This is a genomic window from Thermomicrobiales bacterium (assembly GCA_037045155.1).
Lineage (GTDB): Bacteria > Chloroflexota > Chloroflexia > Thermomicrobiales > CFX8 > JAMLIA01.
In genome coordinates, this window is the sequence record JBAOIG010000005.1 from 57,672 (window position 1) to 519,044 (window position 461,373).

Sequence of the window (461,373 nt, forward strand, 5' to 3'; positions counted from 1 at the left end):
ATTGAGGAACGCGGCCCGATCCCGTTCCAGCTTCGTCCCCTCCTCGGCAACCGGGTCTTCGGCTGCGACACCTGCCAGGATGTCTGCCCGTACACATCTGCCGCACGGCCTGCGCACGATCCGGATTTCGAGCCTGTGACGATCGAAAATGCCTTCCCGTCGCTTGAGCGACTTGCGACGATGACCAGCGCCGACTTCTACGCAACGTATAGCGGCACCGCCGTTATCCGCGCCAAACGATCCGGGATGGCCCGCAATGCCGCGATCGCGCTCGGCAACAGCGACGATCCGCGCGCCGAACCGATCCTGATCCAGATGCTCCGCTGTCACGATGAACCACTAGCGCGCGGGCATGCGGCCTGGGCGCTCGCCCATCTCACCGGGGACGAGAGTCATCGCCCATTGACGCTAGCGCTGCAATCCGAACCCGATCCGTCTGTCTGCGTGGAGATCCGCCAGGCGCTCGACGCCTGAATCAACTGGAGGGCTCAGATGCTGTTCCTGGTCGATATCGGCAACACGAATGTCAAGCTTGGCGTTGTCCGGGAGGGAGAGCTCGTCGCGCACTGGCGTGTAGCGACGAACCGGACGAGCATGCCCGATGAGTGGTGGGTCGTCGTCACGACACTGGCCGGCGCCGACGGGATTCGACTGGATCAGATCGAAGGAGCAGTCATCAGCAGCAGCGTGCCCTCGGTCACACCGTGGATCACGACGATGGTCCGCGAACGAGTCGGCATCGAGCCGATCGTCGTCGGCTCGCAGACGAACCTCGGGATCACGATCGATATCGACAACCCGCACGAGGTCGGTCCGGACCGCCTTGTCGATGTCGCTGCTGCCTATGCGATGTTCGGCGGCCCGACCCTCGTCCTCGATTTCGGCTCTGCCACCACGCTAAATGTTGTCACCCGCGATGGTCGCTTCATCGGTGGCGCGATCGCGCCCGATATTCGGGCCGCCCACGATGCGCTGGTGTCCAAAGCGGCGCGGCTGAGCAGCGTCGAGCTGGAGTTCCCGGCGCGCGTCATCGGCCACAACACAATCACAGCAATGCAGTCCGGAATCATGTTCGGCTACGCCGGCCTCGTCGAGGGACTGATCGACCGGATCGACGCCGAGCTTGGAGAACGGACAACCGTTATCTCCACCGGCGGATTCGGCGGCGTCTTCCTGGAACACTGCTCCCGCATCAGCCAGTATGTGCCAGAGCTAACACTCGAAGGACTGAAGCTGATCTGGAACCGATCGCAGAAGACATCACCCCCAGGCTGAGGTCAGGAATCCCAGATCGACGTCAGGACCGAACCGACGAGCGGACGACTCCAGAAGCTCCAACGTATCAACGACGTCATTGAGATCGAGTGTCTCAACCGGTGAGTGCGAGTACCGCCGGGCGATGTTCACGACTCCCGTCGGAATGCCATCCCGCACGAGATGGACGGCCGACGCGTCGCTCGTCCCGCCATAGAACAAGGCCTCCTGGAGTGTGATTCCCGCGGCATCTGCCGCCTCACGCAGGAAATCGCGCATGCCGGGGTTGATCAGATGCCCGGCCGCTCCGCCGACGCTTGCCAATCCGAGAACCGGCCCGCCGCCGATTCGCATCCGCAGGTCCCGGTGAAAATCGACATCGGGCGTGCCACCCGATGGCACGGTATCGACGACGATCGCGGCAGCAGGATTCAGCCGATGTGCCGCCATGCGCGCCCCACGTAGACCAACCTCCTCCTGCACCGTCACAACGCAGTACAGCGTGCAGCCGAGCGATGTACCCTGTAATCGTTCCGCCAGAGTCACTAGCAACGCGCACGACACGCGGTTGTCGAGCGCCTTGCCACTGACACGGTCCGGGTTAGCGAGCCATTCCATCGGCTCGTCATACGCCACCGCGTCCCCGACGCGAATACCGAGATTCTCAACCTCAGCGACAGTATCGAAGCCCATGTCTACATAGAGTTCGCGAAACGATGGCGCCCGCCCACGTTCATCAGCTGTCTGAATGTGGCCGGCCTTCACCCCGATAACGCCGCGGTGGCCGCGTACCCGAACATGCCGGCCAATCGCCAGCGTCTCGATAAGGCCGCCGACACGCTCGATTCGCAGCATCCCGCTCGGCTCGATCGACTTCACCAGCGCGCCGATCTCGTCAGAGTGCGCGGAAATCATGAGTGTCGGTCCGCTGCCCTCGGCATTGATCCGAGCATAGAGATTCCCGAAGGAGTCTATCGTCACGTCTTCGGCAAATGGCATGAACAACTTGCGCAACTCCGACACGACCGCCTGCTCGTGGCCGGCGACCCCATCGAGGCCCGCGAGCTCCGCAAGCAGCCTGCCGATCGACTCCTTCAGCATCTGTCGCTCTTCGCTGGTCTCCATTGTGTGCCCCTTCCCGATCATCCGGCCCCGCCTCGGTATAATACCCCTGCACCCGATACGCACGGTTGCCGGCGGTCCCCGGAGATACCGGGGCGACCACAACAGATCCAGGCGCGAGCCTCCGTCGCGGCCCCTGGTCAGCATCAACAGGGGTGGTCTCCGGACGCGGCGGTCTCCACAGGGCTTGCGGCTACGTTCGGGAGGTGGATTGTGATGACGTACCCCGTCGAACGCATCAGAAACATCGGTCTCTTCTCACATGGTGGCGCTGGTAAGACGTCAATGGTCGAAGCCATGCTGTACTCCAGCAAAACCATCAATCGGCTTGGCCGAATCGAAGAGGGCAACACCGTTTCCGACTGGGATCCCGACGAGATCAAGCGCGCAATCTCTATCGGGGACAGCATCGCCCCGCTGGAGTGGAACGACTGCAAGATCAACCTGCTTGACGCGCCCGGCTACGCGGACTTCCTTGGCGAAGTCAAAGCAGCTATGCGAGTGGTCGACACCGCCCTCGTGCTTCTGGATGCCTCGGCCGGCGTTGAGGTCGGCACCGAGTATGCCTGGCGCTTCGCCCGAGAGCGGAACCTGCCCTGCATTGTCGCGATCAACAAGATGGATCGAGAGAATGCCGACTTCGGGGCCGCCCTGCAGTCGGCACAATCACTCCTGGGGAATAACGTCGTTCCACTCTCTATCCCGATCGGCAGCCAATCAACCTTCCGAGGCATCGTCGATCTCCTGCACATGCGCGCGGAGCTGTTCGCCGACGACAAGAGCGGCGCGACAACCGAAGGTGAAATCCCGGCCGATATGCTCGACGCGGTCGAGACCTACCGGCTCGCGCTGGTCGAAAAGATCGCAGAAAACGACGAAGAGCTGATGCTCCGATACCTCGAGGACGACGAGCTGACTCCAGACGAGCTTGCCGCTGCGCTGCGCGCATCGGTGCGCCGTGGGGAGATCGTTCCTGTCCTTGCTTCTGCCGCGACTGCCAACAGAGGCATCAACAGCATCCTCGACGCAATCGTCGATTTCGCCAGCCCGCCGGGGCCAACGACCGCCCGAATCGCCAACGGCGACGAGGTCTCGCTCGCCGCCTCTGTTGGCGAACCGGCGGCAGCGTTGGTCTGGAAGACCATGGCCGATCCATTCGTCGGCCGGCTGACGTACTTCCGTGTCTACGCTGGCACGCTCAAGTCCGACTCGCATCTCTGGAACACCACCCGTAATCGCGACGAGCGTATCGGCCAGCTGTATCTCATCCGCGGCAAGGAACAGATTGCCGTCCCGGAAGTTGGGGCGGGCGATATCGGCGCGGTGGCGAAGCTGGCTGAGACCAGCACCGGTGACTCGCTGTGTGATGCGTCGCGGAAGGTGGTTCTGGCGGGCATCCAGTTTCCCGCGCCCCTGTTCACGGCGGCCGTGTCACCACGGTCGAAGTCGGACCTCGACAAGATGGGGTCATCGCTCCAGCGACTGGTCGAGGAAGATCCGACCCTGAAGCTCGGACGAGACCCCCAGACTGGAGAGACACTGGTCAGTGGCCTGGGCGAGAGTCACGTCCAGATCGCGCTGGAGCGCATGGCGCGCAAGTTCGGCGTGAACGTCGAAATCGGGTTGCCGACCGTCCCCTATCGGGAGACAATCCAGCGCGCGGTCACCCACATTGAATACAAGCACAAGAAGCAAACCGGCGGTCACGGGCAGTATGGGCACGTCTTCATCGACATGGCGCCGAGCGAGGGTGACTTCGAGTTCGACGAGACGATCTTTGGTGGGTCTGTCCCCCGACAATACATCCCCGCCGTCGAGAAGGGCATTCGAGAAGCGCTCGGTGAAGGCATTCTCGCAGGGTTCCCGGTCGTCAACATCAAGGTAACGCTTACCGATGGCTCGTACCACGCGGTCGACTCCTCCGAGATGGCGTTCAAGCTCGCCGCCTCGCAGGCATTCAAGAAGGCAGCGCAGTCGGCGAATCCTGTCATCCTCGAGCCGGTCATGAAGCTCGAGGTTACCGTGCCCGAGGGGTACACCGGAGATGTCATGAGCGACCTGACGACCAAGCGCGGTCATGTCACCGGCATGAACCCCGGCGATGATGGCACGACCACGATCGTCGCGGATATCCCGGCTGCCGAGATTCAGCGATATGCGACCGATCTGCGATCGATTACCCAGGGCCGCGGAACGTTCCGGGTTACCTTCGATCACTATCAACAGGTCCCAGCGCACCTCACGTCGTCAATCGTCGCTGCCCACAAGACTCGACACGACGGGTAGGATCGGGTTATCCAACGCAGAAAGACCGCCCGCGGGCCGGCCTGTTCGTTCGAACAGGCCGGCCCGCCCACGAAAGGCACACGATGACCGCCGGTTCGCGTAGCCCCGCCAGTAATCAGCGGCAGTTGCTCGACGCCAACATCACACTCGTATTCGACGGTGGATCTCTTGGCAATCCCGGAAAGGGATATGGCTCGTTTATCGTCCAGGGACTCATCGAGACGCCTCAACCCGTCAGGCTGGAATTCTCCGGCCGGCGAACCAACAACGAAGCCGAGTACATGACATTGATCGAAGGGTTGCGGCAGATTGCCGCTCGCGCCGAGGCCGACGGGCATCGGTTGAATGCCATAATGATTCGCGTCTATAGCGACTCGAAGCTCGTGGTCGAGCAGGTGTCTGGCCGCTGGAAGGTGAAGAGCGAGGGGTTGAGACCTCTTCATGCCGAGACGCGCTTGCTCCTTAGCCGCTTTGGGTCATGGGAGCTGTCGTGGCATCCGCGCGCCGAATCAGTTCGCCGCCTCGGTCACTGACGCATGATCGATTCTCCCACCACACCCGAGACCGAGCTGCGGATGTTGCCCCTTGTTCTCGAGACTTGCGACGGCGAGTCGATCACGATCCGCGGTGGTCCGGCGCTGATTCTGGTCTATCGTGGTCACTGGTGAGCTCACTGCCGGAGACAGCTCGGCGAGCTGTCCACTGTTGCCGACACACTCCGTCTATTTCGGGCGCGCATCATCGCGATCAGCGCGGATAGCGAGGCAGGCTGTCGATCGATGGCAGAGATGACTCGTCCCCCGATCGAGCTCTTTCGCGATCCCGAAGCTCGCTGGATCCGCGCAATCAGTCGGTACGACCCAGGCGAACATGAGCACCTCGCGGCGCTGCCTGCGATGTTCGCCATCGACGAGGGCGGACAGGTTCGCTATCGTTACCTCAGCCGAAACGCGGGCGATCGTCCCTCGACGGCGTTGCTGCTCCTCGCGGCCGAGTCAATTTCTGGCATACCTAGTGGATCGGATCGATCTTGAACCATCCCAACGGTCATGTACGACAGCGCGTCGCATCACTCTCGCTGACGATTGCGCTCGGATACATCCCGGTAGTCATGCTGACCTCGTCACTAGCATTTCGCCGGTCGAAGCCGAAGCCCACTCACGACGACGCGTTCGCCGATCTGTTCGGCGTGCTAGCCACCCTCTACCAGGCCGCAGCGCAGATGAAGACGGAATGGCAGAACAACTGGGTTGCGCGTGCCGCCGATAAATTGCCACTCCGCTACGGCTTCGGAAGCGCGATCGCCGAAAGCGGCGGCCATGACGTCCGATTTGCCACACGGCTCCTGCAACGCAATCGCTGGAAGGCACGGATCGATCCGCTCTTTTCCGCGACCGATATCACGAGGCTCGCGGACTTTGAATCGGTGGCCGGCTCGATCTCAGAACAACTGGCGCTGCTTGTGAGCACGCACCGGAATCGGCTTCGTGACGACGAGATTGACTGGATTGTCGCGGCAATCGAACAATTCGACGGGGCCACCCGGCACCGTCGAAAGGCTGCAGCGGTCGGTCACCTTACACCCCATGACATCGCCGCGGCAGTCTATCAACCGATCTACATCGCAATCCAGTTGAGCAATCGATTAGCCGAACGACTGTTCCGCGAGTGGGAAGCCGAACAGTAACCCGGCCCGCCGGCGCGCGCCCCGGTGTGTTGTGACCTTCGCCTGCGCCATGCTATGATTCCCCGCGCGGGCGGTTAGCTCAGCTGGTTAGAGCGCTACGTTGACATCGTAGAGGTCACTGGTTCGAGTCCAGTACCGCCCACCACATCCCAGGCAGGCAACGACCGGGACGAGTACCGGGACGGAGGCCACCAGAGACGCGGGATCACTGTCTGCAAGTCCCGCATGGCCGATGACCGCGAAAACCACCCGTGAGCCGGGCACCGAACCTCTGGTTGGTAGGCTGCCCCGACTGCCCTCGTTATCGGGCAACCCGAGCGACGCACTGCGTCGGAAGCAGGGTGGAACCACGCCAGACGCCTACAGCGCCTGCCGTCCCTTATGGATGGCAGGCGTTTTGTGTTGTCCCGCCGAAGGGACTGCGACGATCGACGAGACGCTTATCAGCGGGGGTTGCCTGGCAGCCCATGGAGTCAGAAAGGGACGATACACAATGTCCGATCACGCATCCGTATCAACCGACATTCAGACGGCAGTCGACAACCCCGAAGAGCTGGATCTCGCCAGGATGAGGCATTCCGCAGCTCATGTCCTCGCCGAGGCAATGCTCGAGATCTTCCCGGGCGCCGGTCTCGCGATCGGGCCGGCAATCGAAAATGGCTTCTACTACGACTTCGAGCTCCCGCGTTCGCTCACGCCAGAAGACCTCGACGACATCGAAAAACGCATGCGAAAGCATATCTCCGCACCCGAACGATTCCAGCGCGCGGAGCTCAGCCGAGCAGACGCGCTCGCAGCTTTCGCCGGCCAACCCTACAAGCTGGAGCTCATCCACGACCTGCCTGAGAATGAGGTCATCTCGACGTACACCAATGGCTCATTCGTCGATCTCTGTCGCGGGCCTCATGTTGAGGACACCGGCAAGATCGGCGCGTTCAAGCTGATGAGCATCGCGGGCGCATACTGGCGGGGCGACGAAAAGCGACCGATGCTGCAACGCGTGTACGGCACCGCATGGAAAACGCAGGAGGACCTCGATGCCTATCTGCACCAGCTCGAGGAAGCTCGCCGGCGAGACCATCGCAAACTGGGGCGCGAGCTCGGCCTGTTCACCATCTCAGATGAAATCGGAGCCGGGATTCCGATCTTCTTCCCGAAGGGCGAGATACTCCGATATCTCATGGAGGGCTACGTCCGGGACGTTCAGACGCGTTACGGGTATGACCACGTCTGGACGGGCCACATCGTCAAGGAGGAGCTCTACCGCCGCTCTGGCCATCTGGAGCACTACTCCGATGTCATGTTCCCACCGATGGACGACGAGGGAACGGTCTATCGGCTGAAGCCGATGAACTGCCCGTCACACATGACATTGTTCAATCAGCAGCTTCACTCATATCGCGAGCTCCCCCTACGATACGCCGAGTTCGCCACACTCTACCGTTATGAAAAGTCCGGCGAGCTGAGTGGGCTGACGCGTGTCCGATCGCTCACGCAGGACGATTGCCATATCTTCTGTACGCCGGATCAGATCGGCGTCGAGTTCGGTCGAGCGCTCGATCTGATCTCCGAAATTCTTGCAACCTACGGAATGACGGACTATCGCATCCGATTATCTCTGCGTGGTGAAGAAGGCAAGTACGTCGCCGACGACGACAAGTGGCAACAGGCCGAAGACGCGCTACGGGCCGCGCTGGATGCCAAGGAGGTCGCCTACGACCCGGTCGAAGGCGAGGCCGCGTTCTATGGCCCGAAGGCGGACTTCATGGCCAAGGATGCGCTCGGGCGGGAGTGGCAACTGTCGACGATCCAGGTCGACTTCATTCAACCCGAGCGGCTCGGCTGCAAGTACATCGGCGAAGACGGGCACGAGCACACGCCGGTCGTCATTCACCGTGCGGTGACCGGATCGACCGAGCGCTTCCTCGGCGTGATGATTGAGCACTTCGCCGGCGCGTTTCCCGTGTGGCTCGCGCCGGTCCAGGCAATCATCATTCCGATCGCCGACCGACATCAGACATATGCCGAGAGTGTTGCCCAGCGACTACGAATGCGCGGGTTCCGCGTCGAGGTGGATCTCGGCAGCGATCGCATGCAGAACAAGATCCGTGTTGCGCAGCAGCAAAAGATCCCGTTCATGCTGGTTGTCGGTGACAAAGAAGCTGAGGCAGATGCGGTTGCCGTCCGTTTGCGCTCTGGAGAAAATCTCGGCGCAACGCCAGTCGAACAATTCATCAACCTTCTCGGCGGACTCGTCGATAGCAAGTCACTGTCGCTCGTCGAGTAGCCATTGATTCCTCGTATCCTCCGGGTGCTGGCGGCAGTCCGCCAGCGCCCGAGCGACCGGTGGCTAGCGCACGGATGAAGGGCACGGGATGTTACCAGAGGATCGTCGTGAGCGGATGCGTCGCTACCGGCTGTGGCTGGTTGTCGGCAGTCTCCTGCTTGTCACCTGGACTCTCTGGACTGCCCGTGAGGCGCTCTTCCCGTTTATCATCGGGCTGACAGTCGCCTACCTGCTCCAACCCCTCGTCAACCGCGTTCAACGCATGATTCCACCACGCGGCGTTCTGGTTCGGATCCGACGCACTCTCGCGGTGATCGTCGTGTACGGTGTTGCGCTCGGCGTCCTCGGTCTTAGCCTCTACGTGTTCGGAACCCGGATCGCACACGAGACGATTGACCTCGTAGAGAACATGCCCGGCTATGTTGACATGGCGCGTGATGAGTTCCAGTCCTGGAACGACTGGTATCTGGAGACAATCCCGGCAAGTGTTCGCCTGAAAATCGAGGAGAACCTCGACGAGGCCGGCCGCGTGGCTTCGTCAGCGATCCAGGCGACCCTCCTCGCGACGGTCGGCACCGTCCAGAGGGCAGTCGGACTGATCGCTGGGCTGGCTCTCCTGCCACTCTGGATCTTCTATCTGCTCAAGGACCAGGGTAAGGCGTTCGACTTCTTTTACCGGCTCTGGCCACGTCCGCTGCAGCGCGATGTTCGCAATATCGTCGGCATCGTCGACGGCGTCCTCGGGTCATACATTCGCGCCCAACTGTTCCTCGGGGTCGTTGTCGGAGTCGTGACGCTGATCGGGCTGGTCGTCCTTGATATTAAGTACGCCGCGCCACTCGCGATCCTTGCCGGGATCTTCGAGATGGTTCCGATCCTCGGACCCTGGCTATCGTTCATCGCAGCCGCGATCGTCGTGCTCGCAACCGACCCTGGGAAGATCTGGATCGTCGCGATCCTCTTCCTGTTGATCCAGCAAGTCGAGAATACGTTTCTGGTGCCCAAGATCCAGGGCGATGCTGTCGATATAAACCCGGCAGTCATCATGGTGCTCCTGGTCGTCGGCGGCGCGCTGATGGGCGTCATCGGTGTCGTCGCAGTCGTGCCTCTTGCTGCGATCGCGAGAGACGTTTTCATCTACGTCTATAACCGGCTGACGGAGGAAGCTCACAGCAGCGACGCACTCCCCCCTCACGGCCATATTCCCGAATAGCCTCCAGTTCGGAGGCTACCGTCGGATATCCGACTCATCCGCGGCGAAGATCGACGCGAGCTCGGCAATGAATCGCTCGTCGTCATCGATCTCCATCTGGTAGGCGGCATCATCCGCGCCGAGGGGGCTTGCGGGGAGCGAGAAGCGCACCCAGCCCTCGGCAGCCGCCACACACACGAACTCGGTCACCCGGATTTCAAATTTCGCGTAGGTGACTGGCGGCGCGAGAATCTTGTAGTACCGCTCGCCCATCCCGTTCGCGGTCCAGATTTGACGGATCATCTGACGGTGACGCGCTGCGATTCCCGACGTGCTCAGCTCCTGCGCGAGAAAGCCGCGCACGAACGCTGACATCCAGCCCAGCTCACGCATCTCATCGGAGCAGATCGGACAGAGCCCGCCCGGAGCATCCGGATAGTCAAATGAACGTTTGCATCGGTAACACCACAGGAATGTGCGCTTTGCCATGGTCTATGCTAAACCGCCTCGAATGCTGGATACTTGCCAGCGGCCACTGTCTCGTTTCGGCTGATTCGATTGAGGCCAACGCGTCAGCGGGATGACCCGGCAAGGCCCCGCATCAGTTGATCCATCGCCAAGGATACAGGAGACTAATGCTCGCACTACATAACGCCTTGTACACGACGCTATTGATGCTGACGGGCGGGCTCACGGTGTGGGCCTTTTTTCTGCTAATCACTGGACGTCCGATCGACGGAGCCTATCGGTCGACATATGTGCTGATGATCGGCGCTGCGATCGGCCAGGGCATCGTTGGGATCGTGATGCTCCTGGAGGGTCTCCGACCTGGACAGAGCTTTCACTTCCTCTACGGCATCAGTCTGGTTGTGTTCACCGGATTCGGCTACGCCTGGGCAACGCGGGGGGACGCCAGACGGGAGACCGTCACATTGGCTGTTGCCGCGCTCGCCGCGTTCGGGCTGATCCTTCGAGCGGCCGCGACCGCCCACTAAGTGAGCGGTCGCGTCTCTCAGGGCTTCATTGCGACAGGCGCCAGCCGAAGTCTATTCCTCGTCGGATTTCCGGTCAGCCCAGCGCTGGACGACATGTGTCAGCCAGATGCCGACGATCATCAGTGGGAAGACGAGCAACAGCTCCATCTGCTCGGTTGCGCGAAATAGCATCGGTCGCCCTCTCTTCGCCTGTGTGACGGCGCTACTGCAGCGTCTTAATGAAGGCGATGACCGCGTTGATTTCGTCATCGCTCAACTGGAACGGCGGCATGACCGGCGCGAAGCCCTTCACGATCTTGGCTCCGGGCTGAAGAATCGATTCCTTGATGTACGCGTCGTCGGCTGTCACCGTCGACCCGTCCTCGAGCGTCACCTCGTGACCGTAAAGTCCCTTCCAGGACGGTCCGGTCTTCGGCGTGCCGTCGATTGAGTGGCACGCGGCGCACTTCTCCTGATAGATCTGCTGGCCCTGCTGGGCGAGCGGGTCCGAGATAGGCGACGCTGCCGATGTGGGCACCGGCGGCGGTGTCGGAGCAACGCCACCATGTTGCGACAGGACATATGCGTCGACCTTGGCCCAGTCACCGCTGTGGATCAGGTTCAGCACATCAGTAACCTGCTGCTCGGACAGCGGGCCACCGTCTGCCTGTCCCCAGGCGGGCATGATCGTCGGGCCGCCGCGCTCCAGAGTCTTGCGCAACACTGGCTCGCGCTGATCCCAGGCGGTTCCGGCTTCCTGGTTCAACGCGACATTCAGCGGGACACCTCGGCGTCCCTGTGCGCTGCCGTCCGGTCCGTGACATTCAACGCAGAACTGCGAGAAGATCGCCATGCCCCGGTCGACCGACTCGGTGAGCTTTTCTTCCTCAGCTGAGCTCCGCCGGTGTGGTTCGTTGAAGAGGTAGATTATGACCAGCGACGCAATGACGACCAATCCGATCGCAACAAATGCCGCTTGACGTTGAGACGATCCCACTCGCGTTAGTCTCTCTCTACCTTCATCACCAGCGAACCGGTGATCCGAACGCCGACGATCCCAGCGATGCGACCGCTATCCAGGAAGCTTGGTCGCCTCATTCGGATGGAACTCCTGTCGCTCGATAACGTGATCGGGATTCGTATCTACAACGAGATTCGATCCCTCGATTGTGATCGGAAACAGATCCATTGCACGCGGGGCTGGCCCGGCGATCCGGTTGCCATGTCGATCGTAGACCGACCCGTGGCACGGGCAGTGGAAGTCGCCTTCTCCGGCATTCCACGGCACTGTGCAGCCCAGGTGGACGCACTTCCAGTACAGTGCCAGAACGCCGTCGTCATTGTTGATGATGTAGAACTTGCCGTCGCGATTCACCAGCGGATCGGCGCCAACAGCAGGCACCGCCGAAATCGGCACATTGATCGGCTTGCCAAACGCCCCGGTCTTGTTCGGCCAGAAGAACACAACAAAGCCGCCGGCCAACTCAAGCAAAACAATCCCGACGCTGCCCAATACCGTATTCCGCAAGAACGAGCGACGAGTCACACGCCGTGTCCCGACACCTTCATGCAGTCGGCTCAGCAGTGCCGCGATCCCTGAAATGACCGGCGCCAAGACCAGTCCTGTGATCGTCCGCAACAGCGCTACCATCCGAAGTTCCTCACTCCTTGACGCGCCCTGGGTCGGCGCGTGCATCCACTCGCGCCGACTAGTGATGTGCCGCGTGCTGCAGATCCACCCACGGCCAGTACAGCTGCAGCGCCATGCCGTAGCCTCGGAAGAACGTCCCCATGATCGTCAGGAAGAAGTAGGTCGCTACGAAACCGGTAAACAACCCGATGATCAACTCTCGTCGTGTTGGTCGGTAGATTCTCTGGAGCAGCACGACCAGAATCAGTGAGAACGCGATCATGACGATAACCGGGATCACCTTCTCATAGATGATCTCTGGCACCTTGCCCTGCAGCGACTTGGTGACGCCGATGTAGGCGTCGAACATGATCAGGCCGAACTCGACGACGACAGTGAAGATCGCGGAAAACCAGACGATCTTCTTGCCTTTGTCTGACGTAAACAGCACGCCGACCCCGAGTGGCGATCGATCGACGAACGGAATCGCTGCGATCAGCACGAGCGCAGCAGTTGGCACGATCACGCCGGCCAACGCCGGGTGCATGTGCAGCAGGAGCTCCTGCAGGTTCAGGAAGTACCACGGCGCTTTCGCCGGATTCGGCGTAACCGTCGCGTTCGCCTGCTCAACGAGCGGCGGGTTGAACATGAACGAGAGTCCGAGGAGCAGGACGAGGAAGATAACCGCGCTCAGCGCCTCGACAACCACCAGCGAGGGCCAGACCATGACCTCGTCTTCCGCGAGATCGGTCGGCCGCGCCGCGGTCCGCCCTCTTACAAGCTCAAGCAGTCGCTGGCGTTTCTCTTCGCTGATGCTCGGCGCCTCTACAGCGCCGGATCGTGCAACTTCAGCCACTGGTGCTACCCCTTCTTCGCCCCATCAGTCGATCTGAGTCACGACCAGGTCTACATCGGACCCGAGATGCCGCCGTCCTTGCGAATACGCCAGAAGTGCACGGCCATCATCACTGCTGCAACGAGCGGCAGGAAGATCACGTGGAGCGTGTAGAACCGAATCAGTGTGCTCTGGCCAATCTCCAGGTCACCAACGAGCAGGAACTGCACTTTGGGACCAATGAGCGGCGCGGCCTTCGCCATGTTCGTGCCGACCGTGATTGCCCAGTACGCGAGCTGATCCCATGGAAGAAGATATCCGGTGAACGACAGGAGAAAGGTCAGGAAGAGGAGGACGACCCCAACGACCCAGTTGAACTCCCGCGGCGGCTTATACGAACCGGTGTAGAAGACACGGCACATATGCAGGAAGACGGCGATCACCATGCCGTGCGCGGCGTAGCGATGCAAGTTGCGCATGAGCTGCCCGAAGGTGACCGAGGCTTCAATGTCCTGCATGTTCTGCCACGCCTGGTTGGTCGATGGGACGTAATAGAACATCAGCAACACGCCGGTCATGACCAGGATCAGGAACATGAAGAACGAAAGGCCACCGAGGCAGAACGTGTAGGTGACCTTCGTCGCGTAGCGTTTGATCTTCACGGGATGAAGATGCAGGAAGACGTTCGAAGCGATGATCAACGCCTGGTTGCGCTGAGTATCGGGATATCCGTGTCGCACGATCGAGCGCCAGAGTGCGCTGCTTGTCACACGATCGGCGATCGTCTGCTCTCGTCGCATCGTTCCCCTCGTCTCAGCCCGCGAGTCCGCGGCGCCAACCCATCGACCCCGTACATCCGACCGCGACGCCCGATCGACCAACCGACCAGGATCGCTGTTCGTGCCTGCGACGTGACATGTTACCCGATCTTCAGGCCAGGCTCAGAATGATGAGCGACACCAGCGATGTTTGGCCTGTGGAACGAGTAACGCGCACCCCCATCGGTCGGGACGCTACCCGACGATCTGTGGGGAAATCTGTGGCGCAGTATAGCATAGGCCAATCGCTGCGCCAGACGTTCAACCGACAACCTTCGCGCCGTCGTTGTCGACTGCACGCGCCCTGCGCATGCATCCGCGTATCTGCCCGACGCTCTAGTGATGACTTCCTTCGTTGTGCGCGGATCTGGTCCGCAGTTGCGGGAATAGAATCACCTCGCGAATCGACTGCTGATCTGTGAGGAGCATCGCCAACCGATCAACACCGATCCCGAATCCGCCTGTTGGCGGCATGCCGTACATCAGAGATCGCACATAGTCCTCGTCGATCGGCATCGCCTCTTCGTCGCCCTGTGCCCGGTCCTGCGCCTGCTCAAGGAACCGCGCCATCTGGTCCATCGGGTCGTTGAGCTCTGAATACGCGTTGCAGAGCTCAATCCCACCGATGAACACCTGGAAACGCTCCACGATTCGCTCCGACTCAGGCGACTGCTTGGCGAGCGGAGAGAGTTCCACCGGGTAGTCGATCAGAAACGTCGGCTGGATCAGATGGGGCCGGACGAACGTCTTCATGAGCTCATCGACGATCCGGGGCCAGACTGTCGTCGGCTCGACATCAGCGCCGCGCTCCCGTGCGAGCTCATACAGCGTCTGCTGATCGCGCACCTCGGTGAAGTCGATACCGGTCGCCTCGAAAATCGCGTCCGCCATTCGCAGCCTGCGCCATGGTGGCGCGAGGTCTATCTCGTGGCCATCGTAGGTGATCTGGGTCGTGCCACGAACCTCCTGCGCAACACCCGAGACCATGCGCTCGGTCAGGTCCATCACGTCGCGATAGTCAGCGTAGGCCATGTAGAACTCGAGTTGCGTGAACTCCGGGTTATGTCGTGTATCGACGCCTTCATTCCGGAAGTCCTTGCAGATCTCATAGACCCGCTCGAAGCCGCCGACGATCAATCGCTTCAAATAGAGCTCATCGGCAATACGGAGGTAAAGTGTCTGGTCGAGCGCGTTGTGGTAGGTCGTAAACGGCCGCGCGTGGGCGCCACCGTAGATCGGCTGCAGTGTCGGGGTCTCGACTTCGAGGAACCCCTCGCCATCGAGAAACCGGCGGAGCGCGGTGATCATTCTCGCGCGGGTGACGAAGATGCTCCGCACGCCCGGGTTTGAGAACAGATCTGCGGATCGCTGGCGATAGCGAAGCTCAGTGTCTGTCAATCCATGCCACTTTTCGGGTGGCGGTGTGACAGCCTTGGAGAGCATCGTCCACGACGCCGCTTCGACAGTCACTTCGCCGGCCCTGGTGCGGAACAGATGACCCGCGACCTCAATGAAGTCACCGAGGTCCACCATGTGGATGAACCGATCGTAGTTCTCCACGCCGACGATATTCGCGCGAAGATACACCTGTAAACGCCCGTGGCCATCTTCAATGTGGGCGAACGTCGCCTTGCCCATCTGGCGAAACGACATGACCCGGCCGACCACAGCGACTTGCTCCGGGTCACGTCCATCTGGCCAGCCACCCTCGCCCGATTCGTACCTCACGAGCACGTCACTGGCCGTGTGGGTTCGCGTCGATCGTGCCGGATATGGTTCGATCCCCTGTTCTCGCAGCGCATCCACCTTCGCCAGGCGGACGAGCTGCTGCTCACTCATCTCCATGGAACACCCCCCTTGTAGATACGTCGTCTCAGCGCGTGAAGTTGCGCGCGTGAAACGACCGCGAGCCTGTGCGCGGGCCCGCGGTCGATACTCATCCCAATTCGTGGGCCATGAGGCCCTACTGAACGGACTTGATGAGATAGACGGTTTGCCCGCCGGGCGCGGAGACGATAACGCTATCGCCGGCGTGTTTACCGAGGAGGGCTGCCCCGACCGGTGAGACATCCGAGATTCGTCCCTGCCGGGGATTGGTCTCCTGCGGACCGACAATCGTCCAGGTCTCTTCAACGCCTTCATCATCGACGAGTGTCACGATCGACCCGAACCCGACCGCTCCAGGCGCGCCAGCGCGCTCGACGATTTCCGCGGTTGCCAGAAACTGGTCAATCTCGCGAATACGAGAGTCAAGCTGAACCAGCTCTTCCTTGACATCCTCGTACTCACTGTTGTCAGAAACGTCACCGTCCGCCGAAAGCTCCTGAATTCGCGCCAGAAGCTGAGGTCGCTTGACAGAGCGCAACAGATCGCGCTCGCCTTCGAGATCGACCTTACCCGCCGGTGTCAGCTTGGCCCGCTCATCTGTTGCCATGGCGTCTTTACTCCCCCGACTTCGCGCCCGCGAAGCAGTCAGAAGATACAATAAACGGCCGCAGATGCGGCCGCCGAAGTGGGCACGACTGGGCTCGAACCAGTGACCTCACGGATGTGAACCGTGCGCTCTGACCAACTGAGCTACGCGCCCGTAGACTGTGGCGCGATTATATCACGCCACAGTGCTATCGATTTCAGCCTGGTCTCAGCTCGTTACGCCACTCAGCGCGCTCGTGGCGGCGCGAACAGCATGACGGATACGATTAATCGAGCGACGTAGAGCGTGCGACGAGCCCCAGAGCTCATCATCGCTCATCTCGACCAGCGGACGATGTGGACGCAACGCCGGAAGTGATTCCGCGCCGAGCGCGAGATCGTGGCCGAACTCACCACTCAACGTGTAATTCGCCGGAACCAGCGCTTTCGTCGCTGCAAGAATCGCGGCGCTGATCCGCGCAGCCTGGTCGGACGTGATCTCGCCGGCCGCGAGTGTCGCGACTGCGTCCGCGGCCTTTCGCGCCTCAGTGAGGTCAGCGATCAGCGCATCGAAGCCAGGATCGTCAGCATCGCTGCCCCGCGGTAGCGATGCCCAGAGCGGCACGATCTCCTGCAGCGACCGCGCCATCTCGTCGATGGCTGCGCCGGCGGACAGCGGCAGAACGGCGTCGGTAACCAGCCGGCCGACCGTCTCGACGTAGACACGAGTGTCCCGGACAAGGTAGTCCGCGTCGATCTTGTCCAGCGTATCGTCGGTTGTGTGCCACCACCAACCGAGCCCGCCGCCTCGTGCCGTCGTGCCTCCCAGAAGGAATGCCTGGTCGGCCGTCATCTCGTTGACTTCCCCCTGCTGGGACATTGACATGTAGAAGGACGAGAGACCGACTCCCCAGAACGATTGGTCGCCAGCTCGCCCGAATCGCTTGTACTCCAGCGACTGATCCACCTGTCGCCCGATGATCTCGCGCGCCAACGGGTAGCTTTCGGCCATCGTGTTCGAGCCGGTCAGGTCGGTCGCGCCAATCCCGCCGGTTGAGTCGACGTTGACGTGGGCGACGCAGCGCTCCCGAAGATCGAACCAGAATCGGTCAGCGAACCAGGTCGAGCCGGCGTACCGTGCGTGTGAATGGCCGGACCAGAACGCGAATCGCGCGCCCCGGGTGAGCTCTCCCCGGTGTGCCGCGAGAATTCGAGCCGTCTCAATCATCGTCGCGTTCGCGCTCGCGTTATCCATCGCGCCGTAGTGCCACGAATCGACATGGCCACTGAACATCACATAGTCGCGGCCATCAACATCGAGATCGGCAATAAGGACCGGGATCGGCCTCCAACCAGTATCTACCTCGGTCCAGACCCGCGCTCGTCCCTTCCCGGTCTGGAGCCGCTTCTTGAGTCGCTCCCCGGCCTCCGTGTCGATCGAGAGCATCGGCACCGTCGGAACACGGTCAAACCGGTCGGGCGTCGGCGATCCCCATATCGGCGACACGATCATCTCGTGGACGTGGTCGCCGGAGATATTCACGACTGCCAGCACACCGGCTCGGGTCGCTGCGTCCGCCTTGCCCGGAGTCGCCAATCCGTCGGTCAGGACGATCTTCCCGCGAGCGCCCGCGGCAGCAAGATCACCATCCTCGCCGCGGCCGGCATAGACGATCTCACCGACAACGCCGTTTTCGCCGGTGCTCGTCCCGAAAGCGTGCGTTATGCACGGGCTCAGTAGCTGGTCATCAACGACGAGCGATCCGCTGACTGGTAAGCTCACCAGGCAGGTCGGCTCGTAGAACGTGGTCCGCAACCCAGCCGTCTGGAGCGTCTCGGATACGTAGTCGAATGCCTTGCGTTCGTCATCGCTCCCCGACAGACGAACCCACTGGGCTATCGCCGCGGTGTCATGCATGAGCCGATCAGCGGAGACCTCGTCGATCCACATGCCCGGCGTTGGCTTCGTCATACCGTTTCATTCCTCAAGATCTGCTAGTCGCACTCCGCAACGCACTCAACCTCGACGAGAGCGCCGGCCGGGAGCCGGGCTACCTGGACGGTCGACCGAGCCGGCTTCGCGTCCCCGAAATGATGAGCGTAAATCCCGTTGAACGCGGCGAAGTCGTCGAGGTTCGCCAGGAAGCAGGTCGTCTTGACGACACGGTCCAGAGACGAGCCGGCCGCCGCGAGGACCGCCTTCAGGTTCTCCATCACCCGTTCGGTCTGCGCTTCGATCTCACCGTCGACGAGCTTCCCCGTCGCAGGATCCAGCGGGATCTGGCCAGCGGTGAACACGTAGTTCCCGGTCTTGACGGCCTGAGAGTATGGCCCGATGGCGCCTGGCGCCTTGTCCGTTGCAACGATCGTCCCCACAGGTCTCTCCTCTACGTTCGATTCAGTCCATGCATCACGCCGGCCACTCCGGCGCGTGCCTCGGGTGCCTTCTACCACTCGCGTCGTCCGCGGTCAACGGCGCGCCCGATGATGCAGCCCTCCGTTACACTTCGCGTCATGAATTGGATCTCCGTTCCGGCACGAACGATATGACGCGCGTCACCGTCGTGATCGTCAATTACAACGGTGGCGAGACTTTGCTCCGTTGTCTCTCGGCGTTGGTCCAACAGACCAGCCGGCCCGACATCATCGTTGTCGACAACGCCTCTGCGGACGATTCACTCGCACAGATCGCACGACAGCATCCGGCAGTCCAGGTCGTACCGTTACGGCGAAACAGCGGGTTCGCTCGTGGATTCAACATCGGTGTCAGCCGGATTGATGCGGACGATGGGATTGTCGTTGCGCTGAACCCGGACACGCTGCCGAGCGCCGATTTCATCGAGCGGCTTACGGCCCCGTTCGCGAACCAGCCGAAGGTCGGCTCGGTGGCCGGCACACTGACATTTTCATCCAATCCGAAGATCATCGCCTCGGCAGGTATCGTCGTGCACCGAAACGGCGTTGCGCTCGACGCGCGTGTCGGGGAAGCGCTGGGTAGTCTGCCGGCCGTCGAATCGCAGCCTGTGTTCGGGCCGTCCGGCGGCGCGGCGGCCTACCGTTTGCGGGTGTTTCGAGAGGTCGGCGGCTTCTGTGAGCCGTTCTTCCTCTATCTGGAGGATGTCGATCTGGCGTGGCGGATGCGGTTCGCCGGCCACGAATCGGTGTGGGTTCCTGCCGCCAAGGCACGACACGACTATTCCGCGTCGGCCGGCGAAGGGTCCGCGCTAAAGCGCCGACTCATTGCGCGAAACCGTATCTGGACTCTGGTTCGCTGTTTACCTGTCGAGATCTGGCGGCGGGACCGTGCGGCGATCCTGACGACCGATGCGCTTGCTTCGACTTACGGCTTGGCGACGCTCGACCCGGCGCTATGGGGCAGGTTAGCAGCGCTGCCGCTGTTGGCGCCGAGGCTGAGAGAGCGATGCGTCATTCAAGGACAGGCGCGAGTCAGTTGGGAGGCGATCGACCAATGGCTCCAGCCGCCGGTTTCTCCGCGACGGCTTCGCGAGTTACGGCAGTTGACAGGCAACCTTGCCAATCAGTCAACTCATGACAAGCGCTAGTGGGATCGCGTAGACTGTACGTACGCTATCTCTTCGTAACCATGTGTGACGAGTAGAATTTTAGCGAATGACCTTTACGCCGAATCGACGCAGGAAGGCGTACGCGCACCCAGATGTCAGCACTTGCACGACCAACCAACGAAATCGCCCGAACCCCGGCCGAACCCAGGATCCCGCGACACATCGCCTCGGCGGTGTTGATCCTCGCCGCCACGATCTGCGTGATAGCGATCGTCGCCGGGGGATCCCTGCTGGCCTATGGCCGTCTTCAGCATGGGAACTCGATCTTCAACGGGGTCGGCGCTGCCGGCCTCGACCTGAGCGGCAAGAGCCAGTCCGAAGCGGCAGCGCTTCTCGCTGCCCGGTTCGACGACTACGCGGCGCGACCGCTGTCCTTTCAGGCGGACGGCCATAGCTTTACTGCCACCCCCGCTGAGTTGGGCGCGACGTTCGACGCCGATGCAACAGCGTCCCGAGCATTCGCGTTCGGGCGTCACCAGTCCCTCTGGCAGGAATCACGCAACTGGATTGATGCCATCTTTGGCGGTCACCAGGTCGCGCCTGTCGTTCGCCTCGATCCTGCCCGTTTCACCGCGACGTTCGACCAGAACGCGCGTGTCGCTGCTAGTCCGCCCCGTGACGCTTCGTTCGTCCAGCGGAGCGACGGCTCGATCGCCATCGATCCTGGGGCATCTGGCCTGGAGATCGATGTCGAGGCGACCTACCAGCTCGTCGGAGAGCGCCTCACAACCCTCTCAGGCCGCCCGATCGACGTTGTGACAACCACGATCCCTCAGCAAGTTGCCGGCGATCGACTGACGTCGGCCCTTGCGGATGCATCTGCCCTGGCGGGACACCCGCTCGCGCTGGTTCTGCATGACACGACGTGGCAGATCCCCGCCGCAGATCTCTTCCAGATGCTCTCGGTGTCCGACGACGGCGCCGGTGTTCATGTCGCCATCGATCGCGCGCTGCTTGGTCGCTCGATTGCGACGCTCGAGTCTGCGGTGTTCGCGCCGGGGATCGACGCGACGCTCCGGAACGACTCCGGTTCGTTCACGGTCACTCCTGCCGTTGCTGGGCAGCGACTCGATATCGTTGCGTCGACCGACGCGGCTATCGCCACGCTTCAGGCCGGCAAGACCGAGACGCAGCTCGTCACCCTGCCCGTTGCCGCCAACATCACCGACGACGAAGTGATCGCCGCGAAGACCAAGGCGGAGGCGCTCGTAGCCAAGCCGGTAACCCTGACCTGGGACGGCGGAACACTCGACCTGAAGTCCGAGCAGCTCGCAGCCGCTATACAGTTCGACGCAAACGCCGGACGCACGCCGTCCGTTGCTGTCTCGCTCGACAGCAATCTCATCGGGAAGTTTCTATCTCCTGTCGCGGAGAAAGTCCGGGTTGCGGGCAAGAACGCCGATCTGCGCTGGATCAATGGGCAGGTCGAGGTGCGAGCGCCGGAGAAGAATGGCCGCGAGCTTGATTCCGATGCAACCGTGGCGGCAATTCTCTCAGGCGTCCGTGCCGGTTCGCTGCAGGTTGCCGTCGTAACGAAGGACGTCGCGCCACAGATGACGGCGGCGATGGCCGGAAGCGTCCAGATTCGGGATCTCCTCACATCGTCGGCGACCGAGTACGGCTCATCGGCGCCCGCTCGGTTCCACAACGTCGAGCTTGCTGCCAGCCGGGTAAACGGCGCGCTGGTGCCACCCGGTGGAACGTTTTCGTTCAACGACGCAGTCGGCCCTGTCACGTACGACAGCGGATACCAGACCGGTTACGGCATCTTGATCACGAACGGCAGTATCTCCACCGTCCCATCGGTGGGCGGCGGCATCTGCCAGGTCGCGACGACGGTGTTCCAGTCCGTCTTCTGGGCAGGGATGCCAGTCCAGGAGCGCTCGTGGCACCTGTACTGGATCCCGCGGTATGGCCAACCCCCGAGCGGGATGAAGGGGCTGGACGCTACCGTCGACCCGGACTACGCACTCGACTTCAAGTTCCGCAACGCCAGTGACAACTGGCTGGCCGTCAAGTCGTCCTATGACGGCTCAATGCTACGCTTCGAGCTCTGGGGCACTCAGACCGGCTGGCAGGTATCCGCCGAGCAGCCGGTGATCACCGACATCGTCCCGGCAACCCAGGAGATGCACTACGAGGAATCAGCCGAGCTTCCCCGCGGCACAAGCGTATACGTCGAGCACGCCGAGGACGGATTCAACGCGGCTATCCATCGGGTCGTCACGAAGGACGGCCAGGTTATCGACGACATGATCTTCCGTAGCAACTACGCGCCCGCCCGGAACACGACGCTCGTCGGCACCGGCTAGGGCGGCCGAGAGGACACTCTATGCCGAGCAGATCGAAGATCGATCCGCGAATTCTCGTTGCCGGGCTGCTGACCGGCGCGGTCGTCGGTGTCTGGGCCGGCCGCCGCGCCCAGGATCACATCCCCCAGGCCACCGGCGCGCCTGGCTCGATCAACTGGGATCGCGCTCGCTCTGTCGCCATCTCGATGAATCGCGAGTCGCTGCTGACCGAGCATGAGCGACGCCGCCTGGACAGCGAGTATCACGACCTCGTCCAGCAGACGATCCCCCTTGTCGCCGACTTTACCGGCGCCAGCCTCCCATTCCCACTTGACAAGATCTACACATTCGACCGGGTCGACTGGATCGAGGCGAACCTTCGGTCGTTCCAGCACATGTTCGAGCCGATCGAGCGCCTGAATCTGCTCGGAGGGTCAGATTCTTCCCGGCCGGCGAACGCTGTCTGGAACGGGTTGAACCAGACCGTTGTCAGCTCCGAGCTCGGACTACTGCTTGGCTATCTCGCCCGCCGGGTTCTCGGTCAGTACGACCTTGCCCTGCTGGGCCGCGAGCCCCTGACAGAGAGCGGCAAGCTCTACTTTGTCCAGCCAAACATTCGCAATCTGGAGACAAGCCTCCACGTGCCTCCGCAGCAATTCCGGCTCTGGCTGGCGCTCCACGAGACGACGCATGCCTTCGAGTTCGAGGGCCACCCGTGGGTCCGCGAACATATGAATGACATGATCGACGAGTATTTCGATTTTCTGACACAGGATGTCGAATATCTGAAGCGCGGAGTTGCCGGGATGCGAGCCATCTGGCAGCGCTCCCACAACAGCGACGACAAGGCGACTGGTTCCTGGATCGAGATGGTGATGACGCCGGATCAGCGCCGTCTTTTCGCCCGGATGCAGGCGACGATGGCGGTAATCGAAGGTTATTCGAACTACGTGATGAACGCTGTCGGCCGAAAGTTGATGCCCGACTACGCGCTGATCGCGCGGCGATTCGAGCTGCGACAGATACAACGCTCTCCTGCCGAGCAGCTTCGTCAGGCTGACCGGCCTCGATACGAAGCTGGAGCAATATCGGCTCGGCGAACGGTTCATCGACGAGATCGCCCTCATCGCCGGCCGAGCCACGGTTGAGCGCCTCTGGGAAGGACCCGCGATGCTACCGACACTCGCCGAGCTCCGTGCCCCGCATGACTGGCTCGTGCGTATCGACTCTCCCGCTGGCGCCGGCGGCGCTGTGTCGTGACACTCGATCTCGCCACAATCGCCGAACGAATCTCGCTACTTGTCGGATCTCTCGACCCGGAGCGGGACCGCGACCGCTTCGACGCGCTCGACCGCGCATGGGCAGAAGCGGATAGCGCCGAGATTACAGCGCGACTGGCACACGGGAAACCGGGCTTTCTCGTCGCGAGGACGAACGGGCCAGCTCCAGGCAACCCACCCGCTTCCGGCTATTCCCTTCGACTATAGCGTCGCCGCAACCGACGGCTCGCTGATCGCCCCGGATCGGCACAGCCCAGTCCGCTTCTACCTGTTGAACATCGGCAAGGTGCGCCTGGAGTATGGCTCATCGCCCGCCGCGGAGCTGACAAACGAGCCAGATCTCCGATTTGAGGAGCGCGACCTGTTTGTGCCCGACGAAGTCCAACGCATCCCGGTCAACGAGAGCATCCTCGGTGTCAAGCGCGCGTGCGCCGAGCTGCACGCGGCAGTTGACTTGCTCGACCCGACCGGCACTGTCGTCGCGCTCCAGGACGGCACGCTCATCCTCTGGGCAACCGACTCGTTGCACGATGCGGTTCGCGACTGGGCGGTCGCCGAATTCGTCGCAGCGCTGCGGCTGTTTCGCGACCGGGGGGTGCCACTCGCAAGCTACGTGTCGGCGCCGGGCTCCGCAGACGTCATGAACGCGCTCCGAGTGTCGCTGTGCGATTATCCACAACGCGGCTGGCCGGTCGATTGTGTTGACTGCCGCACGCGGATCCTCAGCGAGAGTCATACGCCCGTGTGCGACATCCTTCCTTCGGTAACCGACCGCTACCTGTTCGACCGCGTGGCGTGCCTTCGTGATGGTGAGCGTTCGGCCCTCTTCGATTCAGCGTCGAAGATCCTCACTAAGTACGACGACGACCTCCGCATCCAGTTCTTCTTTCTGAACGTCGGAACCGAAATCGCTCGCGTAGAGATTCCGCGCTGGGTTGGCGACAGTCCAGAACTTCTGGATCGCGTCCACGCCGTCATCTACGATCAGGCGCAAAAAGGGCGGGGATACCCGGTGGCACTGCAGGAGGCTCACGAGATGGCAGTGATCAGCACGTCGGATCGGCGACTGGTGGAGGAGTTGATCGAGCGTCAGCTCGCCGGCCTGGGAATTGTCATGACGTGGAGCGGGAAGAGCGGGAGCAAGCGTGGCCGTTTTGTCTGATCGAAGTGCGTCACCCTGCAACGAGCGGCTCGGCGAGATCATCGAGACGGCAACTACTGGCTTCACCGCCGAAAGTGACCAGCTTCATCTGCTGCCAGATCTCGGCGCGCTCGTCCGCGTCGGCGGGCGTTCGCCACAGCCTGCGTATTACGGCGTCGTCGCCTTCGGCGAGACCGGAGGCCTCGACGCGAGCCGGCGTGCCGTCCGACGCGGCGGCACGAACATCCAGGACGAAGAGGTCTACCAGCACCACCCGGAGCTTGAGCACGTCCTGCGAACGGTCTTCTCCGTCACCGTTGTTGGCTACGCGGCCGGCGTCAACTACCAGCACATGTTGCCGGCCCAGCCAGCGCCGCTGCACTACAGCGTCCATCCATGCCAACGGCATGAGGTGGCTGCGTTCTGCGCGAACCCTCGTTACCTGCCGATGCTGTTGTCGGCGTCCGGCGATCTGCTGCCCGAGATGCTGGTTGCCAGTCATCTCCGCTGGGTCGACACGACGCTAGCAGACGACCATGCCTGGCTGGCTGAGGCAACCCGCCGACTCGCCCGACTCATGAAGCGCGACTACGACCGCTTCGTCACCATCGCGCAAGCCGTCGCGCCGGACATCTGATCGGCGCGTCAGTGCCGGAAATGCCGTCGTCCGGCCAACATCATGGTCATTCCGCGCGCCTCGGCAACGGCGGTGGTCTCCGCGTCGCGAACCGATCCACCCGGCTGAACGATAGCGACGACGCCCGCATCGGCCGCGGCCTCGACGCCATCGGGAAATGGGAAGAACGCATCGCTGGCAAGCACACATCCGGAAGCTCGCTCGCCGGCCACCTTCGCGGCAATCCGGACGCTCTCGACCCGATTCGGCTGCCCGGCCCCGACTCCGGCTATCATCCCCGGCTGCGCCATCACGATCGCGTTCGACTTGACCCACTTTACAGCGCGCCAGGCGAACGCAAGCGTCTCCAGCTCCTCGGCGCTCGGCCGACGTGTCGTTACGCAATGCCATGCGCTAGTATCCAGATCGACGCTGTCCGGCTCCTGCGCCAGGAGCCCGCCTGGGATTGAGCGGTACTCGAGGCCACCAACCGGCGCGACGTTGCGGACGGTGATAACCCGCAGATTCTTCCGCTTCAGGAGGCTCGCCAGCGCGGCGTCCTCGTAGCCTGGCGCGATGACGATATCGAAGCGGTGCTTGCCGATCGCGCCCACCATCGCGGAGGTGACCACCCGGTTGACGGCGCAGATACCGCCGAACGCTGACACAGGATCCCCGGCGAGCGCTCTATGATACGCCTCTACCTGGTCATCGCTTGCGCCGACGCCACATGGGAGTGTGTGTTTGACAATCACAACGGTCTGGCCGGCAAAGTCCTGGGCACAGCCCCAGGCCGCCGTTGCGTCAAGGTAATTGTTGTACGACATCTCTCGATCGTCGTGGACATGCCACGACCCGACGCCAACCACCGGTCCGGGCGCCAGCAGTTTATAAACTGCCGCCCGCTGGTGGGGATTCTCACCATAGCGCACGTTGTGCAGTAGCTCTCCGCCGATCGCGAGCCGATGCGGAAATTCATGGTCGTCGACACGCAGGTACTGCGCGACGAGACTGTCGTACGCTGCAACATGGCCGAACGCCTTGGCCGCCAGCCGCCGTCGCGTCTCGGCGCTGACGGAGGCTGTGCCAACGGACTCGATCTCGGCGAGCACCGCGTCGTAATCGGTCGGATCTACCAGAACGATGACGCCGGCATGGTTCTTCGCTGCCGCCCGAACCATCGCCGGCCCGCCGATATCGATATGTTCGATCGCCACCTCGTCGCTCACCTCGGCGTCTGCAACGACTTCGGAGAACGGGTAGAGATTCGAGACGAGTACGTCGATTGGTGTGATGCCATGGTCAGCAAGCGTCATCATGTGCGCTGGGTCATCCCGCCGCGCCAGCAACCCGCCGTGGATCGCCGGATGCAGCGTCTTGACCCGCCCCTCGAGAATCTCCGGGAAGCCAGTGACCTCCGATACCTCCCGGACAGCAAGCCCGGCATCGGCGATTGTCCGCGCCGTCCCGCCTGTTGACAGGATCTCGAACCCAAGCGCAGCCAATCGTCGCGCGAGATCGACCACCCCGGCCTTATCCCAGACACTGATCAGCGCTCTTGACATCCGCTTCAACTCCCTTTCAGACAACCCCCGGACTCACTGCGCAACGACAACATCGGTTCGCAGATCCAGCCCGGCGAGCGTTCGCAACGATGCCGCCGCCGTCCGCAACCGGTCGCGCTCGATCGCCGGCTCCTCGCTTGCATGGGCAACAATCGTCAGCGCGCCACCAGTCTGGTCCACTGTCACCGATTCGACCAGGCCAAGGTGGCTTGCGTCGAGTGCGGCAGCCAGCCTGACGATGCCGACCAGCCGGCGAACCCGACGTTGGTCGTCGAAATCGAGATCCTGAAACCCTGCGTGCTCGATGCTCGGCGCGGTAACGCCGTGATAGCGAGCGGCGAGCGCGGCCAGGATTCTGTCATCCGGCCGGCCGAGCGGCAGCGACAACTCACGGATCACGTCGAACGACTTGCGGTGATGGTCGCGTCCGCCCCGCGTGTACCCGACATCGTGAAGATACGCCGCGACAATCGCGATGTCGCGATCGCTCGGGTCAAGACCCATCGGTCCGGCGAGGCCGTCGAACAACGTGCTCGCGTACGCTGCGCAGCGCTGAGCATGATCCTCGTCGGGTTGATCGACTCGAATCTGCGCCAGGAGCGCCGAGACGGATGAATCGCGGTCAGAGCTGCTCATTCGCCCGGACTCCGCTGAAGGCCGCTGTGCAATATCCGGCAACCCGGGACACCGTGTCGCACACGTCCAATCTCGACCGCATCCGGCACGAGCCGCACTGCCTCGGCGACATCCTCCGGCCGTACTGCAACAACGTAGCCGATCCCCATGTTGAATGCGCGGAAGCACTCGTCGACAGCAATGTGCCCCATCTCAGCGATGTAGTCGAACAGCGGCGGAGGGGTCCACGCCGTGGCGTCAATCTCGGCCGCCAGCCCATCAGGCATCACGCGGGCAACGTTGCCGGGGAGGCCCCCGCCAGTGATATGCGCCATGCCTCTGGCCAGGCCAGACTGAACCAGCGCGCGCGTCTCAGCGAGATACGATCGGTGTGGGCGCAGCAATGCCTCGGCAAGGGTCGATGTCATATCAAACGGCGCCGGCCCGGCAAGCCGCTCTCTCGATATCTCATCGTGAGCAATGCCGAGCGCCGCGCGGACGAGCGAGTAGCCATTGGTATGCAGGCCATCGCTCGGGAACCCGAGCAGCACGTCCCCGATCGCAACCGCGCTCCCATCGACGATCTTCGCCTCATCGACGAGCCCGACAATCGCGCCGACAAGATCGAAGTCGCCGTCCCGGTACAACCCCGGCATCTCCGCGGTCTCGCCGCCAACCAGGGCAACGCCGAGGCCGGCGCACGCTCTGGCGATTCCGCCGATGACGGTCAACGCATCATCCGGGTCGAGCTTGCCCGTCCCGTAGTAATCAAGGAAGAAGAGCGGTTCCGCGCCGCAGGCAGCAATATCGTTAACACAATGGTTGACCAGGTCGGCGCCGATATCGTCAAGTTGGCCGGCGATAGAAGCAACCAGCAACTTCGTTCCGACTCCGTCGATGCTCGACACCAGCGTTGCGCCTGGGTATTGCGCGCCGAGGCGGTAGAAGCCGCCAAAGTGCCCCAGCCCGCCGATCACATTCGGATGCGGCCGCCCATCACCGATCCCGCGCAGGCCGGCAACAACAGCGTCTCCGGCCTCGATGTCGACCCCGGCATCGCGATAGCTGATCGACACGCCCGCCTCGCGCTCCACGCACATGCTCCTTCGCTAGGTCACTTTCGTGGCGACGCGCCCCGACCCGCCGGCCCGGATTATAGTCAGCACGGTCATCTGGCGGCGGCCACGGATCAGATCTCGCTCGCGGTTGGTGTCCGTGTGCCCTGTCTGGCCCGACTATCGGACGGATGGAGAAACGGCTCGTAGCGGGGCAGCAATCGACGCGGAAGCATTCCGGTCAAGTGCGTGCCGGACTCGTCGAACGTCGACTCATCGACACGCCCCGCGCGGTGGAACAGATTCACCAGTTCCGCTCGCTCAAACGGAATGGACACGCGCACCTGCTCCAGCCCCTGTGACTCGCCAATCGCCTCGCCGATCCGTTCCAGCAATAGATCGATCCCAATCCCACGTTCGGCGGAGATCGGAACGAAATCACCGGGAAGCCCGAGCGACTCAGCCAATGCGCCAGGGTCGATCGTGGATTCGATCAGATCGATCTTGTTCAGCGCCGTCACCACGGGCTTCCCGAGCACGTCCAGCTCAGCGAGGATCTCGCGAACCGTTTCGGCCTGTTCTGGAGCGTCCGGATGGGCGATATCCACAACGTGCAGGAGCACAGCCGCCTCGGAGATCTCCTCCAGCGTCGCCCGAAATGCCGCAATCAGCGTCGTCGGCAGATGATTGATGAATCCAACGGTGTCGGTCAGCAGCACCGGCCGGCCGTTCGGCAATGTGATCCGTCTCGTCGTCGGGTCGAGCGTGGCAAAGAGCTGATCCTCGGACAGCACGCCCGCGTTCGTCATCTGGTTCAGTAGCGTCGATTTCCCTGCATTGGTGTACCCGACGATCGCGATCACCGGGATGTTATTCCGTCTCCGATTGCTTCGGTAGAGCTCGCGGTGACGATGCACGTCGGACAGTTCGGCCTTGATCAGCGCGATCCGACTACGGGCCAGCCGCCGGTCCGTCTCAAGCTGAGTCTCGCCCGGGCCGCGAAGACCGACGCCGCCCACCGCCTGACGCTCAAGGTGCGTCCACATCCGTGTCAACCGAGGCAGCCGGTACTCAAGCTGAGCCAGCTCAACCTGAAGCCGACCTTCGTGGGTCTGCGCTCGCTTGGCAAAGATATCGAGGATGAGCGCGGTCCGGTCGATGATCTTGACCTGAAGCCGCTCCTCGACCGTGCGCAGCTGACTCGGCGACAGCTCATCGTCGAAGATCACAACATCAGCGTGCAGCTCGCCGATCGCTTCCGCGATCTCTTCGAGCTTGCCCTTGCCAACGTAGGAATGCGGATGTGGGTGCGATAGCTTCTGCGTCACCGTCCCGACGACATCGAGGCCGGCCGTCTCGGACAATCGCGCGAGCTCTTCCAGGGAGGATTGCGCGGCCCAATCGTCTTTGTGGTAATCGACGCTGACGAGCAACGCTCGTTCGATCGGAGTTCTCGTCGGGAATGGTCCACGTTCAGCTATGTGATTCTCCTGTCAACTTCAGTTGCCAACGCGCGGAGACCGCGACGCTTTCACTCATTCTATCAGTCAGCTATTCACGCACTTCGCGGCTCAAGGCGCCGGCAGGATCCGCCACGAGGTCCCGACAACGCGCGTCGAGTCGTCCCCTGGCTGCGGCGAGCATCTCGACTCGCTCGCGCCACCAGCCTCGATCGTGGTTGACACTGAATGTCGCCCGGTCGAGTTGCGCAGTCACCGCCGCGGGAGCTGGCCCGCCCGGCGCATCTCGCCGTTCGATAAACCGCTTCGGTGACAGGCACTTGGCCAGCATCTCCGGCTCGATGCCGACCTCGCGCCCGACTTCTCGCAAGGCGACCTCGTCAATGAACTCACTCGTCAACGTCGAGGCTTCGCCGCCGGATTCCGTCCACTCCAGCACGACACGCTCGGCCAGCGACCGCGCCTGATTGGCCGGGAACCGGAAGTCGATCGCGAGGAGATCGGCTAACTCCGAGCTGGTCGAAAAGCCACGGTGCGAACGGTGCGCGACCATCGCCCTGTGGATCGCGAGCGTCGAAAGAACCCGCGCCAGCAGCCGATACGTAGCCGCGGCATCGCGAAGCAAATCGACGACGGTAGTTGTTGCGGCCAATCGCGAGGTCATCGTCCCCAGCATCTGCCGGCCTAGCAGCTGTGATGTCAGTAATTGCGGCATCGCGGCCTGCGTTGCGAACGACACGCGGAGATGTTCCAGCACGAGTGGATCGCGCCGCTGAGGCTGAATGCGGACGTGATGGATGTATTCGTCACCCGGCACGATCAACCCGACATCGTCCCGCGCCCAGTAGTTCAGGTCGCTGACGAGTCGGCTGAGCTCAACCGCCACTCCCGCCACGATTGCCGGCGCCTCGGTGAGATCATCGGTGGCGGCAATAGCGTCGAATGTGTTGTCGATGACCCCGTCGAAACCCAACCAGTCCGCCGTGCGTTGGCGGCGAACGGGCATCGCGGTGGACATTCCCGAGACTGCTCCCAGTGGCGAGCGGTTTACCCGCGCATACACCTCGGAGAGTCGCGTCGTCGCCCGGGCCAGTGGCCCGATCTGGCCCACCAGGTAATGCCCTAGCGACGTCGGCTGGACCACCTGGCCATGCTCGGTAGCGAGCACCAGTGTCGTCAGATGCTGGCCGGCGAGGTCGCCAATTGCTGTGCGAAGATCGAAGCATCGCTGCCGTCAGATCGAGGATCTCCTGGCGCACCGCCATCCGTGTGGCCGCGACGAGCCGCTCCTCGGCACTCTGTCCCAACGTCACCTCCGCGGAAGTCGCCGTCTCGATCCGCCCCTCAAGGCTGCTCAGCGGCAGATCAAACGACTCACTCCCCGCTGGAAGGGGCTCCGCCAGCCGAGCTAGCGACCGCCCCGCGACGGCTGGCTCGATCACGCGCTGTTCCGCCAGATGAACGACGTGCGCTCGATAGATGTCGATCACTGCCGCGCCGACGAGCGCCTCGGCCCGCGACGCCTCCGGCAGGAGGACCTCGCGGGTATAGTCACCGTCCGGAAACTCCCTTCGCGGCGTCGCTGATTTCCGACGAATACCGGCCAATGGATTCTGACTCACCACTCTCGCCCTGCCTTTGACAACCATTCCGTTGCCTTAATGCTACATCCCGCCTGTGCATGCGGCGTATGGTTCTGTACCATGAGTGGGTGGATCGGGCTATAGCCTCCGGTCTCCGCATGCAAGAGAAAGCGACAAGCGATATGACTGCCTACGACTTCCCGGGCAAGGGGAAGGTCGCCGTCCTCAAGACCCAGCCCGAGACGATCCTCGACGACATCGGTCAGGTAATGAAGATGGCCGGCTATGAGGAGGCGCTCGACAAGACCCTCGACACTCTACTGAAGATCAACATTTCCTGGCAGACATGGTATCCAGCCTGCTCGACAGCCCCCTGGCAGCTCGAAGGAGCCATCCGCCAACTTCGGGCCGACGGCTACCAGCGTCTGATCGGCGCCCACAACAAGACCGTCGTCGTCGACGCCTACGTCGGAGAAAAGAACAACAAGCACAAGTACGTTGTTGACAAGTACGACGTCGAGAACGTCCACCTCTACGAACCAGAGGTCGAGTGGGTCGTCTACAAACCCAAGGGCGAGATGATGGTCCTGCCCGACATCTATCCCGAGGGCATCCGCATCCCCAAGATGTTCATGGGAAAGAACATGATCCAGCTCCCCAACCGTGAAGACCCATGTCTTCACGACGATCACTGGCGCAATGAAGAATGCCTTCGGCGGGCTGCTCTCCGATCGACGTCACTGGACCCACTCCGTCATCGACGAGACGCTGGTTGACCTGTTGACGATCCAGCGCGAGATTCACCCCGGGCTATTTGCGGTGATGGATGGCACCTTCGCTGGCGACGGTCCGGGCCCGCGCGCAATGCGAGTCCACGAGAAGGACATCATTCTGGCCAGCGCTGACCAGGTGGCGATCGACGCGATCTCGGCGAAGATCCAGGGATTCAACCCGCTGGATCTCGAGTTCATCCGCTACGCCCACGAGCGCGGCCTCGGGGTTGGCGACCCGAAGGACATCGAGATCGTCGGTTACGACATCTCGGCCGAGGACTGGGGCTTCATCCAGGAAGACACTTTTGCCTCGAAAGGTCAGAAGCTGATCTATCACGGGCCGCTCAAGCGCTACGAGAAGGCGCTGCTGCAGTCACCAATCGTGCCGTGGAGCTACTTCGCCTCGAACTTCTACCATAACGTGTACTGGTATCCGGTCGTCGGCCGAAAGCGCGTCAAGGACGCGCTCGACACCAAGTGGGGCCAGATGTTCCAGTCCTACGACGATGGCAAGGTCGTTCTACCGGGCCCAGAGCCAATCTCGACCGCGATCGCCGCGGGCGGGGCGGTTGCCGCGGCAGCCGGCCTGCTGCTCGCCGGCAAGTCGCTGCTCAAGAAGTAGAAACATCATGCCAGTATGACGACGGGGCGCCGAATACGGCGCTCCGTCGTCATGCAGCCCCCCGGCATTTCACGATGACGTAATGGGTACGCTTGTATCCCGGACGGCCGTCAGCCCCCGGTGGACTGCCGGGTGCGACTGTGCGGCCCTGTCAGCGTAGACGCCCTGATACTCCGCGGGAAGCATCCGTGCCAGCTCGATCATCATTGCGTCGGTGAGCTCGTCGAAACGATACCGTCCCCCCTCGGGCCTCTCGACAGACAATGAGAACGGTTCGCCGAAATGCGTCGTCACTCGGGGCCAGCGCCAGGTGCGCGTTCGCGTGTGGCGGTCCCCACTTAGCGGGAGATCCTCGTTGCCGATCATGATGCACGGGACGACCATGGCCCCCGAGCGCACAACCACCAGGCCAGCGCCGGCGCGGCCGGCCACCAGCGCCCCGGTCGCCGAGCGGGTCCCTTCCGGATAGACCCCCACGAGCATGCCTTCGGTCACCAGCCGCTGCGCGCGTTGGAGCGACTTCCTGTCGGCGGTGCCACGCTTCACCGGAAACGCTCCCGCCTGGCGCGCAAACCAGCGCAAGACCGGAAACGCCATGACCTGCTCCTTCGCCATGAAGAGAATCGGACGCGGGCATGCGGCATCGAGCAGGATGGGATCGAACCAGCCGAGATGATTGCAGATCACGATTGCGCCACCGCTGCGCGGAACGTTCTCTGTCCCGCTGATCTGGAATCGGATCAGGACCCGCAAAATCGGAAGCAGGATCGCGCGAGCCAGAAGAAACAGCCCGTGCTTGAATCTCCGTATCGGTGACAGGTTGTTATCGAACAGCGGATCGATCATGGACGCTTCCCGGTCTCAAGCCGCACAGTGGCCACGTCAACGATACGGGCGATCACCTCCTCGGTAGTGAGTGGGTCAGTGTCGATCACGATCGAGTCGTCGGCCGGCCGCAACGGCGCAACATCCCGCGCCGAGTCGATAGCATCCCGATGGCACAGATCTGCCAGGATCTGATCCAGATCCTGTCCCTTGGATGTCCCACGGAACTGCTCGAAGCGGCGTCGCGCGCGTTCTTCCACAGACGCGACAAGGAAGATCTTCACCTCGGCGCCGGGCAACACAACGGTTCCGATGTCACGCCCCACCATCACCACACGCCCCGAACGCCCGATCCGTCGCTGTGGCTCAAGAAGCGCCTGACGCACTGCGGGCAGCGCCGACACCAACGACACAGCTCGGTCCACTTCGCCCGAACGCAACTCCCAGGTGACATCCTGCCCGTTCAGAAGAATGTCGCTCTGTCGCCCATCATCGAGAGATGGTCGCTGGATGCTGACGTTCAGATCGGCAGCCAGACGCGCGAGAGCTGGCTCGTCGGCCGGGTCGATCCCGCGCTGGATCGCTTCGAGTGTCAGCGCCCGGTAAAGAATGCCAGTGTCGAAGTAGACCGCGCCGAGCCGCGCGGCAACTTGCTCACCGACCGTGCTCTTCCCCACTGCCGCCGGGCCGTCGATTGCGACCGTGAACTGGTGGCTTTCGTGTTCGCCGTCGTGGCCCACCGATCCCCCTTCGATCGCGCTCTGGTCGTTGTCGACCGGTTTCGTCGCGCCGCTGCTGTTGCGGACCGCCCGGGCGGGCATCGTCGCGTCGCGGCCCACCCTGTCGCGGCGGACCATCTCGCCGGTCGGGTCGTGGACCGCGCGGGCGATCGTCGTCCCGCTGCGGAGGACGCGGGCCGCGCGGCCGGCCGTCTTCCCACCGCTGCGGTGGTGGGCCGCCTGGGCGGGCATCGTCGCGTCGCGGCCCACCCTGTCGCTGCGGGCCATCCCGCCGGTCGGGTCGTGGACCCCGCGGGCGATCGTCGTCCCGCTGCGGAGGACGCGGGCCGCGCGGCCGGCCGTCTTCCCACCGCTGCGGTGGTGGGCCGCCTGGGCGGGCATCGTCGCGTCGCGGCCCACCCTGTCGCTGCGGGCCATCCCGCCGGTCGGGTCGTGGACCCCGCGGGCGATCGTCGCTCCGCTGCGGAGGACGCGGGCCGCGCGGCCGGCCATCCTCCCACCGCTGCTGTTGCGGACTGCCCGGGCGCGCATCGTCGCGTCGTGGCCCACCTTGTCGCGGCGGACCATCTCGCCGGTCGGGTCGTGGGCCTCGCGGGCGATCGTCGTCCCGCTGCGGAGGACGCGGGCCACGCGGCCGGCCGTCCTCCCGCCGCTGCTGTTGCGGACCGCCGGGACGCGCATCGTCGCGTCGTGGCCCGCCCGGTCGCGGCGGAGCGTCCCGCCGGTCGGGTCGCGGACCGCGCGGGCGATCGTCGTCCCGCTGCGGAGGACGCGGGCCGCGCGGCCGGCCATCTTCCCACCGCTGCTGTTGCGGGCTGCCCGGGCGCGCATCGTCGCGTCGTGGCCCACCTTGTCGCGGCGGACCATCTCGCCGGTCGGGTCGCGGACCGCGCGGGCGATCGTCGTCCCGCTGCGGAGGACGCGGGCCGCGCGGCCGGCCGTCTTCCCACCGCTGCGGTGGTGGGCCGCCGGGACGCGCATCGTCGCGTCGCGGCCCGCCCGGTCGCGGCGGGCCATCCCGCCGGTCGGGTCGTGGGCCTCGCGGGCGATCGTCGTCCCGCTGCGGAGGACGCGGGCCGCGCGGCCGACCATCTTCCCACCGCTGCGGTGGTGGGCCAACTGGACGCGCATCGTCGCGTCGTGGCCCGCGGTCGTCTCCGTCCGGCCGGCTGGTCGGTCCCGAACCACTTCGTCCGGGTCCGCCCGTCGGCTGGCGGTATGGACGCGGAGCACCATCGACCGAAGGTCGACCCGAGGGCGGTGGTTCGCCTCGCGACTCGGGCCGCTTCCGCCGCGGATCGTGCCGCTGAGCGTCCATGTCCTCATCGGTGATACGAAGCGCCTCGCGAAGCTGGATCAGTTCACCCTCGCGAAGATCACGCCAATAGCCGCGCGGAATGTCGCCGAGCTGAAGTGGACCGATCCGGGTGCGCACGAGCTGGAGAACTGGATAGCCGACCTCCTCGAACATGCGTCGGACAATCCGGTTGCGCCCTTCGTGAAGGACGATCCGGACAACGGTCCCATCCTCGACGTTCTTGATCGGGCGGACCGACTCCGGTTGCGCGCGCTCACCATCGACAAGTATTCCTCGTCGCAAGCGATCGAGCACTGCCGGTGGCGGATGTCCATCCAGCTGCGCCTCGTATTCCTTGTCGATCTCGAAGCTCGGATGCATGACGCGATGCGCCACGAGCCCGTCGTTCGTTAGCAACAACAGACCCTCGGTCTGCCGGTCCAACCGCCCGACAGGCACGACTCGCTCCCCAACCTGGACGAGATCCATCACCGTATGTCGCCCGCGTTCATCGTCCGTCGTGGTGATGTAACCCTTGGGCTTGTTGAGCAGAATGTAGCGCAGGCGTGGACTCGGGATAATCATCCCGTCCACCTCGATCTTCTGGGCCGATGGGTCGACCTGAGTCCCGAGCTCGGTAACCACCTTGCCGTCGACTCGCACGCGCCCGGCAACAATCATCTCTTCGGCCCGACGGCGCGACGCGACGCCCGCTGCGGCCAGAACGCGCTGCAGCCGTTCCATCAATTACCAATCCTCCCGGCGACGATCAGGCCGCCCGTCCTATCTGGGACACCGTTGCGGCGCCACCCACCGAGTATACGGGGAGCCGCGCAACAACCCGACCATTGGTTGTGAATTCGACGATCCCCAGCCAGGGCGTTGCTGGATCTGTGTCGCGCTCCAGCTCCCAGGTCAATCCGTCGAACTGGCTGGCGGTCATCAACACAGTCCGCCGGATCATGAACCGCAATCCCTCGGAGGCCAGTGCTGCGCTGGCGCCTGCCGAGCTCGTGCCTTGCCCGATGGCAGCCCAATGGTAGTTCGCGTCGATGGTGCTCATCAGTTGCAGGGTGTCAGCATAGCGGTCGCTACTGCCGAGAACGACAGTGATGATCCGGTTGTCGCCCCGCCAAAAGCCCGCGACCAGACATTGGCCGGCCACCTCCTCGGTGCCCGTCTTGACACCGAACACGTCGTCACGCCCGATGAGCTGATTGGAGCTGTGAACCTCCCACGAACGCGCATTCGGCCCGCCCGCGACGAGTGTCGCCGATTCCGACGCGACGATCCGTGACAGCAACCGATCACCCAACACCGCCTCGGTCGCTCTGACGAGATCCCGGGCCGATGCGTAGTTGTTGACGGGGTCATCCATTCCGACCGGATTTGAGAAGTGGGAGTGCGTCATGCCGTGCGACTGCGCGAATGCGTTCATCTCCGAGACAAACCTGCCGACCGGATCTGCTGATGCTGGATCGAGCTTCAATCCTCCTGCCCGAGCCAGTGCCAGCGCGGCGTCCCCTCCCGAGGGAAGCAGAAGCCCGAAGAGGAGGTCATGAACGGACACGATATCCCCCTCCATCAGGCCGGCGGTCGAATAGACTGTCGGATCGAGCAGATCGCTGCTCTGGATCGACACCTGGGTATCCGTCGGCAGAATCGCGCTGACGACGGCTGCCGTCACGATCTTCGCCGTGCTGGCCGGGGGGAGGCTGACATCCGCGTTGTGGGCGTAAAGCTCGATCCCCGTCGTCAGGTCGACTGCAATCGCGCCGGCCGCCGTAAGCCCGGCGTCGGCGACCAGCGCTGGCCGAACCGACTCGGCAGGCGAGACAGCAGCGACAGGCTGCCCGACCGTAGCGGTCGGAGCAAACAACATGACCACGACAAGAAACGCGATGATACGGCGAAATTGAGCCAAGCACTGATCCCGATCACCTGACGCGCGATTCGTCTGATCGCCAAGTATAGGAAACTGCCGTCGCCATGTTGCCCATGGCCGCCGATCGGGGGTACGCTTCGGCGCAGTCCAGCAGAGAGGGGATGTCTTCACCGCTATGACCGTGCCACCCGCCCAGCGCTCTCACATCCGCCCAGGGATCAGGAGCCTCAGCCCCTACGAACCGATCGAATCACCTCAGGACCTCGCCAAACGGCTCGGGATGCCGCTCGATCACATCGTCAAGCTTGATGCGAACGAGAACCCGTACGGCTGCTCATTACGCGTGCAGGAGGCGCTGGCGGAATTCGATCGCTACAACGTCTACCCCGACGCGCAGGCCCGCCGCACTCGCGAACGAGTCGCGACCTACGCAGGTGTCTCCGCCGACAATATCATCCTCAGCAACGGGTCGGATGAGCTGCTCGACATGATCCTGCTGACGACGCTGGAGGTCGGCGGCGAGGTAATCGTGCCAGAGCCGACGTATGGCCTGTATTGCGCTCGAGTCGAGCTTTTCGGCGGGCATATCGTCCAGGTTCCGCGGACAGAATCGTTCGACCTCGATATCGATGCGATACTGGCCGCAGTGTCCGACCGGACCAGCCTGATCGTGATCGCGAATCCGAATAACCCGACCGGCAATCTCGCTACGACGCAGCAGATCGTCCGGCTTCTCCACACCGGCGCGCTCGTCGTCGTTGATGAAGCGTACTTCGAGTTTTGCGGCAAGACGATCATGCCGTTGACCGGCGAGTTCGACAATCTGATTGTCCTGAGGACCTTCTCGACATGGGCCGGGTTGGCCGGGTTAAGGTTCGGCTATGGCGTCTTGCCGCAGCACATCAGCGAGCAGATCTGGAAGGTGCGGCTGCAGCACAACGTCAATATCGCCGCGCTCATCGCCGCTGAGGTGTCGCTCGATGATGTCGACTACCTCTACACAACGATCGAACGTATCCGCGCCGAACGAGGACGATTGATCCGCCAACTGCGTCGGCAAGACCTGCTAGCGCCGTGCCCAAGCCAGGCCAACTTCCTGCTGTGTCGCGTCACTCGGGGCGACGCGCACGACATCCATCTGCGGCTTGCTGACCGCGGGGTAATGATTCGGTCCTATCGCGACCCCGTGCTGAGTGGCTATCTGCGTATCAGCGTCGGCCGGCCAGACGACACTACTCGACTGATCACTGCGCTCAAGAACATCAGCACCCGCATCTGATCGGCACACCGATTCGCGCCGACGCTCAAGCCAACTGCGTCGAGCCACCATCTACGTCGAGCGCCGAACGCTGGAGCCCGACCAGCTTCTGAATCGCGACGCCGGCCACGTCGAGCATCTGATCGGTTTGAGCACGGGTGAACGGCCGTCCCTCGGCTGAGCCCTGAATCTCGATCAGCTCGCCGGCAGCGTTCATCACGACGTTACAGTCGACCGCCGCCCGAGCATCCTCGCCGTAGTCGAGATCCACACGGATGTCCCCGCCGACGATCCCGACGCTCACTGCCGCGATCGGCATCGTGATCGGACTCGCCTGAAGCTGTCGCGTCACGACCAGCCGTCGACAAGCCAGCGCCAGTGCCACGAACCCACCGGTAATCGCCGCCGTTCGAGTCCCACCGTCTGCCTGCTGGACGACACAATCGATCGTGATTGTTCGTTCGCCCAGTCGGCGCAGATCGACCCCTGCGCGGAGTGACCGCCCGATCAGCCGCGAGATCTCCTGGCTACGTCCTGAATTCAACGACCGGTCCCACGAGATCCGCGTTGTCGTCGAGCGGGGCAACATCGCGTATTCCGCGGTCACCCACCCCTGGCGCTTGCCCTCCAGGAAAGCCGGCACTCGATCCTCGATCGACGCGGTGCACCAGATCACCGTTTCGCCGAAGGAGATCGATGCCGAGCCCTCAGCATGCCGCGCAACACTGGCCTGTATCTGCACCGGTCGAAGCTCGTCATTGTCGCGTCCAACCCTCGGCCTGCCTGCGCTCATCGCTCCTGCTCCCGTCGTTCCTCGACCAGCGACAGGATGCTGGCCTTTCGTTGCGCCAGCCGCGCCTCGAAGCCACGATCTGTCGGGTGGTAGTATTCTCGTCCTGCCAGATTCTCCGGCAAGTGCCCCTGTGCCGAAACACCGGCTGCGAGATCGTGCGCGTACTCATACCCCTTGCCGTAGCCCAGACCCCGCATCAGACCGGTCACCGCGTTACGCAGGTGGAGTGGCACCGGGTCGTTCCGCGTCCCGGCGACATCCTCTCGCGCAGCTCCGTACGCGCGATACAGTGAATTGCTCTTCGGCGCCAGCGCGAGGTAGACGGTGACTTCAGCCAGGGCGAGCGCTCCTTCCGGCATGCCGATGAAGTGGACCGCCTGCTGGGCCGCCATTGCCAGCACGAGCGCCTGTGGGTCTGCAAGTCCGACGTCTTCGCTCGCCACTCGCACGAGCCGCCGCGCCAGATAGAGCGCGTCCTCACCGCTCTCGAGCATCCGAGCCAGCCAGTAGATCGACGCGTCAGCGTCGGAGTCGCGGATCGACTTGTGCAGTGCCGAGATTGTGTCGAAATGTGATTCTCCGGCGCGGTCGTAGATCGCAGCCCGTCGCTGGGCGGCATCGAGCACCAACTGCCTGGTGATCGCCATCGCGGGTGGATCGACCGCGACACTGGCCATCTCGAGCGTGTTCAATGCGAAGCGCGCGTCCCCGTTCGCCATGTTCACGAGGGTGTCGAGGGCATCCTCCGCGATCGTCAATCCCTCCTCACCAAGCCCCTGCACCGGATCAGAGAGCGCTCGCCGCACGATCTCGCGGATATCGCTGTCGGTCAGTGACGTAAGCACGACGACACGCGATCGCGAGAGCAATGGCGCGTTCACCTCGAATGAGGGGTTTTCGGTCGTCGCCCCGACCAGGATGACAGTGCCATCCTCAACATAGGGCAAGATCGCATCTTGCTGGGCCTTGTTGAACCGGTGAATCTCGTCAATGAACAGCAGCGTCCGCTGACCGTTCATCCCCAGCCTGTTGGCTGCGTCCCGCACCGCCGCCCGCAAGTCCGCAACTCCGGACGACACTGCCGACACCGCGATGAAGTGCGCGCGTGTCTGAGTGGCGATCAACTGGGCCAGTGTTGTCTTCCCGACGCCGGGAGGCCCCCAAAGGATGATCGACGACAGCCGGTCGCGCTCAATCGCCCGACGAAGCACACTGCCCGGCCCCAGCACTGCCTGTTGGCCGACGAACTCATCCAGCGTCCGCGGGCGCATCCGCGCCGCGAGCGGACCTCGCTGGCGAAGTTGGGCCAACCGGTTCGCCTCAAAGAGATCCATCGTCGAACTCATCGTCCGATTCGCTGGCGAGATCCTCTTCGAGCGACGCGATCCGCTGGTCGAGGTCAGAGAGGCTGTGGACGTCAAGCTCGCTCATGTCCTCGCGAAGCTCCTCCAGCCGGTCAAGCAGCACCATCTTGTCGTAGATCGAATCGTTTCTGCTCATCCTTGGTCCTGTCCTTGACGCTAGCGCGACATCACGACGACGAACACCAGCAGCGCCGCAGTCAAACCGGCGTACTGCGCCGCTGCAACCCCCGTCAACCGACGCATCAGATTCGCCCGAGTCACCAGCGCGTACCCCGTTACAACACTCGCAACCACGGCGCCGGACCACCAGCCCAACGGTGGCCAGTATGTCAATGGCCAGACAACCTCGGCCGCGATCAGCGCTCCAACCAGTGCATACGCCTGGCGACGGACCGGATACGTCGCGACACCGTCATGAATCTGCAGGAGCATCAGCGCCGTAACCACGAAGATCGTCGGCGCCAGAAACAGCAACCGTGCCTGAAATTGCAGCAGCAACGCGACATTGACGAACACAACGACGAGGCTCAGCCCGACGTGGATCAACAGCACCGGCTGATCACCGGTGTCGCCCGAATCGATCACATCACGAATGCTCAGTGCCGCATAGGCGCCGGTCGCGGCCAGCACGGCCGCCATGACGACGATCGGCGCGGTATGGTAGCGACCGACGAGTAGCGCGGACGCCAACACGATCATGGCCGGCAGGATTCCCGCCGTCGCCAATGGCGGGTATGGCGTGTAGCCTCGAATCGGCCGATCGAAAAACCGGTGCGCCTGCCAACCGATCCCGACGACCGCCACCAGTGCGATGAGATAAAACGACCGTGTGCCGTGGCCGATAAGCGGAGTGTCGAGAATCGACGGCTTGGCATGCCGGGCATAGATCCCCAGCGCGAGTGTCACCAACCCTGCCGCGACGGCCATCAAGACAGCCGGAGGCAACGATGCTGCTGTACCAGCCCTCCGCACATCACGCATGATCGAATCCTGCCTCAGCGAGTGCCGAATGAATCTGCTCGGGGCTAATCGCGCCAACGCGAAGGATTCGAATGCTGGCTTCAGACGCATCCACCACAGTCGACGCAGGCGCTTCCCCGGATCGACCACCATCAACCACGAAAGCGATCCGTCCTCCGAGTCGTTCGATCACCGCAGCCGCCGTCCGCGCCTCCGGTTCACCCGAGCGGTTCGCGCTCGTAACCGCCAGCGCGCCGCCGGCCGCGCGGATCACTTCCAGCGCAACGTCGTTGGCCGGCATCCGAAGCCCAACAGTCGGCACTCCACGTGTCACCTCGGCTGGCACGGTATCCGAGGCGGGAAGCACGATGGTCAACGCGCCCGGCCAGAAGGCATGAGCCAACGCAAGCGCGGCCGGCGACGCCCGCTTCGCGAGCCGGGCAAGCTGGCTCATGTCAGAGATAAGGATCGGCAGCGCCTTGTTGCCAGACCTGCCCTTGATGGCGTAGATTCGAGAAAGTGCGTCAGGACGGGCGAGCGAGGCTGCCAGGCCGTATACGGTGTCGGTTGGAATCGCGACGACGCCACCGTGGCGGAGCGCCTCGATCGCCCGGCCGATCTGATCGTCCAGCGGCGCGTCCGGCGCGCTTCCCGATTTGTCGGTTTCCGTGACCACCGATCCCCCTCCTGCGCCGCTCCGACTTGCTACAGTTGCGTCTTGATCTGTCGCGCCAGCTCACGGCCAATGCCCTCGACCGTGGCGATCTGTTCCTCGCTGGCTTCGCGAATGCGCTTCACGCTGCCGAACGCCTGAATCAACGCTTTCTTGCGCTTCGGCCCGACGCCGCGCAAGTCGTCCAGCGCCGAGCGGACAGCCGCGCGCTCTCGCTTCTGGCGATGAAACGACACGGCGAAACGGTGCGCCTCGTCCCGAACTCGTTGCACGAGGTACAGCGCCTGTGAGTCACGATCCAGCACGATCGGCCACGACTGGCCGGGCAGGAAGATCTCTTCATTCTCCTTCGCCAGCCCGACGACCCGCGTCTCGAATCTGACTTCATGCAGCGATTCCAGCGCCGCGTTGAGCTGCCCCTTGCCCCCATCGATGATGACAAGATCCGGTTGTCGCGACCAGGCCTCGGTATCCGGCTCGGTCGCCAGCCGCCTGAACCGCCGGCCGACGACCTCCTTCATCGCCGCGAAGTCGTTCTGCCCGTCGACATTCTTGATCGAGAAGCGCCGGTAGTCACTCTTCTTCGGCTTGCCGTCCTCGAAGACGACCATCGACGCGACCATGTTCGTCCCCTGCAATGTCGAAATATCGAAGCACTCGATGCGCCGAGGAAGATCCGGCAGCTCCAGCGCGTCAGCCAACTCAGTCATCGCCGCCGTCATCCGCTGCTCGTCGTTGAGCCAGCGCAACCGCGTCTGCTCGAAGTTCTCTACCGCGCTCTTGGCTACCATTTCGACCAGCTTGCGCTTCTCGCCACGCTGCGGCGTCGTCAGCCGCACCTTTCCGCCGCGACGCTCGGCCAGCCAGCCGCGCAGGATCGCATCGTCGGCCGGCATATGCTGGACGATCAGCTCGTTCGGAACGACAGCGGCGTCGCCATAGAACTGCGCGACGAAGCTGGCGACAATCTCCGACGGATCGTCATCCACCCGCGTCCCCGACATCACAAAATGCTCGGAGCCGAGGATTTTGCCGTTACGGATCATCGCCACCTGGACGACAGAATCACCACCCGGTGACTGGTATACGGCGATCACATCCGCGTCGTCGCCTTTCCCGGACACGATCTTCTGTCGCTCGAGGACATGCTCGATCGCCGACACCTCGTCGCGCAGCTTGGCCGCGCGCTCGAAGTCGAGGTTCTCGGCCGCTTGCTCCATCCGCTGTCGAAGCTCGGGCACGAGCTCCTCGCCGCGGCCTTGCAGAAAGAGCGCCGCGCCGTCGACCGCAGCGGCGTATTCCTTCGGGTCGGCAGCGCCGATACACGGACCAAGGCAACGACCCATGTGGAAATAGAGACACGGCCGGGGTGCGTCTCCGGTAATGACGATGTCACACGGTCGATATGGGAACAATCGGTTGAGCAAGTCGAGCGTGCGGTGGACCGATCCGGCCGAGGTGTAGGGACCGAAATACCGGCCGCCGTCCTGGACGATCCGGCGTGTCGCGATAACACGGGGCCATTCCTCGTTCGTGATCTTGATATACGGGTAGGTTTTGTTGTCTTTCAGCCGGACGTTGTAGCGTGGCTGATACCGCTTGATCAGCTCGTTCTCGAGGATCAGCGCTTCGCTGGCAGTGTCGGTTCGGATGACATCGAAGTCGACGATATGGCTGACCAGCTCGCGCGTCTTCGGATCCGGCGGCCGGCTCTCCTGAAAATACGAGCGCACACGATTTCGCAACGCGGCGGCCTTACCGACGTAGATCACGTCGCCCGCAACGTTCTTCATCAAGTAAACGCCGGGTCCGGTTGAGAGAACTGACAATCGGTCAGAGAATCGCGTGCCCATGACCTAATTGTACTGTCGGAGGCCAGCCCTCGCGTGAATGAGCCCTTGACCATATGTCACTGTCCGGGCATACTGTACGTACACCTCGCTTCGCGTGCGGTCTCGTCACCAATCCGGGTTCGCTACACTTACCTGCTCGGGATCGCCCACGGAATGTGAGAGAAGGCCAGACACAGAATGCAAAGCCGCGAGATACGACAACGTTTTGTTGAGTTCTTCGCCGAGCGGGGACACCTCCACGTGTCCTCGTCCCCGCTGATCCCACGTAACGACCCAACCGTTCTACTGACCACCGCCGGCATGCAGCAGATGACTCCCTACTTCCTCGGACTCGAGCAGCCGCCCGCCAACCGCATGACATCGGTTCAGAAATGCTTTCGGACTGTCGATATCGACGACGTCGGAGACGAGCGGCACGCCACCTTCTTTGAAATGCTCGGCAACTTCTCGGTCGGCAACTATTTCAAGCGGGAGGCGATCCGCTACGCCTGGGATCTGCTAACCGTCAGTTACGGAATTCCCGCAGAACGGCTTCAGGTAACGATCCACCCGGACGACGACGAGGCTCGCCAACTCTGGATGGACGAGGTTGGGTTGGCGCCAGAGCGCATCCACGAAGACCCGACGAATATCTGGGGGCCGGTCGGCGAAACCGGTCCCTGCGGACCCGACAGCGAGCTCCACGTCGACCGGGGCGCGCAGTATGGATGCGGAGAACCAGACTGCGGCCCGAACTGTCCCCGCTGCGACCGGTGGATGGAGCTCTGGAATCTCGTCTTCATGGGCCAGTTCAAAGAGGCTGACGGCTCGTTCCGCGAGCTCGAGCGCAAGAATATCGACACCGGCATGGGCCTTGAGCGCATCTCGATGATTCTGCAGAACGCGCCAACCATGTACGAGACTGATCTGCACCAGCCGATGATCCTTCGCGCGGCCGAAATCGCTGGCGTGACCTACGGCGCGGATCCAACCATCGACCGTTCTCTGCGCGTCATCAGCGACCACGTCCGTGGAGCCACATTTCTGATTATGGACGGCGTGCTGCCCGGCAACGAAGGGCGGGGCTACGTGCTGCGTCGCATCCTTCGGCGCGCAGTCCGCCACGCCCGCGCGGTGGGTATCGAACGACCGTTTCTCGTCACGATCGTCGATGTCGTCATCGACCGGTTCGGCGGCTATCACCCGGATATGATCACGCGGGCCGGCACGATCCGCCGTATCGTCGAGAACGAGGAGCAATCGTTTTCGAGAACGCTGGCTACAGGCATGGCCCGATTCGCCGAGCTCGTCGATGCACTCCGCGCTGCGGGCGGCTCGACTATCTCCGGCGAGGATGCTTTCCGGCTCTATGACACGTACGGGTTCCCCTACGAGCTGACCACCGAGCTGGCGGCCGACGTGGGTGTCGCCGTCGACGCCGAAGGCTTCGCCGTCGCGCTCGAGCAGTCACGAGCGCGCAGCCGCCAGCACGTCGCGAACTTTGCCGACACAGCCCGGGACCGTAACCAACTGTATGCGCGCCTTCAGCCGGTCGAGTTCCTGGGCTATGGGTCCACGAGCGCAGAGGCCGCCGTCGCGGAGATCGTCAGCGCCGATGCGCTCGTCGAGCAACTCGACGCCGGGCAGCCGGGCGAGCTTGTCCTCGATCGCACGCCGTTTTACGGTGAATCCGGGGGCCAGGTAGGTGATACCGGCGTCATTACGACCGAGACAGGCGTCTTCCAGGTTCACGACACCCAACGCCCAACACCCACCGTCATCGTCCATCGCGGCGAGGTGAGTGAGGGATTTATCCAGCGGGGCCAGGTCGCGTTGGCCGCCATCGACGCTGAGCGTCGCGACGCGATCCGTCGCAACCACACCGCCACCCACGTCCTGCATCGGGCACTGCGGATGATTCTCGGTGAAGACACCTATCAGGCGGGTTCGCTCGTCGCGCCCGACCGTCTGCGCTTCGATTTCACAAGCGCTGCGCCACTCGGGCCCGATGGAATCCAACGCGCGACCGAAATCGCCAACACCGTGCTGCTGCGCGACGACGACGTCACCACCGACGTCATGTCCTACGACGATGCGGTGGCCAGGGGAGCGATGGCGCTCTTCGGTGAAAAGTACGGCGATCTCGTGCGAATGGTCTCGATCGGCGAATTTTCTCGCGAGCTGTGTGGCGGCACCCATGTGCGCCACGCTGCCGAGATCGGCCCGATCGTCATCCTGAGCGAGTCATCGATCGGTTCGGGCGTCCGGCGCATTGAAGCGCTCACCGGCCGTGCCGCGCTTGAGTATCTACAGCGACTCCAGCTTATCGCGACCGATGCCGCGCGAACGCTCCACATTCCTGTCGAGGAGCTCGCCGAGGGGCTCCGGTCGTTGCAATCCAGTGTTCGCGACCTCGATCGCACCATCGATCAGTTGCGCCTGTCGTTAGCGACATCGGATGTCGAGAGCATTGTCGACACGGCAGTTGAAGTCAGTGGTGTGACGGTTCTGGCAACCAGGGTCGTCGCCGGCGATCGCGACACGATGTTGCAGATCGGGGACCGGCTCCGCGACAAGCTGCGCTCGGGCGTCATCGTCCTCGGCAGCGAGATCGACGACAAGCCGGCACTCGTGGCGATGGTGACAAGAGACCTGACTGCTCGTGGCGTTAGCGCGGGCAAGCTGATCCAGGAATTGGCGCCGATCATCGGCGGCCGCGGTGGTGGCCGGCCCGAACTGGCCAACGGCGGTGGAACTGACGCCACCAGGCTGGACGAGGCGCTCGGCGCGGTTGAATCGGCGGTCTCGCGCCAGCTTGGTGGGTAGATCCGACGCGCCCCGAGCGCGTCGCTGATCTTCGTTGCCGGGTGGCGGACCCAGGATAAGGAAGTGCAATGGCTACCCGGCAAACCGACTACTTCACCATCTCGCGACCGAATGACCTCGATGCGCTCGAGGAGCAACTAGCGAAATCCGAACTCGCCGAGATCATCGTCGACATCCCCGATGGCGCGACAACGCTCTTCACCGCCCGCGAGTTCCGACGTCTTGCCGCAGCAGCCCAGGCGGCCGGCGTTGTCGTCCGCGTGGCGACCGAGGATCCCCTGCGGCGCGAGTTGGCATGGATCATCGGGCTGCCGCTCGTCGACCCGATTGACCATCGCCCGTCGGCATCAGACACACGACCTGCTGATTTGCCGGCCGAGTCGCCGGCCGAACCGAGCGCCGACGCTCCCACCAGCCGGATCGATCTTCCGCCAGCAACTGACACAGCGCCTACAGCAAGCGTCCCGCTGACTCCATGGCGCGGCCTCGACACCGTCGCGCCTGTCGACGAAGACGAGATGGGAGACGACTCGTACTCATTCGTGATCACTCCACCCGGCAGACACCATCCAGTCCAGACGGAGGATCTCGACGCGTCGTGGGCTGCCTGGTCTTCGCGACAATTCGACCCGGCGCATGAGATCGCGCCAGCCCACCGCCGTTCCTCGCGACACGGTCGGCGCGCCGCGGTTTCGATTCTCATTCTGCTCACTATCCTTGTCGCCCTGCTCGTCGCGGTCGCTCCGTCCGCAACAATCGCCGTTACCCCACGTATCGATGCCGTTGAAGCCCGCGTCACAGTTGGCCTCGATCAGCCAGGCCGATCTTTTGATGTACACGTCGCGCCCGCCGCGATCGGCGCGACAGTAACGGCGAGCGCCAGCATTCCGACGACCGGGGAGCGCTTCATCCCCGACGCGGCTGCGACCGGATCTCTCCTGCTGACCAATCCAAGGCTTACTCCGGTCCACATCGAAGCAGGCGCTATCGCAACCGACGCCAGCGGCGGCGAATATGCGACAACGACGGACATCACCGTTCCACCAGCGGATCCGTATGGATCAATGACATTCGGCAGCGCCACTGCGCCAATCCGCGCCGTCGCCCCGGGCGCGGAGGGAAATGCCGACGCGGAGACAATCTACGGACAATGGGACAACGGAATCTTCTTCACCAACCGCGACCCGATTACCGGCGGAACGATGAAACGGATCGCGACGGTGAGCGATGCCGACCGAGCATCGTTGGAGAAGACCGTCCGTGGAGACCTTGATGCTCGTTCCAGCACAACCCTGGACGGCCTCGTTCCCGTCGGAGCGACGCTACTCGAGGGCAGCATGCAACGCGGGGAGGCAACCCTTCGCTTCGACCATGCGGCCGGCGACGACGCGACAACACTCCATCTCGAAGCGTCGTTGCCCGTGTCGGGACAAGTCTTCGACCCCGAGGCGATGAAGACGCAGGCCACGGCGGAGGCGACGCGTCGCCTCTCCGATCTGGCGGGTGATGCGAAGATCGTCGCCGGATCGATCGTAGTTGGCGCGTCTCAGCCACTCGGCGCAACTGCTGGAGATGGCTTCTCCGTCACCGCGACGGCACAAGCAGCGCAACCGATTGACGCATCCACGCTAGACGAGCTTCGCGCAGACGCGAGCGGCAAGCGCGTCTCTGACATCACATCCGCCGCCAAGCAGATTCCTGGCGTTCAAACGGCTGAGGTGGACCGACGATACAGTGGATTCTGGGGCAGGATGCCATTGTTGCGGTCTCGGATCATGATCGAGGTGCAAGGTGCCGAAACGACCGTACCGACGGAAACCACGCCGACCGGGCGCTAAGCTCATTGGCCTCGACCTCGGCGAACGTCGGATCGGGGTTGCCATCTCCGACGACACTGGCGTTATCGCCAGTCCGGATCGCATCATCGACTTGCGGCACGGGTCATTGCACGACATCGCGGCGCTCGTCGTCGATGTCAACGCCACTGGCATCGTCGTCGGCTTGCCGAAGGGCATGCTCGGCGATGAGGGTCATCAGGCCCGCGCGGCTCGCGATCAGGCCGCCGAGCTCGAGCAGCTCGTCACAACGCCGATCATCTTCTGGGACGAAAGGCTCACCAGCGCGATTGCAGATCGCGCATTAGAGCAGAGCGGTATGCGATCGCGCGAACGTCGGGACAAACGCGACGCCATCGCTGCGGCGATCATGCTGCAAAGCTATCTTGACGCGAATCCGCTGGTCTCTGACGAATGAACAACAGCCAGATAACTTCGGCGCGTCTGCATCCGATGAGTCGACGTTGACCAGATTTTTCATTGGCACCTATAATGACGGCTCAGGCATGTCGATCGACACACGGTGAAACGAGGCGGACGAGGTATGAAGCTGATTATCGCGGTTGTCCAGAACGAGGATGCCGACGCGGTTGTCGATGCTCTCCTTGAAAACGACTTTCGCGCCACCCGGCTGGCCTCAACCGGTGGGTTCCTTCGCCGTGGTAACACGACGATCATGATCGGCGTCCAGGACGAGCAGGTCGATCACGTTCTCGACCTCATTCGCCAGGAGGCCCGCAGCCGATCGCAGGCACAGGGAGCAGGCGAAATACAGACTGCGGCCGCGACCGTGTTCGTCCTCGATCTCGAAGAGTATCAGCGTCTCTGATCGGAATCCGGCTCAGATGAAGCTTTGGATCGTGTCGGATTGCTCGCCGCCATCAGGGGGTGTGCATGATTTCGCGGCCCCACGTGTTCAGCCGGCGGCGTCCGATCCATCCCATCGCGCTCCGGGGCATCCCGGTCCGCGCATCACCGGGCTGGATAACGATTGTCGTCGTTCTGACGATCATCTCGGCCGACCTCCTCGCGCCTGACGGGCTGCGCCAGCTTCGTCACGTCGGATTCACCGCGGCAATCGTCGCCGGCGCCATTATGTCCTTGATCATCCACGAACTGGCCCATGATGCCGTCGCGCGCCGGCGAGGCATGCATCTCCGCGCGATCATTCTGTCGTCCTTCGGGGCGCTGACCGACGATGCGTATCGACCCGAGAACCCGGCTAACGAGGTCCGCGTGGCAGCAGCCGGCCCGGCCGCCAGTGGCATCCTGGCAATTGTGCTTGGCGCTTGCTCGTGGATCGTCCCAGGATCCACCTTCGCCGGGGAAGCTTTCAGGACTCTCGCACTGATCAACACCTCGCTCGCTATCCTCACGTTGCTACCCGCCTATCCACTCGATGGCGGACGAATCCTGCGCGCCTTCCTTTGGTATGTCTCGGGCGATCTGATCCTTGCAACACGAGCCGTCGGTCTGTATGGCCGGGCCATCGGTTTCGGCATCGTCCTCGCCGGCCTCCTCATGCTGGCACTCAACGGGACCTGGTCAGTGGCGGCGGTATGGCTCCTCTTCGCCTACTGGTCAATCAGCCAGGCCGCGCGCGAAGGCTTCACCCGGACGCTCATCCGTGAGGGCGGACGCCAGGTCACGGCAGACGAAGCCGGCCTGACCGCTAGCCGCCGTATCGCCGCCGACCGAACGATCGACGCAGCGCTCGACGAGATTCTCCAATCCACCACGAGTGGTCCATTACTCGTCCAGCGCGACGGTGACGTGATCGGGCTGGTCTCGCTGGCGGAGATCCAACGGATCCCACGGGCAACCTGGGATGTCGTTACCGTCGGCGAAATCGCGTCGTCGCTCGATGACATCCCGCGGGTTGGACAGGACACCTCGTTGGTGGACATCCTGGATCTGGTAGACGCCTCGACAGGCCACGTCGCGCTCCTCGTCGTCGGGGGACGTATCGTCGGCGCAGTCACTCGCCAGCTGATTTACGAGCGTATTCGCGAACACCTCCGGGCCCCGCGCGACGACCATATGCGCCGTAATTCCCGATAGCCGCGACCCCATCAGACGTCGCTCATTCTCTTGTGTACGTACATCTCGGCTGGTAGACTCTGACTCGTTGACACTGCTGCCCATACGCCATCCACCCGATGGCGCCTGAGTTCCCGAATCGACGCCCTGCGTCGCCGGGTGGTGGGTCGATGCGTGTCTACGCTGGAACGTTGGAGGATGTCGATGCCCCGGCTCGTCACGGTGTTCATCACCACCATCATGATGCTTTCCCTGGCCCTGGTGATAACACCCATCGCCGCCGCGGAATCCGACAATTCAACCGTCGTTGCCCGGAACGCAATCGTCATCGACGCGGAATCGGGCGCTGTGCTGTTCGAGCGTGCCGCCGACGAACAGGCGCCGCCGGCCAGCCTCACCAAGATCTTCACCGCCATCGCCTCCGCTGAGATCACCGCGCCGGATCGGCCAATGACCACGACCGATGCCGATCTCGTTGGCGAGGCAAGCATGGGGCTCGTTACCGGCGAGACCGACACATTCACGACACTCCTCCATGGCATGCTGCTATCCAGCGGCAACGACGCGGCGATGACGATTGCCCGAAATCTCTCAGCCACGAATGGCGATCTGGATAACGCCACCGTCGACCCATTCGTCGCCTACACAAACGCCCGAATCGCCGAGATTGGCGCGACCAACACGCATCTCGTCAATCCCCACGGGCTGGATGCCGACGGCCATGTCACGACGGCACGTGATCTCGCTACGATCACACGCTATGGGCTCGCCTCCGTGCCCGCGTTTCGCGAGGCAATTGGAGCCATCAGCTACAAAGGCGACGGCCATTCCCTTCACACGACCAATGACTTCGCGGGAACCTATCCGGGGCTGGTCGGCGGCAAGACCGGCATCACGACGAATGCCGGCTACTGCCTGATCGAGGTCGCGCAGCGAGACGGCCGAACCATCATCGCCGTCCTTCTCGGGAGCACCTCTGAGTCGTGGTATGCGGACGCCCGTTCGCTCCTCGATACCGGATTCGCAACCCCGCTCGCCCCGGCCGCGCAACCAGCCCAGCCACACCAGGTGATGTCGAACACATCGGGCCTCGCCGTCTCCGGCGCAGGAGCGGAGCGAGTGGTGACCTCGGGAGCGGTTGCCGCCCAGAAGGCGCATGCACCGGGCGTTTGGGCGATGATGGCCCTCGTCGCTATCCCGTGCCTTCTCGTCATCGCAACGATCCTCGCGCGGGTCATCGAGCCACCGCGTCGCCGCGCCGCGCGTCGTTCCCACGTCGCAATTCCACCGCGACAGCCGGTCATCATCCCAGCCGGCATGCCGATGGATGTGACTGCTCCATTTCCGATCGTGCCCACGCGCCACATCGCTCCGCCTCGCCAACCGCTTCGGCCGCGGCGCGTCACCGAGCCCACTGCCGTTCCGTCCTTCGGCGACTAGCCAGCGAAACCCGATCTGCTCCAAACAGGCCCCGATGCGATACGCATCGGGGCCTGTTTGGATTCGTCGCCGGTGGCCAGTTGTTGGGGTGCGCGCTCTATGATATAGTCTGTATCAACATTGTTGAGAGTGCGAGTTGTCGAATCATTGGCAGATTGGTGGAGACTGCATGCAAGAGAGCGAGCCACTCTACGTCATCAGCGTCGCGTCAAGGCTCCTGCGCCTGCACCCGCAAACCCTTCGAAAGTACGAACGAGAGGGTTTCGTCGCCCCCTCGCGGACGTCGGGCAATCTCCGCCTGTACTCCACCGAAGACATCGAACGGCTTCGGCAGGTGAAGCATCTCGTCGAGGAGCGGGGAATCAATCTGGCCGGTGTCCAGCTCGCCCTCGGCCTGACAGAAGAGATCCGCGTACTCCAGGAGGAGCTTCGCGCCCGAAGCCGCGAGGATTACGACAACATCGCCGCCATCCTCGACGGGCTACTCGACTTGATGGGCGCGTCCACCGTCTCCGATGACGCGCAGCGCGGCCGAGTCGCGATCGAGCTACGAGTAAACAGAAAGCCCAGGTAATCCGGTGAATCCACAACGTCTGACTGAAAAGGCCCAGGCGGCCATCGTTCGCGCCCAACAGGAGACCGAGCGTCGCCAGCACGCGACGCTCGACGTCGATCAACTCCTCTATGCGCTGATCACCCAGGAGGATGGCGTCGTTCCACGGGTCATCGAACGGGCTGGCGTTTCGCCGGCCGAGATCGCCAGCGGGTTGGAGTCGATCCTCGACAGAGCGCCGAAGCTTCAGTATTCCGCACAGCCGACGCTGAGCGGCAATTTGCGCACACTACTCCAGAAGGCGGAGGATGAAGCGCGGGCATTCGGAGATGAGTACGTCAGCACCGAACACCTGCTCCTCGCGGCATTCGACACGGCATCCCGAACCGAAGCCGTCCGCCTGCTGACACAGCGTGGCATCACGCGCGAAACAGTGATGAACTCGTTGACCCAGATCCGCGGATCGCAACGCGTCACCGACCAGAACCCCGAGAACCGGTACGAGGCGCTGCAGAAATACGGGCGCGACCTGACCGACGCTGCCCGCGCTGGCAAGCTGGATCCGGTCATCGGCCGTGACGACGAGATTCGCCGCGTCATCCAGGTGCTGAGTCGCCGGACGAAGAACAACCCCGTCCTAATCGGCGAGCCAGGCGTCGGCAAGACCGCCATCGTCGAAGGTCTCGCCCAGCGGATCGTCCGAGGCGACGTCCCCGAGGGGCTCCGTGACCGGCGGGTTGTCGCGCTCGATCTGGGCAGTATGGTCGCTGGCGCCAAGTATCGCGGCGAGTTCGAAGAACGACTGAAAGCGGTTCTCAAGGAGATCGCGGATTCCGAAGGTGAGATCATCGTCTTCATCGACGAGCTCCACACTGTCATCGGCGCCGGCGCGGCCGAAGGCGCGATGGACGCCAGCAACATGCTCAAGCCGATGCTGGCTCGTGGGGAGCTCCACGCGATCGGCGCGACGACTCTCGATGAATACCGCAAGCACATCGAAAAGGATGCCGCGTTGGAACGTCGGTTCCAGCCCGTCTACGTCGGAGAGCCGTCGGTCGAGGATACGATCAGTATCCTGCGGGGGCTTCGCGATCGCTACGAGGTCCATCACAACGTCCGGATCACCGATGGCGCACTCGTCGCCGCATCCGTCCTGGCCGACAGGTACATCACCGGCCGGTTCATGCCCGACAAGGCAATCGACCTGGTGGACGAAGCGGCGTCCCGGCTGCGCATGGAGATCACCAGCATGCCGGTCGAGATCGATGAGATCAACCGTCGCGTCATGCAGCTGGAGATCGAGCGCGAGGCGCTGCGCAAGGAACGTGACGAGGCGTCCCGAAAGCGGTTGGACGAGCTGGAATCCGATCTCGCCAACCTCAAGGAACAACGCGACGCGCTGACTGTTCAGTGGGATCACGAGCGCCAGAATATCCAGCAGTTGGCCACGCTGAAGTCCGAAATCGAACAAACCCGCCAGGAAATCGAGCGCGTCCAGCGTCAGGCCGACTACGGGCGCGCATCCGAGCTTCAATACGGACGGCTCGTCGAGCTTGAGAAGCAGCTCGCGACTGCCGAGCACGCGATCGAGCAGCAGGACCGCTCGAAGCGGCTGGTCAAGGAGGAGGTGAGCGCCGACGACATCGCCGAGGTTGTCGCCCGTTGGACGGGGATCCCGGTCAGCCGCCTTGTCGAGGGTGAGATCGAGAAGCTCGTCCAGATGGAGGAGCGGCTGCATCTGCGCGTTGTCGGCCAGGACGAAGCCATCAACGTTGTCTCGAACGCTATCCGTCGCGCTCGGGCCGGCCTGTCCGATCCGAACAAGCCATTGGGGTCGTTCATCTTCCTCGGCCCGACTGGCGTGGGAAAGACCGAGCTTGCTCGCGCGCTTGCCGAGTTCCTGTTCGACGATGACCAGGCAATCGTGCGAATCGACATGTCGGAGTACATGGAACGTCACGCCGTCTCGCGCCTGATCGGCGCGCCTCCGGGCTACGTCGGCTACGAGGAAGGGGGGCAACTCTCCGAGGCTGTGCGTCGCCGGCCCTACTCGATCGTCTTGTTCGACGAGATCGAGAAAGCGCACCCGGAGGTGTTCAATATCCTCCTCCAGGTTCTCGATGATGGCCGGCTGACCGACGGTCAGGGACGAACGGTGGACTTTCGCAACACCGTGATCATCATGACGTCCAATCTCGGCTCGACCTACATCCTCTCGTCCAGCGACGACGAAGCTCGCGAGCGAGTGATGGAGGCGTTGCACGCGAACTTCCGGCCAGAGTTCCTCAACCGGATCGATGAGATCGTGATCTTCCGAGCGCTGACTCGCGATCAGATCCAGCAGATTGTTGAGATTCAGCTCCAGCAGGTTCGGCAGCGGTTGAAGAACCGCGATATCGAGCTGCAGATCACCGCGGAAGCACGTGAGTGGATCGCCAATCGGGGCTACGATCCTGCCTTCGGGGCAAGGCCGCTCAAGCGCGTTATCCAGAAGGAGATGCTCGACCCGCTCGCGATGAAGCTTCTATCTGGTGAGATTCGCGACGGCGAGACCGTCGCTATCACCCGAGGGAGCAGCGGTTTGAATATCAGCAGTGCCCTTTCAGGAGCTGCCATTGTCGCCTGACGTGGCCACATGAACGGTATACTTGCGGCGACCGGTGTTCGGCCGGTCGCCGTTGCCGTTCTCCCGATCGCGGCGGCACGATCGATCAGAAGTGCGGTGCGACGATGGACATGATCCTCGAATTGATCAAGGCGGCTATTCAGATCGGCGGGCTGATTCTCCTCCTGCTCATCTTCCCCATCCTCTTTCTAATCGTCTTCGGCTTCGCGACCAGTCTCGATCGGACCCTGGAGCGCGGGGACGAATAGCAGGTAGTCCAGGCTCCTCTCAGCCGGCCGCCAGCACCTGGAGCGCCGTCAGCGCGTAGGCGCGCGCAGCCTGGATCACTTCTTCGACGCCAACCCACTCATCCGGGATATGGGCCAGCTTCGGATCGCCAGGGCCGTAGATGATCGTCGGGATCCCCGCCGCCGCGAAATGACGGCCGTCGGTCCCCATCGAAAATCCGGTCAGCGCTGTCGAAAGCCCCAGCCGCTCATTCGCCGCGAGCATCGCTCGCACGGCCAGCGATTCTGGATCGCTCATCGAGGCCGCCCCCAGCCCGAGCCCCTCGACCTCAACCGAAACTCCGTCGATTCCCGCAATCGCTCGCTCGGCGATCTCTCGAATCTCGCCGACATTCTCCACCGGATTCTCACCGGGGATGATCCGTCGATCGATGTAGATACTGCAGAAATCCGGCACGACATTCTCCTTGACGCCGCCGGAGATCATGTTGATCGACGCCGAAGAGTGATGGAAATATGGATTCAGCCGTCCTTCTAGCGCCGGCCACAATTCCCTTCGCAAGGCGACGATAACCTCGGCCATCGCCTCGATCGCGTTGGCTCCCTCCCACGGTAGCGCGCCATGCGCGGCCCGGCCGCGGGTAATCACTCGCGTGCTGGCAAACCCGCGCTCACCGATGGCAACCATGCTGAGGGTCTGTTCGCCGACGATGACATAGTCCGGCCGGGTCGCGATGTTCTCGACAACATACAGCGCGCCATGCTTGCCGCCAGTCTCCTCGTCGGCGACGACATTGACGATCAGCGTCCCGCCAAACTCCACACCCGACCGAGCCAGCGCAATCGCGCCCATCACCTGGGCTGTCACACTCGCCTTGTCGTCTCCCGCGCCGCGTCCGTAGACGCGCCCGCCGGCCACCTCCGCTGCGAAGGGCGGATACGACCATGCGCCTACGTCTCCTGTCGGGACGACGTCGACATGAGCGTTGAACAGCAGCGTCGGACCATTGCCACGTCGAAGCGTTGCAATCAGGTTCGGCATGATCTCCAGATCGCCGATGATCTCCGTCTCGAATCCTTCGGCCGCCAGTTTCGCCTGGCAGATGCGAACCGACTCGCGCACGTCCCCCGGCGGGTTCACCGACGCATCATCCCGCACCAGCGCCTGGAGAAGATGAATCGTCTCGCTCTCGTCGATCTCGGCAAGCACTCGCTGAACCTGCTGGTCGTCCACATTCGCCTCCACTTGTTCCACTGCTGCAGTCGGCGGCAGTATACCGGCGGGGAATCACATCCGTGATACAGTCCGGAGGGTCCCCGACGACAGAGTTGTCACCAACGATCGTACTGGCTATCGTTGGGCGCAGGCGCGATCGAGGCCGCTTCGGCCACATCTGAACCGGGGGACAACGAGGGTGAACGACAAGTCTACCGTTCTCGGCCATTCGACGCTGACACAGCACTGGGCAGAAGCGATCGATGGCTGCATCCTCGACATGGACGGCGTCATCTATCGCGGTGACACGCTGATTCCCGAGGTCCCTGCATTCCTGGCCGCGCTCGACGCCGCTGGGGTCATGTGGTCGATGGCGACGAACAACGCGACGAAGACACAACTGGATTACGTCCAGAAGCTCGCCGGCATGGGCATTGATGCTCCCGAGAGCCGCATCGTCACATCAGCGATCGCGACAGCCTCCTACCTCCGGCACACCTACCCGCAAGGCACAACAATCTACGTCGTCGGAATGAAGGCGCTTCAGGACGCGGTGTTCGGCGATGGGTACTTCATCCCGGCCACTCACAACCCACGGGTTGTCGTCTCTGGCGCCGATTTCGACTTGCGCTACGACGACCTCAAGCTCGCCTGCCTCGCCATCCGCGCCGGCGCGGATTATGTCACCACCAATAGCGATCGCACATTTCCAACCGAGGAAGGGTTGATACCGGGCTCTGGCGCTATCGTTGCTGCGCTGGTGGCGGCAACCGATGTCCAGCCGGTCGTTATCGGCAAGCCGAGCCCGGAGATGATCCGCTCGTGCATGGAGATCATGGGCACGACGGACAGGCGAACACTCATGGTTGGGGATCGTCTCGACACCGATATCCTGGCCGGCATGAATGCTGGGACACAGACACTGCTTGTTCTGACCGGCGTGTCAGGCATTCCGGACATCGAAAAGTCTGGTATTGTGCCGGATGTCGTCGTCCCGACGCTAGACGCCGTGACCGACGCCTTCGACGCGCGCCACACGAAAGCCGCCGGCCGATGACAGATACCGACCAATCGGGCTACGATATCGACGATCCCAGCAAGATCCAGGGCCGCGACGAAATCCTTCCCGGCGACCATAACCTCGCCGAGTTGCGGCTCGATCGCGCGCTGGAGGCCATCGGTGACCGCGCCGGCCGCCTGCTCCTCCTCGGCGCTGGCGCCGGACGTTACGCGCGGGCCCTCGCCACTGCGCGACCAGATCTCGATGTCATTGCAGGCGATCTCAGCCAGGTCGCCATCGCGGAAGCAATTCAGATCGGCGGACCGCCCGATTACCTGGTGATGGATGCCCAGCACATACCGTTTGCGGACGAATCCTTCAGCGCCGTCGTTTTTTTCGACCTGCTCGAGCACGTCCCCAACCCGGCAGCGATGATCGCCGAATGCCGGCGCGTCCTCGCTCGCGATGGAGTCCTGCACTTCTTCGTGCCACTGGAAGACCAGCCGGGCACCCTCTACCGGGCGTTACGCGACGGTCGCCGCATACCGATCCACCGCTGGAAGGAGGATCACGTCGGCCACATTCAGCGCTTCCAGCAAGCCGATGTCCTCCAGCTTGTCTGGGATTCCGGGCTGACCGTCACCGACGTCCGGCACTCATTCCATCTTGTCGGGCAGATTCACGACATCGTCGACTACTGGCAGCGCGAGCGGTCTGCAGGTGGGAAGGGTCATCTGCCGATCCCTCTCGTCAAGCTGGCCACCCGCGGCGTCTTCCTCGTAACCTGGCGACTTGCCTACCTCGAGGACCGCATCTACGACGGCGGCAAGCTCGCCTCAGGGCTGCACGTCACTGCCCTGCGAGAACACGACACCCGGGGATCAGAGCATCGTCGATGACCCTTCGCGCCATCGTTGTCGGTTCGTTGGTGATGGACCTGAGCTTCCTGGTTCCGAAGCGGCCCGAACCCGGCGAGGTGGTCGTCGCGACGGGCTTCGACACGTTTCGTGGCGGCAAGGGGTACAACCAGACAGTTGCGCTGGCGCGACTCGGGGCAAAAGTCACTCTCGTCGGGGCAGTCGGTGACGACGCCTATGGGCGACAGTTCATCGTCGCGCTGGAATCCGAGGGGGTGGACACGTCCCGAATGGTTACCATCCCCGACATTCCGACATCAATTGCAATCCCAATGGTTGCTCCGGATGGCGACGTTGCCTTTATCCACGCCCCGGCTGCCAACGCGTGCCTGTCGGAAGATGCGGTTGACGACCTCCCCGATTGCAGCCTGCTGCTCATTCAGGGCGAGGTTCCGGTTGCCACGTCAATCGCGGCCGCCCGCGAGGCGCGGCGAAGCGGCGCGCTCGTCATGCTGAATCCAGCGCCCGCTCGAGGTGTCACTCCCGAACTGATCGATGTGTGCGGGATCATCACACCCAACGAAATCGAAGCCCGGAGCCTTATCGGAAATCGCATCGACAGCCCGGTTGCCGCCGCTCAGCTGCTGGCCCGTGGCCGGCGAGGCGCGGTCATTACTCTCGGCGCACAAGGCGCGGCCTGGGCAATCGACGGACAGGCCGGCCACGAGCTTCCGCCAGCGATCGAGGCGGTAGATGCGACCGGCGCGAGCGATAGCTTCTGCGCGGCTCTCGCAATCGCCCTTGTCGAGGGGCAGGCGCCAGACGAAGCAGTCCGCTTCGCCTGCGCCGCGGGGGCAGCAGCAGTGATGGTCCGAGGGGCTGAACCAGGTCTGCCCAACCGAAGCGCAATCGAGCGGCTGCTCAACCGCTAGGCCACGCCCGTGGTCACGGCAACCGATGCCGGATCGAGTATCAACGACTCCTCGGTCGTCGGGTCGAACACATGCACGTGCTGCGTATCGACAACAATCTCAATCATATCCCCACGATGCGCCCGCGTCCGCGGGTCGGCGCGCGCCACCAGCGTCTCTCCATCTGGGCCTGCGACGTGAATCAGAGTCTCCGCGCCCAGCGGCTCGACGAGCTCCACCGGCATCCGCACAACGTTGCCCTCGTGAGCCGTCTCAGCGAACTCGCGCACCTGCATATGCTCGGGTCGAATTCCCAGCAGCAGCTTCTTCCCCACGTACGGTGTCAGCCGTCCCACCCGCCCGAGTGGAAGGACCAGACGAAACCCACCCGCCGACGCAACAATACGTCCGTCATCCGACGAGACATCGACCATGAACACGTTCATCGAGGGACTCCCGATGAACGTCGCAACGAACCGGTTGGCCGGGTGGTCGTAGAGACGTTGCGGCGTGTCTAGTTGCTGAAGGCGCCCGACGTTCATCACGGCAATCCGATCACCCATCGTCATCGCTTCCGTCTGATCGTGGGTGACGTAGATCGTGGTCGTTCCCAGTCGCTTTTGAAGCTTGATGATCTCGGCCCGAGTCTGCACGCGCAGCTTCGCATCCAGATTCGATAACGGCTCGTCCATCAGGAAACATTGCGGCTCGCGAACGATGGCCCGCCCCAGCGCAACTCTCTGGCGCTGTCCTCCCGAGAGCGCCCGCGGCTTGCGATCAAGCAGCTGGTCGATACCGAGGATCCGGGCCGCGTCGTTGACCCGCGCCGTCACAACCTCCTTCGGCATCTTTCGCAGCTTCAGTCCGAACGCCATGTTGTCGCGCACCGACATGTGCGGATACAGCGCGTAGTGCTGGAACACCATCGCGATATCGCGATCCTTCGGATCCAGATAAGTGACGTCTCTATCTCCGATATAGACTCGTCCGCTAGAGATCTCCTCTAATCCGGCAAGACAACGAAGCGCCGTTGATTTTCCGCAACCAGACGGGCCAACAAGCACAAGAAATTCCCCATCGTCGATCTCGATGCTCAGGTTGTCCACTGCGGCGAACGAGTTGAACATCTTCGTTACGCGATCAAACACGACCTTCGCCACTCTGACCCCCTGGTGAGACTCAACATGTGCCGGCGAGACCCTCCAGTCGCGCTCGCGACCGGATCCCGCGGACATCACCGGTTCTCCGGCCTGAGAAGAGGCTAGACATCGATGGACCGCGCGTCAACTCCGATCCCCCGGCACACCGAATCCACCGCCATGGCTGGCTACCTATCCGGGTATTATGAACCACGCCTCACCCCTTGACGTGGCAGGAGAGACAATGAAGCAATTCCGGGAACTTCGCGTTGGCACACTGAACCTGCGAAACACATCCGATCGCTGGCCGGAACGCCGCCCCCTGCTGTTCGAGCAGCTCTCGGCGTTGGCCCCCGATCTCCTCGGCGTCCAGGAGCTTCGCCGGCCGTCCAGGCAGGCACGTCAGCTTGTCCGAACGACCCCAGCCTTCCACGAGCGTAGCCGCTACCATATCCAGCCTGCCTGGAAGACGGGCCCCCGCCACTTCTGGGAGGGGATCGGCGTGTTGACCCGGCTTCCAATCGTCGAATGGGATCGCATCGATCTCCGCAGTGGTGATCGCGTAGCCCAACGAGTCACAGTTGCCATGGACGCAGGCACAATTCTTGACTTCTACAATACACACCTCAGCCACGCCGACGAAAGCACCGCCGAACGTCTCGACCAGATCAACGTGATTCTTCAGGCAATTGCTCGCCGGCCGAGCCATCCTTGCGTCATCGTCGGCGACCTGAATGCCACCCCGGACGAGCCGGCAATCGCCCGCCTCCAGGACACCTTCCGGTCGGCATTCGCCGCGGTTCATGGTCGCGAGCCCGACGCGACGGTCCCCTCACCTCTCAGCGTCACATGGGGCAGCGAGCCCAAGGTCATCGACTATATCTTCGTGAGCGAGCAGATTGACGTTCTCGACGCCTGGGTAACATTCGACCAGGCCGCCGACGAAGATCCTCGCCTGACTCCGTCCGATCACTACGGGCTGGCGGCGACAATTCGGGTCCGTTGACCTCGCAGGACACGTATCCTGGACGATCCGTGGATAATCCTCTGTGGGCACAGGGGCTCGATACCTGTGCCCGACGTACGCGTGGAGTTCATATTGAAGGGGAGAGCGACAGTGCCGACAATCACGGCCGAGGGAATCGCGACGTTCGAGGCTACGCCGGGAAGGCGGCTCGTCCTCGAGCTGATGGACAATGGCGTGGACGTCCTCCACCGCTGCGGAGGGTTGGCGAAGTGCACGACCTGCCGCGTCGAGGTGCTCGATGGTGACTCTGGTGAGATGACCGAACGCGAGAAGACGCGATTAGCTCGCGAGAAGGAGCTCGCTCCAGGCACGCGACTCTCCTGCCAGATCCTGTGCCACGACGATCTGAATGTTCGTGTCCTGCGCCGCTTCAGCGAATCTGACCTCTCCGACCCAGGCCCGACACCTCACGAGGATCGCGATTCGTCCGAGCACGCCTGACCAGGTAAGCCCCCCGGGCAGCCCGCGCCGGCCGGCCGTCTCTGTCACCGCTCCAGGTGGCAGGTCGGCCGCTGGCGAACGAGGCCACGCTCAGCCGACGGCGATCTTTGGCCGATACTGCAACGCCTCGGCCAGGTGGTGTGAACGGACGTCGGTCTCATTGGCCAGGTCAGCAATCGTCCGGGCAAGCTTGAGGATGCGGTGGTACGAACGCGCCGAGAGCTGCAGTTGGCGCATTGCCGCCCGCATTAACGCCTCGCTCGTGTCATCGAGATGACAGTGACGCTGGATCTCAAGTGGTCCCATATCCGCGTTCGTCCGGAGGCTCGTCCCCCTGAGCCGGCTCCGCTGCCGCTCTCGGGCCTGCTCGACCCGCTGGCGAATCGTGGCGGACGGCTCGCCGGCCCGCCGGTCGGCCAGCTTCTCGTAATCCACCCGTGGCACGTCGAGGTGGATGTCGATTCGATCCAACAGCGGGCCGGAGATCCGCTTCTGATACCGCGCGATCGCGCCTGCCGAACAGGCGCAGTCCCGCTCCGGATCGCCGTTATAGCCACACGGGCAGGGATTCATCGCGCCAACCAGGATGAAGTTGGCAGGGTACGTGACCGCGCCGCTCGCCCGCGAGATCGTGACAACGCGATCCTCCAGCGGCTGGCGCAGCACTTCCAGCACGTTCTGCCCGAATTCCGGTAGCTCATCGAGAAACAGCACGCCTCGGTGCGCAAGGCTGATCTCGCCCGGCCTCGGGAAGCGCCCGCCGCCGACCAGCCCCGCGTACGACACGGTATGGTGCGGAGCGCGAAACGGCCGCTCGCGCATGAGAGGCTTCCCCGCGGAAAGCATTCCGGCAACGGAGAGGATCTTCGTCACCTCGATCGCATCTTCGCGCTCCAGGGCTGGCAAGATCGACGGCAGAGCACGCGCCAACAGCGTCTTTCCAGTTCCCGGCGGACCCGACAGCAGGACGTTATGCGCCCCGGCTGCTGCGACCTCCAGACCCCGCTTGACATGCTCCTGCCCGCGAACGACTGCGAAATCAGTCGCCATAATCGGGGTGTCATCCTGCGAAATCGGGACGCCCCGGTATACCGGGATTGATGCTACCCCGGTAAGGTGCTTGATCAACCCAGCCAGCGAGTCGATGGGATACACATCGATCCCATCGACCAGCGCGGCCTCGTCGGCGTCGTCCGCCGGCACGAACGCCCTGCGTATACCTTCCCGCGCCGCCAGTGCGACCATCGGCAAGATGCCGGTCGTATGACGCACCGCGCCGTCCAGCGATAGCTCCCCGACAACGATCGCATCGTCGAGATCCGCGACCAACCCGCCGCCTGCCAGCAACAGGCCAACCGCAATCGGCAGATCGTAGGCCGGCCCCTCCTTTCGGATATCGGCCGGCGCAAGGTTGACGACGATCCTGCCGCTCGGCACTCGACCGCCGCTGCTGCGGATCGCCGCTCGCACCCGCTCACGCGATTCCTGGATCGCCGCGTCGGGCAGACCCACGACGACGATACCTGGCGTGCCATGGGGCGACGAGGCGGCAACCTCGACTTCGACCAACACCCCTTCGAGACCGATCGTCGCGCAGCTAAGCACTTTGGCAAGCACGGGCAAACCCTCTCGGCACGGGCACACGTTTGGCGGGAGATCAGAGACAGGCGTTGGCGCAGTCTAGCACGCCCCCGCTACGATGCATCTGCGAGCGGGAGAGAACAGGCGTCGTGTTCGGAATACCATGTCGACATGCCGTTAGCGCCCGGTTATCGAAATCGTCCGCGCTTTTCTTCTGAAAGCACGGCGCCGAGAATGTTCGCGCCAACGCGCCGGAGAGCGTCTCGGGCATCGATCGCCTTCTGTCGCCGTGTCTTGCCGGATGACACGACCAGAATTACCGCGTCGACTAATGGCGCGAGTGCCAGGGCGTCGGCGAATTGCGGCATGGGCGCGCAGGTGAGAATGACGTGCTCAAAGCGTTCGAGCAGCTTGCTCAGCGCATCATCAACCCCGTCCGCTGACAGTGTGTCCGCACTCGTCGCGCGTCCAGCCGATATAACCGCGAGACTGTGCGCTTCACTGTCGACAGCGATCCCGTCAAGCGACGCGCCGTCGATCAGATCCGAGAACCCTGCCGCCTTCGTGCCACCACGGCTGTCGGTCTCCACGAGAACGCAGCGATCGCCGGCCATGCTGAACGACTCGGCAAGCCGACGCGCGACGTCACTGGACGTCGCCCGGTCAATGTCAACGACCAACACCGAGCGCACGGGCCGCTCGCCCGTCGTGAATCGCACGGTGGAACGCAGCAAGCGGTAGGTTTCGTCGCCCGGGCCGTCAGGCATGGTGCGTGTCTCGGCCTTCACTGTGAGACTCTCCTCGATCATCTGCCACCATCCTGGGCCACTGACGCCAGAACTGGCAGCCCCAGGTATCGCTCCAGATCGGCGCGGCCCTTTAGCGTGTCGTCGCGATAGATAAGCAGGAATACGACGCACGCGCCGGCCAGACCGCCCGCTACTGCGCCGGCCACGGCATTCACCTTCACCCGTGGTCCGCTCGGCGTCGTGGGCGCCGAAGGAGTATCCAGCTTCAGAATCGTAACAACGGCTGGCGCTTGCTGAGAGCTTGGCCTCGGACGTGACAGAATCTCCGCGTTCTGTGCGTCTGTCTGCCGGACAAACTCATCCGCCAGCGCGTTGACGATCGTCGCTGCTCTCTGCGGGTCGGTGTCTGTCACGATAACTTGAACCGTGTTGGCATCCGGGTTGTGGGACACCGCAACCTTCGGCGCGGCCACCTCGACCGGGATGTCGGTTCCCATGTCCGTGAGCGCCTGATTGATGAACGTCCAGGTGGAGATCAGGTCCCTGTACGACGCCAGCCGATTCTTGGCGTACAAGTCGATCCAGTAGTCCGGCGGCTGGGCTACCGCCATCAGGCGCGCGCTCGCCGTGTAGGTCTTCGGCTGTTGACTCGTCATGACGTAGGCGACGAGCCCGCCGGCCAGTGCTGCGAGAACAATGATCCACGCACGGCGGGCGACCGCCAGAGCGATCTCCTCCGGCCGCATCATCGCTGCCCCCCCACCGGGACGGTCGCCAGATGCGGCACGCCCAACGTGGCCGTCAGTGTCTCCGGGTCGCGCAGCGTGTCATCGAGGTAGTCGACAAGGAAGGCAACCAGAACGCCAGCGCCAATGCCCGCGAGCACCTCCAGCGCCAGTAGCAGCATCACCCGGCTCGTATCGGGCGATGCGCTGTAGGGCCGTTCGACGATATCGATCAGCGCCGTCGAGTGAAGCTTGTCCAGCCCGAGGTACGCCGTTGCGTCGAGCTCCAGCTCGTCCGACACGGCCCGGGCCATATCGACGGCCCGCGCCCGATCCCCGGACGTCACTCTCACAGTCAGAATGCGATGCGTCCGGTCGCTGGCAATCGCCCGGCTCACCTGATCCGAGCTGACCGGCACGCCGGCTGTCGTCAGCCGGGTGGCGACAGCGCCAGCGAAGACATTGCCTCGGACAACCTCGACCAGATCATCGATGTTGTACTCACTTGCGCCGAACGTGTAGAAGCCGCCGTATTCGAAGGCGTTCGTCGGTGGCTGATTGTCCTGGTAGATAACGCGCGCCCGCACCATTGTCGTGTAGGTAGGGCTCCATGTCGCCAGCTGGATCAGCGCCACAAGCAGGGCCGCCAACGGAACACCAACGACAATCGGCCAACGCCGCCTCAGCGCGCGCAGGTAGTAGCTTAATTCCACAATTGCGACCTTCCGGCTCGCAGACCTTCCTGCGTTTCATCGACCAGAGCGACGAGTTCCCGAGAAAATCGCTCCTTCGAGAATTGTTGCGCATGCGCGACGTTGCGATCCACAGAGAATGTCAGCCGCTCGAAACGACGGATCGCTTCGATCAGGCTGTCCGCTGTTTGCTCAGTGACATGAACGCCCGTCCCCCCGTCAACCACAGTATCGAGCGCGCCACCTGCCCCCAGCGCAATCACCGGCCGGCCGGCCGCCTGCGCCTCGACCTGAGCAATGCCGAAGTCGTCCTCCGACATGAAGACGACTGCGCGCGCGCGCGCATACAGGCCGGCGAGATCAGCGTCATCAACACGACCCAGCAGCTGCACCGTCTCGCCTGCCTGCCGGCTGAGTGCTTCACGGTCGCGTCCATCTCCGACGATCCACAGTGGCAGGCCCAGCGCGTTGAAAGCCTCGATCGCGAGATCAAACCGCTTGTATGGCACCAGCCGTGACACCATCAGGAAATAGTCGCCAACCTCATCACGCGGCGCAGGAACGAATCGCTCGACATCGACTGGCGGAAAGATGACCGTGGAATCACGATCCCAGAACGAACGAATGCGATCGCGCACTGCCGTCGAGTTGGCTGCGAAGCGATCGACTCGATCGACGGTCCGGCGGTCCCAGCTGCGCATCGCTGCCATCAGCGGCCTGAGCGCCCCGCGCATGGCTGGCTTTATTCGCTCACGTTCGACGTACCCATCGAGGTTCCAGGCGAAGCGCATCGGTGAGTGGATGTAGGCCACATGCGCGGCGCCGATCGGTGGACGAACTGCCTTCGCGAACGCGCTTGACGACGACAGGACGAGATCGCAATCTGGCAATCGAAGTTGCTCAAACGCCAGCGGATAGACGGGCAGATAGCGCTGGTGCGATGAAGTCACACCCGGCAGCCGGTTCATCCAGGTCGTCCGTATGTCCCACGCGCGGTATGTCGGAGGCAGGCTATCGGGGTCATACATCGACGTGAAGACCGGCGCTTCAGGCGCCAGATCGTGCATGACCTCCAGCAGCCGTTCAGCGCCCCCATGCTGATTCAGGTAGTCGTGGACGAGGACGGTCCGTCCCGGCAGGCGGGCGGCCGTGGCAGCCGGCGTCTGAGTGGTCGCGATCTGCTGCATCATGCCGCTAGTATGCGCCACGCGCCGTCAGAATTGCCGGGATCGTCCGGAGCATGATCGTGATGTCCAGCCACGGCGACCAGTTCTCGGCGTAGTAGAGGTCAAGCCGAACCATCTCGTCGAACGTGAGGTTGCTCCGGCCTGAAACCTGCCACAACCCGGTCAGTCCGGGAGTTACCAGCAACCGTCCGAGATGCCACTCATCATATTCCGCCACCTCGGACGGGACCGGCGGACGCGGACCGACGGCGCTCATCTCGCCCTTGACGACGTTGAAGAACTGCGGGAGCTCATCGAAGCTGGTCCGTCGTAGCAGCTTCCCCACCCGTGTCCGGCGGGGATCTTCCTTCAGCTTCGCCAGCCGGCCATCCATGTTGTGCGCCCGCTGGAGGTCCGCCTGTTGTTTCTCGGCGTCGCGGACCATCGTCCGGAACTTGTAGCAGACAAAATGCCGGCCATTGCGTCCAACCCGGACCTGTCTGAAGAGAATCGGCCCGTCAGAATCCAGCTTGATCGCCAACGCGATCAGCGCCATCGGAATCGCCGCAATGACGATGATCGTGGACGCGACGACCAGATCGATGAGCCGCTTCACGGCGAAGTTGAGGCCGGCAATCTCGGCCGGCTTCAGTGCGATCAGTGGCAGGCCAGCAACATCGTGGATGTTGACCTTGTCCATCGCCAACTCGAACAGGTCCGGCACCAGCTTGAACTCGACTTCAGCTGCCCGACACTGATTCACGATCGCCATGATCTTGCCCTGCGACGTCGTCGGTAGCGCGATGATCACCTCGTCGATGTCATGTTCCCGCACCAGGGCGCCAACATCCGCCTCGGTACCAAGATGGCGCGGGCGGACGACTTTTCGCTCGGTCGCGATCGCCCAACCATCCGCCGGTGGATCATCGTCGACAAAACCGACCACGCTGTAGCCCAGTTGCGGCTGGCTCAATAGCCATTGCATCAACCGTTCGCCGGCCTTGCCGGAGCCAATAACCAGCACCCGATCGACGCCGATTCCCCGCACCCACAAGCGCACCCGAACGAACCGCACGAGCAGTCGCTTACCGATCAGAAACGAGATGATCAGCAGCCATGCGTAGATGAACAGCAAACGCGATGGATAGAACCGTTGAAGGAAAGAGTAGAGGACGACAAGCGCCATTGCTGTCGTCACACCATTGGCAATCGACATCGCTTCATCGAGAAACGACGTCCACCTTGGTTGGCGGTAGATTCCACGAACCTGAAATATGACGATGATGAGCGCTGTCAGCAATAGTGCTTTGGATGAAAAGAATGCGAACGGCTGGAACGCCCAAGCTGGCACTTCGCCGCCGATGTGCAGCGAATACCGCATCCAGTACGCAAGATAGAAGCCCGCGAAGACGAGCAGCGCGTCGGAGACGAGTCGAACTGCAACGACAAGCCAGTAAGGCGACTCCGCGACCGGCCAGTGTTCGCGGCGGTCATTCACCGCCAAGGCGATCAGTGTTTCTCTGTCAAGCCGTCCGCTCGCCACGACAACCTTCGTGTCATCAAGTCATGCGATCCAAGCACCGTGGCATCCAACTGGGCAGTATAGCACACTCGATTGTCGACCTGACTCTCCTCATCCGCGAACGTACGCTCCGGCGGTGATCATCCCGGCCAGGCGCGGATCCGTCGGCCGGCCAGTCTGTTACGATCCGGAAAGTGCTGCCGCGCTCGACGCGTAGGGAATGCTCGATGGAACGACTCTGGAGCCCGTGGCGGATGACATATGTTGACGGCGCCAGGCAGCCGGGTTGCGTGTTCTGCAACGCCTTGGCAGCCGGCGACGATCGAGAGATGCTGATCCTCCACCGCGGCGACCACGGGTTCATCATGCTGAACCTTTATCCCTACAATTCCGGCCACTCGATGGTCGTCCCGTACCAGCATGTCTCCACCATTGAAAACCTCGACGCCGCATCCCGCGCCGAGCTCCTCGAGTTGGCCAGCCTTGCTGTCGAGGCGTCTCGCCGGATACTTCGTTGCGATGGCTTCAACGTCGGTCTGAATCTCGGCTCCGTCGCAGGAGCTGGTGTCGCCGATCATTTGCACATGCACGTCGTTCCCCGCTGGACAGGCGACGCCAACTTCATGCCGATCCTCGGGGACACGATGGTCATGCCGGAGCTTCTCCCAGCCACGTATGCCCGCATGCGTGGGGAGATCGAAGGCCCTTGTTGGCGAGCGAGCGGGCCATCCGATCAACTCGGCCGGAACGATCATCGTGGTGCCTGGCGAGGGTGTGGTGCTCGCGTCGGACGACACAGCCGGCCTCTCGTTTCCGGTCACTCCGATCTGTCCCCCCGAGACCGTGTCCGACGCCGTGCTTCGCGCGGCAGGTGGCGCACTCGGCGGGTCGACAACCATCGCCGGCTGGGCAGGAATGATTGACGACACACCAGCCGGGCGAGCGGTCTACCTTCTCGCGACAAGCCTGCCGGGCAGCGCGTCCGTTCCGGGCGCTATTGTTCTGCCGCCTGAATCAGTCGCCAATGCACTGACCGATCCGGCTCTCATCGAGCTGTTCCAGAAGCAGCTGCCGATCGTCACGCGTCTCGCAGGGAGCATGTGATGACGCGCCAACCGCTCATCTACGTCGCGATTCTCACGTTGCTATGCTGCGGATGGATCGTCAGCAGTCGGCCGGCCGTCTCGTCCGGATCGACCGTGTACATCGCACTGGGCGATTCGATCGCGGCGGGTATCGGCTCGAGCCTGCCTCGCGAGCGAGGATACTCCGCCCTCATCCGCGACCTCATCTCGCGGGAATCTGGCCGAATCGTGACGCTTGAGAACCTTGCTACGCCCGGAGAGACGGTCACATCATTTCGTGATGACGGCCAACTCTCCCGCTTTCACGACCTCGTCGACCGGTTAAATCGCGGCAACACACCCATCTCAGCCATCACCGTATCGCTCGGCGGGAACGACATGCTTCACGTTTCCGGCAGAGGGTCCACGGATAGACAGGCGGCGCTCGACGGCTTCACCTCGGCCTATCCTGCTGTGCTATCCGACATCCGCAGCGCAGTCGGAAATGACATCCCAATCATCGTCACCAATTCCTACGATCTCTCGTCCGGTGACTCATCGATTGTTGAATCCGATGCCTGGTGGATCGCCAGATTCAATGATGTTATTGCCGCCGGAGCTGCCGCATCCAGCGCGCGCGTCGCCGACGTTTCGAGCGAGTTCGCCGGCCATATCAGCGACTACACGCTCGCGCCGTGGGACGTCCATCCCACCAACGCCGGCCATCAAGCGATCGCGGCAGCCGTCTGGCGCGCGCTCGCGATCGACACAATCGCTCCGGTTGTCACCGTCACGCCAACACTCATCTCGGCGCGCCGCATGCCGACCCTGCGCTTCACTGCCAACGACAACACCGGCATCGATGACATCGAGATCCTATCGTCGGGCGGCACAATCCACGGCCCGTTCCAGACGAGCACAGACACCTGGGTGGCACTCGTTGACCTGGGTGACGTGACCGGAATCGTGACCGTCACGATCAAGGCCAGCGACCTGGCCGGCAACACCGTATCGCGCGACGTCACGATTACCCCACCCGCCGGGACACCCTGATCCGCCATCATTCAGCGGGAAGCGGCGCTTTCGGCAGCCCGAGTCTGCGACTGTCCGGCTCGTGCGTCGCCGCCAATAGCGCAATGGGGCAATCAAAGCAACGCAGGAGGCGGCAGCCCTCCCGTCCGATTCGATGCAGCCCCTGTACCTCGATCGCCAGCCGGATCGGCAATGGCGCGTTACCGCAAATCTGCGCATGAGTCTCCCGCGCAACGCGATCGTCGATTGTGCCCGGGAGTCGCTCCCATAATTCACCGATGCGCTCTGCTAGGTCGTCATCACCCCCCGAGTTCGCGAAGGCGGCGAAAAACGGCGCGAGAACATTCACCGCGATCTGATCCGCCCTCGATCGCCCCAGCCTCGGGGACGCCGCCAGCAACCAACGACGCCATGCATCTGGACGATCGACCGGAATCGCCAGCATCGTCCCGAGCAGACCATCGGTCGCGGCCACACGGAGGATATCCGCGAACGCCGCCAACCGGCGCACCGGATGATTGGCCGGCCGGACTCGATTCAGCACCCACACTCCGCCCTCGACCCGGTCGAGCCGCCAGTCTCGCGTGAGATCGGCCCCAGCCTGCTCCGCTGCAGCGGCGTCCGCCGGCGTCAGGTCAGCCAGCATCGCGTGGGCCGGCGCCAGCGGCAGGAACCCGGCGATCGACAGCAGCATTCCTCGCGCTTCCGCCAGCCCGGCGGCTGCTGCCTGCTCCAGCGCTACGAGCGGCGCGCGGTCGGCGACTGCCTCCATCCCGACTCGGTTGCGGGTGAAGCCCAGGGAATCGAGCAACCCACGCTTGAGCGCCTCCCCCGGTGGGATCGCTTCCATCGCCTGCGCGAACCCGAGCTGCTTGTCGACCAATCGCTTCCAGCCCTCGCGCCGCAATACATCGTGGATCAGATCCTCGCGCCCGCCGGCCAGGGTCGGGAGACACGGCATCCCGCCGACCGGGCCTAGCGCGACACCCGTAACGTCGTCCCACAACCTTCCCACCGGGCTCTGGAGGTAGTCGCGAAGCCTGATCGTCGCGATGCGCCGCCCCGCTGGACCGGCAACTTCTGTCGGGAGATCGTCGTCCAGCACGCCGTGGAGCATGACATCGTCGTACGCCGGGTCCTGCTGATGCCGATGCCGGCGCCAGTCAGACGCTCGGAGGTGGAGCTCGATCGCGCCGCGCAGTAGCGCGCCATCCAGCTCGATCATCGCGTCTCGAAAATCGGGGCCGTCAGAATACGTCCAGACACCACGATAGATCACCTGTAGACGGCGGCCGTCGACCGTGCGCATCTCACCGGCCAGCAGCCCTTCCTGCCATACTCGGGCCAGCGTTAGCTCGGTCAACCCGTTGGTCATCACGCGGCGTCCCGATCATCGTTCGTTTGGTTTCGCTCGCGGCGCAGTCTATCATCCGATGCGGGCACGTTTGCCAGCCATCGCGTGATGAAGGACGAAACAGGTTGAAGCAGGGAATGAAGACGGCGCTCATCACCGGGATTACGGGCCAGGACGGCTCCTACCTTGCCGAGCTCCTGCTGTCAGAGGGGTATCGCGTCGTTGGCATGATGCGCCGCACCAGCACCGAGACAGTCGGCCGCATCGCCCACCTGATGGACCAGATCGAGCTCGTTCACGGCGATCTGCTCGACCAGCTCTCACTCATCAGTCTCGTCCAGGAGTATCAGCCGGACGAGGTCTACAACCTCGCCGCCCAGTCGTTCGTCCCCACCTCCTGGCAGCAGCCGGTCCTCACCGGTGAATTCACCGCGCTCGGCGTTACACGCATGCTTGAGGCGGTCCGCCTTGCCAAGCCCGATGCGCGCTTCTATCAGGCATCCTCATCAGAGATGTTCGGCAAGGTCCAGGAAGTGCCACAGACGGAGACCACCTCGTTCTATCCTCGTTCGCCGTACGGCGTCTCGAAAGTCTATGGACACTGGATTACAGTCAACTACCGCGAGTCGTACGATCTCTTCACGTCCTCCGGGATACTCTTCAACCACGAAAGCCCGCGTCGTGGCATCGAGTTCGTGTCGCGCAAGATCACCCATGGCGTCGCCCTCATTCGCGAGGGGCTGGCCACGAGTCTTGCACTGGGCAACCTCGACGCCCAGCGCGACTGGGGATTCGCTGGCGACTACGTCCGCGCGATGTGGCTCATGCTCCAGCAGGACAGTCCATCCGACTTTGTCGTCGCCACTGGCCGAACGCACACCGTCCGTAGACTCTGCGAGATCGCATTCGACGCCGCCGACCTCAACTGGGAGGATCATGTCGTTATCGACGACCGCTTCCTGCGACCGGCGGAAGTGGACCTACTGGTCGGCAATCCCGAAAAGGCGCGGCGCGAGCTAGGCTGGGAACCCGCGACGAGCTTCGAGCAGATGGTCGCCGACATGGTCGCAGCCGATATCGACACCATCCGTAGCCAGCCACGCGGCATGTGGCCCGTGCGCGCGTTCTGACCGGACAGATCCCGTATTCCATGACGCTCGTGGCCCGGCAGGGACGCCTCCATACTCGCTCGAACATCCGTCTGCACTGAGGCCTCGGCGCACCACGCCGCAAGACCAGCGATCGTTTGCTGGTGGATTCTCGCTGTGCTTGACACAGTCGAACAATCGTTCTACTATGTACGTACATTTGTTCGGCTCGTTTGTTCTAGCGCCAGGAGTCCACTCGATGTCGCAGCAGGTCACTCGCCAGATCGCCCTGATGACCGTTTTCGCAACCTGCATCCTCGTCGTCGCGCTGTTGGTCGGCTTTGGCCTTGGCGCCAAAGCGGATGCCGCGCTCGGCCAGGCCGCGCCGCTCGCGCTCATCTGCGGAATCGCTCTCACGTTTCTCCTCGTCGATGCATCCCGAGCACGATAGATCCGGAAGCGCCGAGCACGTAGTATGATTCTCCGCCGCCGGGCGCGGATGACACGGATCGTCTTCCAGCCTCATAAGGGACACACGTGGCCGATTCCAGCACTGCGACCTCGCTCCCAACGGGGCAGGACAATCGGATCGACGAGCCCCGTCGATCCGGTGTCATTGCGCTACTCCGTGTCTATCGCGACTACCGTCTGCTCTGGTATGGAACGCTCGGGACACAGGGCGGGCAGTGGGTTCTCCAGATCGCTCTCGGTTGGCTCATGCTCGACCTCACGAACTCCGAGTTCTGGGTCGGCATGGTGGGTTTCGCCGGGGGAATCCCGATCCTGCTCTTCTCGATTCCAGCCGGAATTCTGATCGATCGGGTCGATCGGCGACGGATCCTGATTGTCTGTCAGGCAGTGCTCGCAGCGTTGGGCATCGCTCTCACCGTTGTCATCGTCATGGGTCGAGCTGAGCCGGGGTTGTTGCTTACCGCGGCGTTCATCAACGGCATCATGATGACCGTCAATAACACCACCCGCCAGGTCATCGTTGCCGACACCGTTGAACGTATCGACCTTCCGGCCGCGATCGCGCTCAACTCCGCCGGCCAGAATGCAACCCGTGTCATCGGTCCATCGGTGGCTGGCGCGATCATCGGCCTCGTCGGCCTAGGCGGCGCATTCGCGTTTCAGGCGGGTCTGCTTGGCCTGGCGCTCGGTCTCTCCTTCATGATCTCCGCGCAGGTTGCTGGGGGCCGTGTTGCTCCCTCCAATCGAGGTGGCGTGCTCGATGGCGTGCGCTACATCTGGCGCAACCCCGTTCTTCGCGACCTGATGATCCTGGCAACCATTCCGACCCTGACGGTCTTTCCCTACATGCAGCTGCTACCGGTCTATGCGCGAGACATCCTCGCGATCGGGCCGCAGGGACTTGGTCTTCTGATGGCCGCCAGTGGTGTCGGCGCAGTCGCCGGAGCGCTCCTGGTTGCCAACGCCACCCATCTGCCGTGGCGCGGACTATTCATGTTGCTTGCCACCATCGCCTATGGCGCAGTCATCATCGTCTTTGCCTTCTCAACCTCGGTCTGGCTTTCGATGGCGATGCTGATGCTGGCCGGCCTGAGTGGCTCGGCCTATATGTCGCTCAACAACGCCCTCCTTCAGCTGAACGTCGACGACGACATCCGCGGCCGGGTTATGGGCGTCTACATGCTGACCTGGGGACTGATGCCAGTCGGCGCGCTGCCAATGGGCGCGGCCGCGGGACTCGTCGGTGCGCCAATCGCGATCGCCTCTGGCGCGCTGATTTCGTCAGCGCTGGCCGCGCTTCTCGCAATCCGTTCTGCCACGCTGCGGCGGCTCTGAATTGACGCCCGGAGATACCTCATGGTAGCGTCACCGCGGCGTGTTTCAGCGCGGATCGGAGCCTTTCTGGTGACGCAGCAGGATCTCCAGGACGTAATCCGGCTCAGGAGGAAGAGGCGATTCGCCTCGCCGTCCCGTGAGGAAGGCATGCCCGTTATCTTGCGCGATCCGCAATGGCTAAAGGAGATCCAGCTCGATGTCAAAGAAACCCCAGGTCACCAAGACGGTCCTCGCCTACTCCGGTGGGCTTGACACATCGATCATCATCCCCTGGCTCAAGGAGAACTACGGCGGCGAGGTCATCGCATTTGCCGCCGACGTCGGCCAGGAGGCCGAGCTCGATGGTCTCGAGGAAAAGGCGCTCCAGAGCGGCGCGTCCAAACTCTATGTCCGGGACCTCAAAGAGGAGTTCATCACCGACTACGCCTTTCCGACGCTGCGCGCCGGCGCGCTCTACGAGCGCAAGTATCTACTCGGCACCAGCTTCGCGCGGCCAGTAATCGCCGCCCATCAGGTCGCCGTCGCAAAGCTGGAGGGAGCCGATGCGCTCGCCCACGGCTGCACCGGCAAGGGTAATGATCAGGTTCGTTTCGAGTTGACATACCAGGCTCTGGCCCCCGAGATGGCCGTCATCGCCCCCTGGCGTGAGTGGGACATTCATTCCCGCGAGGACGCCATCGAATATGCTCGCATGCACGAGATCCCGATTCGCCAGTCCAAGGAGAACATCTACTCGCGGGACCGCAACCTCTGGCACTTCTCCCACGAGGGCGGCCAGCTCGAAGATCCCTGGCTCGAGCCGCCGGCCGACATCTTTGGCATCACCGTTGCGCCTGAGGATGCTCCCGACAAGGCCGAAGAGATCACGGTCAGCTTCGACCAGGGCACGCCCGTCTCGGTCGATGGCCAACTGCTCGGACCAGTCGAGATCGTAAATACATTGAACGAGCTCGGTGGGAAGCACGGCGTCGGTCGAATCGATCTGGTCGAGAACCGGCTCGTCGGCATGAAGAGCCGTGGTATCTACGAGCAGCCCGGCGCAACCATTCTCTCAGTCGCCCACAAGGAGATCGAGGCGATCACGCTCGATCGTCAGACGTTGCACTACAAGGACCTCGCAGCCCAGCGGTACGCCGAGCTCGTCTACGACGGCCTCTGGTTTACCCCACTCCGCGAGGCGATCGACGCCTTGGTGAACGTCACCCAGAAGCGTGTCAGCGGCGACGTTCGTGTCAGGCTCTACAAGGGCAACGCGACCATCACCGGCCGTCGCTCGCCCTATTCGCTGTACTCCGAGGACTTCGCCACCTTCGGCGCAAGCGCCGACTACGACCACGCCGACGCCGAGGGCTTCATTACCCTCTTCGGCCTGCCACTCAAGATCACTGCACTGAGCCCCTCGCCAGATAGCGGCAAGTAGGCTCGCCTCCTCGCATCACGACAAGCGCCGGGCGGATTGCCCGGCGCTTGTCGTGCTCACTTGGTGTCTGAGGAATGTCGATGACGGCAGGCAGTCTGCGTATGGTGACCGGCCCGTCACCCGGGCAGACGAAACCGGTCGCTGGCGTCAGTGGCCAGGCCGTCGTATGCCGGCCCGTCTTCGCTGACCTGACGTTCGCGATCCGCCATTCCTTCAATGGTCAGCACCTCCAGCAATCCAGCCACTCGCTCAAGGTCGGGCGTGTCTTTGCCGATCGGCATCCTCGCGACAACTTCTGCTGCGGAATAGCCGCCAATGGGCGCTCCGCGCAGGATGTCGATAATCCGGCCGCGCACGTAACGATTGGTCGTCTCGAAACGAGGCTCGCGCTTTGCCGAACGCCGCAGCTCGGTGGTCAACACATCGGCGATCGTCGGCCGCGCTCGGCATACGCCGGCCAATGGGCAAGCATCGCAGTTGGCACTCCGCGACCTACAGATTGTCGCGCCAAGCTCCATCAACGCCTGGTTCCACTCATACCCCTGACCCGGAGGCACGAGATCCTGGGCGAGCCGTGCTAACTCGCCTGGTGTTATCGAGGGTTCCGGCAATTCCGGTCCAGCAATAACACGGTGGAGAACCCGCCGGATGTTCGTGTCGGCGAAGCCCACGTCCTGGCGAAAGGCGAAGCAGGCGATTGCGCCGGCCGTATATGGCCCAATACCCGGTAGACGTCGCAACACATCCACGTCGCGCGGCATCTGCCCGCCGTAGTCGTCCACCACGGCGCGCGCAGCGCGCTGGAGATTCACAGCCCGGCGGTTGTAACCCAGGCCCGACCAGGCGCGAATCACCTCGCCGGCCGGCGCGGCAGCCAGCGCCTGCAGATCCGGGAAATACGCCAGAAACTCGTGATATTTCGGCACGACGCGATCTGCCTGCGTTTGCTGAAGCATGACTTCGGAGACCATGATCCGGTACGGGTCATGCGTCGCGCGCCACGGCAGCCGTCGATGGTTTGTGCGATACCAGCTCAGTAAACGCTGGCGGGTGTCGGGATCGTGAAGTGCGGTCGAGCTCATGCGCCAAGTGTACGCGGATCGGATATGATCGCGACCCTGTCCACTATGGGACGAGGAGGTTCTGATCGATGGCAAGTTACACGAAACTGCGGGTCGGCCTGATCGGAGCCGGAACGATCGCGTTTAGCGCGCACCTTCCGGCTATTCGCCGGCTTCGTGACGAGGTCGAGCTCGTCGCAATCGCCGATATCCGCGTCGAAAACGCCGAGCGCGCCGCCCGAGAGTTCGGCGCAGAGGCGCACTACGCCGATTACCACGAGCTCCTGGCTCGCGGTGACCTCGACTTCGTTGATATCTGTACTCCTGAATTCCTTCACGCCGAGCAGACTGAGGCGGCCGCTGCAGCGGGGCTTCATGTTTTTTGCGAGAAGCCGATGGCCGCCAGCGTCGCAGAGGCCGACCGGATGATCGACGCCTGCAACCGCGCGGGCGTCAAGCTCATGATCGGTCACTCCCGCCGCTTCACGGGTCGCTACCAGCAGATTCGCGCGGCCATCGATCGTGGCGATCTCGGCGAGGTGCGCTACGTCCGGGAGAACGAACGCCGGCCACGCGCGATGTACGATGGGCTGCGGCTCGGGACTGGCTACTGGACTCCGGACGAAGGCAAGCCATGGCTCACAATGGCCGCCTACTCACAGGGCGCCGCGCTCACCAATGCCGTCCATGAGACTGATCTTGCTCGCTGGTTCGTCGGCCGCGCGCCGGTGTCGGTGTTCGCAGAAGCGCGCATCACCGAGCCGGGCGCCGAAGTCCCGGACATGATCTCCTACACCGTCACCTTCGAAGGTGGCGCGATCGCGGCGGCCGAGGTTGTCAACCAGCTCCCGCGCGGATTCCCGTACTTCCACATGATGGAGGTCCTCGGCACAAACGGGCGTATCCGCGCCACCGACCCACTGATGGCGCCGTTCACCGTTGCCGACGATCGAGGCTTGAGCCAGCCGCTGAACTTCGGCACGCTACTTCACGTCGATTCGGCCTATGCCACCGAGTTGGCCGGCTTTGTCCGGGCGATCCGCGAAGACGACGCAGTGCCGATGCCCGCTGAACAGGCCCGTGGCGCGATCGAGCTCTCGGTCGCCGCAGTACGATCGAGCCAGACCGGCGCTCCCGTCTCGTTGCCGCTGGCGCTGAAAGAGGAACCGCATGTCGGGTAATGCTGGCTGGACGATCCTCGGCGATACGGGCCTCGCCCGCCTGCTGCGGCACGCGGCCCGTTATGTCGATACAAACCATCCGCTCACGATCGCGACTGAAGCAGGCGACGCCCCCGCCGACGCCATCGGCGTCGGTCCCGGCGTCTATGCCTCATCAATCCGACACGTTGTCCCATTCTTCACCGCCTTTGAGGCCGTTGAGGAAATTCAACGCGCGATCGCCGAGGGTGAGGTCGGGAGCGTCTACGGATGCTACGCCAGCATGCGTATTCCTCGCGGTTCGTCGCCGGAAGCGCTTATCGCCGGCGGTGTCGGCCCAGTCCTCGCCGTATGCCGGGATCTTCTTCCTGACCCGGTCGCGCGTGTCTGGGCAACCCGGGCGTCGCTGTTTGGCGAAAACGACGCATGGTTCATCACGCTCCGGCTCGCCAACGACGCCATCGTCACGATCGAGGCGCTCGCTTCAGCCGGGGCGTCCGCACGCGAGCTGCTGGTCGAGGTGACTGGTTCCAACCAGGTGTTGCGCGCCGAGCCGACAACGCAGGGGATTCGTGTCGAGCCGCTCGGGAACGAAGCCATGGTATGGCCATGGTGGGAGGATCTTGCCGAACGGTGTCTGGCGCTTATCGACCGGCGCGCCACGGCAGGCCGTTGGCTCGACGGCGACGACCTTCGCGCCGTCTGGAATGCTGTGCAGCAATCGGCAGCGACCGGTAAGGCCGTCGACCTGCATCCGCACCAGGCCCAGCCGGGCTGAGGCTTCTGCCAGACAGCCACGGGATTCCTTACGTCCTTCGCTGCCGATCCGCCCGCCAGGCAGCGAAGGACCGGCGGCACACGATCGATGGCCGCACTGCCAGCGCTGCTCACCGACGCGCGCGGCGAACTCCGGCAACGCCGCGACTGGCTCGGACCGCGATACTCAACCTGTTCCGCGGCTCTGGATCCGCCGCCGGCTACTGGCGTTCCGTCAGAAATTCGCGCGTCATCCGCACTGCCACGTCGTCGAAACCGTCCACCGAACTATCGAGCCACTGGACGTCGACGAAGCGTCGGAACCACGTCTCCTGGTGGCGAACATAGGCGTGCACCATCGTCTGTGTCTGCCGAATCGCCTCGCCGATCTGCAATGTCCCATCCAGTACCGCCAACGTCTCTCGGTAGCCATGCGCGCTCATCGCTGGTGTCGCCGCCGTTACGCCGCGATCTCTCAGCCGGACGACCTCGTCAAGCCAGCCCGCTGCGTGCATCGCCTCGACCCGCCGATCGATACGTTCATAGAGAAGTTCGCGATCGCTCCGAAGCCCGATGATCAGAAACCGCCACGGGGGAGCATGGCTCGCGCTCACCTCACTCATCGGCCGGCCCAGTGTCTCGCTCACTTCCAGCGCTCGAATCATTCGACGCCGATTGTGCCGCCCAATGCGCCCCGCCGACACCGGGTCCTTCTCGATCAACCTCTCGCAAAGCGCCTCCGTCGAGAGGTCTTCGAGCCTCACTCGCAACTCCTCGTTCGGCGGCACTTCGGGTGGCCGCCATCCCTCGAGAAACGCGCGCAGGTACTGTGGGGTCCCGCCGGTCACGATCGGAGCGTGGCCTCGCCCAGCGACCTCCTCGACAGTCCCATTGACGAGCGTCAGAAAGCGACCCAGCGAGAATGGCTCGGTCGGCTCGAGAATATCGATCAGATGGTGCGGCACGCGCATCTGTTCCGCGACAGTCGGCTTGGCGGTGCCAATATCCATGCCCCGGTAGAAGTAGCGCGAATCAGCGTTGATAATCTCCCCGCCGACCGATTCGGCCACCTTAAGCGCCAAAGCAGTCTTGCCGGTCGCCGTCGCGCCCAGAATGACAACGACGCGCAGCCCCGGTGTCAGCGCACGCACGTTGCTCCCCTCGGAGACGCGCGCATCGGTCGCTCCGTTCGTCCGTGCTAGACTTCCCCCGCTATCTGCCATACGCTCGAGTCTGCCCCCATCGGCTACACCCGCCTGCGGGACTACCCCTGAAACTGGATACATTTGTGACATCACGCACCCGGCAACTCATCGTGATCGGCTCCGTTATCGTCCTCGCCCTGGCGATTGTCTTTGTCACCCAGATCATCATCGTGCGCGCCCTCGACAACCCGGACACGACGACCGGAGAGAGCGTCTATTTCACCGTCGATCAGGGCGAATCAGTAGATTCTATCGCCGACCGCCTCAAGACCGACGGGCTGATCCGCTCGCCCGCGTACTTTCGCTTTCGGGTTCGCATCGCCGGCCTCGGCAGCGACATCATTGCCGGCCGCTATCGGATCGATTCGACGATGTCGACGACGCAGATCATCCATCTCATCACCTCTCGCGAGGCTGCGCTCGCTCAGGAGGTTCAGGTTCGCTTCGTCGAGGGTTGGCGCACCGAGCAGTACGTAGAGGCGCTCACCAACGCGCATGTCATTGCTTCCGCCGATGACTTCATGACGGCGACTCGCGAGCAGAAGTGGAACGACAAGTTCGCATTCCTCCACACCCGACCGAGTGGAGTTGCGCTGGAGGGCTATCTCTTTCCCGACACGTACAATTTCCGGCTCGACTCAAGCCCGGAGGATGTCCTGACGACGCTGCTCAATACGTTCCAGGAGCGCGTCCATCCTGAAACCATCACCGAAACCGACCAGATGGGTCTCACGCTTCACCAGGTCATCACGATAGCCTCGATCATCGAACGCGAGGCGGTTTTGCCGGAAGAGCGGCCGATCATTGCATCGGTCTACTACAACCGCATCGAGCAAGGGATGCCACTTCAGGCAGATCCAACCGTGCAGTTCGAGCTCGGGCGACCAGGAAACTGGTGGCCGGAACTGACCCCCGACGACATTCAACAGAACGGGCGCTACAACACGTACCTCAACCCCGACCTGCCACCGGGCCCAATCTGCAATCCGGGCCTCGCATCAATCGAGGCCGCACTTCGGCCGGCCCAGACAAACTACCTCTACTTCGTCGCGCGTGGCGACGGCTCCCACGCATTTGCCGTCACAGCCGAAGAGCACCAACAGAACGTCGACAAGTACGTGAAGGGACACTGAGTCGGTGTCAGACAGTCGCCGCATCGGGCTGATCGGAGATCCGGTCGAACACTCGCTTTCGCCTTTCTTCCAGCAGCCTGCGCTCGATTCGCTTGGTCTGGACATTCGCTACGAGCTCTGGCCGACACCGCTAGCGGCACTGCCAGGCCGGCTTGACGATCTTCGCGCAGGTCGCGCGCTCGGCGCGAACGTCACTGTCCCACACAAAGAGGCAGTGTTCGCCGCTATGGACGACGTCAGCGATCTGGCTCTCCGGGCGGGCGCGGTCAACACGATCGTCCCGCGCAACGGCCGTCTATTTGGCGACAACACCGACATCCACGGCTTCGTTGTGCCGTTGCGGGAACGCGAGGTTCGATTCGAGGAGTTGGACGCGATTGTGCTCGGCGCTGGCGGCGCCGCCCGAGGGATTGTTGTTGCGCTGCTCAACGCGGGCGTTCGCCGCATCCATGTCCTCAACCGAACCATCGCTCGGGCGGAACACCTCGCCGCGGCGTTGGGTGACGACCGCGTCAGGTCTGCGACGTCCAATCAGGCGCAGGCACTCGCATCCGATGCCGGCCTGATCGTCAACGCGACATCGATCGGCTGGCAGGGACACGATCTACCGCTCGACCCCGCGGCCTTCGGCGTCATGCCTCCGGCGGCAATCGCCTACGACCTGACCTATCGCGAGACTCCGTACCTGCGCGCTGCCCGCGCGGCCGGCCTCGCAACGATCGACGGCCTACCGATGCTCGTCCACCAGGGCGCTCGCTCGTTCGAGCTCTGGACCGGCCAGCCAGCGCCGATCGATATCATGTGGAGCGCTGCTCTCGCAGCCCGCGCGGCGCGGGGCGGCTGACGACGTTCGCCGCCATCAACCGATCTGAAACAGGTCAGGCCATCGTCTATCGACCGAGAGTACCTCCGACGAGTGCGCCCGAGAACGTGCAGAGGACGTTCACCACGTCGTTGGAAATCCCCGGCCATCCGCCGACAACGACCGTCGACTCACCGCAACGGTGGACCTTCGCCTCGGTCGGCTTCTCGCAGCGCGGGCACCAGCGGCGCTCCTGGACTAGCTCGCCAAGCACGCTATCCATCAGCGACCCAGCCATGCCGGCCAGGAGGACGACACCTCCATTGCGCCAGGCATGGGGCCATGTCTTGCTAACTGCAACAGTCGTTAGTCCGAGAAGTCCGGCCCCTGCCAGAGCGCCAGATAACCCGCGTGTTGTTACCCCGCCAGAAGTCCCAGCGACCACCGGCCTCCGCGAAACAATGAGGCGCGGTCGGGCTGACGAAGTCGCCCCGATTTCCGTTGCCCAGGTGTCGGCTGTTGCTGCCGCGAGAGACGCGGCTACCGTCAACAACGCCCGGCGGTCACATGCCATCGCCGTGGCAGCCGCGACACCACCATTGGCGAGCACCTGTATCATGTCGCGCTGACCGCCCCTTGCGGCGATTTCCTGCTCTGGCGAAAGCCGCGAGAGCAGACTGGAAGACACGAAGAACGCTCCGAGCAACACCCCGCCGGGCCAGGATAGCCGGCCGAGAATCGACGTTCCCACGACGGTTGCCGTCACAGCTCCGCTCGGCGCGAGGGCCCGTGCTCGCCAACCAGCCAGGCTAATGGCGGTGGACGCCATTCCGGCGATAGCCAGGCGCTTCCCTCGTGACACTAGCGTCCCGGTCGAGGTCGCTGCATCAGCACATACTCGTCTACCCGCACCTCGAAGATCCAACCAGCGACTTCAGCAAGCGCGGGGCTACTCATCTCGGAATAATGAATGATGACCGTCTGCCCCTCGACATCCTGCTCGTCGGTTGAGTTCAGCGCGAACGGGTGCCGGGGGCTGCCCACGACGACTCGCGGCCCGCCGACCCTTTCGACCGCCACCTGGATCAACCGCAACGCCTCGGCTTCAACCAGCATCCCGCCCCCTTCATTCGCCTCTAGATGGCCCGAACGCCAATGCTATACTTTCCGCGGCCCCGTAGCTCAGCGGCAGAGCAGTGGACTTTTAATCCATGGGTCCTGGGTTCGAATCCCAGCGGGGTCACCAGGGTCGCCGCTGGGAGCAACCCGTATGGCTACTGCCGGCCATCCGGCGTGCGTCTGCTCTCTCATCCACGGGCTGCCTCCCGTGTCGGCCGCCAGCGATGTTGTACCGGATCGACCAGGGGAGGCGACGTGGAGGTTTCCATCCAGATGATGATTGCCGATTATCTCCACGAGCTCGCCCGCTGGCGTGAGGCTCGCGCCGAGGAATATGACCGCGACGTGCGCAATCTGCGCTCCGCCGCCGGCCTCCAGGCATTCGCAATCTACATTCTTGATCTGCCCGACGACGATCCGCGACTCGTCGAGTTCGCTCGCCTCGCAATGCACGGCGGTCGTTTCGACCCGGGCCAGCAGGCGCACTTCGCGATGGCTCGCTATCACTTTCATGAGGAGATTACGTCCCCATCCGCCTTCCTCGACCGGATTATCGAACTCCAGCGCGCTGATGTCGTGGAGGATGGCCACTTCGGTGGCCGGCTGCCAGACGGGGACGATCCCTGGAGCCAGCGGCCGGAAACGGGCGGCTGACCTGAGCTTCGTAACCCCCGCGCTGTCACCTTTGGCTATCCGCGCTACAATGGCCCGGATCAGCACGATCGTTTGAACGTCGCGGGTCGCCCGGATGTCCGTGGCGAGCCAGCGCATGTGAGGAGACACTTCGATGGCACGACCGGTGGATATCCTCGACCGCGCCATCATCAAGCGATTACAGGATGACGGTCGGATGTCCAGCGCCGAAATCGCGCGACAACTGGGCGTCGCCGAGCGGACTGTGCGCGCTCGCATCGATCGGCTGGTCAGCGACAAGGTGATTCGGCTGGTTGCATCGATCGTCCCATCCACCGTCGGCTATGCCGTCACCGCCGACGTCTTTCTCGAGGTCGAAGCCGGCCGCATCCAGAGCGTCGCGTCCCTCATCGCGGCCAAGCCCGAGGTCGGCTACATCGGCTTGACGACAGGCGACCGCGATATCTCACTCCAGATTCACGCGGAGTCTGTCGAGAAGCTCTACGATTTCGTGACCAAGGAGCTCGGCACAATCTCGGGGGTTGTCCGCACGAACACGTTCATCATTCCGAAGATTCTCAAGACACACTTTGACTTCGTCGGGCCGGGCATGCGCATCGATGAGGAATCGGAGCGCGAAGCAGACTTCGGGCCGCGCCGCATCGGCAGCTGATGACCCGGAAACAGAATGGGAGAGTAGAGTATGTCGCTGTCAGAAACGATCACCGTCACACCGGAGCTCGACGCATGGCTGCGCGAGACACGACGCATGATCCACGTCAACCCCGAGTTGCTCTGCGAAGAGGTTGCCACCTCTGAGCTCGTCCAGAAGCATCTGAAAGAGGCCGGCGTCACGTTCCGTAAGGGAGTTGGCGGCGACGGCCGGCCACTCTACATGGACGCTGAAATGATCAAGCGTGCCCAGATCAAGACCTTCCCGATCACCGGCGGCACCGGCGTCCTCGCGGAGATCCGCGGCACACGCGGCGCTGGCCCTGGCAAGTGCGTGCTCTTGCGCGCCGATATGGACGCGCTGCCGATGGACGAGATCAACGACGTTGAGTACAAGTCGCGCAACCCCGGCAAGATGCACGCATGCGGCCACGACTGCCACACGACCATCCTGATGGGCGTCGCAGAGATCCTCCAGAATATGAGCCACCTCTTCGATGGCACCGTCAAGCTCATGTTCCAGCCCGGGGAAGAGGGCGCTGGCGGCGCGGTCGCAATGATCCACGACGGCATCCTCGACAACCCGCCAGTGGATGCTGCGTTCGCGCTTCACGTGTCGACTGAGCACCCGGCCGGCCACGTGTCAACCGGCCCTGGGCCACACGCCGCAGCCGCCGATACCATCGAGATCAACGTCACGGGCAAGGGTGGGCATGCCGCCTTCCCACACACCACCATCGATGCCACCTACGTTGCCGCCCAGATCCTCATCGCGCTCCAGTCGATCGTCAGCCGAGAGGTGAATCCCATCGACACCGCGGTAGTGACAATCAGCACCCTCCACGCCGGAACCGCTAGCAACGTCATCCCCCAGACAGCGCAACTCACCGGCACCGTGCGAACATACAACCCGGAGATCCGCGACCTCATCCAGCAGCGCATGAACGAGATGGTGCCAGCTATCGCCGCGGCCCACCGCGCCGAAGCCGAGCTGATCTATTTGCGCGGCTATCCTGCCATGGTCAACGACCCGGCTATGACGCAGTTGGCGACCGACACATGCGTCGAGCTACTGGGCGCTGACCATGTTCATCACGGCGCGCCGATCATGGCCGGCGAGGACTTCGCCTACGTCCTCGAACGCGCCCCGGGCTGCATGGTCTCACTCGGCGTTCGTAACGACGAGAAGGGCATGATCTACCCGCCGCATCATCCCCGCTTCGACGCCGACGAAGACGCTCTCGCTGTCGGCGTCCGCGTGCTCTCGGCCATCGCTCTGCGGTACCTCGGCGCGGACATCTAGCAGCGCAATTTGCTGGGCTGGGCGTGACCTTCCTGGCCACGCCCAGCCCAGCCGCCTCCATTCAAGCCACCGTGCGACCGAATAGGTTAAGATCAAGCGCTGATATGTGCTTGTCGCTGCGCAGGCCGGGCGCCGACCATGCCCGACCCCGTCACTGCACCCGGACAGCCGCGTGACTGGCAGAACGGAGTCTTGCCGTGCTGCTCTACTTCGCCATCGCCCTTGTTGGGGCGCTTTTTCTGATCGGGTCAGTCATGCTCGGCGAGGTATTCGACTTCTCCGGAGATCACCCCGACAGCTTCGATGGTGACGCCCACCCACTCTCTGGCAAGACGATTGCCGTCGCATTGACCGCATTCGGCGCCACCGGCATGATCACGACTCAGTACGGCTGGAGCCCACTGATGAGCGCGCTCACCAGCGCCATCGCCGCGCTCTTCCTCGGCGCTATCGCCTGGTGGGTCATCAACTCGCTCTATCGAGCCACAGCGTCGACCGACGTCAATATGGCCTCCCTCGTCGGACGACGCGGCCAGGTCACGATCGGGATCCCGGTCGGCGATGTCGGCGAGGTGCTCGTGACCGCAGCCGATAGCACCCGCCAGCTGATCGCCCGCACGAGCGACGGGTCCGCGATCCCCGTCGGCATCAGTGTCCGAGTCATTGAGACACTCGGCAGCTCCGTCCTTGTCGAACGCATCGAACCGGCGGCTGCACCAGCGGACGCCACCAGCGAAAGCAGGAGCAGCTAGATGGACTACATCGTCGTGACGCTCGGCGTCCTCTTCGTTCTTGCCGCGCTGGCCGGCCTGGTCGCGCTGGTCAACACCAACATCATCAAGGTTCCGCCAAGCACCGTCGCCATCTTCTCCGGCCGCAAACGCATCATCGACAATCCGGAGACCGGGGAGCGACAGACGGTCGGCTACCGCATTATCAAGGGTGGCTCGAGTGTTCGAATCCCGATCCTTGAACGGGTGGATTACCTCTCCCTCAACGTCATCACCATTCCGCTGAAGATCCAGTCCGCATACACCAAGGAGGGCGTGCCGGTCGCAGTCGACGCCGTCGCGAACGTCAAGGTCGGCTCCGACGATTATTCGATTGGCAACGCCATTGAGCGCTTCCTCAGCATGGATCCCGATCAGATTCGCAACGTCATCTTCCAGACGATGGAGGGCCATCTTCGCTCCATCCTTGGCACGCTCACCGTCGAAGAGATCAACACCGACCGGCAGGCTTTCGCCCAGCGAATGACGGCGGAATCCGCGCAAGACCTTCGTCGGATGGGTATCGATATCGACGTACTGACCATTCAGCAGATCAGTGACCCGAATGGATATCTGGACGCGCTCGGCCAGCGGCGCACCGCCGAGGTCAAGCGCGACGCCGAGATCGGCCGGGCCGAAGCCGAACGCGACGCTCGCACTCGTTCCGCGCTGGCGATGCAGGCCGCCGCAACCGCCGAGGCCCAGGCCGACGCGCAGATCTCGTCCGCTCAGCGGGATACCAATGTCGCCAAGGCCGGCTTCGACGCCTCCGTCCAGGCGGAACGCTCGAAAGCATCACAGGCCGGCCCGCGCGCCGAAGCAGAGGCGCAGCGCGAAGTCGTCATCGCCCAGCAGCAGGTCGAGCTGGCTCGCACCGAGGCGTCCATCGCGGTTCAGGAGATGGAAGTCAAGCGCAAAGAGCGCGAGCTGGAAGCGACGGTCCTCAAGCAGGCCGACGCTGAGCGCCAGGCCACCATCGTCACAGCTGAGGGCGCGAAGCAGGCCGCCATTCTGCAGGCGGAGGGCGATCGCCAGGCGACAGTCACCCGCGCAGAGGCACAATCGCGCGAGCGCGAACTGCTCGGCGCTGGCGAAGCGTCCCGCATTCGTCAGGAAGGCATCGCTGATGCCGACGCCAAGAAGGCGTTGGCGGAAGCGCTGCAAGCCGAGCTAACGGCCGCGGCTGAAGGTGCCCGTGCCAAGCTGCTGGCCGAGGCCGAAGGCCGCCGGGCGGCCCTTTTCGCCGAGGCCGACGGCAAACGCCAGATGGCCGAGGCGCTCAACGCCTACGAGGCGCGAGCGATGCAGCTCCTGATGTATCAGACCTTCGTCGAACAGTTGCCGAAGATCGTCGAGGCTGCGGCTTTGCCACTCTCGACCATCGATCGTGTCGTCATGATCGACAGCGGCAACGGCGCGAGCGATGGAGGCGGCGCGATCGGTCGCTACGCCAACGAGCTCCCATTGATCGTCGAACGGATGACTGAGAGCTTTGCCGCCGTCACCGGCGTCGACCTCAAGCAGGCATTCGCCGATCGTGTCGGAGGCGGCCCTCCCGCATCCGCCCGAACGATCATCGATCCCACCGACGACGAGAAGTAAGACATCGATCCCACCGCGGCTATCAGCCCCTGGTCAGGGGACAATAGCCGCGATGGGGTCAGTCCTCGCAACCGGTGACTGAGTCGTCTATTCGACTTCGAGAATCACTTCGATCTCCACCGGGATATTCCCGGGAAGCCCAGCCATCCCGACCGCCGAGCGGGCGTGCCGGCCGGCGTCGCCGAAGACCTCAACCATCAGGTCCGAGAATCCATTCATAACCTTCGGCTGATCCCCGAATCCCGGCGCGCAGTTCACCATCCCCAGCACCTTGACCACTCGCCGCACGCGATCGAGATCTCCCAGCGCGTCCTTCGCGGTCGCAAGCAGATTCAGGCCGGCGATACGCGCCGCCTGATATCCCTCATCAATCGACACATCCGTTGGAACCTGCCCGACGAAGGCGTACTCACCATCCCGCGATGGCCCGGTGCCGGAGAGATAGAGCAGATTTCCCGTCTGGACATACCGGACGTAGTTTGCGACCGGCGACGGACCCTTCGGTAACGTGATGCCCAATTCCTCAAGCCGCTGCTCGATGACCACACTCGCTCCTGACCGTGCTCGTTCCGACAATCGACAGTGATATCTTCGCCGACGCTAGGTATCCTTGGCAATCGTCTTGCGTGTTGCTCGTGAGGCAGGTGCTGTCTACGGGCAGCCGCGAATGGATTCGGGATTGAGGACAATGGACAACAACCTGCGTCGCGAACGCCGAGCCCCCAACCGAGGCCTGTATCCCGAAGTCGGCTCGGCGCGTCCGCTCATCATCATTCCTACCTACAACGAGCGTGACAACATCAGCGAGATCCTGCCTCAGATCCTCCATTACCCTCAATTTCAGGTGCTGGTCGTCGATGACAATTCATCCGACGGCACCGCCGATAGCGTTCGCGCAGCGATGCTCGATTTTCCCGATCGGATCCACCTCATCGAGCGCGAAGGCAAGCTCGGTCTTGGCACTGCCTACATCGCAGGGTTCCACTGGGCCCTCGCCCGCGAGTACACGCACATCTTCGAGATGGACGCCGACTTCTCGCACCATCCTGCCGCGCTGCCTCGGATGCTTCATGCCAGCCGGCAGGCCGATCTCGTAATCGGCTCTCGCTATGTGCCTGGCGGGCGCACCGTGAATTGGTCGCCCGTTCGTAAGGTTATCTCCCGCGGCGGCTCGCTCTACGCGCGCACCATCCTCGGGCTGCCCATCCGGGATCTGACCGGCGGGTTCAAATGCTTCCGCCGCCACGTCCTCGAATCCATCGACCTCGACAGCGTCGAATCAACCGGATACGCGTTCCAGATTGAGTTGACCTATCGTGCCGCGCTGGCCGGTGCGACGATTGTCGAGATTCCGATCACCTTCTCCGAACGTCTCCACGGGACATCCAAGATGAGCTCAACGATCTTCTTTGAGGCAATGTATCGGGTGCTGCAGCTTCGCCTTGAGGCTGGAAGTGGCTGGGCTACCGGCGCCGACACTCTCGGCGTCCCGGTGGATTGATGTCTCGCGATCTCGAACCCGGGTAGCACTCGGGGTCTGCTTAGCGGAAACTCCACGCTGGAGACCTCGCGCATCGACGGTGAGATCGACAACCTCGACACGCACTATGCGAACGCGCTCGCCCAGAACAATCACACGGATGAGGTTCGGTCAGGACTGCTGCGTGTCCTTGGGATCGAGCGCGTCACGCAACCCATCGCCGAGGAAGGTGAAGGCGAGCATGATCCCGGCGATCAGCAACGACGGCATGAGCACGAATTCTGATCGACCGAGGATAGCCGGGAAGCTGTCGTAGACCATCTGTCCCCAACTCGCCACGGTCGGCTGAACGCCCAGCCCGAGGAAGCTCAGCGATGCCTCGGCAAGCACGTAGGCGGGAATCTCGAACGCGATCGCCACGACTAGCGGCGCGAGGCTGTTCGGCAGGATGTGCTTGAGGATGATCCGCGAGGGCGGCGCGCCGATCGCCCGTGACGCTTCGACATACTCCCGTTGCTTGACCGTCAGTACCTGGCCACGGACGAGACGCGCCATATCGGTCCAGCCAACGATGGCGAACGCGGTGAACAGCATCACCAGCCCGCCCATGAGATGTCCAAACCAGCTATCACGCAAAATGGTCGCCAGGACGATGAAGAAGAGGAAGGCGGGAAACGCGTAGACGGCGTCGACCATCCGCATCAGCAGATCGTCGACCCAGCCGCCTGCCCAGCCGGCGGTCAGGCCAACCAGAGCGCCGATCACGGTGACGATTGCGGCCGGCACCAGTCCAACCGCCAGGCTGACCCGCGCGCCGTAGATGAGCCGACTCAACACATCGCGCGCCAGCATGTCAGTGCCGAGCAGGTAGCGCGGGTCGTTCCCCGCCGCCCAGAAGGGAGGCGAGAAGGGCAAAGCCGTAGGGGACGCGGAGTTCGGGTCGTGGGGCGCCAGGAGCGGCGCGAACAGCGCGACCAGCCCCAGTGCCACGATGAAGACGACACTGGCAACGGCGGCTTTGTTCCGGCGTAGCCGCTTCCAGGCGTCCGACCAGAGCCCTCGCTGTGACGATCGTACATCGCCCCTGGCCCCGATCCGTTCGTGCTCGTCAATATCGGCGTTTCGAGCACCCGCCATTCGCTAGACCCTTTCTCGTCGGACCCCACATGATCCCTCGCGCCCCACGCCGTCCCGTCATCAAACACCGATCGACGCGCGTCAGCCGGAAATTGATATGCATCTAGCGATTCTTTACCCGCGGGTCGATCAGCCCGTAGGTGATGTCGACGAGCATGTTTCCGAGGATGATGAAGAAGGCGTAAAGAAGCGTCACCCCCATGATCACCGGATAGTCGCGTGAGGTGATGCTCGTGATATAGAGCCGCCCCATGCCGGGCACGTTGAAGATCTGTTCGATGATGATCGTCCCGGTGACCAGTGCCGCGATGGTTGGCCCCATGATCGTCACGACAGGGATGAGCGCGTTGCGAACGACGTGGCGAGCAATGACGACTCTCGTGCTCAGTCCTTTGGCCCGCGCAGTCCGCACATACTCATGATGCAACTCTTCAAGCATGGCCGCACGCGTCAGGCGTGCCAGAAAGGCCGCCGAACCAAGACCAAGGACGATACTCGGCAGGACGTAGTTACTCCATTGGCCCTTCCAGAGGATGCTGACCCAGCCGAGCTTGACACCGAAGATCACGAGCATAAAGACGCCAATGACGAAGTTGGGGATCGCGTAGCTGGCGGTAGCTCCGATAAGGCTTATGTAGTCCACCCAGGTATTCTGTTTCGTTGAAGCCAGGATGCCTAGAGGAATGCCCACGATCACCGCGAAGAAGAAGGCGCCGAGTCCGACCGACGCGGAGTACGGGAACCCACGGGCGATGATCGAGAAAGTACTACTCCCCTGCTGCGCGAACGAGGTGCCGAAGTCGAGTCGCACTACGTCCCTGAGATAGAGTAGATACTGCTCGTAGAGTGGTTTGTCGAGCCCGTATTTGTGGTTGAACGCAGCCTGAAGGGCGGGATCGAGCCGCTTCTTTCCCTTCATCGCATCCCAGGGGCCGCCCGGGGCGAGGTGCATGAGCACAAAGGTGACACTGATGACGATCCAGAGCACCGGGATTGCCGCCAGCACACGCCGAATGATGAACCCAACCACGAGGCGATCACTCCCTCATCTCAACAAGGGGCGACACACGGTCTCGCGCATCGCCCCAAATCTGAAATCGCGGCTGCTAGTGCTCGACGACGTACATCGCACCGGGGCCGAAGACCATGTTGTAGTAGAACCCATACGTCTGCGACGCGCCGGTGGAGTAACCCCTCACGTAGGGCTTGACGAGCGTCAGATCCGCGCCGTGCATGTAGAAGAGAGCGGCAGCCATCTCCGCCAGATATGCGTCCGCTTTCGCGTACAGCGCCGCCGCCTCATCTCCCGAAAGCCGGTCTGCCTGGTTGACGAGGTCGTTGAACTTCGGATCGTTCCAGCCACGTGACGCGAACGGCGAGTCGTTGCCAAACAACAGGCTCAGCCAGTTCTGTGCGCTCGGATAGTCCTGCCACCAGACGCTGGTCGTTAACTGGAGCTCTGGATCTTTCTCATCGAACATCTTGCTGAGCTCGACCGAGTCAATCCCGCTCGGCACGATGTTGACACCCAGAACCTGCTTGAACTGATCGGACCAGAAGAGCGCGTCTTTCTTCGACAAGTCGTCGCTGCCATCGAAGTAGAGCTTGATTGCAGGGAAGTCCTTGCCACCCGGATAGCCCGCTTCCGCCAGGAGTGCCTTTGCCCTGTCCGGATCGTAGGCCTGCTGGTACTCCGTCTGGTATCCGGGAATGCCAGGATAGAGGAGTGTGCCGGCCGGCTGTCCCGCGCCGGAATTCACCTGCTGGATGTAGAGCTCTCGATTCATCGCGGACGCGAATGCCTGACGAACCTCCAGGCTGTCAAACGGCGGGTCTTCCATGTTGAGGTAGAGCCACATCGTGGACGGGCTAAGCAGCTCGATCAGATCTGGCTTGAGAACCGGATTACTCAGCACTTGCGGATACTGCGACGTCGATAGCGCATAGATATCCAGCTCGCCAGTCTGATACGCGAGGAGAGCCGTTGCCGATGACGGGATGATCTTCAGTGTCAGCTTGCTGATTCCAGGCTTGCCAAGCGGGAAATGCGGGTTTGGCTCAAACACCCACTCCTGGTTGGGGGTGTACTTGGTCACCCTGAACGGGCCGTTGCCGAGGTAGGTATCAGGATTTTTCCACCAGCCCCCAGGATCGCTTTCAACGAGATCTCTTCGCACCGGATCTGTCATCCAGAGCGTCAGGACATACGGGAAATAGCCGGCCGGATGCGAGATCTTGATCTGGAGTGTGTCCTCGGCGATCGCCTTGATCGACTCCTCAACCGCCTGCCGCAGCTCGTTCATCTGGTCCTGAGAGACTGAACTCTCATCCGCGCTGCGCCAATCCTGGCAGCCAACAATATCGAAGAATACGTTCGAGTAGCTGCCGGCCACTACGGGGTCACAGACGCGCTGCATCCCGAAAGCGTAGTCACCGGCCGTGACCGCGACGCCATCGGAGAAGAACGTCTTGCGCAGCTTGAATGTGTACGTCATGCCGTCGTCGGACAGTTTCATGTTCTCAGCAGCGTACTGCGCAACCCTGTTGTCAGGCGTCAGCGACAGTAGTGGCATGAAAACCAGCGGGTAGATGTTGCCCCACGAATCAACTGCCGGATCGGCGCTGGGGATGTCCGACGACATTTGATAGGTGAGAGTCGCATTAGGAAGTGCCCCCGGCTGGCTGCCCCCATCTTGTGGCACCGGCGGCGCAAGCTCGACGACATCGTGTAGCGTAGGGATGTTTGGGTTCCCTGTCGCGGACGCGATAGCGGCAGCCGTAGCATCCTTCGTGTCGGTTGTTGGACTTTGCGCCGGTGCTGGCGTCGTCTTGGACCCACCGCAAGCAGCCAGCAACATGCCCCCGATAGTCAGGACCGCGACGATCATCCACAGTCGACCGCGGCGCTGTCTCATCTGCTCGTTCATAATCTCTCCCCCACGAAACTCTTCGCACGACCATCGCGGTGACTGTTCATCCCTCCAACACGCCGGTCCAGGCTACTCACCCGTCACGCCCACCACCAGAGCGCCACACCCCCGGGAGCAACCCGAATCGCGGATTACACGCAGCGCCGGCTCGGCGTCAACGCCGGCCGTACGAGACACCGGCGTATTGACCGCACGCCGGTGGGAATCCTGGTATTACTTGGTTGTTGAACAATTCAGCCGGTGATCGGCTCGGGCCGAGATACTGGCGCTGACATCCCCCTGTGACACGTGCTGTCTGATGGGCAACACGGCGACCGCAACCTAGCACGGTCGAACATCCGCGTCAACAACCCTCTCCATGACGATCTGGTCACTCATGGCTGGATCTGGCATCGACGGCGCCGGCGGGAATCGTGCAGTTCGGTGTGGATCCACCATTCCTGTCCGGCGCGGGGGTAGCCGGTCTGAGTTTCACTACGGCCGTCGGCTTGGGTGTCTTCATGTGTCGCGGTTCGCGGGCGGTCCCGTCCCCTTCGACCTCCACGCCATACGAACAACCACGACTGGACCTCGTCCCGGATGGACGTCGAGATCGGAACCCCGGTAGACTGGCCCTTTGCGCCATTGATTGTTGCCGGCGTCATCGGTTTCACATCAGGAGACTAGTGTTGAGGATCACGTTCTTCGTCAACAGTATCGTCGGTTATGTCGATAATCCGTCCGCGCTCTACACTCGCGCCTTCGCGAACAGCCTCGCCACGCTGGGCAACGATATCCGGGTTGTCGAGGAACGCCAGAATGAGATGCTTACCCGGACTCTCCGAACAACCGGATCCCGGGCATCGCGCCACGTCTACGAACGCTTCCCGCTGCTGCAACACAGCACCTACGATCCGCGGACTGGCGCCCCACTTCTCGAATGGCTCAGTCGCGAGGTGTCGCTGATCGACATTGCCATCGCAGTTCAGGGGGTCAACACGGAGCTCACACGATGGATCGCCAACATCTCCCGCGAGGGGCTCACCCGCGCGTTTCTCGTCTGGGAACCCGAAGCGCTCGATGAGAGTGACATTGTTGCGCTGGAGTTGGAGAAGTTCGATATCATCCTCGCCCCAACGCCGATTGCCCGTCTCCCCTCGCTCGCAGTGCAGCCATCACTCGCCGAGCAGGATCTCATCGACGATATCGATCTCGCCCTTGCCGGCCCTCTAAGCGATAACCTCGCCGATGCCGACGCTGCGGCGGCAACCTTCGAGCGCGATTTCGCCGCGCTCATCAGTTGAGCGCGAGCCCTACTGCGATTTGAGAGAAAGCCAGTTTGCGAATTGCTTGTCGACAGCTTCCTGATGCTTGAACCACCAGTCAAAGTCGACGATGAACTGCAGTTCCCGGTTCGCCGGAAACGACGGTAGCTCGCGCGCGACGGCCGGATCCATCAGTTTGAATGCGCCCGCATTCACCGGCCCGAACGGCGCCAACGAGGCAAATGCCGCGCACACCTCCGGGCGTGTCGCGAAGTTGATGAAATCCATCGCGACGTTGCGGTTCACGCTCCCCTTCGGGATCACCCATGCGTCCCCGGATAACGCGCCACCGTTCCAGCTGATATCGACCAACACTCCATCCTGCCTGACTCGCTCGACGCGTGAATGCCATGCCGCGGCCATGCTGACATCCCCGGTATTCAGCAGTTGGGCTGGCTGTGCGCCCTGCTCCCACCAGAGCGTGACCGCGTCGCGGATACGCTCCAGTGAAGCAAGCGCGCGATCAACGTCCAGCGGGTACAGATCCCCCAGCGCGACGCCATCGGCGATCAGCGCAAACTCCAGCGTTGTCTGTGCCTGCTGATGGAGCCCTCGGGCGCCCGGATAGCTTGCCAGATCCCAGAAATCAGACCATCCGCTCGGGGCTGGCTCATCGGGCCAGGTACCCTGGCGATAGGCAAGCACCGTCGAGTAATACGCCGACCCAATCGCATGGTCGAACTGAATCCCGTGTTCGATCCCGGTTGTCTGGATGACGTTGTAGTCGAGCTCGTCGAGAACTCCGAGGTTGGCGAGCGGCAACACATCTTCAAGCAGGATATCGCAGACATCCCACTTCACCACCGACGACTCGACCTGTGACTTCAACGAATCGATGTCGGTCTTTCCAACTGTCACTTTCGCGCCAGTGAGCCGCGCGAACGGCTCAAAGATCGCCAGTTGCTGCGCGAGCTGATAATCCCCTCCCCAGCTTGTGACCGTGATCTCCCGGCCCTGCCAGATCATCGGGTTGTCGTACCCCGCAACAGCCGGAACCACCACCTCGGTTGGCTCCGTTGTCGGTGTCGCCACCGGCGGCGGCGTCCCCACGCCCGGTGTCGCTGACCTCTCCGACCGACACGCTCCGAGAAGCCCCATCCCCGTCAGCAGCCCGGCCATCCGAATGAAGTCACGCCGGTTTTGACGGTGCTGGAGGGCAGGCTTCCACCTGTCTGACGCCGTCACCCCGCATCATCCTCGTCTTCAGTGACCGATTCCACATCATCACCCCCAACGAGCCGGCCACGAATCGAGCCGACCGTCCGCGCCACAAGCCCGCCAAGCTCGACCGCCTCCCGGCTGACAAACTCGCGCCAGTACGTATTGACCTGGCCCATCTGGCGAAACTTCCGGTAGCGCTCCGTCGCTAACTTGCGCCCGCTCGTCCCCTGAATCTCCGCCAACGCTGCCACCAGCGCGTCACGAACCAGTGCCGCCGCGAGATCCGGATCAGTGTGCGCTCCGCCAGCTGGTTCACGCACGAGAACATCGGCCACCCCGAGCCGCCTACAATCGGCGGCGGTGATCTTCAATCGCTCAGCGACCTCCGGCGCACGCTCGACATCCCGATAGAGGATCGCCGCGGCCCCTTCTGGCGCGATCACGGAATAGATCGCCCGTTCCTGCATCAGTACCCGGTCAGCAACACCAAGTGCCAGCGCGCCGCCGCTTCCGCCTTCGCCGATAATGATCGAGATCACGGGAACCGGCAGCGCGCTCATTTCAGCCAGACATTCACTCAACGCCGCCGCGAGGCCACGCTCCTCGGACTCGATCCCAAGGAACGCGCCGGGGGTATCCACCAGCGTGACCAGCGGGCAGCGCAAACGCTCCGCCAGCCGCATCATTCGCAGTGCCTTGCGGTATCCCTCTGGAAGAGCCTGACCGCCACGGCGGGCAGGATCGCCGTGACCCCGCTCCAATCCGACGAGCACAACGCCCCGGCCGGCGATCTCACCAAGGCCGGCAACGACCGCTGGATCGTCGCCATAGACTCGATCACCATGAAGCTCGATAAATTGCGGGCTGAGACGCTGAATATAATCCAGCGCCGTTGGGCGATCCGGATGCCGCGCGATCTGAACGGCGTCCCAGGCCGGCCGCTCGTGGGAAGGCGGGGTGCGCGTCTGCGGCGCACTGACGGTCACCCGCGCGTCCGCCGCCAGCAACCTCAGGGTCGTCGCGAGCACATTCCGCATTCGCGGGCGCTCGACAATATCATCCACGAACCCGCGAGCGAACAGGAACTCGGCACTATGCGATCGACGGACATCATCGTCCGACCCATCCTTGGACACCCCCTTGATGACACGCGGGCCGGCGAACCCGATCAGCGCCTCCGGCTCGGCCAAGAGGATGTCCCCCTGCGAGGCAAACGACGCGTAACCTCCGCCAGTCGTCGGATTCGTCAGAATCGAGATGTACGGCACATGCGCGTCGTGCGCCCGACGCGCTGCGGCTGCTGTCTTCGCCATCTGGACCAGGCTGAGCATGCCCTCCTGCATCCGCGCGCCACCGCTTGCGGTGATCGTCACGATCGGGATCTTGCGATCGGTCGCCATTTCGAATGCCTGTGCGACCTTCTCGCCGACGACCGAGCCCATGCTCCCGCCGAGGAAGCCGAAATCGAGCACCGCGATCACGACCTCACGGCCCTGAATAGTCCCTCGGCCGGTCACCACGGCTTCCGCCAGCCCAGTCTTTGCTCGCGCTCGCTGAACGCGATCGCTATACGGCTCGAGGTCCGAGAAGCCCAACGGGTCAACCGACACGAGGCGCGCGTTCGTCTCCTCGAATGTCCCAGGATCGATCAGGTTTCGGATGTGTTGCATCGCCGGGATCGTCGCGTGAAATCCACAGGCAGGGCAGACCCGAAATCGGGTCCAGAGATCGGTGTCACCGACCTGTTCCGCGCACCGCGGGCATCGCTCGACCACGATGTCTTCGACGCTCGCAGCCCGCTCGGATGACACGCTCATTCGCCCACCTCTTAGCTTCCCAATTGTGATTGCGCAGATCGTAACAAATAGAGCTGGTCAGGCACTCCCTATTCGGAGAGTCGCCATCGTAGCGCACGAACTCGCGCCACATCTACAGGATTCGCAACCAGGCCATCGACCTTCAGCCACGACCCGACAATCACTCCCGCAGCGGGTGGGACGTAGTCCGTCACGTTCGCGTCGCTAATTCCCGAACCGACGTAGACTGGCGCCGATGTCGCAGCGACAGCCCGCCGAACATCCTCCGGCAACGCCGCAGACCCGGTCGCTGTCCCGGTCACAATAACCGCGTCCGCCAACCCCCGCTCGACCGCGTCAGCAACCGCCTGCTCCATGCTCTGTGAGCCGAGCGGCACTGCGTGCTTCACGAGCACATCTGCGAGAATCCGGATATGCTCAGCGTTCAGCGCCCGGCGCAGCCGCAGCGTCTCGGCTGCCCGACCGGTGATAATTCCCTGATCGGTCAGCATCGCGCCACTGTGGACATTCACTCGAATGAAGTTCGCCCCGCTGGCAACCGCAATCGCCAGAGCGGCGCTCGCGTCGTTCCGCAATACATTGACGCCGATCTCGACCGGAATATCGGCGCGCAGCTCGCGACAGATCGCCGTCATCGCCGCCACACTGATCGCCGGCACGCTGTCGGAGAAGAATGGCACGTCATGAAAATTCTCGATAATGACCCCGTCAGCGCCGCCCTCGAGCAACGCTCGCGCGTCTCGTCGCGCCCACGCCAGACATTCGTCCAGTCCCTGATGTGATCGAGGGCTTCCTGGAAGAGGCGGCAGGTGGACAACGCCGATCAGTCGCGCCATTGGGTCAGCTCATGCTCAGGTAGCCGAGCGCGAACGCGCCGGCCGCCACAAACAGCATGACCCCCGCGAAGAACGTGTATCCGCCGCGGTCACGCCGCGCGCGCTTCGTCTTCGCGACGTACTTCGTCCAGATGAGCGAGATCGCGGTGATCAACGCGGCGCCGGATAATCCAAAGTAGACCATTCCCGGCCCCTTCTCCCAACTATGTCGCCAGCGGATATTATAGCCAGCAGCCCCGCAGGTCGATCGAGGGAGGCAGAAATGCAAGCCGGAGAACCGCGATTCAGCCTGGCCGAGCTCGAGGAGTCGAGCGGGCTGAATACACGCACCATCCGTTTCTACATCGAGCAGGGTCTCGTCCCGCCCGCCCTCGGCCGCGGCAGATCGCGCTACTTCACTCCCGACCACCTTCGCATCCTCGCCGAGATCGCGCATCTTCGAGACCAACGTCTGAGCCTCAACGAGATTCGCGCCCGCCTCACGATCGCCGCTACCCCCACTCAGCTCGATAGCGAGGAGTGGCGTCGCCTGCGCCTGCATCCGGACCTGGAGCTCCACGTGCGGGCCGGCGCGCCGGAGGGCATCCTCCAGCTGGCTGCGCGCATCACTGCGCTCGCCGCCGAGTGGATCGGAGACGACGAGATCCACCCGGACTGATCCTCGGCAATCCTGCGCCGCGTACAATTGACGCTGGCGACGTGGCGTCCAGCTACCTGGCGGAGATGACGACGTGAGCGAATCCGGACACTATCTGGCGCTGGAGATAATCACGAGCGTCTTCACCGAAGCCGGCTTTTACGCGTATCGCACGCTCGACGATGAGAATCGCTGGAGCGTTGCTATCGACATCGAAGAGGGCCACATTGATGTTCGGATCGGCCCGGATGGCTACGACCTCGATGTCTGGGCTGTTTCGCCCGGGTTGTTCGTCGACGAGGAAGATTCGCGCCGTCGCCACGCGCTGGAGCGACTGGCTCGCATCTCGATCCCGGGCCTTCGCCGTGGCTTCCTTGAGGAGAATCAGACCCTGGAGTGGAGCGAGCGCGATCTGGGCCTGTCCTTGCGAGCATCGTTCAGTGTGCCTTTCTCGGCCGCCTCGCGCTTGCCCGGGCTGGCGCTCGAACAGCTCGGTGAGCTGAACAACCATCTGCGAACGATCGAGCGACGCATCGGCAGCTAGCGTCATGCACGGATTCAGGATGGGCGGAATGAGCGACACGTTAGCGCAGTGGCAGCGCGCAATCCGCATTGCCCGGCAACAGGAACCGGCCGACCTTTGCCTTCGCGGCGGCACGGTGATCAACGTCTTCACCGGCGAGCTCGAACGCTCCGATGTCGCTATCGCTGACGGGCGAATCATCGGCGTCGGCGATTTTCCCGACGCTATCAACACTGTGGACGTTCAGGGCGCGCTCCTCGCGCCGTCGTTCATCGACGGCCACATTCACACCGAGAGCTCGCTGCTCTGGATCACCCAGTTCGCCCGGGCAGTCGTGCCCCATGGCACCGGCGCGATCGTCACTGATCCGCATGAAATCGTGAACGTCGCCGGCCTGGCGGGCTTCGACGCACTCGTCGCCGCCAGCCGTGACCTCCCGATCGACATCCGGTTCACCGTCCCATCCTGCGTCCCTGCCAGTCCGCACGAGACAGCCGGCGCAGTGATGACGCCTGCGAACATCGCCACCGGACTTTCGAGCAATGCCACCGTCGGTCTCGGCGAGCTGATGAGCTTCCCTGGCGTGCTGGCTGGCGATCCCGAGATCTACGAGCGACTGCGCGTGTCGGCCGGCCGCCTGCGCGACGGTCATGCGCCCGGACTACGCGGTCATGACCTGGATGCCTACGCCCTCTCCGGCATCACCAGCGACCATGAATCTTCCGTTCTGGAGGAGGGTCGCGAGAAGCTCCGGCGTGGCATCTTTCTGATGCTCCGCGAGGGCTCCAGCGCCCGCAACGCGCTCGATCTCCTGCCGCTCGTTGACGACATCACCTGGCCACACTGCTGTTTCGCCAGCGACGACCGCGACTGCGCGATGCTGCTCTCCGATGGCCACATGGACGCTACGCTGCGCAAGGTCGTTGCCGCCGGCCTCGACCCTGTCCGCGCGATTCAGATGTCGACGATCACGGCGGCGACCTACTGGCGGCTCGACAATGTCGGCGCGATAGCACCGGGATATTGGGCCAACATCGTCGCCCTCGACGATCTCACGACTTTCAACGTCGCGTCCGTTTTCTATCGCGGCGTGCGCGTCGCCAATCAGGGCGCAGCGGAATTCGATGTCAAGACCGATATTCCCGATGAGCTACGCAACTCCGTCCACATTCACGACCTGACCGCCACCGATATCCGGCTGCCGGCCGACACGGCTCGCCTCGCCGTTGGCGCGATCGACGGCCAGATCGTGACGCGGCTCTGCGAGGTCGAGCCCGAGCTTGATGGCAACTTCGCCGTCGCCGCTCCCGACCGCGATCTCCTGAAGCTTGTCTGCGTCGAGCGGCACCATGCGACCGGGAACGTGGGCGTCGGGTACGTCCAGGGATTCGGGCTACGATCCGGGGCGCTCGCGTCGTCCATCGCGCATGACGCTCACAACATCGTCGCCGTCGGAGCCAGCGACGAGGACATCCTCACCGCTATCCGCGCTGTCGCGGAGACTCAGGGCGGTCTCGCAATCGTTCGCGACGGCCAGCTGGTCGACCGCATGCCTCTTCCCATCGCCGGCATCCTCAGCGACGAACCGCTGGAAGTCGCGGCGGCGACCTACGAGCGGCTTGAACAACACGCCCGCGATCTCGGCTCGACATTGCATTCGCCCTTCGGCCTTCTCGCGTTTCTCGCGCTCTCCGTCATTCCCGAGGCGCGCGTCACCGATCAGGGGTTCGTCATCGTATGAGCGCTGAGACGTCCAAACGCCGCCCTTCTGGAGAGATCGACGAGCTTCTCGTTCAGTCCATCGGTCGTTGGGGCTTTCTCGTCGCGGCGCTCGTCATCGTCTACGACATCCTGTTGCTGCGCGGCTACCCGTTCCCATCTGCCATCGAGAATCTGCGCAAGCCGGCCTATACCATCGCCGCCGTCCTGCTGGTGATCGCCGTCATTGTGATCACGTTCCTCGGCTACCGGCTGATCACAATGCGCGTCGCGACGACCCGGCGGCAGATCTATCCCGTGTTCCTACCGGCAACCGCGCTGTTGGCGAGCGTCATCGGCGTCTTGCTGATGACCGTTCCCAAGTAGCGGCGAACCTTGTGTTCACCCCTCCCGGCATCGGTCTCGTGTTCGCCACTCCCCGCGTAAACGCTATGTTCGTCCTCCGCACGCCGCGCGAGGATTGATGAACGAGGAGCAGATGATCGAAGATCACCCCGGCGCAATAGCCCTGTCATTCGATGTCGGCGGCACCTTCACCGACTTCGTCGCCATTGACACCGCGACCGGCGCTGTCGCCGCCCGCCACAAGGTGCTGACCAACGCCCGTTACCCAGCCCGTGGCGTCGTTCGCGGCTGGCAGGAAATGGCCAGCGCTGGCCTCGACGCGACGTCGGTCCACTTTGCCGTCCACTCGACCACCCTCGTCACCAACGCGCTGATCGAGCGCAAGGGGGCAACGACGGCACTGGTCACGACCCGCGGCTTTCGCGACATTCTCGAGCTCGGCCGCGAGCAGCTCTACGACATCTACGACCTCTTCGCCCCGCCGCCCGACCCGCTCATCCCACGCCCGCTGCGGATGGAGGTTGTCGAGCGTATCGACGCTGCCGGCACGGTCCTGCAAGCTCCCGATCCTGCTTCGATCGCGGCCGTCATCGACGAGCTCCGCGTGACTGGCGTTGCCTCGGTTGCCATCGTCTTGCTCCATGCCTACCGCAATTCCGTCAACGAGCGCGCTATCGCCGATGCCATTCGCGCGGCACTGCCGGACCTCGCCATCTCCCTCTCCTCCGACATCGCCCCGATCGCGGGGGAATACGAGCGCGCCTCCACCACAGCAGCCGACGCCTTCACCAAGCCGCTCGTCCGCGACTACGTTGGCGAGCTGGAGCGCGCCCTCGACGAGTCGAGCATCCCGGCCGCGCTCTACCTGATGCTCTCCTCCGGCGAGATCGCCTCTGCCCCGACCGCGATGGCTCGCCCGATTCGCCTGCTGGAGTCCGGCCCGGCAGCCGGCGCGATCGCCGCCGCCTGGTATGGCCGGCTCGCCGGCTACGACGATGTGCTTTCGCTCGACATGGGCGGCACGACCGCAAAAGCTTGCGTCGTCGAGGGCGGCCGGCCCGAGTTGGCCCAGCTCCTCGAGGTCGCCCGCGTCCGCCGCTTCATGAAGGGCTCCGGCCTGCCGGTCGTCACTCCGGTTGTCGATTTGATCGAGATCGGCGCGGGCGGCGGCTCGGTCGCCCGCCGCGACGAGCTCGGCCTCCTCAAGGTTGGCCCCGACTCATCTGGCGCCGACCCCGGCCCCGCCTGTTACGGCCTCGGCGGCACACAGGCGACCGTCTCCGACGCCAACCTGCTGCTCGGCTATCTCAATCCCGACTACTTCCTCGGCGGCGCAATCCCGCTCCGACCCGACTTCGCCCGCGACGCCGTCGCCGCGCTCGCTGCCGAGCTCGGCCTCGCCGTCGAAGCGACTGCCTGGGGTATTCATCGCGTCGTCAACGAGAACATGGCCGCCGCGGCCCGCGTCCATATCATCGAGCGCAACCGCGATCCGCGCTCGCTGGCAACGATCGCCTTCGGCGGGGCCGGCCCGGCGCACGCTGCCGCCGTTGCCCGCATTCTTGGCAGCCCGACTGTCATCTTCCCGCCCGGCGCGGGAGTCGCTTCGGCATTCGGCGCGCTCGTCGCGCCAATCGCCTTTACGGCCGGCCGCACGCTGATGACCGCACTCGATTCCGCCGACTGGGCCGAGATCCAGCAGGTCTACGCAGAACTCGAGTCAACCGCTTCCGCCGAGTTGGCCCATGCGGGCGTCGCCTACGCCGATATCCGTTTCCGCCGCTGGGCGGAGATGCGCCTGGAGGGTCAGTATCACGAGATCGCCGTCGACGTCCCGGCCGGCCCGCTCTCCGCTAGCAGCATCCCGACCATCCGCTCCGCCTTCGACGACGCCTACCGCGAGCTCTATGGCCGCATCCTCGAAGGTCTGCCGATCGAGGCTCTCCACTGGCGCCTCAGCGCTGTCGGTCCTGAGCAGCAGATCGGGACTGTTGACCTTCCCCTCGGCGACGAGTCAGCCGACCCCGCGCTGAAGGGCCGCCGGCCAGTCTGGTTCGACGACCGCTTTCACGACACGCCCGTCTACGACCGCGATCTGCTCCAGCCGGGCATGCGTCTGGTCGGCCCGGCCGTGCTCGAGGAGCGCGAAGCGACGATCGTGATCGGCCCAGGCGATGACGCTCGCGTCGATTCACATCTCGCGATCATCACCACGATTGCCCCGACAGGAGGCGCCCGATGACTACGCAACCTACCTCCCCCGCCGTCGAGTTCGACCCGGTCTCGCTTGAGATTATGTGGAGTCGCCTGATCGGCATTGCCGACGAGATGTGGACGACCGTGCTGCGCACCGCCGTATCGACAATCATCGGGGCGGCCCAGGACTTCGGCTGCGAGATCCTCGACGAACGTGGCAACTCGCTGGCCCACTCCTACCGCTCGATGCCCGTCTTCAATCTGATCATGCCGGAACTTACCCGCAAGCTCATCGACGCCTTCCCGGTCGAGCAGATGCGCCCCGGCGACATCTTCACCACTAACGATCCCTGGCTCTGCGCCGGCCACCTCGACGACATCGCCGTGATCACGCCGATCTTCCGCGATGGTGTGGTCGTCGCCTTTGCCAACACAGTCGCTCATACCTCCTCCATCGGCGGTGCGCTCGACGGCATGGCTGTCCGCGACCTCCATGAGGAGGGGCTCTTCATTCCGCTCCTGCGTCTCTACGACGCCGGCCGGCCCAACGAGACGCTCTTCTCCTTCATCCGCGCCAACGTCCGTCAGCCGGAGATGGTTCTCACCGACATCGAGGCGCAGGTCACCGCAAACGTCGTCGCCGAGGAGCGCATCCTGGCCCTGATGAACGAATACGGCCTTATCTCGCTCCGCGACGTCGCCGACGCGGCCCAGTCGCGCGCCGAGGCTGCCATGCGGGCCGCCATCGCCGCCATTCCCGACGGCGTCTACGAGGCAGAAGAATTCGTCGAAGCGGCCGGAAGCCCGCTCCCACTCCACGCAAGGATCGAGGTTGCGGGCGACGGGATCACCGTCGACTACGCCGGCAGCGCCCCCCAGATGATGGGCGGCGGGATCAACTGCACCTTCACCTACACTCGCGCCCACACCGTCTACCCGCTGAAGTGTTTGCTAACCCCGAACGTGCCGAACAACGAGGGCTGCTTCCGCCCGATTACCGTCCGCGCCCCCGAACGCTCTATCCTCAACGCGCTGCCCCCCGCCTCGGTCAACTCGCGGACCAAGACCGGCTGGCACATCCACACCCTGATCTTCCGCGCTCTGGCCGGCGCCCTCCCCGAGCGCGTCCAGGCCGGCAACGGCCTCATGTTCACCATGCGCGGCTACTCACGCGATGCGGACGGCACGCCGCGCAATGCTCACCTGATCTGCGGCGGCGGGCGCGGCGCGGGCTACGGCCACGACGGCGTCACGCGCAACTGCTTCCCGTCCAGCGCTGGCAACGTCCCAATCGAGGTCTTCGAGTCGCGTCTGCCGCTTCTCGTCGAGGAGGATGCGCTCGAGCCCGACTCCGGCGGGGCCGGCCAGTGGCGCGGCGCGCCGGGCCAGCGCGTCAGCCTGCGCCTTCATCCTGACCACCCGCACCCCGTCGCCCTCTACATCCATCCGGACAGGCTCCGCTTCCCCGCCCCCGGCATCTTCGGCGGCGAGCCCAGCCTGCGGAACCAGATCATCCTCAACGGCGAGAATCTGGCGAAGGACGGCAGCATGGAGCACGGCGAGATCGTCCTGGCCTCACCGACGGATCGCCTCACCACCGTCGTCGCCGGCGGCGCCGGCTACGGCCCACCCGCCGACCGCGACGCCGCCCTCGCCGCCCGCGACCGTGCCTTCGGCTATGTCCGGCCGAACGACGGCGACTGACTTCAACGCTACCTGACCGGCTACTCAATGGAAACGGGCCGAGGAGGATGTCCTCGGCCCGTTCCCATCTCAGCGGTTAACAGTCTCTACCGCCGCGTCCCCGGCGCTCCTGCCTCGCGGCGCAGCGCTCGGCCGGCCAGGTTCCCCGCCTCGCGCCCGTCGCGCACGGCATGGACGCCGTTGACGAAGACGTGCTCGATCCCGGTCGGGAATTGCCGCGGGACTTCGTATGTCGAGCGGTCGATTACTGTATCGGGATTGAAGACGGTGATGTCAGCGAACGCCCCCGCGCGGATCTCGCCACGGTCCACGACGCCCAGACGCCAGGCCGGCAGCGACGTCATCTTGCGGATCGCCTCCGGCAGCGGCATCAGCTTCTCGTCCCGGACGTAGTGTCCGAGAATCTTCGGATACGTGCCGTACGTCCGCGGGTGCGGCTCGCCGCCCATCAGGGCATCGGTGCAGTGCATCAGCCACGGCTGCACCAGTAGATGCCGTACATCGTCCTCCTGCATCATGAACAGGATCATGCTGACCGCGTGGTTCTCGTCCAGCAGCAGCCGCACCATCGTCTGATATTCGTCCAGCCCCCACTGCGCCGCGATCTCCGGGATACGCTTGCCGACTGCCCAGCGGTTCGCCTCGGACTTCACCCCCGAGATCATGATCGAGCCCCACGACGAATTGGCAATGCTCGACTCCCAGTCCGAGCGACCCTGCTCAATCTCCCGCCGGATCTGTGACTCGAGGTCCGGGTCGCGCAGGTAGGCGTTCAGCCCGTCGATACCCCGCGCGTGGCACCACGGCGGCAGCAACGCCGCCAGCATCGTCGAGCCGGCCGCATACGGGTACTGGTCGGCCGTAATATCCAGCCCGTCGGCCCGAGCCTGCTCGACCGCCGCGCTCATCTGTGTCGAAAGTCCCCAGGCATGCTTGCCGCGCGCCTTGAAGTGCGAGATATGGCAGGCCGCGCCACTCTCGCGGGCGATCCGAAACACCTCGTCCATACCCTCCAGCACACGGCCACCCTCGTAGCGCATGTGATAGACCATGAACGAGTCGTGCCGCCGGACCACCTTGCCGATCTCGATCAGCTCCTGCGTGTCGGAATAGACGCACGGCGAGTAGATCAGCCCGGTCGAGAACCCGCACGCGCCCTGGGAGAGCGAGGCGTCCACCAGCGCCTGCATCGCCGCCAGCTCTGCCTCCGTTGGCGCTCGGTCGTCCATCCCCATGACGTGCAGCCGCACCGTCCCGTGGCCAACCATGCCGGCCATGTTCAACGCCGCGCCGCCGACCCGCTCGAAATAATCCCCGTACGATCGCCACGACCAGTCGAGTTGCGGGTCGTCGTTCAGCCCCGACAGATGCGTCCGCCAGCGATCGACGTCCTCACGCTTGATCGGCGCTTCCGATAGCCCGTCCTGCCCGAGCAGGTCAGTCGTGATCCCCTGGCGCAACTTCGGCGAGAGTTGCCGGTCGGACATGCAGACAAGGTCGCAGTGGCTATGCGTGTCGATGAACCCCGGCGATACCGCCAGCCCCGCCACGTCGATTCGCTCGCCCTGTGGCACGACATCACCCACCGCAGCGATTCGGTCACCTTCGACGACGACATTTCCCAGCCGTCCGGGCCCGCCGCTCCCGTCGTAGATCGTCCCGCCCGTCAGCGTGAATATCATCTTGCCGCCTCCTACCTACCGCGCAGCGGCGGAACGCTCGACCGCCAGCCTGTTCGTATGCCTGTCATTCTGAGGCCGCAGCCGAAGAATCTCCCCAATTGACCCGCCACGAACCTCGAAGAGATGTTTCGCTGCGGCTCAACATGACGGACGAACGGCGAGTTACGGTTCGAACGCGTCACTCCATTCAGCGAGTCAGCTCGCCCCGTATCCTCGCCCGAGGAATCGCCCGTCGCCCGGTCGGGATAGCACTGCCTCCGGCCGGCTCAGGTCGAACGCCACCTGTCCACGAACGATCGTCTTCACGACCGACGCGCCGATCGTCTTCCCCTCGAACGGCGTCCATTTGTTGCGATGCAACATCCCATCTCCGTGCGCCTGCCAGGAACGATTCGGATCGTAGAACGCCAGGTCGGCATCCGAGCCAACCTGAATCACACCCTTGCGCGGATACAGAGCGAACACCTTCGCTGGATTGGTCGCAGACAGCTCGACGAACCGCTCCAACCCCAGACCGCGCTTGTTGACGATCTCATCGAACAGCGCCGGATACATTGTCTGCACACCAGATAGCCCCAGCGGCGACTGCCAGATATCGTCCAGCCCGGCCCGCTTCTCTTCGACGGTATAGCCGCAGTGATCGGACGACACAACGTCCACGGTCCCATCGGCGACATACTCCCAGATCCGCTCGACCTCGGCCCGATCACGGAGGGCGGGCGCACACCGCGCGAACGGCCCATGCTTCACGAGATCGTCGAGGTCCAACGAGAGGTATTGCGGGCAGGTCTCAACCTCGACATTCGCGCCGCGCGCCTTCGCCGCTTTGATCAGTGCCAGCGCGTCGGCCGAAGCGCAGTGACAGACATAGAGCCATGCGCCGGTCAGCTCCGCAAAGAACAATGCCCGATGAACCGCCTCGGTCTCGACCAGCGGCGGCCGGCTCTCGTAGTGCGCCAAAGCGTCCTTGCGGCCGGCTGCCTGCATCCGGGCAATCCCTTGTTCCATCAATGTGTCGTTTTCACAGTGGATCCCGAATCGGATGTCTGATCCCGAATCAGCCAGGAACCGGAACGTGTCCAGTAGCACCTGATCATTGGCCGGCGGAAAGCCGGGGCTGGAGGCAGGCATGAACGCCTTCAGAGCGACGATGCCTTCGTCGATCATCTCCTGGATCTGCTCAATCGGTTGCCCGACGACCCCACCCCAGAGCGCGATGTCGATCAAGGAGTGCTCACCGATCAGCCGCCGCTTTTCACGGATATGCTCACCCGTGCTCGACGTCGGGGACGCCTGTGGCATCTCGATCGCGCTTGTCACCCCGCCGGCCAGCGCCGCCATCGTCCCTGTCTCGAACCCCTCCACCAGGCGTGGGTCTGGCTCACGGAAGTGCGTGTGCACATCCACACCGCCCGGCACGACGATCAGCCCGCGTGCGTCGATCACGTCCGCGGACGCCACATCGGCTGCGTCGGTCGTGATCGTCGCGATCTTCTCTCCGCGGATTACCAGATCGGCGCGCACCGGCCCGTCGGATGTGACGATCGTCCCGCCAGAGATAACTGAAACCTTCTCGGACATTGGCCTTCTCCTCAACTCGCGCGGTAATGGACGACCAGAAGCAACGATACGTGGCATCACGTCAGGTATGCCTGCATATCGACGTCCCCGTCTCACTCCTCCTCATCGGGCTCATCCACCTCTTCAACATCATAGTCCGGGAAGCGGAAGCTCATCTCCCGATCCAGCACCCCGCCATAGGCCAACTGGACGACATCTTCGCTCTCGATGCCACGCCCAGTCATGATCGTCGGCAGCACCAGGTCCGCCACCGTCGAGCGCGAATACATCGAGCACGACGCGAGGTTGACCACTGGCGTGCGTCCAATTCGCGCCACCCAGAACATACTGCCCGGGTGCGCAGGCGCCCCGAAGTGCACCATCTCCGCGCCAGATCGCTGAAGCCCGACCAGAATCGGATCGAGTGGGTCGATCGTATTACCCCCCGCGGCGAAAATCACGTCCGCGCCGGCATCCAGGTACTCCTGCAATGTCGCCGCTACCGCGCTGGCATCGGTCTCGATGAATCGCAGATCAACGAGCTCCGACCCATACCATCGCAGCTTCTTCTGGATCACCTCACGGAATCGCGCTCGCGTGCGCTCGTTCAGCCCCTCGGTTGCGAACACCGCGACCCGCTGCGGCTCGTACGCGAGCACCTCAACCGGCTTATGTCCGGTCTCTGTCACGAGCTGCTCTGCCTGCAGCACGAGCTCCTCCCGAACCGTGATCGGCGTCGTCTTTACGCCCGCGACGATCTTGCCCGGGAGCACCGGCTGCCGATCGAGCAGGCTGAACGCAGTGAGGCCCTCGATCCTGTTGATCGCCAGCAGCAGTTCCCGATCCACGCTAAGCAGGCCCTTCACCGTCGACGCCAGATTCAGCCGGCTTTGCACAGGTGGCCGGATGAGGATGCCTGCGCCAGCCACCACCTCAGCCAGTCGTCGCCCGGCCACGTCCTCGTGGAGGTCCCCCGGCTCCGGCTCGATCAGATGCAGCACGACTTCCGCGACCCGCAGCCAATCCGCCAGTGCCGCCTCGTCGATCGTCGCCCCCTTGCGCATGAAGCGCTTGCGATCCCTGTCGCGCAGGTCGGCCGTCAGAATCCAGCCCAGATGTTCCGGGCCAATCTCCGACGAACTGAGCTCGTGCGCCTTCACGTCGCGTCCCTCTCCTCCCCGCCGACCCTTCAGCGTAGCGTACAACCGTTTCGTGTTTCACGGGCCGTCCGGTCTGGCACTGGTAGTAACCAGCAGTCCATACTTCGCCCGATGGGACGTGATGATCAGAGGGGATGCGAACCAACATGGCGATCTCGATGAACGAGCGACTGGCGATGTTGCAGGCCGCGGCGAACTCCTGGTTGGAGCTCCGCCGTGTCCTCGACACAATCTCCGATAGCGCCCTGCGAAAACCCGATACTGTCGGTGTCTGGCGTGGCCAGGATGTCCTTGTTCACCTGGCGAACTGGGACGAGGAAGCGATCAACGTCCTCGAGCGCATGGCGGCCGGCGAGCCCGCCCACTGGCCGCTCCCACCGGGCGTCGACGGCGACGTGTGGAACGAAGAGCGTCTCGATCCCTGGCGCTCCGCTACCCCGGCTCAGGCTCGCGCGTTTCTCACCGATGCTCACGACCGCCTGATGCATATTGCCGAAACGATGCAGGCCGTCAAGCCACGAATCGTCCTCGGCGCCACCCAGTATCACTACGGGGAGCACCTCGACGACCTTCGTGCGCTCGCCAAAGCATCGACGCAGTAGCCCACCAAGCGTCATCGAGCTGCGTTTTCCGCGCGGAGTTCCTCACGGTTCCGCGCCGCCGGCCTCGGTGAGAGACGAAAAGGGGGCGACCCGAAGGCCGCCCCTGTCGCATTCGCTGTTGTTCCCGACTCAGGCTGTTTTCTCTGCCTCAATCGGCCGGTCGTTCACTGTCATCAGCAGTGGCTGGATCCGGTTATTGATCACGTCGGCGTTCACAATGCATTTCCGCACACCCTCGAGCGACGGGATCTCGTACATGACGTCGAGGAGCACTTCCTCGATTGTCGTCCGCAATCCACGCGCGCCAGTGCGGCGTTGCTCCGCCTGCCGTGCCGCCGCGTCCAGTGCGTCCGCAGTGAACACCAGCTCCACATCATCGAGCTGGAAGAACTTCTGATACTGCCGGACAACCGCATTGCGCGGCTCCACCAGGATACGTTTCAGATCTTCGTGTGACAGGTGATCGAGCGAGACGGCCACCGGTAGCCGGCCGACAAACTCCGGGATCAACCCATATTTCAGCAGGTCATCGTGCGTCACCTGCGCGAGCAGATTATCCTGCTCGTCGCGAGTATCCTCCTGGTCCTCACCGAAGCCGATCTTTCGCCCGGTGCCAACCCGTCGGCTGATGACCTCCTCCAGCCCCTCAAACGCGCCACCGCAGATGAACAGAATGTTGCGCGTGTCGATCTGGATGTATTCCTGGTGAGGATGTTTGCGGCCGCTTTGGGGCGGCACATTGGCGACCGTGCCCTCTATGATCTTCAGCAGTGCCTGCTGAACTCCCTCGCCAGACACGTCGCGAGTAATCGACGGGTTGTCCGACTTCCGAGTGATCTTGTCGATCTCATCGATGTAGATGATGCCGGTCTGCGCGCGCTGGACGTCGCCCGCTGCCTGAATCAGCCGCAGCAGGATATTCTCAACGTCTTCGCCAACATAGCCGGCCTCGGTCAGCGCCGTCGCGTCGGCGATCGAGAATGGCACGTCCAGGATGCGCGCCAGCGTCTGCGCGAGCAACGTCTTGCCCGAACCTGTCGGGCCGACCAGCAGAATGTTTGACTTCTGCAGCTCGACGTCGTCGCCGTCTGACTGCGCCGAGATGCGCTTGTAGTGGTTATAGACCGCGACCGACAGAGTCTTCTTCGCCCGATCCTGCCCAATGACGTACTGGTTCAGTTGTTCGTAAATCCGCTTGGGAATCGGGATACGCGCGAACGACGGCTCCGGGTGAGCCGCTGGCTGCTCTTCCTCCTCGATGATCTCCCGACACAACTGCACGCACTCATCGCAAATGTAGACTGCGCCAGGGCCGGCGATCAGGCGGCGAACCTCCTCCTGGCCCTTACCACAGAATGAGCATCGGTAATGGACCCGTCCACCTCGTGACCCAGACATCGCGGTGTCCCCTCAACGTTGCTGATCTACTCCGACGCCCCGATGAGTCCCTGGCTCGCCCGTAGCTCGCGAAGCGCCTGAAGCCGTGGCGAATCGAGCACGTGATCGACCAGTCCGTATTCCTTGGCCTCGTCGGCCGACATGTACTTGTCGCGCTCGGTGTCGTGCTTGATGACGTCGAACGGCTGGCCTGTGTGCAACGACATGATCTCGACCAGGCGATTTGTCAGCAGGAGCGTCTCACGCGCGACAATCTCGATATCCGGCACGTTGCCACGGAAGCCGGCCGAACCCTGATGGATCAGGATCCGCGTGTTTGGCAACGAAAACCGCTTGCCGTGCGTCCCCGCTGCCAGCAGCACAGCGCCCATGCTTGCCGTCAGCCCGCAAGCATACGTCGCTACATCGCAGCGCAGCGACTGCATCGTGTCATAGATGAACAATCCGTGATAGACACTCCCACCCGGGCTGTCGATATAGAGCCGGATATCCTGCTCCGGGTTTTCGTAATCCAGAAAGATGAGCTGCGCCGAGATGAGATTCGCGATCTGATCGTCGATCGGCGTGCCGAGGATGATGACCCGATCGCGCAACAGTCGCGAATAGATGTCGTAGGCGCGCTCGCCCCGGTTGGTCGTCTCGACCACCATCGGCACGAGATTCTCGGGATAGAAGACGTCGTCCATGACCATCGTGTCCTTTCGCCGCGGGCAACCGTCTCGACCGCGGGGGGTGAGTGAGGACCCCTGTCGCAGGCGCGTTAGCCCTGCTCGTCCTCGCCGTCCTCATCGGCCGGCTTGTCATCTACGTCATGTGCGCCAGCAGATTCGGACGCAACCTCAGAGTCTGGCTCAGTCGGCTCGATTGCCTGCGCATCGTCGGCCTCAGCCGTCTCGGGCACGTCGTCCTCTACCGTGGCTGCCGCGCCGCCAAGCTCCCGAGCCAGTGCTTCCGCGCCGGCCCCGGTCACCGCGCCGCGACCCTCGGTCGCGATCGAGATTACCCGTTCGGTCAGCTTTCGGTCGAAGAGCTCATTCTCCAGCAGACCACGGAAATACTCCGACTCGTACAGCGTCTTCAGTCGATCCGGGCTCTCCGATCCGCCGGCCAGCCGATCGATCTCGGCGCCGATATCCTCGGCGGTGACTTCGACACCCTCGGCCTTCGCGATCTCCTGCAGGACGACCGAGTTACGAACTCGTCGTTCGGCGTTCGGGCGCATCTCGTCGCGCAGCTCGTCCATCGTCTGGTTGTTCACGGCGAGATACTCGTCGAGGTTCAGCCCTTGCTGGGCCAGCCGCGAGCGAAACTGGGTGATCTCATCCTCCAGCTCCTTCTCGACCATGCTGCCCGGCACGTCAATCTCGGCCACATCGGACATCGCGTTGATGACCTCTGTGCCGATCTCGCTTCGCGCTTCCATCGCCTTGTTGCGCAGCAGGTCCTTCTCGATCTGCTCGCGCAGCGCGTCGAAGCTATCGAACTGGCCGACCTTCGCCGCCAGATCATCGCCCAACTCCGGCCGCACCCGCGCCTGCACATCCTTGAGCGTAATCACGTACCGAAGCGACTTGCCGCGCAGCGCAGGGTTGACACTCATATCGTCGTCGTCAAACGCAAGCGTGAGCTCAGCTGTAGAACCCGGCTGCATCATCTTGATTGATTCGACCAGTGCCTCGAACAGAGAGCTCTCGCCCAGAATGAACTCCGCGTCCTCGGCTGGCTCCTGGAACGGCTCATCGCCGTCGAACACGCCCAGGTCGATCACGATCTTGTCGTCATCGCGAGGAGCGCGCGGTTCAGCCACCGACACCCATTCGGAGTGCTGCCGCTGCAGTTGATCCAGCACCTCCTGGACATCGGAGTCCTCCAGCTCAACCTCACGCGGCTCGACTCGCACGTTCGCGTAGTCACCCAGCGTGACGGTTGGGAAGACTTCGATTGTCACGGTGAAGGCAAGCGGTTCGGCCTGCAGGATCCCGACACGGGGATCACCGACTGGCACAAGGTTCTCTTGCTCGATCGCCTGTCGGTACAGATCGTCCATCATGTCGCGGCCGGCCTCTTCGACGATCGCGTCGTGGCCGACCATCTTCTCGATAATGTGGCGGGGAGCCTTGCCCTTGCGGAAACCAGGAATCGTCACATCTCGTGAGACTCTGCGGAGAGCCTTCTCGTAGGCTTCTGAGAACTCGACATCGTCCGCGTAGATATCGAGCTCGACGGTACTCCCGGGTATACGATCGACGGTCACTCGCACTGATGCTACTACCTTACATACGGCCTGTATCGTTGAGTCGGAGTATAGCAAACGCCCCCAATCTCCTCCGACTCGCTCGCGTCACCGCGGATCACCCCGGGGGCGTTGATACAATCTGGACAGGTATCCGCTCGAAGACGGCAGGTAGCTCGATGACTCCCGACACCTCCCACGACCCACGCATCGCGATCTGGAACGCCTGGCGACAGACGGCTCTCGCGCTCGGCCACCAGGTTCACGCGCAGCTGCAGGAGACCAGCCCGGTCACCGTTCACGGTCGGGATCTTCGCCCGGACGATGAGGGTGTCGGCTTCCAGTTTCAATATATGCTCGCCGGAGACCTCTATAACGGTGACGCGCGCGCCGCCTTCTATGTCCTCCAGATACAGCTCAAGAAGCGCGCGCGCAGCATTGGCTGGGAGGTGGATGCCGTTCCGGTAATCGAGCGGGCCGACAACAGCTACCAGCTCCACCAGCGCCGCACGTTCGCGATCCCGCTCCACCAGCACCAGCGGCTACGATCGACGATCCTGGATGATGTTGCCAACGACGCCGCCATGTTCTTTGCCGCCGTCAGCGCCGCCCTGCCGTTTGATGGTGTCTCGCTCCAGACACAGCCCGTCACGACCACTCAAGCCTGAATCACGAGGATCTAGTGACTGACCCCAGATCGTGTTCCACCCTTAATCGTCTGCGCTCCGGCGGCATCGCCGAGTGCAAGCTTGTGCCCTGGGGCTCAAACTACACCTTCGCCGTCGCTCTCACCGATCCCGACGACCAGGACGCCGAGACTCTCCTGGCGATCTACAAGCCGCGCGCGGGTGAGGCGCCGCTCTGGGACTTTCCCTCCGGCACGCTGTATCAGCGCGAGTACGCCGCATACCTGCTCGCCGACGCGCTCGGCTGGGATTTCATCCCGCCGACCGTCATCCGCGACGGCCCGCATGGAATCGGCACCGTCCAGCTCTATATCGAGCCGGAGCACGACTCCCATTACTTCAGCTTCCGCGACTCGCACCAGGACGAGCTTCGCCGCATGGCGGTCTTTGATCTAGTTGCCAACAACGCCGACCGCAAGGCCGGCCACTGCTTCCGCGACCGCGCTCAAACCAGCATCTGGGGCATCGACCACGGACTGACGTTCAACATTGAGCAGAAGGTTCGCACCGTGATCTGGGACTTCTGTGGAGAGGAGATTCCCGAGGACCTCGCGGCCGGCCTACGGCGTGTCCGCGATGACGCCACCATATCCGCGCTGCTCGCGCCACAACTCGACCCGCTAGAGATCCAGGCGCTTCGTGCGCGGGCGGTTCGCCTGCTCGAAGATGGCGTGTTCCCCGAGCTCACCTCGCGCCGCAACATCCCCTACGGGTGGTAGCGCTCAACCGTCCCACGTCACGGCGACTGTTTCACCACGCACCGAACCGTGCTACTATGCCGTCGCGTTCCTGAGGATTGTTGTGCCGGTCGGACGGCATGGCATGGTCACGATCGAGCCGGAATCAACGACGTTGCGTTCTTGCGAGACTGCCCATCCATGCCAGATGCAATGGCGAGACCCCGAGGCCGTGGTAGCACACGGCACGAGCGTTCCTCGTTGAAGGAGGGAAGATGGCCACCGAAGCGATTGCCAGGCAGCAGGTCTCGATAACGGTCAATGGGCAGCAGCGTCAAGCGGACGTCGAGCCACGCCGGCTGCTGGTCCATTTCATCCGCGAGGACCTGGGCCTTACCGGAACTCATGTCGGTTGCGACACCAGTCAGTGTGGCGCATGCACCGTCATCATGAACGGTCTCGCGGTGAAATCCTGCACCGTTCTGGCTGCCCAGGCCGACGGCGCTGAGGTCATGACGATCGAAGGGCTGGCGAAGGACGGCGAGCTCCATCCCATCCAGGAAGGTTTCTGGGAAGAGCATGGCCTCCAGTGCGGCTTCTGCACCCCGGGCATGATCCTGTCGACCTATGACCTGTTGCAGCGCAACCCGAATCCATCTGAGGCGGAGATCCGCCATGCGATCGACGGTAACATCTGCCGCTGCACCGGCTACCAGCACATCGTCAAGTCGATCCAGTACGCCGCCAACAAGATGGCGAGCCGGGCCGGCGGAGACGACTAGTCGACGCCTCGTCTTCCGGTTGTTTGTTTCGCAGCGCTGACTAGACTCGGGTGGAGGCGAACATGGCAGCAACCGAACGGAAGCAGCCCTATATCGGCAGGGCGATGAAGCGCAAGGAAGACCCGCGCTTCATCACCGGTCGTGGCAACTACCTGGACGACATCGTCCTTCCCAACATGCTCCATGCGGCGATCATCCGCAGCCCTTACGCGCACGCGCGCATTCTCGGCATCGATACCAGTGCCGCCGCCGGCATGCCCGGCGTCGTCGGCGTCTTCACGGGCGAAGACATCGAGCTCCCGCCCCTGCCCTACGCCTGGCAGGCAGCCGGGGTGCAGAACAACATCAACACCCCCTATGCGCTCGCGAAGGGCGAGGTTCATTGGGTCGGCGACTCGCTCGCCGTTGTCGTTGCCGAGACAGTCCAGCAGGCGCGCGACGCCGCCGAGGCAGTCGAGCTCGATCTGGAGGAGCTCCCCGGCGTGTCAGACGCCGAGAAGGCAGTTCAGCCAGGCGCGCCGCAGCTCCACGAAAACGCACCCAACAACATCGTGTTCACCTGGAGTTGCGGCAAAGAGACCGAGACCGACCAGGGCCTTCGCGACGCCGAGGTCGTCATTCACCAGAAGATCCGCAACCAACGGCTCATCGGCGTCCCGATGGAGACCCGCGCTGCTATCGCACAGTACCAGGCCGGAACCGAGGAGTTCACCTTCTGGCTTTCCAGCCAGGCTCCACATGTTCACCGGCTGGTGATGGCCGCGTTCATCCTCGGCGTGCCGGAGCAGAACATCCGCGTTATCACACCGGATCTCGGCGGTGGGTTCGGGGTCAAGATCTTCATGTACCCCGAGTATGTCCTCGCCGGCTGGCTGGCTCGCAAGCTCAACCGGCCAATCAAGTGGATCGAGACCCGCAGCGAAGCCAACGTCGCGACATCGCAGGGCCGTGATCACATCACTAACATCGAGGTCGGCGCGACAAAGGACGGCAAGGTCACCGCTCTTCGCGTTCACACCCTCGCGAATATGGGAGCATATCTGTCGACCGCATCCGGCGGCATCCCCACGACGCTCTACGGCAGGCTGCTCTCGGGCGTGTACAAGATCCCGGCGATCTACTGCGAGGTGAAGGGCGTCTTTACCAACACTGCGATGGTCGACGCCTATCGTGGCGCCGGCCGGCCCGAGGCCGCCTATGTTATCGAGCGCGTGATGGACCTCGTGTCCGACGAAACCGGTATCGACCCTGCCGAGGTGCGCCGTCGCAACTTCATCCCTCCGGACGAATTCCCATACGATAGCGGCGTCGGGATGCTGCCCTACGACACCGGCAACTACGAGCCAGCGCTCGACAAAGCGCTGGACATGGTTGGCTATCACGAGCTCCGCGCCGAGCAAGAGCGTCGCCGCCAGTCCGGCGACTCGAAACAGCTCGGCATCGGCCTGTCATCCTATGTCGAAGTCTGTGGCATCGCGCCGTCGGCCTACATGGCCGCCGAGGGCTGGGGCGCCGGCCTCTTCGAGAGCGCCAACATCAAGGTCCACCTGACGGGCAAAGTCGTCGTCACTACCGGCTCGATGCCGCATGGCCAGGGCCACGAGACGACCTTCGCGCAGATCGCCGCCGACAAGCTCGGCGTCCCGATCGAGGATGTCCAGCTCAAGTTCGGCGACACCCTCGCGACGCCGTTCGGTTACGGCACATACGGCAGTCGCTCGCTTGCCGTTGGCGGCGAGGCGATCGTCCGCTCAACAAACAAGATCGTCGCCAAGGCCCGTCGGCTCGCGGCACATTTGCTCGAAGTGGATATCGACGACATTGAGTACGTCGATGGCACAGCCTCGGTCAAGGGCGCTCCAGACCGGGTGAAGACCATCCAGGAGCTCGCCGCCGCGGCGGCGGTTCCGGTCAATCTGCCGGACGGGATGGAGCCATTCTTCGACGAGACGACCTACTTCGACCCACCCAGCTGCACCTTCCCGTTCGGCACACATATCGCCGTCGTCGAGGTCGACCGCGTCACCGGAAAGTCTGAGCTGATCCGCTACGTTGCGGTCGATGATGTCGGCAACATTGTCAACCCACTCGTCGTCGCCGGCCAACTCCAGGGCGGCATCGTCCAGGGCCTCGGCCAGGCAATGGTCGAAGGCGCTGTCTACGACGACAACGGCCAGTTGATCACCAGCACGCTGATGGAATATGCCGTGCCCCACGCCCAGCAGTTCCCGATGTTCGAGCTCGACCACACCGTCACGCCGACGCCAGTGAACGAGCTTGGTGTCAAGGGCGCTGGCGAAGCCGGCACCATCGCGTCAACACCAGCATTCGTCAACGCCGTTTGCGACGCACTCGCGCCGCTCGGCATCCACCATGTCGATATGCCACTGACTGCGCCGCGCGTCTGGGCGGCAATGCAGGAAGCAAGCAACGCGTAACGAAAGGGAGGGATCGACTGTGTATCCACGAGCGTTCGACTACAAACGCGTATCCACTGTCCAGGAGGCGATCGACGCGCTAAAGGACAACCCCGATGCGAAGCTCCTCTCGGGCGGGCACTCGCTGCTCCCCGCGATGAAGCTCCGCCTCGCCTCGCCCGATCTGCTCGTCGATATCGGCCGTGTCGCCGAGCTCAGAAATATCGCGGTCAACGGCAGCGCGACAATCGGCGCGGGTGTCACCTACAACGACTTCCTCAATAACGACGCGATGAAGCCCTACACCGCCCTCTATGACGCCGTCTCATCCGTAGGCGATGTTCAGGTCCGCAACCGCGGCACAATCGGCGGCGCGGCGGCGCATGCGGATCCGGCCGCTGATGTGCCGGCCGCCCTCCTCGTCCTCGGCGCGACCTTCGTCGCCCAGGGGCCGAACGGCCAGCGCGAGATCTCCGCCGATGACTTCTTCGTCGACATCCTCACCACCGCGCTCGAGCCCGACGAGGTTCTCACCCAGATCAGGCTCCCTGCCGCAGCTGGCGCGTCAGCCTACGAGAAATTCGCTCACCCAGCCTCGGGCTATGCCGTCTGCGGTGTCGCGGCCAGTATCAACGGTAACGATGTCAAGGTTGCCCTCACTGGCGCGACCTACAGGGCCACCCGCCTGACCGGTGTCGAAGACGCGCTGAAATCGGGAGCGATCGACGCCGCCGCAATCGAGCAGGCGGTCAAGAACGTCGGCGACCAGGATTGGGCCGGCGACCACTTCGCCTCCTCCGAGTATCGCGCTCATCTCGCTCAGGTCTACGCGAAACGCGCGCTCATGCGTGCGGCCGGCCTCAGCTAATTGCGCCGAACCCCTTGCCAGTGCCCGCCCCGAATTGGGGCGGGCACTGCCGTCTCCGTCATCCAGCCGCGCAAAAGCAGCCGAAATCGACGTTCCGGGCCGAACTTCGTCTGCGAAATCTCCGTCACGCTCGCGAATCGGGGTATACTTCCGTGTTGTAATGGTCGATGGCCGTTCAAGCTGCGCCAGCCCGCTTAGCGGCATACCGGTCGCGGCTCAACGGGGAGAGTGAGGAAGCGTTCGTTGTCGCAGGTTACAGCACAGTCAATCCCATCGCTGGAGTCGGTTGAAGACGTCCTGGAGGCGCTCGCGTCTCAGAAGTACATCGCCGACACCAGTCTGTCCACGGCAATCTTCCTTGCGCTCCGGCTGCCCAAGCCGCTGCTGCTCGAAGGCGAGGCCGGAGTCGGCAAGACCGAGATCGCCAAGGTTCTCGCGGCGATTCTTCAGACCGATCTCATCCGCCTCCAGTGCTACGAGGGGCTCGACGTCTCTCACGCAGTCTACGAGTGGAACTATCCTCGTCAGATGCTCGCCATCCGCGCCGCCGAAGCCTCCGAGGAGAGCCGCGACGCCGCCATCGCCGAGATCTTCAGCGAGGACTATCTGATCAAGCGCCCACTGTTGCAGGCCATCGAGCACCGTGGCAAGGCGCCGGTCCTGCTGATCGACGAAATCGACCGGGCGGATGAAGAGTTCGAGGCATTCCTTCTGGAACTGCTCTCCGACTTCCAGGTCACCGTCCCGGAGCTTGGCACGATGGTTGCCGAGCACCCACCGATCGTTATCATCACGTCCAACCGCACCCGCGAGCTGCACGACGCGTTGAAGCGCCGCTGCCTCTACCACTGGGTCGATTACCCGACGGTCGAGAAGGAATACCGGATCGTCACTTCGAAGGTTCCGGGCATCAACGATCGACTGGCGCTCCAGATCTCGCACTTCGTCCACGATCTGCGGCAGGTCGATCTGTACAAGCTGCCGGGCGTCGCGGAGACGCTCGACTGGGCCGCTGCCCTGATGGCGCTCTCCCAGCGCGAGCTCTCGTCCGAGGTCGCCTCCGTGACACTCGGCGCGATCCTCAAGCATCAGGAGGACGTCCAGTCGGTTCGAAAGAACAAGCTCGACGACCTGGTTGCGGCTTCGTCAAGCAATGGCTAGCACGATCTCCGCCCAGCACGGCCAGGTGTATGAGCCGGGGCAGACATTGCTGCGCCGGTCGCTTCGGTTCGGCCGGCTTCTGAGGGCAAACGGCATCAAGGTCACCCCATCGCAGGTGATGGACTTCGTCAACTCCACGAAGTACATCGGCATCCAGAACCGCCGAGTCTTCAAGGATGCCGCGGAAGCCTGCCTCATCACCAAGGGGGAGGATCGGGAAATGTTCTCGGTCCTCTTCGACGCCTACTGGCGCTCGAAACGCCCAGCCAACGACCAGGAGCAGCAGATCTTCAAGCCCTCTGACGACTCGATGGAGCCGATCGAGGGGCTCGACGACGCCGAGAACGAGGATGGCTCCGGCCAGTCCGAGTTCGGCGAAGGCATGGAGGGTCTCGCCGTCGATGACGAATCGGACGCCGGCGACCTCGCCGACGCCGACGATAGCGACCTCGAGTCCGTCCTCACCTACAGCGGTTCCGAAGCGCTGCGCACCAAGGACTTCTCCGAATTCACCACCGAGGAGCTTGAGCAGGCTCGCATCCTGATGAAGCGCCTCAAGTGGGAGATTGGCATGCGCAAGTCGCGCCGCAAGGTAGCGACGCCAAAGGGTCGTTACATCGACGCCCGGCGCACCATGCGCAAGTCGCTACAGACGGCCGGCGTGCCTCTACGCATCTCCGAGCGCAAAGTCAAGATGAAGCCGCGCTCCCTCGTCGTCATCTGCGACATCTCCGGATCGATGGATCGCTACTCTCGACTGCTGCTGCAGTTCATTCACACTATCGAGAACGATATGGCCCGCGTCGAGGCGTTCGTCTTCGGCACTCGCCTCACACGGATCACTCGCGTTCTCAAGAAGCGACCAATCGACGAAGCGATCACCAGAGTGTCCAAGGAAGTCCAGGACTGGGCTGGTGGCACCCGGATCGGCGAATCGATCGAGAGCTTCAACCAGGATTGGGCGCGACGCGTCCTGCGCAATGGCGCAGTCGTCCTGATTATCTCCGATGGCTGGGATCGCGGAGATCCGCAACTCCTTGGCAATGAGATGATGCGGCTGCAGCGTTCGTGCTACCGGATGATCTGGCTCAACCCTCTGCTCGGCTCGCCACGCTATCAGCCGCTCACTCGCGGCATGCAGGCGGCGTTGCCGTACATCGACGACTTCCTGCCGGTCCATAACCTCGAGAGTCTCGAGCTTCTCGCCGAGCACCTGTCCAACATCGGCGAGTACCGGCCCGTCCGCCGCCAGGCTCCGCTGGAGTTCGTCCAGCAACGCATGGCGTCGGTCTGATCTCGCGCAACTAACCGGGGCGGCCAATTGGTCGCCCCGGTTTTTCATCTCCTGCCACAGGCTCGTGTTGTCATACATCTGGCCGCCGCTTCGTCGCGGTGTGACAATACGCTGGTTGTCGCCCTGGCGATTCCTGCCAGAGCCCTCTCCCGTGACAACGAAAGGACGGCACGATGACCCTGATGGAACACCTGCTCTACGCGAACGAGCGATACGGCGAGACATTCAGGGAGGGAAAGCTCCCTCGCACTCCGCGCCTTCAGCTCGCCATTCTCACCTGCATGGACTCGCGAATCGACCCCGACCGGATCCTCGGCCTCCAGGAGGGCGACGCCCATGTCATCCGCAACGCGGGAGGCCGAGCCAGCGATGACGCCATTCGCTCGCTCGTTCTGTCCTATCGCCTGCTCGGCACCCGCTATTTCCTCGTCATTCACCACACCGACTGTGGCATGACCAAGATCACGAACGATCGCATGCGCGACGAACTCCTTCAGGATCTCGGCGCCGATGTCTCGCACATCGACTTTCTGCCCATCACCGACCCCGACGAAACCGTTCGCGCCGATGTCGAAGCGATCCGATCCTCTCCGATGGTTCGCGACGACATCCGTGTCAACGGCTTCGTCTACGATGTCTCAACTGGCCTCCTCCACCCGGTTATCTGACGCGCAAAACGCTGCCTGCCGACCAACGCCACGCGATCTGACACGACGCCGCCACAACCGCTATGCGCGCCGATCAACCGGGCGACCTCCGGCGGCGTCGAGTCTCAGTCTTCGTGCATCGACAGGCATAAAGCCTCAGGACGGCAGCCTCCCTGTCCCTTGTTATCCTGAGTGTTCCGACCAGCGTGATGTGTCCTGCACTGTGGTGCGACCGCCACCACCGCTCGTTGTCATTCCGAGCCGCAGCCGAAGGATCTCCCTGCGTTCGGTCGCGGCCGACGGGGAGGAACGGATTCTTCGCTGCGCTCAGAATGACAGAATCGGGGAACCCGCGAGAATCACAGAATCAGTGCGGTTGACTACTCAGTGTTCCGACCAGCGTAAAGTGTCGGTGTTGGTTGCGGCCGCCACCCCTTCCTCTGTCATCCGACGTCCAGAGGGCACCCGGCAGTGAAGGATCCGTTTCCCTCGTCTATACACCCAGCAGCGGGGAGGACGGATGTTTCGCTCCGGGTGCCCTCTGGGCGACACATGACAGGGCGGCTGGGTAGTTGTCAACGAGTCACTTTACGCTGGTCGGAGCACTGAGGCGGCGGCCGAAGGATCTCCCCACCGATGGTCGCGGACAGAAGGGGAGATTCCTCGTTGCTCGCGCGCCCCCTGGGCAGTGAATAACAAGTGGCTCTCGCACTATGCTGCGTGGCATTTCATGCTGGCCGTTGCGCGCAGCCACGTAGCCCGCCTCATTGACACCGTCCACCCGGATACCTATACTTCGTCAAATGGATTTGACCATTCCAAACCCTACGACGAAGGTGATGGTGGACGCGGATTTGACGCCATTCGAACCAGCCGATGAATACGTGATCGACTCAATCGAAAAGTTGCGCGTCGTCTCGAATCCGCTCCGAATGCAGATCATCAATACCCTCATACCCGCGCCGCGAACTGTCAAAGAAGTCGGCGACCTGCTCGATATCAAGTCGAATACTCTCTACTACCATGTCGGCGAGCTCGAAGCCGCTGGCATGATTGAGCTCGTTGGCGCGATCGTGAAATCCGGCATCCAGCACAAGTACTACCGGGCGAGCGGTCGCTACTACCGACTGCTTCCATCCCTGCTTCACATCGATGGTGAGCCCGACGAGCGCCGCGCGGGCGCAGATTTTCTCGCCGGCGCAATCGAAGTCTCCGCCCGCAATCTCCGCCGATCGGTGCATGCGGGGGCCGTCAAGGAACATCCCGATCTACTACGAGTATCTCGACGAACAATCCGCACAACCCCGGAGCAGGCGATGGCGCTTCGTGAACGTGTCGGAGTCCTCGAACGCGAGTTTATCGCTGCCGATGACCACGACGCGCCCCTGCGGATTGAGTTTCAGTTCGCGCTATTCCCTGCTCTCGAAGACAAGCGGTAGCCCCGAGCAACGCGGCAACCAGCCGGAAAGGATGGGTCACAAGCAGACGCAACTACAGCGCGAGGCCGGCCAGCCTCTATCTGTATCTTGAGGGACGCGTGAGGTAAACGAGGAGTGAACATGTCAGACACGAACAATACCCAGATCGAGCCTGGAACCCAGGTGAAGCGCCGCACGTTGCTGCGGTTCGGCGTCGTTGGCGCCGGCATGGCATTGGTCGCGCCGCTGCTCGCGGCCTGCGGCGGCAGCTCCAGCACGAGCCCCACCGCGACGACCGCTCCAGGCGGAACCGGCGCGACTCCAGGCGCCGGGGCCACCGTCGCTCCGGCTGAGACCCCCGCTGCCGGCGGGTCGGAATCCAGCCCGACCACCAACGCCGGAACTGGCAGCACCGAGACTGTCGATCGCACAAAGGTCGGCGGCCAGCTGATCCTTGGTCGCTCCGGTGACTCCGACACACTGGACCCGCAGCACACGACCGCCGCAATCTCACACCAGGTCTTCTCACAGATTTACGACACGCTGATCGGCCGCAACATGAACCTCGAGTTCGAGCCGATCGTCTCCGAGAGCTACGAGGCCGCCGCGGATGGCCTCAGCTACACGTTCAAGATTCGCAAGGATCTCAAGTTCCACGACGGCACGCCCCTCAATGCCGAGGCCGTGAAGTTCACGTTCGACCGCGTCACTGACCCCAAGACTGCCGCCCCGAGCGCCAGCTGGGTCGACGCGATCGCGAGCACCGATGCGGTCGATGAGGTCACGGTTCGGATGAACCTCAACAAAGTGTTCTCGCCGCTGCTTGGCAACATCTCGATCGCTTACTTCGGCATCCTGTCGCCGGCCGGCGTCGAGAAGCATGGAGACGACTTCGGCAAGAACCCTGTCGGGTCCGGCCCGTTCGTCTTCAAGGAGTGGGTGCCCGGCGAGCGCATCACGTTGACCCGCAACGAAGACTATGTGAATGTCCGCAGCTATAACGACAACAAGGGCGCTCCGTATCTCGAGCAGCTCGTTTTCCGTAACATGCCCGAAGAGCAGACGCAGGTCGCCGCGATGGAGACGGGCGAGATCAATCTCCTCGCGACGCCGGCCCAGCAGATCGCCCGGTTCGACGGCAAGAGCGACTACACCCTGTTGAAGCCCGATCAGTCCACGTCAATCTCGTTCCTTGAATTCTCTCTGGTCGAGACCGACGGTAAGCTCAGCTACATGGCCCCCTTCGATGACCTGAAGGTCCGCCAGGCAGTTGCCTATGCCATCGACGCCGACACGATCATCGAACGAATTCTCCAGGGCACTGCCGTCCGCAACTACGGGGTTATGCCGACCGGTAACTGGGGCTATACGCCCGACCTCGAGAAGTTCGGCTATCACTACGACCCCAAGAAGGCCAACGACCTTCTCGATGAGGCCGGCTGGACGAAGAGCGGAGATGTCCGTCAGAAGGACGGCAAGAAGCTTGAGTTCGTCTTCTGGACCTGGAACGCGACGACGCAGGAACGCATTGCCCAGGTGATTCAGGGGCAGCTCGGCGAGGTTGGCATCAGCGCCAAGCTCGAGACGATGGAGGTTGCCACCCTTCTCGCCCGCCTCAAGGAGAACAGCTCCGCGATGGATCTGATGGGCTGGGGCTGGTCGGAGTCAGATCTCCTGTTCATGATGACGGATGGCGACGGGCAGTTCGGTCTGTACCAGAAGTACAACCCCGATTACGCCAAGGCCGTCGTCGCTGGCCGCAGCACCTCCGACATGGATGAGCGCGCGGCAGCCTACCTCGAGGCGATGAAGATCGTCCTCGCCGACTGCGCTGCTGTGTCACTCTGGAGCGCAGTGACGGTGTGGACCGTGCGCAGCGCCAGCATCAAGGGCGTACACCTCGGCGCACAGGGCGCTGTGACGTACCTGGACGCGTATCAGGAGCTCTAAGAGAATCGCAGGCGGCCCGGTCTCGCGCGAGATCGGGCCTCTTCGCCCTGGAAGGTCAGATGGCTAAGTTCATCCTCGTCCGTCTCCTCGGAACGATTCCAGTGCTCCTGGGCGTCAGCATCCTCGTCTTCTCGATGGTGCGCCTTGTGCCGGGCGACCCGATCGACATGATGTTCTCCAACCTCGCCCCGCCGAGCCCGGAGCAGAAGAAGGCTATCCGCCACGACATGGGTCTTGATAGACCCGTCTATCTCCAGTACGCATCGTTCGTCAGTAACGCCCTGCGTGGCGACCTGGGCAAGTCGTACCGCACCAAACGCCCGGTCTCGGAAGAAATTCGCAACCGGCTGCCAAATACGATCAAGCTCACCCTCGCCAGCCTCGCTGTCTCAACACTCATCGGCGTCGTCGCTGGCGTCGTCGCTGCAACATTCAAGAACACCTGGATCGACTTCGTCAGCATGGTGGTTGCGATCATCGGCGTCTCGATTCCCGGCTTCTGGCTCGGACTCATGATCATGATGCTCTTCTCGGTGAAGCTCGGGTGGTTCCCGGTGGCCGGCGCGGAAACCTGGAAACATCTCGTGCTACCAACGATCACGCTCGGGGTGCTCGCCTCGGCGATCCTGGCCCGCATGACGCGCTCGGCGATGCTCGACGTGCTCAATCAGGATTATGTCCGGACTGCCCGCGCCAAGGGCTTGCGCGAGTGGCGGGTCATCATGGGCCACGCCTTCCGCAACGCCCTCGTCCCGATCATTACTATTCTCGGCCTCCAGATCGGCGGTCTGCTCAGCGGCGCGTTCATCATCGAGTCCGTCTTCGCCTACCCCGGCATCGGCATGTTGGCAGTCCAGGCGCTCGCTACCCGCGACTTCCCGCTTATCCAGGGCATTGTCCTCCTCGTCGCGGTGATCTACGTGCTGGTCAACCTCGCCGTCGACATGCTCTACAGCGTGTTCGATCCGCGCGTTCGGAACAGTTAGTCATGGCCAACGAAAGAGGAAAGCAGGCAACCATGGCTGATGCCACCAACGCAGTGGTGCAAAGCACTGACACGACGCTGAAAGACCCACGACTGGCGCGCTCACCCCGACAGATCATCCTGGGTCGGATACGCGAGTCCCGTCAGGCAATGGTTGGACTGGCGATCGTCGGCCTTCTCATTCTCATGGCGCTGCTCGCGCCGATCCTCGCGCCGGCCAGCCCGACCAAGCAGAACCTTCTCGATCAGTTTCTGCCGCCGAGCAGCGCGCACTGGTTCGGAACCGATGAGTTCGGGCGCGATATCCTCAGCCGTATCGTCTTCGGTGCCCGGATCTCGCTTCAGGTTGGCATTATCGCGGTCGGCATCGCGATGGTCGTCGGCACCGTTGTCGGCCTGATCGCGGGCTACTACGGCGGCTGGTTCGACATGCTCAGCCAGCGGCTGATCGAGATCATGCTCGCCTTTCCCGGCCTGCTCCTCGCGCTGGCGATCGTTGCCGTGCTCGGAAACGGTATCCAGAACGTGATGATCGCGGTCGGCATCGGCTCGATCCCGTCCTACGCCCGGCTAGTTCGGGCACAGGTGCTCGCCGCCAAAGAGCACGAGTATGTCGAGGCCGCGCGGGCAAGCGGCGCAGGCGACGTTCGTCTTCTTGCCAAACACATCTTTCCGAACGTCACTTCCTCACTGATCGTCCTCGCCTCGCTCGGCATCGCGGGCGCGATCCTGTCGGCGGCGGCGCTCTCGTTTATCGGCCTCGGCGCACAGCCGCCAACGCCCGAATGGGGAGCGATGCTCAGTCAGGGTCGCGACTTCCTGCGCGACCAGTGGTGGATCACGACATTCCCCGGTATCTTCATCGCCGTCACCGTTCTGGGGTTCAACCTGCTCGGCGATGGTCTACGCGATGCATTCGACCCGCAGAGTGATCGCTGACTGTTGTGGCGGGCCACGTTACCGGCCACAACGGAAGTCCGCAGACTGGTGCGGACCACCAGACACCAATTACGGAAAGGGATTGCATGGCAACTGAGAACAAACCCGAGAAACAGCCGCTGGACTGGGCCGCCTACACGGGTCTGGCTCCGCTGGCCAACGATCTGCTGGCGCACTGGAATGTCCCGGGCGTTGCAGTCGGCATTCTGCGCGACGGCCAGATCGAGACGCACGGCTTCGGCCTTGCCAATATCGAGACCCAGCAGCAGATGACCGCCGACCATCTGCTCCAGATCGGCTCGATCTCAAAGGTCTTTACCACCACCCTCGTCATGCGGTTGGTCGGAGAAGGCAAGCTGGACCTCGACACGCCGGTTCGCGAATACCTGCCCGAGCTCGAGCTCGAGGACGCCACGGCGCTGGAGACGATCACCCTCCGTCATCTGCTCACCCACACCAGCGGTATCTTCGGCGACTTCTTCGAGGACTTCGGCGTCGGCGACGATGCCCTTTCGAAGGCGATTGCCAAGTACGGCACGCTTCGTCAGCTCACCGCCCCCGGGGAACTCTGGAGCTATTGCAACAGCGGCTTCAACCTCGCTGGCGCTGTCGTTGAGAAGATCCTCGGCGTCCCGTTCGAGCAGGCGATGCACGAGCAGATCTTCCAGCCGCTCGGCCTCGACCACTCGTTCTTCTTCGCCGCCCAGGCGATTGTCTATCCGGTTGCTGTCGGCCACGTCGAGACCGAGCCAGGGTCCGACGAGATCGCTATATCCCGAGGCTACGCGCTTCCGCGTGCCGTCAACCCGGCCGGCGGGATCATCTCGACCGTTAGCGACTTGCTCGGCTTCGCCAGATTCCACATGGACGACGGCAAAGTCGGCGACGATCAGATCATCCCGGCAGACGCTATCCACGCCATGCAGGAGATTCAGGTCAAAGCCGCGAACTTCACCCAGTCCTGGGGCATCGGCTGGGACATCAAAGACCTGGACGGCGTCCGCGTCATCGGCCACGGCGGCACGACCAACGGCTTCCAGGCTCGACTTAGCGTCGTCCCGTCCAAAGGCTACGCCGTCGCCACTCTGACCGACGGAGATAGCGGCTGGGCGGTGAATGCAGCCATCGGCGACTGGGCGCTGAGCCAGCACCTCGGCCTCTCCGACCCCACGCCGGAGCCGATCGAGCTTACCGACGCCCACATCGCAACGATGGCCGGCGTGTACGAGAGCCTGATGGCCGTTATGACTATCTCGCCAGACAACGACTCGTTCCGCATCAATGCCAAGACAAAGGTGAACCCGCTGTCCGCAGAAGAGCGGGAACTGCCGGCGTCGTGGATGAAGCCGATCAGCGATCGGGAATGCATCTTCACCGGGGGCGCTGCCGCCGGCATGCGCACCGACTTCATCATCGGCGATGACGGCGCGACCCGGTTCGTCCGCTTCGGCGGCCGCCTTTATGACAAGGTCGCCAGCTAGCTCACGCTCTCTCGATCCTCTCGCCGCCCCGGAGCTGTTTGTGGCTCCGGGGCAGTGTCATCTCCCCAGGATTCGATTCCCGACTTCGCCAGTCGGGAATGTTTGAATCCCCTCAGACGCTATACAATGCAGAAGGCGTGTACGCGACTGATCCGAGGGGAGCACTATCATGCGCGATGTCCTGGAATATATCGATGAATGGACCCGCGAGGGGGAGCAGATCGCTCTGGCGACCGTCGTGGGCGCGGCCGGCTCGACACCCCGTCCCGTCGGCGCCAAGCTCATCGTCACTCGCTCCGGTCGGATGCAGGGCTCCGTCAGCGGCGGCTGCGTTGAGGGCGCCGTCATTCAAACGGCGATGGAGGTCCTCGAATCTGGCACGCCACAGCTCGTCCACTTCGGCATCTCCGACGAGATGGGCTGGGAAGTCGGCCTTTCCTGCGGCGGTGAGATCGACGTGTTCGTCGAGCCGCTCGAGACGAGGGGCTAGCCCATGAATCTCGAAACCTTCGAGCAGCTTGAGCAAGCGATCCAGTCCGATACCCCCGCAGTCATGGCGACCATCGTGGCCGGCCCGGCGCTCGGGAATCAGCTCCTCTACATCCACCCCGACCGATGGATCGGCTCTCTCGGCGCAGCCGACACTTCTGACATCCGTGACCGCATCCGAGCGATCGTCCGCGACGGCGGCACGACGCAAGCAGAGCAGAACGGCAACAGCCTCTTCGTCGAGGCCCACCTGCCTCCTCCTCATCTCGTCATTATCGGCGGCGTTCACATCGCGATGCCACTCGTGAGCTTTGCGAATACGCTCGGCTACCAGACAACAATCATTGATGCTCGCAGCCAGTTCCTCACCGAGGAGCGCTTCGCGCATGCCGGCCGACTGATCGACGCCTGGCCCGATGAGGGTCTTGCCCAGCTTAATCTCCACCCCGGTGTCGCCGCCGTCTGTCTGGCGCACGACCCCAAGTTCGAGGACCCTGCGCTTGAGGCGCTGCTGCGAAGCGATGTCGGTTACATTGGCGCGATGGGCAGCCGCAAGACGAGCGCCGAGCGGCGCGAACGCCTCAAGCTGGCCGGCTTCACCGACGAGCAGCTCGATCGTATCTACGGCCCGGTCGGCCTCAACATCGGCGCGAAGTCGCCCGCAGAGGTGGCTCTCGCCATCATGGCCGAGATTGTTGCCGTTCGAAACGGCAAAAGCCCCCGCCAGACAAATGTCATGGTCGGCGCAAAGTCCACCGCGTGACCGACGCTCCGGTCGCAATCATCGTCCTGGCCGCCGGGACCTCATCGCGGCTGGGGCAGCCAAAGCAGCTCCTGCTGGTCTCCAGTCAGCCGTTGCTCGAACGCACACTGGATGTCGCCCGCCATTGGCCTCGCGGTCCACGCATCGTCGTCCTTGGCCACAAGGCCGGGGAGATCCGCGCCACAGTCAACACCGAGGGTTACCAGGTTGTCGTCAATGCCGCCTACGCAAAGGGGCAGGCGTCATCACTTCACGCCGGCCTCGCAGCGCTGCCGAGCGATTGTTCCGCCGCGATCGTGATGCTCGGCGATCAGCCGCTCGTCCAGCCGTGGCTTCTGGAGAAGCTGGCCGCAGACTTCAACCCGACCACGCACTCAGCAGTCCGGCCGCGGTATGCCGACGGCGCTGGCAACCCCGTCCTGCTCTCTCGCTCGCTCTTCCCGGACTTGTTGGCCTTGTCCGGCGACGTCGGCGCGCGCGACGTTCTCCGCGCCCACCACAACCGCGTCCACGAGGTGGACTGGAGCCGCCAGCCCGCGCCTCGTGACGTTGACACCGCCGAGGACCACACCACCCTGCTGCTCGACTGGGCCTCGCTCGGCGCTCCAGACACCCCGCGATACTGCCAGCGCTGCGCTGCCGAGATGGAATACCGCAAACGCCACGGCCGTCTCCGCCCTGTCTGCCCGAATTGTGGCTTCACCTTCTTCACCGACCCCAAGCTCGCCACCGTCGTGGTCGTCGAGGTCGACGGTCGCGTCCTGCTGCATCGCCGTGCGATCAACCCCGCCCGCGGCAAGTGGACCCTCCCCGGCGGCTATGTCGACCGTGGCGAGGCCATTGAGGATGCTGCACGCCGCGAGGTCTTCGAGGAGACCGCTGTTCGGGTCGACGACGTGCAGCCACTCGGCCTTTTCTCCGAAGCAGGAGAGACCGTCGTCCTCGCTGCCTTCCACGCCACCGCAAACGGTCAGACGCCACAGCACTCACGGGAGAGCCTCGAGATCCACGCCTTCGACCCCGACGATCTCCCACCGCTCGCGTTCCATCGTGACCAGCGCATCATCGACCTCTGGCGCGCAATACGTTGACCACACCCCCGACCTCGGGGACAATACCTCCATCCGCGCCACGCGGCGCGACGATTATCTCGCGAGGAGGCAGCGATGGCAGGCGCGACGACTGACGGACGTTACGTTGGGCAGCCGCTGCGCCGGCAAGCAGACCGCAAGCTCGTCACCGGCCACGGGTCGTTCGTCGACGATGTCCAGCCAGATGGATGCCTCCACATCGCATTCGCCCGCTCTCCCTTCGCCCACGCCGAGATTGTGGCGATCGACACGGCTGCTGCCGCAGCTGTCCCCGGAGTCGTTGCCGTCATCACCGGGGCCGAGGTCGACAACTGGCTCGCGCCGCTCCCGATTCACGACCCGCAGTTCTTGCCCAACCGTCCGATGGCGCGCCGCTCGCTGGTTATCGACAAGGTCCTCTTCGCTGGCGACGCGATCGCCGCAGTCGTCGCCGAATCCGCCGAAATCGCGCACGATGCCGCCGAGCTCATCGAGGTCAACTACCGCGAGCTACCGGTCGTCACGACGCCTGCCGCCGCGATGGTGTCCGATGCGCCGCGCCTGTACGAAGCCTGGGATTCCAACGTCGCCTACCACCTCCACGCCGGATCCGGCGATATCGACGTCGCGATGGCCGACGCCGCCTGGCGTGTTCCTCTCCGGCTCGTCGTTCCGCGCGTCGCATCCGTCTACGTCGAGCCCAAGGCTATCCTCGCCGAACCCGACGCACAGATGAACAAGCTCACCGTCCACGCCTCGACACAAACCCCACATGGCCTGCGCTCCCAGATCGCCAGCGTTCTCGGCATGCCCGAGCACGCCGTCCGGGTCATCGCGCCAGATGTCGGTGGCGCGTTCGGCACCAAGGGTCGCCATGCCCCCGACTATCTCTTCACTTCCGCCGTTGCCCACCGTCTCGGCCGGCCGGTCAAGTGGGTTGAGCTCCGCGGCGAGTATTTCCACATCGCCAACCAGGGCCGCGATCAGGTCCAGGAGCTCGAGGCAGCAGTCGCGCGCGATGGCGCGATCATCGGCCTCCGTGTCCGCGTTCTCGTTAACTGCGGCGCTCACAATGCGTCGACGCACGGCCAGCGAACGCTGATGATGTCGAGCGGCGCGTATCGCATCCCGAACCTGGTCACCGACGTCTATGGCGTGATGACGAATACCACCCCGACTGGACCATATCGCGGCGCCGGCCGTCCCGAGGCGGCCTACATGATCGAGCGGCTGATCGACGAGATCGCTCGCGTCACTGGCATCGAGTCACTGGAGTTACGCCGCCGGAATTTCATCCCGGCCAATGCCTTCCCATACCGCGCAGCCACAGGCACGGTCTACGACTCCGGAGATTACGCGCACGCCCTCGACGTCGCGCTCGCCCGGCTTGACTACCCCATCGCTCGCCAGGACATTGAGCGCAGGCGCGCCGCCGGCGAGATCGCGGGTATCGGTGTTGCCGTCTTCGTCGAGCCGTCTGGCGGCGGCTGGGACAGCGCCGAGGTCCGCGTCGCGCCATCCGGCGCGGTGACCGTTGCTGTCGGCGTCTCGCCACACGGCCAGGGCACCGACGTCGGCATCGCCCAGCTTGTCGCCGACGAGCTCGGCGTCTCGATAGAGCAGGTAAGCACCCGACACGGCGACACCGACACCACCCCGCAAGGCATCGGCACGTTCGGCTCCCGCAGCCTCACGCTCGGCGGCGCGGCCGCCGTCGTCGCCAGCCGCAAGATCGTCGACAAGTTGCGACGTATCGCCGCCGGCTTGCTCGAAGTTGCGCCTGACGACGTTACGTACCGGGCCGGCGTCGCCAGCGTGTCCGGCGCGCCCGATCGCAACGTCCCCTTCAAGCGCCTCGCCTCCGCTGCCTACAACCCCGGCAACCTGCCGGTCGGCGTTGAGCCAGGGCTTGACGAGAACGCCTTCTACCTGGCTGAGAACAACCAGTTCCCATTTGGCGTCCACATCGCCGTCGTTCGCATCGACCGCGACACTGGACGTCCCACCGTCGAGCGCTTTATCGGGGTCGACGATTGTGGCAACGTCGTCAATCCACTGATGGTCGAAGCCCAGGTCATCGGCGGGCTTGCCCAGGGTTTCGGCCAGGCCCTCTGGGAAGAGGTCGTCTTCGACGCCGATGGCCAGCTCATCACTGGTTCGCTGATGGACTACGCCGTCCCGCACGCCGATCAGCTGCCGAACTTCGAGCTCGATCACACCACCACGCCAAGCCCCGGCACTCCGCACGGCGTCAAGGGCGTCGGAGAGGCCGGCACCACCGGCTCCCCGCCGGCCATCGCCAACGCCGTCCTCGACGCGCTCCTCCCCCTCGGCGTCACCGCGCTCGACATGCCGTTCACCGCCGAGAAGATCTGGCGCGCGATCCGAGAGGCTTCCGTCTGACCCAACGAACCGACGAAGCGGCACAGCCACCTACTGGTCATCCCCAATGCATCAACCCAGAAGCTGTATCGAGTGACAGCCTGCCCAGTCTCGTGTCATCCTGCGTTGCGGCCCGCACTGGAAGTGGCATCGGCATCCGTTCCTGTGTCCTGTCGTTCCGGGCCGCAGCGACGAGTCTCGCCTGTTTTCTATCACGGCCAGCCGGATGAGATCCTCCGCTTGCCTAGTGTCCGCCGGGCAGAGGATGACCGCACACGTGATTAGCTTTGCCAAAAGACACATTTGCTGCGACTGACTACCGGGTGCGCACGCGAACGATCTCCCCCGCACCACTGTGGTCGAAAGGCGGGAGAGGCTCCTCGATACGCGTGCGCACTCTGGGCGGAGGATGACATCAGGCGGGGCGCTATCACAGCCGCTACGGATATGCTTTCCTGTCCCCGACACCGATGCGTACTCCGGTGATGACTGGCAACGCACAGGGTGTCTATTGCGGAATGGATGCTGAAACCCGTACGCCGCAAATGGAGCCGCTGCCGCCACTCGGTTGAGACGACAGGACGTTCGGTCTGCGAAGGATAAGATGTCGGCAACCTGCGCAGCATCCATCTGGGCTCGATTGTATGAACATGCGGGCTACGGAGGTTCGTCGTGGATCTGGTACTTCCCAGGTCCTTTCGGAGCATATGGATACGGCACGGGGTGGGCAGTCGGCTGAGTTGGGAGTTCGGCCAACCACAAGGCATCATCGGCAAAAACCAGCAGTGGGTCAAACTGCTTCGGGTGGGAGTTCTGGACGGATATCAGTTTCGACGGATCGGCGTATGGATGTGCGAGCCGCCTGATGCCTGAGCACCGACTGGCCTCACCCACGCTTGGTGATGTTGCAGGCAGACATGCTACCGCTCGTCGTCCAGCGACTCAACTTCGTCGCGCAGCGCCCTCACCTGTTGTCCCAGATACAGGAGGTACACGGCGATCGCCAGCCAGGTGATGCCGAACGCAGCGAACAGGTAACCCAGGTTATTGTCCATCGTTCCTATGCCTCCGAGCCGCCGGATACGTCGCCGGCCCGCGCGAGCGCCGCCGGCTGTGGCGCCAGCAGTGCGTCCATCTCGCGATCGGCCAGCCTGTCCCGAACAACTTCGATCCGGATCTTCTGAATCAGCAGGTAGACGAATAGCAGCGTGAACCCCGTGAAGCAGACCAGTAACGTCCAGAGCATCTCGTTCGGCAGATTCGGCCCACCAGTATTCAGCACGACAGGCTGCGGGTGGAGCGTCCGCCACCATTGCACCGAGAGGTGGATGATCGGCACATCCACCGCGCCAATAATCCCCAGCACGGCTGCGTAGCGCGCGCCTCGCTCCGCGTCAGCCGCGTACGACCGGATCATGAAGTAGCCCAGATAGATAAACCACAGGATCAGTGTCGTCGTCAGCCGCGCGTCCCATGTCCAGAACGTGTTCCAGATCGGCCGGCCCCACAACGACCCGGTGATCAGCACCAGCGTTGTGAACAGGAATCCCAACTCGGCCCCAGATCGTGCCAGCCGATCCCAGCGCATATTCCGCTTCCAGAGATACCCGACGCTGCCAACGAAGATCACCCCGAACGCCAGGTACGACAGCCAGGCCATCGGCACGTGGACGTAGAAGATGCGTTGCGCCTGCCCCTGCACCGAGTCCATCGGAGCGTAGACAAACGCCATGAAAATGCCAATCGTCAGCACCGCGACAGTGACCGCCCCGAGTGCCTGGACCTTCAGGTCCGACTTTCGGGCGCGCGCGGTTTGACCAGCTCTTGATTCACTCACAATAGATCATTCCTCGAGGACAAGGTCGAAGACGACGTACGCGATAGCGACGAAGATCGCATCGAACGCCGCAAGGAGATTAAACCACGGCCAGGCGTCACCGAGGTTCCCTTCGAACACCAGCGTCGTCGCCCTCACACAACCGATCACCACTGGTATGGCCAGCGGAAAGAGCAACAGCGGCATCAGAATCTCTCGCGAGCGGCTCCCAGCCGCGAGCGCCGAGAACAATGTACCCAACCCGGAGAACCCGATCGCTCCGATTAGCGCAATCGCCACCACCATCGGCCGCAGCGCCGGCAGGTCATATAGCGCCGCGAACACCGGCAGCGACACCAGCTGCACTGCCAGCACAAACACCAGGTTCGAGATCAGTTTGCCCAGGAAGATCGTCCCGCCGTCCACCGGGCAGAGCATCAGCCCCTCCAGCGTTCCACGGTCGCGCTCGACCGCCAGCGAGCGCCCCAGCCCAAGCATCCCGGCAAACAGATAGGCGATCCAGAGCCCGCCGGCCCCGCTCGCCTCGCGTCCAGCTCCGGTCAGGTCGAACGCGAAGTTCAACGTCACAATCGTAATCAGGGCAAACACCAGCATCGCCCCGAGGAACTCTCGTCCTCGCGCTTCGACCACCAGGTCCTTCCAGACCAGCGCCCCGACCCGTCGCATCGCCTAGCCGCCCACCCCGGCGATCGCTGCCTCCACATCCCCCCGCGTCACATCCGTCCGATTCGCGTCGACGACGATTGAGCCAGCGGAGACCACCACCACACGTGTCGCGAGATCCAGTGCCAGATCGAGTGCGTGCGTCGTCACCACGGCGCTTCCGCCGGCCCGCACATGCTCATCGACCATCCGTGCCAGCACCTCGCGGCCTGCCGCATCGAGCCCGGTGTCCGGCTCATCGAACAGCAACACATCTGGTTCATGGAGCACGGCCCGCGCCAGATTCAATCGCTGAAGCAGGCCCCGCGATAGTGTTCCTGCGGCATCATCCAGGCGCGCGCCGAGGCCGACATGTTCCAGGGTCGCCTCGACACGTTCCTCGAGTCTCTCGAGCTGAAACATCGTCCCGAAAAAGCGCAGATTCTCCCGACAGGTCAGCTCCGGGTAGAGCCACGGCTGATGAGCGACGACCCCCAGTCGGGATCTCACAGCCTGTCGTTCCTGCCATGCATCCACCCCAAAGGCGAAGACCGTGCCCCGCGTCGGCCGGGAGAGTGTCGCCATCGTCCTGAGGAGCGTTGTCTTGCCCGCCCCGTTGGCGCCCAGCAACGCCACGCATTCACCCTGAGCGATCTGCAGGCTTACATCGCGGAGCACAACAGCTCGACCGTATCGTTTCGAAACTCGTTGCGCGTCCAGTGGCGCGGGCGCGATGCTCACGCTGCGTCGCCGGCCGGTCTGTCAGCGATTCGTCCCGACGCAGCCCGACCTTCGACAACAACCTCTGTCTCGTCCAGCGGATCATCCGGGTCTGGCCCGAAAGCGTCCTCAGCCTCATCGCTCCCGATATCAGGGAGAGGAATAGCGTCGACGACGATCTCGTCCGGCTTCGCCAACAACACGGGCTCAAGAACGAAGGCGAATACCAGAACCCCCAGCAACACCGTCCCAATGAGCGCGAGCGTCATCCGTTTGCCTCGTCCCCCGGCGCCCGACTCGGATTGCCGAGCGCCTCGCGCGCGATTGTCTCCAACTCTTCGTCCTCCGCGCTCACTACCGGCGTGATCGGTCGCGGCGCCCGCGTTCGCTCGCGGATGAACGTCGCCACGACCACCGCGCCAAGCGCCACCGCCACCAGCGGCATCCACCAGAGCCCCAGCCGGAACCCTGATTTCGGTGGGTCGAACAGAATGGATTCTCCGTAGCGGGCGACGAAGTAGTCCTTGATCTGCTGGTCGGTCTCTCCCGCCTGAACCTTCTCCTCGATGATCCCGCGCATCTGCCGAGCAAGCTCGGTCTGGCTATCGGCAATCGACTCGCCGACACAGATCGGGCAGTGGATCTCGCGCGCCAGCCGGATTGTCCGCTGCGAGTAGATGTCTTCAGCGCCAGCGATCGACGCCGACGAGAGAATGACCAGCAGCGCCACCGCGAGCGCAACGACCACCCTATGCTGTCGCCTCACCGGTCGCCTTCCCTCGCGCTGGCGCGGTAATCGCGACACGACGCGGAACCGGGGCCGGCCAGAACACAATCAGCATCCCCATCATGTAGATCAGCCCGCCAACCCAGACCCATGGAACCAGCGGATTGATGAAGATATGCAGGCCCGCCGCGCCACCGTCATTCCACTCCGTCAGCATGACGTATACATCGTCGAAGCCGGTCGTCTTTACGGCGACCCGCGTCGTCGGCTGCTGCTCGAATCCATCGAAGAAGAACCGCTTCGCGTGGATAACACCATGATCGCGTCCACCCGAGCTCACGTCGATATTCGCCGTGTACACGTCGGCATCGACGATCCGGCTCCGCTCCAGCCCGTTGAAGGTGAGAGTGTACTCGGCCACCTGCACCGACTCACCCGGGTTCAGCATCACCTGTCGCTCACTCTGGAAGAACTGCGTCCCGATAATGCCGATCGCGATGACCGCGACGCCGAGATGCACGATATACCCGCCGTATCGCCGCGGGTTGCGTTTCGTTACCCCCACCACGGCCGCCGGCAGCGACTCTCGCGTGCTTTGCCGTCGGGCCGCAGCGCCGCGCCAGTATTCGACTCCAACCGCGCCGATCGCGAACACCGCGGCAGCGACACCGATCGCGGCAGGCGGCTGTCCGAACAGGAACAACAATGCAACGATGGTCAGGAGCGCCAGCGCCATCGGCACTGTCGCCGCCCGGCGTAGCGCGCCCAGTGTCGTCTTACGCCAGGCGAGAAGCGGGCCAATACCCATCAGGACCAGCATGACTGCGAATAACGGGCCGTTCACCTGCCGGTAGAACGGAGGCCCGACGGTCAGTTGCGATCCAGTTGCCGCCTCGGACACGATCGGGTAGATCGTCCCCCAGAATGTCGCGAACGCAATCCCCGCGAAGACGAGGTTATTCAGCAGGAACCCGGTCTCTCGCGACAACACCGCGTCGAACGTGTTCTCCGATTGCAGCATCGGCATGCGATAGATCATCAGCCCGATCGCGACCACCGTCACCAGCGTCAGGTAGCCGAGGAAGAAAGGACCGATCGACGATACCGCAAACGTATGGACCGACTGGATCAGGCCACTCCGGACCACGAACGTGCCGAAGATCGCCAGCACGTAGCTCGCCAGCAGCAGCCCCATGTTCCAGACCTTGAGCATCCCGCGACGCTCCTGGACGATCACCGAGTGGATGAACGCCGTCCCCGTCAACCACGGCAGCAACGAGACGTTCTCGACCGGATCCCAGCCCCAGTATCCGCCCCAACCCAGCACGTGATACGCCCACCAGCCGCCGAGAAAGATCCCCGTACCGAGGATCGCCCACGCCACCAACGCCCACGTCCGGACAAATCCCAGCCATTCGCGGGTCATCCGCCCGGAGATCAGCGCCCCGATCGCGATCGAGAACGGGACTGAGAAGCTGGCAAATCCCGAAAGCAGCATCGGCGGGTGGATCAACATCCCGGGATCGCGCAACAGCGGGTTCAGCCCCTGGCCTTGCGCCGGGACGATCGCGTTGATCTCGAATGGAGAGCGGACCATCGTCAGCATGAGCAGGAAGAAGCTCGAGAGCGCCAGGAATGTTGCCGCCGCGTGCGGCACGAGCCGTGGGAAACGCGCCCGATTGCGGACGAACGCAATCGACGCCAGGATCGACGCCATTGTCGTCCAGAACAGGAGGCTCCCCTCCTGACCACCGTAGAACGCGGTCACCACATATCGCAACGGCATATCACTGCTCGACCGCGACGACACATAGGCGAAGCTGAAATCGTGCGTGATGAACGCTGTCAGAAGGATCGCGTCGGCGACCAGTAGCAGAAATGTGACGCCAACAACAGCCCGAACCGCCGAAAGCGACAGTTCCGGAATTCGCCGTCGCTCGCCAAAGACTGCTGCCCCAATACCAAAGAATGCTGTCACGAGCGCCAGCAGCAGTGCGCCATGCGCCAGTTGAGCCATCGGCGCGGATCCCTTCTGTCGGAGGCTGGGCTACCCTGTTGTCTGGGTCGCCGACTCGAAGCGCGAGGGGCACTTCGTCAACAATGTCGAAGCGTGCATCGTCCCGTCGGACCCGACCTTGCCCTCGACGACCACCTCGACGTGTTCGGAGAAGATATCAGGAACCACCCCGGTGTAGACCACTGGGAGTGTGTTTACCCCGTCGGTCATCGTGAAGCGCAACTCGTTGGTGGCCACGTCGCGCTGGATTGATCCGGCAAGCACAGTGCCGCCAACACGCATCTGATCGCCGGATGTCGACTTGCCAGACGCTTCCATCTCGCCAACGGTCTTGAAGTACGCCATGGACGAACCCATCGCGTTGAAGACAAGGAACCCCACCGAGGCGACAATCACGCCCGCAACAATGAGCAGCTTCGGGTTCAACCACGGGTTCCGCCGCCGCAGCGGCGTCATGGCAGTCGTCGAGGCCATCAACCTATCCCCATCTCGTGTTCAGACCAGTCCCTTGCCGTAGACACTCGCAAGAACGACGCCCAGTCCGAATGCGAGGGCGCCGAGCGTGAGTATCAGCTCCGGCCGCGATCGTCGTCTCGGCGCATCGGTGCGTGCGCGGCGTCTGGGCCGTAGTCCCGCTAGCCAGAAAGCCACCAGAGCGGCGACGATCTTCGCAGCCAGGACTCCTGCATATGTCAGACCACCGCCCGCGTTCGATAGCCGATCGAACGTCAGGATCACACCTGTCGCGAGCATGACAACCGTCGTCACCCGCGCCCAATCGCCATAGAGTGCCTGCGCCGCTGCGACGAATGCACGCGGCGGCTCCTCGGTCTGCCGCATCGCCGGCCGGATCGCCACGAGGTAGTATACCCCTCCTCCGAGCCAGACCGCGGCGGCGAACGCGTGTGCGAGCCGCAGCAACAACAAGAACGCCTCGCTTGCGCTCACTTCCTCGTCATCCCGGCAACCCCGGAATGCCGGACAGGAACCGCTGCCCAAGGATCGCCAGCCGGAACATCTGTCCGCTGACGAGCAACACCCCGACCACGATCATCGTGACCCCGCTCAACGAGGTAATCAGCGCGGCGTGGCGCGTGCCCCAGGTGATCACGCTGCGGATTTGCCCAACTCCCGCGCCGACCATCAGAAACGGTATGCCCAGACCCAGCGAATACGCTGTCAGAAGGAGCGTTCCGTACCGCACCGTATCCGCTGTGCTCGAGTAGACGAGGATGGAGGCCAGAATCGGCCCGAAGCACGGGGTCCAGCCGAGCCCGAACGCCATCCCCAGCAACAACACCTCGCTCGGCGAGAAGGTGCGCGGCTGAAAATCCACTCGACGCTCGCGCATCAAGAACGGCGTCCGAAACCCCCAGAGAATAACGATCCCCATCAGGATCATCACTCCCCCGGAGAACCGCGCCAACGGCTGTCGGTACTGATCCAGCAGATCGCCAAACACCGAGGCCGACGCCCCCAGCGCGATGAACACCAGCGAGAAGCCGAAGACGAACGCCAGGCTAGGCCAGATTGCCTGCACACGTGGCGGCAGCGATGCGCCATGCCGGCCGGCAGCTGAGCTCGTGATCAGCGACAGGTACCCGGGTAGCAATGGGGCGACGCACGGGGATAGGAACGACACGAACCCCGCGCCGAATGCTGTCAGCAACCCGACCGAGGACACTGCTACTTCCTTGCCTCGTCGACCATATCCTGGAGCTGCCGTATGCTCGTCACCGCCCCTGGAAGATGCGCCACCATGTTGCCCTCGGCATCCACCACGAATGTCTCCGGCACCCCGCTCACCCCATAATCGACGGCGATTTTCTCGCCGCTATCGGGTCCGGTTGGGTAGTTCACCTCATACGTGTCCAGAAAGGTTCGCGCGTCCGCGTCGGTATCCCACACGTTGACGCCAACCATCACCACATCATCACCCAGGGCGCCGCGCGCCGTCGTCAACAGCGGCATCTCCTGGCGGCACGGCCCACACCAGGATGCCCAGAAGTTCACCAGCACGATCTTCCCACGCTGGTCCGACAGCCGGAATTCCTGGCCATCGAACGTCTTGAGCGTGAAGTCGCCAGCGATCTTGCCTTTCTCGAGAACGAGCGCTCCCGATGAGTTCACCCGGCCACCCTGTCGCACGCGCGCGCCCTCCGGCGCGAGCAACGCATAGGCCAACAGCCCAAGCAGTGATCCGACCAGGATTAACGCGACCAACGGCACGACGAACGACCCAAATCGGCTTCGCGGCAGCGGTGGCGCTGCGACGGCAGCGTTATCGTTCGCGGCGGTCTGCTCCGGATGGTCTTCTGGAACCGTTGTGTCTGAATCCTGCATCGTTCGTCCTTGAAAAGTCTGGAAACCGTGGGTCTCTCGTGGGGGAAGAGGGACTCGAACCCTCACACCTTGCGGTACGTGCTCCTAAGGCACGCGCGTCTGCCGATTCCGCCATCCCCCCGAGTTAACTCTAAGCCGTCAAAAGTATAACAACGCCCGCCCGACATGGTTCCGCGTCGACCGGAATCGCTCAACCGTGGCCCGAGACGTGCAAAACGCCAACCGAGGGATCGTAGCCGCCTGGGTTGCGGCTCCGCGGAGACCGGGCCAATTGAAGGGAACAGTGATGGGAGCCTCACGTCATCGACGCCGCAGGCCCTTCCGAGCCGGGCTACACCAGCCACATCCGCCCGGCCGGGCACACGCACATCGCTACCGCGTCGCTGCGATCAGCACTGGCTGCTTTTCATCGCGGGACATCATCGTCGCCGACGACGACGGCAACACCTTTCTGATGGCGCCGGCCAACCGTCGGCTAGCTCCGCTGGACACCGCCGAGCGCGATGCACTCGGGATGTTCTACGAGCCTGCCGCCGACTTTGACTGGCACACGCTTGCAGACCTCCGGCATCGCTTTTACGACGTCTGATCGTACCCAAACGAAAACACGCTGGGGCGAAGGCGCCGTGCGCCCTCATCCCAGCGTGTTGCTCAATCGGTCGACTCTAGTGGCCGCAGCCGCAGCCCTGTGACGTGCCGGCGTCCATCCCGGTGTCAAAGGAATGCCCGCAGGCGCACGACGCCACCGCGTTCGGGTTGCGAACCGTGAAGCCGCCACCCATCAGGCTGTTGACGAAATCGATCTCCGCCCCGCCGACATACATCGCCGAGAACTCATCGATCACCAGCTTGACGCCCTTGGCTTCGATCACGGTATCGCCGTCGTCAGCGGCCTCCTCGATCGACATCCCGTATTGCAATCCCGAGCAGCCGCCCGGCGCGACGAACACGCGCAGCGCATGATTCGGTGTTCCCTGTTCGGACAGGAAATCGCGCAGCTGCTCGACAGCCTCATCCGTAATGGTCATTATCGACATGGATATACCTCCCATGGAATCAGCGCCCCATAGCACTGTGGATACAACGAAGTATATACCGTTCCGAAACCCCTGTGATGATAAACCGCTGCCTATCCCCTGTCGAGAATCTGTCGCAACAGCCGAAGCTGTCGATCGAGCTCGCCAGCGTCGCGTCGATACTCTAGCACCACTGCGCCCGGCGTGCTTCGTTCAAGCACGAAATGGAGCAGCCGCACCTCGCGTTCCGTCATCACTTCGTGAACATCGTCGAGCCGCCGGGTATTCCCTTCCCCGACAATCGGCCGCGGGCTACTCACATGCACCTCGCCGATCCGCTTCAACGGCAACGCAGCCAGCATCGTCTCAGGCTCGCTCCCCAGCCAGCTCGCCGACACAGCCAGATGCCCGATGTCCAGCAGCAGCCCGCAGCCCGTTGCCTCCAGCACTTCACTGATAAACCCCGGATCGCAGACGTGCTCATAAGCGCCCTCGGGGCAGTAGTCGAGATTCTCGAGCAGCAGCGGCACATCCAGGCGTCCGACCGCCGCGGTCGCGGACGCCACGATTCGAGCGAGAAGCTCATCACGCTCCAGCAGCCGCGACCGCGGGAGCATGTGGCCGTCAAACAACACGCGCTCAGTCGAGAACCCCAGATGCAGGCTGAACCACGGGCTGCCGGCCCGCCCGATCGTCGCGTTTGCCCGGCCGGCCCATTCATCGCTGACATAGTCGGTGTTTGCCAGGCTCACGTCGAGATCGAGGTTGTGCAGCAGCATCGGGCCATGCCAGCCCTGGATTGCGTCGTCCAGTCCCCAGCCCGGCGCTTCGATAAGATCGACCAGCGCGCCAAGATCGGCCAGCATCGCCGCGGCCGGCGACCACGTTGTCCCGAGCAGCGGTCGGTTACTGACGCTCACGCCGCCAGAATCGCCGCCAGCTGTCGGCGGACCTCATCGCCGTACTCGCAGGTCGAGAGCGTCTCGCCACCCTGAGCAATGTCCGCCGTCCGGGCGCCCGCGTCCAGCGTCCGACTAATGGCATCCTCGATCGCCACCGCCCGCTCTTCCAGCCCGAACGACACTCTCAACATCATCGCCGCCGAGAGAATTGCGCCGGTCGGGTTCGCGACGCCCTTACCCGCGATGTCCGGAGCGGAACCGTGGATCGGCTCGTACACCCCGAACTTCCCGCCTTCGCCGATGCTCGCCGACGGCAACATCCCCAGTGAGCCGGCCAGCACGGAGGCCTCGTCACTCAGGATATCGCCAAACATGTTCTCCATAATCAACACATCGAACGATCCCGGTTGCGCAATCAACCGCATCGCGCAGGAATCCACCAGCTGGTGTTCCGTTGTGATCTCTGGGTAGGCCGCCGCAACCTCTTCGACCACCGATCGCCAGAGCTGTGACGTCGCCAGCACGTTCGACTTGTCGACGCTCGTCACCTTACGTCGTCGTCCTGCCGCAAGCTCGTATCCAAGCTCAGTCAGACGCCGGATCTCACCCTCGCTGTACGCCATCGTATCGACTGCCTGCCGGCCAGTGTCCGTCGTCCATTGCTCGGATGGCTTGCCGAAGTACAGTCCGCCGGTCAGCTCACGAACGATCACCAGGTCGACCCCGCGGACCACCTCCGCCTTCAGCGGCGAGGCGTCCGCGAGCGCGTCGAACACCTTTACCGGGCGCACGTTGGCGAACAGACCAAGGTCGTATCGCAGCTTCAGCAGTCCGGCTTCAGGCCGCAGAGCGCGCGGCTGTCGATCCCAGGTCGGGCCGCCGACTGCTCCCAGCAGCGCCCCGCCGCAACCACGCGTCTCCGAGATATCCTCATCCCGCACTGGCACGCCGTGCGCATCGATCGCCGAGCCACCGATGTGCCGCATCACGAACTCGAATGCGACACCAGTCGCCTCGCCGACAGCAACGAGTGTCTTGCGAGCCTCTTCGATAACCTCCGGGCCGACCCCATCGCCCGGAAGCAACATGATCTTGCAGGCGGCCGTTTCCGTCACGCTCCCGCCTTCGCCTGCTCAGCAGCCCGTTGGCGCACCCGCGCCGTTACCGCCTCCATGAGCCCGCCGGCGTTGACGATCTCCTGCACGTAGGGAGCGTGCGGCTTGGCCGAATAGGTTTGCCCGGTCCGGGTATTGACCACAAATCCCTCGGTCGTATCCACCTCGAGAATATCGCCCGTCTCAGCGTCAGCGACCGCCTCCGGGCACTCCACAAGCGGCAGCCCGATATTGATCGAGTTCCGGTAAAAGATTCGCGCGTAGCTCTCGGCAATCACCACCGACACCCCGGCGCCCTTGATCGCCATCGGCGCGTGCTCGCGCGACGATCCGCAACCGAAGTTCTTCCCGCCGACGATGATGTCGCCGATCTGAACCTTCTGTGGAAACTCCGGATCGATATCCTCCATGACATGCTCTGCCAGTTCCTTGGCGTCGATCGTCAGCAGATACCGCGCGGGAATAATCACATCCGTATCGATATCGTCCCCGAACTTCCAGACCCTGCCTTGAAACTGCATCTCTCCCCCTTCATTCGTCAACTCGTACCCCGCGACCCGCACTCACTCCCCCTCTCCAGTGGGGAGGAGGAGCAAAGAGCGAGGTTCCGCGGCCTGCTCGCTAGTCGCCGAACGCCCGCAACATCCAGTCGTCCGGCGACTGCTGCTCCTGCCACATCCGCGCCAGACGCTCAATGTCGCCGCCTTCGCCGGCCCCGATGCTTGCTCGAACCCAATCGTAGACGCGCAGAACCGTCCCGACATCCGCGCCATCCGGCTGAATCCGCGCGCAGAGTTCCGTCGTCAACGTCCTGGCCTGCTCGTCCCCGGTCATCCCGTGCTGATGAAATGCTTGCATCGACGTGTCCCTCTCTGTTCAGGAAGATCGGTCTTTCAACATGGACGGAGTACCGACATGGCCCAGCACCGCGCTCGCCGCCGCGACAAGCGGACCGGTCAGAATAACTTGCGATTCACGATGTCCCATTCGCCCGCGGAAATTTCGGTTCGTCGTCGAGACGCACCGCTCGCCCTTCGCCAGCACCCCCATGTACCCGCCCAGGCAAGGGCCGCAGGTCGAGGTGCTGAACACCGCGCCCGCGTCCATGAACACCTCGTCCAGTCCCTCCCGCGTCGCCTCGCGGGCCACCTTCTGGGACCCCGGGATAACGATGCAGCGAACCATCGGGTGCACCTGGCGTCCCCGCAAGACCTCGGCCGCCTGTCGAAGGTCGGACAAGCGCCCGTTCGTGCAGGATCCGATGACCACCTGGTGGATCGGCTCGTCCCCGACCTCGTCGGCCGCGTGCACGTTCGACGGCAGGTGAGGGAGCGCCACCACCGGCTTCAGACCCGTCACGTCGATCTCGACCACGCGCGAGTAGGTCGCATCCGAGTCTGACGCATACGATGTGTAGTTGCCGTCGGTCACCTCGTCAAGGAATGCTTTGGTCTTGTCATCGAATGGGAAGATGCCGGTGTCGCCGCCGGCCTCGATCGCCATATTGCACATCGCGATCCGGTCGTCGAGCGGCAGCGCGTCAATCACCGGTCCGGTGAATTCCATCACCGAGTTCAGCGCCCCGTCGACCCCGATTAACCCGATGGTGTGCAGAATGAGATCCTTGCCACCGATGTCTTTGGGCAGCGTCCCCGTATAGACCAGCTTGATCGTCTCCGGCACCCGCACCCAGGTCGTTCCCAGCGCCATCGCTGCCGCGATATCGGTCGATCCCATCCCAGTCGAGAACGCGTTGAACGCGCCATAGGTGCAGGTGTGCGAATCCGCGCCGATGATGATGTCGCCCGGCTTCGTGAGACCGTTCTCCGGCAGCACTACGTGCTCGATCCCGGCTCGCCCGATCTCGAAATACAGTGTCCCCTGCTCGTGCGCGAACTCGCGCATGATCTTGGCCTGCTCGGCCGACTTGATGTCCTTCGCCGGCACGAAGTGGTCCGGCACAAACACCACCTTCTGCGGATCGAAGACCCGCTCCAGACCCGTCTTCTTGAACTCTGCAATCGACAGTGGCGCGGTGATGTCGTTCGTCATCACGAGGTCGACCGCCACCTCGACGATCTCCCCCGGCGTCACCGTTGCGCGTCCGGCCCCCTTCGCCAGGATCTTCTGGGCCATCGTCATTCCCACGTCAGACCACTCCCTCTGCCTTGAGCGGCGCGCGTACTGCCACCGCTGCTCGGTTCAATGCCGTCAAATACGCGCGCACGCTCGACTCGACGATATCGGTCGCCACGCCATGCCCGCTGAAGATCTGTCCGTCCACTCGAATTCGCACTGCCACCGAACCCTGCGCGTCCTCCCCGGGCGTCACCGCGTCGATGTGATACTGCGCCAGTTCGGCCTCAATGCCGGTCACCTGGTCGATCGCCTCATACAACGCGTCGATCTGGCCATTCCCGCGGCCCGTCGCCTCGCGCTCGATCCCGTTGACGCTGACAATCACCGCCGCCTCCGCGTCGCCGTCGGACCCGGAGTGCGCCCGCCAGGCGAGAAGCGTGTACGGCTCCGGGCCAAAGTGCTGAAGCTCTTCTTCGATGATCGCGACGATATCGGCGTCGGAGACTGTCTTCTTCCGATCGGTCAGCTCGATGAATCGGACATACAACGCCTTCAACCGCTCGTCGTCGACCTCGTAACCCAGCTCCTTCAGCCGCTGCCGGAACCCGGCCCGGCCCGAGTGCTTGCCCATCACCAGCTTGTTGCCGGTCCAGCCAACCGAGTCTGGCGTCATGATCTCGTAGTTCTCGGGGTGCTTGATCACCCCGTCCTGGTGGATCCCCGACTCATGCGCGAATGCATTTGCCCCGACGATCGCCTTGTTCGGCTGAACCGGGATGCTTGATGCCCGAGTCACCGTCCGGCTGGCCGGCACGATCTCCCGTGTGTTGATCCGCAGGTCGTAGTCGCCGAAGTAGTCGCGGCGCGTTCGCAACGCCATTACGACCTCCTCCAGCGCCGTGTTGCCGGCCCGCTCACCGATCCCGTTGACCGTCACCTCCACCTGCCGCGCCCCGGCCTGGATCGCCGCCAGCGTGTTGGCTGTCGACATTCCCAGGTCATCGTGACAGTGGACGGAGATCACCACGTTCTCGATCCCCGGCGTGTTCGCCTTCAGATACTCGATGAGCCGTGTGTATTCTTCTGGCGTCGTGTAGCCAACCGTGTCGGGCACGTTGATCGTCGTCGCGCCCTCCTCGATCGCCGCGCCGAAGAGCCGCACCAGGAACTCCCAGTCAGCCCGCGTCGCGTCCATCGCCGAGAACTGCACGTCGCTGAGATACCCCTTGCAACGCCGGACCGCCTCCCGCGCCATCTCCAGCACCTCGTCGGCGCTCTTGCGCAACTGGTACTGCATCTGGATCGGCGACGCGTTCACGAACGTGTGGATACGCGGGTTCTCTGCCGTGCGTACCCCCTCCCAGGCAGCGTCGATATCGGTCGGGTGAACTCGCGCCAGGCCGGCGACCACCACCCCGCGAGCCTCCCGCCCGATCATCTGGACCGCCTCCAGATCGCCCGGGGAGGCTGCTGGATACCCCGCCTCGATGATATCGACGCCAAGCCGAACGAGCTGTCGCGCGACCTCCAGCTTCTCCGGCGTCGTCATCGTCGCCCCCGGCGACTGCTCGCCATCACGTAAGGTCGTATCGAAGATCAGAATCCTGTCGCTCATGGAATATCCCTCCTGCTATCGAGAGTCCGTCCGTCGTCCTCAGCTGGCCCCGCAGTGGGGCCAGGTAAGTGACAGGCAGCCTCGCGATGAGCGACGGTGAGCCTTCGTCCCGGCGAAATACGTTGTGATCGTGTCTGCCACGGTAATCGACTGCTCCAGCTCCGGAAAAGCAAAAAACCCGCCCCACAAAGGGACGGGCTCAACCCGCGGTACCACCCTGATTGACCGGTGTCATTGCTCGCCGCGCTCTGGCGGGAACCACCGGCCCACTCGGAAAGCTATAACGGGCTGACCCGGCGCGGCTTCAGAACGTCAGCCGCGCGGCTCGGGTGCGAGTTCGTGTCGCTCGTCGCGCCGGGCTTCCACCTGTCCCCGGCTCGCTGTCCGACCTGCGACGCTACTACTCACCGTCATCGCCGGACGATATCCCGCAATCTAACAACGCCTTGCACGCGTTGTCAAACTCGCGACCCCGTGTATGTCGCGCCGAACTCGCAGATCGCGCCTCGATAGCTACTGGTAGTAGACGGCCGCCGTCGTAATGAGAATCCACGGCGCCTGGCCCACAACACCATTCTTGGCCGTGTTTACGATCGTCAGCGTGTTCTCGCCGGCATGAAGCGCGTTGAGGTCTCCAACCAGCCAGGCAACATCAGTCCACGATTCGTTGTTGAACGGGCTCGGGCCCTCCCAGATCAGATAATCGTTGAGCCACAGCTGCATCGGGACATGCGCCGCCTTCTCATCGTCCATGCCAGTCACCGTCACGAGAATGTACTGCGACGGCCACTTCGTGGCCTGAAACGTCGCGGTCCCCGTATCCGAGCCACTTCCCTGGCCGTAGAGATGCGCGGCAGGAAGGCCATAGAGCCGGCCGTCGTCACGTCGATACGCGCCCTCGAAATCACTCGCATTCAGCGTGACCGATGGTCCCTGGAAGATCCGCTGCGGCACCAGCGATAGAGGGAACGGCGTATCGTATGCGACCGTTGGCACTGAGGGAACCGTTGGGGTCGGCGGCTCCGGCGTCTGCGTCGGCTCCGGTATCGGCGTTTGCGTCGGCTCCGGCGTCGGGGACGGTGTTTGCGTCGGCTCCGGCGTAGGCGATGGCGTCTGCGTCGGCTCCGGTGTCGGAGATGGCGTCATCGTCACGGTCGGCTCGATCGTTGCGGTCATCGTCGCTGGCGGCGCTGTCTGTGTTGCGGTTGGCGTTGTCACGATCCCCGGGGCGTTCGTCTTGTCGTTCCCCTGGCTCGCAAGCACGACCAACGCAACCACTACCGCGAGCAACAGGAACACCAGCAGCGGCAGGATACGACGCCACCATGACCCACCGCCGCCCCCGGCCGCCGGCCGCGCCGGAGGGGGAGGCATCGATGGAGGTGGCCCGGCGACCGCCGGAGGCGCAATCGCCCGCGACACCGCCGTCCGCTCGGTTGGATCAAACGCCGGCGGGCGAATGACAGCAGCTGCCGCCGTCGGATTCAGCAGCGCGTCGCGCATCGCAATCGCGTCCGGGTATCGATCGTCCGGAGATTTCGCCAGGCTCTTCAGGATCACCGCCTCGAGCGCCACCGGAATCGATCGATTGATCGTCCGCGGCGGTGGCGGCAGCTCGTTCACATGCCGGTACATCACCTGGACCGGATTATCGCCGGGGAACGGCAGACGACCCGTCAGCATCTCGTAGACGACAACGCCCGCGGAGTACAAGTCGCTCGCTGGCGTAATCTCCCCGCCCGACGCCTGTTCTGGCGCCATATACGCCGCTGTCCCGATCGCCGTCCCCGCCTCGGTCAAGCCCGCATCGGCGCTCCTCAGCCGGGCAATGCCGAAGTCGGTCACCTTCACCTGGTGCGTGTCTGTCAGCAAGACGTTCTGCGGCTTCACGTCGCGGTGCACGATGCCTGATGCATGGATTGCGGCAAGACCATCCAGCATTTGCCGGCCGAATCCAACCGCCTCGTCGACCGTCAGCGGGCCCTCCTCGCGGATGTAATCCTTCAGGCTCGGCCCGAGCACGTACTGCATGACGATGTAGGTCGTCCCATCGTCACGCCCGTAGTCAAACACCTGAATGACATTTGGATGGCTGATCCGCGCCGCAGCACGCGCCTCATTCTCGAATCGAGACGCGAATTCCCCGTGCGACGCATATTGATCGCGCAGGATCTTGATCGCAACATCGCGTCCGAGCACCGTGTCGGTGGCTCGGTACGTAACCGAGAAGTTACCCTCCCCGATCGGCTCTTTCAGTTCGTAACGCTTACCCAGAATCCGCGGCTGAGACAGCGCCACGCCTCCTCCAACCACCCGGAGCGGCGCCAGTTTCACGCGTCGTCCGCGCGTCGGCCGCCCTCATCTCGTTAGTACAACGCATACTTGCCGAAGATCGTTATATCATCGGTGTCCGTACACTCTTCCAGCTTATAATGCCACGTTCGTCCCCATCAGGTTCAATATGCGACGATTGAGGCAGACGCCGGCTGGCAACGGACCAGTCTACTGCGTCCGCAGAAACGAGAGGACAGCCTACCGTGAGTGAAGACATCTCCTTTGATCTGGGCGGCGACGAAATGAGCGACGAGGAGAAGGCCTCGATCGTGAATTCCCTTATCGACGAAATGCGTGTCTTGTTCCACGATTATGTCAATGACAAGCTCCCCTACGACGAGCTCTCCTTCGAGATGTTCGACACCCTGCAGACCATCCATGCCCTCGCCACCGGCGCTCTCGTCATCGAGTACGAAGACGGTTTCGAGGATAGCGCCGACAACAATCACCACGCCGAACAGCCAGCCAGCCAGCCAAAGAAGGGCTCTCGGCACGATGGGAACTGACCTCGAGCGGAGAACTCGCGACGAGCTCGTCGGCCTGCTGGATCGCTGTGGAGCGCTCACCGAGGGGGTACGTTTTCTGGAAGGCGACGACCTCCTCGAGCTGCTCGACGAGCTCGATTCGATGCGGGCGCTCATGATCGACGCATCGCTCATCCTTCGATCGTCCGTCGTCCGCTGACACTAACCTGTCCGATTGGCCAGCAGCGACTGTCCTCTGTGACGGTGCCAGCGTCCTGGCCCCGCGCTATCCTCATAAACGTCCGGTGAGTCGCACTCGCCGTCCAGACGATCGTCGTTCGTGGCAGAGAGGAGGCTTAACATGGTACGCGCACTCCCGTTGCGTCTTCGCATCCCGCGGGCCTTCGAAGGGCCCACCCCTGCCACGGATCGACGTTGGTGACCTCTGGCGCTGAGCTGGAGCCATGCCACGCGACCACCGACCCGGGCAACGATGCCCGGGTCGCCGCGTCTCTGGAGAGGATTCTCAAGTGTCCCACCGCAGTAGCCCGATCGGTGGCCAGACCATCCACGGCCCGGTCATCATCCTCATCGGCGACAGGTTGACGATCCATCGACCGTCGCCGTCCCACGCTCGCTATCACGACTAGATATCCCGTCCCGTCGTCGTCTACTCCGGCGGCGACGGCGCGGGTCGGTCCGGTATAATCCCCAGTAGTCAACGTACGTACATCGCCGGATCGGACGATTCATGCCCCGCACTATCGCCTTCTTCAACCAGAAGGGCGGGACCGCCAAAACCACCAGCACACTCAACGTCGCCGCTGCGCTCGCCGAACGCGGCGTGCGCGTCCTCACGATGGATCTCGACCCCCAGGCTAGCCTGACGATGGCGTTCGGCGTGGACGTTGCCGGCCTCGAGTTTTCGGTCTACGACCTCTTCCTCGACGACGACCTCCCCATTGCCGACATCATTGTCCCGACGACCATCGACGGCGTTCACCTCGTCCCGAGTCATCCCGACTTCGCCACCGCCGAGATGGCGCTGATCAACGAGCTGGAACGGGAACGGATGCTGGCGACCCGGCTCGCCGCCGCTGACCTCTCGGACTTCGACGTCGTTCTCATCGACGCGCCGCCGGCCCTCGGACTGATCAGCATCAACATCCTGGTCGCCGCCTCCGAGCTGATCATCCCGATCGAGCCGCATCCGCTCTCGCTACTCGTCCTGCCACGCCTTTTCGACACCATCGCCCGCGTCCGCCGGCTCAACCCGAGCCTGAGCGTCGTCGGGTTTCTGCCGACGAAGGTCCAGCGGACGTCACGCCTCGCGAACGACATGATCGATGCCTTGCGCCACCGCTACCCCAACACACCGATCCTCCCGCCAATCCCACTGTCGATCAAGGGCGCCGAGTCGATTGCTGCCCGCACATCGATCCTCGATTACCTGCCGAAGTCGCCACTCTCCGTCGCGTACCGTGACGCCGCCGCCGTGCTACTCGATCATTCGCCGATCGGGTCGGCCCATGTCTGAGCAACGCGGACGTCGCAAACGCTTCTCCGTCGACGCGTTGTTCACCGACACCAGCGCGCGAGGAGTCGGCGTCAGCGAGCTGGTCGAAGCGAAGCTGATCCAGCTCGATCGTATCGAGCCCGACCCGCGGCAGCCCCGTACCGATTTCGACGCTGACGCACTCGAGGAGCTCGCCGGCTCGATTCGCGCCGACGGTGTCCTACAGCCGATCGCGGTCCGCTACGACGCAGAACGCGATATCTACGTGATCATCCACGGCGAACGCCGCTGGCGTGCTGCCCGGAACGCCGGCCTCGATACGATCCCTGCCGTCGTCCGCGACGTCCCCGAAGACCGCCGACTGATCCATCAGCTGGTCGAGAACGTCCTCCGCGAAGACCTCAATGCTCTCGACCGCGCAGCGGCACTTCGCGGTCTCAAGGCAAGCATGAACGATGCCCCCTGGGAACAAGTCGCCGAGGCCGTCGGCATTCGCCGTAGCCGCCTCTACCAGCTCCTCGGGACCGAGAAGCTGGCCGAGCCGCTCCAGGAAGCTCTACGTCGCGGCATCATCTCCGAGAAGCAGACGCGCTCGATTCAGCGTCTTCCCGAAGGCGTCCAGACCGAGCTTGGCAACCAGATTCTCGGCGGCCAGCTCGCCCCGGCCGCGCTCGCCACCTATGGCACCACTCGCACGGCGCGGGCCGGCCACGCCAGCGCCGACTATGCCCCCTTGCTGCGGCAAGCCACCAGCATGCGACGAACCATCGACGCGCTCACAGGTCCGGCAACGAACGCAACAGCCCGTGAACGCGCTCGCATTCGCGCGTCGCTCGTCGACCTCCGCGAGACGATCGATCTTCTCCTCCGTCGCCTCGAAGACTGACTATCGCGCCACCGAGATCGGCGATGCCTGTCTAGGCCACCGTCTGTCCCCCATCCGCCACGAGCATCGCCCCGGTGACGAAGCTGGCCTCGTCGCTTGCCAGAAACAGCGCACACGCCGCCAGCTCCTCCGGCTCGGCGATTCGTCGAAGCGGGATCATCTCCGTTGCCGCAGCCAGAGCCGCGGGGTCGGCCACGACGTCTGCCGTTAACCGCGTGCGCACAAACCCGGGCGTCAGCGCGTTCACGCGAATTCCCTCCGGCCCGTAGGTCACGGCCAGCGCCCGCACCAGCGAGAGCAGCGCGCCCTTCGTCGCCGCATATGCATGGGTCGGTCGCGTCCCAACGCCGATCAACGCGCTGCTCGACGAGGTCACCACGATCGACCCGCCGCCGGCCGCTCGCAGGTGAGGCAGTGCCGTCCGACACAACGCATAGACCCCGCGTGCGTTCACGTCGAATGCGCGGTCCCATCGCTCCGGCTCGATCGTCTCCACCGTGCCGCCAACGACGACCGTTCCAACCGCTGCGTTGGCAACAACGATGTCGAGACCTCCCAGCCGTTCTGCCGCCGTATCGACCGCGGCTGCCACCGACTCGACATCGCCGACGTCGCACTGCAATGCGAAGGTCGAGCCGTTCCCAACGATCGCCGACGTAAGCTCCTCCGCGCCGGCCAGATTGACATCCAGAATCGCAACCGCCGCCCCTTCGGCGACAAAACGCCGAACGATTGACGCGCCGATCCCGGTCGACCCGCCGGAGATGATGACGCGCTTTCCCGCCAGACGGCTCATGATGTCCCTCCCAGCGACTGCTGCCCAAACAGCTCCCAGATCCGCGCCGCGTAGCGAATCCCGTTGCGGTAATAGTCGAGCACCATGAACTCGTCCGCCGCATGTCCGCGCCAGGCCGGCGGGCCAACACCCGTTCCGGCTGCCGGGATACCTCCGAGCATCCCGCCGAGCCAGACCCCTTGCCGGCCGGAGGCGTCTCCCGTCGGCTGTGTCTCCGGTTGAGCGCCGTACACCTGTCGCGCCGCGTCGATGACGACATCAGCGAATGCGTTATCCAGTGCTGTCCGCGACGCCTCAATCGAGCCCATGTCTTCCATCTCGAAATCCGCGCAGCCGTGGTCGTCGAGAAATTGGCGCAGCGTTGCCAGAAGTACGTTGGGATCCTGGTCGGCCACCAGCCGGAAGTCGAGCCGGCACGCGGCCCGGCTCGGCAGCACCGTCTTGTGCCCCTCGCCCATCCAGCCGGTCGCGAATCCAGCGATGTTGCACGTCGGCGTGAACAGCAGCCGTTCGTGCGCATCCACACCTGACACGCCGTCGATGAACTCCGTCACTCCAAGATCGCGCTGTTGCGCCGCGTCATCCCAGCCGGCCTGCTCCAGCATCTCCCGTTCCAGGTGCGTTACCGGCCGAATCGCATCGTAGAACCCCGGAAGGTGAATCCGCCCGTCCGGCGTCTTCAGTTGCGTCAACGCCCAGATCAACCGCCACGCCGGGTTCTGCACCAGTCGCGCACGAGCAGAATGGAGATCCTGCTCCGCCCCACGAGCACGAATCTCAACGAACAACAGCCCGCTTGATCCAAAGCTGATTCGCGGTCGATTACTGCCACCAAATCCGCCATCAAACGACAACGCAGCATCTGCTTTCAGCAGATCGGTATTCGCGCGCACCCAGGCCGGCAGGCTGGGGCTGCCGCTCTCCTCCTCGCCATCGAACACCAGCTTGATCGAACAAGGTAGATCGACCCCAGCATCGCGAAATGCTGCAATCGCCCGCAGGTGACAGAGCAAGTTCCCCTTCGCGTCGGTCGTCCCTCGCCCATACATTACGCCGTCGACGATCTCGGCGGCGAATGGCGCGTGGGTCCACTCATCGAGGGGTTCCGGTGGCTGCACGTCGTAGTGGTTGTAGATCACCAGCGTCGGCGCACCCTGCCGGGCCGACTCGATTGACCCGAACACGACCGGCAGCCCGTCTGTTTCCATCACTCGCGCGTCGATTCCCAGGTCGGTCATCATATCGACCAGCAATCGCGCGCACTCTCGAACGCCAATGTTCTGCGACGAGATACTTGGCTGCTGCACGACTCGCTGCAACGCCGCGACGCTCTCTCCGAACCGATCCTCGATCGCCTGCTCTACTCGCTCTATGTCGCTCATCGAGCTCCCCCTGTTTGCCTCTGCAACTGGAGCGCACTCTAACAGACACAGGGGGGCTCTTCACTCCTGAAGATGGGAAAGCGGGAGGCACTGCGGAGGGTGCGCAAGGATCTGGCGCGGAGCCAGTGAAAAGAAACCGCCCGGCAGTGTTCCTGCCGGGCGGTCAGAATGCAAGCGTCGAATTGCTATTCGTATCTCTTGAAGATCGCGACGGCGTTTTGTCCACCGAAGCCAAAGGCGTTTACCATCCCGGCTCTCACCGGCATCTCGCGCGCCTCGTTCGGCACGTAATCCAGGTCGCAGTCTGGATCGGGGTATTCGAGGTTGATTGTTGGCGGCACGATTCCATTGACAATCGACTTGACCACGGTCACCCCGGCTACCCCGCCGGCCGCTCCGACGAGATGCCCGAGCGCTCCCTTGATCGACGGCACCGCCAGTCGCCAGGCATGATCCCCGAAGGCCCGCTTGATCGCGGTCGTCTCGGCCTTGTCACCCAGCGGGGTGCTCGTTCCATGCGCCGAGATATGATCGATGTCCTCCGCGTTCAAGCACGCCGCCGCCAATGCGTTCCGCATCGCTCGCGCCGTATATGTCCCATCCTCGACCGGGGCGGACAGGTGGAATGCGTCCGCTGTCATCGCTCCGCCGGCCAGCTCACAATAGATCCTCGCGCCGCGCGCGCGCGCGTGCTCCTCGGTCTCAAGGATCATCGCGCCGCATCCCTCGGCGAAGACGAACCCGTCCCGTTCGGCGTCGAACGGCCGGCTGGCTCGTTTGGGGTCATCGTTCCGCCTCGAAAGCGCTCCCATATTCGCAAATGCCGACACCGCGACCGGATCCATTCCCGCCTCGGTCCCTCCGGCAATAACGATATCGGCCTCGCCTCGTCGCAACAGGTGCCAGGAGTCGACGAACGCCTGCGAGCCGGCCGCACATGCCGCAACCGAACCACGCACTGGCCCATGGATCCCGTATGTCATCGAGACCTGGCTCGCAGCCATGTTCGGCGCATACATCGGGATGAAGAATGGGCTGACCCGGTTTGGTCCCTTTTCGTAATAGTTGCGGACCTCTCGCGTCAGCGTCTGGATGCCGCCGCCGCCGGTGTTCATCATCACCGCGATCCGCTCCGATCGCTCCGGATCGATCGTGATGCCCGCGTCGCACAGCGCCTCGCCGGCCGCCGCCACCGCAAGCTGCGAGAAGCGGTCCATCCGGCGTGCTGCCTTCATGTCCATGTAATTCTTGGGATCGAACCCCTTCACCTCACCGCCGATGCGAACATCCAACGGAGACGGGTCGAACGCCGTGATGCGCGCGACACCACACTCACCAGCGATCAGATTCGTCCAATACGTCTGGACATCATTGCCGATCGGCGTCAGAACGCCAAGACCCGTCACAACTACACGCTGCACGTTGCGGCAAATCCTCTCGGGCTATCTCTCCCCGCGCCAGGCATCCGGCCCGACAGGGTCATTCGGCTCGAATCCCCCACGGTCGCTACGACGACCCGTCAGTTTCCCTCGATCGAGATCCCCAGGTCCCCGACAGTCAGCGTCCTGGCCTCGCGCTTCACTCTCCGGATCAACCCACTGAGCGCCTGGCCCGGGCCGACCTCGAGGAATGTATCGACGCCGTGGTCCACCATTTCGCGAACCGAGCCTGTCCACTGAACCGGGCGGACCATATGCTGTCCGACATTCCGTTTCAGTTCATCGACCGAGGTAATGAAGCGCCCCGACAGGTTCGAGACGATCGGCGTCACCGGCTCGCGAAAGCTGACCTTCTGAACGAGATCGGCAAGCTGCGAGCCTGCCCGCTCCATGAGCGGCGAATGCGACGCTATGCTGATCCCCAGCCGCACGACTCGTCGGGCGCCCGCGGCACTCGCCAGCGCCATCGCCCGCTCCAGCGCATCGACCTCGCCGGAGATCACCATTTGTCCCGGGCAATTGTCGTTCGCGACAACGACGATACCACCGGCCTGGGAAGCTTCTGCGCAGACTGCCTCGAGCTTCTCGTTGGGTAGCCCGATTACTGCAGCCATCCCACCGGGCCGCTCTGCGCCCGCTTCCTTCATCAACCGCCCACGCTCGCGGACGAGATGGAGTGCGTCTTCGAAGTCGATAACCTCGGCGGAGACAAGCGCGGTGTACTCACCCAGCGAGTGGCCGGCCACGCAGACTGGCGACAGGGCTTCCCCGAGATGGCCGAGATGCTCGCGCAGCGCTTCAAGCGCCGCATAGCTCACGGTCAGAATAGCTGGCTGGGAGTTGAACGTGTCCTCCAGCTCGTCGGCCGGCCCCTCAAAGCACAAACGGGAAAGCGAGAAGCCAAGAGCGTCGTCCGCCTGGCGAAAGATCCGCCGTGCCGTCTCCGACGCGCCGTGCAGGCGCTGCCCCATCCCGACGAACTGGCTGCCCTGTCCGGGGAAGACCAATGCCACACCGCGCCCAAGTGCCTTCGTGCCGTGTTCGAGGCTTGCGCTACTCACGGTTCTCTTCCATTCCCCACAACACAGCAGGCAACATCGTCGCGAAAACAAGCAACTGCGCCATGCGGACTATACCAGAAACACCGATCCCGACACTCCGAGCTCTTGCCCGACCACCCAGCGCCGCTGTGTCTGAACTATTCAGCCTCGACCACCTCCATTGCAGCCACCTCAATCGCTGCAGGCGGAGCGCCGAGTAGCTTGATCAGCGCCTCTTCGTCGATTGTCTCCTCGTCGATCAGTCGATGGGCGAGACCGTCGAGCGCCTCCTGATACTGCTTCAGCAGTCCGATCGCCTTCGCCATCGCCTCGTTCAGTAGCCGGTGAACCGCCTCATCGGCGCGGTCGAGCGTGTTGTCGCTCATCTCGCGCTCCTGCGTCAGCTCGCGGCCAAGGAATACGTGCTGCTCGCCAGTCCCGAGGTAGACCGGCCCGATCTCATCACTCATGCCCCACAGGCCGACCATCCGCCGCGCCAGCTCCGACGCCTCCTTCAGGTCGCTCTGAGCTCCGGTCGTCACCTCATTGAACGTGATGACCTCGGCAGCTCGCCCGCCCATCATCACCGCCAGACGCGCCAGCAGATATTGCCGAGAATAGTTGTATCGATCCTCGGAGGGCGTCTGGATCGTCACCCCGAGCGCCCGTCCTCGCGGCACGATCGACACCTTCCGCAATGGGTCTGCCCCAGGCGAGAAGTGCGCGACGATCGCGTGGCCCGCCTCGTGGTATGCCACCACGAGCTTGTCGTGGTCGCTCATCACCATCCCACGCACCGTCCCGAGGATGATCTTGTCGAGCGCCTCGTCGAAGTCCCCTCGCGCCACCGTTTTGCGGCTGTGCCGGGCTGCCGTCAGCGCCGCCTCATTCACGAGATTCGCCAGGTCCGCCCCCGAAAACCCGGGTGTCCCAGCGGCGATTGATAATAGATCGACGTTCCCCTCCAATGGGATGCCGCGAGAGTGGATCTTGAGAATGGCTTCGCGGCCCTTCTTGTCGGGCAGTCCGACGGTCACTTGTCGGTCAAACCGGCCGGGCCGCAGCAACGCCGGATCGAGCACGTCCGGCCGGTTCGTCGCCGCGATCACGATCACGTCCTGGTTCGGCTCGAACCCATCCATCTCGACCAGCAGCTGGTTGAGCGTCTGCTCACGCTCGTCGTTCGAGCCACCCAGACCTGCGAACCGCTGCCGGCCCACGGCGTCCAGCTCGTCGACAAACACGATGGCCGGCGCTGCGGTCTTCGCCCGCTCGAACAGATCACGCACACGCGAGGCGCCGACGCCGACAAACATCTCAACGAACTCCGACGCGCTCACGCTGAAGAACGGCACTCCGGCCTCGCCGGCCACCGCCTTCGCCATCAGCGTCTTGCCAGTCCCCGGCGGGCCAACAAGCAGGATGCCCCGCGGCAGCCGTGCGCCGATCTGGTGGTACTTCGTCGGATTCTTCAGGAAGTCCACCACCTCGGTCAGCTCGCGCTTGGCTTCCTCCTCGCCGGCCACATCGTCAAACGTCAGATGGGGCCGTTCCGGGTCGTACATCTTTGCTTTCGACCGCCCGAAGCCAAAGACATTCTGCTGCCCACGGCTCATGTTGCGCGTCATCAGCACGATCAACCCCACGAACAACAGCAGCGGCGCGACGGTGAACAAGAGCGTTGGCAGAATCGACTGACTCTGCTTCTTCACCTGAATCTCGACACCCTGATCGCGCAACAGCGGCAGCAGCTGTTCATTCGAATTCTCGGGGATTATCGTCTCGAACTTCGTGTCGGTGACAACCTTCGCCGTCCCGGTCGGTGCTGTCTGGCCCGGCGGTAGCAGCTCCGTGCCTGTCCAGGTCATCTCCTTGGTGAATTCGCCGGTGACATCCTGGCCGGAAATCGTCACCGACTTCACCTGCTGCTCCTGCACCGCCGTCACCATCATCGAATACGGCAGCTCGATCCGCGAAACGCTCTGCGGCCAGAGAAACATGTAGATGTAGCCGGCCGAGAGTGCCGCCAGCAGCACCCAGAATAGCCAGCTCGGCATCCGAAAGCGCGGTTGTGGCTCCGCTCCGCGACCTCCTGGTGGGGTCCGCTTCGGTTGCTGTTGGCGACCGCCTGGATCCATCATCGTGTCGCAGACTCCTCTATCGTGGCGCCGCTTCCGGCGATCACGCGACTCCGTGGTGCGTCAATGCACAACAAGCTCAGCGGACGCAGGGCACCCGCTCGCTCCTAAGGATAATCCACCGTCAAGTAAACCGTCAGTCTGCCCTGCAAGCCCCCGCTGTCGGTCTGGTCTGCGGTATGGTTGTTGGTCGCAAACCAGCAAGCGCGGCTGGACGACGGCTGGATAAGTGGAGCGGCTCGTGCAGACGGATGGCGACAGGCACCTGCTCGAGTTCTGGGCTCTCGCTCAGCAACTCAAGACGCTGAAACGCCAGGGCTGGCTCGATCGTGGCGTCCCCGACCCCGAGTCCGCTGCTGAACACTCCTGGGGAGTGGCGCTCCTTGCCTGGCTCCTTGCCCGTGACGATCCCGCGCTCGATCGCGACCGCGTCCTCCTCATTGGCCTGGTCCACGATCTCCCTGAAGCCGTCGCGGGCGACCCAACGCCCTTCGATCGCTACCGCGACGCGCGGGGCGCTATCGAGCCCGGTCGGTTTGCCGAGCCCCCGATCTACACATCCGACGCGCGCCAGGTGAAAATCGCGGCCGAACGCAACGCGCTGGATCAGATGCTTGGCCACCTCGATACGGCAATAGCTGCCGAGGTGCGCGACGCCTGGACGGAGTACGAATCCGGTCGCACTCCGGAAGCCCGGTTCGTCCGGCAGGTCGACAAGCTGGAGACACTCCTGCAGGCTGAGAGCTACGCGGACCGCCACCCCGACCTTGCCATCGGCTCGTTCCGCCTCGGCGCCGACCGCGATGTCACTGATCCCCGCCTGACCCGGCTTGTCCGGCTGAGTCGGAGGTCGTAGCGGCCCCTCCCCCATGGCCCCACCGCTGGTCGCGAGCCGCCGCTTCGGCGTCGAGCTCATCCAGGCGCGACCGACTCATCTTCGGCACTAGCGCGCCCATCGCCAGAGACACGACGACGACCGCCGCCCCGCCGGCAATCATCGCGATCCTCGGCCCGACTGCGCCAGCCATCACCCCACTCTGAAACTCACCCAGCCGTGGCCCGCCCATAGCCATCGCCGAGTGAGCAGCAGCCACACGACCGAGCAATGGATCCGGCGTCGCCAGGTTGCGGATCACGGCCCGCATCGCCACGCTGATCGAGTCAGCCGCGCCTGCGCCCGCCAGCGCCAGCAGCGCGACAAGCAGCGTTGTGCTCGCGCCGAACAACATCAGTCCGGCGCCGTACCCTACGACCGCTCCGACCATGACCATGCCCGGCCGCTCCGGCTGCGGCACCAGGCTGATCAACACGCCGCCAAGCACCGCGCCCGCGGCCGGGGCGGAGAGGAGCAGACCAAACCCTTCCGGCCCGATCTTCAGAACATCGGTCGCGAATATCGGCGCCAATCCGACCGTCGATCCAAGGAGTGTCGCCAGAAAATCCAGGAGAATCACGCCCCAGATAACCGGCGTCCGCCGGATGAACTGCAATCCCTCAACGATCGCCTCGAGATGGTTACCGCGAACCACCGGTGGCTCGAGTCGCGTCTGCATCATAGCCAGCGCCGCGATCACGAAGAGAAACGAGCCGGCGTCCAGCCAGTAGGTGCCAGAGAGTCCGACTTGAGCCACGGCGATGCCGCCGACCGCCGGCCCGACCATCCGCGCGACGCTGAACACCAGCATGTTCAATGACATCGCGGGCGCAAGCTCTACCCGCGGCACCAGCCCAGGGATCAACGCCGCGCGCGCTGGCCCGTCAAACGCCGATGTCGCCGCTGCCAGCGCCGCGATGACATAGAGAAACCAGATCGTCACCGACCCGCTCATCGTCACGACCGCAATCGCCGCGCTCAGCAGCATCAGCATCGCTTGCGTCACCAGCAGCACTCGCCGCCGATTGAACGCATCGGCAACCGCCCCGCCGAGCAGCGATGTCGACATGACCGCGATCGCCCGAATCAGCCCCAGCAACCCGAGCTGCACCGCCGACCCTGTCATCTGATACACCTGCCACGACAGCGCAGCCGCGTGCATCTGAGTGCCCAGCATCGAGACGAACTGCCCCATCCAGATGTATCTGTAGTCTCGATGCCGTAGCACATGAACCGGCAGCCGCCGTCGCGCGCCGTTGTCGACCCCGCTCACCGCGCCTCGTCTCTCCCAGCGAAACTCGCGTCCCACGCCCCCAACAGACGTCGCAGCATACCGACAGTCACGTCGGGACGCCACTTGTGTCCCACCGGACTTGCGCTATCATCGCCAGACGATTTTTCGGGCACTGGGGGACTACTGGTGACCAGAAGCGCCGGCACACAGCCAGAGGAGCCGGTCGAAAGCGCAGCCGGCACGCCCCGCGACGTGGCCCGCTTCGGCGCGCTCGAAGTCCCTGTTTTTCGCAACTACTTCTACGCCACGATCATCTCGAATATCGGCTCGTGGATGCAGATCCTCGCCCAGGGATGGCTGATTCTCCAGCTCACCAATTCACCGTTCTATCTCGGACTCGTGGGGCTCGTGCGCGCAGTGCCAACAATCGGGCTCTCGTTGGTTGGCGGAGTGCTCGCCGATCGCTTTTCGCGCACCCGGATCCTCATGGTAACTCAAGCTGGCATGGCGCTCTCGTCACTGGTCATCGCGCTCCTCACCGTCAGTGGGCTCATCACCGTCTGGCATCTGCTCGTCATCTCGTTTGTCTCGTCGGTGTTTTTCGCCGTGGACAACCCCACTCGTCAGGCGCTCGTCCCCGATCTTGTCGGGCGCGACCGCCTCACCAGCGCAATCGGGTTGAACTCAGCGGCATGGAACGCCGCCGCGATCATCGGCCCGTCCATCGCGGGCATTCTGATCGCCGCCGTCTCGATCTCCGGCGCGTTCTTTCTGAATGCGGCCAGCTATATCCCGGTGCTGATTGCCGTCGCAATAATCCCGCCGCTCGAACGGCGCGCCCCGACCTCTCGCTCGATGATCAGGCAGCTCTCGGAGGGCCTTGGCTACATCCGGTCCGATCGAGCGATCTGGGGCATCCTGCTACTTATCGCCGTTCCCAGCATCGCTGCGCGTCCTTACACCCAGATGATGCCCGTCTTCGCCCGCGACATCCTTGGCCTCGGAGCAACGGGATTCGGCGTGCTCATGGCCGCCAGTGGCATCGGCGCGCTTGCCGGCGCGCTCATTACCGCCAGCCTCGGCGGATTCACCCGTCGGGGCTGGCTCCTCATTCTCGTCACCATCGCCCTCGGCGTGTCGCTGCTCGCCTTTTCGCAATCAACCTGGATCATCGCGTCAATCGGGCTCGTCATCGTCGTGGGCGGCACGTCGACGCTCATGATGTCGCTGGCCAATACCCTCTTGCAGGGGATCGTCCCCGACACCATGCGTGGCCGGGTGATGAGTGTCTACACACTGATCGCGGGTGGTCTGATGCCCCTTGGCTCGATGATTCTCGGCAGCCTCGGTGAGTTCATCGGCGTGCCGCTCGCCGTCGGGCTCGGTGGCGTGATCACCACTATCGTCGCCCTCGTCTTCGTGCGCAGTCTTGATGACGTTCGCGGAGTCCGTTGAGCCTAGCGGCCGAGTGCCAGGTAGAGGAGCGCAATGCAGCCGAGCGCCACAACCGTCATTGCCAGTCCTGTCAGGATGCCCCAGACGGCCGCCCGACGCCGGCTCTCGCGAACCATGGCATCTCGTGCCGTGCTCGAATCTGACTCCTCGACGCCCTGGCGGTCGCTTCGGGGTTGTTCGCCCACCCGTGTGGACTCCTCACGTTACTACGGCACGAAAACGGATTCGGAGAGAGCAGGATAACATGGATACACACGTGACCTCCCTCACCGTCCTCGACCTCGGCCGCGCCGATATCGACATGGGGGTCGTCATGGCCCCCGGCGACCTCGACGGCGTCTGGGCCGTCTGCGCCTTCCCGGGCTATCTCGTCGAGCTCACCGATGGCCGGCGCGTCCTCATAGACACCGGTCCAAATCGGCGCCACATAGACGAACCGATGTATGAGTTCCGCGGAACCGAGTTCGGCAAGCACCTCGTCCCCCGCCTCGCCGCCGTCGATGATTTGCGGAACCGCCTTGGCGAGCTTGGCTATGCCGAGGCCGACATCGACATCGTTGTCCTCACCCATAACCACTTCGACCACGCCGGAAATGTCGCCGATTTCCCCGACGCCGAGATCATCATCCACCGCGCCGACTACGAGATCGGCCTCGACCATGCCCGGAATGGCCGGCCCGGCGGGATCCCCGAGACCAGTCTGGATGGCCGCCCGCTCAACTACCGAATCATCGACGGTGACGAGCAGATCGTGCCCGGACTGACTCTCCTCCACACCCCCGGCCACAGCCCCGGTCACCTGTCGGTCGCGATCGAGCTCCCGGAAACCGGCCTCGTCATCCTCGCGATCGACGCGATCTACTCACGGTTCAACCGCGAACGCGGCAACTACAAGATCGGGGCAGATCCCGCCGCGAGCACGCGATCGGCCGCCCGCCTGATCGCCCTCGCCGAATCCCGCGATGCCCTCCTGATCTACGGCCACGACCCCGACCAATGGCCTACGCTCCGCCACGCGCCCGACCACTATTGCTAAGGAATGAAGGCGTCAGTGATCGGATGTCTCGACTGCTCGACAGGGCGAACCTTGTGTTCGCCCTCGACGGCTCGAACACTCAGGCGCTTCGTTCCCATACGCCGACAATCCCGGCTTCCGTCAGCCGTCGCGCCTCGTCCGCACCGATCCCGATCTCGTCCAGAATCTCCACGCTATGCTGCCCCAACACGGGCGGCGCTTCTCGCACTGCTCCCGGAGTCGCGCTCAGCTTCACCGGCAGGCCCAGCAGATGCAGCAATCCCGCTGTGGGATGCTCGATCTCGACGACCATCTCACGGTGGCGCACCTGCGGGTGGTCGAGCGCCTCGTCCACGCCGAGGATCGGCCCACACGGCACGCCAGCGTCGTTGAGGATCTCCTCCCAGTCCGCCGAGGATTTTGCCTGTAGCTTCGCGCTGATCAGGTCGGCAAGCTCCAGCCGATTCGCGTGCCGGCCGCCATTCGTCGTGAAGCGCTCGTCTTCCAGCAGCTCTGGCGCGCCGATGGTCTTGCACAGCAGCGGCCAGCGCTTATCGCCAGTGCCGCCGATCGTCACGTAGCCGTCCTTCGTCCGGAACACTCCGTAGGGCGCATTGATCGGGTGGTGGTTGCCGGCCGGCGGTGGCACATCGCCGCCGTTCAGATAGCGCGTCGCCTGAAACGCCAGCGCCCCGACCATGCTCTCCAGCAACGATGTCTCGACCCGCTGCCCGCGTCCTGTTCGCTCGCGCGCCTGCAAGGCCGCCAGCACGCCATAGGCGCCGAACAGCCCCGTCAGCAGGTCGGCAATCGGGATGCCTACCCGCGTCGGCTCGCCACCCTCAAAGCCGGTGATGCTCATCAGCCCGGAGACGCCCTGGATGATCTGGTCCAGACCCGGCCGGCTCGCGTACGGTCCGTCTTTGCCGAAGCCAGAGATCGAGCAGTAGATGATGCCCGGGTTCGTCTCGGCGACAGTCTCGTAACCGATCTCCAACGCCTCCATCACCCCTGGTCGGAAGTTCTCGACCACCACGTCAGCAGTCGCGGCCAGCTTGCGGAAGATCGCCTGCCCCTCTGGCCGCTTCAGATCGAGCGCCAGTGAACGCTTGTTGCGGTTGGCTGCAAGGAAGAACGCGCTCTCGCCGTTGAAGAACGGCGGCCCGCTCGACCGAGCGTCCTCGCCCTTGCCCGGATTCTCGATCTTGATCACGTCTGCGCCGAGATCGCCCAGCCACATTGCCGCGGTTGGCCCAGCCAGATGCCGGCCCAGGTCGATCACCCGAATGCCAGACAGCGGCATCATCCCCTCCCCATCAGCCATGTCTAGCGCCCCTTCCAGTCCGGCTTGCGCTTCTCCAGGAAGGCATCGACGCCCTCTTTGAAGTCCTCACTCATGTAGGCCCGCACCATGAGATCGGTGTCGCGTGGCGGGCGGCGCGAGTGCAGCACCCGACGCACTGATTCCTTCGTGACCTGCAACGTGATCGGCGCGTGTCCGGCGATCTTCTCCGCCAGCGCGCTCACTCGCTCCTGGAACTCCTCCGGCGCGACGATCTCGTTCACCAACCCGATCGCCTGCGCCTGCTCGGCGGTCACCATGTCGGCGGTAAAGATGATCGCCTTCGCGCGCGCCGGCCCGACCAGATCCACCAACCGCGCGTAGCCGCTCATCGACAGTGCGTTGCCCAGTGTCCGCGCAATCGGCACCCCGAACTTCGCGTCCGGAGTGCAGACCCGCAGGTCACAGGTCAGCGCGATCTGCGCGCCGCCGCCGACCGCGTAGCCACGCACCGCTGCGATCGTCGGTCGCGCCAGCGATTCCAGACGCGCCAGAGCTCCCTCGATCCGCGCCTCGTAGTCGATCGCGTCCTGAGGCCCCGAGAACGCGCGGAACTGGCTGATGTCGGTCCCGGCAACGAACGCCTTCTCCCCCGCTCCAGTCAATACCAGCACGCGGATCTCCGGGTCGGCCTCCACCTCGTCGCAGATGCTCGCCAGCCGGTCATACATCGCGAACGTCATCGCGTTGCGCGCCTCGGGTCGGTTGAACGTCACCCAGGCCACCCGCCCGCGTCGCTCGAACAACACGTCCTTCGTCACGTCCGTCGCTGTGTCCACGCTACCCCCTCATGTCTGCTCGTCACCACGATCTCATGTCCCCGGCTCACGGCATCCTAGCGCCCCTCTCGCCCAACCCGCAACGAACCACGCCTTGCAGTTCCTTTCCGCTCCGTGCTAGAGTCCCAGACTGACGCGGCCATGCGTCTACGACCCAGTCTCAGGAGCCACTCCCTTGACCACGGACCTGTAACCACAGCACACCTTGGGCCGGCCAGCGCCGGTTCCCATCGTCCATCGCTTCTCGATGAGGTTACAGGTGCACCATGCTGCTCAGTGTCTCGCGGGTCTCAAAGACCTTCGGCCCAGTGTCCGTTCTCGACAACATCTCCTTTGTCGTCAACAACGGTGATCGTCTCGGTCTCGTCGGCGCCAACGGCGCTGGCAAGTCCACGCTGCTCCGAATCATCACGGGTGAGATCCTGCCGGATAGTGGCGAGATCCTCATTCCTGATAGCGTCGTCGCCGGCTACCTCGCCCAGCAACCACCCGACCTCCCCGGCGCGACCGTCGATGATCTCGTCTACGAAGTCATCGGCGCGCTACGCCAGATCGAGAGCCGGCTACGCGAGATCGAGGCGATGCTTGCCGAGGGCATCGACGAGGTCGACACGCTGCTCGATGAGTATGGACATCTCCAGGAACGATTCGAGCGCCAAGGTGGCTACGAGCTGGACCACCGGATCGAGATCGTCTTCGCCGGCCTCGGCCTCGCCGATCTGTCGCGCGAGCGGCCCTTCGTCACCCTCTCCGGTGGCGAACAGGAGCGCGTCCTGCTCGCCACGCTGCTGCTGCAATCCCCCGACCTGCTGTTGCTGGACGAGCCAACCAACCACCTCGACTTCGCTGCGCTGGGTTGGCTCGAGTCATACCTGGCGGGGTATGCGGGTGGCATCGTCGCCGCTTCCCACGACCGCGCCTTTCTGAATCACACGGCTACCCGCATCGTCGAGATCGACGAACGCACCCACACCGCTACCGAATATGCGGGCAACTATGCTGCCTACGAGCGCGAGCGCGAACGCCAGCAAGCCGCCTGGCTCGCTGAATTCGAGACTCAGCAGGAGGAGATTCGCGAGCTACGCCGGGCGATCCGGCTCACCGGACGCAAGGTCGCTCATAATCGCGCCCCGCGAGATCCCGCAAAGATGGCCTATGACTTCAAGGGTGGCCGGGTAGACACCGCGGTCGCCCGCAACGTCCACGCCGCCGAAGAGCGGCTGCGCCGAATCGAGGCCGATCCGGTCTCCAGGCCACCCAGCGCGCTCCGTATCCTGCCCTCATTCGACGTCGCCGAGGCGCGAAGCGCCGAAATCATCTCTGTCGCCAGCCTCACCCAATCCTGGGACGGTGACGTCGTACTCGATGACGTCTCATTCGTCATCGGGTCGGGAGAGCGAATCGTCCTTGTCGGGCCAAACGGCGCCGGTAAGTCCACTTTGCTGAATATCATTGCCGGCCGGCTTCAGCCGACGACGGGTGACGTTCACGTCGCGCGCGGCATCCATCTCGGTTATCTCGATCAGTCCGCCGACATACCCGGCCAGTCTGGCACAGTCCTCGACGCCTACCGGCAGGGGCTCGGACTCCATGGCCAGGACGCGATTGACGAGCTGATCCGCTATGGACTGTTCACAATCGAAGATCTTGCCAGGCCGGTGTCTGTCCTCAGCGCCGGCCAGCGCCGAAAGCTCCAGATCGCCCGCCTCCTTGCCGAGCAACCGGCCGTCCTCCTGCTCGACGAGCCAACGAACCACCTCAGCTTCGACGTCCTCACGAAGCTCGAACACGCCCTCGCCGAATATCCCGGACCGATCCTGGCAGCTTCCCACGACCGCTGGTTCATCGAGCGATTTGCTGGACGTCTCTGGGAGGTTCGTGATGGCCGTATCGTCGTCCATCACGGCTCGCCGGCCGACGCGCTCGAACATCTCAGCAAAGCGATGCCCGCGTCCAGCATGGATGTATCATGACGACTGGTCGCCGGGTGGGCCGTGACCGGGCCGAGGGATGCAGCAGGAACGACGAGTGATGACCGATTCGACGAAGCATGGTCTGTCGATTGCCGACATGCGCCGCGAGTACCGCGAGCCGGGGTTCGACGATATCGACGTGAACCCCGACCCCTTCCGTCAGTTCGAAGCCTGGTTTCAGGACGCTGTCGACGCAAGTGTCATCGAATCGAACGCGATGATCCTCGCGACGGCAACGCCCGACGGCCGGCCTTCCGTCCGTGTCGTCTTGCTGAAAGGCATGGACGAAGACGGCTTCATCTTCTTCACCAATTACGATAGCCGCAAGGGCGCCGAGCTGGAAGCTAACCCGCGCGCCGCGCTACTGTTCTACTGGCCCGAGCTCACTCGTCAGATCCGCGTCGAGGGCCGTATCGAGCAGGTCAGCCGCAGGGAGTCCGCGGAATACTTTCACTCGCGCGCCCACCTGAGCCAGCTTGGCGCATGGGCGTCCCGGCAGAGCAGCGTCATACCCTCCCGCACGTACCTCGAAGAGCGCATGGCCACGCTGGTCGAGCAGTACGACGGCCGGGAAGTCCCGCTCCCGGCATTCTGGGGCGGCTATCGGTTGACACCCGAGACGTTCGAGTTCTGGCACGGCCGCCCGAATCGTCTCCACGATCGTCTCCAGTATGGCCGCCAGCTCGACGACTCCTGGGAAATCGAGCGTCTCTCTCCCTGACGGGATTGTCGTGGTGGCGATCGAACCAACGGAGCCACCACGACTACTGTTCTCCTCCGCCGATAGGCAGCGGGCGCAAGGGGCGACGAAACGCCCCCGTGGCTCGACTCCGCCACACTGCGAGGCCGCTGAGTTCCCCGAGAGGGGGCGCTAGATCGCCAGCTTGCCCGTGTAGATCCGATCGTGTGTTCGCTGTGCGACATCGGCCGGGTCGAGCAAGGTCCGCGCCACACCCGTCTCGATCGCCGCACGCGCGACGGCGGCCGCCACGGCGGGGGGCACACGCAAGTCGAGCGCTGCCGGCATGACGTAGTCCGGCCCGAGCTCGTCGTCGCTGACCAGATCCGCGATAGCATGCGCCGCCGCGACCTTCATCGCATCGTTGATGTCCAATGCCTTTACGTCCAGCGCACCTCGGAAGATGCCTGGGAAAGCCAGCGAGTTGTTCACCTGGTTCGGGTAGTCCGACCGCCCGGTCGCGACGACAAGCGCGCCAGACTCGTGCGCCAACCCGGGTTCGATCTCCGGGTTCGGGTTGGCTAGCGCGAAGATGATCGGGTTCGCATTCATCACCCGGATATCGTCCGGAGTGACTGCGCCTGCGCCGGACACTCCGACGAACACATCCGCGCCCACCATCGCGTCGTGGAGCGTGCCGTCCACGTTCTCCTTGTTAGTGACCTGGGCCATCTCCCGCTTCGGCTGGTTCATGCCGGTCGTTCGGTTTCGTGAGATGATGCCGAGCCGGTCGCACATGATGATGTCGCCGACACCAGAGGATAGAAGCAGCTTCGAGACTGCGATGCCAGCAGCGCCCGCGCCGTTGACGACGATCTGCACGCTTTCGATCGCCGTTCCACGCAGCCGCAGCGCGTTGAGCAGCGCCGACAACACAACGACAGCGGTTCCATGCTGATCGTCGTGGAATACCGGAAGCTTGAGGCGAGCCTTCAAGCGTTGCTCGATCTCGAAGCAGCGAGGCGCGGAGATGTCCTCCAGATTGATCCCGCCAAACGATGGCGAGATTGCGGCGACGATATCGACAAGCTTCTCCGGGTCGCGCTCGGCGATACAGATCGGAAACGCCTCGACGCCGGCCAGCGTATGGAAGAGGACTGCCTTCCCCTCCATCACCGGCAGCGCCGCCTCTGCTCCGATGTCTCCCAACCCCAGCACGGCCGTCCCGTCGGTGACGATCGCGACGACGTTGTCCTTGACCGTCAGCTCGAATACCGACATCGGGTTACGGTAGATCTCGGCGGCCGGAGCCAACGCAGCCGGCGGCACATACAGCACATTAAGAATATGGTGATCCTTGATCGGAATCTTCGAGCTGATCTCCAGAACGCCGCCAAATCGTCGCCGCAGATCCAACGCCTCCTCGCGCAAGCCCTCAGGCTTGCGGCGAGACTGTCCATTCGCGACACCGTTCGTCGTTGACCGCGGCAACATCACCCCTTCGTAGACGAATCGGCGAGTCCGCTCGGCGACCGCTTCCGGATGCACGTCGTAGAGCGCCTCCCCCGTCTCGACCGCCGCCTGGACTACCGCTGCCGCAACCGCTGGCGCGACCCGATAATCGAAGATCCGCGGCACGATGTTGTCGGGGTTCAGCTCGTTGTCCGGCACGAGCGATGCCAGCGCCTCGGCGGCATAGACCAGTGTCCGTAGCCGGATATTGCGCGCGCCGCTATCCAGCAGACCACGGAACACGCCGGGGAAGACCAGCGAGATATCCATCATATTCGGATGGTCGGATCGCCCGGTCGCAACGATCGCCGCGCCCGCTTGCTTCGCTACCGATGGGTCGATCTCCGGATGCGGGATCGACAACGCCAGCACGATCGGATCGGGCGCCATCGACGCCACCATCTCTGCCGTGAGGATGCCCTCGGTCGACACACCCACGAAGATGTCAGCGCCACGCAGCATGTCCGCCAGTGAGCCGCGCCGCCGCGCCCGGTTGGTTTCCTTCGCAAGGTACTGCTTCGCCCAGTTCATCCGCTCAGCTCGGCCGGTATAGATCGCGCCCGCCCGATCGCAGACGATGATGTCGCGCACCCCGAATCGATGCAGCAGCCGCGCGACACCTACCCCGGCGACGCCGCTTCCCGCGATAACAACGCGGGAATCCTCCAGCCGGCGGTTCGTCAGCTTCGTTGCGTTCAGGAGCGCGCCCAGCACCAGGACTGCCGATCCATGATGCTGGTTGGAGAATACTGGTATGGTCGACGCCTTCTCAAGATGATCGGCGACCGTAAAGCAGCGCGGCGCGCTGATGTCATCGATGCAGATTGCGCCGAACGTAGGCGCGAGCGCCGACGCAGTGTTGACGATCTCAATCGGAGCGGTTATGTCTAGTGCTATGGGAAACGCATCAACGCCGGCGAACGTCTTGAACAGGACGCTCTTGCTCTCCAGAATCGGCAGCACTGCCTCGGGCGAACCACCCTCACGACCGAACAGGTCTGAGCCATCCGAGATGATAGCGACCGTGTTGCCCCGACAGGTCAGGTCGAACGCAGATTCAGGATGATCGACGATCTCCAGACACACCTCGGCAACACCCGGCGTATAGACCAGGCCCAGTATCGACCGATCGCGGATCGGCACCTTGCTATTGACCCCGATCAACCCCTGGTAACGCCGCCGATAGTCCAGACCCTCGTCTTCATGGTCAATGCGATACAACGTTTATCCGAGCCATTCTCAGTTCATCGCCAGTAGCCGCCAACCATTAATTCTACGCCACCTCCCAAGAGCGCCGGCGCTGGACACGGGAGCGTCGCGACACAACTGTCCCAGCCGAACCACATCGTCCGAACGCAACTGCGGAGGGCCACACGACGACCAACAAGACCACCACTGCGTGCGTTCCACGTGGAACGTTAGCCCGCGCCGACTCGGCGTACCCCCGGCGACAACTACTTCTGCGCTTTCCACCTGGGTGGACTGCCCCTCACGCCACCAAGACTCGCGGAGGGCGGGCCATCGAGCGATGGGTAACTGCACTGGATGCATCCGTCAGCGCCCCGCGAGTGACTCAGAGTCATGCCTTGTGCGACGATGGGCGAACGGGTATTCTATGTACGTACACTGCCCATTCGTGCTGGGCGAACAAGGGGGAACTATGTCCGCACTGCCTGACGCGGCCCGCGATAAGAGCTATCCGTTCGCCTCGACGCCGCCGACCATCCGGTTGTTGCATGATGAGTCCGCGGCCCATCCGTTTGCGCTAGCAGTTGCCGCTGCCTGGTCCTGCTATGGCTCCAGACCGGCCAGGGTCGAGAGTGTCCTGAAGCTCATGGACGTCGGCCTCGACGACGGCGACGAGCTCCGACCGCACCGACGCTCGCGCGCCCAGCGGCTCTATCGAGATCTGTTTGACGCCGGCCATCACACGACCTTCCAACACGCGAACTTCGTCTTCATCCTCGATGGCGTGTCACGCCTCGCGATCTGGTCGTTCTTTCACCATCACCCGCACTACAACTCCGAGCAGGTCAGCCAGCGCTACCGCGAGGTCTCAGGTAAGGCGATGGTAACGCCAGGACTCTCCGAACGGCAGGAGGCGATCTATCGCGCCGCCACCGAACGAGCCATCGACGGCTATCGCAACCTCACGGAGATCCTCTCGCCGGGCCTCGCCGAGCGATACGCGAAGGTCTTTCCGTCTCGGGCCAAAGCGGCCGGCCCCGAGGCAGAGCGGCGAATTGCCGACGCGGTCCAGAAGCGCGCGCAGGAAGTGGCCAGGTACGTGCTGCCGTTGGCGACCCCCGCGCACCTCTACCACACGATCAACGGGCTGACCCTCCTTCGATACTACGTGCTGGCTAACCAGCTCGATGTGCCGGCAGAAGTGCGCTACATCGTCAACACGATGGTCGCTGAGGTCCTCAAGATCGATCCCTATTTCCTGGGAGCGCCGGGGTACGAGCTTGATCTTCAGATCCTCGGCGCAGAGGATACGATCGAGTATGAAGCACTCTCCGGGATGCAACAGACGATCGGAGCCCCGGCAGACGAGCGCTTCTTCGACGAATTTGACGCCGAACTCGGCGACTTTGACTCCCGTCTGGCGAGCTACAACGTCGACGCCGAAGCAACGCTGGCCAACGCTGTCCGCGCTGTCCTCGGGCGCGCGCATGACGAAATGACCGACGAAGACGCGCTGCTGGCAGTCCTCGATCCCGCGCGCAATCACTACCTTGGCCACCCACTCTTCCTGGCCATGAACTCGAAGCTGATGCAGACGATGAATCACGTCCCGTTCACGTTCCAGAAACGTATCAGTGGGGCTGAAGATGCCCAGAACCAGCGCCACCGTGGAACGTTGTCATCCGGGCCGGTGCTGGCTTCCCACATGCGGCGTGATCCCGACGTGATCGTTCCGCACGAGGTGGCCAGCAACGATCAGGCGCTCGAGGAATACCAGGCAACTGTTCGCGCGCTATGGGACGCAAAGAATCAGCTTCTCGACGACGGTGTCGCGCCGGAGCACGCCCTGTACTTACTCCCGAACAGCCATCGGCTCCGCTTCTACGAGACCGGCACGTTGCTGACCTACTACTGGAAGTGGGTGAAGCGCCTCTGCTACAACGCGCAGCGCGAGATCTTCGACACCGCGGCGCAGGAGACGGCACAGGTTCGTGTCGCGCTGCCAACGATCGGCGAGTTCGTGAGCGGTCCGCCGTGCGTGCTCCGGTCGAGGGCAGGCAACAAGCCGTTCTGTCCGGAAGGTGAGCGCTACTGCGGCATTCCAGTCTGGCGGGGGTTCGATCCCGACACACTCGTGGAACGTCGTATTCTGTAAGCCCCGCTCGTATCGCCGTCAAGCGCCCGCCGGCCCGGTCCGGCGGGCGTTCGCCTATACTCGGCATATATGAGACCGCGCACGTCGAAATAATGGGAGGGCATTCACGATGGAGTTCAAGGGCGATGTCACGATCCAGGCGCCCCGGGAGCGGGTCTACGCGTTTCTCACCGACCCGAACCAGGTGACCCAGTGTGCGCCCGGGCTCCAGAGCTTTGAGATCATCGACGAGGACCGCTTCAAGTGCACGGTCAAAGCGGGCGTCGGCATGATCAAGGGCACCTTCAACTTCGATATCACATTCCAGAAGCGCACCGAGCCGTCACATGCCACAATCCTGGCCGCCGGCAAGATGCCCGGGTCGGCGGTGTCGATGACGAGCACAATGGACCTCGCCGATGCCGGCGGAACCGCGACGGTGATGACGTGGGCTTCCGATGTGCGCGTGAGCGGGACGATCGCTGGAGTCGGCGCACGACTGATGGGCGGCGTTGCGGACCGAATGACCAAGGACATCTTCGGCTGCATCAAGTCGAAGCTCGAAACAGAAGACTGACACCAATGGCTGGTCTAGCGAGACGTCGGCCGCGTTTGCGCGCCCGACGGCATCGTGGCCTCCGCGTCGTCTGCCTTGCGAGCACGGTCTGCCCCCATACCGCCGTCGGCCCCCTGTAGTTCCTCGACAGATCCCCGTGGGAAGAAGAGCACGGTAATCACGGCGGCCACAACTGCCAGGCCCAGCATCGTCATAAAGACGATGTGCAGCGATGACGAGAGCGCAGTGGTCAGCTGGTGGAGAATGTCCGGTGTGAGGCTGGCGCGCACTTTCGCGTCGAGCAGCGCGTTCGCGCCTTGCATCGAGCCATCCATGCCGCTGAGGCGCGACGTGAGTTGCGCCGTCAGGAGCGTGCCCAGCACCGCAACGCCGATCGCGCCGCCGATCGTTCGAGAGAACTGCACGAGGGCAGTTGCAACACCACGCTGGCCCCAGCCGACGGAGTTCTGAACAGCGATCAACATCGCGGTTGACGAAAGACCCATGCCAATACCGACGAGTCCGGAGCCGACGGCGGCCGGCCATCGGCCAGTGTCGGGGGAGACCAGCAGCAACGAGACGCTACCGGCGACTGCGGATAGCGTCCCAGCAACGACCGAAAGGCGATAGCCGGCGCGCGTAATGATCTGACCCGAGACAACCGAGGCTGCCGACCAGCCGATCGAGAATGGCGCGATTGTCAGGCCGGCATCAATCGGCGTGCCTCCCAGGACACCCTGAATGTAGAGTGGCACGAACGACGAAATGCCAAACATCACGCCACCGATCAGCGTGCCCGCGCTGGTCACGACCGCCATGATCGGCGAGCGGAACATCCCCATCGGCATCATCGGACTAGGGAAGTGGTTCTCGTGATAGATGAACGCCGCCACGAGGAGGGCGGACAGAACGATCATCCCGCCTGTCCGCGGGCCGAGCCACGAAGCACCCTCGCCAATTTCGAGCAGAGCGAAGAGGAATGCGGTGATCCCGGCTGTCAGCAGGATCGCGCCGAGATAGTCGATCCGGCTGCGCTCTCCGGTCCGCGTCTCGTGGAGCGAACGCCACATCAGCGTTACCGACACGATGCCGAACGGCAGATTGAGGTAGAAGATCCAGCGCCAGTCGATGACCTGCACGATCAGGCCACCGAGCGTCGGGCCGGCAACCGCAGAAGCGCCCCAGACAGCCGAAAAGAGGCCGGCCATCTTGGCCCGTTCTTCGACCGAGAACAGATCGCCCAGGATCGTGAAGGTCACCGGCACGATCCCGCCCGCGCCGAGCCCCTGTATCGCGCGGAAGGCGACGAGTTGCTCCATACTCTGAGCAATGCCGCACAGCGCCGAGCCGAGGACAAACAGCGCAGCGCTGACGACGAACAGCGGCTTCCGACCATACATGTCGCTGAGGCGGCCGTAGAGTGGGACAGTGGTCGTCGAGGTCAGCAGGTAGGCGGAGAACACCCACGAATAGAGCGATAGGCCGCCGAGTTGGCCAATGATGGTCGGCATCGCCGGACCGACAATGCTCGAATCGAGCGCGGACAGAAAGGTTCCCGCCATTGCCGCGATAATGACAAGTCGCCGGTTGGTCAGTCGCTCTCCAGTCAGAATACTGGACATAATCACCCCTCAACGTGTTGATGGTCGGGCGCTCGAGCCGACCGAAGGTTGGCCCGGTTCGAAAAGCCGCGCTATTGTAGCAGCGGGATTCGACCGCGCTGGGGACAGGAATGAAACAGGATACGGCCAGATGACGAATCAAGCACACGGGGCGGAGCCACGGTCGGTCGACCTGATCCACGATCTGATCGCACGAAAGCTGATCGATCGCGCGGTTCTGCTGGGAGAGGCACGGTGGCCGGGTTCGGGACCGCTCATCCGACTTGCGGCGGCATGGCCGGAACTATCTCCCGAGGAGCGGACAACTCGGCTGGCTTCAGGTGCGCCAGGTACCGCCGGGGAACTGCAGTCGCTGGCCGGCCTGCAACCAGACCTGGCCCGAATGATGGTCGAGATGGAACAGTGGCGAGGCGCCGGCGCCACATCGGAGGCCGTGGCGACCGGGCCAGAACCGGCAGCTCCCGAAGAAGGCGAGGGACTCCCGGCGATCGAGTCGCCGAGCGGCACGCGCGCCGAGGCCGCGGACGCGCCTCGGCCGATCGCAGCTCACGCCATGCACGCGACTCTGGCTGACGTGGCAGTGGGGGAGCGGATGATCGCTGACAACTCGCGCATGATCGCCGATGAGCGAGCCATCGCAGAGGCCGCGGCGATGCTCGAACGAGTTCACCTGCGCGTGCAGCGATCGATCGAGGAGGCGACGAGGCTCGGCATGCCCGCACCGGCGCAACCGGAACCAGAGACCGGGGTGGTGGAGCGCGAGGGCGTCGACGCTCTGCTTGCCGACACGATGACACGCACCGTGACGACAGGGGTATCCAGAGCGAAGCTCCCTGAGCTGCGCCGCACAGCGGAGGCGTTCGGGCTGGAGTACGTGGAGCTGGACGCCGACCGGCTGTCGCGTGGCGAGCTCTACGGGCGGCTGGTCCGCTCGGGCTCTACGGTCAGGGCAACGGCTGGTCTGTTTCCCGCGGCGGTCGTTCGACCCGGAATGGTGGCGTTTATCGGACGGTTGTTGCCGCGTCTATCCGAGCGGCTCGCGGGGGGGTACTGCGATATTCCGGGCACGAACGCTACCGTCCGCGTCCACCCGGGTTGCCGGATCATCGTCCTGGATCGCGACTGAGCGCCGGGGCTGAGATAGCAGGACGCGGGAGCGACCAGCCCCCGCGTCGTCATCGTCTAATATGGGATGGATTATCTGGGTTCTACCCGGCGACGTAGGAACGTCGCTCTATCATGCCGGACTGGCCGGCCATCCTCCCATTCCAGCAATCAGATCTGTCGTCTGATTACTGTGTGATTATGCTGTGCCTGGCCGAGGCCGAACGGGTTGGGTCTGTCTTACGGAAGCGGTTGTTCAGGCGCCCGGCCTGTGGTCATCTTCGAGGAGTGGGCAGCGTACCCAGAGGGCAATTCCACTGCCGGCTATGCCGAGGCGTCGCGTCACCTGCACTCCTCCTTCCTGTCGCGGTAGCAATCAGGATCAATAACGCGAGTGTAGTACCTTCCGCCAGAAAACGCAATCCCCATTCGCGACATCCGCGGCTTGCGCAATATGGATCCGCACGCGCGTCGTCGCGAAACAGCGCCGGCCGGAGCGTGCTGCCCCGGCCGGCGAAGAGATCTCTGAATAGCAGTGGAGGCTAGCTCGGGGAAGCGACCTCGTAGCCCGCCTCGGACAGCCCGGCGACGAGCACCGCGTCGGTTACAGCGTCGCTGGCCCGGACGGTGACGACCTTGGTGGGAATATCGACGCTGACCTGCTCGACTCCGTCGATCTGGGTCAGTTCGCTGGTGATCGCGCGAACGCAATGCTCGCAGCTAACATCTGGGACGATGAACGTCTTCTCTACCATCTTGCCTCCTCGACATGATCACAACTTATACCCCGGTGGGGTATCTGCTTGTATTCTAGCATATGGGGATTCCGATGTGTCAAGCGGTTCGTCGGGCATACTCTGATCGTCCTCGCCGGGGACGGAGTGGCCGGCGGATCCCCGCTTCGCGGGCAGCGCACGGCGCTGCGCAGTCGGTCATTGACGGCGCAGGAACGCGCTGCTGTCCTGTGAGCGACATCTCCGCACCTGGGATGCATCGCATCTGCGGCGTCTCGTGGGGCGACTATCGAAATCGGAGATCCGGAACCGATGAGACAGCGTGGGACTGGCGAGCTCAATCTGGCGCTTGGGTGTGGTTTCGCGGTGGCGCTGGTGGTGGCGATTGCCCTGATCGCCTATCTGTGGACGCTATGACCGTGCGGGGGGCTTGGTCCTGGCGCGCCAACGCCGAGCGACAACTTCGACGAATTGCCAACTGAACCGTTCGCACCCGGGGCAGAATAGCCCGGCCGCTTGCCAGAGAACAGGTTCATGTGGCTGTCTCAATCATCGGAGCGGGCGAGGTCGGATGTGACGACACCGTCACCGAGGGTGATGACACGATCGGCGAGGTCGATCAGGACCGGGTCGTGGGTCGCGACGAGGGCAGTGACCCCTTCGCTGCGAACAAGCGCGCGAATCAGCGTCATGATGGTGCGGCCGGTTTGCGAGTCGAGCTGGCCGGTCGGCTCGTCGGCGATGAGAATCTCGGGAGAGTTCGCCAATGCTCGGGCGATCGCAACACGCTGCTGCTCACCGCCGGACAGCTCGTGCGGACGATGGCGGGCGCGGTCGCCGAGACCGACAAGCTCGAGAAGAACGCGAACGCGCTCCTCGCGCCGGGAGATCTGCGCCTGGGCGAGCCGAAGCGGCACCTCGACATTTTCGGCGGCTGTGAGAATCGGGATGAGACCGAACGCCTGGAAGATGAAACCGATCCGATGACGTCGTAGCTCGATGAGCTCATTCTCCGGCAGCTCGGAGATAACCATGCCGTCGATCGACGCGAGACCCGAGCTCGGGCGATCGAGACCTCCGATAATGTTGAGGAGCGTGGTCTTGCCTGAACCCGACCGCCCCTGGATTGCGACAAGCTCGCCACGTCCAACGGTCAGATCAACTCCTCGGAGCGCGTGCACCACAGAGTCACCCATCGGATAGTCGCGGGTCACACCCTCGACCCGGATGACGGGTTGGAGCACGTCGACACCCGCGCCGCGGCGACGCTCGGAGGACTGATGCCGCTCCGTGGAAGAACGCTCTTCGGCCGGGGTGACGAACGGCGACTGACTACTCGTGCGCTGCGTCGGCGGGCGCCAGCGTTCGTTCGGGTCGCTCACGAGCGGTCCTCCTGTTCGGCATGCGGACGATCCGGCCAGACACCGATGTGATCAGACTCCAGCTCAAGACGAACCCGGCGCTCCATCTCGAGCGTATCGACATAATCTCGGGGAAGCTGTAGCCGGCCGGCGCGGTCGAGGACGGCATATTCCTCGGCGATCACATGATGCTGACCTTCTTCGCCGACTTCAATGCGGCGGAGCGTCTCGCTGCTGGTGCGGCCATCGCGGATGGCGACCGTGCGGTTGACCTGCGTCGAGACGAGAGGGTCGTGGGTCACGACGACGACTGTGACACCGAGATGGACGCTGGCCGAGCGAAGAACCTCGAAGATCTGGTGAGATGTCGCGGTGTCCAGCTCGCCGGTCGGCTCGTCGGCGAGCAGCACCTCCGGGGCGTTCGCGAGCGCGACGGCAATGGCGACACGCTGTTGCTCGCCGCCAGAGAGCCGGTCCGGACGATGGCTGGCACGATCGGCGAGGCCGACGAGCGTCAGCAGCTCGGCAGAACGTTCGCGTCGGAGGGCCGAGGGCATGCCATCGAGAATCATCGGCAGCTCGACGTTTTCCTGTGCCGTGAGGTAGGGGAGGAGATTGCGGGCTGTTTGCTGCCAGACAAAGCCGATAACCTGACGTCGGTAGCGCGTGCGCTCGGTCTGGTCCATGTTCAGCAGGTCATATCCGGCGACAATGGCGCGGCCGGCCGAGGGGACGTCGAGACCGCCAAGGATGTTCAGCAACGTCGACTTGCCGCTGCCCGACGCGCCGACGATGGCAATCAGCTCACCGGGCGCGACCAGCAGGTCGAGTCCCTGAAGCGCAACGACCTCCAGCTCGGCGACCTTGTAGATCTTGACCAGATTGTCGCAGATGATCTGCGAACCACTGCCGAACTGCGGTCGCTCGGCGCGAGCCGCGCGCTCTGCCAGGGAACGAAAGTCGAGCGTGTCGGTCACTGATCCCCCAATCTGAGCACTTCGCCAAGGCTGATCTTACGCGCGAAGCGGGTGGTAAGTAGCACCGCCACGGCGGTGACGACGATGACGACGATCAGCAGCAGGACCACGGCGCCCCAGCTCACGTGAAGCTCCACTGGCAGGCCGGGGCCGGTGAATTCGATGAGGTTGAGGCCCGGGCTGATCAGCCAGGTCGAGGCGAGCCCAAGGATGACTCCTGCGGCGACACCGACGACGATGCCCGGCCCCTGCTCGACGGCGGTGAGGCCGAGTGATTGCCGGCTGGACAGGCCGAGCGTCCGGAGATAGGCCTGGTCGCGAGCGCGAGCCTTGCCGCGCAGGAGCATCGCAAAGGCGACAGCGACGCCAGCGTAGAGTGCCGTCACGATCAGGCCGAGGCGAAACCCAGTGGCAACCCCGGCGATGAGCGGGGCATCGTGGACCGCGTCGTAGGTTGCGGCGCGAGAGGTGAGATTTGCAGATTGCGACTGCTGTTCGAGGGTGTCTCGCAAGGTCTCGTCGATCGAGCGTGGGCCGCGGACGAACATATCGGTGTTGCGCACCGGGCGATCTGGATTGATTGCCGCGACGCTGGGCAACGGCGCAACGACGAAATCGCGATCGATCGGCAGCCCTGCGAAGCGTTCGCGAACTTCGACGACAACAAAGGTCGTTTCGCGGCTGAACAGGCTCATGCCGAACGTGTCACCGGGAGCCATTGTGCCGTTGCCGGCTTTCGTCGAGATGATCGCGGGGATCGGGTTCGTCGGCTGGCCGATATCGGCGCCGATCTGCTCACGCATCATGTCGATGGGCATGTGGGCGTCGGCTGGCGTACCGGCGGTGACCTCCTGAAGTCGGGCAGGCTCGACGAGCATCAGCTGGGCGATGCCGGAGCCGGGGACGCGGCCGGAGAAGAGCGCATCAGGGATGATGGAGGCGCGAGCAACTGCCTCAACCCCCGAGGCGGCCGTTGGATCGACGCCACGATAGAGATAGCCCGACAGGCCCGAAGTGATTCGATAGTCGGCTCCGACCTGCTGCCATGATGAGGCGACCTGTCCGCGGTCGATCGTCGTCGTCAGAACGAGCGCAAATGTGGAGACCGCGAGGGCGAGCAGAAGGACGAGCACCGGCAAGCTGGTATCACCAGGCTGGCGACTCGCGCGACGGAAGCCGAGGACCGGGACGAGGTCGCGGCGAAGGCTGCTGAGCCAGGAAAGGAGACGCGCGGGAATCGCGTACAGTCGAATAGTTAGCAAACCGACAGCGAGGCCGAGAAGGATCGGGACAGCGGCCAGGTATGGGTCCATCGACGAGATTGCGCCGGTCGCCGACCCACCCGCGATTCCGCGACGGCGTAAGAGGTAAACGCCGGCAAGCGCGAGTGCAACGATGAGCGCCTCAAGGACGACGCGACGGGGAGTGATCCGCACGACGACGAGGTCATCCTGCTCCAGATCGCCAAGAGGCCGGCGCACGAGCCGAGACTGCGTATAGACCAGTAGCGAAACCATGACGACGGCGACGCTCGCCGCAGCAATGCCGGACCAGATACCGGCGCGCCCCCCTGCGAGGACAGCGGCGGCGAGATAGCCAAGCCCGGCGGGGGGAACGCTGACGAGGAATCCCTCGACGACCTGCGCGCCAAGGAGCTGGCGGGCGGAGGCGCCGCGGCCCCGAATCAGCCGCAATGCGTCCCGGCGACGATCGGCAGCGATACCCGCAACAAGCGCCAGGACCGCGACGGCAACGCCGATCAGGCCAACTGTTATCAGCGAGAGCACGGCCTGGGTGAGATTCCGTTGGCTGAGATAGTCACGAAGGATACGGGAGAGGCCGGTCGAGACGCCGATCTTGGTCGGATCGGCGAACACGGACCCGTATTGCGCGTCGAGCTTGCGAAGGTCGGCGGCGAGCTGATCGAACTGGCCGGCGTCGAGGCGGGCCGGATCGACGAAGTACCGCCAGGTGTATTGAAACGGAAGCGCATGTTGCGCCGGATCGGCGAGCAACGGGTAGGCGTCGGGAGCGAATAGCGCAGTGGCATAGATCTGGACGGTATTGCCGTCGTCGTACTCAATCGCGCGATCGAGCCGAGTGTCACTCAGCCAGTATTCCTCGGTGACATCGTTCAGCTGAATCAGCCCGACAACGCGGATAGCGATCGGCCGGAGCTGGTTGTAGGGCGAACGACGGACGACCGGGTCGTCTCGAGCAGGCTGGAGAACCAGGGTATCCCCGAGGGTGACGGCGATCTGGCGCGCCGTCTCGGGTGAGATGGCGATCTCGAACACCTGGGCATCGACGGGTTGGTCGTTGAACTGGGTCGGGACGGTTTCGTCGACGGCTTGCGGCATACGGCCATCTACGAGCGTGATGTGCTGATCGATGTCCTGCTGATAGCGCAGGGTGACAAAGCGTGGGAAGGGGAAGACCGGTTGGCCGGGCGTGTCGGCAACAGCGAAGCGGACGGTATCGACAACGAACGACGATGGGCTGGTGATGCGCTGGATCGACGGCGCCAGGCTCGCGCGAAACTCGTCGCCGGCCGCCGACACCGGCGCAAACACATCGGTTGATGGGCCAGGGGTGATCGAGCTGACCTGGCGGGCAACGACGTTGCGCGTGAGCGGCGAGGCGTGGTCGATGGCCCAGACGAGGCCGTTGTCGGCCATGCGGTTGAACACTCGTGGGATAGCGGAGAAGACGAGGCTCGTCAACAGAACCGCGATCAGGACGACAAAGACCAGCTCGCGTTCGAATCGAAGACGCCGCAGTACTGCCTTGACGACATCGAGAGACAGCGGGGCAGTGGCGCCTCTGGTTGGGAGGTCGGCGCGCGCCATCGACTACTCCTCACCCAATCGCAGCAAGCCGCCGAGACCAATCCGCCGTAGGAGCAATCCGAGAACGGTTACGACGACAGCCAACAGCCCGACAACGGCCAGCTCGAGCAGAATGATCCAGCTCCACGGAATGACCACGATGATCCCTGGCACGATCTCACTTGCCGACTGAGTCAGCGTCACAAACGGGAGGATCAGCCAGGCGAGCCCGAGGCCCAGGATCGTTCCGCCGATGACACTGATCATCACCAATAGCCCATTTTCCAGCGAGAGCCAGCCACTGAGCTGCCGGGGGGAGAGGCCGAGGGCGCGGAGCAACGCAAACTCGGTCAGACGTTCGTGGGCAGAAACGGCGGCGCTGACAACGAACCCGACCGTCGCAAACAGAATTGCCGCGATGAACCCCACCGATAGCGCGCCGATGATGCCGAGGGCAACGGGGTCGGTCTGCAACGTCGTGGTGCGCTGGTCGCGGGATTGCAGCTTCCAGGTAAAGAACGGAGATGCATCGACGACACCAACGACAGCGCCGGACGAGCCCGGGCGGGTGGATAGCCACCACTCTTCGATGCCCGGTAGAAGGCCACCGTCCAGATAGGAGAGCGCCTGATAGGTCGGGAGGTCGACGATCAGAGCGGCGCGGTCGGCAGCAGTGGTCGGGAACGCATCGACGATTCCGGCAATAGTGACCTCCCGGCGCGTGCCGGCCAACTCGATCTGGACCGTGTCGCCAAGATGCGCCTCGGTCGCGGTAAGGAAGGCCGTGCTAACAACAACTGGGACGCCGGCCGGGGCGGAGGCCGCTCCGGGTCGGAACGAATAAACGAGCGGCAGCATGATGTTGCGCTCGACCGCGCCGGTGGCAATACGGGCGTCAACGCCCGGCTGGCTACCGGGCTCGATCGACGCCGCGACCGACAGACCGTTGAGGCGGCCCTGCGAAAAGACCCAGTCGCCGGGCGAACCGAGCCCGGCCGGAGACCACTCGTCGCCATCCAGCGACGGACTTGCCTCGATCGACTGAATCACGACCTCGCCCGTCCGCGCCGCGCCGCGCGGGACGATGGTCCGCACGTCGAAACTGACAACTGAGAGTGGCGCGGTCGGGGACGCGACTCGGCCATCCAGAAGTGGGTGGGCAAGTGACGCAGTCACCACCGTCGGCGTATCGCCTGGCGCGAGACTGCCGACATCGACGCGGTAGAGGGTCCCAGTTCCATCACGGAGGATGAGGGTGAGTGAAAAGGGAGGATCCTTGACCGGGTCAGCGGTCGCCGCCAGCGGATCGAGTCGGACCAGCACGGCGACCCGCACACGCTGGACATCGCCAGGCAGCGCAAGGGCCGGCAAGTCGGGCCGGCCGGCGACGAGCGATTGCATCAGCGCGGGGAATGTCGCCGCCGACAGATCGGGGCGGAACGCAACGACGGACGGGGCGATCGCAGCATCCAGCGCAATGATCTGACCCGTTCCAGCCGAACGGGACACAGACGCGATGTCGCGGACGACCGGCATTGCATGCTCGACTCCGTCGACCTGCGCATAGCCCGAGGCCAGGTTCCACTGCGGGATGGCGGTGCCGGTGCGTTGGTCAGGGGTGAGGCGAAGGTCCGCGCCAACTTGGAAGGCCGCCTGATCGACCTGTGAGCGACGCCACGTCTCGGTGTACGAGACGGCGAAGAGGCCGATCGTGAGAGCAAGGATGAGGAGGAGCGCGGCCCGCGCGTAGCGCAACGGCCGGCGGGAAACCTGCCAGGCCCCAAGCGAGGCGATCAGGCCACGGGTGCGCTTGACGCCACGATCGAGGGCGCGCGCGCCGAGCGGGACGAGGCGCAGCGCGGCGATGGAGCCCGCAAGCATGCCGAGGGCCGGAGCAGCGACGAGAAACGGGTCGAGCCCGAGCCGGCCCTGTACGGTCTCGGTGATCGGGGCGCCGTAGCGGCGTAGCTGCCAGTAGCCAAGGACTCCCACGAGCAAGAGGGCAAGGTCGATGCTGGCACGCTGGGCAACGCCACGCGTGCCTTCGCGGCCGGCGCTGGACCGGGCCTCGACGAATGTGCGAGCGGTGAGCGTCGCGGGCACGACGAGGGCGACGACGCAGGCTGTGGCCGCCAACCCAGCGAGGATGAATGCGGACGTGGTCAGGCGCGGATCGAGGCGAAGATGGATCGCGGTGAGCGGGCCGGCGACATTGAGCAGACGAAGGGACGCTGCGGCAATGAACGGCCCGGCCACCGCCGCCGGGACCGCCAGCAGCAGCCCCTCCATCAGGGCCATCGTCGCGACCTGCCCGTTGCTGGCGCCACGAGAGCGAAGCAGCGCAGTCTCGACCCGCCGTTGCTCGACCAGCAGGCTAGCGGTGAGCACGAGCGCATAGCCTGCCAGGATCGCGAGCTGGATCGTGAGAATCATGACTCCGGAGCGGGTGACAAGGAGGGACCGCTCGGCACGGCGGAGGATGTTGCCAAGGTCAGTCTCGACCACGACACGATTGCTGACACCGAGGTCGGACTCAAGACTGCGCTGTAGGCCCTCGACGTTGCGACGAAGACCGACGATCTCATCGACCTGCAGGTTCTCGACGATGGGGTACACGCGCCAGATCACCTCCGAGGAGGAGGGAGTGACCGCCGGAGAGAAGAACGTGGCAGGAGTAACGACGAACGGCCCGTAGGTGGTGAACGACTGGCCGGCATCGACTCCGACGAGTGTCAGCTGGTCGTCCCACCAGTAGGGATCGGTTGTGTCGTTGTTGTGGTAGAGACCGACGACGCGCACGGTCGTCACCACGCCTGCATCGCGACGGTTGGAGAGCGTGACCTCGTTGCCGACGGAAAGGCCGAGAAGCCGGCCGGCCTCGTCGGACAGAACTGCCTCGATGGGGTTGGACGTCGTTTGTGGCCAGCGTCCATCAACCATGGTGGCGTGGTTCTCGATGCCGTCGAAGAAGCTGAAGACGGCGAGGTCGCGGACATCCTGCTGGTTGGGCAAGGCGTAGGAATCGGAAACGCCGGTGCGCGCGATCGGGCCGCCTGTGGCCGCAAACGCGCCACTGCCGACGCGAACGACTGCATCGTCAAAGCGCTGCAGGTCGTCGGGGACGATCCGGGCGCTGATCTGCACGTTGGCCGCGGCGACCGGGGCATCGTGAAGCGTGCGATGAAGCCCACTGAGGCTCACTGCCGCCGCATAGATCGGCCCGGAGGAGAGCAGCGTAGTGGCGAGGGTAATGATGAGCAGCGCCGCCGCGAGGATTAGCCAATCCGCGCGCCCACGCTTCAGGATGACGCGCCAGGCGGCGGCGAAGATCGAAAGCATGCCTCTCCTGTCAACCGGTGCGTCACGAACTGCCAGAAGCCATCAGACAGGGCCAGGCATGACGCACACCCGGGACGAGCAAACGATGTTGCCGGACGATGCTAACAGAAGATTCGGAGACCGCCAGCCCCAACCGGGGAGTCGGGGCTAGTGACGGCCCACCTGGCCGGCAGTGAGATTGGCGGCATCTGGCGATGGAGTCGTCTCCCACGACCAGTGGTGGTCGAGACGAAGGAGGCCCCGGCCTGTGTAATCGCCAGGGACAACCCTGGCTTGAGTCTCGCGACGATCCATCACCTCGCGGCCGTCTCGCTGGAGATCGAGCAGCGTCGCGACCAGACGAACCGAAGCTGTCGTAAGGGGAAGCGCGCGGATTACGAGCTCGGCGACGCGGGTATCCGGCAGGTCGGACGCGCGCTGGCTGGCTTGCTGGGCATACGGCAAGTCCGACGGCAGATCGACACTTGCGCCGAACAGGTGGATGCCGGCGTCGTCGATCAGGTCGAGCTGAAGACCGAGGCCGGCCGCGCCGCCGCCATTCGGGATGCGCAGCAGCACTTCGACGCGCAGATCCTCTCCGGAGAGCACTTCGTCACAGGGAAACCCGAGGCGGTCGACGGGACGGACGCGGAGGAGGCTGACACGTGGCTCGGTCTCGTGGAGAAGGCGCTGGTAGTGATCGACGATATCCTCGGCGGGTCCGACATCCAGGAGTTGGCCGGCCGACAGCAGGGCAGCGCGGTCGCAGAACGCGCGGACCGCGTTCGCGTCGTGGGAGACGAAGAGAATCGTTGTCCCGCCCGCCTTGAGCTCGTCGAGAGCGCGGTAGCACTTCTGCTGGAAGTTCTGGTCGCCAACAGCAAGCACTTCATCGATGACGAGGATCTCGGGCTCCATGTGGACGGCAATGCCAAAGCCAAGTCGGGCATACATGCCCGACGAGTAGTGTTTCACCGGGGTGTCGATGAAGCGCTCCAGCTCGGCGAATTTGACAATCTGGTCGAAGCGGCGCGCCATCTCCTTACGGCTGAACCCATAGAGGCTGCCATTGAGGAAGACGTTGTCGCGACCGCTCAGCTCCGGGTGAAAGCCCGCGCCGAGCTCGAGCATGGCGTATGAACGGCCATTCACGCGGACGCTGCCGCTGGACGGCTCGAGAATGCGGGTGACGAGCTTGAGGAGGGTGCTCTTGCCAGCGCCGTTGCGACCGACGAGACCAAACGTCTCCCCACGACGCACAGCGAACGTCACGTCGCGTAGCGCCCAGAACTCCTCGGCAGCACCACGCGGGCGAACGAGGCCAACGAACCAGTCCTGGAACGATGCGCGGCGCTCATGGTGCAGGACGAAGCGACGGGAGACATCGCGAAACTCGATTGCCGGATAGTCGGGCTGATTGAGCACGGCCATCAGAGGCGTTCTCCCAGCTGTCGGCTGACCCGGTTGAACAGCAGATAGCCGACGACAACCATCACCAGCGCCGTCACAAACGTGCGGGCCATGAAGAAAGGATCCGGAACGCCACCATAGTACAGGACGGTGTGAAGCTCGGCGATGATCGAGGCCATCGGGTTCACTCGATACATCAACGAGACATAATTCGGAGCGACATCTTCAACGCTATAGAAAATTGGCGTCATGAAGAACCAGGCCAACAATCCGACCTCGACGAGGACAGTGGTGTCGCGGAAGTAGATGTGGACGGCTGAGAGGATCAGCACCGCGCCGATGAGGAACGTCATCTGGACGAGGATGATGACCGGAACGTAGAGGATCCATGGGGTGAAGTCCATCCCGGCAACCAGCATGGCAACCAGGATGACCGGCAGGGCAAGGATGTAGTTGGCCATGTTGGAGGCGACGACGGAGATCGGCAGGAGGATGCGCGGGAAATAGACCTTGTTGATCAACGAGGCGTTATCCACCAGCGAGGTCGTGCCGGCCGCAATACTCGTGGATGTCCAGTTCCAGGAAAGCAGGCCGATCAGCACGAAGACAGGGAAATGCGGGATGGTCTCGCCGAGCAGCTTGGTGAAGACAAAGGTGAACACCATCATCATCAGCAGCGGGTTGAGGAGTGACCAGAAGAAGCCAAGCATGGACGACTTGTAGCGGACCTTGAGGTCCTTGGCGACAAGGTTGCCGATGAGGCTTCGGTAGCGGATGATCTCGGCTGTCTGCGATACCATGCTCTGTCGTCCATTCCATTGCAGCCGATGCTACCGCGACGTTGCAGTATGGCCCAGCGGCAGGACGCGCGCCAACCTTCTCGTGGAGGTGGGGACGCGGAACCCGCGCGTGTTATCCTCCGGCGTCGCTGAAACCAGGCGCCGCTCGATGGGCGTCCATCGCCTGCGGACGGCGTCGAGCATCGTGCCGACACCGATCCGAATATCTGTGCTGGAGCCCCCACATGAGTCGCCATTCGACTGCTCTATCTTCTCGACGTACTCCGCGCATTCGGTTGGCATTCCTCGCGGCTCTGACACTCCTACTGGGCGCGTGCGGCGGACATTCCGGCAATCCAACAACTCCCGCGACGGGGTCAACCGGAAGCTCGACTCCAGTCGCAACAACAGCAATCACTACCGCAACGCTGATGACTCCGACCACGGCTACGACAACGGGCGCCGCCGGCCCAACCCTGATGGCGATCGACCCGGCGGCGTTGCAATCCACCATCGACTCGCTCATGGCTGGAGTTTCCGGAGTGACGGCGGTGGAGATAGAGAATCCGGATGGCTCGATGCTGGCAGCCTGGAACGCGGGCGAGCAGATCGAGGCGGCGTCGCTCTACAAGTTGGGGATCATGGTCGAGACATACCGCCAGCGCGATGCCGGGATGCTGACGTTCGACGACCAGATCGTCCTGCAGGATTATCACTTCTCTGAGGGGAGTGATGTCTTTTCAGAAGACGAGGTTGGGATGACGACCGACGTTGGAACCCTCCTCCAAGCAATGATCACCGTATCGAGCAACGTTGCGGCGACTGCGTTGCTGGAGTATGTCGGGACCGACAACGTCAACGCGACGATGGCGTCACTTGGTCTGTCCAGCACAGAGATCCGCTGGTATCCGGGTCCGTCTGGCACAGTCCGGCAACCCGGGACAGACCGGCAATTACTAACGGTGCGGCCGGATGTCCGCGCGAACGCGGCAATGAACGTGACCTCGGCCGCCGACATGGCGTCGCTGTTTCGGATGCTGCTGGCCGGAGAGGTTGTTGACGCGGAGGCGAGTCGCGAGATGCTCGACCTGCTGGCTCGACAGGAGATCAACGATCGGTTACCCGCCTACTTACCGGCTGGGACGGTCGTGGCGCACAAGACTGGCAATCTGGACGGGCTGATGCACGACGCAGGCATTATCTACGCGCCGACCGGCCCGGTGATTGTCGTTGTCATGACCGAGGATGTTGACGACGCTGCCTCGACCGACCTGATCGCTCAGATCGGGCTACTGGCGTACGAGACGCATCAATAGAGAACAAGATCAGGGCGCCGGGGGCAGGACAACCTGTTCACGCTCCACGGTCTGGATGACGCCGGCCCGCGCAGGGCCAACAGCAACCGGGGAGAATGCAAACCATGACCGACACCGCGCGAGACCCACGCCAATCGCTGGCGCGATGGGCCGACGAACCGTACGCATATCTGACGACAACCGGACGACTGACTGGCCAGCCACATCGCATCGAGATCTGGTTTGCCGTGCGCGATGGGCGCGTGTATGTCCTTTCCGGAGGTCGCGACCGATCCGACTGGGTGCGAAATCTGCAGGCGAACGCGCGGGTCACCATCGAGCTTGGTGATGAGACGCACGCTGGCGTCGCCCGGATCCTTGAGGCAGGCGCCCCCGACGACCTGCTCGCGCGCGAGCTGCTGGTCAGCAAGTACCGGGAGGGTGACAACCTCGACGACTGGGGCCGCACCTCGCTCGCTTTGACGATCGATATCTGAGCCCGAACCAGAGACACCGCCATCCGCGATCGTCGGAGGCTGCCGGCCAGCGGCGGGGTCAACGCAAGTCACGCATTACAGGGCGCAGGAGGATGGTCCAGAAGCCGGCAAGGATGAGCATGACGCCGGCAACAGCGAACGCGATGGCGGTGCTGGTGAACTGGGCGATTGCGCCCAGGAGCAGAAACCCGATCGGCATCAGGCCATTGACCATCGACTGGGCAGCGACAGCGCGACCCCGGAAGCGATCCTCGGCGAAGGTCTGGACGAGGGTGTCGTTCTGGATGATGTAGAGCATCTGGAACAGGCCGGTGACAAAGAGGCCGGCCATGATCGCCGGCCGGGTATCCGAGAGCGCGACGACGAGCAGGCCAATACCGGATCCGACCGTGCCGACGATGATTGTCGCGCCACGAACGCCACGGCCAGTCAGGGCGCCCGCGACGATCGTGCCAAGCATAGCGCCTGCGCCGCTGACGGCGAAGAGCAGGCCGAGGGTTCCGGCACTGCCGCCGAGAGTGCTACTGGCGATCGCTGGCAAGAGCGCCGTATGGGACATACCAAAGAGATACGGGACCACGTCGTTTGCCAAGGCGGCGCGGAGCATCCGATTTGCCCGGATATATGCGACTGCCTCGCGTAAATCACCAACGACGGATGGACGCGCGGCCGGCTCCAGCGGACCAGTGGCTGTCGAGACGCGGACGGCAGCCGCCATCAGCGGCACCATCAGCACGAGAACGGCAGCCGGACCGTAGAGGCCTATTCCGAGAAGCAGCGCAGCCGCGACCCCGGTCGCGTCGACGAGAAAGCCGACACCAGCCGGGATCGCGACGCGCGAGACGTTGCCAACCATGGCATTGACGGCAATGGCGCTCTGGAGCGCGCGAATCGGAACAAGGCTGGGCAACAGTGACGAGCTGGCCGGGTAGCTGAACGCGCTCGCAACGCCCATGATCACGACGGTCGCCGCGATGGTGGGAACCGTCAACCAGCCAAGCAGCGCGAAAACCCCGAGCACGCCAAGGCCGATACCCTGGATGGAAAGTTGAATGGACAGAATCAGGCGGCGATCGAATCGGTCGACAACGACACCGACGACCGGGCCGAGAATCAGCTGTGGGACCATATTCATGAATGAGATGAGGCCGAGAAGGAAGTCACTGCCCGTAAGATCGTAGACGATGAAGCCCACAAGGGTCGTCTGGAGCGACCGGCCACCCATCGCCAACGCCTGGACCCAGAAGTACCGGCGGTAGGATGGATATTGCCAGGCAGCCAGCGCGGCCGAGCCGCGAATACGGCCGGCGCGCTTGACGATCTGTGGCTCGACTTCATGGTCAGTCTCAAGCACCGGACGGCTACCTCCCCTCACGATGAGCGGTGGAACGATAGCATCCGGCGACGAGAGATAGTGGACGCCGTATCCGACCTTCATTTCGAAGGCATGAGGCGGCACATTTCCGATCGAATCGCTGGGCGAGGGGGGAACAGGCCAGACAATGCAATTGCGAGTAGATCGAGAGGCGAATGCGCTGGTGGTGACGCCTGATATGGCGGAGCAGGAAACGCGAAACGCTACGACCGAGGGAACGATCGACGTCGGGGCCGACGGGGCGCTACTCGGGATCGAGATACGGGGATCTGCGATGTGGACCATCCTGGCCAGGCAGTTCGCCGGGTGGGGCAGCGCGGTCACCGTCGATGAGGGGGCAGCATACGTCTCGCTCATGCCGGGGGACGACCGCAACGCGCGTTCCGCCGAGATCGAGATCGGGGTGGGGCTGGACGAGCAGGGGCATGTGGCGAGACTCAGCGTCCCACGCCGTGGCACGGGGTACGAGATTACCTACCCGAGCGGGAACAGGTGATGGACGATCAGCCGACCCGGCGGGTCGGAGGGCTGGGTTTGCGAACTCTGAGCAGGGGCTAGAGGCTCGCCTGGCGACGGGCTTCGTAGAGCAGCACGCCGGCGGCAACGGCGACATTGAGCGAGGTGGCCGTGCCGAGCATTGGGATGCGGGTCGTGAGATCACAACGCGCGACCGTGGCTGCATCGAGACCAGTCGCCTCATTCCCAACGACGATGGCAACAGGCGGATGCAGAGCGGTTGTCCAGACATCACCTGTCGCGTGGGCCGAGGTGGCGACGGTGCGACATCGGCCGGCAACCCACTCGAAGAGCTCGTCGTGCGACCGGGCGACGTGGATCGGGAGCAAGAACATCGTTCCGAGACTGGCGCGGAGGGCGGACGGGTGGGTCGGGTCAGCGCCGCCGAGGACGACCATCGCCCGAGCGCCGGCCGCGTCGGTGGCGCGAGCAATTGTGCCGAGGTTGCCAGGGTCGTGAACGTCATCGGCCACGAGGATGATCGCGTCGCTATCGATTGCGAGCGCGTCGAGGGGCAGCGGCGCCCAGCGGATAACAGCGACAAGGCCGACCGGGTTATCCCGCGCGGAGACACGCTCCATGTCCCGGGTCGGAAGCTCGACCAGCATCGCGCCGCCCTCAACGGCGCGCTGGATGGACTCCCATGCGACTTCGCTGCGGAGTTTGGCGGGATCGACCAGGAGCGCCTCGACCTCATGCCCGCCATCGATCGCCGACAGAACCTGGCGGATACCCTCGACGACGCAGACGCCCTCCTGCTCCCGCACGCGGCGGTCGCGGAGGGCGCGGACGCGTCGGAGCCAGGCGCGTGGCTGACTCCCAGTGCCACTCATTCCGGCTGGTTGCCGATGCGGTGGAAGACGCGGGCTGTCTGGCGGATACCGTTGACGAAATCCGCGATGCGGACGTTCTCATTCGGCGCGTGCGCCGCGGAATCAGGGTAGCCAATGCCGACGTTGGCCACCGGCACGCCGATGTGGCGGACGAACGAGTCCATCGGGCCGGAGCCACCGCTGGTCGGGGAGACGATGGCCGGCCGGTCGTAGACATCCCAGGCGGTCTCGGCGACGAGGGTGACGAACGGATCGTCGGGGTCGACACGCGCCGCGTCGTAGCCGCCATGCTGGATCACCTCGATGTCACCGAATCCCTCGGCAACGAGGTGCGCCTTGAGCTTCTCGATCAGGTCTGCGGCGCTCTGGTTCGGAACGAGGCGGAAGTCCACCTTGGCCATTGCTTCCGCCGGCAGGACAGTCTTCGACCCCGGCCCCTGATAGCCACTGGAGAGACCGGAGATGGTGCAGGTCGGCTCGAAAAGCCCACGACGCTTCAGTTCCAGACCCTCGGCATCGAGCAGGAAGCCGGAGAGCTCGTAGGTGGACTTGAGCCGTTCGGATTCGTCGGGCAGGGCAGCCAGCAGCTCCATGTCGCGGGCGCTGGCCTCGCGGACATCGTCGTACCAGCCGGGGATACGAATGCGTTCGTCCTGGCCCTTGAGAGTCGCGAGCGCCCAGGTGAGCCGCCAGGCGGCGTTCGGGAACATCGAGCCACCGAGCCCGGAGTGCGCATCGCGGTTGGCAGTTCGCGCGCGAAGCTCGACATACAGGTCACCGCGCATGCCGGCGAAGATCTGCGGCCGGTCGTCGTAGTCGACGCCGCCGAACTCCCAGAGGCACCCGTCGGACTTGAACAGGTCGGCGTTTGCGGCAATGAACGGGTCAAGGTTGACGGAGCCGATCTCCTCCTCGCCCTCAATCATGAACTTCACGCCGCAAGGCAGGCTGCCAGTGACGGCGCGAAGCGCGTCGATGGCGGCGAGGCGGCAGATGATGTGGCCCTTGTCGTCACCGACGCCACGGCCCCAGATATGCCCGTCGCGAACCTGGGCGTCGAATGGCTCGGAATCCCACAGTTCGAGCGGCTCGGCCGGCTGGACATCATAGTGGTTGTAGCAGAGGACAGTCTGGTCCGAGTCACCGGCAGCCTCGCCGTAGACAACCGGGTTGCCGTCGGTCGGCATCAGCCGCGCGGCGACGCCGTATTTCTCCAGCAACGCGCGTGTGGCCTCGGCCGTCTCGTCGATCGCGAGCGACTGTGCGGCGACGCTCGGCAGCTTGCAGAGCAGGGCGAGATCGGCGATGTAATCGTCGAGATGCTCCTCGATGTGGCGGTCGATCGCGGCCAGGATATCGTCGGTCACCTTATCTCCTTTTCACTCCGGTACACTGGCGCGGATGGTAGCACGAGTGGGGACGGGGAACGGGGGACGAGGGGGTATTGGTGTACGAGTGCGTGTATCGAACGGTGATTGCGCGGGGGGATGCGGAGCGGGCGCATCATCTGACGGTCGCGGCGATGGCGGCGGCGGGGCGGACGCCAGGCGGAGTGGCAGCGCTGGGAGCGTTCGCGCCGCCGGCGGACGACCGGCTGCGGCAGCGCCTCTGGGGGCTACCATTCGCCAACCCGCTAGGCGTCGCGGCAGGGCTCGACAAGGACGGGCAGGCGGTTATCGCGCTGCATGCCCTCGGGTTCGGGCATGTCGAGGTCGGGACAGTGACGTTGCGACCGCAGGCAGGGAACCCGAAGCCGAGAGTCTGGCGAGCGGTCGATGAGCGAGCGCTGGTCAATGCAATGGGGTTCCCCAGCGACGGCGCGGCGGCGGTTCGGGCGAGGCTGATCGGGCTGCGGCCGGCCGGCGTTGTCGGCATCAACATCGGCAAGAACCGCGACACACCGATCGAGCAGGCGGTCGAGGACTACGCGGCGCTGGTGGCGGCACTCTTCGACATCGCGAACTACGTCGCCGTCAACGTGTCGTCTCCGAACACGCCGGGATTACGCTCGCTCCAGACAGCGGGGGAGTTGCTGCGCATTCTCGACGCAGTGAATGGGGCCAATACTGAAGCGGCGGCGCTGGCGGGTCTGCGACCGCGACCGGTGCTGGTGAAGATCGCGCCGGACCTGACAGACACTGAGGTCGAAGCGGTTGCCGAGGCGGCGCTCGAAGGCGGGGCGAGCGGCATCATCGCGACGAACACGACGACGAGCCGGGCAGGGCTGCCGGACCGGTTTGGCGAACTGCCGGGTGGGACGAGCGGCAAGCCGCTACGGGAGCGCGCGAATGCGGTCTGCCGGCTGCTGTATCAGCGGGTCGGCGGGCGGTTGCCGATCGTTGGTGTCGGCGGGATCATGACCGGCGCGGACGCGGTGGAGCGGGTACGGGCCGGGGCGTCGCTGGTGCAGGTGTATACAGGGTTCACGTACGCGGGGCCGCGGTTTGCGGAGTCGCTGCTCGGTGCGCTATCGGCGGACGCGGATGCGCGGGGTTGGCATGACATCGGCGCGGTGGTCGGGTCGGACGCATAGTGCCAGACACAGGGTATGCCTACGGGCTCTCGACGCCGGATGTGCTCCCGATCAGATGACCGGTAACGGCGTCAAATATCCAATAGGCCACGGTGTCTGGGTCTGGTGGTCCGACAGGCGTGACTTCGGGAGGGAGGTGGATCTGCCAGTCGCCCGTCAGCGTGACGAGAGCAAGCAGCGTGTCGTCTGGCCGATAAACAGGATGATTCACCTTCGTCGCAACCTCGCAAGCCGACATGAACTCGACGCGCTTGACGACGGGGTTTTCGTCACTCTCCATCGCAGCGACCCAGGCCCGCACGTCCTCCTCGGTGAATGCAGGTTTGCCCGGTTCCGGCGTCAGCGACGGATGAATCTCAGGTGTGCCCATGAGGGCCGGATCGACAACCGACCCCTGGTAGCCGCAGTAATCTTCGGTTGCCACTGGTGACGCGGAGTCGATCCATGCGATTGGCACGGTTGGGGTCGGTTCGTTGTGGCCGGCCCCGAGGTCTGCGTCGTTGGAACCACAGGCCGCGACAAGGAGTGCGATCGCGAACACCCCTGCGCTCGATCGTTGAAGCCACGTGTGACGCATGAAGGGCTCCTGACCTTACCGCGGGACATCTGGCGTGAATCGGCGATGAGCCGGTGTGGATCTGGAACGAACCGATCAGGGAGGATTCTTCGCCCGAACTCGAAAACACAGAACAACGGTCAGGTGGAGGGTGGTAATCCCGCACACGCTTGCGCAAACAGGCGGTGTGTCACAGGATAATGATACCAGCGGCCGATCGGTCGCGATTACTCACGTAAGGGAGACTGTGCCGATGGAAAAGATCGCGCCGCATCTGGTCGGGCCGGAAGAGCTGGCAGGGCGTACGCCGCTATTGGGGCAGCCAGCGCCGGAGTTCCAGATGAAGGACGAAGCGGGGAACTACGTCACCCTCCGCAGGCTGGTGCGGCAGCGGCCGATCCTGCTGCATCTGTATCGGGGTGAGTGGTGACCCACTTGACGACTGTACCTGTCGCAGTTGCGACAGCACTACTGGGAACTGCGCGGTCTGGGAATCGAACTGGTGGCAGCGGCGAACGACACGCCGGAGACGAATCGCGACCTACGCGAACGGTATGACCTGCCGTTCATGATTCTGAGCGACGAGAACGCGAACGTCGCCGAGGCGTATGGGTCGCTCCACGAAAATGATTCGACCCGACCGCGGATTTCGCGAGTGTCGATGTTCATCATCCGGCCGGCCGACGAAGGCTCGACCATTGCCTGGGAGTATGTCGGGCCAACCTCGCGGCACCGCGTCGCACCATCCCGACTGAGTCAGGAGATTCAGACCTACCTGGGCATGCGTCATCAGACGGTGAGCGTGATCGTGCCCTCGGCATGGCAGGTGGAACGGGTGATCGCGGGATTCCAGGATCCTCCGTTCGGACTCTACCGGACGCCTGCCGAGATCAACGAGCCAGGTGTGATGGTCTACCGCGACTACATGCGCGAGCTGGCCATGCAGGCCCACGGGGAGGTATTCCGACTGCAGAGCAGCGGCTGGACGCTGGCCGCGGTCTCGCCTGAGATGGACGGCGACATCGCGGTCGGGCAACGGTATGTGTTTACGAGGGATGGGGGATGAGGCAAAGGGGATGAGGGGGTAGGTAGGGGAGCAGGGGCGAACACGAGGTTCGCCCCTGCAAGCACGGTGACAGACGGGTTGTCTTCACGCAGTCGGGCAGAGCGGAGGCAGAGGGGCGAATGGTTGAGCGGACGGGCGCGATGGCGGTTGCCGAGGCGCTGGCCGATCTGGGCGTCCGGAGGATGTACGGGGTGTCCGGCAACCAGGTGCTAGCGCTGATCGACGCGGCCGACCGGGTCGGGATCGAGCTGGTCCATATGCGTCACGAGACGGCTGCGCTCTATGCGGCGGCAAGCGCGGCGGCAACGACCGGCACGATCGCGGTTGCGCTGACATCGGCAGGTCCGGGTTTTCTGGCGGCGATGCAGGGCGCAGCCGGCGCCGCGACGGTTGAAGCTCCGGTGCTGTATCTCGCTGGCGCGAGCCCGGTCGCTCAACGCGGCCACGGCGCATTCCAGGAGGTGGACCAGGCGCGGATTGCCGGGGCAGTCTGCAAGGGCTCGTTCGAGATTGGACGGGCGGAAGACGCTCGCCGAGTCACGATGGAGGCGGCGCGGCTGGCCCAGGCCGGAGTTCCCGGGCCGGCCCATGTGGCGATGCCGAACGATGTGCTGACGGCACGAATCACGGGTGAAGAGGCGGCGCTGGCGATAGCGAACGTCGAGGCCATGCAGCCCGGGCAGCGTGACGCGCTGCTGGCAATTGCCGAGCGACTCTCACGAGCGCGCCGGCCGGCGATAGTCGCGCGGCCAGCGGCAACACGCGGGGAGGCCGGCACGCTGCTGGCCGAGATTGCCGGGCGGCTGGGGATCGCGCCGATCATCGCCGACGCGCCGCGCGGACTGGGTGACCCGCGCTACGCCGAGCTGGCCGCCAACCTGCCGGAAGCCGATGCGACACTGCTGGTCGGAGCATATGACTATCTGGTTCGCGGCGCGCTCGGGACCGGCGGGGAGTTCTGCGTCATCGATGCGCCGGGCGAGCCGGAAGCGCCGGGCGCTATCTGCCAGATCCAGATACCTCCCGCGGAGGCACTCGCGTTCCTTGCGGAATATGTGACCGAGTCGCTCGATCGCGAGCCGGGGTGGGCGACGCGCTGGACGGTCTCGCCACCGCCGCTGGCGCCACCCGCGGACGACGACCTGCTGCATCCGCTGGCCGTCGGCTGGGCGATCCGCGAAGCGATCCGACCGGACGACGTCGTGGTTTTCGACGGCGGAGAGTACGGACAATGGGTGCGGCTCGCGCTGCGCGATCTGCCGAACCCGATGATGACGACGGCGAAAATCGGCGGGATCGGGAGCGGGATCCCGATGGCGATCGGCGTCCAGCGCGAACTGCCCGCGGCGCGAGTCGTCGCGATCGTCGGCGACGGATCCGCCGGCTACCACCTGAGCGAGATGGAGACGGCAGCACGGCTGGGACTGCCGATCGTCGTGGTCGTCGGCAACGACGCGCGCTGGGGCGCGGAATGGCATCTGCAACGCGACCGGTACGGCGCGGGACGCGAGATCGCGACGGAGTTGGCCGACGCGCGTTACGACATCGCCGCGGCCGGATTCGGAGCGGCAGGGTACGATATCCACTACCTGGGCGATCTCCAGGCGGCGCTTGCGCGGGCGCTACGGACGGAGCTGCCGGTGCTGATCAACGTGCATATCCGACCAGAACGCAGCCCGGTGACGATTCAGCACTAACGCAGAATCTGACAGTCAGTCGGGATCCCAGACCTGTACAGCGCCAGCGGCGGCGAGGCCGTCGATCTCGGCGTCGGTGAGCTTACAGCGCTCGCGGAGGACCTCGCGAGTGTGCTGGCCAAGGACGGGCGGAGCGGTGCGAACCTCGGCGGTCGTGGCACTGAAGGCCATCGGGACGCCGGGCAGCCGGATCTCGCCGAGGGTGGCGTGCTCGACCTCGACGAGCATCTTCCGGGCGAGGACGTGCGGATCAGCGAAGGTCTCAGCCATCGTATTGATCGGCGCAACCGGGACGCCGGCCTCGATCAGCAGCTCAACCCACTCGGCGGCCGGCTTGCGCGCCAGCTCCGTTTCGATCAGCGACGTGAGCGCCGGCCGGTTGGCGACACGATCTGCGTTGGCGCAGAAGCGCGGGTCGTCGATCAGCTGGGGCCGGCCGAGCGCCTGGCAGAGCGCCGCGAAAAGCCGGTCGTTTCCAGCGGTGATGATCAGTGGGTCGTCGGCCGTCTGGAACACCTGCTTGGGCGCGACCAGCGGGTCGACGTTGCCAGTGCGCGGCTGGTTCTCCCCGGTGATGAGGTAGTAGAGGTTCGCGCCAATCAGCCAGCCGATCATCGTATCGAGCAGATTGACCTCGACGAGCTGTCCCTCGCCAGTGCGCTCACGGTGGCGCAACGCCGCGAGAATCGTGCTGGTGGCAAGCATGCCGGCCGTGATGTCGCCGATGGCGACGCCAGCGCGCATCCCGTCCCCTTCCGACTCGCCGGTGACGCTCATGAATCCACTCAGAGCCTCGGCAATCAGGTCGTAACCAGGGCGCAACGCGTAGGGGCCGGAGCGGCCGAACGCAGAGATCGAGCAGTAGACGAGATCGGGACGGACGGCGCGCAAATCCTCATACCCGAGGCCGAGCCGCTCCATGACACCGACGCGAAAGTTCTCGACAACGACGTCCGCGCCGCGGACGAGGTCGAGCGCGATCTGGCGGCCCTTCTCGCTCTTCAGATCGAGCGCGATGCCACGCTTATTGCGGTTCACCGAGAGGTACGCGCCGGTCTGGTCGCCCAGCCAGGGCGGCCCCCAGGAGCGCGTGTCGTCGCCCTTGCCGGGCCGCTCAATCTTGATGACGTCCGCGCCCATGTCGGCCAGCAGCATCGTGCAGTACGGGCCGGCGAGAATCCGCGAGAAGTCGACGACCGTGATGCCATCCAGCGCGCCTGCCATGCGTCTCCCCCGGCTGACCTACTGACGCAACGCGTCCCGCGAGACAACAGCGCTCTTGTGGACAACGAGCGTGCGGGCAGCGCGATCGCCGAGGCGCTGACGGGTGGGAGAGAGCTGGATGATGAGCGCGCCGACGACGCCCGCGAACATGCCATCGACGAGTCGCAGAAGCGAGCGGACGAGCGCGGGGAGCGGCCGCACCAGCGTGCCATCAAGATGAACGACGCGCAGCCCGACGACCAGCTTGCCGACGGTCGCGCCCCAACGCGCCTCCATCAGCCAGGGGTAGAGGATGTAGATGGCGAGCATCACGGCGAGGACGCCGCCGTTTTCGGTGACCTCCTGGACGGTCGGCTCGCGTCCGGCGGGGAGAAAGTAGGACGCTGGAACCAGCGCGATTATCGTGATGACGATGAGGTCGATGAACCAGGCGATGCCGCGTTGGCCAAGCTGGGCGATGACAACGGGCTGGGCGGCCGGCTGCTTCTCAGGGATTGGCGCTGGGGCCGGCTCGTCGGCAAACCCCTCCGGCATCCACTCGCCGCAGTAGCGGCACTTCAGCGCGACCGCGTGGATCGGCTTCCCGCAATACGGACACGGCTTCATCGGCGACCTGGCGCTCATGCGCTCCCTGCTCATCCCGCTCTCAGCGCCTCACCCACAGTGGGCGCGGTATGGAGAGATGGTATCAGCGCGGGCGAGTGGCATGCGCGAACTGCCAGGCGGCGGGGCGCAGCCAGTGTCGCCTGGGCTTGGGCGTGCGCACGAGCGTCAGCGCGTTAGTGAGCCCGACTCTTCCATCGCCGGCATTGATTCTTCGCGCTCCAGCCGAGCGATCGTTGCCACGAGCCAGTCGCGGTCGGCGTGGCGCATGGCCGTCAGGTGGTCGAGTGCGATGCCAAGATTGAGCTTGTCTCCGTGGGCAGCCACGTCCGGATTCGGCGCCAACAGAGCGTCGAGTCGCGACAAGCGCTGGCGTAAGCAGGCGACCGCTTCGTTACGATCGAGGAAATTGATGAGCACAAGACCGATATCTCCGGCGTAGGTCGACTCGTCCGCGGCGGACAGGTTTGCTCGAAGCAGATCACGAAAGAGGTCGCGGCCAACCGGCGTGATCGTATAGACCTTCCGCGGTGGGCGATTGCCGGCTTGCTCACTGTGGACCTCGATGAACCCGGCAGATTCCAAACGGGACAGGAGCGCGTAGGCCGTTGGCTTTTTCATGGTAGCTACATGACAGAGCGTGTTTTCGATGAACTCGTTGATTTGATACCCGTGCTGATTCTGCGTCATCAAGACGCCGAGCAGCAGCAGGGCGCGCTCGTCCCAGATCGCCGTGTCGCGGACCATCCTCGGATCACGCTCGTCCATCTCTACCTCCTTGATCACCCACATTATAGTCTAGATTGACTAATCATCTCAACACGCCTATACTCAGCACTAATAGTCAAGCGTGACTACACGGGCCTGCGTATCCATGGTGGAAACGGGGCCGTCGCCTCGGTCGGGAAAGGAATTAGCCTGTGTTCCTTGCGCTCCGTGAGATTCGGCACGCCAAGTTGCGGTTCGCGTTAATCACTGGCGTCATCGTTATGGTATCGAGTCTCGTCTTTATTCTCTCCGGACTTGCCAACGGTCTCAGCGCCGGCAATACCGCCGCGATAGATGCGATGCCGATCGATGGGATGGTCATTAGCAACGGGAGTGATTATCTCCTGGATCGCTCTTCCGTCGGGGCCGACAAAGCTCGTGGGATTGCATCCATTGCTGGGATTGAGACTGCAGAGCCGCTCGGCGTGTCATCAGCGAGCATCAGGAAGCAAGGCGAGACAAAGCTCCTGGGGGTCTCATTCTTTGGCGTCGTCCCCGGTGGCGTGCTGGAGCCCCGAATTCAGAAGGGGAATCGCCTCGGCGCGCAAGCGCATGGCGTGGTCATCGACGAGTCGCTCGTCGACGACGGCATCCGTCTGGGTGACACGTTCACTACCGAGCCAGATGGCGTTGAGCTAACCGTGGTGGGGATCACGACTGGCCAGACCTATCGCCTGGCGCCGGTCGTCTTCATGCCACTCGATCTCTGGCAGCAGATCCAGCCAATCCGGCAGGGCACAACGCAGGACGACGTAACGGCCATCGTAGTCCGCGGGTCATCACAAGCGATCGCGACTATCCCCGAAACTGTGCCGAATACGATGGTCGGCAGCATCAATCAAATCGCCAACCATATCCCGGGAGAGTCGGAGCAAAACGCCACGTTGCTGCTCATCCAGGTCTTCCTGGTGGTTATCGCAGCCGGAATCATCGCCGCGTTCTTCTACATCATCACGTTGCAAAAGATGCCAGAGCTGGGCGTGATGAAGGCGATCGGCACCGGCACTGGTTATCTCGCGCGCACGCTTATCACGCAAGTCCTTGCGCTGGCGGTAGTTGGAGTGCTCATCGGGATCTCGATCGCAGACACGCTCGCGCTCATCATTGGCAACGCGGTCCCGTACAGCATCACCACGCAGCGTATGGCCCTGTTCGGCGGCGTCCTGCTGCTCGTCGCGGTCAGTGGCACGGCACTATCGCTCGCGCGGATCGCGCGGGTCGACCCACTGGACGCGATCAACAAGGCTGGGTAACTGGCTATCAAACGGGCATTGGAGAGCGATCATGACGACGAACATCCTTGAGCTGACGAGCATCGACAAGCACTTCGGTGATGGTGACTCCCGCGTTGATGCGCTCCAGGGCATCAATCTGACGGTCGGAATCGGCGAGCTGGTGGCGCTCATTGGCCCTTCGGGATCGGGCAAGTCGACGCTGTTGTCGATTGCGGGCGCACTCCTGACGCCAACGAACGGGGAGGTTCTCCTCGATGGCGCCAACATCACGCAACGTTCATCGGCGGAACGAACGCAGCTGCGGCTGGCGAAGTATGGGTTCATCTTCCAGGGGTCGAACCTGATTTCCTACCTGACCGGGCGGGAGCAGATGCTCTTCATCGCGCACCTCATCGGCTTACCTGGTGCGGAGGCAGAGCGGCGCGCCGACCGCCTGCTGCACGACCTTGGCATGACGGATCGTGCTGGCCACTACCCCGAAGAACTCTCGGGCGGGCAGCGCCAACGCATCGCCATCGCGCGGTCGCTGATGAATGATCCGCGCATCATTCTGGCCGACGAGCCGACCGCCAGCCTCGACTCAGTTCGCGGGCGACAGGTCGTGGAGATGCTGGCGAAGGAGGTCCACGAGCGTGAGAAGGGCGGCATCCTTGTCACGCACGACGAGCGGCTGATCGACCTGTGTGACCGTGTCGTGCGCATCACCGACGGATTGCTCCACGAGGATGAGACGGTGGGCGCGGCGCGGGCCGTGGCTGTCTGACCTACCCGCGGCAGCGAGCGATGCTGGGCGCCGTCGCACCTGGCATCGCAGCAACGATCGGACACCCGAAGCACGAGCATGGCTCCATCGGCGACCTGGCGCTCTTGCGCTCCGTGCTCGTCAGACGGCAGCGCGCCCAGCCGTGCGCGCTGAGGGGATGGTGTCAGGATGGGGAGGGACGGCGCATGGGAGTCGAACCCACCTGGGAGGCTCGTCACCCCCCACAGCGGTTTTGAAGACCGAACCCGTCGGTCCGTAAGTGCCCGCTATCGTCTGGAATTGCCAGCACAACAGCGCGTTCAGCACCGCTGCCGTCCACTCTCAACTGCTCTGCTAGCGCAGAGCCGAGGGCTCCCGACCGTGGAAGTCGTGTGGACATTTCAGGCCGACTCCCTCGTGTGGATTGTCTGTCACTCGTAGTACTTCCACTCGCCTTCGAGCCAAAGGCCAACGCCGTCCTTCTGTACAGAGTCAATTATCTTGGGGAGACGATCTAGCGCCAACTCAAGCACCGCAGGATCGGATGTTGAAATATCGAATCTCGCTCGTCGATGATTATCAAGTTCCACGTATAGCTTCAGAGAAGCTGAAGGCGCGCCGGTTTCGTTGGCGACTCTATCTGACCACAGCTGATTTCGGGCCCAATCCCATGCGCGCACAACAGCGGGTTTCATTAGGTCGTAGGTTCCATTGCTAAGCATGCTAAGAGCAAAGTTGACCAGCAGAACCAGTTCTGGTGCACGTCCGCTCGCGCCTCCGACTTGAATCTCTCGATACTGCGCCTTGAACGGAGCCAGAGCCTCGACCAGCCCATCTGGTGGCATCTCGTACCTGGTGTAGATGATGAGCTGGTCAAGGACTTCGACATTGCGGATCACGTGGTACCTCCCCCTATTTCACGGGTCACTACCAAGTATCGCTTGCCTGCGTCCTTTCGATCGGGTTCGCTGGTTAGCGACGCGCCATATTCCTATATAAACGCGGAAAACAAGTGGCGAGGGCGCATGGGAGTCGAACCCACCTGGGAGGCTCGTCACCCCCCACAACGGTTTTGAAGACCGCACGAGCCACCGGGCCCGATCCGCCCCCAAGGGCCGGACGCGATTGTATCAGCGGCGGCGGCCGAAGCGGAGGGTGAGGGCTTCGGCGAGATCGTCGGGCGAGGTGACGATGAGGTCGCCGCCGGCCCGGTGCGCGAGCTCTTCGGCGAAGCGGACGACCTGGAAGTGACGCGAGAGGACGCAGACGACAAGGTCGATGCCATCGCGCCGCAGGCGGTGCGCCTCGGCGTAGGTCGCAGTGAGCGCCTCTGGGCCGGGCGGCTGGTGGAAGTGGACGCGGCCTTCGAGGTCGCGATGGGCGGTTGGCTCGCCGTCGGTGAGCAAGATCAGGGTGCGCTGCATGCCGCGGTGGGTGGCGAGGGCGGTGCGGGCGAGGCGCAAGGCGTCCTGGATGTTCGTGCCCATGCCGTAACGGTCCCAGCCGAGGGCGGGAAGCTCGGAGAGCTGAAGCTGGCGGGCGGTGTCGGAGAAGCCGGCCAGCAGGAGCTCGTCACGCGGGTAGCGCTGCCGGACGAGGCTGGTCAGGCCGAGGGCGAGCTGTTTGGCGGCGAGGAGATAGCCACGCTCCCCCATCGAGCGGCTGAGGTCGATGGCCAGCATCGTTGCGGCGCGCGAGGATTCTTCGCGCTCGAAGACGGTGAAGTCGTCGGCGCGGAGGCGGACGGGCGAGCCGCCGCCACGTCGCACGGCGCTCATGACGGTGGCGCCGAGGTCGAGGGTGAGGGCGTCGCCGAATTCGTACGGACGGCTGGCGCCGGTGAGGTCGTGCTGGCCGGCGACGCCACGCGCGGCGCGATCTCCGGAGCGGTGCGCGCTGATCCGTTCGAGCGTGCGGGCCAGCAGCTCGACGCTGATGAGTCTGATGGCGCGTGCGGAGAGCTGGCGCTTGCCGGGTTTGCCACGCAGATAGCCGGAGTCGGAGAACGTCTGGAGACTCACGGCGAGGCGGGTGAATCCATCGGCTGCGCGGTCACCGAGGGCGTGACGGACGAGCTGTTCGTCGATCAGATCGACATCATCGACGCGCCGAACGCTTCGCACCTGCTTCTCAAGGTCGTCGAGGGCGCTGAGATGGGCAATCTGCGTCAGCAAACCCTGGCTGGCGCCGCCCATCGAGAGGTTGATGTCGTCGGAGTCGAGGTGCCGGCCGGCGTCGGCGAGACGCTCGCGGAGGGCGGCGTCGAGCGGGAAGCGCTGGTCGGCGTCGAGGCCGGAGATCATCCGGGCGGAGGTGGCGGCGTTGGCAGTGAGGGCGTCGAGCAGACGGCTGAGGTCGGCGTCGAGCGATTGCGCGCCGCCCTGCTGGAGCTGGTCGACGAGGCGTTGGAGCTCGGGATCGGCAGCGATCGCGTCGAGGAGCTCGCGGCGCTGGCGGCGTAGCAGCTCGCGGAGTTCGTCGAGGCCGAGCGCCTCCAGGTCGCCCGACGCGACGCCGCGGTGGAGCGCCTTGTCGAGCGCCTGGTCGATGCTGCCGGAGAGCAGATCATCGGCGAGGGCGGCGAGAAGGTCGGCGGGCAAGATCGCGGGGACGGACTGAGTGTCATCCCAGGCACGGTATCGATATCGCGGCGCGGTGGCGCGGTCTGCCTCGGTCACGTTGAGGACCTCCATTTCGATGGCAATTATAGGAACCGGCCACGGAACAGCGTTGGTATGGTGGGCAAGCCAGTCGGTAGAATGACAGGACGCCTATTTTCCCGGCCCATTCGATTCGGGCCAGCGGGTGCTGGCGGTCACGGCCGGTGGGAGCATCACGACACGGTTAACGAGCAGCGTGAAGCAGTGGTGAACGATCAGACAGCACCGACCAGCCCCGGACTTCTTCTGCCGGCGCTGCTGGACGAGCTAGAACGCGTCCAGCTGGATGTCGAGATCGCGCGGCGTAATCGACGGATCGAGCATCTGCGCGAGCTGATCGTCGCAGAGCAGGCGGCCCAGCAACGGCTGCGCCTGCAGATCGACGAGCGGATCGGGCTGCTGCGGCGAGATATTGATCGGATTGGATCCGAAATCCAACGACTGGAGATTCGGCTGGAGCGGCTGACGTTCGCCAGCCGGGCGCTCTCCGACCACGAGCTCGATCACGAGGAGCAGGCAGAACGCGCCGAGGAGGCGCAGTTCTGGGCAGAGTGGCGGCAGCACCGCGACGAGCGCACAGGCACGATGGTGGCTCGCGCCCCCCGACAGAATGCCGATGCGAATCTCCGCCAGCTCTACCGGGCGCTGGCGAGGATGATCCATCCCGACCTGGCGCGCGACACGGGGGACCGGGCGCGACGCGAGGCTGTGATGCGGCTGGCGAACGCGGCGAACGAGGCCGGCGATATCGAGCAGTTGCGCCGGTTGCTGACGATCTGGTCGAAGGCGGACGCGGGGGAGATGACCCGCGACACGCGGACGATGCGGGCGCGACTGACCGAGCGCGAGGTGGAGATCGCCGAGTTGGAGGCGGAGCTCGAGGAGCTGGCCGAGAGCACGCTCGGGACGCTCCGCCGACGCCCGCGCGCCGACCTGGCGCGGTTCGTCAAGCGCGAGGAGGAGCGGCTCCGGCGGGATGTTGCGACGCTTCGCCTACGGCGCCGTCGGCTATTGAGCTCGGTCGAGGACCGGCGTCAGCAGCTGACCAAAGCATCAGACTGAGCGACTTTTCAATTGCTGGACAGAGGCCCGGAGTGCGCGTAGCATGAGCGGCGCGATTGGCGGCGGGCCAGCCGCCAACGTGATGGCTCTTGATTCCAACGTGGGAGGATCTGTAATGAAGGACGACCTGAACGCAACGCCCGACCTTGGGGGATATTCACTCAATAGCCGGCTGACCCGGCGCGGGCTGCTGCGACGGGCGCTGGGCGCCGCCGCCGGCCTGACGGTTGTCTCCGGCCTGCTGGCCGCCTGCGGTGGCAGCGCCACGGAATCGACAGCGACGACAGCCGCGCCGGCCGCCACACAGGCCCCCGGCTCAGCCGGAACGCCGACAACGGCCGCGACCGAGGCCGCGACCGAGGCGGCAAGCCCGGTGACGGGGAGCTCCCCGGTTGGGTCGCCATCAACCGGCGGCGGCATCCGCACCGAGGGCGGCGACCGGCTGATGGGCAAGACCATCGAGGAGCCGAAGAATACCGGCGGGACCCTGATTCAGGCGGACAGTCTCGACATCCGCACGCTCAACCCGGTTCTCCAAAACGACGTGCCCTCCGGATACGTCATCTCCCTCATCATGCAGAGCATGATCGAGACGAATCCGGACACGCTGGAGCCGACCGGCAACCTCGCCGTGGCCTGGGAGGCAGCGCCGGACGCGACAGAGTGGACGTTCTTCCTCCGCGATGGCGTGCGCTGGCAAGACGGGAAGCCGTTCACTGCGCAGGACGTCAAGTTCACTTACGACCTGTTCATGAATCCCGAGAGCGGCTCGAACCAGACCTCCGGTCTGGCAGCGAAGATCGCCTCAATCGATGTGGTCGATGACTTCACCGTCGACTTCAAGCTGAAGCAGGGGGTGGTTGACGCCCCGATCGACCTCGGTAGCTACGCAATCCTTGCGAACCACATCTGGAAGGATGTCGCCCCATCAGCTGTCCAGCAGGACCCGGGCTCGACCGGCGCGGACCCGTCGCGCGTGGTCGGGACCGGGCCATTCAAGTTCAAGGAGTGGGTCACCGGTGACCATGTCACGCTGGTGAAGAATGACGACTACTGGGATGGCAAGGTCGTACTTGATGAGTGGATCCTCAAGATCGTCCCAGACACAGCGTCGGGGATTCAGCAGCTGAAGACCGGCGAGATTGACATTTTCCCGGGCGTCGATGCCGGGCAGGTTCCGGATTTCAAGAACACCGATGTGAATATCGTCATCTACCCGCAACTGAGCTTCTCGTTCTACGGCACGAACCTCGACGAGACAAAGTCGACGAAGTTCCAGGACGCACGAGTGCGCCAGGCGCTGATGTACGGGCACGACCGGCCGGCCATCGCCGAGAACATCTATTTCGGTTACGCCGAGGTAGCGGTTGGGACGCTGCCGACGATGTCGTGGGCGGCGAATCCAAAGGGCATCAAACCAGAGCTGCGCTACGACTACGACGTGGATAAGGCGAACCAACTGCTAGACGAGGCCGGCTGGGTGGTTGGCGCTGACGGCATTCGAGCCAAGGACGGCCAGCGGATGTCGTTCACGATGTATGGCATCTCGGGGAACAACATCGCGGTACAGACACTGCAGGCTATGCAGGCGGACTGGAAGAAGATCGGTGTCGAGATGACGCCGCAGCCAGAACCATTCCAGCAACTCGTCTCACGAATCACCGAGACGTTTGATTTCGAGATATTCCTGGTCGGCTTCAGTTGGGACGCAACGCCAGATCAGTCGCCGATGTGGGCCTGCGATTCGTACAAGGCCGGATTCAACATGGTCAAGTACTGCAACCCGAAGGTGGACGACCTGCTGAAGAAGGCGGCGGCAGAGCCGGACAAGGCGAAGCGCATCGAGCTCTATACCGAGTTTCAGAACGTGCTACTGGCCGATGTCCCGATGGGGGTGACATTCTTCGGCCAAGGCATCACTGGTGTGAGCAAGCGCGTGCACAACTTCTTTGCAAACCAGCAGAACACGCGGTTCAACGCTGAGACCTGGTGGGTCGAGAAGTAGACAACCGAACGACGGTAGTCCGGGGGTGGTCGGCATCGGGCCGGCCACCCTTCGTGATATTCGGGGCCGTGAACAGGGCGTCACCTCATCGAGGCAGCAGGCTGCCATCGGTCCGAACGGCAACCGCTATGGGGATTTCCAGGTTGGGTCGCCAGATACTGGACATGTGTCGCAGCGCATGCGTACCATCTTACGGGCCGCCGGAAGGCGATCACCAGATTCAAGAGACGTATTGGCACAGAGGAGGATTCTCGATGGGGGATGATTCGAGCTCATCGTCAGATCAGTCAGGGTATTCACTCAATAGCCGGCTGACCCGACGCGGGCTGCTGCGACGGGCACTGGGCGCCGCCGCCGGCCTGACGGTTGTCTCCGGCCTGCTGGCCGCCTGCGGTGGCAGCGCCACGGAGTCGACAGCGACGACAGCCGCGCCGGCCGCCACACAGGCCCCCGGCTCAGCCGGAACGCCGACAACGGCCGCGCCGGCCGCGACCGAGGCCGCGACCGAGGCGGCAAGCCCAGTGACGGGGAGCTCCCCGGTCGGGTCGCCATCAACCGGCGGCGGCATCCGCACCGAGGGCGGCGACCGGCTGATGGGCAAGACCATCGAGGAGCCGAAGAATACCGGCGGGACACTGATTCAGGCGGACAGTCTCGACATCCGCACGCTCAACCCGCTGCTGCAGAATGACTCGCCGTCGTGGAACGTGATCTCGCTCTACATGCAGAGCATGATCGAGACGAACCCGGACACGCTGGAGCCGACCGGCAACCTCGCCGTGGCCTGGGAGGCAGCGCCGGACGCGACAGAGTGGACGTTCTTCCTCCGCGATGGCGTGCGCTGGCACGATGGGAAGCCATTCACCGCGCAGGATGTGAAGCTGACCTACGACCTGTTCATGAATCCCGAGAGCGGCTCGAACCAGACCTCCAGTCTGACATCGAAGATCGCCTCGGTCGATGTGATCGATGACTTCACCGTCGACTTCAAGCTGAAGCTCGGAGTCGTTGACGCGCCGATCGACCTCGGGGCCGCGTGGATCTTCGCGAATCACATCTGGAAGGACACCCCTCCGGCGAGCATCCAGCAGGATCCGGGCTCGACCGGGGCGGACCCGTCGCGCGTGGTTGGGACCGGGCCATTCAAGTTCAAGGAGTGGATCACCGGCGACCATGTCACGATGGTGCGCAACGACGACTTCTGGGATGGCAAGGTGGCGCTCGACGAGGTGATCTATAAGGTCGTCCCGGACTCGGCGTCGGGGATTCAGCAGCTGAAGACCGGTGAGGTTGATATCTTCGCTGGCGTCGATGGCTCGCAGGTTCCGGACTTCAAGAACACCGACGTGAATATCGCCGTCTACCCGCAGCTCAGCTTCATCTTCTATGCAACCAACCTGGACGAGACGAAGACGACCAAGTTCCAGGATGTGCAAGTGCGGCAGGCGCTGATGTACGCGCTCGACCGGGAGGCGATCGTCGAGAACATCTACTTCGGCTACGCCGAGGTGGCGGTCGGGACCATTCCGACGATGTCCTGGGCGGCAAACGCGAAGGGCATCAAGCCCGAGCTGCGCTACGACTACGACGTGGATACGGCCAAGAAGCTGCTCGACGAGGCCGGCTGGGCGCCAGGCGCCGACGGCGTCCGGGCCAAGGACGGCCAGCGGTTGTCGTTCACGATGTACGGCATCGGCGGCAACAACATTCATATTCAGATGTTGCAGGCCATGCAGGAGTACTGGAAGGTTGTCGGCGTCGAGATGACGCCGCAGCCAGAACCGTTCCAGCAGCTGGTCTCGCGCATCACGGAGACGTTCGACTTCGAAACGTTCCTGGTCGGCTTTGGCTGGGACGCGACACCTGACCAGTCCGCGATGTGGGCCTGCGACTCGTACAAGGCCGGCTTCAACATGGTCAAGTACTGCAACCCGAAGGTGGACGATCTGCTGAAGAAGGCGGCGGCAGAACCGGACCAGAAGAAGCGGATCGAGCTCTACACCGAGTTCCAGAATGCGCTTCTGGCTGACGTCCCGATGGGTGTGACGATCTTCAGCCAGGGCATCACCGGCGTGAACAAGCGCGTGCACAACTACTTCCCGAATCAGCAGAACACGCGGTTCAACGCTGAGACCTGGTGGGTCGAGAAGTAGACAACCGAACGACGGTAGTCCCGGGGGTGGTCGGCATTGGGCCGGCCACCCCTTTCTTTACGAGATCGACACCACTGAATCGCGCTAGTCCTGCTCTGCTGGCAGCTCCTGCCAGAGGAGCGCATTCTCGACGGCCTCGATGGCGTGGATGAGCTCCCAGACGACCTCGTTCTGACTACGAGTGAGGTCGTTGAGAATCACATGGCGCATATCGTCTCCGGCGTCCGCAAGTTGCATCGCGGAGGCGAGTGCCGGGACTGGGGGGATGCCCCGCGCCGGGTCCTGGCGGAAGCGGCCGTCGCGGGTGTAGCCGAGCGTCACGAGGATTCGTCCCACGTCGATCTGGAGATCGTTTGCAAAGGCGAGCAGCTCGGGATCATCACCGATCGAGTCGAACGACGTGTATAGCTCGTCAAGGGCGTCGTGGAGCGCTTCCAGCAGGTCAAACGTCGGCTCGAAGTCGAACATATTCCGGGCAGCAGCCTGATACCGGCCGACGGCAGCCGCAATCTCGTCCACTGTCGCGCAGTAGTCAAACGGCAGGATCGGCGCATTGACGGTGCGAAGGATGGCGGCGGCATAGACCCGCATGTCTCGCAAGAGGTTGTCGCGGTCGGCGATCCCGATCGTGTCGTCCTCGGTATGCCAGGCGATGTTGCCGCCGCAGCCGCCGACGGGGTAGTAGCCCTTCTCGGCGATGAGATCCTGCGGCATGGTCGAGGACAGCATGAAGTAGGTCGTGACGCCGAGGTTGTTGAACGAACAGTCGCCGGCGCGGAGAACATGGCTCTCGCCGGTCGACTCCTGACCGGTGACATCGCGGATAACGGCGCTGACGAAGTCGGCGGCCTCGCTCATCCAGGCGACGTTTTCGTAGACACTGGCCCAACGGCATCCGGGAGAATCGCAGTTCACGTGCGCGACGCAGTTCTGGAGGATGTCGTGCGCGAACTCCTGGGCATACCAGGTCGATCCGGCATACCGGCCGTGCGAGTGGCCGCTCCACCAGGCGACGCGGACCGAGCGATCGAGCTTGTCGCGGTGGCGCTGGAAGACACGAGCCAGCTCGAGCAGAGTGGCATCGCCGGTGGCGTTGTCGCCGACGCCGACATGCCACGAATCGAGATGGCCATGGAAGAGCAGGAAATCCTCGGTGGCAGCTCTCGCCTCGATTTCGGCGACGATGACGGGAATCTCGCGCCAGCCAGTATCGGTCTGGTTGGAAAAGGCGACGCGGACGGGACCTTTGCGAAGCTGGTCGATGAGCTCCTCGCCATCGGGTCGGTTGATCGTCATGATCGGGACGGGCGGAGTTCGATCGAGCGAGGTGAGATCGGGAGAGCCCCAGGCCGTAGTCGTAATTCCTTCGTGGATGCGATGGCCGGGATTGATGAAGAGAGCTGCGACTGCGCCGGATTCCGCGAGGTCAAACCCGCGCGCGGCGATACCGAGCCCCTCGGTCATCACGATCTTCCCCCGCAGGTCCTGGCCGGCGGCGGTGCGCTGGTCGGAGAACAGCTCGGTGATCCCGGCCGCCTGATTGCCGGGCACGTAGACGAGCTCGGCCTCGATCTCTCGTCCGTCGGTCGTTGGCGAAAACGCAGGAGTCTTGACGACGTATTCAGCGCCCGGGTCGCCAACCACGCGGAGTGTGGCCGGCCCGGGCAGACTGATGAGGCAGGTCGGATGGTAGACGACGTGCTCGATACCCCAGCTCGCCAGCTTATCGGTGATGTATTCGACAGCCTCGGCTTCTTCGTCTGAGCCGGACAGGCGGGTGAGCTGGCTGAAGCGCTCGATCAGTGCCCAGGGCTCATCCAGAGAGATATCGTCGAGGATGGCCGCCTCGGTGGCGGGGTCACTCCAGGCTCGATTCATGTGCCGCTCCTCGTCTTCTCGTCAGCGGTCGGTCGCGAACGCATTGTAGGGCATCAGCGGCGCCTCGCTGCTGAGACCGTGACGCTGGAGGAAACCGTGGACGGCGGCGTTCCAGGCGAGAGGGTCCTCGCGGGCTGCCCCATGGTGAGCATTCGGGAGGATAACGAACTCACTGTCGGGGATCATCTTGTGCCACTCGTAGGAGCCGGTGATGGTCTGTTGCGGCTCGTTGCCGCCAACCAGCACGAGGACAGGAACCGACAATGCGGCAAGCTCGGCAGCCCGCGGGCGAACGTCCCAGGCGCGCATCGCGCGGAGCATCCGGGTCGCGTCGGCCGGCGTGCGGCCAACCGGGGCGGGCATCGTGGCGAACAGGCGACCAAGGTCGGAGTCGCTGAAGCCCGGCCGCTGGGTTGGCGGACCTTCGGATTGCCAGGGGAACGAACGAGGCTGACTGACGATCGGCCGGTCGCCGGATTCGACGATATCGATCTGTTCGTCCAGCCAGTCTCGTGACAGTTCATCGAGCCAGGGGACAGTGTGACCGATGACAAGGGCGAGCGAGCGGTCGGGGAAATCCAACCCGAACTGGCAGGCGATGACGCCACCGAGCGACGCGCCAGCGACGATTGCGCGGTCGATATCGAGGCCATCCAGCAGGCCAAGAAGATCCGCAGCGAAGTCGGCGGCACGCCACTCGCCGTCGGGCGATCCGGAGCGGCCTGTGCCACGCCGGTCGAAGGTGATGACACGATAGAACTGCGAGAAGTAGGCGACCTGAAACGGCATCCAGGCTTGATGATGATGGGCCTGCAGCACGAGCGGCAGGCCCTCGCCGAGATCCTCGTAGTAGAGCTCAACGCCGTTCGCTGTGAGGCGTGGCATCAGTCGTTTCCCGGAGCCGCGCCGGAACCGAGATACCGCTCGAACCAGCCAACGAGGCGCTGGAGCAGATCGAGCTCGAACGCACGTTCGTGAAACGCGTGGCCCTGACGTGGGTAGGAGACCATGTCGGCCGGGACTCCGGCTGCCTTGAGCGCCGAGTAGAACTCGGTCGCCTGGGTGACCGGCACACGAACGTCTGCCTGGCCATGGACCATGAGTGTCGGCGTCGTGGCGTTGCGGATGTACCGGATCGGCGAACGATCCCAGGAACGGTCCGGATCAGTATTGACCTCGCCGAGGTTCCACTCGTTGAACGGGCGAATGTCGGTCGTGCCGATCTTGGAGACCCAGTTGGTGGGCGCAGCGCCGGCTACAGCGGCCTTGAAGCGATCGGTATGACCAACGGCCCAGGCGGTCATGAACCCACCGAATGACCAGCCGCAAATGCCGAGCCTGTCCGGATCGGCAACACCGCGCTCGATCAGCAGATCGACACCAGTCATAATGTCGTCGAAGTCGCCGCCGCCGAAATCGTAGCGGTTTGCGCCGGTGAACTGGCCACCCCGACCGGTGCTGCCGCGAGGGTTCGGCAGGAAGACTGCGTACCCGGCCGCGGCGAGAATCTGGCCCCAGTCATGCCAGGTGCCGTGGAACCAGTTGCCCCATTGCCAGGACGGGCCGCCGTGGATGGCGGCAACGAGCGGCAACGGTCCACCCGGGTGACCGGGAGGAAGCATCAGCCAGCCGTGGACGACGGTGCCATCGGTCGCGTTCCAGCGCAGCGGTTCCATGTCCGCCATGCTGACGCCTCGCACCTGCGGGTTGAGGTCGGTAAGGCGCCGCGCGGCGCCCCCAAGGGGACCCGAGTAGACATTCGCAGGATGATCGGGGAACGCGCCAACAACCGCGAAACGGCCGGCGCGGATGTCCCAACCGGCCCGTGGGTCCACCCATGCGCCGTCAAGCTCGGAACCGAGATTGATCTGCTCCCACTCGGCGCCATGAGGGTCGGTGCGATCGATTCGGGTGTGTTGAGTTTCGACAGAATGGACGAGCAGGTCGTCGCCGTCAAAGGCGACTACGGTCGGAGTCATGCCGCGGTCGTCGAGGACGGCCAGATTGCCGGAGATGACATCAACGACAAACACGTTCGTCGGGTCGATGTCAGGCGCGCGTGAGCCGACGACGGCGATCGCGCGGCCATCTGCCGACCAGACCGGGACACCGGGAAAGCCACTGAGACGCAACAGCTCGCGCTGGTCAGCGCCATCAAGGGCGGTGGTGACCAGGAGGACATTGTCCCAGGTAGCCGAGAGGTCCTCGGTGTCGGACACGAGCGCAGCAATCGTCGATCCGTCCGGCGAAATAGCAAATGCCCAGACGTGACCATCGCGAGGGCCGATGAGTGCGGGCGGGCCGCCGGTCACAGCGACGGCGGCGAGGCCGTGCGGCCTCCAGACCTCGCTCTCGACACGGTACTCGCGCTCGGGATCTTTCAGGCCGGCCAACGCTCTCCGGCGAGCGGTGAAGAGGATCGATCGGCCGTCCGGGGCGAAGGCCGGCTGAGTCACGCCCCCGTTGAGCCAGGTCAGACAGAGCGCCTCACCTCCGCGGGCAGGAATGACATGGATCTGCTGCCGGCCACGCTCGACCCGGTCGGACAGAAAGGCGACGCTGGCGCCATCCGGCGACCAGCATGGCGCAGTGTTGTTGCAATCGCTCCCGGTCAGCGCGCTGGGAAGTCCCGTTCCATCAGACGGGACGACGAAGATCGTCGAGGTGCGATCCTTCTGGTGGTGGCCGATCGGCTCGGTGCGGAACAGAACCTGCTGGCCGTCTGGAGAGAGTCGGATGTCGAACGGAACTCGAAGATCGACGGCCATCTCGGGGGTATACCGGTTGGGCACAGTGCGTCCTTTCAGGGTGTGACTCGTGACAGGCAAAAATATGGTTAGAGGGTGTCCTCACGCTCCGCGGACTGGAGCTCGTCGACAATGGTGCGCAGGTCTGTTGCGCGAACGTGCATGCGAACGAGCGGCTCGCCTTCGTGATCGAAGAAGAGCACATCGACATGATCATCTGCGTCAACCAGCTCGGAGCCGTTGTAGTCGATCTCGACGGTGAGCATCGGGACTGTGCCGGCGAGGTCGGCCTCGCGTTCACCAGGCTTGGTGTTGGCCGCCGCGTACCCCCAGTGATCGACAAGATCGACGAGAGCGCCACGCTCATTGGGCGCGACGCCAAGGTAGATCGATAGATCGATTCGACCATCACTCAGATGCAGATAGAGGCCATCCTGGGCGCGCTCGATAGCCACATCGCCCGGAAACCAGACGTCATAGATGATCAGCGGCCTCGGCGCGTCGTCCTCGTCTTCGCCTTCAGCATTCTCCGCGTCGCCGTGGACGATCTGCTGCATCAGAGAGTAATGTGCGAGGCCATAGAGATAGAGCGTCTCGGAGACCTTGGGACGCAGCTCAGGATCGATCACGTCGCCGAGCACATCCCCGACGAGGCGCTCGAGAGCCCGGAGCATGCGATCGAACTCATCGACGCCGCGGAGCTCTCGGTCGACAAATGCACTGGCATATCCGTATGCGGTTGCGAGATCCTCGTAGATACGGTCGGTGGAATTCTCGGATAGGAACTCGCGGATATCGTCGAACAGATCGTCCTCGCCGCCGTGGTGACTCGACCGATCGCCGTGTGCGGACATCCGGACGCTCCTGTCTGCGCTGCGCGCTCGATCGTGCCGCATCGGCACCGGCCAATTGCGGCGTACCATACCAGAGGCGGGAACGGCGCGGTAGACAGCTCGTGTCGACCGACGCTCCGAAGCATGTGAGCAGCCAGCGCAACCTGGGACAGGGGGATTTCGGTAGTGATGGATCAGCGGGACGCGCCATTCATCGAGGCACTGCAACAATATGCCGGGACTGCAGCCGTGCCATTCTCAACACCGGGCCATAAGCGCGGAGCCGGCGCCCCGGCGACCCTGCGACAACTGCTTCCCGACGCGCTCGCTTGCGACATCCCGCACGGCGGCGGAGTGGACACGACCCACCTGTCGAAAGGACTGCTGCGCGAGGCGGAGAAGCTGGCGGCGGCGGCGTATGGAAGCGACGAGGCGCGGTTCCTGGTAAACGGGAGCACGACTGGCAACCTCGCGATGCTGATGGCGGCGGCGCAGGATGGCGAGACCGTGCTGGTCAGCAGAATGCTGCACAAATCGCTGATGGCCGGCCTGATATATAGCGGCGCTCGACCGGTCTTTCTGACGCCCGAGATCGAGACGGCACGGAATCTGCCGCTGGCTATCACTCCGGGACGTATCGCTGACGCGCTGGCGAGCCACCCCGACGCGAAGGCCGTCGTGCTCGCGAGTCCGTCATACGTCGGGGTGAGCTGCGACCTGGCTGAGATCGCCCGCGTCTGCCACGAGGCCGGCAAGCCGCTGCTGGTGGACGAAGCCTGGGGGCCACACTTCCACTTTCACCCGGCGCTGCCCTTGTCGGCGATGCAGGCCGGCGCGGACGCGGGGGTATCGAGTACTCACAAGATGCTGGCAGCTCTCACGCAGGGCTCGACGCTGGTCATGCGCCACGGACGGGTCGATGTCGAGCGGATGAGCACGATCGTGGACATGGCGCAAACGACAAGCCCGTCGGCCCTGATCTATGCCTCGCTCGACGCGAGCCGACGACAGATGGCGCTGGACGGAGAGTGGCTTCTCGGGCGGACGATCGAGCTGGCTAACGACCTGCGCGATCGGTTGGGAGCGCTTTCGGGATTAGCGGTTATCGGACCGGAGATCATTGGAGGCCATCCGGGTGTTCAGCTGGACCCGACTCGCGTCGTGGTGGATGTGCATCAACTAGGCTGGACCGGCTACGAGGCGGAGGATTATCTCCGCGACGAGCACGGGGTCTATGTCGAGATGAGCGACCTGCTGAGCGTGATGCTGCTGGTTACGATCGGAGACAGCGCAGAGTCAATCGGGCGGGCAGCCCGGGGGTTTTCGATGCTGGCAGCGCGCCCGCGCCCGGCAAGGCACTCCACCGCCGCGCGCTCTGTCGGGGAGCTGCTGTTCGCCGGCGTCGCGGAGCTGACTCCCCGTGAGGCGTTCATGGGGCAAACCCGCGCGGTGGCGATCCCGGAGGCGCACGGGGAGATCAGCGCCGAGGCAATCACACCGTACCCGCCGGGCATCCCCATTGTCGCGCCAGGAGAACGGATATCCGCAGCGACGATCGACTATCTTCGCGTCGGGATCGCCGAGGGCATGTACATTTCCGGAATGGCGGATTCGACGTTCGAGACTGTGCGAGTGGTGAAGTGACGAGCGCGGGTGATTGTGTGCGCCAGGCTTGGCAGTCGACGTCATGGCCGGATGCGTAACGTGCGAGGAAAAGGGACGATGTCGAAGATCGAGGCGGTGCTGTTCGATATGGATGGGGTGCTGATCGACTCGGAGCCGGTCCACTTCCAGATGATGGTCGAAACATTGGACGCACACGGGCTGCCGACGCCGAACGACGCCGAGTGGGAGGAATTCCTCGTTGGCCGGCCCGACCGCGACGGACTGACCGACTGGTTGCTGGGTCACCGCATCGACGCCGACATCGGAGCGTTGATGGCCGACAAGCTGGAGCGAATGACGGCGCGTTTCGACGAGCTGGTGGCGCCGTGTGACGACGGGCAGTGGCTCGCGCGCGAGCTCGCTCGACGGGGGATGCCACTCGCGGTCGTCACAGGCGCGCGCCGGGCAGAGCTGGACATCGTGCTGAAGCGGTTCGATCTCGGCAATGTCTTCGCCGCGACGATCAGCGCGGACGACGTGCGGACCGGCAAGCCGGAACCCGAGCCATTTCTCGCGGGAGCAGCCGCGCTCGGCGTGTCCGCGACCGCGTGTGCGGTGATCGAGGATGCTGTGCCGGGGCTGCGCGCGGCCGAAGCGGCGGGAATGCGCCCGTTCGTCGTCGACCGAGGCGGTGACCCCGCTCGATTCGTCACGGTCACGCCGTTCTCAGCGCTCGATAGTCGTGTGCTGACGGTATTGCTGGAGCTGGCTGGGATCGGATCAGCGCGACACGAACGCGACGGACTCGACCTCCAACGATAGCGCGGCCGGCACGACCGCCGTCCACCGCCACTCGCCGGGCGTGGCCCGCAGAAGTCGCCCGCCCGAGCAGATCGCCCAGACGGTATCATCCGGCGCTTCGACAAAGAGCTCGACCATGTCCTCCATCGGCACGTCGATTCCATCGGAGGCGGCCTGCCAGCTGTCGCCACCATCCGAGGAGACGACGATCCGGCCCTGGCGACCGACCCGTGGGGCTGGCCCGGCAAGGAGGAGGGATGGCGCAGCACGAGGAATCAACGTCGCCCGGGTATAGTCAGTCTCGACCTTCTCCCAGGTCGCGCCGCCATCGCGCGACCGGCCGACTCCGCCGAGGTGGTACTCGCCACGATCTCCATCACGCTTCAGAGCCGCATAGCCAAGCGCGGCGTAGAGCAGCGCTGGGTCAACCGGGTGGCCAGTGATGTGATGAATGTCGTCGTCCTGGATCACTGGCGCGATCGACCATGTTGCGCCGCCGTCGGGGCTGTCGAGCAGGCCGCCGACTTCGACCGACGCCAGTAGACGACGACTCCGACCCGGCGCATAGACGTTGCGAAGCGCTCCCGCCCGTGGCGAGTAGGGCAGGAACCAATCGGAGCTGGCGGGAAGGCGCCCGATGGCATCGAGCTCGGACCAAGTCTCGCCGCGATCGATGCTGCGGAAGAGTCGCGCCGGCTCAGCGCCGGCCAGAATTGCCTCAGGATTGAGCGGGTCGGGGACGATCGTGCGGAACGCGGGCGCGGTAAGGCCGGCCTCGATCCGGGTCCAGGTAACGCCACTATCAACACTGCGGAACAGACCGTCGCCATACGTCCCGGCGAGGACACTGTCGTCGTTACCGAACCGCCAGGCATGGACGGCGGAAACGCGATGGCCCGTCAGTCCGAGCGGATGGATCCCGTCGCCAGAGATGCGGTGGATGCCAGAGGATGTGCCGAGATAGGTGTCATACATGGATCGCTCCTCGTGATGCGACGCGTCGGAAGCTCGCGTCGCATCTATCTCGCAATCCGCAGGCCGCGCGCTCAGCCGAGCGCGCGGTCGATCGCTTCGACGAACGAGTCAGTGTCGGACAGGTCGCCGAGCAGCGCGTCGGGTCGATGGGGCTCCAGCGCGGAGAGGTCGAACCGGCCCGTCGCGACAGCGACAACGCGCGCTCCACCCAGGCGCGCGGCGGCGATGTCCGCTGGAGTGTCGCCAACCAGGACGGTCTCGGACGGCGCATAGCGCACTCCGGTCGCCCGCAGGGCTGCGCCGATTGCTTCATCCACCAGATGTCCGCGCTCGATGGCCCGGTCGCCCCACGCGCCGAAGGAGATGAGCATGCCGAGGCCAACGCCGCGCAGTTTCGCCTCGCCGACCGCGCGCCCGTTTCCAGTGAGCGCCCCAACCGCCCATCCATGATGGTGGGCGGCCAGGACTGCCTCGGTGACTCCGGGCAGCAGTCGTTCGCGGAGGTTGCTGCCGGCAATGGTCTCCGCATAGCGCAGACCCATCGCCGACATCATCTCGTCCAGGCGCATGCCTGCCTCGTCGATGTCCAGCCCATGGCGCTCGAAGAGAATGCGGGCGATCTGGGCATCGAGCATGCCGGCCAGCGGGACGCCTTCCAGCGTCACCGGCCGGCCATAGACCTGCTCGAAAGCGTGGGTGAACGCCGCGCCGTGGTGGCGGTCGCCGGCAATGAGGATCGTCCCGTCGATGTCAAACAGGACCAGCCCGCGCTGTCGGCTCATGCGCGCGCCGAACAGTAGCGGACAACGATCTCGAATAGCGCTTTGGTCGCGAAGAGCAGATTGTCGATTGCCACCCGCTCGTCGTGATTGTGAGCGCCGTTCATCTCCGCCACGGAATACGGCGCCGGGTTGAAGCCGTAGACCTTTACACCGGGGATCGACTTGGCGTCGGTGCCTCCGGAAACGAGGAACGGCGCGACATCCGACCCAGGGTCGACATCGCCCATGACGGCGCGGATCGTGTCGAAGAGCGGCGAGGCAGGATCGGCCTCGATGCCCGCGGCGCCACCACTGCCAACAATCGCGACTTCGTCGCCAAGAAGTTGCTGAACCTCGGCGCGGAATGCGTCGGGATCCTGCCCGGGGAGGATGCGACCATCGACATCGCAGTCCACCTCGCCGGGGATCACGTTAATGCGATGGCCACCGTGGATGATGGTCGGGACGGCGGTATTGCGGGTGGTCGCGCGGAGCGAGAGCTTTTCGAAATCACTGAGCGGCAGGCGATTGAGATTGTCCCAGGTCGGATCAGCCAGGATCTCATCGACAACGCTGCCGCGATCGCCGAGCGCAGTCTGGAAGGTCCTCAACATCATATCGACCGATGACGTCATGACCGTCGGGAACGTATGCTGAGAGAGCTTCACCAGCGCGCGGCCCATCCGGAGCATCGCGGTGTCGTCGCGCGGGACGGAGGCGTGGCCCGGCTCGGCGCGGGCGACAATCCGCATTCGTGCGCCACCCTTTTCGCCGGTCTGGCAGAGGTAGAAGCGCTTTCCGGCGATCTCGATGGCGTTGCCGCCGCCCTCGTTGATCGCGACCTCGGCATCGATCAGGTCGCGATGGTTCTCCCACATCCAGGTTGCGCCGTACCGGCCACCAGCTTCCTCGTCGGCGAACGTGCACATAATCAGGTCACGGTCGAGCGTCAGGCCCATTCGCCTGATGAGGAGCATCACGAGCAGCTCGGAGGCTACGAGGTTCTTGGTGTCAACTGCTCCGCGTCCCCAGATCATCCCGTCGGCGATGTCGGCGGCGAAGGGCGGATGCTGCCACTTGTCGGCCTCGACGGAAACGACATCGCTGTGGGCCATCAGCATCAGCGGCCGGCCCTTGCCCTCGCCCCCGATACGGGTCACGAATGAGGCGCGGCCGGGATCGCTTTCGAGGATGTGAGAAGACAGTCCCACCGTAGAGACCACATCACGCAGATGAGTTGCGACCTGAATCTCGTTCCCCGGCGGATTGACCGTCTCGAATCGGATCAGATCCTGAAGGTGGGTTGTGACTTCGTCACGCACGCTGTCCCAGTTGACCTGGGCGCTGATTCCTGCGGACATGAGCTTTCCTCCCTTACCGAACGATCGTCGGGGGCATGGTACGGTGTGCGGTCGGACGCGGCAACCGGGATGCTTTGGCCTGAGGGAAGAATAGCGCGCCGGCCAGCGGTGAGCGGCTGGCCGGATGGGAATAGAGCCCGGTCAGGCAGTCTCGACGTCGCGGACAACGCCAGGCGCGAGGTCACCGGAGGCGAGGTCCTGCTCGCGCTCCTGTCGGGCGCGCTCGATCGCTGCCTCAGCGGCCTCCTGGCCACCGAGATGCTTCTCGATGAGCTCGTCGAAGCCGAAGACGATGTCAACCTGCACATCTACGTCGGCCCATTTCTCGACGAGATTCTCCAGGCGACTCCAGTAGATCTCCTCGCCGCCGCCGGCCTTGAACTCCCACGCGGGCCGGACCTGGATGACCAGATTGCGGTCCGGATCGTAGGCGCAGAAGATATGATCCACTTCGATATGGTATTTGCAAGCGGGGCAGTAGGCGTGGTGCATCGCCTTGCGCAACATGCCCTCGCGGCCCTTCGGATCGGTCCCGAAGTTGACGAAGTTGGCGACGACCGGTGACCAGGTAGCGCGACAGTTCGGGCAGCGCAACTCGGTCTCGGTGTACGCGGTCTTCAGTCGTTCCTCACGATCGGTGGCCTCGGCAGTCGTCTGGTCGTTCATTTCTCAGTTCTCCAAGTGTTGGTCCGTCAGCAGCGGGGCGTCTCATTCACGCCCGATCCATCGCCGCGTTCAAGCAGTGCCCTGAATATATCAAGCGTGCGGGTTGGATCGCCGGGGCGAGAGCCACCCGCAGCAGGTGAGCCACGCAAAGGGTCGAGCAGCGCCATGGCCACCTCGCGAACGTCCGGGTGGGGGCTGAGCAGCGCGGCCTCGGCGGTGATCGGGTTGCGATGGCGCGCATAGAGCAGATCGGCAGCATCGTGAGCGAGGCGCTCGTCCGGATGAACGACGAAGACACTGAGCACCTCCGCAATGGCGCTCGTCGGCATACTCGTCCCGATCGCGAGAAGCGCGCTGCGCCGAAGCTGGATCGGCACAGCTTCATCCGCCAGCAGCGCGATGGCGCGGTCGAACGTGCCGCTGGTGGCAGCGCGCAGGCCGGTAAGCCAGGCGACCCCACGCACGCTTTCATCCTCGTCGGCAACGAGTGTGTCGAGGTTGTCGACGATCACCGCCGGGGCAACTTCGGAGAGAAACTCAACTGCCGCGCCACGCGCGGCCGGCGAGCAGCCGGCCAGTGCTACTTCAGCGACACTGACGCGACGCTCGTCACCCAGACAGTGCTCGTCAATCGGGTCGAGGACCAGGATCGAGAGTGTCGTCTCGCCGGCCTCGCCCATCACGACGCGTTTCGCGAGGCGAATGAGTCGGTCCGGATCACTCGCGAACCGTCGCCACATCGCGGAGGCGGCCGGCCCGACCGCCAGGAATTCGGCGCGGGCATCGAGATCGTCCAGCGAGGCTAGCTCAACGACACGATCCAGAGAGGTGTCGCGGCGGCGACCGACGAAGTCGTCCGGCCAATCGAGGAGCCGCGCGGCCAGCACCGGGTCCAGCGCCGGCCAGCTACGGAGCCAGCGCCGGCCGCGCGGATCGCCGATCAATCCGTCAATCAGGGCTGTCCAGTCGTCCTGGGCAACCATCGCGGGATCGACCGGTTCGCCGGCAACCACCCGCCCAACGATATCGTCGATCGACCGCATCGTATGCCGGCTAGGCGCGATCGGGCGCTGAGTAGGTCGCGGTAACCGTCGTGTAGAGGCCACCACGCACGTTGAACTGACCGATAACGGTCGCCTCACGCGGGGCGATCTTGTTGACGACTTCGTCCAGTATCTGGTTGGTGACCGCTTCGTGGAACGCGCCTTCGTTACGGAACGACCAGAAGTAGAGCTTGAGCGATTTGAGCTCAACACAGAGCTGATCTGGGATGTACCGCAGGGTGATCTCGGCGAAGTCGGGCTGGCCGGTGACCGGACAGAGGCAGGTGAACTCCGGCGTGTGGATCTCGATGGTGTAGTCGCGCTCGGGGTTCGGGTTGGGAAAGATCTGCAGCTCGTTCGCGGCCGCAGTCGGGGTTGCGCCAAGCAGGCTGGATGACATCGGGGTTCGCACCTCCTGAGAGTCAATCGAATACGACATAAGGATACATCGGGGATGGGGGATGAGGCGGATCAGGCGATTCTGGTCGCGCTCATCCCTTGTGCCTCATCCCTCATCCCGCCTCGCGTCATGCCTTACGAACGAGCCCGTGATACCAGAATGGAACAGTCCCGCGAACGCCGTCGGACCATGACCAGCCGGTGAGCTCCGTGCGGTAGGGGAGGTGCTCACCATGCTGGAGGAAGGGAACACGAGCGATATCGGCAGCCAGGGCATCCTGGAGGGCGCGATAGTGGCGGCCCCGCTCGGCACGATCGACGGTGGCGCGGCCGGCCAGGAAGGCGGCATCGACGGCAGCGTTGTGATAGCGCATGGTGTTTCGCGGACCATCGGACGCGAGGAAGCTCGCCATGAGCTGCGGGTCGGGGCCGATGTCGCCGCTATCGAGGATCAGATCGAAGTCGCCGGCCTCCTGGAACCGCTCTTTCCAGCCAACCGGATCGACGGACTCGATCTCGGCAACGATCCCGATGCGGGCGAGCTGCTCGGCCATGATGTTCGCGGCGACGCCGTAGTGCGAATAGAGCGAGCGATAGGCGAGGCCAACGCGGAATCGAACACCGGCGTCGTCCCGCCGATAGCCAGCCTCGTCCAACAGACGCTCAGACTCGGCGGGGTCGTATCCGGGCGCAACAGCATCGGGATTGAATGCCCAGTCCACCCGCTCCAGGTAGTAGTGAGAGGGCGCCGTCGCGAGCGAGCAGACGCCGTCGGCAATCGGCCCACGGTCTATGGCGCGAGCAATTGCCTCGCGGACGCGATGGTCTTCGAACATCGGCTTTTGCCAGTTGAACGCGACGAAGGCAATCGAATTACCCGGGTGGAACATCACGTCGACGCCGGGCTTGGCGCGATACTCCTCGACCTGCTGGCAGGGAACATCCTGGACGACGAAATGGACCTCGCCGGCCTCCAGCAGCCGAAAGGCGTCGTCGGTGTCGGGGATGATCCGGTAGGTGATGTGTTCGACGTATGGCCCTTCGCCAAAGTAGTCAGGGTTCGCGACGAGCTCGATACGCTCGCCAGGGACCCACTGCTCGAAGCGGAATGGGCCACTTCCGACGGGATCGAAGTTGTGCGGGTTCGTGGCCCAGTCGGTTCCGTCGTAGAGGTGCTTCGGCAGGATGTGGGTGAAGACGAACGCGCCAAGCTGGGCCAGAAAGGCTGCGTTGGGCGCCTTCAGCCGGCACGCGACGGTGTGGTCGTCGATGACATCGACGGTGTCAATGTCCTGGAGCCAGGAGAGTCCGTGGTAGCCGTGCTTCAGCACTTCGGAGTAGGTGTAGGCGACATCGTGGGCAGTAACGGGTGTGCCGTCGTGCCAGCGGGCGTCACGGTTGAGGTGGAAGACGTAGCGAGCGCCACCGTCGAGGATATCCCAGGAATCCGCAAGGTCGGGGTGAATGTCACCGCTCTCGAAGACATCGAGAACGACGAGTCGACTGTAGATATTGTTCGCCGCGAAGTAGCCGCCAGCGCCGGTGTAATTGCGCCAGACTTCGTTGAAACCCTGTGCATCGAACGGCACCGCAACGACGAGATGCCCCTCGGGGTTCGCGTTGGCCACCAGTCAGTCCTTCCTGTCCGAGCAAGTCCGTCGGGAAGAGCGTACAGGGAAACCGGCCGGCTGACGAGAGGCCCGGACTCAGGCCGTCATCACGGCAGGAGTCACGTGGGCAAGCATGCTGAGCTGGAGCCAGGTCGGGAAGGCATGCTGGAGACCCGACGGGTCGTCGATTTCGATTGAGTGGGCCCGGAGGGCTGACCCAATCTCCTGATGGCCAACCCAGACGCGATGGAGCGTCATCGTGTCAGCGGTGATCGCCAGATCGACATCGAATCCCGGGTCGGTCACACAGACTGACGCCCCGGAGCGCTCGAGCAACAGCCAGTAACGCCGCGAGGAGAGACCGGTGAACTGGATCTCGACGACAATCCGCCGCGCAGGGAGAAGGTCGAGGCTGATGCGACGGTGCATATCCCACATCAACAGATCGACGTCGATATCTTCCGGCTGAATCTCGCGGTTCATCCAGCGCGCTCCCCATGCGCCGAGCATCTGGATCACGTCGAACAGCTCTTCGCCAGCGGGGGTGGGGACGTACTCAACGATGCGGCCGCCGTGCGTCGCGTGACGCTCGATGATGCCGTCACGCTCGAGCGATTTCAATCGTTGGGACAGAACGGAGCGCGAGATCCGCGGCAAGCCGCGTTCGAGCTCGTTGAAGTGACGGCTGCCGAGGAGGATCTCGCGCATGATCAGTGGAGTCCACCGCTCGGCGAAGACCTCGGCCGCCTTGGCGACCGGGCAGAACTGACCGTATCCGGGCATCGACGTAACTCCAATCGACGATCCGGTCATCTCATTCCCAGTATGCGACAGCAGCGCAATACAGCGGGGTTCGAAGATCGAACTGGTCGAGTCCGCAACCGGGGGGCAATCTGAGATCAGTTGCAGACAGGCGCGGGAGTGGCCGCGCCCGACCGAGCAGGAGGCATCCGATGACGACAATGGTCAACCGTGCGACGGTGTCCGGTGAAATCGTTCCATTTCGCCCGACGCCACTGGAGGCCGGAGACGATCGTTTCGTCGAGCTGGCGCGGGGGCTTGCGGCGGAGTTCGCAACCCGCGCAGCAGCGCACGATCACGAGAATACGTATGTCGGTGAGAACTACGACCGGATGAAGGCGTCCGGCTACACACGACTCGGAATCCCGGAGCCGCTTGGAGGGCTTGGCGCGTCGATGCGGCAGGTCATCTACGCACAGGCCGAGCTTGGAACAGGGTGTGGATCAACCGCCCTCGCAATCGCAATGCACTTGTACAGCACGCTGGCCTTGAGCTATCGCTGGAGACACGGCGCGAGTGACGCTGGCGCGGCGTTGAAGAAGATCGCAGGAAACAACCTGATCCTGATGACGAGCGGCGGATCGGACGGGATCTACCCCTCAGGTACGGCGACACGGATCGAGGGCGGCTACCTGATTTCTGGCCACAAGGTGTTCTGCAGTCAGGTTCAGGGAGCGGATCTTATCACTACGATGGCGCGATACGACGACCCGGAAGACGGGCCGATCGTGCTGATGATGGCGCTGCCGATCCGCCAACCCGGAATCGAGATCGTCGAGACGTGGGACACACTCGGCATGCGGGGCACGCAGAGCCACGATCTGACGCTGACCGACGTGTTCGTGGCAGACGAGCAGATCTCGGCGCGGAAAGCATGGGGACGAAATGACGCGCCGCTCCGCTCGGCACTGGCGCACTTTGCACCGACGGTGGCGGCAGTGTATTGGGGCATCGCGGCTGGCGCGCGGGATGAGGCAGTTCGAGTGATCGCTGGTCGGCGTGGCCCGGCCGGCGCGGCGGTGGAGAACCCGATGACACAGCGGCAAGTAGGGCTGATGGACACAAAACTTCGAACTGCCTGGTGGGCGCTGGCCGGCGCGCTAACGGAGCTGGGCGATGACTTTCCGCTCGACGAGCGCACGGTGAACACGGTCGTGGTCGCGAAGCGAGAGGTCGTGACTGCCGCATCCGATGTGGTGAACCTCGCGATGTCAGTCACTGGCGGAAGCGCGTATTTCCGGCGCTCACCGATCGAGCGTGCCTACCGGGATGCGCGGGCTGGTGAGTTTCATCCGCTGACACCGGAGAAGACGCTGCTCTACGCTGGTCGAACAGCGCTGGGCCAGGATGTGAACGACATCTGGTAGCGCGCGGGTTGAGGGCAGGTGATCACCGATCGGAGTCCCCTCCGCCTGTCACTGCCTGCCGGCAGAGCGGGATCTCCCCTATGCTCGACCGTGCCCAGCCAGGGGAGATCCTTCGGCTGCGGCCTCAGGATGACAAGGTGCGGGGAGGCTGCCAACCTGACAGTTCATGCTAGTCGATACACTGAATGCTCCGACCAGCGTGATGTGTCCTGTACTGTGGTGCGACAGCTACCACCGCTCGTTGTCATTCCGAGCCGCAGCGAGGAATCTCCCCTGGCTGGATACAGTCGAACGCAGGGAGATCCTTCGGCTGCGCGGGCGCCCTCTGGGCAGAGGATGACAAGGTGCGGGGAGGCTGCCAACCCGACACTTCATGCTAGTCACTGTACTCAGTACAGCGACTAGCATGAAGTGACTTGTTGGCACAGAACTGGCTGATGGGATGCAACGCAGTTGTGTGCACCAGCGGGAGGGTCTGGCATGAGTAATAAGCAACACGTGGTACGGCTGACGGCAGCGGAACGAACGGAATTGCGCCAGCTCATTGAGACAGGGTCCGCCCATGCCAGGCGCCTTAAACGCGCCCGCATCCTGCTCAAAGCCGATGCCAGTATCGCCGGACCACGGTGGACCGATGTCCAGATTGCGGAGGCACTGGAATGCAGTCCCCGGACGGTCGCGCGACTCCGGGAACGATGCTGTCGTGAGGGTCTGGCCGCCAGTCTGGGGCGACGTCCCTCGACACGGGTCTATCGGCGACGCTTTGATGGCGCAGCGGAAGCCCGGCTGACCACGCTTGCTTGTAGTCCTGCACCAGCGGGTGCTGCCCGCTGGACGCTGCGCTTGCTGGCCGATACCGTGGTGGAGCAGGAGATTGTCCCCCAGGTGTGCCCGGAGACGGTCCGCATGACACTTAAAAAAACGTCCTCAAGCCGTGGCTGAAACGCAGCTGGTGTCTGTCCGGGAAGCCTGATGCGGGATTCGTCGCAGCCATGGAAGATGTGCTCGACGTCTATGCTCGACCGATCGACCCACTGCGTCCACTAGTCTGCTTTGACGAGAGTGGCAAAGCACTCCGGGGCGATGTCCGTCCCAGTCAGCCAGCTGGACCCGGTCACGCGCTGCGGGAAGATCCGGCCTATATCCGCCACGGCAGTGCCAACCTCTTTCTCTGGTGTGCGCCCCATCTTGGACAGCGAGGCATCACCGTCACCGAGCGGCGCACCCGGGTCGACTGGGCCGTCGCCATGCGCCATCTCGTCGATGAGGTCTTCCCGACGGCGGAGCGGATCGTGGTGGTGCTCGACAATCTCAACATCCATGCCGACCACTCACTCTATGCGGCGTTCCCGCCCCGGGAGGCAAAGCGCATTCGCGACAAGCTGGAACTGCATTACACCCCCAAGCATGCTTCGTGGCTGAACATCGCCGAACTGGAGTTTAGTGCGCTGGTGCGCCAATGTCTGGATCAGCGCATCCCCACGCCGACGGACTTGCAGCAGGCGGTTGATGCCTGGACAACCCGGCGCAACAGCCGCGCCAAACCGGTGCAATGGCACTTCATGGTGGAGCACGCACGCATCAAATTGCGCCGGCTGTATCCGGTCCCTGAACTGGACACTTCATGCTAGTCGCTGTACTCAGTGCACCGACCAGCGTGATGTGTCCTGTATTGTGGTGCGACAGCCACCACCGCTCGTTGTCATTCCAAGCCGCAGCGAGGAATCTCCCCTGGCTGGATGCATTCAGACGCAGGAGAGATCCTTCGGCTGCGGCCTCAGGATGACAAGGTGCGGGGAGGCTGCCAACCTGACACATCATGCTAGTCGCTGTACTCAGTGCTCCGACCAGCGTGATGTGTCCTGTACTGTGGTGCGACAGCCACCCCGGCCGTTTGTCATGCTGAGCCTCAGCGAAGCATCTCCTCATGCTGGATGCATTCAGACGCAGGAGAGATCCTTCGGCTGCGGCCTCAGGATGACAAGGTGCGGGGAGGCTGCCAACCTGACACGTCATCCTAGTCGGAGCACTCAGATTGACAACGGCGCTCCACTACGTGCGGCTCACTCTTGCGTATCAGGGTGAGCGCTGGGGTTCACCCGTTATTTCGGCCAGTTGCGCCAGCATGATCGCGGGGTCAGTCGCAGGGAGCTCGCATGTGTAGTTGCGACAGACGTAGACGGTGGCTTTATCTTCGATTCGTGGCCGATCCGCCAGCAGTGGAACGACGAGGGCCGCCCCACCGTCCGGATTGCCGAGGGCAATGACGGCGCGTGGCAGGAACATCTCCCGCAGTGGAGTCAGCAGTAACCCAGCGTCGATGAGATCACCGCTGATGGCGACCTCGGCGATCGGGCCGACGGCGAGATCGGCGGCGCAGAGAAGCCGGCCATAGCCGAGCGCGTTACCGGCCGCATGCGGCGCCAGGCCGCTGAGCACGCCTCTGGCGATTCGGGTCAGATCGATATCGCCGGTCAGATGGGCCAGGCGAAGCAGGACATCGCAAGCCACGCTGTTGCCGCTGGGGGTGGCGTTGTCGCTGAAATCGCGGGGCCGGCCGATGAGCGCGTCACCGGTGGCACGGGCATCGTAGAAGGCGCCGTCGACGTAGAACTCGTCCAGCATCGTGCGAGACACCTGATCGGCGAGCACGACCCAGGCGGGATCGAATGTCGCCTGCCAGGTCGCGAGGAGACCGTCGATGAAGTTGGCGTAGTCCTCGAGATAGCCGGGGATGCGCGCCTCGCCACGCATCCAGACACGGGCGAGCTGTTTGCCGTCCCAGAGACGGTCGCGGACAAAGGCGGCATTTGCGACTGCGGCTTGTCGGTAGCGCGCGTTGTCGAATGCCCAGGCGGCGGTCGCAACGGCCCGGAGCATCATCCCGTTCCAGGAGGTCAGCACCTTGTCGTCGCGGCTGGGGTGGACGCGAGCGGATCGGGTGTTGAAGAGCCGCTGGCGCGCGGCAGCGAGGTCACCTTCACGCCAGCGGAGGCGATCTTCAGCGCGCGCGATCGAGAGGACGTTCGAGCCCTCGAAGTTGCCGCGCTCGGTGATATCGAGAAGCGCGATGACATCGGTCGCCAGGGGATCATCGTCGAGCGCAGCGCGGATCTCGGAGGGGGTCCAGGCGTAAAATCTGCCTTCCTCGCCTTCGGTGTCCGCATCCTGGGTAGCGTGGAAGCCGCCGTCCGGGTCGGTCATCTCGCGCAGGACATAGTCGACCGTCTCGGTCGCGATCGCGCGGTGGAACGGATCGCCCGTGACCTGCCAGGCGATCGTGTAGAGATGGGACATCAGGGCGTTGTCGTAGAGCATCTTCTCGAAGTGCGGGACGAGCCAGACAGCATCGACGGCGTAGCGATGGAAGCCACCGCCAATCTGGTCATAGATGCCGCCACGGCCCATCGTGTCGAGCGTGTGCTCGACCATGCGCAGGGCCTGCTCGGCGCCAGTGCGTTGGTGGACTCGGAGAAGCAGCTCGAGCGCCATCGGTGACGGGAACTTCGGCGCTCCGCCGAACCCACCGTTGACACGGTCATACTGGGTAGAGAGATTTCTGGCGGCTTCGTCAAGGAGACCCGGGGTGAGCTGCCCTTCATCGGGCATCGCCTCGAACTGGGCCTGCAGCGCGACGGCGACGCGGTCGGCTCCGGCCGCGACCTCCGTCCGGCGCTGCTCCCACGCCTCGTGGACGGCGAGCAAAATACGGGAAAAGCCGGGCATCGAACCGCGATCGGCCGGCGGGAAGTAGGTCCCAGCGTAGAACGGCTTACCACCCGGGGTGAGGAACACCGTCATCGGCCAGCCGCCGTGGCCAGTGAGGAGCTGGGTGGCAGTCATATAGATCGAGTCGAGGTCAGGACGTTCCTCGCGATCGACCTTGATGTTGATGTAGAGCCGGTTCATCAGCGCGGCGATCTCGTCGTTCTCGAAGCTCTCGTGGGCCATTACATGACACCAGTGACACGCGGAGTAGCCGATCGACAGCAGGATTGGCTTGTCCTCGGCGCGGGCGCGCTCGAGCGCCTCGTCACTCCAGGGATACCAGTCGACCGGATTATCGGCGTGCTGCAACAGGTAGGGGCTGGTTTCGCGGGATAAGCGGTTTGGCACCGGGAGCTCCTTCCGGCCTGGTCATTCCTCGGCGTCGGCAGGCGAGAATCTGACGGCATTCAGAGCATACGACGCGGCGGCAGCGGAAGCGCCACCACCGGCCCTCATCTCGACTCGGCAATGACCTCGGACAGGATCGACTGGAGCATCGGAAGCACCGGCGACTCACGCTGGGGACGGTGGCCGGCACGGTGCCAGGAGATCCAGAGCGCGCGGCGCGCGCGGGTGAGGGCGACATAGAGCAAGCGCAGCCTTTCGGCAACGACCTCGATGCTGTCCGCCTCCAACGCGGCGCTGGGGTCGCGGAGTGGGTGGTCGGGCCGCCAGGCACGAGCGAGAGCGCGAAGCTCGTTTCGGGATTCGACGAGCGGGTCGCCAGGGCCGAGATAGTTGCGCATCTGTGGCCGGTAGATCTCGAGAGAGCCGGGAAACCAGTAATCATCACAGCCGGTCGCAAAGACGACATCCCACTCCAGCCCTTTGGCCTGATGGAAGGTCGATACGGTGAGCGTGCCAGGAAGTACGCGGACCGAGTCATCCTCTGGGGTGCCACGGAGGCGGCGGTGACGATCGCGCGTTTCCTGGAGCCAGCGTAACAGGTTGGCCAGGCGGTCACGGTCGGGATCCGGCTCGGCGTCGCGGATGGTGGCAATGACGCGGTTGAAGGTCGCGCGGTCGGCGTCCACTGGCTCGATCGTCGCGGCGACGAGGGCGAGCAGGTCGTGAGGCGGAGAGAGACGGGCATCAAGCCAGGCCGGCGCATGGGCGAGCCGCCGGAGTGTCGCTGCCTCGGCGTCGGTCCATGGTGACGGGACGTCGAGGGCGGCGGCGATCGCCTCGGGGCTGCGGCGCGGGTAGAACAGGCCGGCGACGAGCTCGGGATCGCGCTCTCGCCGTTGAAATGCAGCAACAACCCGGTCGGCATCGGGATCGGTGGACCATCGTTCCAGCGCACGGGAGAGATAGCGGGGCTGGTCGGGATTGAGGAGGAAAATGATGACGGGCTCGATCCGATCGATCAGATCGACAGGGCGGCCATCCTTCGAGCCAAGCAGCCGGATGATTCGCGACTGGGGGAGATGTTCGGACGCGCGAAGCGCGAGGGCGTAGCCTGTCTCGCCACGGCCGGCGAGGACAGCGACGGTGTCGCCGGGATGAGCGCGGAGCCAGCGGACGGCGCGGCCGACGACCTCGGTGTGCTCGTCATCGGTAGTCTCGAAGTCGCGAATCGTAATGCCATGAGGCCCGTAGGAAAGAGGATTTTCCAGGCCGGCCGGCCCGATGACCGGCGCGATCGGCTGGTGAAGCAGCGCGGTTCGCGCACCAACGACGGGGTAGGCGTCGCGGACTCTATCGGAGAAGTGGTTGGCGAGTGTGAGAATCGACTGGGCCGATCGACTCGAGCCGGCCAGCGTGAATCGTTGGACCGCCGGGTCGGATAGCCAGTCTCGAAACCCTTGAGCATCGCTAGAGGTAAAGCTGGTCATGATGGCCTGGTTGCCATCGCCAACCCTGACGAGATTGCCGCCAGGACCCGCGATGAGCCGGAGCATACGCTCCTGCAGAGGGGTGCTGTCCTGCGCTTCATCTTCCAGCAGGTACGGCCACCGCTGGCGAAGCCGGGCGGCGAGCGATGGATCCTGCTCGAGCGCGGCAACCGCGCGGGTGACAAGATCGTTGAAATCGAGCGCGCCGCGTTCGCGCAGGGCTCGTTCGTAGCGGTCGAACACGCTGGCGACAAACGGCAGCCAACGGGAGTCCGCGCCGCCGCGTAGCCCACTGCGGAGTGAGTCAGCGTCGAGTTGCAACTGCTTGGCTTCGTCGATGGCGCGCGCGGCGAGGACTGTCAGAATTTGCAGGCTGGGCCACTCGCGCGAGCGACCATCCTCGCGGTCGAGCACCAGCGCCATGAGCGCTTCGCTGTGTTCGACGATCTCTTCCTCAACGACAGATTCGACCAGGCGGTGGGCATCGCGCTCGTCGATGACGATCAGATCCGCATCGAGGCGAACGCGATGGCGTGTCGCGGCGAGCACGTCGTTTGCCAGACCGTGGAGCGTGCGGACTGCGATGCCCCGCTCGGGCAGACCTCGTTCGCGAAGACGGGCAGCAACGGCGCGCTGGAAGTTGGACACACCGGAGTTCTGATACGTGACGATCATCACGTGCCGATCCCGGCCGAGATTATCACCCCGTGCGATCAGCTCCGCGGCGAGAGCTGAGAGCGTCGTCGTCTTGCCGGCCCCCGGCACGGCTGCGATGGCGGCGTAGCCGCCGCGATAGCATTCGACAACCGCCCGCTGTTCGGGCCGCAGGCGCAGTGAGGCGGGTTCTGACCCGCTCACGAGTCCACCAGCCCGAGATCGTGGAATGCAGCCAGTAGCGGGCCGTCCAGCCGCTGACCATCCATGCTGGTGGCGCTGGCAAACACATGGATACCCTCGGTCACCCGCGCGGCCAGGTTGCGCAGGACACGACCGAGAACCTCGCCACGAACACGGTCGTCGTGGGAAAGGTCGAGTTCCGCGCCGGACGCGATCGCGTGTGGGTTGGTCAGCACAAGGAGTGGCGGATCCCACCAAAAGGGGGACGCGACATCGAGCCAGACTTGATGGGCAGCGGCCCGATTAGCGGTGAGGAAGCCATACGGCGTGGTCAGCGTCACGGCGGGCGCGAGTGGGCCCGAGGCATCGTCCGCTGCGATCACCTCGCTGTCGATGAACGAAAAGAAGCTGGCGAGGGAGGTATCGAACCCGAAGCGTGGCGCGGCCTCGGCAAAGCGGCGGGCGACAACAACAAGGCCATCGCAGACCGACTTCACGGCCGGAGCATCGACGAGGACATCGCAGGACAGGCGGTCGAGGGCAAGATCAACCGGATCGTCGCCGGCCGCGATCAGGGTCGCCCAGTCGAGCAGGCGAGCAACCGGGTCGGGGAGAGCGCTGACGCCGGGAGAGGCGCGCCTCTCGACTTCTGGCCGCGCGCGGAGGTGGCCGGCGCGACTATCAAAAACGCGAGCGACGAGCGGCTGAACCGCGATGGGATTCCGGCCAAGTAGCGTGCCGAGCAGGTCGGCGACTTCGACCGGCGCAACCCGCCGGCCACCCGGTCGAGCGGCACGAAGCGCCGTCAGGCAAGCGCGGGCGGATGCGTCGTCGAAGAGCGAGCGCCAGCGCCGATCGACGGAGAATGGGATGCCGAAGGCCTCGAATCCGGCCATCAGCTCGCTGGTGACGACGGCGTCGAGGTAGGGGCTCAGCAGCACGATCCCCTTCGGAGGAACACCGGCATCCACAAGGCCGGCGACAGATTCGACGGCGGCGCGGGCCATGAGGTCTGGGCGATTCAGGGTCCTCAGGCTCCAGCCATCGAGTCGCGGCTGGCGAGGCGGGCCGGCAAGTGGGTCGCCGACGAGACGAGCGAGCTGGCCGGCAGCAGCGCGCCGCGGCGCGTCGGGGAGGTGATCGTCCCGCAAGCGCAGATGGCGGAACTCGCCGGCCCCGCCACCTACGAGCTTCGCGCAGACTGTGCTCGCGTGCGTGGTGGACGCGCCGAGCATCCAGCGAAGGCCCCCATCGGTGGAATATCCGACCGTCACGCGCTCGACACTCGCAGCGAGGCTGCAGAGCGCCGAGGCGAGCGCTGGAACCATTTCATCCAGTCCGTCGATAGCGAGGACACGGTATTCGGCGACGAGTGAGTCGACAACCGGCTGCTGCCCGAGCAGCCAGACGGCCGCTTCGACCTGAAGGTCGAATGGCAAGACGCCGACCTGCAGGCATCGCTCGCGGAGGCGATGAGTGACACGGTAGCCGGACTGGATCACGTCATCCTCGAACGGTAGCTGCAGCCCGGCGGCGACCCGCCTCCACGCCTCATCGAGCGCGAGACCGCGGGCAGCGGCGAGGTTCATGTTGTCGATAAGCTGGACGATCAATCGCGGCTCGCGAATCGTGACCCGTGCCAGCGCGCCGGGATCGCGACGGTACTCCTGACGGCAGGCGTACTGGGTAACATCGAAAGGCAGGAACTCCGGCGTCTCTCCTGCTAGCCCAAACTGCTCGACGGCTTGTGTCCACCAGGTGGACACAAGCCGCTGCGCGAAGGTCAGGTAACTCTCCAGTCGAACCTGGCCGAACACGTCGGGAGGGACGAGGCGCGCGGCGGGGCGCTCGGCCCGACGATCGACGACCAGCATCAAGGCTTGCGCAGCCGAATCGCGCCGAAGCGCAACCTCGGCACGACTGAAGACCACGGTGGACACGCCAGATCGCGGCGGGCCGGAGATGACCCAGCGCGGCGCATCGTGCGCAATTACTCGTCGTTGCGCGGGCGTACTACGTTCGATCCAGCACCTCCGCAATCGAGACAGGGTCGATGAACCGGAGCATCAATGCTCCTCGAGCGTATTACTTGCGTCTACGATATCAGGCTTCGAGATCGATCACCGCGCCAAGAGAGCGGGCCAGCAATACCGCATGGTCGAGATCGAGCCGGACACCGCGCAGGTTGAGAAGCGACAGATCGACGCCGTCAAGGCGAGCGCCGCGGAGATCTGCGCCGCGTAACCGGGCGCGCAGCAAGCTGGCATTGGTGAGATCGCTGCCGCGGAAGTTGGCGCGCTCGAGATTACAGTCCTCCAGATTTGCGTCGGCAAGACGGACATCATGCAGATCGATGCGGCGCAAGTCGTGGCCGGCGAAGATGACGAACGACCAGTCGCCGCCGACAATCGCGACCGTCATGAATCGCGCTTCGGCAAACGACGAGCCGGTCATCTTGCACTGTTCGAAGCGCGCGTCGGTCAGGTTAGCGAGGGAGAAGCGACAGTTGAGGAAGGCACTGCCGTCATGACGGGAGCCGTTCAGCCGCGCCCCGGAGAAATCGCAGGAGTCAAAGAGACAGTGGTCGGTGACGGCCTCATCGAGGTCAACGCTGCGGAACGAGCAGCCAGAGAAGCGACAGCCCTGCATGACGGCGCGGTAGAGATCGACGCTGTCGAACGACTCGCCTACGTGCTCGCGTTCGATCCAGGGTTCCGGCTGGTCGTCGATGGCGCACCTCGCTGCTTCTGGCTACCGTCTGCGGAGCGGACTATACATGGCCGGCTCAGCGCGCATTCACGAGTCGGCGGATCTGCCAGATGGCGCGGAGGCTGTTTGCGGCGGCACGGGGTGAGACGGCCGCGGAGGCCAGCTCGAGATTGGCGTGGCGTAGCCCGGCCTCGCCGAAGGCGCGGATACGAGCAGCGACCTGTGCGGGTGTGCCCCACATCAGCACCTCGGCGAGCGCATCGACCGGAACACGGGCCATCGCGTCGAGAAGCTGTTCACGTGTGTGCTCGCTGGGGACGTAATCAAAGAAGCCCCTGAAGTCATCACCAAACGGGTGGGCGACGCCATGACGTCGCCACATCTCGGCCGGGGCGAGGACGGCAATAAAGCGGATGGGCGGCGCGCCAAGCATCTCACGGGCCTCGCGCTCCGTCGGCGCCGCGACGACGTATGCCTGCATCGCAGGCAGGATCGCGGCTGGGTCGCGGCCGGCCGTCTGTGCGGCGGCCCGGATTGTCGCCAAGCGGGCAGCGTAATCGTCCGGGTCGGTGACGAGCACCGGCAGCCAACCATCCCCATATCTGCCGGTCAGGTCAAGCATGCGCGGGCCGTGGGCTGCAACCCAGATTCGCGGGACACGGTTCGGAGGAGGCTGCAGATCGAGCGCGGCCTGCGTCAACGTGTAGAAGCGGCCATCGAAATCGACCGGACCCTCGGATGTCCAGCACAGACGGATGATCTGAAGCGCTTCCTCCAGCCGGCTGACCGACCAGGACATCGAGAGGCCGTAGGGCTCGACATTCTCTCGCTCGCCGGTGCCGATGCCCAGGATCGGAGCGCGGCGGCTGACATGGGCGAGGGTGGCCATTGACTGGGCAATCAGAACCGGATGTCGGCGGATCGCCTCAGTGACACCGACGCCAAGCCGAAGCCGGCCGGCGTGAGCAGCGAGGTAGCCAAGCGTGACCTGGTAGTCAAGCATCTCGTGGGGAGACTTGCTCAGGCGCGCAAGCCACGTGAAATCCTCATCCCACAGCGACTGCGGGAAAAGATCCTGAACGTGATCCCAGACGGTGAGCGATTCCAACCGCATCAGGCGGGACGCATAGGCCAACGCGCGCAGGGTGACAACAGGGGGTTTCGGCGGCAGGTGCATACCAACCGTGATGCGTGGTCGCGCCAACGGTAGCCTCTTCCCCCGCCACGCGGCGGACTAGCTCATCGGCACCTGAGCGAGGATCTTGCCGTCGATACGCTCGAAGATCTCCGGCAACGAGCGACCGGTGATCGTCAGCCCGTGATTCTTGAGCCCGACGACCGCCCGCGACGGATCCGGGGCCGCCCGAATGAGATCCGAGACGGCGACTGCCAACTCGCGCGTGCCGCATGGGTAGTTGATCTCGGTCGAGAAAATATCTTCCATCCAGGCGTGGATATGGACGATCGCGCCGACATCGGGATGCTCGCGATAGACCATGAAGTGCTCGATCGCATCGACCGAGACGCGCCGGGGCTTGACCTTTGGCGAGACGCTCAGGACCATCGCATTACGCTCGGGGACGTAGTCTGTGACGAGCAGAATATCGCGCCCGACCTCATAGAGCTTGGACTTGTCGACGCCACTCGCGCTCATCCAGAAGGTCAACGCGTCGCGGCGGGCTGAGAGGTTGCCGTACGACAGACCGCCGATGCCAAAGAGACGCATCACATGCCGGAGGTCGCGTTCGGAGAGCAGATCCTGAATCGGCCATGGGGCGGGGAGCAGGTTAAGCTTGCCGAGCTGCTCGCCGGCCCAGGTCACCTGGCGCGTGATTTCATCGCCGTCCCATAGCTCCTTGGGCAGGTCGGGGATGTAGTCGTTGTTGATAACGAGCTGGGATGTCGCCAATGGGGCGAGCCGGTTATAGATGGCAGCGAAGAAATCCGCCTCGGAGCGCGAAGGATCCCATGAGACGACGTAGTGGCCCTGCTCCATCGTCATAAAGTGAGCGTCGACTTCGTCTCCGCGCACGACCATGATGATGCCAAGATTCGAGAGGGCATGGATGAGGACTGGGTAAAAGGCACGAAAGATGTCGGCCGGTTGTTCGTTTGTCTCGAGAATACTGGTGACGAACGTACCCTGCGCCTTGCGGCGAAAGGGCTTCGGCGCGTCGTAGTCGGTGAAGTTGACGATCAACCCGACGTCATCGGTCGCAGCAGGAAGCTGAATATGCCCGCGGCGGAGCATCTCAGCGACGAGACCGTCGCGCACCCACTGCTGGCGCTGGGTTCGGGCGACGCCATTGAGCGTAAAGGTAAGATGCCCATTTGCAGAAGCCGCCTGGGTTGCTGCGGTATCCTGCAGTGCTTTCCCGGAATCGGTTGAACTGGATATCATGCAAACCACCACCTGATCTGAGGCTGCCCAACGGTTCGAGGGCGACGGATGCCGGCAAATCCGGCGGGTAGGCTGATAACGATCGTATCAACCGTGCACCCAACAACTATGACCTATTGGCTTGGATCGGTGCAACCGCCGAATAGTTGGAGAGTCTCGGGAAGCCCGAACACCCGCAGGGTACGAGGAACTACCACGACCTCGATCGGTGTCTGGCCGATCTGCTCGCCATCCATCTCGATCAGCATCCCTTCGTCGCAACGCACGGTCGCGCGGGTTGCCGACAGGTGGCGGACGCCAGGCCGGCCGACATGCGAGCCGCGATAGACGCGCGGCATGATGTCGGTGATCAATGCCCGCCGACCGACGTCCTCGAGGACGAAGACCTCGAGCCGGCCATCGCAGAGCGACGCCATCGGGGCCACGTGCATGCCCCCGGCAAAATGGGCGCCGTTGGCGAACACCACCATGTTGGCTCGCCCGTCGAAAACCGTCTCGCCATCAGCGGTTACATCCACCGTGACGGGCTCGAAAGAAGCAACCGACCGGACGGCGCTGGACATATAGGAGACCAGGCCACCAAACCGCTTCGATGTGCGATTGATTCGCAGAGCGGTCGCGCCACCGAGGCCGGCGTCGGCGACGTTGGCGAAGTAGCGGGATGTGAGCTGACCGGTCTGCGTGTCCAGATAGCTGATTCGTCCGACGTCGATCGTCGCAACACAGTCATCGCGTAGCGCCCGGATGGCGTCCTCAACACTTCGCACGCCGAGTGACCGGCTGAGATCGTGGCCGGTGCCACACGGGATCACGAGTAGCCGTGTGTGCTCGCTGACCGGACGGTCGGCATCGATGAGGCCGTTGACGACCTCGTTCATGGTGCCATCTCCGCCGACACAGACGAGGATCGGCACATCGTGTCGCGCGAGGCGACGGGCGATATCGGTGGCTTCGCCGGCGCCGGTCGTCAGATAGGCCTTGAAGTCATAACCGGCGGCGCGGAGGTGTTTCGCATATTCCGGCCAGCGACGGCCAGCACGACCATTGCCGGCCATCGGGTTCACGACAACGTGGAGGGTAGTGGTCGGGGCTCCGCCCGTGGCACTCTGTCGCTCGGCGGCTACCATCGTCGAGTCTCTCCTCCGAACTTCTCGCCAGCGGGCCAGGTGACGCCTCGCGGACGAGGACCGTTGCCAATCGAATGGCCGGCAGTATACCGTCAGTGCCCAACCGCGCGCTGATATACAGCCACAGTCCGCGCAGCCGCGTCGTCCCAGTCGAACTGCTTTGCCCGGGTAACCCCGCCAGCCGAGAGCGAACGCCATAGCTCGGCATCGCCTGCAACACGCTCGATCGCCGCGGCCCACTCACCGGGGTCGCCATCAATGACCTCGATCGCCACTGCGCCGGTAACCTCCGGGAGCGCGCCACCTCCCGAAGAAATGACCGGCGTCCCGACGGCCATTCCTTCCAGCGCGGCCAACCCGAACCCCTCCACTCTGCTGGGCAGGACGACCGCTATAGCCTCGCGGTAGAGCCTCCATACATCTGCGTCGGACGGCCCGACGAGCCACTCGACGCGGCCCGAGGCCGTCGCGGCTTGCAGCCGGGTCTGGGTGTCGTCACTACGCCAACCAGGGTGGCCGGCAACGACGAGCCGGATAGTCGGGTCGACGAGATGGAGCGCATCGAGCAACAAGTCATAGCGTTTGCGAGGCTCGACGGTGCCGACTGCCAGGACATAATCGCCGCGCGATGAGCGCGGGAGCGCGGGCTGGTCGTCGATTCCCATTGTCACCCCCAGAGGGATGACAGTTACACGGGCAGGATCGATCGCATAGCGCTCGACCAGATCGGCTGCAGTCCAGGCAGATGGCACGATCCACTCGCGGGTCCAGCGAGCCGAGCGACCAAGCTGGCGGTAGTAGGCGAGGGCGTCGGCAGCGAGGTCCTCCGGCCACCGCAGAAACGCCAGATCATAGACGGTCGCGACGGCTGGGACGCCCGGGAGGATCGGCGCGATGAGATCGACAGCATGGTAGATATCCGGCCGGACCCGCCGCAGCATCAGCTCGACCGGGACGGCGTAGCGCTCCAGGCGATGGTGCGGCGGGGTGCGGAAACGAGCCGAAGACGGATCCACCGCCGGGTCGCGGACCGCACGGAGCGGGACCAGGTCAATGTCGGGCTGGCGACGAAGGGCCGCGGCGAGATCCGTCGAATAACGGGCGATGCCACCGGCCCGGTAGCCGGCCAGACGCATATCGAACGCAACGCGGAGCGCCACGTCAGACAAGCGCATCCAGCGCGAGGTCACGAGCGCCGAAGCGAAGGAAGTGGAACTGCTCGGCGTATTCCATGCCGGACGCGCCGGCCGCCTGACGAGACATCCCTCTCATCCGATCCCCGAGCGTCTCGGGATCGCCGACCTGGGATCGATGACAGCTCATCGCGCGCAGCTTACGTTCGATGACGTCGGTGATATCGATCCGCAGGTTCGGGGACATGGCGCTGACCAGATAGATGTCCTGGACCTGGTGGGGAGTAAGCCCCTCGTCGGCCAGCTCGACGAATGTGCGGCGATTGCCGGATAGCGGAAAGAGCGCCGCCAATGCCGCCTCGCCGCTGGTCCAATGGTCGGGGTGCTGAACGTAGCCGGGCATCACCCGCCGCTGAGGGTCGAAGAGAATCGCTGCCTGCGGGCGAGCACGGCGAATCTCGCGGACGAGCTGCCGGCGCAGCTCGAGCGTATGGATAAGCTCTCCATCGCGATGGTCGAAGAAGACAACGTCGTGTGCGCCGATGATCGCTGCTGCCTCGCGCTGCTCTCGTTGGCGCATGGCAACGAGGTCGACGTCGGAGATCGGAGTATCACCGAGCCCCTGGACGCCGGCGCGGCCATCGGTCATCAGCACATAGGTGATTCGGCAGCCGCCGTCGGCCCAGCGAGCCAGCGTTCCGCCACAGATAAAGTCCGGGTCATCGGGATGAGCGAACAGGCAGATCGCGCTCTCGGGGATACCGATACGCTCGTCAATATCAATCATTCGTGTCTCCAGTATGACGTTCAGCCGAGAACGGATAGTCGCGGCTCTCCGCGAGCGCAACCAGCTCATCGCGAGCATCGAGGATCATTCGATGAAGATCCGGGTCGCTGGCGGCGATGCCGGACGCTTCCAGCTCGTCAAGGTCAACGACAGCGATCGCGCCACCCGGCAGAACGAGGACATCAACCCAGAGGTCGTGCCAGGTGATGACGCCGTCGGAGACGCTGGTCGGGTGAGTGACGTTGCAATACCAGCCCACCAGGCGGCCATCCGGGCGATAGTTGGCGAACAGGTTGAAAGGACGCACCGTCGAGAAATACTCGTAGAGCACGTCGCCCCGCTCGAACGTGTAGTAGCCGATATCGACCGTCCCGAACGTCCAGACTGCGCGAGCAGCGACCCAGCCGGCCGGGGCTTCGATGTCGGTGGCCTGGTAGCGGGTTGCCACGCTGCCGTCCGGTCGCAGCTTGACGACGGTCCATTCAGTCGCCGCTAGTGACATCAGGCCTGCCCGCGAATGATGGCGAGGACATCGGCGGCACGATCATCGAGCTGGCGGCGCGTGTCCGCCTCGACGTTCAAGCGCAGCAGCGGCTGGGTGTTGGACGCGCGCAGGTTGAACCACCACGTCGGGTAGCTCACCGTCAGACCATCCAGCTCGTCCATCTCGGCGTCAGAGAACGCGGCGCGAACGCGCTCGATTGTGCCGGCCACGTCGGCGACTTCGGAGTTGATCTCGCCGGACCGGAACCGTGTGTCGATCGGCGCAAGGTATTCGCTGACCGACATGCCCTCGTTCGAGAGGAGCTCGAGGACGGTCAGGAAGGCGATCAGGCCCGAATCGGCGTACCAGTTATCGCGGAAATAGAAGTGTCCGGAATGCTCGCCGCCGAAGACGGCATCTTCCCCGCGCATGAGCGCCTTGATGAACGAGTGGCCGACACGCGAGCGGATCGGTCGCCCACCCTCGCGCTCGATCAGCTCGGGGACAGTTCGCGAGCAGATGAGGTTGTAGACGATGGCCGAGCCGGGGTATTTGCGCAGCATGCGCTGGGCCACAATCGCGGTCACCATGTCGCCGCCGACAAACTCGCCACGATCGTCGATCAGAAACATGCGATCCGCGTCTCCATCGAACGCGATGCCCATATCGAGGCCGTGCGCGACGACGGCGGCGCGCAGATCGCGGGTATTCTCCGGCTCGATCGGGTTGGCCTCATGATTCGGGAAGGCGCCGTCCAGCTCGAAGAAGAGCGGGGTGAGCTCGCCGGGCAGGTGTTCGAAAACGAGCGGCAGCACCTTGCCGGCCATGCCATTGCCGGCGTCGATGGCAATCCGCATCGGCCGGACGGCGGAGACATCGATCATCGACAATGCGTGCGCGACAAACGCCTCGGTAACGTCACGCTCATTCAGGTCGCCATGGCGACCGGGATCGCCAAACTCGCCGGCCAGGACGAGGTCGCGAATCTCGCCAATGCCCTGATCCATCGAGAGCGGGCGCGCTTCCTCGCGGCAGAGCTTGAATCCGTTGTATTCGGCGGGGTTATGGGATGCAGTAACCATCACGCCGGCCGGGAAGCCGTACTTGCCGACGGCGAAATAGAGGCCATCGGTCGAGATGAGACCGATGTCCGTCACATCGGCGCCCTGGTCGCGAATGCCGTTGATCAACGCCGCGGCAAGCATCGGGCCGGAGACGCGCATGTCGCGCCCGACACAGACATGGTCCACACCGAGGTAGGTCACGAGCGCGCGGCCGATCCGGTAGGCGATCTCCGGCGTCAGCTCCGCTGGCACAACCCCACGAATATCGTAGGCCTTGAACAGGTCTGACGTGGTCTGGTCCATCTCAATCCTGCCTCTCCGTTGTTGCTTGCTCGAGGTCAAGGCGCATGATCGCCTCCCCAGCGTCGATCTCTCCGGTCCGATGAAACCCGACACTCTCGTACAGACGCTCCGCAACCTTGTTGCCTTCGGTGACGCCGAGAATGATCTCGCGGCAGCCGTGCCGCTCGCGGATCAGTTCGACCGCTGCCACCACCGTGGCCCGACCAAATCCACGACCCTGCTGCCCGGCGCCAACCATCAGCCGCATGATCCAGTATCTACCCGTCTCCGGATCTCGGCTGTACATGACAAACCCGACCATCTCATCTCCGGCGTAGACGGCCAACGGCCAGGTGTCTGGGGTAACCGCCGCCTCGGCGAGCGAGAAGACGTTCGAAGCAACGAAACCTGCCTGCGTCGATGCAACCTGCAGCCGGATGCACTGGCGGAGGGTCTCGCGGGTCACCGCGCGCAACTCAACGCTCGGCGCTCGATCCGTCACCATCGCTAGATCGGGTTCGGGTCGGCGATGAAGCGTGCCTCGATCGCGAAATTATCGGCGAGCTCGCCGGCCAGCGCCTGAACGCCGAGCCGTTCGGTCGCCTCGTGGCCGGCCGCGACAACGACAATTCCCAACTCGCGCGCCTCGGCCATCGTGGTCTCGCGGATGTCGCCGGTGACCAGCGCCGCGCAACCAGCCGCGACGGCTTCGTCCAGCGCCGAGTAGCCCGAACCGGTCAGGAAGCCAACCCGAGCCAGCACCGACGGATTCCCGACCGCGCCGACCGCCAGCGGCTCCCGCTCGGTGACACGCGCCATCGTTTCCAGCAACTGGCCGACTGATTGCGGATCGGTTCGCGTTCCGACAACACCGAGTGGCTCACTGCCGACCACCGCGAAGCGACCGGCCGGCTCATAGCCAGCGGCGTGCGCAAGCAGGGCGCAATTTCCGATCTCCGGGTGGCCGTCCAGTGGAAGGTGGTAGGCGATCAGGCTGATATCGTTGGCCAGCAGCAGCCGTAGCCGCTCGGCGAAGGGTCCGTCGATCGGTCCGTTCCGGCTTCCCCACAGCAGCCCATGATGAACGAGGATCGCGTCGGCGCCCCAGTCGACTGCCTGAAGAAGGGTGAATTGCGAGGCGCTGACGGCGACAGCCAACCGGGAGATCTCCCGGCGGCCAGCCACTTGCAGTCCGTTGACGGCGACGTCAGAGAACGCCGATGCGCGCAGGCGCTCATCACTCCAGCGGATCAGGTCATCCCGTCGGGCCATTCACCGGCCTCCCTCCATCAGTCGATTACGTGCATATTGTGCCATCGAGCCACGAAAGGCCAGGGGGTATACTGATTCTCCAGGGTCACAACCCTGTCTCCGATGCCTCAGATTGGACGAGCATGCCCCCACGAATCACTCTCCGCCCGACCGACTCGATCGACCTTCACATGCATACCTGGGCGTCGGACGGTGGTTGGGACCCACCGGCACTGGCGCAGCATCTCGCGGACCGCGGCTTCCGGGTGATCGCCGTTGCCGACCACGACACGATGTACTCGGTTCCGGCAATGCAGCGCGAGGCTGTCGAGCGGGGGATGATCCTGATCCCGGCGGTCGAGGTGACGACACGCTGGAACGGCCGGCAGGTGCACGTGCTGATCTACGGCATCGACCTGGACTCGAGCCGCGCGGCAGCCTTTCGCGATCTGATGGCGCTCCAGCGCGAGCAATTGCGCGCGACCGCCCAGCGAGCGGCCGATCTGATCGAGCACCACGGACGACGCATACCAGCGCTGGCCGAGATGAGCCGCGGACTATCGTTGACGCCACATCACGTCTTCACAGCGATGATCCGCGCCGGACACGGTCACAACCTGTACCAGGCACACAACATCGTCCGCTCGCTCGGCGAGCCAGTCGTCGTGGACGTGCCAATCGGGGACACAATCGCCGCCGCTCACGAGGCCGGCGCGATTGCGATTGTCGCCCACCCGGGGCGCGACGAGGGCAACGGTATCCTGACGGCCGAATTGCTCGACCAGCTGCGGCAGGAAGCGCCGGTGGACGGGGTCGAAGCGCACTATCGCTCATACAAGGACGCGGATGTCCAGCGCTACCGCGACTGGGCAGATGAACGGCGCTTGCTGGTCAGCACCGGATCCGATTCTCACCGGCCGGCCTTCCCTGTCGACCCGATCGCCTTCGAGGCGCGATGGAGCGCGGCGTTGCTGGAACGGCTGGGGATCGAGGTGGAACCGTGGGACGGGCCGGCGTGGGAGCCCGCGACAGCGCCGGAGCCGGTCGCCGCGACAGCGGGGTAGCAAATCCGGCAGATCTCATCACCTCGTCTGCGGCGCGGGGCGAACGACCTCGTGGAGTGGGCCGGGGCCGATCTCACTGGCGAGCACATCCATGACCAGCACGTCCACCCGCTCCCGGCCAATGCGTTTGGCCTGGCGAAGCAGGCCGACCCGTTGGAAACCAGCGCGCTCGTACGCGCGGATGCCCCGCTCGTTGTGCGCGTAGACATCCAGCCGCAGGTGATGGAGACCGAGCGCATCGAATGCGTACGAGATCATCATCGCCGTCGTCTCCGTGCCAAAGCCGCGACCCCACGCATCCGGATCGCCGATCATGATCCCGAACTCGGCGGCGCCATCGAAGTGATTGACGCCGTTCAGCCCGGTCGTGCCAACCGGACGCATTGTTGCGAGATCGTAGACGGTGAAGTGGGGGTCGCTGCCGACGCTGGTCGCATCAACCCACGCGGTCTCGGCGGCGAGTGTCATCGGGGCCGGCGGGAGGGCAAGCGTGCGGGTGACGCGCAGATCATTGAGCCAACGCTGATACGTTTCAGACAGATCGCGCCGGATCGGCCCGAGCCCGACCAGCGAGCCACGAATGGTCAGGATAACCTCGGAGGCGGTGTCGTCCACGCACTGATCCTCTCATCTGGTTGGTGGGCCTGCAATGGATTCGGTATCATATACCGGCGCGACGGCAGCCTCGCGAGCATGCCCTTGTAGCTCAGTAGGCAGAGCACATTCTTGGTAAGAATGAGGTCTCGAGTTCGAATCTCGACAAGGGCTCAGGCAACCCGCTCCCCTCAGTGGGAGCGGGTTTTCGCATGTTGGCGCTCTGTTAGGACCAGGCTGGAGCGCGATGCAGAGCTGCGTCGAGAACCTCGGGGGCGCGGCGCATCGTGAGAGCGGCAGCGAGAGCATCCGGATCGAAGGGCCGGCCGTGCAGGGTGCAGCCACGCAACGTGAGATACATGCTGTGGGCATCGAGCATGGCGGCGTCGCTGAGGCAGACGGCGATGGGGACATCCATAAGGCTGGATTGTTCCCGCAGGCGATCGACGATGGCGACGAGGGAATGGGCCCGTGGTAGCGTCGCCTCGATGACAATAGCATCGACTTCGCCATCGAGCGCCAGCGACACTGCATCATCCAGGCCGCTCGGAGTAGCGATCCGCAGACCACGCGCGGTCAATTCGCGGGCAGCATGGTAGCGAAATGTCGAGTCGTCCGAGATCAGCAGGGTTCTTCTCCCGGTCATGGTTGTCCCTATCTCTGGCTCATGGCGACACGTAATGTCTGGCACACGTATTGCACGGACTGTGCCACGGTGTCACGTCGCGCCGTGGCGTTTGCGCCGGGCACTCTGCTATACTCACCGCCGGCGCGAGGCGCCGGAGTGTTGCGTGCCGACGTAGCTCAGCTGGCAGAGCAGCTGTTTCGTAAACAGCAGGTCCGGGGTTCGAATCCCCGCGTCGGCTCCCCCGAAACCCGCATACAGACGCTAAAACTACTGTCGGCCGATATGGCAGCCGAAGCCTTTTCGGTCCGCGCGACGATGCCGAGGTTGCGCACGGCTGACAGGCCGCCTCGCATCGTGACGCGGGCGCTTGCGCCGTGTGTCCTGGCGCGTGTGATACGATCACGAACCCGATGCGACAGTTCAGGGCGACGTGACTATCCCGCCCCGATCGAAAGGTTCGCCTGTGAGGCTGCTCTCAACACTCGTTGCCGCATTTGTCATCGCCGGATCGCTGCTTCTGGCGGTTCCGTCCGACCGGCCGGCCATCGCTGCCAACAACCGAGCGCCGGTGTACTTCGACACAACTGGCTTCTGGCTGCAGGGTTCGTTCCGCGAATACTGGGAGACACACGGCGGTCTGTTTATCTTCGGCTACCCGATCACCGGTGTGTTCATGGACAACGGGCTCTGGAAACAGTACTTCGAGCGCGCGATCTTCGAGTACCACCCGGAGCATGCTGGCACGCAGTACGAAGTGCTTCTCCAACGACTCGGCGCAATCCGCACAGAGGGGCGCGAGGGGGAAGCGGCGTTTCAGCGAATCCAGACTGATTCCGATGCCAATTGCACGTTCTACGACGCCACCGGCCACCGGCTGTGCTTCGGCTTCCGGTCGTACTGGGGGGACAACGGCGGGCTGCCAAACTTCGGCTACCCGCTCTCCGAAGAGTTCGACGAGCGTAACCAGCCGCCGCCGGCTGGCGACGGCCAGATCCATACAGTTCAGTATTTCGAGCGCGCCCGGTTTGAATATCACCCTGAGTATCAGGGGACAAAATACGAGACGCTACTCGGCCTGCTCGGCACTGAATATCTGCAAATCCACCCGGCGCCGGCCGATGCTGTAGCGCGTCAGAATCCCTCGACACCGCCGGCCGACCCGACCGCGCCTCCGACACAGGCGCAGTCGCTCCACGCAGTGCCGGGATTCAACGCTTTTCTCGCAGGAGACGGCAGCCCGGCGGCGATCGCGTTCAACCAGAAGACGATCGATATGGTCAAGGCCGCGGGCTTCGAGTGGGTTCATTTTCAGGTGTCATGGGCGCAGATCGAGCAGAACGGCGCAGGGATCTACGACCCGAGTAGCCTGGACAACATCACCAGCCAGACCAGCCGCAACGGGATCAAGCTGCTGGTCAGCGTCGTCGGGCCGACGCCAGGGTGGGCCGGCGGCTCGGTCAGCATCCCGTCCAACACCGCGCAGTTCCGCGACCTGATGCGTTTTCTTTCCGGTCGATACAAGGGAAAGGTTCAGGCGTGGGAGATCTGGAACGAACAGAATCTCGCGTCGAATAGTGGCGGGCGAGTCGATGTCGGTCCATACGTAGAGCTGCTGAAAGCCGCCCACGAAGGAGTCAAGGCCGGCGATAGCTCTGCGACGGTTCTCTTCGGCGCGCTGACCCCCAACGGCCTGGATCGACCCGACCTGGCGGTCGCCGACGATCTCTATCTCCAACGCGCGTACGAATACTCCAACGGCAAGCTCTCCGATTACTTTGACGCGCTTGGCGCTCACCCAGGCAGCAACGACAACTCACCGGATCAGTGGTGGCCGGGCAACCCTGGCACAGATGGCTGGGATAACGACAATTCGTTCTATTTTCGTCGGATCGAGGACCTGCGCGCGATCATGGTCCGCTGGGGTGACTCCGACAAGCAGATCTGGCTCACGGAGTTCGGCTGGACGACCGCCAACGACGCGCCAGGTTACGAATACGGAGCGGCCATCTCCGAGCAGCTTCAGGCGCAATATCTCGTGCGTGCTTTCGAGATCGGCCGCACGGAGTGGCCATGGGTCGGGCCGATGTTCGTCTGGAACCTGAACTACAGCATCATCACCAGTGCATCGGACGAGAAATACCCGTGGGCCGTGTTGCGCGGTGACTGGTCGCCGCGGCCAGCCTACGATGCGTTGAAGGCGATGCCGAAGTAGCCGGAGGTCTTTCGGCAGGGAGTTGCATCGCGAGGCGATCTGCTTCAGAATCGAGCTGCGCGGTTCGCGCATTCGCGAAGGGAGCGTCCGACATGTCATGGTCACCCGAGGTTCAGCCGTTCGCGGACAGGGTATGCGATAGCGCTCACAAGCTTGCCGCCGGGCATGCGGTGCTCTCGCACTCATTGCACGGCAACATCAGCATCCGGCTTCCCGAAGGGGATCGATTCCTGCTGACCGGCGGCGGGACGCTGGAGGAGCTGAAGCCATCGGATCTGGCGCTATTGACGCTGGATGGCGAGCTCCTTGGCGGCCATATCGAGCCAGCATCGAACGAGATCATCCAGATGCATGCTGCCGTCTATCGCCGCCGGCCGGATGTCAACGGCGTCGTCCATACGCACTCTCCATACGTCACTGCCTACGCGATCGCACACAAGCCGATCGAGCCGACCTACGAGGCAATGGTGCGCTTCGACATCAACGAGGCCGTGCCGGTCGCTGCCTATGGTCCGCGCGGCTCTGAGAGTTCCGTCACCAACATCGTCGATGTCGTCAGTGACTCGAACAAGGCTGTGTTGCTCGCTAATCACGGCCTGCTCGCCTTCGACACGACGCTGGAGAAGGCGACCCACCTCGTGTTCGTCCTCGAGGAGGCGGCTCAGTTCAGCCTGATGGCGAATGTCATCGGCGGACCGCAGCCACTCCCGATGGAGGCAATCCGCGCGGCGCAGCAGCGGCGCGACGAGTTCGAGCGCGCTGGCTCCCTCTCGGCTGCCCCCGACGACAAGTAGCGCTGTGTCCGGGCCTCGTCGTTTCCAGACAGCGACGGGGTCCGGCCTGCACGGCAGGAGGGTGTCAGTCTGATCGACGTCTGCCTGCTGGGGACCGGTGGAATGATGCCCCTGCCGGGGCGGCCCTTGTCAGCGTGTCTGATTCGCGTCAACGGCGAGACGATTCTCTGGGATTGCGGCGAGGGAACGCAGGTGAACTGGCGTGCCAGCGGCTGGGCGTTCCGGTCGACAAGCACAATCCTGCTGAGCCATCTTCACGCCGACCATGTCGCCGGACTCCCCGGCATCCTCTTCCAGATCGCCCACGCCGGCCGGACCGAGCCCGTCACAATCTACGGCCCCCCGAGAACGCATGATGTCGTCAGTCATCTGTTCAGCATCGTCGGACGACTGCCATTCGAGCTCGGCGTCGGCGAGCTGTCGGGCGGCGAGGAGATCGAGCTGGCCGGCGGGCTGCGCGCCACGACGCTTCACGTCCACCATCGTTCACACTGTCTGGCCTGGCGGATCGATCTCCCTCGCGCGCGGCGTTTCGACCCGCAGCGAGCGCGAGAGCTCGACGTGCCGATAGACCAGTGGAAGCGTCTTCAGGGTGGCGAGCCGGTGGGCGGGATCATGCCGTCGCAGGTTCTCGGCCCACCACGGCGTGGGCTGCGTGTCTCGCTGGTGACGGACACATCGGTGTTCGACGATCTGGCTGGTTTCGTTGCCGGCAGCGATCTACTGGTCTGCGAGGCGATGTACGCGCGTGACGAGGATGCCGAACGAGCTCAGGAGCGCGGCCACATGACCGCGCGCCAGGCCGGCCGGCTGGCGCATGACGGGGCGGTCCATCGGCTCTGGCTGACGCACTTCAGCCCGGCGGTTGAGAATGTGGCCGATGTTGAGATCGCAGCCCGGGCCGAATACCCCGGCGCCACCGTCGGCACGCCGGGGCTGACGCTGACGCTGCGCTACATCGACTGACTCGTGTCTGGCCCGCCGGTGAAGCTTCTTCGGATCCGCAGGCACGATGGCGCGCTTGGGGCTAGTCGGCGACTGGCCGTGGGCCACCGCGCATCGGGTCGGCGTGGAGCTGTGACACGATCGCGGCAAGGAGCATGTCGAGGTCGAAGGGCTTTGCGACGAGGCCATCGGCTGGGAGATCAATGGCGTGGATGCCAAGATTCGGGCCGGCGGAGATCGCAATAATCGGGATCATCTGCGTTGCCGGATCACCCTTGAGCTGGCGCGTCGCGGCCATGCCATCGAGCACGGGAAGCATGAGATCCATCAGGATAAGATCGGGGTGATCCATCCTCGCCGCCAGGACACCTGCTTCACCATCCCCGGCAGCCTGGACGTCGTAGCCCTCATCCGCGAGCAGCTCCAGGAGCAAGCTCTGGATAGCCGGGTCATCCTCGATCAACAGGATACGTTGCACCGGTCCCCCAATAAATCGCGCAGCCACGAGCATGGACGCAAGTTGCGTACCAGATATTCCCGCGCTCAGATCGTGGAGTCGGCGTTGATTACGTAATTTTCACGATGCGCACAGTGACAGATCCTGAGACGATCGTGCTGAGGAACTAGCACGGGGCAAGGGAGGGCGCGATGTTAAGTCACGAACACGCCAACGGATTCTGTCCACACCTGACTACGCCGCTCTATTGCATCTGTCGGGAGCAGGGCTATGACCCTGTGCTCGGCTGCGCGGTGTCAGTTCGCGGCTGTGTTCGCTCCGCATCGGATCATGACGATCCTGTCACCGAATCCTCCGGCCAAACAGTGCTGTCTATCATGAACGATCTGGCCGACGAGTAGCATCTCAACCTTCTGGAGGACTCTCACACCGAATCAGCCCTGTCGTCGCCCAGTGATCCGTCGCTTCCATCAAGTTGCCACGGAGTTGTAACGCGGGACTTGTGGAAACGATCGATACTGTTATGAGCGGGAGCGTAGGCTGGGTGTAGCCGGTGCCCTGGCGCCGCGCGCGCGTATCGACAGGAGTAGAAGATGAAACGAATTCTGATCCCTCTCGATGGTTCGACACTGGCCGAGGCAGCCCTCCCCTTTGGCGCGTCGATTGCTCGAGCGACCGGCGCGACGATTGAGGTCGTCCATATTATCGAAGCGCCCGCGCTGATCGACCTGCCAACGTCGCAGCTGATCCCGGACCCGACCCGCGTCCACGCGTACCTGCACGACACCGCCGAGCGCGTCATTCCAGGTGTGGCGGTGGAGAGCTGGGTGCGAGCCGGAGATGCGGTGGACGAGCTGATCAGCCATGCCGCCGAACAGCCTGAGTCCATGATCGTCATGGCGACACGTGGGCGCGGCGGGCTTGGCCGGTTGGTTCTCGGCAGCGTTGCCGACAAGGTCGTGCGACTCTCGACGACGCCGGTCGGGCTCGTCCGCCCGGTGGAAGGCGAAGCTGTGGGCGCTGCCGACATCCGCTCGATTGCGGTCGCGCTCGATGGATCGGAGACAGCCGAGCAAGGGTTGGCGATCGCTGTCGATTTTGCGAAGACGGCCGGCGCGGCACTCCACCTGATCGAGGTGGTCGAACCGGTCTGGGCATCCCCCTACATCGCCGCTAGCCCGGATATGCTCGCGGTAAACGTGAACCAGCTCACCGAGCTCCAGATGCTTGCTGAGGACGATGCTCGAACGTATCTCGGGGCGACAGCCGAACGACTTCGCGCCGAAACACCTGGCATGTCGGTGGACTGGGCAATGCGCGTCGGCAGGGCAGCCGAAGAGATCGACCGAGTCGCGGTCGAGGCAAACGCGGATCTGATTGTGGTCACAAGTCACGGGCGGAGCGGGATCCGCAGGTTTGTGCTCGGAAGCGTCACGACCGGGCTCACCCAGATCGCGTCCAGACCGCTCATCATCGTGCCTGCAACCACCGCGCAAGATGCGGATGAATAGAAAGCTGGCGGAGGACAATGACAGCGACGATGTCGCGGCATGCGCTTGCTTCGGTCGATGCTGGCGATGACATGGTTCTCTCGGCGCAGCTCGACCTCTCTGGAGATCGGCAGATCGAACGCTCCTACCGCGTCGCCTTCGACGACATGGCTCGGCGATATCGCGCTGCGCTGGCCCGGGCAGCATGGCCCGCATTCGATCGCGAAGTCGATCGCGTTCGCGAGTATCTGGCGGCACTGATGCCGGCCGGCGCCGGGCTGGTCATCCACTCGTGCGAACCGTTGGGATTGTGGCATGTCGTCGCGGTTCCAACGCCCATCCCCAACGAGATTGCGCTCGGCAGGTTCGCTCGCGTTCGTTCGCTCCTGGATTTCGTTGACGAGCACGAGCCGAGCGCGGTCGCGCTCGTCGACAGCGAGGAGGCGCGCGTCTTCCTTCTCGAACGCGGGCAGGTGGTCGACTCCTGGGATCTCCTCAGCCTTGTCCCTGGCCGGCATAAGCAGGGCGGCTGGTCGCAGGCGAACTACCAGCGGCATCACGACAACGTCGTTGATGTCCATCTGCGGACGGTGTGCGACCAGCTCGTCGAGCTGGGCCAACGCCAGCCGTACCGACGACTGATCATCGGAGGGCCGGTCGAGCCGGTCTCCCGATTGCAGGAGCTTCTCCCACGAACGCTGCGGGAGCGTCTGGCCGGCACATTCGAGGCCGAGATGTTTGCGTCCAATTCGGAGACACTGGATCGCGCATCCGCGGTTCTTAAGGCAGCGGAGCGCGAATCCGAAGAGCGTGTCGTCGCGCAGCTTCGCGAGGGTGCCCACGACGGAGGGGCAGCCGTGCTCGGCTTCACCCCGACACTCGCAGCGGTTGCGGCGCGGCAGGCGCGGACTCTCGTTGTCGCCAGCGCCACCAGTCAGCAGGGGGCGTCCTGTCCATCGTGCGGGGGACTATTCGTCGGGGCGCTGTCCATCTGCCCGGCGTGTGGGAATGTGGTCGAGACGGTCGGCGATGTCGTCGACGAGGCAATGCGCCGCACGATCGTGTCCGGTGGCGATGTTGAGGTCACTCACGGAGTGGCAGCCGCCGAGCTGCTGGCCATCGGGGCTGGAATCGGCGCGCTGTTGCGCTATGCGGCCGGCTGATCGGCGGTTGAGACTGAGGAGGTTCGAATGCGAACGGTCGTCGTTCCTCTCACCGATCCCTCGCAGGATCCGGATCGAATTGCTGAATGTGCGTTGCCATTCGCCCGCGAGCTGGCGGCCCGCAATCACGTTCGTGTCGTCCTCGTCAGCGTCATCGAGCTGCCGGCCGAAATCGGCCCGCTCTCCGGCTCGCTCGGGGTTGTGTTCTCAAAGGGCCTGGAGAAGTGGACCACTGACACTCGGGAGTATCTGGACGCTATCGCCCGCACGTTCGACACGCCGGACGTGCGAACAGTCGTCCTCCATGGCGAGGTTGGGCCGCAGCTTCTCATGCTACTCGACGAGGTTCGCGACCCCGTGGTCGTCATGGGGTCGCATTGCCGGCGCGGACCGCGCCGCGCCCTCGTCGGGAGTGTTACGTTCCATCTGATCCACGCAGCCCGCTGTCCGTTCTTGATCGTGCCGCCGGAGTTTCGCCGCCTGCATGACCCAGCGCCAATCGGGATGCACCGTGTGCTCGTGCCACTCGATGGCGCTGGCTCCGGCGACGAGACACTGAGCGTGTTGCACGATGTCCTCGGGGATGGGTTGCGGGTGCAGCTTCTCCGAGTTCTGGAGTCAAGCGACAGTGCCTGGTACTACACCGAGATAGAACGCGAAACGCTCCGAAAGAAGGCGGAAGCCACGCTCTCTGGCATCGCCCAGCGGTTACGCGAGGCAGGCAACGACGCCAGCACCGCCATCGTAGAGGGCAAGGCCGATGAAGAGATCGTCCGCGTCGCGGATGACTTCGGCGCGGAGTTGCTGGCGATGCCCACCCACGGCAGAGCCGGTCTGAGTCGCCTCATATTCGGGTCGGTCGCCGAGCGTCTGGCCAACATGGGGCACCGACCACTGCTGCTGATTCCCGCAGCCTACTCCAGCAACTCCAACGACGAGGCTGACTGACGCAGTCCTCCGCGTTGAGCGGCTGCGTCGGAACCCGTCGGGTCGCAGTGAGCGTGAACGTTGTGGGGTGGCCGGCCGGCCACCCCACTGAGTCCGATGTTGGCGAACGGTTCTCGTTAGCGAGGCGGATCGATATCCGGCGGCTCTTGCTGAATGTCGATCTCGCCCCGCTCAACCTCGCCCCGGCAGGCGTCACAGAGAATGAGCGGATCGGCCATCTGGCCTGGGGGGAACTCGGCCTGCTCGAAAAAGACTGCTTCGCCAGCGATCGGGGCTCCGCAGAGTTCGCAGAGCTGAACCGTCTTGCCAGTGATTTCACGGCGTCGTAACGCCAGATCCTCGTCAACCATGTCAGCCCTTCCTCTCGATCGTTCGGACGCGGTCGGGCGCGGCCACTTCGCAATCGGCCGGCGATCCCTCAACGGGCGCGTCCTGCGCGTCGGCGATCCACCTGTGACCGTGATCGCGCACGCTCATGGTGACCTCCTGACTCTCGTTCGGGTCTGCCTCCGGGCTCAAGTATCGGCCATACACCGTGAAACCGGCGCGGCATCCACGCGCGTTAGCGCGCCAAAAGCGTTACAGTCCTGGCGCTGGGGTCCATCCGCAGGATAAAGGAGGGTGTTATGGCCAACAGCGAACCCCGAATGAAGCGCGAACCAGCCGGGCGGATTCAGCGTCTCCTCCTGCGCGGTCCGGCGCTGACGTACTACGGGCCACTGGCCGAGCTGTTCCGCTGGCGCTGCATCATGCGAATGACGACGACCGGACGAAAGACAGGCCAGCCCCGAACAATCGGCGTCAGCTTCATGCCCGACGGCGATCGGTTCATCATCTTCTCTGGTTGGGGTGTCAACTCGAGCTGGTATCGGAACATCCGCGCCAATCCGCGCGTCACGATCAAGGTTGGCCGCCACACGATGAACGCGGAAGGGCGTCTCATCGCGGACCCCGCCGAGCGCGCGGCGCTGATGCGCCGGATGCGGGATCGCTCTGGCTCGTGCGGTCCGCCGAAGGCGCTACGACCGCTGCTGAGGGGATCGCGTCTGTTCGACTATGACGCCGAGATCAGGATGGCAATCGAGCAGGGCGGAGATCTCCCCGTGCTCGAAATCGTGCCGGACGACAAGACTGCGCGCTAGCGAGCCTCGTAATCGTGCCGCCGCTGGCAGGCGACGCACCGCGCCGCCTGGGGCAGGGCCTCCAACCGTCCGGGATCGAGCGGCATCCCGCACTCAACGCAGTACCCGTACGACCCATCGTGAATGCGGCGGAGCGCGTCGTCAATCCCGACAAGCTCGGCGCGGAGGTAGCGGATCTCGGAGACGTCAGTCTCGGCGGTCAGCAACTCGCCGGCCGCATCGGCCGGGTGATTGGCGACGGTTCCCTCGATGGCCTGGCTTGAGGTCGCTCCGAGGAGGTCGGCGCCAACCTCGGCAATCCGCCCCAGAATCTCCCGGCGCTGCTCCTCGAGCTGAATCCGCGCCGCATCAATCGCGATGGGTTGGCGTGGTGGGTGGTGGCGCATAATACCTTCCTCGTCCAATGGCTCTACTCCCCTTCAGTCTGGCTGGGAGTGGCCCTTCTCAGCGCTATTGTCCAGCGCTACGCATCGCGCTTGCGTTACAGAGCCACCCCGTACGTAGCAACTTCGTGACGATTCAGACCGCGCGGGTTACTCATGCGCGCCTGTATCGACACGCCGTAACCGCCGCGCCGGCGCAATTGTCACGGAGCTGACACTCCTGCCAGCCGAACGTCGCGCGATTGTGACGCGTCGCCGGGTACGGTGATACGGCGATTCATAGCGCGGCGAGTCATGTGGAGTCGGGAGGGTGGTGGAATGCGCTTTCGGGTTGTAGCAGTCCCGGCGAACTTCGTCCCGTATGACAGCTTCGTCGTCGAGGATCAGGATGGCCGGTGGTATCTCTTTGAACGCGGCCGGCTGGAGGTTCTCGCGATCGACGACGCGGCCCTGGTGCTGACTGTCTTCGAGCCGTCGTTGTCGCTCGGCTGGCACAGCGCAGACGAGCTGGTTCATCTGCTTGGCAAGGGTTCCGACAGTCGTCGGTATCGCTTCAGCTCCCCAACACGCACCCGAAGCGCGACCCCTGCCGCCGCCTGACCACCCTGCGGCCACGCCGATAGTCAGACTTGTCACACTCCTGAGGCACATCCACCCCGGACGTTGTGACTTCGACACGCTGTCGCTGCGACGATAGCAATGCCGGGGGCGGCTCGGCACGTTCATCATGACGGCGCCTGGGTTTGATGCGCCGGGACTGGAGGTGCGTGGTGGGAATGAATGTTCGATACCACGATTATGGAGAGACCGGATCGCGCCTTCGCGCGATCGTAGATCGGCGAGTAGATCTTCTGGCTCAGATCCTTGCGGGCGAGCCCGGCGAGAAGACGCTCTTCGTCGATTTGCACTACGATCTGCGCGACGACGCAATCCACGCACACCTGATACTCGATCTCGGCGCAGAGAGCTTGCGCGCGGATGCCCGCGCTCGAGACCGAGCAGTGGCGCTGACCTCGGCGTTCGCAACGCTGTGTCGGGCTGCCCGCGCCCGCGCCGGGCAGCCCGTCGCAGCGTGATGTCAGTGTGCGATCACCAGCCTGTCGCGGGCGAGCGCGGCGAACCATCCGTGCAGGCGTCCATCATCGGTCAGCTCCGGGTGGAACGACGTCCCCAGTAGCCGGCCATCTGAGACGGCGACGATGTTGCCCCGCCCATCGGTTGCCTCGGTTGTCACCGACGGCCCGACACGCGACACCACCGGCGCGCGGATAAACACTGCCCGCAGATCCGTGATCCCGAAGCGCGTCAGGGCGATGTCTTCCTCAAACGACGCCAGCTGTGATCCATAGGCATTGCGCTCGACGTCGATATCGAGCAGTCCGAGCAGCGGTTGATCGCGGCCAACCTCGCGGGCCAGCAGGATCATTCCGGCGCAGGTGCCCCAGATCGCGCCACCCCGGCCGGCGAACGACCGAATGGCGTCGTCGAGTCCATACTTCACCATCAGCTTGCCGATAACCGTGCTCTCGCCGCCGGGGATGATCAGCCCGGCCAGCCCGTCGAGATGCTCGGGCAACCTCACCTCTCGCGTTGGAACGCCCAGCCGGGCCAGAACGGCGAGATGCTCGACAAACGCGCCCTGGAGGGCGAGGACGCCGATTGCGCTCTCGCCCTCGACAGCAGGCGGCAGGGATGGGTTGACGCGATGCCGCCCGTTCATCGGCTTACCAGCCCCGGGTTGCGAGCAGCTCGTCGGCCGGCAGGGTGCTGACGTTGATCCCGACCATCGCCTCGCCGAGATTCTCGCTGACCTTCGCGATGCGGACCGGATCGTTGTAGTGTGTCACTGCTTCGACAATCGCCGCCGCTCGACGCTCCGGATTGCCCGACTTGAAGATGCCCGAGCCAACAAAGACCCCGTCGCAACCAAGCTGCATCATCAGCGCCGCATCGGCTGGGGTTGCGATTCCACCAGCCGCGAAATTCACGACGGGCAGCCGCCCCAGATCGGCGACCTCGCGAAGCAGCTCGAGTGGAGCGCCGAGCTCCTTGGCAAACGCAGGCAGCTCGTCGCGGGTCATTCCGGCTGCCCGGCGGATCTGGGACTGCATCGTGCGCATGTGCCGGACCGCCTCGACGACGTTGCCGGTGCCGGCCTCGCCCTTTGTTCGAATCATCGCTGCGCCCTCGCTGAGCCGCCGCAGCGCCTCGCCGAGGTCGCGCGCGCCACAGACGAACGGGATGCGAAACGCGCTCTTCTCGATATGGTGATCCTCGTCGGCGGGCGTCAGGACTTCCGACTCATCGATGTAGTCGATGTCACACGCCTCGATGATCTGTGCTTCGACGAAGTGGCCAATGCGCGCCTTGGCCATGACCGGAATTGTGACGGTTGCCTTGATCTGACGGATCAACGCCGGGTCGCTCATCCTGGCGACTCCGCCATCACGCCGGATGTCGGCCGGCACCCGTTCGAGCGCCATGACCGCGACCGCGCCAGCCTCTTCGGCGATCCTCGCCTGATCCGGAGTGACGACGTCCATGATGACGCCGCCCTTCAACATCTGAGCCAGACCGACTTTCGTTCGCCATGTGGACTGATCCATTGCCCAACCCTTCCTGAGCTTTTCGGCACACATAACCGCTAGTGCTCAGAATGTCACTGGTTTACTGCAATGGCACCAGCCAATAGAGATCAACCAAATTCCGCGCCGGGAACACCTCACGCACGTTGAGGCGCGCGTCGTCGCCGCAACAGAGGACTGGCGACGGCAAGACCGACGATCGCCAGACCGGAGATGATGGTCAGGATCGTGCCCAGGGTCCGCATGGTAGACCGGTAGGTGAAGACGACGTCGTGCTCGCCGGCCGGCAGCCAGACCGCGCGAAGGGCGTGGTCGGCGCGCTGGACCCGGGCGGGACGGCCATCGACCGTGGCTGTCCAACCGGGATAGTATGTGTCGGCGAGGATGAGGTAACCATCGGCCGGCATCGAGGCGTGGACGACGACACGATCGTTCGTATAGGAGACGATTCGCGCCTGCCCGCCTTCGCCTGGCGCGCCAGGCGCTATGCCTCCTGCGGGCGGGTCGCTGACGACGACGGTGTCGCGAAGCGAGCCTGAGTTCTCGGTCATCCAGGCGAGCGTGGTGTCCGCGGGCCGGAGGACCCATTGTCGGGCCACCCAGGCACGCGGCATCGCGTCGGTGTTCTCATACACCTTCATCCAGCCATCCTGAAACAGCCGGAAGCCGGAGAGGTCGAAGCCTGGGTGGAGCTCATCGAGCGGTCGCGTTGTCATGACATAACGCACGTTCATGAGGTCGAACACCGGCGAACCGAGGTTGCCGGTTCCCAGCTCGAATAGCTCCTGATACTCGCGAGGCCAGAGGACGCTGTAGCCGTCGATGCTCTGGACACCCCAGACGAGCGGGCCGTTGATCCACTGAGAGCCGGCCTGGTCGGGATAGATGCGGAATTGATCTGGCGCAACCTGGCGTTGCAGCTCAAGCAGCTGACGGACGTATGGGTCAGTTGCCGCGGCTGCCCAATCCGGGCCGATGTACCGATCCGGACGCGCCGCGTTCCCGGCATAGACTTTATTCGCGTTGCCTGCGCGAAGGTCAATGGCCACGATCAGCACCAGAAGAGCCGCCAGTATAGTGGCCGGCAGACGCAGGCTGACCCGGGTTCGGACGAGACCATAGGCGACCGCGACAATCAGGATTGCGGCGAGCAGTCCATGCTGGATCAGGCGCAGGCGCTGCTGCCACAACCCGTCGTCGGCAGCGTGGCGACGGAGTGTCGCCAGCACAAGGCCGGCGACGAGGAGCGCACCGCTGGCGAGCAGTAGCCGGCCGAACACCCGAGCGGAACGCACGCCGTCGACGCTGTGACGCTCCTCCAGCGAACGGACACCGAAGGCAGCGAGCAGACCAACGGCGAGCGTCACCAGCGCGATGAAGTTGCCTGGCCGGCGAACATGATCAAAGCCGGGAATGAGATCGTAGACAAGCCGGTATACCGGCCCGAAGCTCCCGAACGCCAGCACGAGACAGATCGCGCCGCCGGCCAGGATGCCGCCGATCAGACGGCGGTTTTGCCGGTTGGCGCGCGCGACACCCAGAACGGCGAGCACGAGCGGGATCAGCCCCAGGTAGATATTCGTCTCGGCCGGGTCGCCTGCCGCCCAATACAACGTCGGGAAGTCGGGCGCAAAGTAGCCGGGGACGACGACGGTCAAAAGCCAGAGCGGGCGAAAGGACGAGCCAGCAGCCTCGGCCCAGCTCAGGCCGGCGCGGGATGTCTCGCCACTGAGCTCCCAGGACGGGAGCAGCTGGATCATCGCCAGTCCGGCGCCGAGCAGGCCGATCGCGACACCAGCGCCAAACGCCCACGCAGACTGCGCTGGATCGTTCCGATACGACAGAAGAGCAGCTGCGATAGCGAGCGCCCCGATGAGATAGCCGGCCTGGAGGATCGTCATCGCGTGTCCCGCAAGGACGAGCATGCCAAACGATGTTGCGCCAGCCGCCACCCAGACGAGGCTCTGGCGTGTGACGGCCCGGTGGTAGGCGAAGAGAACCCACGGAAGCCAGCTGAGAGATGAGAGGGGGGAGAGATGTGGAAGGTGCCAGGCGAAGAATCCCCCGAAGGCGAACGTCAGCGCAGCGACCAGACCGCCCATGCGCGACCCCGTCAGCGAGCGCGCCAGCGCATACCCGCCAAACGCGGCCCAGAGGATGTGCAGCGCAAGCTGGACCTCCATCCTGTAGTAGGGGAGGAAGGCGCTGCGTGTCAGCAGATGCATCGCCACGTTTGGCGGGTAGAAGAGCGCCGTCAGCGGATCGGCAACGATTGGATAGCCGCCGAGGATGTCGGGCGACCACCACGGAGATTTGCCGGCAGCAAGCGTCCGATGGATGAACGCCTGGAACATGTAGTGCTGGTCAATCAGGTCATAGGGGATGAAGTGATCGCGGGCGACGAGGATCGGCCAGAGAAACACTAGCCAGAACAGCGTGAGCAACGCCAGATCGAGCGCTGTCAGCAGGATCGCTCGCGCGGAGGGGAAGCGGCCTGATGCGCGGGACGACGCCGAGCGGCGCGTAGACCCGGCGAGCGTCGTGAAGCGATCTGTGTCACCGGCCTCTGAAATCACGCACACGAGTCTAGCACCGAGATGTAGAGTGGGCGACGGGAACTCCCGTCGCCCACAGAGAGCGGCACTATCGCCCGGGATCAGGGTTTCGGCATGGCGCGGAGTGCGTCATAGGCCGGTCGAGGTGAGAAGTCAGAATTCAGAACCGCCCATGGATACTTCTCATCGCTCGGCTCGGTGACAACCGAGAAGTTCAGGTTCCAGACGAACAGGCCCTTGCACCACTCCGCCCAGTCGGATCGGGCAATCTGGAAGGCGCGGACCAGGTAATCCGCCTGCTGCTGCGCCGTCACATTTGCGCCATATTCATAACCGGGAGCCTGGTTTGCGGTCGTCCAGCCGAACTCGGTGATCCAGCTTGGCCGGGTGTCACCGTGCTCGGTCATCACATCGTGCAGCTGCTGAACGCGACGGAAGTAGAAGCTGGGGTCCTGCGACCACTTCCCGACGCCGGGGTTGTCCGGGTACATCAGGTCTGGGCCGTTATCGGTCGCGTTGGCGTGCATCCCCATGATGTCAAAGAACTCGGTATAGGAGCCGCCCTGATACTCGTAGAACGAGCGCAGATACTGGACGTCGTCGATAGCGATCGAGGGGTCGTTGACGCCTGTCGGAGTGAGCCCGCCGAACACGACGAGGGCCGAGTTATCGGCCGCTTTCACACCCTGGTATGCGCCTTGAAGCAGCTCGGCATAATCCTGGACTCTGACTGTGCCGCCGAACGTGCTGGCGAGGTTCTGCTCGTTCCAGATCTCCCAGGCCTGAACCTTCCCCTTGTAGCGGTCGGCCATGAAGAACATGAAGTTCTGCCAATCGGCCAGGTTCGTAATGAGCCGCTCGCCGCTCGTGTCTCTGGCCCAGTCCGGCGGATTCGAGACGGTGGCGAGGATGTTGATCCCGGCGTCATGGTACTGATTCACGATGTTGTCGATCGCCAGCGGATCCCACCAGTCGGGGCCACGCTGGATGTCGCTCCAGTAGAAATGCAGCCGAACCCAGTTGAATCCCGCGCCCTGAACCATCTCGACGGTCCGAACGTCGTTTTGCTGGCCGGCCTCGTTGCCCCAAGTGAAGACGTTGAAGCCGTAGGCTGCGTCGCCCGAGGCCTGTTGCATCGGCATGGTTGCGGTTGGCGCGGCGCTCGGTGTCGTCGCTGTTGCCTGAGCGACAGGCGATGTCATCGGGGACGCTGCCGCCGTCGGAGCTTGCGTCGGCGCGGTCGTCGCCGTAGTTGGCGATGATGACGTAACCGGCGACGCAGTCGTTGCGGCCGTCGACTCACTGGTTGCAGTTGGCTTGTTGCCACCACCGCCACAGGCCACGACGGCCGGCACAAGCAGCAGTAGCACGACCGCGACGAGCACGGTCTTGCGCAGGCTTTTCGGCATTCGGTGTGAGCCCCCACTCTGATTGGACCAGCCATCGCTCGTCCGGCAATCGCCGGGAGCGGACGCCGGAGTATACCGAAGGGGCACGGCAGGGTGGCGGCTATCCGGGATTCATTCGACCGGCGTCTCGGCCTCGAGGGCGGCAATGACATCGCGGGACATGGCGAAGCCGTGATCCTTTGTCGGGAACTCGCCGGCGCGAACTTCGCTGGCAAAGGCAGCGAACGCGTCGCGCATCGTCTCGGCGAGGTTCGCGTACTTCTTCGCAAAGCGGGGGATGAAGCGATCGAAGGAGCCGAGCAGATCCCCGTTGACCAGCACCTGGCCATCGCAATCGAGACCTGCGCCGATGCCGATGGTTGGGACCCGGAGGCGTGCCGTGATGATCCGGGCGAGCTGGCGTGGGACCGCTTCGACGACGACAGCGTACGCGCCGGCCGCCTCGACCGCCAGAGCGTCGTCGATGACGCCCCGGGCGGCGTCGAGCGAGCGCCCCTGGACTTTGAAGCCGCCGAGCGCGGCCGACGCCTGTGGGGTCAGGCCAATATGAGCCATGACCGGGATACCCGAACGAACGATCGCCTCGATCCGGCTGGCGACCGCCCGACCACCCTCCAGCTTGACGGCGTCTGCGCCGCCCTCCTTCATCAGCCGGCCGGCGTTCTCGACTGCCTGCGCGTCGCTGACCTGGTAGGACATGAACGGCAGATCGGCGACGACATGGACGGTCTCGACACCGCGCATCACGGCGCGGGTGTGGTGGAGCATCTCTTCCATCGTTACCGGGATCGTCGACTGATATCCGAGAACGACCATGCCGAGCGAATCACCGACGAGGATCGACTCCAGCCCGGCAGCCTCGACGGCGCGGGCAGTCGGGTAATCGTAGGCAGTGACCATAACGATCCGATCGCCGCCCTTCATGGCCTGTATGGCGGGGGCGGTGATCTTGTCTCGTGTCGTGTCATTCGTCATCGGATGCGCCTCCCAGCTTCAGCGCTGGCCCCTCACGTCGGACCCCTCGCTCGCGATTGTGGACCAGAGTGGTCAGCAGCCGGTTGACCGGCGTCGGGACGCCGAGCTCGGCCCCGAGCCGGGCGACTGCGCCATTGATCGCATCGACCTCGGTCTGCCGGCCGTACCGGATATCCTGAAGCATTGAGGACGACGCCACGCTGGTATCGCGCATGACTTTGCGGGCGTAGCCAAGCGGGTCGTCCATCCCTGCCGGGACGCCGGCAGCCTGCATGACAGCGACAGTCTCGGCGACGAGCCGCGCAATGATCGGCTGCAGATCCGGATCGTCGAGAAGGTCGCCATTGCGCACTCCGGTGATCGCCGTCAGCGCGTTGATTGCGATGTTGGCGACGAGCTTATTCCAGACGGCGGTGTGGATGTTACTGGAAATCTCGGTGTCGAACCCGGACCGAGTGAGCGCGCGGCGCAGCGGGGCAAGATCGAAGCGCGGCGTTGGTGGTGTGGTCGGATCCCCGATGACGGTGGCGCCTTTGCCCGTATGTCGCAAGCGGCCAGGGCCGAGCACAGCCGAGCCATGGGCCGTCGTGCCAATCAACAATCGCTCGTGGTTGGGTAGCGCCGCGCGCGCGAGATCGAGGTTGCCGAGCCCATTCTGTAACGAGAGGACAAACGTGTCAGTCGGAACCAGGCCGGCAAACGGACGAAGTGCCTTGAGGGTGTCGTAGCTCTTCACTTCGATGAGAAGAAGGTCGACGCCATCGAGCTGCGGCGGTTGGGTCGTCGCCTGAATGCGATAGCGCAGGATGGAGTCGTCCAGCTCGTGGATAACGATGCCATGTCGATTGATGGTGTCGACATGTTCGGCCCAGGTGTCGTAGAGGACAACATTGTGACCGGTGACGGACAACCGCGTCCCGATCAGTCCGCCCATCGCGCCAGCGCCAACGACGACGACCTTCATTCGCTCTGCCCCATCAACTCGAAGAACCGAAGAGCCGCACCAACGTAGCTGCGGGCGTAGCGAACGACATCCTCGAGCGCAACCCACTCGTCGGCCTGATGTGGAACGGTCGTCGAGCCGGGGCCCCAGGTAACCAGTGGGACGCCGGTCGCCGCCCAGAAGATCGTGCCGTCGGTCGAGCCGGGGACGCCGCCAAACGGTGGGATCTTGCCAGTGTCAGCTTCGTGAGCAGCACTGACCGCGGCAACGATCGGCTCGTCGGGGTCGGTCTCGGTGGCGGGACGGTCGTCCTGAACCTTGACCGTCACCCTGACGTCCGGCACACGGCCGGCGGCGGCGGTGACTCGCTGGGTAACCAGCTCGCGGATCTCGGAGTGGTCGTTCTCGGCGGTTGTGCGGATATCAAGGATGAGCTCGGCGCGGGCAGGGATGACGTTACCCTGCGCTTGCTCGCCGGCCAACGCGACGGTCGGAGTCAGCGAGAAGCGGCCGAGCAAGGCATGAGTCGGGCTGGCCGCGCGGACTTCTGCCTCAACACGCCTGCACTCGACGATGACCTCGCCGAGCGCCGAAATCGGGTTGATACCCTGCTCCGGCATACAGCCGTGGGCCATCCGCCCCTGGAGGCTGACCTTCATCCGAATAGCGCCCTTCTGGGCGATGCAGAGACGATCACCCTCTGGCTCGCACACGATCGCGGCAGCGACACCCTCCAGTTCGCCATCAGCAACAAAGCCCTTCGCGCCGAGCATCATGCCTTCCTCGTCGGCGAGGATCGCCAGCCGGACGACCCCGGCATAATCACACCCGGCCAGCTGAAGCGCCCGGGCTGCGTAGAGCATCGCAACGAGGCCGCCCTTCATGTCGCACGCTCCGCGACCGTAGAGCCGGCCATCACGGATCTCGGCGGCGAAGGGGTCGACGGACCAGGCGGATAGATCTCCCGCGGTGACGACATCGGTATGGCCTTCGAAGACGAGGATCGGCCCGGGGTCCCGGCCATCTAGATCGACGACGATGTTGGGCCGTCCCGGCGCAACCTCGCGTCGCCGATAGCGCATCCCCCACTCGTCGAGCAGGCCGGCAACAAGGTCAACCGCTGCGCGTTCATTCCCGTCTGGCCGACCAGGGTCATAAACACTCTGGACACGGACGAGCGCAGCAAGCGTCCCGACCAGTGCATCCGCGTCGACGAACCGCTGGGCGGCGTCGATCCGCGACTCAAGGCTGGGCATCACGCGGCTCCGGTCGCGGGGACACAGCATCGATCCTCTCGTCCATATCGACAACGCGCGGTATGGTAGCACGGCTCCTGCGAGTACACTGGAGCACGATAATACGCGCCAGACGAGCCACAGTGGGCGGTGAGATAGCTTGGCAGATCAACGATTCGATTTTGACGATGTCCAGCGCGCCGAAGCAGAGGCGATCGGAACGCCCGGTCATCGGACATTCCGGATGATCTTCAGTGAGGGTGGCGACACCGTCGTGCTCTGGCTGGAGAAGCAGCAGCTTCAGGCGCTCGGGATGGCGTTCGATCAGATGATCGCACAACTCCGGTCGGCCGGGGTCGCGGCCGCTCGGGTCAGCGATGTCGAGCCGTCGCCAACCGGGCCAGTGCCGCCAGGAATCGCTGAATATCACGTGGGCCGACTGGCTGTCGGGTTCGACGAGGATCACGGCCGGGTCACGGTGTTTGCTCACGATATCGAGGCCGATGAGGACGACCCACCTGCGGTCGTCGTGCGGCTCGAGCTACAACGGGCGCGGACGCTCGCGATCCAGATCGAGCGAGCTGTCGCTGGTGGCCGGCCAACCTGCCCCCGCTGCGGCGCGCCGATCGGGCCAGACGGACACGTCTGCCCGCACGATAACGGCCATTTCCCCCACTTGCTGCGCGACTAGCCGGCGGCGCGCAGCCGAGTTCGCGCTACACCGACAATCGGGTTTGCGAACAGGTAGGCAAGCAGCACATACGGCCACATATAGCCATTCCAGACCTGCCAACCAACGAGAATCTCATGAACCGGGCGGTGCTGGAGCAGCAGGCTGCCGCCCCACTCGAAGATCAGCGCCGAGACGAGCCAGAGAGCCCCGGCATGAATCAGGTCGCGCTGATTGTGGTCTGGGCCGGATCGTTGAAGCAGCCAGGCAAGCACGAAGATGTAGATAATCCGCGTCGTCATGCCGATCTGGTGGGCGCGTAACTCACCCCAGATTGGTTCGTAGACCAACCCCATCAACACGAAGTAGTTAACTCCTGAAATCAGAATCTCAACCAGCCAGACGCGGAACGCGACCGCCAGGAACGGACGATTCATAGGAGCCTCCCCTGGCTTCGATGCGACCGGGGCGATTCATCAACCACATCGTGACTTGGGCGGAATATCGAATGTGTCGAGATCACCGTCCTGGACGTCGCGGTTGCGTGTCAAATCGCAGCCAGAGGACACGGAGCAGCTTGCGCCAGTCCCCCCGCTCTCAGGACGCGTCAGCGACGCGCGCCGTCGTCGACCCCGGGAACGAAGAGCTCATGGGCGGCGCGGTCGGATTCGGCAAGTAGCGTGATCATCGCCAGGGTGCGAGTCACGAGATCGTCGAGGACATAGCGCGTGATCAGACGATCACGCGTGGGCAAGCGCGTGTGATAGTCCGTGACGAGGCGGACGCGAGTGCGCCGCTGGGGAAGTCGCTCGAACTTCCAGTCGGCGCGGAGCCCGCGAGCGAAGCCGTCGATATGGTCAACATGGACTCGCGGGCCGGAGGGATCGATCTCAAGCCGACAAACCCAGGCAAGCGGGATGCCGCTCCGCGACACCCGGACACGGGCGACTCGCACATCGGCGTCTTCCCAGAGGACATCGGCAGCGAGGACGTGAGGGAAGAGATCAGGCCACTTCTCGACCCCTGCGACGAGCTGGTAGATTGCGGTCAGGTCACCGTTGATCTCGGCTTCGTAGAAGCGCCGCACGCGCCGTCACCAACCAGCGGCGATGCCGTCGGCGCGAGGATCCGATGCGCCGCCGAGAACGCCTCGTCCGCGGTCGATCAAGATGCAATGCGCGTGACCCATCGCCGAGTCCCATTCCTCGCCGACGACGACGCTGTGGCCGCGCGCGCGGAGATCTTCGATTGCGCGAGCGCCGATCCGCGGCTCGACCCGGACCCAGCGCGACCGGTCGGCGTCCGCTCCGGAGACCCAGCGTGGGGTTTCGATGACGGTCTGTGGCTCGAGGCCAAAGTCGACCATGCCGAGCAGCATCTGGAGCTGAACCTGCGCCTGAGCGTCGGCCCCCATTGTGCCGAAGACCCAGGCCGGCTCACCATGACGCATCAGCATCGCCGGGATGAGCGTGTGATACGGACGCTTGCCGGGCTGCAGGCTGTTGAGATGGCCGGGGTCCATCGAAAAGCCTCGGCCCCGATTGTGGAACAACACGCCGGCGCCCTGCGCGACTATGCCTGAGCCGAAGTTGTTGTAGACCGACTGGATCAACGAGACGGCCATGCCGTCACGATCGACTGCGCACAGATAGATCGTGTCGCCGTCCTCGTAACCTCCAGAAGCGGCACTCGTCCGATCCATATCGATCGCATCGCGCATCTTCGCGGCGACGGACTTGTCCAGAAACTGCTCGACCTCGGGGTTAGCCATGCGCGGATCGGCGACGAACCGGTCACGTTGGGCAAACGCCTGGAGCTTCGTCTCGACCCAGGCATGGATACCTGCGCCCGTGGTGTGACCCAGCTTCGTGGTCGGCAACCCCTCGACAATGTTGGCCATCAGAAGCACAGTCGGGCCCTGCGTATTCGGCGGCAGCTCGACCAGGTCATAGCCGTGGTAGGAGGTCGAGATTGGATCGACCCACTCCGGCTCGAACGCGGCGAGATCGTCGAGCGTCATCGGCGACCCGGCCTGTTGGAGCGTCGCGATCATGTCATCTGCGGCTTCGCCCTCGTAGAAGGCGCGGGCCCCCTCGATCCCGATCCGCTCGAGCGTCCGCGCAAGCGCGGGCTGTCGCATGATGTCGCCGGGTCGGTTGGCCGAGCCGCCGAAGACAGCGCGCGTGCCGGGGTGACCAGACACGATGGCGCGCAGGCGAAAGAGTGCCTCGACATAATTCCGTGGCATCGGGACGCCGTCGCGCGCGTAGCGAACGGCTGGTTCGAGGACGCGGTCGAGCGACCGAGCGCCGAAGCGCTGCTGGAGCGCGGCCCAGCCGGCCACCGTACCGGGGACGGTGACGGTCAGGCCCCCGCGTTCGGGAATCGCGTCGAAGCCTCGCTCGAGCAGATAGTCAATACTCAGGCCGGCCGGGGCAGGGCCGGATGAGTTGAGCCCATAGAGCTTCCGCTCGCCGGGGTGCCAGACTATGGCAAACAGGTCGCCGCCGGCGTGACACTGGTGCGGGTAGACGACATTCAGCACGGCGTTCGCCGCGATTGCCGCATCGACGGCGTTGCCGCCCTCCTGGAGAATCCGCAGGCCGGCCTGGCTCGCCAGATAATGCGGAGAAGCAACTACTCCGTTCGTCGCCCACGTCGTCGGCCGTCCGGTCATTGAAGCCCCTCCCAATCACCACGTCACTGCTCGATTCTGCCGAAGCGATGCTAACGGAGACGGGGCACGGAGGCAACCGGGGAGGATAATGGCATAGACGCGGGACGTGGGACAGAAAGGCTGATGATGACGATCGAATACGACGATGCCGCGAAGGCGCTGGAACAGGCATGGGAGACCCGAGCGTTGATCCAGCCGCTAAGCCGGAGCGCGGGAATGGCGACGATCGACGAGGCGTACGCGATCCAGAGCGCCTGGAGCACGCTGCGGGAGCGCAATGGTGAGCGGGTGCTTGGCCGAAAGATCGGGTTGACGAGCAAGGCGATGCAGGAGCAGGCCGGGTTCGACCGGCCCGACTTCGGCCGGCTGTGGGAATCACGGTTCTTTGTCGCGACCGGAGGACGGGTCGAGATGCCGGCCGCGCTGTTCCTCCAGCCTCGCATAGAGGGGGAGATCGCCTTCCTGCTCCACTCACCGCTGGCCGGCGCGGTCACGATCGAGGAGGTGTTAGCAGCTACGGAGTCGGTGACCGCGTCGTTCGAGATCGTCGATAGCCGCTTCGAACGGCGCGACTTTCGGGTGATCGACACGATTGCCGACAACGCCTCCTTTGGCGCATTCACGCTAGGGCCATGGGGAAGAGAGTTGCTGGGTGAGGATCTTCGTCGCGTGTCGATGATTCTGGAGCAGAACGGGGAGGTCGTCGTCGAAGGAACCGGCGCCGATAGCCTCGGGCACCCGGCAAACGCAGTCGCCTGGCTGGCCGAGACGCTGGCAAGCTACGGGGTCGCGCTACAACCGGGGGAGGTCGTGCTCTCAGGGTCACTCGGCCGAGCGATTCCGGCGAAACAAGGAGACGTATTCACGCTTCGGATGACGGGGCAACAACCATTGGAGGTCGCGTTCATCTGAACGCACGGCGCCAGTGACTCGCAGTCATTGCCGGGCTATACTGACCCCTTGGAGCACGGACACGTGAGGCGAGCATGGTCATCACTCCAGCGCGTCAGCAGTATCTGAGACTCAAGGCCGAGCACCCGGACGCCATCCTGCTGTATCGCATGGGTGACTTCTATGAGATGTTTGACGAGGACGCCCACACGGCGGCGCGAGTCCTCGGTATCACGCTGACCTCACGCGAGTTCGGCCGGAGCGGCCGCGTGCCGATGGCCGGGATTCCCTATCACGCGCTCAACGGCTACCTGCGCCGCTTTCTGCGGGCCGGCTATCGGCTAGCGATCTGCGAACAGCTCTCCGAGCCCGGGCGTGGACTCGTGGAGCGCGACGTTACCCGAGTCCTCTCGCCCGGCACAATCGACGACCCAGCGCTTCTCGATGATGGACGGGCGAATCTGCTTCTCGCAATGGCGAGCCATGGGGCGCTGGTCGGGATGGCCTGGGTCGATGTTTCGACCGGCGCGTGTGAGTATCGGATCCTGCCGGCGGACGACCCGGCCGGGCTGGCTGCGGTCGTGGATCAGCTCGACCCCGTCGAGATCGTCGGGCCAGCGGCGGACGAGCTGGATCTCGACACACGCGTGGCGATCCGACCGATTGGCGGGGAATGGTCGATCGACGACGCCGAGCAAACGCTTGCGCGGCACTTTCCGGGGGGTGAGCCAACACGGCCGGCCGCGGCGCGCGCAATCGCAGTGCTGGTCGCCTACCTCGAACGCAGCCAGCCAGCGTTGCTGCTCGCACTGGATGCGCCGATTCCATACCAGACCGAGGGGATCATGATCCTCGATCGGCAGACGCGACTGAATCTGGAAATCGACCTGCGATCGCGTGACCGCCACGATCTGTTCACCTTGCTGAATCGCACGCATTCCGCGCCGGGGGCGCGCAGGCTGCGTGCCTTGCTCGACCGGCCATTGCTGGATCGCGCAGCACTTACCCAACGGCTGGACGCTGTAGAGGAGCTGGTCAGCGACGCGACGCTGCGAACCGGGCTCGGGCGCGCTCTAGCCGGCCTTCTCGATCTGGAGCGGCTGGCGGCACGGGTAGCGACCGGCGCGGCGCGGGCGAGTGAGCTGCTGGCAGTGGCCGAGACGCTGGCCGGCGCCGGGCGAGTGCTGGAAGCGCTGCGCAATCGGGCTGAGTCGGCGCTGCTGATCGAGCTGGCGGAGGAAATCGACCAGCTGGCAGGAGTCCAGGCGAGGATCCGGAGCGAGATTGACAGCGAAAGCTCGCGGTTGCTTCGACCGGGGATCAACCGACGGCTCGACCAGATCTACGCCGCCATCGATCACGACCGTGATGCGATCGCGGGGATGGAACGTGCCGAGCGCGAGCGCACGGGTATCCGCTCGTTGAAGGTCGGCTACAACAAAGTGTTCGGCTACTACCTGGAGATATCGCACGCAAACCGCGAGAAAGCGCCAGCCGACTATATTCGCAAGCAGACCCTTACGACCGCTGAACGGTATGTCACCCCGGCGCTGAAAGAAGCCGAGAGCCGGATCCTGGCCAACGAGGAGCGCGCGGCCGATCTCGAAGCGACGCTCTACGCCCGATTGGTTCATGAGCTGGGCGGCGCGGTCGGGCGAATGCGAGCGACGTCCGCCGCGTTGGCCATGCTGGATGCGCTTCTGGCATTGGCGACGGTCGCTGTCGAGCAACGCTACGTCCGTCCGGCATTGGACGACTCGACCGAGTTGACAATCGAAGGAGGGCGGCACCCGACCGTCGAGCGGCAGCTTCCACCGGGGGAATTCGTGCCGAACGACACCCGGCTCGACGCTGCTGGGAACGTCGTCATCCTTACCGGGCCGAACATGGCCGGCAAGTCCACCTGGCTGCGGCAGGTGGCGCTGATCGTTTTCATGGCCCAGGTTGGCTCGTTCATCCCGGCGGATCGAGCACGGATCGGGCTGGTCGACCGCATCTTCACGCGGATCGGCGCGCATGACGACCTCGCCGCCGGCCGGTCGACGTTCATGGTCGAGATGCTGGAGACGGCGACAATCCTGCGCTACGCGACCGAACAGTCGCTCGTCGTGCTGGATGAGATCGGTCGGGGAACAAGCACCGAGGACGGCGTCGCTATTGCGAGCGCCGTGGTCGAGCACCTCGTCGAACGAGTCGGCGCTCGGACGCTCTTCGCGACGCACTTTCGCGAGCTGACCCGACTAGCCGACGAGATGCCAGGCGTCATCGCGCTGCAGACGGCAATCGAACGCCACGACGGAGGGCTGGTCTTTCTTCATACGATCGTCCCAGGGGTCGCCGAGGCCGCGTTCGGCCTGGAGATCGCGCGGCTGGCCGGCCTGCCGGAGTCGGTAATACAGCGCGCCCGGGCTGGAGCGCAGACGACGCCAATCGGCTGGACGACCGGGCCGCAGCCGGCGACGGCGATCGACCTTGTCCGAGAGCGCGTGTTCAACGCTCTGCTGGCGGCTGATCTGGCGAACACGACCCCGCTGGAATCACTCAACCTTCTGGCCGATCTTCAGCAGCGTCTGCGCGCAGCCAGCCTGGAGCAGGTCGGGCCGCGCGCGCTGCTGGATGCCGACGATCGTCGCGACGCGGCGCAGGCGAATTGATGACAATCCGCGTCCTGCCGGACGTGGTCGTCGGGCGCATAGCGGCCGGCGAGGTGATCACCCGACCGCGCGCTGCTGTTCGCGAGCTTGTCGACAACGCGCTCGATGCCGGGGCAACGCGGATAGAGATCGAGATTGTCGCCGGCGGATACGATCTGATCGCCGTCCATGACGACGGCGCAGGGATCGCGGCGGCCGACGCCGGCCTGCTCTTCACCCGGCACGCAACCAGCAAGCTGGACGGAATCGACGGTCTGGCGGCTATCCGGACGCTCGGGTTCCGCGGCGAGGCGCTGGCCAGCATGTCGGCTGTCGCGGACGTCGAGGTTCGCACGCGGCAGGTCGCCGAGACAGTCGGGTGGCGACGGACAAACAATGGCGAACAATCGCCACTCGCGCGCCGGGCGGGGACATCGGTGTCGGTGACGCGGCTGTTCTCGCGCTACCCGGTGCGCCGGGACGGAGCGACACCGCTGGCGGAGGCCCGAGCCATCCGGAAGCTGGTGACTCATCTGGCGCTCGCGCGGCCCGAGGTGAGCTGGACGATGCGGGTCGATGGACGGCTCACGGTCATGACGACCGGCGGCGGCCTTCGCGCGGTGATGGACGAGCTGGACGAGCGGTCGGGCAGCGCGCCACTGATCGCCCTCGGCCCGATTGCTGCTGGCGAGGCACGGATCGCCGGGCTGATCAGCGGCCCATCCATGCACCTGAGCAGTCGGGCGGGGATCGTGCTGACGGTCAACGGCCGGCTCTGCGATGTGCCTGAGGTACGACGCGCGATTCAGATCGCCTATGCCGACATCCTTCCTCGCCATCGCTTTCCACACGCGATCGTGTCGATCGAGATTCCCCCGGAACGGGTGGACGCCAACATTCACCCCGCCAAGGAGCGCGTCGGGATTCACAACGTGGCGACGGTCGTCGGGCCGCTTCGCGCAGAATTGCGGGCGTTGCTGGGCCGTTCGTCACATCTGGTCAGTGGATACCGTTCGCTAGCGGTCGACCTTGGACGATTGCCGGGCGCAGGGTTCGCGGAGAATTCCACGCCGTACAAATCCGGTGGTTGGGAAAGACGGGAGGTCGCGGCTGGTTCGTTGCCGGGGCTGCGGGTCGTCGGGCAGATCGCCGACACGCTCATCATCTGCGAGGCGGAGATTGGCACGCTGCTGATCGACCAGCACCGCGCCCACGAGCGGGTGATCTACGAACAGCTCCTGGCCGGCGAGACGATCGGGCCGATCGAGCCACTTCGCCTGACAGTCCCGACACGGCTGCGGGCGGGGCTGGAGGAGAACGGCGACAACCTGAGGCGGGCAGGATGGCGTTGGGACGAATTCGGGCTCGACGATATTCTGGTCACCGGTTCGCCGGCCGGGCTGGCGCCGAACGCGCTGCCGGAGATCCTCGCGCTTCACGCGGCAGAGCCCGCGCACGATGTGCTGGCTGCGGCCGCCTGCCACGCAGCAATCCGCAAACGTCGACCACTGGACCCCGCGACTGCCGTCGCGCTACTGGGGGCGCTCACGTTGACACGCACGCCCACCACCTGCCCCCATGGCCAACCGATCGTCATCAATCTCGACCGCGATTTCCTTGAGCGACAGTTCGGTTGGAAGTAAGGGGCGCAGGGCGCAGGACGAGGGTTTGTTGACGACGATATGACAGGCTGCTACGTTGCGCGAATATTGAGTATCGTAGCGACGAGGCGACGAAGAGAGGGAAACAATGGAGTTGACCGGAGTTCCGCGACGTATCGCGCGGGCGCAGGAGCTGATGAGCGAGCGCGACCTCGACTTCCTGTTCGTCGCGCCATCATCGGACATGATCTACATGTTCGATGGGCCGTCGCATGCAAGCGAACGGTTGGCGCTCGTGATGATCCCGAGAGACGGCAAGCCACAGGTGGTCGCGCCGCAACTGGAGCATTCGCGATTCGCTGACAAGGCCGATATCGCCCAGATACATACGTGGCCCGAGACTGCGCAGCCGGTCGATCTGGTGGCCGAGCTACTCAGCGGCGTCGATCGGCCACGGGTCGCAGTCAGCGACACGATGTGGAGCGTCTTCCTGGTGCGCATGCTGGAGGCAATTCCAGATGCTCGATGGAGCAGCGCAACACCGATCATCCGCGAGCTGCGGATGGTGAAGGACGAATCCGAGATCGAGAAGCTTCGCGTCGCCGGGGCGGCAGCGGACCGGGCCTGGGACGAATTCGCGACAACTGCGAGCATCATCGGCAAGACCGAGCGCGAAGCCGCGATGATACTGACCGAGCTCCGCCGCAAGCACGGGCTGGACGTCACAGGTATCGGGATCTGTGCCAGCGGCCCGAACGGCGCCAACCCCCATCACTCGACTGGTGATCGCATTCTCCAGGAGGGCGACGCGGTCGTCTTCGACTTTGGCGGAACCATCGACAACTATCACGCCGACGTGACCCGAACGGCGTATCTCGGCGAGCCATCTGACGAATACCGCAAGGTCTATGAGATCGTCCTACGAGCCAACAGGGTCGCGCTCGGCGAGTTCCGGCTGGGCAACACGTGCCAGGACGTCGACCGCGCGGCGCGAAAGGTCATCACCGACGCTGGCTATGGCGAGTATTTCATCCACCGAGTCGGGCACGGGCTGGGACTCGACGGCCACGAAGAGCCGTATCTCGTCGAAGGCAACGACCTCCCGCTTCAGGTCGGTATGGTGTTTAGCGACGAGCCGGGCGTCTATCTGCCCGGTAAGTTCGGGATTCGGGTCGAGGATGCCGTCGCTGTCCGCGAGAGCGGCGGCGAGCTACTGAATCACTGCAACCGCGAGCTGACAGTGATGTCTTAGCAAGAGCTGGATCAAGAGGGCCACATTGACGATCTGCGGCGTATATATCGTTAGCGGCGAAGTGCGCGTCGAGGCTGCGTGAGCCGGCAATTGCCGTCGAATGCGTCAACTAGGTATCGTTACAGTGTCTATGCCAGACGAATGCCTCGGTGTGAACCACGCAGGCGGTTGTTTCTACGTTGGTATGGGGGAGAACCACGATGACTGACTGGACGGAATCAGCTCTCGGCCGCCGGCTCTCGCGGCGGATATTCCTCGGCGCCACGGCTGGAACAGCCGCGGCAGGGCTACTGGCTGCATGCGGCGGAAGCAGCACGGAGAAGACCGCGACGACCGCTTCGGGCGGCGCGACATCGCCGGCCGGAGCCGCAACGCAACCCGCTGGCGGAGCAACCGCGCCAGCCGCGGCAACCAGCGCGCCAGGTAGCTCGCCCACAACCGGCGGAGGCACGCCGACGAAGGGTGGCAGCATTCTCATCGGCACGCTCGGGGAAGCGAACGTGATTAACCCGGTCGCAGCCAGCCAGTCTGAAGACGATTTTCGCTGCAGCCTGATCTACGAGCAGCTCGTCCGGCTCGACCCGGCGACCTACGAGCCAAGCCCCAGCCTCGCGGCAAGCTGGGAGATCAAGGACCTTACCCTCACCTTCAAGCTGCATGACAACATCATGTTCTCTGACGGGTCGAAGCTGACTGCCGACGATGTCGTTTTCACGATCCAGTCAATGTTGGACAAGAAGAACGCCAGCCCCCGTCAATCGCGCTACAAGGCGATTGAGGGAGCAGACGCGTTCGTCGCGGGATCTGCAACCGAGGTGTCGGGCCTGAAGGTTGTCGACCCGACGACGCTGGAGATGACACTGGCCGAGCCAGATGCGTCGATCCTGTTCAGTCTCTACTACATCCGGCCACTGCCGAAGGCGCTACTCGCGGGCAAGGATCTCTCGAAAGCCTCGACCGAGGCGTTCTTCCAGAAGCCAGTCGGCGCGGGACCGTTCAAGTTCGTCTCATGGACCGTCGGCGCCGACTTCGTCGGCGAGCGCAACGAGCATTACTACCAGGAAGGGAAGCCCTACCTGGACAAGTTCACCCATCGGGTGATCACCGACTCGCAAGCGCTGGTCAACTCGCTGCTCTCAGGCGACATCGACGGGTCGGTCTACCCGAGCCCATCTGGCGCGGAAAAGCTGAAGGCGAACGCCGATCTCGCGGTGATGGTGCCGCCATTCGGATCACCGGATGGTTGGATCTTCAACTTCAAGAACGAGTATCTGGCGAAGAAGGAGGTCCGGCAGGCCATCGCCTACGCGCTGGACATGGAGCAGTTCTCCAAGGACTCGCTCTACGGCCTCGGCGCCCCCGGCACTGGTCCGGTTGCGCCTGGCAACTTCGTCTATGACTCGACGCTGACGCCACATCCGTACGACATGGACAAGGCCAAGCAGCTGCTCGATCAGGCCGGCCCTGCGCCATCGGGGATCAAGTTCACGGTCAATCAGGGCAACGTCCTTCGTGAGGACTTCCTCACATATACGCAGGCACAGCTCTCGAAGCTGGGCTGGGAGATCGACCCGGTCGTGATCGAATATGCAACGGCAGTCGATCAGGTCATCGCGCGAACCTTCGATGTCGCCGAGAGCGGCATGGTCGGGGCCGGGATCACGATCGACCCGGGCGACCTGGCGTCGTATTTCCAGACGGGCGGCTCGTCGAACTCCTCCGGATACAGCAACCCGGCTCTCGACAAGCTGTTCGACGAGGCGCGAACAACGCTGGATATCGCCAAGCAGAAGACGCTGTACGCCCAGATCCAGCAGATCCTCGTCGAGGACATGCCGGCAACGTTCTCCTGGTATCGGCCATTCCTGCATGTCGTCAAGAACAAGTTCACTGGCTACGTCGATAGCAATCTGTCGAACGGCCTGTTCGCCGAGCTGGAAAACATCTACATCCAGAAGAGCTAGATATCCCGAAGGCGGGCCGCGAGATCGCAACACAAGTGCGGCCCGTCTTCGATACCCCCAGCATCGACCTCGAACCGGATGCCACACAGTAAACGCGAGTTGGCGCGGTGCGTTCAGCCCGTTGACGATAAGGAACCAGGAGGGCAGCGGTGTCTAGCGGTATCCTGGGCTACTCCATCCGCCGAATCATTGGGGCAATACCGCTCTTGCTGGGGTTGAGCCTGATCATGTTCAGCCTGGTGCATATTGCGCCGGGCGACCCGATTCGGGCGATGATCACGCCGGAGACGACCGACCCGGCCTTTGTCGCGCAGCTGCGCAAGAAGTACGGGCTGGATAAGCCCCTCCCGGTGCAGTACCTCATCTACATCGGCAATCTCGCCCGTGGGAATTTCGGCCGGGCAATCACATTCAATGGCAAGCCCGTGCTGTCGCTGATCAAGGAACGCGCGAAGGCGACGGTCGTCCTTCAGGCCGTTTCGTTGGCAATCGCGTTGATGATCGCGATCCCGTTGGGGATCCTGTCAGCAACCCGACAGTACAGCCTTCTGGACAACACAACGACGGTCGGAGCGTTCATCGGGCTGGCATTACCGAATTTCTGGCTTGCGCTGCTGTTGCAGTTCTATCTGAGCGTGAAGCTGGGTTGGCTGCCGGCGATCAGCACTGATGTTGCCAATGCAGATCTGCTTGGAAAAGTCAGGTATTCGATCATGCCGGTCGCGGTGCTGGCATTTCCATCGATCGCCTACTTCGCGCGGTTTATGCGGTCGGCGATGCTTGAGGTGATCAATCAGGATTACATGACGATGGCGCGCGCGAAGGGTTTGTCTGACCGGAAGGTGCTATTCCGCCACGGCTTCCGAAACGCGTTGATCCCGATGATTACGGTCACCGGGTTGCAGGTGTCGCGCATCCTCGGCGGGGCCGTCATCATCGAGAAGATCTTCGCCTGGCCAGGCCTGGGGTCACTCGCATACGATGCGATTACCCAACGCGACTATCCGGTGATCCTCGGCGTGACGATCGTCGCTGGCGCCTTCGTGATCTTCGTCAATCTCGTTGTCGACCTGCTTTACGTCATCGTCGATCCGCGCGTGTCGTTGACTCGATAGCTCAGGGGAGACGGTTATGATGGAGCGAACGGGAGATATCGGCAACGCCGTCGCGGCCGGCGCGGGACCCGCAAAGCGGCAGCGTCTGGTTCTGCGGCGATTCATGCAGAACAAGCTCGCGGTGGTCGGCATGGCGGTGATCGTCTTCATGTATGCCGTCGCGATCCTGGCGCCGCTGATTACCCGGTACGACTACAAGGAGATTACGCCCGGCGCGCGGAACCTGCCGCCGTCGGCACAGCACTGGATGGGGACCGACCGGAACGGACGCGATGTGTATGCGCGGCTGGTCATGGGCTCTCGCGTCTCACTATCGGTCGGGTTCGTCGCGGTCGCGATCGTCATGACGATCGGCACCTCGTTCGGGGCGCTAGCTGGCTACTTCGGCGGCTGGGTCGATGGATCGATCATGCGCCTTACGGACATCCTCCTTTCGATCCCCCAGATTTTGCTATTGATCTCCGCGGCGGCGTTGTTCAGGCCGGGGCTGAAGACAACGGTCATCGTGATCGGGGTGACATCGTGGCCCGGCGCTGCCCGGCTCATCCGCGGACAGTTCCTGTCGCTCCGCGACCAGGAGTATGTCACTGCCGCGCGGACGATCGGCGCGCCGCCGGGACGTATTATCATGCGCCACCTGATGCCGAACGCGATGGCGATCATCATCGTTGAGACGACATTGTGGCTGTCCTACGCAATCCTCCTGGAAGCCAGCCTGTCGTACCTCGGCCTGGGCGTCCAGATCCCAACGCCATCGTGGGGCAACATGCTGCAAGACGGCCAGCGCGAGCTGCTGAACGGCGCGTGGTGGCTGACGTTCTTCCCCGGTCTGGCGATCTTCGTGACGGCGCTGGCGTTCAATCTCGTCGGCGACGGACTGCGAGATGCATTCGACCCACGGCAGCGACGACGATAAGCGAGTTCGGACGAGGCACAGCGGAGGGGTGGCGCTTGCCACCCCTCCCGCTGTGCATGTGGTTGACAGGCAGGTTACCCGAGGGCCGGTATCCCGGCCTCGGCAATCCGCAGATTCAGGTCTCCGGTAACCTCGTCGACGACCTTCGCCAGGACGGCAAGGTTCGCGTCGGCCTGTGCAGCGAGGAACTCGTAGACGTCGTAGGTCTGCTGCGGCGGGCGCGAGTCGCCATAGGCAACCGTTCCCTGCAGCGAGGCGAGCTTCGAGTTCACCTTCGGCGGGAAGTTGAACGAGTCCGCCGCACCCTTCGAGCGCGACTCGACCAGCTCACCCTCGGTCACCAGCAACCGCTCGCTGGCTTGTCCCAGCGCGGAGACGAGATTCTCGTTTCCAGCATTGTCCAGCCGGGCCGACCAGGCGGTGATCTGCTCACGCAACCGGCGGCTGGCGAGGACGGCGTCATGGACCGCGCCGAGCTTGTCGCGAATCTGGAGCAGGAGTTGGCATTGGGCAACGAGATCTTCATCCGTCGCATCGACGCGCGGGTCCCGCTCAACCGCAAACGCCTGACGGTACTCCTTGTCGCCTATTTCAAGGCGCGCTACGTAGGTGCCGGGGGCAACGACCGGGCCGATTGTGCTGCCACCCCAATAAAGCGAGAGCGCTGCGCCTTCGATCCGCGTGGCGTCGGGATGGCGCATATTCCAGACAAAACGGTGCAGGCCAGGCTCGGCGCGCAGCCGCATCTCCGCTGGCTGCTTCGACTGATCATCGGCCAGCGAGAAGCGTCGGATCAGTTCGCCACCGGCAGTCCAGAAGCTCAGCGCGAGCGTCTCAGCCGGCTTGTCGCCGGGGAGATCGTAATAGATCGACGCCCCGATGGCGGGATTCTCGCCCGCGTCCAGCAGCTCAAAGCGGGTTCCTCCGTCTTCGGCCGCGCGGACGATCCCCATCGCCTGACTGCCTCCGGTTGTCAGATATCCCTTGTAGCCAACAGTGCTCGACAGCCCCCAGGATGGCGGCGCCTGAATGCGATACGCCGTCTGGATCGGGAAGAGTGTTGCCGGTTCGCCGGCCCGGCGCTGTTGCCAGTCACGAATCGGGGCGAGATCATCGAGCACCCAGAACGAGCGCCCATGCGTGCCGATGATCAGGTCGTCGCCGTGGACGATCAGATCGTGGATCGGAACCACCGGCAGCGCGCGCCGGCCATTGCTGGATGGCCCGCCAGACAGGCGATGCCAATTCGAGCCAGCATCCCAGGAGACATGAAGACCGGTCTCCGACCCCACATACAGGAGCCCCTTGACCCGCGGATCTTCGTGGATGACACGGGTGAAGTCGTCGTCGGGGATGCCGTTCACGATCATCTGCCAGGTCGCGCCGTAATCGGTGGTGCGTAGCAGGTACGGGCGAAAGTCGTCGAGCTTGTAGCGAGTCGCGGCAACCCAGGCGGTGGCCGGATCGTGCGGCGACGCGTCGATGATGCTGATCAGCGACCAGTCTGGAAGCTCGCTCGGAGTGACATCGGTCCAGCTCTCCCCGCCATCGCGGGAGACGTTAATCCGGCCGTCGTCGGAGCCAGCCCAGAGTACACCCTGCTGTGCCGGTGACTCGGCGAAGGCGAAGATCGTCCCATAGAACTCGGTGCTGACGTTGTCCTTGGTGATCGGACCGCCGGATGGGCCGAGAGTCTCGGGATCGCCGCGGGTCAGGTCCGGGCTGATCGGGACGAACTCCTGACCGCCGTTGGTCGAGCGAAAGACGTGGTTGCCCGTGACGTAGAGGACATCCGGATCGTGCGGGGAAAGGACGATCGGGAAGGTCCACTGGAAGCGGTACTTCATCGACTCCGCGCCGTAGCCGATCGGGTCTTCGGGCCAGACGGTGATATCGACCTGCTGGCGAGAGCCATGATCGTAGCGGGTCATGCGTGTGGCGTAGCTGCCGGCGTAGACGATATCCGGATTGTCGGGACGGACGGCGATATAGCCCGACTCGCCGCCGCCGACCGGCCAGGTATCGTCCTCGGTGATCGCTCCACGGTCGGAGTAGCTCGGTATCGTGATGGTGGTGTTGTCCTGCTGCGCGCCGTAGATGCGGTAGGGAAACTGGGTATCGGTGATGACGTGATAGAGCTGCGCAGTCGGCTGGTTGTAGATGCTCGACCAGGTGACCCCGCCGTCGAACGACACACAGCCGCCGCCGTCATTGGCCTCGACCATTCGCTTCGTGTTGGCCGGGTCGATCCAGAGATCGTGGTTGTCGCCGTGTGGCGTCGGGATCTCGGTGAAGCTGCTGCCGGCATCGACCGACTTCCACATGCCGAGGTTGAGGACGTAGACGGTGTCGGGGTCGACCGGGTCGGCGAAGATGTGCATGTAGTACCAGGGGCGCTGGCGGAGATCCGGGTTGTCGTTCACTCGCGTCCAGCTATCGCCGCCATTGTCGGAACGGAAGAGGCCGCCTTCCTTCGACTCAACGATTGCCCAGACGCGCTGCGGGCGGGCCGGCGAGACGGTGATGCCAATGCGGCCCTTGAGTCCCTTTGGCAAGCCGGGGTTGTCGGTGAGCTCAACCCAGGTATCGCCGCCATCGGTTGTCTTGAAGATGCCGCTGCCGGGGCCGCCGGAAACGAGCGACCAGGGCGAGCGCTGCGCTTCCCACATCGCGGCGTAGAGTGTGCGCGGGTTGGTGGCATCCATCGAGAGATCACAAGCGCCAGTGCGCTCGTCGCGATAGAGGACCTTGTCCCAGGTCGCGCCACCGTCGGCACTGCGGTAGACACCGCGGTCCTCATGCGGGCCAAAGGCGTGGCCGAACGCCGCCACGTAGACCAGGTCGGCGTTATGCGGGTGGACGCGGACGCGCGCGATGTGGAGTGTCGACTCCAGCCCGAGATGTCGCCAGCTCTCGCCGGCGTCGTCCGAACGATAGACACCATCGCCGTGGGTGACATTGCCGCGAATGCAGGCCTCGCCCATGCCGGCGTAGACAACGTTTGGCGCGGATTCGGCAACAGCGACGGCGCCCACCGAGGCGGTCCTGAAGTAGCCGTCCGACACGTTGAGCCAGGATGCGCCGCCGTCTTCCGTCTTCCAGACACCGCCGGAACAGGCGCCGAAGTAGTAGGTCAGCGGCTGGCTGGTGTGGCCGGCCACGGCGACACTGCGCCCGCCGCGGAACGGCCCGGCTTGCCGCCAGTGCAGACCCTCGACCAGAGTGCGAATATCAGCCATGATGCATCCCCTCCCTGACCGTCCTCCATCCGACGGCGTCGATCGTAGCCCTGACCATACGCGAAATCAATCACCATCGGGATGTTGCGCGATCACGGGCGCAAGCTCATGCGTGTCTGTCGTGTTGCCAACCGGATACGAATGGCGCGACCCGGGCGCCGCGTCGACGCCCCTAGCGCATCGCCGCCCTTGCGCGCTCGACGCCTTCGGCAGCGGCGGCGTCGAGGACGAAGATGACGCGGCCACCGGCCGGCTGGACGCGCCACGACGGGGGCCGGTCGGCAACGTCGGGACCGAAGATGCGAAAGAGGGGGTCGGCCTTGTCAGCGCCAGTGGCGAGGAAGAGGGTCAGCCGGGCTGAGTTCAGAACCGGATAGGTGAGGGTGATCCGCCACGTATCCTGCTGGGGCACCCAGTTGGCCACCACCCAACGCGCGCGCTCATCGAGCGCGGTGGTGCCGGGGAACAGCGAGGCGGTGTGGCCGTCGGCGCCGATGCCAAGAATATCGACATCGAGACGAGGAAATTCCCCGTCCGGCAGATCCCCGAAGACATCCCGAAGCTCGGCCTCGTATTGGGATGCCGCCTCATGCGGATCGAGCTCGCCGCGCATGCGGTGGATGTTCTCCTCGGGAATCGCGACGCGCGACAGGAGTGTCTCGCGAGCCATGCCGTAGTTGCTCTGCAGATCGTCTGGTGGAACGGTGCGTTCGTCGCCCCAGAAGACATGAACGCGCGACCAGTCGATTCCCGGTATTCCTGCGAGCACCTCGTGCATCCCGCGCGGGGTTGAGCCGCCGGAGAGCGACAGTGAACATGGCCGGTCGCGCTCGGCAGCCCGTACTGCGTCCGCGACGATGTGCGCAGCTGCCTCCTGGGCCTGTGCGACGGTCCTGAAGATCTGTGCTTCTGGCCGAGCCTCAGGATTTCTGATCATGCGCGCGCCCTAGCAGCGAGACAGCCGAGACAACCGTCGAGAGAGCCTGGTGATAGTGCTCGTCATGGGACTGAACGAGGAGCTCCTGCCCGATAAGATCGCTGAGGTGCAGCCGGGGCAAGCGATCGACGCGGTCCTGCCGGGGGATGCCGGCCCATTCGACCGACGTGACGACCAGATTCTGCGCTCGTCCTCGGATGCTGATCCGGGCATTATGTTCGCCCTGGCGAGCAAGGATTCGGACAGAACGAACGCCGACGCCCGTGCTTGCCTGCCGATGGAGTCGAATATCGATATCGCCACCGGCTGCACTCTGCGCCTGGAACGTGAGCGACGTGCCGTCGGCATCGGCAGGCGCGAGGTTCCAGTCCAGCCGTGAGGCGAGCCAGCCGAGGATCAGAAGCGCCTGAGCTTCGGCGCTCGGATCGTAGGACAGATCAACCGACTCGATCGCGTGCAACAGACCGATCGTCTCGGGGTGGTCGAACGCCTGGGCGATCGCCTCGCGCCAGCGCGTCACCCGCGCCCAGGCGAGATCGGTCCCAGTGCAGCCTGATTCGCCTTCGTAGAGAAAGCGCTCGAATCCGGAGAAGGCGTCCCGCGCGGAGTCGAAGCGCGCAGTGTCGATGATCACCCGGTCGACAACCGGCGTCAGCCGTCTGAACTCGGGTGAGCTGAAATCAACCTGACCGACCCACCACATGAACGAGGGGACATCGTAGAGCTCGAGCGGCGCGATCATGCTCGGCACGGCGCTAAGCCGCTCGGGGGGTGTATGGATTTCGATCACCTCGTAGCAGGCGGTTCGCCCCGTGCCATGGAGCCGGCAGTGGCCAGACACGCTGGCATCGAACGGTGACCCGGCCGGGTGGATCTCGACAACGATGACCCGGGATGGGAGCTGCTCGATCAGCTCGTGAAGCGTCTCGTGGGCCATGCGGATCTCGGACTCGCCACTGGCGATGATGATGAGCGTCAGGATGCTGGTTCGTAGCGGGATCTGACCGGTCTCCTGTTCGACCTCAGCGGAGATATCGCCCCAGAGGCGCGACATCTCGCCAACGATCTGGTCGACGGTGACCTCGCGTTCGGCGCCCGCGCGGACGTCGATCCGGTGTGCATGTGCGGTGCTCATGGCTTTACGGTTGCCGCCACTTGCGACCCTCCATCGTGAGGAACTTCTCTGCCTCGTCCGGCCCCCACGTCCCGGCCTCGTAGGTGGCGATTTCGGTTGCGCCCATCTTGTCCCAGCCATCGCGGATCTGCGTCACGACATTCCAGGCTGCCGCAACCTCGTCACGTCGAGTGAAGAGCGTGCCATCGCCGAGCATTGCGTCCAGCAGCAGACGCTCGTAGGCGTCGGGCGACTGGACGTTGAACGCGGCCCCGTAGTCGAAGCCCATATGGACCGATCGCAGATTCATCATCGGACCGGGAACCTTGACGCCGAAGGTCAGCGCGATCCCCTCGTTTGGCTGAATCCCGAGGGCCAGGACATTCGGCTCCAGCTCGTCGGCGACGTTGGCGCTGAAGAGCAGATGCGGAGCGCGCTTGAACTGGATGGCGATCTCGCTCACGCGGCGAGGCATGCGCTTGCCAGTGCGCAGGTAGAACGGAACGCCAGCCCACCGCCAGTTGTCGATGAACAGCTTCAGCGCGACGTACGTTTCCGTCTGGGAATCCGACGCGACCTTCTGCTCGTCTCGATATCCGGGAACAGCCTCACCGTCGGTGTATCCCGCGGTGTACTGGCCACGGACGGTGAAGCGACGAACGAGGTCGGGGTTGATCGGCCGGACGGCGTGCAGCACCTTGACCTTTTCGTCGCGAACCGGGTCGGCGGTCAGCGCGACAGGCGGCTCCATCGCGACGAGCGTCAGAAGCTGCATCAGATGGTTCTGAACCATATCGCGGAGCGCGCCGGTTTCGTCGTAGTAGCCGCCGCGTCCCTCGATGCCGATCGATTCGGCGACCGTGATCTGGACGTGGTCAACGTACTGGCGGTTCCAGATCGGCTCGAACACACCGTTCGAGAAGCGGAACGCGATGATGTTCTGCACCGTTTCTTTGCCGAGGTAGTGGTCGATGCGGTAGACATCGCGTTCGTTGAAGACGTGGTTGACGACCTGGTTAAGGTGCTCGGCGGAATCAAGATCATGCCCAAACGGCTTCTCGACGATGATGCGCCGCCACGAGGTGGCCGACCCCTGGTTGAGGTCATGCTGGCCGATCATCTCGATGATGCCGTCGTAAAAGTCCGGCGGCGTCGCGAGGTAGAACATACGGTTGCCAAGCGTGCCGCGCTGGCCATCGATCTCGGTCAGCCGGCTCGCTAACGGGCCGTAGGCGTCCGACTGGGTGAAGTCGCCGGTGACATAGAACAGCCCCTGGCTGAATGATTCCCAGACCGCTTCATCGACCGGTGTGCGGCGCGAGAACTCATCGACTGCCTCGCGCATCTTCTTGCGAAACGACTCATCATCGTCTTCGTGGCGGGCAAAGCCGACGACGGTGAAGCCCACCGGCAAGAACCGCTCCAGGGCGAGATTGTAGAGCGCCGGAATCAGCTTGCGCCGGGTAAGGTCTCCGGATGCGCCGAAGATAACCATGATGCATGGGGCCGGCACGCGTTCAATCAGCAGGCCCTCGCGGAGCGGGTTGACCTGCGGCTTGGCTAGTTGGGAGACGACAGTGCTGACGTTGGACATACCCGGTCCTCACACGTAGCTATCGGGAGGCAGAGACCTCCCGAATTCGCTGGCCTATTGGGGTGTTGGCCCGCTCTCCTCGACGACAGCATGACCACCGAACTGGTGACGGAGCGCGGCGATGACCTTGTTCGAGAAGAGGTCCTCCTGGCGTGAGGCGAAGCGTGTCGCCAACGCAAGGTAGATCGTCGGCGCAGCGACGTCGAGGTCGATCGACTCGAAGACCGTCCAGCGCCCCTCTCCGGAATCCTGCACATACCCGCGAATCGACTCCAGATGAGCATCCTCGGCAAACGCACGCTCGGCGAGCTCGAGAAGCCAGGAGCGAATAACCGAGCCATGGTTCCAGAGATCCGCAATCGCGCGCAGGTCAAGGTCGTATCGCGAACGCTCAAGTATTTCGAAGCCCTCGGCATAGGCCTGCAACATCGCGTACTCGATGCCGTTGTGAATCATCTTGACATAATGGCCTGATCCACTCGGGCCGACGTGAAGGTAGCCGTCCTTCGGGGCAAGCGACTTGATGGCGGGCTCGATGATAGCGAACCCTTCGGGCGAGCCACCGACCATCAGGCAGTAGCCGACCTGCAAGCCCCAGATGCCGCCGCTGGTGCCGGCGTCCATGTAGTGGATGCCATGGGCGGTGACGCGGTCGTGACGCGCGATCGAGTCGGTGAATCGGGAGTTGCCACCATCGATCAGGACATCGCCCGGACTCATCAGGGGGATGAGCTGGTCGATATAGTCGTCGACAGGTTGGCCGGCCGGGACCATCAGCCAGATCGCGCGAGGGGCGGCAAGCTTCCCGATGATCTCCTCAAGGGAATAGGCAGGATCTGCGCCTTCGGTGGCGAGCTCGTCGATCGGTTCGCGACTGCGATTGTGGACGACAACACGATGACCGTCCTGAATCAGGCGTCGCGTCATGTTCCCGCCCATGCGGCCAAGCCCGATGATGGCGATATCCATGGTTCCTCCTTAACACCCGTTCCGGGTGCGCGTCGTGTCGATCAGTCGTCGGCTGGCGTTGGCTGGCTCCGCGCGCCGGCCGCGATCGCCTGAACTCCGGCGCGAACATCTGTCCCCAGCCCGACCAGCACGAGCGGCAGGCCATGTTTCGCAAGCGTCGCTGCATCGCCAGCAGACTGCGCGGCGAACAGCTCGCCGAACGAATAGTTTGCGTCGGGAATCGGGAGATCGTGTTCCGGCGTGCCGACGAGCAGCAGGAACGTCCCGTCCGCAGGCCCACCCTTGTGGAGCTGGCCGGTTGAGTGCAGATAGCGCGGGCCGATACCGAGGGTGACGGCCCGGCCGGTCTGACGCCAGAGATCGGTCCGTAGCTGCGCCAACGCGGCCCGCACGTCGTCGGTTGCGTCGACGTAGGCGAGGATAGCGATATATCCGTCCGGGGACGCCAGCTCGGCGGCACTGGAGGCGGCGTTGACGGCATCGGTTGTAGCCGGACGTGGGGCATCGTCTCCCTTCAGCACGGCGTTGGTCGCGTCTTTGGCTTCCTGCACGTTCGGCTCATCGAATGGGTTGATCCCAAGGATGAATCCAGCAACGGCCGTCGCGATCTCCCAGCGGACGAACTCCGCGCCGAGCGCGAGCGGGCCATCGACATCGATGGTGACGACCGGTTGGCCGGCCTCGCGCAGGCTCTCGGCGAGCGTCGCAGCGTCGCCGTCGTCGCCGGAGCTGAAGTGAACGAAGAGCCGGTCATCGCCATAATCGGAGGCATCGTCGAGCGATTCAGCGATCACTGGCAGGATGCCCGTGCCGTGCTTGCCGGTGCTCTCGGCGATGAGCTGCTCCAGCCAGTCGGCGAACGGCGCCCAGGCAGGATCGGCGATGAGGGTCAGCTTGTCACGACCAGCCTGCCGGGCAGCGCCAAGCACCGCGCCGAGCCAGACTCCAGGATGCTGAGCATCGTGGATCGGCAACATGTCGGCGGCACGATCGAGCAAGCCGGCCACGTCTCCTCCGAGAACAGCCAGAGGCACGAGACCGAAGTACGAGAGAGCGGAATAGCGCCCGCCGATATCGGACGGGTTCGCGAACCGCTTCCAGAACCCCTTCTCGCCGGCCTCTTTCCCGAGCGGTGTGCCGGGGTCGGTGATCGCGACGAAGCGCGACCCGTCGCCACCCGAACGCTCGAAGAAGAAGCGATACAGCGACATCGTCTCGACGGTGGTGCCGGACTTGGTGGAGACAATGTAGAGGGTATCGTCGCCCAGCTTGCTCGCCACGCGGGAGATCGTGTCGGGGTTTGTCGTATCGAGGACATGTAGGTCGGGTGCGCCGTCGGCTGTCTCGAACATCCGCGAGAACACGTCTGGCGCCAGCGACGAACCACCCATCCCGAGCAACACGGCGTGCTTGAAGCGTCGCTCACGCGTTTCGGCAGCCAGGCGGGCCAGGTCGCCGGCCCTCGCCTGAGTGCGCATCGTCTGGACAACCGGCAGCCAGCCCAGCCGCGTCGACGTCGACGCCAGAACCTTCTCGTCGGTCCCCCAGAGGGTCGCGTCACGTTGCTGTAGTCGGGTCGGGACGTTGTCGGCCGAGAGCTTCCCGAGCGTGGCATCGACAGCGCCGGCAAGCTGACCGATCTCCGACTGGCGCTGGCTGGCGATGTTTGTCGCGAACGCGTTGCGCTTTGCGTCGAGATGGTCGAGAAGATCGACGAACGATCTGGAGAAGGAGGCGACCCCGTCGCGGACAAGCGTGTCGGTGATGTCGTCGTAGGAGACGCCGAGCGACTCAAAGCGACGGAAGACGTCGTCGGCCGCGTCCAGCCCGGTGTCCACCGTTCGCCGCAGATGGCCGTGATCCCCGAACGCTTCGATCGATGCCGGCGCGAGTGTCTGGACAGTGTCGGGGCCGATCAGCTCATCGACGTAGAGAGTGTCGGAGTAGGCAGGATTCTTGGTGCTGGTGCTGGCCCAGAGCGGGCGCTGTACCCGGGCGCCCTGAGCCGCGAGCTTCGCAAACCGCTCGGAACCGAAGATCTCCTGGAAGGCAGCATAGGCAACCTTAGCGTTGGCGACTGCCAGTGTGCCCAGGAGGCTCTTCGCCTCCCCAGCCCGATGGCTCTCCGGCTCGGCGTCGATAATCTGCTGCAGCCGCTTGTCCGCCTCGGTGTCTACCCGGCTGACGAAGAACGACGCGACCGAGTGGATGTCAGAGATCGGCTTCCCTTCTTCCAGACGACGCTCGAGCGCTCGGAGATATGCCTCAGCAACCTTGCGGTAGGCGTCGAGCGAGAAGAGGAGGGTGATGTTGATATTGATACCCTCGTAGATCATCTCCTCGATCGCCGGCAGCCCCTCGTCGGTGCCAGGAATCTTGATCATGACATTCGGCCGGTCGACCGCGGCGTAGAGTCGGCGGACATCGGCAATCGTCTCGTTTGTGTCATGCGCAAGCGAAGGCGCCACCTCAAGCGAGACGAATCCATCGGCGGACTTGTCGTCGTGTCGGTCGTAGACCGGGCGGAAGATGTCGGTCGCCATCTGGATATCACGGATGACGATCGCGTCGTACATCTCGTTCGTCGTCCGGCCGGCGCGAGCAAGGCGAAGAATCTGGTCGTCGTACAGATCGGAGCCCGAGATCGCCTTGTCGAAAATCGTCGGGTTCGATGTGACCCCAACGACACCCTTCTGATCGATGAGATCCTGCAGCCCGCCGTCCTCGATCAGATCGCGGCTGAGGTTGTCGTACCAGACACTCTGCCCATAATCGCTAAGCTGTTGCAACGGGTTTCTGGCCATGTAGCTCTCCCTGTTTATCCGGCACCGACTCGTGCTCTATCTTCAATGCCCAACCGCTCGGGCCGGGCGTATGCGCGGTCAGCGAGACATGTCGCACTACTTCATCGCGACTCGCGTGCCATGGGCTGGCGATCCCATCTCGCGACTGTACAGGCGCGCTTGCCGCTCGCGAAGCTCCCGATACTGCTGGTGGGCCTCCGGCCGGGGGCGCACGACCGTCCCACCCGGGTCGAGGGTCGTCAGCGCGTCCTGTTCATCGAGGACATCACGCCAGGCGAGCAACGCCGCGCCACGCAGCGACGACTCGCCAATGGACGACACCAGCAGTGGGACGCCGAGGACATCAGCCATTATCTGCTGCCAGGCCGGCGAGGCCAGCAATGCCCCGCCCGTTGCCACAATCTGCTCCCCGCCGACGGATAGCGCATCGTAGACCGCCGCGAACCGGTAGGCGATCGCTTCGAGGCACGCATGAAGGATGTCCTCCGCAGTCGTGTGCAACTGCATCCCGGCGATCGTGGCAGTCGCGTCGCCAGCCCAGCCGGGCGAGCGCTCGCCTGACCAGAACGGCAGGACTGTCAATCCATGATCTCCCGGCCCGCGTTTGCGGAGCGCGATCTCGCAGTCCTCGGCATTCGGCAAACGCAACGTGTCGCTCAGCCATGCGCGGATGTTCCCGCCCTCGCTGAGCGCGCCACCGGTGACGGTGTGACGGCGATCGAGAAGGTAGCGCCAAAGGCCATCGGGCGTCGGTTCGACGGGCTCTCCCGGTTGGCAGCGGCGCATCGCGCCGGAGGTGCCGACGGTCAGTGTCAGACGATCCGCCCGGACACAGCCCGCGCCGACGTTCGACGCAGCGCCGTCGCCAATCGGCGCGCGCCAGTGAATACCGCGTAGCGCCGGCCAACGGTCGGCGTAGTCGCCCGCGACCGGCGGCAGCAGCTCCGGCTCGGGAAGGATCGTGCCTAGCTGTTGGGGGGCGATTTCGAGCAGGTCGAGTAGCTCACGATCCCACGACCCCGCCTGCCGATCGTATAGCCCGGAGCCCGAGGCTAACGACGACGAGGTTGCGTCGGCGCCAAGCCACGCGGCTGTGAGCGCCTGCGGCAAGGAGACGAATCTGGTCGCGCGGGAAAAGAGGTCGGGCTGATTGCGACGCAACCATCGGATCTTCGCCGGCAGATAGGACGGATGGAGCGGGCAGCCGGTCCGTTGGCGGACCGACTCGGCGTCGAGCCGGGTCGCAAGGTCTACAGCGTCGGCGGCAGAGCGCGTGTCGGCCCAGGTGAGAACATCGGTGAGCGGTCGCCCAGCGGCATCGAGCACGAGCAGCGAGTGCCAGAACGCTGAGACACCGACTGCGGCGATGCCGTCCCGCGCTGGCGGGGATGCGAGCGTCCGGTCAATCGCCTGCTCGGTCAGCGCGCGGATGCGTTCGAGAGCGATCGTCGAGCGGCCACCCGACTCGACAGCCAGCTCGACCGCCAGCTGGCTCAGTGAGCCGGGCGCGATGATCCCATCGCGATCGACCAGCGCGGCACGGACCGACGACGAGCCGATATCGACGGCAAGGACGCGCATCAACGAGTAGCCTCCGCCTCGGAACACTCCCGGCAGAGCCCGTAGATCGCCTGATGATCGATGCGTGCCTCGAAGCCGTGTTTCGCGCGGAGCACAGCACGAAGCTCGTCGAAGTAGCTATCGCCGATTTCCTCGACACGATGGCAGGCAAGGCAGATGAGGTGGTGATGCCGGTCCGCGGAGAGGAGCGCGAACTGCCGCCGGCCGTCACCGAGGTCGGTTTCGGCGATCAGGCCCTGGTCACGAAACAGCTCCAGCGAGCGATAGACGGTGGACAGATTCAGATCGGGCCACCGTAAGCGGGCAGCCTCGAAGAGATCGTCGGCGGTCATGTGATCGCCGCGAGCGTGGAGAAGGTCGAGAATGAGGAGTCGCTGCGGCGTCAGGCGCTGGCCCTGCTCGCGGAGGCGTGTCTGGAGGACAAGGAGCGCGTCGGACTGATGGGGCATCTCCATCGACCTCCGGCATCCCGTCGCCGCCCGGCGCGGCAATCTCGTGCTTCGATTCTACCCCCGGACCGCTGGCAACAACCCAACTCCGACAGGCATCATCTCGGTGGGCAGGGGAAGCAGGGCAGGAGATCAGAGGATGGATGATACACAGCCTCGCGAGCGGACTCTGGCGCTCGTCGTCGAAGATGACCCCGATATCCAGCTGCTGATAGCGCGACACCTGCGAGAGGCAGGTTTCGACGTCATCACATCCGCGACGGCAGCGGACGGTTTCCAGCTGTGGTCGGAACGACAGCCCGACCTGTTGCTGGTGGATCTGATGCTGCCCGACGGATCGGGCCGGGGGCTTGTACGCCAGATTCGAGCAGCCGGGGATGTGCCGATCGTCGTCGTCACCGCCGACGCGAACGAGGAATCGCTTGTGGCGACGCTCGACGCCGGTGCGGACGACTATGTCACCAAGCCATTCCGGGTCAACGAGCTCCTGGCACGGGCGCGCTCGGCGATGCGTCGCCGGCCGCGTGAGCGCGAGCCGGATACCATCCAGGTCGGATCGCTCACCATCTCCGTCGTCGATCGGCGCGTCTGGCGGTCGAGCGAGGAGGTACGGGTAACGCCGACCGAGTTCCGGCTGCTGCTCCAGCTGGCCCGCCACCCGAATCGAGTCTTCACGCATGGAGCGCTGCTCACTTCGGTCTGGGGGCCCGAGTATGCCGACGAACCGCATATCTTGCGGGTGACGCTCAACCGGCTGCGCAATAAGCTGGGCGAACCCGCGCTGATCGAAAATCGGCCGGCGGTCGGCTACGTGCTGGTGCCGGATGGCGGCGACGCCCAGACGCAGGTCGAGTAGGTTGCGTCGAGCTGGGCGAGATACGGTGCAATATCGTATCCGTTGGCTGCCAGCCACGCGTCGTCATAGTAGGTGTCGAGGTAGCGGTCACCCGAGTCCCCGGCAACCATGACGATCGAGCCCGTCTCGCCAGCCGCCGCAAGCTCGGCGGCAAGCTCCATCGCGCCGTAGACACAGGTGCCAGTCGAGCCGCCGTACTTGCGACCCAGCTTCGTCTCCAGAAAGCGCATACCGGCGTATGAGGCGGCGTTTGGCACCCGGATCATCCGATCCACCACATCGGGCACGAACGACGGCTCGACGCGCGGCCGGCCGATTCCCTCGACGCCACTGCCTTTGCCGCTGGTGACCGTCGGATCGCGATGCTCGAAGTAATCGAGAAAGACCGAATTCTCCGGGTCGACGACACAGAGCCGGCTGGCAAGGCGCTGGTAGCGGATGAAGCGGCCGATCGTCGCCGAGGTGCCGCCGGTGCCGGCCCCAGTGACGACCCAGCGCGGGACGGGGTGCGGCTCGCGGCCCATCTGGGCGAACATCGACTCCGCGATGTTGTTGTTGCCACGCCAGTCAGTGGCGCGCTCGGCATAGGTGAACTGGTCCATATTGTGACCGTTCGTCTCCCGAGCCAGCCGTTCGGCGGTGCTATAGATTTCGGCCGGGTTATCGACGAAGTGCGACTTGCCGCCATAGAAGGCAATCTGCGCCACCTTGGCCGCCGAGGTGCCGCGCGGCATGACTGCGACGAACGGGAGCCCGAGAAGCTGCGCAAAGTAGGCCTCCGACACAGCCGTGCTGCCAGAGGAAGCCTCGATGACCGTCGCCCCCTCAGTAACCCAGCCGTTGCAGATCGCGTAGAGGAAGAGCGAGCGCGCCAACCGATGCTTGAGGCTGCCGGTCGGGTGAGTGGATTCATCCTTGATATACAGCTCGATCCCCGGCGCGGCCGGCAGATCCAGCCGGATCAGATGCGTGTCGGCCGAGCGCTGGAAATCGCGCTCGATCGTGGTGACTGCTTCGACAACCCAGGCCTGATTCATGCTGAACGTCTCCCTCATCTCACCGCGAACGTTCCGCCGCGATCGTACAGGCGAGCGGGGCGTGGGCGCAATGGAACCGGGCCGGACAGACGACCCGAGGCTAACTGTCGAGATCGAAGAGATCGTCGTACTCGGTGATGTAGCGATCACGCAGGTATTCGCGAGTGCGAATGGTGATGCGGCGCACCTCGTCGATATCGAGCCCTTCGAGATCGGCTACCTCGCGGGCGGAGCGTTCCTGGACGGTGCGCTGGAGGAAGACGGTGCGCCAGACATCCGGCACGCCGGACAGGACGTCGATCAGATAGGCGAGGGTCTCGTTGTCGATGACGATCTGTTCGGGCTCCCGGGCATTTGGATCGGGAATGATGTCGGCAACGCGGACATCCTCGCCACCCTCAGCTTCTTCGCCGGACATAATGGTCTGGTCGAGCGAGATATATTGGCGACGCTCGAGACCAACTCGGCGAACCTCACGTCCGATCATGTCCTGGGCGCGGATGCGCAAATAGGATGACAGATCGCGGATCGGCTCGCCCTGCTCCTGAAGGCGCGCCATCGCGGAGGCGACAGCGGAATCCACGACTTCATCGCGCAGCACGTCATCCCAGGAGATCTGCCCCATGCGAACCCGGCGGCCAAGTTCCCAGCGGACGAATGATGCCAACGGCTGAAGCAGCCCGTTCGGGCGCTCACGCAACTCGGTGATCTGCTCGCGCGCGAGCGCCTCGCGATCGATCGGGTGCGCCTGCTGCGGCGATCGTGATTGTCGGTCGTGTTCCGCGGTCAACATAATCCTCTGATGATGGCGAGCGCCAATCGCGCGCCGCCGATCCCATTCTTCGGCGTCCGTACCGCCAAGTGTAGAGGAGCCGGCAAGCAGGGGGTAGGGGGCACGATGGATCCGGGCCGGCCAGATCCGATACGCAAGTCGCGCGGGTCACTCGTAGATGACGGTCGGAACCTCACGCCACGGGAACTCGCGGACGCGGTCGGGCCCGAGCGCGACGAGGAGATGGAGGCAGGTCTGCGATTCGGCAGCGAGTCGGGCGGTGTCGATGCCAAGGCAGACAGGTTGAAAGTGGCGGAGCTTATCAATGCCATCGGCGAGCAGACGGGTCGCCCCGCGGTAGTTCCCATTGTGGAGGTGATGGAACCCAACACCGACCTGGAGAATACCCTGGTAGAGGTATCGAATGGGATCGCGTTCCTCGCGCCAGATGTCTTCGAGCACCTCGTGGCATTCGAAGAAGCGGCGTTCGTTGAACAGATCGATGCCCGCGGCCAACTGGCGCGGCGAGGGGCCGGCGCAACGAGGATTCGGTCGATCCACAGCTCCGGAGGCAATCACCCGTCGCCATGCCTCGCCCACGACTAACCCCGAACGTTCAAGAGGCTATGAATCGGCCAGAATGGAACGGTGGATTCGGCGGCGATCCCGGCCGAAACATCAACGGTAGTCATCTGTCGGCGTTCCTTTCGCGAGTGTCCCGATCGTCGACGCGATGCGTCAGCGCGTCAAGTCGCCCGGACGCCACGAATCGCCCGTCGTGGGACTCTTCACAGGATCGGCTGGGCCGTGTAGTCTCCAATAGCCATATGCAAGCAGCCGAGAGGACGGACAGAGGATGAGCGACGCCGCTGAACGGATCAGACACGAGGACCTTCGCGGCACGTGGGCAATGGAGGCCGAGGCCCGAATGGAGGGCGCCACCGCCCGAGAGCGCCAGCAACACTTGCTGGAAATCGGTCTGCCGTCGGCCGAGAGCATCCGCGATCGGACCATGCCTCTGTTCACGCGGGGCCGCTGGCGCTTCAACTCCGGCACCTTCATGAACACCAACCACCTGGAGGACATGCGCGAGCTCGGGGGGCAGGATGTCGTCATCATCGGCGCGCCATATGATGGCGGGACGACCTTCCGCCCTGGCACACGCTTCGGTCCGCAGGCGATGCGCCGCATCTCGTCGCTTTCCAGCGGCTATAACCCGGAGCGCGGCGTCGACCTGAACGAGTCGTTGACGATCGTCGATGCCGGGGACATCAATGTCATCCCGGCCAACCTCGAAAAGTCGTTCGATCAGATCGCCAAGGCGATTTCCTATGCCGCGGAGCGCGAGGTCTTTCCGATTGTCCTCGGCGGCGACCACGCCATCGGCTATCCGGACGTCCGCGGGCTGGCGCCGTTCATCGACGGCAACATCGGCATCATCCACTTCGATCGACATTCGGATCTCTCGGAATACGGCATCGACGAGCGGATGCACGGATCGCCGTTCTTCCATGCGACGAATATTCCCAACGCCCCGGCAACGAATCTCGTCCAGATCGGCATCGGTGGCTGGACAGGATCGAAAGAGGGGCTCAAGGTCGCGCGCGAGCGCAACGCGACGGTGATCACGGTCGATGATGTCGATCGCTTTGGAGTTGAGCGGGTCATCGAATACGCGCTGGAGATTGCCTGGCAGAAGGCGAAGGCAGTCTGGATCTCGTTCGATGTTGACTCGATTGACCCGGCCTTTACGCCAGGAACCGGAACCCCGATGCCGGGCGGGTTGCTGCCCCGCGAGGTGTTCCGCATGATCCGCGATATTGCCAGCGAGGGACTCGTCGGGATGGAGATCGTCGAGGTCTCGCCTCCCTACGATGTGGCAGATAACACTGCGCATGTCGGGGTCCACGCGATCCTGGACTGCCTCGCCTCGCTGGTCATGGCCGGCAAGCTGGGTCGCGCAAAGCCGGAAGCCACGAACGGCGCCAACCAGACAGTGACCGGAGCTGGACCAACCGGGGATTGAGCCCGATCGCGGGGTCGTAAATCCCCCTGCGTCAGTCCACGAGGCTGACCGGCGGCTTACTCGCGTCCACTCGGGCATGCCGGCCAACGATCCGGCAACCAGACGGCACGCCGGCCGCAGCGCACGGATGATCGATACGCCAACACCGGCGCTGGTGACTTGCGAGTCACGCTCCTATCAGGCGCGATCCTTCATCCATCGCCCCACAGATGAGCGATGACATTCCGTTGTTGCGTCATGGATGCATCACAATTGACTCACAATGCGTGATTCTCATGCTAATTCGTGCCATCGTGTCACGCTTGTCGTGCTATAGAGTTCCGTGTTACGCTGCGATCTATTCACAGCGAGCCCAGCAGTATTGCGGTCGATGCGGGGTCGGCTCGTGGCTCGTCGCGATGGGGTAATAAGGAACGAGGATGGCATGGGGAACCGAGTCTTTCGGTCACACCGTTGGCTTGCGGTCAGCACAGCGCTTCTTCTGGCAGCGTTGATCGGCGGCCCGGCTGCGGCGGAGACGACGACAGAGGGCGCGCCCTCAGCCCAGTATGTCCATGAAGTAGATCAGTATCAGCACCTGGGCGGCGCGACCTACCGTGTGTATGGGTATCAGGAGGGTCTGGTTGGGTCTACGACGGCAAATGGGCATGTAATTCAGCCAAACGATCACTTCGTGGCGCTGCCTTGCTTCTGTGTTCTGTCCAGCCGGGGCGGTAACGAGTTCCAGGTGAAGCTGGAGTACAAGGGCAAGACAGTCATCGTCCCGGTCTGGGATGTCGGCCCGTGGAATGTCGACGACAACTACTGGGATCCATCGAGCAAACGCAAGTACTCATCGTTGCCGCAGGGTTACCCTGAGGCGGCGGCAGCGTTTTACGCAGACTTCAACGGCGGCAAGGATGGCTGGGGTCGAACCGTCGGGTCGCCCGGTGGCATCGACATCGGCGACGGAGCGTTCGCCGAGTTGGGAATGCCCGGTTCCGACTGGGTAAACGTCACGTTCCTGTGGCTCGAGCCCGATCACTGGGATCTACCAGCGCCGGCCGCCGGGTTTGGCGACGTCACGACCGTCTGGTGGGATCAGCGGCCTCCGCTGGACTGGACCGCGCCAAAGAACGATGGTCGGTTCGCGTGGTTCGATGTCACCGGCCATAACGTGCCGAATCAGCTGAACGATTACTGGTGGGGGAACGGTGGCTGGCGGCTCTTCGGGTTGCCAATCAGCGAGTTCTTCCGTGAGGTCGACATCGACGGCACGATCCGCTACGTCCAGTACTTCGAGCGGTCGATCCTTGCGCTCGATCCGGCAACTGGCGCGGTATCGCGAACGCCCGTCGGCGATCGCTCGCATATGGACTACAAGGCCAGCCTGCCGATCGATCCATTCCAGAACACATCGTCTGCGATCTATTTTCCCGACACTCAACACTCGGTGCAGAATGGGTTCAAGTGGTACTGGGAGCATAACGGCGGCCAGGCAGCCTTTGGCGCGCCGATCTCCGAGGAGTGGAGCGAGACCAACGCCGATGGCCGTAAGGTCGTGATGCAGATGTTCGAATACGCGCGATTCGAGTGGTGGCCCGACAAGGTCGGCACCGACGAGGAGATCACGCGAGGGCTGTTGACCGTCGAGCTTATCGATGATCTCGGCTGGTCCCGCTAACCACGACGCATTTGTTCGGTAGCGACGGCGCGGCATGGGCCCATCCCTGCCGCGTCGTCGCGTTCTCGCGGTCGCAGCGCTGGTATCTATTCTGCGTACATCGCTCGCAGGGGCCGCGCGTTTCGGACGCGACGCTGCTACACTTGCGCTACGCTCCCAATTTGTGGAATACGCACTCGATGGAAGGCCGGCGCCACTCGTGCACTGGCAGCGGAGCCCGTACGATCTATACCGACATTCGCGCTTTCGAGAGCGCGCAGGAGAGCCGTTCACGCCGCGCATCCCGCGGTTGATCGCGAACCACCCAACGATGAGTGGGGCGGTGCTCGCGGCAGTCGGCATGGTCGGGAATTGGCTGATCGTGTCGCAAATGGCCGGCTGGCCAGACTGGACGCTCTTCCCGAGTATGCTGCTGGCGACGTTGTCGTTGCTGGCGATGTGCCTGGGGATGGTCCTGGTTGTCGTACGCTGGCTGGAACCAATCGTCGCCCGGATGGATTTCAATTGGGACGCGGACCCGGTCGGTTCGCTCGGCCTGCCACCAACGCTCGATCGCAAGCTGGAGACGCTCGGGTACTGGTCCGCCGACGATATCTGCCGAGCGGTCGAGAGTGGTCGTTTCCAGTGGACCGCGCTCGAGCTAACCGAGCGGCGGCTTATCGAGCAGGCAGTCGCGTTTCACAAAGCTCGCGCGTCGAGCAATCGTAGAAGCGACGCGGGCAAGAGAAGAGCCTGACTCGCGGGCATGTGGGCTGTCCCGAGTCGGCAGAACTACCACCAGGAGGGGTGAGCAGACCGTCTTAAGCGGTCGTGGGCCACGAATGGCCCGACAGAGAGATCTCGGCAAATATCCATGAGACGGTTTGTCCTCCTCACCATAGTCATCGCCGCGATCATCGCTATCGTGAAGTTCGTCAACTTCTCGACGCTTGCGTCTGCGGTAACCAGCGTCCCGCGGGAAACACTGATCGTTGTGATTGGGCTGCTGGCAATCTCGGCAATCGTGAAGAGCCTTCGCTGGGCGTACTACCTCAGGGCCTCGAAGCTCCAGATCACCTGGCATGATGGAATGACCAGCTATCTGGCCGGCATGTCGGCCGGCGCGCTGCCCGGCGGGTCGTGGTTACAGGCCCGGTTGGCTCAGGAGCATGGCGATGTCCACATGCACGAGGCGGCAGCCGGCCTCTTTGTGAGCTTCGTTGCCGACTCACTCGGCATTGCGCTTCTTGCCTATGCCGGGATGCTGCTGGTCCATCAGCCGGGCACAAGCTTCCTGTTGCCGATCTTCGGGCTCATTCTCGCCAGTGTCCTCATCGCGATGGGTCGCTCCCCGCGCGTCTGGGCATTGATCGCGCTCCAGCTCTCGCGCTTTCGGCTTACCCGGCGCTGGGTTCCGAAGGAGGCCGATCTTCAGCAGCGAGTCGCGGCGGTGATGCGCGCTCCGGTGATCGCGGGTGGCGTCGCTTTCTCGATGGCAACAACACTACTCGCGGTGGCAATCCTCTACGCGCTGGCCAACGCACTGACATTCTCCGGCCTGGGGGGTCGCGAGGCGCTCTTCGTCCACACCGCCTCAGAATCGGCGTCGATGGTGCTGCCGATTCCGGGAGGCTATGGGATCAGCGATTCATCGATGGCGGGCTTGATGAGCTCTCAGGGGATCGGCTGGGTCCGGGCGACGTTCGTCATTCTGGCGATCCGTTCGTTCAATATCCTATTCAAATCGATCGTCGGCTCGCTGATGCTGGTGATCTTCTATCGCAGCCTCCTGATGTCGATGCTGAAGGTGCGCCGGCGAGCGCGGACCGCCTTGCTATTCGGACAGCGCATAACCTGGCATGGGCTGCGGTTGACGGGATTCGGGTACCTGCTGCGTCTACGAAAGCAGCGACGCGCGCACATCCACCCGGCCCCTGCCGCTGCACAGGTTCATCTGAGACAGCGGCATGCGCCGCTTGCCGGAACGGATGTCGCGCCGCACCCAGCGCCCCACTTGCCGATCCACCCCGACGACTGAAGAGGCGTCCGACGCGGGTTCGAGCAACCAATGTTTCTTTTCTCAGTGACTAGCCAGCGATCGTCTGAGACGGTACGATCCCTGCCATGAGCACTGTCGCCGTTGGGCTGGTCTTGCTGTCTGCGGTGTTTCACGCGACCTGGAATACCCTGACAAAGCGCAGCGCCGACGCGCTGGCGTTCATGTTCGTCTTCGGCCTGATCGGGCTATCGATCTACGCCATTCCGATGGCGCTGATGCTGCATCGCCACGGTTTGCCGGCCGAGGGGATTCCCTTCGTGCTGGCGAGCGGCGGCGTCCATGTTGTCTACGCATCGGCCCTCGCGGCAGCCTACAGCAACGGCGCGCTATCTCTGACATATCCGGTTGCGCGCGGAACCGGCGTGCTGCTCGTGCCGCTGTTGGCGATGCCGCTGCTCGGGGAAGAGTTGACGCTGGTTGCCGGGCTGGGGATCACTGCGATTCTGGCCGGCATCCTGACCCTCAACCTGCTCGGCAACCGCAGCGGCGCGGCGCGGGAAGTCCGCGAAGGTCGTCGCGGTCTGGCATTCGCGTTGCTAACCGGGCTGGCGATCACGTCCTACTCATTGATCGACAAGGCCGGGGTTGCCCACGTCCACCCGCTCATCTACGTGTACCTGTTGATCGGCATCCTGACGTTGGGGATCACCCCGTACGTGCTGCTGCGGCGTCGGGCGGCAGTCGGGGAGATCTGGCGGACTGCGCGGGCAGCCGCGTTCATCGCCGGTGTGCTGAACATGGGCACCTACCTGATCGTTCTGGCCGCCATGCGGGTGGCCGGCAGCAGCATTTCATACATCGTGCCGCTCCGCGAGACGAGTATCGTCTTCGCGACGATCATGGGCGCTGTTGTCCTCAAGGAGCATCTGGGTCGGGCGCGAATCGTCGGGTCGGCGATGATCGCGGCTGGCGTCCTCGCCATCGCTCTCGGGAGCTGAGGAAGAAGTCGGCGTCGGTTCCGGAACGAAACGTGGCCCACCCCGCTGGGGTGGGCCACGTCGCACATGGTCGGATCAGGCCTGCTTTGCCGGGAATCGGCCGGCGCGCTCGGCGCGCTCGAGCAGGTTATTTCGCTTCAGCAGGTCGCGGGTGTCATCCTCGCTCAACCGCGCGGCCGGCCAGTCCTCGGCGTTGGCGACAGCAAGAGCCACCCGGGCGACAAGGGCAGCCGACATCTGCAGCCCGCGCAGGTGGATCTTGTCGAACGTATCGGCCTCGGTGTGGCCCCAGCCACGCCCGATCATCCCGGCCGTCGAGTCGCGCGCGTTGAGCGTGCCGTTCGGGATGCCACGCAGCACAAACGGATAGTGGTCGGAGTGGGAGTTGAGCTGATTCTGGACAGTGAACGGGTAGTGACTGTCCTTCGCGAACTGCTCGAACCATCCAACCAGATCGGGCCAGCCCGAGAGCGTCAGCTGCTCCTGGCCGCCCTCTCCGCGGCCCGCGCCGTCGAGGTTAAGGGCGAACCGGTAGGAGTCGGGTGAGGTCGTGCGGGCGTGGTGGAATGCGCCAAGCAGGCCGACTTCTTCCGAGCCAAAGCAGATCACTCGGATCGTGCGCTTGATATCGCCGGCGTGTGCCGCCAGGACGCGAGCCGCCTCGAGGCCGGTGACAGCGCCAGCGCCATCGTCGCCAGCGCCCTGGGCGATATCATGCCCGTCGTAGTGCCCGCCCATCAGGACAACCTCGTCGGGATAGTCGCTTCCAACGATCTCGCCGATGACGTTCTGGCTGGTGCTTTCGAACGTGCGATTCTCCAGCTTCAGGTGAATCTTGCCCTTGCCGCCGGTGCGCTCGAGCAACCGCAGAATCGTTGAGCCGGCCTCCCAGGAGACCCCGACCGCAGGGATCGGCGCCTCGCGATCGACGGCGCGATCCCCGGCCGGGTTGCGGCCAGTGATCGAGCCGGTGATGTGGAGCATGCCGGGGTTCTGGTTGATGTAGATGTAGCCCGCGGCTCCGCGCTCGACGGCCCAGCCGTACTTGTCGGTGCGGTGGCTCTTGCGCTCGCCGGGCTTGTTCGTCTCGGCGGCGGAGATGACGATCTTTCCACGGACATCTGCTCCAGCGCGCTCGAAGTCAGCCTCCTCGCCTTCGCCAACGTCAATCACTTCGGCAGTCAGGTCGGCGGCAGGGCAGTAGGGCATCGCGACGCAGGAGTAGGAGCGTTCGACTGGCTCGACGAGTGTCAGTGATGCCGGGCCACGTTCCCAGCCGGCCATCTGGAACTCCTCCAACCGGACGTTCTGAAGGCCGTAGTTCTCCATTTTCCGCTTCAGGAATTCAGCGCCCTGCTTCTCTGACTCCGAACCAGCGTAGCGATGGCCGATGTCGTCGCACAGTTCGCGGAGCACCTCGTAGGGTTCGTTCGTCGTCCAGATATCGCCGAGAATCGCTCGCTCGATGGCACGCTGTCGATCGTTCGCCATGAGTCCTCCTCCCAGTCCCTCGTGAAGTCTTGTCGAATGGGCACACCAGTGACCCGCCCGGCCGGCGCATCATAGCACCGTCCTGAGTCGCGGTCAGCCACTCCGGATCCCCGGTTATCGCGCCGACTGAATCAGCTCGGCTGCCCGCCGCACCGTCGCGAGGGTTTCTTCCGGCACGAGTGGCTCGGCGGAGTGGAAGGTGATGGACGTCACAACCGCGCCGACGCGGACGACCGCAAGAGCGCCATAGCCGCCGTCTGAGCCGTTGACGACGAACGCAACCACGACGCCATCGATCCCATGGCCGATCGGCTGTGGCGGATCGATCTGGTAGGTGGCGCCGGCCGGATCGACCCAGGTCTCACACGAAGCGGCGGCGTGGGCGCGATCCATCGCCTGCTGAACCTTCGCGGCCGGGTAAGCAACGGCACGCTGGACAACCGTCCTCCCAGTCGTGTGTTCGGAGAACCTCGCGGTGACATCCCCAATCTTCCCGTCAGACTGAGGGAACAGGTCCGCGCCGCAGGGACTCGTTTCTTCATTCCGTGGAGTCGGGCCCGACGCGACTTTTATCCAGCCTTGTCCAAGGTCTTCGGCGTGTAGCGCCATCGCGAGCAGCGTCGACTGAACCGCCGGATCGATCACTGCAGCTGCCGCGCGACCCGGGTCGAGCATATGGACGGCAGCGCCAACTATCCCCATAACGAGATCCTGGTTGTTCGCGTCGTTTCCGAGGTACGCGATCGTGGCGATCAACCCGCCTTTTCGGACGAGGAACCAGCGCCCGGTGACTCGCGTTCCGTCCGCTGCTGTCACGTTGAGCGCCGTCGTTAGCGACTCTTCTCCAAGTCCGGCGTCCTCGAAGCCATCGAGCACGATCGTTGTTCCATCCGCGGCAGTCCATTGATGACAGGTGATCGTTTGTCGAGCCCAGCCCATCGCCTCGACCGCGGTAGATTCGGTGAAGGCAACGATGCTCTGAAGAATCGACGCGGGCGCCGTTGGATCATTGCGCTGATACTCGGCCTCGACCTCGGCCACACGCTGACCGGCATTCGGGAAAGGATCGACGCCGCAGAGAAGCGTTGCGCCCGACCTATCACGAACCGTCCCCGCGGAGACCCGCGACCAACCGGGAGGCAAGCCGTCGCTCGCCGGCAACATCGACAACAGCACACTCTCAACGGCACTCGGCGCCGGGACAGGCGTCGGCGTCGGCGTCGGGCGTGGCGTCGGGGTCGCCTCTGGAGCAGGCGTGGCGGTCTGGGTCGCAACAGCAGGTGTTGGTGGCTCGGTTGGAAGCATTGGGGGGACGCTGGTCGCGGTGGCGTCGATGGCTACGGTCGGGGATGAGGATGGTGGATACGTTGCATCCCGCCTGCCTGGCCCGGAGCAAGCAGCAAGGATGCCGATAACCAGAACGATTGTGAGAGGCATTGCTCGACGATACACCCCACCGCCCCCAGTAGTTCGAGTCGATGGGCAGATGGTAACAGGTGGTCAGGGCAGAAAGGCTGCGCACACCTCGTTGGCAACGAGGACGCCGCTGGCAGTCAGGCGCAGTCGGCCACCATGCCACTCGATCAGACCAAGATGAGTGAAGCGCTCGACCGCGTCCGGAAATCGGTCGACGATGTGACCACCGTGGCGACGGGCGAAGTCAGCATCCGACACGCCGTCGATCAGCAGTCGAAGAGCGAGCATCATCGTCTCACCCATCCCGGTTCTCTCGTCGATCGCCTCGCGGGTGGCGACTGGCAGCCGGCCGGCGGCCAAGTCAGCAATATAACGGGCCGGCAACAGATGATTACTCAGCCGTTCTCCCCGTGCCGTGCCGAAAGCCCCTGCGCCGACGCCCAGATATGGTCCGTTCTGCCAGTACAGCTGATTGTGGCGAGATCGGAAGCGTGGCTCGCGCGCCCAGTTCGAGATCTCGTAATGCTCCCAGCCGGCCGCGGCGAGGACATCGACGGCGCGATCGTAGCGGTCGGCAACAGTGTCGTCGTCGAGCGGACTCAGGATCCCCCGCCGGACGGCCATCTGCATCGGCGTCCCCGGCTCAACGATCAGCGCGTAGAGCGACAAATGCTCTGGCGCCCAGTCGAGCATGGTTGCGAGGTCGTGATCCCAGTCCTCTGCCGATTGCCCGGGCCAGCCATAGATGAAGTCGAGGCTGACGTTTTCGAACCCGGCGAGCCGAGCCGTCGCCAGCGCGTCGGTTGCGGTCGTCGCCGTGTGGCCGCGCCCAAGCACGCGAAGGCCGGCGCGTTGCAACGACTGGATGCCGATCGACAGCCTGTTGATTCCGGCCGCGCGAAAGCCGCGCAATGCAGCTTCATCGAGCGTTTCGGGGTTTGCCTCTAGAGAAACCTCGGCGTCTGCTCGCAGTCCCAGGCGCCGGGTCGCGGCATCCACCACACGCGCGATCTGTTCCGGCGATAGCAATGACGGTGTGCCACCGCCGAAGTACAACGTCGGCGCTTCGGTCGTCTCGCCATCTCGGAGCTGCATCTCGCGGACGAGCGCATCGACGTAGGCCGGTATGCGATCCTCCTGGCCGGCATAGGTATTGAAATCGCAGTAGGGGCAGATGTGGCGGCAGAATGGCACATGAACGTAGATGCCGGCCGGCCCATCGACCGGCAGCGGAGCTGGTAGCGTCGAGATATCGTCGGTGTCAGTCGTTTGCATGAGTCAGTCGAGCATGAGACATAACGATGATCATGATGGAATCGTACTGCATCATTGATGACGCTGGTTGAGCTGGTCGATCGTTCGCCAGGCGCGCTCCGCCTGGTCAGCGTCCTCCTTTGAGGCCGGCTCTCCGCTGTAGCGCGCGTCCCGATAGCGATCGGTCATCGTCGTCACCGCGTCGCTCGTCGGGCCGGGATCCAGCCGGGCGCTGATGCCGGGCCGATATTCGTCGGCGGTCTCGGCCGGCCGCCGCCCGCGGCCCAGGGCTGCGCCGCGATGTTCGAGCCTTCTCCACGCCTCGCGGATCGCCACCGTGTACTGCCAGCGCGGGTCCCCCCGTAAATGCGCCAACGGATCGGCGGGCTCTTCCGAGTCCCGACGAAACAGCGATCGAAGCCGCGCGCCGAGCGACCCCAGCAGGTCGTCCCAATCAAGGATCGACTCGCGCTCCTCCTCGACCGCGACTCGCTCGCGACGGCGTCGGCGAAAGACGAACTTCGTCAGCAACGTGAAGAGCGCAAGCAACACGAGCGCCGCGACAAGATACCGGATCGGGTCCGGCACCTGGAACGCTCGGCCGCCCAGTTGATCGAGCTCGCCTCGCTGATCGGTGAGACCTGGCGTGGCGACCGTCCGGGAGATCGGGTCGCGGGTGCCGATCAGCCAGACGATCGGCGTCAGGATGATATAGGCGAGCGCTGCCATGATCAGGATAATCGCCTGGAACACGAGGTTGAGGATAAACAGGAGGGGTGAAAGCATCCAGAGGACGGTATCGAGAAACTGACGAGAGAAGATTCCTGCGCCGACAATAGCAACCGCCAGGATGGTGAGGATCGGCGCGACGAAGGTCGCCAACCAGCGCGGACCGAGTGGCGAGCTGGTGCGAAATCCCTCGAGCTTCAGTCTGGCTATGCCAATAGCCGCCAGCGCGCAGACGTAGAATGTGACCGTTGCAGCGCTGAGCCGCTGATGAATCTCATCACCGGTGTCGGATGCCAAAAGGATAACGATCATCAGCAGCGCGAGGATCGCGCTGCCAGCGCGGAGTGTCAGATAGGCGCTATCGACAGATGGCAACTCGCGCGTTCGCCCGCGCCACCACGCAAAGGCAACAAGCGCGACGATGCCCCAGACCGGCCGAACTGCATCATTGTCGAGCAACGCGAGAGCGCGGATCATCTCTCGCAGCCAGCCGATATCCCAGACAGCGATGCCCGGGAACGCGCCCGACTTGACGGAGACGAGCAGCGTCACGACGATCGCGCCGCCCATCATCGTCTCGTAGCGAACATCCCAGACGCGCCATTCATCGAGCACCCGTGGGACGAGATACGCCGTGAGCATGACAAATGCGACGATCCAGGCAGGGAGAACGTGCGCAGCCGGCGATCTGTCGCTGAGGAACAGGCCGGTCACAAGGTAGATGAGCGCTGATTCGGCCAGGACGAGGAAGACGCCGAGCAGCTCAAGCCGCCAGTCGAGCGAACGAACGAGATCTCCGATACTGGCAGGTGTCAGCCGTTGCTCCGGCGCCGGCGTAGATTGATCGCTCATGACGCGTCGCGCTGTCGCTCGATCAGCCCGGCAAGGGCGACCGGATTCATCTGAATTGCGTAGCGACGACGCTGATTACGCGGAGTGCCGATGCCGGCCGAATCCAGCTGATAGACCAACAGCCCACGAATCGCTGGAACCGCGACCTCATCGATCGTAACGAGGACGACTCGATGGCCGGCCTGGTGCAGGTTGACGAGCACGGCCGCGGTCGCGTCGGTCACCAGCGCAGTGACAATGACGACCGTGCTTCCCATCGGAAAGCGCGATGTCTCTGCGCGAAGGAGCCGCGCGAAGTTGATCGACGCGATCGGCGAGAGCTTGGCGAGGCCGGCGAGGATCTCGACACGCTGACTCGGGCTGCGACTCGGCCGAACCCGCATCGGCTGGTCCGACCCGCCACTGACCCCGTTCGCGTAGACACCGACTGTTTGGCGCGCGTCGAGCGCATGGATCGCCAATGACGCGGCAACGGTGATTGCGTCTTCGGCCCGCTCGTAGTCGACGCCCTCCCAGTAATGCTCGAACGTATCAAGATTGAGGAAGACGCCGAAATGGATCGTGGTTGACGGCTCGAACACCTTCGCCTGAAGAGCGCCGACTCGCGCCGTTGCCTTCCAGTGAACGTGACGAATCGAGTCCTCGGGGCGATAGTCACGCACGCCGACAATCCGCGACGGATCGGTCACCATCTGACGCCGAATACGCTGGTCTCCGAAGAGATGGCGCGGGGGGATGCCGATCTCCTCCAGTGGCACGACCCGCGGATAGACGAGCAGCGATGCGAAGTTGTCGAGCGCGAGCGTGGAGGTGAAAAAGCCGAAGAGATCGCCGGAACGGATCTCGGTTGGCCCGAACACAAACTGCCCACGAACCGGACAGTGGACGTGGAACGTCCAGCTGACACGCTCATACCAGCGCATCGCAGTTGTGATCTGAAGGACATCACGGCCGGGAATGCCGCTCGGCACACTTGGCTGCTCCATGATCCGCAGATCATTCGGGAGCTGATCGTGGATTTCCAGGAAGGCGAGTGGGAGCAGCTTGCGATTGACAACGCTGACGCGAAAGACGGCATCCTCGCCGGGGAAGAGTCGCCGTGTCTCCAGTGTGCGAGTGACGATAACGCCGTTGAGTGACAACCGCGCCCAAAGCCACGCTCCGCCGGCCGTGATGAGCGTCAGCAGACCAAGAAGGGTCGGAGCCCGTTCGCGCAGCGCCATTCCCAGCAGGATGAGCGCGCCCGCCGTCCACAGCCAGAAGCTACTGAAGAAGAGTGTCCGAGCTCGGCCGACTCTTGCCGGGCCATCATCTCCGCCACCAGCGAACCGCTCAGGCAAGCTCGACAGGAACGCGGAGGGATTCCAGGATCTCATCGAGGATGCCTGACGCTGACCGACCGCGCAGTCGCGCGTCCGGCGAAAGTAGCAGCCGATGGTTCAGCACCGGCAGGACAACAGCCTTGACGTCGTCCGGCGTCGCATACGCGCGACCGCGCAGAGCAGCCATCGCCTGGGAGGCGCGATACAGCGCCAGAGTCCCACGCGGGCTGACTCCCAGCTCGATCGCGTCGTGCTCGCGGGTGGCGCGGACGAGCGCAACGATGTAGGAACGCAGCTCTTGTTCGACATGGATATCGCGGACCAGACGCGCTGCGTCGGCCAGCTCATCGCTAGTGGCGACCGGTTGGAGCGCCGCGAGTGGGTGCTCGTGCTGTAGCCGGACGAGCATCTCGTCCTCCTGATCGGCGTCGGGATAGCCGACGGTGAGGCGGAGGAGAAAGCGGTCGAGCTGTGCTTCGGGCAGTGGAAAGGTTCCCTCAAGCTCGATTGGATTCTCCGTCGCCAGCACGAGGAACGGGTGCGGCAGCGGCATCGTCTCGCCGTCGATCGTGACCGTGCGTTCTTCCATCGCCTCCAGCAGAGCCGACTGTGTGCGAGGCGTCGCGCGGTTGATCTCATCGGCAAGGAGGATGTTGGTAAAGACGGGACCCGCGCGAAAGACGAAGTCGCCGAGCTTCTGATTGAAGTAGCTCAGACCGGAAATGTCCGATGGCAGTAGATCGGGGGTGAACTGCACTCGACGCAGCTCGCCACCGATGGACCTGGCGACGGCCCGCGCCAGTGTCGTCTTGCCGACACCGGGGACGTCCTCAAGCAGAACATGGCCTTCGCAAAGCAGCGCGACGAGCACAAGCTCACTGACATCGCGCTTCCCGACGATGACTCGATCGACGTTGTCGATGATGCGCCGGCCGAAGTCGGCGACATTTCCGGGATAGCTCATTTCACCTGAATTCGTCATTGCTCGGGGTGCGTCAACGGCCACCGACGTATTGCTCCACACTATATCATCACCTTCGACGCCTCCTCATTTGGGGGTCCTCTGGCCATCCGACGCACGAAGCGGCGCGGTCGAAACGAGATACGGTCCGTCGATGACGATGTGGGTTGCGACAATACTCGCGCAGGCCGGCCAGCGCACCGGTGACAACAGAGAGCCCTTTGGCCTCATCGGCGAGATCGATACATACTCGCTGGCTGCTGGCGTGGTGTTCATGCTGATCATCACGTTGGTAGCGATGTGGCTGTCACAACGAAGCCCGAAGAGGGAGAACATTACTGGCGCATCGAATCAGGATGGTGACCGCTACGCCACCATCTTTGAAAGCGCCAACGAAGGAATCGTCGTGCTCGACGCTGATGGCGTCGTAACGGAGATCAACCCGGCCGCATGTCGGCTGTTCGATACTCAGCCCGACGACACCGTCGGCACGCCAGCCACGGATCTGGGGCTTCTGAGCCACACGGAGATCCGCCTGCTGCCAAACCTCCACCGCCAGGAGACTCCACAGCCGGTCGTCCGTCAGCTTGGCGAGCGGGTGATCAGCACAATCGTCAGCCCACTCCGAGCAGGCGAGGGCAAGCGGCGGCGGGCCGGGTCGGTCTGGCTCTTGCGCGACGTAACCGAGATTGTTCGAATGGATGAGACGCGGAACGAGTTCATATCGGTAGTCTCCCACGAGTTGCGGACACCGATGACCGCGATCAAGGGCTTTACCGACCTGATTCTCGACGGCGATGCCGGCCGCGTCAGCGACCAGCAACGAGAGCTACTCGCGATCGTCCAGGCGAACGCCGATCGACTCGTCGATCTGGTCAACGACATGCTTGACATCTCGCGGATCGAGTCTGGTCGCATTCAGCTCGACCAGACGGCGGTCGATCTGGCCAAGGCAATCCAGTCAGAAATTGCCAGCCTGCGACCGATGCTCGACGCGAAACAGCAACACATCCAGACCGAGCTCGATGCTGATGTGCCGCCTATCTATGCCGACGCCGCGCGGCTTTCTCAGATTCTGACCAATCTGTTGGCCAACGCCAGCAAGTACACGCCCGAAGAGGGCTGGATCACGATCCGCACCGAGCTGCTCGACAGCCACGTCGCAGTCAGCGTCTCCGACACCGGCATCGGCATCCCCGTCGAGGCGCTGCCACACCTGTTCACGAAGTTCTACCGGGTCGAGCAACCCGCCGTGCGCGAGGCTGGCGGGACCGGGCTGGGGTTGGCGATTACCCGGCTCCTCGTCGAGCGACACGGCGGCCGAATCACGATTGCAAGCCGCCAGGGGGTTGGAACAACCGTCCGATTCACGTTACCGGTTGCCAGGCGGGCGGAGATTATCGGTGACCACGCCGGCGAGCCATTCGTCATCCTCGTCGCAACTGCCGACCCGCGCGATCGCCGGGCCTGGAGCCAGGGATTGGAGAGCATTCCCACCCGGCCCGTCTATCCTCGCTCGCAGACGGTACGCGCAATCGTTGGTGAGGCGGAGCTTCATCAGCCGTCCGTCATCGTAATCCGCCCGCAGGCTGCCAGACCCGGGCTTTACGACTTGCTCACCGACCTCGATGCTGTGCCGGAGCTGGCGGAGACGCCGATTGTCGTCGTTGGCGGCCCGACACAAACTGACTGGGTAACCGATCGGCAGATCGTCATGCTCCGTGGTGACGCCGGCCCTGACCATGTTGTCAGCACGATCAGCGACCTTCTGCCACACGGTGAGGTCGCGCCACGCAGCCTGGGCCGTGTCCTGCTGGGGATCACTGACGACACGCGGGGCGCCTTCTTCGGCGAAACGCTGATCGAGGCTGGCTTCACTGTCGCCCATGCGCGCGACGGACTCACAGCCATCGTGCGGGCCATCGAGACGCTGCCGGACGCGATCGTTCTCGACGCCGACCTCGACCGACTCGACGCCGGATCGGTCTTGCATCAGCTTCGCGAATACCCCGGAACGGAGCAGATTCCGGTTATCGTCCTGGCTGGGGCCAAGGAACTGGATGAATCCGAGCTTCTGGCAGCCGGCGCATCGGATATCATCCTCGAACCGGTCGATCGTGAGACGCTCGTCACCCGCCTGCGCGAGTTGACGGTATCGTCGGCCAGTCCGGGTGGGGACGACAACAACACCCTTTTGTAGCACAACAACCTGAGTTGGACACGAACCGCGCCACGGAGGGAGACCGATGGACCTGACCCAATGGGAATCGCTCATCAGGATCGGGCTGGCGGCCGTCCTCGGCGGCGCGATCGGCTACGAGCGCGCGACCCTGGACAAGAGCGCGGGGCTGCGCACACACATGCTCGTGTCGCTTGGCGCGGCGCTGTTCATGGTCTGTTCGATCCTGATTATCCAGGATTTCGACCAGCCCGGCGTGGCAACCAGACTGGATCCAACACGGATCGGCTCAACGATCGTCATGGGCATCGGCTTCCTCGGAGGCGGCATTATCTTCCGCCAGGAGTCACGCGTCCACGGGCTGACGACGGCGGCCGGGCTCTGGGTTGCCGCGGGCATCGGGCTGGCCTGCGGGGCCGGCTACTTTATCGTTGCCGGCGGCAGCGTGCTGCTGACAATCGTGATTCTCGCCGCGATTCGGCCGATGGAAAAACGTGTTGAGGGCCGGGGGCTGCGTCTGCGGCAGAACGGTCCCAACGACATCGACTAGCCCGTGCCGCCGCGACTCTGCCTCCGATTCTCTGCCCGGATGTGGCCGGCTGGCGCATCCTGCGTCACGGCCGCCGGGTCGCGGCCATCGCGGAGGAGCCAGGCGTTCAGCCGAGCATCGAGGTTATCGGGAGGAAGGCTCGGGCTGTCATAGCGGCCGGCCGCGCGTCGCTGCCGCAGTGCCTCGTAGAGCGTGACAGCGCAGGCAACGGAGACGTTCAGGGATTCGACCATGCCCATCATCGGAATGTAGACGCAACCATCGGCGAGAGCCACGGCCTCGGCGCTCGCGCCGCGTGTCTCGTTGCCGAAGAGGATCGCGATCGGCGCGGTCAGGTCGAGGTCGTACAGGTCGATCGCCTCATGCGTCAGCGATGTCGTATAGATTGTGAACCCACGCTCGCGGAGCGCGCTGTAACAATCGGCGACGGATTCCCAGGAGTTCAGGTCGATCCAGCGCAAAGCGCTGGCGGAGACGCCTTTGCTCAGCTCCGGTCGCTCCTCGACGGTGTAGATGAGGTGTGCGCCGGCCACTCCCACAGCGTCGCACGAACGCAGCATCGCGCTGACGTTGTGTGGGTCGTGGACATCTTCGATGACGATCGTGAGGTCAGCCTGGCGACGCTCCAGGGTCCCACGCATTCGCGCGAGGCGTCGTGGTGTGATCGGTCGGGCTGTATCCGTCATCGGTATTGCTAGTTCTCCGTCTCGGGATTCGTCGCGCGTATCTACGCCATCCGCAAACGGATGAATGCTGCCACACCCGGCCGGGTGCTTATTCGTCGAAGGCTGCCTCCAGCGGGAGACGGAAAGCAAGCGTGTCCGACGATCGCAGCGTCCCGATTCTCTGTCCCGAGCTGGCCCTGGCGCTCGACGATATTTGCGAAGCGGTGCTACCCTCCACAAAGGCATGATGGCTTTGACAGCCACGATACCGATCTCGTAGACTACCGGTTGGCCTCCGTCGGGCACGAGCGGTGCGTTTCTGGGGCCGTTTCTATTGCAGATGACCCGGTGACGGAGGGGATTCAGATGCCAAAGAGGACATACCAGCCGAAGCGCATCCCACGGAAGCGCGAACACGGCTTCATGAAGCGAATGCACACGCGGGGTGGTCGGGCCGTTCTGGCAGCGCGCCGCCGAAAGGGCCGGCACAACCTGACAGTGAGCGACGAGCGTAAGCCAACGCTAAACAAGTAACGGCGCGAATGGTGACTCTGGCAAGCCCACCCTTCGCCGGGTGGGCTTTTGCCACGCTCAAGGCGGAATACCAATGATCGCGCGCCACTATCGCCTGCGACGCAATAGCGACTTCGAGCTGGTCCGCAGACGCGGGCGCAGCTGGTCGAATCGCACAGTTGTGTTGAGCGTCGTCGAAAATGGGACCAGCGCGAATCGCTACGGGTTTGCCGCTGGCAAGCGTGTCGGCGGGTCTGTCGAGCGTAACAGAGCAAAGCGGCTGCTTCGCGAAGCGATGCGCGGGCTCCACCCGCGGATGCGCCAGGGTTTCGATATCGTGCTGATCGCGCGAAACAGCGTCGATTCGCTGACGCCGGCGGCTGAGGTGGCGGCCGACCTCGAACGAGTCGCCAAACGGGCCGGGTTGCTGCGTCCGGCAGGTGAGCCAACATGAGACGCGCGCTGCTCTGGCTCATCCGTGGCTACCAACGGTGGGTGTCGCCGATGTTCCCGGCAGCCTGTCGATTTCAACCAACCTGTTCCGAGTACGGCTACCAGGCGATCGCGAAGTACGGTATCATCCGTGGCGGCGCGATGTCGGTATGGCGAGTTTTGCGCTGCAATCCATTCAACAAGGGCGGCTACGATCCGGTCCCATAGGGTAGTCGCCGCCGGGTAGACACGATGCTATCGGGCCGGCACGCAATCAGGGCGGGCAACCGCCAGACACATCGATCCGAGCGACGATCGCGGCCGACCGGATGTCCCGGGGTTAGCGCCGCACCAGTGAGTTTAAGGACCTTCCAGCTTCATGGGCGTCTGGCATGGGTACGTCGGTTTCATCGAATGGGCGCTGGGCCAGATCACCGGTGTTACCGGGAGTGTCGGCCTTTCAATTATCGTCTTCACGATCTTCCTCAAGACACTGATGCTGCCGCTGACGGTGAAGTCGATCCGCTCGACTGCCGCGATGCAGGAGCTCCAGCCGAAGATCAAAGAGCTGCAGAAGAAGTACTCCAAGGACCGGCAGAAGCTGTCGGAGGAGACCATGCGGCTCTATCAGCAATATCAGGTCAACCCGGCAGCCGGATGTTTCCCGATGCTCCTGCAGATCCCGATCTTCTTCGGCCTGTACTTTGCTGTGCGCAGCATCTCACACGATGGCGGCTCGTTCCTGTGGATCCCGAACCTCGGCTTACCTGATCCCTGGAAGGTTCTGCCGATCGCGGCTGGTGTGTTCCAGTTCATCCAGACGAAGATGATGCGGCCGGCCGGCGGAGTGAAGGCAGCCGACCCGCAGCAGCAGATGATGAACACGATGATGAACTTCATGCCGCTGATGGTCGTATTCTTCGGTTGGAACTTCGCCGCCGGCGCCGTGCTTTACTGGGCAACACAGAGCGTCTATTCGGTCGTCCAGCAATGGTTTATCACCGGCTGGGGCTCGATGAAGAACTGGTTCCCGTTCCTGCCGGAATTGCCGGAGCATCGCCGGCTGGGTCATCGCAAGCCGGTCGAACGAATCGATGTTGGCGAGTACCAGCCAAAGGGCGTGATGGGCATGTTGCAGCGACGAATGCAGGATGCCGGCGACCGCCAGCGCACCGCGGCGGAGACGCGTGGCAAGCCATCGGAAGCGGCGCCTGCTACGAAGTCGAAGCAAGAAGCCAAGGGAGACGGCGGCGCCTCGAACGGCACTGCCGCAACGGCCCCGGTTGACCCGACATCCAGCAGGGTGATGACTGGCCGCACACGCGCGTCATCCGGCTCGGACAACTCCAGCAGCTGATCGCGACGGGCGAGAGCCGCGCCATGTCGCCAGCCAGACACCGAGGGGATGGGAGCGCAGATGGATCGATTGCGCAGCGTTGACATCCAGGCGCGTTCAGCCGACGAGGCGATCCGCCTCGCGCTCGAGCAACTGGGCACAACACGGGACAAGGTCGATGTTCAGATTCTGGCCGAAACCGAAGATGATATCTACGGCGAAGGCGAGGTCCTCGTCCATGTCGAGCTGAAGGGGAGTATCGCTCAATCACGCGGCGATCGGCAGCCGCCCCACTCCGCGGGGCCACCCCGGGGCAGCAAGCCCCGTGTCGCCGACGGTCGCCCGCGCGACAGCCGAGCCCCGCGCCAGTACTCGCAAAATCCCCGCGCGCGCGGCGCAGCCGCCCCGAGTGCGTGGCGACCACCTATCGACGCCACGCCGCGCCAGCCATCGGCCGCCACTGACGAGGCGACGATCGAGGCCGAGCGACTCAGCAAGGACATTGTGCGCGAGCTTCTCGACCGGATGGGCGTCCATGCAGACGTGGTCGCCGTCGACAATCCGTCGGTGATGCCAGTGTCGTCGGACGATCCGTTGACGGTGTTCATCGACATCATGGGCCGCGATCTCGGCATGCTGATCGGACGACGGGGTGAGAATCTCGCCCATATTCAATACATGATCAACTTGCTGGTGAACAAGCGAACAGAAGACTGGATTCGCGTCATCGTCGATATCGAGGGCTACCGGACACATCGCGAGGAATCGCTGATCGGTCTGGCCGAGCGGGTCGCCCGACAGGTCGCGCGCAATGGGCGCTCCATTGCGCTTGAGCCGATGCCGGCCAGCGAACGCCGCATCGTCCACATGACGCTCAAGGAGCTCTCGGACGTTCGGACCGAATCCAGCGGCGAAGGCGACAATCGCCGCGTCACGATCTACCCGAGCTAGATGGCGAGTCGCGTCCCGGACGTTGTCGTCATCGGGCACCTGACGATCGATCGGACGCCGCGCGGCGAGGCGCTGGGTGGGTCGGTTCTGTACGCCGCGCTCACCGCCGCGCGCTACGGCGCGCGGACAGCGATCCTCACCCGTGCCAATCTGGATCTGCTGCCACCGGATCAGCACGAGATTCTCGCTGCCATCTCTGCTGAAGTCGAGATCATCGTCCAGTCCAGCGACGCAACGACGACGTTTACCAACGTCGATGTCGGCGGGCGCCGTCAGCAGTCGCTCCATGCCTGGGCGGGTGAAATCGATCTCACCGGCTTGCCACCGCTCTGGCGCGGAGCGGGGGTTATTCATCTCGCGCCTGTCGCTCAGGAGATCGATCCCCGCCAGGTGAATCGTCTGGCGCCGCGTATTCTCGGCTGCACGCCACAGGGTTGGATGCGCGCCTGGGATCGGACCCACTTCGGCCGCGTCCGGTTGGGGCATCTGCGCGTGCCGGCCGACCTCGTCGCCCGGATCGACGCGATTGTCGTCTCCTATGAGGAGGCTGTCGAAGCGCGCGACACCATCGAGGCAGTCGGCCGGCGCGGGCTGGCAGTCGTCACCCGGGGCGATCAGGGAGGGCTTGTGATCGACCGCGAGAGGCGGACGGACGCGCCGTTCTATCCGGCGCATTCCGTCGATACGGTCGGCGCGGGAGATGTCTTCGCCGCCGGACTCTTTACCGCCCGCGGCGGAGGCGAGTCGGTCGCGGCAAGTTTGCGCTATGCGGCAGCGGCAGCGTCGCTGAAGGTGGCCGGCGAGGGGGTCATGTCCGTTCCAAACCACGACGCGGTTATGGCGTTGATCGAACGCTACCGAAACTGATCGCTACCACCCCGGGCAGGACAGCATGTACCAGGACACCATCGCCGCTATTGCGACCCCACAGGGTGAGGGAGGAATCGGCATCGTCAGGCTGTCCGGCCCGGACGCTGGCGGGATTGCCGCCACCATCTTTCGTCGCGGCCGGCTCGGCACGCGGATAACCGCTGACGAGCTCATCAGCCACCGACTCACCTACGGCACGATCGTTGACCCAACCAGCGGTCGCGTGGTGGATGAAGTGATGATCGTCCGGATGGTTCCGCCGCGCACGTATACCCGCGAGGAGATCGTTGAGATCAACTGTCACGGCGGGTATTTGCCGGTGCGTCGTGTGCTGGACCTCTGTCTCAGCCATGGCGCCAGGATGGCGACGGCGGGCGAGTTCACGCTACGAGCCTTCCTCAACGGGCGGATCGACCTGAGCCAGGCAGAGGCGGTGGCAGGGGTGATCTCTGCGAGGACTCCCCGCTCGCTCGATCTGGCGGTGGCAGAACTGCGCGGCCAGCTCACCGAACGTCTGCGCCCGGCTCGCGATACGCTGGTCGAGACGCTCGCGTACGTCGACGCCGCCGCCGACTTTCCCGACGACGAGATACCACCTCTGGAGCTCAGCCCCGCCCTCAATCGCGCCGCGGACGAGCTGGCTTCGGTGATCGCGGCGGCGAGCGCCGGGGTGCTCTATCGCGAAGGTGTGCGGATCGCGATCGTTGGCCGGCCGAACGCCGGCAAATCGAGTCTGCTGAACCGTCTGCTCGGCTCCGATCGGGCCATTGTCACCGACATCGCAGGGACGACACGCGATGTTATCGCCGAGACCGTCAACCTGCTGGGAATTCCGGCAACGCTACTGGACACGGCCGGCATTGCCGAGAGTGAAGACGCGATCGAACGGATCGGAATCGCTCGATCGCGCCAGGCACTGGCTTCCAGCGGCATCGCGCTGTTCGTCATCGATCGCTCTCGGCCGGCTCACTCCGACGACCGTGAGATTGCCAACCTGCTGGCCGAGCAGCTCAGCGACGGCGGGGTGGTCGTCGCGCTCAACAAGCGCGACCTGCCGGTCACCGACAGCCAGGCAGCAACCCTGGCACTGCTGCCTGGCGCGCCTGTTGTCGAGGTCTCAACGCACACTGGCGAAGGTATTTCAGACCTCCTGGGCGCGCTCCACGCGACGGTCACACGCCAGGCTGGCCAGGCCAGCGAGCCAGCGCTGGCAACCGTTCGCCAACTCGATGCACTGCGCCGAGCTCTGGCACACGTGGAAGCTGCTCGCGCAGCCCGCGCAACGGGCTATCCAGTCGACATCCTCTCCATCGACCTCCGCGCCGCGCTCCGTGCCGTCGGAGAAGTAACCGGCGAAGCAGTCGACGAGGCGGTGCTGGATGAGATCTTCAGTCGGTTCTGTATCGGGAAGTAGTCTTCGATCACGCGAACACTTCCAGAATTTCCCGAACATGAGGAATCCCCAGGTGATGCCCCTCACCAGGGAGAAACGTTGCCGAGCAATTGGGGAGCGCAACTGCAGTCGCACGGCCAATCGCGATTGGGACGATTGTGTCAGCATCCCCATGCCAGAGATGAACGGGATTCCTGATTTCGCCGAGGGAGAAATCCGGCGCGGTGAGGAGCGAAACGGCGTCACCACGCATGCCACGGCCACCCTGGCGAAACGCCTCGCGAACATCCCGCACCGCAACATCGCGGACGAAGGGGTCATCGACCACCACCCGGTCGGACGGAGGGAGTGTGGAGAACGCAAGCCTCACCGCGAGCGGGCCATTCCAGGTCGCAACCCTCGCGGCCGTGTCGAACCCGGGGGCGAAGAGCCACGGGACGCGCAGGCCAAGCCAGCCAGTTACCTGGATCAGGGGGGTAACACCCATCGAGCCTGCCGAGAGCGCGGCCACCAACGCCACCGTGGACACGCGATCACCGAGCCATGCCGCGGACGTCAGAGCATACGGACCACCGCCTGAGACGCCGAGCACACCGAACCGGTCGATGTTGAGTCGGTCGAGCAAATACGCGACATCAGCGACGTGCTGGTGGAGGGTTGGCGTAGACGAGCGACTGGATAGCCCGATCCCGGGCCGTTCCGGCGCAATCAGCCGGAGACCGAGCTCGCTGGCAGCAGACGCATACCATGCCGACTGCACACGCGAACCGGGCCAGCCGTGAAATGAGACAACCGGGTGGCCCCATGGCTCACCATATTCGGCATATCCGAGCAGCCGGCCGTCGGGCAGCACGACCGCTCTTCCGGTGGTTATGGCCACCGGAACGACAGACCGCGCAGCGTGGGCTCACGCTCAACGCCGCGCCCAAGGACGAGAACGCGGAAACGACCCAGGCCGCGAGGATCAAGCAAGTGCATCACGGTCTCTCTAGCTCGGACGTACTCAACCGCATCGCCGGCCTGCTGCAGCCGTAGCAGCAGATCGTCTACACCAAGACCAGCGACGAGCGCGGCCTGTGTGGTGAGGCCAAGGATGTCGCAACCGGCCTCCGTGGCGGCGCGGGAAACGGCGGTGAAATCCACGTGCGCAGTGATGTCCTGTAGCCCGACGCGATCGAACGGATCATCACCCGCGATGTGTTGCCAATAGGTGCGCAACAGCCCGTCGGGTCTCACAAGCGGGTCGTAGAGCTCGACTGCCTCGTAGCCGTAATCGATGAGAATGGCGTACCCGCGCGTGATCTCCGCGCAGACCCGGGTTGTCCAGGCTGACGCCGCTGGGGAAACCTCCAGCCGCTGCCCCGCCATCAACGGTAGATCTATCAACGGATCCATCAACCGCACATCCGACACTGGCCCTGACTCCTCGGCGAACCAACCGTCGCGCCAACAGACGAACGCCTCCCGGATCTCCTGGTTTCCCACGACCAGCCGATGGACCGGCAGCGCGTCCAGAAGCTCATTCGCCAGAATCACGCCAATGATTGGATCGTCGCCGGCTGCCGCGACATGATCGCCAAAACCAGCCTCGGTTGCTCGCGAGAGGCCGGCCGCAACCCGGCGGTCATTCACGTCGCCCAACTCGTAGCGGATTGCTGCCAGCGCGTCCGGCCGCTCCTCGCGCAAGCCGGCCAGGATTGTCAGCGCCAGCGAGCCAGACCCCGCGCCATGCTCCCGGACAACGAATGGCGTCGGCCGATCCAGCCGTTCCCAGCATTCGGCCAACTGTCGGGCCAACACCGCGCCGAACACCGGGTGCGTCTCCGGCGCGGTCAGAAAATCTCCTTCGAATCCCGGCTCGGCGTCACCGGCCGTGTAGTAGCCGTACTGCGGGTGCGTCAGGGCCTGCTCCATGAAGCGCGCGAACGTGATCTTCCCCGCCGCCTCGATATCGCTCCGCAGAAGCTCGACAAGCTCGGGTCGCGAACGGGCAACAGCGCCAGGATCAACGGCAGTCACGATGGCATCTCCTCGATCATGCCGCCAATCTTACGACGCTGGCGGAATGCAACAGGGCAGGTGGCGATAGTGCGCCACCTGCCCCATTGTCGCGTCAACGAATGATTGCCGTCGGGCCTAGCCCTCGCGGAACATCTCGTTGAAGTTATACGAGTTGATGTAGATACCGTTTGGCACGAAGCCGCGGATGTCGTGTGCGAGGATCGTCGTTGCCTTGATCTGCGCATAGAAGATGCCGGCGGGATCGTCCCACATCATAATCTGGAGCGTCTTCCCGGTGAGGTCGACGATCTCATCGATCGACGAGGACACCTCGAGCTTATCCATCAGCGCATCGGCGTCCTTGTTCGAGTAGTAGGACGAGTTCGCGCCCTTGCTGCCAATCGACTTCGTGTGGAAGTTCGGATAGAACTGGCTCCACGGGTCGTTGTAGTCCGGCCACCAGCCGGTCGACACGAAGTGGGGCCGATCCGTGGCCGGCTTGTCGCCGTAGTTCAGGTCGAGGAGCGCCCCACGATCGACCTGCTGAATGTCGAGATTGATCCCGATCTTCTTCAGGCTCGCCTGGTAGAGCTGTGCCATCGCGGCGATCTGCGCAGACCCTGCCGCGTACATGAAGACATACGTCTCGCCATCCTTGACGCCGGCCTCGGCGAGCAGGCTCTTTGCTTTGTCCAGGTCGGTCGACTGCACAGGAATCTTCGGATCGAACCCAATGACGGTGTCCGCGATCGGGCCCTGGACCTTGCCAAACCCCTTCAGCACGAACTCGATCACGTCATCGAACGGCCACGCGTAGGTCAGCGCGAGCCGCACCTTCGGGTCCGCGATCGTGACATAGTTCATCCGAATCCAGTCGCAGCGGGTGGAATCGTACGCCACGACCTGTGTCGCGGGGTTCGTCTGGAGCGCAACGACATCCTCAGCCGGGAGGGTGGTGACGCCGTGTGCCTCACCAGACTCCATAAGCTGCCGCCGGGTGGCGTCCTCAGCGACCACGCGGAAGACGAGCCGATCGAAGAACGGGGCCTTGCTGTGGTAGCCGTCGAATCGATCGAGGACGAATCGGTCCTGCGGCGCAGCCTCGGTCACCTTGTATGGGCCAGTCCCGACCATGTTCTGGCTGAACCACTCGTGGGCGAAGGGATCAGCGTCGGTCTTGTTCGCGGCCATCGCCTTCATCGACATAACGAACGGGCCGTACTCCGATGCCATTGCGGACATGAAGAGCGGCTCGGGCTTGTTCATCGTGAACTTGACCGTCGTCGGGTCAACGACGGTGATCTGCTTGTCCGCGTCACTCACGAATCGACTGATGACGCTGACAGGGCCACGCGCCATGTTGAGGAGCCGGTAGAAGGAGTCCTTGACTGACTGCGCGTCGCAGTCCGAACCGTCATGGAACTTGATCCCCTTGTCGATAACGAAGGTGAACTCCTTGAGATCCGCGCTCTGCTCCCAGCTTTTCGCCAGCATCGGCACGAACTCAGTCGTGCTCTCGCCGTCGAACCGGATCAACATCTCGTAGGTGCCGAAGAACAGCGAGCTGGCCGCGTTGTCATAGGCGGACTGTGGGTCCACGTCCGGCACGGCGCCGGTCAGCAGCACAACGAATTCCTTATTCGCGCTCGTGGGGCCGCTCGTGCCAGTGGTCGGGCTCGCGCCGGCGGCCGGCCCGGTGCCGGCCGATGTCGGAGATGGCGCAGTCGCGCCGCTACCGCTGGTAGCTGGCGTGCTGCCCCCGCCGCAAGCGGCAAGGAGGCCGGCGATCGCAGGCGAGGCAAGCCCAATTGCGACCGCGCGCTTCAGGAACGATCGTCGCGTTCCCACGCCGCCCATCAACGACTGAATCTGGCGAGATTCGAGAATTCGTTCGTCTCTCACATTTCCCATCCCTTCGATGGCTCCGTGCCATCGTTATTACTCAGCAGGAATCCTGCTTCCAAAGGACCACACACCGGACAACTTCGGAGTGAGCCATGGCAATCGAGCCTGGCAGGTCGGCGATTCCACCTCCCTTCGGAACGCGGATACTTCCATGAGACGTTATCTGACGCGGGTTCGGGGATCGAAGTAATCACGCAACCCGTCACCGAGGAGGTTGAAGCCGATCACCGTCAGGGTGAGCGCGATGCCGGGGAACGTCATATACCACCAGGCAACGCGGAAGTAGGCGCGAGCGCCGGCAATCATCGTCCCCCATTCCGGTGATGGGGGTTGCGCGCCAAGCCCGATGAATGAGAGCCCCGCAGTCGCAAGCACTGCGTAGCCAACATCGACGGTGGCTTGAACAATGATCGGCGCCATCGTGTTCGGAAGTATGTGGCGGAGCAGGACGCGACTCGGGCGCATGCCGATCGCGTGCGCTGCCTCGACGAAATCACGCTCGCGGATCATCAACACCTGTCCGCGAATCAGGCGGGCATACCATGGCCAGTAGACGAGCGTCAGCGCAATGATCACATTCTTAAGGTCGCGGCCGAGCGATGCCGCGATGCCCATCGCCAGGATCAGCGCTGGAAACGCCAGAAAGATATCGGTAATCCGCATCAACACCTCGTCGACCCAACCACCGACGTAGCCGGCAACCGCGCCGATGAGAACGCCGGCGGTGATCGCAATCGAGAGGATCATGGTGGCGATGCCGAGTGAGATGCGCGTCCCGGTCAGCACGCGACTCAGAATGTCGCGGCCTAGCTCGTCGGTGCCGAGCCAATGCGCTGCTGATGGTGGCGCCAACTTGTTGGCGATGTCCGGAACGATCGGGTCATATGGCGCAAGCAGGCGACCGAAGATGGACAGGAAGATGAATACCGTGATGATGCCGAGGGCAAGGACATTCAACGGGGTCTCGCCCGCGAACCGACGGAGAAAGTAGCGTAGCCCCGAGCGTGACTGATACTTGAGGGTCGACTGCTGACGAAGGTCCCCGATGTTGGTTTCGGCAGCTTGCGCGTCCACGTCTGTCATTTCGTTCGTAGCCTCGGATCCACCAGAACGTATGCGATATCGACGAACATGTTCATCAGCACGTAACCCGCGCCGATGACAAGCGTGACCGAAATGACGGCGTTCTGATCCATATTCTGGATGGCCTGAAACGCATACCTGCCGATACCCGGCCAGGAGAAGACAATCTCGACCAGCACCGCGCCACCCAGCAACAGGCCGATCTGCAAGCCGATGACGGTGATTGCGGGCAGCATTGCATTCTTCAGCCCGTGGCGAACGACGACGGCGCGTGACGCCAACCCCTTCGCTCGCGCGGTGCGAATGTAGTCCTGCCCCATCACCTCAAGCATGCCGGCGCGAGCCATCCGGGTGATGACGGCCAGGCCACCGAAGCCCAGAACGAACGCCGGCATCAGCAAGTGCTGCATCGCCGTCCACCACACGCTGAGGTTGCCGGTCAGCAAAGCGTCGATCGTGAACAGGTGCGTGATCGTCCGCGGGGGGTCGACGCCGACCGGCAGCCGCTGGCCATCTGGCAAGAGCCCTAGTCGTGAGAACAGGAAGAATTGCAGCATCAGCGCAAGCCAGAACGAGGGGATCGACAGACCAAGCACCGAGATAACACGGCCGAACGCATCGATTGCGGTATTGCGCCGAACTGCCGACACGACCCCGAGCGGCAGCCCGACCGCGACAGCGAAGACAACCGCATAGAGTGTGAGCTCGATTGTCGCCGGCAGGTATTCACGCAGGTCGACGGCGACGGGTCGGCGTGTTGTGAGGGACTTGCCGAAATCGAGCCTGACGATGCCGGTCACGTAGCTGATGTACTGCGTCATCAGCGGCTTGTCGAGACCATACTCCTCACGGATTTTCTCAACCGCCTCCGCGCTGGCGCGCGGGCCGGCGATCGCCCGCGCAGGGTCCGACGGGACGACATGCGACAGAGAGAACGTGATGGCTGAGAGCGCAACCAGCACGAAGACGAGCGCTATGAGGCGACGCACGACCAATGTCAAGACCATGTAGAACTATCCTGTTTCCTGCGCACGTCAGTGGCCCTGGCGATCTCGATGGTATCAGCGAAACAACAGGTCTACGATCGCTGCCGGTTGGAAGGAGCCTCAGCAGAATAGCTGCCTGCTCCGATAGATCTGTTAGACATCGTCGCGGATTGGATCGCTTGTGAATCTCGCCGCACTCTACCAGCGCACCCGATCCGGTGTCAACGATCTCACGGCGATTGTTGTCAGGTCGCTTGCCGTTTGGCATATCGGATAGCGAGCCACCCTGCCGAATCAGCAGCATCAGCTCCGAAACACGACATCCGGCCAAAACGCATGATCGGGTTCCCAGCCATCTCGCCAGAGCCAGGCGATGAACCGTCGGCGGCCGGCAGACGCGGGCAGCTTCGCTCGAACCCCATCAGCGAGCAGCCCATGTGCCGCCCCCGCGCTCCGCGGGGTTATTGACAATGACCGGCGACGGCCCTATCATAGCCCCTGCGCCAGCCGAAGGGTCGGCGCTGTGACGAGCAGAGATGGAACCGACGATGGTCAACCTGATGAACGGAAACGGAGGGGGGAATATCAGCCAGCTCATCGCTTGTATTCGCCTGCGTGCGCCGTTCTCCGGCCTTGTTGCGCCTTTCGGGGGCGCAGTGTGCCCAGGTTTGCCGTCGGATTGGGAATGTTGACGCCGTGTAGTTGAGTCAACCAACCCTATCAGCCGCGGGCGGACCTGACGAATGGTCCGGAACCCGCGGTTTTTTGTTGTCTCCCGTTCGAGTTCATCAGGAGACGCTCAACGGCAGAGGAGACCTCAGATGTGGATCGGCCACCGGGCTCGCTAGAACGAGATCGACGTCGTTTCGTCAAGACAAACTGGAAGAAGGTGGGCCGTCCCATGTTCGCATTCCGTCACTCAATACCGGTCGAGGACCGGACAACAAAGACCCGAGACTGCCTCGATCGAACAACACCGGCCATGTTGTGGATTCAGGTTGCGCGCCCGACTCCATCTCCACGGAACGCAGCCAGGAAGGTAATAAATCGCTGATGTCACCTCAGATTATTGATCCGATGGCCGAGCGGATGCCGGCGAGTGACACCAGACTCAACCTCGTTGTTGACCGCTCGGGGCTGCCGGCCGTGCCGGACCACGGTCCGGCAGTCGTCATCGAGCACGCGTCGAAGGTGTTCTCGAAGAAGAGGCGGCGCACACTGCCGTTTCGAAAGCCGAACGCCGAACCAGCAAAGGTTACCCGGGCACTGGATGACATCAGCTTCGAGGTTCGGCGAAACGAGATCTTCGGCATCCTCGGCGCGAACGGCTCCGGAAAGTCGACGCTCATCCGTTTGATGTCGACCCTGCTGATCGCGGACTCGGGACAGATCAGCGTATTCGGGTACGACGTGCGCGAGCACGAGATGCAGGTGAAACGGCTGATCAACCGAGTGTCAGTCGAGGCGTCGTTCTTCAAGAAGCTGTCGCCAATGGAGAACCTGCTGTATGCAATGCGGCTGTACGGTCGCACCGGGGAGAACCTGAAGGCTGAGATCACGTCGATCCTCGGTGGGTTGGGAGTGAAGCCGGACCGGGTGAACGCGCCACTGGAGCAGATGTCACGCGGGATGCAGCAGAAGGTGGCAATCGCGCGGGCTTTCCTGACCTCTCCGGTGTTGCTACTACTCGACGAGCCGACGACCGGGCTGGACCCGCGCTCGAAGAAGGACGTCCAGAGATTCGTCCACGAGCTGCGCGACCGGCATGACGCGACGATTGTGATCTGTAGCCACGATATGGACGAGGCCGAAGCGCTTTGTGACCGGATCGCGATCATGGACAACGGACAACTGATCGCGATCGGCACTGTCGCGGAGCTGAAGCAGCTGGTCAGCGAGCGCGACGAGGTCATCAACCCATCACTGGAAGACGTATTCATCGCACTAACCGGCCGCGATCTCCGCGAGGACCACAGCGAGGACGACAAGCCGGCCGAGGCGGCCTGAGAAACGGAGACACCACGATGGCACGAGCGCGACCACTCTCACCGGTCGCCACGCTGGGGCGAGAGGCGAGGGCATCCTACGCCTTCGTTGAGCGCAACTGGAATCTGACAAAACGATACTGGGGCTGGGAGATCGCATTTCTGATCTACTCGGCCGCCTCGTCGATGTCGATCATGTTCATCGGCAAGGCACAGGCTGCGCAGAGCACGAACCTGTTGCTCTTTCTGGCGATCGGGACGCTGGTCTGGAGCTACCTGAACTCGGTTTTCATGAACATGGCCGAGATGATCGCCTGGGAGCGTTGGGAGGGGACGATCGAGTACACGATGATGGCGCCGATCAGCCGGTTGACCCATATGGTCGGCCAGTCGATCTTCGCGATCGTCTACGGAATCGTCCGCACGGCTCTGCTGCTGGTCGTGCTGGCTCTGTTCTTCGATATCAACCTGGCCGGCTCCAACCTGCCTGGCGCTCTGCTGACGATCGTGATCGGCAGTCTGTCGTTCATTGGTTTCGGCATTATCGGGGCGGTGTTGCCGCTGCTCTTCCCGGAGAAGGGTGAGCAGATGACATTCATCATCTCGTCGATCCTGCTTCTCGTTTCGGGCGTCTATTACCCGATCGACGTGCTGCCGGGCTGGATGCAGACGTTGTCGACCATCTCGCCGGCCACCTACGTGCTCGACGCGATGCGCGCGGCAATCCTCGACGGAACAAGCACGATCGATCTGCTGCCGAAGATGATCCCGCTGCTCGTCATCGGGCTGATCACTGTCCCGCTCGGCATGGCCATCTTCGGCTACTTCGAACGCTACGCCAAGCGAACCGGACGACTCAAGCGAAGTGGATAAGCGCCCGGCCCTCCGGGCGCGCGGAGGAGCAACAAGCGATGAGCTCATGTGTAGCCAACAAGTCAGCGCCAATCGAGCTCGACAGCAACCTGTCGCACGTCATTGTCCGGGAAGGAAGCGAGCGGGCCGAACACCTGCGACAGCGCGGCTGGAGGGCAACGCTCGGCTGGCGATCGGAGACTGGGAGTGGGACCGTCTGGATGATCCGGTTCGAGCCGGCTGCGCTCCCGGAAAGGGGCGCAGGCAACCAGGAGGCCCGTCGAGAATCACTGGCCACAACGCTGGGCGTGACAGAGATCTGAAGCGACGAGCGGAGGAAGCCTGAACGTGGAGGAGGAACCCGCCGGCCGGATTAGTCCGTACCATCTCTATCTGCTCGTCTCCGGCGCCACCTCGCTCTTTCTGTGGCTGGCATTCAGTGTCAATCTCGTCTTCCAGGTCGAGCGAGTTGGCCTCAGTCCCCTTGAGCTGGTGCTGGTCGGGACGGTGCTGGAGGGGACCTATTTCCTGTTCGAGATTCCGACCGGTGTCATCGCCGATGTCTACAGCCGCCGGTTGTCGGTAATCGTCGGAACCGCGCTGCTTGGGGCCGGACTACTGGTCGTCGCGACGCCATCGTTTGCAGTGATCCTCCTGGGGAACGTCATCATGGGAATCGGCTACACGTTAATCAGCGGGGCTCTGGAGGCCTGGGTCGTCGACGAGATCGGCGAACAACGAGCGGGGCACGCCTTTCTGCGCGGGTCACAAGCCGAACAGGTGGGGATGTTGATCGCCACGCCGATCGGCGTCGGGCTGGCGACGATGCGGCTGAACCTGCCGATCATCATCGGCGGAGGGTTGATGCTGGCCCTCGCCGGCCTGCTCGTCGTGACAATGACCGAGCACGGCTTTCAGCGAACCCCGCGCGAAGACCGCAATTCGTGGGGCCACATGCGGGAGACGTTCCTCGATGGCGCGCGCCTGACCCGCCGCCGGCCAGTTCTGTTGACGATCTTCGCGATTGCCTTCTTCATGGGCATGTCGAGCGAGGGGTTCGACCGCCTCTCACCGGCCCACTTGCTCCAGAGCTTCGCGCTGCCGGCCGTGGGCGATCTGAAGCCGGTGGTCTGGTACGGCATCCTGACCTTTACTGCAGCGCTGTTGCGAATTGGGGCGGCCGAGGTTCTTCGGCGTTTGGTTGACACCAATAGTCATGCGGCGGTCACTCGCGTCCTGTTGGGGATCGACACGCTCCTGGTCATCGCGATGGCCGGGTTCGCTCTGGCCGGCAGCTTCGCGGTCGCCGCGATCGCGTTCGTCGCCGCGACTGTGCTGCGCGGGATCAACAGCCCACTCACATCGGCCTGGATCAACCAGAGCGTCGATCCACGAGTGCGCGCGACGGTGATCTCGATGAGCGGACAGGCGGACGCCATCGGTCAAGTCGCTGGCGGACCAGGGATTGGGGCGATCGGGTCGACGATGTCGTTGCGAGCCGCTCTCAGCGCCGCAACGCTGGCGCTCGTGCCGAGCCTGCTGCTCTACACGCGCGCTCTTCAGCAAGGGGAAGCGCCAGTTGTCGAGCTGGAGGACGATGCTCCTGAGGAGGTTACCGCGAGTTCGTGACGATTTCGTGCTTGCGCCACCGCCGTCCGGCTGCCTAGAATCGATGTGAAGCGCGTGGATCGTGGGGATTCACACGCGCGCACGAGGTTGGGGGCACCACCATTCCCGCAGGCACTCTACTGGTCGCTCAATCAGGCGGTCCGACCGTGGTCATCAACGCCAGCCTGGCCGGCGCTATCTCCGAGGCTCAACAGAGCAGGCGATTCGACGCGATCCTCGGATCCCGGAACGGAATCGAGGGGGTGCTGGCCGGCGCATTCTTCGACCTGACTCGATTAACTTCCGACCGGCTCGCGCGGTTACGAGTCACCCCATCGGCAGCGCTCGGCACGAGCCGGCATCGTCCGACGGATGATGAGATCGTGCGGCTTCTCGACCAGCTCCACACGCTTGATATCCGCGCCTTCGTCCCGATCGGTGGCAACGACACCGCCGAGACGGCGCTGCGACTGGGAGCAGCAGCTGCAAACCGTGGTCAGGAGCTGCGGGTCATCGCTGTGCCAAAGACGATCGACAACGATCTACCCGAGACCGACCACTGCCCCGGCTACGGCTCGATCGCCCGCTACACCGCCCTCGCAGTCCGCGACGCGGCGTTCGACACCCGCGCGATGAGTCAGATCTATCCGGTCAAGATCGTCGAGGTGATGGGGCGAAACGCCGGGTGGCTTACCGCCTCGGGCAGTCTCGCCTTCGACGACACCCTGCCACGGCCGATCCTCTGTCTGCCCGAGCGGCCGGTTAGCGGATTCGACGACCTCGCCGAACTGGTGACTGCCGCTGTCGAGCTCGACGGCTACGCGGTGCTGGTGACACCCGAGACCATGCGCTGGTCCGACGGCACGCCAGTCGGCGGCGCGACGCCGGAATGGGTCGACGCCTTTGGGCACGCATATTACCGTGGCGTCGGCAGCACATTGGCGCGCGAGCTCAGCAGACGCATCGGCAACCAGGCACGATACGACAAGCCGGGAACGATCGCCCGAATGGCGATGGCGTCGGCGTCGTCCGTCGATCTGGCCGAGGCGGAGCAGGTCGGGCGAGAGGCGGTCCGTCGCGCGATTGCCGGCGAGACCGGAGTGATGGTCACCATCCAGCGTGCCAGCGACCAGCCATACAACGCTTGCTACGGAACCGCGCCGCTCGAGCGGATTGCGTCAGTCGAGCGACGTCTCCCCGATGATATGATCGATCCCTCCGGTCACGATGTCACACCACGCTTTCGCGCCTGGGCGCTGCCGCTGCTGGGTGACCCGCTGCCGGAGTACGAGGTACTCGTATGAACTCAATCGAACGACGAACGATTCGCCACCTGCTCAGTGTCTCAGCAACGATGCTCGTGCCTTTTGTCCTCATCGGCGCGCTCATCGCGGGCTGGCGCGGCGCAGCGCTGGGCATTGCTATCGGATTCGCAATTCAGACACTCGCCTGGGCGCTGGCACAGCCGCTGCTGCTGAAGATGATGCGCGCCGACGTGGTCGATATGACGAGCCACCCGGTCCTTCTCGAAACTGTCACGCGGCTGGCTGAGTCGGCCGGGGTTGCCCGTCCGGTCGTGGCAGTGTCGCGAATTCGCACCCCGAACGCGTTTGCCGCGGCGACGCCCGGCGGTGGGATCGTCGGTGTAACGACCGGACTCCTCGAGCTGCTGCCAGAGGATCAGGTCGCGGCAGTGCTGGCGCATGAGATCGCCCACCTCGAACGTCGCGACCGAACCAGCGTCACGATCGCGGCGCTGCTCGGATCGATACCCGGCGTGATGGCGGCGGCGAGCGGGTCCGACCTGCTGTACGACCGGGCGTTTCGTCGGCGGATTCCCCGCGCCTGGGGCGGGCGTCATTTGCGCCCGGTCCGCGACGCGATCGCATTCGCCAGCATGCCATTTACCGCGCTGCTGGTTCGCGCCAGCGCGGAGCCGGGCGACGAATTTCACGCCGACGCCGAGGCGGCACGGCTGATCGGTGACCCGCAACCGCTCATCGCGGCGCTGCGGAAGATCGGCGCGCTGGCCGGCCGCGTGCCAGCGCCAGTCAATCCGGCGCTCTGCGGGCTGATGGTCATCCATCCGTTCGGGCCAGAGCGGTTGAGCCGTCTGATCGACACCCACCCGACGCCTCTCGAGCGCGTCGAGCGGCTTGCCGCGATCGACCCCGCTGTGTGAGCGACCTGCCAGGTATCGTCGATCTGCTTCAGCCCGGCCTCCGGGTGGTCTTCTGTGGATACAATCCGTCGCTGACATCCGGCCAGACCGGCCGGCATTACGCCTTTCCCGGCAATCGCTTCTGGAGGTTGTTGGAGGCGGCGGCGATTACCGATCGGCTGTATAGGCCGGACGAGGACGAATTGCTGCTGGCGCTCGGCATCGGCTTCACCAACATCGTCGCGAGGCCGACCCGCCGTGCCGACGAGCTGACCCGCGACGAGATTCGAGACGGCGCTGCGATGCTCCGAGAGAAGATCACTCGCTACAGGCCAGTCGTCATGGCCTATACGGGTATCGGCGTATATCGCTGGCTTCGAGGGTCCAGCCGTCCGACATGGGGCGTCCAGCCAGAAGCAGTCGTTCCGGGAACGGTCGACCTGGTGCTACCCTCACCATCAGGCCTCAACCGCATGACATTTGGCGAGCTCGTCGAGCACTACAGGCAGGTCGTCCCGTTCCTCGAGCGTTGATACTTGACGTGGCTTGCGACGCGAAGCATCCTCGTGAATCGATAGTCGTCCGAAGGAAGGTATGCCGATCCATGATCCGTATCGATCGCGAGACGCTGATCGAGGCGACTGCCGAGCTGGTTCGCATTCCGTCGATCAATCCGTCGCTCGTCCCCGGCGCGGAGGGAGAGCGCGCGATTGCCGAAGCGATCGCCGCACGGCTGCGGCGGACACCGGGCATCGAGGTTGAGCTGCAGGACGCCGGCGACGGCCGTCCAAACGTCATAGCGTCGGTCGGGAACGGGCCGGGGCGGACACTCATGCTCAACGGCCACATCGACACCGTCGGCATCGCCGGGATGGACGACCCGTTCTCCGGCCGCGCCGAGGGCAACCGGCTCTACGGTCGCGGCTCGTCGGACATGAAGGCAGCAATGGCCGCCGCGATGGTACTGCTGGAGGCGATCGCGCGGGCTGATGACTTCCCGGGCCGGCTGATCGTCACCTTCGTGGCGGACGAGGAACATTCCAGCATCGGCACTCAGGCGATCTGTCGAGAGATCGACCGGAGGCGTCCAGACGCCGCGTTGGTGCTGGAGGCGACGGGCCTCGACCTCATCGTCGCTCACAAGGGGTTCGTCTGGGCAACGATCACGACGCACGGCTTCGCGGCCCACGGAAGCCAGTTCGCCCTTGGGGTCGACGCAATCGCCCATATGGGGCGCGTGCTTACCGGGTTGGAGGAGTATGCGCGCGAGCTCATCGCACGGGCGCCACATCCCCTCGTCGGCCCGCCGTCGATGCACGCATCGGTTATCCATGGCGGCCAGGAGCTTTCGTCGTATCCCCACGCCTGTGTGCTGGAGATTGAGCGCCGGACAATCCCGGGCGAAACGCGGGAGAGCGTCGACGAGGAGTTGCGGGCAATTCTCGACCGGCTGGAGGGGGAAGACGAGCAGTTCCGAGCCACACTGGAGATCGGGGTTGTGCGCGATGCCTTCGAGATTACGCCCGACGCCGAGATTGTCACGACAGTATGCCGGGTCGCCGGGGGAAAACGCGGAGTCGCGCCGAAAATCACCGGCGCGGCCGGTTGGATGGATTCGTCTCTGCTGGACCAGGCCGGCGTCCCGGTCGCAGTCTTCGGGCCGGGTGGTGAGGGCGCTCACGGTCTAGTCGAGTGGGCCGATCTCGACGTGCTCGAGACGTTTGCCACGATCCTCAGCCGTGTCTGCTACGACTTCTGCGCGGGCAACTGACTCAGCGATGACGGCGTTGATCGGCCCAGCTCTGCAAGCGCTCAAGCAGCACCTCGAGTCCGCCTCGGGCGGATTCAGGGTCGGCGGGGACAATGCCGAAGCGGCGCATCAGCCGATCGATGCCGATCGAAAGCAGGACAGCGACGCAGATAATGAGGATGACCCAGGCGAGCATCAGCACTCCACTCGACGACAACCCGTCAGACCGTGAGACATGGACAGGTCGAATCTGGCACCATTGGAAGAGTCTCCCGCCGCCACTGGCCCCGGCGCAGGTGGACCGCTATGATTGAGGGTCAAGACCGAACGTACAGTGCCGGCCCGCACCCGCGGATGCCCGCGAGGATACCCGGGTGCGAAGGGAGCGTCGATGTCCACCGGTGATCTGCTCTTCATCTTCGCCTTCATTGTCCTGCCAACGATCATCCTGGTCAGTTGCATCTGGACACTTCTGCTCATTCGGGCCGGGGTGCTTCTTCCTGCCCGCCGTGCCGCGACATATGACGCCGCGACGCAGAATGAGGTCGAGCCTGAGCCCGCCGATTCGGTCGAGTCGATGGTAGCGCACGATGCGTCCATCATCGCGGCCGCACCTGTGGTTACCCTGCCGGCTGTCGTTGAGGAACGCCCCGTCGCGCTGGCTCTCGTAGCGCCGGAGCCCATGCCGGCGTTCGAGTCAGCAATTGTCGAAACCGTGCTGACACCGATAACACCAATGGTTCCAGACTCGGACGGCACTAGCGAGCCGGAAACGAAGTTCGAGCACACGACTGATCTCCCAATCATCAATGACGCGATGCTCGAGCAGGCGACGATCCATGCGGACAGAGCCGAAACGAGATTTGGCGCATTCGATGTCGCTGAGCCCTCCACGTCGAGCGCATTCTCCCCGGCATTCACTGCCCCGGCGGGCGAACCCGCCACGGACCTGGAGATACTGCTGGTCCCACTCGATGAGTCGCCGGTGGATTTCGCGAGCCACTGGTCCAGCAACGGCGCCCACGCACCAGCTGATCTCGACGAAATCATCGGTGCAGCGACAGAGATTGATAGCGACAACGGACACCCAGCGCAGCCCTCCGGCCGATCGCGTCGCAAATCGGTCCGTCCGGTCGCTCAGCTTCGACCATCCGACGAGCAGCCGGCTGGCGTTCGTCCAATCGGCGGCTCGACCCGCCGCGCCCGCCCCAGCAATCCCCAGTAAACGGACTCCGGTCGCTTACCTGGCAGCTGTGTAATTGATCGCTTCTCGGGCGGCTGGACTGCATCTTGAGGGGTCGACCGCGGTGATCCTGCCATTCTGGATGGTTCCCCACCTCCTGTCATCCTGAGGCCGCAGCGAAGAATCCGTTCCTCCCCGTCAGCTGCGACCGAACGCAGGGAAAACGGATCCTTCACTCCGTTCAGGATGACAGAGGGAGGGGTGGCGGCCGCAACCAACAACCGGTCACTTCACGCTGGTCGGAGCACTCAGTGAGACAGGTCGAACGCCTCGTGGAGTGCGCGAACGGCGCGGGTGGCTTCCGGCCCGGCGATCGCGCAGGATATGTTGAGCTCGCTCGACCCCTGAGCAATCGCAATGATGTTGATCCGGTTGTCGCCGAGTGTCGAAAATACCCGGCCGGCGACGCCCGGTGTGCCACGCATCCTCTCACCGATAATCGCCACAATCGCCAGATCACGGTCGGCCTCGATCGACTCGACGCGTCCTCGTTCGAGATCAACCGCGAACTCCGCGCGCAACTCACGCTCGACCGCGCCCGCATGATTGTCATCGAGCACGAAGGTCAGCGAGTGCTGCGACGACGCCTGCGAGATCATGTACACGTTGGCGCTCGTCCGGCCGATGGACCGGAAGATTCTCGCGGTCGCGTCGGTGACACTGATCTGGCCACGGCCGGCGACGGTGATTGCGGCGAGGCCGGTAACCGACGCAAGCGCCTTTGCAGACCGCTGACTGCTGTTCTCGCCATTCGGGCCTCCCGGCGCCGCGGGTCCGATCATCGTTCCCGGCTGGTCGGGATTGAAGGTGTTGCGAATCCAGATCGGGATCCCTTTCTCGACGGCCGGGTGCATCGTCTTGGGGTGAATGACCTTTGCGCCGAAATAGGCCAGCTCGGTTGCTTCGGCGTAACTGATCCGGTCGAGCATCCGCGCATCCGGGACGATTCTCGGGTCCGCAGTCAGAACACCATCGACGTCGGTCCAGATCTGGATCTCATCGGCGTCGAGGGCGTAGCCGAGAATGGCGGCCGAGTAATCCGAGCCGCCTCGTCCCAGCGTTGTCGTGATGCCTTGCTCGTCGGCGCCGAAGAAGCCGGTGACGATCGGCATCGTGTGGGATTGGAGGATCGGTTCCAAAGTCGAGCGTGTCCGCTCGGTCGTCCGATCGAGCAACGGTGATGCGCTACCGAACACGCTGTCAGTCACGATCAACCGGTCTGCCGCAACAGCCAGCGCCGGGATCCCACGCTCTTCGAGCGCAGCGGCGATCAGGATGCTGCTCATTCGCTCGCCAAACGACGCGATGCGGTCGCGAGCGCGAGCAGTGCACTCGCGAAGGACGTAGACGGAATACAGAAGACGCGACACCTCGTCCGCATACGCCGCAACGGTGGCCTCGGACTGGCGGCGGCGGTCGGAATCTGTCACCAGATCGAACAGAGCGGCGTAGTGTGGCGCCAGCAGATCGGCCCGGACAGCATCGACCCCTTCGGAGTCGCCATGAGCCGCGGCATCCGCGCGGGAGAGCAGCAGGTTCGTAATCCCACTCATTGCCGAGAACACGCCGACAACCCGGTCATCCTGTTTGTGCTGAGCCGCCAGAATATCGACTGTGTGGGAGATTGCTGCTGCGCTACCTACCGATGTGCCACCGAACTTCAATATTCGCATCGTCGTCCTCGATCGTCGTTTGTCCCTCAGAACGCCACTCACCCCGGCGTGGCCGGGACATCGAATGATTGTGACACGCGCGGGTCATTGGCTGGTACTCGCGACGAGTGCGACAATCGACCGGGATCGAAGGACGCAGGAAGGGAGCGGACCACTATGGCACAAATCGAGATCGACCCCGCCGTCGTCGAGGCGCGCATCATGACGCTCGGCGCCATCGGCGCCTGCTTCGAGACCGGGGTCTGCCGCGCCGCGTTGACACCGGAATGGGTCGAAGCGCAGCAGCTTGTCGAACACTGGTGCCAGGAGGTGGGGCTGACGACGCGCATGGACGCCGTCGGCAATATCTGGGGACGAATCGAGGGGACCGAGGGTGGCAAGGCAATCGTCTCCGGGTCCCACATCGACTCGCAGATGCCCGGCGGCCGCTACGATGGCGCGCTGGGGATCATCGCTGCGTTGACAGCGGTTGAGGCGTTGCTACGTCAGTTTGGACCACCAAAGCATCCGCTCGAGGTGCTGTCGTTCTGCGAGGAGGAGGGCAGCCGCTTCAATGGCGCTCGCTTCTGGGGCTCGCGAGGTGTTACCGGGGCTATCGCGCCGGGAGACGCAGAGGCGATCGGGAGCTATGACGGTGTTTCGCTGGCCGAGGCAATGCAGTCCGTCGGGCTTGATCCGGCCGACATTCCCTCGGCAGTCCGTCACGATATCGAAGCATTCATCGAGCTGCATATCGAGCAGGGGCCGGTGCTCGAGATCGAGGATCTGCCGGTCGGTGTCGTCAATATCATCAATGGCTCGAAGGGGTATAACGTGACGGTGACCGGCGAGGCGAACCACGCCGGGGCGCGCCCAATGGACACGCGCCGGGACCCGCTGGTCGGAGTCGCGGAAATGATTCTCGCGGTCAACCACAACGCGGTAGCAATGGGCCGGCCGGCCGTCTCAACTGTCGGCAGGGTCGTCGTCGAGCCGAATCTCAGCCCGATCGTCCCCGGCAAGGTGCTGTTCACGATCGACAGCCGGCACAACGACCCGGTGAAAATCGAAGAGCTGGCAGCCGCCCACGAGGCAGCGATCATCAGGATCGCCAACGAGCGCGACCTGGAGATCAGCTGGACGACCAGACCGCCGCTCGCCCCCTGCCCATGCGATCCGGAGATCGTCCGCTGTCTGGAGGAGTCCGCGCGCGAGCAGGGCATCCCGGCGCTGACAATGCCGAGCGGCGCTTTGCATGACACCCAGAGGATGGCAAACGTGGCACGGGTCGCGATGGTGTTTGTCCGCAGCAAGGATGGGCGTAGCCACACGCCCGAGGAGTTCACGTCGATCGAGGACGCGGTCGCCGGCATCCGGGTGCTGGCGGGGGCCATCCATTCACTGGCGTACTGATCGATGCATCGGCCGCGGCGGTGGTGGCTCGGTGTTCTGGCGGCACTCCCGATCCTGGCGCTCGTCGCAGTCACCATCGCTGCTCTGCGCCCGTCTCGCCAGATCGAGCCTCCAGCGCCGATGGCGTCTGTCGAGGCGGCGATCGATGTTGCCAGGCAAGCTGAGTCGCCAGTGCCGAGGGCATCGCCAACCGCATCAGCAACCGCCACTCCGACGCCGACCGAACCCCCAACCGAGACCGTCTGCGCGACAAGCTGTCCAACCGCAGGACCGATCGTGCCAACACTAACTGCGGGGTCACCGACGCCAACGACGCTACCGACGGCGGAGCCAGTGCCAGAACCGCAATCAACGCCGGACGGGACAGTTGCAAGCGTGTGGCGCTGGCGGGCACAAGCGACGCTCGACGCGATGGACCGCACGTTCGCCGTCCCGGGCAGCAGCCTCTATCGAGAGCGGTATGGCATCGATGCGATGTTCGATGTCGCCTTTCTCTGGCCGATGACCCAGGTGGTCGCCTGTCATATCGACATGGCCCAGGTCCGAGGAACGCTGGTCACGGCCGGCGATGTCCGCCGCATCAGCAAAGCCACCGAGGCGTACTATGACGATACCCGGGAACCACCCGCCTTCTCGTCCTATCTGGCGCCTCCGGTCGGGTGGCTCAGCGACCGCTACTACGATGACAACGTCTGGCTGGGGATCGAGCTGATGCGAACCTGGCAGCTGACAGGTGATCCGCTGGCACTGGCACGAGCAAATGAGATCTTCGACTTCCTCATCACCGGCTGGGACACAGAAGGTCCGGCGCCCGGTGGCATCTTCTGGGTCGAAGGGAACTCCAATTCGGATCGAGGCACGACGACGACCGGGACCGGGGCGCTGCTGGGGCTGATGCTGTATCAGGCGTTGCCACCCGGCCCGCGTGCCACCTATGTCCTCGATTGGGCGACGAAGATGTATGCGTGGGTCTACGAGACGCTTGAGACTGGCGACGGGCTGTTCCGGGACCATGTCCGCCCGGATGGGACGATCGACTATGCGCCGTACAGCTACAACCAGGGGGCGATGATCGGCGCGAATCTCGAGCTCTACAGGCTGACCGGTGATGCGCTCTTCCTCGACCGCGCCGAACGAACAGCCCATGCGACGCTGGAGCTGACGAAAGACCACGAAATCAGCGCACAGGAGATCTCATTCAATGGCATCTTCTTCTGGTTCCTGCTTCAGCTCGATGATGTCCGACCAGCTCCTGAGTACCGCGACCGGCTACTCACGTACGCGGAGCAGCTCTGGGAGGATCAGCGCGACCCCGACACCGGCCTCGCGACAACATCCGAGCCGCTGACGCTTCTTGACCAGGCGGCGATGGTTCGAGTCTTTGCTCTGGCTGCGATGGCGGCCGGCCGCTGACACGACCGGGACCACGGCGCTCGCCTCGATCTCTGCAATACTCGACCGCACGTTGAGAGGGGGTTCCGGTAGATGGTAGCGCCCGATATTCTGCGCGGCAGCCGGGTGCGGCTGGACGCAATCGACCGCGACGACCTCCCGACAATCGCGCTCTGGTGGGGCGACGGCGCGGCACAGCGAAGCTTCGATGCCGTCCCTGCGGTCCCGAAAACCGCCGAGCAGATGGTGTCCTGGCTGGAGGCGGCGAAGGATTCCGCGACAGGTTACCGTTTCGCGATCCGGACAATTCCCGAAGATGTGTTGATCGGCGTCATCGAGATCGACGGTATTCTCTGGAACCAGCGTGTCGGCTGGGTCAGCCTGCTGATCGGCGAAGCGAGCGCCCGCAGGCAGGGATTCGGCCACGAGACGATGGAGCTGGCGCTTCGCTTCGCCTTCCACGAGTTGAACCTTCACCGGCTACAGCTAACAGTCTTCGAGTACAACAGGCCGGCGATCGCGCTCTATGATCGCTTGGGATTCGTGCGCGAGGGTCGTTACCGCGAGTTCCTCGAGCGCGATGGGCAACGGTACGACATGCTGCTCTTCGGGTTGTTGAGGGCTGAGTGGGAGAGCACGCGGGGCTGACGACGCCGATCCACGGTGGTTACAGAGCTCCTCGCATTCCTCAGCGCGCTCGCCGATGAGGAGCGGCTGACTGTTGCCGGGATCGTCGCGAGGCGGGAGTCTACTGGCGGGCGGTGGATGAGGGAGCTTGAGTGCTGGCACTTCTGGCGCGCGGCGCGACAGAATCGGCATACTCAGCAGAATGCTCGCCGCGCCTGCGGGGTTCGGCGATTGGACGACGCACGAGAGGAGCGGCCGCGATGGGGCTGATGGACGGCAAGAAGTGCCTGGTCATGGGTATCGCGAACCAGCGCTCGATCGCCTGGGGGATTTCGCAAGCTCTGCATCGTGAGGGGGCTCAGCTGGCGTTCGCCTATGCCGGTGATCGGTTGCGGGACAACGTCCTCAAGCTCGCCAGGACGCTCGAGACCGAGGAGGAGATTCCGGTCGTCTCGTGCGACGTCCAGGATTCGGCCCAGATTGAATCGCTCTTCGCTGACCTCAACCAGCGCTGGGGCGGCCTGGATGTCTTCGTCCACTCGGTCGCCTTCGCGCGCCAGGAGGATCTCGCTGGCGCATATAGCGAGCTGTCGTGGGACGGCTACGCGCTCGCCCAGCACGTCTCGGCGTACTCGCTGATCGAGACGAGCCGCCATGCCCGACCGCTGATGGAAGCGGCCGGCGGCGGCAGCATCATGACGCTCTCCTATCTGGCGGCCGAGCGGGTTGTTGAGAAGTACAACGTCATGGCGGTCGCCAAGGCGGCGCTGGAGTGCAACGTCCGCTACCTGGCCGCCGAGTTCGGGCCGAGCAATATTCGGGTCAACGCGATCTCAGCCGGACCGCTGAAGACGCTGGCTGCCAGCGCAGTCAAGGGAATCAGCACTGCCCGCGACCTGATGGAGGAGCGCGCGCCGCTGCGACGGAACATTACCCAGGACGAGATCGGCAACGTTGGCCTGTTCCTGGCGTCACACCTGTCGTCGTGCATCACCGGCGAGACGATCTACGCCGACAACGGCTTCAACATCCTGGCCATGTAGGCAGCGCGAAACGCTCACGGGGGCCTTACGGCGCGGCCGGCTGCTCGGCAGAGTCTGGCGCGGCGGCAACTCCCCGCGCGTCAGCCGGAACCCACGACTTCAGCACCGCGTGCAGCGCGGCGGCTCCCACGATCGGATAGTCGGGCTCGAGCGGCAGCGATGCGGAGTGGAGAAGGAACGGCTGGCTCTGGGCGCCGCCTAGTCCGCCGTGACTTCCGACCTGTTCCTCGAACGCGGCGACCTCGCCGGTTGAGGAATCGTACATACCCATAACGAGAATATCGGGCGCGGACGCGAATCCATCGACACGCGCCAGATGCCGAGCGGCGTTCGGACCGAACGATGCCAGCGGATCCTCTCCGTCCACGCGGCCGGAATCGAGGAAGCGGCTGCCGCGCGGCCCGACAACGACCGCGCCGTCGGTCGCGGACCGCGCCATCACGCAGCAGATCCCTTCGTGGCCGGCGAGACCGGGAACGAGCCTCGGATACGTCTCGTTGATCTGCTCAAGCGTGATCCGGCCGCTCAATCTCGGGAACGAAACGAGCCCGAGATTGCCGGTGGCGACGACGATTGCGTCGCGCTCGTGCATCGCCTGGATCGCGGCATCGTCCGTCTCACGGTGCTCTGATCCAAGCACGACGTGTCCGTCGATGATCCGGGTGCGCAATGCCCTCCGCGCAAGCCGCGTCGCAATGCCCTGTTGATGGATCACTTCATCGAGAGCGGAGTTGATACCCGAAAGCACCTCGTCGCCGCTGTCCACCTCGCTCACGCCGCGCTGTGAATCGCACAGCTCGTCGACCAGCTCCGCCAGGGTCTTGCCGAACCGCTGCCGGAATGGCGCGCCATGGCTGTGACCGTGATCCGACAGGACGACGATGCGATATGGGCGAGATGCATCGGCAGCGACGCGCTCAAGGTGCGCCAGCACGCGGTCGACCCCTCGCAACACCTTCAGCGCGTCCCGCCGCTCGGCGCCGGCGTAATGAGCGACCTTGTCATAGCTGAAGAGCGTGCTATAGATGACCGGCACACCCCGGTACATGTCGTCGGTCAGCATATATGCCGCAGACTCCTGAAGCAGGACGGTTGTTCCGGCGCGAACGAGCGCGTAGCGGAACCCGCGATGGATGCGAGGCCGGACATTGGTCACACGCTGGCGCAACGCCTCAACCCGCTCGCGAACGATCTCCGCGCCGAACAGCGAGAACGTCCGTGCCAGACTGTACGGGTTTGAAAGGAAGCCGAGGTAGCTGCGCCGGCCGCCGGTCACCCCCTGGCCAAGCTTGCTGAACGTGCCGAACGTATCCGCTGCATCGCCGGAGAAGACGTTCCACCGACTGGCGCCACCGACCAGCAGGCCCTGGCTTGTCGAGAGTTGACTCTCCAGTGCCCGCGCAGACGACAACTTGTCGCAGACCACCAGTGTGTTGGCAGTCTTGTCCCACCAACGGAACGCCGGGATGCCCTCATTGCTCCCGAGCAAGATGCCGGCCTGGCTCGCCGCGGTCTGTGACGACAGGTCGGTCTCCCACCCTCGCAGCTGGTGCGAGCCTGTCGTGATCCACCGTTGCGCGGTGGGCATGTAACCCTCCGCGATCGCGCGCAGGAGAATCGGCTCAGCCAGCCCGTCCAGCTGAATGAAAACGATGCCTGGAATATCCGTCCGCTCGTGGACGCCGGCCGACCGCCGGATCCGATTGGTGACGTAGCGATCGTACAAGCGCTGATCGCCGAGCCCGAATAGCGCGATGACGACGGTGTTGACGATCGTGAGCAGGATCGCCACCACGAGCGCCGTCCAGACGTTCGCAACAGTCACGGCGCCGGGAGCCACGAGATCCAGCAACACCGCCGTGACGACGACGATCGCGCCGCTGACGACCAGCGCGAGAACCGGGAACAGCAGCGCAGGCAACCACGCCGCGGCGCGGCACATGGCCGGCCACAGCAGTGCGCCAACGGCAATACCTCCCAGCGCCATGCCGGCCGCGGACGCGATCCCGTTCAGATCGAAGCCTGGCAACAACCTGGCGAGCAGGAGCAGGATCACACCGTCTACGACAACGATGCCGGCCGTCCACCTGACGATACGCAGCATGTCCCTCCAGAGATGACTATTGTCGCCCGACCCTACCGGAGTCTCACAATCGTAGCGGACACGGCTGCTGCCTGCACGGTCGGCACGTGGTGTCCAGAAGTCGGTACGATTAGACAATGGAATCGATGACACACGAGAATCCGACTGAGATCACCTGGATCGGACATTCGACGGTCATGATCCGGACAGGCGAAACCTGGATTCTGACCGACCCGGTGCTGCGGGGCCGGACGGCGCACCTCCGCCGCCGGGTGCGTCTGCTGCCCGAAGACTGGCCGGCGCGGGTGGACGTGATCCTGCTATCGCACCTGCACCTTGACCATTGCGACCTGCCGACGTTGAAGAAGCTTGGCCGCGACATCCCGATCTTCGCTCCGGTTGGCGCGGGGGCATGGCTCCGCAAACACGGGTTCAGGCAGGTCGAGGAGTTGGCAGTCGGCGCGAGCCGGCAGGTGGAAGTGGCGACGGTTACTGCCGTCCCAGCCTTCCACTCGGGCCATCGCGTCCCGTTTGGCCCGACCGCGGCAACCATCGGCTACCTCGTCGAAGGCCGTCACACGACCTACTTCGCGGGCGACACAGATCTGTTCGACGGGATGGCCGAGCTCGGCCCGGATATCGACGTGGCGCTCATCCCGGTCTGGGGTTGGGGGCGGTCGCTTGGACCGGGACACCTCAACCCCGAGCGGGCGGCGTTGGCCGCCGGCCTGTTGCAGCCACGACTGGCGATCCCGATCCATTGGGGGACGCTGCACCCGTTTGGCACTGGCATCCGCGACCGGCGGTTTCTGGAGGATCCGCCGCACCAGTTCGCGGCGCGCGCCCGGGAGACAGCACCGGACGTGGAGGTTCGCATACTCGCGCCCGGCGGGCGTGTTGTCCTCGACTAGTGACCCTGTTCCGGCTTCGACCGCCAGGGCCAATGACCCTCCATCTCGACCACGAGCGACCAGGTCAGGAACGTCCGGATCACGACGAGCGCGCCCAGAACCGCAACGCTTTCAAGCGTCGGGTCGAGGATGACCGTGCGGATCACGTCACCGGCGACCAGTATCTCCAGGCCCAGCAACAGTCCGTCGCCGACGGTATGGCGATACTGGTCGTAGGCCTCCTTGCGCGGCGCTTTTGCGTTCCGCGCTGAAAGGAACACGACTGTCCCGTAGACGACCGCGACGACGATAATCACGACCGCCAGCAGTTCGATCACGATGGACGCGTAGTCCACAACCTTGAGCGCAGCGCCGATGAACCCTCCGTCGCTGCTGGCTGCCGCGCGGAACAGGTCAATTCCCGATGCTTCTACGACGCGCATATCACCCCACTAGCTGCCGTGTGTAGCCGGCGAAATCGAAACGCCGCGTGATCCATGGGTATGATGCGATACCCACGGTCGATCGGCCCACTTACAGTCGCGTGCCGCGGATTATTGCCGAGAACGTCGTCGCGATGCCAACCGTTGTTGTCAGGGCTGCGAGAGCGACGCCTTCTCTTCGGTCACCGCCGATGCGCCAGCGGAATGACGCCATCGCAGAATTGGTTGCCGCACCTGCACTGCCGACCAGACGATGAAGAAGATCGCGGTTGCGACGAGGACGACCGCAGCCCCTGACGCAACATTCCAGTAATAGGAGAGATACAGCCCGCTGACTCCGGACAGGACACCAATTCCGGCCGAAAGAGCCAGCAGTGCCGGCAGCCGGTCGGCAACGAGGCGCGCGGTCGCGGCCGGCGTGATCAGCATTGCCAGGACAAGGATGTTCCCGACGGTCTGCAGCGCGGTCACGATAGCCAACGCAAGCAATATGAGGAAGAGCTGATCATAACGCCACAGGCGCACGCCAAGCGACGTGGCGAGAGTCCTGTCGAATGTGATCAGCACCATTTCGCGGCGGAAGATGGCTAACACGCCGAGGACGACGACAGCGATTGCCGCCGTCAGCAACAGGTCACTCCGACTGACTCCCAGGATGTTGCCGAGCAAGAACGACGTCAGGTCACGGGCATAGGAGTTGGTCGAGCTGATCAGCGCAATACCAAGAGCGAACGCGCCCGCAAACATCACGCCGATCGCAGTGTCCTCGTGGAGTCGTTCGGACTGGCTGAGGATGCCGATGCCCAGCGAGACGACTGCCGCGGCGACGAGCGCGCCGATGAAGATGCTCGAGCCGAGCAGGAAAGCAATGACGATGCCGGGGAAGACGGCGTGGGCAAAGGCGTCGCCGACGAATGCCATGCCACGCAGCACGACGAAAGCGCCGACGATCCCACATACCAGGCCAACGATGATGATCGCCTCAAACGCGTGTTGCATGAAGACGAACTGCCACGGCTCGGTGAGCCAGTTGTATATGCCGAGGCTACTCATGAACGTGGGCGTCCTCACCGTGGATGTTCAAGCGCGAAATGTCACCGAACGCGACGGCGATTGTCAGTGGCGTCAACGCCTCGGCCGGCGGACCAACAGCAACGATGCGCCGGCTGAGAATCACGACCCGGTCGCTGATATCGCGCGCGCAGTCCAGGTTGTGGGTGGCCATGACAACGCACTTCCCCTCATCTCGCAACGACACGATCACTTCCTCGAACAACGCCTCGGTCGGGGCATCGACACCGGTAAACGGCTCGTCGAGCAGATATATCGCCGCCGGACGTATCAGGGCGCGAGCCAGGATGACACGCTGTTGCTGGCCGCCGGAAAGCCGTCCGATCTGGGTGCCGGCATGCTTGCTCATGCCGACGACTTCGAGCGCTCTCAGCGCGGCGTCGGTGCTCTCGCGGCGAAGTGGCCGCCAGCGGCTCGTTTCCCGGTATGCGCCCATCAGGACGAGGTCGAGGACGCTCGCCGGTAGCGTCCAGTCCAGCTTGTCACGCTGAGGGACGTAGACGATCTCCCGTCGGGGCTTCGCGCCAAGCGTCGGCGAGAATGCCACCGAGCCGCGATCGGGTCGGACATGGCCGGCGATCGCTTTCAGCATCGTGCTCTTGCCAGCGCCATTCGGACCAACGAAGGCGACGATCTCACCAGACCCCAACGCAAGCGACACGTCGTCCAACGCGACTCGATCGCCGTAGGCCACCGAGATGTGCGAGAGATCCACGAGAGGCTGTTGAGTCATCGCAACGCCTCGACAATCCGGGTGGTGTCGGTGCGCATCATGCCGATGTAGGTATCAGCGCCGCTGCCGGCCGGGCCAAGCGAGTCCCCGTACAGGTTGCTGACGATCTGGACACCGGCGTCCTCGGCGATGCGTCGGGCCAGCGTCGGATTGAGCGCGGCCTCGGTGAAAATCGCTCTCACCCCCTCGGCCCTGATCAGGTCGATGAGCGCGGCCGTCTCACGCGCCGACGGCTGCGCCTGCGCATCGAGGCTGGGCACAATCGTCCCGACCAGCGTCAGGCCATAGGTGTGGACGTAATAGCCAAAGGCGTCGTGATTCGTCACCAGCTTTCGTTGCGACTCCGGTATGGTCGCGATCTGCTCTCGAATCCAGCCATCGAGATCCGCGAGCTCGGACTGGTAGCGTGTTGCATTTGCGCGATAGATCTCGGCCGAGCCCGGGTCGGCGGCGATCAGCGCGTCGCGGATGTTCGCGACCATCACCTGTGCATTGGCGACATCGAACCAGACATGTGGATCTTCGCCCTCGTGGCTATGCCCGCTGGCATCTTCTTCATGCTGCTCGCCCTCGATCGTCGTCACCCTATCGGTGACGACCGCGACATGCGCGTCAGTTCCCGACACGTCGATCATATTGATAACCCAGGCATCCAGACCCATGCCATGTTCGAGGACGACATCGGCCCGGGCGACCGCGCCAATCTCCCGTGGGGTTGGCTCGAACGAGTGCGGGTCTGCGTTGGCCGGCACGAGGCTGCGAACCGTCACGCGATCGCCGCCAACGTTGCGAGCCATATCGGCGATAATCGTGGTGGTGGCGACGACCGACAAGCTATCCGCGCCGGCCGCATCCGGCGAGCCGCAGGAGACAAGCACGAAGGCGCTGAGCAAGATGACGAACGCCAGCGCGCCACTGATAGCGCGTCGGGCCATCATCTGTTTTCGGATTTCTATCACGTTGGATGCTGCTAACTATTGAGACTCAGTATCAATACCAGCGTAGATGATACCGCGCCGATCTGTGAGATCCAACCGGGAAGCCGGAGTTCGGTTAGGATCATCAGTGGATGAGAGGGGACCGGCCATGCGACGCTACGGATATCGCTGCGGCTCGTGCGACGAGGAGTTCGACCTGGAGCGGCCAGTGAGCGAAGCGGGAGAGCCGACGACATGCCCGTTCTGCGGGGAGCCGGCCCAACGCGTCTTCCACTCGCCCAAGTTCCTGTTCAAAGGCGACCCCAGCGACAATCGGCCCGTCTGGCATAACCATGGGGCCTTCGGCCACGCTCACCCACCGCGCCGGGGACATCACCCGCCGGGGGTCGAGGACGAGTAACCACGACGGACAGGTAGAAGAAGGATAACGATGGCGACCAATGGGACACTAAGCGCGGCGGAGCGTGAGTTCATCAGCGCAGTCCGCTTCGGCGTACTGGCGACGATCGGCCACGATGGAACCCCTCAGCAGACAGTGATGTGGTACGACGTGCGCGGCGATCAGATCATGATGAACACCACAGCGGACCGAATCAAGCGCGGCAATATCCAGCGCGACCCGCGCGTCTCGATCTGTATCGAAGAAGGCTATAAGTACGTCACACTCCGGGGTGTGGTGGCCGAGATTATCGACGAGCCGGAGGCAGCGCTGAACGATATTCTGTCGCTCGCGGTCCGTTACAATCCCGGCACAACGCCGGCAGATCACACGCAGTTCCTGGGTCAGGCCCGACAGACGCTGCTGATCCGAATCGATCGAGTCCTGTCAAACGGACTGGGCGGGTAGCCTGGCGCGTCACTGAGGCGCGCTTTCGAGGATCGCGAGCGGGAGCAAATGGAATACCGTGGCGAGCGGCAGTACATCGTTCGCCACGAGCCGCTCGTCAGTGAGCACATCGCGCCAGTGCGCCGGCGCATCGTCCGGCAGCAACACGCGAGTGTTCCCCCAGGCGGCCGCGCCGACCGGCAACGCTGCCTCGTCCAATCCCGCCGTGCGGGAGAGCGTCGCGACCAGGCGTGAGACGATCGTAAGAGACCATGCGTCATCCGCCCGACGGGCGAACGCCACGACGTGCTCGCGTCGCGGTCCAACAACCTCCAGAGGTATGTACACCCCGCCATCGAACAGGTCTCGCCGCTGCCGGCGGAACGTCGCCAACCGTTGGGTAACGAAGAGCTTGATCGATCCGTCCTGCCAGTTCGCGAGCAACCGCGAAACGTCTGTGAATGGCAATCGATCGAGCAGGGCAATACGGTGGTCGAAGTCGACGGGACGTCGGTTATCCGGGTCGACCAGGCTCAGATCCCACAGCTCGCTGCCCTGATAGAAATCGGCCACACCGGGCGCCGTTGCCTTCAGCGCCAATTGAGACAGCGAGTTCAGCGATCCGAACCAGGCTACCCGACGCTGGAACGAGCGGAAATCATCCAGGAAGGCCCGGTTGCCCGACGCCAGAATGGCATCGATAAACGTGGCGACTGCGTCCTCCCATGCGACATTCCGGTCGATCCAACTGGTGTGCTGCTTCGCTTCGCGGCAGGCCTTCTCCAGGTACTGCCTGATTCGGCCGGGGTAGTCAGGCAGATCGGCATCATCAAACGGCCAACTACCAATGAGTGTCTGGTAGAGCAGGTATTCGGTGTTGCCATCCGGGGCCATGGCGCCATCGACCTCGCGCCGGAGGTGGCGGTTCGCCTCTCGCCAGCGGTCGACGTGCGCGGCCCACTCATCAACCAGCTCGGAGATCACGACGATCCTCGCGCGGACATCCTCGCTGCGCTTGGTGTCGTGGGTTGACGTGGCATTCATCGTCGCTGGCCACCGCTCGGCCCGGCCGGCAATCGCGGCATGAAACGCGTCCGGCTCGATGCCAACTACATCGGGCGCGCCGCCGACGTCGTTCAGCGCAATCAGCCGGTTGAAGATGTAGAGCGACGTGTCTTCGTACCCCTTGGCCATGACGGGGCTGGTGAATTGCTGAACGCGCAGGACGAATGGCAAGCGCTCGTCGTCTGGACCGGTTTCGAGAGCGCCGGCCGATTCGAGGAGCAGGACGCGGCGGATGAAGCGCAAGGCGCGCCGCAACTCCGGCCGATGCTGTATGGCGTCGTCGATCACCTGGTCGATGCGATCGCGGTCCTCATCGCGGACGCCTGCCGGAGTCGAATAGGTCCGATAGATCGGAAAGCGGGCGATCATCTCGGTCAACGCCTGGCCCAGCTCGCGCTGCCCGAGATCGCGCCCATGTCGATCCCAGGCGGTCAGCCGGTCAAGCCAGACGACGAGCGAGCGAACATCACCGGAGAAGAGATCGGCCATTACGCGTCGCTTCTGGCGGTAGACGATCTCCGCGAAGCTCTCGTCGACGCCGCTGACGCGCCGGAAGGCGGCATCCAGCTTCTGTTCCGCGTTTCGATCGACAAACAGGGCGTTGACGAGATTGAGAAAGTCATAGCCGGTTGTGCCAGCGACAGGCCATTCCGCCGGAAGATCTTCCCCGGACGCCAGGATCTTCTCGACAAGCACGTAGCTCTCCGCGCCGGGCTCACCGCGTTCGGCCAGAGCGGCGCGCATTACCGCATCGAGGCGTTCGAGGTATTGGCCGGGATCGTACAGACCATCGATATGATCGACGCGCAAGGCTGCGACCTGGCCGGCCCGCGCCATCGAGCGGAGCTGGGCATGACGGGCGGCGAAGACATCCTCATCCTCAATGCGCATCGAAACAAGATCGGCGATGTCGAAGAAACGGCGGTAGTTGATCTCGGTGCTTGCAACACGCCAGTAGGAGAGTCGATAGGCTTGGTCGGAAAGAACGCGATCGAGAATGTCGACGCTGGTTGGTTCACCGACCCGGCCATTGATCAGCGCGAGGTTCTCGTCAACGAATGTCCGCACGATGTCGTTCGCTGCATAGATCTCCCACAGTCGCTGTTCAAGCAACCCCGTTTCCTCCCGGCGGCGCTGGATGGCCGGCGCGTCGGTCGTGAACCGGTCGGGCATCGTGTCGGAGAGCTCGATCAGCCCCTCATACGCCTGAAGCGCGACGGCATCGCTGGCAAGCCGATCCTTGAGCAGCCCGTAGCGTTGCTCGAGGAGCAGCCGGTAGGTTGTCGGGTCGAGTGGCATCCGGTTGTCATAGTAGACAACGGTGAAGCCTCGCTCATCGATCTCGACACGAAGCTCCAGCGCTTCGAGGACGATGCCGTAATGGTTACCGAGAATCGGAAGCAGCACCTTGCGGTCGAGCGACCCGCCGCTCGCGCTCTCATACCAGGCGATGTCGAAGAAGTTCGCGAACTCGGAGCTCTGCCCATTCTCGAGCACGCTCCACCACCATGCATTCTCCGGGCTGGCGGCCATGTGGTTGGGAACGATATCCAGCAGAATTTCGAGGCCGTTGGCCGCCATCGTCTCGCTCAGACGATCAAAGCCCTCGCTGCCGCCGAGCTCCGGATTGATCTGTGTGGCGTCAGTGACGTCGTACCCGTGCTGGCTACCGACGCGCGCCTTCAGAATTGGCGAAAGGTACAGATGCGAGATCCCGAGCCGGGCGAGGTACGGAACGAGCGCAGCCGCAGCATCGAACCCGAACGCGGGGGTCAGTTGCAGACGATATGTGGCAGTTGGTCGCATCGCGGCGGCGCATCCTCTCTCGTCGCGGGTCAGATCACGCCTTCGCGCGCCAGCACGACGGCCGAACGCGGCGCAATCGTGAGCCGCGCGGAGGCGGGCGCTGTGATCTGCTCCGGCTGTGGCCCGTCCGCGGCGCCGAGCAATACCTTCCACTCGCCGGGTGGCAACGGCAGGAGCGGTGAGCGTGACTCCGCTGACAGGTTATAGACCATTGCGACTTCGTCGCCGTCCGTCCAGCGCCGGACGAGGAGGACATCGCCCTCCAGCTCGACAACATCCTGGCGACGCTTATCCAGGCAAGCCAGGGCCGGCCGCTCGCGCCTGAGGCGGAGCAGATCCCGGTACAGGTCCAGCATCGCCGCGTGCTCGCCGCGCTCGCTCAGCGAGTGATCGAGCTTCGAGCGTTCGAATGTCGCGGGATCCTGAGGGTCGGGGACATCCGGTTGCCAGCCGAATCGGCTGAACTCGGCTCGCCGGCCCCGCGAGACGGCCTCAGCGAGAGCCGGGTCGGTGTGGCTGGTGAAATACTGGAATGGGGCATCCTCGGCATATTCCTCGCCCATGAACATCAGTGGGATGTATGGCGAAAGCAGGTAGATGGCAGCAGCCAGGCGCGCCGCATCGTGTCCGACAATATGCGAGAGCCGTTCGCCAGCCGCCCGGTTGCCGACCTGGTCGTGGTTCTGGGCGCAGACGACGAACTGGCTTGCGTCGCCCTGGTCCGGCGAGCTGCCATAGGTGCGCTGGCGATATTCAGAGTAGACGCCGTCGAAGACGAAGACCTGACGAACTGCCTTGGCCAGTTCCGCGATGCTGCCGAACTGCGAGTAGTAGCCGTCACGCTCGCCGGTCAGCAGGGCGTGGAGCGCATGATGCAGATCGTCACCCCACTGCGCATCCAGCCCATAGCCATTCCGAGCGGCGGGGACGATGTAGCGGACGTCGTTGGCATCGCTCTCGGCAATTGTCCAGATATGCCGGTCCTGGCGCGTCGCCTCCTCGTGGATGGCGTCGCTAAGGGAGCGAAGGAAGTGGATGGCGGACTCGTCGATGATGCGGTCGGTGGCGTCGAGTCGGAAGCCATCGATGTGAAAATCGCGAACCCAGTGAAGCGCGTTCTCGATGAAGAAGCGACGCACATCGTCACTCCACGGACCATCAACGTTGACGGCATCCCCCCAGGGGGTGTGGTAGCGGTCGGTGAAGTAATAGCCATATTTCGCGAGGTAGTTGCCTTCTGGCCCAAGATGGTTGTAGACAACGTCCAGCAGGACGGCCAGACCCTGCGCGTGACAAGCGTCGACCAACCGACGCAGACCGTCCGGGCCGCCGTAGGATGTCTGGGGCGCGTAGAGATCGACCCCGTCATAGCCCCAGTTACGATCGCCAGGGAACTGAGCAACTGGCATCAGCTCGATCGCGGTTACGCCCAGATCCCGGAGCGAGGGCAACATCGGCACGACACCATCGAAAGAGCCGGCAGCCGAGAACGTTCCCACGTGGAGCTCGTAGATCACGAGCGCTTCCCGAGGAATCCCTTCCCAGCCACCATCGGTCCAGTCGAAGGTCGGGTCGACGATCGCTGAAGCACTGTGGACGCCGTCCGGCTGGGAGCGAGAGGCGGGATCGGGCCATTCGTCGACACCATCGAGCCGGTAGGTGTAGCGGTCGCCCGGCTGGACACCATCGATGGACACGCGGTAATAGCCGTGTGGGCATGGCTCTAGCGCGACGAAGCGCGGCGGCGCGCCATGGAGATGAACCTCGACCTCACGCGCTCGCGGCGCCCAGACCGTGAAGCGAACGCGGCCGTTGCCCAGCCAGATCGCCCCGAGCTCCAGATCCGGCATATCTCCTCCAATGGTCTGTCCCGGACTGTCCCCACGGCGCTCGTGCGCGGGACCGGCTACGCCTCGCCGTCCTTCTTGAACAGGACAATGCCCAGCGGCGGCGCGGTGATGGAGATCGAATACGGCCGGCCGTGCCAGGGGACAAGCGTCGCCTCGATGCCGCCGAGGTTGCCCTGCCCGCCACCCCAGTACTCACGCGCATCGCTGTTGAGTATCTCGCGGTAGTAGCCCGGCTCAGAGACGCCGATCCGGTACGCATGGCGCGGTATCGGGGTGAGGTTGCAGACGACGATGATCGACTCTCGACGGTTGGAAGCATGGCGGACATAGGAGATGACGCTGTTCTCGCTGTCGTTCGCGTCCAGCCATTCGTGGCCGGCCGGGTCGAAGTCGAGCTCGTGGAGGGCCGGCTCGGAGCGATAGGCGCGGTTGAGCGCGGAGAGCCACCGCGAGACACCGACATGGGCCTCTGTGTCGAGCAGATGCCAGTCGAGGCTGCTCTCGTGGTCCCACTCGTCGCGCTGGGCAATCTCGGCGCCCATGAAGAGCAGCTTCTTCGCCGGCTGAGTGAACATGTAGCCGTAGAGCGCGCGGAGATTGGCGAACTTCTGCCAGTCGTCGCCGGCCATCTTCGATAGCAGGCTGCCCTTCATGTGGACGACCTCGTCATGCGAGAGCGGCAGGACGAAGCTTTCGCTGAAGGCGTAGAGCCCACGAAACGTCAGATAGTTCTGATGATACCGGCGATGGATCGGATCCTTCTCGAAATAGGCCAGGGTGTCATGCATCCAGCCCATGTCCCACTTCATGCCGAAGCCGAGCCCGCCGACATAGGTCGGTCGCGAGACCATCGGCCAGGCGGTCGACTCCTCGGCGATCGTCTGGACGTCGGGGTATTCGCCATACACGACGGTATTGAGCTGGCGCAGGAAGTCGATCGCGTCGAGATTCTCCCGGCCGCCGAAGCGGTTGGGAATCCATTCTCCAGCCTTGCGGGAATAGTCAAGGTAGAGCATTGATGCGACAGCGTCCACACGCAGCCCATCGATATGATACTGGTCGAGCCAGTAGACCGCGCTGGAGAGCAGGAACGAGCGAACCTCTGGCCGGCCGTAGTTGAAGATCGCGGTGTGCCAGTCGGGGTGGTAGCCCTGGCGCGGGTCAGCGTGCTCGTAGAGATGGGTGCCATCAAATCTGTAGAGACCGATCTCGTCGGTCGGAAAGTGAGACGGGACCCAGTCCAGGATGACGCCGATACCTCGCTGGTGGAGGTAATCGACGAAGTACTTGAAATCTTGCGGAGTGCCGAAGCGGCTGGTCGGCGCGAAAAACCCGGTCGTCTGATACCCCCAGGAACCCGAGAACGGGTGCTCCATAATCGGCAGCAGCTCGACGTGGGTGAAGCCAGTCGTCTCGATGTGGTCGGCCAGCTTCGCCGCGATCTCACGATAGGAGAGCGAGCGATTGCCGTCCTCGGGCACGCGCATCCAGGAACCGAGGTGCATCTCATAGATCGAGATCGGCGCGTCAGCCGCGTTGCGCCGGCCGCGCTCCGCCATCCATCCGGCGTCGCCCCACTCGTACTCCAGATCCCAGACGACCGAGCCGGTCTTCGGCGACGTCTCGGCGTGGATGGCGAACGGATCAGCCTTCTGCACGACCTGCCCATGGAGCCGCGACCAGATCTGATACTTGTAGATAGCGCCGTGCCCGACGTGCGGCACGAAGGCTTCCCAGATTCCGGAGACACCCTCACTGGTCAGGGGCGTCGCGTCGGGATTCCAATCATTGAACTCGCCGACGACGGCAACACGCTCGGCGTTCGGCGCCCAGACGGCGAAATAGGCACCATCAACGCCATCGACGGACGCGAGGTGCGAGCCGAGCTTCTCGTAGAGCCGGTGGTGCGTGCCTTCGTTGAACAGGAAGACGTCGTCGCCAGTCAGCAGGGTAGATCGTTCCACGTCATCACCCTTCTTCATCACTCTGGCGCGAACTGTTCTGGTCGTCCTCTTTGCCACTGTGCCACGCTCCGGTCCTGCTGATGGACTGCCGTCCCAACGGTAGCGACGCAAGATAGTTGCCAGTCAGCCAGTCGATCCAACGCCGCAGCGCGACGTTCCATACTGACGAATCGTAGCGCGATTGACGCTCACGCGATACATTGATCATCTATAGTATAGATGCTGGATTGTCGATGGGTTCTTCGAGATCAACGAGGCGAGGCGCATGCGAACCACAAACCGGGATGCCAGAAACGACGATTCCGCCCGGGCTTCCCGTCGTCGGTGGTCGGCAAGCGCGGCGCTGCACCAGACGTTCCACGCGCTTCGCAATCGAAACTATCGCCTGTTCTGGATGGGTCAGGTGGTGTCGACCATCGGCACCTGGATGCAGCGGATCGCATTGGCGTGGCTGGTGCTGGACCTCACCAACTCCCCATTAGCGCTTGGCCTGGTGTCGATGTTTCAAACGCTACCGGTGCTGTTTCTGTCGCTGTTCGGTGGCGTCATCGCGGATCGATTCTCGAAGCGCAATTTGCTGCTGGTCACGCAGGCAGTCAAGCTGGTGCCATCGGCCGTGTTGGCCGTTCTCGTGATTATCGGTGCGACGAATCTCACCGCGATCTATGTGCTTGCCACGCTACTCGGGATAACGAACGCAATCGACAGCCCGGCCCGGCAGGCGTTCGTCAAGGAGCTGGCCGGCCCGGAGGATCTGCCGAATGCTATCGCGCTCAACTCGATTGTGTTCAACTCGGCGCGTCTGATCGGGCCGGCCCTCGGCGGCATCACGATCGCATGGATCGGTGTTGCTGGGTGCTTCACGATCGACGCGGTCAGCTTCCTCGCCGTCTTGCTCGGACTTGCGCTGATGCGCGAGGACGAGCTGTATGAGGTGCCGAACGCGCCAAAGGGACGGATGATCAGCCAGATCTCCGATGGGGTTCGCTATGCCCTGCGAACGCCCGACATCATGGTCGTGCTGATTCTGATGGCGGTAGTCGGCACGTTTGGCTACAACTTCACTGTTCTGCTGCCCCTGATCGCCAAGTATGTGCTGAATGCTGGGCCAATGGGCTTTGGCATGCTCACGTCGGCAATGGCAATCGGCTCACTCATCGCGGCGATCGGCATCGCCTACTCCGGGCGCGTATCACAACGCACGCTGTTGATCGGGGCAACCGGCTTTCCCGTCTTGCTCACGGCGCTCGCGATCTCGACGATGTGGGCGACAACAATCGCAGTTCTGATTGCGCTCGGCCTGTTCAGCATTACGTTCAGCGCCACTGCCAACAGCCGACTTCAGATGCTCAGCCTTCCGGAATATCGTGGCCGGGTGATGAGCTTTTACACGCTGCTGTTCATGGGCTCGACGCCGATTGGCAGCCTGGTGATCGGCACACTTGCCGAGCGTCAGGGAGTGCGCATGGCGATCTTCGAGCTGGCGATGATCTGCGCCGTCGGGGTCGCGGCCGGCTATCTCTACATCCGCACCCGAGTCGCCAGCCCAATCGACGTCACTGTCGCGCCGCAGAAACAGCACGCGCCCTGAGCCAGCGGCCGGCAGGGTGGGACTGGGCAACCTGGCGACATCAATTTGGCGGCAACCTGGCGCGAAACGACGGCGTCCCTGCTAGGATGCGTCCTCAGATACCGATGTTCGACCTGCTCGGGGGCGTGACTCGCGGGCAGCAGGGGAGGTAGCGTCATGCCGGTAGAAGAGACCGTTGTCGACTATCTGAACGAGAACTACAAGCGGTTCTCGGGTCTCGCGCGAGCCATCTGGGAACATCCAGAGGTCGGGCTGGAGGAGACATTCGCCTCGAAGACCATTGCCGATGAGTTGGAGCAGGCCGGCTTCTCGGTCGAGCACGGCGTCGGCCAGATGGAAACCGCCTTCGTCGCCAGCTGGGGCGAGGGGACTCCGATCATCGGCATTCTGGGAGAGTACGACGCGCTGCCGAGCCTCTCGCAGGATGCAACCCCGGAGCGGCACGAGCTTGTGTCGGGGGGACCGGGCCATGGCTGCGGTCACAATCTGTACGGTGTCGGCGCGCTCGGCGCGGCGTTAGCCATGCAGCTGGCCATGAAGGAGCAGGGCATCACCGGCACGGTTCGCTACTACGGCTGCCCGGCCGAGGAGACGCTCACCGGCAAGACGTACATGGCGCGCGCCGGCGTCTTCGACGATCTGGATGCCTCGGTCACCTGGCACCCTGGCTACGCGAATACCGCCACCACCAATGGCTCCAGCCTGGCCATGTATTCGTTCAAGGTGCACTACCACGGCATTGCGTCTCATGGCGCCGCCGCCCCACACATGGGTCGCAGCGCGTTGGACGGGGCGATGCTGATGGATATCGGCGTGAACTACCTGCGCGAGCACATCATCCAGGATGCCCGAATCCATAGCGTCATCAAGGACGGCGGCGAAGCGCCGAACGTGGTTCCGCCGACGGCAACCATCTGGTACTTCGTCCGCGCTCCCAAGCGCGAGGAGGTCGAGTCGATCTATCAGCGGATGCTCGACTGCGCCAAGGGCGCGGCGCTGATGACCGGGACGACCTACGACGTCGAGTTTCTGACCGGCTGCTCCGATATGCTGCCGAATCCCACGATCAGCAACATCATGCTGGACAAGATGGAGGCGCTCGGCGGTATCGAATTCAGCCACGATGACATGGATTTCGCTCGCAGGCTGCAATCGACGATCGACCCTGAGATCGTCGAAATGGGCCGCCGGCAGACACTGGCGGGCGCAAGAGAGGGGACAACTGCCGCAGATATCGGCGACGTGCTGTGTGAGAACGTCATCCGACCGACGAATGAGTTCCGCACGATGCACGGATCGACCGAGGTTGGCGATGTCAGCCAGATCACACCGACCAGCATGCTGACGACGTGCTGCCATCCGCTCGGCTCGCCGGGCCACAGCTGGCAGATCACGGCATCGTCTGGCGCAGAGATCGGCTTCAAGGGGATGGACTACGCCGCCAAGGCGATGGCGCTCACCGGTCTGGAGCTGATGGTCAACAAGGACGCGCTCGACGCCGCCAAGCAGGATTTCCTGCGCGACACCGGAGGCCGCAAGTACGTGACTCCGCTGCCGGAGGGAGCAACCCCCAAGCGGGGCGGCTGACGATCGCCGACCACCTCTGCTGATAGGATAGCGCCCCTCTCCGCAATGATGGGAGAGGGGCGTCCCTGTCTGGGCCTAGACGACGTTGGCGCCGGCGCGGTAGACCGCGATTGGCCAGGCCTGCTGGCCGCCGCTGAAGACGCTCACGATGTTGCCATCAGCGTCGCGTTCGTATCGGTACAGTTCACCGACCGATCCGTACGGTGAACCATTCATGATGCGCAGCGTGTTATCGTCGATAACAGCCAACTCCACAGCCTGCATGTGCGGCGCTGGGGCGATCGGGCTCCCCGCATAGAGCTTGCCGCCCAGGACATAGATATCAGTCACTCCCCAGAGTGCCGCGAACCGGCCCGTGAAGCGGCTCAGGTCGATCTTCGTGTCGGGCGCAGCCGGTGGCGCGATCGCAGCGCTGTTGACGAGCCCGGAGCTGAGCGGCAGCTTCGACGCAACGACGCGCGCCGAATCGAGCACCCTCAGGATGCCGGCAGCCAGCTCTTCCGCCGGGCCATCGACCGCGTTGGTCAGTACGGAGATCGCAAGACCTTCGTTCGGATCCCACATCGTGCGGGTGATATGACCCGGATAGCCGCCGGAATGCCCGACCATCCGGTGCCCATCGTAGTAGCGCACGATGGTGCCGTAGCCGTAGCCATCCTGCGGGGCTTCGGGCGCGAGCCCTGTCCAGACCGGCCGCTGCATCTCGTTCTTCGACCGATCGCTCAGCAAGCGACCATCGCCAAAGAAGTGGGCAGAGGCGAACTGAACCATGTCCTCCGCGGTGGAATAGAACCCCGTCGCTGCCGCCATCGCATGGGTGTCGACGTGCGGGATAACCTGGCGTTCGGTCCAGCTGGCAAGCCCGCTATGACCGCCGGCGTATTCAGACAGGCGATCCGGGTCCAGCTCCGGCCCGGTGTTTTGGAGGCCGAGCTTCTCGACGATCGCGGTCTTCGTGTATTCGTTGTAGGAGCTGCCGCCGGCCGCGCCGACGATCATCCCAAGCAGCGAATATCCGATATTGGTGTACTTGAACGTCGCCTGAGGTTGGCGAATGGCGCCCTCTCGAATGGCGATCTCCAGCAGCTCCTCGTCACCCGGGAACGGGCGATCGTGGGCCCAGTAATTCGCATCGACACCATCGCGAATGACACCGGCGGAATGGGACGCGAGCTCGCGCACCGTCACATCGGCAAGCGGCGATCCGGCCTTTGCCAGGGCGGGGATCCACGATCCAGCCGTGTCGTCGAGCCGCAGCTTGCCGGCCTCGACTAGCTGCATGACAGCGGTCGAGGTGAATGTCTTGGAATGGGACGCGATACGGAACAGATGCGACGTCGTCAGCGCCTCGCCAGTGTCGAGGTTCGAGACGCCATATGCCTTGCTGAACTGCAGCTTGCCATCGAACCAGACCGCCACCTGCGCTCCGGTAGCGCGAAGCTTCCAGACGCGATAGTCGAGCCAGGAATCGACATACGCGAGCGCTTCGCTCATCTGATCGACCGACGAGTTCGGGGTACTTGCCACCACTACACTCCATCACGTCCGGTTTGGCCCGGACTCTTCGTGAGACAACACTGAGATGTCCGGCGCAGATCGAGCTGGGTGGTACCGCCCGCGCGATCCAGGCCGGAGCCTCAGTGGCCCAGTCTACGGCATCCCGCGCGAACGCGGTCAATGCGACGCGTCCCGAGTCGGACATTCGCGGAGGACGATCGCGCCTAAACGTTCGGGTTGCGGATCAGCTGCTCTGCCTCACTCAGATCGTGTCCGAGCGACTTCCCACGCTCGCGGGAGACGCCGAGCAGCGCTCGAAGCACGATCGCACCGACGAGAGATGTGATCGCAACGATGGCGAGCCCGGCGAGCAGCCAGAGTATTGCAACCACGTCTCATCCCCTCCGCCCTGCCTCAGGCTCGCGTTTCCACCATCGCGGGCGCCAACTGGCCGAGCAAGCCCGAGAGCGGAATGCGGACCCAGCCAGGGCGATTATTGAGCTCGTAGCCCAGCTCGTAGACAGCCTTGTCCAACAGGAAGATGTCCAGCAAGAGCGCGAGATCCGAGGAGTCGCGCGGCAGGAATGGCGCGTCACCAGCGGCCTCCAGATAGCCAGCCATGAAGGCGGCGGCAACCCAGCGATACCAGAATCGCGACCAGGCAACGCCGATCGGATCGTCCCGAGCGATCAAGCCGCTCTCCTGAAGGGTGAACAGTGCCGACCATGCAGCGTAGTCGAACGAGCGCAGCATGCCAGCTACGTCGCGGAGTGGAGAGCGCTTCATCCGTCGCTCGGTCAGCGGGCGCGCAGGCTCTCCTTCGAAGTCGATAATCGTAAAGTCCTTGCCGGTAAAGAGCACCTGTCCGAGGTGGTAGTCGCCGTGGATACGGATGCGCTGCGCCGTGACTCGCTGGTCGATGACGCCGCGACACCGCGAAAGCAGGGCGGGCTGAAGCTCGATCAGCCGGCCGATGTCGTCCGTCAGATCCGCCGGCAGGCTATTTCGCTGTCTACGCATGGTCTGAAAGACGAGATTGACCGAGCTGCGTATTGACTGATAGAGCGATCGCTGCCCCATGACGCTGAAGGCCTCGGATGCGAACGCTGGCTCGTCGCCGAGCGAAGCAAGCGCCAGATGCATCTCGGCAGTCCGCTGGCCCAGCAGGTGCGCATCGGCCAGATAGCTGCCGATCAGCTCGGGCGCCTGCCCGGGCGTATCAGCGACGGCATCGACAAGGATCTGACTGGTCGTCGGCGGCGGCGCGTCAATCTCCGGCCCGTCGGCCAGCATCCGCTCGTAGAAGTCGCCCACGACGTCGAGCGTGTGTGTCCAGGCATCTCCTTCGTTCTGAACGTATCCCTGGAGGATGCCGAGAGTCATTGGCTCGCTACCCGGAAGCCGATACTCAAGCGCCCCGGCGACCGGCGCAGTGTGCGCAAAGGTGGTGCGTTCGGTCAACGCGCGTCCGACTTCGAGGTCGGGGTTGACGCCCGGGGCGAGACGCCGGATGAGCTTGAGAATGAGACGGTCGCCGAATGTCACCGAACTGTTACTCTGCTCGCCGCGGATGTTGGTGGCCTCCGGCAGCTCGTCGGTATGGTCATAGATCGAGCGAAATGCTCGCGTCGTCACCGTCGTCAGGATCCCGCGGTCGCCACGGATCCTGCCTTTGCGGGCGATCAGGCGAGCCAATGCCTGGCCGAAGCCCGGGTCCCAGATCGCGTCGTAGATAACGCCATCGCCGTCACCGGTCACAAGCCGGGCGAGGACGGCATGTGGCTGGTAGTTGATCAGATTCTCGGCGCGCTCGCCGGTGGCGAACGAGATGGGCAGGGCGTAGATGTCCGGCTCACCGTCGGCATAGTCCACTCGCAACATCGCGAGCTGTGCGGCCGAGTCATCGTAGGGGACGGTCAGCCGGTCCGCGATCGTCACTGTGCGAACGCCACGGGCCTTGCCAGCAAACCAGCGGCGTGTCTGGAGATATTCCGGCAACAGACTGGTGAGCCGGTCCTGGTATCGGCCGGAGAAGATGTTCGGCCAACCACCGCTGACCGTGAGCGTCGGAACGGCGGCGATATCGCTGCCCCCGGCAAGCCGCTCGCCACTGACGCGCTGCGGCTCGAGTGAGAACCAGTAGAACGAATGAGGCCCGAGGGTAACGAAATATGGCAGGTCGCCGATCTGCGGGAACTCGTTGCGCCCGAACATTTCGACCGGCGCCATGCCTCGGTATTCCGACAAATCCAGCTCGACCGCCTGCACGAAGCGCGACAGGTTCGCGACGACAAGGATCGACTCCGTCCCATGCTTCCGGACAAAGCAGAGAACCTTGCGGTTTTCCGGATGCAGGAACTCAATGGCGCCACGCCCGAAGGCCTGGTAACGCTTTCGCAGCGCGATGAGGCGTTTCATCCACCAGAGCAGAGACTGCGGGTTGGCTTGCTGCGTCTCAACGTTGACGGTTGAGTAGTGGTACTCGGGGTCGGTGATAACCGGCAAGAACAGTCGCTGCGAGTTGGCGTCCGAGAAGCCGGCGTTGCGGTCACCCGTCCACTGCATGGGTGTGCGGACGCCGTTACGGTCTCCGAGGAAGATGTTGTCGCCCATGCCGATCTCATCGCCGTAGTAGATCGTGGGGGTTCCGGGGAGCGAGAAGAGCAGCCCGTTCAACAGCTCGATCCGGCGACGATTGTTGTTGACCAGCGGAGCAAGGCGACGGCGAATACCGAGATTGATTCGTGCCTGAGGGTCCTGGGCATAGGCACGATACATGTAGTCGCGTTCCTCGTCGGTGACCATCTCGAGGGTCAGCTCATCGTGGTTGCGCAGAAACATCGCCCACTGGCACGTCGCGGGGATCGGCGGAGTCTGATCGAGGATGTCGATAATCGGATAGCGATCCTCCATGCGCAGCGCCATGTAGAGCCGGGGCATTACGGGGAAGTTGAACGCCATGTGGCACTCGTCGCCATCCCCGAAGTACTCGACTGTATCCTCTGGCCACTGGTTGGCCTCCGCCAACAGCATCCGGTCGCGGTAGTTCATGTCGACAAACGCGCGCACCTTCTTGAGGAACTGGTGCGTTTCGGGCAGATTCTCGCAATCCGTCCCCTCGCGTTCGTAAAGGTAGGGGATGGCGTCGAGGCGGACGCCATCTACCCCGGCATCCAGCCAGAAGCTCATGGCCTTGAACAGCGCGTCGTGGACCCTGGGGTTATCGAAGTTGAGGTCGGGCTGGCTTGAATAGAAGCGGTGCCAGTAATAGGCGCCGGCGACACGATCCCAGGTCCAGTTGGAAACCTCGAAGTCCTTGAAGATGATTCGGGCGTCCGCATATTCGCTGCCGGTGTCGCTCCAGACGTAGAAGTCGCGCGCGGGCGTGCCGGGCTTCGCCGCGCGGGCGCGCTGGAACCAGGCATGCTGATCGGATGTGTGATTGAAGACGAGCTCGGTGATGACGCGAAGACCGCGCGCATGGGCCTCGCGCACGAACGCGCGGGCATCACGGAGCGTGCCGTAGATCGGATTCACATCGGTGTAGTCGGCGATGTCGTACCCATCGTCTCGAAGTGGAGAGGGGTAGAACGGCAGAATCCAGATCGCGGTGACACCAAGATCCTGGAGATAATCGAGCTTCTCGATCAGCCCGGGAAAGTCGCCGATGCCATCCCCATCGGAGTCGCGAAACGCCCGTACATGGGCCTGATAGATGATGGCGTCCTTGTACCAGAGCGGGTTTTCCTCAGGATACTGCTCGACGTGCCGCGTTCGCTTCACTGCCATACCGCAGGAACGATCCTTTCGTCTGCGCGTCGAGCGACGCTGCCGGCCTATCTGAAGTAGTCAAAGTCCTGCTCGGTGCGGACGTGCCGGCGCACATGAAAGATGTGCGCCGGCATCGTCTGAGGATCGAGCTGAACGAAATTGCGGTAGCCGCTCCACAAGTACTGGCCGCCGCCAAGCAGGTCGTGAACCTGAAAGGCCTCGTGTGGGTCGATTCCGAGCTCGTGGATCTGGAGATCCACCCAGCCGGACTGAGTGTAATGCGGGTCCAGGTTGACGACGGTGAGGATCGTGTCGCCAGAGGCATCGTCGCGCTTGGTGTAGGCGATGAGCTGGTCGTTGTCAGTCGGGTGGAACTGGATCGTGTCGTTGCGCTGCAGTGCCGGATGTGCCTGACGGATCTGATTGACTGCCGTGATTACCGATCGAAGGCTGTCGGGTTGCTCCAGGTCCCAGTGCCGGATCTCGTACTTCTCCGAATCGAGGTATTCCTCGCGACCAGGCGCTAACGGGAGATGCTCCTGCAGCTCGAAGGCCGGCCCGTAGATCCCGTAGTTCGAGGACAACGTCGCCGCGAGGACAAGCCGAGCGATGAACATCGGCCGGCCGCCGAATTGCAGGTGCTCGGGCAGGATATCGGGCGTGTTCGGCCAGAAGTTCGGCCGGAAGTACTCCTGAAGCTCGGTCGTGGTCAGCTCGGTGAGATACTCCCGCAGCTCCTCGCCGGTGTTGCGCCAGGTGAAGTAGGTGTAGGACTGAGTGAAGCCGACCTTCGCCAATCGCGCCATCACCTTCGGCCGGGTGAACGCCTCGGAGAGGAAGATCGCCTCTGGATACTCGCCCTTGATCGTGCCAATCAGATGCTCCCAGAAGGCGAACGGCTTGGTATGGGGGTTGTCGACCCGGAAGACGCGAACCCCGTGCTTGCACCAGTGACGGACGATATCGGTGAGCTCGTCCCAGAGCGGTTCCCAGTCGTCCGATGCAAAATCGAACGGATAGATGTCCTGATATTTCTTCGGTGGGTTTTCGGCGTACTGGATCGTGCCATCCGGTCGGGCTCGGAACCAATCCGGGTTACTGGTCACGTAGGGGTGGTCGGGCGACGCCTGAAAGGCAATGTCGAGCGCCAGCGATATCCCGCGATCTCTGGCCGCAGCGGCGAGGTGGCGGACATCCTGGAGCGTGCCAAGCTCGGGGTTGACAGCCTTATGGCCCCCTTTGGGGCCACCAATCGCCCACGGGCTGCCGGGGTCATCGGCGGCTGGCTCAGTGGCGTTGTTACGACCTTTGCGGAACTGCAGGCCGATCGGGTGGATCGGCGGCAAGTAGAGGACATCGAAGCCAAGCTCGGAGACGTAGGGCAGCAATTGTTCGACATCACGCAACGTGCCGTGTCGGCCGGTCTCGGGTGAGGTCGAGCGCGGAAAGAGCTCATACCAGGCGCTGAATCGTGCCTGTAGCGGATCGACCCGAACAGGCAGTGCCCGCTCGTAGGACACGGCATGATCTCGCGGTGAGTAGCGCCACATCAGCTCGCCGAGCTCGGGCGCGAGCGCGGCATCGAGCGCGCCGGCTGCGTTCTTGTCGAGCTGCTTCGCGATCCGGCGTAGCGCCGCGGCGTCCGTGCGTCGCGCGCGGGTCGCCGCCGCCCTGATGAGCTCCGCGCCGATCCGCAGGTCGACCGCCACATCCTGACCGGCGCTGACGCGCTTCTCGAGGTCGTGCTCCCACGTGCGGAACCGATCTACCCAGGCGACGATCGTGTATTCGTAGACGCCGAGGTCGGTGACTGGAAACGAGGCACGCCAGCGATCGTTTACCAGCGACTCCATCTCGACCTCGACCCAGCTCGCTTCGCCACCTCGTCGATAGCAGAGGACAGCGGTCACTTCATCGTGGCCATCGGCGTAGATATCCGCCTCAACAACGACCTGTTCACCGGTGACGCGCTTGATCGCGAACCGGCCACAGTCGATCTCCGGCGACACACCCTCGATCACCACCCGGCAACGCCCGTCGGCCATGCTTCCCTCCCGATCGCGCGGATGGATTGCTCCGCGTCCTGAGTATGCCCATTTCCACGGCAGACCGCGCACGCGGCGTGCCGACGGTCGGCGCCCGGCCTTCTGGCGTGGCGGAGATCAGCCGGAGCGCAGGTCGCAACTGAGGCGATGCAGCGGGGGGACCCGGGTAATCAGGAAGGGGATGGAGGCCCGATGGGATGTATCGAGCCTCCGAATGACAGACCTCGTGTTACTCGCCGTGCATGCCTTTGACGACACGTTCGGGAGTGAAGGGGATCTCCGTAAAGCGCGCTCCGTCGGCAGCGTTCGATAGCGCGTTGGCAATGGTCGCCGGTCCGGGAATGATCGGCGGTTCGCCGATCCCCTTCGCGCCATAAGGGCCGGAGCGCGCCGGGATCTCGAGAATGATGGTCTCGATCGGCGGGATCTGGATTGAGGACGGGACGGCATAGTCCATCAGCGTCGACGAGATGAGCTGCCCATCCTCGTCGTACTCGATGCCTTCGTAGAGGGCAAATCCGATTGCCTGGGCGGTGCCGCCGATCATCTGGCCCTCGACCATTGCCGGGTTCAGCGCCCGCCCGACATCCTGGACAGTCAGGTAGCGATCGATGGAGACCTTGCCGGTGTCCGGGTCAATCGACACCTGAGCAACCTGGCCGGAGAATCCGGGGGCGCGGTCGAGTTGGGCCGACTTGCCGATGCCATAGACCGGCTCGTACTTGCTACCGAAGGTCATGCTCTTCTGCGCGATCGAGGCGACCGACATCTCCTTGTCCGGCGCGCCCTTGACTCGAACCTTGCCTTCGACCATCTCCAGATCATCCGTTGACGCTTCCAGCTCGCTACCAGCGATCTCGAGAATCTGGCGACGAGCTTCAGCGGCCGCGCGGATGACCGCCGGCCCGAGTGTATAGGTCACCTTCGAGCCACCACTCATGCCGGCGTAGGGAGCGGAGCCCGTATCGGCAGACTCGATCCGCACCTTCTCGATGCCGATGCCGAAGGTCTCGGCGGCGAGCATTGCCATGACGGTGTTCGTGCCGGTGATATCGCTCGAGCCGAGCTGAACGACGAGCGAGCCGTCGGTGTTCACGCGGATGTTCGCCGCGCAGGGCTCGACCCCACCCGGCCAGCCACCGATAGCGACGCCAACGCCGGTGTTCGGTCCGGTCGGCCGATCTCGCCAGGCGGGATGTTCGCGAATCGTCTCGAGGATCTCCTTGATCCCGATCCGCGGCCATGGCACGCCGTTTGGCTGGAGATCGCCTTCGACCGAACAGTTACGCAGCCGGAACTCGAGTGGGTCCCAGCCCAGCTTCGTCGCCAGCTCGTCGACCGCCTGCTCGATCGCGAAGGTCGCCTGCGGAGCGCCGGGCGCCCGATAGGCGCCATTGCCCGGCTTGTTGGTGAGAACCTCATAGCCAACGAGCTCGAGCGAGCCAATCCGGTAATAGCCGCCGAGGGTCATCGTGGCAATCGTCACCGGGGTGCCAGGGTAGCAGCCCGAGTCGAACACCATCCGCGCCCGGAGGGCGGTGATAGCGCCGTCCTTCGTACCGCCAATCGTGATGTCGGTGACCGAGCCGGGGGCCGGGTTCGCCATCGACAGCTCTTCGGAACGGGTCATCGTGATCTTGACCGGCGCTTGCCGGCGCAGCGCCAACCAGCCGGCCAGCGGCTCGAGCATGACGACCTTGCCGCCAAACCCACCGCCGACCTCCATGCCGACGACTTTTACCTGATTCTGCGGGAGTCCGAGGACTTCAGCCGTCGTGTCGCGCGTGTAGAACTGGCCCTGGGTCGAGGTGTAGATCGTCAGGTTGCCGAGCGGATCCGGCACGGCGACGGTGGCGTGTGGCTCCATGTAGGACTGATGAACCCAGTGGGTGACATAACGGCGCTCGACGACGACATCGGCGCTCGCCAGCGCGACGTCCACATCACCACGCAAGAACCGCGCGGCGTTCGTAATGTTGTCCGGCATCCGCGAGATGTCGAGGGCATCGCCGCCAGAGACGGTCGCGTGCATCTGCATCTCGGCGCCATCGCCAACCGCGCTCTTGCTCCGGATCACCGGCGCGCCATGCTCCATCGCCAGCAATGGGTCGACAGCGGCGTCAAGCGGCGTGTAGTCGACTTCCACCAGCTCGGCGCCCTCCGCGGCGGCAACCTCCGTCGTCGCCAGGACGATGGCGAGGGGTTGTCCGTAGTAGAGCGCCTTATCACGGGCGAGCAGATGGTGGTTGCGATCGGCCGGCTCGGCCCCTTCCGGGTGGACATCGCGGCCCGTGTAGACGGCGACGACACCGGGGACGGCGAGCGCCGCGGTCGTGTCGATCTCGCCAATCTCCGCATGCGGATAAATACTCGTCACCAGACGCCCATGGAGCATCCCGTGCAACTGGAGGTCGTCGACGTAGCGAGTAGCGCCGGTGACCTTCTTGTCCCCTTCGATGCGCTTCTGTGGTTTCCCAATGATGACGGGATCTGCTGTCGCAGTCATGGTCCTCCGCGCTCCTTGTGCCGAAATATGGCGACGCCCCGTGCCGCAGCAACCATACGTCGAAACGCCGGGTGGCAGCGCGACATCTTCACGTCAACTGGGCTCCGTCGTCAAGTGGCGATCCGGCACACGATCGATGGTTACCGGGTCAATCCGGCTCAACGTGATTGAGATCATAGACGACTTCGCCGGCGAACCGATGCGGCGCGCCGTCGCTGAGGTGACGCAAGTTGAGGCGGATCAAGCCATCGAGCTCGCTGAGCGCGTCGTGCAGCTGCGCAGCCGTTTCGAACACGGTGACCGCGACAACCTCTTGCTCGTCGGTGCGGACGAGCGTGTAGGAGTGGAAGCCACCCTGTTGCCGCAGGAACTCGCCGATCTCGCGCGCCATCGTGTCACTCGATGACGCGCCCGCGTCGTTCAGCTTCCAGATCCCAATGTGAGCATGCATAGCGCCTTCTCCTCTCGACGTCGCTCGGACTTCCACGAACACGACGTTTTCGGAGTGGTCAGCGCAAGGAACGCGCCCATAGTTCACGCCGCCGAGGTAGCGTGATTGCCGGAACGGCGAGCGACACCCGGATTCCTCTCAATGCGCCGAGGATCGCTGGCTATGTGCGGCGAGAGTGCCGGCATCGGGGGTTGCGAATCGACGAGCGAGGCCAGCGACCGGGTCTCCGTGCACCGACACATCATCGAGCGCGATCGGGCCGAGGCCGGCCGCGCGGAGATAGGCAAGGTAGCGGGATTCGACTGGGTCGACGCCGATGAGCGCACACCCCACGACATCGACGGCGAGCGCGTTCCAGCCCGCAGCAACGAGGCCCTGCTCGACGCGCTCACCGTCGATCGGATCGCCCATCTGAAGGCCAGCCAACCCATCGATGATCGCGAGATCGATCGGCCGGGCGCGACAGATGTCGTAGACAACCTCAGGCACGCCGGCCCGATGGAACGCGCGACGCGGCCGGCCGTAGAAGCGAGTCGGCGGGACGCCGAACATATTCTTGGCGTTCAGTGTGTACAAGCCATCGGTATGCGTCTTGACCGGTGTGATCGACACGAACAGGTCGGCATCGAGGACGACCTCGGGGATCTCCAGTGTCGCGTAACGTAGCCAGTTCGGGACATCCACCGATCGGGTTGGCGCGAGATTGAGGTCCAGCAGCTCGACGCCGAGCTCAGCAACCAGCCGGTTGTATCCGGCGGCCAAGAAGCAGCGGTCAGCATCGATCATTCCGGGGCCGTCGGCGACGACGACCCGCTCGACATCGGGCGCGCGTTCGCGCAGCAGTTTCACGAATGCTTCGACAACGGCGACATCGGTGACAACGCCACTGCCCGACTCGCGCGGCGCAGTGAGGTTGGGCTTGATTGTCACCAACCGGCCGGCGCGTCTGGCCAGCGCGGGTTCACCGGCGGCCTCTAGCAGATCAAGCACACGTCGCAACGCCGAGTCGACGTCAGACGCAACACCTGCCAGCGCGACGTGATGTGCGGTCATCCATTGTCTCCCAGCAGCGCCATGATCTTGACCAGAACATCAACCAGACGCACGATACCGAGCAAGTTCGACCGGGGCAGACGACAACCCGGCGATGAGCGAGAGGATACCCCCAATGAGCGAGCTACTGGCAACAGGCGCGCCAGCGCCCGACTTTACACTCCCAGCCGACGATGGCCAGAAGGTGACGCTGTCGGAGATGCGTGGCCACAAGGTGGTGCTGGCCTTCTACCCCGCGGACTTCAGCCCCGGCTGCCAGAACCAGATGGAGGCCTACACAAAGGACGCCGCCGAGTTCGGGGCGCACGGAGGGACTGTCTTCGGCATCTCGGTAGACAACACCTGGAGCCACAGGGCGTGGAAAGAGAGCCGGGGAATCACCATCCCGCTGCTGTCGGACTTCCATCCCAAGGGCACGGTGGCGATGGCCTATGGCGTCTACAACGAGGAGCGCGGCACGGCGAAGCGGGTGACGTTCGTCATCGACGAACAAGGAATCATCCGTGACGTACAGACGGCTGAGATGGGTTCGTTTCAGAGTGTTGGCGCGCTGTGCAGCGCGCTGGACCTCGCGTAGCAGGCCGGCAGAGATGGAGGAACGCCATGGCGCACATCCGACTTCCCGACAGTGAATATGCTGCCCGTCGCAAGAAGATCCTCGAGACGATCGGCGAACGGGGGATGACGGGGCTGGTCCTGTTCAATCCCAACAAGGTTGGCTACTTCAGCCGGTTCAGCTTCATTCAGACTGAGCGGCCGATGGCCTACGTCCTGACCGCCAACCGTTCGGAGCTGCTGATCCCCATGCTGGAGCGCGAGCACGCCGCCGAGTACGCGATCGCCGACTCGATCGTGCCATACCCGGAGTATCCTGGCGAACGGCATCCGCTCGAATTCCTCAAGGACATCCTGATCGATATGGGACTCGGCAACGCGGGGATCGGCGTCGACTCCGACGGCTACGGGCAGGTCTACGGATATCGCGGGCCGAAGGTCAGTGATCTGCTGCCGGACGCGACCATCACGAGCGTCAACGACGATATCGAATACATGCAAATGATCAACACCGAGGCGGAGCTCAACCTCATCCGCGAGAGCTGCAAGTGGGGCAATCTCGCGCACCAGTACCTCCAGGATTTCTCCGAGGTCGGCGTCGGCGAGACCGATATCTCGCTTCGCGCGTCCCTCAGGGCGAGCCTGGAGATGATGCAGGAGCTCGGTTCGGAGTACCGTCCGATGACAATGGGACTGCCGGCCAGCGCCGGGTTCCGCGGCCAGGTCGGCAAGGATTCCGCGCTGCCGCATGCCATCTCAAGCAACGTCAAGCTGCAGGAGGGCGACATTCTGGTGACCGGCGCTGGCGCGGCGGTCTGGGGCTACGGCAGCGAGCTCGAGCGGACGATGGTCATGGGCGAGCCGAACAAGGAGCAGGAGAAGTACTTCAACCACATGTTCGCGCTCCAGACGCTGGCGATGGACGCGATCAAGCCTGGCGTCTCCTGCTCCGCGGTGGACCACGAGGTCATGCGCTATTTCCGAGAGCACGACTTGCTCGATACCTGGCGGCACCACACCGGCCACGCCAAGTCGCAGCTCATCCACGAAGCGCCCTTCCTCGACGTCGGCGATGACCGGATCATCGAGGTCGGGATGGTCTTCACTGTCGAGCCGGGCGTCTACGTGCCGGGGCTCGGCGGCTTCCGCCACTCAGACACAGTCGCTGTCACAGAGACCGGCATCGAAATGCTGACGTTCTATCCGCGTGACCTGGAGAGCCTGACGATCAAGGTCTGACCTGTCTCTGGTGTCGCCGTCTGCACAGGGGGCGACACCAGACGAACCAGCGGAGGAAGAGAACCATCGTGACCGATATCGAGAGGGATGCCCGAGCACTGATCGATGCGTTCGACGGCGATGCCGCATTCTTCGCGCAGAACTTGCTGACAGGCGAGGAGGTCGGATTTCGTGCCGACTCGGTGATGCCAACCGCCTCGACGATCAAGCTGCTGGTGCTGGCCGAAGTCATCCGTCAAGCTGAGGCCGGGCAGTTTGCGCTGGATGACCCACTACCGATGATCTCCGAGGATCAGTCGGGTGGGTCGGGCATTCTGAAAGACCTTTCGCCGGCCACGCTCCTGACGATCCGCGACCACGCAACCCTGATGATCGCGCTCTCGGACAACACCTCGACGATGGCGCTCGTCCGGCTGGCCGGTCGAGCGCGAATCGAGCAGGCCGGCCAGGAATGGGGCATGACCGCGACCACGTTGCCGATCGACCGCGCGCCCGACGGCGACGCGCGCGACTACGCGGCCAGCACGCCACGAGACATCGTTCACCTGCTGCAGCTGATCGCGACCGATGCGCTCGTCTCACCGGCCGCATCCGCGACCGTCCGCGACATCCTTGTCACCCAGCAGTATCACGACCAGATCGGTCGTTACCTGCCCTACAACCAGTATCAGCGGGTCGGAGCGGCACACGAGGGGCCGATCGTCGTGCGATCGAAGAGCGGTTTCATGACGGACTCGAACGGCGCGGTGCGAGTGGACGCCGGAATCATCGAGATCTCCGGCGTCCCGCGATATGTTCTCTGTCTGATGACCGAGCATCACCCGGACATGGGGTTCGGGCCAGAGCACCCGGGCGCGATCGTGAATGGACGCATCTCGCGACTGATCTTCGACGCCTGGGGTGGAACGATGGATGTGCCCTAGTCGGTCACATCCAGGCGGAAAGCGAGCCGCAGGAGGACGTAGCCGGCCGTGCCCGCAATCAGAGACGCAACAAGAATGGCGGCCTTGGCAGCCGCCAGGTCACTATTGTTGAGAAACGCCAGTTCGGCAACAAAGAGCGACATTGTGAAACCGATGCCAGCAATCCAGCTGACAGCATAAATCTGTCGAAACGTGACCCCATCCGGGAGTGACGCAAAGCCGAAGCGTGTCATCCCTAACACAGTCAGGGTGACGCCGATCTGCTTCCCAATGACGAGACCGAGGATGATTCCAAGAGCAATCGGGCTCGTCAGAGTGTGACCGAGTTCCGCTCCAAGGGCGATGCCACTATTCGCTAGCGCGAACAGTGGCACGATCAGAAACGCGACCCACGGATGTAGCGCGTGTTCCAGCCGTTGCATCGGCGACTGGACCAGGTCCGCGGTCGTCTCCATCTCGTAGAGTGCTGCCTGGTGATCCTTGTTGGTTAAGATGTGCGCGCCGGGCGCAGCAGCCGCTTCGAAGTCAGCGAGCAGCGCACGGCCACGACCGAGAAACTCCCCCGTGTTGATCCGCGTCCGCGCGGGGATCGCCAGCGCCATCAGCACACCAGCAATCGTCGCGTGGACGCCGGATTTCACGAATGCCAGCCAGACGATGACGCCGACAATGAGATAGGCTATCGGCCGAATGACGTGCAGCCAGTTAAGCACGAACGCAAGGCCGAGAATCACCAGTCCGCCGATAAGATAATCCCAAGCTACTGCCTCGGTATAGGCGACTGCGATGACAAGCACTGCGATCAGATCATCGACAATGGCAAGCGCGGTCACGAAGACTTTCAAGCCGATCGGGACACGACTACCGAGTACAGCGAGGACACCGAGCGCAAAGGCGATATCTGTCGCCATTGGCACACCCCAGCCACGGGAGGCATCCGTGCCAATATTGAATGCGAGATATATTGCGGCAGGGACTATTGCGCCTCCGGCTGCCGCGACGATCGGAAATGCTGCCTGCTGTGGCGACGCGAGCTCGCCGACGAGGATCTCACGCTTGATCTCGAGTCCGACAACGAAGAAGAAGACGACCATCAGGCCGTCATTGATCCAGTGGGTTAGCGTCTTTTCCAATCCATAGCCACCAACCTGGATCGATAGCTTCGTCGCCCAGAGATCGGCATATGAATCACGCCACGGGGAGTTCGCCCAAATCAGCGCGACGACGGTAGCAACAAAAAGCAGAATTCCGCCTGCCGCAGCCGTGCCGGTAAAGGCGCGAAATGGGGCAAGGACGCGATCGATACGCGGCGTGGCCGACGCGGTCACGTCGAATTGGCGAGCGACATCGCGCATCGAACGAGCGTCCCTTCCGTTGGTCGACGTGGTTAACCGGGAGGATCGGGGCGTGACCCACCGCGAGGATCAACCGCACAGAGCGTCGGTCTGGCGAACAGAGAAATCCTAGCGCGGCAGCGACTTGCCAGTCAACCAGAGCAACTACTCGACTACTCAGCAGCCGCCTGGGCGTATACCTTGATCGGCGCGGTCGTTCCGTCGCTGGCAGTGAACACGCCGGCGAACTCGATCACCGGCTGCAAGACAAGGTCTTTGCCGGCGTCGGTCAGGATCGCGCCGAGGTGGACCGACTCGGCGCGGAACTCGCCGCCGCCGGCCGACAACCCGCCGTCGCGCCAGTATCCGTCGCCGTGGGTCACCATCTGCCAGGCGTCAGTAACACTGCGCAGGTCGACCGACTCTTCGTAGTCGATCGTCAACCAGTAACCATATGCTTCAGCGACTGTGCCGTCTCGTTGCAACATCACCGTGACTCCGAGCGGATAGCCGAGGTCGGGAACGGGCACGCCGGCAAGCGGAAAAGCGACTTGCCAGAGACCATCGCGTTCCGCAACGGACGACTCGCCCAACGCCGAGACGGGATAACCGATGTCCGCGAGCCAACTGCGCGCGCTATCGCCGAGCAGGGTCGGCGATAGCACGCCTCCGCCCGGCGCGGTATTGCTGGAGAGCTGAAAGACACCTGCGGCAGGACGCCAGTAGAGCACGCTGGCGCCAGGAACGCCGGCAAGTACCTCGACGCGGCCGGACAGATCCGTTGCGCGAACATCGTCGGCCGGGATGCCGGCCTTTCGGGCGACCTCGCGACAGAACGTGACCGGATCCTCGGAAGGCGGTGAGAGATGGTAGACGATGGCGGACGCCGCCAACGCGGTGGCCGTCGCGTTCATCACGTAGGTGACGCCGCCGGTTGGACCCGGCCCGCCTCCCTCGGTAGCTGGCGCTGGCCCCTGCTCGACCGTGGTCGCGTTCACGCCAGGCAGAATCGCCAGAAATGCGGTCGCGCGTTCAGGCGCGGACGGTCGAGTTGGCTGCGGGGTTGTCTCACTTCCCCCCGGCACAGGTGTCTCTGTCGATGAGAAGACTGCAATCGTCGCCGTCTCCGCGTCAGCGGTCTGGTTGGCGGCAACGACAGGGCCAGTCTCGGTCGCGCCCCCGGCTGGTTGTTGAGCCCGAGCGGATGCCGTTTCCACCGACTTCACGCCAATGGCGACAGACGGTGACGCCTGGCGATCCGGCCAGAACGCCACCATGCCGGCGACAAGCGCAAGGACGAGGATCGCCGCGACCGAGCCGTAGACACGCAGATTCCGGGAGAACCATGGATGCGGCTTCGGCACGGGCGAGATTTGGACAGGCCGATCGATGAGCTCAGCCTTCAGACGCGAGCGGAATGCCGGGTCGGGGAGATCGCGAGGCAGATCGTGCTGGAGCAATGCGGCGAGCGCGACGAGTGAGTCGAGCTGCGTGTCCCCAGAGGCCGACGACGCCCCACTGGCAATAATCTGATCGATCGCCTGGTCGAGCTGATCCGCCTGGTGCGGATCGAATCCGATCGGCTGCTCAGACATGATGATGCCCTACAGTTGCCCGCAACGCGACCAGCGCGCGGTGGACGAGCTGCTTGATTGCCCCCTCGGAGCGGCCCATCAAGTCACCGATCTCTCGATTCTTCATGCCGTGCGAGAATTTGAGAACGAGAACGCGCTGCTGATCTGGGGGGAGCTTGCTGATCATGACCGCGAGCTCCTCTGCCTGCTCAGAGCGCCAGACCTGGTCGGCCGGGTCGTCATCCGATTCCTCGTAACTACTGAACACGGTGACGTCCTCGACCAGCACCTCACGGCCTCCCGTTCGTCCGCGCCGGTTGATGATGTTGCCGGCGATCCGGAAGAGCCAGGCGCCAAACGGCAGCCCCCGCCACTCGTAACCAGGAAGAGCCTGCAGAGCCTGCTGAAACGTCTGGGCCGTAATGTCCTCCGCTTCGTGATGGGTCCCCACCCGCCGATAGGCGTAGCGATAGATCCGATCGACGTAGCGTTCGTAGAGCGCCCCGAACTCACGCGGGTCGCGCTTCGCGGCCGCGACCAACGCTCCTTCGAGCTCGACCTCTGAGACATCACGTTCACCAGTCGCTTCGAGCGACTGCGCCCGGCGAATGCCGATCTTCTGACCGTCCGGGTCGTCGTTACCCGTCAACGCTCGGGCGCACCCTTCACGACAGCACAATCCGACTTCACGCCGGAGGTTACACCTACCACCGATTCCATCCTTCATGCAGCATGAGACACGTCACCCTGTATTGAACGATACGAATCTGAATCCCACCTGAACGCGCATGACGTCATATAGTCGGAACCCTATCATTCTAAGGTGACCGAGGATCACGTCAGGAATAGTGAAAACGGACGGTCAGAAGCTGATGGATGAGCACGCACGGACGCGAGCGCTGACCCGCGCGGCGACAGATACCGACGTCAACGCGATCGCCAGAATCTACAATCAGGGAATCGCCGGCCGGATGGCGACATTCGAGACAACGCCTCGAACGGCGGACGACATTCTTCGCACGCTCGCGGCTGGTCGGGGTCGGTATCCGTTTCTTGTCGCAACGATCGACGACGAGGTGGCCGGCTGGGCCAGTGTCTCCACCTACCGGCCGCGCGAATGCTACGCCGGGATCGGTGAGTTCTCGATCTATATCGACGAACGATGGCGCGGACAGGGGGTTGGCCGTGTCCTGCTGCCAGCGCTGATCGACGCCGCCGAGCAGATGGGGTTCTGGAAGCTTCTGTCGCGCGTCTTTCCGGCCAACTCAGGCAGCCGGCGATTGTGCGCCGCCTGCGGCTTCCGCGAGGTCGGAATGTATGAGAAGCATGCGCAGCTCGACGGCCGGTGGATCGATGTCGTAATCATCGAGCGATTGATCCCGGCCAATCAACCAGCGTAACCGCGTCAGGGGAGCTCGAGCCCGTACCGATCCAGCAGCGCCTCGTCGTCGATGATCTCGCTGGTCGGCGCGTCAACGACAATGCGACCCTCGTGCATGATGACGGCGCGATCGAACAGATCACGGACGAGCCGCATATCGTGGGTCGAGGCGATTAGCGTCTGTGGCAGACCGCCCAGCAGGGCGATCAGTCCCTTGCGAGCACGAGGATCCAGGCCGGCCGACGGCTCATCGAGAACGAGGATGCGTGGATCCATGGCCAACACGGTCGCGAGACTGATCCGCTTGCGCTGACCCAGCGAGAGGTGATGCGGCATGCGATCCTCGAATCCAGCCATATCGACCGACGCGAGCGCCGCGCGTACCCGATGCTGGATCTCCTGCCTCAACAGTCCCATGTAGAGCGGGCCATACGCGACATCGTCGAAGACCGTTGGCGAGAAGAGCTGGTCGTCGGGGTTCTGAAAGACGAAGCCAACGGTCGCCCGGATCTGGCGCACGGTCGTGTCGCCAAGCGCCAGCCCGCCGATCTCGATTGCCCCCTGGCCACGGATGACTCCGTTGAGGTGCATCAGGAGCGTCGACTTGCCTGCGCCGTTCGGGCCCATCAGCGCGACGCGGTCGCCAGTGTGAATCGTCAGGCTGATGTCGCGCAGCGCTGGGTGGCCGTTCGGGTAGACGTAGCTCAGATTGCGGATCGCGACCGCGGGTGGCGCGCCTGTGGCGGGCTGATCTTCGTTCGCAACGCGCCTGGCAACCAGTAATTCAGAGTCGCGCATAGAGCACCAATCCTCCGAGCGCGACCAACGCACAGGTCGCAAGCAGATAGTCGGCGCGGGTCAGCGGCGGCTCATCCATGAAGCGGACGGTTCCGTCATAGCCACGGGCCTGCATTGCCGCGTAGATCCGTTCGCTTCGAGCGAAGCTGTGGATGAACAGCGTGCCGACCATGTTGCCGAGCACCCGCCCGCGCCAGGCCACAGACCCGCCGCCCGAGACGCCTGGCATGAGCGCGCTGCGCGATTCCCGCGCGCGCATCATCCGCTGCCCTTCGCCGCCAATGACGAACAGATACCGATACATGAAGAATACGGTCGAGGCGAGCACGCGGGGGACACGCAAGCGTTCGAGGCCACGAATGAGCTCGAGCGGCCGGGTTGTCGAGGTAAGGACGACTGCCATCAACACCGCGAGCCATGACTTGAGCAGAATGCTGACAACCGCGACCAGCCCGCTATCGGAGATCGACCAGCCAAGCAGGGGGAGTGTGGCGACCGGATTGCCGGGGCGGGTGAAGATGAGCGGCACGGCCGCGAGAACGAATGGCGCGGCAAGCAGCGAGCGCCGGACGACAAGCGCCATCGGCAATCCACTCACGAGCATGACCAGCGCGACAAACGCCCCGAAGCCCGCGAACGCGAGCCAGTGGCCCTCGGGGACTCCGGTAACGGCGAAGGCGAACAACACGACGGTGAGGATCTTGATCCGCGCATCGGCACGATACAGCAGCCCATCCCCGTCGTGATAGCGTTCGCCGGGGACAAAGGACGCCACCTCAGATTGTTCCTGGAGGACCAGGCGTGGTCGACTCGGGGGCACTGGGGAGAGAGCCCGAGGCAGCACGTGAACGCGCGACGCGCTTGAGGCTGTAACCGACGATCAAGCCGATTGCGGCGACGATCAACACACCGATGATACCCGAGAGAATGGTCGCGACCCGCTCGTTCTTGACGCCGGGAACCGCATAGTCGGGAATGATCTCGAACACGGGACCTTTCGCCTGGTGGTGGAACCCGTGATCCTCCGCGACACGTTCGAGCCCGTCAGGATGACCTGACGCAAACGGGCTGAACAGGGTAATGAACAAGGCCAGCCCGACACCAGCCGCGATCAGCGCAGCCCAACCAGCACGCTTCCCCATCAGGCACTCTCCTCGGGATACGGCGAATATGCCTCCGCCGGCGGGCTCGGTGGCGCAACGCCGAGCAGGTCGGGCCGAGCCGACAGGACAAGCCCCACCGCGCCGGCCGTGATAGCGCCCTCGCCAAGACCGATCAACACATGGACGCCGAGCATCGCCGGCAGGACGATACTCCACGGCGAGGTGCCGGAGATCGCCAGTTGGGCCGACGTGAAGAGCGCCGCCAGCATGACGCTGATCCAGGCGCTGACAAACGCACCGCCAAGCAGCCCGGCCCGGCTGGAGCGCAGCACACCGGTGACCGCGCGGAAGATGCCAAAGCCAACGAAGGCGGGCAGGATACCCATGTTGAAGATGTTCGCGCCCAGCGCGGCCAGCCCGCCATCCTGAAATACCAGCGCCTGCACACCAATGACGGTCGTCATAACCAGCACCGCTGCCCACGGGCCAACCAGAATCGCAGCCAACGCGCCACCCAACAGATGGCCACTGGTGCCACCGGCCACCGGGAAGTTCATCATCTGCGCAGCGAAGATGAACGCCGCGAGAACCCCCATCAGCGGCGCAGTGCTCTCCTTCAGGTGACGATTCGTCTGCCGAACCGCAGTGCCAACAATGATCGCTGTCACGATGTACATGACCGACGCGACCGGGACGCTGAGAAAGCCGTCCGGGACATGCATAAATACCGGCAGCATCGGCATGCTCATCAGGCACTCCAGACGGTATGGGGGCGAAACATCACGGGGCTTGCTAGGTGCAAGTACTTGCATCTAGCAAATATGCTACGTGGCGCGATGTGCAATTGTCAAGGTCGACCGTTCGGAGCACGGACCCGTTCCTGCGCCAGTCGTGCCTGCGCATCTCGTCCAGATGTTGCCGTCGGTGTTGGTCGTAGCAGCTCACAGGGGTCGCTCGAGGCCGGCCAGGCGGGCAATATCGTCGAGGTTGCTCCATTCCATGCCGCGCTGACCAGCCTCGATCTCATGAATCACCCGCAGCACGGCGGCGTTGACCGGCGTCGGGACGCCTGCTTCGAGCCCCTTAGCGACGATGACGGCCGACTGCATATCGACTTCGGTCTTGCGCTTCTTGATCTTCAGGTCACGCCAGATGCCCATATGCTGCTTGATCGAGGCGCGCATGGCGTCGGCCATCTCCTGGAGGGCAGCGCGACTGGCAGCGTCGAAACCCGGCCCGGGCGCGAAGGCATTGGGGTTGAATTCTCCGATATTCTCGAGGGAGTCCGCCTGTGATCTGGCGACCAGGTACGCCTCGGCTGACGCCGTCTGAGCGAGACGCATACCGAGGGCGTTGTCAATAACCTCCGGGACGGTCGCGTCGACGGTCGAGAGCAGAAAAGCCATCGCGCCATAGACGAGCTTGCCCCAGAGGAAGCCCCAGAGGTTCGTTGTGATCTCCATCGGCATCACGTTCGACAGCGCGCTGCGCAAGGCTTCGATACGCGGCGTGATCGATCCGTCGAGCTCGCCGATGTGGATCGTCTGCTCGTTACCAAGCTGAATCAGCCCCGGCTCGATGTAGTCGGCTCCAAAGTGGACGAACGCGCCGACCGTGCGATCGGCGCCGACTGCCGCGGCGATCACTTCCTCATTCAGGCCGTTCTGTAGCGAGAGGACGAAGCCATCCGGCGCCAGCAGCGGTCCGATCTGCTCCATCGCGGCAGCCGTGAAGTGTCCTTTGACGCAGAGGATCGTCGGGCCAAGCGGACCACGGAGGTCGCTCGCGAGCGCCGCCCTGACCGGGTAGGTATGGTCGCCACGGACTCCGGTGATCCGCAGGCCACCGTCGTTCATCGCACGGACATGCTCGGGGACGATATCGACGAGCGTTACATCGTAGCCGGCCTGTGTCAGAAACGCGCCGACCGTCCCGCCGATCGCGCCCGCTCCAACGATCGTTATCGGAATTGCGCGTAGATCCATCTTCACTGTTCCTTCGCTCACGACGAGATCGCCACAACCGACAGTGTAACGCGCCGTCCGTGGCGATCGTCCCTGTCCCGCTGGCGGCCGGCGAGACACAGCGAACCGAGAGACGCCCCCTCATGCCGACGCATAACGGTCCTGCGGGCACCGCATTACATTGAATAGCGAATCGGGGTATAGACAAGCACCGCGGACGGGTGTACGTTCTATGAAAATGCCCGATCCAACGCGCAATCCGTCACGACTCGCGCTTGCTTCTCGCTCAGGTGCTTTACAAATCGGCAACTTCAGCTATCCTAGAAGACAGGTTTGTCGGATTCTTCACAAAGTCGATGAGTGAGTTGACATAGTATTGGATTGCTGCTAGACTTACGAAGTTTCGGCGGGTGGTGGGGAGCCGCCGAAACCACTGAAGCTAGCACATGCGGGGAGCAGAAGGAGTCTCATGACTGAGCGCGCAAACTACGACACGTACGAGCTGGAGCGATTAGCTGCCGACGCCGAGGTCGGCGAGGTAATCGATGAGTCCGCGGAGCTCATCGACCAGGCGACCAGCGATGCTGTCTACCGATATTTCCGCGATGTCGGCGGTCACCGTCTTCTCTCGCACCAGGAGGAGATCGACCTGTCGCGCAAGGTGCGCGCGGGGCTGGAAGCGCGTCGCCTCCAGAGCGAGGAGATCGAGGTCGAGAATCTCGACCAGGTGCTGAAGGTGGCTCGCGAAGCGCGCGAGAAGTTGATCCGCCACAATCTGCGGCTGGTCGTCTCGATCGCCAAGAAGTACCGCTCGAGCGGGCTTCCGCTGATCGACCTGATCCAGGAAGGCAACATCGGCCTGATGACGGCCGTCGAGCGCTACGACCCGGAGCTGGGATATCGGTTCAGCACGTATGCAACGTTCTGGATTCGTCAGGCCATTGGCCGGGCGGTCGCGAACCTGTCTCGCACAATCCGGGTCCCGGTGCACATGCATGATCTGATCTCGAAGGTCCGTCGGACGGAGGCGCAGCTCGAGCAGAAGCTCGGTCGCCCGGCCACTGACGCCGAAGTTGCCAAGCAGCTCGATCTGGAGGTCGAGCGGGTCGTTCAGGCGCGCACGGCAATTCCGCGCACCTCATCGCTGGACAAGCCGATCGGCGAGGACGGGGAGTCGACCATCGGCGACCTGCTTCCGGATCCGGCCAGCGATCAGGTCGTCGAGGAGGCCGTCTCGAGCGCGATCCGCGACCAGATCCGTAAGTCGCTGGATCAGCTGACCGAGCGCGAGCGTGGCGTCCTGATGCTCCGTTTCGGGCTTGGTGGCCAGCACCCACAGACCCTGGCCGAGATCGCCGAGCATTACGGCATCAGCCGCGAGCGGGTTCGGCAGATCGAGAAGGAAGCGCTTGCCAAGTTGCGCAAGAGCGACCTGATCGAGCTGGCCAGCGCAGCCTGACGGCAGAGCGAATCTAAAGCAACCAAAGCCCGGGCGACCACATTCGCCCGGGCTTCGTCATGTGTGTCGTCGCTCGCTCAGACGGTGAAATCGTGGAAGTGGAGATCATCGACCAGTTCGAGCGCAGGACGGTTGGCGGCAGTCAAGATCAGCTCGAGCGTCGCCTCGCCCCGGCCGGCGAGCGCGTTGACGCTCGACTGCGCAGTCGCCCGCGCCAGCCCACGCTGCTTCCAGGCACTGGCTGTCATCAGGATCGCCAGCAGTGGCGTTCCCTGGTAGCGGCTGATCAGGCATGCCGAAGCAAGCCCCTCAGGGCTAACCGCAACCATGCTGCAGTCCAGGATCGGTTCACCGTAGAGCCCGCCGAAGAACTTCTGCACTTCGAGCAACGCGCCATCGAGAGCCTCGTCAGACGAAGCCTGCAGTGCGCCACCATAGGCGTCGACCATCAGCGCGGCGAGATCATCGGCATCATCGAACGTGACCGGACGAATGACGAGCGTCGAATCAACCGTCCTGGTTACGACCTCAGCGACCAGGTGAGGGCGGGAGACTGGCAATCGACCTTCCTCTCACTGCCTGCGAGCGGTTGACCGGGGATCGTCGAACGGCAGGCGCGCGATCCGGGCCGCGTCATCCATCGGACACCTCCGACATCGCCGCGCCGGAAACAGTCCAGGCACGGCTACGTTCGACAAGAAAGGCAAGGGCCGACAGTGGCGCGGCAATGACGAACCCTGCGACGAACGGCAACGCATGTCCGACGCCATAGAGCTGGCCGGCGGCGAGCGGCGCGGCGACATCGGCAACGCCAACCCCCATCTCGGCAGCGCCATAGGCCCGCCCGCGGAGTCGTTCTGGCGTGACTTCTGCCACTGCCGCCGAGAGAAGCGACCAGACCGCGCTGAACGAATAGCGCAGCATATAGCCCAGGGCAACGAGCGCGACGTTGCCGGTGGCGATAAACAGGAGAAACGCAACTGCAATCAGCGCGAGCGTTACGCCTATACCAGTAAATGGCCTGGAAAGCGGCGGCCAGTGGCTGACGAGGAGCGCGAACCCGAACCCTGCCGCAGAGCCGATCGATCCGAGTGTCCCAATCGTGCCGAGGCTGTAGCCGCGTTGATCGTGCAGGAAGTTGGGCAAGAGCGTCGTCCCGACAAACACCAGCGGAACCAGCGCATGGAAGGCGAGGATGAGCCGCACCGGCCGGCTAGCAAGCAGTTCGCGGTAACCAGGGCGGACACCGCCAGAAGGCGGGGCAGGCTTCGCCGTGGACGCCCCGAGGTCGTCGAGGAACAGGAGCATCGCCGCGCCGACAGCAAAACAGATCGCCGATAACGCGTAGACCAGACGAAAGCCGGCCAGCTCGGCCAACCAGCCGCCAACGGCCGGCCCGACCAGCATCCCGGCCGCAATCGACAGGTTGAAGATATAGGTATAGGCGCGTGTTCGCTCGCCCTCGGGAGCTGCGGTCGCGACGTAGGCCGAAACGGCCGGGATTGCCAGAGCTGACGCATCGAGCGCAATCGCGCCGACCATTGCATGCCACCAGACACTGGCCTGTGTGAGCACGAGAGCCCCGAGCACCGGCGACGCCATCGCCAGAACGACGATGCGCTTCAGCGAGCCACGGTCGGCGATCACACCTGCCGGGAGTGCCAGAATCGTCCGCATGACGGCGCCAGCCCCGATGACCAGACCGATCTGGCCGGGGCTGGCGCCGAGGCTCTGGATAAACAGCGTCCAGATCGCAATCTGGAGCGCAAACCCCAGCCCCCAGACGAGATGGCTCCAGAAGAGCAGGCCGTTATTTCGGCCAAGCCCGAGATCGGCTCGCCTCCAGCGCGATCCAGTTGGCGGGTCCGCGATGTCGTGATTCACCGCGGCAGTGTACATGTCACGATCGGCGTCGTCGCGGCCGAACGCTAACGCGTGACTACCCGGGTGGCCACAGACACGTTGCGAAACTCCGGGTTCGCCAGCGCCGAGATCGCCACCAGCGTGAATACCGCCGCGATCGCCGCCATGACGAGCGTCACTGCGACGCTGTCGAGGACGAGACCGGCAATCACGACACCGACCGGCGATGCAATCGAGATCATCGCCATCAGGCTCGAGTTGACGCGCCCGAGCAGACTCTCCGGCACTCGTTCCTGGAGAATGACCATCATGATCGTGTTCATCGGGCCGTTCGCCAGACCGAGCACTGCCGCGCCAGCCACGCTCAGCGTGATCGCCGACGACCATGGCAGTATCCATAGGCCAGCGGCCATCACGACCAGCCCGCCCAGCAACCAGACCACCCGCGAGACGCGCGGCCCAACCGCGCCAAGGACCAGGGTGCCGACCAGCGAGCCGCCGCCGAAGCCGGCGATTATCAGACCCAGAACCCGTGGGTCGTTGAACACTTCCTTGGCATAGACAGGCAGGACGACCGCGAATAGCGCGCTGAACAGGAAGTTCGCGACGACCGCGACGCGGACAACCGCGGACAGGAAGCGGTCGTGAATGACCAACCGCACCCCGGCAAGCGCCTCGCGGAGCATGCCTTCGCCTCCCGGTTCCGTTGCGATACCCTCTTCCGCGGATCGCTTCCAGGGAATCAGCGCGCCGATCAGAAGCGCCGAGACGGCAAACGAGGCGGCATCAACGTAGAGGACGGTGGTTGCGCCGAGAAGGGACATCAGCACGCCAGCGGCCAATGGGCCGGCGATCATCGCGACCGAGCTCGCCACCTGCATGCCGGCGTTCGCGGTCTCCAGAGACGCGCCCGAGCGCGCCGCCAGCCGGGGGATCATCGACTGACGAGCCGCGGAGCCAGGGATATCGAGGAGCGCCCCGATGAACACGAGGATGAGAAGTTGCCAGAATCGCAGCAGGCCAAGCAGATGGAGCGTCGGGATAATCGCGACCGTGACGCCACTCAGAATATCGCTGACAACGCTGGCGTGCTTGAAGCCGACGCGATCGACGATCAGCCCACCAGCCATGCCGGCCAGCACAACCGGCAGGAGTGACGCGAACGCTACCAGCCCGGTGCGCGCGGCGCTTCCGGTCGTCACATAGACGAACCAGGGGATAACCAGTGCCGTGAGCGAGTTACCCGTCAGCGAGATGCCGCCGGCGAGCACGAGCATCGGGATTGCCAACCGGTCGCGCCGGTTCGGCGATCCCGCCAGCGCACTGTCCAGATCTTCGCGGTCCTGAATGATCGTCACCACGTCTCTCAACCTACCGCTCGGCCCGGTCGCCGCGGTCCGTGCCGAGCGCCTTGAGCATCTGATCTGCCTCGCTGACGCTGACTTCTCCGCGCGAAAGCGCATCGAGAATGGCGCGCATCTGCTGCTCGCCCGTCAGCACTCGCACGCGGGTCGTCGTCGCTTCGGGCTGCCCGGGGCTGGCAACTGTCGGCAGATCGGGCTGGTCTGGCGGAACTGGTGGGGACGGCGGGACCAGCGGTTCCGGCACGCGAGGTGGCGAAACGCTGCGTCGCGCGTTCCGAGGCAGACGGACGCGGATATCACCACGCTCTGCCTTGAGCCGCAGATCGATTCGCTCGGTCGCCGACGGATCAGAGACGCCGACATAGCGTTGGGTGGCTCCGCGTGGGCCGGGGCGAGCGACGCTGACGAGTGGGATATCGGAGTGAATCTCGCCGCCAGCGATCAGCGCCTCGACGCGGACCGGCACACCCCCCGGAAGGTCGAACGAGATATCGCCGGAGCCGGTCTCAGCCGAGAAGGAAGTGACACTCGCCGCCTCGTCGTTGCTGAAATGCACACCACTATCTCCCGCGACGAACGACATCCCGCCTTTCATGATGCGCAGGCCAGCGTCTCCCGCTTCCATCTCGAAGCCGGGTCTCGAGATCCGGAGCCCTTTGTCGGTGGCCGAGAACGCCACGCCCTTCGAGCGCAGGATGCGCGAGACGAGGCTCTGGTCACCTCCCCCCGGGCTCCACTCCGCATGGCCCGGCAAGAGCAGCTCGGCGCTCGATATGATGTCGCCACGCCCGACCTCAACCGCCATACCGACAAGACTGCCGTTGTGGATGATCACGTCGCCACTGCCGATCTTGGCGACGACGGTCTGGTGGCGTGGACGCGTTACCGCGACATCACCGCTACCGCTCTTGATCGTCAGACTACCGGCCGAGTCAGAGACCGCGAAATCACCACTGCCGAGCTTGACCGTCAGGCTGCCGCCGACAGTCTCACAGTGGACGTCTCCCTTGCCGACAGACACCACCAGTTCGCCGATCATCGTGCTGGCGTGGATATCACCCGCGCCAGCGTTGATCGCGACACTGCCACTGCGATTGGACAGGCGCACGTCTCCCTTGCCGACGCTGTACTCCAGCGAGCCGGTTCCGCCGTCGACACGCGTATCGCCCTGGCCATGCTTGAGATCGACGCTTCCGTTCAGCCCACTCAGGTAGAGTTCGCCTCGCTCGACGCTCCCCGAGATCGGCGGGCATCCCGAGGCAGGGACGGTCAATGTCGGCGGCCGGCCGCCCGAGCGCCGACCCTTCTGATAGACGACGATCTCATCCGCCTCGCGAATCAGCGAGATTCCGTTGCCGCCTCCGTCTGCCGACAGGAACACCTGACCAACCATAGCCGGGTCGGCGACAATCGACAGATCGGTTTGCTCGCAATCCAGCCGTATGCGGCTGACTCCCTCGAGCGCGCCGGGAACATCGCCGGTAGTGGTCTCGTCATTCTGTGCCATTGTGGCTACCCTCGAATCCTCTCGCGGCTCCTGCGTCAGCCCGGAGATTTCCGCACATCGGATAACGCATCATCACGGGTTCGCCTCGATCACGATCGACCCGACCGCGGTCGAGACATCGAGCCGCATCACCGGAGCGCCGGCAGGCGCATCGCGACGCCAGCCGCCACGGCCGGCAGCCAGACCCGATACAGCGACGCGACCCAGTCCGGTTGAGCCGTGGAGCTCGATGCCGATCCCGTCCGGCAATCGGACATCGATCGAGCCGGTCGCAACATGCAGCCGGACGGTAACATCACATCCCCACAACCCACGCAAGTCGGCCTTCAACCTGCCGGCCCCGCTGCTGACTTCGAGTGATGTCAGTGCCGCGTATCGGCCCGTGAAGTTGAGGGCAAGGCTGCCGGTAGCCGATTCGACCCGCGCACGGCGCAGATCGCGATGATCACCAGCCAGTCTGAGGGACGTCGAGCCAGTCGCGCGATCGAGCACCAACGACTGGAGCATGACGGATGAGAGATCGAATCGCCCATCGCCTGTCGTCTGAACGATCATCAGATCCAGCGGCGTCGTATCGGATAGCGCGATATCCCACTCGTTACGACCAGAACCGCCCGACATACGAATCGGACGAGGCTGGCGAATAGCGAGGCGACCGACACCCTCCGCCTCGTCGTAATCAATGACAGGCTCGAGATCCGGCGCGTAGCGAAATGCTCCGTCAACTAGCGCGTCGGCGCCGCCGGCTACTCGCAGAGTCCCGACATTCATCTCGACCCGGGCTTCGACCCGGCTGGCGAGCCCGACCGGGATCGTGCGGCGCGTGAATTGCTCGTTCTGTTGACGCGAGTGAGTGAAGATCATGTCGTCTCCTTGTCTACGGACACTATCAGGGCGCACGTGAAGGTGCGTGTTCATGGCGCGACCGCGTCTTCGTGGAGGCGCGACTCATCGAGGCGGTTCAGCGTCGGGAGAAACAGCATTCCGATTGCGAGGAGTTGGGAGGCCACCGCGATGCCGGCGATCGTGCCGCGCAAGCCGAAGCGCTCGATAGCGAACCCGGCCGCCAGCATGCCCATCGGCGCTGCGACCTGTGAGATCGCCGAGAAGGTGCTGAACACACGACCCCGGAGCTCCTGGGGGATACGCTCGTGGCGGACCGTCACCAACAGCGGGTTGAGTGGTCCGGCGGCCATGGCGCCAACGACAGCTCCGGCCATGATGATCGACAGGTTCGCCGAGAAGAGCAGAACCCAGACCACTATCGTCGAGAACATGTATCCGGCGATCCAGACCGGCCGGCGCGGGAATCGATATCCCAACGTGCCATAGAGTGCCGCGCCGATCAGAGCGCCAAGGCCAAATGCCCCGGCCAGCAGTCCCAGGCGAGTGGCGTCATTCCAGGTTTGCTTGACGAAGACTGGCAGGACGACGGAGGTGAGCGGGCTGTTAACCAGGTTGGAGATAGCCAGGCCGGCCGCCAGCGTCAGCAGCACGTCGTCGTTGCGCAGGAAGCGCAGGCCAGCCTTCAGATCCTCGGCGTATCGCGTCGTGACGCTGGGTCGCGGCGGGAACAATCGCGCAGGAACCGCCAGCGCGACAGCGAGCGCCGACACGACGAAGGTCAGCGAGTCGATCATCAGGACATTGTCCGCGCCCATGAACGCGATCAACAGACCTGCGACCGGAGGCGCAACGAGCAATGCGGCAAACTGCGTGCCCTCGAAGGCAGCGTTGACCGGCTCGAGGCGGGAGCGGGCAAGGCCTGCGAGCTCCGGTATCATCGAGCGTCGCGCAGTCAGGCCAGGGATCGCCAGTAGCTCGGCGAAGAACACCAGCACAAGCAGCTCCCAGAATGCCAGGCCGACGGTGTGATGCAGGATCGGGATGAGCACGATCGAGACGCCGCTGACGAGATCGGCCGCGATGCTGACGCGCCGATAGCCGACGCGGTCGACGAGCGCGCCACCGAAGACGCCCATCAGAAAGCCGGGGAGGCCGATGACGAAGGCTGTAATCCCCATCTTCCCAGCACTGCCGGTCGTCTCCAGGACGAACCAGGGGAGCGCAACCCAGGTCAGCATGCTGCCGATCAGCGATATGGCGTTGCCGCCGAGGAAGGCGAACACCGGCAGGCGGGCTGGCGCGGCGGCGCGCGGCATCGTGGCGTCGGTTGCCATCGTCCTGCTCGCGATCAGGCCTCGCCGGCCAACCGGCGAAGCAACGCCATGCCGTCGTCGGGTGACAGGCGGCCATCGGCGACACGGGTGAGGATCTCGTCGCGATCGAGCTGCTTCGACTCGGCCGGCGTCGATCCGCTCTCCGCGGCGAACGCGGCGATCAGGTCGTCGAGCTTGGCGCGAACAGTCGGGTAGGACACACCGAGCGCGCGCTCGACATCGGACAGGTTGCCACGGCTCATCACGAAGAGTCGCAAGAACGCCTGCTGCTCACTGTTCAGCCGCAACGACGGGGCAACCTCTGGCGCGCTGAAGCTGCCCCGGATCTGAATATCACAGGCCGGGCAGTACAGCTCGCGAATGATGAGCTCACCATCGCATGAGGGGCAGGTATTGATTGTTCTCGACATGGTTCTCTCCTCCTTCGCCAGTATCCTAGCGTGTTGGAGAACCGATGTCAATAGACTGTGTACTGATTCTTATCAATCACTCCGGAATAGTTACCGTCGTCGTGGGACCGACTCTCCAGTGGTTGACAACAAGGCCAGTTGCCGGGAGTCTGGTCGCTCCGGCGGCTGCGTGCCGTCGCGCCGATCGAAGAAGGCGCGGAGCAGCGCCCGCAGGACGGCCAGGTCGCGGGGATCGAGTTCCGGGAGTCGGCGCAAGTAGAGAAGCAGCTCGGGGTCGTCCAGCCCATCTCCGATCGCGTCGAGCGTCACGTCGCCGGGCAGAGCCAGTCCGGCGGCCGCGTAGAGCTCGGTCCACGATCGACCCATTGCGCCACAAACGCGGGTCAGCACATCCAGGCCCGGCCGGCCGGGCAGGCCGCGCTCCAGTCGCGAGAGATAGCCCCGGCTGATGCCGGCGCGCCCAGCCAGCTCGTCCTGCGTCCAGTCCAGATCACGCCGCCAGCGCGTCAGCACTGGCCCAAGCACCCGACCGGTGGGGTCGGCGCCATCGAAGATGAACGATCGTGCCATCGGACCCACCATCCCTCAGCCTGCGAAATCGACACGCTCATCCTACTCGACGCGGAGCGCGGCTATACTCCCTGCCGGCCACCGAGGACGAAAGGGGATGAGCGATGATCTGGTACACGAGCTCGACAGAGGGCATCGCGCCGGAGGATCTGGCCGGCTTCTTCGTCGGCTGGCCCAATCCTCCAACGCCCGAGACGCATCTGCGCCTTCTGCGCGGGAGCGACGAGATTATCCTGGCTCGTGACGGTGAGTCGGATCACGACGGCCCGGTCGTCGGATTCATCACAGCGATCGCTGATGGCGTGCTGGCGGCATATATCCCGCTGCTCGAGGTGCTGCCGGAGTACCAGGAACAGGGGCTCGGTGGCGAGCTGACGCGACGAATGCTCGATCGACTCTCGGAGTACTACATGATCGACCTGCTGTGCGACGCGGAGCTGCAGCCGTTCTACGACCGCTTCGGCCTGCGTCGCGCGACCGGCATGCTGGCCCGCAACTATGAGCGGCAGGCCGGCCGACCCGACGAGGCGGGGCGTTAGCGCCCGTCCCGCCGCTTCCAGAGGCCACTCGACCGTACCCGAAGCGCGCGGTTGAACTTGCTGGAGGCGTTCTCCCAGGCGATCGTCTCGGTCAGCTCGATGATGGCGTCGTCGTCGAAGTGCGCGCGGACGCGAGCGAAGAGGTCGTCATTCACATCTCGATCCGAGTACGTGATGGCGTCGGCATAGGCAAGCGCGACCTGTTCGCGCTCGTCGAACAGCCCGCCGGCCAACCAGTCATCGCCGAGCAGCGCATCGAGTTGCGCGTCCGTGGCCCCCAGGTGGCTGCCAACGGCAGCGTTGAGGTCCATTCAGAACTCACAGCCGTTGATCGCGGCGACCCGCCGGTTCAACAGCGCGATCAGCTTGCCGTCGAGCAGGCCCGACTCTGCCAGACCCGCCCACATGTGCTTCGCGGCGCGATAGATCGGCTCGCGTCGCGCGTAGAGGATGTGACCGTCGTATGGACGCCCCGTTTTGCGGATCTGCATCTCGATCGGCCGGCGCAAGTCGTCGGGGAGTTGAGTGTAGTCGGCTCCTGGTATGCGGGTCATGGCGAGTCCTTCCACTGAGCTGCGCCGCGTCGTGCCACCTCTATTCAAGCTAGCACGTCCATGGCCATCAGCAGGCGTCTCAACGCTCCGCACGGAGACGAGAGTCGCACATTGCCGCGATATGGGCCGGGGTCGTGCCGCAGCAGCCGCCAACGATTCGCGCGCCGAGCGCCACCCACTGCCGCGCGAGGGCGGCGTACCCGGCGGGATCGACGACATCCTCCAGCGCCCAACGATCCACGGCGACCGGGGGGCCGAGGTTGGAGTATGCTCCGACTGGCAGTGGCGAGCACGCGGCCAACGCATGGAGCGCAACCGCAATCTCCGGAGCGGGGACGCAATTGACCAGCAGCGCATCTGGCCCGAGCGGGGCAACAGCGGCAACGGCATCGGCAAGCAACTCGCCAGAGAGCAGCCTGCCGTCGCTATCACACACGAAGCTGACCAACGTCGGCAGGCCAGTTGCGACAGCGGCACGCGTCGCCGCGACCGCTTCGCGGACGCTGTTCATCGTCTCGACGAGAATCAGATCGACGCCGGCCGCGACCAGCCAGCCGGCCAGCATTGCATGCTCGCGGCGCAACGCGTCGTCCTCGGGAACCAGCCATGGCGAGAAGCAGTCTTCGACCGGCGACATCGACCCGGCCACCCAGACCGGACCGTCTGCGTGGTCACACGCCTCGCGGCAGAGCGCGACCGCCCGCCCGGTCAGGAATTCGGCCTGGCCGGCCAGCCCTGCCCGCTCCACAGCGCGGAAGTTCGTCCGGAATGTGTCGGCGGTAATGATCTCCGAGCCCGCGCGGACATATGCGGCATGGATCTCGTGGACGATCTCCGGGCAATCGATTAGCGCCTGAGCCGACCAGAGCGGCTCGGGTGTCACCGCCCCGCGCCGCTCCAGCTCGGTGCCGAGCGCGCCGTCGAGCAGGATGATCTCCGGCCGGGTGAGGCGCTCGAGAAACGTGATGGCCGGCGCGACTAGCGCTCCGGCCACCACTGCCACACATCATCCGCAGTCCGGATTCGGCCGAGACCCGGGAAGGGTGTGTGGTAGGCGATGACCAGATAACCCTCTCGCGCGGCGCGTTCGAGCAATGCTCGGCGAGTGAGGACAGTCTGCTCCGGGTCTGCGTCGAACCCGAGATACCAGTCGGGATGGGCCGGCTGGAATGGGACGTGGAAGACATCGGCGATGTGCAGGAGCTGCTCGCCGCCATCCTCGATCAGCAGCGCCATCTGACCCGGCGCGTGACCCGGCGTCGGGATCGTGGCGATCCCCGGCACGACATCCTCGCCTGGTGTGATGCGCTCGTAGCGGTCCGCAATGGCGGACAACTGCGTCTGGGACCACTCGTTCGGCTGCTCGGCGAGACGCTGCCATTCGACACCGCTGATTACATAGCGGGCATTCGGGAAGGTTGGGTGGCCCTCGCCATCGGTGTTGCCGGCGACGTGGTCGGGGTGGGCATGGGTCGTGATGACGACGTCGACCGACGCGGGCTCGATGCCGGCCGCAGCCAGGCCATCAAGCATCCCGCCGCGTGGGCTGGAGTCCGACGGCCCATTGCCTGTATCGACAATAACGAGGTGTGTGCCGGTGTCGACGACGAGGATATTCATGCTGATCGAGGAAGCCGCGTCACCGGTCACATCGGCATAGGCCGCGGCCGCGGCGCCCGATTCCTCCGGCGTCGCGTTCAGAAACGCGCGCGGCGGGCCACCCGTCGTGTCATGCTCCTGGTCACAGACAACGACGCAGCGGAATGATCCGACATTGAAGCGATGGACACGATCGGCCACCGGCGTTCCTTTCGTAAGCGCAATCACGCTACTCGCCGGTCTCGGCCGGCCAGATCGGGATCTGCACCTTCGTCGCGCGGGCGTGGAGAACAGCGCGCTCGTAGCCAGCATCGACGTGGCGCAGGACTCCCATGCCCGGGTCGTTGGTCAGCACACGCTCCAGCCGCGCTGCCGCCTCGGGGGTGCCGTCGGCGACGATGACCTGGCCGGCGTGGATCGACAGACCAATGCCGACGCCGCCACCATGGTGGACAGAGACCCAGGTCGCGCCGGAGGCCGTGTTGACCAGCGCATTGAGGATCGGCCAGTCGGCGATGGCGTCCGAGCCGTCGCGCATGGCTTCCGTCTCCCGGTAGGGCGAGGCGACCGAGCCAGAATCAAGGTGGTCGCGGCCGATGACAATCGGCGCTTTGACTCGCCCACTGGCGACGAGCTCGTTGAACTTCAGGCCGGCGAGGTGACGTTCGCCATACCCCAGCCAGCAGATGCGCGCGGGCAGGCCCTGGAACTCGACCTGCTCCCTCGCCATTCGCAACCAGTGATGGAGGTGATCCTTCTCGGGGAACAACTCGATCAGAGCACGGTCAGTCTCATAGATATCCTCCGGGTCACCCGAGAGCGCCACCCAGCGGAACGGACCCTGGCCCTCGCAGAAGAGCGGTCGGATATAGGCTGGGACGAATCCCATGTAGTCGAAGGCGTTCTCGACACCAGCGAGATAGGCCTGCCCACGCAGGTTGTTGCCATAGTCGAAGACGATCGAGCCGGCCTTCTGGAAGTCGAGCATCGCCCGGACATGGTCACCCATCGCTGCCAACGAGCGCTTGAGGTAGCCATCGGGGTCCTGGTGGCGGAGGATCTTGGCGTCCTCCAGCGTCATCTCGGGGACGATATAGCCGTCGAGCGCGTCGTGGGCCGACGTCTGGTCGGTGACGACGTCTGGGTGGAAGCCGCGCTTGACCAGCTCCGGCAATACCTCCGCGGCGTTGCCGACCAGAGCAATCGAGAGCGCGGCATCGCTGGCGCGAGCAGCCTCGGCCAGCTCGAGCGCCTCATCGAGCGACGATGTGGCGCGGTCAACGTACCGCGTCTCCAGCCGGCGCTGAACGCGATGCGGATCGGCCTCGACAACGAGGCAGACCCCGCCATTCATCGTGACCGAGAGCGGCTGGGCGCCGCCCATCCCGCCGAGGCCGGCCGTCAGGACGATCTTGCCCGCCAGCGAACCACCGAAGTGCTGGCGGGCCAGCTCTCCGAATGTCTCGTACGTGCCCTGGAGGATGCCCTGGGTGCCGATGTAGATCCACGAACCGGCCGTCATCTGACCATACATCGTCAGGCCCATGCCCTCCAGTCGCCAGAACTCCTCCCAGGTTGCCCACTTGGGCACTAGCAGCGAGTTGGCGATCAGGACGCGCGGCGCGTCCGGGTGGGTCCTGAAGATCCCAACGGGCTTCCCGGACTGGACGAGCAGCGTTTCGTCATTCTCCAGCTCGCGCAGGCTGGCGACGATCGCATCGAACGCCTCCCAGGAACGCGCTGCCCGGCCGGTGCCGCCGTAGACGACAAGGTCCTCCGGCCGCTCCGCGTTATCGGGGTCGAGGTTGTTCATCAGCATCCGCAGGGCGGCCTCCTGTTGCCAGCCCTTGCAGCTGATTTCGGTCCCACGCGGCGCGCGAATCGTGCGAGACATTTCAAGGACCCCTTTCAGTAACACGAACTATCTTCCGGCGCGATGACCGTCGTTAGCGGATATTCATCACGACCCACCGGTTGCCCGGGCGCGGGCAATCTCAGCGGCACTATACCGGAACGCCCGGAAGACGCCGTTGCGCTGTTGGGTGTTGGCGTTGGTGACATCATCGACGAAGTACGGGTTGATGTACTCCCAGACAACCTCGCCGTCGTGCGTAACCTCGAACAATCTCCCGAACGAGCCCTCGCAGATGAGGGTGTTGCCATTCGGCAGCCGCTGGGCGTTCGAGATGAGCGGGCTGAAGAACTGCGACGGGTAGTCCTCCTGGTACGACCAGACAATCTCCTTCGTGGCCGGATCGACCTCGATGACGCGCGAGAACGGGATCGGGTGATCGAGCCGATGGGTGCCGTTGTCGAAGATGAGGATATTGCCGTTATCCAGCACGGTGGGGGCGTGTTGCTGAGCCAGGGGCGGCGCGGCGAGCTTCCAGTAGATTTCGCCACTGGCGCGCGAGATCATCACTACCGACGAGGTATGACGGAACGAGACCATCAGGTTGCCATCTGGCAGCTCGACGACGGCGTTGCCGTGCGTCCATTCGACACGACGATCCTGGACGGCGACGATCCGGTCGACCTCCGGGTCGAGATGCTCCCACGAGCGCCACTCCCAGACAACATCGCCAGTGAGCGTCATCTCGACGAGATAATCGGCGTGCATGACGCCATTGTGCTCGGACCCGGCCAAACCACCCTGGACGCGCGCAGCCAGCTCGGCCGGCAACTCAGCCATGCAGAGGAGCATGACATTGCCATTGCGTAGCCGGATACCGTCGTGATGGTGATCGGGGTGATTGACCTCCCAGAGGACTCGTCCGTCCCAGTCCATCTCCAGCAGCGCGCCGCCCTTCCACGCGCCCGTCGCGATGAAGCGGTCGGACTCCTCGCGTGTCTTTCCATTGAAGAGCAGTGTGCCAGTCTCCGTCAGGCAGCCGTAGAGGCCGGGCGGGTAGGGGGTCGGCCAGGTGTGGACGACCTCGCCGGCCATGTCGATCAGATAGACACAGTCACCACCAGCAAGTGGGGTGAACAGCGTGAAGCCGTCGAAGGCTTGCTCCCGATCCCAACCTCGCAGTCCGACGCCGGAGCGTTTCTGTCGGAGTTGCTGGATGCCTGCCATTCGTCCTCCTCTCGGCGACGAGAGCGACCCATTCAGTTACTCGGCAGATCCTGCCGTCGATAGATGTCCTCGTAGCTCAGTCGCTGATAGCCGAGCGCGTCGTACAACGATCGCCCGCGTTCGTTCGAGCTGAGGACGACCCAGCGAGCGCCCTCGTTCGCGATCAGCCGCTGGAGACCTCGCATCAGCCAGCGACCGTAGCCTAGCCGCCGGTAGCGTTCGAGGGTATGGACGTACTCAATAACCGACGTATCGCCATCCCCAACGACAATTGCCGACGCAACCGGCACGTTGTCGGCCATCAATGCGAAGCAGGAGAGCGCTGAATCATCGAGATAGCCGGGAATGATTCGGCCATCTTCGCGCATGGCAGCCAGCCGCTCGATCTCCGCGAGCGTCGAGAGACGGACGATCTGGCTATCCGGCCGGCCGCCGAGCGCGCTGACATCCAAGCGCATCAGGTAGTTTCGGATGATCCGGATATAGCCCGCGGCGACAAGGACAGCGTCGGAGTCGTCGTCGCGAGAATTGATGGCCACGAACGCACTCGCCAGGTCGGGATGCCGCGCGATGATATCGAGGACGACGGCCGACGGTATGTCGCCAGCATAGAGCTCCTGGGAGAGTCCCGCCTTCGGCCGGCCGTAATGGATGTGGGGCACCGCGTCGATCAGATCGACGCTGAACCCTGGCACGGCCGCCTCCAGGCGAAGGTAGGCTGCGGAATAGACCCGCTCAGCCTGCCGGACCTCATCTTCGTGGAGATCCCCAGCGGTCAATCAAATCGCTCCTGAAGACAACACGACCGATGGCACGGTCGTCATCGGATTTCACTGAACTGTCCATATCGTAGACGTTTCAGCGAGTTCGTGCATCCCGATCGCTCTGACGATTGACCAACCCTGCCCAAACGCCTATTCTGGCCGCGCGCCCGGCGGCCGGCGCCGGGTTTCACGGAGGTGCGTATGACGATCGATCTCCGCAGATTCTCGACCCTGACATTCGACTGCTATGGCACGCTTATCGACTGGGAATCCGGCATTCTCAACGCGCTGCGCCTGCTGCTGGATCAGCGCGGGCACGCGCTAGATGACGATGCCAGGCTCGAGCTGTTCGGCAAGCTAGAGGCCACGGCCGAGGCGGGGACATACAAGCCCTATCGCGAGATCCTGGCGACGGTTGCGGGCGGCTTCGGCGAGCAGCTGGGCTTCGAAACAACCGCCGAGGAGCGAGCGACGTTCGGCGCATCGGTTCCCGACTGGCCGGCCTTCCCGGATAGCGTCGCCGCGCTCCGCGAGCTGAAGCAACACTACAAGCTGGTGATCCTGTCAAACGTCGATGACGACCTGTTCGCCGGGTCTGCCAGGCGACTGGAGGTTCCCTTCGACGCGGTCATCACTGCCCAACAGGTTGGCAGCTACAAGCCAAGCTCGAACAACTTCCGGACCCTGCTGGAGAGGCTTGGCACGCCAAAGGAGGAGATTCTCCACGTTGCCCAGAGCCTGTTCCACGACATAGCCCCGGCAAATGCGGCGGGACTGACAACCATCTGGGTCAACCGGCGGCACGGCCGGCCCGGCTTCGGGGCGACTCCGCCTCAGGAGGCCACCCCTGGCATGGAAGTGCCTGACTTGCGAACACTAGCCACGATGGTCGACGCGGCATTCGCCGGCGAAAGGCGGTGACCTGGTGAATCACACGGCTGATGCGGTGGTCGTCGGCGCCGGAATCGCCGGCGCTGCTACATTCTTCCAGCTCGCATCGCTCGGCGCTGGTCGCGTGCTGCTGCTGGAGCGAGCCGACCTTCGGTCGAGCGCGACGAGCGGCACCGGGGGGTTCATCCAGTTCCACTTCTGTCGCGACGCGGCCGAGACACGGCTGACCCAGGCGAGCCTGCCCTACTTCGAGCGCTGGGACGAGCTAGTTGGCGCGGGCAACTCCGGATTCGTCCGGTCGGGCTACTTCCGGCTGGAGCCGGAGCGGCGCGCGGACGGGCTGCGCGAACGAGTCGCGATGCTCCAGAGCCTGGGAGTCGAGACGAGCGTCGTCGGGGCAGACGACGTCGCCCGCCTTGCGCCCGAGATACGGACCGACGATGTCGTGGTCGCGGCCTGGGAGCCGGACTCTGGTTACGCCGATGCCGACACGATGGTGGCCGGTTTCATCGCGGCCGGCCAGCGGCTCGGCGGCGAGATCCTTACTGGCACACCCGTCACCAACGTCCGGTCGGCGGGCGGGAGAGTAACCGGCGTCGTGACACGTGACGGCGCGATCGACGCGCCGCTCGTCGTCCTGACCGCTGGCGCGTGGTCGAGCGGCCTCCTCGCGCCGCTCGGTGTCGCGCTGCCAGTTGAGGTCTGGATGACGCAGTGGCTCGGTGTCGAGGTCGAGCCAGCATTACCGGCAACCTTGCCGACGATCGGCGATGGCATCTCAGGCTCGTATTTCCGGGCGATGCGACCCGGCAGCGCCGAGCTACTGGTCGGCCTCGGCGGCGTTGGCCGGCGCGAGACCACCGATCTGGACGCGCTGGAGGCGAGCATCCCGGAACATCTCGGCGCGACCGCGCGCGACCGGGTTGCGGCGCGACTGGCGACACCGCGCACGGTCCGGCCGACCGTCTGGCGCAGTGGGCCGGTGGCCCAGACGCCGGACGCGCTACCGATCATCGACCGGCATCCAACGCTCGAAGGGCTGTATTTCACGGCGGGTGATTGCGGGACAAGCTTCAAGACCGGACCAGCCATCGGCCGTGCTCTTGCCGAGTGGGCGCTGAGCGGCCGGCCGGAAGTCGCCGACATCACGCCGTTCAGCCTTGCGCGATTCGCGTCAGGCGTCTGAGAGACGAGGCTGACAATGCGGGACGAACGCCCGACGTTCACGATTCGGCCAGCAACCGCCGATGATGTGCCGGCAACACAGGCAATGATGATCCGGATCTTCGAGATGGACTTCGGATACGGATACAAGCCCGAGTTCCATAGCGACGTAAGCGCTATGGAGTCGGTCTACATCGACAACTCGCGCCACCTGCTGCTGGTCGCGATCGACGACGCGTCCGGAGCGATCGCCGCAACGGCGGGTGTACGCTCCGGAGGGCTGAAGCCGGAGTTTAATCACGCCTGGCTCGTCGCCCGCTACGATCCGGAGCGCACCGCGCAGCTCGTCCGCGTCTACGTCGCTCGCGAGTATCGTCGCCATGGCCTTGCCCGACGGCTGGTGGACGAGACGGTACGCTTCGTCGCGGAGACAGCGGGGTACGATACCCTCTGCCTGCACACCGACCCGCGCTCACCGGGCGCTGAAGCGTTCTGGACAGCGATGCCGACACGGTTGATCCTCGATGATCGCGATGGGCCTTCGGAGTCGCTGCATTTCGAGATGGATATCCCCGGCCGCGATCGGCGGGATGAGGAGGGGTGATGACGCGCGAACGGGAGGCCAACTCGCGAGCGATGGACGTGGATACGCTGGTGATCCATGGCGGCCCCGGGCCAGACCCGGCCACCGGCGCGGTGACGCCGCCGATCCATCCGAGCTCGACATTCGTCCGGCAGCGAATCGATGACGATGCGAAGTATCGCTACTCGCGTGGCGCCAGCCCGACCCGCGACGCACTGGAAGGGTTACTGGCGACGCTCGAGCATGGCGTCGAGGCGGCCGCGTTCGCCTCCGGCATGGCCGCAGTCAACGCGACAATGCAACTGCTGGCAAGTGGCGACCACGTCATCGTCGGCTACGACTGCTATCTGACGACGTACGACATCTTCGCCAACGATCTTCCGCGCTACGGGATTGAGTCGAGCCTCGTCGACCTGACGGACATCGAAGCCGTTCAGGCAGCGGTCCGGCCAAACACACGGATGGTCTACATCGAAAGTCCGACGAACCCGCTGCTGGACGTCGTCGATCTGGTGGCGATGGCGGAGATTGGCAGGGCATCGGGCGCGATCACCGTTGTCGATAACACGTTCGCCTCGCCCTATTGCCAGAATCCTATCGACTTCGGTATCGACCTCGTCGTCCACTCGACGACGAAGTACCTCGGCGGGCATAGCGACCTGCTCGGCGGGGCGGTCATCTCGCGAACACCCGAGCTGGCGGCGCAGATCCGCGCGTGCCAGTACAACCAGGGCGCGGTGCCGAGCGCATTCGATTGCTGGTTGCTGATTCGCGGCATCCGCACGCTCGGGGTGCGGATGCGCCAGCACATGGTGAACGCCCAGGCAGTCGCGGAGTGGCTGGAGGCGCAGCCGGAAGTCACCCGGGTGCTCTACCCCGGGCTGGCAAGCCACCGTGGCCACGACCTCGCCTCGCGCCAGATGCGCGGTGGATACAGCGGGATGGTGTCGTTCGAGGTCGAGGGTGGCTCTTCCGCCGCACGACGCGTCTCCGAGCACACGCGAATCTTTCAGCTTGCCACCAGCCTCGGCGGGATCGAATCGTTGATCTTCCCGCCGACGGCATGGCTCGAGACTGCTCCGGATCTGATGGCCGAGATCCCCGGCTCGCCCTGGGCGCAATACCCCGGCATGTTGCGGCTGTCAGTTGGCATCGAGTCCACTCGCGATTTGATCGACGACCTGAACAGGGCGCTGGCGGCGCTGCGGGAGTGACGCCCCAGCGCCGCACAGACTGACGCCATTACTCGAACGCGCCGACTCGCTCCTCGGCCGCGGCAAGCAGGCTGCCATCGGACAGCAGATCGGTGATCGCCGCCAGCTCCGGAGCCAGGAAACGGTCAGGGCCGGGACCGGGGACATGCTGGCGGAGCAGATCGAGCGCGGCCCGCGAGCCAGCGCCGGGCTGGATCGGATCGCGCAGATCGATCGCCAGGCCGGCGGCCATCGCCTCGACAGCCAGGACTCGAGCGAGGTTTGTCAGCACCTGGCGCAAGTTCCGGGCAGCATTCCAGCCGAGCGAGACGTGATCCTCCTGGCCGGCCGAGGTCGATACCGAGTCGGTGCTAGCCGGATGCGACAGCCGCCGGTTCTCGGCCACCAGCGACGCGGCGGTGTACTGGGCAATCATCAGGCCGGAGTTGACTCCTGCGTCGGGCGAGAGGAATGGCGGTAGCCCGCGCGAGCGGCTGCCGTCGAGCATCCGGTCCACACGCTGCTGGGAGATCGCTCCGACCTCGCAGGCGGCGATCGTCAGGAAGTCGCAGGCGAACGCGAGTGGTTCGCCGTGGAAATTCCCGACCGACTCAACGCGACCGTCGGGCAGAATGACCGGATTGTCGACCGCCGAGGCTAGCTCGCGCCCAGCGACGATCGTGACATAATCCAGCGTATCGCGCGAAGCGCCGATGACCTGCGGATGGCAGCGAAGCGAGTAGGCGTCCTGGACGCCGTGGATAACATCGTCGTGGGCGGCAACGAGCGGCGAGCCGGACAGCACCCGGCGAAGGTTCGCGGCGCTCCTGGCCTGGCCCGGATGCGGGCGCAGCGCCTGCAGGTCGGCGGCGAACGGCCTGTCGGTACCGAGCAATCCTTCAACGGTCATCGCGGCAATGAGGTCGGCGGTTCGGAAGAGGCGCTGGGCATCGACGATGGCCATCGTCAGCATTCCCAGCATGCCATCTGTGCTGTTGATCAGCGCCAGTCCTTCTTTGGCTTCCAGCGCGATCGGCTCAAATCCAGCGGCTGCCAGCGCCGGCCCAGACGGCGCTGGCTGATTATGCTCGCCGACAACCCAGCCCTCACCAATCAGCAGCAACGATGCATGAGACAGCGGCGCCAGATCGCCACTTGCGCCGAGCGAGCCAAAGACCGGGATATACGGCACGATCCCCGCGTTCAGCAGCTTGATCAGCCCCTCGGCGACAATCGGACGAGCGCCGGAATACCCCTTGGCCAGCGTCGCGGCGCGCAGCAGAATCAGCGCGCGGACAACCTCTGGCTCGATGGCAGGGCCCATCCCGGCTGAGTGCGAACGGAGGATGGCATGCTGCATCTCGGCGCGCGCAGCGGCGGGTATCAACACACTGGCCAACCCGCCGAAGCCGGTCGTGACGCCATACACCGGCCTGTCATGAGCCGCGGCCTCGTCGATGTAGGCGCGGGTGTGGCGCATACGCTGGTAGGCGTTCTCGCCGAGCTCGACCCGCGCGCCACCCCGCGCGACCGCGATTACGTCGTCGATCGTCAGATCACCACCATCGACCAGCACGACATCCCGATCAGCCATTCCGGCGGTCCCTTCTCATGTCCAATACACAACGCGGCGCTACTCTAGCATGCGCCCGTCAAGCCATCAGCCAAACAATCCCAAGTAACACCACCCACGGCGCGACGACCCAGCCGGCAACTACCGTCATCCCAATCGGGATCGGCAGCCAGGCGACGCGCGGAGCGACGCGCCGGCCAATCCAGAGGTAGTAGAAGATCGACAGCGGGATCGCGGCAACCGCCCCAGGGATGATCAGCAGAAGGGCCATATCGCGCCGTTCATCCGCGGGAGCGAAGCTCGGCGACGATCGCGTCGGACAGGTCGCTCGTGCTGGCGTGCCCGCCGAGATCGGGAGTGAGCGTCTCGCCACGCGCCAACACTGTCTCGATGCTATCGAGCAGCGCCGCGCCGAGCTCTTCCTTGCCGAGATGATCGAGCAGCATCTTGGCCGTCCAGATCTGGCCGATCGGGTTGGCGATTCCGCGACCGGCGATGTCCGGCGCAGAGCCGTGGACCGGCTCGAACATCGACGGGTAACGCCGCTCGGGGTTGAGGTTCGCGGCCGGCGCCATGCCGATCCCGCCCATCACGGCGGCAGCAAGGTCGGAGAGGATATCGCCGAACAGATTCGAGCCGACAACGACGTCGAAGGTGTCCGGGCGAGTGACGAAAAACGCCGCTAACGCGTCGATGTGGTACTGATCGCTTCGGATATGCTGGTAATCCGCGCCGACAGCAGCGACGACCTCATCCCAGTAGGGCATCGTAATGTTGATGCCGTTCGACTTTGTCGCCGAGGTCAGGTGGCCGCGACGCTTGCCGGCCAGCTCGTAGGCATAGCGCACGACCCGCTCGACCCCCATTCGGGTGAAGACGGTATTCTGGATCGCCATTTCGGCCGGCGTGCCGGCATGGAGCCGGCCGCCCATGCTCGAATACTCACCCTCCGAGTTCTCGCGGACGACAACGAGGTCGATGCTGCCGGCTTCCCGGTCGCGCAGGGGGGATCGCACGCCTCGTAGTAACCGCGCAGGGCGCAGATTGACATACTGCTGGAACGTCCGGCGGATCGGGATCAGGAGTCCCCAGAGCGAGACGTGGTCCGGCACCCCGGGGTAGCCGACAGCGCCAAGAAAGATCGTCTCGAACCCGGCGAGCGTATCGAGGCCATCGGCCGGCATCATCTCCTGGCGTCGAGCGTAGTATTCGCAGCCCCAGGGGAACTCAGTGAAGTCGAACGCCAGCCCGCCGTCCAGCTCGGCCGCAGCTTCGAGGACCTTCACGCCCTCGGCGACGACCTCCGGCCCGATCCCATCGCCTGGAATCACTGCACAACTGACTCGTTCCATCGCTGCGTCCCCTCCCGCTTTGGCCAGCACAACTTCATCGCCCGAACACTATAGCGCGTGTCAGCAGCAGGATCGCACGACGCGCGTATCGACGGGCTTGGGGCTCGGCACGGCGGCAGGTCGGGTCGCAGGCAACCCTCGTCCGCCTTTCGGAATACAGGCTCCGGGATCATTGTTTATGGCAGCAGATTTGCGATTGTGCGTCCTGGCTGGCCGGGGCGTTTCGACCGCTTTTACCACGCACGTGGAATGCCGACCGGACACGACCTGGCATCGCAAAGGAGAAGCCGATGGGCTCACTCGGGACGGTTGTCGCAACGTTCCTGGCCTCGGCAGTCGAGGTCGTTGAAGTCATCACGATCCTGCTGGCGCTGGGGATCACGCGCGGCTGGCGCTCGACACTGGCCGGCGCGGCGGCGGCGCTCGTCATCCTCGCCGTTCTGACCGCGATCCTCGGAACCGCGCTCCAGCGCTGGATCAACCTCTCGGCACTGCAGGTGTTCGTCGGCGCGTTGTTGCTGGTCTTCGGCCTGCAATGGCTCCGGAAGGCGATCCTGAGAGCATCCGGACTCAAAGCGCTACATGACGAAGACGCGCTGTTCGCCGCGGAGGTGACGACGGCGCAGGGTGTGCCACTGGTGGCAGGGGAGTCAATCGACTGGTTCGCCGCGACGGTCGCTTTCAAGGGCATGCTGCTGGAGGGTCTGGAGGTCATCTTCATCGTGATGACGGCCGGGGTGGCCAGCGGGCATCTCGGCCAGGCGGCAATGGCGGCACTGGCCGCGGCGGTCATCGTCGGCGCGTCAGGCATCGTCCTTCGCCGCCCGCTCTCTCGTGTCCCGGAGAACACGCTCAAGTTCGGGGTCGGGCTGCTGCTGACGACCTTCGGAACGTTCTGGGCTGGCGAAGGGCTGGGCATCCACTGGTTCGGCGGCGACCTGGCGCTGCTCTGGCTCCTGGCGGTCTATGCCGCGCTCGGATTGGTGGCGGTGCGTCAGCTGACCCGGCAGCAGAGTCTCGTTACAGCCCAGGAGGCAGCCTGATGCATGTGATTGTGCGGTTCCTGGACTTCCTGCGAGATTTCATCATCGGCGACGCATGGGAGATCGCTGCCGGCCTCGCGATCACACTCGTCGCTCTCGGGCTCATCTCGCACCTCTGGCGTGGCAGCGAAGTGCTCGGATTCGTGCTCGCAGGTGTGGTCGTCGGGCTGACCTGGTGGTCGCTACAACGCGCAGCCAGCCACTGAGTGGCGTCGCCGGTCGGTGGAGACGACCCTCAGTCAGCGACCTGCGCTTCCTCATGCGCGAACTGAGTGCGGTACAGCTTCGGCATAGCGCCCGTCGACCGCAAGCAGCTCCAGGTGCGTGCCACGCTCGACGATACGGCCGGCCTCGACGACGAGGATCAGGTCTGCCGCGCGAACGGTCGAGAGCCGATGGGCGATCACGAGCACGGTTCTGCCCTCGAGCGCCTCGCTGAGCGCTGCCGAGACTGCCACTTCCGACGTTGAGTCCAGATGCGCCGTCGCCTCGTCCAGGATGACGACACGCGGGTGAGCCAGCAATAGCCTTGCGATCGTCAGCCGCTGGCGTTCCCCTCCGGAGAGGCGATAGCCGCGTTCGCCGACAACTGTGTCGAGCCCGTCCGGCAAGGCCGCGATGACATCCGCAAGTCGCGCCCGGCGCAGGGCATCCCATAGCTCCTCGTCGGTCGCCGTGGGAAAAGCGATCGCCAGGTTTGCGCGGATCGACTCGTGGAACAGGTGGCCATCCTGGGTGACCATTCCGAGCGTCTCTCGCATAGCGGTGAAGCTCAGATCGCGGACATCGACGCCAGAGAGACGAATCGAGCCACTATCGACATCGTAGAGCCGCGGGACGAGCTGGGCGATAGTCGACTTCCCCGCGCCCGACGAGCCGACAAGGGCGACCATCCCACCAGGCTCGGCGCGAAACGAGATATCGTGGAGCACCTCGATCCCGCCGCGTGTGTCGAGGACGGCAACCTCCTCGAGCGACGCGAGCGAAACCTTGTCGGCCGGCGGGTAGCTGAACGAGACATGCTCGAACTCGATCGACACCGGGCCGGGCGGCACGACGCGGGGGTTTGGCGCTTCCTTGATCAGCGGCTCCAGGTCGAGCACCTCGAAGACGCGCTCGAAGCTGACCATCGCGTTCATGACATCGACCCGCGCGCCGGCCAGCGCAGTCAGCGGCGCGTAGAGCCGGGTCAGCAACAGCGAGAGAGTGACAACCGAGCCAGCCTCCAGTTCCCCGCGAAGAGCGTAGAACCCACCCAGGCCATAGACGACCGCGAGCGCCAGGGCCGAGACAAGGGTAAGCGCGGTGATGAAGACGGCCTGCAGCATCGTAGAGCGAACACCAATGTCACGAACGCGTCGTGCTCGGCGGGCGAACTCGACCGACTCCTCGGCCGGCCGGCCATAGAGCTTGACCAGCGTCGCGCCCGGCGCCGAGAAACGCTCGGTCATCCGGGTGCTCATCTCCGCGCTATAGTTCGCCGCCTCGCGACGAAGTGCCGCCAGTCGCGCGCCAAGCCGGCGGGCTGGCAGGACGAACACCGGCAGCAGTACAAGAGCCAGCAGAGTGATCTGCCACGAGATGCGAACCATCACCGCAAACGCCAGCAACAACATGACAACGTTGCTGACCACACCGGATAACGTGTCACTGAATGCCCGCTGCGCGCCCATGACATCATTGTTCAGCCGGGAAACAAGCGCGCCGGTGCGGGTGCGAGTGAAGAAAGCGATCGGCATGCGCTGGACATGGTCGAAGACAGTTGTGCGCAAATCAAGGATGAGCCCCTCACCGATGGTTGAGGAAAGCCAGCGATTCAGGATGGTCAGCCCGCCTTCGAGAACGGCAAGCACAGCGATCAGGCTGGCTAGCGTGATGATGATGCGTTCAGCTTTCCCGTCGATGATCGCGTTGATGACGCGGCCGGCCAGCACCGGTGTAGCCACCGCCAGCGCCGCCGTCACGACGCTGAGCGCGACAAATAGCGCGATCCGACCTCGTCGGGGCTGCGCGAAGACGCCGATCCGTTTCAGGGTCGCGACCGAGAACGGCCGCTGATCACTGATCGAGTCGGTCGTCCGAACCATCGACCGCCAGGCCATGTGCATGCTCATTGTGTCTTGTCCTGTATCAGCGAGAGCAAAATACCGGCGCGTTGGTCATACGCGCCCCACGCTACAACTCACGGGTGATGGATTATACGGTCGAATCGGCTCTGGCGTCCCACGCCTCAATCCCACAGCTTGCCGAGGAGTGATGGATCGATATTCCCGCCGCTGATGACGATCCCGACCCTGCGGGATTCGGCGGGCAGCAGTCCCTCCATGACAGCGGCGACCGGGACAGCGGCGCTCGGCTCGATGACGAGCTTCATCCGGGTAATAGCGAAGCGCAACGCATCGAGGACTTGATCGTCGCTGACGATAAGAACATCGTCCAGAAGCGCCTGCATGACCGGGAACGTCAACTCGCCGGGTGTTTGCGAACGGGTGCCGTCCGCGATCGTGGGCGGAGGAGGGATGACGACCCGCTCGCCCTTTTCGATCGAGAGCTTCGTGTCGTCCGCCCCGACTGTTTCGACTCCGTAGATGCGAATGGATGGATCGATGCCCTTGGCTGCGACTGCGCAGCCAGCGATCAACCCACCGCCGCCGATCGGGATGACCAGCGTGTCGAGATCCGGCACAGCCTCGAGCAATTCCAGCACGACGGTGCCCTGGCCGGCCATCACGAGCGGGTTATCGTAGGGCGGGATGACGACCATGCCACGCTCCGCAGCCACCACGTGCTGGTAGTCGGCGCCATCGACCTTCTGACGGTCGAAGAGGACAATCTCGGCGCCATAGCCGCGCGTCGCATTCTGCTTCACCTGCGGCGCGTCGTCCGGCATGACAATAACTGCCGGGATACCAAGGAGCCTGGCCGAGATCGCGACGCCCTGTGCGTGGTTGCCGCTGCTGTAGGCGACGACACCGCGCTCGCGGGTGGCCGCATCCAGTCGGCTGATCGCATTGTAGGCGCCGCGGAACTTGAACGAACCGGCCCGCTGGAAGCTCTCGCACTTCAGGAAGACCTCGCGGCCGGTCAAATCGTTGAGGGTCCGGCTGCTGATGACGGGGGTTGTGTTGACGATCCCCCGGAGCTGCTCCGCCGCGGACAGGACATCGTCAAATGTAATCGCCAGATTTCCTGTCACGCTCATCGACTGCTCCCACTTCTCCCGCCAACATCCGCAGGCCCAGCTACACGCCGGGCACGCCCATCATCATACCGCCATGCCGCGCGTCTCACTGAGCGTGCACGACTCCACCCTGTGGTCTCGGGACTTGGGTGCGCGTCATGGTTTGGCGTGATGGTGGTGAGCGGTATGCTGGGGGAGCGATCATCGGAGCCGAGCACCTGAGGAGCCACCAATGCCAGACGAGCGAGCGAGCGACCAAGGACTGGGCACAATCGAGGCGGAGTTCCGCGCCTGGCTAAGCGCGCATCCCGCCGCGACCCTGACGGAGCTGGAAATCGAACTGGATCGGCGTCTGCGGGCGGGTCGTGCGCAGATCCTGCGAGAGGCCGTCACGGCCATGCCGAACCCTGCGGGCGTATGTCCCGATTGTGGCCGGCCGCTCGTGGCGCATGGCCAGCATGTGCGGCGCCTGGTGACGCAGGGGGACGAGCCGCTGACCGTGGAGCGGTCGTATCAGCGCTGTCCGGCCTGTGGGGCCGGGCTTTTCCCCCCTGGATGAGACGCTAGGGCTCCTGAGTGGGGTGGCCTTCACGCCGTGGCTCGTTGAGAGCATTGTGCGGCTGGGCACGTTGCTGCCCTTCGCGCAGGCGCCGGAGATCCTGCAGCACTTCACCGGGGTCACGGTCAGCGCCGCCACCGTGCGACGGCTGACGGAGGTGGCCGGCGCGATGCAGGAGCAAGTGGAGCGTGCGGAGGTGGCGCGGCTGGAACGGGAGCTTCCCGCCGCGCCAGCGGGTCCGGCGGTGCAACTGCTCAGCGTTGATGGGGCGATGGCGCCGCTGGTCGGCGGAACCTGGGCCGAGGTCAAGACGCTGGCCATTGGCACGGTCGAGGCCAGGGCGACCGGGGTCCGGACGCAGGAGCTATCCTATTTCTCACGGCTGGCGGATGCGGAGACGTTCACCCGTCTGGCGACGATCGAGACACAGCGCCGGGGACAGCTTCGGCCCGGACGGTGGTCGCCGTCGTCGATGGGGCGGCCTGGTGCCAGGGGTTCATTGACACGCAGCGATTCGATGCGGTCCGGGTGCTTGACTTCGCCCATGCGCTGGAGCACCTGGGGCAGGTGGCGCACGCCGTCTACGGGGCGGGCACGTCGTCTGCCAGCGAGTGGCTCGGCCAGCAGGCCCAGGCGTTACGCCATGGCGACGAACAGCAGGTGCTCGATCGGCTCGCGACGCTCGGTGAAGCGCCGCACTGCGGGTCGGAGGCGCGGACGCTGATCCAGCAGAACCACGACTATCTGGCCGCGCGGATCGAGCAGATACGCTACGACACCTTTGTCGCGGCGGGGTATCCGATCGGCAGTGGGTGTGTGGAGAGCGCCAACAAGCTGCTGGTCGAGGCCCGGCTGAAGGGGAGTGGGATGCACTGGGCGCGCGCCAACGTCAATCCAATGCTGGCGTTGCGGACACTCGAGTGTAATCAGCGCTGGGAGGAGGGATGGCCGACCCTCTGGCAGGCCTGGCGGCGTGCCGCCCGCGTCCGTGCCAGTCACCGTCGTCAGGCCCGTCGTGCCTCGGGCCAGGCGCCGACACCGGCCGCGTGCGCAGTTCCGCACCCTGCCGTCGACATCGTCGAACGACCCAGCCGACCCAAAACCATCGTCAACGGCAAGCCCACCATCGACCATCCCTGGCGACGATCCTTACCCATCGCCGCCAAACCATGACGCGCACCCTCGGGACTTTGTGGGGCTTGTCATCGCAAGCTTATTCGCTATTATGTTTGAGATTGGGTAGCTCCTCGTCGTCCTATTGCGTTGTTGCCGAAGGGAGCCTCGCCGAATGAGCGATTCCTCAACCCCTGCGTACGATGTCCTCATCGTCGGCGCCCGCGTCGCTGGCGCCAGCCTCGGCCTGCTGCTTGGGCAGCGTGGCCACCGCGTCCTGATGGTCGATCGGGACCGATTCCCGAGCGACACAATGTCCACGCACTACATGTCGCACTGGCATGTCGATCTTCTCAAACACCTCGGCATCCTTGCGGAAGTCGAGGCCGCCGGGTTTCGACGCATCACCCGGGCAAGGTCATACATCGAGGACTGCCTGTTCGAAGCGCCGATCGGCCCCGGCGACTCGTTCGCGCTCGCGCCTCGTCGCGCTCACCTCGACTCACTGTTGATCGAGCACGCAACGCGCCACGGGTCGGTCGAATTCCGCGAGCGAACCCGCGTCGTCGGGTTGATCGAGGAGGATGGCCGGGTCATCGGCGCGCGTATCACGACGCCAGGCGGGGTAACCGAGGACGTACATGCGACAGTCGTCGTCGGCGCCGACGGAAAGTACTCGGATGTGGCCCGTTGGGTTCAAGCGGAGACATACGAGTCCACGCCAGCAATACGGCCAGCTTACTACGGGTACTACGAAGGGATCGAGCCACTCCCCGACACAGCATTGGAGCTGTTCTTCGTCGGTGACCATATCGGCTTTCTGTTCCCCATGCAGCCTGGCATGGACTGCATCGCGTTCGAGTTACAACCGGCCGAGTTTGCTGAGATGCGTACGTCCCCGCAGGCGTCGTTCGAGCGTATGTTCCGCGCACTGCCAACGATGGGGACACGGTTCGCCAACGCGCGCCTTACCGGACGGATGATCGGGACACGAGGCGTCGAGAACTACATCCGCAAACCCTATGGCCCGGGCTGGGTGTTGACCGGCGACGCCGGCCTGCTGATGGACCCGAGCACCGGCGTCGGCATGGGTGACGCGTTGGGGCAATCGTTCTGGCTCGCTGGCGCGCTCGACCGCGCACTGAACGGCGGTGGCTGGGACACCACGATGGCGGGGTTCCAGCAGCAACGCGACGAAGCATTGATGCCTCTCTACCGATTGACTCTCTGGTTTACCACGCTGGGTCGGACGTCTGACACGGCAATGACCTACCTCCGGGCGATGTTGTCATCTCCTGCGATCGCTCGTGTTGTCCCGGCCCTCTTCCCCGGCTTGGTCGAAGACGCCCTGCCGGCGCATCTGCGGCCAATCCTCCAACAGAACGCGATCGGATTCCGGGACGCTGCCACGAGCGTGCCGGTGGCAGCAGGATAAGGAAGCGGTTGCGATGCCACAGATCGATGCCAACGGACTATCGCACCACGTCATCGTCGAGGGAGACGGGCCAGCGGTGCTGCTACTGCACGGATTCCCGGACACGGCGGAGATGTGGCGCGCTCAGATTTCCGCGCTGGGCGACGCCGGATTTCGCACGATCGCGCCGGACTTACGGGGGCGCGGGAACACGGAACAGCCGGCGTGGGTCGAGGACTACGCGCTGCCAAACATCGTCCAGGACGTCGTCGCGATCATGGGCGCGCTCGGCGTCGAGCGCGCCCACGTCGTCGGACATGACTGGGGCGCGGTGATGGCCTGGTCATTGGCGGCGTATCTGCCGGACCGAGTTAGCAGCCTTGTAGCTCTGTCGGTCGGACATCCCGGAGCGGTGACCAGACCGACGATCGAGGCGTTACAAAAAGGGTGGTACCGCCTGTTGTTTCTATCTGACTCCGCCGAGACGGTGCTTCAGCAGGATGACTGGTATCTGATGCGCGCCCTGCTCGATGGCCAGTCCAACTTCGAGCGCCACCGCACCACCCTGTCGGCGCCCGGCGCACTCAGTGCCGGGCTCAATTGGTATCGAGCGAATCTCCCGATCGAGCGTCTATCTGGCGGACGGAGCGCATTGCCGGCCGTTCGCGCGGACACACTCGGGGTATTCGGCGCGCACGACCGCTACCTGGCTGAGGACGCGATGAGCCGTTCCGAGACGCAGGTACGCGGCAGTTGGCAATACGAACGGTTCGACGACGCCGGCCACTGGCTCCAGACGGACGAGTCGGAGCGGTTCAACCGACTGCTTCTGGAGTTCCTGGCTGCGCGACACTGAACGAGATATCGGGTGGCTGGCCGCGGCGCGCACCGCAGCCGGCCACCCGACAATGATCTACCCCTCGCGTCGCCAGTTGGCGATGTCCCAGTACGGACTGGTCCAGGAAGTCGGGTCATATCCGGTCAGGTTGGAGGCCGCTGCGGTGAGGCCCTGGGGGAGAACCAGTGGAATCTCGACGTAGTCGTTGACCGAGATGTCGTTCATCGCGATGAATAGCTCGTTCTGCGTGTCGGGATTCATCTCGGATTTGGCCTGCTCGTGGAGCTTGTCGTACTCCGGGTTCGAGTATCGCGTGACGTTGATCCCACTCCAGTTATTGGATTTCTGGCTGATGCCGGATGTCGCGTATCGTCGCATATAGCCAATCGGGTAGAGGCTATCGGGCGCGTAGGTAAAGATCTCCAGGTCGGCGTAGAACTTCGTGTAGGTGTCGGGGTTGCCGGCATCCGCCGAGAAGAAGACAGCAGCGTCGATCGACTTCAGCTCGACATCGAAGCCGACCTGTGTGAGGTACTGCTTGATGACCTCCTGCGCCTTCTGGCGTGTTGCAGTTACCGATGTCTGGAACAGCAGCTTGAATCCTGCCGCCTCGGGAATGGCCGATAGCAATTCCTTGGCCTTGTCGGGGTTGAACTCCCACGTGGTGTTGGGGGAGACGAAGCGCTTCGGAGCAGCGAGATTGTTCGAGACTGGCTTCGCGCCATTGCCGTAGATCTCTGCCGCCAGCACGTCGCGTGGGATACAGAGAGCGATAGCCTGGCGCGCGTCCTTGTTCTTGAACAGCGGGTGCTCGGTCCCTGGCTCGGCGCGAGCGCCGTCGACCTCCGCGCGCGGATCCGCGAACTGAACTGCGACACGATCGCCAGTAATAGCATCGCGCCGGGTCAGCTTGCCGGCCTTCTCCTTCTCCAGCTCGGCCACCACTTTGGGGTCGCCGCCCGCGCCCCAGGCCCAGTCGGCCTCGCCGGTCTGCAACACCGCGCGTGTTGCGGCAAGCGCGTCGCCGCCACCCTTCAGCTCGACCTTATCGAAGAACGGCTTGCCTGCTTCCCAGTAGCCCTCGTAGCGGTTGTAGAGCACAACATCGCCCGGGCGGAACTCGGTGACCATAAACGGGCCAGTCCCGACCGGCTTGAGGTTGGCGCTCGCGTTGCGCGACTCCGTGCCCATGAACTCCCGGAAGATATGCTCCGGCAGGATCATGCCGTTGCGCCCGGTAAATACTTCGAAGCCTGCCGGGTTCGGCTTGGAGAATGTGATTCCCACCGTGTAGTCATCGGGGGTGTCAATTGAGGCAATCGAGGCGAACACGTTCCTGGTAACTGCGGCAGTTTCCGGATCCGACGCGTACTCCCAGGTGAACTTGACGTCCTTCGAGGTGAATGGCGTGCCATCGTGCCAGGTCACGTCCTTGCGCAGGTTCCAGGTGACCGAAAGGCCATCGTCGCTCACGTTGCCGTTCGCAACTGTTGGAAACTCGGTTGCCAGGATCGGCACGGCCTTGCCATCGAAATCGAAGTCCGCCAGCGGCTGATAGGCGACGCGGGAGGCGTCGTAGTCCTTGTAGCCGGTCGCCAGATGCGGGTTCAGCATCGTCGGCGCCTGCCACTGAAGAATACGGAGCAACCCCCCACCGCCGGCCTTGGCGGCCGGCTCCGCTGTCGGCGATGCCACTTCGGTCGGGGCTACCGGCGCGGCAGCGGTCGGCGAAGCCTCGCCCCCGCCCGATGGCGCAGTCGTTGGCGCGGGCGCAGCCGTGGTCGGCTGCGGCGCCGGTGTCGTCTTCTTCTCGTCATCACCGCCGCATGCCGCCAGCAGCGCCGCGATCGCTGGCGCGCTGAGGCCGAGCGCGACACCACGCCGGAGGAGCGCTCGCCGGTTGAGCCGGCCCGTCTGCGCCTGGCGTAGCAGATCGTCCATCGTGTCGCTGAGATAGTCCGAACGCTTCATCGAGACTCCTTACCCCTGTACCCCCGACGCCGGAATCGAGCGGTTCCGGCGAGCCAACCTGCCCGGACGAGCGGCCATCACTCGTCGAAGAGCCGAAGAATGGATGCCAACGACGCCGGACACAGGAGTCCGGGGCCGAGGCGGGGTTCCGCGCAATACGCGGTCGTGCTGGAAGTCGCGGGCGGGCTCGCATGGTCCGCAGAATGGCCAGTGCCGGCAGTCATCGCCGGGCCACCACGTCGCCATTCACGCAACCCGGCAGCTGTTGCTCCTCGGATGGCGGCTCGCTGTCGAGCGCGCCGAGGATCTGCCAGATGCGGTTCGCAGCAGGGTATGCGTGTCTGCCATGGTATGTCAAGAGTCCTGGGCAACATTCGCGTGAGTCACGAAACGGGGATATCAACCCACCGAGACAGCAGCCAGCGCCGGCCACTCTTGCTCGAGGATCGCGTAGACAAGCGTGTCCCACCAGCGCTCGTGGAACCATTGATGCTGGTGAAAGTGGCCCTCGCGGCGCATGCCGAGCTTCTCCAGCACACGAATCGAGCCAGAATTCTCGGAGATGCATTCGGCCCAGATTCGATGCAGCTGAAGGTCCTGGAATCCGAAGCGCAGAATCGATGCAGCCGCCTCGGTCGCGTAGCCAAGGCCCCAGAATGCGGGATTCAGCTCGTACCCGATATTCGCCTCACGAACCGCCGGGTCGTTGATTCGGATACCGCAGTTGCCGATCATCGTGCCGCTCGCTCGCTCGACAATGGCAAGTTGCCAGGCCAGACGAGGATCGTCCCCCTGAGCGGCAACGAAGCGATCGACCAGCACACGGACGAATGCCCCAGCGTTGTCGCGTTCGGGATAGAAGCGGGCGTAGCGTGGATCGGCCCAGTAGTGAGCCATCGCCTGCCAGTCGTGAGGCACAAACTCACGCAACGTGAGCCGCTCGGTCTCGATCTGCACAGCCCGTCCACTCCGTCTCGCACATGAACGCGTCTGGGACTCAGTTTGCCATCATCCGACACGGACTGACCGCGGCGTAGCAGGCGATCTGCGTACAATCGGCGACAGGAAGAGACGGAAGGGGTCGCACTATGGCAGGAATACTGGATGGACGGATCGTGCTGGTGACAGGCGGCACCGGGTCGCTGGGCAGCGGAGTGTTGCCGGTGCTCGCCCGCGAGGGAGCAACGGTTGTGACCACCGCGCACCGGCCGACGCCGTCCGCAACGGAGGGGATCGAGGTCGAGGTCGCCGATCTGCTGTCGCCGGGCACGGCCGAACCGCTGGTTGAACGGATCATCGCCCGGCATGGTCGTATCGACGCGCTCGTCTGCCTCGTCGGCGGGTTTCACGGCGCTACGTTCATCCAGACGGACAATCAGACCTGGCGCGAGCTGGTCGAGCTGAACGTCCAGACCGCGGTGTCGGTAATCCGCGCCGCGCTGCCGGGCATGGTCGAGCGCGACTACGGCCGCATCGTCACCATCGGCGCTCGCTCTGCCGTCAACCCATCGCCGAATACGGCTGCCTACGCGGCAGCAAAGGCATCGGTCATCGCGTTTACCGGCTCACTGGGCCGGGAGCTCCGTCGGACCGGTGTGACGGTCAACTGTGTCCTGCCGGAGACAATCGACACCCCGCAGAACCGCGAGGCAATGCCGAAGGCAAACCCGGATAACTGGATCAAGCCGGCGCAGATCGGCGAGGTGATCGCGTTTCTTTGCAGCGAGCCGGCCGGGGTCATCCGGGGGGCAGCCATTCCCGTCGAGTAACGCCTACTTCCACTCCTCGCGCAGCTTCGGGATCAGCCCTTCGGCGACTGGCTTGAAATCGGCGATATCGTCGGGAATGTGGAAGAGGAAGTCGGTGATGCCGAGCGCGCGAAGTGACGCGAGCTTCTCGCGCTGTTCGGCCTCGGGCTTACTGATGAAATCGGCCGCGAGTGTGGTCGAACGGCGAATCTCCAGCGGGTCGCGGCCAAGCCTGGCGCAGGCATCCTCGAGCCGCGTCACGCGTTCTCGATATTGTGCTTCGTCGGAGAAGTTGTTGTCCCACCAATCGGCATGACGCGCGATGATTCCCAGCATCCGTTCGCCCGAGCCGCCAATGACGACCGGCAGATGGGGCTTGCCGTTTCGCTGCTGAATCGGCTTCGGGAAGAACGGCGCTTCGCGGAGCTGGTAGTACTTGCCGTCGTAGTTCGCATACTCCTCGGTCTGGAGCAGCTCGAAAACCTCGAGCGCCTCGGCGAGCATCGAAACGCGCACGCCGTCTCGTGGGAACTCGATGCCGTACATCTCGTGCTCGCCGCCAAACCAGGCAGCGCCAACCCCGAGCAGACAGCGTCCATTCGAGATGTGGTCGACAGTCACCGCCGACTTGAGCACGAGGCCGGGATTGCGATAGGTGATGCCGGTTACCATCGGGCCGATCAACACGTTACTGGTCGCCTCGGCGAGGCCGGCCAGCAACGTCCAGCCGTCCATATTCGGGCCCGTGCGCGGATCGGTCAGCGGGATGATATGGTCGAAGACCCAGGCGGACTCCAGCCCCCAGGCATCGGCCGCCTGGAAGGCACGCTTGAGATCCGCCCAGGTGCGATGATGCTGGCTACAACGCAGGCCGAACCGGATCGATGGGGTTGTCGCAGTCATCAGAAGCTTCTCCTTGATGCACTTCCTCGCGTCGGAAGATCGGTCACAACTGTTGCAGAGTCGCGGCCAGGCGTCCAGAGCCCGCTCGCGCGCCAGAGGATGACGACTGAATACGCACTGCAACCGAAGGGAGTGCGATCGATGCGAGCAATGATCCTCCGCGAGGCCGGCCAGCCACTGGAGCTCGCGGAGCTGCCGGACCCGACGCCTGAAGCCGGCCAGGTGCTGATCCGCGTCCACGCCTGCGGCATTTGCCGGACCGACCTGCACATCGTCGACGGTGAGTTGACCGAGCCAAAGCTGCCGCTCGTGCCAGGGCATCAGATCGTCGGGACGGTCGTCGCGGCCGGCTCCGGCGTCACCCGCGACTGGCCAGGCGAGCGGGTGGGAGTGCCGTGGCTGGGCAGCACCGATGGAACCTGCGGCTACTGCCTGAGCGGACGAGAGAATCTCTGCGATAACGCCCGGTTCACCGGCTACGATATCGACGGCGGCTATGCCGAGCTGGCGGTCGCCGACGAGCGCTTCACATTTCCCATCCCCGAGGAGTTCGACGATCTCGCCGCCGCGCCCCTGCTCTGCGCCGGGCTGATCGGCTACCGAGCGCTCCGAAAGACCGGGGAGGCACGCCGGCTGGGGCTTTATGGTTTCGGCGCAGCGGCGCACATCGTCACTCAGGTAGCTGTCTGGCAGGGGCGCGAGGTCTACGCTTTCACCCGCCCCGGTGACGAGGCCAGCCAGCAGTTTGCCCGCTCACTCGGCGCGCTCTGGGCCGGCGGATCCGACGAGCGACCGGTTGAGCTGGACGCCGCGATCATCTTCGCGCCGGCCGGCGACCTCGTGCCCACCGCGCTTCGAGCGCTGGCGAAGGGAGGAGTCGTCGTGTGCGCCGGGATTCACATGAGCGACATCCCCAGCTTCCCATATGACATTCTCTGGGGTGAGCGCGAAATCCGCTCGATCGCCAATCTGACCCGGCAGGATGGTGAGGAGTTCCTGGCCATCGCGCCACGTGTCCCAATCCGGACCGACGTAACGACGTATCCTCTGGAGCAGGCCAACGAGGCGCTGGCTGACCTCCGGGCCGGCCGATTTCAGGGGGCGGCAGTGCTACTGGTGGGTGGCTGACCACGAGCGACAATCGCCGGCGGGTTGCGCTGAGGCTTCAGCAAGATCCGTTACCTGCCATCTGCTCGGAGCGTTATATCGAGTGATACGGCTGGCACGGCTGAAGGAAAGCAGGTCAAGATGTCACGCGGAGGATCCCGATCCCGCGTCCTCGCCCGCCTGGCGCTGGCGCTATTGTTGGCGATCATCACGATCGGGCCGGCGCTGACCGTCGCGCCGCAGAACGTCGCGGCCGCCGAGGTGCTGACAGTTCGCAAGTTCGACACAACCGAGAAGGTCATGGCGCTCACGTTCGACGCAGGATCCGATACTGGCTATGCGAAGCAGATCCTCGACACACTGGCGAGCAAGGATGTCAAGGCGTCGTTCGGGATGACCGGTGTCTGGGCGCAGGCGAACCCCGATCTCGTCCGTCGGATGGTCAACGACGGGCATCAGCTGATCAATCACTCGTGGGACCACCCGCACTTCCCGCAGATCTCCTCCGCCGAGCGGGCCAGTCAGCTCAGCCGAACCGAGGATCTCGTCCATTCTCAGACCGGCGTCTGGATGAAGCCGTACTTCCGCCCACCGTATGGTGAGTACAACCAATCGACACTCAACGACCTGGCGGCGAACGGTTACACGGTTAGCGTGATGTGGACGACCGACACGATGGGCTGGAACGGCGCGACCAGCAGCCAGATCGTCCAGAAGACGCTCGACCAGGCAACGCCGGGCGGGATCGTGCTGATGCACGTCGGCGCAGCCTCGCAGGACGCAGCGGCGCTGCCGGCGATGATCGACCAGCTCCGCGCGCGCGGCTATCGTTTCCAGACGGTGCGCGACTTCATCGCGCCGACGTCACGCTACTTCCCCGAAACAGGCCACACCGTCTCGGGCAACTTCCTGCGTTACTGGAACGGCTTCGGTGGGCTGGCCAGCTTCGGCTTTCCGATCTCCGATGTGTTCACGCGCGATGGCGTCCAGATGCAGTACTTCGAGCGGGTGCGGATGGAGCTGCATCCGGGGGTCTGGCCGGCGCGCTACGACGTGCTGCTCGGCCTGCTGGGCGTCCAGCTAACGGCGGGCCGCGGAGGTGAAAAGCCATTCCAGCGAATCGTGGCATCGTCCGACGCGAACTGTAACTTCTACCAGCCAACTGGCCACCGACTCTGCTTCGGCTTCCGCGACTACTGGGTGTCTCACGGTGGACTGGAGATCTTCGGATATCCGATCAGCGAGGAGTTCCAGGAGCGCAACCGGGAAACGGGCGACGTCTACACCGTCCAGTACTTCGAACGCGCCCGCTTCGAGTATCACCCGGAGAATCGCCCCCCGTGGAACGTCCTCGGCGGCCACCTGGGGCGTCAGGCGATGGACGCTGGGTACTAATCAACAACCAGCGCATGGTGACGGGCCACGACCCCACAAGTCCCGTCGTCATGCGCTGGGATCAACGCAGGAGATGGCGGCAGGCACGACGACGGTTCGGTCGACGTGGGTTGAGAACAGGGCCGGAATCTCGCTTCACAAGGACCGGCGTCTGTCGAGCGTGCCGGATCGATCAGTCGCATCACGATCGCCGACCGGAACAGACGAGTGCTGAATGCGTCGCCAGAAGGCGACACCGACGTCGTTGCGGCGGTCGTCATCATCCTCGGGAGATCACCAGCCGACTATTCCCGCTGGCGCGGGTCGAGCGCGTCACGCAACCCGTCGCCCAGCAGGTTGAAGGCGAGGACAGTGATCGTGATCATGATCCCCGGCGCGATGGCCATATGCGGGTAGATTTCCAGGTACTGTCGCGCCGAGGACAGGTCGCCACCCCACGACGGCGTCGGCGGCTGGACGCCGAGACCAAGAAATGACAACGCTGCCTCGAGGATAATGATGCCGCCGACGCCGAGCGTCGCGATGACGATGACCGGCCCAAGCACGTTCGGCACGACATGGCGCCAGATGATACGCGCGTTGGTCGCCCCGGCTGCGCGTGCCGACTGGATGAAGTCACGCTCTCGCAGACTGAGAACATCGGCTCGCACGAGCCGGGCATACGACGCCCAGACGCTAACGCCGATGACGATGATCGTCGTCTTCAGGCTGGGAGAGAAGACAGCGGAGAGCGTCACAAGCAGCACCAGAAGCGGGAACGCCATCAGTGTGTCAACGATACGGGAGAGCACGGTGTCGATCGTGCCGCCGAAGAAGCCTGCGGATGCTCCCACTGCGACGCCGATGACGACCGAGATGAGGGTTGATAGCAGTCCGACCAGCAGAGCGACCCGCGTCCCATAGATCGTACGACTCAGCACATCGCGGCCGATTCCGTCGAATCCGAGCGGGTGCGACCACGACGGCGCCTCGCCCATCCGGGAAGTATCGACCTTCTCCGGAGAGTACGGCGCCAGGACTGGCGCAAAAATGGCAATCAGGATCAGCAGGAGGATGAGGAATGTCCCGGCCAGACCCGGTCGATAGCGCTTGAACCGCCGCCACGAGCGCGACAGCTCCGACTGTCGCCCCCGGCCGCGGTCCGACGCCGAAGCACTCTCCGCCAGTGTCCCTTCCGTTGGCCTCATGACCATGCGCGGCCCCTCCGGCGCATCCCGCCATTTCACTCCGCGTTAGCGAATGCGAATGCGCGGGTCCACGTACGCGTACATCAGGTCGGTCAGGATGTTCATCACCACAACGACGAGGCTCGAGATCAATACGATCGCCTGAATAACCTGGTAATCGAGCCGGAAGACCGAGTCAATGAACAACCGACCCAACCCTGGCATACCGAAGACCGTCTCGACGACGATCGTGCCGCTGAGCATAAAGGCCAGTCGCAGGCCCAGGACGGTGATAACCGGCAGCAGGGCGTTGCGCACCACGTGTCGCAGGACGATGACGAACTCGGACAGCCCCTTGGACCGCGCCGTCGTCACATAATCCTGGCGCAGAATCTCCAGTGTCGCGCCACGTGTCAGCCGTGCCAGCAACGCCGTTTCCTGCGCTGAAAGGACCGCGACTGGCAGGATGAAGTTCTTCCAGCTCTGGGTGCCATTCGGTGGCAGCCAGCCCAGCTTCAATGAAAACAGAATGATCAGCATCAGCGAAATCCAGAAGGACGGCAGCGCTACGCCCAGCGTCGAACCGACGGCGGCGACATAGTCGAAGATCGAGTTCCGTCGAATCGCAGCCAGGATGCCCACTGGAATAGCGATAATCGTGGACAGCAAGAACGACGCCGCGTTCAGCTTGATGGTTACCCCGGCAGCCTGGCGCACCATCGTGCTGACCGGCACGCTCGTGCGCACAACCGACTTCCCGAAGTCGCCCCGCGCGATGTTGCCGGCCCAGGTGAAGTACTGCTCGTACCACGGCCGATCGAGGCCCCACTTGTGCTTGATCTGATCGATCTGCTCCTGGGAGACACGCGCCTGTCCGACCATCACATCAATCGGATTTCCTGGCGCGATCTGCATAATGCCGAACGTTACGATGCTGACCAGAAAGATCACCAGCAGGCCGTGAAGCGAGCGGCGTATCAGGTAGGCGACCATCGCGCAACCTCACTGCTCATCAGAGAAAAGGTCGGTCACTGCGATCCCGGCCGGCAGAATCCGGCCGGGACCGAGCGCCGTCGCCACGATTACGCCTTGGAACTATCCAACGACTCATCGATCCAGAACTTGTACACGTTCGCGTAGTAGAAGGTCGAGTTATTGGCGTGCTTCGGCCGCCCCTGGATGCGCTTGTTCCAGACGCCGATGTCCTCCCAGAACATGATGTAGAGGAAAGGAACGTCTTCCGCGATTATCGCCTGGATCTCTTTGTATATGCGCTGTCGCTCAGTCGGATCGACCGTGTGGACGCCGTCATCGAGGAGCTTGTCCATCTCCGGGTTGCGGTAGCTGGAGAAGTTCCGCGACGCGTCGGAGCGCAGGGTCGTGCGGGCGTCCGGCTCGGAGACGCCGTAGGTCCAGTTGAACAACGACGCGTCAAGGGTCCCCTTCGGCAGCCCATCGAGAATTGTGGCAACCGGCTTCTCGTCGATCTGCATGTCGATACCGATCGCCTTCAGATCCTGCTGAACAACCTCTGCCTCTGGTCGTCGCCGCTGGTCGCCGGTAATGACGGTACAGGTGAAGGTGAGCTTGACGCCGTTCTTTTCGCGAATGCCATCCGAGCCGGGCGCGTAGCCGGCGTCGTCCAGCAGCTTCTTGGCCGCGTCCGGATTGTGGTCGTACTTCGTCACGTCGGGGTTGTAAAAGAACACAACCGCTGGCGACAGGTTTGCGGTCGCCTTGACGGCCAATCCTTTCTCCAGATCATTGATCAGACGATCACGGTCAATCGCCGTCATCATCGCCTGGCGCACAACCTTGTCGGAAAGCGACGGCTTCTGGTTGTTGAGTGGGAAGTGATTCACCGCCGTGCCGGCCGCACGGTTGACGTCGAACTTCGCCTCCTGAATGAACTTGAGGTTGTCCTCTGCCTGGACCGGCCAGACGGCGAAGTCGGACTTGCCAGTACGTAGCGCAATCGCCCGCACCGATCCCTCCGGGACGACCTCCTCGCGGTAGGTGTCGATATTGGCTCGACCGCCCCAGTAGTTGTCATACGCTTCGAGAGTCGTCTGCTCGGCTGCGACCCATTCCTTCAGCTTGAATGGCCCAGTGCCAGTCGCCTGGCTGGTGTAGTTATCCTTGCCGGTCTTGCTCTGGATATGTTCGGGCACCAGCATCATGGCCGGCATCACGCCAGCCAGGAACGCGGCATTGACCTTGGTCATATTGATGACTATTGTCGTGTCGTCCGGCGTCTCGACGTCACCAACTTCCGCGAAGTCAGAGCCCATCACCGCTGCATTCGCTGGATCCTTGTACCAATCGACGTTGTACTTGGCATCCTTGGACGTGAGCGGCTGGCCATCCTGCCAGGTGACACCGGAGTGCATCTTGAAGGTGTATTTTGTGCCGTCCGGCGCGGCCTCGTAGCTCTCGGCCAGGATCGGAACGATCTGGTAGTCATAATCGAGGTCGATCAGTGGCTCGTGGATTGCCCGGATCATAACATAGTGGACGGTCGGTCCCTGGTCGTCGGGGTGCAGCGAGGCGATTTCCTGATGGCCCTGGACGACCATCGTGCCGCCCTTGATCGGGGTTCCGGCGCCGCCGCCCGCCTCAGGACTGGCGCTGGTCGTCGGGGACGCGCTCCCTCCGCCGCCTCCGGTGCCGGTCGTCGGCACGACCCCCTGGGTGGCGGTCGGTCGCGCTTCGCTCGGGGTCGAGGTTGCCGCTTTCTCGTTACTGCTTCCGCCACACGCCGCCAATAGCGACGCCACCACCGGGACACTGACCGTAATCACGGCGCCCCGTTTGAGTACATCACGCCGGCTGACGGGCACGCCGTTACTGAGAATGCCCTGTAGCCGAGACATCGTGTCCATGTCGAGCACCCTTCCCTACACACCACACCACGACGACGAGCCACGGTGGGCGCGACTAACCACGCCGGAGCAAACTATGACCGGATCGCCATTCGCCCGACGGCGAACCACCGAGCATTGGACGACTTTGTGCGTCCCGTGGATCACACAATAGCGTATGACACCGCCGGCCACAATACTGCACTGGTCTTTCTACCTTCGCCCCCATGGTCGGGCAGCCAGCCAGCGACCGTCATGACTGCTCTGGCAAGAATTCTGCTACCGTACTTACACCATCGACAATCACAGCGGAGGAAGATGCAAGATGTGCTACACGGACGACGCCCGACCACCACTGCCGCCAGTCTCTGGCGGGAGCATCGCCGCTAGCGGCGACCTGACGCTTGAGGCAAGCGACGGCAACCGGTTCATGGCCTACGCAGCCCAGGCAGCCCAGCCGGGCGGCGCGGGCGTCGTGATCCTGCCGGATGTCCGCGGGCTCTTCGCGTTCTACAAGGAGCTTGCCGACCAGTTCGCGACCGCCGGAATCCACGCGGTCGCCTTCGACTACTTCGGCCGCACCGCCGAGACTGACAATCGCGACGAGGGCTTCGCCTTCCGCCCGCACGTCGAGCAGACGACGCCAGAGGGCGTCGACGCCGACGTAGCAGCAGCAATCGCGCACGTCAGGACGCCGGACGGTGGGGCAGCCGAGCGGGTCTTCACTGTCGGATTCTGCTTCGGCGGGGCCGCCTCGTGGCGTCAATCGGCTACTCAGCCCGGTTTGGCCGGCGCAATCGGGTTCTACGGCGTGCCGGAGCGCGTCCGACCGTACCTCGACCGGATGGCCGCGCCACTGTTGCTGCTGGTGGCCGGGGCCGACTTCACGCCGGTTGAGGAGTTCGAGCGCTTCGACGGCGAGCTGAGCGAGGCCGGCGTGCCGCACACGATGGTCGTCTACGATGGCGCGCCGCACTCCTTCTTCGACCGCACGTTCCACGAACACGCCGCCGCCTGCGAGGACGCCTGGAAGCAGATACTCGGCTTTATCGGCGATCCGCCAACGCGCGGGTGAGCACGGTGGGTAAACTCCACCGGTAGAATCCATCGCACCCGTGGGCGACTGGCCCCGTGGGCTGCGGCGCTGATCGATCCTCCTGAATTCGCGATTGCGCCCATCGGCGCATTGCGGTCCGGCCACGCCTGGGTGGGACGGCTGGCGTGTTCGGCGCGCTATTGCATGACTGCTGGCGCTGGACGGCACATCGGCGCGATCGCAGCGTGACACAATGGCGTCTGAGTGATTCATGATAATTGGGATTCAGTACGTCGAGCGATTGGCCACGCAACGGCCGAGTGGGGGTGGCTATGGCGAAGTTCAGGGATCAGGCGAAGCTCGATCCGTCTCAGATCGAGGACCGGCGCGGCGGTAGTATTCCGCGCGGTGCCGCGGTCGGCGGCGTTGGCGGCGGTCTCGGGCTGATCATCCTCATCGTCGTCATGCTGTTGGGCGGCAACCCGCTCGACAGCAACACCGGCATCCAGCCGCAGCAGGCGCCGGCCGGCCAGTCGGCACAGCAGCGCACCGTCGCGGCAGAGTGCCAGACCGGCGCGGATGCTAACGCACAGCGCGACTGCCAGATCGTCGGCTACGTGAACAGTATCCAGGCCTACTGGAATCAGGAGTTGCCGAAGTACGGGCTCGACTACACGCAGTCGAAGACCGTCCTCTTCTCGCAGGCAACCCAGACCGGCTGCGGCTACGCCAGCTCGGAGGTGGGGCCGTTCTACTGCCCGACTGACAAGCAGGTCTACCTCGACCTCGGGTTCTTCGACGACCTGCGGACGAAGTTCGGCGCGCAGGGCGGGCCGTTCGCCGAGGCGTACGTGCTAGCCCACGAGTACGGCCACCACATCCAGGACATCGAGGGCATCCTCGGCCGATCGCAGCAGGACCGCCAGGGGCCGCAGAGCGCGGCAGTCCGGACGGAGCTGCAGGCCGACTGCTACGCGGGAGTCTGGGCGCAGAACGCCGCGGCAACTGGCTACCTCGAACCGCTGACTGACGACGACATCCGCACCGGCCTCGATGCCGCCGCCGCCGTCGGCGACGACCGCATTCAGAAGGAGTTCCAGGGTCGCGTCAACCCCGAGACCTGGACCCACGGCTCCGCCCAGCAACGCCAGACCTGGTTCATGAACGGCTACAAGACCGGCGACCCGACCAAGTGCGACACGTTCAGCGGAGGGATTTAGCAACAGCAGTGAGTGATGTGCCACGTTCGCGCGCCGATACGACGGCGTTAATTCGGTAGCGGCATGACCTCCTGTCATTCTGAGGCCGCAGCATCACTGCTGCGACTCAGTAGGTCGTCAACGTCACAGTGGCACATACGTTGGCGCGGCAGCCACCCCGTGCCCTGTCATCTTGAGCGCGCACGCGAAAGATCTCTCCTGCGTTGGACTGGTACCGAACCGGTGGGAGATCCTTCGCCGCGGCTCAGGATGACAGGAGAAGGGGCGGGCTGCCGATCGGACAGTCTGACGTTGACAGCCCATTGAGTTGTCGACCGCCGTGGATTTGTCAGATCGGCAGCCTCCCGGTTCTCTGTCATCCACGGCCCGGAGGGCGCCCGCTCAGCCGAAGGATCCGTTTCCTCGCGTTCGTTCGCAGCCGACGGAGAGGAACGGATTCTTCGCTCCGCTCAGAATGACAGAACCAGTGGCACCTCGAGAGTGACAGAACCAGCGGCACCGCCAAGGGTGACAGTATCACTACGGTCGATTCAGCATGGTAAAGGAGCGGCGTGTCCACCCGGATGGCAGATCGGTATTCGCACCGCGTTTCAGTAGCCAATCAGAGGTCTCGCCAGGAGAGTGGTAACCTGATTTCCATCTCCACTGGCCATAGCGAACTTCGTTTACAATAACCGTGATTCCGATCAAATGAACCGCGAGTGGCTGACAAATTATCGTCTGCAACCGATAGCATGGGGTTCGCACGTGGATGATGCTCGGGAACGGATTCGACACACGCTCGATGAGCTGAGGGCTTTTCTCAGTCACGATCCGGTTCCCCAACTCAGCGAGGCGGACACAAAGGCGTACTTTGTGGAGCCGATCATTGCCGCGCTCGGGTGGCAGGGGATCGGTGTCGTGACGCGTGAGTACTACGTCAAGAGTTCGCAGGAGTTCATCGACTACGTGCTATTCGGATCCGCTGGCGCGTGGACTTCTCCGACACCAATGCTGGCGATCGAGGCCAAACCACTGGGGGCCAGACTCACCGATAAGAATGCAGCGCAGGTCGTTCAGTACTGCGCGGTTGAGGGCATCGAATGGGCGGCCCTGACAAACGGCCGCTACCTGGAGTTCTTCAATACATTCTTGAAGCCCGATCTCCGCGCCAAACGAGTCCTGAACCTCGACCTGCTCGATTTCAGTACGGATTCAGAGTTCGATGAGCTTGTCGAGCAACTGAAGAGACTCTCGCGAGAGAGCATCACCACGGCGAACGCACGTACCTGGCTGGAGCAACTCCGCCTCGATCAATCGCTCCGGGAGATCATGCTCGATCCGAACGCTGCTCCAATCAAGACACTTCGCAAAACGCTCGCGGATCGCGACATTAGTGCGACTCCTCAGGCGATCACTCAGTGGTTTCGGACACAGCTAACGGGGGCGGCTCCGACACCAGATCCCCCTACCACTCCCATTCCCATCGAGCCGCCGTCACCTGATCCTCCCACACCCGGGAAACCTGAATCCAAACCCTCTCAGGCGCATTATGGCGTCTCGTTGAAGGATCTGATCGACGCGGGGCTGCTCGAATCAGGCATGCGTCTCGTCTTCACCGGCCGGGGTCGCGATCTCGCACATGCTGAGCTCGCAGACGATGGGTATATCGTCTGGAATGGGGAGCGCGTACCGTATCCTTCGGATCGACGATTCGCACAGCTCCGGGGTACGTCCTCGGTTAATGGCTGGACATCCTGGTATGTTGAGCTCCCGAGCGGACGCAGACTACTTGCCGACGTTCGTCAGGACTATCTCAACAATCAATCCAGGTCACGCGACCAATCCCCAGATTAGTCGTCATCACCCCGCTACCCCAGCAGTCGCGCGATCTCGCTCCGGAACACCTCGGCGCGGCCGGGGGTGCGGACGACGAAGAGGATGCGCTGGAGGTCGCTGCCGGCGGCCAGGTGGTCGCGGAGCGCCGTGACCATCGCGGTGGCGCAGGAGACGTCGTCGAGGCCGCCGACGCCGGTGCCGAGCGCCGGAAGGACGACGCTGCGGTAGTGGTTGGCGTCGCAGAGCGCCAGCGCGCGGCGGGTGGCGGCTTCGACCGTCTGGATGGACGCATAGATCTGTGTCCGATCGGTGAAGCCCATCGCGGCGGCGTGGATGATGGCCCGGGCGGGGGCCGGCATGCTGCCGGCGCTCGTCAGGACTGCGTCGCCGACTTCGATCGGTCCCTGCGCCATCGCCTGCTCCTCGACTTCCTGCCCGGCCGCGCGCTTGAGCGCTCCCGCGACGCCCGATCCCATCCAGAGCTCATTGTTCGCCGCGTTGACATAGACCTCGGCCTGGTGCGTAGCGACATCGGCGATATCACCGACGACGACATCGATCGTGGGCTGTTTTCGCTCCTGCATCTGACGATCCTTCCTTCTATAACCACGTGCCGCGTTGCCCCCGCGTAACGTCGGGGTGGCCCGCTGGGTTCCCTCTATGGCTTCATTCTGTCAGAAAGGGATTGACTTGGTGATCCATCGCCGACATCAACTCGCGCTGGCGATCCTGCTGGCACTATCGCTCGTGCTGGGAGCCTGCGGCAATTCTGGAAAACGCATGCTGGTTCGGCCGACCGGCACGGCAGCGAGCGGGTTCGTTGTGCTCGCGCCACTGACGGCCGGACGAGACCTGTCAGCGCCTGACGGCTGGTATACGGTTCGCATCCCGGCGGACTGGGTCGAGTCGCCGCCGATTGTCGCCGAGCTGTCGGCGCGATCGACTACCGGCGCGGATCCAGTGTCGCTGCGCATCACTCGCGAGTCACTCGACACTATCACGACCGCCCAGGCCTATCTCGAAGCGACCCGGCGCGATATCAACACCCGCTACGAAAACGTTGTCACGATCAGCCTGGGGCCAGTTCGCGCCGGCAATGTCGACGCCATTCGCTGGCTTTATCGGGCGACAGTCGATGGCAAGCCGCGCCTGATCTACCAGCTCTTCGTCGTCCAGGAGGGCACAGGTCTCGTGCTGACCGGTGTTGCCCCGGGCGATGCCGACTTTCACCAGGTCGGCGCGACCTTCGACGCGATCGCGGGGACGCTTTCCTTTGGTCGCGGCTAGCGGTCGGATCGGATCAACCGAGCGCGTCGATCTGCCGGGCCAGATCGAGATCCAGCGTTGTCACCCCGCCGGCCTCGTGGGTCGTGAGGTAGAGAATCACCGTCCGCCAGCGAATGTCGATATCGGGGTGATGATTGGCGGCCTCGGCGAGATCGGCGATGCGGCCGACAAACTCGATCGCTGCGGGAAACGTCGCCCGCTGGAAACGCTTGCGAATTCCGCGGTCCTCGCGTCTCCAGCCGGGCAGCTCGCGATCAATGAGCCGATCTACCTCGGCGCTTGGCAGTGGTTCGCGGGCCATGCTCTCGCTCTCGTCCATCACAGGCTCCTCTCGGTCAACTCACGGCGGCCCGGGATGAAATCGGGCCGATGGTATCCTTCGTTGATGCTGCGACCCGGCGCAGACTATTCATTCTTACCAGACGCACCCTGCGCCACTCAATCGACAGGTTCCTGAGGATGCCGCCACGACGCCCCGTCCCTGACCGGCACTATCGGCGGCTCTCACGCCGCCGGCATAGTCCTACACGCCGGATCGCGCTGGCGCGACTCCGGGCTCGGCGCGAACACGCCGACCGCGTCTCTTCCGTGGCTCGCCTTGCCAGCACACTGACGATCTTCGTGATGTTGCTGCTCCTGCTCGGCGGCGGAGTCGGCGCGGGCGTCGCAATTGCCAGCTGGAGCTACTTTACCGAGGATCTGCCGGCGATCGATCAATTTGAAGCACGTCAATTCGAGACGACCCGCATCTACGACCGCAACTGGACGTTGCTCTACGAGGTCAGCGACCCGGAATATGGCTGGCGCACGTATCTCCCTCTCGCGAAGATCACGAACAATGGCCAGAATATGAACCTGGTCAACGCGACGATCGCAGCCGAGGACGAGCGGTTCTGGACGAACTACGGCGTCGAGCCATTGGCGATTGTGCGTGGCGCATTTATCAATATGACCGGTCGCGGCTCTTCCGGGGGATCGACAATCACCCAACAGCTTGTCCGGCAGCTCTTTCCGGAGAAGATCGGCTTCGAGCGATCCTACGAGCGCAAGATCCGCGAGGCGATCGTCGCGGTTCAGATGACGCAGACGTACTCGAAGGAAGAGATCCTTGAGCTCTATCTGAACACGATCTACTACGGGAACCGCGCCTACGGGATCGACGCCGCTTCGCAAGCCTATTTCAACAAGCACCCGTGGGAGCTGGACCTGGCCGAGGCATCAATGCTGGCCGGCCTGCCGCAAGCGCCGAGCTACTACGACCCGACCGTCAATATGGAGGCGGCCAAGTCGCGCCAACGGTACGTCCTCGACCAGATGACCAACCAGGGGTACATCACACGCGAGGATGCGGACGCGGCCTGGAACCAGCTGCTCGATCCACAAACCCGCGAAAACCGGTACAACCTCGCCCCTCACTGGGTGAACTTCGTCATCGGCAAGCTCGAGGAACGGTACGGCGCCGAGAAGGTCTACCGCGGGGGGCTGCAGGTGCGGACGACGCTCGACTACACCCTGCAACAGCAGGCCGAGGAGGCCGTGAACGCCCACCTGGCAACGCTGGCGCCATACGACGCGAGCAACGGCGCGCTTGTCGCGATGCTACCGGGCAGTGGCGAGATCGTCGCGATGGTTGGCTCGGCCGATTATACGGACGACGCGATCTCCGGCCAGGTAAACGTCACCGTCTCTGAACGGCAGCCCGGGTCGGCATTCATGCCGATCACCTACGCCGCCGCGTTTGAGTCGGGTTGGTACCCAGGCACCGTGATCCTCGATTACGCCGTGCGCTTCGATACCCCCGGCGCGCCGGAGCCGGAGTATGTCCCGGTCAACGCCGGTGGGGTGATCCATGGCGCGATCAGCGTCCGCAACGCGCTGGCCCGTTCGCTGAACGTGCCAGCAGTGCGGGCGATTGACTACGCGGGAGTGGAGGATACGATCGCTGTTGCCCATCGGGTCGGCATCCGCGACGGGCTCTGGCGAGGGACGGATGTCTATGGGCTGGCGCTGACACTCGGCGGTGGCGAGGTCTCGCCACTGGAGCTAACGAACGCGTACGCGACGTTTGCGAACAATGGTCGCTTTGTTCCATGGACATCGGTGCTTGAGATCCGCGGACCAGACGCCGAGGACTTGCAGCTGTTCGATCCGGCGCGCGCGTGGGCCGGCGCGCGCCAGGTGATTGACCCCGGTCACGCCTACGAGATCACCAGTATCCTCAGCGACGATGCATCTCGCCGGCCGACCTACGGCGCTGGCAATCCGCTGGAGTTCCCCGATCTCGCCCGACCGGTCGCGTCCAAGACAGGCACCAGCGCCGACTGGCGTGACAACTGGACGGTGGGCTATTCGACCGATCTCGTCGTCGGCGTCTGGGTTGGCAACACGGATAACGCGCCGATGCGTCAGATCGACGGAATCGCTGGCGCTGCGCCGATCTTCCACGACTTTCTCGTCCGCGCCCACGATCCCGCGTTCGCGACGACTCTCGCGGGGCCAGATGGCCAGCCAGTCCCGGTCACCTTCGCCCAGCCAGACAATATCGTCGAGATCGATGCCTGCCTGCCCACCGGCAAGCTCCCGATGCCAGGCGTCGGAACCTATCGGGAGATTACGACGACGAAAGACCGGCCGGTCGTTCGTTGTGACCAACTGACAGCGCGCGAGGCAGCCGATCTGCGGTTGGCGTTGGCCGACCTGACGGTCAACGGTAGCCGGTATACCCCGGAGGGGATTACCTCGCTGCTTGCCTACGCACAGGCCGTTGGCGGCGGTATCGGCATCCCGGACAACCCGGTGGAGCCGACCCCGACGCCAACGCCGACGCCGACACCGACGCCGACGCCGACCCCGACGCCAACACCGACCCCGACGCCGACACGGCCGCCATCGACACCAACCCCATCCCGGCCGGGCCCGCCGGGCCAGACGACAACAGTGCCGAATCTGTCTGGCCTCGACAGGGCCGCTGCCACAGCGGCGCTTCGGGCGGCGGGGCTACAGGTTGGGTCGGTCGTCCCCGTGCGCCAGTCCGACCTGCCGCCGGGAGTGAACATCAACACGGTTCAGGTCGGGCAGGTTATCCTGCAATCACCGGTCTGGGGGGTCAGCGTCCCGACCGGGTCGTTCATCAACATTGCTATCCGGGCGGAGTAAGGGTTGCGGTGGACACGACTACATGGCATCTGGCGTTTATTGTCGCGGCGGCCGCAACTACAGGTTTCGCGTTGGTCATGCAACGGCGGCTGCGGCTGAACTATCCAGGTGACGACTCGAAGCAGATGCGCTCGATGCTCGGCTTCCTGCGTGGCATTGCAATGCTGGCGATGGCGATTCTCGTCCTCGCGGCAGCAAACTTGCTGCGCGTAACGCTGACGTAGGCTGCGGAACGACCATCGTCATGCCAGAGAGTCATAGTAAATTGCGCGTACGAACAGGGAAAACCGGGTGATTCCTAGCGTGGGGGCTTCCGGAATCGCCGAAACCTTGTGATATAGTACACGCGGCTCTGGGGGGCCACGCGAACGCGGTTTTGGGTGGAAAGGACACGGTGACAGTGCTCACCAACTATGCCGTCATCGGGCTATTGCTCTTAACCGCTGCCGCCATGGGAATAGCGCTGCTCATGGTCGGGCGGCTGATCCGCCCCCATCGTCCAAACCCCGCCAAAGAGCTGCCCTACGAGTCGGGCGTTCCAGGCGTTTCCCCTCCTCGCATGCGATACACCCCGAGGTTCTACGTCGTAGCCATGCTGTTCGTCGTGTTCGACATTGAGGCGATCTTCCTCTTCCCGTGGGCGGTGGCGTTCGACGCACTCGGCCTGTTCGGCTACATCCAGGCCATCGTCTTTATCAGCCTCCTGCTCGCCGGCCTCGCCTACGAGTGGAAGAAGGGAGCGCTCGAGTGGGTCTGATCGACGACAAGTTCGAGAAAAACGTCCTGACAACTTCGGTGGACTGGCTGTTCAACTGGGGGCGTCGCTCTTCCTTATGGTGGCTGCAATTCGGGCTGGCCTGCTGTGCGATCGAGATGATTTCGGCGTCGATGCCGCGATTTGACTTGTCAGAACGCTTCGGCATGCTCTACCGCGCAACGCCTCGCCAGGCGGATCTGATGTTCGTCGCGGGCACGGTCACCAAGAAGATGGCGCCGACAGTTCGCACGCTCTACGACCAGATGGCCGATCCGAAGTGGGTGATCTCGATGGGCTCGTGCGCCAACGTCGGCGGTCCATTCGATACCTACGCCGTCGTCCAGGGGGTCGATCAGGTAGTCCCGGTCGATGTCTACGTCCCGGGCTGCCCTCCCCTGCCGGAGGGTCTGTACTACGGCGTTCTTGAGCTACAGAACAAGGTCATCAAATACGACACCATCGCCAAGAAGCACGGCGTCGGAGCGGCCGAGCTCGAGCGTGACCAGGATCGCATCGCCGCCCGCGCAGTGATCACCGGAACCGACGCCGCGATCGTCAGCACCAGCACCGGACTGAGTGGGCAACGGCGAACAACCGGGCTCCGTCGCGACTGAATCCAACGGTTCATCCGTCCGCGGGGTTGGCCCTGGGCACGGCCGAGGAGGCAAAGAAACGATGTCTCAGAATCCAGGTTCAGACGCCGGCACACCGCCAGATGCGCAGGAGACGATTCAGCTCCCGGCGCTCGATGCGCAGGTCGCTGCCGAGCTTGCCCCGGTAATTGAGCCGGCTCACGATCAGACTGGCGTTCAGGAGATCGACCCCGTCTGGGTCCATAGCGGCTACTGGGGCCCCCTCGATGAAGCACAACATCCGGCGATCGTCGCGCTGCGCGCGCAATTCGGGGATGCTATTGAGGGCGTGACGTTCTTTCGCGACGAAGTGACAGTCCGCGTACGCACCGAGCAGTTGCCAGAGATCTGCGCCTTCCTGCGGGACGCGCCGGACCTCAAGTATCAGATGCTCTCGGACCTCACCGCAGTCGACATGCTGAACCTACGTTCGGAGCCGCGCTTCGATGTCGTGGTCACGCTCTATTCGATCCCGCGTCGCTGGCGTCTGCGGCTGAAGGCGGGAGTCCGCGAAGATCAGCCCTGCCCGACACTGACGACCGTCTACGCCGCGTCCGGCTGGCTGGAGCGTGAGTGTTACGACATGTTCGGGATCGTGTTCGCCGGCCATCCGGACCTGCGCCGGATGTTGCTGCCCGAGGATTGGGACGAGGGGCATCCACTCCGCAAGGACTATCCGATCCGCGGCTACAAGCAGTACGTCCAACCAGGCTTCGTGGGCGCGCCACGCATTCGCGAGACCTCGACGGGGGGCGAGTAGACAGATGATGCAGGAAACCGCCGCCAGCGGGACGATCCAGATCGAGACCGAACGCCAGCTCGGCCAGAATCGGCGCGAGATGGTGCTCAATATGGGCCCGCAACACCCGTCGACCCACGGCGTGCTGCGCGTCGTTGTGACACTGGACGGTGAGACGATCGTCGCGAGCGACCCGCTCATTGGCTATCTCCACCGTGGTGTCGAGAAGATCGGCGAGAACCGTCGGTACTCGCAGTTCACACCCTGGACCGACCGGACCGATTACGTCGCTGCGCCATTGAACAACCTCGGTTACATCCTGGCCGTTGAGAAGCTCTGCGGCATCGCAGCGCCGGAGCGCGCCCAGTACTGGCGCGTCATCATGGCCGAGCTCAGCCGCATCGCCAGCCACCTCGTCTGGCTCGGCACCCACGCGCTGGACATCGGCGCGTTGTCGATGAGCCTGTATTGCTTCCGCGAGCGCGAGATGATCCTCGATGTCTTCGAGCGATTCTGTGGCGCTCGGCTGACGACGAACATGATGGAGATCGGCGGGTTCTCACGGGAGATTCCGGCCGGCCTGACCGACATGATCGAGGATTTCCTGAAGATCTTCCCCGAGCGACAGCAGGAGTACTCGGACCTCCTCACCCAGAACCCGATCTGGATCACACGCACCCGCGGCATCGGTGTCATTGAGCCAGAGGCAGCAATTTCGTACGGGCTGACCGGCGCTTGCCTCCGCGGCAGCGGCATCAACTACGACATCCGCAAGGCGCAGCCGTATCTGATCTACGATCGTCTCGACTTTGAGGTGCCGATCGGCACACGCGGTGATGTCTACGATCGGTACCTCGTCCGTATGGAGGAGATGCGCCAGTCGCTGCGGATGGTCCGCCAGTGTCTGGACCAGATGCCGACCGATGGCCCGCTGAAGCTGGTCGAATCCAACTACGTCATCCCGCCGCATGCGAACGTTCTTCGCACTGCCGAGGATATGCAGCGGCACTTCGTCTGGGTGATCAAGGGGTTTGAGGCGCCCAAGGGCGAGGTCTATATGGCGATCGAGCAGTCGAAGGGCGAGCTTGGCTATTACATCTATTCAGATGGCTCGAATACGCCCTACCGGCTGCGCTTGCGGACGCCCGATTTCGTCAACCTGCAGGTTCTGCCGTACATGGCCCAGGGGGCGATGCTGGCGGATATGGTGGCGCTGATCGGAACGATTGATATTGTCCTGGGTTCGGTTGATCGTTAGGCGTTGCGGCCGGCCATCGAGAGCGTGAAACTCGGTGCGGCGCGCCGAGGTGAAGTACACTGTGGGGGCTTCCGGAACCGGGTCATGGTCTCGCGTGAAAGGGACTCTCTCCATGTGGTAACGAGGCTGTGACGCCTCAGAGACGCGACATGGACAGGGCGACAAGCGACGAGGCCAGAGCCAGCGCCAATGGGGTGGCGCTCGCCGGAGCTTAGAGGGGGAAGCGTTTCGGACATGAGCGACCAGCCGCTCTGGATTTCGTTCGTTGTGGGGTTCATCATCCTGAACGTCCTGCTGATCGGCATGGCGTACATGACGTGGGCCGAGCGCAAGTTCATGGCATATATGCAGGATCGTGTCGGCCCCCACCGGACCGGCCCGAATGGCCTGCTCCAGCCAATTGCCGACGCGGTGAAGCTGATCGGCAAGGAAGACCTGATCCCGAAGTTCGCGGACAAGCGCATCTTCGTTGTCGCCCCGCTGATTTCGTTTGTCACCGCGCCACTGGCCGGCCTGGTTATCCCATTTGGCAATCAGGTGTCGGTCTTCGGTCACGAAGTCAACCTCTACGCAGCCGATATCAACATCGCCGTCCTCTACGTCCTGGCCCTCAGCTCGATCGGTGTCTACGGAATCATCCTCGGCGGATACGCATCGGCGAATCGCTATTCTCTGCTCGGCGCGTTGCGATCGGCGGCACAGGTCGTCTCCTACGAGATCGTCCTCGGCCTGTCGTTGGTCGGCGTGTTCATCATCTCCGGGTCACTCTCGCTGGTGGACATTCTGAACCAGCAGCGCCAGACGCTTGAGCTGTTTGGCACCGGATTGCGAATTCCGAACTGGTTCATCTTCTATCAGCCACTCGCATTCATCATCTTCCTGATCGCCGCAGTCGCCGAAACCAACCGTCTGCCGTTTGACCTGCCAGAGGCCGAGACGGAGCTGATCTCCGGCTTCCACACCGAATATTCCGGCTTCCGGTTCTCGTTCTACTTCCTGGCCGAATACATCAGCATGATCGTTATCTCGCTCTTCGCCGCGACGCTGTTTCTCGGCGGGACCGATGGACCGATCGCCGATGGGCCGTGGTGGCTCATCTTCAAGGCGTTTATCTTCCTGTTCTTCTACATCTGGCTGCGAACAACGCTCCCGCGCTTCCGCTACGATCAGCTGATGGGTATCGCCTGGAAGGTGTTGCTGCCGCTGGCGCTACTGAACATCGTTATCACGGGGTTTGTGCGACTCGCCTTCAATAATCAGCTCTAGGGGGACGCGTGACACGGCTCAGGGACACATGGGGGTGGAGGTCAGATGGCGCCTGAGGTGCTGATATTCGATATCCTGGCGGTGATCGCGGTCATCGCCGGCATCGGGGTCGTCGTGTCGCGCAATCCGGTGCATAGCGCCGTCGCGCTCGTCGTGACGTTCGTCAATCTGGCCGGCATCTATGTGATGCTACGCGCCGAGTTTCTCGCCGCAGTGCAGATCATCGTCTATACCGGCGCGATCCTTGTCCTCGTCCTGTTCGTGATCATGCTTGTCGACATGGACGACCTGCCTGATTTCCACGGTGGCCAGCCGCTTCAACGCGTTGCCAGCCTGTTGATCGGGCTCATCCTTCTTGCCGAGATCGCGGCCGCCGTGCTGACCCGAACGGTCGTCGGCCAGCCCGGCCCATGGAACGAAGCGACCGTTACTGAGGCCGGCGGCAATGTTCAGGTCATCGGGCAGTTCCTCTACTCGGGCTACGTCCTGCCGATCCAGGCCGTCGCGATCGTGCTGCTTGTCGGAACGATCGGCGCACTGGTGATGGCGCGGCCCGACGAGATCGGCGTGCGGACGACCGCTCGCCAGACAGGGACAATCTCTCTCGGACACTCGCGCGGCTCCGACATCGTCGCGCTGCCGGCCGGCGTCAACGCTTCGGCAGCCCACGCGATACGACGCGAAGACATGCGCGACGGGTTGGTCATGGTTACATCGGCCGACGCGTACACCGACTACCCTGCCTGGGCGGGCGGCGATGTCGCGCTGGTCGGGTCGACCGATACTCTCCGTGAGGAAAGCGAATTCCCGGCCGGGGCCGGAGTCGGCAGTGAGGAGGATCGCTGATGCACGAGCTCACCGCCACCCACTTCCTGCTGCTGAGCGCAGCATTGTTCATCATCGGCACGATGGGCGTGCTGACCCGGCGCAACGTGCTGGTCATCTTCATGAGCGTCGAGCTGATGGTCAACGCAGTCAACGTGTCGTTCGTGGGCTTCGCCTGGGAACAGAACTCGATGATCGGCCAGACATTCGCGCTGTTTGTTATCGCGATCGCAGCAGCCGAGGCTGTGCTCGGGCTTGGTATCGTCATGGCGCTCTCGCGCCGAGCTGATACGGTCGATGTCGGAGAGATCCGCGAGTTGCGCGACTAGCGCGGGACGTATGCGGTGATCGCCTGGCGCGGGGGCGTCAGGGTCGGGACAGCAGGGAGCTGTCCCTCGTAGGGGGAGAGAGCCAGTCGATGAAGGATCTGCTCTTCTTGATCCCGTTGCTGCCACTGGTGGCGGCGGTGGTCAACTTCCTGTTCGGGCGCTGGTATCTCCGCGACCTGGCGGGACCGATCGCGACAATCGCGGTCATCGGCTCGTGGGTTCTCAGCCTGCTCGTGTTCATCAACCAGATCGGCTCGGAAACGCCGCTGGTCCAGCATCTCTATACCTGGATACCGGCCGGCGACTTCCAGATCCCGGTGACGCTCTACGTCGATCATCTGACCGCAGTCATGTTGATGGTCGTAACGACGGTCGGCGCGCTGGTCCATGTCTATGCGAACGGCTACATGGCCGGCGACACGGGCTTCTATCGATTCTTCTCGTATCTCCCGTTCTTCGTCTTCTCGATGCTGATGCTCGTCCTGGCCGACAACTATCTGTTGCTCTTCTGCTTCTGGGAGGCTGTCGGGCTTTGCTCGTACCTGCTGATCGGCTACTACTTCAAGCGCACGTCGGCGACGCAAGCCGGCAAGAAAGCGTTCATCGTCAACCGCATCGGTGATGTCGGATTCACCATCGGACTCATGCTGATCTTCGTCAAGACCGGCTCGCTGGTCTTCAGCGACGTGTTCGAGAAGGTCGGTTCGCTGCCCGCCGCGACGATCACGATCATCGGCATCCTGCTCTTCATCGGCGCGACCGGCAAGTCCGCGCAGCTCCCGCTGTTCGTCTGGCTCCCAGACGCGATGGAGGGCCCGACTCCGGTCTCGGCCCTGATCCATGCCGCGACAATGGTCACGGCCGGCATCTACATGACCGCGCGCTCGTTTCCGATCTTCGTCGCGTCGGATGATGCCCGGCTGTTCGTCGCAGTGATCGGCGCGGTGACGGCGCTGATGGCCGGCACGATTGCCGTGACACAGTTTGATATCAAGCGGGTCATCGCCTACTCGACTGTTTCGCAGCTCGGGTATATGGCCTTCGCGCTCGGCGTTGGCGCATGGGTTCCGGCGATCTTCCACCTCGTCACCCATGCATTCTTCAAGGGACTGCTCTTCCTCGGCTCCGGCTCGGTCATTCACGGAATGCACGAAGAGCAGGACATGCGCCGGATGGGTGGCCTGAAGAAGTACATGCCAATCACCTACTGGACATTCCTGATCGCCGCCGCGGCGAATGCCGGCCTGATCCCGATGGCGGGGTTCTGGAGCAAGGACGAGATCATCGTCGGCGCATGGGCCAATCATTCCTACATCATCATGACGATCGGCCTGGTCGCGGCCTTCTTCACGTCGCTCTACATGTTCCGCGTCATCTTCATGACCTTCCACGGCAAGGAACGGTTCGACACGCAGGTTCTTCACCCGCATGAGTCGCCGCGGCTGATGACGATCCCGCTGATTTTGCTGGCGATCCCGGCAGCGCTGATCGGCTTCATCGGCTTCCCGCCGGAGAATGGCTGGCTGCACCGATTCCTGGAACCGGTCTTCACCGTTGGCGGCGCCCACGAATCGGCGATCGCATCGCTCAACGCTATCGAAGGCGCAACCGGACATCATGTCTCGCTAGCCACGACGCTGACGCTTGGCGGCATCTCAACGCTGATTGCGATAGCCGGCATCTGGATCGCCTACATGGCGTACATCAAGCGCGCGCCGGCGTTCGACCCCAACGCATGGGCAACGCGATTCGGCGGGCTGTACACGCTCGTCTCACGCAAGTGGATGGTCGACGAGCTATACGAGACAGTCATCATTCACCCGCTCTACATGATTTCGGTTTTCTTCTGGCGTATCGTCGATGCCGGGATCATCGATGGAGCGGTGAACGGCGTTGCCGGAATCGTCGGGTTCACATCCGGGCGGCTACGACGGGTCCAGACCGGATTCGTCGCGAACTACGCTCTGGCCATCGCGCTCGGCGCAGTAGTTATCGTCGGCGCGTACTTCGTCTTCGTCAGTAGTCTGTTCTCGTGACGAGAGCAGGTAGCGTGGGAACGGTCGATTCGGAATGGGAGATGACGGACATGACGCCGGCGACTGCGTTCCCGCAGACATCTCGGGTGGAGGGGGCGACAACCCGTGAGTAACTTCCCAATACTTAGCCTGATCACGTACTTCCCACTTGCGGGCGCGCTCGTGATCTTCTTTTGGGCGAACGCATCACCGAAAACAACGCGACAGATCGCGCTGTGGGCATCGATCGGGTCGTTTGTCGCGTCGCTCATCATGCTGGCCGGCTTTGACTCCAACAAGTCCGGCATGCAGTGGACCGAACACATGTCGTGGTTGCCCAGCGTCGGCATCCACTACGACATGGGGATTGATGGCATCTCGGTTCTGCTGGTCGTGCTGACGACGTTGCTCAGTATGCTGGCGATTATCTGGTCGTTCGGCCCGATTCAGACGCGGGTGCGCGAGTATTTCATCGCGATTCTGCTGCTTGAGATGGGCATGATCGGTGTCTTCGTCTCCCTCGACCTGTTCCTGTTCTACATCTTCTTCGAGCTCTCGCTGATCCCGATGGCGCTGTTGATCGGCGTCTGGGGTAGCGCCAACCGCGTCTACGCTGCAATCAAGTTCTTCCTGTACACGCTGGCCGGCTCGTTGCTGATGCTCGTCGGCATCGTCGCCACCTATCAGGCCTACTACGAAGAGACCGGCGTTCGCACGCTGAACATCCTCGAGCTTTCTCAGGGACACTATGGCCATACATTCCAGATGTGGACCTTCGCCGCCTTCTTCATTGCTTTCGCCATCAAGGTTCCGATGTGGCCGTTCCATACCTGGCTCCCCGACGCGCACACCGAGGCGCCGACGGCTGGATCGGTTCTACTCGCTGGCGTGTTGCTGAAGATCGGCGGATACGGGCTCATTCGCTTCAACCTGCCACTCTTCGAGGATGCCGCCCGCACGTGGGCGCCGTGGATCATGGTCCTCTCGGTCATCGCGATCATCTACGGCGCGCTGGTTGCGCTGCCGCAGCCGGATATGAAGAAGCTCATCGCGTATTCATCAGTCAGCCATATGGGCTTCGTTACACTCGGAATCTTCTCGTTCACGATGACTGGCATGTATGGCGCGATGATCGTCATGCTCTCGCACGGGTTCGTCACCAGCGGGCTATTCATGTGCGTCGGTGTTCTCTACGATCGCGCTCACACGCGGATGATCAGTGCTTTCGGTGGGCTGGCCACACGGATGCCGATCTATGCCTCGCTGTTCGGCGTGCTGATGTTCGCCTCGATCGGCCTCCCGGGTCTGTCCGGGTTCGTCGGTGAGTATCTGGCGATGCAGGGCGCGTTCCGCGAGTATTACTGGGCCGGCGCAATCTCGATGTTCGTCGTCATCCTGGCCGCCTGGTACATGATGTGGCTATACCAGCGCGTCGTCTTCATGCGGCAGCCAGAGGACATGCCCGACCCACACGATAACGAGCTGACGCCGGAGGAAGTGCTCATGCTTCAGCGCGCGGGCGTTGGTCATGGTGACGCCCACGGGCTACCGGCTGTCTCGGGCGGCTCCGGTGATACGGCTCATGCTGCCGAGCACGGGCGGATCAGCTGGCACGACCTGGACACACGAGAGCTCGTGGCAATCGTGCCGCTGGTCATTCTGTCGATCGTCCTCGGTGTCTGGCCCGGGGTATTCATGAACGTGATGCAGCGGTCGTTGGAAGCTGCCCTTCAGGCTTTCGGAAGCATTGGGATCTAGCGGCGGGATGCGCAGCCGACCGGCGAGACTGCCGGCCGGCGACGGCGAGTAGATCCAACAGGGGGACACGTGGAGACGGTTACTCAGCTCTTCCCGCACATCAACCCGGATGTGACGCTGATCATCCCGCAGCTGATCGTGCTTGGCACGGCGCTACTGCTGCTGCTGGGCGACGTGCTGCTGGATCGCTCCCGGCACAGTGTCCTCACCTGGCTGACGCTCGTCGGTTTCGGCGCGGCGCTGGTTGCGAACTTCTTCTATATCGGCGTCAATCGGACGACGTTCAACGGGATGTTTCGGGCAGACGATATCAGCGTCTTCGTCAACCTCATCGCGCTGACCGGCGCGATCCTGTCGGTGATGATCTCGGCGAGCTACCTCGAGAAGAACGTCGAATCCGGCGGCATGCCGTTGCCGGAATACTACGTGCTGCTGGCGCTCTCCACGCTCGGCGCGATGGTTGTGGGCGCTTCCGGCGATCTGCTGATGGTGTTCATCGGCATCGAGATGGGATCTCTGGCGATCTACGCACTGACCGGCTTCGCCCGAAAGCGGATGACCTCACTGGAAGGCGCGCTGAAATACTTCCTGCTGGGCCTGTTCGCCTCAGCCATTCTGATCTATGGCATGGCCTGGGTCTACGGCGCCACTGGGACGACCAATCTTGACGGCGTCGCGCAGGCACTCTCCGGAGTCGTCACCAACGGTAAGGTCGAGCCGTCGCTGCTACTGGCGCTGCTGCTGCTGACGGTCGGGTTGGGCTTCAAGGTAGCCGCCGTGCCGTTCCACATGTGGACGCCGGACGCGTATCAAGGCGCGCCGACGCCGGTCTCGGCCTACATGTCGGTGATCCCGAAGATCGCCGGGTTTGCGGCAATGATCCGCATCTTCCCGCAGGCGTTGGGACCAATGCGCGACGAGTGGGTGACGATCATCGCGATCCTCGCGATCATCACGATGGCATTCGGCAATATCGTTGCCGTCACGCAGCGTGATGTGAAGCGCATGCTGGCCTACTCGTCGATCGGGCATACCGGTTACGTGATGGCCGGGCTCGCGGCATTCGGAGCAGTCCAGGCAAGTGACGACCATTCGGTGTCATCGGTGCTCTATTATCTGTTCGCCTACGCATTCATGAATATCGGCGCGTTCGCTGTCGTCGCGTGGCTCCAGGAGCGTGGTGGCGGCACGACGATCGACGACTTCAACGGACTCGGCGCCCGTTCGCCCCTGGCTGCGCTGTCGATGACGATCTTCATGTTCTCGCTGATGGGCATCCCGCCGCTGGTCGGCTTCTATGCCAAGTACTATGTGATCGTCGCCACCATTGAGGCGAACATGATCTGGCTGGCCGTCTCTATCGTCCTCGCCTCGGCAGTGTCGGCGTTCTTCTATCTGCGGGTCGTCGCGGCGATGTACTTCGCGCCTGCGCCGGAGACGGAGATGCGCGAGAGCCGCATGCCACTGATGGCCACGGGCCTCGCGGTCATGGTCGTCGCGACGATCCTGGCTGGCATCTTCTCCAGCCAGATCCTCAACCTCGCTCAGAACTGGATCAACGCATTCAGCACAACCGTCGCAATACGGTAGCCGCCCGAATACGAACATCTCGAACGAGAGCCCGTGGCTGTTGGCCGCGGGCTCGTCGCGTCTGATGGACAAGGGGTTGCTTACGCGAGGGTTCATCGCAGGTTCGATCGCCAGACGCTAGAAGGACTGGAGCGTTGTCGCTCCAGTCCTTCCAGCGGCCAAATGAGGGGAGGAGTGAGTGAGACTGACCGGCGGTGCGTCCTGTCACCCCGCCGATCACTTAGATTATCTTCACCCACCCACATTCGAGCATCGGACTATAGTCCTAACTTCGAACTAGGTCCCTGTATAGGCCCCCCTCGCGCGGAGCCGATGCTAGACTCGACATGCGTCGCAACCGGCATCGCGCAAGGCAACGGACGTTGGCACGACACAATTCGACCACGCAACCACAGCAGCGCCCGATCCTCGAAGAAGTCCGCGCTGCCTGGCACACATACGGATCACCGGTCGAGCAATCCGACGATGACCTGCTAGCCATCGTCTGGCATCGGGTTCGCCACAGCCATCCGCTGACGCTCTATCGAGCGATGGCGTTTATCGTCGCGCTCGGGATCATGGCGTCTCATCTCCACGCTGAAAGCAGCTTGCGCGACGAATACTGGGCACTCGTCATCGGCGCGCTACATCTTGGCGCGACGGCCGTTCTGGTCCATCGACTACCGCTTCGGGTCACCCCGATGTCGATTGCCGCCGTTGTGGCTGATGGCGCGATCTGCGTGCTGCTGGTTGCGATGACGTTCGGCTGGCAGGGGCCGTTCTGGCTCTACAGCCTGTCGGCCGTCTTCTGGCCGGCCTTCGCGTTCCCGTTCTGGTTGGCGATGCTGAGTGTCGCGGTCTATGACGCGACAGTTCTGCTGACGAACACGGATCGGATTCGGGCAACCTTCGCCGACGGGTTTGGCGGTGACCTCGCCGCCAGGCTGTTGATGGTATTTCTGATCGCCGGCGCGATCTCGCTTACCGCAAAGGCGATGGCAGCCGCCCGGGTGCTCGCGACAGAGGCCGAGCGCAACCGGATCGCTCGCGATCTCCACGATGGAGTGGGCAAGACGCTCGGCGGCATCAGCCTGGAGGCACGCTCGTTAGCGCAATGGATTGACCGCGACCCCGTCGAAGCGCGACGGCGCGCACGCTATGTCACGCGAATCTCCGAGCGGGCGGCGATGGAAGTCCGGCATGTGATCCGCAGCCTGCGCCAGGGTGAGGCAACCGAGTACCTGCTGCCGGCCGTCTCGGAACGGCTGGCCGACTGGAGTGAGAAACGTCCAGAGACAGTGCACGTGCGGATCAACGGACCGGATAATCCGGTGCCGATTCTGATCCACGGCGAAGTGCTGCGCATGCTCGATGAGCTGCTCAACAACATCGAGCGACACGCTTCCGCGCAGAACGTCTGGGTGCGACTGACTCTCTCATCGGCAGCCGTGACGCTGGCAGTACGGGACGACGGGGTCGGGTTCGACCAGAATTGGCTCGATCCGTGGGCAGACGACGGGCATTTTGGCCTTCTCGGCGCGCGGGAACGCGCACTGATCCTCGGCGGCCACTTCAATCTGCAATCGACTCCCGGCGTGGGCACCGAGGTTACAATCGACATCTCGCTCACCTCGCGAGAGGAGCCACTGGTCCATGTTCTTTGATGACTCTATGCCGGTCGCGTTACCCGACAACGCAGTGATCGGGAAAAACCGTCACGAATCCAGACCTGACGAGATCCGGGTGCTGATCATCGACGACAATTTCGTCGTTCGCCGAGGTCTGCAATCGAGCCTCGAATTCGACCCGGCGATCGAGGTCGTCGGCGAGGGGTCCTCCGGTGACGAGGCGATCGACCTCGCGCGGGACCTGGTGCCTGATGTGATCCTGATGGATATCCGCATGCCCGACCGCGACGGTATCTCGGCAACGGAAGTGATCAGCGACGAATCACCGACGTCGAAAGTGCTCATTCTCACGTGGTCGGAAGATCCCGAGCATCTGCGGAGCGCAGTGCTGGCGGGCGCCAAGGGCTACCTCGTCCATGGGCGCTTCTCGCCGGAGCGGCTCTCGGAGGCGGTTCATGTCATTCACGAGGGTGGCGCGCTGATCACGCCGATGTTGGCGCCAGCGCTCCTCGACTTCGTCCGGGCCGGCACGCAGGGGGGGCGAGGACGCTCAGGCTCCGGGTCGATGCTGACACCGCGGGAACTGCAAGTGTTGGAGTACATCGTGGTGGGCAAGTCGAATCGCGAGATCGCCGAGATCCTGTTCATCGAGGAGAAGACGGTCAAGAACCACATCAGCAACATCTACTCGAAGCTGCACCTGAAGAATCGCTACGAGGCGATTACCCGCGGCCGCGATCATCTCCGCTAACCGTCCGGCGGCGCATCATGGGGCGTGAGTCGCGACGACATCATCGCCCACGATGATGACGATCCCAGTGCCGCCAGTGCCGGGGACAACTGCCGAAGGATCGAGACCGAGGTGGTGGGCGATTGCCGCGGCAGTCGCGGGATCGGAGTCATAGTCGTAAATCGTCGTCGATGTGGCGATATTGACGCCCATTTCCTGCGCGACGGCGGTGAAACCGGCATCCTGAAGAATACGCGCAGCAATTGCGCCGCCGGTATTCGTCGAGGTGTCGTCACGGATCGTGATCGGCGTATCCAGCCTGGCGCCAGACGGCACAGTCGGGCTCACGGTTGCGGCTGCCGTTGCCGTTGCGGTCGCTTCGACTGTCGTCACTGCTGGCGAAGAAGCGGCCGCAGCCTTCATCGGGAAGTATCGGCTAAACAGATCGCCGACGATGTTCCAGTCGAGTGTCATATAGAACGCGTCACCGTCAAACTCAGGATCGTGCTCGATCAACGCGCCCTCCTGCCAGAGGTTAACGCGAACGATGTCGGCCGGGTTCACATCACGGGCGAGGTTGGCCAGCGCGAGCAGTTGATTGAAGCTCAGGTCGGTGCGAAATGAATCTCCCATGCTGTCGATAATCGGCCGCGCGCCGAGAACCAGGTCGACGTTCAGCTTCGACCCCTTCTCTCGCATAGCCATCAGCACCTGCTGCTGGCGCTCGCTGCGGGCGATGTCGTTGTCATCGTGGCGGGTGCGCGCGTAGCGCAACGCGGCCTCGCCATCCATCGACTGCAGGCCCGTCGGGAAATAGACACGGGTCAGCCCGAAATCTTCGGTCGGATACTGATCGTCCTTGACCGGCGTGTTGACATCCACCGTAATCCCGCCGAGCGTGTCGATGATCTTGCGGAACCCAGAGAAGTCCACCGTGACGAAGTAGTTGACCTGAATCTTGAGGTTGTAGGAGACCGTCTCGGCCAGCAAGGCCGCCCCGCTGCCGGCTCGCGCATCTTCGCCAAATGCGAACGCAGCGTTGATCTTGTCTTCGCCGTGGCCGGGGATGGTGACGAGCAGATCGCGCGGCAGACTCATCATCGTCACGCCCTTAGTGGTCGGATCGATGCGCATGAGGATGATCGAGTCGGACCGCGCTGGCTCCTCGTCCCCGTTCCGGAAGTCAATGCCGATCAGCAGCAGGGTGACGGGATCTTTCTGATCCCAGTTTGGGAGAAACTGAGCCAGCTGATCGGTGGGCACCGCCACCGGAGTCCCCAACTCATTGACGGTATAGACCGTATATGGGGTCGGATCGACGTGCGCCTTGTCGTAGGCGTTGTTGATCGCCAGCGCGATATAGAGCACGTATCCGAGTGTGGCGACAACACCGAGTGCGAGGATAATGCCAAGCGCCAGCAGCCAGCGCTTCCATCGTCGACGGTGGGGCTGGTCATGTGTCTCGGCAACGCCGCCTTCCGGCGGGATCGCCGCGCCATCGCCGGCCACGGCCGCTCGCTGGCGACGGACATCGTCGGGGGTCAGCACCGTGACTTCGCCGCTGGCAACAGCCGCAGCGGTGGCATCGACTGCCGCAACAACAGGTTCGGCCGTCACCTCGCCACGATCGCGCGCGGCGGCTTCCTCGACCGACCGAACCACGTCGGCATAATCTTCGTCAGCAGCTACGTGCTCTGATTCCGCAGCGACATCGCCGTCCGCCATATCGGCAGCAGGCGCCTCTGGTTTCGCGGCGACATCGCCAGCCGCCACATCGGCAGTAGACGCCTCTGGTTCCGCGGCGACATCGCCAGCCGGCACATCGGCAGCCGGCGCTTCCGGTTCCGCGGCGACATCGCCAGCCGCCACATCGGCAGTAGACGCCTCTGGTTCCGCGGCGACATCGCCGTCCGCCGCATCGGCAGCGGGTTCTTCTGGTTCCGCGGCGACATCGCCAGCCGCCACATCGGCAGCGACATCCGCCTCTCGCGCGGACGCGTCGGTGTCGAGCCTCAACTCTGTCGTGGCATCGGCCGGTATGCCATCCTCGCCGGGTGTGACGAGATCGAACGCCTCGGTGTCGGTTCGCGGCTGGATGTCGTCGGGCTGTACTACTGGATCTGCCACAGGCAGGGCATCGTCATGATCGGCCGCATCATCTGCCCCAGCAGCAGGCCGCGCTCCCCGTCGGACCTGATAGGCCGGGACGGGACGCCGCCGCGCTGGACGGGGCGACAGGATTACTCGGCGATGGGGCATCGAGATCTCCGGAGCATCAGTAGCATCTCGTCGTTCACGGCGACCACGCGCGGAAGACCCGCAGCGCCAGCGAACTTGAAGGTGGGTAACAGGTCGATCATCTCAAGACGCATTCGCGAAGTATAACAATGGACTGCGATCCCTCGGAACGATAGAGACTTGACTCCTGGTCACTGGATCATCATACTGTACGTACACAACGGCCCAGGTGACGACGGCCGATGCAGGTGATAACAGCCTGCCACATATTCGGTCACGCCCGGGGTGTCACCAAGGATGGGAACAGGCTCGACATGATTCTCTCAGACCGCGACATTCGCGCTGCGATCGCAGACGGCCGCATCAGGATCACTCCGCAGCCGGATCTTGAGGAGCACCTCGGCTCGGTGTCGATCGACTTCCAGCTCGGCAACACCTTCATGGTGTTCGAGCACTCGCGCTTCTCCTACATCGACCCACGCCAGCCACAGTCGATCGGGGAGGCAATGCGCACGATTGTCGTGCCAGACGGCGAGCCGTTCATCATGCAGGCGGGAGACTTCGCGCTCGCGTCGACGGTCGAATCACTCGAGCTGCCGGATGACCTGCTCGGCCGGTTGGAGGGGCGTTCGTCGATTGCCCGGCTGGGGATCACCGTCCACTCGACCGCGGCCGTGTTCGAGCCTGGCTGGGTCGGCACGGCGACGATGGAGCTATCCAACCTGGGAAGAATGGCGGTCGCGCTCTACCCCGGGATGCGGCTGTGCTCATTCACGTTCGAGACGGTCTCCTCACCAGTCGAGACACCATATCGGCTGAAAAAGGGCAACAAGTACGCCGGCCAGCACGAACCACGCGCGAGCATGCTCTCTGAGGAGCAGTCCCGATTGACAACCGAGCCGAATGGCGCCCGCGAGTAAGTAGAGAAAGGGACACACCATGCGCTGGGTACCCGAGCGATTCACGACCTATCGGCGTCGCCCCACGTCCGAGGGACGACACACCCGTGGATCCCGTCTCAATCGCGCGCCGCTGACCGCGCCCAGACGCTCCCCACTCCGCCAGACGCCGGCCTGGTCCCACCGCTCGCGGGCCGAGGTTCGTCCCCTTCGCCGGGTTCGCCACTGCCCCGATCACCGCTAATCGCGCGCTCGCGCGTCTTCCTTGCTCCAATGCTCTCGATCGCCGATTCTTGCGGTCGAATCCATCGAGTATTGCCGGTTCTGCCGCAAATTACTGGTAGAATGAACGTATCGAGACATCGCCGCGCGGTGAGCCGCCGGCAGGAGGGAGACTAGGAGAAGTATGGTCACTGAGACGAAGCTCGACGACTACAAACTGCTGATCGGCGGAAAGATGGTCGACGCCGCGAGTGGCGAGACCTTCGATAGTTACAACCCGGCGACCGGCCAGGCGTTCGCCCGCGTCGCCAAGGCCGGCGCCGAGGATGTCGACCGCGCCGTCGCCGCCGCCCGCAAGGCGTTCGACGAGGGGCCGTGGCCGAACATGGCGCCGAGCGAGCGCGGGCGCGTCCTGCTGAAAATCGCCAATCGCATCCGCGAGCGAGCCACCGAAATCGGCACGATCGAGAGCCATGACGCTGGCAAGCCGCTGACGCGCGCGATCGGCGAGATCATGGGCAGCGCGGCTGTCTATGAGTACTATGCGGGCGCAGCCGACAAGTTCTACGGCGAGACACTGCCGCTGGGCGGCAATATCGTCAACACCACCTGGCGCGAGCCGGTTGGCGTCGTCGGACAGATCGTGCCCTGGAACTTCCCGTTCATGATGGCGACGTGGAAGGTCGCCCCGGCGCTGGCCGCCGGCTGCACGATCATCCTCAAGCCGGCCTCGAACACCCCGCTGACAGCGGTGCTGCTCGGCGAGATCTGCTACGAGGCGGGCCTGCCAGAAGGCGTCATCAACGTCCTCCCCGGCCCGGGCGCCGAGATCGGCGAGTACATGTCGGCGCACCCACAGATTGACAAGATCGCCTTCACTGGTGAGACAACAACGGGCGCGGCCATCCTGCGAGCCTCCTCCAGCACGATCAAGAAGGTCTCGCTGGAGCTCGGCGGCAAGAGCCCGAATATCATCTTCGCCGACGCCGACCTGGAGAAGGCCGCAGCGGCGGCTATCCCGGCAGCGTTCTACAACTCCGGCCAGGTCTGCACTGCGCGGACGCGCCTGTTCGTCGGCAGCAAGGCATACGACGATGTCATGCAGGTGCTGGTCGATCAGGCTGAGTCGTGGAAGGTTGGCAACCCGAGCGATCCGACCACGATGATGGGTCCGGTCGTCTCTGGCGGTCAGTGGGACCGCGTCACCTCCTACATCGACATCGGCAAGAACGAGGGCGCCGAACTGATCTACGGTGGCGCGAGGCCGTCGACGATGGCCGATGGCCACTTCATCCAGCCGACGATCTTCGGCCAGGTGACGAACGACATGCGGATCGCCCGCGAGGAGATCTTCGGCCCAGTCCTGTCGGTTATCCCGTTCATGGACGAGGAAGATCTCATCCGTGAGGCAAACGCCAACGAGTACGGGCTGGCGGGCTCGGTCTGGACGCGCGACATCGGCAAGGCGATGCGCGTGGCCCGGGCGCTGCGGACCGGCCAGGTCGCGATCAACTCGAACGGCGGCCCGGGCGTTCTCGGCCCATTCGGCGGCTACAAGAAGTCTGGCATCGGCCGCGAGCTTGGCATGTATGGCATGGAGCTGTACACCGAGGTCAAGAACATCTACATGGACCTGAACCCGTAACACGCGGGGAAACTCAGCGTTCAGGCGAGGCCGGGGTCACTTCGACCCCGGCCTCGCCGCATTTTCGCGAACAGCAACAACGACACAAACTCAGCTCGGAGATATTCACCTACATATCGCGCGCCGCATCTTATGCCTATGACAGAAACATCACTGCGCCAACAGGTATTGCATTCAGCCGGTTGTGTGCTATATTTGCTTCTATCGACGCAAGCCGAATCGATAGGAGACGTGGGGATGTCACGCAGGTGGCTGTCAGCTGTCGTTGGAAGTTTACTCGCGCTGCTGCTCGTGCCGATCGCGCAGGCGGCAGATACGAACCTGGGGGACCTATCGCTCTCCTCGTCCAACTGGGCAGAGGACAGCGGCAACTTCCCAGGGATTTGGGACCTGACGCAAGGTGATATGACGATCAGCTTCACGTACGATGGAAACGGGCTGGTGGATGCGTCCGGTGCTCATGCTTGGGCGGAGCTCGGCGTTCGATCTCTGCATAGCGGCGGATTCAACTTCAACCCGAACTCGCGCTACACGTACAACACGACCACGTTCGACTTGCGCGCCGAGGGAAGTTCAACTGATGTAGGCGATGTGACGGTCTCATCGGACGAGACAAACATCTACGTCAAATTCGTGGTCAATTCAGGATCAAACTGTACGATCGCGAGGACGCGTGTCCAGGCTGGATCATCGGTTAGTGGCTTCCCACGGACGTGGTGGGGCGACGCAGTGCCCAGCCGCTTCAATCACCAGACGATCCACTCACCTCAGGTCATCGAATACGTCTACACGATCTCCCGCTCCGAGGTTGGAGACGGTGACGTCTACGTTGCAGCGAACGCGCAGATTTACTGCGACACTCAGCGGAACCCCCGTTCCAGGATCGTCCGGACCTGTATCGACGCATGGGCCGGAGGAGTGCCGTTCTCGCGCATCGGCGACACACGCTACGCGATCTATGACTCAAGTGCCACACGGGTGGATGGGTCGGGTGTATGGTTCGCCAGTGACTACGATTGGACGGCGGGGACATTCGGTCCCGATCCGGCTGGATCACCAAGTCTCGATATCGACGACAAGTTCACAATTTCAAGATTCGGCGGGCACGCTGAGGGAGACTACAACCTTCCCCAGACACCACCGGATCCCTGGAACAACACCCACTTCTGGTTTGACCGCGACGACGTCGATCAGTGGCAGGCAGCGATGTGGGGCATGGCCCCCAGAGTGAGCTACAACACGAACGGGATCTATCATGTCGTCATTACCCTGCACGCCACGAGCGCGACAGCGGGCACGGCCTACATGACCGTCAACGGCGCCTCGCAGGGTTTCTACAGTAATGGATGGAAGGACGCCGAGCCAGAGATCTATCCAGCGGGCATGACATTCACGGGTGACATGCAGCAGCTACAAGTCTTCTACGGTCTCCTCGGCTATGGCGCGACGCATTCGGTCACGTTCTCGGACATTACCATCGGTCAGTAACTCGTTCGGGATACTGAATCACGCGGCGGCTCCACTCCGGAGCTGCCGCGTCCTTGTTCCGGCTACCAGTGCGGGCAGTGGGACCGCGTACGCATCTTCTCGATCTGCAACTGGGCGGTCGCCTCCACCAGGCTCTCACCGTCCTCCCCGTCCGCTATCCCTCCGCCCGTGGAATACTTGAGTTTGCCCTTGCCGGCGGGCGAACGGCGCAGCGGAGACGACCTGGAGGATGGATGTTTCGGACCTACGAGCAGCAGGCGATCACGCGGATCAACGACATCATCGGCGAGCTCGGGTTCCAACCGCGTCCGTTCGAGATGCGAGCGATCCCATTCTCCGGCCAGTGGGGCACGGCGTCGTCGGTCGCCTACGCGCTGGCCAACGAGGCTGCTGCCGACGAGCCGGTCGATGAATCGCTGTCAAAGAAGGAGCGCAAGCAGCTCCAGCAGGCGCTGATGCGCGAGAAAGCCCAGGACATTGCCGAGCAGGTAGCGACGAAGCTGCTCGAAGCCGGCGACTATGCGCGGGTAGAGGCAGTCAACGGGTATATCAACATCTACTTCGACACGAATCTGGTGGCCAACGAGGTCGTCGGCGCCGTCCGCGCGCTCGGCGCGGGATATGGCCGGGGCGAACACAAGGCCGACAAGGTCATGATCGAGTTCTCGCAGCCGAACACCCACAAGGAGTTCCATGTCGGTCACCTGCGTAACGCGTCGCTGGGTGATGCCGTTTCGCGGATCACCGAATTCGCCGGCTACGACACGGTCCGCGCCAACTACATCGGCGATATCGGGATGCACGTCATCCGGTGCCTGTGGTGCTTCCTGGCGTTCCACGAGGACGAGAAGGAGCACATCGCGCCGGCCGAACGCGGCCGCTGGCTCGGCAGCCTCTACGCAGAAGCTGTGGCGCGTCTGGAATATCGCGACCAGGCCGTCGGGCTGCTGAACGAGATGGCGAAGATGGACTCGCTCTTCAGCGGCGCGATCGACCGGCTGATGAAGGAGCTCTTCAAAGCCAGCGGCCACGGCGAGGATGTCGCCTATCTGCTCGGCCAGGTTGCCAATCGCCGCGAGATCAAGCCAGACGCTATCTATAGCGACCGGACGATCGCCGCATTCTGGCCAGTGCTCGGCGCGCAACTGGATGCGGAGCTGGAGCAGCTCCGCGCCGACGGGCCGCACCAGGCGCCGCCGATCCCGTCGCACTCGGGTGGGCCACCGACGATCCCGCCGCTCGTGACGTTGGAGGACACCGAGGAGCGCCACGCTCGCTGGCAACGGCTCGGTGACCACCTCGACTGGTGGCCACACGTGCCGCGGTGGCAGCAGGAGGTCCGCGAGACGTTCCAGCACTGGGAGCAACGCGACGCCAGGTTTCTGGCGCTGTGGGACGAGACAAAGCGCTGGAGTATGGACGGCTTTCACCGCATCTACGACGAGCTGGGAATTCCGTTCGATGTCTGGTTCTTCGAGAGCGAGGTCGAGGACGAGGGTCGCGCAATCGTCCAGGAGCTGCTCGAACGCGGAATCGCTGAAGTCAGCGACGGGCTGCCGGTCGTCAAGATTGACGAGCAGCTCGGGCTGGAGAAAGAGACCTATCGGACGTTGCCGATCCTGCGCTCCGACGGGACGACGCTCTACTCGACCAAGGACCTGGCGCTGACCCGGCGCAAGTTCGAGGACTACGGGATCGATCGCTCCGTCTGGGTCATCGACGTTCGCCAGTCGCTGTACATGCAGCAGGTCTTCAAGATCATGAAGCTCTACGGCTTCGAGCAGGCCGACAACTGCTTCCACCTCGGGTACGAGACGGTCATGCTGCCGGAAGGCGCGATGAGCAGCCGCCGCGGAAACGTCGTGCTCTACGACGATCTGGCCAACGAGGCCAAGCGTCGCGCGCGGGAGATCATCGAGGAGAAGGTTCGACAGCTCGACCTTGCCGAGGAACAGCGTCAGAAGATCGCCCAGCAGGTAGCAATCGGCAGCTTGAAGTACATGATGCTGGCGCGCGACAACAATCGCGTCCTTGTCTTTGATATAGAAGAGGCGCTCTCCTTCGAGGGGCATGCCGCGCCATATATCCAGTATGCCCACGCGCGCGCCTGTCGGATCCTCGAGCGTGTTGGCGAGCTACCGCCAGCCGGCGACGTCGCATTCGTCGACCTCCAGCCGGAGGAGACCGATCTGATCCAGCAGATCGGCGTCTTTCCCAGCGAGGTGCAGCGGGCTGCCGATGAGTACAAGCCACTGGTGATCGCCAATTTTGTCTTCGAGCTGGCCCGTCACTTCAACGACTTCTACGCTGATATCGACAAGCGCCCGGTCCTGACGGCGTCCGAGCCACAGCGGTCGATGCGGATCGCGCTGGTCGACGCGACCCGCCAGGCGCTGGCCAATGGGCTCGGCTTGCTCGGTATCGCGGCTCCGGACGTGATGTGATGATGCGCCATGATTCTGGCAAGCCCAACCGGCTCTCCGATCCGGCCGTGCCTGTTGATGTGTTCCGGGTTCCGATGGCGCTCGGCGCGAACCGCGAGGGGGTAGACCAGGGCGCGACCACGCTCGATAACGCCCTGCGTCGCCGACTCGAAACACGAGGCTACACGCAGATCCTCGGTCGGCTGCAGCCATCGGTTGATATTCCAGTGACGCCTCTCGGCCCAGATCGGGGCGACGAGCCAAACGCCTGGTATGCGAATGAGATCGCAGCAGCCTGCGCGACGCTGGCCGGTGGTGTCGCGGAGACAGTCGGCGCCGGCAGGTTTGCCCTCCTCCTTGGCGGCGACCACGCGCTTGCTGTCGGATCGCTGGCGGGCGCCGGGGTCGCCGGCCGGCTTGGCGTCATCTGGGTCGACGCCCACGCCGATATCAACACACCAGAGACCAGCCCGAGCGGCAACGTCCACGGTATGCCGCTGGCTGCCGCGCTTGGCCAGGGGCCACGGCAGCTGGCCGCGGTTGGCAGCCAATCCGGCCTTCGGCTCGATGACCTCATCTACATCGCCGTCCGAGATCTCGACCCTGGCGAACGCGAGCTGCTGGCCGACGGTCCCGCCCTCGTCTGGACGGCTGACGATGTCGAGATCCGTGGGATTGCAGAGATCGTCACCGCCTCAGTGGACCGGCTACTGGCAAACGGCATCGATGCCCTCCACCTCTCCTTCGATCTCGACGCGCTCGACCCAACTGTCATGCCGGGGACCGGCACGCGCGTGCCGGGAGGGCTGACCTACCGCGAGGCAACCCGGCTGCTCGCGCTGCTGCGCAGGAGCGGGCTGCCAATCGTCTCAGCCGATGTCGTCGAGCTGAATCCGCTGCTCGACCCAAGCGGGGGATCGACCGCCGTCGCCGCGGCAATCGCCGGCGCGCTTCTGGGAGAGACGATCCTGTAGGACGCTGGCTTGTGGCGGTACAATCGCCCAGTTGCCGGCCAGCGGCCGGGCGCGAGGGATCGGAGATCCGCCACGGCTCACCCGGACGACACAGCCAAACCACCTGCAGATCCAGCTGCCGAGACGCAGCCGAAGCTCGGCGGATCGATCACCGTAGCTCTGCGTCTGTACTCCTCGTTCCGGATGATGTGGCTGGGGACGGTCGCGACGAACCTCGGCCAGTGGATGCAGAACATCGCCCTCGGCTGGTACATGCTGGTGCTGACCAACTCACCGCTGTGGGTCGGGCTGATTGGGTTCGCGGCCGGCGTTCCCTATCTGCTGATCACACTGCCGGCCGGCGCACTGATCGACCGCGCCGACGAGCGTCGCGTACTGATGGCCACCCAGTGGGCTGCGATGGGCACGGCGACGCTGCTCGCCGCATTGATCCTGAGCGGGTCCGCCGAGAGCTGGCACTTGCTGGTCGCGGCAGCGATAAACGGCGCGATTATGGCAGTCAACGGCACCGTTCGGCAGACGTTCGTGCCGTCGCTGGTCCCGCGCGAGCATCTGGCGAACGCAGTCTCGCTCAGCTCGGCTGGGGCGAACGCGATGCGGATTATCGGGCCGTCGATCGCCGGCGGGATCATCGGGTTGTTCGGCGTCGCTATCTGCTTCATCATCCAGGCGTTTGCGCTGGCCGGCGCGCTACTCGCAACGATGCGAATCGAGCCGGTTCCGAACGAGCGCGGCGGGATCGCGCCGGGCGGAATCCTCGACGGTTTCACCGAGGTGCGCCGCAAGCCTGCTATTGGCTCACTCATGCTGTTGACCGCGATCCCGGCAACGCTGGTGTTTCCCTACATCCAGCTGATGCCTGTCTTCGCGCGCGATGTGTTCGATATCGGGGCTGCCGGGCTTGGGATACTGATGGCAGCCAGCGGCGTCGGCGCGTTGACCGGGGCGCTCGTTGCGGCGACGATGGACCGGGTCGAGCGCAAAGGGCTCGCCGTCATGATACTGGCGACGGTCTACTGCGCGGCTGTCGCTGGCTTCGCCGCCAGCCCCGGGCCGATCCTGGCGATGGTGGGGCTGTTCATGGCCGGCATCACCGGCTCGATCTTCGGGTCGCTCAGCAACGCGCTCTTACTGCTGCTCAGCAACGCGCGAGTCCGCGGGCGCGTGATGGGTGTCTACATGCTGACGAGTGGCTTCACGCCGTTTGGCGCGCTCGCCCTCGGCGCGATTGCCGAGCGGGCAGGCACGCCGAAAGCTGTGACCGGGGCGGCGCTGTTGGCGATGGTGCTGGTTGGCCTCAGCACGACTCGTATGAAAGAGCTTCGCACGACGTAGCACAATGGCGCCGGCCGCAGGGAGGAGACGCGAGCAGCAGGCGTCCTGGTCGCGCGATCGCACGGACCGTCACCTGGCGATTGTTCGTTCACGTGGAGATCGACGAGATCACCATGACACCGGCACGAGTGCGTCGGTGATGACCATCCATGGGGAGAGGAGCACACGATAATGGCGACAACACCATCGGCTGGCAAGGGGCTGGAGCGACGCGCCCCGGTGGAGCTGGGCCTTGACCCGGAACGGCTCGACGCTGCGATCGCGTTCATCAAGGAGCACGAAGCGAAGGGGGATCACCATACCCGTGTCGCGCTCGACCTGCCAGATAATGAGATCGTCGGACCGCTGAAGGACCGTGGCGGGCACAACGGCATGATCCTGCGTCATGGCGCGGTTGCCGCCGAGTGGGGCGATATCGACCGGGTGGATATGACCTACAGCATCTCGAAGAGCTACCTGTCGACCGTTGCCGGCCTTGCGTTCGATCGCGGCATGATCCCCGATCTCGACGAGCGTGTCTCTGCCCTGGTCCCAACCGCACACTTCAGTGGCGAGCATAACGGACAGATCACCTGGCGCCATCTGCTCCAGCAAACGAGCGAGTGGACCGGCACGCTCTGGGGCAAGCGCGATATCGCGGACCGGCGCAAGGGGGTTGACCGAGCGATTCAGACGCCCGGCACGTTCTACGAATACAACGACGTGCGAGTGAACCTGCTCTCGTTCGCACTGATGCAGATCTGGCGCCGGCCGCTGCCGGAGGTTCTGGACGAGCACGTCATGGGGCCGATCGGCGCGTCGGATACGTGGGTATGGCACGGCTACAGCACATCCTGGGAGGACATCGACGGAAAGCGCATCCACGGCGTCTCTGGCGGCGGACATTTCGGCGGCGGCGTCTGGATCGCCACACCCGATCATGCTCGATTCGGCCAGCTCTTCCTTCAGCGCGGTCGCTGGGGTGGCCGGCAGATCCTCTCCGAGCGCTGGATCGACGAGGCAACGACACCCAGCACGGTCGAACCGGTCTACGGCTTCATGTGGTGGCTCAATCCCGACCACCTGCAGTTCCCGAGCTTGCCCACCAACAGTTACGCTGCCCGCGGCGCCGGGAGCAACATCATCTGGGTCTCCCCCGACCACGACCTCGTCGTCGTCCTTCGCTGGATCGACGGCGAATCGACCGACGCCTGCCTGGCAAAGGTGCTGGAGGCGGTGGAGTAGCGGCGGGGAGCGGGATAGACGGATGGGTGAATTCGAACGATTGGGTAGGGACAGGGCTCGCCCTGTCCTCGGCCCGCAGGCCGACATCTCCGCGCCGATGACATAGTAGTTCTCCTGCGAGTAGTCGAACCCTTCCAGGCGGGGCGATGAGCGTCGGGAGCGAGGTTCGGCCTGTTCCTGGCACACCCGAATCTCCTTGACCAGCACGCGTGTAGCGGCCTGTGGGCCGCAGACAGCGCGAGCGCTGTCCCTACGAAACGACCAGCAGCACATCCCTCTCGCCTCACGCGGGCGAGGCAGATCGCCGCGCCCGCGTCGTCGTGGGTCGTTATGCGTTATCGACCATTGCCTGGCCGGACTTGAGGACGAGAAGGATGTTGCGCAGAGCGCCGATGTCGTCCATGGCATTGCCGCGGACGGCGAGGATGTCGGCGCGCTTGCCGGGCGCTAGTGAGCCGAAATCGTCAGAGCCGATCGCCTCGGCGGCCTGGCTGGTGCCGGTGCGGATCGCCTGCGCCGAGCTTGCGCCGACGTGCTCGACTAACAGCTCGAGGTCGAGCTGGAAGTCATCGAAGCGGGTCATCGTGACGCCTGCGTCGTTGCCGGAGACGAACTTCACACCCGTGTCCCAAAGCTTCCGGAGGCTATCCACTCGCTGGTTGCGGGTTGCGGCGAACGGGTTGTCAATGCCCTCTTGCTCCATCCACTGGCGGGCGCGCTCGCCGACGCCAAAGGTCGGGCAGACGTAGATGCCCTTCTCGGCGACCTCGTCGGCGACCGGCTGCTCGTAGTGGACGCCATCGGGGACCATAAATGAGCAGTGCTCGATCGTGCGGACCTGCGCGGCGACGGCGTTGCGGATGCCCGGCGTGCCGTGGCAGTGGGCGGCGACGTAGCGGCCGAGGCGGGCCGAGTCCTCGACGATCGCCTTCATCTGCGCCTCGTCGAACTGCGCCTCGCGCGGGTTGGTGTTCGGCGTCAGCCCGCCACCGGTCGCCATGACCTTAACGAAGTCCGCGCCGGCCTTGACCTGCTCGCGGACGGCGCGGCGCGCCTCCTCGACAGTATCGACCTCGTTGCCGAAGAAGTAGCAGTGGCCACCTGTCGAGGTCAACACATTGCC

At 63.9% G+C, this 461,373-nt stretch carries 410 protein-coding genes, 7 tRNA genes, 4 pseudogenes and 1 other annotated feature (2 of these 422 running past the window's edge); of the genes and pseudogenes, 201 read left to right on the forward strand and 220 right to left on the reverse strand.

The features are described from left to right. On the forward strand, positions 1 to 474 hold the 3' portion of the coding sequence (gene queG, locus V9F06_10445; protein MEI2618025.1) for a tRNA epoxyqueuosine(34) reductase QueG. The gene continues 663 nt to the left of window position 1, outside the view; only the last 474 of its 1,137 coding nucleotides appear in the window; its start codon lies off the left edge, out of view; it ends in the stop codon at positions 472 to 474. A gap of 18 nt (positions 475 to 492) precedes the next feature. After that, positions 493 to 1,275, forward strand: a complete 783-nt coding sequence (locus V9F06_10450; GenBank protein ID MEI2618026.1) for a type III pantothenate kinase — start codon at positions 493 to 495, stop codon at positions 1,273 to 1,275. Here V9F06_10450 and V9F06_10455 read toward each other — a convergent pair. Further along, positions 1,261 to 2,379 (reverse strand): M20/M25/M40 family metallo-hydrolase, encoded by a 1,119-nt coding sequence (locus V9F06_10455; GenBank protein MEI2618027.1) that lies wholly within the window; start codon positions 2,377 to 2,379, stop codon positions 1,261 to 1,263. The genes V9F06_10450 and V9F06_10455 overlap by 15 nt on opposite strands. Positions 2,380 to 2,592: 213 nt before the next feature. Between V9F06_10455 and fusA the strand changes: the two genes are divergently transcribed. The 7 genes and pseudogenes from fusA to V9F06_10490 all read left to right on the forward strand — a co-directional run bounded on the left by fusA (position 2,593) and on the right by V9F06_10490 (position 9,849). Next, entirely contained in the window at positions 2,593 to 4,662 is a 2,070-nt protein-coding gene (fusA, locus tag V9F06_10460; protein MEI2618028.1) for an elongation factor G, read from the forward strand. An 83-nt stretch (positions 4,663 to 4,745) separates the two neighbouring features. Beyond that, positions 4,746 to 5,195: a ribonuclease HI family protein gene (locus tag V9F06_10465; protein ID MEI2618029.1), complete on the forward strand. Its 450-nt coding sequence runs from the start codon at positions 4,746 to 4,748 to the stop codon at positions 5,193 to 5,195. A 150-nt stretch (positions 5,196 to 5,345) separates the two neighbouring features. Beyond that, positions 5,346 to 5,696 (forward strand): annotated as a pseudogene (locus tag V9F06_10470) (hypothetical protein). Beyond that, complete coding sequence (locus V9F06_10475; protein MEI2618030.1) at positions 5,693 to 6,349, forward strand: hypothetical protein; 657 nt, start codon at positions 5,693 to 5,695, stop codon at positions 6,347 to 6,349. The pseudogene V9F06_10470 and the gene V9F06_10475 overlap by 4 nt, the downstream one beginning before the upstream one ends. Positions 6,350 to 6,417: 68 nt before the next feature. Then, a tRNA-Val gene (locus V9F06_10480) sits at positions 6,418 to 6,494 on the forward strand. A 348-nt stretch (positions 6,495 to 6,842) separates the two neighbouring features. Beyond that, a complete protein-coding gene (thrS, locus tag V9F06_10485) occupies positions 6,843 to 8,636 on the forward strand; it encodes a threonine--tRNA ligase (GenBank protein ID MEI2618031.1) in 1,794 nt (597 codons plus the stop codon). 115 nt (positions 8,637 to 8,751) lie between these two features. Then, on the forward strand, positions 8,752 to 9,849 hold the full coding sequence (locus V9F06_10490) for an AI-2E family transporter (GenBank protein MEI2618032.1): 1,098 nt from the start codon (positions 8,752 to 8,754) through the stop codon (positions 9,847 to 9,849). A 15-nt stretch (positions 9,850 to 9,864) separates the two neighbouring features. Here the strand turns inward: V9F06_10490 and V9F06_10495 are convergent, their stop codons facing one another. Further along, on the reverse strand, positions 9,865 to 10,317 hold the full coding sequence (locus tag V9F06_10495; GenBank protein ID MEI2618033.1) for a hypothetical protein: 453 nt from the start codon (positions 10,315 to 10,317) through the stop codon (positions 9,865 to 9,867). Between the two features lie 146 nt (positions 10,318 to 10,463). Between V9F06_10495 and V9F06_10500 the strand changes: the two genes are divergently transcribed. Then, positions 10,464 to 10,823, forward strand: coding sequence for a hypothetical protein (locus tag V9F06_10500; protein MEI2618034.1), 360 nt, complete (start codon positions 10,464 to 10,466; stop codon positions 10,821 to 10,823). Between the two features lie 202 nt (positions 10,824 to 11,025). Here V9F06_10500 and V9F06_10505 read toward each other — a convergent pair whose 3' ends face one another. From V9F06_10505 to V9F06_10545, 9 genes are all read right to left on the reverse strand, one after another. Next, entirely contained in the window at positions 11,026 to 11,799 is a 774-nt protein-coding gene (locus V9F06_10505) for a c-type cytochrome (GenBank protein MEI2618035.1), read from the reverse strand. A gap of 75 nt (positions 11,800 to 11,874) precedes the next feature. Then, a complete protein-coding gene (locus V9F06_10510) occupies positions 11,875 to 12,453 on the reverse strand; it encodes a Rieske 2Fe-2S domain-containing protein (GenBank protein MEI2618036.1) in 579 nt (192 codons plus the stop codon). Between the two features lie 58 nt (positions 12,454 to 12,511). Then, positions 12,512 to 13,288, reverse strand: a complete 777-nt coding sequence (locus tag V9F06_10515) for a hypothetical protein (protein ID MEI2618037.1) — start codon at positions 13,286 to 13,288, stop codon at positions 12,512 to 12,514. Positions 13,289 to 13,338: 50 nt separating this feature from the next. Continuing rightward, positions 13,339 to 14,067, reverse strand: coding sequence for a selenite/tellurite reduction operon b-type cytochrome ExtP (extP, locus tag V9F06_10520; GenBank protein ID MEI2618038.1), 729 nt, complete (start codon positions 14,065 to 14,067; stop codon positions 13,339 to 13,341). Between the two features lie 354 nt (positions 14,068 to 14,421). After that, complete coding sequence (gene lysS / locus V9F06_10525) at positions 14,422 to 15,930, reverse strand: lysine--tRNA ligase (GenBank protein ID MEI2618039.1); 1,509 nt, start codon at positions 15,928 to 15,930, stop codon at positions 14,422 to 14,424. A 118-nt stretch (positions 15,931 to 16,048) separates the two neighbouring features. Continuing rightward, positions 16,049 to 16,519 (reverse strand): transcription elongation factor GreA, encoded by a 471-nt coding sequence (gene greA, locus V9F06_10530; protein MEI2618040.1) that lies wholly within the window; start codon positions 16,517 to 16,519, stop codon positions 16,049 to 16,051. A gap of 79 nt (positions 16,520 to 16,598) precedes the next feature. After that, positions 16,599 to 16,672 (reverse strand) — tRNA-Val (locus V9F06_10535). 54 nt (positions 16,673 to 16,726) lie between these two features. After that, positions 16,727 to 18,469 carry a M28 family peptidase gene (locus V9F06_10540; GenBank protein MEI2618041.1) on the reverse strand — a complete coding sequence of 581 codons (1,743 nt, stop codon included), beginning with the start codon at positions 18,467 to 18,469 and terminating at the stop codon, positions 16,727 to 16,729. A gap of 23 nt (positions 18,470 to 18,492) precedes the next feature. Continuing rightward, the gene (locus V9F06_10545; GenBank protein ID MEI2618042.1) at positions 18,493 to 18,873 is read right to left on the reverse strand and encodes a RidA family protein; all 381 of its coding nucleotides are present in this window, start codon (positions 18,871 to 18,873) and stop codon (positions 18,493 to 18,495) included. A gap of 170 nt (positions 18,874 to 19,043) precedes the next feature. Between V9F06_10545 and V9F06_10550 the strand changes: the two genes are divergently transcribed. From V9F06_10550 to V9F06_10570, 5 genes are all read left to right on the forward strand, one after another. Beyond that, positions 19,044 to 20,060: a glycosyltransferase family 2 protein gene (locus tag V9F06_10550; GenBank protein ID MEI2618043.1), complete on the forward strand. Its 1,017-nt coding sequence runs from the start codon at positions 19,044 to 19,046 to the stop codon at positions 20,058 to 20,060. Between the two features lie 113 nt (positions 20,061 to 20,173). Continuing rightward, complete coding sequence (locus V9F06_10555; GenBank protein ID MEI2618044.1) at positions 20,174 to 22,393, forward strand: peptidoglycan binding domain-containing protein; 2,220 nt, start codon at positions 20,174 to 20,176, stop codon at positions 22,391 to 22,393. Between the two features lie 20 nt (positions 22,394 to 22,413). Continuing rightward, positions 22,414 to 23,520 carry a zinc-dependent metalloprotease gene (locus V9F06_10560; protein ID MEI2618045.1) on the forward strand — a complete coding sequence of 369 codons (1,107 nt, stop codon included), beginning with the start codon at positions 22,414 to 22,416 and terminating at the stop codon, positions 23,518 to 23,520. Between the two features lie 151 nt (positions 23,521 to 23,671). Further along, positions 23,672 to 24,814, forward strand: a complete 1,143-nt coding sequence (locus V9F06_10565; GenBank protein ID MEI2618046.1) for a DNA double-strand break repair nuclease NurA — start codon at positions 23,672 to 23,674, stop codon at positions 24,812 to 24,814. Then, the gene (locus tag V9F06_10570; GenBank protein ID MEI2618047.1) at positions 24,807 to 25,430 is read left to right on the forward strand and encodes a hypothetical protein; all 624 of its coding nucleotides are present in this window, start codon (positions 24,807 to 24,809) and stop codon (positions 25,428 to 25,430) included. The genes V9F06_10565 and V9F06_10570 overlap by 8 nt, the downstream gene beginning before the upstream one ends. A gap of 8 nt (positions 25,431 to 25,438) precedes the next feature. Here the strand turns inward: V9F06_10570 and purH are convergent, their stop codons facing one another. From purH to V9F06_10595, 5 genes and pseudogenes are all read right to left on the reverse strand, one after another. After that, positions 25,439 to 26,974 (reverse strand): bifunctional phosphoribosylaminoimidazolecarboxamide formyltransferase/IMP cyclohydrolase, encoded by a 1,536-nt coding sequence (gene purH, locus V9F06_10575; protein ID MEI2618048.1) that lies wholly within the window; start codon positions 26,972 to 26,974, stop codon positions 25,439 to 25,441. Positions 26,975 to 27,007: 33 nt separating this feature from the next. Then, positions 27,008 to 27,610 (reverse strand): HD domain-containing protein, encoded by a 603-nt coding sequence (locus V9F06_10580; protein ID MEI2618049.1) that lies wholly within the window; start codon positions 27,608 to 27,610, stop codon positions 27,008 to 27,010. Continuing rightward, complete coding sequence (purM, locus tag V9F06_10585; protein MEI2618050.1) at positions 27,607 to 28,683, reverse strand: phosphoribosylformylglycinamidine cyclo-ligase; 1,077 nt, start codon at positions 28,681 to 28,683, stop codon at positions 27,607 to 27,609. The genes V9F06_10580 and purM overlap by 4 nt, the downstream gene beginning before the upstream one ends. A 95-nt stretch (positions 28,684 to 28,778) precedes the next feature. After that, entirely contained in the window at positions 28,779 to 30,077 is a 1,299-nt protein-coding gene (hflX, locus tag V9F06_10590) for a GTPase HflX (protein MEI2618051.1), read from the reverse strand. Between the two features lie 118 nt (positions 30,078 to 30,195). Next, positions 30,196 to 31,311 (reverse strand): annotated as a pseudogene (locus V9F06_10595) (lyase family protein). Positions 31,312 to 31,794: 483 nt separating this feature from the next. Between V9F06_10595 and V9F06_10600 the strand changes: the two are divergent. Next, positions 31,795 to 32,463: a hypothetical protein gene (locus tag V9F06_10600; GenBank protein MEI2618052.1), complete on the forward strand. Its 669-nt coding sequence runs from the start codon at positions 31,795 to 31,797 to the stop codon at positions 32,461 to 32,463. After that, complete coding sequence (locus V9F06_10605) at positions 32,387 to 33,082, forward strand: DUF362 domain-containing protein (protein ID MEI2618053.1); 696 nt, start codon at positions 32,387 to 32,389, stop codon at positions 33,080 to 33,082. Before V9F06_10600 ends, V9F06_10605 begins: the two co-directional genes overlap by 77 nt. Positions 33,083 to 33,151: 69 nt before the next feature. On the opposite strand, the gene V9F06_10610 is transcribed toward V9F06_10605, so the two are convergent. The 4 genes and pseudogenes from V9F06_10610 to V9F06_10625 all read right to left on the reverse strand — a co-directional run bounded on the left by V9F06_10610 (position 33,152) and on the right by V9F06_10625 (position 37,868). Then, entirely contained in the window at positions 33,152 to 33,928 is a 777-nt protein-coding gene (locus V9F06_10610) for a lysophospholipid acyltransferase family protein (protein ID MEI2618054.1), read from the reverse strand. Then, positions 33,925 to 35,973, reverse strand: coding sequence for a (d)CMP kinase (gene cmk, locus V9F06_10615; GenBank protein MEI2618055.1), 2,049 nt, complete (start codon positions 35,971 to 35,973; stop codon positions 33,925 to 33,927). Before cmk ends, V9F06_10610 begins: the two co-directional genes overlap by 4 nt. Before the next feature lie 103 nt (positions 35,974 to 36,076). After that, a pseudogene (locus V9F06_10620) lies at positions 36,077 to 36,688 on the reverse strand (pseudouridine synthase). A 25-nt stretch (positions 36,689 to 36,713) separates the two neighbouring features. Further along, entirely contained in the window at positions 36,714 to 37,868 is a 1,155-nt protein-coding gene (locus tag V9F06_10625) for a D-alanyl-D-alanine carboxypeptidase (GenBank protein MEI2618056.1), read from the reverse strand. Positions 37,869 to 38,004: 136 nt separating this feature from the next. Here V9F06_10625 and hisC point away from each other — a divergent pair, with 136 nt between their 5' ends. After that, the gene (hisC, locus tag V9F06_10630; GenBank protein ID MEI2618057.1) at positions 38,005 to 39,108 is read left to right on the forward strand and encodes a histidinol-phosphate transaminase; all 1,104 of its coding nucleotides are present in this window, start codon (positions 38,005 to 38,007) and stop codon (positions 39,106 to 39,108) included. 25 nt (positions 39,109 to 39,133) lie between these two features. On the opposite strand, the gene rph is transcribed toward hisC, so the two are convergent. The 6 genes from rph to uvrC are packed head-to-tail and all read right to left on the reverse strand — an operon-like array spanning position 39,134 to position 44,730. Beyond that, positions 39,134 to 39,880, reverse strand: coding sequence for a ribonuclease PH (gene rph / locus V9F06_10635; protein MEI2618058.1), 747 nt, complete (start codon positions 39,878 to 39,880; stop codon positions 39,134 to 39,136). After that, the gene (locus tag V9F06_10640; protein ID MEI2618059.1) at positions 39,877 to 41,226 is read right to left on the reverse strand and encodes a replication-associated recombination protein A; all 1,350 of its coding nucleotides are present in this window, start codon (positions 41,224 to 41,226) and stop codon (positions 39,877 to 39,879) included. Before V9F06_10640 ends, rph begins: the two co-directional genes overlap by 4 nt. Beyond that, the gene (locus V9F06_10645; GenBank protein ID MEI2618060.1) at positions 41,201 to 41,380 is read right to left on the reverse strand and encodes a hypothetical protein; all 180 of its coding nucleotides are present in this window, start codon (positions 41,378 to 41,380) and stop codon (positions 41,201 to 41,203) included. The genes V9F06_10640 and V9F06_10645 overlap by 26 nt, the downstream gene beginning before the upstream one ends. A 20-nt stretch (positions 41,381 to 41,400) precedes the next feature. Further along, positions 41,401 to 42,225, reverse strand: coding sequence for a hypothetical protein (locus V9F06_10650; GenBank protein MEI2618061.1), 825 nt, complete (start codon positions 42,223 to 42,225; stop codon positions 41,401 to 41,403). Further along, complete coding sequence (locus tag V9F06_10655; GenBank protein ID MEI2618062.1) at positions 42,218 to 42,880, reverse strand: L-threonylcarbamoyladenylate synthase; 663 nt, start codon at positions 42,878 to 42,880, stop codon at positions 42,218 to 42,220. Before V9F06_10655 ends, V9F06_10650 begins: the two co-directional genes overlap by 8 nt. A 29-nt stretch (positions 42,881 to 42,909) precedes the next feature. Further along, a complete protein-coding gene (gene uvrC / locus V9F06_10660; protein MEI2618063.1) occupies positions 42,910 to 44,730 on the reverse strand; it encodes an excinuclease ABC subunit UvrC in 1,821 nt (606 codons plus the stop codon). Positions 44,731 to 44,907: 177 nt separating this feature from the next. Here uvrC and alaS point away from each other — a divergent pair, with 177 nt between their 5' ends. The 9 genes from alaS to V9F06_10705 all read left to right on the forward strand — a co-directional run bounded on the left by alaS (position 44,908) and on the right by V9F06_10705 (position 56,277). Beyond that, the gene (alaS, locus tag V9F06_10665; GenBank protein MEI2618064.1) at positions 44,908 to 47,535 is read left to right on the forward strand and encodes an alanine--tRNA ligase; all 2,628 of its coding nucleotides are present in this window, start codon (positions 44,908 to 44,910) and stop codon (positions 47,533 to 47,535) included. A gap of 68 nt (positions 47,536 to 47,603) precedes the next feature. Continuing rightward, positions 47,604 to 49,373 carry a hypothetical protein gene (locus tag V9F06_10670; protein MEI2618065.1) on the forward strand — a complete coding sequence of 590 codons (1,770 nt, stop codon included), beginning with the start codon at positions 47,604 to 47,606 and terminating at the stop codon, positions 49,371 to 49,373. Further along, a complete protein-coding gene (gene ruvX / locus V9F06_10675) occupies positions 49,327 to 49,788 on the forward strand; it encodes a Holliday junction resolvase RuvX (GenBank protein MEI2618066.1) in 462 nt (153 codons plus the stop codon). Before V9F06_10670 ends, ruvX begins: the two co-directional genes overlap by 47 nt. Before the next feature lie 126 nt (positions 49,789 to 49,914). Continuing rightward, entirely contained in the window at positions 49,915 to 50,199 is a 285-nt protein-coding gene (locus V9F06_10680) for a cyclic-di-AMP receptor (protein ID MEI2618067.1), read from the forward strand. 65 nt (positions 50,200 to 50,264) lie between these two features. Continuing rightward, entirely contained in the window at positions 50,265 to 51,431 is a 1,167-nt protein-coding gene (locus V9F06_10685) for a site-2 protease family protein (protein ID MEI2618068.1), read from the forward strand. A gap of 183 nt (positions 51,432 to 51,614) precedes the next feature. Next, on the forward strand, positions 51,615 to 52,850 hold the full coding sequence (locus tag V9F06_10690; GenBank protein MEI2618069.1) for a hypothetical protein: 1,236 nt from the start codon (positions 51,615 to 51,617) through the stop codon (positions 52,848 to 52,850). Positions 52,851 to 53,019: 169 nt separating this feature from the next. After that, positions 53,020 to 53,424 carry a MerR family transcriptional regulator gene (locus tag V9F06_10695; protein MEI2618070.1) on the forward strand — a complete coding sequence of 135 codons (405 nt, stop codon included), beginning with the start codon at positions 53,020 to 53,022 and terminating at the stop codon, positions 53,422 to 53,424. A gap of 4 nt (positions 53,425 to 53,428) precedes the next feature. After that, on the forward strand, positions 53,429 to 56,029 hold the full coding sequence (gene clpB / locus V9F06_10700; GenBank protein MEI2618071.1) for an ATP-dependent chaperone ClpB: 2,601 nt from the start codon (positions 53,429 to 53,431) through the stop codon (positions 56,027 to 56,029). A 110-nt stretch (positions 56,030 to 56,139) separates the two neighbouring features. Continuing rightward, positions 56,140 to 56,277: a hypothetical protein gene (locus V9F06_10705; GenBank protein ID MEI2618072.1), complete on the forward strand. Its 138-nt coding sequence runs from the start codon at positions 56,140 to 56,142 to the stop codon at positions 56,275 to 56,277. A gap of 19 nt (positions 56,278 to 56,296) precedes the next feature. Here the strand turns inward: V9F06_10705 and V9F06_10710 are convergent, their stop codons facing one another. Next, positions 56,297 to 57,490, reverse strand: a complete 1,194-nt coding sequence (locus V9F06_10710; GenBank protein ID MEI2618073.1) for an ArgE/DapE family deacylase — start codon at positions 57,488 to 57,490, stop codon at positions 56,297 to 56,299. 181 nt (positions 57,491 to 57,671) lie between these two features. On the opposite strand from V9F06_10710, the gene V9F06_10715 reads away from it, so the two are divergent. From V9F06_10715 to V9F06_10725, 3 genes are read left to right on the forward strand one after another with little or no spacing between them, the layout of a single operon-like run. Then, a complete protein-coding gene (locus V9F06_10715) occupies positions 57,672 to 58,529 on the forward strand; it encodes an HAD-IIA family hydrolase (protein MEI2618074.1) in 858 nt (285 codons plus the stop codon). Next, positions 58,526 to 59,371 carry a class I SAM-dependent methyltransferase gene (locus tag V9F06_10720; protein ID MEI2618075.1) on the forward strand — a complete coding sequence of 282 codons (846 nt, stop codon included), beginning with the start codon at positions 58,526 to 58,528 and terminating at the stop codon, positions 59,369 to 59,371. Before V9F06_10715 ends, V9F06_10720 begins: the two co-directional genes overlap by 4 nt. Continuing rightward, complete coding sequence (locus V9F06_10725; GenBank protein ID MEI2618076.1) at positions 59,368 to 60,261, forward strand: ribokinase; 894 nt, start codon at positions 59,368 to 59,370, stop codon at positions 60,259 to 60,261. The genes V9F06_10720 and V9F06_10725 overlap by 4 nt, the downstream gene beginning before the upstream one ends. Here the strand turns inward: V9F06_10725 and ugpC are convergent. Continuing rightward, complete coding sequence (ugpC, locus tag V9F06_10730; GenBank protein MEI2618077.1) at positions 60,258 to 61,400, reverse strand: sn-glycerol-3-phosphate ABC transporter ATP-binding protein UgpC; 1,143 nt, start codon at positions 61,398 to 61,400, stop codon at positions 60,258 to 60,260. The genes V9F06_10725 and ugpC overlap by 4 nt on opposite strands. Before the next feature lie 223 nt (positions 61,401 to 61,623). Between ugpC and V9F06_10735 the strand changes: the two genes are divergently transcribed. After that, positions 61,624 to 62,385, forward strand: coding sequence for an endonuclease/exonuclease/phosphatase family protein (locus V9F06_10735; GenBank protein MEI2618078.1), 762 nt, complete (start codon positions 61,624 to 61,626; stop codon positions 62,383 to 62,385). Between the two features lie 111 nt (positions 62,386 to 62,496). Then, on the forward strand, positions 62,497 to 62,847 hold the full coding sequence (locus V9F06_10740; GenBank protein MEI2618079.1) for a 2Fe-2S iron-sulfur cluster-binding protein: 351 nt from the start codon (positions 62,497 to 62,499) through the stop codon (positions 62,845 to 62,847). Between the two features lie 90 nt (positions 62,848 to 62,937). Here V9F06_10740 and V9F06_10745 read toward each other — a convergent pair whose 3' ends face one another. From V9F06_10745 to V9F06_10770, 6 genes are all read right to left on the reverse strand, one after another. Then, on the reverse strand, positions 62,938 to 64,464 hold the full coding sequence (locus tag V9F06_10745; GenBank protein ID MEI2618080.1) for a YifB family Mg chelatase-like AAA ATPase: 1,527 nt from the start codon (positions 64,462 to 64,464) through the stop codon (positions 62,938 to 62,940). 152 nt (positions 64,465 to 64,616) lie between these two features. Then, positions 64,617 to 65,237, reverse strand: coding sequence for a hypothetical protein (locus tag V9F06_10750; protein MEI2618081.1), 621 nt, complete (start codon positions 65,235 to 65,237; stop codon positions 64,617 to 64,619). Continuing rightward, positions 65,234 to 65,926, reverse strand: coding sequence for a hypothetical protein (locus tag V9F06_10755; GenBank protein ID MEI2618082.1), 693 nt, complete (start codon positions 65,924 to 65,926; stop codon positions 65,234 to 65,236). Before V9F06_10755 ends, V9F06_10750 begins: the two co-directional genes overlap by 4 nt. Beyond that, the gene (locus V9F06_10760) at positions 65,923 to 66,615 is read right to left on the reverse strand and encodes a hypothetical protein (GenBank protein ID MEI2618083.1); all 693 of its coding nucleotides are present in this window, start codon (positions 66,613 to 66,615) and stop codon (positions 65,923 to 65,925) included. The genes V9F06_10755 and V9F06_10760 overlap by 4 nt, the downstream gene beginning before the upstream one ends. After that, a complete protein-coding gene (locus V9F06_10765) occupies positions 66,606 to 67,784 on the reverse strand; it encodes a glycosyltransferase (GenBank protein MEI2618084.1) in 1,179 nt (392 codons plus the stop codon). The genes V9F06_10760 and V9F06_10765 overlap by 10 nt, the downstream gene beginning before the upstream one ends. A 4-nt stretch (positions 67,785 to 67,788) precedes the next feature. Further along, positions 67,789 to 69,303, reverse strand: coding sequence for an undecaprenyl-phosphate glucose phosphotransferase (locus V9F06_10770; protein ID MEI2618085.1), 1,515 nt, complete (start codon positions 69,301 to 69,303; stop codon positions 67,789 to 67,791). 233 nt (positions 69,304 to 69,536) lie between these two features. Here V9F06_10770 and V9F06_10775 point away from each other — a divergent pair. From V9F06_10775 to V9F06_10785, 3 genes and pseudogenes are all read left to right on the forward strand, one after another. Next, positions 69,537 to 69,872: pseudogene (locus V9F06_10775) on the forward strand (HIT domain-containing protein). A 97-nt stretch (positions 69,873 to 69,969) separates the two neighbouring features. Next, positions 69,970 to 70,386: a hypothetical protein gene (locus V9F06_10780; GenBank protein ID MEI2618086.1), complete on the forward strand. Its 417-nt coding sequence runs from the start codon at positions 69,970 to 69,972 to the stop codon at positions 70,384 to 70,386. Next, positions 70,386 to 71,399 carry an SGNH/GDSL hydrolase family protein gene (locus V9F06_10785; GenBank protein MEI2618087.1) on the forward strand — a complete coding sequence of 338 codons (1,014 nt, stop codon included), beginning with the start codon at positions 70,386 to 70,388 and terminating at the stop codon, positions 71,397 to 71,399. The genes V9F06_10780 and V9F06_10785 overlap by 1 nt, the downstream gene beginning before the upstream one ends. 7 nt (positions 71,400 to 71,406) lie before the next feature. Here the strand turns inward: V9F06_10785 and V9F06_10790 are convergent, their stop codons facing one another. After that, on the reverse strand, positions 71,407 to 72,753 hold the full coding sequence (locus V9F06_10790; protein MEI2618088.1) for a DUF2851 family protein: 1,347 nt from the start codon (positions 72,751 to 72,753) through the stop codon (positions 71,407 to 71,409). 104 nt (positions 72,754 to 72,857) lie between these two features. Between V9F06_10790 and gmd the strand changes: the two genes are divergently transcribed. The 4 genes from gmd to V9F06_10810 all read left to right on the forward strand — a co-directional run bounded on the left by gmd (position 72,858) and on the right by V9F06_10810 (position 77,046). Then, a complete protein-coding gene (gmd, locus tag V9F06_10795) occupies positions 72,858 to 73,862 on the forward strand; it encodes a GDP-mannose 4,6-dehydratase (GenBank protein MEI2618089.1) in 1,005 nt (334 codons plus the stop codon). A 217-nt stretch (positions 73,863 to 74,079) separates the two neighbouring features. Beyond that, complete coding sequence (locus tag V9F06_10800; GenBank protein ID MEI2618090.1) at positions 74,080 to 74,271, forward strand: hypothetical protein; 192 nt, start codon at positions 74,080 to 74,082, stop codon at positions 74,269 to 74,271. Positions 74,272 to 74,357: 86 nt separating this feature from the next. Continuing rightward, positions 74,358 to 75,626: an MFS transporter gene (locus V9F06_10805; GenBank protein MEI2618091.1), complete on the forward strand. Its 1,269-nt coding sequence runs from the start codon at positions 74,358 to 74,360 to the stop codon at positions 75,624 to 75,626. Between the two features lie 196 nt (positions 75,627 to 75,822). Then, complete coding sequence (locus V9F06_10810; protein MEI2618092.1) at positions 75,823 to 77,046, forward strand: argininosuccinate synthase; 1,224 nt, start codon at positions 75,823 to 75,825, stop codon at positions 77,044 to 77,046. Positions 77,047 to 77,162: 116 nt separating this feature from the next. Here the strand turns inward: V9F06_10810 and V9F06_10815 are convergent, their stop codons facing one another. Continuing rightward, complete coding sequence (locus V9F06_10815; GenBank protein MEI2618093.1) at positions 77,163 to 78,128, reverse strand: A/G-specific adenine glycosylase; 966 nt, start codon at positions 78,126 to 78,128, stop codon at positions 77,163 to 77,165. A gap of 68 nt (positions 78,129 to 78,196) precedes the next feature. On the opposite strand from V9F06_10815, the gene V9F06_10820 reads away from it, so the two are divergent. Together V9F06_10820 and V9F06_10825 are read left to right on the forward strand one after the other, a co-directional pair. Beyond that, complete coding sequence (locus V9F06_10820) at positions 78,197 to 79,288, forward strand: Gfo/Idh/MocA family oxidoreductase (GenBank protein MEI2618094.1); 1,092 nt, start codon at positions 78,197 to 78,199, stop codon at positions 79,286 to 79,288. Beyond that, positions 79,278 to 80,045 (forward strand): hypothetical protein, encoded by a 768-nt coding sequence (locus V9F06_10825; protein MEI2618095.1) that lies wholly within the window; start codon positions 79,278 to 79,280, stop codon positions 80,043 to 80,045. Before V9F06_10820 ends, V9F06_10825 begins: the two co-directional genes overlap by 11 nt. A 199-nt stretch (positions 80,046 to 80,244) precedes the next feature. On the opposite strand, the gene miaA is transcribed toward V9F06_10825, so the two are convergent. Continuing rightward, positions 80,245 to 81,174, reverse strand: coding sequence for a tRNA (adenosine(37)-N6)-dimethylallyltransferase MiaA (miaA, locus tag V9F06_10830; protein MEI2618096.1), 930 nt, complete (start codon positions 81,172 to 81,174; stop codon positions 80,245 to 80,247). 137 nt (positions 81,175 to 81,311) lie between these two features. Between miaA and mltG the strand changes: the two genes are divergently transcribed. Both mltG and aroE read left to right on the forward strand, forming a co-directional pair. Continuing rightward, positions 81,312 to 82,361, forward strand: a complete 1,050-nt coding sequence (mltG, locus tag V9F06_10835; protein MEI2618097.1) for an endolytic transglycosylase MltG — start codon at positions 81,312 to 81,314, stop codon at positions 82,359 to 82,361. A gap of 4 nt (positions 82,362 to 82,365) precedes the next feature. Beyond that, positions 82,366 to 83,205: a shikimate dehydrogenase gene (gene aroE, locus V9F06_10840; GenBank protein MEI2618098.1), complete on the forward strand. Its 840-nt coding sequence runs from the start codon at positions 82,366 to 82,368 to the stop codon at positions 83,203 to 83,205. A gap of 46 nt (positions 83,206 to 83,251) precedes the next feature. Here aroE and V9F06_10845 read toward each other — a convergent pair whose 3' ends face one another. Together V9F06_10845 and V9F06_10850 are read right to left on the reverse strand one after the other, a co-directional pair. Continuing rightward, complete coding sequence (locus V9F06_10845; GenBank protein MEI2618099.1) at positions 83,252 to 83,992, reverse strand: DUF92 domain-containing protein; 741 nt, start codon at positions 83,990 to 83,992, stop codon at positions 83,252 to 83,254. 32 nt (positions 83,993 to 84,024) lie between these two features. Next, a complete protein-coding gene (locus tag V9F06_10850; GenBank protein ID MEI2618100.1) occupies positions 84,025 to 84,279 on the reverse strand; it encodes a protein-L-isoaspartate o-methyltransferase 1 in 255 nt (84 codons plus the stop codon). Positions 84,280 to 84,334: 55 nt separating this feature from the next. Between V9F06_10850 and V9F06_10855 the strand changes: the two genes are divergently transcribed. From V9F06_10855 to V9F06_10880, 6 genes are all read left to right on the forward strand, one after another. Continuing rightward, positions 84,335 to 84,409: transfer RNA gene (locus V9F06_10855), tRNA-Lys, on the forward strand. Between the two features lie 128 nt (positions 84,410 to 84,537). Then, complete coding sequence (locus V9F06_10860) at positions 84,538 to 84,936, forward strand: hypothetical protein (GenBank protein MEI2618101.1); 399 nt, start codon at positions 84,538 to 84,540, stop codon at positions 84,934 to 84,936. A 133-nt stretch (positions 84,937 to 85,069) separates the two neighbouring features. Then, entirely contained in the window at positions 85,070 to 85,588 is a 519-nt protein-coding gene (locus tag V9F06_10865; GenBank protein ID MEI2618102.1) for an Lrp/AsnC family transcriptional regulator, read from the forward strand. Between the two features lie 30 nt (positions 85,589 to 85,618). Then, positions 85,619 to 86,890, forward strand: coding sequence for a M20 family metallopeptidase (locus V9F06_10870; protein ID MEI2618103.1), 1,272 nt, complete (start codon positions 85,619 to 85,621; stop codon positions 86,888 to 86,890). A 197-nt stretch (positions 86,891 to 87,087) separates the two neighbouring features. Then, entirely contained in the window at positions 87,088 to 87,642 is a 555-nt protein-coding gene (locus tag V9F06_10875; GenBank protein MEI2618104.1) for a hypothetical protein, read from the forward strand. After that, the gene (locus tag V9F06_10880) at positions 87,643 to 89,262 is read left to right on the forward strand and encodes an SPFH domain-containing protein (protein MEI2618105.1); all 1,620 of its coding nucleotides are present in this window, start codon (positions 87,643 to 87,645) and stop codon (positions 89,260 to 89,262) included. Positions 89,263 to 89,349: 87 nt separating this feature from the next. On the opposite strand, the gene V9F06_10885 is transcribed toward V9F06_10880, so the two are convergent. Then, a complete protein-coding gene (locus V9F06_10885) occupies positions 89,350 to 89,808 on the reverse strand; it encodes a RidA family protein (GenBank protein MEI2618106.1) in 459 nt (152 codons plus the stop codon). 142 nt (positions 89,809 to 89,950) lie between these two features. Between V9F06_10885 and V9F06_10890 the strand changes: the two genes are divergently transcribed. After that, positions 89,951 to 90,763, forward strand: a complete 813-nt coding sequence (locus tag V9F06_10890; protein ID MEI2618107.1) for a polyprenol monophosphomannose synthase — start codon at positions 89,951 to 89,953, stop codon at positions 90,761 to 90,763. A gap of 150 nt (positions 90,764 to 90,913) precedes the next feature. Here the strand turns inward: V9F06_10890 and V9F06_10895 are convergent, their stop codons facing one another. The 3 genes from V9F06_10895 to V9F06_10905 all read right to left on the reverse strand — a co-directional run bounded on the left by V9F06_10895 (position 90,914) and on the right by V9F06_10905 (position 94,806). Then, positions 90,914 to 91,879, reverse strand: a complete 966-nt coding sequence (locus tag V9F06_10895; GenBank protein MEI2618108.1) for an ABC transporter permease — start codon at positions 91,877 to 91,879, stop codon at positions 90,914 to 90,916. A 103-nt stretch (positions 91,880 to 91,982) separates the two neighbouring features. Then, entirely contained in the window at positions 91,983 to 92,909 is a 927-nt protein-coding gene (locus V9F06_10900; GenBank protein ID MEI2618109.1) for an ABC transporter permease, read from the reverse strand. 76 nt (positions 92,910 to 92,985) lie between these two features. Beyond that, on the reverse strand, positions 92,986 to 94,806 hold the full coding sequence (locus V9F06_10905; protein ID MEI2618110.1) for a peptide ABC transporter substrate-binding protein: 1,821 nt from the start codon (positions 94,804 to 94,806) through the stop codon (positions 92,986 to 92,988). Positions 94,807 to 95,477: 671 nt separating this feature from the next. On the opposite strand from V9F06_10905, the gene V9F06_10910 reads away from it, so the two are divergent. Next, positions 95,478 to 96,092: a hypothetical protein gene (locus V9F06_10910; GenBank protein MEI2618111.1), complete on the forward strand. Its 615-nt coding sequence runs from the start codon at positions 95,478 to 95,480 to the stop codon at positions 96,090 to 96,092. Between the two features lie 9 nt (positions 96,093 to 96,101). Here V9F06_10910 and V9F06_10915 read toward each other — a convergent pair whose 3' ends face one another. From V9F06_10915 to V9F06_10930, 4 genes are all read right to left on the reverse strand, one after another. After that, positions 96,102 to 97,145 (reverse strand): ABC transporter substrate-binding protein, encoded by a 1,044-nt coding sequence (locus V9F06_10915; GenBank protein ID MEI2618112.1) that lies wholly within the window; start codon positions 97,143 to 97,145, stop codon positions 96,102 to 96,104. Between the two features lie 149 nt (positions 97,146 to 97,294). Beyond that, on the reverse strand, positions 97,295 to 99,091 hold the full coding sequence (locus tag V9F06_10920) for an acetyl-CoA carboxylase carboxyltransferase subunit alpha/beta (GenBank protein MEI2618113.1): 1,797 nt from the start codon (positions 99,089 to 99,091) through the stop codon (positions 97,295 to 97,297). A gap of 68 nt (positions 99,092 to 99,159) precedes the next feature. Next, on the reverse strand, positions 99,160 to 99,927 hold the full coding sequence (locus tag V9F06_10925; protein MEI2618114.1) for a BtpA/SgcQ family protein: 768 nt from the start codon (positions 99,925 to 99,927) through the stop codon (positions 99,160 to 99,162). A 4-nt stretch (positions 99,928 to 99,931) separates the two neighbouring features. Then, positions 99,932 to 100,111, reverse strand: coding sequence for a hypothetical protein (locus tag V9F06_10930; protein ID MEI2618115.1), 180 nt, complete (start codon positions 100,109 to 100,111; stop codon positions 99,932 to 99,934). Positions 100,112 to 100,189: 78 nt separating this feature from the next. On the opposite strand from V9F06_10930, the gene V9F06_10935 reads away from it, so the two are divergent. The 6 genes from V9F06_10935 (at position 100,190) to V9F06_10960 (ending at position 107,051) form a co-directional block, all read left to right on the forward strand. After that, a complete protein-coding gene (locus V9F06_10935) occupies positions 100,190 to 100,585 on the forward strand; it encodes a helix-turn-helix domain-containing protein (protein MEI2618116.1) in 396 nt (131 codons plus the stop codon). 73 nt (positions 100,586 to 100,658) lie between these two features. Then, positions 100,659 to 101,108 carry a hypothetical protein gene (locus V9F06_10940; GenBank protein ID MEI2618117.1) on the forward strand — a complete coding sequence of 150 codons (450 nt, stop codon included), beginning with the start codon at positions 100,659 to 100,661 and terminating at the stop codon, positions 101,106 to 101,108. A gap of 28 nt (positions 101,109 to 101,136) precedes the next feature. Continuing rightward, a complete protein-coding gene (gene ade / locus V9F06_10945; GenBank protein ID MEI2618118.1) occupies positions 101,137 to 102,828 on the forward strand; it encodes an adenine deaminase in 1,692 nt (563 codons plus the stop codon). Next, the gene (locus V9F06_10950) at positions 102,825 to 103,172 is read left to right on the forward strand and encodes a hypothetical protein (GenBank protein ID MEI2618119.1); all 348 of its coding nucleotides are present in this window, start codon (positions 102,825 to 102,827) and stop codon (positions 103,170 to 103,172) included. Before ade ends, V9F06_10950 begins: the two co-directional genes overlap by 4 nt. A 97-nt stretch (positions 103,173 to 103,269) precedes the next feature. Further along, positions 103,270 to 105,393 (forward strand): hydantoinase/oxoprolinase family protein, encoded by a 2,124-nt coding sequence (locus V9F06_10955; protein ID MEI2618120.1) that lies wholly within the window; start codon positions 103,270 to 103,272, stop codon positions 105,391 to 105,393. Continuing rightward, positions 105,390 to 107,051: a hydantoinase B/oxoprolinase family protein gene (locus tag V9F06_10960; GenBank protein MEI2618121.1), complete on the forward strand. Its 1,662-nt coding sequence runs from the start codon at positions 105,390 to 105,392 to the stop codon at positions 107,049 to 107,051. The genes V9F06_10955 and V9F06_10960 overlap by 4 nt, the downstream gene beginning before the upstream one ends. 86 nt (positions 107,052 to 107,137) lie before the next feature. Here the strand turns inward: V9F06_10960 and V9F06_10965 are convergent, their stop codons facing one another. From V9F06_10965 to V9F06_10975, 3 genes are all read right to left on the reverse strand, one after another. Continuing rightward, on the reverse strand, positions 107,138 to 108,733 hold the full coding sequence (locus tag V9F06_10965) for a D-aminoacylase (protein MEI2618122.1): 1,596 nt from the start codon (positions 108,731 to 108,733) through the stop codon (positions 107,138 to 107,140). A gap of 195 nt (positions 108,734 to 108,928) precedes the next feature. Then, positions 108,929 to 110,314: an allantoinase AllB gene (allB, locus tag V9F06_10970; protein MEI2618123.1), complete on the reverse strand. Its 1,386-nt coding sequence runs from the start codon at positions 110,312 to 110,314 to the stop codon at positions 108,929 to 108,931. A gap of 92 nt (positions 110,315 to 110,406) precedes the next feature. Next, entirely contained in the window at positions 110,407 to 111,453 is a 1,047-nt protein-coding gene (locus V9F06_10975) for a hypothetical protein (GenBank protein ID MEI2618124.1), read from the reverse strand. 146 nt (positions 111,454 to 111,599) lie between these two features. Here V9F06_10975 and V9F06_10980 point away from each other — a divergent pair, with 146 nt between their 5' ends. Further along, complete coding sequence (locus tag V9F06_10980; GenBank protein MEI2618125.1) at positions 111,600 to 112,055, forward strand: maleylpyruvate isomerase N-terminal domain-containing protein; 456 nt, start codon at positions 111,600 to 111,602, stop codon at positions 112,053 to 112,055. Between the two features lie 129 nt (positions 112,056 to 112,184). Here the strand turns inward: V9F06_10980 and clpX are convergent, their stop codons facing one another. The 3 genes from clpX to tig form a co-directional block, all read right to left on the reverse strand. After that, positions 112,185 to 113,453 (reverse strand): ATP-dependent Clp protease ATP-binding subunit ClpX, encoded by a 1,269-nt coding sequence (clpX, locus tag V9F06_10985; GenBank protein MEI2618126.1) that lies wholly within the window; start codon positions 113,451 to 113,453, stop codon positions 112,185 to 112,187. A 26-nt stretch (positions 113,454 to 113,479) separates the two neighbouring features. Next, positions 113,480 to 114,139, reverse strand: coding sequence for an ATP-dependent Clp protease proteolytic subunit (locus V9F06_10990; GenBank protein ID MEI2618127.1), 660 nt, complete (start codon positions 114,137 to 114,139; stop codon positions 113,480 to 113,482). A gap of 74 nt (positions 114,140 to 114,213) precedes the next feature. Beyond that, positions 114,214 to 115,713 (reverse strand): trigger factor, encoded by a 1,500-nt coding sequence (gene tig / locus V9F06_10995; GenBank protein MEI2618128.1) that lies wholly within the window; start codon positions 115,711 to 115,713, stop codon positions 114,214 to 114,216. Between the two features lie 152 nt (positions 115,714 to 115,865). Between tig and V9F06_11000 the strand changes: the two genes are divergently transcribed. From V9F06_11000 to V9F06_11080, 17 genes are all read left to right on the forward strand, one after another. Then, positions 115,866 to 116,354, forward strand: a complete 489-nt coding sequence (locus V9F06_11000; GenBank protein ID MEI2618129.1) for a hypothetical protein — start codon at positions 115,866 to 115,868, stop codon at positions 116,352 to 116,354. A gap of 14 nt (positions 116,355 to 116,368) precedes the next feature. Next, the gene (locus V9F06_11005; GenBank protein ID MEI2618130.1) at positions 116,369 to 117,091 is read left to right on the forward strand and encodes an SCO1664 family protein; all 723 of its coding nucleotides are present in this window, start codon (positions 116,369 to 116,371) and stop codon (positions 117,089 to 117,091) included. Positions 117,092 to 117,324: 233 nt separating this feature from the next. Continuing rightward, complete coding sequence (locus V9F06_11010) at positions 117,325 to 117,831, forward strand: (2Fe-2S)-binding protein (protein MEI2618131.1); 507 nt, start codon at positions 117,325 to 117,327, stop codon at positions 117,829 to 117,831. Between the two features lie 62 nt (positions 117,832 to 117,893). After that, on the forward strand, positions 117,894 to 120,269 hold the full coding sequence (locus tag V9F06_11015; protein MEI2618132.1) for a xanthine dehydrogenase family protein molybdopterin-binding subunit: 2,376 nt from the start codon (positions 117,894 to 117,896) through the stop codon (positions 120,267 to 120,269). A 19-nt stretch (positions 120,270 to 120,288) separates the two neighbouring features. Then, positions 120,289 to 121,116, forward strand: a complete 828-nt coding sequence (locus tag V9F06_11020; GenBank protein ID MEI2618133.1) for a xanthine dehydrogenase family protein subunit M — start codon at positions 120,289 to 120,291, stop codon at positions 121,114 to 121,116. Positions 121,117 to 121,359: 243 nt separating this feature from the next. Further along, on the forward strand, positions 121,360 to 122,277 hold the full coding sequence (locus V9F06_11025) for a MoxR family ATPase (protein MEI2618134.1): 918 nt from the start codon (positions 121,360 to 121,362) through the stop codon (positions 122,275 to 122,277). Next, complete coding sequence (locus V9F06_11030) at positions 122,270 to 123,571, forward strand: VWA domain-containing protein (GenBank protein MEI2618135.1); 1,302 nt, start codon at positions 122,270 to 122,272, stop codon at positions 123,569 to 123,571. The genes V9F06_11025 and V9F06_11030 overlap by 8 nt, the downstream gene beginning before the upstream one ends. Positions 123,572 to 123,744: 173 nt before the next feature. Then, positions 123,745 to 124,239, forward strand: a complete 495-nt coding sequence (locus V9F06_11035) for a carbonic anhydrase (GenBank protein MEI2618136.1) — start codon at positions 123,745 to 123,747, stop codon at positions 124,237 to 124,239. A gap of 818 nt (positions 124,240 to 125,057) precedes the next feature. Then, on the forward strand, positions 125,058 to 125,657 hold the full coding sequence (locus V9F06_11040) for a helix-turn-helix domain-containing protein (GenBank protein MEI2618137.1): 600 nt from the start codon (positions 125,058 to 125,060) through the stop codon (positions 125,655 to 125,657). Between the two features lie 120 nt (positions 125,658 to 125,777). Then, positions 125,778 to 127,586 (forward strand): ABC transporter substrate-binding protein, encoded by a 1,809-nt coding sequence (locus tag V9F06_11045; protein ID MEI2618138.1) that lies wholly within the window; start codon positions 125,778 to 125,780, stop codon positions 127,584 to 127,586. Positions 127,587 to 127,645: 59 nt separating this feature from the next. Continuing rightward, positions 127,646 to 128,572: a nickel ABC transporter permease gene (gene nikB / locus V9F06_11050; protein MEI2618139.1), complete on the forward strand. Its 927-nt coding sequence runs from the start codon at positions 127,646 to 127,648 to the stop codon at positions 128,570 to 128,572. Positions 128,573 to 128,604: 32 nt separating this feature from the next. Further along, the gene (nikC, locus tag V9F06_11055) at positions 128,605 to 129,510 is read left to right on the forward strand and encodes a nickel transporter permease (protein ID MEI2618140.1); all 906 of its coding nucleotides are present in this window, start codon (positions 128,605 to 128,607) and stop codon (positions 129,508 to 129,510) included. Between the two features lie 86 nt (positions 129,511 to 129,596). Then, entirely contained in the window at positions 129,597 to 130,991 is a 1,395-nt protein-coding gene (locus tag V9F06_11060) for a serine hydrolase domain-containing protein (protein ID MEI2618141.1), read from the forward strand. A 169-nt stretch (positions 130,992 to 131,160) separates the two neighbouring features. Beyond that, positions 131,161 to 131,481, forward strand: a complete 321-nt coding sequence (locus tag V9F06_11065) for an XdhC family protein (GenBank protein MEI2618142.1) — start codon at positions 131,161 to 131,163, stop codon at positions 131,479 to 131,481. Between the two features lie 3 nt (positions 131,482 to 131,484). Then, on the forward strand, positions 131,485 to 132,243 hold the full coding sequence (locus V9F06_11070) for an XdhC family protein (protein ID MEI2618143.1): 759 nt from the start codon (positions 131,485 to 131,487) through the stop codon (positions 132,241 to 132,243). Then, positions 132,240 to 133,334 (forward strand): NTP transferase domain-containing protein, encoded by a 1,095-nt coding sequence (locus tag V9F06_11075; GenBank protein ID MEI2618144.1) that lies wholly within the window; start codon positions 132,240 to 132,242, stop codon positions 133,332 to 133,334. Before V9F06_11070 ends, V9F06_11075 begins: the two co-directional genes overlap by 4 nt. Before the next feature lie 75 nt (positions 133,335 to 133,409). Beyond that, on the forward strand, positions 133,410 to 135,716 hold the full coding sequence (locus V9F06_11080) for a xanthine dehydrogenase family protein molybdopterin-binding subunit (protein ID MEI2618145.1): 2,307 nt from the start codon (positions 133,410 to 133,412) through the stop codon (positions 135,714 to 135,716). Between the two features lie 899 nt (positions 135,717 to 136,615). Here the strand turns inward: V9F06_11080 and V9F06_11085 are convergent. From V9F06_11085 to V9F06_11140, 12 genes are all read right to left on the reverse strand, one after another. Beyond that, complete coding sequence (locus tag V9F06_11085) at positions 136,616 to 136,750, reverse strand: CcmD family protein (protein MEI2618146.1); 135 nt, start codon at positions 136,748 to 136,750, stop codon at positions 136,616 to 136,618. A gap of 5 nt (positions 136,751 to 136,755) precedes the next feature. After that, positions 136,756 to 137,532, reverse strand: a complete 777-nt coding sequence (ccsA, locus tag V9F06_11090) for a cytochrome c biogenesis protein CcsA (GenBank protein MEI2618147.1) — start codon at positions 137,530 to 137,532, stop codon at positions 136,756 to 136,758. Positions 137,533 to 137,538: 6 nt separating this feature from the next. Beyond that, a complete protein-coding gene (locus V9F06_11095; GenBank protein MEI2618148.1) occupies positions 137,539 to 138,198 on the reverse strand; it encodes a heme exporter protein CcmB in 660 nt (219 codons plus the stop codon). 3 nt (positions 138,199 to 138,201) lie between these two features. Then, the gene (gene ccmA, locus V9F06_11100; GenBank protein ID MEI2618149.1) at positions 138,202 to 138,915 is read right to left on the reverse strand and encodes a heme ABC exporter ATP-binding protein CcmA; all 714 of its coding nucleotides are present in this window, start codon (positions 138,913 to 138,915) and stop codon (positions 138,202 to 138,204) included. Further along, positions 138,912 to 139,163, reverse strand: a complete 252-nt coding sequence (locus V9F06_11105; GenBank protein ID MEI2618150.1) for a hypothetical protein — start codon at positions 139,161 to 139,163, stop codon at positions 138,912 to 138,914. Before V9F06_11105 ends, ccmA begins: the two co-directional genes overlap by 4 nt. After that, on the reverse strand, positions 139,160 to 139,660 hold the full coding sequence (locus V9F06_11110) for a cytochrome c-type biogenesis protein CcmH (protein MEI2618151.1): 501 nt from the start codon (positions 139,658 to 139,660) through the stop codon (positions 139,160 to 139,162). The genes V9F06_11105 and V9F06_11110 overlap by 4 nt, the downstream gene beginning before the upstream one ends. Beyond that, positions 139,644 to 141,638, reverse strand: a complete 1,995-nt coding sequence (locus tag V9F06_11115; GenBank protein MEI2618152.1) for a heme lyase CcmF/NrfE family subunit — start codon at positions 141,636 to 141,638, stop codon at positions 139,644 to 139,646. Before V9F06_11115 ends, V9F06_11110 begins: the two co-directional genes overlap by 17 nt. Positions 141,639 to 141,668: 30 nt before the next feature. After that, positions 141,669 to 142,112: a cytochrome c maturation protein CcmE gene (locus tag V9F06_11120; GenBank protein MEI2618153.1), complete on the reverse strand. Its 444-nt coding sequence runs from the start codon at positions 142,110 to 142,112 to the stop codon at positions 141,669 to 141,671. Positions 142,113 to 142,133: 21 nt separating this feature from the next. Then, positions 142,134 to 142,586, reverse strand: coding sequence for a hypothetical protein (locus V9F06_11125; GenBank protein MEI2618154.1), 453 nt, complete (start codon positions 142,584 to 142,586; stop codon positions 142,134 to 142,136). Positions 142,587 to 142,593: 7 nt separating this feature from the next. Further along, entirely contained in the window at positions 142,594 to 143,322 is a 729-nt protein-coding gene (locus V9F06_11130; protein ID MEI2618155.1) for a cytochrome c biogenesis protein CcdA, read from the reverse strand. Between the two features lie 2 nt (positions 143,323 to 143,324). Beyond that, on the reverse strand, positions 143,325 to 143,981 hold the full coding sequence (locus V9F06_11135) for a TlpA disulfide reductase family protein (GenBank protein MEI2618156.1): 657 nt from the start codon (positions 143,979 to 143,981) through the stop codon (positions 143,325 to 143,327). A 39-nt stretch (positions 143,982 to 144,020) separates the two neighbouring features. Continuing rightward, positions 144,021 to 144,102, reverse strand: a tRNA-Leu gene (locus V9F06_11140). A 165-nt stretch (positions 144,103 to 144,267) separates the two neighbouring features. On the opposite strand from V9F06_11140, the gene V9F06_11145 reads away from it, so the two are divergent. After that, positions 144,268 to 144,570: a hypothetical protein gene (locus V9F06_11145; protein ID MEI2618157.1), complete on the forward strand. Its 303-nt coding sequence runs from the start codon at positions 144,268 to 144,270 to the stop codon at positions 144,568 to 144,570. 76 nt (positions 144,571 to 144,646) lie between these two features. Here the strand turns inward: V9F06_11145 and V9F06_11150 are convergent, their stop codons facing one another. The 8 genes from V9F06_11150 to V9F06_11185 form a co-directional block, all read right to left on the reverse strand. After that, on the reverse strand, positions 144,647 to 145,018 hold the full coding sequence (locus V9F06_11150) for an iron-sulfur cluster assembly accessory protein (GenBank protein MEI2618158.1): 372 nt from the start codon (positions 145,016 to 145,018) through the stop codon (positions 144,647 to 144,649). Between the two features lie 92 nt (positions 145,019 to 145,110). Next, positions 145,111 to 145,917, reverse strand: a complete 807-nt coding sequence (locus V9F06_11155) for a DUF692 family multinuclear iron-containing protein (protein MEI2618159.1) — start codon at positions 145,915 to 145,917, stop codon at positions 145,111 to 145,113. Further along, positions 145,914 to 147,014, reverse strand: a complete 1,101-nt coding sequence (leuB, locus tag V9F06_11160) for a 3-isopropylmalate dehydrogenase (protein MEI2618160.1) — start codon at positions 147,012 to 147,014, stop codon at positions 145,914 to 145,916. Before leuB ends, V9F06_11155 begins: the two co-directional genes overlap by 4 nt. Continuing rightward, on the reverse strand, positions 147,011 to 147,577 hold the full coding sequence (locus V9F06_11165) for a 3-isopropylmalate dehydratase small subunit (protein ID MEI2618161.1): 567 nt from the start codon (positions 147,575 to 147,577) through the stop codon (positions 147,011 to 147,013). Before V9F06_11165 ends, leuB begins: the two co-directional genes overlap by 4 nt. A gap of 58 nt (positions 147,578 to 147,635) precedes the next feature. Continuing rightward, entirely contained in the window at positions 147,636 to 147,872 is a 237-nt protein-coding gene (locus tag V9F06_11170; GenBank protein MEI2618162.1) for a hypothetical protein, read from the reverse strand. Between the two features lie 18 nt (positions 147,873 to 147,890). Next, complete coding sequence (locus tag V9F06_11175; GenBank protein ID MEI2618163.1) at positions 147,891 to 149,156, reverse strand: 3-isopropylmalate dehydratase large subunit; 1,266 nt, start codon at positions 149,154 to 149,156, stop codon at positions 147,891 to 147,893. A gap of 7 nt (positions 149,157 to 149,163) precedes the next feature. Continuing rightward, positions 149,164 to 150,708 carry a 2-isopropylmalate synthase gene (locus tag V9F06_11180; GenBank protein MEI2618164.1) on the reverse strand — a complete coding sequence of 515 codons (1,545 nt, stop codon included), beginning with the start codon at positions 150,706 to 150,708 and terminating at the stop codon, positions 149,164 to 149,166. Between the two features lie 186 nt (positions 150,709 to 150,894). Further along, positions 150,895 to 151,131 (reverse strand) — a binding site (T-box leader). A 90-nt stretch (positions 151,132 to 151,221) separates the two neighbouring features. Next, entirely contained in the window at positions 151,222 to 153,006 is a 1,785-nt protein-coding gene (locus V9F06_11185; protein ID MEI2618165.1) for a protein kinase, read from the reverse strand. Positions 153,007 to 153,245: 239 nt separating this feature from the next. On the opposite strand from V9F06_11185, the gene V9F06_11190 reads away from it, so the two are divergent. The 4 genes from V9F06_11190 to V9F06_11205 all read left to right on the forward strand — a co-directional run bounded on the left by V9F06_11190 (position 153,246) and on the right by V9F06_11205 (position 155,908). Next, positions 153,246 to 153,548, forward strand: a complete 303-nt coding sequence (locus tag V9F06_11190; protein MEI2618166.1) for a hypothetical protein — start codon at positions 153,246 to 153,248, stop codon at positions 153,546 to 153,548. Next, positions 153,538 to 153,726 (forward strand): hypothetical protein, encoded by a 189-nt coding sequence (locus V9F06_11195; GenBank protein MEI2618167.1) that lies wholly within the window; start codon positions 153,538 to 153,540, stop codon positions 153,724 to 153,726. Before V9F06_11190 ends, V9F06_11195 begins: the two co-directional genes overlap by 11 nt. A gap of 531 nt (positions 153,727 to 154,257) precedes the next feature. Next, on the forward strand, positions 154,258 to 155,043 hold the full coding sequence (locus V9F06_11200; GenBank protein MEI2618168.1) for a ParA family protein: 786 nt from the start codon (positions 154,258 to 154,260) through the stop codon (positions 155,041 to 155,043). Continuing rightward, positions 155,036 to 155,908: a ParB/RepB/Spo0J family partition protein gene (locus tag V9F06_11205; protein ID MEI2618169.1), complete on the forward strand. Its 873-nt coding sequence runs from the start codon at positions 155,036 to 155,038 to the stop codon at positions 155,906 to 155,908. Before V9F06_11200 ends, V9F06_11205 begins: the two co-directional genes overlap by 8 nt. 31 nt (positions 155,909 to 155,939) lie before the next feature. On the opposite strand, the gene V9F06_11210 is transcribed toward V9F06_11205, so the two are convergent. The 5 genes from V9F06_11210 to ftsH form a co-directional block, all read right to left on the reverse strand. Continuing rightward, a complete protein-coding gene (locus V9F06_11210) occupies positions 155,940 to 156,704 on the reverse strand; it encodes an SDR family oxidoreductase (GenBank protein ID MEI2618170.1) in 765 nt (254 codons plus the stop codon). Further along, positions 156,701 to 158,086, reverse strand: coding sequence for a M20/M25/M40 family metallo-hydrolase (locus V9F06_11215; protein MEI2618171.1), 1,386 nt, complete (start codon positions 158,084 to 158,086; stop codon positions 156,701 to 156,703). Before V9F06_11215 ends, V9F06_11210 begins: the two co-directional genes overlap by 4 nt. Positions 158,087 to 158,271: 185 nt before the next feature. Then, entirely contained in the window at positions 158,272 to 159,507 is a 1,236-nt protein-coding gene (fabF, locus tag V9F06_11220) for a beta-ketoacyl-ACP synthase II (GenBank protein MEI2618172.1), read from the reverse strand. Between the two features lie 98 nt (positions 159,508 to 159,605). Beyond that, positions 159,606 to 160,586, reverse strand: a complete 981-nt coding sequence (gene fabD / locus V9F06_11225) for an ACP S-malonyltransferase (protein ID MEI2618173.1) — start codon at positions 160,584 to 160,586, stop codon at positions 159,606 to 159,608. A gap of 137 nt (positions 160,587 to 160,723) precedes the next feature. After that, positions 160,724 to 162,706, reverse strand: coding sequence for an ATP-dependent zinc metalloprotease FtsH (gene ftsH / locus V9F06_11230; protein MEI2618174.1), 1,983 nt, complete (start codon positions 162,704 to 162,706; stop codon positions 160,724 to 160,726). A 238-nt stretch (positions 162,707 to 162,944) separates the two neighbouring features. On the opposite strand from ftsH, the gene V9F06_11235 reads away from it, so the two are divergent. Beyond that, on the forward strand, positions 162,945 to 163,559 hold the full coding sequence (locus V9F06_11235; protein ID MEI2618175.1) for an HD domain-containing protein: 615 nt from the start codon (positions 162,945 to 162,947) through the stop codon (positions 163,557 to 163,559). Here V9F06_11235 and V9F06_11240 read toward each other — a convergent pair. Beyond that, positions 163,510 to 164,850 (reverse strand): MFS transporter, encoded by a 1,341-nt coding sequence (locus V9F06_11240; GenBank protein ID MEI2618176.1) that lies wholly within the window; start codon positions 164,848 to 164,850, stop codon positions 163,510 to 163,512. The two genes, V9F06_11235 and V9F06_11240, sit on opposite strands and share 50 nt — an antisense overlap. A 147-nt stretch (positions 164,851 to 164,997) precedes the next feature. On the opposite strand from V9F06_11240, the gene V9F06_11245 reads away from it, so the two are divergent. Continuing rightward, the gene (locus V9F06_11245; GenBank protein ID MEI2618177.1) at positions 164,998 to 166,266 is read left to right on the forward strand and encodes an MFS transporter; all 1,269 of its coding nucleotides are present in this window, start codon (positions 164,998 to 165,000) and stop codon (positions 166,264 to 166,266) included. 2 nt (positions 166,267 to 166,268) lie between these two features. Here V9F06_11245 and V9F06_11250 read toward each other — a convergent pair whose 3' ends face one another. Then, positions 166,269 to 166,451: a hypothetical protein gene (locus V9F06_11250; protein ID MEI2618178.1), complete on the reverse strand. Its 183-nt coding sequence runs from the start codon at positions 166,449 to 166,451 to the stop codon at positions 166,269 to 166,271. Between the two features lie 71 nt (positions 166,452 to 166,522). On the opposite strand from V9F06_11250, the gene V9F06_11255 reads away from it, so the two are divergent. Further along, on the forward strand, positions 166,523 to 167,302 hold the full coding sequence (locus V9F06_11255; GenBank protein MEI2618179.1) for an N-acyl homoserine lactonase family protein: 780 nt from the start codon (positions 166,523 to 166,525) through the stop codon (positions 167,300 to 167,302). A 79-nt stretch (positions 167,303 to 167,381) separates the two neighbouring features. Here the strand turns inward: V9F06_11255 and V9F06_11260 are convergent, their stop codons facing one another. Beyond that, a complete protein-coding gene (locus V9F06_11260) occupies positions 167,382 to 168,605 on the reverse strand; it encodes a CoA transferase (GenBank protein ID MEI2618180.1) in 1,224 nt (407 codons plus the stop codon). Positions 168,606 to 168,607: 2 nt separating this feature from the next. Beyond that, positions 168,608 to 169,402 carry an enoyl-CoA hydratase/isomerase family protein gene (locus tag V9F06_11265; GenBank protein ID MEI2618181.1) on the reverse strand — a complete coding sequence of 265 codons (795 nt, stop codon included), beginning with the start codon at positions 169,400 to 169,402 and terminating at the stop codon, positions 168,608 to 168,610. Positions 169,403 to 169,668: 266 nt separating this feature from the next. Here V9F06_11265 and V9F06_11270 point away from each other — a divergent pair, with 266 nt between their 5' ends. Further along, entirely contained in the window at positions 169,669 to 171,375 is a 1,707-nt protein-coding gene (locus tag V9F06_11270) for an ABC-F family ATP-binding cassette domain-containing protein (GenBank protein ID MEI2618182.1), read from the forward strand. 58 nt (positions 171,376 to 171,433) lie between these two features. After that, positions 171,434 to 172,096 (forward strand): pyridoxamine 5'-phosphate oxidase, encoded by a 663-nt coding sequence (pdxH, locus tag V9F06_11275; protein ID MEI2618183.1) that lies wholly within the window; start codon positions 171,434 to 171,436, stop codon positions 172,094 to 172,096. Positions 172,097 to 172,246: 150 nt separating this feature from the next. Here pdxH and V9F06_11280 read toward each other — a convergent pair whose 3' ends face one another. Then, entirely contained in the window at positions 172,247 to 174,787 is a 2,541-nt protein-coding gene (locus V9F06_11280) for a malic enzyme-like NAD(P)-binding protein (GenBank protein MEI2618184.1), read from the reverse strand. Between the two features lie 439 nt (positions 174,788 to 175,226). On the opposite strand from V9F06_11280, the gene V9F06_11285 reads away from it, so the two are divergent. Together V9F06_11285 and V9F06_11290 are read left to right on the forward strand one after the other, a co-directional pair. Next, a complete protein-coding gene (locus tag V9F06_11285) occupies positions 175,227 to 176,909 on the forward strand; it encodes an FAD-dependent thymidylate synthase (protein ID MEI2618185.1) in 1,683 nt (560 codons plus the stop codon). Between the two features lie 109 nt (positions 176,910 to 177,018). Next, a complete protein-coding gene (locus V9F06_11290) occupies positions 177,019 to 177,465 on the forward strand; it encodes a carbon monoxide dehydrogenase subunit G (GenBank protein MEI2618186.1) in 447 nt (148 codons plus the stop codon). 14 nt (positions 177,466 to 177,479) lie between these two features. Here V9F06_11290 and V9F06_11295 read toward each other — a convergent pair whose 3' ends face one another. Then, a complete protein-coding gene (locus tag V9F06_11295; protein ID MEI2618187.1) occupies positions 177,480 to 179,066 on the reverse strand; it encodes an MDR family MFS transporter in 1,587 nt (528 codons plus the stop codon). A 130-nt stretch (positions 179,067 to 179,196) separates the two neighbouring features. On the opposite strand from V9F06_11295, the gene V9F06_11300 reads away from it, so the two are divergent. Beyond that, positions 179,197 to 180,192 (forward strand): hypothetical protein, encoded by a 996-nt coding sequence (locus tag V9F06_11300; protein ID MEI2618188.1) that lies wholly within the window; start codon positions 179,197 to 179,199, stop codon positions 180,190 to 180,192. A gap of 520 nt (positions 180,193 to 180,712) precedes the next feature. Here the strand turns inward: V9F06_11300 and V9F06_11305 are convergent. From V9F06_11305 to V9F06_11335, 7 genes are all read right to left on the reverse strand, one after another. Further along, positions 180,713 to 180,925 (reverse strand): heavy-metal-associated domain-containing protein, encoded by a 213-nt coding sequence (locus tag V9F06_11305; GenBank protein ID MEI2618189.1) that lies wholly within the window; start codon positions 180,923 to 180,925, stop codon positions 180,713 to 180,715. 524 nt (positions 180,926 to 181,449) lie between these two features. Then, positions 181,450 to 182,286: an ABC transporter ATP-binding protein gene (locus V9F06_11310; protein ID MEI2618190.1), complete on the reverse strand. Its 837-nt coding sequence runs from the start codon at positions 182,284 to 182,286 to the stop codon at positions 181,450 to 181,452. Next, positions 182,283 to 183,242 (reverse strand): ABC transporter ATP-binding protein, encoded by a 960-nt coding sequence (locus V9F06_11315; GenBank protein ID MEI2618191.1) that lies wholly within the window; start codon positions 183,240 to 183,242, stop codon positions 182,283 to 182,285. Before V9F06_11315 ends, V9F06_11310 begins: the two co-directional genes overlap by 4 nt. Further along, positions 183,239 to 186,091 (reverse strand): FtsX-like permease family protein, encoded by a 2,853-nt coding sequence (locus V9F06_11320; GenBank protein MEI2618192.1) that lies wholly within the window; start codon positions 186,089 to 186,091, stop codon positions 183,239 to 183,241. Before V9F06_11320 ends, V9F06_11315 begins: the two co-directional genes overlap by 4 nt. Before the next feature lie 3 nt (positions 186,092 to 186,094). Next, positions 186,095 to 189,409, reverse strand: a complete 3,315-nt coding sequence (locus V9F06_11325; GenBank protein MEI2618193.1) for an FtsX-like permease family protein — start codon at positions 189,407 to 189,409, stop codon at positions 186,095 to 186,097. 147 nt (positions 189,410 to 189,556) lie between these two features. Then, positions 189,557 to 190,819: an ABC transporter ATP-binding protein gene (locus V9F06_11330; protein ID MEI2618194.1), complete on the reverse strand. Its 1,263-nt coding sequence runs from the start codon at positions 190,817 to 190,819 to the stop codon at positions 189,557 to 189,559. Next, the gene (locus V9F06_11335) at positions 190,819 to 191,598 is read right to left on the reverse strand and encodes an ABC transporter permease (GenBank protein MEI2618195.1); all 780 of its coding nucleotides are present in this window, start codon (positions 191,596 to 191,598) and stop codon (positions 190,819 to 190,821) included. Before V9F06_11335 ends, V9F06_11330 begins: the two co-directional genes overlap by 1 nt. A gap of 410 nt (positions 191,599 to 192,008) precedes the next feature. Between V9F06_11335 and V9F06_11340 the strand changes: the two genes are divergently transcribed. Together V9F06_11340 and V9F06_11345 are read left to right on the forward strand one after the other, a co-directional pair. Continuing rightward, complete coding sequence (locus V9F06_11340) at positions 192,009 to 192,893, forward strand: serine hydrolase (GenBank protein MEI2618196.1); 885 nt, start codon at positions 192,009 to 192,011, stop codon at positions 192,891 to 192,893. Between the two features lie 104 nt (positions 192,894 to 192,997). Then, positions 192,998 to 193,369: a nitroreductase family deazaflavin-dependent oxidoreductase gene (locus V9F06_11345; GenBank protein ID MEI2618197.1), complete on the forward strand. Its 372-nt coding sequence runs from the start codon at positions 192,998 to 193,000 to the stop codon at positions 193,367 to 193,369. Between the two features lie 58 nt (positions 193,370 to 193,427). Here V9F06_11345 and V9F06_11350 read toward each other — a convergent pair whose 3' ends face one another. After that, positions 193,428 to 194,723, reverse strand: coding sequence for an MFS transporter (locus V9F06_11350; protein MEI2618198.1), 1,296 nt, complete (start codon positions 194,721 to 194,723; stop codon positions 193,428 to 193,430). Positions 194,724 to 194,871: 148 nt separating this feature from the next. Between V9F06_11350 and V9F06_11355 the strand changes: the two genes are divergently transcribed. Further along, complete coding sequence (locus V9F06_11355) at positions 194,872 to 195,240, forward strand: hypothetical protein (protein ID MEI2618199.1); 369 nt, start codon at positions 194,872 to 194,874, stop codon at positions 195,238 to 195,240. A 58-nt stretch (positions 195,241 to 195,298) separates the two neighbouring features. Here V9F06_11355 and V9F06_11360 read toward each other — a convergent pair whose 3' ends face one another. Further along, a complete protein-coding gene (locus tag V9F06_11360) occupies positions 195,299 to 196,093 on the reverse strand; it encodes an RNA methyltransferase (GenBank protein ID MEI2618200.1) in 795 nt (264 codons plus the stop codon). Then, a complete protein-coding gene (locus tag V9F06_11365) occupies positions 196,090 to 197,460 on the reverse strand; it encodes a M20/M25/M40 family metallo-hydrolase (GenBank protein ID MEI2618201.1) in 1,371 nt (456 codons plus the stop codon). Before V9F06_11365 ends, V9F06_11360 begins: the two co-directional genes overlap by 4 nt. Before the next feature lie 80 nt (positions 197,461 to 197,540). Here V9F06_11365 and V9F06_11370 point away from each other — a divergent pair, with 80 nt between their 5' ends. Then, the gene (locus V9F06_11370; GenBank protein MEI2618202.1) at positions 197,541 to 198,626 is read left to right on the forward strand and encodes a quinone-dependent dihydroorotate dehydrogenase; all 1,086 of its coding nucleotides are present in this window, start codon (positions 197,541 to 197,543) and stop codon (positions 198,624 to 198,626) included. 19 nt (positions 198,627 to 198,645) lie between these two features. On the opposite strand, the gene V9F06_11375 is transcribed toward V9F06_11370, so the two are convergent. Continuing rightward, entirely contained in the window at positions 198,646 to 199,203 is a 558-nt protein-coding gene (locus V9F06_11375) for a hypothetical protein (GenBank protein ID MEI2618203.1), read from the reverse strand. A gap of 232 nt (positions 199,204 to 199,435) precedes the next feature. Here V9F06_11375 and V9F06_11380 point away from each other — a divergent pair, with 232 nt between their 5' ends. From V9F06_11380 to V9F06_11390, 3 genes are all read left to right on the forward strand, one after another. Beyond that, entirely contained in the window at positions 199,436 to 199,612 is a 177-nt protein-coding gene (locus V9F06_11380) for a hypothetical protein (protein MEI2618204.1), read from the forward strand. Positions 199,613 to 199,639: 27 nt separating this feature from the next. Next, complete coding sequence (locus V9F06_11385) at positions 199,640 to 200,248, forward strand: redoxin domain-containing protein (protein ID MEI2618205.1); 609 nt, start codon at positions 199,640 to 199,642, stop codon at positions 200,246 to 200,248. A gap of 119 nt (positions 200,249 to 200,367) precedes the next feature. Further along, complete coding sequence (locus tag V9F06_11390; protein MEI2618206.1) at positions 200,368 to 201,945, forward strand: thiamine pyrophosphate-binding protein; 1,578 nt, start codon at positions 200,368 to 200,370, stop codon at positions 201,943 to 201,945. 15 nt (positions 201,946 to 201,960) lie between these two features. Here the strand turns inward: V9F06_11390 and V9F06_11395 are convergent, their stop codons facing one another. The 3 genes from V9F06_11395 to V9F06_11405 all read right to left on the reverse strand — a co-directional run bounded on the left by V9F06_11395 (position 201,961) and on the right by V9F06_11405 (position 204,540). Beyond that, positions 201,961 to 203,169, reverse strand: a complete 1,209-nt coding sequence (locus V9F06_11395) for a CoA transferase (protein MEI2618207.1) — start codon at positions 203,167 to 203,169, stop codon at positions 201,961 to 201,963. 18 nt (positions 203,170 to 203,187) lie between these two features. After that, on the reverse strand, positions 203,188 to 203,793 hold the full coding sequence (locus V9F06_11400; GenBank protein MEI2618208.1) for an RDD family protein: 606 nt from the start codon (positions 203,791 to 203,793) through the stop codon (positions 203,188 to 203,190). A gap of 147 nt (positions 203,794 to 203,940) precedes the next feature. After that, a complete protein-coding gene (locus tag V9F06_11405; protein MEI2618209.1) occupies positions 203,941 to 204,540 on the reverse strand; it encodes a PadR family transcriptional regulator in 600 nt (199 codons plus the stop codon). 152 nt (positions 204,541 to 204,692) lie between these two features. On the opposite strand from V9F06_11405, the gene V9F06_11410 reads away from it, so the two are divergent. Together V9F06_11410 and V9F06_11415 are read left to right on the forward strand one after the other, a co-directional pair. Continuing rightward, on the forward strand, positions 204,693 to 205,793 hold the full coding sequence (locus V9F06_11410; protein ID MEI2618210.1) for an ABC transporter permease: 1,101 nt from the start codon (positions 204,693 to 204,695) through the stop codon (positions 205,791 to 205,793). Between the two features lie 31 nt (positions 205,794 to 205,824). Further along, entirely contained in the window at positions 205,825 to 206,538 is a 714-nt protein-coding gene (locus V9F06_11415) for an ABC transporter ATP-binding protein (protein ID MEI2618211.1), read from the forward strand. 410 nt (positions 206,539 to 206,948) lie between these two features. Here V9F06_11415 and V9F06_11420 read toward each other — a convergent pair whose 3' ends face one another. From V9F06_11420 to V9F06_11430, 3 genes are all read right to left on the reverse strand, one after another. Next, positions 206,949 to 207,416 (reverse strand): hypothetical protein, encoded by a 468-nt coding sequence (locus V9F06_11420; protein MEI2618212.1) that lies wholly within the window; start codon positions 207,414 to 207,416, stop codon positions 206,949 to 206,951. Between the two features lie 114 nt (positions 207,417 to 207,530). Then, a tRNA-Sec gene (locus V9F06_11425) sits at positions 207,531 to 207,627 on the reverse strand. A gap of 20 nt (positions 207,628 to 207,647) precedes the next feature. Continuing rightward, on the reverse strand, positions 207,648 to 209,195 hold the full coding sequence (locus tag V9F06_11430; protein ID MEI2618213.1) for a VWA domain-containing protein: 1,548 nt from the start codon (positions 209,193 to 209,195) through the stop codon (positions 207,648 to 207,650). Positions 209,196 to 209,384: 189 nt separating this feature from the next. Here V9F06_11430 and V9F06_11435 point away from each other — a divergent pair, with 189 nt between their 5' ends. From V9F06_11435 to V9F06_11445, 3 genes are all read left to right on the forward strand, one after another. Then, a complete protein-coding gene (locus V9F06_11435; protein ID MEI2618214.1) occupies positions 209,385 to 210,239 on the forward strand; it encodes a hypothetical protein in 855 nt (284 codons plus the stop codon). 115 nt (positions 210,240 to 210,354) lie between these two features. Next, positions 210,355 to 212,244, forward strand: a complete 1,890-nt coding sequence (locus V9F06_11440; GenBank protein MEI2618215.1) for an ABC transporter substrate-binding protein — start codon at positions 210,355 to 210,357, stop codon at positions 212,242 to 212,244. A 254-nt stretch (positions 212,245 to 212,498) separates the two neighbouring features. After that, the gene (locus V9F06_11445; protein ID MEI2618216.1) at positions 212,499 to 214,397 is read left to right on the forward strand and encodes an ABC transporter substrate-binding protein; all 1,899 of its coding nucleotides are present in this window, start codon (positions 212,499 to 212,501) and stop codon (positions 214,395 to 214,397) included. Positions 214,398 to 214,481: 84 nt separating this feature from the next. Here the strand turns inward: V9F06_11445 and V9F06_11450 are convergent, their stop codons facing one another. The 4 genes from V9F06_11450 to V9F06_11465 are packed head-to-tail and all read right to left on the reverse strand — an operon-like array spanning position 214,482 to position 219,876. Next, entirely contained in the window at positions 214,482 to 216,275 is a 1,794-nt protein-coding gene (locus V9F06_11450; protein ID MEI2618217.1) for a M28 family peptidase, read from the reverse strand. Between the two features lie 21 nt (positions 216,276 to 216,296). Next, entirely contained in the window at positions 216,297 to 217,160 is an 864-nt protein-coding gene (locus tag V9F06_11455; GenBank protein MEI2618218.1) for an alpha/beta hydrolase, read from the reverse strand. Further along, entirely contained in the window at positions 217,160 to 219,067 is a 1,908-nt protein-coding gene (locus tag V9F06_11460) for a S9 family peptidase (GenBank protein MEI2618219.1), read from the reverse strand. The genes V9F06_11455 and V9F06_11460 overlap by 1 nt, the downstream gene beginning before the upstream one ends. Before the next feature lie 44 nt (positions 219,068 to 219,111). Beyond that, a complete protein-coding gene (locus V9F06_11465) occupies positions 219,112 to 219,876 on the reverse strand; it encodes a hypothetical protein (protein MEI2618220.1) in 765 nt (254 codons plus the stop codon). Between the two features lie 168 nt (positions 219,877 to 220,044). Here V9F06_11465 and V9F06_11470 point away from each other — a divergent pair, with 168 nt between their 5' ends. Beyond that, positions 220,045 to 221,499: an aminotransferase class I/II-fold pyridoxal phosphate-dependent enzyme gene (locus tag V9F06_11470; protein MEI2618221.1), complete on the forward strand. Its 1,455-nt coding sequence runs from the start codon at positions 220,045 to 220,047 to the stop codon at positions 221,497 to 221,499. Between the two features lie 78 nt (positions 221,500 to 221,577). Further along, positions 221,578 to 222,282 carry an HAD family phosphatase gene (locus V9F06_11475; GenBank protein ID MEI2618222.1) on the forward strand — a complete coding sequence of 235 codons (705 nt, stop codon included), beginning with the start codon at positions 221,578 to 221,580 and terminating at the stop codon, positions 222,280 to 222,282. On the opposite strand, the gene V9F06_11480 is transcribed toward V9F06_11475, so the two are convergent. The 8 genes from V9F06_11480 to V9F06_11515 form a co-directional block, all read right to left on the reverse strand. Next, positions 222,241 to 223,236: a hypothetical protein gene (locus V9F06_11480; GenBank protein ID MEI2618223.1), complete on the reverse strand. Its 996-nt coding sequence runs from the start codon at positions 223,234 to 223,236 to the stop codon at positions 222,241 to 222,243. The two genes, V9F06_11475 and V9F06_11480, sit on opposite strands and share 42 nt — an antisense overlap. Positions 223,237 to 223,307: 71 nt before the next feature. Then, complete coding sequence (locus V9F06_11485; protein MEI2618224.1) at positions 223,308 to 224,018, reverse strand: haloacid dehalogenase-like hydrolase; 711 nt, start codon at positions 224,016 to 224,018, stop codon at positions 223,308 to 223,310. Continuing rightward, positions 224,015 to 225,358, reverse strand: coding sequence for a M20/M25/M40 family metallo-hydrolase (locus V9F06_11490; protein MEI2618225.1), 1,344 nt, complete (start codon positions 225,356 to 225,358; stop codon positions 224,015 to 224,017). Before V9F06_11490 ends, V9F06_11485 begins: the two co-directional genes overlap by 4 nt. 141 nt (positions 225,359 to 225,499) lie before the next feature. Continuing rightward, positions 225,500 to 226,024, reverse strand: a complete 525-nt coding sequence (locus V9F06_11495) for a CpXC domain-containing protein (GenBank protein MEI2618226.1) — start codon at positions 226,022 to 226,024, stop codon at positions 225,500 to 225,502. A gap of 26 nt (positions 226,025 to 226,050) precedes the next feature. Next, positions 226,051 to 227,067, reverse strand: coding sequence for a hypothetical protein (locus V9F06_11500; protein MEI2618227.1), 1,017 nt, complete (start codon positions 227,065 to 227,067; stop codon positions 226,051 to 226,053). 10 nt (positions 227,068 to 227,077) lie between these two features. Then, positions 227,078 to 227,467 (reverse strand): preQ(1) synthase, encoded by a 390-nt coding sequence (queF, locus tag V9F06_11505; protein MEI2618228.1) that lies wholly within the window; start codon positions 227,465 to 227,467, stop codon positions 227,078 to 227,080. 127 nt (positions 227,468 to 227,594) lie between these two features. Then, positions 227,595 to 229,094, reverse strand: a complete 1,500-nt coding sequence (locus tag V9F06_11510; protein ID MEI2618229.1) for an ABC transporter substrate-binding protein — start codon at positions 229,092 to 229,094, stop codon at positions 227,595 to 227,597. Positions 229,095 to 229,172: 78 nt separating this feature from the next. Continuing rightward, positions 229,173 to 229,859 carry a helix-turn-helix domain-containing protein gene (locus V9F06_11515; GenBank protein ID MEI2618230.1) on the reverse strand — a complete coding sequence of 229 codons (687 nt, stop codon included), beginning with the start codon at positions 229,857 to 229,859 and terminating at the stop codon, positions 229,173 to 229,175. Positions 229,860 to 230,029: 170 nt separating this feature from the next. Between V9F06_11515 and V9F06_11520 the strand changes: the two genes are divergently transcribed. The 3 genes from V9F06_11520 to V9F06_11530 all read left to right on the forward strand — a co-directional run bounded on the left by V9F06_11520 (position 230,030) and on the right by V9F06_11530 (position 232,875). After that, positions 230,030 to 231,244 (forward strand): acyl-CoA dehydrogenase family protein, encoded by a 1,215-nt coding sequence (locus tag V9F06_11520; GenBank protein ID MEI2618231.1) that lies wholly within the window; start codon positions 230,030 to 230,032, stop codon positions 231,242 to 231,244. A 480-nt stretch (positions 231,245 to 231,724) separates the two neighbouring features. Then, complete coding sequence (locus tag V9F06_11525) at positions 231,725 to 232,186, forward strand: helix-turn-helix domain-containing protein (GenBank protein MEI2618232.1); 462 nt, start codon at positions 231,725 to 231,727, stop codon at positions 232,184 to 232,186. A 14-nt stretch (positions 232,187 to 232,200) separates the two neighbouring features. Further along, on the forward strand, positions 232,201 to 232,875 hold the full coding sequence (locus V9F06_11530) for an IS630 family transposase (GenBank protein MEI2618233.1): 675 nt from the start codon (positions 232,201 to 232,203) through the stop codon (positions 232,873 to 232,875). Positions 232,876 to 233,320: 445 nt separating this feature from the next. On the opposite strand, the gene V9F06_11535 is transcribed toward V9F06_11530, so the two are convergent. The 13 genes from V9F06_11535 to V9F06_11595 all read right to left on the reverse strand — a co-directional run bounded on the left by V9F06_11535 (position 233,321) and on the right by V9F06_11595 (position 248,943). Continuing rightward, positions 233,321 to 235,360, reverse strand: coding sequence for a thioredoxin domain-containing protein (locus V9F06_11535; protein MEI2618234.1), 2,040 nt, complete (start codon positions 235,358 to 235,360; stop codon positions 233,321 to 233,323). Positions 235,361 to 235,464: 104 nt separating this feature from the next. Continuing rightward, positions 235,465 to 237,705 carry an ATP-dependent helicase gene (locus V9F06_11540; GenBank protein ID MEI2618235.1) on the reverse strand — a complete coding sequence of 747 codons (2,241 nt, stop codon included), beginning with the start codon at positions 237,703 to 237,705 and terminating at the stop codon, positions 235,465 to 235,467. Further along, positions 237,702 to 239,624 (reverse strand): hypothetical protein, encoded by a 1,923-nt coding sequence (locus V9F06_11545; GenBank protein MEI2618236.1) that lies wholly within the window; start codon positions 239,622 to 239,624, stop codon positions 237,702 to 237,704. The genes V9F06_11540 and V9F06_11545 overlap by 4 nt, the downstream gene beginning before the upstream one ends. Before the next feature lie 163 nt (positions 239,625 to 239,787). Next, complete coding sequence (locus V9F06_11550) at positions 239,788 to 240,414, reverse strand: pentapeptide repeat-containing protein (protein ID MEI2618237.1); 627 nt, start codon at positions 240,412 to 240,414, stop codon at positions 239,788 to 239,790. Between the two features lie 55 nt (positions 240,415 to 240,469). Continuing rightward, positions 240,470 to 241,597, reverse strand: coding sequence for an LLM class flavin-dependent oxidoreductase (locus tag V9F06_11555; GenBank protein MEI2618238.1), 1,128 nt, complete (start codon positions 241,595 to 241,597; stop codon positions 240,470 to 240,472). A gap of 30 nt (positions 241,598 to 241,627) precedes the next feature. Next, the gene (locus V9F06_11560) at positions 241,628 to 242,794 is read right to left on the reverse strand and encodes a class II aldolase/adducin family protein (protein MEI2618239.1); all 1,167 of its coding nucleotides are present in this window, start codon (positions 242,792 to 242,794) and stop codon (positions 241,628 to 241,630) included. Positions 242,795 to 242,907: 113 nt separating this feature from the next. After that, a complete protein-coding gene (locus V9F06_11565) occupies positions 242,908 to 243,921 on the reverse strand; it encodes a diacylglycerol kinase family protein (GenBank protein MEI2618240.1) in 1,014 nt (337 codons plus the stop codon). A gap of 92 nt (positions 243,922 to 244,013) precedes the next feature. Continuing rightward, positions 244,014 to 245,096 (reverse strand): glycosyltransferase family 1 protein, encoded by a 1,083-nt coding sequence (locus V9F06_11570; protein MEI2618241.1) that lies wholly within the window; start codon positions 245,094 to 245,096, stop codon positions 244,014 to 244,016. After that, positions 245,083 to 245,841 carry a PIG-L deacetylase family protein gene (locus V9F06_11575; protein MEI2618242.1) on the reverse strand — a complete coding sequence of 253 codons (759 nt, stop codon included), beginning with the start codon at positions 245,839 to 245,841 and terminating at the stop codon, positions 245,083 to 245,085. The genes V9F06_11570 and V9F06_11575 overlap by 14 nt, the downstream gene beginning before the upstream one ends. Further along, entirely contained in the window at positions 245,834 to 246,343 is a 510-nt protein-coding gene (locus V9F06_11580; protein MEI2618243.1) for a DUF402 domain-containing protein, read from the reverse strand. Before V9F06_11580 ends, V9F06_11575 begins: the two co-directional genes overlap by 8 nt. Continuing rightward, a complete protein-coding gene (locus tag V9F06_11585; protein MEI2618244.1) occupies positions 246,343 to 247,692 on the reverse strand; it encodes a phosphomannomutase/phosphoglucomutase in 1,350 nt (449 codons plus the stop codon). Before V9F06_11585 ends, V9F06_11580 begins: the two co-directional genes overlap by 1 nt. 1 nt (position 247,693) lies before the next feature. Beyond that, positions 247,694 to 248,176 (reverse strand): GNAT family N-acetyltransferase, encoded by a 483-nt coding sequence (locus V9F06_11590; protein ID MEI2618245.1) that lies wholly within the window; start codon positions 248,174 to 248,176, stop codon positions 247,694 to 247,696. Between the two features lie 2 nt (positions 248,177 to 248,178). Then, positions 248,179 to 248,943, reverse strand: coding sequence for a Nif3-like dinuclear metal center hexameric protein (locus V9F06_11595; GenBank protein ID MEI2618246.1), 765 nt, complete (start codon positions 248,941 to 248,943; stop codon positions 248,179 to 248,181). Between the two features lie 122 nt (positions 248,944 to 249,065). On the opposite strand from V9F06_11595, the gene V9F06_11600 reads away from it, so the two are divergent. Continuing rightward, positions 249,066 to 249,986 carry a PHP domain-containing protein gene (locus V9F06_11600; GenBank protein MEI2618247.1) on the forward strand — a complete coding sequence of 307 codons (921 nt, stop codon included), beginning with the start codon at positions 249,066 to 249,068 and terminating at the stop codon, positions 249,984 to 249,986. 18 nt (positions 249,987 to 250,004) lie between these two features. Here the strand turns inward: V9F06_11600 and V9F06_11605 are convergent, their stop codons facing one another. Then, positions 250,005 to 250,601: a GNAT family protein gene (locus V9F06_11605; protein ID MEI2618248.1), complete on the reverse strand. Its 597-nt coding sequence runs from the start codon at positions 250,599 to 250,601 to the stop codon at positions 250,005 to 250,007. Positions 250,602 to 250,681: 80 nt separating this feature from the next. Here V9F06_11605 and V9F06_11610 point away from each other — a divergent pair. Beyond that, positions 250,682 to 250,754 (forward strand) — tRNA-Thr (locus V9F06_11610). Positions 250,755 to 250,806: 52 nt separating this feature from the next. Here V9F06_11610 and V9F06_11615 read toward each other — a convergent pair. Continuing rightward, on the reverse strand, positions 250,807 to 251,226 hold the full coding sequence (locus V9F06_11615; protein ID MEI2618249.1) for a hypothetical protein: 420 nt from the start codon (positions 251,224 to 251,226) through the stop codon (positions 250,807 to 250,809). 147 nt (positions 251,227 to 251,373) lie between these two features. Here V9F06_11615 and V9F06_11620 point away from each other — a divergent pair. From V9F06_11620 to V9F06_11635, 4 genes are all read left to right on the forward strand, one after another. Further along, positions 251,374 to 251,446 (forward strand) — tRNA-Thr (locus tag V9F06_11620). 225 nt (positions 251,447 to 251,671) lie between these two features. After that, the gene (locus V9F06_11625) at positions 251,672 to 253,420 is read left to right on the forward strand and encodes a hypothetical protein (protein MEI2618250.1); all 1,749 of its coding nucleotides are present in this window, start codon (positions 251,672 to 251,674) and stop codon (positions 253,418 to 253,420) included. Between the two features lie 92 nt (positions 253,421 to 253,512). Next, positions 253,513 to 254,214, forward strand: a complete 702-nt coding sequence (locus V9F06_11630; protein MEI2618251.1) for a class II aldolase/adducin family protein — start codon at positions 253,513 to 253,515, stop codon at positions 254,212 to 254,214. A gap of 84 nt (positions 254,215 to 254,298) precedes the next feature. Beyond that, entirely contained in the window at positions 254,299 to 255,180 is an 882-nt protein-coding gene (locus tag V9F06_11635; protein MEI2618252.1) for a ribonuclease Z, read from the forward strand. 61 nt (positions 255,181 to 255,241) lie between these two features. Here V9F06_11635 and V9F06_11640 read toward each other — a convergent pair whose 3' ends face one another. Continuing rightward, the gene (locus tag V9F06_11640) at positions 255,242 to 255,637 is read right to left on the reverse strand and encodes a response regulator (GenBank protein ID MEI2618253.1); all 396 of its coding nucleotides are present in this window, start codon (positions 255,635 to 255,637) and stop codon (positions 255,242 to 255,244) included. A 572-nt stretch (positions 255,638 to 256,209) separates the two neighbouring features. On the opposite strand from V9F06_11640, the gene V9F06_11645 reads away from it, so the two are divergent. The 3 genes from V9F06_11645 to V9F06_11655 are packed head-to-tail and all read left to right on the forward strand — an operon-like array spanning position 256,210 to position 259,217. Continuing rightward, positions 256,210 to 257,127 carry a universal stress protein gene (locus tag V9F06_11645; GenBank protein MEI2618254.1) on the forward strand — a complete coding sequence of 306 codons (918 nt, stop codon included), beginning with the start codon at positions 256,210 to 256,212 and terminating at the stop codon, positions 257,125 to 257,127. 17 nt (positions 257,128 to 257,144) lie between these two features. Then, positions 257,145 to 258,269 (forward strand): Vms1/Ankzf1 family peptidyl-tRNA hydrolase, encoded by a 1,125-nt coding sequence (locus tag V9F06_11650; GenBank protein MEI2618255.1) that lies wholly within the window; start codon positions 257,145 to 257,147, stop codon positions 258,267 to 258,269. Between the two features lie 27 nt (positions 258,270 to 258,296). After that, complete coding sequence (locus V9F06_11655) at positions 258,297 to 259,217, forward strand: universal stress protein (protein ID MEI2618256.1); 921 nt, start codon at positions 258,297 to 258,299, stop codon at positions 259,215 to 259,217. 116 nt (positions 259,218 to 259,333) lie between these two features. Here V9F06_11655 and V9F06_11660 read toward each other — a convergent pair whose 3' ends face one another. Continuing rightward, a complete protein-coding gene (locus V9F06_11660; protein ID MEI2618257.1) occupies positions 259,334 to 259,567 on the reverse strand; it encodes a hypothetical protein in 234 nt (77 codons plus the stop codon). A 276-nt stretch (positions 259,568 to 259,843) separates the two neighbouring features. Here V9F06_11660 and V9F06_11665 point away from each other — a divergent pair, with 276 nt between their 5' ends. Further along, complete coding sequence (locus V9F06_11665) at positions 259,844 to 260,359, forward strand: nitroreductase family deazaflavin-dependent oxidoreductase (GenBank protein MEI2618258.1); 516 nt, start codon at positions 259,844 to 259,846, stop codon at positions 260,357 to 260,359. Here V9F06_11665 and V9F06_11670 read toward each other — a convergent pair. Further along, positions 260,356 to 260,763, reverse strand: coding sequence for a TraR/DksA family transcriptional regulator (locus V9F06_11670; protein MEI2618259.1), 408 nt, complete (start codon positions 260,761 to 260,763; stop codon positions 260,356 to 260,358). The genes V9F06_11665 and V9F06_11670 overlap by 4 nt on opposite strands. A gap of 297 nt (positions 260,764 to 261,060) precedes the next feature. Between V9F06_11670 and V9F06_11675 the strand changes: the two genes are divergently transcribed. Both V9F06_11675 and V9F06_11680 read left to right on the forward strand, forming a co-directional pair. Continuing rightward, the gene (locus V9F06_11675; protein ID MEI2618260.1) at positions 261,061 to 261,342 is read left to right on the forward strand and encodes a hypothetical protein; all 282 of its coding nucleotides are present in this window, start codon (positions 261,061 to 261,063) and stop codon (positions 261,340 to 261,342) included. Positions 261,343 to 261,518: 176 nt separating this feature from the next. Then, positions 261,519 to 261,818, forward strand: coding sequence for a hypothetical protein (locus tag V9F06_11680; protein ID MEI2618261.1), 300 nt, complete (start codon positions 261,519 to 261,521; stop codon positions 261,816 to 261,818). 2 nt (positions 261,819 to 261,820) lie between these two features. Here V9F06_11680 and pdxT read toward each other — a convergent pair whose 3' ends face one another. The 7 genes from pdxT to V9F06_11715 form a co-directional block, all read right to left on the reverse strand. Beyond that, a complete protein-coding gene (gene pdxT, locus V9F06_11685) occupies positions 261,821 to 262,462 on the reverse strand; it encodes a pyridoxal 5'-phosphate synthase glutaminase subunit PdxT (protein ID MEI2618262.1) in 642 nt (213 codons plus the stop codon). Positions 262,463 to 262,466: 4 nt separating this feature from the next. Further along, complete coding sequence (pdxS, locus tag V9F06_11690; GenBank protein ID MEI2618263.1) at positions 262,467 to 263,348, reverse strand: pyridoxal 5'-phosphate synthase lyase subunit PdxS; 882 nt, start codon at positions 263,346 to 263,348, stop codon at positions 262,467 to 262,469. Positions 263,349 to 263,464: 116 nt separating this feature from the next. Next, positions 263,465 to 265,903, reverse strand: coding sequence for a YfhO family protein (locus tag V9F06_11695; GenBank protein MEI2618264.1), 2,439 nt, complete (start codon positions 265,901 to 265,903; stop codon positions 263,465 to 263,467). Between the two features lie 80 nt (positions 265,904 to 265,983). Next, positions 265,984 to 267,291 carry a cellulase family glycosylhydrolase gene (locus V9F06_11700; GenBank protein MEI2618265.1) on the reverse strand — a complete coding sequence of 436 codons (1,308 nt, stop codon included), beginning with the start codon at positions 267,289 to 267,291 and terminating at the stop codon, positions 265,984 to 265,986. Positions 267,292 to 267,402: 111 nt separating this feature from the next. After that, a complete protein-coding gene (panB, locus tag V9F06_11705; protein ID MEI2618266.1) occupies positions 267,403 to 268,266 on the reverse strand; it encodes a 3-methyl-2-oxobutanoate hydroxymethyltransferase in 864 nt (287 codons plus the stop codon). Continuing rightward, positions 268,256 to 269,230, reverse strand: a complete 975-nt coding sequence (locus tag V9F06_11710) for a 2-dehydropantoate 2-reductase (protein MEI2618267.1) — start codon at positions 269,228 to 269,230, stop codon at positions 268,256 to 268,258. The genes panB and V9F06_11710 overlap by 11 nt, the downstream gene beginning before the upstream one ends. Then, positions 269,227 to 270,465, reverse strand: coding sequence for a M20 family metallopeptidase (locus tag V9F06_11715; GenBank protein ID MEI2618268.1), 1,239 nt, complete (start codon positions 270,463 to 270,465; stop codon positions 269,227 to 269,229). Before V9F06_11715 ends, V9F06_11710 begins: the two co-directional genes overlap by 4 nt. Before the next feature lie 139 nt (positions 270,466 to 270,604). On the opposite strand from V9F06_11715, the gene V9F06_11720 reads away from it, so the two are divergent. After that, complete coding sequence (locus V9F06_11720; GenBank protein ID MEI2618269.1) at positions 270,605 to 271,135, forward strand: DUF3090 family protein; 531 nt, start codon at positions 270,605 to 270,607, stop codon at positions 271,133 to 271,135. On the opposite strand, the gene V9F06_11725 is transcribed toward V9F06_11720, so the two are convergent. The 3 genes from V9F06_11725 to ggt form a co-directional block, all read right to left on the reverse strand. Next, on the reverse strand, positions 271,132 to 271,551 hold the full coding sequence (locus V9F06_11725; GenBank protein MEI2618270.1) for a hypothetical protein: 420 nt from the start codon (positions 271,549 to 271,551) through the stop codon (positions 271,132 to 271,134). The genes V9F06_11720 and V9F06_11725 overlap by 4 nt on opposite strands. A gap of 170 nt (positions 271,552 to 271,721) precedes the next feature. Next, on the reverse strand, positions 271,722 to 272,201 hold the full coding sequence (locus V9F06_11730) for an SRPBCC family protein (GenBank protein MEI2618271.1): 480 nt from the start codon (positions 272,199 to 272,201) through the stop codon (positions 271,722 to 271,724). A 6-nt stretch (positions 272,202 to 272,207) separates the two neighbouring features. Continuing rightward, the gene (gene ggt / locus V9F06_11735) at positions 272,208 to 273,791 is read right to left on the reverse strand and encodes a gamma-glutamyltransferase (protein ID MEI2618272.1); all 1,584 of its coding nucleotides are present in this window, start codon (positions 273,789 to 273,791) and stop codon (positions 272,208 to 272,210) included. A 123-nt stretch (positions 273,792 to 273,914) separates the two neighbouring features. Between ggt and V9F06_11740 the strand changes: the two genes are divergently transcribed. The 7 genes from V9F06_11740 (at position 273,915) to opp4C (ending at position 284,163) form a co-directional block, all read left to right on the forward strand. Continuing rightward, a complete protein-coding gene (locus tag V9F06_11740) occupies positions 273,915 to 274,703 on the forward strand; it encodes a fumarylacetoacetate hydrolase family protein (protein MEI2618273.1) in 789 nt (262 codons plus the stop codon). Positions 274,704 to 274,777: 74 nt separating this feature from the next. Next, positions 274,778 to 277,336 carry a DNA mismatch repair protein MutS gene (gene mutS / locus V9F06_11745; GenBank protein ID MEI2618274.1) on the forward strand — a complete coding sequence of 853 codons (2,559 nt, stop codon included), beginning with the start codon at positions 274,778 to 274,780 and terminating at the stop codon, positions 277,334 to 277,336. Then, positions 277,336 to 278,958: a DNA mismatch repair endonuclease MutL gene (gene mutL, locus V9F06_11750; protein ID MEI2618275.1), complete on the forward strand. Its 1,623-nt coding sequence runs from the start codon at positions 277,336 to 277,338 to the stop codon at positions 278,956 to 278,958. The genes mutS and mutL overlap by 1 nt, the downstream gene beginning before the upstream one ends. Positions 278,959 to 279,064: 106 nt before the next feature. Further along, a complete protein-coding gene (locus V9F06_11755; protein MEI2618276.1) occupies positions 279,065 to 280,168 on the forward strand; it encodes a Xaa-Pro peptidase family protein in 1,104 nt (367 codons plus the stop codon). A gap of 200 nt (positions 280,169 to 280,368) precedes the next feature. Next, the gene (locus V9F06_11760) at positions 280,369 to 282,132 is read left to right on the forward strand and encodes an ABC transporter substrate-binding protein (GenBank protein MEI2618277.1); all 1,764 of its coding nucleotides are present in this window, start codon (positions 280,369 to 280,371) and stop codon (positions 282,130 to 282,132) included. A gap of 149 nt (positions 282,133 to 282,281) precedes the next feature. Further along, positions 282,282 to 283,247 (forward strand): ABC transporter permease, encoded by a 966-nt coding sequence (locus tag V9F06_11765; protein MEI2618278.1) that lies wholly within the window; start codon positions 282,282 to 282,284, stop codon positions 283,245 to 283,247. Between the two features lie 16 nt (positions 283,248 to 283,263). After that, the gene (opp4C, locus tag V9F06_11770; GenBank protein MEI2618279.1) at positions 283,264 to 284,163 is read left to right on the forward strand and encodes an oligopeptide ABC transporter permease; all 900 of its coding nucleotides are present in this window, start codon (positions 283,264 to 283,266) and stop codon (positions 284,161 to 284,163) included. Between the two features lie 74 nt (positions 284,164 to 284,237). Here opp4C and V9F06_11775 read toward each other — a convergent pair whose 3' ends face one another. From V9F06_11775 to V9F06_11810, 8 genes are all read right to left on the reverse strand, one after another. Then, positions 284,238 to 287,402, reverse strand: coding sequence for a glycosyl hydrolase (locus V9F06_11775; protein ID MEI2618280.1), 3,165 nt, complete (start codon positions 287,400 to 287,402; stop codon positions 284,238 to 284,240). Positions 287,403 to 287,574: 172 nt separating this feature from the next. Then, a complete protein-coding gene (pgl, locus tag V9F06_11780; GenBank protein ID MEI2618281.1) occupies positions 287,575 to 288,339 on the reverse strand; it encodes a 6-phosphogluconolactonase in 765 nt (254 codons plus the stop codon). Beyond that, positions 288,323 to 289,474, reverse strand: a complete 1,152-nt coding sequence (locus tag V9F06_11785; GenBank protein MEI2618282.1) for a glucose-6-phosphate dehydrogenase assembly protein OpcA — start codon at positions 289,472 to 289,474, stop codon at positions 288,323 to 288,325. The genes pgl and V9F06_11785 overlap by 17 nt, the downstream gene beginning before the upstream one ends. 4 nt (positions 289,475 to 289,478) lie before the next feature. Next, positions 289,479 to 291,047 (reverse strand): glucose-6-phosphate dehydrogenase, encoded by a 1,569-nt coding sequence (gene zwf / locus V9F06_11790; GenBank protein ID MEI2618283.1) that lies wholly within the window; start codon positions 291,045 to 291,047, stop codon positions 289,479 to 289,481. A gap of 54 nt (positions 291,048 to 291,101) precedes the next feature. After that, a complete protein-coding gene (gnd, locus tag V9F06_11795) occupies positions 291,102 to 292,016 on the reverse strand; it encodes a decarboxylating 6-phosphogluconate dehydrogenase (protein MEI2618284.1) in 915 nt (304 codons plus the stop codon). 41 nt (positions 292,017 to 292,057) lie between these two features. After that, positions 292,058 to 294,820: a bifunctional transaldolase/phosoglucose isomerase gene (locus V9F06_11800; GenBank protein ID MEI2618285.1), complete on the reverse strand. Its 2,763-nt coding sequence runs from the start codon at positions 294,818 to 294,820 to the stop codon at positions 292,058 to 292,060. Positions 294,821 to 294,916: 96 nt separating this feature from the next. Next, positions 294,917 to 296,401 (reverse strand): gluconokinase, encoded by a 1,485-nt coding sequence (locus V9F06_11805; GenBank protein ID MEI2618286.1) that lies wholly within the window; start codon positions 296,399 to 296,401, stop codon positions 294,917 to 294,919. Then, a complete protein-coding gene (locus V9F06_11810) occupies positions 296,401 to 296,856 on the reverse strand; it encodes a Fur family transcriptional regulator (GenBank protein ID MEI2618287.1) in 456 nt (151 codons plus the stop codon). The genes V9F06_11805 and V9F06_11810 overlap by 1 nt, the downstream gene beginning before the upstream one ends. Positions 296,857 to 296,989: 133 nt before the next feature. Between V9F06_11810 and V9F06_11815 the strand changes: the two genes are divergently transcribed. Next, entirely contained in the window at positions 296,990 to 297,706 is a 717-nt protein-coding gene (locus tag V9F06_11815) for a response regulator transcription factor (GenBank protein ID MEI2618288.1), read from the forward strand. Here V9F06_11815 and V9F06_11820 read toward each other — a convergent pair. The 3 genes from V9F06_11820 to V9F06_11830 all read right to left on the reverse strand — a co-directional run bounded on the left by V9F06_11820 (position 297,658) and on the right by V9F06_11830 (position 300,115). Continuing rightward, positions 297,658 to 298,743, reverse strand: a complete 1,086-nt coding sequence (locus tag V9F06_11820; GenBank protein MEI2618289.1) for a PLP-dependent cysteine synthase family protein — start codon at positions 298,741 to 298,743, stop codon at positions 297,658 to 297,660. The genes V9F06_11815 and V9F06_11820 overlap by 49 nt on opposite strands. 100 nt (positions 298,744 to 298,843) lie before the next feature. Beyond that, positions 298,844 to 299,533, reverse strand: a complete 690-nt coding sequence (locus V9F06_11825; GenBank protein MEI2618290.1) for a hypothetical protein — start codon at positions 299,531 to 299,533, stop codon at positions 298,844 to 298,846. 150 nt (positions 299,534 to 299,683) lie between these two features. Beyond that, positions 299,684 to 300,115 carry a DUF309 domain-containing protein gene (locus V9F06_11830; GenBank protein ID MEI2618291.1) on the reverse strand — a complete coding sequence of 144 codons (432 nt, stop codon included), beginning with the start codon at positions 300,113 to 300,115 and terminating at the stop codon, positions 299,684 to 299,686. Between the two features lie 256 nt (positions 300,116 to 300,371). On the opposite strand from V9F06_11830, the gene V9F06_11835 reads away from it, so the two are divergent. The 5 genes from V9F06_11835 to V9F06_11855 all read left to right on the forward strand — a co-directional run bounded on the left by V9F06_11835 (position 300,372) and on the right by V9F06_11855 (position 306,180). Beyond that, positions 300,372 to 301,541: an agmatinase family protein gene (locus V9F06_11835; GenBank protein MEI2618292.1), complete on the forward strand. Its 1,170-nt coding sequence runs from the start codon at positions 300,372 to 300,374 to the stop codon at positions 301,539 to 301,541. Positions 301,542 to 301,965: 424 nt separating this feature from the next. After that, entirely contained in the window at positions 301,966 to 303,204 is a 1,239-nt protein-coding gene (locus V9F06_11840) for an SH3 domain-containing protein (protein ID MEI2618293.1), read from the forward strand. 199 nt (positions 303,205 to 303,403) lie between these two features. Then, positions 303,404 to 303,940: a hypothetical protein gene (locus V9F06_11845; protein ID MEI2618294.1), complete on the forward strand. Its 537-nt coding sequence runs from the start codon at positions 303,404 to 303,406 to the stop codon at positions 303,938 to 303,940. Between the two features lie 117 nt (positions 303,941 to 304,057). After that, complete coding sequence (locus tag V9F06_11850) at positions 304,058 to 305,221, forward strand: lysylphosphatidylglycerol synthase transmembrane domain-containing protein (GenBank protein MEI2618295.1); 1,164 nt, start codon at positions 304,058 to 304,060, stop codon at positions 305,219 to 305,221. Between the two features lie 86 nt (positions 305,222 to 305,307). Continuing rightward, on the forward strand, positions 305,308 to 306,180 hold the full coding sequence (locus V9F06_11855; GenBank protein MEI2618296.1) for a DMT family transporter: 873 nt from the start codon (positions 305,308 to 305,310) through the stop codon (positions 306,178 to 306,180). A gap of 75 nt (positions 306,181 to 306,255) precedes the next feature. On the opposite strand, the gene V9F06_11860 is transcribed toward V9F06_11855, so the two are convergent. From V9F06_11860 to V9F06_11885, 6 genes are all read right to left on the reverse strand, one after another. Then, positions 306,256 to 307,671, reverse strand: a complete 1,416-nt coding sequence (locus tag V9F06_11860; GenBank protein ID MEI2618297.1) for a M28 family peptidase — start codon at positions 307,669 to 307,671, stop codon at positions 306,256 to 306,258. 114 nt (positions 307,672 to 307,785) lie between these two features. Beyond that, on the reverse strand, positions 307,786 to 309,108 hold the full coding sequence (locus V9F06_11865) for a hypothetical protein (protein MEI2618298.1): 1,323 nt from the start codon (positions 309,106 to 309,108) through the stop codon (positions 307,786 to 307,788). A gap of 63 nt (positions 309,109 to 309,171) precedes the next feature. Further along, the gene (gene hemW / locus V9F06_11870; protein ID MEI2618299.1) at positions 309,172 to 310,362 is read right to left on the reverse strand and encodes a radical SAM family heme chaperone HemW; all 1,191 of its coding nucleotides are present in this window, start codon (positions 310,360 to 310,362) and stop codon (positions 309,172 to 309,174) included. 51 nt (positions 310,363 to 310,413) lie between these two features. Then, positions 310,414 to 311,922: a DUF4129 domain-containing protein gene (locus tag V9F06_11875; GenBank protein ID MEI2618300.1), complete on the reverse strand. Its 1,509-nt coding sequence runs from the start codon at positions 311,920 to 311,922 to the stop codon at positions 310,414 to 310,416. After that, a complete protein-coding gene (locus V9F06_11880; protein ID MEI2618301.1) occupies positions 311,919 to 313,298 on the reverse strand; it encodes a DUF58 domain-containing protein in 1,380 nt (459 codons plus the stop codon). Before V9F06_11880 ends, V9F06_11875 begins: the two co-directional genes overlap by 4 nt. Next, positions 313,255 to 314,208, reverse strand: a complete 954-nt coding sequence (locus V9F06_11885; protein MEI2618302.1) for a MoxR family ATPase — start codon at positions 314,206 to 314,208, stop codon at positions 313,255 to 313,257. Before V9F06_11885 ends, V9F06_11880 begins: the two co-directional genes overlap by 44 nt. Positions 314,209 to 314,359: 151 nt before the next feature. Between V9F06_11885 and V9F06_11890 the strand changes: the two genes are divergently transcribed. Further along, positions 314,360 to 316,405 carry an ATP-binding protein gene (locus V9F06_11890; protein MEI2618303.1) on the forward strand — a complete coding sequence of 682 codons (2,046 nt, stop codon included), beginning with the start codon at positions 314,360 to 314,362 and terminating at the stop codon, positions 316,403 to 316,405. A 46-nt stretch (positions 316,406 to 316,451) separates the two neighbouring features. Continuing rightward, positions 316,452 to 316,934, forward strand: a complete 483-nt coding sequence (locus tag V9F06_11895) for an MgtC/SapB family protein (GenBank protein ID MEI2618304.1) — start codon at positions 316,452 to 316,454, stop codon at positions 316,932 to 316,934. Here V9F06_11895 and V9F06_11900 read toward each other — a convergent pair. Next, on the reverse strand, positions 316,931 to 317,620 hold the full coding sequence (locus V9F06_11900; protein ID MEI2618305.1) for an RNA methyltransferase: 690 nt from the start codon (positions 317,618 to 317,620) through the stop codon (positions 316,931 to 316,933). The genes V9F06_11895 and V9F06_11900 overlap by 4 nt on opposite strands. A gap of 345 nt (positions 317,621 to 317,965) precedes the next feature. Here V9F06_11900 and rpmH point away from each other — a divergent pair, with 345 nt between their 5' ends. The 7 genes from rpmH to mnmE all read left to right on the forward strand — a co-directional run bounded on the left by rpmH (position 317,966) and on the right by mnmE (position 323,115). After that, a complete protein-coding gene (rpmH, locus tag V9F06_11905; protein MEI2618306.1) occupies positions 317,966 to 318,133 on the forward strand; it encodes a 50S ribosomal protein L34 in 168 nt (55 codons plus the stop codon). Positions 318,134 to 318,206: 73 nt separating this feature from the next. Further along, on the forward strand, positions 318,207 to 318,566 hold the full coding sequence (gene rnpA, locus V9F06_11910) for a ribonuclease P protein component (protein MEI2618307.1): 360 nt from the start codon (positions 318,207 to 318,209) through the stop codon (positions 318,564 to 318,566). After that, complete coding sequence (gene yidD / locus V9F06_11915) at positions 318,563 to 318,772, forward strand: membrane protein insertion efficiency factor YidD (protein ID MEI2618308.1); 210 nt, start codon at positions 318,563 to 318,565, stop codon at positions 318,770 to 318,772. The genes rnpA and yidD overlap by 4 nt, the downstream gene beginning before the upstream one ends. A 151-nt stretch (positions 318,773 to 318,923) precedes the next feature. After that, positions 318,924 to 319,901: a YidC/Oxa1 family membrane protein insertase gene (locus V9F06_11920; protein ID MEI2618309.1), complete on the forward strand. Its 978-nt coding sequence runs from the start codon at positions 318,924 to 318,926 to the stop codon at positions 319,899 to 319,901. A 60-nt stretch (positions 319,902 to 319,961) separates the two neighbouring features. Then, positions 319,962 to 320,831 carry an RNA-binding cell elongation regulator Jag/EloR gene (gene jag, locus V9F06_11925; protein ID MEI2618310.1) on the forward strand — a complete coding sequence of 290 codons (870 nt, stop codon included), beginning with the start codon at positions 319,962 to 319,964 and terminating at the stop codon, positions 320,829 to 320,831. After that, a complete protein-coding gene (locus tag V9F06_11930) occupies positions 320,832 to 321,698 on the forward strand; it encodes a PfkB family carbohydrate kinase (protein MEI2618311.1) in 867 nt (288 codons plus the stop codon). Between the two features lie 25 nt (positions 321,699 to 321,723). Then, entirely contained in the window at positions 321,724 to 323,115 is a 1,392-nt protein-coding gene (gene mnmE, locus V9F06_11935) for a tRNA uridine-5-carboxymethylaminomethyl(34) synthesis GTPase MnmE (protein ID MEI2618312.1), read from the forward strand. A gap of 7 nt (positions 323,116 to 323,122) precedes the next feature. Here the strand turns inward: mnmE and V9F06_11940 are convergent, their stop codons facing one another. The 5 genes from V9F06_11940 to V9F06_11960 form a co-directional block, all read right to left on the reverse strand. After that, positions 323,123 to 323,947 carry an alpha/beta hydrolase gene (locus tag V9F06_11940; GenBank protein ID MEI2618313.1) on the reverse strand — a complete coding sequence of 275 codons (825 nt, stop codon included), beginning with the start codon at positions 323,945 to 323,947 and terminating at the stop codon, positions 323,123 to 323,125. Between the two features lie 17 nt (positions 323,948 to 323,964). Beyond that, entirely contained in the window at positions 323,965 to 325,113 is a 1,149-nt protein-coding gene (locus tag V9F06_11945) for an SAM-dependent methyltransferase (protein MEI2618314.1), read from the reverse strand. A gap of 117 nt (positions 325,114 to 325,230) precedes the next feature. Further along, entirely contained in the window at positions 325,231 to 326,997 is a 1,767-nt protein-coding gene (locus V9F06_11950) for an ABC transporter substrate-binding protein (GenBank protein MEI2618315.1), read from the reverse strand. A gap of 162 nt (positions 326,998 to 327,159) precedes the next feature. Next, on the reverse strand, positions 327,160 to 328,083 hold the full coding sequence (nikC, locus tag V9F06_11955) for a nickel transporter permease (GenBank protein MEI2618316.1): 924 nt from the start codon (positions 328,081 to 328,083) through the stop codon (positions 327,160 to 327,162). Further along, on the reverse strand, positions 328,080 to 329,090 hold the full coding sequence (locus V9F06_11960; protein ID MEI2618317.1) for an ABC transporter permease: 1,011 nt from the start codon (positions 329,088 to 329,090) through the stop codon (positions 328,080 to 328,082). The genes nikC (V9F06_11955) and V9F06_11960 overlap by 4 nt, the downstream gene beginning before the upstream one ends. Positions 329,091 to 330,122: 1,032 nt before the next feature. Between V9F06_11960 and V9F06_11965 the strand changes: the two genes are divergently transcribed. From V9F06_11965 to V9F06_12000, 8 genes are all read left to right on the forward strand, one after another. Further along, positions 330,123 to 331,076, forward strand: coding sequence for an ABC transporter ATP-binding protein (locus V9F06_11965; GenBank protein MEI2618318.1), 954 nt, complete (start codon positions 330,123 to 330,125; stop codon positions 331,074 to 331,076). 17 nt (positions 331,077 to 331,093) lie between these two features. Continuing rightward, positions 331,094 to 331,927 (forward strand): ABC transporter permease, encoded by an 834-nt coding sequence (locus tag V9F06_11970; protein MEI2618319.1) that lies wholly within the window; start codon positions 331,094 to 331,096, stop codon positions 331,925 to 331,927. 38 nt (positions 331,928 to 331,965) lie between these two features. Then, positions 331,966 to 332,229 carry a hypothetical protein gene (locus V9F06_11975; protein ID MEI2618320.1) on the forward strand — a complete coding sequence of 88 codons (264 nt, stop codon included), beginning with the start codon at positions 331,966 to 331,968 and terminating at the stop codon, positions 332,227 to 332,229. 25 nt (positions 332,230 to 332,254) lie between these two features. Continuing rightward, complete coding sequence (locus V9F06_11980; GenBank protein MEI2618321.1) at positions 332,255 to 333,535, forward strand: MFS transporter; 1,281 nt, start codon at positions 332,255 to 332,257, stop codon at positions 333,533 to 333,535. Between the two features lie 119 nt (positions 333,536 to 333,654). After that, the gene (locus tag V9F06_11985; protein ID MEI2618322.1) at positions 333,655 to 334,818 is read left to right on the forward strand and encodes a diphosphate--fructose-6-phosphate 1-phosphotransferase; all 1,164 of its coding nucleotides are present in this window, start codon (positions 333,655 to 333,657) and stop codon (positions 334,816 to 334,818) included. Next, a complete protein-coding gene (locus tag V9F06_11990) occupies positions 334,815 to 335,696 on the forward strand; it encodes a M48 family metalloprotease (protein ID MEI2618323.1) in 882 nt (293 codons plus the stop codon). The genes V9F06_11985 and V9F06_11990 overlap by 4 nt, the downstream gene beginning before the upstream one ends. Then, positions 335,693 to 336,208 (forward strand): G/U mismatch-specific DNA glycosylase, encoded by a 516-nt coding sequence (gene mug / locus V9F06_11995; GenBank protein ID MEI2618324.1) that lies wholly within the window; start codon positions 335,693 to 335,695, stop codon positions 336,206 to 336,208. The genes V9F06_11990 and mug overlap by 4 nt, the downstream gene beginning before the upstream one ends. Before the next feature lie 71 nt (positions 336,209 to 336,279). Next, the gene (locus V9F06_12000; protein ID MEI2618325.1) at positions 336,280 to 337,446 is read left to right on the forward strand and encodes an ArgE/DapE family deacylase; all 1,167 of its coding nucleotides are present in this window, start codon (positions 336,280 to 336,282) and stop codon (positions 337,444 to 337,446) included. A gap of 1 nt (position 337,447) precedes the next feature. Here the strand turns inward: V9F06_12000 and V9F06_12005 are convergent, their stop codons facing one another. After that, entirely contained in the window at positions 337,448 to 337,621 is a 174-nt protein-coding gene (locus tag V9F06_12005) for a hypothetical protein (protein MEI2618326.1), read from the reverse strand. 195 nt (positions 337,622 to 337,816) lie between these two features. Between V9F06_12005 and V9F06_12010 the strand changes: the two genes are divergently transcribed. Further along, a complete protein-coding gene (locus tag V9F06_12010; GenBank protein ID MEI2618327.1) occupies positions 337,817 to 338,650 on the forward strand; it encodes a hypothetical protein in 834 nt (277 codons plus the stop codon). Positions 338,651 to 338,916: 266 nt separating this feature from the next. On the opposite strand, the gene V9F06_12015 is transcribed toward V9F06_12010, so the two are convergent. After that, a complete protein-coding gene (locus V9F06_12015; GenBank protein ID MEI2618328.1) occupies positions 338,917 to 340,341 on the reverse strand; it encodes an aspartate kinase in 1,425 nt (474 codons plus the stop codon). A 156-nt stretch (positions 340,342 to 340,497) separates the two neighbouring features. Here V9F06_12015 and V9F06_12020 point away from each other — a divergent pair, with 156 nt between their 5' ends. The 4 genes from V9F06_12020 to V9F06_12035 all read left to right on the forward strand — a co-directional run bounded on the left by V9F06_12020 (position 340,498) and on the right by V9F06_12035 (position 344,795). After that, the gene (locus V9F06_12020; protein ID MEI2618329.1) at positions 340,498 to 341,733 is read left to right on the forward strand and encodes a Zn-dependent hydrolase; all 1,236 of its coding nucleotides are present in this window, start codon (positions 340,498 to 340,500) and stop codon (positions 341,731 to 341,733) included. Between the two features lie 3 nt (positions 341,734 to 341,736). After that, positions 341,737 to 343,146 (forward strand): glycoside hydrolase family 76 protein, encoded by a 1,410-nt coding sequence (locus tag V9F06_12025; GenBank protein ID MEI2618330.1) that lies wholly within the window; start codon positions 341,737 to 341,739, stop codon positions 343,144 to 343,146. A gap of 72 nt (positions 343,147 to 343,218) precedes the next feature. Next, the gene (locus tag V9F06_12030) at positions 343,219 to 343,773 is read left to right on the forward strand and encodes a GNAT family protein (GenBank protein ID MEI2618331.1); all 555 of its coding nucleotides are present in this window, start codon (positions 343,219 to 343,221) and stop codon (positions 343,771 to 343,773) included. A gap of 239 nt (positions 343,774 to 344,012) precedes the next feature. Next, positions 344,013 to 344,795, forward strand: coding sequence for an enoyl-ACP reductase (locus tag V9F06_12035; GenBank protein MEI2618332.1), 783 nt, complete (start codon positions 344,013 to 344,015; stop codon positions 344,793 to 344,795). 25 nt (positions 344,796 to 344,820) lie between these two features. Here the strand turns inward: V9F06_12035 and V9F06_12040 are convergent, their stop codons facing one another. Next, the gene (locus tag V9F06_12040; GenBank protein MEI2618333.1) at positions 344,821 to 346,899 is read right to left on the reverse strand and encodes a phage holin family protein; all 2,079 of its coding nucleotides are present in this window, start codon (positions 346,897 to 346,899) and stop codon (positions 344,821 to 344,823) included. Between the two features lie 116 nt (positions 346,900 to 347,015). On the opposite strand from V9F06_12040, the gene V9F06_12045 reads away from it, so the two are divergent. Next, positions 347,016 to 347,789 carry an MBL fold metallo-hydrolase gene (locus V9F06_12045; protein ID MEI2618334.1) on the forward strand — a complete coding sequence of 258 codons (774 nt, stop codon included), beginning with the start codon at positions 347,016 to 347,018 and terminating at the stop codon, positions 347,787 to 347,789. Here V9F06_12045 and V9F06_12050 read toward each other — a convergent pair. The 4 genes from V9F06_12050 to V9F06_12065 all read right to left on the reverse strand — a co-directional run bounded on the left by V9F06_12050 (position 347,786) and on the right by V9F06_12065 (position 350,953). Further along, positions 347,786 to 348,211: a DUF1622 domain-containing protein gene (locus tag V9F06_12050; GenBank protein MEI2618335.1), complete on the reverse strand. Its 426-nt coding sequence runs from the start codon at positions 348,209 to 348,211 to the stop codon at positions 347,786 to 347,788. The genes V9F06_12045 and V9F06_12050 overlap by 4 nt on opposite strands. Positions 348,212 to 348,361: 150 nt before the next feature. Then, positions 348,362 to 349,264 carry a metal ABC transporter permease gene (locus V9F06_12055; GenBank protein MEI2618336.1) on the reverse strand — a complete coding sequence of 301 codons (903 nt, stop codon included), beginning with the start codon at positions 349,262 to 349,264 and terminating at the stop codon, positions 348,362 to 348,364. Further along, on the reverse strand, positions 349,257 to 350,015 hold the full coding sequence (locus V9F06_12060; GenBank protein ID MEI2618337.1) for a metal ABC transporter ATP-binding protein: 759 nt from the start codon (positions 350,013 to 350,015) through the stop codon (positions 349,257 to 349,259). The genes V9F06_12055 and V9F06_12060 overlap by 8 nt, the downstream gene beginning before the upstream one ends. Continuing rightward, positions 350,012 to 350,953, reverse strand: coding sequence for a zinc ABC transporter substrate-binding protein (locus V9F06_12065; protein MEI2618338.1), 942 nt, complete (start codon positions 350,951 to 350,953; stop codon positions 350,012 to 350,014). Before V9F06_12065 ends, V9F06_12060 begins: the two co-directional genes overlap by 4 nt. A gap of 148 nt (positions 350,954 to 351,101) precedes the next feature. Between V9F06_12065 and V9F06_12070 the strand changes: the two genes are divergently transcribed. Next, a complete protein-coding gene (locus tag V9F06_12070; GenBank protein MEI2618339.1) occupies positions 351,102 to 351,353 on the forward strand; it encodes a zinc ribbon domain-containing protein in 252 nt (83 codons plus the stop codon). Positions 351,354 to 351,383: 30 nt separating this feature from the next. After that, the gene (locus V9F06_12075; protein MEI2618340.1) at positions 351,384 to 351,800 is read left to right on the forward strand and encodes a PPOX class F420-dependent oxidoreductase; all 417 of its coding nucleotides are present in this window, start codon (positions 351,384 to 351,386) and stop codon (positions 351,798 to 351,800) included. Between the two features lie 9 nt (positions 351,801 to 351,809). Here V9F06_12075 and treY read toward each other — a convergent pair whose 3' ends face one another. From treY to glgB, 3 genes are read right to left on the reverse strand one after another with little or no spacing between them, the layout of a single operon-like run. Next, positions 351,810 to 354,650 (reverse strand): malto-oligosyltrehalose synthase, encoded by a 2,841-nt coding sequence (treY, locus tag V9F06_12080; protein ID MEI2618341.1) that lies wholly within the window; start codon positions 354,648 to 354,650, stop codon positions 351,810 to 351,812. 29 nt (positions 354,651 to 354,679) lie between these two features. After that, positions 354,680 to 356,500, reverse strand: a complete 1,821-nt coding sequence (gene treZ / locus V9F06_12085) for a malto-oligosyltrehalose trehalohydrolase (protein ID MEI2618342.1) — start codon at positions 356,498 to 356,500, stop codon at positions 354,680 to 354,682. Positions 356,501 to 356,556: 56 nt separating this feature from the next. After that, the gene (glgB, locus tag V9F06_12090) at positions 356,557 to 358,464 is read right to left on the reverse strand and encodes a 1,4-alpha-glucan branching protein GlgB (GenBank protein ID MEI2618343.1); all 1,908 of its coding nucleotides are present in this window, start codon (positions 358,462 to 358,464) and stop codon (positions 356,557 to 356,559) included. Between the two features lie 265 nt (positions 358,465 to 358,729). Here glgB and V9F06_12095 point away from each other — a divergent pair, with 265 nt between their 5' ends. Further along, positions 358,730 to 360,055 (forward strand): MFS transporter, encoded by a 1,326-nt coding sequence (locus V9F06_12095; GenBank protein ID MEI2618344.1) that lies wholly within the window; start codon positions 358,730 to 358,732, stop codon positions 360,053 to 360,055. Between the two features lie 156 nt (positions 360,056 to 360,211). Continuing rightward, a complete protein-coding gene (locus V9F06_12100) occupies positions 360,212 to 361,642 on the forward strand; it encodes an amidohydrolase (protein ID MEI2618345.1) in 1,431 nt (476 codons plus the stop codon). A gap of 75 nt (positions 361,643 to 361,717) precedes the next feature. On the opposite strand, the gene V9F06_12105 is transcribed toward V9F06_12100, so the two are convergent. The 7 genes from V9F06_12105 to V9F06_12135 form a co-directional block, all read right to left on the reverse strand. Beyond that, positions 361,718 to 363,169: a serine hydrolase domain-containing protein gene (locus V9F06_12105; protein ID MEI2618346.1), complete on the reverse strand. Its 1,452-nt coding sequence runs from the start codon at positions 363,167 to 363,169 to the stop codon at positions 361,718 to 361,720. A 194-nt stretch (positions 363,170 to 363,363) separates the two neighbouring features. Next, a complete protein-coding gene (locus V9F06_12110) occupies positions 363,364 to 363,531 on the reverse strand; it encodes a hypothetical protein (protein MEI2618347.1) in 168 nt (55 codons plus the stop codon). A gap of 22 nt (positions 363,532 to 363,553) precedes the next feature. Then, positions 363,554 to 366,928, reverse strand: a complete 3,375-nt coding sequence (gene treS, locus V9F06_12115; protein MEI2618348.1) for a maltose alpha-D-glucosyltransferase — start codon at positions 366,926 to 366,928, stop codon at positions 363,554 to 363,556. Positions 366,929 to 366,975: 47 nt separating this feature from the next. Next, positions 366,976 to 368,955: an alpha-1,4-glucan--maltose-1-phosphate maltosyltransferase gene (locus tag V9F06_12120; GenBank protein ID MEI2618349.1), complete on the reverse strand. Its 1,980-nt coding sequence runs from the start codon at positions 368,953 to 368,955 to the stop codon at positions 366,976 to 366,978. Positions 368,956 to 369,184: 229 nt separating this feature from the next. Then, on the reverse strand, positions 369,185 to 371,461 hold the full coding sequence (locus V9F06_12125; GenBank protein MEI2618350.1) for a xanthine dehydrogenase family protein molybdopterin-binding subunit: 2,277 nt from the start codon (positions 371,459 to 371,461) through the stop codon (positions 369,185 to 369,187). Between the two features lie 148 nt (positions 371,462 to 371,609). Beyond that, positions 371,610 to 371,912 (reverse strand): hypothetical protein, encoded by a 303-nt coding sequence (locus tag V9F06_12130; protein MEI2618351.1) that lies wholly within the window; start codon positions 371,910 to 371,912, stop codon positions 371,610 to 371,612. A 138-nt stretch (positions 371,913 to 372,050) separates the two neighbouring features. Continuing rightward, the gene (locus tag V9F06_12135; protein MEI2618352.1) at positions 372,051 to 372,965 is read right to left on the reverse strand and encodes a DUF362 domain-containing protein; all 915 of its coding nucleotides are present in this window, start codon (positions 372,963 to 372,965) and stop codon (positions 372,051 to 372,053) included. Between the two features lie 115 nt (positions 372,966 to 373,080). Here V9F06_12135 and V9F06_12140 point away from each other — a divergent pair, with 115 nt between their 5' ends. The 3 genes from V9F06_12140 to V9F06_12150 all read left to right on the forward strand — a co-directional run bounded on the left by V9F06_12140 (position 373,081) and on the right by V9F06_12150 (position 375,682). Next, positions 373,081 to 373,542 carry a peroxiredoxin gene (locus tag V9F06_12140; GenBank protein MEI2618353.1) on the forward strand — a complete coding sequence of 154 codons (462 nt, stop codon included), beginning with the start codon at positions 373,081 to 373,083 and terminating at the stop codon, positions 373,540 to 373,542. Positions 373,543 to 373,568: 26 nt separating this feature from the next. Continuing rightward, entirely contained in the window at positions 373,569 to 374,759 is a 1,191-nt protein-coding gene (locus V9F06_12145) for a Xaa-Pro peptidase family protein (protein ID MEI2618354.1), read from the forward strand. A gap of 68 nt (positions 374,760 to 374,827) precedes the next feature. Further along, a complete protein-coding gene (locus V9F06_12150) occupies positions 374,828 to 375,682 on the forward strand; it encodes a serine hydrolase (GenBank protein MEI2618355.1) in 855 nt (284 codons plus the stop codon). Here V9F06_12150 and nhaA read toward each other — a convergent pair. The 3 genes from nhaA to V9F06_12165 form a co-directional block, all read right to left on the reverse strand. Next, complete coding sequence (gene nhaA / locus V9F06_12155) at positions 375,679 to 377,037, reverse strand: Na+/H+ antiporter NhaA (GenBank protein ID MEI2618356.1); 1,359 nt, start codon at positions 377,035 to 377,037, stop codon at positions 375,679 to 375,681. The genes V9F06_12150 and nhaA overlap by 4 nt on opposite strands. A gap of 152 nt (positions 377,038 to 377,189) precedes the next feature. Next, positions 377,190 to 378,611 (reverse strand): hypothetical protein, encoded by a 1,422-nt coding sequence (locus tag V9F06_12160; protein ID MEI2618357.1) that lies wholly within the window; start codon positions 378,609 to 378,611, stop codon positions 377,190 to 377,192. Next, on the reverse strand, positions 378,604 to 379,239 hold the full coding sequence (locus tag V9F06_12165; GenBank protein MEI2618358.1) for a sigma-70 family RNA polymerase sigma factor: 636 nt from the start codon (positions 379,237 to 379,239) through the stop codon (positions 378,604 to 378,606). Before V9F06_12165 ends, V9F06_12160 begins: the two co-directional genes overlap by 8 nt. A gap of 199 nt (positions 379,240 to 379,438) precedes the next feature. Here V9F06_12165 and V9F06_12170 point away from each other — a divergent pair, with 199 nt between their 5' ends. Then, positions 379,439 to 379,990, forward strand: coding sequence for an arsinothricin resistance N-acetyltransferase ArsN1 family A (locus tag V9F06_12170; protein ID MEI2618359.1), 552 nt, complete (start codon positions 379,439 to 379,441; stop codon positions 379,988 to 379,990). A 5-nt stretch (positions 379,991 to 379,995) separates the two neighbouring features. Here the strand turns inward: V9F06_12170 and V9F06_12175 are convergent, their stop codons facing one another. The 5 genes from V9F06_12175 to V9F06_12195 all read right to left on the reverse strand — a co-directional run bounded on the left by V9F06_12175 (position 379,996) and on the right by V9F06_12195 (position 383,857). Continuing rightward, positions 379,996 to 380,769: an ABC transporter ATP-binding protein gene (locus V9F06_12175; protein ID MEI2618360.1), complete on the reverse strand. Its 774-nt coding sequence runs from the start codon at positions 380,767 to 380,769 to the stop codon at positions 379,996 to 379,998. Then, on the reverse strand, positions 380,756 to 381,544 hold the full coding sequence (gene cbiQ / locus V9F06_12180; protein ID MEI2618361.1) for a cobalt ECF transporter T component CbiQ: 789 nt from the start codon (positions 381,542 to 381,544) through the stop codon (positions 380,756 to 380,758). Before cbiQ ends, V9F06_12175 begins: the two co-directional genes overlap by 14 nt. 1 nt (position 381,545) lies before the next feature. Then, complete coding sequence (locus V9F06_12185; GenBank protein ID MEI2618362.1) at positions 381,546 to 381,911, reverse strand: PDGLE domain-containing protein; 366 nt, start codon at positions 381,909 to 381,911, stop codon at positions 381,546 to 381,548. After that, on the reverse strand, positions 381,911 to 382,621 hold the full coding sequence (locus V9F06_12190; protein ID MEI2618363.1) for an energy-coupling factor ABC transporter permease: 711 nt from the start codon (positions 382,619 to 382,621) through the stop codon (positions 381,911 to 381,913). The genes V9F06_12185 and V9F06_12190 overlap by 1 nt, the downstream gene beginning before the upstream one ends. A gap of 192 nt (positions 382,622 to 382,813) precedes the next feature. After that, entirely contained in the window at positions 382,814 to 383,857 is a 1,044-nt protein-coding gene (locus V9F06_12195; protein ID MEI2618364.1) for a ketopantoate reductase family protein, read from the reverse strand. A 448-nt stretch (positions 383,858 to 384,305) separates the two neighbouring features. On the opposite strand from V9F06_12195, the gene V9F06_12200 reads away from it, so the two are divergent. After that, a complete protein-coding gene (locus V9F06_12200) occupies positions 384,306 to 385,295 on the forward strand; it encodes a sigma-70 family RNA polymerase sigma factor (GenBank protein MEI2618365.1) in 990 nt (329 codons plus the stop codon). A 77-nt stretch (positions 385,296 to 385,372) separates the two neighbouring features. Here the strand turns inward: V9F06_12200 and V9F06_12205 are convergent, their stop codons facing one another. The 8 genes from V9F06_12205 to V9F06_12240 form a co-directional block, all read right to left on the reverse strand. Further along, positions 385,373 to 385,855, reverse strand: coding sequence for a hypothetical protein (locus V9F06_12205; GenBank protein ID MEI2618366.1), 483 nt, complete (start codon positions 385,853 to 385,855; stop codon positions 385,373 to 385,375). Positions 385,856 to 385,928: 73 nt separating this feature from the next. Continuing rightward, complete coding sequence (locus tag V9F06_12210) at positions 385,929 to 387,194, reverse strand: MFS transporter (protein MEI2618367.1); 1,266 nt, start codon at positions 387,192 to 387,194, stop codon at positions 385,929 to 385,931. A 29-nt stretch (positions 387,195 to 387,223) separates the two neighbouring features. Further along, positions 387,224 to 388,516 (reverse strand): MFS transporter, encoded by a 1,293-nt coding sequence (locus V9F06_12215; protein ID MEI2618368.1) that lies wholly within the window; start codon positions 388,514 to 388,516, stop codon positions 387,224 to 387,226. Between the two features lie 13 nt (positions 388,517 to 388,529). After that, the gene (locus V9F06_12220) at positions 388,530 to 390,029 is read right to left on the reverse strand and encodes a DUF4097 family beta strand repeat-containing protein (protein MEI2618369.1); all 1,500 of its coding nucleotides are present in this window, start codon (positions 390,027 to 390,029) and stop codon (positions 388,530 to 388,532) included. Positions 390,030 to 390,101: 72 nt separating this feature from the next. Continuing rightward, positions 390,102 to 390,893 (reverse strand): toast rack family protein, encoded by a 792-nt coding sequence (locus tag V9F06_12225; protein MEI2618370.1) that lies wholly within the window; start codon positions 390,891 to 390,893, stop codon positions 390,102 to 390,104. Positions 390,894 to 390,943: 50 nt separating this feature from the next. Then, the gene (locus tag V9F06_12230) at positions 390,944 to 392,209 is read right to left on the reverse strand and encodes an MFS transporter (GenBank protein MEI2618371.1); all 1,266 of its coding nucleotides are present in this window, start codon (positions 392,207 to 392,209) and stop codon (positions 390,944 to 390,946) included. Between the two features lie 14 nt (positions 392,210 to 392,223). Continuing rightward, positions 392,224 to 392,619, reverse strand: a complete 396-nt coding sequence (locus tag V9F06_12235) for a DUF2089 domain-containing protein (protein ID MEI2618372.1) — start codon at positions 392,617 to 392,619, stop codon at positions 392,224 to 392,226. Between the two features lie 90 nt (positions 392,620 to 392,709). Continuing rightward, positions 392,710 to 393,189 carry a helix-turn-helix domain-containing protein gene (locus V9F06_12240; GenBank protein MEI2618373.1) on the reverse strand — a complete coding sequence of 160 codons (480 nt, stop codon included), beginning with the start codon at positions 393,187 to 393,189 and terminating at the stop codon, positions 392,710 to 392,712. Between the two features lie 104 nt (positions 393,190 to 393,293). Here V9F06_12240 and V9F06_12245 point away from each other — a divergent pair, with 104 nt between their 5' ends. Next, a complete protein-coding gene (locus V9F06_12245) occupies positions 393,294 to 393,728 on the forward strand; it encodes a GNAT family N-acetyltransferase (protein MEI2618374.1) in 435 nt (144 codons plus the stop codon). Here V9F06_12245 and V9F06_12250 read toward each other — a convergent pair. The 7 genes from V9F06_12250 to V9F06_12280 all read right to left on the reverse strand — a co-directional run bounded on the left by V9F06_12250 (position 393,725) and on the right by V9F06_12280 (position 399,739). Then, positions 393,725 to 394,039 (reverse strand): hypothetical protein, encoded by a 315-nt coding sequence (locus V9F06_12250; GenBank protein MEI2618375.1) that lies wholly within the window; start codon positions 394,037 to 394,039, stop codon positions 393,725 to 393,727. The two genes, V9F06_12245 and V9F06_12250, sit on opposite strands and share 4 nt — an antisense overlap. After that, positions 394,040 to 394,282 (reverse strand): hypothetical protein, encoded by a 243-nt coding sequence (locus V9F06_12255; protein ID MEI2618376.1) that lies wholly within the window; start codon positions 394,280 to 394,282, stop codon positions 394,040 to 394,042. Positions 394,283 to 394,361: 79 nt separating this feature from the next. Beyond that, the gene (locus tag V9F06_12260; protein MEI2618377.1) at positions 394,362 to 395,285 is read right to left on the reverse strand and encodes a homocysteine S-methyltransferase family protein; all 924 of its coding nucleotides are present in this window, start codon (positions 395,283 to 395,285) and stop codon (positions 394,362 to 394,364) included. Next, positions 395,261 to 396,082 carry an MBL fold metallo-hydrolase gene (locus V9F06_12265; protein MEI2618378.1) on the reverse strand — a complete coding sequence of 274 codons (822 nt, stop codon included), beginning with the start codon at positions 396,080 to 396,082 and terminating at the stop codon, positions 395,261 to 395,263. Before V9F06_12265 ends, V9F06_12260 begins: the two co-directional genes overlap by 25 nt. Positions 396,083 to 396,110: 28 nt before the next feature. Next, entirely contained in the window at positions 396,111 to 397,775 is a 1,665-nt protein-coding gene (gene hutU, locus V9F06_12270; protein ID MEI2618379.1) for a urocanate hydratase, read from the reverse strand. 66 nt (positions 397,776 to 397,841) lie between these two features. Continuing rightward, a complete protein-coding gene (locus tag V9F06_12275; protein MEI2618380.1) occupies positions 397,842 to 398,960 on the reverse strand; it encodes an aryl-sulfate sulfotransferase in 1,119 nt (372 codons plus the stop codon). Between the two features lie 32 nt (positions 398,961 to 398,992). After that, the gene (locus V9F06_12280) at positions 398,993 to 399,739 is read right to left on the reverse strand and encodes a GNAT family N-acetyltransferase (protein ID MEI2618381.1); all 747 of its coding nucleotides are present in this window, start codon (positions 399,737 to 399,739) and stop codon (positions 398,993 to 398,995) included. Positions 399,740 to 399,925: 186 nt separating this feature from the next. On the opposite strand from V9F06_12280, the gene V9F06_12285 reads away from it, so the two are divergent. The 4 genes from V9F06_12285 to V9F06_12300 are packed head-to-tail and all read left to right on the forward strand — an operon-like array spanning position 399,926 to position 403,576. After that, positions 399,926 to 400,645: a haloacid dehalogenase type II gene (locus tag V9F06_12285; GenBank protein MEI2618382.1), complete on the forward strand. Its 720-nt coding sequence runs from the start codon at positions 399,926 to 399,928 to the stop codon at positions 400,643 to 400,645. A gap of 4 nt (positions 400,646 to 400,649) precedes the next feature. Beyond that, entirely contained in the window at positions 400,650 to 401,801 is a 1,152-nt protein-coding gene (locus V9F06_12290) for an FAD-binding oxidoreductase (GenBank protein ID MEI2618383.1), read from the forward strand. 15 nt (positions 401,802 to 401,816) lie between these two features. After that, on the forward strand, positions 401,817 to 402,383 hold the full coding sequence (locus V9F06_12295) for a GNAT family N-acetyltransferase (protein MEI2618384.1): 567 nt from the start codon (positions 401,817 to 401,819) through the stop codon (positions 402,381 to 402,383). Further along, the gene (locus V9F06_12300; protein MEI2618385.1) at positions 402,383 to 403,576 is read left to right on the forward strand and encodes an aminotransferase class I/II-fold pyridoxal phosphate-dependent enzyme; all 1,194 of its coding nucleotides are present in this window, start codon (positions 402,383 to 402,385) and stop codon (positions 403,574 to 403,576) included. Before V9F06_12295 ends, V9F06_12300 begins: the two co-directional genes overlap by 1 nt. A gap of 28 nt (positions 403,577 to 403,604) precedes the next feature. On the opposite strand, the gene hutH is transcribed toward V9F06_12300, so the two are convergent. Genes hutH through V9F06_12315 form a run of 3 tightly spaced genes read right to left on the reverse strand, consistent with a single transcriptional unit; the run spans position 403,605 to position 406,480 of the window. Further along, positions 403,605 to 405,149 (reverse strand): histidine ammonia-lyase, encoded by a 1,545-nt coding sequence (hutH, locus tag V9F06_12305; protein MEI2618386.1) that lies wholly within the window; start codon positions 405,147 to 405,149, stop codon positions 403,605 to 403,607. A 58-nt stretch (positions 405,150 to 405,207) separates the two neighbouring features. Continuing rightward, entirely contained in the window at positions 405,208 to 405,399 is a 192-nt protein-coding gene (locus tag V9F06_12310) for a hypothetical protein (GenBank protein MEI2618387.1), read from the reverse strand. Between the two features lie 10 nt (positions 405,400 to 405,409). Then, positions 405,410 to 406,480 carry a tartrate dehydrogenase gene (locus V9F06_12315; GenBank protein ID MEI2618388.1) on the reverse strand — a complete coding sequence of 357 codons (1,071 nt, stop codon included), beginning with the start codon at positions 406,478 to 406,480 and terminating at the stop codon, positions 405,410 to 405,412. A gap of 272 nt (positions 406,481 to 406,752) precedes the next feature. Here V9F06_12315 and V9F06_12320 point away from each other — a divergent pair, with 272 nt between their 5' ends. After that, the gene (locus V9F06_12320) at positions 406,753 to 407,523 is read left to right on the forward strand and encodes a hypothetical protein (protein MEI2618389.1); all 771 of its coding nucleotides are present in this window, start codon (positions 406,753 to 406,755) and stop codon (positions 407,521 to 407,523) included. Beyond that, on the forward strand, positions 407,523 to 407,729 hold the full coding sequence (locus V9F06_12325) for a hypothetical protein (protein MEI2618390.1): 207 nt from the start codon (positions 407,523 to 407,525) through the stop codon (positions 407,727 to 407,729). Before V9F06_12320 ends, V9F06_12325 begins: the two co-directional genes overlap by 1 nt. Before the next feature lie 51 nt (positions 407,730 to 407,780). Here the strand turns inward: V9F06_12325 and V9F06_12330 are convergent, their stop codons facing one another. The 3 genes from V9F06_12330 to V9F06_12340 form a co-directional block, all read right to left on the reverse strand. Beyond that, the gene (locus tag V9F06_12330; GenBank protein ID MEI2618391.1) at positions 407,781 to 409,637 is read right to left on the reverse strand and encodes an ABC transporter ATP-binding protein; all 1,857 of its coding nucleotides are present in this window, start codon (positions 409,635 to 409,637) and stop codon (positions 407,781 to 407,783) included. Positions 409,638 to 409,753: 116 nt separating this feature from the next. Then, a complete protein-coding gene (locus V9F06_12335) occupies positions 409,754 to 410,725 on the reverse strand; it encodes a pyridoxal-phosphate dependent enzyme (GenBank protein MEI2618392.1) in 972 nt (323 codons plus the stop codon). Positions 410,726 to 410,999: 274 nt separating this feature from the next. After that, a complete protein-coding gene (locus tag V9F06_12340) occupies positions 411,000 to 411,164 on the reverse strand; it encodes a hypothetical protein (protein MEI2618393.1) in 165 nt (54 codons plus the stop codon). A gap of 555 nt (positions 411,165 to 411,719) precedes the next feature. On the opposite strand from V9F06_12340, the gene V9F06_12345 reads away from it, so the two are divergent. The 3 genes from V9F06_12345 to V9F06_12355 all read left to right on the forward strand — a co-directional run bounded on the left by V9F06_12345 (position 411,720) and on the right by V9F06_12355 (position 414,646). After that, the gene (locus tag V9F06_12345; protein ID MEI2618394.1) at positions 411,720 to 412,436 is read left to right on the forward strand and encodes a hypothetical protein; all 717 of its coding nucleotides are present in this window, start codon (positions 411,720 to 411,722) and stop codon (positions 412,434 to 412,436) included. A gap of 115 nt (positions 412,437 to 412,551) precedes the next feature. Further along, complete coding sequence (locus V9F06_12350) at positions 412,552 to 413,811, forward strand: NAD(P)/FAD-dependent oxidoreductase (GenBank protein MEI2618395.1); 1,260 nt, start codon at positions 412,552 to 412,554, stop codon at positions 413,809 to 413,811. A 13-nt stretch (positions 413,812 to 413,824) separates the two neighbouring features. Further along, a complete protein-coding gene (locus V9F06_12355; protein MEI2618396.1) occupies positions 413,825 to 414,646 on the forward strand; it encodes an alpha/beta hydrolase in 822 nt (273 codons plus the stop codon). Positions 414,647 to 414,703: 57 nt separating this feature from the next. On the opposite strand, the gene V9F06_12360 is transcribed toward V9F06_12355, so the two are convergent. Then, positions 414,704 to 416,599, reverse strand: a complete 1,896-nt coding sequence (locus V9F06_12360) for a peptide ABC transporter substrate-binding protein (protein ID MEI2618397.1) — start codon at positions 416,597 to 416,599, stop codon at positions 414,704 to 414,706. A gap of 399 nt (positions 416,600 to 416,998) precedes the next feature. Further along, complete coding sequence (locus V9F06_12365) at positions 416,999 to 417,556, reverse strand: GNAT family protein (protein ID MEI2618398.1); 558 nt, start codon at positions 417,554 to 417,556, stop codon at positions 416,999 to 417,001. A gap of 131 nt (positions 417,557 to 417,687) precedes the next feature. Here V9F06_12365 and V9F06_12370 point away from each other — a divergent pair, with 131 nt between their 5' ends. Further along, positions 417,688 to 418,368: an SDR family NAD(P)-dependent oxidoreductase gene (locus V9F06_12370; GenBank protein MEI2618399.1), complete on the forward strand. Its 681-nt coding sequence runs from the start codon at positions 417,688 to 417,690 to the stop codon at positions 418,366 to 418,368. A gap of 3 nt (positions 418,369 to 418,371) precedes the next feature. On the opposite strand, the gene V9F06_12375 is transcribed toward V9F06_12370, so the two are convergent. Further along, on the reverse strand, positions 418,372 to 419,250 hold the full coding sequence (locus V9F06_12375; protein MEI2618400.1) for an LLM class flavin-dependent oxidoreductase: 879 nt from the start codon (positions 419,248 to 419,250) through the stop codon (positions 418,372 to 418,374). Positions 419,251 to 419,391: 141 nt separating this feature from the next. Between V9F06_12375 and V9F06_12380 the strand changes: the two genes are divergently transcribed. Further along, positions 419,392 to 420,378 carry a zinc-dependent alcohol dehydrogenase family protein gene (locus V9F06_12380; protein ID MEI2618401.1) on the forward strand — a complete coding sequence of 329 codons (987 nt, stop codon included), beginning with the start codon at positions 419,392 to 419,394 and terminating at the stop codon, positions 420,376 to 420,378. Between the two features lie 120 nt (positions 420,379 to 420,498). After that, positions 420,499 to 421,752 (forward strand): polysaccharide deacetylase family protein, encoded by a 1,254-nt coding sequence (locus V9F06_12385; GenBank protein MEI2618402.1) that lies wholly within the window; start codon positions 420,499 to 420,501, stop codon positions 421,750 to 421,752. 284 nt (positions 421,753 to 422,036) lie between these two features. On the opposite strand, the gene V9F06_12390 is transcribed toward V9F06_12385, so the two are convergent. From V9F06_12390 to V9F06_12400, 3 genes are all read right to left on the reverse strand, one after another. Continuing rightward, positions 422,037 to 422,939, reverse strand: a complete 903-nt coding sequence (locus V9F06_12390) for an ABC transporter permease (protein MEI2618403.1) — start codon at positions 422,937 to 422,939, stop codon at positions 422,037 to 422,039. Positions 422,940 to 422,984: 45 nt separating this feature from the next. Then, positions 422,985 to 423,911, reverse strand: coding sequence for an ABC transporter permease (locus V9F06_12395; GenBank protein ID MEI2618404.1), 927 nt, complete (start codon positions 423,909 to 423,911; stop codon positions 422,985 to 422,987). Between the two features lie 89 nt (positions 423,912 to 424,000). Beyond that, positions 424,001 to 425,800, reverse strand: a complete 1,800-nt coding sequence (locus V9F06_12400; GenBank protein MEI2618405.1) for an ABC transporter substrate-binding protein — start codon at positions 425,798 to 425,800, stop codon at positions 424,001 to 424,003. A 304-nt stretch (positions 425,801 to 426,104) separates the two neighbouring features. On the opposite strand from V9F06_12400, the gene V9F06_12405 reads away from it, so the two are divergent. The 3 genes from V9F06_12405 (at position 426,105) to V9F06_12415 (ending at position 429,871) form a co-directional block, all read left to right on the forward strand. Then, on the forward strand, positions 426,105 to 426,854 hold the full coding sequence (locus V9F06_12405) for a dienelactone hydrolase family protein (protein MEI2618406.1): 750 nt from the start codon (positions 426,105 to 426,107) through the stop codon (positions 426,852 to 426,854). 293 nt (positions 426,855 to 427,147) lie between these two features. Beyond that, the gene (locus tag V9F06_12410) at positions 427,148 to 428,035 is read left to right on the forward strand and encodes a neutral zinc metallopeptidase (GenBank protein MEI2618407.1); all 888 of its coding nucleotides are present in this window, start codon (positions 427,148 to 427,150) and stop codon (positions 428,033 to 428,035) included. Positions 428,036 to 429,025: 990 nt separating this feature from the next. Then, positions 429,026 to 429,871 (forward strand): hypothetical protein, encoded by an 846-nt coding sequence (locus tag V9F06_12415; GenBank protein MEI2618408.1) that lies wholly within the window; start codon positions 429,026 to 429,028, stop codon positions 429,869 to 429,871. A gap of 14 nt (positions 429,872 to 429,885) precedes the next feature. Here the strand turns inward: V9F06_12415 and V9F06_12420 are convergent, their stop codons facing one another. Then, positions 429,886 to 430,437, reverse strand: coding sequence for a macro domain-containing protein (locus V9F06_12420; GenBank protein MEI2618409.1), 552 nt, complete (start codon positions 430,435 to 430,437; stop codon positions 429,886 to 429,888). A gap of 109 nt (positions 430,438 to 430,546) precedes the next feature. Here V9F06_12420 and V9F06_12425 point away from each other — a divergent pair, with 109 nt between their 5' ends. Continuing rightward, on the forward strand, positions 430,547 to 431,140 hold the full coding sequence (locus V9F06_12425; GenBank protein MEI2618410.1) for a hypothetical protein: 594 nt from the start codon (positions 430,547 to 430,549) through the stop codon (positions 431,138 to 431,140). 13 nt (positions 431,141 to 431,153) lie between these two features. On the opposite strand, the gene V9F06_12430 is transcribed toward V9F06_12425, so the two are convergent. Then, positions 431,154 to 431,459: a 4a-hydroxytetrahydrobiopterin dehydratase gene (locus V9F06_12430; protein MEI2618411.1), complete on the reverse strand. Its 306-nt coding sequence runs from the start codon at positions 431,457 to 431,459 to the stop codon at positions 431,154 to 431,156. A 140-nt stretch (positions 431,460 to 431,599) separates the two neighbouring features. On the opposite strand from V9F06_12430, the gene V9F06_12435 reads away from it, so the two are divergent. The 14 genes from V9F06_12435 (at position 431,600) to V9F06_12500 (ending at position 447,823) form a co-directional block, all read left to right on the forward strand. Further along, complete coding sequence (locus V9F06_12435) at positions 431,600 to 434,296, forward strand: transglycosylase domain-containing protein (protein MEI2618412.1); 2,697 nt, start codon at positions 431,600 to 431,602, stop codon at positions 434,294 to 434,296. Between the two features lie 8 nt (positions 434,297 to 434,304). Beyond that, positions 434,305 to 434,520: a hypothetical protein gene (locus V9F06_12440; GenBank protein MEI2618413.1), complete on the forward strand. Its 216-nt coding sequence runs from the start codon at positions 434,305 to 434,307 to the stop codon at positions 434,518 to 434,520. A 170-nt stretch (positions 434,521 to 434,690) separates the two neighbouring features. Continuing rightward, complete coding sequence (gene ndhC / locus V9F06_12445) at positions 434,691 to 435,053, forward strand: NADH-quinone oxidoreductase subunit A (GenBank protein MEI2618414.1); 363 nt, start codon at positions 434,691 to 434,693, stop codon at positions 435,051 to 435,053. After that, a complete protein-coding gene (locus V9F06_12450; GenBank protein MEI2618415.1) occupies positions 435,044 to 435,667 on the forward strand; it encodes an NADH-quinone oxidoreductase subunit B family protein in 624 nt (207 codons plus the stop codon). The genes ndhC and V9F06_12450 overlap by 10 nt, the downstream gene beginning before the upstream one ends. 61 nt (positions 435,668 to 435,728) lie before the next feature. Further along, positions 435,729 to 436,445, forward strand: coding sequence for an NADH-quinone oxidoreductase subunit C (locus tag V9F06_12455; protein ID MEI2618416.1), 717 nt, complete (start codon positions 435,729 to 435,731; stop codon positions 436,443 to 436,445). 4 nt (positions 436,446 to 436,449) lie between these two features. Next, complete coding sequence (gene nuoD / locus V9F06_12460) at positions 436,450 to 437,682, forward strand: NADH dehydrogenase (quinone) subunit D (GenBank protein MEI2618417.1); 1,233 nt, start codon at positions 436,450 to 436,452, stop codon at positions 437,680 to 437,682. A 234-nt stretch (positions 437,683 to 437,916) separates the two neighbouring features. Next, positions 437,917 to 438,948, forward strand: a complete 1,032-nt coding sequence (gene nuoH / locus V9F06_12465; protein ID MEI2618418.1) for an NADH-quinone oxidoreductase subunit NuoH — start codon at positions 437,917 to 437,919, stop codon at positions 438,946 to 438,948. Positions 438,949 to 438,993: 45 nt separating this feature from the next. Then, positions 438,994 to 439,794 (forward strand): NADH-quinone oxidoreductase subunit J, encoded by an 801-nt coding sequence (locus tag V9F06_12470; protein MEI2618419.1) that lies wholly within the window; start codon positions 438,994 to 438,996, stop codon positions 439,792 to 439,794. Continuing rightward, positions 439,794 to 440,102, forward strand: a complete 309-nt coding sequence (gene nuoK / locus V9F06_12475) for an NADH-quinone oxidoreductase subunit NuoK (GenBank protein MEI2618420.1) — start codon at positions 439,794 to 439,796, stop codon at positions 440,100 to 440,102. The genes V9F06_12470 and nuoK overlap by 1 nt, the downstream gene beginning before the upstream one ends. A gap of 89 nt (positions 440,103 to 440,191) precedes the next feature. Next, positions 440,192 to 442,138: an NADH-quinone oxidoreductase subunit L gene (nuoL, locus tag V9F06_12480; protein MEI2618421.1), complete on the forward strand. Its 1,947-nt coding sequence runs from the start codon at positions 440,192 to 440,194 to the stop codon at positions 442,136 to 442,138. A 105-nt stretch (positions 442,139 to 442,243) separates the two neighbouring features. After that, a complete protein-coding gene (locus tag V9F06_12485) occupies positions 442,244 to 443,875 on the forward strand; it encodes an NADH-quinone oxidoreductase subunit M (protein ID MEI2618422.1) in 1,632 nt (543 codons plus the stop codon). A 69-nt stretch (positions 443,876 to 443,944) separates the two neighbouring features. Then, entirely contained in the window at positions 443,945 to 445,465 is a 1,521-nt protein-coding gene (locus tag V9F06_12490) for an NADH-quinone oxidoreductase subunit N (GenBank protein MEI2618423.1), read from the forward strand. 362 nt (positions 445,466 to 445,827) lie between these two features. Then, entirely contained in the window at positions 445,828 to 447,108 is a 1,281-nt protein-coding gene (locus tag V9F06_12495) for a sensor histidine kinase (protein MEI2618424.1), read from the forward strand. After that, positions 447,098 to 447,823: a response regulator transcription factor gene (locus V9F06_12500; protein ID MEI2618425.1), complete on the forward strand. Its 726-nt coding sequence runs from the start codon at positions 447,098 to 447,100 to the stop codon at positions 447,821 to 447,823. The genes V9F06_12495 and V9F06_12500 overlap by 11 nt, the downstream gene beginning before the upstream one ends. A 15-nt stretch (positions 447,824 to 447,838) precedes the next feature. Here the strand turns inward: V9F06_12500 and V9F06_12505 are convergent, their stop codons facing one another. After that, complete coding sequence (locus V9F06_12505) at positions 447,839 to 449,929, reverse strand: LCP family protein (GenBank protein ID MEI2618426.1); 2,091 nt, start codon at positions 449,927 to 449,929, stop codon at positions 447,839 to 447,841. A 425-nt stretch (positions 449,930 to 450,354) separates the two neighbouring features. On the opposite strand from V9F06_12505, the gene dcd reads away from it, so the two are divergent. The 7 genes from dcd (at position 450,355) to V9F06_12540 (ending at position 460,250) form a co-directional block, all read left to right on the forward strand. Next, positions 450,355 to 450,960, forward strand: a complete 606-nt coding sequence (dcd, locus tag V9F06_12510; protein ID MEI2618427.1) for a dCTP deaminase — start codon at positions 450,355 to 450,357, stop codon at positions 450,958 to 450,960. Positions 450,961 to 451,345: 385 nt separating this feature from the next. Next, positions 451,346 to 452,806: an aldehyde dehydrogenase family protein gene (locus V9F06_12515; GenBank protein ID MEI2618428.1), complete on the forward strand. Its 1,461-nt coding sequence runs from the start codon at positions 451,346 to 451,348 to the stop codon at positions 452,804 to 452,806. 237 nt (positions 452,807 to 453,043) lie between these two features. Next, positions 453,044 to 454,294, forward strand: a complete 1,251-nt coding sequence (locus V9F06_12520) for a hypothetical protein (GenBank protein MEI2618429.1) — start codon at positions 453,044 to 453,046, stop codon at positions 454,292 to 454,294. Positions 454,295 to 454,527: 233 nt separating this feature from the next. Next, complete coding sequence (argS, locus tag V9F06_12525; GenBank protein ID MEI2618430.1) at positions 454,528 to 456,738, forward strand: arginine--tRNA ligase; 2,211 nt, start codon at positions 454,528 to 454,530, stop codon at positions 456,736 to 456,738. Then, positions 456,738 to 457,691, forward strand: coding sequence for an arginase (locus V9F06_12530; protein ID MEI2618431.1), 954 nt, complete (start codon positions 456,738 to 456,740; stop codon positions 457,689 to 457,691). Before argS ends, V9F06_12530 begins: the two co-directional genes overlap by 1 nt. A gap of 9 nt (positions 457,692 to 457,700) precedes the next feature. Beyond that, positions 457,701 to 459,026: an MFS transporter gene (locus V9F06_12535; protein MEI2618432.1), complete on the forward strand. Its 1,326-nt coding sequence runs from the start codon at positions 457,701 to 457,703 to the stop codon at positions 459,024 to 459,026. 171 nt (positions 459,027 to 459,197) lie between these two features. Continuing rightward, on the forward strand, positions 459,198 to 460,250 hold the full coding sequence (locus V9F06_12540; GenBank protein MEI2618433.1) for a serine hydrolase: 1,053 nt from the start codon (positions 459,198 to 459,200) through the stop codon (positions 460,248 to 460,250). Between the two features lie 328 nt (positions 460,251 to 460,578). On the opposite strand, the gene V9F06_12545 is transcribed toward V9F06_12540, so the two are convergent. Next, positions 460,579 to 461,373: the 3' portion of an amidohydrolase family protein gene (locus V9F06_12545; protein MEI2618434.1), read on the reverse strand. The gene runs 408 nt beyond the window's last position; only the last 795 of its 1,203 coding nucleotides appear in the window; the start codon falls outside the window, past its right edge; its stop codon occupies positions 460,579 to 460,581.

Excerpts from the sequence above, each read along its gene's own strand:
- V9F06_12340 (MEI2618393.1), bottom strand. The coding sequence starts at position 411,164 with ATGCTGGCCATGCGCCACGAGCGGCCGGCCACAATCGGGACATACGCC.
- V9F06_12040 (MEI2618333.1), bottom strand. The coding sequence starts at position 346,899 with ATGCTGCGTATCGTCAGGTGGACGGCCGGCATCGTTGTCGTAGACGGT.
- V9F06_11895 (MEI2618304.1), top strand. The coding sequence starts at position 316,452 with ATGGACCTGACCCAATGGGAATCGCTCATCAGGATCGGGCTGGCGGCC.
- V9F06_11585 (MEI2618244.1), bottom strand. The coding sequence starts at position 247,692 with ATGGACCAGACCACGTCAGACCTGTTCAAGGCCTACGATATTCGTGGG.
- V9F06_12060 (MEI2618337.1), bottom strand. The coding sequence starts at position 350,015 with ATGACTCAACAGCCTCTCGTGGATCTCTCGCACATCTCGGTGGCCTAC.
- queF (MEI2618228.1), bottom strand. The coding sequence starts at position 227,467 with ATGTCATCCAGCCTGCTTGGCGCAACCCCGACTGCGGCCGCGAACGAG.
- V9F06_10610 (MEI2618054.1), bottom strand. The coding sequence starts at position 33,928 with ATGATCGATCCGCTGTTCGATAACAACCTGTCACCGATACGGAGATTC.
- V9F06_11145 (MEI2618157.1), top strand. The coding sequence starts at position 144,268 with ATGGGAGCCTCACGTCATCGACGCCGCAGGCCCTTCCGAGCCGGGCTA.
- V9F06_10605 (MEI2618053.1), top strand. The coding sequence starts at position 32,387 with ATGAAGAATGCCTTCGGCGGGCTGCTCTCCGATCGACGTCACTGGACC.
- V9F06_11175 (MEI2618163.1), bottom strand. The coding sequence starts at position 149,156 with ATGACGATGGCCCAGAAGATCCTGGCGAAGGGGGCCGGACGCGCAACG.
- V9F06_11215 (MEI2618171.1), bottom strand. The coding sequence starts at position 158,086 with ATGAGCGACATAGAGCGAGTAGAGCAGGCGATCGAGGATCGGTTCGGA.
- V9F06_11965 (MEI2618318.1), top strand. The coding sequence starts at position 330,123 with ATGTCACCTCAGATTATTGATCCGATGGCCGAGCGGATGCCGGCGAGT.
- V9F06_12275 (MEI2618380.1), bottom strand. The coding sequence starts at position 398,960 with ATGGCAGGCATCCAGCAACTCCGACAGAAACGCTCCGGCGTCGGACTG.
- V9F06_11400 (MEI2618208.1), bottom strand. The coding sequence starts at position 203,793 with ATGAGCGCCAGGTCGCCGATGAAGCCGTGTCCGTATTGCGGGAAGCCG.
- V9F06_12200 (MEI2618365.1), top strand. The coding sequence starts at position 384,306 with ATGACTGAGCGCGCAAACTACGACACGTACGAGCTGGAGCGATTAGCT.
- V9F06_11465 (MEI2618220.1), bottom strand. The coding sequence starts at position 219,876 with ATGTCCGCACACGGCGATCGGTCGAGTCACCACGGCGGCGAGGACGAT.
- ggt (MEI2618272.1), bottom strand. The coding sequence starts at position 273,791 with ATGACCGGACGGCCGACGACGTGGGCGACGAACGGAGTAGTTGCTTCT.
- V9F06_12530 (MEI2618431.1), top strand. The coding sequence starts at position 456,738 with ATGATGCGCCATGATTCTGGCAAGCCCAACCGGCTCTCCGATCCGGCC.
- mutL (MEI2618275.1), top strand. The coding sequence starts at position 277,336 with ATGACAATCCGCGTCCTGCCGGACGTGGTCGTCGGGCGCATAGCGGCC.
- V9F06_11560 (MEI2618239.1), bottom strand. The coding sequence starts at position 242,794 with ATGATATCCAGTTCAACCGATTCCGGGAAAGCACTGCAGGATACCGCA.
- V9F06_11520 (MEI2618231.1), top strand. The coding sequence starts at position 230,030 with ATGACGACAATGGTCAACCGTGCGACGGTGTCCGGTGAAATCGTTCCA.
- V9F06_10705 (MEI2618072.1), top strand. The coding sequence starts at position 56,140 with ATGATCCTCGAATTGATCAAGGCGGCTATTCAGATCGGCGGGCTGATT.
- V9F06_11860 (MEI2618297.1), bottom strand. The coding sequence starts at position 307,671 with ATGGCGAACGATCGACAGCGTGCCATCGAGCGAGCGATTCTCGGCGAT.
- V9F06_10980 (MEI2618125.1), top strand. The coding sequence starts at position 111,600 with ATGGCGATCTCGATGAACGAGCGACTGGCGATGTTGCAGGCCGCGGCG.
- fusA (MEI2618028.1), top strand. The coding sequence starts at position 2,593 with ATGACGTACCCCGTCGAACGCATCAGAAACATCGGTCTCTTCTCACAT.
- V9F06_11815 (MEI2618288.1), top strand. The coding sequence starts at position 296,990 with ATGGATGATACACAGCCTCGCGAGCGGACTCTGGCGCTCGTCGTCGAA.
- treZ (MEI2618342.1), bottom strand. The coding sequence starts at position 356,500 with ATGCCGGATCTGGAGCTCGGGGCGATCTGGCTGGGCAACGGCCGCGTT.
- V9F06_11135 (MEI2618156.1), bottom strand. The coding sequence starts at position 143,981 with ATGCAGGATTCAGACACAACGGTTCCAGAAGACCATCCGGAGCAGACC.
- V9F06_11030 (MEI2618135.1), top strand. The coding sequence starts at position 122,270 with ATGGCTAGCACGATCTCCGCCCAGCACGGCCAGGTGTATGAGCCGGGG.
- V9F06_10870 (MEI2618103.1), top strand. The coding sequence starts at position 85,619 with ATGTCGCTGTCAGAAACGATCACCGTCACACCGGAGCTCGACGCATGG.
- V9F06_10990 (MEI2618127.1), bottom strand. The coding sequence starts at position 114,139 with ATGGACGACGTCTTCTATCCCGAGAATCTCGTGCCGATGGTGGTCGAG.
- V9F06_12400 (MEI2618405.1), bottom strand. The coding sequence starts at position 425,800 with ATGGACACGATGTCTCGGCTACAGGGCATTCTCAGTAACGGCGTGCCC.
- V9F06_11495 (MEI2618226.1), bottom strand. The coding sequence starts at position 226,024 with ATGAACGACCAGACGACTGCCGAGGCCACCGATCGTGAGGAACGACTG.
- V9F06_11615 (MEI2618249.1), bottom strand. The coding sequence starts at position 251,226 with ATGACCGGGAGAAGAACCCTGCTGATCTCGGACGACTCGACATTTCGC.
- V9F06_12100 (MEI2618345.1), top strand. The coding sequence starts at position 360,212 with ATGCCGGTAGAAGAGACCGTTGTCGACTATCTGAACGAGAACTACAAG.
- V9F06_11205 (MEI2618169.1), top strand. The coding sequence starts at position 155,036 with ATGTCTGAGCAACGCGGACGTCGCAAACGCTTCTCCGTCGACGCGTTG.
- V9F06_11380 (MEI2618204.1), top strand. The coding sequence starts at position 199,436 with ATGGAAAAGATCGCGCCGCATCTGGTCGGGCCGGAAGAGCTGGCAGGG.
- V9F06_11195 (MEI2618167.1), top strand. The coding sequence starts at position 153,538 with ATGGGAACTGACCTCGAGCGGAGAACTCGCGACGAGCTCGTCGGCCTG.
- extP (MEI2618038.1), bottom strand. The coding sequence starts at position 14,067 with ATGCGACGAGAGCAGACGATCGCCGATCGTGTGACAAGCAGCGCACTC.
- V9F06_11355 (MEI2618199.1), top strand. The coding sequence starts at position 194,872 with ATGCAATTGCGAGTAGATCGAGAGGCGAATGCGCTGGTGGTGACGCCT.
- V9F06_11415 (MEI2618211.1), top strand. The coding sequence starts at position 205,825 with ATGACGACGAACATCCTTGAGCTGACGAGCATCGACAAGCACTTCGGT.
- hutH (MEI2618386.1), bottom strand. The coding sequence starts at position 405,149 with ATGGCTGATCGGGATGTCGTGCTGGTCGATGGTGGTGATCTGACGATC.
- V9F06_10670 (MEI2618065.1), top strand. The coding sequence starts at position 47,604 with ATGGCTACCCGGCAAACCGACTACTTCACCATCTCGCGACCGAATGAC.
- V9F06_11360 (MEI2618200.1), bottom strand. The coding sequence starts at position 196,093 with ATGAGTGGCACTGGGAGTCAGCCACGCGCCTGGCTCCGACGCGTCCGC.
- V9F06_11600 (MEI2618247.1), top strand. The coding sequence starts at position 249,066 with ATGCCCCCACGAATCACTCTCCGCCCGACCGACTCGATCGACCTTCAC.
- V9F06_11010 (MEI2618131.1), top strand. The coding sequence starts at position 117,325 with ATGGCCACCGAAGCGATTGCCAGGCAGCAGGTCTCGATAACGGTCAAT.
- V9F06_11320 (MEI2618192.1), bottom strand. The coding sequence starts at position 186,091 with ATGGCGCGCGCCGACCTCCCAACCAGAGGCGCCACTGCCCCGCTGTCT.
- V9F06_12220 (MEI2618369.1), bottom strand. The coding sequence starts at position 390,029 with ATGGCACAGAATGACGAGACCACTACCGGCGATGTTCCCGGCGCGCTC.
- V9F06_11200 (MEI2618168.1), top strand. The coding sequence starts at position 154,258 with ATGCCCCGCACTATCGCCTTCTTCAACCAGAAGGGCGGGACCGCCAAA.
- V9F06_10845 (MEI2618099.1), bottom strand. The coding sequence starts at position 83,992 with ATGGCGTCCACCGCCATTAGCCTGGCTGGTTGGCGAGCACGGGCCCTC.
- treS (MEI2618348.1), bottom strand. The coding sequence starts at position 366,928 with ATGGCAGTGAAGCGAACGCGGCACGTCGAGCAGTATCCTGAGGAAAAC.
- V9F06_12145 (MEI2618354.1), top strand. The coding sequence starts at position 373,569 with ATGGCGCACATCCGACTTCCCGACAGTGAATATGCTGCCCGTCGCAAG.
- V9F06_11715 (MEI2618268.1), bottom strand. The coding sequence starts at position 270,465 with ATGCCCAGCCTTGAGTCGCGGATCGACGCCGCCCAGCGGTTCGTCGAC.
- V9F06_11395 (MEI2618207.1), bottom strand. The coding sequence starts at position 203,169 with ATGGCAGGCGCGCTGGATGGCATCACGGTCGTCGACTTCTCGCGGATT.
- V9F06_12415 (MEI2618408.1), top strand. The coding sequence starts at position 429,026 with ATGCTGGCGATCGAGGCCAAACCACTGGGGGCCAGACTCACCGATAAG.
- V9F06_11890 (MEI2618303.1), top strand. The coding sequence starts at position 314,360 with ATGACGATGTGGGTTGCGACAATACTCGCGCAGGCCGGCCAGCGCACC.
- V9F06_10865 (MEI2618102.1), top strand. The coding sequence starts at position 85,070 with ATGGCACGACCGGTGGATATCCTCGACCGCGCCATCATCAAGCGATTA.
- jag (MEI2618310.1), top strand. The coding sequence starts at position 319,962 with ATGGATCGATTGCGCAGCGTTGACATCCAGGCGCGTTCAGCCGACGAG.
- V9F06_11680 (MEI2618261.1), top strand. The coding sequence starts at position 261,519 with ATGAATGTTCGATACCACGATTATGGAGAGACCGGATCGCGCCTTCGC.
- nikC (MEI2618140.1), top strand. The coding sequence starts at position 128,605 with ATGGCTGATGCCACCAACGCAGTGGTGCAAAGCACTGACACGACGCTG.
- V9F06_11455 (MEI2618218.1), bottom strand. The coding sequence starts at position 217,160 with ATGCCACGCCTCACAGCGAACGGCGTTGAGCTCTACTACGAGGATCTC.
- V9F06_10465 (MEI2618029.1), top strand. The coding sequence starts at position 4,746 with ATGACCGCCGGTTCGCGTAGCCCCGCCAGTAATCAGCGGCAGTTGCTC.
- V9F06_11710 (MEI2618267.1), bottom strand. The coding sequence starts at position 269,230 with ATGAAGGTCGTCGTCGTTGGCGCTGGCGCGATGGGCGGACTGATCGGG.
- V9F06_10895 (MEI2618108.1), bottom strand. The coding sequence starts at position 91,879 with ATGGCGGGTGCTCGAAACGCCGATATTGACGAGCACGAACGGATCGGG.
- V9F06_11015 (MEI2618132.1), top strand. The coding sequence starts at position 117,894 with ATGGCAGCAACCGAACGGAAGCAGCCCTATATCGGCAGGGCGATGAAG.
- V9F06_10645 (MEI2618060.1), bottom strand. The coding sequence starts at position 41,380 with ATGAGCAGAAACGATTCGATCTACGACAAGATGGTGCTGCTTGACCGG.
- panB (MEI2618266.1), bottom strand. The coding sequence starts at position 268,266 with ATGACGAATGACACGACACGAGACAAGATCACCGCCCCCGCCATACAG.
- V9F06_10510 (MEI2618036.1), bottom strand. The coding sequence starts at position 12,453 with ATGGTAGCGCTGTTGCGGACGATCACAGGACTGGTCTTGGCGCCGGTC.
- lysS (MEI2618039.1), bottom strand. The coding sequence starts at position 15,930 with ATGGAGATGAGTGAGCAGCAGCTCGTCCGCCTGGCGAAGGTGGATGCG.
- V9F06_11480 (MEI2618223.1), bottom strand. The coding sequence starts at position 223,236 with ATGTATGACACCTATCTCGGCACATCCTCTGGCATCCACCGCATCTCT.
- V9F06_12005 (MEI2618326.1), bottom strand. The coding sequence starts at position 337,621 with ATGCTCGCCTGGGTCATCCTCATTATCTGCGTCGCTGTCCTGCTTTCG.
- V9F06_12175 (MEI2618360.1), bottom strand. The coding sequence starts at position 380,769 with ATGCGCGACTCTGAATTACTGGTTGCCAGGCGCGTTGCGAACGAAGAT.
- zwf (MEI2618283.1), bottom strand. The coding sequence starts at position 291,047 with ATGTCCAACGTCAGCACTGTCGTCTCCCAACTAGCCAAGCCGCAGGTC.
- V9F06_10930 (MEI2618115.1), bottom strand. The coding sequence starts at position 100,111 with ATGGTCTACTTTGGATTATCCGGCGCCGCGTTGATCACCGCGATCTCG.
- V9F06_12070 (MEI2618339.1), top strand. The coding sequence starts at position 351,102 with ATGCGACGCTACGGATATCGCTGCGGCTCGTGCGACGAGGAGTTCGAC.
- V9F06_10810 (MEI2618092.1), top strand. The coding sequence starts at position 75,823 with ATGTCAAAGAAACCCCAGGTCACCAAGACGGTCCTCGCCTACTCCGGT.
- V9F06_10690 (MEI2618069.1), top strand. The coding sequence starts at position 51,615 with ATGCCCCGGCTCGTCACGGTGTTCATCACCACCATCATGATGCTTTCC.
- mnmE (MEI2618312.1), top strand. The coding sequence starts at position 321,724 with ATGTACCAGGACACCATCGCCGCTATTGCGACCCCACAGGGTGAGGGA.
- V9F06_11810 (MEI2618287.1), bottom strand. The coding sequence starts at position 296,856 with ATGGAGATGCCCCATCAGTCCGACGCGCTCCTTGTCCTCCAGACACGC.
- nuoD (MEI2618417.1), top strand. The coding sequence starts at position 436,450 with ATGATGCAGGAAACCGCCGCCAGCGGGACGATCCAGATCGAGACCGAA.
- V9F06_10600 (MEI2618052.1), top strand. The coding sequence starts at position 31,795 with ATGGTTCTGTACCATGAGTGGGTGGATCGGGCTATAGCCTCCGGTCTC.
- ftsH (MEI2618174.1), bottom strand. The coding sequence starts at position 162,706 with ATGATGGATCCAGGCGGTCGCCAACAGCAACCGAAGCGGACCCCACCA.
- V9F06_11700 (MEI2618265.1), bottom strand. The coding sequence starts at position 267,291 with ATGCCGAAAAGCCTGCGCAAGACCGTGCTCGTCGCGGTCGTGCTACTG.
- pdxH (MEI2618183.1), top strand. The coding sequence starts at position 171,434 with ATGACCGATTCGACGAAGCATGGTCTGTCGATTGCCGACATGCGCCGC.
- V9F06_12140 (MEI2618353.1), top strand. The coding sequence starts at position 373,081 with ATGAGCGAGCTACTGGCAACAGGCGCGCCAGCGCCCGACTTTACACTC.
- V9F06_12295 (MEI2618384.1), top strand. The coding sequence starts at position 401,817 with ATGCGGGACGAACGCCCGACGTTCACGATTCGGCCAGCAACCGCCGAT.
- V9F06_11740 (MEI2618273.1), top strand. The coding sequence starts at position 273,915 with ATGATGACGATCGAATACGACGATGCCGCGAAGGCGCTGGAACAGGCA.
- V9F06_11665 (MEI2618258.1), top strand. The coding sequence starts at position 259,844 with ATGGCCAACAGCGAACCCCGAATGAAGCGCGAACCAGCCGGGCGGATT.
- nhaA (MEI2618356.1), bottom strand. The coding sequence starts at position 377,037 with ATGCGCGATGTCGCTCGCCAATTCGACGTGACCGCGTCGGCCACGCCG.
- nuoK (MEI2618420.1), top strand. The coding sequence starts at position 439,794 with ATGCACGAGCTCACCGCCACCCACTTCCTGCTGCTGAGCGCAGCATTG.
- rpmH (MEI2618306.1), top strand. The coding sequence starts at position 317,966 with ATGCCAAAGAGGACATACCAGCCGAAGCGCATCCCACGGAAGCGCGAA.
- V9F06_11000 (MEI2618129.1), top strand. The coding sequence starts at position 115,866 with ATGACTCCCGACACCTCCCACGACCCACGCATCGCGATCTGGAACGCC.
- V9F06_11170 (MEI2618162.1), bottom strand. The coding sequence starts at position 147,872 with ATGCAAGCATTTCATCAGCACGGGATGACCGGGGACGAGCAGGCCAGG.
- V9F06_12225 (MEI2618370.1), bottom strand. The coding sequence starts at position 390,893 with ATGATCTTCACTCACTCGCGTCAACAGAACGAGCAATTCACGCGCCGC.
- V9F06_11485 (MEI2618224.1), bottom strand. The coding sequence starts at position 224,018 with ATGAGCCGACAGCGCGGGCTGGTCCTGTTTGACATCGACGGGACGATC.
- V9F06_11390 (MEI2618206.1), top strand. The coding sequence starts at position 200,368 with ATGGTTGAGCGGACGGGCGCGATGGCGGTTGCCGAGGCGCTGGCCGAT.
- hutU (MEI2618379.1), bottom strand. The coding sequence starts at position 397,775 with ATGTCTCGCACGATTCGCGCGCCGCGTGGGACCGAAATCAGCTGCAAG.
- V9F06_11475 (MEI2618222.1), top strand. The coding sequence starts at position 221,578 with ATGTCGAAGATCGAGGCGGTGCTGTTCGATATGGATGGGGTGCTGATC.
- hisC (MEI2618057.1), top strand. The coding sequence starts at position 38,005 with ATGACCGTGCCACCCGCCCAGCGCTCTCACATCCGCCCAGGGATCAGG.
- V9F06_11375 (MEI2618203.1), bottom strand. The coding sequence starts at position 199,203 with ATGCGTCACACGTGGCTTCAACGATCGAGCGCAGGGGTGTTCGCGATC.
- V9F06_11450 (MEI2618217.1), bottom strand. The coding sequence starts at position 216,275 with ATGAATCGAGCCTGGAGTGACCCCGCCACCGAGGCGGCCATCCTCGAC.
- pgl (MEI2618281.1), bottom strand. The coding sequence starts at position 288,339 with ATGATCAGAAATCCTGAGGCTCGGCCAGAAGCACAGATCTTCAGGACC.
- V9F06_12130 (MEI2618351.1), bottom strand. The coding sequence starts at position 371,912 with ATGCATGCTCACATTGGGATCTGGAAGCTGAACGACGCGGGCGCGTCA.
- V9F06_11725 (MEI2618270.1), bottom strand. The coding sequence starts at position 271,551 with ATGAATCGTCCGTTCCTGGCGGTCGCGTTCCGCGTCTGGCTGGTTGAG.
- V9F06_11260 (MEI2618180.1), bottom strand. The coding sequence starts at position 168,605 with ATGGCTGATGGGGAGGGGATGATGCCGCTGTCTGGCATTCGGGTGATC.
- V9F06_12470 (MEI2618419.1), top strand. The coding sequence starts at position 438,994 with ATGGCGCCTGAGGTGCTGATATTCGATATCCTGGCGGTGATCGCGGTC.
- nuoH (MEI2618418.1), top strand. The coding sequence starts at position 437,917 with ATGAGCGACCAGCCGCTCTGGATTTCGTTCGTTGTGGGGTTCATCATC.
- V9F06_11930 (MEI2618311.1), top strand. The coding sequence starts at position 320,832 with ATGGCGAGTCGCGTCCCGGACGTTGTCGTCATCGGGCACCTGACGATC.
- V9F06_12410 (MEI2618407.1), top strand. The coding sequence starts at position 427,148 with ATGGCGAAGTTCAGGGATCAGGCGAAGCTCGATCCGTCTCAGATCGAG.
- V9F06_10750 (MEI2618081.1), bottom strand. The coding sequence starts at position 65,237 with ATGATCGAGGAGAGTCTCACAGTGAAGGCCGAGACACGCACCATGCCT.
- argS (MEI2618430.1), top strand. The coding sequence starts at position 454,528 with ATGTTTCGGACCTACGAGCAGCAGGCGATCACGCGGATCAACGACATC.
- V9F06_12020 (MEI2618329.1), top strand. The coding sequence starts at position 340,498 with ATGGCACAAATCGAGATCGACCCCGCCGTCGTCGAGGCGCGCATCATG.
- V9F06_12315 (MEI2618388.1), bottom strand. The coding sequence starts at position 406,480 with ATGGAACGAGTCAGTTGTGCAGTGATTCCAGGCGATGGGATCGGGCCG.
- V9F06_11330 (MEI2618194.1), bottom strand. The coding sequence starts at position 190,819 with ATGGCCGTGCTCAATCAGCCCGACTATCCGGCAATCGAGTTTCGCGAT.
- V9F06_11960 (MEI2618317.1), bottom strand. The coding sequence starts at position 329,090 with ATGGTCTTGACATTGGTCGTGCGTCGCCTCATAGCGCTCGTCTTCGTG.
- V9F06_11850 (MEI2618295.1), top strand. The coding sequence starts at position 304,058 with ATGAGACGGTTTGTCCTCCTCACCATAGTCATCGCCGCGATCATCGCT.
- V9F06_12160 (MEI2618357.1), bottom strand. The coding sequence starts at position 378,611 with ATGTCTGAGCAGCCGATCGGATTCGATCCGCACCAGGCGGATCAGCTC.
- V9F06_11285 (MEI2618185.1), top strand. The coding sequence starts at position 175,227 with ATGTCCGCACTGCCTGACGCGGCCCGCGATAAGAGCTATCCGTTCGCC.
- V9F06_12395 (MEI2618404.1), bottom strand. The coding sequence starts at position 423,911 with ATGGTCGCCTACCTGATACGCCGCTCGCTTCACGGCCTGCTGGTGATC.
- V9F06_12045 (MEI2618334.1), top strand. The coding sequence starts at position 347,016 with ATGGAATCGATGACACACGAGAATCCGACTGAGATCACCTGGATCGGA.
- V9F06_12325 (MEI2618390.1), top strand. The coding sequence starts at position 407,523 with ATGCATGTGATTGTGCGGTTCCTGGACTTCCTGCGAGATTTCATCATC.
- V9F06_10905 (MEI2618110.1), bottom strand. The coding sequence starts at position 94,806 with ATGAACGAGCAGATGAGACAGCGCCGCGGTCGACTGTGGATGATCGTC.
- V9F06_11500 (MEI2618227.1), bottom strand. The coding sequence starts at position 227,067 with ATGCGGTCGATCGACGATATCGTTGGGCGGGTGGTTGCCGGCGAACCG.
- V9F06_11300 (MEI2618188.1), top strand. The coding sequence starts at position 179,197 with ATGACGAATCAAGCACACGGGGCGGAGCCACGGTCGGTCGACCTGATC.
- V9F06_11405 (MEI2618209.1), bottom strand. The coding sequence starts at position 204,540 with ATGGACGAGCGTGATCCGAGGATGGTCCGCGACACGGCGATCTGGGAC.
- V9F06_10790 (MEI2618088.1), bottom strand. The coding sequence starts at position 72,753 with ATGACCAACGGGTTGACCGAGCTAACGCTGGCCCGAGTATGGCAGGAA.
- V9F06_11655 (MEI2618256.1), top strand. The coding sequence starts at position 258,297 with ATGCGAACGGTCGTCGTTCCTCTCACCGATCCCTCGCAGGATCCGGAT.
- opp4C (MEI2618279.1), top strand. The coding sequence starts at position 283,264 with ATGATGGAGCGAACGGGAGATATCGGCAACGCCGTCGCGGCCGGCGCG.
- V9F06_11070 (MEI2618143.1), top strand. The coding sequence starts at position 131,485 with ATGAATCTCGAAACCTTCGAGCAGCTTGAGCAAGCGATCCAGTCCGAT.
- V9F06_10935 (MEI2618116.1), top strand. The coding sequence starts at position 100,190 with ATGCAAGCCGGAGAACCGCGATTCAGCCTGGCCGAGCTCGAGGAGTCG.
- V9F06_11675 (MEI2618260.1), top strand. The coding sequence starts at position 261,061 with ATGCGCTTTCGGGTTGTAGCAGTCCCGGCGAACTTCGTCCCGTATGAC.
- V9F06_12000 (MEI2618325.1), top strand. The coding sequence starts at position 336,280 with ATGATCCGTATCGATCGCGAGACGCTGATCGAGGCGACTGCCGAGCTG.
- V9F06_11755 (MEI2618276.1), top strand. The coding sequence starts at position 279,065 with ATGGAGTTGACCGGAGTTCCGCGACGTATCGCGCGGGCGCAGGAGCTG.
- V9F06_12360 (MEI2618397.1), bottom strand. The coding sequence starts at position 416,599 with ATGAAGCGTTCGGACTATCTCAGCGACACGATGGACGATCTGCTACGC.
- V9F06_11970 (MEI2618319.1), top strand. The coding sequence starts at position 331,094 with ATGGCACGAGCGCGACCACTCTCACCGGTCGCCACGCTGGGGCGAGAG.
- V9F06_11180 (MEI2618164.1), bottom strand. The coding sequence starts at position 150,708 with ATGAGCGACAGGATTCTGATCTTCGATACGACCTTACGTGATGGCGAG.
- V9F06_12285 (MEI2618382.1), top strand. The coding sequence starts at position 399,926 with ATGACGATCGATCTCCGCAGATTCTCGACCCTGACATTCGACTGCTAT.
- V9F06_10490 (MEI2618032.1), top strand. The coding sequence starts at position 8,752 with ATGCGTCGCTACCGGCTGTGGCTGGTTGTCGGCAGTCTCCTGCTTGTC.
- V9F06_12210 (MEI2618367.1), bottom strand. The coding sequence starts at position 387,194 with ATGTACACTGCCGCGGTGAATCACGACATCGCGGACCCGCCAACTGGA.
- ade (MEI2618118.1), top strand. The coding sequence starts at position 101,137 with ATGAGCGACACGTTAGCGCAGTGGCAGCGCGCAATCCGCATTGCCCGG.
- V9F06_11885 (MEI2618302.1), bottom strand. The coding sequence starts at position 314,208 with ATGAGCTATCCCGGAAATGTCGCCGACTTCGGCCGGCGCATCATCGAC.
- V9F06_12120 (MEI2618349.1), bottom strand. The coding sequence starts at position 368,955 with ATGGCCGACGGGCGTTGCCGGGTGGTGATCGAGGGTGTGTCGCCGGAG.
- V9F06_10725 (MEI2618076.1), top strand. The coding sequence starts at position 59,368 with ATGACCCTTCGCGCCATCGTTGTCGGTTCGTTGGTGATGGACCTGAGC.
- V9F06_10965 (MEI2618122.1), bottom strand. The coding sequence starts at position 108,733 with ATGATATTCACGCTGACGGGCGGGACGATCTACGACGGGAGCGGCGGG.
- V9F06_10785 (MEI2618087.1), top strand. The coding sequence starts at position 70,386 with ATGACGCGCCAACCGCTCATCTACGTCGCGATTCTCACGTTGCTATGC.
- V9F06_12540 (MEI2618433.1), top strand. The coding sequence starts at position 459,198 with ATGGCGACAACACCATCGGCTGGCAAGGGGCTGGAGCGACGCGCCCCG.
- V9F06_12390 (MEI2618403.1), bottom strand. The coding sequence starts at position 422,939 with ATGAGGCCAACGGAAGGGACACTGGCGGAGAGTGCTTCGGCGTCGGAC.
- V9F06_10880 (MEI2618105.1), top strand. The coding sequence starts at position 87,643 with ATGGACTACATCGTCGTGACGCTCGGCGTCCTCTTCGTTCTTGCCGCG.
- V9F06_11595 (MEI2618246.1), bottom strand. The coding sequence starts at position 248,943 with ATGGCCCGACGGGATGACCTGATCCGCTGGAGTGATGAGCGCCTGCGC.
- V9F06_10955 (MEI2618120.1), top strand. The coding sequence starts at position 103,270 with ATGAACGAGGAGCAGATGATCGAAGATCACCCCGGCGCAATAGCCCTG.
- alaS (MEI2618064.1), top strand. The coding sequence starts at position 44,908 with ATGCAAAGCCGCGAGATACGACAACGTTTTGTTGAGTTCTTCGCCGAG.
- rnpA (MEI2618307.1), top strand. The coding sequence starts at position 318,207 with ATGATCGCGCGCCACTATCGCCTGCGACGCAATAGCGACTTCGAGCTG.
- V9F06_11105 (MEI2618150.1), bottom strand. The coding sequence starts at position 139,163 with ATGACGCTCGCGCTCATTGGGACGGTGTTGCTGGGGGTTCTGGTATTC.
- V9F06_12240 (MEI2618373.1), bottom strand. The coding sequence starts at position 393,189 with ATGGCACGATCGTTCATCTTCGATGGCGCCGACCCCACCGGTCGGGTG.
- V9F06_10920 (MEI2618113.1), bottom strand. The coding sequence starts at position 99,091 with ATGAGCGTGTCATCCGAGCGGGCTGCGAGCGTCGAAGACATCGTGGTC.
- V9F06_10455 (MEI2618027.1), bottom strand. The coding sequence starts at position 2,379 with ATGGAGACCAGCGAAGAGCGACAGATGCTGAAGGAGTCGATCGGCAGG.
- V9F06_11880 (MEI2618301.1), bottom strand. The coding sequence starts at position 313,298 with ATGAGATCCTGGAATCCCTCCGCGTTCCTGTCGAGCTTGCCTGAGCGG.
- V9F06_12035 (MEI2618332.1), top strand. The coding sequence starts at position 344,013 with ATGGGGCTGATGGACGGCAAGAAGTGCCTGGTCATGGGTATCGCGAAC.
- V9F06_12350 (MEI2618395.1), top strand. The coding sequence starts at position 412,552 with ATGAGCGATTCCTCAACCCCTGCGTACGATGTCCTCATCGTCGGCGCC.
- V9F06_11650 (MEI2618255.1), top strand. The coding sequence starts at position 257,145 with ATGACAGCGACGATGTCGCGGCATGCGCTTGCTTCGGTCGATGCTGGC.
- V9F06_12335 (MEI2618392.1), bottom strand. The coding sequence starts at position 410,725 with ATGAGCGTGACAGGAAATCTGGCGATTACATTTGACGATGTCCTGTCC.
- V9F06_12010 (MEI2618327.1), top strand. The coding sequence starts at position 337,817 with ATGTCCACCGGTGATCTGCTCTTCATCTTCGCCTTCATTGTCCTGCCA.
- V9F06_10550 (MEI2618043.1), top strand. The coding sequence starts at position 19,044 with ATGACGCGCGTCACCGTCGTGATCGTCAATTACAACGGTGGCGAGACT.
- V9F06_11660 (MEI2618257.1), bottom strand. The coding sequence starts at position 259,567 with ATGGTTGACGAGGATCTGGCGTTACGACGCCGTGAAATCACTGGCAAG.
- V9F06_10680 (MEI2618067.1), top strand. The coding sequence starts at position 49,915 with ATGAAGCTGATTATCGCGGTTGTCCAGAACGAGGATGCCGACGCGGTT.
- clpX (MEI2618126.1), bottom strand. The coding sequence starts at position 113,453 with ATGTCTGGGTCACGAGGTGGACGGGTCCATTACCGATGCTCATTCTGT.
- V9F06_10735 (MEI2618078.1), top strand. The coding sequence starts at position 61,624 with ATGAAGCAATTCCGGGAACTTCGCGTTGGCACACTGAACCTGCGAAAC.
- V9F06_11565 (MEI2618240.1), bottom strand. The coding sequence starts at position 243,921 with ATGGTAGCCGCCGAGCGACAGAGTGCCACGGGCGGAGCCCCGACCACT.
- gnd (MEI2618284.1), bottom strand. The coding sequence starts at position 292,016 with ATGGATATCGCCATCATCGGGCTTGGCCGCATGGGCGGGAACATGACG.
- V9F06_12195 (MEI2618364.1), bottom strand. The coding sequence starts at position 383,857 with ATGGATCTACGCGCAATTCCGATAACGATCGTTGGAGCGGGCGCGATC.
- V9F06_11035 (MEI2618136.1), top strand. The coding sequence starts at position 123,745 with ATGACCCTGATGGAACACCTGCTCTACGCGAACGAGCGATACGGCGAG.
- V9F06_12075 (MEI2618340.1), top strand. The coding sequence starts at position 351,384 with ATGGCGACCAATGGGACACTAAGCGCGGCGGAGCGTGAGTTCATCAGC.
- V9F06_11470 (MEI2618221.1), top strand. The coding sequence starts at position 220,045 with ATGGATCAGCGGGACGCGCCATTCATCGAGGCACTGCAACAATATGCC.
- V9F06_10825 (MEI2618095.1), top strand. The coding sequence starts at position 79,278 with ATGTCGGGTAATGCTGGCTGGACGATCCTCGGCGATACGGGCCTCGCC.
- V9F06_12455 (MEI2618416.1), top strand. The coding sequence starts at position 435,729 with ATGTCTCAGAATCCAGGTTCAGACGCCGGCACACCGCCAGATGCGCAG.
- V9F06_12055 (MEI2618336.1), bottom strand. The coding sequence starts at position 349,264 with ATGAGTAGCCTCGGCATATACAACTGGCTCACCGAGCCGTGGCAGTTC.
- V9F06_10685 (MEI2618068.1), top strand. The coding sequence starts at position 50,265 with ATGATTTCGCGGCCCCACGTGTTCAGCCGGCGGCGTCCGATCCATCCC.
- V9F06_12435 (MEI2618412.1), top strand. The coding sequence starts at position 431,600 with ATGCCGCCACGACGCCCCGTCCCTGACCGGCACTATCGGCGGCTCTCA.
- V9F06_12420 (MEI2618409.1), bottom strand. The coding sequence starts at position 430,437 with ATGCAGGAGCGAAAACAGCCCACGATCGATGTCGTCGTCGGTGATATC.
- V9F06_10960 (MEI2618121.1), top strand. The coding sequence starts at position 105,390 with ATGACTACGCAACCTACCTCCCCCGCCGTCGAGTTCGACCCGGTCTCG.
- purH (MEI2618048.1), bottom strand. The coding sequence starts at position 26,974 with ATGTCAAGAGCGCTGATCAGTGTCTGGGATAAGGCCGGGGTGGTCGAT.
- V9F06_11920 (MEI2618309.1), top strand. The coding sequence starts at position 318,924 with ATGGGCGTCTGGCATGGGTACGTCGGTTTCATCGAATGGGCGCTGGGC.
- V9F06_11440 (MEI2618215.1), top strand. The coding sequence starts at position 210,355 with ATGAAGGACGACCTGAACGCAACGCCCGACCTTGGGGGATATTCACTC.
- V9F06_10650 (MEI2618061.1), bottom strand. The coding sequence starts at position 42,225 with ATGCGTGATGTGCGGAGGGCTGGTACAGCAGCATCGTTGCCTCCGGCT.
- V9F06_12135 (MEI2618352.1), bottom strand. The coding sequence starts at position 372,965 with ATGACCGCACATCACGTCGCGCTGGCAGGTGTTGCGTCTGACGTCGAC.
- V9F06_10925 (MEI2618114.1), bottom strand. The coding sequence starts at position 99,927 with ATGGCGCGACTGATCGGCGTTGTCCACCTGCCGCCTCTTCCAGGAAGC.
- V9F06_10950 (MEI2618119.1), top strand. The coding sequence starts at position 102,825 with ATGAGCGCTGAGACGTCCAAACGCCGCCCTTCTGGAGAGATCGACGAG.
- V9F06_11045 (MEI2618138.1), top strand. The coding sequence starts at position 125,778 with ATGTCAGACACGAACAATACCCAGATCGAGCCTGGAACCCAGGTGAAG.
- V9F06_11840 (MEI2618293.1), top strand. The coding sequence starts at position 301,966 with ATGGGGAACCGAGTCTTTCGGTCACACCGTTGGCTTGCGGTCAGCACA.
- nikC (MEI2618316.1), bottom strand. The coding sequence starts at position 328,083 with ATGACAGACGTGGACGCGCAAGCTGCCGAAACCAACATCGGGGACCTT.
- V9F06_12015 (MEI2618328.1), bottom strand. The coding sequence starts at position 340,341 with ATGCGAATATTGAAGTTCGGTGGCACATCGGTAGGTAGCGCAGCAGCA.
- V9F06_10755 (MEI2618082.1), bottom strand. The coding sequence starts at position 65,926 with ATGATGCGGCCGGAGGAGATCGCTCTGGCGGTCGCCCGCCGTGCGTGG.
- V9F06_12500 (MEI2618425.1), top strand. The coding sequence starts at position 447,098 with ATGTTCTTTGATGACTCTATGCCGGTCGCGTTACCCGACAACGCAGTG.
- V9F06_10765 (MEI2618084.1), bottom strand. The coding sequence starts at position 67,784 with ATGATGCAGCAGATCGCGACCACTCAGACGCCGGCTGCCACGGCCGCC.
- V9F06_12375 (MEI2618400.1), bottom strand. The coding sequence starts at position 419,250 with ATGACTGCGACAACCCCATCGATCCGGTTCGGCCTGCGTTGTAGCCAG.
- V9F06_11975 (MEI2618320.1), top strand. The coding sequence starts at position 331,966 with ATGAGCTCATGTGTAGCCAACAAGTCAGCGCCAATCGAGCTCGACAGC.
- V9F06_11865 (MEI2618298.1), bottom strand. The coding sequence starts at position 309,108 with ATGCCTCTCACAATCGTTCTGGTTATCGGCATCCTTGCTGCTTGCTCC.
- V9F06_10890 (MEI2618107.1), top strand. The coding sequence starts at position 89,951 with ATGGACAACAACCTGCGTCGCGAACGCCGAGCCCCCAACCGAGGCCTG.
- V9F06_11875 (MEI2618300.1), bottom strand. The coding sequence starts at position 311,922 with ATGAGCGATCAATCTACGCCGGCGCCGGAGCAACGGCTGACACCTGCC.
- V9F06_11340 (MEI2618196.1), top strand. The coding sequence starts at position 192,009 with ATGACTCCGACCACGGCTACGACAACGGGCGCCGCCGGCCCAACCCTG.
- V9F06_10555 (MEI2618044.1), top strand. The coding sequence starts at position 20,174 with ATGTCAGCACTTGCACGACCAACCAACGAAATCGCCCGAACCCCGGCC.
- V9F06_11065 (MEI2618142.1), top strand. The coding sequence starts at position 131,161 with ATGCGCGATGTCCTGGAATATATCGATGAATGGACCCGCGAGGGGGAG.
- V9F06_11835 (MEI2618292.1), top strand. The coding sequence starts at position 300,372 with ATGAGCGACGCCGCTGAACGGATCAGACACGAGGACCTTCGCGGCACG.
- V9F06_12310 (MEI2618387.1), bottom strand. The coding sequence starts at position 405,399 with ATGGCCCTTCTGCTGATCATCCCTGGGGCGGTTGCCGCGATCCCGCTG.
- V9F06_12250 (MEI2618375.1), bottom strand. The coding sequence starts at position 394,039 with ATGGACCTCAACGCTGCCGTTGGCAGCCACCTGGGGGCCACGGACGCG.
- V9F06_11800 (MEI2618285.1), bottom strand. The coding sequence starts at position 294,820 with ATGGCCAGAAACCCGTTGCAACAGCTTAGCGATTATGGGCAGAGTGTC.
- mutS (MEI2618274.1), top strand. The coding sequence starts at position 274,778 with ATGGTCATCACTCCAGCGCGTCAGCAGTATCTGAGACTCAAGGCCGAG.
- V9F06_10640 (MEI2618059.1), bottom strand. The coding sequence starts at position 41,226 with ATGAGTTCGACGATGGATCTCTTTGAGGCGAACCGGTTGGCCCAACTT.
- V9F06_11630 (MEI2618251.1), top strand. The coding sequence starts at position 253,513 with ATGTCATGGTCACCCGAGGTTCAGCCGTTCGCGGACAGGGTATGCGAT.
- nuoL (MEI2618421.1), top strand. The coding sequence starts at position 440,192 with ATGAAGGATCTGCTCTTCTTGATCCCGTTGCTGCCACTGGTGGCGGCG.
- thrS (MEI2618031.1), top strand. The coding sequence starts at position 6,843 with ATGTCCGATCACGCATCCGTATCAACCGACATTCAGACGGCAGTCGAC.
- V9F06_11590 (MEI2618245.1), bottom strand. The coding sequence starts at position 248,176 with ATGGTGACGGATCGAGCGCCGAGCGTTGAGTTGCGCGCGGTGACCCGC.
- V9F06_12370 (MEI2618399.1), top strand. The coding sequence starts at position 417,688 with ATGGCAGGAATACTGGATGGACGGATCGTGCTGGTGACAGGCGGCACC.
- V9F06_11775 (MEI2618280.1), bottom strand. The coding sequence starts at position 287,402 with ATGGCTGATATTCGCACTCTGGTCGAGGGTCTGCACTGGCGGCAAGCC.
- dcd (MEI2618427.1), top strand. The coding sequence starts at position 450,355 with ATGATTCTCTCAGACCGCGACATTCGCGCTGCGATCGCAGACGGCCGC.
- V9F06_12385 (MEI2618402.1), top strand. The coding sequence starts at position 420,499 with ATGTCACGCGGAGGATCCCGATCCCGCGTCCTCGCCCGCCTGGCGCTG.
- V9F06_11445 (MEI2618216.1), top strand. The coding sequence starts at position 212,499 with ATGGGGGATGATTCGAGCTCATCGTCAGATCAGTCAGGGTATTCACTC.
- V9F06_12380 (MEI2618401.1), top strand. The coding sequence starts at position 419,392 with ATGCGAGCAATGATCCTCCGCGAGGCCGGCCAGCCACTGGAGCTCGCG.
- uvrC (MEI2618063.1), bottom strand. The coding sequence starts at position 44,730 with ATGGGCACGCGATTCTCTGACCGATTGTCAGTTCTCTCAACCGGACCC.
- yidD (MEI2618308.1), top strand. The coding sequence starts at position 318,563 with ATGAGACGCGCGCTGCTCTGGCTCATCCGTGGCTACCAACGGTGGGTG.
- V9F06_11060 (MEI2618141.1), top strand. The coding sequence starts at position 129,597 with ATGGCAACTGAGAACAAACCCGAGAAACAGCCGCTGGACTGGGCCGCC.
- V9F06_11820 (MEI2618289.1), bottom strand. The coding sequence starts at position 298,743 with ATGAATCAGGCCTGGGTTGTCGAAGCAGTCACCACGATCGAGCGCGAT.
- V9F06_11150 (MEI2618158.1), bottom strand. The coding sequence starts at position 145,018 with ATGTCGATAATGACCATTACGGATGAGGCTGTCGAGCAGCTGCGCGAT.
- V9F06_12185 (MEI2618362.1), bottom strand. The coding sequence starts at position 381,911 with ATGGGGAAGCGTGCTGGTTGGGCTGCGCTGATCGCGGCTGGTGTCGGG.
- V9F06_10720 (MEI2618075.1), top strand. The coding sequence starts at position 58,526 with ATGACAGATACCGACCAATCGGGCTACGATATCGACGATCCCAGCAAG.
- V9F06_11345 (MEI2618197.1), top strand. The coding sequence starts at position 192,998 with ATGACCGACACCGCGCGAGACCCACGCCAATCGCTGGCGCGATGGGCC.
- V9F06_11990 (MEI2618323.1), top strand. The coding sequence starts at position 334,815 with ATGAACTCAATCGAACGACGAACGATTCGCCACCTGCTCAGTGTCTCA.
- treY (MEI2618341.1), bottom strand. The coding sequence starts at position 354,650 with ATGCGACCAACTGCCACATATCGTCTGCAACTGACCCCCGCGTTCGGG.
- V9F06_11805 (MEI2618286.1), bottom strand. The coding sequence starts at position 296,401 with ATGCGCGTCCTTGCCGTCGATATCGGCTCGTCGTCGGTCCGTGCCGCG.
- V9F06_12245 (MEI2618374.1), top strand. The coding sequence starts at position 393,294 with ATGATCTGGTACACGAGCTCGACAGAGGGCATCGCGCCGGAGGATCTG.
- rph (MEI2618058.1), bottom strand. The coding sequence starts at position 39,880 with ATGAGCGCAGGCAGGCCGAGGGTTGGACGCGACAATGACGAGCTTCGA.
- V9F06_11095 (MEI2618148.1), bottom strand. The coding sequence starts at position 138,198 with ATGCGACGGGTCGGGGCGCTGGTCTGGAAGGACCTGGTGGTCGAAGCG.
- V9F06_11855 (MEI2618296.1), top strand. The coding sequence starts at position 305,308 with ATGAGCACTGTCGCCGTTGGGCTGGTCTTGCTGTCTGCGGTGTTTCAC.
- V9F06_11575 (MEI2618242.1), bottom strand. The coding sequence starts at position 245,841 with ATGATTGATATTGACGAGCGTATCGGTATCCCCGAGAGCGCGATCTGC.
- V9F06_12030 (MEI2618331.1), top strand. The coding sequence starts at position 343,219 with ATGGTAGCGCCCGATATTCTGCGCGGCAGCCGGGTGCGGCTGGACGCA.
- V9F06_10560 (MEI2618045.1), top strand. The coding sequence starts at position 22,414 with ATGCCGAGCAGATCGAAGATCGATCCGCGAATTCTCGTTGCCGGGCTG.
- V9F06_11570 (MEI2618241.1), bottom strand. The coding sequence starts at position 245,096 with ATGCGCTTGTCTGACGTGGCGCTCCGCGTTGCGTTCGATATGCGTCTG.
- V9F06_12515 (MEI2618428.1), top strand. The coding sequence starts at position 451,346 with ATGGTCACTGAGACGAAGCTCGACGACTACAAACTGCTGATCGGCGGA.
- V9F06_12355 (MEI2618396.1), top strand. The coding sequence starts at position 413,825 with ATGCCACAGATCGATGCCAACGGACTATCGCACCACGTCATCGTCGAG.
- V9F06_11080 (MEI2618145.1), top strand. The coding sequence starts at position 133,410 with ATGGCAGGCGCGACGACTGACGGACGTTACGTTGGGCAGCCGCTGCGC.
- V9F06_10820 (MEI2618094.1), top strand. The coding sequence starts at position 78,197 with ATGGCAAGTTACACGAAACTGCGGGTCGGCCTGATCGGAGCCGGAACG.
- V9F06_11295 (MEI2618187.1), bottom strand. The coding sequence starts at position 179,066 with ATGTCCAGTATTCTGACTGGAGAGCGACTGACCAACCGGCGACTTGTC.
- V9F06_11040 (MEI2618137.1), top strand. The coding sequence starts at position 125,058 with ATGGTGGACGCGGATTTGACGCCATTCGAACCAGCCGATGAATACGTG.
- V9F06_11900 (MEI2618305.1), bottom strand. The coding sequence starts at position 317,620 with ATGACGGATACAGCCCGACCGATCACACCACGACGCCTCGCGCGAATG.
- V9F06_12230 (MEI2618371.1), bottom strand. The coding sequence starts at position 392,209 with ATGGCAACCGACGCCACGATGCCGCGCGCCGCCGCGCCAGCCCGCCTG.
- V9F06_12330 (MEI2618391.1), bottom strand. The coding sequence starts at position 409,637 with ATGAGCATGCACATGGCCTGGCGGTCGATGGTTCGGACGACCGACTCG.
- V9F06_11490 (MEI2618225.1), bottom strand. The coding sequence starts at position 225,358 with ATGTCCGCAGGAATCAGCGCCCAGGTCAACTGGGACAGCGTGCGTGAC.
- V9F06_12125 (MEI2618350.1), bottom strand. The coding sequence starts at position 371,461 with ATGACTGCGACAGCAGATCCCGTCATCATTGGGAAACCACAGAAGCGC.
- V9F06_10450 (MEI2618026.1), top strand. The coding sequence starts at position 493 with ATGCTGTTCCTGGTCGATATCGGCAACACGAATGTCAAGCTTGGCGTT.
- V9F06_12405 (MEI2618406.1), top strand. The coding sequence starts at position 426,105 with ATGTGCTACACGGACGACGCCCGACCACCACTGCCGCCAGTCTCTGGC.
- V9F06_12255 (MEI2618376.1), bottom strand. The coding sequence starts at position 394,282 with ATGACCCGCATACCAGGAGCCGACTACACTCAACTCCCCGACGACTTG.
- V9F06_10495 (MEI2618033.1), bottom strand. The coding sequence starts at position 10,317 with ATGGCAAAGCGCACATTCCTGTGGTGTTACCGATGCAAACGTTCATTT.
- V9F06_11290 (MEI2618186.1), top strand. The coding sequence starts at position 177,019 with ATGGAGTTCAAGGGCGATGTCACGATCCAGGCGCCCCGGGAGCGGGTC.
- V9F06_12235 (MEI2618372.1), bottom strand. The coding sequence starts at position 392,619 with ATGTCGAGAACAATCAATACCTGCCCCTCATGCGATGGTGAGCTCATC.
- V9F06_10695 (MEI2618070.1), top strand. The coding sequence starts at position 53,020 with ATGCAAGAGAGCGAGCCACTCTACGTCATCAGCGTCGCGTCAAGGCTC.
- pdxT (MEI2618262.1), bottom strand. The coding sequence starts at position 262,462 with ATGAACGGGCGGCATCGCGTCAACCCATCCCTGCCGCCTGCTGTCGAG.
- V9F06_12430 (MEI2618411.1), bottom strand. The coding sequence starts at position 431,459 with ATGGACGAGAGCGAGAGCATGGCCCGCGAACCACTGCCAAGCGCCGAG.
- hemW (MEI2618299.1), bottom strand. The coding sequence starts at position 310,362 with ATGCAAACGACTGACACCGACGATATCTCGACGCTACCAGCTCCGCTG.
- V9F06_12190 (MEI2618363.1), bottom strand. The coding sequence starts at position 382,621 with ATGAGCATGCCGATGCTGCCGGTATTTATGCATGTCCCGGACGGCTTT.
- V9F06_10500 (MEI2618034.1), top strand. The coding sequence starts at position 10,464 with ATGCTCGCACTACATAACGCCTTGTACACGACGCTATTGATGCTGACG.
- V9F06_12300 (MEI2618385.1), top strand. The coding sequence starts at position 402,383 with ATGACGCGCGAACGGGAGGCCAACTCGCGAGCGATGGACGTGGATACG.
- V9F06_11210 (MEI2618170.1), bottom strand. The coding sequence starts at position 156,704 with ATGAGCCGTCTGGCGGGAAAGCGCGTCATCATCTCCGGCGGGTCGACC.
- greA (MEI2618040.1), bottom strand. The coding sequence starts at position 16,519 with ATGGCAACAGATGAGCGGGCCAAGCTGACACCGGCGGGTAAGGTCGAT.
- allB (MEI2618123.1), bottom strand. The coding sequence starts at position 110,314 with ATGTCCGAGAAGGTTTCAGTTATCTCTGGCGGGACGATCGTCACATCC.
- V9F06_11305 (MEI2618189.1), bottom strand. The coding sequence starts at position 180,925 with ATGGTAGAGAAGACGTTCATCGTCCCAGATGTTAGCTGCGAGCATTGC.
- V9F06_12520 (MEI2618429.1), top strand. The coding sequence starts at position 453,044 with ATGTCACGCAGGTGGCTGTCAGCTGTCGTTGGAAGTTTACTCGCGCTG.
- V9F06_11525 (MEI2618232.1), top strand. The coding sequence starts at position 231,725 with ATGAGTAATAAGCAACACGTGGTACGGCTGACGGCAGCGGAACGAACG.
- cmk (MEI2618055.1), bottom strand. The coding sequence starts at position 35,973 with ATGAGGACATGGACGCTCAGCGGCACGATCCGCGGCGGAAGCGGCCCG.
- V9F06_12065 (MEI2618338.1), bottom strand. The coding sequence starts at position 350,953 with ATGATGGCCCGACGCGCTATCAGTGGCGCGCTGGCGTTCGTCATCTTG.
- V9F06_11515 (MEI2618230.1), bottom strand. The coding sequence starts at position 229,859 with ATGCCCGGATACGGTCAGTTCTGCCCGGTCGCCAAGGCGGCCGAGGTC.
- V9F06_11335 (MEI2618195.1), bottom strand. The coding sequence starts at position 191,598 with ATGGTATCGCAGACAGCCGAGATCATCCGCTACCGAAGCCTCATCGGC.
- pdxS (MEI2618263.1), bottom strand. The coding sequence starts at position 263,348 with ATGGATCAGTCCACATGGCGAACGAAAGTCGGTCTGGCTCAGATGTTG.
- V9F06_12025 (MEI2618330.1), top strand. The coding sequence starts at position 341,737 with ATGCATCGGCCGCGGCGGTGGTGGCTCGGTGTTCTGGCGGCACTCCCG.
- V9F06_11270 (MEI2618182.1), top strand. The coding sequence starts at position 169,669 with ATGCTGCTCAGTGTCTCGCGGGTCTCAAAGACCTTCGGCCCAGTGTCC.
- V9F06_11645 (MEI2618254.1), top strand. The coding sequence starts at position 256,210 with ATGAAACGAATTCTGATCCCTCTCGATGGTTCGACACTGGCCGAGGCA.
- V9F06_12050 (MEI2618335.1), bottom strand. The coding sequence starts at position 348,211 with ATGCGCGTCGTAGAAGCATCGGGAATTGACCTGTTCCGCGCGGCAGCC.
- V9F06_10800 (MEI2618090.1), top strand. The coding sequence starts at position 74,080 with ATGTCGCAGCAGGTCACTCGCCAGATCGCCCTGATGACCGTTTTCGCA.
- V9F06_10540 (MEI2618041.1), bottom strand. The coding sequence starts at position 18,469 with ATGACGAAGCCAACGCCGGGCATGTGGATCGACGAGGTCTCCGCTGAT.
- nikB (MEI2618139.1), top strand. The coding sequence starts at position 127,646 with ATGGCTAAGTTCATCCTCGTCCGTCTCCTCGGAACGATTCCAGTGCTC.
- V9F06_10850 (MEI2618100.1), bottom strand. The coding sequence starts at position 84,279 with ATGCTGGTTGAAGCCGAGGCGTTGCGGTTGATCCAGGTGGCGGTCGAA.
- V9F06_12095 (MEI2618344.1), top strand. The coding sequence starts at position 358,730 with ATGCGAACCACAAACCGGGATGCCAGAAACGACGATTCCGCCCGGGCT.
- V9F06_11580 (MEI2618243.1), bottom strand. The coding sequence starts at position 246,343 with ATGTCACTAGCGGCGACTGAATGGACCGTCGTCAAGCTGCGACCGGAC.
- V9F06_11115 (MEI2618152.1), bottom strand. The coding sequence starts at position 141,638 with ATGGCTCAACTGGCGCATGGCGCACTGCTGCTGGCGCTCGTGACAGCA.
- V9F06_11760 (MEI2618277.1), top strand. The coding sequence starts at position 280,369 with ATGACTGACTGGACGGAATCAGCTCTCGGCCGCCGGCTCTCGCGGCGG.
- V9F06_11785 (MEI2618282.1), bottom strand. The coding sequence starts at position 289,474 with ATGAGCACCGCACATGCACACCGGATCGACGTCCGCGCGGGCGCCGAA.
- V9F06_11120 (MEI2618153.1), bottom strand. The coding sequence starts at position 142,112 with ATGGCCTCGACGACTGCCATGACGCCGCTGCGGCGGCGGAACCCGTGG.
- V9F06_11325 (MEI2618193.1), bottom strand. The coding sequence starts at position 189,409 with ATGCTTTCGATCTTCGCCGCCGCCTGGCGCGTCATCCTGAAGCGTGGG.
- V9F06_10815 (MEI2618093.1), bottom strand. The coding sequence starts at position 78,128 with ATGAGCTCGACCGCACTTCACGATCCCGACACCCGCCAGCGTTTACTG.
- V9F06_10580 (MEI2618049.1), bottom strand. The coding sequence starts at position 27,610 with ATGAGCAGCTCTGACCGCGATTCATCCGTCTCGGCGCTCCTGGCGCAG.
- V9F06_11085 (MEI2618146.1), bottom strand. The coding sequence starts at position 136,750 with ATGGACAATAACCTGGGTTACCTGTTCGCTGCGTTCGGCATCACCTGG.